Annotated in this window: 414 protein-coding genes, 4 tRNA genes, 3 rRNA genes, 1 other RNA gene, 1 pseudogene and 1 riboswitch (2 of these 424 cut by a window edge); of the genes and pseudogenes, 149 read left to right on the top strand and 274 right to left on the bottom strand. The window is 66.3% G+C overall.

The window, feature by feature from the left end:
- The 7 genes from AC5LXK_RS03680 to AC5LXK_RS03650 form a co-directional block, all read right to left on the bottom strand.
- Positions 1–629: the 5' portion of a GNAT family N-acetyltransferase gene (locus AC5LXK_RS03680; RefSeq protein WP_493390361.1), read on the bottom strand. The gene continues 46 nt to the left of window position 1, outside the view; only the first 629 of its 675 coding nucleotides appear in the window; the start codon lies at positions 627–629; its stop codon lies beyond the left edge, outside the window.
- Positions 626–1,954, bottom strand: a complete 1,329-nt coding sequence (locus AC5LXK_RS03675) for an aminotransferase class I/II-fold pyridoxal phosphate-dependent enzyme (RefSeq protein WP_493390360.1) — start codon at positions 1,952–1,954, stop codon at positions 626–628. Before AC5LXK_RS03675 ends, AC5LXK_RS03680 begins: the two co-directional genes overlap by 4 nt.
- Before the next feature lie 64 nt (positions 1,955–2,018).
- Positions 2,019–2,936, bottom strand: coding sequence for a UDP-3-O-acyl N-acetylglycosamine deacetylase (locus tag AC5LXK_RS03670; protein WP_493390359.1), 918 nt, complete (start codon positions 2,934–2,936; stop codon positions 2,019–2,021).
- Entirely contained in the window at positions 2,933–10,564 is a 7,632-nt protein-coding gene (locus AC5LXK_RS03665; protein WP_493390358.1) for a type I polyketide synthase, read from the bottom strand. Before AC5LXK_RS03665 ends, AC5LXK_RS03670 begins: the two co-directional genes overlap by 4 nt.
- A gap of 3 nt (positions 10,565–10,567) precedes the next feature.
- Positions 10,568–12,100, bottom strand: coding sequence for an LTA synthase family protein (locus AC5LXK_RS03660; RefSeq protein WP_493390357.1), 1,533 nt, complete (start codon positions 12,098–12,100; stop codon positions 10,568–10,570).
- Complete coding sequence (locus AC5LXK_RS03655; protein WP_493390356.1) at positions 12,097–12,888, bottom strand: SDR family NAD(P)-dependent oxidoreductase; 792 nt, start codon at positions 12,886–12,888, stop codon at positions 12,097–12,099. The genes AC5LXK_RS03660 and AC5LXK_RS03655 overlap by 4 nt, the downstream gene beginning before the upstream one ends.
- Positions 12,881–14,086 (bottom strand): capsule polysaccharide biogenesis protein, encoded by a 1,206-nt coding sequence (locus AC5LXK_RS03650; RefSeq protein WP_493390355.1) that lies wholly within the window; start codon positions 14,084–14,086, stop codon positions 12,881–12,883. Before AC5LXK_RS03650 ends, AC5LXK_RS03655 begins: the two co-directional genes overlap by 8 nt.
- Before the next feature lie 461 nt (positions 14,087–14,547).
- Between AC5LXK_RS03650 and AC5LXK_RS03645 the strand changes: the two genes are divergently transcribed.
- Positions 14,548–16,356, top strand: a complete 1,809-nt coding sequence (locus AC5LXK_RS03645) for a pectate lyase family protein (RefSeq protein WP_493390354.1) — start codon at positions 14,548–14,550, stop codon at positions 16,354–16,356.
- 101 nt (positions 16,357–16,457) lie between these two features.
- Here AC5LXK_RS03645 and AC5LXK_RS03640 read toward each other — a convergent pair whose 3' ends face one another.
- The 10 genes from AC5LXK_RS03640 to AC5LXK_RS03595 form a co-directional block, all read right to left on the bottom strand.
- Complete coding sequence (locus tag AC5LXK_RS03640; protein WP_493390353.1) at positions 16,458–17,516, bottom strand: hypothetical protein; 1,059 nt, start codon at positions 17,514–17,516, stop codon at positions 16,458–16,460.
- A 150-nt stretch (positions 17,517–17,666) separates the two neighbouring features.
- Positions 17,667–18,314, bottom strand: coding sequence for an ABC transporter ATP-binding protein (locus AC5LXK_RS03635; RefSeq protein WP_493390352.1), 648 nt, complete (start codon positions 18,312–18,314; stop codon positions 17,667–17,669).
- Positions 18,311–19,108 (bottom strand): ABC transporter permease, encoded by a 798-nt coding sequence (locus AC5LXK_RS03630; protein ID WP_493390351.1) that lies wholly within the window; start codon positions 19,106–19,108, stop codon positions 18,311–18,313. Before AC5LXK_RS03630 ends, AC5LXK_RS03635 begins: the two co-directional genes overlap by 4 nt.
- Positions 19,109–19,119: 11 nt before the next feature.
- Positions 19,120–21,138: a KpsE/RkpR family capsule polysaccharide export protein gene (locus AC5LXK_RS03625; protein WP_493390350.1), complete on the bottom strand. Its 2,019-nt coding sequence runs from the start codon at positions 21,136–21,138 to the stop codon at positions 19,120–19,122.
- 128 nt (positions 21,139–21,266) lie between these two features.
- Entirely contained in the window at positions 21,267–23,213 is a 1,947-nt protein-coding gene (locus tag AC5LXK_RS03620; protein ID WP_493390349.1) for a glycosyltransferase family 61 protein, read from the bottom strand.
- 112 nt (positions 23,214–23,325) lie between these two features.
- Positions 23,326–24,660 (bottom strand): glycosyltransferase family 4 protein, encoded by a 1,335-nt coding sequence (locus tag AC5LXK_RS03615; RefSeq protein WP_493390348.1) that lies wholly within the window; start codon positions 24,658–24,660, stop codon positions 23,326–23,328.
- Positions 24,661–24,789: 129 nt separating this feature from the next.
- A complete protein-coding gene (locus AC5LXK_RS03610; protein WP_493390347.1) occupies positions 24,790–25,650 on the bottom strand; it encodes an NAD-dependent epimerase/dehydratase family protein in 861 nt (286 codons plus the stop codon).
- A gap of 74 nt (positions 25,651–25,724) precedes the next feature.
- Complete coding sequence (locus AC5LXK_RS03605; RefSeq protein ID WP_493390346.1) at positions 25,725–27,665, bottom strand: glycosyltransferase family protein; 1,941 nt, start codon at positions 27,663–27,665, stop codon at positions 25,725–25,727.
- A gap of 213 nt (positions 27,666–27,878) precedes the next feature.
- The gene (gene gmd / locus AC5LXK_RS03600) at positions 27,879–28,913 is read right to left on the bottom strand and encodes a GDP-mannose 4,6-dehydratase (protein ID WP_493390345.1); all 1,035 of its coding nucleotides are present in this window, start codon (positions 28,911–28,913) and stop codon (positions 27,879–27,881) included.
- A gap of 187 nt (positions 28,914–29,100) precedes the next feature.
- Entirely contained in the window at positions 29,101–30,273 is a 1,173-nt protein-coding gene (locus AC5LXK_RS03595) for a polysaccharide biosynthesis/export family protein (RefSeq protein WP_493390344.1), read from the bottom strand.
- Between the two features lie 225 nt (positions 30,274–30,498).
- Here AC5LXK_RS03595 and AC5LXK_RS03590 point away from each other — a divergent pair, with 225 nt between their 5' ends.
- The 4 genes from AC5LXK_RS03590 (at position 30,499) to AC5LXK_RS03575 (ending at position 36,215) form a co-directional block, all read left to right on the top strand.
- Entirely contained in the window at positions 30,499–31,650 is a 1,152-nt protein-coding gene (locus tag AC5LXK_RS03590) for a glycosyltransferase family 4 protein (protein WP_493390343.1), read from the top strand.
- A 137-nt stretch (positions 31,651–31,787) separates the two neighbouring features.
- Complete coding sequence (locus AC5LXK_RS03585; protein ID WP_493390342.1) at positions 31,788–33,659, top strand: capsular polysaccharide export protein, LipB/KpsS family; 1,872 nt, start codon at positions 31,788–31,790, stop codon at positions 33,657–33,659.
- A gap of 117 nt (positions 33,660–33,776) precedes the next feature.
- A complete protein-coding gene (locus tag AC5LXK_RS03580; RefSeq protein ID WP_493390341.1) occupies positions 33,777–35,201 on the top strand; it encodes a mannose-1-phosphate guanylyltransferase/mannose-6-phosphate isomerase in 1,425 nt (474 codons plus the stop codon).
- Positions 35,202–35,402: 201 nt separating this feature from the next.
- Complete coding sequence (locus AC5LXK_RS03575; protein ID WP_493390340.1) at positions 35,403–36,215, top strand: mechanosensitive ion channel family protein; 813 nt, start codon at positions 35,403–35,405, stop codon at positions 36,213–36,215.
- Between the two features lie 77 nt (positions 36,216–36,292).
- Here the strand turns inward: AC5LXK_RS03575 and AC5LXK_RS03570 are convergent, their stop codons facing one another.
- Positions 36,293–36,976 (bottom strand): DedA family protein, encoded by a 684-nt coding sequence (locus AC5LXK_RS03570; RefSeq protein WP_493390339.1) that lies wholly within the window; start codon positions 36,974–36,976, stop codon positions 36,293–36,295.
- A 186-nt stretch (positions 36,977–37,162) separates the two neighbouring features.
- Here AC5LXK_RS03570 and mutL point away from each other — a divergent pair, with 186 nt between their 5' ends.
- On the top strand, positions 37,163–39,166 hold the full coding sequence (gene mutL / locus AC5LXK_RS03565; RefSeq protein WP_493390338.1) for a DNA mismatch repair endonuclease MutL: 2,004 nt from the start codon (positions 37,163–37,165) through the stop codon (positions 39,164–39,166).
- Positions 39,163–40,137, top strand: a complete 975-nt coding sequence (gene miaA / locus AC5LXK_RS03560; RefSeq protein ID WP_493390337.1) for a tRNA (adenosine(37)-N6)-dimethylallyltransferase MiaA — start codon at positions 39,163–39,165, stop codon at positions 40,135–40,137. The genes mutL and miaA overlap by 4 nt, the downstream gene beginning before the upstream one ends.
- A gap of 5 nt (positions 40,138–40,142) precedes the next feature.
- On the opposite strand, the gene tetR is transcribed toward miaA, so the two are convergent.
- The gene (gene tetR, locus AC5LXK_RS03555; protein WP_493390336.1) at positions 40,143–40,775 is read right to left on the bottom strand and encodes a tetracycline resistance transcriptional repressor TetR; all 633 of its coding nucleotides are present in this window, start codon (positions 40,773–40,775) and stop codon (positions 40,143–40,145) included.
- A gap of 62 nt (positions 40,776–40,837) precedes the next feature.
- Here tetR and tet point away from each other — a divergent pair, with 62 nt between their 5' ends.
- The gene (tet, locus tag AC5LXK_RS03550; RefSeq protein ID WP_493390335.1) at positions 40,838–42,031 is read left to right on the top strand and encodes a Tet(A)/Tet(B)/Tet(C) family tetracycline efflux MFS transporter; all 1,194 of its coding nucleotides are present in this window, start codon (positions 40,838–40,840) and stop codon (positions 42,029–42,031) included.
- Between the two features lie 49 nt (positions 42,032–42,080).
- Here the strand turns inward: tet and AC5LXK_RS03545 are convergent.
- A pseudogene (locus tag AC5LXK_RS03545) lies at positions 42,081–42,170 on the bottom strand (DUF4440 domain-containing protein); the annotation flags it as partial.
- A 114-nt stretch (positions 42,171–42,284) separates the two neighbouring features.
- Positions 42,285–43,340: a phosphoribosylformylglycinamidine cyclo-ligase gene (purM, locus tag AC5LXK_RS03540; RefSeq protein ID WP_175012606.1), complete on the bottom strand. Its 1,056-nt coding sequence runs from the start codon at positions 43,338–43,340 to the stop codon at positions 42,285–42,287.
- Between the two features lie 250 nt (positions 43,341–43,590).
- Between purM and hda the strand changes: the two genes are divergently transcribed.
- The 6 genes from hda to panB are packed head-to-tail and all read left to right on the top strand — an operon-like array spanning position 43,591 to position 48,678.
- Entirely contained in the window at positions 43,591–44,325 is a 735-nt protein-coding gene (hda, locus tag AC5LXK_RS03535) for a DnaA regulatory inactivator Hda (RefSeq protein ID WP_493390334.1), read from the top strand.
- Positions 44,326–44,336: 11 nt separating this feature from the next.
- A complete protein-coding gene (locus AC5LXK_RS03530; RefSeq protein WP_493390333.1) occupies positions 44,337–45,014 on the top strand; it encodes a histidinol-phosphatase in 678 nt (225 codons plus the stop codon).
- A 5-nt stretch (positions 45,015–45,019) separates the two neighbouring features.
- Positions 45,020–46,558, top strand: a complete 1,539-nt coding sequence (pcnB, locus tag AC5LXK_RS03525; protein ID WP_493390332.1) for a polynucleotide adenylyltransferase PcnB — start codon at positions 45,020–45,022, stop codon at positions 46,556–46,558.
- 35 nt (positions 46,559–46,593) lie between these two features.
- Positions 46,594–47,136 (top strand): 2-amino-4-hydroxy-6-hydroxymethyldihydropteridine diphosphokinase, encoded by a 543-nt coding sequence (folK, locus tag AC5LXK_RS03520; RefSeq protein ID WP_493390331.1) that lies wholly within the window; start codon positions 46,594–46,596, stop codon positions 47,134–47,136.
- The gene (locus AC5LXK_RS03515; RefSeq protein WP_175846585.1) at positions 47,133–47,819 is read left to right on the top strand and encodes a deoxynucleoside kinase; all 687 of its coding nucleotides are present in this window, start codon (positions 47,133–47,135) and stop codon (positions 47,817–47,819) included. Before folK ends, AC5LXK_RS03515 begins: the two co-directional genes overlap by 4 nt.
- Positions 47,820–47,862: 43 nt before the next feature.
- Positions 47,863–48,678 carry a 3-methyl-2-oxobutanoate hydroxymethyltransferase gene (gene panB / locus AC5LXK_RS03510; RefSeq protein ID WP_493390330.1) on the top strand — a complete coding sequence of 272 codons (816 nt, stop codon included), beginning with the start codon at positions 47,863–47,865 and terminating at the stop codon, positions 48,676–48,678.
- Positions 48,679–48,807: 129 nt separating this feature from the next.
- Here the strand turns inward: panB and pabB are convergent, their stop codons facing one another.
- The 5 genes from pabB to grpE form a co-directional block, all read right to left on the bottom strand.
- Positions 48,808–50,679, bottom strand: coding sequence for an aminodeoxychorismate synthase component I (gene pabB, locus AC5LXK_RS03505; RefSeq protein WP_493390329.1), 1,872 nt, complete (start codon positions 50,677–50,679; stop codon positions 48,808–48,810).
- A 3-nt stretch (positions 50,680–50,682) separates the two neighbouring features.
- The gene (gene dnaJ, locus AC5LXK_RS03500) at positions 50,683–51,819 is read right to left on the bottom strand and encodes a molecular chaperone DnaJ (protein ID WP_043189531.1); all 1,137 of its coding nucleotides are present in this window, start codon (positions 51,817–51,819) and stop codon (positions 50,683–50,685) included.
- A gap of 265 nt (positions 51,820–52,084) precedes the next feature.
- On the bottom strand, positions 52,085–54,037 hold the full coding sequence (dnaK, locus tag AC5LXK_RS03495; RefSeq protein WP_493390328.1) for a molecular chaperone DnaK: 1,953 nt from the start codon (positions 54,035–54,037) through the stop codon (positions 52,085–52,087).
- 148 nt (positions 54,038–54,185) lie between these two features.
- Positions 54,186–54,614: a thioredoxin family protein gene (locus tag AC5LXK_RS03490; RefSeq protein ID WP_493390327.1), complete on the bottom strand. Its 429-nt coding sequence runs from the start codon at positions 54,612–54,614 to the stop codon at positions 54,186–54,188.
- A gap of 10 nt (positions 54,615–54,624) precedes the next feature.
- Positions 54,625–55,170, bottom strand: a complete 546-nt coding sequence (gene grpE / locus AC5LXK_RS03485) for a nucleotide exchange factor GrpE (RefSeq protein ID WP_493390326.1) — start codon at positions 55,168–55,170, stop codon at positions 54,625–54,627.
- Positions 55,171–55,524: 354 nt separating this feature from the next.
- On the opposite strand from grpE, the gene AC5LXK_RS03480 reads away from it, so the two are divergent.
- Complete coding sequence (locus tag AC5LXK_RS03480; RefSeq protein ID WP_179948916.1) at positions 55,525–55,686, top strand: hypothetical protein; 162 nt, start codon at positions 55,525–55,527, stop codon at positions 55,684–55,686.
- Here the strand turns inward: AC5LXK_RS03480 and AC5LXK_RS03475 are convergent.
- The 3 genes from AC5LXK_RS03475 to hrcA all read right to left on the bottom strand — a co-directional run bounded on the left by AC5LXK_RS03475 (position 55,658) and on the right by hrcA (position 58,371).
- Positions 55,658–56,065 (bottom strand): RNA-binding S4 domain-containing protein, encoded by a 408-nt coding sequence (locus tag AC5LXK_RS03475; RefSeq protein ID WP_493390325.1) that lies wholly within the window; start codon positions 56,063–56,065, stop codon positions 55,658–55,660. The two genes, AC5LXK_RS03480 and AC5LXK_RS03475, sit on opposite strands and share 29 nt — an antisense overlap.
- Positions 56,066–56,149: 84 nt before the next feature.
- On the bottom strand, positions 56,150–57,214 hold the full coding sequence (gene hemH / locus AC5LXK_RS03470; protein WP_493390324.1) for a ferrochelatase: 1,065 nt from the start codon (positions 57,212–57,214) through the stop codon (positions 56,150–56,152).
- 134 nt (positions 57,215–57,348) lie between these two features.
- The gene (hrcA, locus tag AC5LXK_RS03465; protein WP_011544637.1) at positions 57,349–58,371 is read right to left on the bottom strand and encodes a heat-inducible transcriptional repressor HrcA; all 1,023 of its coding nucleotides are present in this window, start codon (positions 58,369–58,371) and stop codon (positions 57,349–57,351) included.
- Between the two features lie 131 nt (positions 58,372–58,502).
- On the opposite strand from hrcA, the gene AC5LXK_RS03460 reads away from it, so the two are divergent.
- Both AC5LXK_RS03460 and recN read left to right on the top strand, forming a co-directional pair.
- Positions 58,503–59,405, top strand: a complete 903-nt coding sequence (locus AC5LXK_RS03460) for an NAD kinase (RefSeq protein WP_493390323.1) — start codon at positions 58,503–58,505, stop codon at positions 59,403–59,405.
- A gap of 19 nt (positions 59,406–59,424) precedes the next feature.
- Entirely contained in the window at positions 59,425–61,074 is a 1,650-nt protein-coding gene (gene recN / locus AC5LXK_RS03455) for a DNA repair protein RecN (protein WP_493390322.1), read from the top strand.
- 96 nt (positions 61,075–61,170) lie between these two features.
- Here the strand turns inward: recN and glnE are convergent, their stop codons facing one another.
- A complete protein-coding gene (gene glnE / locus AC5LXK_RS03450) occupies positions 61,171–63,972 on the bottom strand; it encodes a bifunctional [glutamate--ammonia ligase]-adenylyl-L-tyrosine phosphorylase/[glutamate--ammonia-ligase] adenylyltransferase (protein WP_493390321.1) in 2,802 nt (933 codons plus the stop codon).
- 231 nt (positions 63,973–64,203) lie between these two features.
- On the opposite strand from glnE, the gene AC5LXK_RS03445 reads away from it, so the two are divergent.
- From AC5LXK_RS03445 to tldD, 3 genes are all read left to right on the top strand, one after another.
- A complete protein-coding gene (locus tag AC5LXK_RS03445) occupies positions 64,204–68,403 on the top strand; it encodes a YhdP family protein (protein ID WP_493390320.1) in 4,200 nt (1,399 codons plus the stop codon).
- A gap of 62 nt (positions 68,404–68,465) precedes the next feature.
- Positions 68,466–69,293: a carbon-nitrogen hydrolase family protein gene (locus AC5LXK_RS03440; RefSeq protein ID WP_493390319.1), complete on the top strand. Its 828-nt coding sequence runs from the start codon at positions 68,466–68,468 to the stop codon at positions 69,291–69,293.
- An 85-nt stretch (positions 69,294–69,378) separates the two neighbouring features.
- Positions 69,379–70,845 carry a metalloprotease TldD gene (tldD, locus tag AC5LXK_RS03435; RefSeq protein ID WP_043189560.1) on the top strand — a complete coding sequence of 489 codons (1,467 nt, stop codon included), beginning with the start codon at positions 69,379–69,381 and terminating at the stop codon, positions 70,843–70,845.
- Between the two features lie 110 nt (positions 70,846–70,955).
- Here the strand turns inward: tldD and AC5LXK_RS03430 are convergent, their stop codons facing one another.
- Positions 70,956–71,243, bottom strand: coding sequence for a hypothetical protein (locus AC5LXK_RS03430; protein ID WP_493390318.1), 288 nt, complete (start codon positions 71,241–71,243; stop codon positions 70,956–70,958).
- On the opposite strand from AC5LXK_RS03430, the gene aroG reads away from it, so the two are divergent.
- Positions 71,242–72,315 carry a 3-deoxy-7-phosphoheptulonate synthase AroG gene (gene aroG, locus AC5LXK_RS03425; protein ID WP_493390317.1) on the top strand — a complete coding sequence of 358 codons (1,074 nt, stop codon included), beginning with the start codon at positions 71,242–71,244 and terminating at the stop codon, positions 72,313–72,315. The two genes, AC5LXK_RS03430 and aroG, sit on opposite strands and share 2 nt — an antisense overlap.
- 80 nt (positions 72,316–72,395) lie before the next feature.
- Here the strand turns inward: aroG and hmpA are convergent, their stop codons facing one another.
- Both hmpA and AC5LXK_RS03415 read right to left on the bottom strand, forming a co-directional pair.
- Positions 72,396–73,604, bottom strand: a complete 1,209-nt coding sequence (gene hmpA, locus AC5LXK_RS03420; RefSeq protein WP_493390316.1) for an NO-inducible flavohemoprotein — start codon at positions 73,602–73,604, stop codon at positions 72,396–72,398.
- A gap of 94 nt (positions 73,605–73,698) precedes the next feature.
- Positions 73,699–74,250 carry a cob(I)yrinic acid a,c-diamide adenosyltransferase gene (locus tag AC5LXK_RS03415; RefSeq protein WP_493390315.1) on the bottom strand — a complete coding sequence of 184 codons (552 nt, stop codon included), beginning with the start codon at positions 74,248–74,250 and terminating at the stop codon, positions 73,699–73,701.
- Between the two features lie 136 nt (positions 74,251–74,386).
- On the opposite strand from AC5LXK_RS03415, the gene AC5LXK_RS03410 reads away from it, so the two are divergent.
- From AC5LXK_RS03410 to proC, 6 genes are all read left to right on the top strand, one after another.
- Entirely contained in the window at positions 74,387–75,796 is a 1,410-nt protein-coding gene (locus tag AC5LXK_RS03410; protein WP_493390314.1) for an FAD-binding oxidoreductase, read from the top strand.
- 41 nt (positions 75,797–75,837) lie between these two features.
- Positions 75,838–77,331: an FAD-linked oxidase C-terminal domain-containing protein gene (locus AC5LXK_RS03405; protein ID WP_493390313.1), complete on the top strand. Its 1,494-nt coding sequence runs from the start codon at positions 75,838–75,840 to the stop codon at positions 77,329–77,331.
- A 160-nt stretch (positions 77,332–77,491) separates the two neighbouring features.
- Positions 77,492–78,580, top strand: a complete 1,089-nt coding sequence (glcE, locus tag AC5LXK_RS03400) for a glycolate oxidase subunit GlcE (RefSeq protein WP_493390312.1) — start codon at positions 77,492–77,494, stop codon at positions 78,578–78,580.
- Between the two features lie 312 nt (positions 78,581–78,892).
- On the top strand, positions 78,893–80,119 hold the full coding sequence (glcF, locus tag AC5LXK_RS03395) for a glycolate oxidase subunit GlcF (RefSeq protein WP_493390311.1): 1,227 nt from the start codon (positions 78,893–78,895) through the stop codon (positions 80,117–80,119).
- 120 nt (positions 80,120–80,239) lie between these two features.
- Entirely contained in the window at positions 80,240–80,938 is a 699-nt protein-coding gene (locus tag AC5LXK_RS03390) for a YggS family pyridoxal phosphate-dependent enzyme (protein ID WP_493391177.1), read from the top strand.
- 50 nt (positions 80,939–80,988) lie between these two features.
- Positions 80,989–81,801: a pyrroline-5-carboxylate reductase gene (gene proC, locus AC5LXK_RS03385; protein WP_493390310.1), complete on the top strand. Its 813-nt coding sequence runs from the start codon at positions 80,989–80,991 to the stop codon at positions 81,799–81,801.
- 101 nt (positions 81,802–81,902) lie between these two features.
- On the opposite strand, the gene ubiA is transcribed toward proC, so the two are convergent.
- The 7 genes from ubiA to recG form a co-directional block, all read right to left on the bottom strand.
- Entirely contained in the window at positions 81,903–82,766 is an 864-nt protein-coding gene (gene ubiA, locus AC5LXK_RS03380; RefSeq protein ID WP_493390309.1) for a 4-hydroxybenzoate octaprenyltransferase, read from the bottom strand.
- A gap of 203 nt (positions 82,767–82,969) precedes the next feature.
- Positions 82,970–83,458 (bottom strand): non-specific DNA-binding protein DpsA, encoded by a 489-nt coding sequence (gene dpsA / locus AC5LXK_RS03375; protein ID WP_493390308.1) that lies wholly within the window; start codon positions 83,456–83,458, stop codon positions 82,970–82,972.
- A 76-nt stretch (positions 83,459–83,534) separates the two neighbouring features.
- Positions 83,535–83,696, bottom strand: coding sequence for a hypothetical protein (locus AC5LXK_RS03370; protein WP_493391238.1), 162 nt, complete (start codon positions 83,694–83,696; stop codon positions 83,535–83,537).
- 101 nt (positions 83,697–83,797) lie between these two features.
- Positions 83,798–85,984, bottom strand: coding sequence for a catalase/peroxidase HPI (katG, locus tag AC5LXK_RS03365; RefSeq protein WP_493390307.1), 2,187 nt, complete (start codon positions 85,982–85,984; stop codon positions 83,798–83,800).
- A gap of 120 nt (positions 85,985–86,104) precedes the next feature.
- Positions 86,105–86,233 carry a hypothetical protein gene (locus tag AC5LXK_RS03360; RefSeq protein ID WP_493390306.1) on the bottom strand — a complete coding sequence of 43 codons (129 nt, stop codon included), beginning with the start codon at positions 86,231–86,233 and terminating at the stop codon, positions 86,105–86,107.
- Positions 86,234–86,627: 394 nt separating this feature from the next.
- Positions 86,628–87,587, bottom strand: coding sequence for a hydrogen peroxide-inducible genes activator (locus AC5LXK_RS03355; protein ID WP_493390305.1), 960 nt, complete (start codon positions 87,585–87,587; stop codon positions 86,628–86,630).
- Positions 87,588–87,713: 126 nt separating this feature from the next.
- On the bottom strand, positions 87,714–90,026 hold the full coding sequence (recG, locus tag AC5LXK_RS03350) for an ATP-dependent DNA helicase RecG (protein WP_493390304.1): 2,313 nt from the start codon (positions 90,024–90,026) through the stop codon (positions 87,714–87,716).
- 167 nt (positions 90,027–90,193) lie between these two features.
- Here recG and queA point away from each other — a divergent pair, with 167 nt between their 5' ends.
- The 6 genes from queA (at position 90,194) to AC5LXK_RS03320 (ending at position 98,027) form a co-directional block, all read left to right on the top strand.
- Positions 90,194–91,261, top strand: a complete 1,068-nt coding sequence (gene queA, locus AC5LXK_RS03345) for a tRNA preQ1(34) S-adenosylmethionine ribosyltransferase-isomerase QueA (RefSeq protein ID WP_493390303.1) — start codon at positions 90,194–90,196, stop codon at positions 91,259–91,261.
- A gap of 162 nt (positions 91,262–91,423) precedes the next feature.
- The gene (gene tgt / locus AC5LXK_RS03340; protein WP_493390302.1) at positions 91,424–92,611 is read left to right on the top strand and encodes a tRNA guanosine(34) transglycosylase Tgt; all 1,188 of its coding nucleotides are present in this window, start codon (positions 91,424–91,426) and stop codon (positions 92,609–92,611) included.
- A gap of 245 nt (positions 92,612–92,856) precedes the next feature.
- Positions 92,857–93,180 (top strand): preprotein translocase subunit YajC, encoded by a 324-nt coding sequence (yajC, locus tag AC5LXK_RS03335; protein WP_048250795.1) that lies wholly within the window; start codon positions 92,857–92,859, stop codon positions 93,178–93,180.
- Between the two features lie 106 nt (positions 93,181–93,286).
- Complete coding sequence (secD, locus tag AC5LXK_RS03330; protein ID WP_493390301.1) at positions 93,287–95,308, top strand: protein translocase subunit SecD; 2,022 nt, start codon at positions 93,287–93,289, stop codon at positions 95,306–95,308.
- A gap of 18 nt (positions 95,309–95,326) precedes the next feature.
- The gene (gene secF, locus AC5LXK_RS03325) at positions 95,327–96,277 is read left to right on the top strand and encodes a protein translocase subunit SecF (RefSeq protein ID WP_493390300.1); all 951 of its coding nucleotides are present in this window, start codon (positions 95,327–95,329) and stop codon (positions 96,275–96,277) included.
- A 208-nt stretch (positions 96,278–96,485) separates the two neighbouring features.
- Positions 96,486–98,027 (top strand): S41 family peptidase, encoded by a 1,542-nt coding sequence (locus AC5LXK_RS03320; RefSeq protein WP_493390299.1) that lies wholly within the window; start codon positions 96,486–96,488, stop codon positions 98,025–98,027.
- A gap of 18 nt (positions 98,028–98,045) precedes the next feature.
- Here the strand turns inward: AC5LXK_RS03320 and AC5LXK_RS03315 are convergent, their stop codons facing one another.
- From AC5LXK_RS03315 to AC5LXK_RS03300, 4 genes are all read right to left on the bottom strand, one after another.
- Entirely contained in the window at positions 98,046–99,323 is a 1,278-nt protein-coding gene (locus AC5LXK_RS03315) for an MFS transporter (RefSeq protein WP_493390298.1), read from the bottom strand.
- 185 nt (positions 99,324–99,508) lie between these two features.
- Positions 99,509–100,090, bottom strand: coding sequence for a YceI family protein (locus AC5LXK_RS03310; RefSeq protein ID WP_493390297.1), 582 nt, complete (start codon positions 100,088–100,090; stop codon positions 99,509–99,511).
- A 65-nt stretch (positions 100,091–100,155) separates the two neighbouring features.
- The gene (locus AC5LXK_RS03305; RefSeq protein ID WP_493390296.1) at positions 100,156–100,716 is read right to left on the bottom strand and encodes a YceI family protein; all 561 of its coding nucleotides are present in this window, start codon (positions 100,714–100,716) and stop codon (positions 100,156–100,158) included.
- Positions 100,717–100,724: 8 nt separating this feature from the next.
- Positions 100,725–101,285, bottom strand: coding sequence for a cytochrome b (locus tag AC5LXK_RS03300; RefSeq protein WP_493390295.1), 561 nt, complete (start codon positions 101,283–101,285; stop codon positions 100,725–100,727).
- Positions 101,286–101,543: 258 nt separating this feature from the next.
- On the opposite strand from AC5LXK_RS03300, the gene AC5LXK_RS03295 reads away from it, so the two are divergent.
- The 6 genes from AC5LXK_RS03295 to AC5LXK_RS03270 all read left to right on the top strand — a co-directional run bounded on the left by AC5LXK_RS03295 (position 101,544) and on the right by AC5LXK_RS03270 (position 109,222).
- Positions 101,544–102,209 (top strand): paraquat-inducible protein A, encoded by a 666-nt coding sequence (locus AC5LXK_RS03295; protein WP_493390294.1) that lies wholly within the window; start codon positions 101,544–101,546, stop codon positions 102,207–102,209.
- On the top strand, positions 102,206–102,835 hold the full coding sequence (locus tag AC5LXK_RS03290) for a paraquat-inducible protein A (protein ID WP_493390293.1): 630 nt from the start codon (positions 102,206–102,208) through the stop codon (positions 102,833–102,835). Before AC5LXK_RS03295 ends, AC5LXK_RS03290 begins: the two co-directional genes overlap by 4 nt.
- On the top strand, positions 102,828–104,447 hold the full coding sequence (locus AC5LXK_RS03285) for a PqiB family protein (protein ID WP_493390292.1): 1,620 nt from the start codon (positions 102,828–102,830) through the stop codon (positions 104,445–104,447). Before AC5LXK_RS03290 ends, AC5LXK_RS03285 begins: the two co-directional genes overlap by 8 nt.
- Positions 104,444–105,160, top strand: a complete 717-nt coding sequence (locus AC5LXK_RS03280) for a PqiC family protein (RefSeq protein ID WP_493390291.1) — start codon at positions 104,444–104,446, stop codon at positions 105,158–105,160. The genes AC5LXK_RS03285 and AC5LXK_RS03280 overlap by 4 nt, the downstream gene beginning before the upstream one ends.
- Before the next feature lie 480 nt (positions 105,161–105,640).
- On the top strand, positions 105,641–107,764 hold the full coding sequence (locus AC5LXK_RS03275; protein ID WP_493390290.1) for a site-specific recombinase: 2,124 nt from the start codon (positions 105,641–105,643) through the stop codon (positions 107,762–107,764).
- Positions 107,765–107,920: 156 nt separating this feature from the next.
- A complete protein-coding gene (locus AC5LXK_RS03270; RefSeq protein ID WP_493390289.1) occupies positions 107,921–109,222 on the top strand; it encodes a THUMP domain-containing class I SAM-dependent RNA methyltransferase in 1,302 nt (433 codons plus the stop codon).
- 75 nt (positions 109,223–109,297) lie between these two features.
- Here the strand turns inward: AC5LXK_RS03270 and AC5LXK_RS03265 are convergent, their stop codons facing one another.
- Both AC5LXK_RS03265 and AC5LXK_RS03260 read right to left on the bottom strand, forming a co-directional pair.
- The gene (locus AC5LXK_RS03265; protein ID WP_493390288.1) at positions 109,298–109,762 is read right to left on the bottom strand and encodes an SRPBCC family protein; all 465 of its coding nucleotides are present in this window, start codon (positions 109,760–109,762) and stop codon (positions 109,298–109,300) included.
- On the bottom strand, positions 109,755–110,087 hold the full coding sequence (locus AC5LXK_RS03260; protein WP_493390287.1) for an ArsR/SmtB family transcription factor: 333 nt from the start codon (positions 110,085–110,087) through the stop codon (positions 109,755–109,757). The genes AC5LXK_RS03265 and AC5LXK_RS03260 overlap by 8 nt, the downstream gene beginning before the upstream one ends.
- Before the next feature lie 167 nt (positions 110,088–110,254).
- Here AC5LXK_RS03260 and AC5LXK_RS03255 point away from each other — a divergent pair, with 167 nt between their 5' ends.
- On the top strand, positions 110,255–110,659 hold the full coding sequence (locus AC5LXK_RS03255) for a VOC family protein (RefSeq protein ID WP_493390286.1): 405 nt from the start codon (positions 110,255–110,257) through the stop codon (positions 110,657–110,659).
- Between the two features lie 73 nt (positions 110,660–110,732).
- Entirely contained in the window at positions 110,733–111,419 is a 687-nt protein-coding gene (locus tag AC5LXK_RS03250; protein ID WP_011544611.1) for a helix-turn-helix transcriptional regulator, read from the top strand.
- 89 nt (positions 111,420–111,508) lie between these two features.
- On the opposite strand, the gene AC5LXK_RS03245 is transcribed toward AC5LXK_RS03250, so the two are convergent.
- Entirely contained in the window at positions 111,509–112,432 is a 924-nt protein-coding gene (locus AC5LXK_RS03245) for a carbon-nitrogen hydrolase family protein (protein ID WP_493390285.1), read from the bottom strand.
- Between the two features lie 80 nt (positions 112,433–112,512).
- Here AC5LXK_RS03245 and AC5LXK_RS03240 point away from each other — a divergent pair, with 80 nt between their 5' ends.
- The 4 genes from AC5LXK_RS03240 (at position 112,513) to AC5LXK_RS03225 (ending at position 117,066) form a co-directional block, all read left to right on the top strand.
- Positions 112,513–113,433 carry a LysR family transcriptional regulator gene (locus tag AC5LXK_RS03240; RefSeq protein ID WP_493390284.1) on the top strand — a complete coding sequence of 307 codons (921 nt, stop codon included), beginning with the start codon at positions 112,513–112,515 and terminating at the stop codon, positions 113,431–113,433.
- A 225-nt stretch (positions 113,434–113,658) separates the two neighbouring features.
- The gene (locus AC5LXK_RS03235; protein ID WP_493390283.1) at positions 113,659–114,168 is read left to right on the top strand and encodes an NUDIX hydrolase; all 510 of its coding nucleotides are present in this window, start codon (positions 113,659–113,661) and stop codon (positions 114,166–114,168) included.
- On the top strand, positions 114,165–115,328 hold the full coding sequence (gene mnmA / locus AC5LXK_RS03230; RefSeq protein ID WP_493390282.1) for a tRNA 2-thiouridine(34) synthase MnmA: 1,164 nt from the start codon (positions 114,165–114,167) through the stop codon (positions 115,326–115,328). The genes AC5LXK_RS03235 and mnmA overlap by 4 nt, the downstream gene beginning before the upstream one ends.
- 118 nt (positions 115,329–115,446) lie before the next feature.
- Complete coding sequence (locus AC5LXK_RS03225; protein WP_493390281.1) at positions 115,447–117,066, top strand: FMN-binding glutamate synthase family protein; 1,620 nt, start codon at positions 115,447–115,449, stop codon at positions 117,064–117,066.
- A 100-nt stretch (positions 117,067–117,166) separates the two neighbouring features.
- On the opposite strand, the gene AC5LXK_RS03220 is transcribed toward AC5LXK_RS03225, so the two are convergent.
- Complete coding sequence (locus AC5LXK_RS03220) at positions 117,167–117,781, bottom strand: glutathione S-transferase family protein (RefSeq protein WP_493390280.1); 615 nt, start codon at positions 117,779–117,781, stop codon at positions 117,167–117,169.
- A gap of 182 nt (positions 117,782–117,963) precedes the next feature.
- Here AC5LXK_RS03220 and AC5LXK_RS03215 point away from each other — a divergent pair, with 182 nt between their 5' ends.
- The 10 genes from AC5LXK_RS03215 to AC5LXK_RS03170 all read left to right on the top strand — a co-directional run bounded on the left by AC5LXK_RS03215 (position 117,964) and on the right by AC5LXK_RS03170 (position 128,488).
- The gene (locus tag AC5LXK_RS03215; protein WP_493390279.1) at positions 117,964–119,349 is read left to right on the top strand and encodes an aminopeptidase P N-terminal domain-containing protein; all 1,386 of its coding nucleotides are present in this window, start codon (positions 117,964–117,966) and stop codon (positions 119,347–119,349) included.
- Positions 119,350–119,386: 37 nt separating this feature from the next.
- Entirely contained in the window at positions 119,387–120,574 is a 1,188-nt protein-coding gene (locus AC5LXK_RS03210; protein ID WP_493390278.1) for a UbiH/UbiF/VisC/COQ6 family ubiquinone biosynthesis hydroxylase, read from the top strand.
- Positions 120,575–120,712: 138 nt separating this feature from the next.
- Positions 120,713–121,780: a tRNA dihydrouridine synthase DusB gene (gene dusB / locus AC5LXK_RS03205; protein WP_011350967.1), complete on the top strand. Its 1,068-nt coding sequence runs from the start codon at positions 120,713–120,715 to the stop codon at positions 121,778–121,780.
- On the top strand, positions 121,777–122,010 hold the full coding sequence (locus AC5LXK_RS03200) for a Fis family transcriptional regulator (protein WP_006476892.1): 234 nt from the start codon (positions 121,777–121,779) through the stop codon (positions 122,008–122,010). The genes dusB and AC5LXK_RS03200 overlap by 4 nt, the downstream gene beginning before the upstream one ends.
- Positions 122,011–122,054: 44 nt before the next feature.
- Positions 122,055–123,620 carry a bifunctional phosphoribosylaminoimidazolecarboxamide formyltransferase/IMP cyclohydrolase gene (gene purH, locus AC5LXK_RS03195; RefSeq protein ID WP_493390277.1) on the top strand — a complete coding sequence of 522 codons (1,566 nt, stop codon included), beginning with the start codon at positions 122,055–122,057 and terminating at the stop codon, positions 123,618–123,620.
- Between the two features lie 151 nt (positions 123,621–123,771).
- On the top strand, positions 123,772–124,314 hold the full coding sequence (gene ruvC / locus AC5LXK_RS03190; protein ID WP_493390276.1) for a crossover junction endodeoxyribonuclease RuvC: 543 nt from the start codon (positions 123,772–123,774) through the stop codon (positions 124,312–124,314).
- Positions 124,315–124,464: 150 nt separating this feature from the next.
- Positions 124,465–125,046, top strand: coding sequence for a Holliday junction branch migration protein RuvA (ruvA, locus tag AC5LXK_RS03185; RefSeq protein WP_014898064.1), 582 nt, complete (start codon positions 124,465–124,467; stop codon positions 125,044–125,046).
- A 108-nt stretch (positions 125,047–125,154) separates the two neighbouring features.
- Entirely contained in the window at positions 125,155–126,225 is a 1,071-nt protein-coding gene (gene ruvB / locus AC5LXK_RS03180; protein WP_493390275.1) for a Holliday junction branch migration DNA helicase RuvB, read from the top strand.
- 24 nt (positions 126,226–126,249) lie between these two features.
- A complete protein-coding gene (locus AC5LXK_RS03175) occupies positions 126,250–127,203 on the top strand; it encodes an oxygenase MpaB family protein (protein WP_493390274.1) in 954 nt (317 codons plus the stop codon).
- A 148-nt stretch (positions 127,204–127,351) separates the two neighbouring features.
- Positions 127,352–128,488 (top strand): ParB/Srx family N-terminal domain-containing protein, encoded by a 1,137-nt coding sequence (locus AC5LXK_RS03170; RefSeq protein ID WP_493390273.1) that lies wholly within the window; start codon positions 127,352–127,354, stop codon positions 128,486–128,488.
- A 57-nt stretch (positions 128,489–128,545) separates the two neighbouring features.
- On the opposite strand, the gene AC5LXK_RS03165 is transcribed toward AC5LXK_RS03170, so the two are convergent.
- From AC5LXK_RS03165 to tyrS, 3 genes are read right to left on the bottom strand one after another with little or no spacing between them, the layout of a single operon-like run.
- Positions 128,546–129,208, bottom strand: coding sequence for a histidine phosphatase family protein (locus AC5LXK_RS03165; RefSeq protein WP_493390272.1), 663 nt, complete (start codon positions 129,206–129,208; stop codon positions 128,546–128,548).
- A gap of 23 nt (positions 129,209–129,231) precedes the next feature.
- Complete coding sequence (gene dtd / locus AC5LXK_RS03160; protein ID WP_059236116.1) at positions 129,232–129,690, bottom strand: D-aminoacyl-tRNA deacylase; 459 nt, start codon at positions 129,688–129,690, stop codon at positions 129,232–129,234.
- On the bottom strand, positions 129,687–130,928 hold the full coding sequence (gene tyrS, locus AC5LXK_RS03155) for a tyrosine--tRNA ligase (RefSeq protein ID WP_493390271.1): 1,242 nt from the start codon (positions 130,926–130,928) through the stop codon (positions 129,687–129,689). The genes dtd and tyrS overlap by 4 nt, the downstream gene beginning before the upstream one ends.
- 142 nt (positions 130,929–131,070) lie before the next feature.
- Between tyrS and AC5LXK_RS03150 the strand changes: the two genes are divergently transcribed.
- Positions 131,071–132,219, top strand: coding sequence for an anhydro-N-acetylmuramic acid kinase (locus AC5LXK_RS03150; protein ID WP_493390270.1), 1,149 nt, complete (start codon positions 131,071–131,073; stop codon positions 132,217–132,219).
- Between the two features lie 102 nt (positions 132,220–132,321).
- On the opposite strand, the gene erpA is transcribed toward AC5LXK_RS03150, so the two are convergent.
- From erpA to rplM, 3 genes are all read right to left on the bottom strand, one after another.
- Positions 132,322–132,693 carry an iron-sulfur cluster insertion protein ErpA gene (erpA, locus tag AC5LXK_RS03145; RefSeq protein ID WP_006759918.1) on the bottom strand — a complete coding sequence of 124 codons (372 nt, stop codon included), beginning with the start codon at positions 132,691–132,693 and terminating at the stop codon, positions 132,322–132,324.
- 229 nt (positions 132,694–132,922) lie between these two features.
- Entirely contained in the window at positions 132,923–133,315 is a 393-nt protein-coding gene (gene rpsI / locus AC5LXK_RS03140) for a 30S ribosomal protein S9 (RefSeq protein ID WP_006476904.1), read from the bottom strand.
- Positions 133,316–133,325: 10 nt separating this feature from the next.
- Positions 133,326–133,754 carry a 50S ribosomal protein L13 gene (gene rplM / locus AC5LXK_RS03135; protein ID WP_041490553.1) on the bottom strand — a complete coding sequence of 143 codons (429 nt, stop codon included), beginning with the start codon at positions 133,752–133,754 and terminating at the stop codon, positions 133,326–133,328.
- Between the two features lie 311 nt (positions 133,755–134,065).
- Between rplM and AC5LXK_RS03130 the strand changes: the two genes are divergently transcribed.
- Together AC5LXK_RS03130 and AC5LXK_RS03125 are read left to right on the top strand one after the other, a co-directional pair.
- Positions 134,066–134,371 (top strand): DUF1090 family protein, encoded by a 306-nt coding sequence (locus tag AC5LXK_RS03130; RefSeq protein ID WP_493390269.1) that lies wholly within the window; start codon positions 134,066–134,068, stop codon positions 134,369–134,371.
- A gap of 410 nt (positions 134,372–134,781) precedes the next feature.
- Positions 134,782–135,246, top strand: coding sequence for an OsmC family protein (locus AC5LXK_RS03125; protein WP_493390268.1), 465 nt, complete (start codon positions 134,782–134,784; stop codon positions 135,244–135,246).
- Positions 135,247–135,314: 68 nt separating this feature from the next.
- On the opposite strand, the gene rnpB is transcribed toward AC5LXK_RS03125, so the two are convergent.
- Positions 135,315–135,726, bottom strand: an RNA gene (rnpB, locus tag AC5LXK_RS03120) — RNase P RNA component class A.
- Between the two features lie 110 nt (positions 135,727–135,836).
- Positions 135,837–136,901 (bottom strand): dihydroorotase, encoded by a 1,065-nt coding sequence (gene pyrC, locus AC5LXK_RS03115; RefSeq protein ID WP_011350953.1) that lies wholly within the window; start codon positions 136,899–136,901, stop codon positions 135,837–135,839.
- A gap of 205 nt (positions 136,902–137,106) precedes the next feature.
- Between pyrC and AC5LXK_RS03110 the strand changes: the two genes are divergently transcribed.
- Together AC5LXK_RS03110 and AC5LXK_RS03105 are read left to right on the top strand one after the other, a co-directional pair.
- A complete protein-coding gene (locus AC5LXK_RS03110) occupies positions 137,107–138,018 on the top strand; it encodes a class II glutamine amidotransferase (RefSeq protein WP_493390267.1) in 912 nt (303 codons plus the stop codon).
- A 614-nt stretch (positions 138,019–138,632) separates the two neighbouring features.
- Complete coding sequence (locus tag AC5LXK_RS03105) at positions 138,633–143,891, top strand: autotransporter outer membrane beta-barrel domain-containing protein (protein ID WP_493390266.1); 5,259 nt, start codon at positions 138,633–138,635, stop codon at positions 143,889–143,891.
- Between the two features lie 92 nt (positions 143,892–143,983).
- Here AC5LXK_RS03105 and AC5LXK_RS03100 read toward each other — a convergent pair whose 3' ends face one another.
- The 6 genes from AC5LXK_RS03100 to AC5LXK_RS03075 form a co-directional block, all read right to left on the bottom strand.
- Positions 143,984–144,709: an amino acid ABC transporter ATP-binding protein gene (locus AC5LXK_RS03100; RefSeq protein ID WP_493390265.1), complete on the bottom strand. Its 726-nt coding sequence runs from the start codon at positions 144,707–144,709 to the stop codon at positions 143,984–143,986.
- Positions 144,706–145,383 (bottom strand): glutamate/aspartate ABC transporter permease GltK, encoded by a 678-nt coding sequence (gltK, locus tag AC5LXK_RS03095; protein ID WP_011350948.1) that lies wholly within the window; start codon positions 145,381–145,383, stop codon positions 144,706–144,708. The genes AC5LXK_RS03100 and gltK overlap by 4 nt, the downstream gene beginning before the upstream one ends.
- Positions 145,383–146,123, bottom strand: coding sequence for an amino acid ABC transporter permease (locus tag AC5LXK_RS03090; RefSeq protein ID WP_493390264.1), 741 nt, complete (start codon positions 146,121–146,123; stop codon positions 145,383–145,385). The genes gltK and AC5LXK_RS03090 overlap by 1 nt, the downstream gene beginning before the upstream one ends.
- A gap of 84 nt (positions 146,124–146,207) precedes the next feature.
- The gene (locus AC5LXK_RS03085) at positions 146,208–147,101 is read right to left on the bottom strand and encodes a glutamate/aspartate ABC transporter substrate-binding protein (protein WP_493390263.1); all 894 of its coding nucleotides are present in this window, start codon (positions 147,099–147,101) and stop codon (positions 146,208–146,210) included.
- A gap of 219 nt (positions 147,102–147,320) precedes the next feature.
- Positions 147,321–148,607 carry a Glu/Leu/Phe/Val family dehydrogenase gene (locus AC5LXK_RS03080; protein WP_175846520.1) on the bottom strand — a complete coding sequence of 429 codons (1,287 nt, stop codon included), beginning with the start codon at positions 148,605–148,607 and terminating at the stop codon, positions 147,321–147,323.
- 282 nt (positions 148,608–148,889) lie between these two features.
- Complete coding sequence (locus tag AC5LXK_RS03075) at positions 148,890–149,843, bottom strand: LysR substrate-binding domain-containing protein (RefSeq protein ID WP_493383430.1); 954 nt, start codon at positions 149,841–149,843, stop codon at positions 148,890–148,892.
- 231 nt (positions 149,844–150,074) lie between these two features.
- On the opposite strand from AC5LXK_RS03075, the gene purB reads away from it, so the two are divergent.
- On the top strand, positions 150,075–151,463 hold the full coding sequence (gene purB / locus AC5LXK_RS03070; RefSeq protein ID WP_493390262.1) for an adenylosuccinate lyase: 1,389 nt from the start codon (positions 150,075–150,077) through the stop codon (positions 151,461–151,463).
- 82 nt (positions 151,464–151,545) lie between these two features.
- Here purB and AC5LXK_RS03065 read toward each other — a convergent pair whose 3' ends face one another.
- Positions 151,546–152,967 (bottom strand): NAD(P)/FAD-dependent oxidoreductase, encoded by a 1,422-nt coding sequence (locus AC5LXK_RS03065; protein ID WP_493390261.1) that lies wholly within the window; start codon positions 152,965–152,967, stop codon positions 151,546–151,548.
- A 276-nt stretch (positions 152,968–153,243) separates the two neighbouring features.
- On the opposite strand from AC5LXK_RS03065, the gene AC5LXK_RS03060 reads away from it, so the two are divergent.
- Complete coding sequence (locus AC5LXK_RS03060) at positions 153,244–153,891, top strand: TetR/AcrR family transcriptional regulator (protein WP_493390260.1); 648 nt, start codon at positions 153,244–153,246, stop codon at positions 153,889–153,891.
- Positions 153,892–153,964: 73 nt separating this feature from the next.
- Here AC5LXK_RS03060 and AC5LXK_RS03055 read toward each other — a convergent pair whose 3' ends face one another.
- From AC5LXK_RS03055 to edd, 4 genes are all read right to left on the bottom strand, one after another.
- A complete protein-coding gene (locus tag AC5LXK_RS03055) occupies positions 153,965–154,468 on the bottom strand; it encodes a gluconokinase (protein ID WP_493390259.1) in 504 nt (167 codons plus the stop codon).
- A gap of 13 nt (positions 154,469–154,481) precedes the next feature.
- A complete protein-coding gene (locus AC5LXK_RS03050; protein WP_493390258.1) occupies positions 154,482–155,843 on the bottom strand; it encodes a GntP family permease in 1,362 nt (453 codons plus the stop codon).
- Positions 155,844–156,063: 220 nt separating this feature from the next.
- Positions 156,064–156,690 carry a bifunctional 4-hydroxy-2-oxoglutarate aldolase/2-dehydro-3-deoxy-phosphogluconate aldolase gene (eda, locus tag AC5LXK_RS03045; RefSeq protein WP_069232184.1) on the bottom strand — a complete coding sequence of 209 codons (627 nt, stop codon included), beginning with the start codon at positions 156,688–156,690 and terminating at the stop codon, positions 156,064–156,066.
- A gap of 19 nt (positions 156,691–156,709) precedes the next feature.
- The gene (gene edd / locus AC5LXK_RS03040; RefSeq protein ID WP_493390257.1) at positions 156,710–158,566 is read right to left on the bottom strand and encodes a phosphogluconate dehydratase; all 1,857 of its coding nucleotides are present in this window, start codon (positions 158,564–158,566) and stop codon (positions 156,710–156,712) included.
- A 293-nt stretch (positions 158,567–158,859) separates the two neighbouring features.
- On the opposite strand from edd, the gene AC5LXK_RS03035 reads away from it, so the two are divergent.
- Complete coding sequence (locus AC5LXK_RS03035) at positions 158,860–159,708, top strand: MurR/RpiR family transcriptional regulator (RefSeq protein WP_027783542.1); 849 nt, start codon at positions 158,860–158,862, stop codon at positions 159,706–159,708.
- Positions 159,709–159,804: 96 nt separating this feature from the next.
- On the opposite strand, the gene AC5LXK_RS03030 is transcribed toward AC5LXK_RS03035, so the two are convergent.
- The 9 genes from AC5LXK_RS03030 to AC5LXK_RS02990 all read right to left on the bottom strand — a co-directional run bounded on the left by AC5LXK_RS03030 (position 159,805) and on the right by AC5LXK_RS02990 (position 169,021).
- Positions 159,805–160,227: a CopD family protein gene (locus tag AC5LXK_RS03030; protein WP_006760213.1), complete on the bottom strand. Its 423-nt coding sequence runs from the start codon at positions 160,225–160,227 to the stop codon at positions 159,805–159,807.
- A gap of 19 nt (positions 160,228–160,246) precedes the next feature.
- On the bottom strand, positions 160,247–161,518 hold the full coding sequence (locus AC5LXK_RS03025) for a glutamate-5-semialdehyde dehydrogenase (protein ID WP_493390256.1): 1,272 nt from the start codon (positions 161,516–161,518) through the stop codon (positions 160,247–160,249).
- A 181-nt stretch (positions 161,519–161,699) separates the two neighbouring features.
- Positions 161,700–162,794, bottom strand: coding sequence for a DNA polymerase III subunit delta (gene holA / locus AC5LXK_RS03020; RefSeq protein ID WP_493390255.1), 1,095 nt, complete (start codon positions 162,792–162,794; stop codon positions 161,700–161,702).
- 18 nt (positions 162,795–162,812) lie between these two features.
- Positions 162,813–163,364, bottom strand: coding sequence for an LPS-assembly lipoprotein LptE (locus AC5LXK_RS03015; protein ID WP_493390254.1), 552 nt, complete (start codon positions 163,362–163,364; stop codon positions 162,813–162,815).
- Positions 163,365–163,402: 38 nt separating this feature from the next.
- Positions 163,403–165,997, bottom strand: a complete 2,595-nt coding sequence (gene leuS, locus AC5LXK_RS03010; RefSeq protein WP_493390253.1) for a leucine--tRNA ligase — start codon at positions 165,995–165,997, stop codon at positions 163,403–163,405.
- Between the two features lie 181 nt (positions 165,998–166,178).
- Positions 166,179–166,634 carry an ExbD/TolR family protein gene (locus AC5LXK_RS03005; RefSeq protein WP_493390252.1) on the bottom strand — a complete coding sequence of 152 codons (456 nt, stop codon included), beginning with the start codon at positions 166,632–166,634 and terminating at the stop codon, positions 166,179–166,181.
- Between the two features lie 24 nt (positions 166,635–166,658).
- Positions 166,659–167,327 (bottom strand): MotA/TolQ/ExbB proton channel family protein, encoded by a 669-nt coding sequence (locus tag AC5LXK_RS03000; RefSeq protein WP_493390251.1) that lies wholly within the window; start codon positions 167,325–167,327, stop codon positions 166,659–166,661.
- An 18-nt stretch (positions 167,328–167,345) separates the two neighbouring features.
- The gene (gene dapB, locus AC5LXK_RS02995) at positions 167,346–168,143 is read right to left on the bottom strand and encodes a 4-hydroxy-tetrahydrodipicolinate reductase (RefSeq protein WP_493390250.1); all 798 of its coding nucleotides are present in this window, start codon (positions 168,141–168,143) and stop codon (positions 167,346–167,348) included.
- A gap of 65 nt (positions 168,144–168,208) precedes the next feature.
- Complete coding sequence (locus tag AC5LXK_RS02990; RefSeq protein WP_493390249.1) at positions 168,209–169,021, bottom strand: outer membrane protein assembly factor BamE; 813 nt, start codon at positions 169,019–169,021, stop codon at positions 168,209–168,211.
- A 141-nt stretch (positions 169,022–169,162) separates the two neighbouring features.
- Here AC5LXK_RS02990 and fur point away from each other — a divergent pair, with 141 nt between their 5' ends.
- Positions 169,163–169,591 carry a ferric iron uptake transcriptional regulator gene (gene fur / locus AC5LXK_RS02985; RefSeq protein WP_006753314.1) on the top strand — a complete coding sequence of 143 codons (429 nt, stop codon included), beginning with the start codon at positions 169,163–169,165 and terminating at the stop codon, positions 169,589–169,591.
- Positions 169,592–169,684: 93 nt separating this feature from the next.
- Here the strand turns inward: fur and AC5LXK_RS02980 are convergent, their stop codons facing one another.
- The 3 genes from AC5LXK_RS02980 to AC5LXK_RS02970 all read right to left on the bottom strand — a co-directional run bounded on the left by AC5LXK_RS02980 (position 169,685) and on the right by AC5LXK_RS02970 (position 172,666).
- Positions 169,685–170,218, bottom strand: a complete 534-nt coding sequence (locus AC5LXK_RS02980; protein WP_493390248.1) for an ureidoglycolate lyase — start codon at positions 170,216–170,218, stop codon at positions 169,685–169,687.
- Positions 170,219–170,232: 14 nt separating this feature from the next.
- Positions 170,233–171,240: an allantoicase gene (alc, locus tag AC5LXK_RS02975; protein ID WP_493390247.1), complete on the bottom strand. Its 1,008-nt coding sequence runs from the start codon at positions 171,238–171,240 to the stop codon at positions 170,233–170,235.
- A gap of 103 nt (positions 171,241–171,343) precedes the next feature.
- Entirely contained in the window at positions 171,344–172,666 is a 1,323-nt protein-coding gene (locus AC5LXK_RS02970; RefSeq protein WP_493390246.1) for a C4-dicarboxylate transporter DctA, read from the bottom strand.
- A gap of 212 nt (positions 172,667–172,878) precedes the next feature.
- On the opposite strand from AC5LXK_RS02970, the gene AC5LXK_RS02965 reads away from it, so the two are divergent.
- Positions 172,879–173,601: a FadR/GntR family transcriptional regulator gene (locus AC5LXK_RS02965; RefSeq protein ID WP_493390245.1), complete on the top strand. Its 723-nt coding sequence runs from the start codon at positions 172,879–172,881 to the stop codon at positions 173,599–173,601.
- Between the two features lie 36 nt (positions 173,602–173,637).
- Here AC5LXK_RS02965 and cynR read toward each other — a convergent pair whose 3' ends face one another.
- Complete coding sequence (gene cynR / locus AC5LXK_RS02960; RefSeq protein WP_493390244.1) at positions 173,638–174,528, bottom strand: transcriptional regulator CynR; 891 nt, start codon at positions 174,526–174,528, stop codon at positions 173,638–173,640.
- Positions 174,529–174,840: 312 nt separating this feature from the next.
- Here cynR and AC5LXK_RS02955 point away from each other — a divergent pair, with 312 nt between their 5' ends.
- A complete protein-coding gene (locus tag AC5LXK_RS02955; protein ID WP_493390243.1) occupies positions 174,841–176,040 on the top strand; it encodes an MFS transporter in 1,200 nt (399 codons plus the stop codon).
- A gap of 105 nt (positions 176,041–176,145) precedes the next feature.
- Here AC5LXK_RS02955 and AC5LXK_RS02950 read toward each other — a convergent pair whose 3' ends face one another.
- From AC5LXK_RS02950 to AC5LXK_RS02935, 4 genes are all read right to left on the bottom strand, one after another.
- A complete protein-coding gene (locus AC5LXK_RS02950; RefSeq protein ID WP_493390242.1) occupies positions 176,146–177,204 on the bottom strand; it encodes an L-idonate 5-dehydrogenase in 1,059 nt (352 codons plus the stop codon).
- A 10-nt stretch (positions 177,205–177,214) separates the two neighbouring features.
- Entirely contained in the window at positions 177,215–178,168 is a 954-nt protein-coding gene (locus tag AC5LXK_RS02945) for a 2-hydroxyacid dehydrogenase (RefSeq protein WP_493390241.1), read from the bottom strand.
- Between the two features lie 69 nt (positions 178,169–178,237).
- A complete protein-coding gene (locus tag AC5LXK_RS02940; protein ID WP_493390240.1) occupies positions 178,238–179,686 on the bottom strand; it encodes an MFS transporter in 1,449 nt (482 codons plus the stop codon).
- 148 nt (positions 179,687–179,834) lie between these two features.
- Complete coding sequence (locus AC5LXK_RS02935; RefSeq protein ID WP_493390239.1) at positions 179,835–180,608, bottom strand: SDR family NAD(P)-dependent oxidoreductase; 774 nt, start codon at positions 180,606–180,608, stop codon at positions 179,835–179,837.
- A gap of 150 nt (positions 180,609–180,758) precedes the next feature.
- Between AC5LXK_RS02935 and AC5LXK_RS02930 the strand changes: the two genes are divergently transcribed.
- Positions 180,759–181,640, top strand: a complete 882-nt coding sequence (locus tag AC5LXK_RS02930; protein WP_493390238.1) for a LysR family transcriptional regulator — start codon at positions 180,759–180,761, stop codon at positions 181,638–181,640.
- A 97-nt stretch (positions 181,641–181,737) separates the two neighbouring features.
- Here the strand turns inward: AC5LXK_RS02930 and gap are convergent, their stop codons facing one another.
- The gene (gene gap / locus AC5LXK_RS02925) at positions 181,738–182,748 is read right to left on the bottom strand and encodes a type I glyceraldehyde-3-phosphate dehydrogenase (RefSeq protein ID WP_493390237.1); all 1,011 of its coding nucleotides are present in this window, start codon (positions 182,746–182,748) and stop codon (positions 181,738–181,740) included.
- Between the two features lie 88 nt (positions 182,749–182,836).
- The gene (gene tkt, locus AC5LXK_RS02920) at positions 182,837–184,909 is read right to left on the bottom strand and encodes a transketolase (RefSeq protein WP_493390236.1); all 2,073 of its coding nucleotides are present in this window, start codon (positions 184,907–184,909) and stop codon (positions 182,837–182,839) included.
- A gap of 215 nt (positions 184,910–185,124) precedes the next feature.
- On the opposite strand from tkt, the gene speE reads away from it, so the two are divergent.
- The 3 genes from speE to AC5LXK_RS02905 all read left to right on the top strand — a co-directional run bounded on the left by speE (position 185,125) and on the right by AC5LXK_RS02905 (position 187,302).
- Positions 185,125–185,982 (top strand): polyamine aminopropyltransferase, encoded by an 858-nt coding sequence (gene speE / locus AC5LXK_RS02915; protein WP_493390235.1) that lies wholly within the window; start codon positions 185,125–185,127, stop codon positions 185,980–185,982.
- A gap of 118 nt (positions 185,983–186,100) precedes the next feature.
- The gene (locus AC5LXK_RS02910) at positions 186,101–186,517 is read left to right on the top strand and encodes a VOC family protein (protein WP_493390234.1); all 417 of its coding nucleotides are present in this window, start codon (positions 186,101–186,103) and stop codon (positions 186,515–186,517) included.
- Between the two features lie 17 nt (positions 186,518–186,534).
- Positions 186,535–187,302 (top strand): 16S rRNA (uracil(1498)-N(3))-methyltransferase, encoded by a 768-nt coding sequence (locus AC5LXK_RS02905; protein ID WP_493390233.1) that lies wholly within the window; start codon positions 186,535–186,537, stop codon positions 187,300–187,302.
- A gap of 79 nt (positions 187,303–187,381) precedes the next feature.
- On the opposite strand, the gene AC5LXK_RS02900 is transcribed toward AC5LXK_RS02905, so the two are convergent.
- The 4 genes from AC5LXK_RS02900 to AC5LXK_RS02885 all read right to left on the bottom strand — a co-directional run bounded on the left by AC5LXK_RS02900 (position 187,382) and on the right by AC5LXK_RS02885 (position 192,029).
- Positions 187,382–188,083, bottom strand: a complete 702-nt coding sequence (locus AC5LXK_RS02900) for a hypothetical protein (RefSeq protein WP_493390232.1) — start codon at positions 188,081–188,083, stop codon at positions 187,382–187,384.
- A gap of 214 nt (positions 188,084–188,297) precedes the next feature.
- A complete protein-coding gene (locus tag AC5LXK_RS02895) occupies positions 188,298–188,861 on the bottom strand; it encodes a barstar family protein (protein ID WP_493390231.1) in 564 nt (187 codons plus the stop codon).
- 16 nt (positions 188,862–188,877) lie between these two features.
- Positions 188,878–189,309 carry a guanyl-specific ribonuclease gene (locus AC5LXK_RS02890; protein ID WP_493390230.1) on the bottom strand — a complete coding sequence of 144 codons (432 nt, stop codon included), beginning with the start codon at positions 189,307–189,309 and terminating at the stop codon, positions 188,878–188,880.
- A 377-nt stretch (positions 189,310–189,686) separates the two neighbouring features.
- On the bottom strand, positions 189,687–192,029 hold the full coding sequence (locus tag AC5LXK_RS02885) for an NADP-dependent malic enzyme (RefSeq protein ID WP_493390229.1): 2,343 nt from the start codon (positions 192,027–192,029) through the stop codon (positions 189,687–189,689).
- A 134-nt stretch (positions 192,030–192,163) separates the two neighbouring features.
- Between AC5LXK_RS02885 and thiL the strand changes: the two genes are divergently transcribed.
- From thiL to AC5LXK_RS02870, 3 genes are read left to right on the top strand one after another with little or no spacing between them, the layout of a single operon-like run.
- On the top strand, positions 192,164–193,162 hold the full coding sequence (thiL, locus tag AC5LXK_RS02880) for a thiamine-phosphate kinase (RefSeq protein WP_493390228.1): 999 nt from the start codon (positions 192,164–192,166) through the stop codon (positions 193,160–193,162).
- Positions 193,152–193,697, top strand: a complete 546-nt coding sequence (locus AC5LXK_RS02875) for a phosphatidylglycerophosphatase A family protein (RefSeq protein WP_493390227.1) — start codon at positions 193,152–193,154, stop codon at positions 193,695–193,697. Before thiL ends, AC5LXK_RS02875 begins: the two co-directional genes overlap by 11 nt.
- Before the next feature lie 31 nt (positions 193,698–193,728).
- Positions 193,729–194,229, top strand: coding sequence for a CinA family protein (locus AC5LXK_RS02870; protein ID WP_493390226.1), 501 nt, complete (start codon positions 193,729–193,731; stop codon positions 194,227–194,229).
- A gap of 35 nt (positions 194,230–194,264) precedes the next feature.
- On the opposite strand, the gene AC5LXK_RS02865 is transcribed toward AC5LXK_RS02870, so the two are convergent.
- From AC5LXK_RS02865 to mpl, 18 genes are all read right to left on the bottom strand, one after another.
- Positions 194,265–195,323: a haloacid dehalogenase-like hydrolase gene (locus tag AC5LXK_RS02865; protein WP_493390225.1), complete on the bottom strand. Its 1,059-nt coding sequence runs from the start codon at positions 195,321–195,323 to the stop codon at positions 194,265–194,267.
- 201 nt (positions 195,324–195,524) lie between these two features.
- A complete protein-coding gene (gene pyrF, locus AC5LXK_RS02860) occupies positions 195,525–196,367 on the bottom strand; it encodes an orotidine-5'-phosphate decarboxylase (protein WP_493383398.1) in 843 nt (280 codons plus the stop codon).
- A 39-nt stretch (positions 196,368–196,406) separates the two neighbouring features.
- Positions 196,407–197,468, bottom strand: a complete 1,062-nt coding sequence (locus AC5LXK_RS02855) for an aldose 1-epimerase (RefSeq protein WP_493390224.1) — start codon at positions 197,466–197,468, stop codon at positions 196,407–196,409.
- Positions 197,469–197,518: 50 nt separating this feature from the next.
- Positions 197,519–198,325, bottom strand: coding sequence for an SDR family NAD(P)-dependent oxidoreductase (locus AC5LXK_RS02850; protein ID WP_493390223.1), 807 nt, complete (start codon positions 198,323–198,325; stop codon positions 197,519–197,521).
- A gap of 29 nt (positions 198,326–198,354) precedes the next feature.
- A complete protein-coding gene (gene araH / locus AC5LXK_RS02845; RefSeq protein WP_493390222.1) occupies positions 198,355–199,371 on the bottom strand; it encodes an L-arabinose ABC transporter permease AraH in 1,017 nt (338 codons plus the stop codon).
- A gap of 70 nt (positions 199,372–199,441) precedes the next feature.
- On the bottom strand, positions 199,442–200,953 hold the full coding sequence (gene araG, locus AC5LXK_RS02840) for an L-arabinose ABC transporter ATP-binding protein AraG (protein ID WP_493390221.1): 1,512 nt from the start codon (positions 200,951–200,953) through the stop codon (positions 199,442–199,444).
- Between the two features lie 67 nt (positions 200,954–201,020).
- On the bottom strand, positions 201,021–202,016 hold the full coding sequence (locus AC5LXK_RS02835; protein WP_493390220.1) for an arabinose ABC transporter substrate-binding protein: 996 nt from the start codon (positions 202,014–202,016) through the stop codon (positions 201,021–201,023).
- 102 nt (positions 202,017–202,118) lie between these two features.
- Positions 202,119–202,898, bottom strand: coding sequence for an SDR family oxidoreductase (locus AC5LXK_RS02830; protein WP_493391176.1), 780 nt, complete (start codon positions 202,896–202,898; stop codon positions 202,119–202,121).
- On the bottom strand, positions 202,898–203,575 hold the full coding sequence (locus AC5LXK_RS02825) for a 2-dehydro-3-deoxy-6-phosphogalactonate aldolase (RefSeq protein WP_493390219.1): 678 nt from the start codon (positions 203,573–203,575) through the stop codon (positions 202,898–202,900). The genes AC5LXK_RS02830 and AC5LXK_RS02825 overlap by 1 nt, the downstream gene beginning before the upstream one ends.
- Before the next feature lie 22 nt (positions 203,576–203,597).
- Positions 203,598–204,623 carry a 2-dehydro-3-deoxygalactonokinase gene (locus tag AC5LXK_RS02820; RefSeq protein ID WP_493390218.1) on the bottom strand — a complete coding sequence of 342 codons (1,026 nt, stop codon included), beginning with the start codon at positions 204,621–204,623 and terminating at the stop codon, positions 203,598–203,600.
- Positions 204,620–205,519: an IclR family transcriptional regulator gene (locus AC5LXK_RS02815; RefSeq protein WP_493390217.1), complete on the bottom strand. Its 900-nt coding sequence runs from the start codon at positions 205,517–205,519 to the stop codon at positions 204,620–204,622. Before AC5LXK_RS02815 ends, AC5LXK_RS02820 begins: the two co-directional genes overlap by 4 nt.
- A gap of 349 nt (positions 205,520–205,868) precedes the next feature.
- On the bottom strand, positions 205,869–206,270 hold the full coding sequence (locus AC5LXK_RS02810; RefSeq protein WP_493390216.1) for an EF-hand domain-containing protein: 402 nt from the start codon (positions 206,268–206,270) through the stop codon (positions 205,869–205,871).
- 84 nt (positions 206,271–206,354) lie between these two features.
- Complete coding sequence (locus tag AC5LXK_RS02805; RefSeq protein ID WP_493390215.1) at positions 206,355–207,965, bottom strand: S10 family peptidase; 1,611 nt, start codon at positions 207,963–207,965, stop codon at positions 206,355–206,357.
- A 426-nt stretch (positions 207,966–208,391) separates the two neighbouring features.
- Positions 208,392–209,129, bottom strand: coding sequence for a monofunctional biosynthetic peptidoglycan transglycosylase (gene mtgA / locus AC5LXK_RS02800; protein WP_493390214.1), 738 nt, complete (start codon positions 209,127–209,129; stop codon positions 208,392–208,394).
- Between the two features lie 14 nt (positions 209,130–209,143).
- A complete protein-coding gene (aroE, locus tag AC5LXK_RS02795; protein ID WP_493390213.1) occupies positions 209,144–210,010 on the bottom strand; it encodes a shikimate dehydrogenase in 867 nt (288 codons plus the stop codon).
- Positions 210,007–212,100 carry an RNB domain-containing ribonuclease gene (locus tag AC5LXK_RS02790; RefSeq protein WP_493390212.1) on the bottom strand — a complete coding sequence of 698 codons (2,094 nt, stop codon included), beginning with the start codon at positions 212,098–212,100 and terminating at the stop codon, positions 210,007–210,009. The genes aroE and AC5LXK_RS02790 overlap by 4 nt, the downstream gene beginning before the upstream one ends.
- An 81-nt stretch (positions 212,101–212,181) precedes the next feature.
- Positions 212,182–212,751 carry a YqiA/YcfP family alpha/beta fold hydrolase gene (locus AC5LXK_RS02785; protein ID WP_493390211.1) on the bottom strand — a complete coding sequence of 190 codons (570 nt, stop codon included), beginning with the start codon at positions 212,749–212,751 and terminating at the stop codon, positions 212,182–212,184.
- The gene (mpl, locus tag AC5LXK_RS02780; protein ID WP_493390210.1) at positions 212,748–214,133 is read right to left on the bottom strand and encodes a UDP-N-acetylmuramate:L-alanyl-gamma-D-glutamyl-meso-diaminopimelate ligase; all 1,386 of its coding nucleotides are present in this window, start codon (positions 214,131–214,133) and stop codon (positions 212,748–212,750) included. Before mpl ends, AC5LXK_RS02785 begins: the two co-directional genes overlap by 4 nt.
- Positions 214,134–214,367: 234 nt before the next feature.
- Between mpl and AC5LXK_RS02775 the strand changes: the two genes are divergently transcribed.
- The 10 genes from AC5LXK_RS02775 to AC5LXK_RS02730 all read left to right on the top strand — a co-directional run bounded on the left by AC5LXK_RS02775 (position 214,368) and on the right by AC5LXK_RS02730 (position 222,613).
- The gene (locus tag AC5LXK_RS02775) at positions 214,368–215,012 is read left to right on the top strand and encodes a UDP-N-acetylmuramate--alanine ligase (protein WP_493390209.1); all 645 of its coding nucleotides are present in this window, start codon (positions 214,368–214,370) and stop codon (positions 215,010–215,012) included.
- A gap of 7 nt (positions 215,013–215,019) precedes the next feature.
- Positions 215,020–215,571, top strand: coding sequence for a TlpA family protein disulfide reductase (locus AC5LXK_RS02770; RefSeq protein WP_493390208.1), 552 nt, complete (start codon positions 215,020–215,022; stop codon positions 215,569–215,571).
- Between the two features lie 194 nt (positions 215,572–215,765).
- Entirely contained in the window at positions 215,766–216,218 is a 453-nt protein-coding gene (gene aroQ / locus AC5LXK_RS02765) for a type II 3-dehydroquinate dehydratase (RefSeq protein WP_011350880.1), read from the top strand.
- 66 nt (positions 216,219–216,284) lie between these two features.
- A complete protein-coding gene (accB, locus tag AC5LXK_RS02760; RefSeq protein WP_493390207.1) occupies positions 216,285–216,752 on the top strand; it encodes an acetyl-CoA carboxylase biotin carboxyl carrier protein in 468 nt (155 codons plus the stop codon).
- 85 nt (positions 216,753–216,837) lie between these two features.
- On the top strand, positions 216,838–218,205 hold the full coding sequence (gene accC / locus AC5LXK_RS02755) for an acetyl-CoA carboxylase biotin carboxylase subunit (protein WP_059236250.1): 1,368 nt from the start codon (positions 216,838–216,840) through the stop codon (positions 218,203–218,205).
- Positions 218,206–218,207: 2 nt separating this feature from the next.
- Positions 218,208–219,110, top strand: a complete 903-nt coding sequence (prmA, locus tag AC5LXK_RS02750; RefSeq protein WP_027783490.1) for a 50S ribosomal protein L11 methyltransferase — start codon at positions 218,208–218,210, stop codon at positions 219,108–219,110.
- Between the two features lie 45 nt (positions 219,111–219,155).
- On the top strand, positions 219,156–220,520 hold the full coding sequence (locus AC5LXK_RS02745) for a zinc-ribbon and DUF3426 domain-containing protein (protein WP_493390206.1): 1,365 nt from the start codon (positions 219,156–219,158) through the stop codon (positions 220,518–220,520).
- A 72-nt stretch (positions 220,521–220,592) separates the two neighbouring features.
- Positions 220,593–221,096: a thiol peroxidase gene (tpx, locus tag AC5LXK_RS02740; protein WP_493390205.1), complete on the top strand. Its 504-nt coding sequence runs from the start codon at positions 220,593–220,595 to the stop codon at positions 221,094–221,096.
- 85 nt (positions 221,097–221,181) lie between these two features.
- Positions 221,182–222,120 (top strand): carbohydrate kinase family protein, encoded by a 939-nt coding sequence (locus tag AC5LXK_RS02735; protein WP_493390204.1) that lies wholly within the window; start codon positions 221,182–221,184, stop codon positions 222,118–222,120.
- Positions 222,121–222,139: 19 nt separating this feature from the next.
- Positions 222,140–222,613 (top strand): outer membrane lipoprotein, encoded by a 474-nt coding sequence (locus AC5LXK_RS02730; protein ID WP_493390203.1) that lies wholly within the window; start codon positions 222,140–222,142, stop codon positions 222,611–222,613.
- Positions 222,614–222,831: 218 nt separating this feature from the next.
- Here AC5LXK_RS02730 and AC5LXK_RS02725 read toward each other — a convergent pair whose 3' ends face one another.
- From AC5LXK_RS02725 to AC5LXK_RS02695, 7 genes are all read right to left on the bottom strand, one after another.
- Complete coding sequence (locus AC5LXK_RS02725; RefSeq protein ID WP_493390202.1) at positions 222,832–223,482, bottom strand: histone H1-like DNA-binding protein; 651 nt, start codon at positions 223,480–223,482, stop codon at positions 222,832–222,834.
- A 28-nt stretch (positions 223,483–223,510) separates the two neighbouring features.
- The gene (locus tag AC5LXK_RS02720; RefSeq protein WP_493390201.1) at positions 223,511–223,837 is read right to left on the bottom strand and encodes a hypothetical protein; all 327 of its coding nucleotides are present in this window, start codon (positions 223,835–223,837) and stop codon (positions 223,511–223,513) included.
- A gap of 82 nt (positions 223,838–223,919) precedes the next feature.
- The gene (locus tag AC5LXK_RS02715) at positions 223,920–225,131 is read right to left on the bottom strand and encodes a ribonucleotide-diphosphate reductase subunit beta (protein ID WP_309290024.1); all 1,212 of its coding nucleotides are present in this window, start codon (positions 225,129–225,131) and stop codon (positions 223,920–223,922) included.
- Between the two features lie 365 nt (positions 225,132–225,496).
- Positions 225,497–228,502: a ribonucleoside-diphosphate reductase subunit alpha gene (locus tag AC5LXK_RS02710; RefSeq protein WP_493390200.1), complete on the bottom strand. Its 3,006-nt coding sequence runs from the start codon at positions 228,500–228,502 to the stop codon at positions 225,497–225,499.
- A 462-nt stretch (positions 228,503–228,964) separates the two neighbouring features.
- Complete coding sequence (gene ampD, locus AC5LXK_RS02705; RefSeq protein ID WP_493390199.1) at positions 228,965–229,555, bottom strand: 1,6-anhydro-N-acetylmuramyl-L-alanine amidase AmpD; 591 nt, start codon at positions 229,553–229,555, stop codon at positions 228,965–228,967.
- On the bottom strand, positions 229,552–229,869 hold the full coding sequence (locus tag AC5LXK_RS02700) for a PP0621 family protein (RefSeq protein WP_493390198.1): 318 nt from the start codon (positions 229,867–229,869) through the stop codon (positions 229,552–229,554). Before AC5LXK_RS02700 ends, ampD begins: the two co-directional genes overlap by 4 nt.
- A gap of 13 nt (positions 229,870–229,882) precedes the next feature.
- A complete protein-coding gene (locus tag AC5LXK_RS02695) occupies positions 229,883–230,776 on the bottom strand; it encodes a cytochrome C assembly family protein (protein ID WP_262540820.1) in 894 nt (297 codons plus the stop codon).
- 90 nt (positions 230,777–230,866) lie between these two features.
- Here AC5LXK_RS02695 and ffh point away from each other — a divergent pair, with 90 nt between their 5' ends.
- Complete coding sequence (gene ffh, locus AC5LXK_RS02690; protein ID WP_493390197.1) at positions 230,867–232,234, top strand: signal recognition particle protein; 1,368 nt, start codon at positions 230,867–230,869, stop codon at positions 232,232–232,234.
- Between the two features lie 94 nt (positions 232,235–232,328).
- A complete protein-coding gene (locus tag AC5LXK_RS02685) occupies positions 232,329–232,880 on the top strand; it encodes a hypoxanthine-guanine phosphoribosyltransferase (RefSeq protein WP_282506623.1) in 552 nt (183 codons plus the stop codon).
- 84 nt (positions 232,881–232,964) lie between these two features.
- On the opposite strand, the gene AC5LXK_RS02680 is transcribed toward AC5LXK_RS02685, so the two are convergent.
- Entirely contained in the window at positions 232,965–233,567 is a 603-nt protein-coding gene (locus tag AC5LXK_RS02680) for a MarC family protein (RefSeq protein WP_048251148.1), read from the bottom strand.
- 21 nt (positions 233,568–233,588) lie between these two features.
- On the bottom strand, positions 233,589–235,325 hold the full coding sequence (locus AC5LXK_RS02675; protein ID WP_493390196.1) for a proline--tRNA ligase: 1,737 nt from the start codon (positions 235,323–235,325) through the stop codon (positions 233,589–233,591).
- Between the two features lie 218 nt (positions 235,326–235,543).
- Here AC5LXK_RS02675 and AC5LXK_RS02670 point away from each other — a divergent pair, with 218 nt between their 5' ends.
- Entirely contained in the window at positions 235,544–236,191 is a 648-nt protein-coding gene (locus AC5LXK_RS02670; RefSeq protein ID WP_493390195.1) for an RNA pyrophosphohydrolase, read from the top strand.
- A gap of 13 nt (positions 236,192–236,204) precedes the next feature.
- Positions 236,205–236,813: a CNP1-like family protein gene (locus AC5LXK_RS02665; RefSeq protein WP_493390194.1), complete on the top strand. Its 609-nt coding sequence runs from the start codon at positions 236,205–236,207 to the stop codon at positions 236,811–236,813.
- A 107-nt stretch (positions 236,814–236,920) separates the two neighbouring features.
- Here AC5LXK_RS02665 and proB read toward each other — a convergent pair whose 3' ends face one another.
- From proB to rplU, 4 genes are all read right to left on the bottom strand, one after another.
- On the bottom strand, positions 236,921–238,039 hold the full coding sequence (gene proB / locus AC5LXK_RS02660; protein WP_493390193.1) for a glutamate 5-kinase: 1,119 nt from the start codon (positions 238,037–238,039) through the stop codon (positions 236,921–236,923).
- Positions 238,040–238,130: 91 nt separating this feature from the next.
- A complete protein-coding gene (gene obgE / locus AC5LXK_RS02655) occupies positions 238,131–239,243 on the bottom strand; it encodes a GTPase ObgE (protein ID WP_493390192.1) in 1,113 nt (370 codons plus the stop codon).
- 187 nt (positions 239,244–239,430) lie between these two features.
- Complete coding sequence (rpmA, locus tag AC5LXK_RS02650; protein WP_006476999.1) at positions 239,431–239,694, bottom strand: 50S ribosomal protein L27; 264 nt, start codon at positions 239,692–239,694, stop codon at positions 239,431–239,433.
- A gap of 24 nt (positions 239,695–239,718) precedes the next feature.
- On the bottom strand, positions 239,719–240,030 hold the full coding sequence (rplU, locus tag AC5LXK_RS02645) for a 50S ribosomal protein L21 (protein WP_006025184.1): 312 nt from the start codon (positions 240,028–240,030) through the stop codon (positions 239,719–239,721).
- Positions 240,031–240,239: 209 nt separating this feature from the next.
- Here rplU and AC5LXK_RS02640 point away from each other — a divergent pair, with 209 nt between their 5' ends.
- The 9 genes from AC5LXK_RS02640 to AC5LXK_RS02600 all read left to right on the top strand — a co-directional run bounded on the left by AC5LXK_RS02640 (position 240,240) and on the right by AC5LXK_RS02600 (position 248,152).
- Positions 240,240–241,235, top strand: a complete 996-nt coding sequence (locus AC5LXK_RS02640; protein WP_493390191.1) for a polyprenyl synthetase family protein — start codon at positions 240,240–240,242, stop codon at positions 241,233–241,235.
- Between the two features lie 177 nt (positions 241,236–241,412).
- Positions 241,413–241,489 (top strand) — tRNA-Pro (locus AC5LXK_RS02635).
- Between the two features lie 142 nt (positions 241,490–241,631).
- Positions 241,632–242,924, top strand: coding sequence for an HlyC/CorC family transporter (locus tag AC5LXK_RS02630; RefSeq protein ID WP_493390190.1), 1,293 nt, complete (start codon positions 241,632–241,634; stop codon positions 242,922–242,924).
- A gap of 84 nt (positions 242,925–243,008) precedes the next feature.
- Positions 243,009–244,286, top strand: coding sequence for a GspE/PulE family protein (locus AC5LXK_RS02625; protein WP_493390189.1), 1,278 nt, complete (start codon positions 243,009–243,011; stop codon positions 244,284–244,286).
- Positions 244,287–244,288: 2 nt separating this feature from the next.
- Positions 244,289–245,494, top strand: a complete 1,206-nt coding sequence (locus tag AC5LXK_RS02620) for a type II secretion system F family protein (RefSeq protein ID WP_493390188.1) — start codon at positions 244,289–244,291, stop codon at positions 245,492–245,494.
- Between the two features lie 45 nt (positions 245,495–245,539).
- Positions 245,540–246,451, top strand: coding sequence for a prepilin peptidase (locus tag AC5LXK_RS02615; RefSeq protein WP_493390187.1), 912 nt, complete (start codon positions 245,540–245,542; stop codon positions 246,449–246,451).
- A gap of 1 nt (position 246,452) precedes the next feature.
- On the top strand, positions 246,453–247,061 hold the full coding sequence (gene coaE / locus AC5LXK_RS02610) for a dephospho-CoA kinase (RefSeq protein ID WP_493390186.1): 609 nt from the start codon (positions 246,453–246,455) through the stop codon (positions 247,059–247,061).
- A gap of 109 nt (positions 247,062–247,170) precedes the next feature.
- Positions 247,171–247,926 (top strand): cell division protein ZapD, encoded by a 756-nt coding sequence (gene zapD / locus AC5LXK_RS02605; RefSeq protein ID WP_493390185.1) that lies wholly within the window; start codon positions 247,171–247,173, stop codon positions 247,924–247,926.
- Positions 247,927–247,951: 25 nt separating this feature from the next.
- Complete coding sequence (locus AC5LXK_RS02600) at positions 247,952–248,152, top strand: DNA gyrase inhibitor YacG (RefSeq protein WP_493390184.1); 201 nt, start codon at positions 247,952–247,954, stop codon at positions 248,150–248,152.
- A 60-nt stretch (positions 248,153–248,212) separates the two neighbouring features.
- On the opposite strand, the gene AC5LXK_RS02595 is transcribed toward AC5LXK_RS02600, so the two are convergent.
- From AC5LXK_RS02595 to secA, 4 genes are all read right to left on the bottom strand, one after another.
- Positions 248,213–248,656 (bottom strand): NUDIX domain-containing protein, encoded by a 444-nt coding sequence (locus AC5LXK_RS02595; protein WP_493390183.1) that lies wholly within the window; start codon positions 248,654–248,656, stop codon positions 248,213–248,215.
- Positions 248,653–249,522: an ATP-binding protein gene (locus AC5LXK_RS02590; protein WP_493390182.1), complete on the bottom strand. Its 870-nt coding sequence runs from the start codon at positions 249,520–249,522 to the stop codon at positions 248,653–248,655. The genes AC5LXK_RS02595 and AC5LXK_RS02590 overlap by 4 nt, the downstream gene beginning before the upstream one ends.
- A gap of 19 nt (positions 249,523–249,541) precedes the next feature.
- Entirely contained in the window at positions 249,542–250,783 is a 1,242-nt protein-coding gene (gene argJ, locus AC5LXK_RS02585) for a bifunctional glutamate N-acetyltransferase/amino-acid acetyltransferase ArgJ (protein WP_493390181.1), read from the bottom strand.
- Positions 250,784–250,926: 143 nt separating this feature from the next.
- Positions 250,927–253,725, bottom strand: a complete 2,799-nt coding sequence (gene secA / locus AC5LXK_RS02580) for a preprotein translocase subunit SecA (RefSeq protein ID WP_493390180.1) — start codon at positions 253,723–253,725, stop codon at positions 250,927–250,929.
- Positions 253,726–253,981: 256 nt separating this feature from the next.
- Here secA and AC5LXK_RS02575 point away from each other — a divergent pair, with 256 nt between their 5' ends.
- On the top strand, positions 253,982–254,458 hold the full coding sequence (locus AC5LXK_RS02575; protein ID WP_493390179.1) for a DciA family protein: 477 nt from the start codon (positions 253,982–253,984) through the stop codon (positions 254,456–254,458).
- A gap of 81 nt (positions 254,459–254,539) precedes the next feature.
- Here the strand turns inward: AC5LXK_RS02575 and lpxC are convergent, their stop codons facing one another.
- The 18 genes from lpxC to coq7 all read right to left on the bottom strand — a co-directional run bounded on the left by lpxC (position 254,540) and on the right by coq7 (position 274,707).
- Positions 254,540–255,457, bottom strand: a complete 918-nt coding sequence (lpxC, locus tag AC5LXK_RS02570) for a UDP-3-O-acyl-N-acetylglucosamine deacetylase (RefSeq protein WP_493390178.1) — start codon at positions 255,455–255,457, stop codon at positions 254,540–254,542.
- 240 nt (positions 255,458–255,697) lie between these two features.
- Positions 255,698–256,204: a peroxiredoxin gene (locus AC5LXK_RS02565; RefSeq protein WP_011544504.1), complete on the bottom strand. Its 507-nt coding sequence runs from the start codon at positions 256,202–256,204 to the stop codon at positions 255,698–255,700.
- A 188-nt stretch (positions 256,205–256,392) separates the two neighbouring features.
- Entirely contained in the window at positions 256,393–257,589 is a 1,197-nt protein-coding gene (ftsZ, locus tag AC5LXK_RS02560) for a cell division protein FtsZ (RefSeq protein WP_011350843.1), read from the bottom strand.
- Between the two features lie 117 nt (positions 257,590–257,706).
- A complete protein-coding gene (gene ftsA, locus AC5LXK_RS02555) occupies positions 257,707–258,939 on the bottom strand; it encodes a cell division protein FtsA (protein ID WP_006487138.1) in 1,233 nt (410 codons plus the stop codon).
- 26 nt (positions 258,940–258,965) lie between these two features.
- Positions 258,966–259,718: a cell division protein FtsQ/DivIB gene (locus AC5LXK_RS02550; protein ID WP_493390177.1), complete on the bottom strand. Its 753-nt coding sequence runs from the start codon at positions 259,716–259,718 to the stop codon at positions 258,966–258,968.
- A gap of 19 nt (positions 259,719–259,737) precedes the next feature.
- On the bottom strand, positions 259,738–260,679 hold the full coding sequence (locus AC5LXK_RS02545) for a D-alanine--D-alanine ligase (RefSeq protein WP_493390176.1): 942 nt from the start codon (positions 260,677–260,679) through the stop codon (positions 259,738–259,740).
- A gap of 1 nt (position 260,680) precedes the next feature.
- Entirely contained in the window at positions 260,681–262,078 is a 1,398-nt protein-coding gene (gene murC, locus AC5LXK_RS02540) for a UDP-N-acetylmuramate--L-alanine ligase (RefSeq protein WP_493390175.1), read from the bottom strand.
- The gene (gene murG, locus AC5LXK_RS02535; protein ID WP_493390174.1) at positions 262,075–263,178 is read right to left on the bottom strand and encodes an undecaprenyldiphospho-muramoylpentapeptide beta-N-acetylglucosaminyltransferase; all 1,104 of its coding nucleotides are present in this window, start codon (positions 263,176–263,178) and stop codon (positions 262,075–262,077) included. Before murG ends, murC begins: the two co-directional genes overlap by 4 nt.
- Positions 263,175–264,458 (bottom strand): putative lipid II flippase FtsW, encoded by a 1,284-nt coding sequence (ftsW, locus tag AC5LXK_RS02530; RefSeq protein ID WP_493390173.1) that lies wholly within the window; start codon positions 264,456–264,458, stop codon positions 263,175–263,177. Before ftsW ends, murG begins: the two co-directional genes overlap by 4 nt.
- The gene (gene murD, locus AC5LXK_RS02525; RefSeq protein ID WP_493390172.1) at positions 264,455–265,966 is read right to left on the bottom strand and encodes a UDP-N-acetylmuramoyl-L-alanine--D-glutamate ligase; all 1,512 of its coding nucleotides are present in this window, start codon (positions 265,964–265,966) and stop codon (positions 264,455–264,457) included. Before murD ends, ftsW begins: the two co-directional genes overlap by 4 nt.
- Positions 265,967–265,994: 28 nt before the next feature.
- On the bottom strand, positions 265,995–267,164 hold the full coding sequence (gene mraY, locus AC5LXK_RS02520; protein WP_006477019.1) for a phospho-N-acetylmuramoyl-pentapeptide-transferase: 1,170 nt from the start codon (positions 267,162–267,164) through the stop codon (positions 265,995–265,997).
- A gap of 16 nt (positions 267,165–267,180) precedes the next feature.
- Entirely contained in the window at positions 267,181–268,587 is a 1,407-nt protein-coding gene (locus tag AC5LXK_RS02515; protein WP_493390171.1) for a UDP-N-acetylmuramoyl-tripeptide--D-alanyl-D-alanine ligase, read from the bottom strand.
- Positions 268,584–270,122, bottom strand: coding sequence for a UDP-N-acetylmuramoyl-L-alanyl-D-glutamate--2,6-diaminopimelate ligase (locus AC5LXK_RS02510; RefSeq protein WP_493390170.1), 1,539 nt, complete (start codon positions 270,120–270,122; stop codon positions 268,584–268,586). Before AC5LXK_RS02510 ends, AC5LXK_RS02515 begins: the two co-directional genes overlap by 4 nt.
- A complete protein-coding gene (locus AC5LXK_RS02505; protein WP_493390169.1) occupies positions 270,119–271,966 on the bottom strand; it encodes a peptidoglycan D,D-transpeptidase FtsI family protein in 1,848 nt (615 codons plus the stop codon). The genes AC5LXK_RS02510 and AC5LXK_RS02505 overlap by 4 nt, the downstream gene beginning before the upstream one ends.
- Positions 271,963–272,304: a cell division protein FtsL gene (gene ftsL / locus AC5LXK_RS02500; protein WP_493390168.1), complete on the bottom strand. Its 342-nt coding sequence runs from the start codon at positions 272,302–272,304 to the stop codon at positions 271,963–271,965. Before ftsL ends, AC5LXK_RS02505 begins: the two co-directional genes overlap by 4 nt.
- On the bottom strand, positions 272,301–273,242 hold the full coding sequence (gene rsmH / locus AC5LXK_RS02495) for a 16S rRNA (cytosine(1402)-N(4))-methyltransferase RsmH (RefSeq protein WP_493390167.1): 942 nt from the start codon (positions 273,240–273,242) through the stop codon (positions 272,301–272,303). Before rsmH ends, ftsL begins: the two co-directional genes overlap by 4 nt.
- A 23-nt stretch (positions 273,243–273,265) precedes the next feature.
- Positions 273,266–273,694, bottom strand: coding sequence for a division/cell wall cluster transcriptional repressor MraZ (gene mraZ / locus AC5LXK_RS02490; RefSeq protein ID WP_006487094.1), 429 nt, complete (start codon positions 273,692–273,694; stop codon positions 273,266–273,268).
- A gap of 386 nt (positions 273,695–274,080) precedes the next feature.
- Positions 274,081–274,707 carry a 2-polyprenyl-3-methyl-6-methoxy-1,4-benzoquinone monooxygenase gene (gene coq7, locus AC5LXK_RS02485; protein WP_493390166.1) on the bottom strand — a complete coding sequence of 209 codons (627 nt, stop codon included), beginning with the start codon at positions 274,705–274,707 and terminating at the stop codon, positions 274,081–274,083.
- Positions 274,708–274,982: 275 nt separating this feature from the next.
- On the opposite strand from coq7, the gene AC5LXK_RS02480 reads away from it, so the two are divergent.
- Positions 274,983–276,134, top strand: a complete 1,152-nt coding sequence (locus AC5LXK_RS02480) for a porin (RefSeq protein WP_493390165.1) — start codon at positions 274,983–274,985, stop codon at positions 276,132–276,134.
- Between the two features lie 340 nt (positions 276,135–276,474).
- Here the strand turns inward: AC5LXK_RS02480 and AC5LXK_RS02475 are convergent, their stop codons facing one another.
- From AC5LXK_RS02475 to AC5LXK_RS02440, 8 genes are all read right to left on the bottom strand, one after another.
- Positions 276,475–278,148: a long-chain fatty acid--CoA ligase gene (locus AC5LXK_RS02475; RefSeq protein ID WP_493390164.1), complete on the bottom strand. Its 1,674-nt coding sequence runs from the start codon at positions 278,146–278,148 to the stop codon at positions 276,475–276,477.
- A 136-nt stretch (positions 278,149–278,284) separates the two neighbouring features.
- The gene (locus AC5LXK_RS02470) at positions 278,285–280,360 is read right to left on the bottom strand and encodes a molybdopterin-containing oxidoreductase family protein (RefSeq protein ID WP_493390163.1); all 2,076 of its coding nucleotides are present in this window, start codon (positions 280,358–280,360) and stop codon (positions 278,285–278,287) included.
- Between the two features lie 388 nt (positions 280,361–280,748).
- A 5S ribosomal RNA gene (gene rrf, locus AC5LXK_RS02465) occupies positions 280,749–280,861 on the bottom strand.
- 188 nt (positions 280,862–281,049) lie between these two features.
- Positions 281,050–283,931 (bottom strand): 23S ribosomal RNA (locus AC5LXK_RS02460).
- Positions 283,932–284,215: 284 nt separating this feature from the next.
- Positions 284,216–284,291: transfer RNA gene (locus AC5LXK_RS02455), tRNA-Ala, on the bottom strand.
- 39 nt (positions 284,292–284,330) lie between these two features.
- Positions 284,331–284,407, bottom strand: a tRNA-Ile gene (locus AC5LXK_RS02450).
- Positions 284,408–284,469: 62 nt separating this feature from the next.
- Positions 284,470–286,002: ribosomal RNA gene (locus tag AC5LXK_RS02445) — 16S ribosomal RNA — on the bottom strand.
- Together the 16S, 23S and 5S rRNA genes with 2 tRNA genes alongside form the textbook arrangement of a ribosomal RNA operon.
- A gap of 569 nt (positions 286,003–286,571) precedes the next feature.
- The gene (locus tag AC5LXK_RS02440; RefSeq protein WP_493390162.1) at positions 286,572–287,348 is read right to left on the bottom strand and encodes an enoyl-CoA hydratase; all 777 of its coding nucleotides are present in this window, start codon (positions 287,346–287,348) and stop codon (positions 286,572–286,574) included.
- 129 nt (positions 287,349–287,477) lie between these two features.
- Here AC5LXK_RS02440 and paaN point away from each other — a divergent pair, with 129 nt between their 5' ends.
- From paaN to paaK, 5 genes are all read left to right on the top strand, one after another.
- Positions 287,478–289,184, top strand: coding sequence for a phenylacetic acid degradation protein PaaN (paaN, locus tag AC5LXK_RS02435; RefSeq protein ID WP_493390161.1), 1,707 nt, complete (start codon positions 287,478–287,480; stop codon positions 289,182–289,184).
- Positions 289,185–289,271: 87 nt separating this feature from the next.
- Positions 289,272–290,474: a 3-oxoadipyl-CoA thiolase gene (gene pcaF / locus AC5LXK_RS02430; RefSeq protein ID WP_493390160.1), complete on the top strand. Its 1,203-nt coding sequence runs from the start codon at positions 289,272–289,274 to the stop codon at positions 290,472–290,474.
- Positions 290,475–290,519: 45 nt separating this feature from the next.
- Complete coding sequence (gene paaG / locus AC5LXK_RS02425; RefSeq protein WP_493390159.1) at positions 290,520–291,311, top strand: 2-(1,2-epoxy-1,2-dihydrophenyl)acetyl-CoA isomerase PaaG; 792 nt, start codon at positions 290,520–290,522, stop codon at positions 291,309–291,311.
- 1 nt (position 291,312) lies between these two features.
- Positions 291,313–291,765, top strand: coding sequence for a hydroxyphenylacetyl-CoA thioesterase PaaI (gene paaI, locus AC5LXK_RS02420; RefSeq protein WP_493390158.1), 453 nt, complete (start codon positions 291,313–291,315; stop codon positions 291,763–291,765).
- 38 nt (positions 291,766–291,803) lie between these two features.
- Positions 291,804–293,102, top strand: coding sequence for a phenylacetate--CoA ligase PaaK (gene paaK / locus AC5LXK_RS02415; RefSeq protein ID WP_493390157.1), 1,299 nt, complete (start codon positions 291,804–291,806; stop codon positions 293,100–293,102).
- A gap of 176 nt (positions 293,103–293,278) precedes the next feature.
- On the opposite strand, the gene mltA is transcribed toward paaK, so the two are convergent.
- Complete coding sequence (mltA, locus tag AC5LXK_RS02410; protein ID WP_493390156.1) at positions 293,279–294,403, bottom strand: murein transglycosylase A; 1,125 nt, start codon at positions 294,401–294,403, stop codon at positions 293,279–293,281.
- Between the two features lie 28 nt (positions 294,404–294,431).
- Here mltA and AC5LXK_RS02405 point away from each other — a divergent pair, with 28 nt between their 5' ends.
- Positions 294,432–294,575, top strand: a complete 144-nt coding sequence (locus tag AC5LXK_RS02405) for a hypothetical protein (protein ID WP_014898203.1) — start codon at positions 294,432–294,434, stop codon at positions 294,573–294,575.
- A 14-nt stretch (positions 294,576–294,589) separates the two neighbouring features.
- Here AC5LXK_RS02405 and apaG read toward each other — a convergent pair whose 3' ends face one another.
- Positions 294,590–294,964, bottom strand: coding sequence for a Co2+/Mg2+ efflux protein ApaG (gene apaG, locus AC5LXK_RS02400; RefSeq protein ID WP_006477037.1), 375 nt, complete (start codon positions 294,962–294,964; stop codon positions 294,590–294,592).
- A gap of 178 nt (positions 294,965–295,142) precedes the next feature.
- Between apaG and rpe the strand changes: the two genes are divergently transcribed.
- The 8 genes from rpe to AC5LXK_RS02360 all read left to right on the top strand — a co-directional run bounded on the left by rpe (position 295,143) and on the right by AC5LXK_RS02360 (position 302,453).
- Positions 295,143–295,829, top strand: coding sequence for a ribulose-phosphate 3-epimerase (gene rpe, locus AC5LXK_RS02395; protein ID WP_011883156.1), 687 nt, complete (start codon positions 295,143–295,145; stop codon positions 295,827–295,829).
- Between the two features lie 4 nt (positions 295,830–295,833).
- Positions 295,834–296,598, top strand: a complete 765-nt coding sequence (locus AC5LXK_RS02390) for a phosphoglycolate phosphatase (protein WP_493390155.1) — start codon at positions 295,834–295,836, stop codon at positions 296,596–296,598.
- Positions 296,599–296,955: 357 nt separating this feature from the next.
- Positions 296,956–298,449, top strand: a complete 1,494-nt coding sequence (gene trpE, locus AC5LXK_RS02385) for an anthranilate synthase component I (RefSeq protein ID WP_493390154.1) — start codon at positions 296,956–296,958, stop codon at positions 298,447–298,449.
- Between the two features lie 13 nt (positions 298,450–298,462).
- Positions 298,463–299,050: an aminodeoxychorismate/anthranilate synthase component II gene (locus AC5LXK_RS02380; RefSeq protein ID WP_493390153.1), complete on the top strand. Its 588-nt coding sequence runs from the start codon at positions 298,463–298,465 to the stop codon at positions 299,048–299,050.
- A gap of 13 nt (positions 299,051–299,063) precedes the next feature.
- Positions 299,064–300,095: an anthranilate phosphoribosyltransferase gene (trpD, locus tag AC5LXK_RS02375; protein WP_493390152.1), complete on the top strand. Its 1,032-nt coding sequence runs from the start codon at positions 299,064–299,066 to the stop codon at positions 300,093–300,095.
- Positions 300,096–300,122: 27 nt separating this feature from the next.
- Positions 300,123–300,908, top strand: a complete 786-nt coding sequence (gene trpC / locus AC5LXK_RS02370) for an indole-3-glycerol phosphate synthase TrpC (RefSeq protein WP_493390151.1) — start codon at positions 300,123–300,125, stop codon at positions 300,906–300,908.
- Entirely contained in the window at positions 300,908–301,534 is a 627-nt protein-coding gene (locus AC5LXK_RS02365) for a CYTH domain-containing protein (RefSeq protein ID WP_493390150.1), read from the top strand. The genes trpC and AC5LXK_RS02365 overlap by 1 nt, the downstream gene beginning before the upstream one ends.
- A gap of 13 nt (positions 301,535–301,547) precedes the next feature.
- Complete coding sequence (locus tag AC5LXK_RS02360; RefSeq protein WP_493390149.1) at positions 301,548–302,453, top strand: uracil-DNA glycosylase; 906 nt, start codon at positions 301,548–301,550, stop codon at positions 302,451–302,453.
- A 125-nt stretch (positions 302,454–302,578) separates the two neighbouring features.
- Here the strand turns inward: AC5LXK_RS02360 and AC5LXK_RS02355 are convergent, their stop codons facing one another.
- The 4 genes from AC5LXK_RS02355 to AC5LXK_RS02340 form a co-directional block, all read right to left on the bottom strand.
- Complete coding sequence (locus AC5LXK_RS02355) at positions 302,579–303,175, bottom strand: FMN-dependent NADH-azoreductase (protein ID WP_493390148.1); 597 nt, start codon at positions 303,173–303,175, stop codon at positions 302,579–302,581.
- A gap of 147 nt (positions 303,176–303,322) precedes the next feature.
- Entirely contained in the window at positions 303,323–305,122 is a 1,800-nt protein-coding gene (locus tag AC5LXK_RS02350; RefSeq protein ID WP_493390147.1) for a M61 family metallopeptidase, read from the bottom strand.
- A 107-nt stretch (positions 305,123–305,229) separates the two neighbouring features.
- On the bottom strand, positions 305,230–305,958 hold the full coding sequence (locus AC5LXK_RS02345) for a DsbC family protein (protein ID WP_175847089.1): 729 nt from the start codon (positions 305,956–305,958) through the stop codon (positions 305,230–305,232).
- Positions 305,959–306,048: 90 nt separating this feature from the next.
- On the bottom strand, positions 306,049–307,227 hold the full coding sequence (locus AC5LXK_RS02340; RefSeq protein WP_493390146.1) for a UbiH/UbiF family hydroxylase: 1,179 nt from the start codon (positions 307,225–307,227) through the stop codon (positions 306,049–306,051).
- Between the two features lie 247 nt (positions 307,228–307,474).
- Between AC5LXK_RS02340 and ychF the strand changes: the two genes are divergently transcribed.
- Positions 307,475–308,569: a redox-regulated ATPase YchF gene (ychF, locus tag AC5LXK_RS02335; RefSeq protein ID WP_493390145.1), complete on the top strand. Its 1,095-nt coding sequence runs from the start codon at positions 307,475–307,477 to the stop codon at positions 308,567–308,569.
- 70 nt (positions 308,570–308,639) lie between these two features.
- Here ychF and AC5LXK_RS02330 read toward each other — a convergent pair whose 3' ends face one another.
- From AC5LXK_RS02330 to AC5LXK_RS02310, 5 genes are all read right to left on the bottom strand, one after another.
- A complete protein-coding gene (locus AC5LXK_RS02330; RefSeq protein ID WP_493390144.1) occupies positions 308,640–309,701 on the bottom strand; it encodes a radical SAM protein in 1,062 nt (353 codons plus the stop codon).
- A 39-nt stretch (positions 309,702–309,740) separates the two neighbouring features.
- A complete protein-coding gene (locus tag AC5LXK_RS02325; RefSeq protein WP_493390143.1) occupies positions 309,741–310,610 on the bottom strand; it encodes an alpha/beta hydrolase family protein in 870 nt (289 codons plus the stop codon).
- A 320-nt stretch (positions 310,611–310,930) separates the two neighbouring features.
- On the bottom strand, positions 310,931–312,331 hold the full coding sequence (gabP, locus tag AC5LXK_RS02320; protein ID WP_493390142.1) for a GABA permease: 1,401 nt from the start codon (positions 312,329–312,331) through the stop codon (positions 310,931–310,933).
- Between the two features lie 413 nt (positions 312,332–312,744).
- On the bottom strand, positions 312,745–313,089 hold the full coding sequence (locus AC5LXK_RS02315) for an MmcQ/YjbR family DNA-binding protein (RefSeq protein ID WP_493390141.1): 345 nt from the start codon (positions 313,087–313,089) through the stop codon (positions 312,745–312,747).
- Positions 313,090–313,173: 84 nt separating this feature from the next.
- On the bottom strand, positions 313,174–314,439 hold the full coding sequence (locus AC5LXK_RS02310; RefSeq protein WP_493390140.1) for an MFS transporter: 1,266 nt from the start codon (positions 314,437–314,439) through the stop codon (positions 313,174–313,176).
- Positions 314,440–314,632: 193 nt separating this feature from the next.
- On the opposite strand from AC5LXK_RS02310, the gene gcvA reads away from it, so the two are divergent.
- The 3 genes from gcvA (at position 314,633) to ettA (ending at position 317,802) form a co-directional block, all read left to right on the top strand.
- Entirely contained in the window at positions 314,633–315,550 is a 918-nt protein-coding gene (gcvA, locus tag AC5LXK_RS02305) for a transcriptional regulator GcvA (protein WP_493390139.1), read from the top strand.
- Between the two features lie 89 nt (positions 315,551–315,639).
- The gene (locus AC5LXK_RS02300) at positions 315,640–315,948 is read left to right on the top strand and encodes a DUF3761 domain-containing protein (protein ID WP_493390138.1); all 309 of its coding nucleotides are present in this window, start codon (positions 315,640–315,642) and stop codon (positions 315,946–315,948) included.
- 186 nt (positions 315,949–316,134) lie between these two features.
- Positions 316,135–317,802, top strand: a complete 1,668-nt coding sequence (gene ettA / locus AC5LXK_RS02295) for an energy-dependent translational throttle protein EttA (RefSeq protein WP_175847098.1) — start codon at positions 316,135–316,137, stop codon at positions 317,800–317,802.
- A 132-nt stretch (positions 317,803–317,934) separates the two neighbouring features.
- Here ettA and AC5LXK_RS02290 read toward each other — a convergent pair whose 3' ends face one another.
- The 4 genes from AC5LXK_RS02290 to AC5LXK_RS02275 are packed head-to-tail and all read right to left on the bottom strand — an operon-like array spanning position 317,935 to position 321,249.
- On the bottom strand, positions 317,935–318,558 hold the full coding sequence (locus tag AC5LXK_RS02290) for an HAD family hydrolase (protein WP_493390137.1): 624 nt from the start codon (positions 318,556–318,558) through the stop codon (positions 317,935–317,937).
- The gene (locus tag AC5LXK_RS02285; protein ID WP_493390136.1) at positions 318,555–319,106 is read right to left on the bottom strand and encodes a cysteine hydrolase family protein; all 552 of its coding nucleotides are present in this window, start codon (positions 319,104–319,106) and stop codon (positions 318,555–318,557) included. Before AC5LXK_RS02285 ends, AC5LXK_RS02290 begins: the two co-directional genes overlap by 4 nt.
- Positions 319,107–319,161: 55 nt before the next feature.
- Positions 319,162–320,976 carry an aminopeptidase P family protein gene (locus AC5LXK_RS02280; protein WP_493390135.1) on the bottom strand — a complete coding sequence of 605 codons (1,815 nt, stop codon included), beginning with the start codon at positions 320,974–320,976 and terminating at the stop codon, positions 319,162–319,164.
- An 18-nt stretch (positions 320,977–320,994) separates the two neighbouring features.
- The gene (locus AC5LXK_RS02275; protein ID WP_493390134.1) at positions 320,995–321,249 is read right to left on the bottom strand and encodes a hypothetical protein; all 255 of its coding nucleotides are present in this window, start codon (positions 321,247–321,249) and stop codon (positions 320,995–320,997) included.
- A 171-nt stretch (positions 321,250–321,420) separates the two neighbouring features.
- On the opposite strand from AC5LXK_RS02275, the gene AC5LXK_RS02270 reads away from it, so the two are divergent.
- From AC5LXK_RS02270 to AC5LXK_RS02240, 7 genes are all read left to right on the top strand, one after another.
- On the top strand, positions 321,421–322,185 hold the full coding sequence (locus tag AC5LXK_RS02270; protein WP_493390133.1) for a response regulator transcription factor: 765 nt from the start codon (positions 321,421–321,423) through the stop codon (positions 322,183–322,185).
- A gap of 26 nt (positions 322,186–322,211) precedes the next feature.
- Positions 322,212–323,510 (top strand): glutamyl-tRNA reductase, encoded by a 1,299-nt coding sequence (hemA, locus tag AC5LXK_RS02265; protein WP_174917392.1) that lies wholly within the window; start codon positions 322,212–322,214, stop codon positions 323,508–323,510.
- Positions 323,511–323,591: 81 nt separating this feature from the next.
- Positions 323,592–324,674, top strand: coding sequence for a peptide chain release factor 1 (gene prfA / locus AC5LXK_RS02260; protein WP_493390132.1), 1,083 nt, complete (start codon positions 323,592–323,594; stop codon positions 324,672–324,674).
- Positions 324,675–324,681: 7 nt separating this feature from the next.
- Positions 324,682–325,524, top strand: a complete 843-nt coding sequence (prmC, locus tag AC5LXK_RS02255; protein WP_493390131.1) for a peptide chain release factor N(5)-glutamine methyltransferase — start codon at positions 324,682–324,684, stop codon at positions 325,522–325,524.
- Between the two features lie 69 nt (positions 325,525–325,593).
- Positions 325,594–325,905, top strand: a complete 312-nt coding sequence (gene grxD, locus AC5LXK_RS02250) for a Grx4 family monothiol glutaredoxin (protein ID WP_006753626.1) — start codon at positions 325,594–325,596, stop codon at positions 325,903–325,905.
- 12 nt (positions 325,906–325,917) lie between these two features.
- Positions 325,918–326,514, top strand: coding sequence for a UbiX family flavin prenyltransferase (locus AC5LXK_RS02245; RefSeq protein WP_493390130.1), 597 nt, complete (start codon positions 325,918–325,920; stop codon positions 326,512–326,514).
- A gap of 199 nt (positions 326,515–326,713) precedes the next feature.
- Positions 326,714–327,499, top strand: a complete 786-nt coding sequence (locus AC5LXK_RS02240) for a DODA-type extradiol aromatic ring-opening family dioxygenase (RefSeq protein ID WP_493390129.1) — start codon at positions 326,714–326,716, stop codon at positions 327,497–327,499.
- Positions 327,500–327,605: 106 nt separating this feature from the next.
- On the opposite strand, the gene AC5LXK_RS02235 is transcribed toward AC5LXK_RS02240, so the two are convergent.
- The gene (locus AC5LXK_RS02235) at positions 327,606–329,204 is read right to left on the bottom strand and encodes an APC family permease (RefSeq protein ID WP_493390128.1); all 1,599 of its coding nucleotides are present in this window, start codon (positions 329,202–329,204) and stop codon (positions 327,606–327,608) included.
- A 419-nt stretch (positions 329,205–329,623) separates the two neighbouring features.
- Between AC5LXK_RS02235 and AC5LXK_RS02230 the strand changes: the two genes are divergently transcribed.
- Positions 329,624–329,827 carry a cold-shock protein gene (locus AC5LXK_RS02230; protein ID WP_006477070.1) on the top strand — a complete coding sequence of 68 codons (204 nt, stop codon included), beginning with the start codon at positions 329,624–329,626 and terminating at the stop codon, positions 329,825–329,827.
- 102 nt (positions 329,828–329,929) lie between these two features.
- Here the strand turns inward: AC5LXK_RS02230 and AC5LXK_RS02225 are convergent, their stop codons facing one another.
- The 3 genes from AC5LXK_RS02225 to AC5LXK_RS02215 all read right to left on the bottom strand — a co-directional run bounded on the left by AC5LXK_RS02225 (position 329,930) and on the right by AC5LXK_RS02215 (position 333,416).
- The gene (locus AC5LXK_RS02225) at positions 329,930–331,180 is read right to left on the bottom strand and encodes an Hsp70 family protein (RefSeq protein WP_493390127.1); all 1,251 of its coding nucleotides are present in this window, start codon (positions 331,178–331,180) and stop codon (positions 329,930–329,932) included.
- A 189-nt stretch (positions 331,181–331,369) separates the two neighbouring features.
- Complete coding sequence (locus AC5LXK_RS02220; protein WP_493390126.1) at positions 331,370–331,975, bottom strand: nitroreductase family protein; 606 nt, start codon at positions 331,973–331,975, stop codon at positions 331,370–331,372.
- Between the two features lie 157 nt (positions 331,976–332,132).
- Entirely contained in the window at positions 332,133–333,416 is a 1,284-nt protein-coding gene (locus tag AC5LXK_RS02215; protein WP_493391175.1) for an MFS transporter, read from the bottom strand.
- Positions 333,417–333,634: 218 nt separating this feature from the next.
- Here AC5LXK_RS02215 and AC5LXK_RS02210 point away from each other — a divergent pair, with 218 nt between their 5' ends.
- Positions 333,635–334,255: a TetR/AcrR family transcriptional regulator gene (locus AC5LXK_RS02210; RefSeq protein ID WP_493390125.1), complete on the top strand. Its 621-nt coding sequence runs from the start codon at positions 333,635–333,637 to the stop codon at positions 334,253–334,255.
- 76 nt (positions 334,256–334,331) lie between these two features.
- Positions 334,332–334,904, top strand: coding sequence for a DUF1415 domain-containing protein (locus tag AC5LXK_RS02205; protein WP_493390124.1), 573 nt, complete (start codon positions 334,332–334,334; stop codon positions 334,902–334,904).
- A 42-nt stretch (positions 334,905–334,946) separates the two neighbouring features.
- Here the strand turns inward: AC5LXK_RS02205 and AC5LXK_RS02200 are convergent, their stop codons facing one another.
- The 4 genes from AC5LXK_RS02200 to AC5LXK_RS02185 form a co-directional block, all read right to left on the bottom strand.
- Positions 334,947–335,837: a class I SAM-dependent methyltransferase gene (locus AC5LXK_RS02200; RefSeq protein ID WP_493390123.1), complete on the bottom strand. Its 891-nt coding sequence runs from the start codon at positions 335,835–335,837 to the stop codon at positions 334,947–334,949.
- 89 nt (positions 335,838–335,926) lie between these two features.
- On the bottom strand, positions 335,927–337,060 hold the full coding sequence (locus AC5LXK_RS02195; RefSeq protein WP_493390122.1) for a methyltransferase: 1,134 nt from the start codon (positions 337,058–337,060) through the stop codon (positions 335,927–335,929).
- Positions 337,061–337,196: 136 nt separating this feature from the next.
- On the bottom strand, positions 337,197–337,529 hold the full coding sequence (locus AC5LXK_RS02190; protein ID WP_493390121.1) for a YegP family protein: 333 nt from the start codon (positions 337,527–337,529) through the stop codon (positions 337,197–337,199).
- Positions 337,530–337,687: 158 nt separating this feature from the next.
- Positions 337,688–338,182 (bottom strand): LEA/WHy family protein, encoded by a 495-nt coding sequence (locus AC5LXK_RS02185; RefSeq protein ID WP_493390120.1) that lies wholly within the window; start codon positions 338,180–338,182, stop codon positions 337,688–337,690.
- A gap of 642 nt (positions 338,183–338,824) precedes the next feature.
- Here AC5LXK_RS02185 and AC5LXK_RS02180 point away from each other — a divergent pair.
- Positions 338,825–340,993, top strand: coding sequence for a M1 family metallopeptidase (locus AC5LXK_RS02180; RefSeq protein ID WP_493390119.1), 2,169 nt, complete (start codon positions 338,825–338,827; stop codon positions 340,991–340,993).
- Between the two features lie 121 nt (positions 340,994–341,114).
- Here AC5LXK_RS02180 and AC5LXK_RS02175 read toward each other — a convergent pair whose 3' ends face one another.
- The gene (locus AC5LXK_RS02175; RefSeq protein ID WP_493390118.1) at positions 341,115–342,035 is read right to left on the bottom strand and encodes a LysR family transcriptional regulator; all 921 of its coding nucleotides are present in this window, start codon (positions 342,033–342,035) and stop codon (positions 341,115–341,117) included.
- Between the two features lie 160 nt (positions 342,036–342,195).
- On the opposite strand from AC5LXK_RS02175, the gene AC5LXK_RS02170 reads away from it, so the two are divergent.
- Positions 342,196–343,173 carry a quinone oxidoreductase family protein gene (locus AC5LXK_RS02170; protein ID WP_493390117.1) on the top strand — a complete coding sequence of 326 codons (978 nt, stop codon included), beginning with the start codon at positions 342,196–342,198 and terminating at the stop codon, positions 343,171–343,173.
- 24 nt (positions 343,174–343,197) lie between these two features.
- The gene (locus tag AC5LXK_RS02165) at positions 343,198–343,350 is read left to right on the top strand and encodes a DUF1427 family protein (RefSeq protein WP_081051886.1); all 153 of its coding nucleotides are present in this window, start codon (positions 343,198–343,200) and stop codon (positions 343,348–343,350) included.
- A gap of 13 nt (positions 343,351–343,363) precedes the next feature.
- Here the strand turns inward: AC5LXK_RS02165 and AC5LXK_RS02160 are convergent, their stop codons facing one another.
- Complete coding sequence (locus AC5LXK_RS02160; protein WP_493390116.1) at positions 343,364–344,392, bottom strand: transporter; 1,029 nt, start codon at positions 344,390–344,392, stop codon at positions 343,364–343,366.
- A 206-nt stretch (positions 344,393–344,598) separates the two neighbouring features.
- Positions 344,599–345,576, bottom strand: coding sequence for a phage tail protein (locus tag AC5LXK_RS02155; RefSeq protein ID WP_493390115.1), 978 nt, complete (start codon positions 345,574–345,576; stop codon positions 344,599–344,601).
- A gap of 121 nt (positions 345,577–345,697) precedes the next feature.
- On the opposite strand from AC5LXK_RS02155, the gene AC5LXK_RS02150 reads away from it, so the two are divergent.
- The 4 genes from AC5LXK_RS02150 to AC5LXK_RS02135 all read left to right on the top strand — a co-directional run bounded on the left by AC5LXK_RS02150 (position 345,698) and on the right by AC5LXK_RS02135 (position 352,730).
- A complete protein-coding gene (locus tag AC5LXK_RS02150; protein ID WP_493390114.1) occupies positions 345,698–346,543 on the top strand; it encodes a M15 family metallopeptidase in 846 nt (281 codons plus the stop codon).
- 301 nt (positions 346,544–346,844) lie between these two features.
- The gene (gene tssM, locus AC5LXK_RS02145; protein ID WP_493390113.1) at positions 346,845–350,789 is read left to right on the top strand and encodes a type VI secretion system membrane subunit TssM; all 3,945 of its coding nucleotides are present in this window, start codon (positions 346,845–346,847) and stop codon (positions 350,787–350,789) included.
- Complete coding sequence (tagF, locus tag AC5LXK_RS02140; protein ID WP_493390112.1) at positions 350,786–351,775, top strand: type VI secretion system-associated protein TagF; 990 nt, start codon at positions 350,786–350,788, stop codon at positions 351,773–351,775. Before tssM ends, tagF begins: the two co-directional genes overlap by 4 nt.
- 4 nt (positions 351,776–351,779) lie before the next feature.
- Positions 351,780–352,730, top strand: coding sequence for an OmpA family protein (locus AC5LXK_RS02135; RefSeq protein WP_493390111.1), 951 nt, complete (start codon positions 351,780–351,782; stop codon positions 352,728–352,730).
- Positions 352,731–352,811: 81 nt separating this feature from the next.
- Here AC5LXK_RS02135 and tssA read toward each other — a convergent pair whose 3' ends face one another.
- The 9 genes from tssA to AC5LXK_RS02090 all read right to left on the bottom strand — a co-directional run bounded on the left by tssA (position 352,812) and on the right by AC5LXK_RS02090 (position 363,494).
- Positions 352,812–353,933: a type VI secretion system protein TssA gene (gene tssA / locus AC5LXK_RS02130; RefSeq protein WP_493390110.1), complete on the bottom strand. Its 1,122-nt coding sequence runs from the start codon at positions 353,931–353,933 to the stop codon at positions 352,812–352,814.
- A gap of 43 nt (positions 353,934–353,976) precedes the next feature.
- Positions 353,977–356,646 carry a type VI secretion system ATPase TssH gene (gene tssH / locus AC5LXK_RS02125; RefSeq protein WP_493390109.1) on the bottom strand — a complete coding sequence of 890 codons (2,670 nt, stop codon included), beginning with the start codon at positions 356,644–356,646 and terminating at the stop codon, positions 353,977–353,979.
- Positions 356,647–356,689: 43 nt separating this feature from the next.
- Positions 356,690–357,790, bottom strand: a complete 1,101-nt coding sequence (gene tssG / locus AC5LXK_RS02120; RefSeq protein ID WP_493390108.1) for a type VI secretion system baseplate subunit TssG — start codon at positions 357,788–357,790, stop codon at positions 356,690–356,692.
- Positions 357,754–359,589, bottom strand: a complete 1,836-nt coding sequence (tssF, locus tag AC5LXK_RS02115; RefSeq protein ID WP_493390107.1) for a type VI secretion system baseplate subunit TssF — start codon at positions 359,587–359,589, stop codon at positions 357,754–357,756. Before tssF ends, tssG begins: the two co-directional genes overlap by 37 nt.
- A 77-nt stretch (positions 359,590–359,666) precedes the next feature.
- Positions 359,667–360,152 carry a type VI secretion system baseplate subunit TssE gene (gene tssE / locus AC5LXK_RS02110; protein ID WP_006477092.1) on the bottom strand — a complete coding sequence of 162 codons (486 nt, stop codon included), beginning with the start codon at positions 360,150–360,152 and terminating at the stop codon, positions 359,667–359,669.
- A gap of 62 nt (positions 360,153–360,214) precedes the next feature.
- Positions 360,215–360,718, bottom strand: coding sequence for an Hcp family type VI secretion system effector (locus AC5LXK_RS02105; RefSeq protein WP_006477093.1), 504 nt, complete (start codon positions 360,716–360,718; stop codon positions 360,215–360,217).
- Positions 360,719–360,788: 70 nt separating this feature from the next.
- Positions 360,789–362,279, bottom strand: coding sequence for a type VI secretion system contractile sheath large subunit (gene tssC, locus AC5LXK_RS02100; protein ID WP_059236457.1), 1,491 nt, complete (start codon positions 362,277–362,279; stop codon positions 360,789–360,791).
- Between the two features lie 15 nt (positions 362,280–362,294).
- The gene (gene tssB, locus AC5LXK_RS02095; protein ID WP_174379402.1) at positions 362,295–362,810 is read right to left on the bottom strand and encodes a type VI secretion system contractile sheath small subunit; all 516 of its coding nucleotides are present in this window, start codon (positions 362,808–362,810) and stop codon (positions 362,295–362,297) included.
- A gap of 54 nt (positions 362,811–362,864) precedes the next feature.
- Complete coding sequence (locus AC5LXK_RS02090; protein WP_493390106.1) at positions 362,865–363,494, bottom strand: tetratricopeptide repeat protein; 630 nt, start codon at positions 363,492–363,494, stop codon at positions 362,865–362,867.
- Between the two features lie 373 nt (positions 363,495–363,867).
- On the opposite strand from AC5LXK_RS02090, the gene tssJ reads away from it, so the two are divergent.
- The 3 genes from tssJ to icmH all read left to right on the top strand — a co-directional run bounded on the left by tssJ (position 363,868) and on the right by icmH (position 366,707).
- Positions 363,868–364,479 (top strand): type VI secretion system lipoprotein TssJ, encoded by a 612-nt coding sequence (gene tssJ, locus AC5LXK_RS02085; protein WP_493390105.1) that lies wholly within the window; start codon positions 363,868–363,870, stop codon positions 364,477–364,479.
- Positions 364,480–364,581: 102 nt separating this feature from the next.
- Positions 364,582–365,928: a type VI secretion system baseplate subunit TssK gene (gene tssK, locus AC5LXK_RS02080; RefSeq protein ID WP_493390104.1), complete on the top strand. Its 1,347-nt coding sequence runs from the start codon at positions 364,582–364,584 to the stop codon at positions 365,926–365,928.
- A complete protein-coding gene (gene icmH, locus AC5LXK_RS02075) occupies positions 365,925–366,707 on the top strand; it encodes a type IVB secretion system protein IcmH/DotU (protein WP_493390103.1) in 783 nt (260 codons plus the stop codon). Before tssK ends, icmH begins: the two co-directional genes overlap by 4 nt.
- 126 nt (positions 366,708–366,833) lie before the next feature.
- On the opposite strand, the gene AC5LXK_RS02070 is transcribed toward icmH, so the two are convergent.
- The 4 genes from AC5LXK_RS02070 to AC5LXK_RS02055 all read right to left on the bottom strand — a co-directional run bounded on the left by AC5LXK_RS02070 (position 366,834) and on the right by AC5LXK_RS02055 (position 368,573).
- Positions 366,834–367,169, bottom strand: a complete 336-nt coding sequence (locus AC5LXK_RS02070; protein WP_493390102.1) for an immunity protein Imm33 domain-containing protein — start codon at positions 367,167–367,169, stop codon at positions 366,834–366,836.
- 17 nt (positions 367,170–367,186) lie between these two features.
- Positions 367,187–367,717 (bottom strand): DUF4265 domain-containing protein, encoded by a 531-nt coding sequence (locus tag AC5LXK_RS02065; protein ID WP_493390101.1) that lies wholly within the window; start codon positions 367,715–367,717, stop codon positions 367,187–367,189.
- A 52-nt stretch (positions 367,718–367,769) separates the two neighbouring features.
- Positions 367,770–368,087, bottom strand: a complete 318-nt coding sequence (locus AC5LXK_RS02060) for a DUF7716 domain-containing protein (RefSeq protein WP_493390100.1) — start codon at positions 368,085–368,087, stop codon at positions 367,770–367,772.
- A gap of 105 nt (positions 368,088–368,192) precedes the next feature.
- Entirely contained in the window at positions 368,193–368,573 is a 381-nt protein-coding gene (locus AC5LXK_RS02055) for an Imm10 family immunity protein (RefSeq protein WP_493390099.1), read from the bottom strand.
- Between the two features lie 236 nt (positions 368,574–368,809).
- Between AC5LXK_RS02055 and AC5LXK_RS02050 the strand changes: the two genes are divergently transcribed.
- On the top strand, positions 368,810–369,610 hold the full coding sequence (locus AC5LXK_RS02050; RefSeq protein ID WP_011350749.1) for a transporter substrate-binding domain-containing protein: 801 nt from the start codon (positions 368,810–368,812) through the stop codon (positions 369,608–369,610).
- 44 nt (positions 369,611–369,654) lie between these two features.
- Here AC5LXK_RS02050 and AC5LXK_RS02045 read toward each other — a convergent pair whose 3' ends face one another.
- Complete coding sequence (locus AC5LXK_RS02045; protein WP_493390098.1) at positions 369,655–369,858, bottom strand: hypothetical protein; 204 nt, start codon at positions 369,856–369,858, stop codon at positions 369,655–369,657.
- A 592-nt stretch (positions 369,859–370,450) separates the two neighbouring features.
- On the opposite strand from AC5LXK_RS02045, the gene AC5LXK_RS02040 reads away from it, so the two are divergent.
- Positions 370,451–371,056 (top strand): hypothetical protein, encoded by a 606-nt coding sequence (locus tag AC5LXK_RS02040; protein WP_493390097.1) that lies wholly within the window; start codon positions 370,451–370,453, stop codon positions 371,054–371,056.
- A gap of 154 nt (positions 371,057–371,210) precedes the next feature.
- Here the strand turns inward: AC5LXK_RS02040 and AC5LXK_RS02035 are convergent.
- The 7 genes from AC5LXK_RS02035 to AC5LXK_RS02005 form a co-directional block, all read right to left on the bottom strand.
- Positions 371,211–371,286, bottom strand: a tRNA-Thr gene (locus AC5LXK_RS02035).
- A gap of 18 nt (positions 371,287–371,304) precedes the next feature.
- The gene (locus AC5LXK_RS02030) at positions 371,305–371,823 is read right to left on the bottom strand and encodes a ClpXP protease specificity-enhancing factor (protein WP_493390096.1); all 519 of its coding nucleotides are present in this window, start codon (positions 371,821–371,823) and stop codon (positions 371,305–371,307) included.
- A 71-nt stretch (positions 371,824–371,894) separates the two neighbouring features.
- On the bottom strand, positions 371,895–372,506 hold the full coding sequence (locus AC5LXK_RS02025; protein ID WP_006400565.1) for a glutathione S-transferase N-terminal domain-containing protein: 612 nt from the start codon (positions 372,504–372,506) through the stop codon (positions 371,895–371,897).
- Between the two features lie 94 nt (positions 372,507–372,600).
- Positions 372,601–373,359: a cytochrome c1 gene (locus tag AC5LXK_RS02020; protein ID WP_493390095.1), complete on the bottom strand. Its 759-nt coding sequence runs from the start codon at positions 373,357–373,359 to the stop codon at positions 372,601–372,603.
- Positions 373,360–373,380: 21 nt separating this feature from the next.
- Complete coding sequence (locus tag AC5LXK_RS02015; RefSeq protein WP_493390094.1) at positions 373,381–374,763, bottom strand: cytochrome b; 1,383 nt, start codon at positions 374,761–374,763, stop codon at positions 373,381–373,383.
- Complete coding sequence (gene petA / locus AC5LXK_RS02010) at positions 374,763–375,383, bottom strand: ubiquinol-cytochrome c reductase iron-sulfur subunit (RefSeq protein ID WP_493391174.1); 621 nt, start codon at positions 375,381–375,383, stop codon at positions 374,763–374,765. The genes AC5LXK_RS02015 and petA overlap by 1 nt, the downstream gene beginning before the upstream one ends.
- A gap of 218 nt (positions 375,384–375,601) precedes the next feature.
- The gene (locus AC5LXK_RS02005; RefSeq protein ID WP_493390093.1) at positions 375,602–376,348 is read right to left on the bottom strand and encodes a Nif3-like dinuclear metal center hexameric protein; all 747 of its coding nucleotides are present in this window, start codon (positions 376,346–376,348) and stop codon (positions 375,602–375,604) included.
- A gap of 21 nt (positions 376,349–376,369) precedes the next feature.
- Here AC5LXK_RS02005 and AC5LXK_RS02000 point away from each other — a divergent pair, with 21 nt between their 5' ends.
- Positions 376,370–377,575, top strand: a complete 1,206-nt coding sequence (locus AC5LXK_RS02000) for a Do family serine endopeptidase (RefSeq protein ID WP_493390092.1) — start codon at positions 376,370–376,372, stop codon at positions 377,573–377,575.
- A 208-nt stretch (positions 377,576–377,783) separates the two neighbouring features.
- On the opposite strand, the gene tatC is transcribed toward AC5LXK_RS02000, so the two are convergent.
- From tatC to AC5LXK_RS01855, 29 genes are all read right to left on the bottom strand, one after another.
- Positions 377,784–378,572, bottom strand: coding sequence for a twin-arginine translocase subunit TatC (gene tatC, locus AC5LXK_RS01995; RefSeq protein ID WP_493390091.1), 789 nt, complete (start codon positions 378,570–378,572; stop codon positions 377,784–377,786).
- Between the two features lie 41 nt (positions 378,573–378,613).
- Positions 378,614–379,144 (bottom strand): Sec-independent protein translocase protein TatB, encoded by a 531-nt coding sequence (gene tatB, locus AC5LXK_RS01990; RefSeq protein ID WP_493390090.1) that lies wholly within the window; start codon positions 379,142–379,144, stop codon positions 378,614–378,616.
- Positions 379,145–379,170: 26 nt separating this feature from the next.
- A complete protein-coding gene (gene tatA, locus AC5LXK_RS01985; protein WP_034183658.1) occupies positions 379,171–379,401 on the bottom strand; it encodes a Sec-independent protein translocase subunit TatA in 231 nt (76 codons plus the stop codon).
- Between the two features lie 94 nt (positions 379,402–379,495).
- The gene (locus AC5LXK_RS01980) at positions 379,496–379,861 is read right to left on the bottom strand and encodes a histidine triad nucleotide-binding protein (protein WP_175847160.1); all 366 of its coding nucleotides are present in this window, start codon (positions 379,859–379,861) and stop codon (positions 379,496–379,498) included.
- A 31-nt stretch (positions 379,862–379,892) separates the two neighbouring features.
- Positions 379,893–380,285 (bottom strand): DUF4870 family protein, encoded by a 393-nt coding sequence (locus AC5LXK_RS01975; protein WP_493390089.1) that lies wholly within the window; start codon positions 380,283–380,285, stop codon positions 379,893–379,895.
- Positions 380,286–380,356: 71 nt separating this feature from the next.
- The gene (locus tag AC5LXK_RS01970; protein ID WP_059232565.1) at positions 380,357–380,722 is read right to left on the bottom strand and encodes a phosphoribosyl-ATP diphosphatase; all 366 of its coding nucleotides are present in this window, start codon (positions 380,720–380,722) and stop codon (positions 380,357–380,359) included.
- Entirely contained in the window at positions 380,719–381,135 is a 417-nt protein-coding gene (gene hisI, locus AC5LXK_RS01965) for a phosphoribosyl-AMP cyclohydrolase (protein ID WP_175847162.1), read from the bottom strand. Before hisI ends, AC5LXK_RS01970 begins: the two co-directional genes overlap by 4 nt.
- Positions 381,135–381,908, bottom strand: coding sequence for an imidazole glycerol phosphate synthase subunit HisF (gene hisF, locus AC5LXK_RS01960; protein WP_011350732.1), 774 nt, complete (start codon positions 381,906–381,908; stop codon positions 381,135–381,137). The genes hisI and hisF overlap by 1 nt, the downstream gene beginning before the upstream one ends.
- Before the next feature lie 105 nt (positions 381,909–382,013).
- Positions 382,014–382,769 carry a 1-(5-phosphoribosyl)-5-[(5-phosphoribosylamino)methylideneamino]imidazole-4-carboxamide isomerase gene (gene hisA / locus AC5LXK_RS01955; RefSeq protein ID WP_175847163.1) on the bottom strand — a complete coding sequence of 252 codons (756 nt, stop codon included), beginning with the start codon at positions 382,767–382,769 and terminating at the stop codon, positions 382,014–382,016.
- Between the two features lie 163 nt (positions 382,770–382,932).
- A complete protein-coding gene (gene hisH / locus AC5LXK_RS01950; protein WP_034189815.1) occupies positions 382,933–383,574 on the bottom strand; it encodes an imidazole glycerol phosphate synthase subunit HisH in 642 nt (213 codons plus the stop codon).
- The gene (locus AC5LXK_RS01945) at positions 383,571–384,191 is read right to left on the bottom strand and encodes a YchE family NAAT transporter (RefSeq protein ID WP_493390088.1); all 621 of its coding nucleotides are present in this window, start codon (positions 384,189–384,191) and stop codon (positions 383,571–383,573) included. Before AC5LXK_RS01945 ends, hisH begins: the two co-directional genes overlap by 4 nt.
- Before the next feature lie 62 nt (positions 384,192–384,253).
- The gene (gene hisB, locus AC5LXK_RS01940) at positions 384,254–384,841 is read right to left on the bottom strand and encodes an imidazoleglycerol-phosphate dehydratase HisB (RefSeq protein WP_098549967.1); all 588 of its coding nucleotides are present in this window, start codon (positions 384,839–384,841) and stop codon (positions 384,254–384,256) included.
- Positions 384,842–384,906: 65 nt separating this feature from the next.
- Complete coding sequence (gene hisC / locus AC5LXK_RS01935) at positions 384,907–385,980, bottom strand: histidinol-phosphate transaminase (protein ID WP_493390087.1); 1,074 nt, start codon at positions 385,978–385,980, stop codon at positions 384,907–384,909.
- A 145-nt stretch (positions 385,981–386,125) separates the two neighbouring features.
- Positions 386,126–387,442, bottom strand: coding sequence for a histidinol dehydrogenase (gene hisD / locus AC5LXK_RS01930; RefSeq protein WP_493390086.1), 1,317 nt, complete (start codon positions 387,440–387,442; stop codon positions 386,126–386,128).
- A gap of 24 nt (positions 387,443–387,466) precedes the next feature.
- Positions 387,467–388,120, bottom strand: a complete 654-nt coding sequence (gene hisG, locus AC5LXK_RS01925; RefSeq protein ID WP_006477129.1) for an ATP phosphoribosyltransferase — start codon at positions 388,118–388,120, stop codon at positions 387,467–387,469.
- Positions 388,117–389,379, bottom strand: coding sequence for a UDP-N-acetylglucosamine 1-carboxyvinyltransferase (gene murA, locus AC5LXK_RS01920; protein ID WP_493391173.1), 1,263 nt, complete (start codon positions 389,377–389,379; stop codon positions 388,117–388,119). The genes hisG and murA overlap by 4 nt, the downstream gene beginning before the upstream one ends.
- 101 nt (positions 389,380–389,480) lie before the next feature.
- Positions 389,481–389,720, bottom strand: a complete 240-nt coding sequence (locus AC5LXK_RS01915) for a BolA family protein (RefSeq protein WP_006477131.1) — start codon at positions 389,718–389,720, stop codon at positions 389,481–389,483.
- A 56-nt stretch (positions 389,721–389,776) separates the two neighbouring features.
- Entirely contained in the window at positions 389,777–390,616 is an 840-nt protein-coding gene (locus tag AC5LXK_RS01910; protein WP_493390085.1) for an ABC transporter permease, read from the bottom strand.
- Positions 390,613–391,539 carry an ABC transporter ATP-binding protein gene (locus AC5LXK_RS01905; RefSeq protein ID WP_493390084.1) on the bottom strand — a complete coding sequence of 309 codons (927 nt, stop codon included), beginning with the start codon at positions 391,537–391,539 and terminating at the stop codon, positions 390,613–390,615. Before AC5LXK_RS01905 ends, AC5LXK_RS01910 begins: the two co-directional genes overlap by 4 nt.
- A 192-nt stretch (positions 391,540–391,731) precedes the next feature.
- The gene (locus AC5LXK_RS01900; RefSeq protein ID WP_493390083.1) at positions 391,732–392,007 is read right to left on the bottom strand and encodes an STAS domain-containing protein; all 276 of its coding nucleotides are present in this window, start codon (positions 392,005–392,007) and stop codon (positions 391,732–391,734) included.
- Positions 392,004–392,633, bottom strand: a complete 630-nt coding sequence (locus AC5LXK_RS01895; RefSeq protein ID WP_493390082.1) for an MlaC/ttg2D family ABC transporter substrate-binding protein — start codon at positions 392,631–392,633, stop codon at positions 392,004–392,006. Before AC5LXK_RS01895 ends, AC5LXK_RS01900 begins: the two co-directional genes overlap by 4 nt.
- Positions 392,634–392,743: 110 nt before the next feature.
- Positions 392,744–393,718: an MlaA family lipoprotein gene (locus AC5LXK_RS01890; RefSeq protein ID WP_493391172.1), complete on the bottom strand. Its 975-nt coding sequence runs from the start codon at positions 393,716–393,718 to the stop codon at positions 392,744–392,746.
- A gap of 31 nt (positions 393,719–393,749) precedes the next feature.
- On the bottom strand, positions 393,750–394,301 hold the full coding sequence (mlaD, locus tag AC5LXK_RS01885; protein ID WP_493390081.1) for an outer membrane lipid asymmetry maintenance protein MlaD: 552 nt from the start codon (positions 394,299–394,301) through the stop codon (positions 393,750–393,752).
- A gap of 24 nt (positions 394,302–394,325) precedes the next feature.
- Entirely contained in the window at positions 394,326–395,093 is a 768-nt protein-coding gene (mlaE, locus tag AC5LXK_RS01880; RefSeq protein ID WP_493390080.1) for a lipid asymmetry maintenance ABC transporter permease subunit MlaE, read from the bottom strand.
- On the bottom strand, positions 395,090–395,911 hold the full coding sequence (locus tag AC5LXK_RS01875; protein WP_493390079.1) for an ABC transporter ATP-binding protein: 822 nt from the start codon (positions 395,909–395,911) through the stop codon (positions 395,090–395,092). Before AC5LXK_RS01875 ends, mlaE begins: the two co-directional genes overlap by 4 nt.
- An 84-nt stretch (positions 395,912–395,995) precedes the next feature.
- Entirely contained in the window at positions 395,996–397,120 is a 1,125-nt protein-coding gene (gene thiE / locus AC5LXK_RS01870; protein WP_493390078.1) for a thiamine phosphate synthase, read from the bottom strand.
- Complete coding sequence (locus tag AC5LXK_RS01865; protein WP_493390077.1) at positions 397,117–397,932, bottom strand: thiazole synthase; 816 nt, start codon at positions 397,930–397,932, stop codon at positions 397,117–397,119. Before AC5LXK_RS01865 ends, thiE begins: the two co-directional genes overlap by 4 nt.
- Positions 397,933–397,970: 38 nt before the next feature.
- A complete protein-coding gene (gene thiS, locus AC5LXK_RS01860; protein WP_493390076.1) occupies positions 397,971–398,168 on the bottom strand; it encodes a sulfur carrier protein ThiS in 198 nt (65 codons plus the stop codon).
- 32 nt (positions 398,169–398,200) lie between these two features.
- Entirely contained in the window at positions 398,201–399,337 is a 1,137-nt protein-coding gene (locus AC5LXK_RS01855) for an FAD-dependent oxidoreductase (RefSeq protein WP_493390075.1), read from the bottom strand.
- A gap of 225 nt (positions 399,338–399,562) precedes the next feature.
- A riboswitch (TPP riboswitch) is annotated at positions 399,563–399,686 on the bottom strand.
- 271 nt (positions 399,687–399,957) lie between these two features.
- Between AC5LXK_RS01855 and AC5LXK_RS01850 the strand changes: the two genes are divergently transcribed.
- From AC5LXK_RS01850 to AC5LXK_RS01835, 4 genes are all read left to right on the top strand, one after another.
- A complete protein-coding gene (locus AC5LXK_RS01850) occupies positions 399,958–401,727 on the top strand; it encodes an ABC transporter ATP-binding protein/permease (RefSeq protein ID WP_493390074.1) in 1,770 nt (589 codons plus the stop codon).
- Positions 401,724–402,500 carry an SDR family NAD(P)-dependent oxidoreductase gene (locus AC5LXK_RS01845; RefSeq protein WP_493390073.1) on the top strand — a complete coding sequence of 259 codons (777 nt, stop codon included), beginning with the start codon at positions 401,724–401,726 and terminating at the stop codon, positions 402,498–402,500. The genes AC5LXK_RS01850 and AC5LXK_RS01845 overlap by 4 nt, the downstream gene beginning before the upstream one ends.
- Before the next feature lie 192 nt (positions 402,501–402,692).
- On the top strand, positions 402,693–403,955 hold the full coding sequence (locus tag AC5LXK_RS01840) for an MFS transporter (RefSeq protein ID WP_493390072.1): 1,263 nt from the start codon (positions 402,693–402,695) through the stop codon (positions 403,953–403,955).
- Positions 403,956–403,980: 25 nt separating this feature from the next.
- Complete coding sequence (locus AC5LXK_RS01835; RefSeq protein WP_493390071.1) at positions 403,981–405,264, top strand: D-amino acid dehydrogenase; 1,284 nt, start codon at positions 403,981–403,983, stop codon at positions 405,262–405,264.
- Here AC5LXK_RS01835 and thpR read toward each other — a convergent pair.
- Together thpR and AC5LXK_RS01825 are read right to left on the bottom strand one after the other, a co-directional pair.
- A complete protein-coding gene (thpR, locus tag AC5LXK_RS01830; RefSeq protein WP_493390070.1) occupies positions 405,261–405,827 on the bottom strand; it encodes an RNA 2',3'-cyclic phosphodiesterase in 567 nt (188 codons plus the stop codon). The genes AC5LXK_RS01835 and thpR overlap by 4 nt on opposite strands.
- Entirely contained in the window at positions 405,824–407,317 is a 1,494-nt protein-coding gene (locus AC5LXK_RS01825; protein ID WP_493390069.1) for an alanine/glycine:cation symporter family protein, read from the bottom strand. The genes thpR and AC5LXK_RS01825 overlap by 4 nt, the downstream gene beginning before the upstream one ends.
- A 314-nt stretch (positions 407,318–407,631) precedes the next feature.
- On the opposite strand from AC5LXK_RS01825, the gene AC5LXK_RS01820 reads away from it, so the two are divergent.
- The gene (locus tag AC5LXK_RS01820) at positions 407,632–408,105 is read left to right on the top strand and encodes a hypothetical protein (protein ID WP_493390068.1); all 474 of its coding nucleotides are present in this window, start codon (positions 407,632–407,634) and stop codon (positions 408,103–408,105) included.
- Between the two features lie 42 nt (positions 408,106–408,147).
- Here the strand turns inward: AC5LXK_RS01820 and AC5LXK_RS01815 are convergent, their stop codons facing one another.
- The 4 genes from AC5LXK_RS01815 to AC5LXK_RS01800 form a co-directional block, all read right to left on the bottom strand.
- Positions 408,148–409,032 (bottom strand): phytanoyl-CoA dioxygenase family protein, encoded by an 885-nt coding sequence (locus tag AC5LXK_RS01815; protein ID WP_493391171.1) that lies wholly within the window; start codon positions 409,030–409,032, stop codon positions 408,148–408,150.
- 237 nt (positions 409,033–409,269) lie between these two features.
- A complete protein-coding gene (locus AC5LXK_RS01810) occupies positions 409,270–410,736 on the bottom strand; it encodes a glutamate synthase subunit beta (protein WP_493390067.1) in 1,467 nt (488 codons plus the stop codon).
- 85 nt (positions 410,737–410,821) lie between these two features.
- Positions 410,822–415,525: a glutamate synthase-related protein gene (locus AC5LXK_RS01805; RefSeq protein WP_493390066.1), complete on the bottom strand. Its 4,704-nt coding sequence runs from the start codon at positions 415,523–415,525 to the stop codon at positions 410,822–410,824.
- Between the two features lie 289 nt (positions 415,526–415,814).
- Positions 415,815–416,528: a transposase gene (locus AC5LXK_RS01800; protein ID WP_493390065.1), complete on the bottom strand. Its 714-nt coding sequence runs from the start codon at positions 416,526–416,528 to the stop codon at positions 415,815–415,817.
- A gap of 193 nt (positions 416,529–416,721) precedes the next feature.
- Between AC5LXK_RS01800 and AC5LXK_RS01795 the strand changes: the two genes are divergently transcribed.
- Positions 416,722–417,453: an OmpW/AlkL family protein gene (locus AC5LXK_RS01795; RefSeq protein WP_493390064.1), complete on the top strand. Its 732-nt coding sequence runs from the start codon at positions 416,722–416,724 to the stop codon at positions 417,451–417,453.
- Between the two features lie 168 nt (positions 417,454–417,621).
- Here the strand turns inward: AC5LXK_RS01795 and ugpQ are convergent, their stop codons facing one another.
- The 12 genes from ugpQ to AC5LXK_RS01735 all read right to left on the bottom strand — a co-directional run bounded on the left by ugpQ (position 417,622) and on the right by AC5LXK_RS01735 (position 429,752).
- Positions 417,622–418,392: a glycerophosphodiester phosphodiesterase gene (gene ugpQ / locus AC5LXK_RS01790; protein ID WP_493390063.1), complete on the bottom strand. Its 771-nt coding sequence runs from the start codon at positions 418,390–418,392 to the stop codon at positions 417,622–417,624.
- A 28-nt stretch (positions 418,393–418,420) separates the two neighbouring features.
- Positions 418,421–419,506, bottom strand: a complete 1,086-nt coding sequence (locus AC5LXK_RS01785) for a sn-glycerol-3-phosphate import ATP-binding protein UgpC (RefSeq protein WP_493390062.1) — start codon at positions 419,504–419,506, stop codon at positions 418,421–418,423.
- Positions 419,507–419,538: 32 nt separating this feature from the next.
- The gene (gene ugpE, locus AC5LXK_RS01780) at positions 419,539–420,384 is read right to left on the bottom strand and encodes a sn-glycerol-3-phosphate ABC transporter permease UgpE (protein ID WP_493390061.1); all 846 of its coding nucleotides are present in this window, start codon (positions 420,382–420,384) and stop codon (positions 419,539–419,541) included.
- A complete protein-coding gene (ugpA, locus tag AC5LXK_RS01775) occupies positions 420,381–421,265 on the bottom strand; it encodes a sn-glycerol-3-phosphate ABC transporter permease UgpA (RefSeq protein WP_493390060.1) in 885 nt (294 codons plus the stop codon). Before ugpA ends, ugpE begins: the two co-directional genes overlap by 4 nt.
- Before the next feature lie 96 nt (positions 421,266–421,361).
- Positions 421,362–422,696: a sn-glycerol-3-phosphate ABC transporter substrate-binding protein UgpB gene (gene ugpB, locus AC5LXK_RS01770; protein ID WP_493390059.1), complete on the bottom strand. Its 1,335-nt coding sequence runs from the start codon at positions 422,694–422,696 to the stop codon at positions 421,362–421,364.
- Positions 422,697–422,786: 90 nt separating this feature from the next.
- Positions 422,787–423,995 (bottom strand): deoxyguanosinetriphosphate triphosphohydrolase, encoded by a 1,209-nt coding sequence (locus AC5LXK_RS01765; protein WP_493390058.1) that lies wholly within the window; start codon positions 423,993–423,995, stop codon positions 422,787–422,789.
- A 41-nt stretch (positions 423,996–424,036) separates the two neighbouring features.
- Entirely contained in the window at positions 424,037–425,116 is a 1,080-nt protein-coding gene (gene aroB / locus AC5LXK_RS01760; protein WP_493390057.1) for a 3-dehydroquinate synthase, read from the bottom strand.
- Positions 425,113–425,667 (bottom strand): shikimate kinase, encoded by a 555-nt coding sequence (locus AC5LXK_RS01755; protein WP_493391170.1) that lies wholly within the window; start codon positions 425,665–425,667, stop codon positions 425,113–425,115. The genes aroB and AC5LXK_RS01755 overlap by 4 nt, the downstream gene beginning before the upstream one ends.
- Positions 425,668–425,705: 38 nt before the next feature.
- Positions 425,706–427,340, bottom strand: a complete 1,635-nt coding sequence (gene pilQ, locus AC5LXK_RS01750; protein ID WP_493390056.1) for a type IV pilus secretin PilQ — start codon at positions 427,338–427,340, stop codon at positions 425,706–425,708.
- Positions 427,337–428,188 carry a pilus assembly protein gene (locus tag AC5LXK_RS01745; protein WP_493390055.1) on the bottom strand — a complete coding sequence of 284 codons (852 nt, stop codon included), beginning with the start codon at positions 428,186–428,188 and terminating at the stop codon, positions 427,337–427,339. Before AC5LXK_RS01745 ends, pilQ begins: the two co-directional genes overlap by 4 nt.
- Positions 428,185–428,832: a fimbrial protein gene (locus AC5LXK_RS01740; RefSeq protein WP_493390054.1), complete on the bottom strand. Its 648-nt coding sequence runs from the start codon at positions 428,830–428,832 to the stop codon at positions 428,185–428,187. Before AC5LXK_RS01740 ends, AC5LXK_RS01745 begins: the two co-directional genes overlap by 4 nt.
- A complete protein-coding gene (locus AC5LXK_RS01735) occupies positions 428,829–429,752 on the bottom strand; it encodes a competence protein ComA (protein WP_493390053.1) in 924 nt (307 codons plus the stop codon). The genes AC5LXK_RS01740 and AC5LXK_RS01735 overlap by 4 nt, the downstream gene beginning before the upstream one ends.
- Before the next feature lie 226 nt (positions 429,753–429,978).
- Here AC5LXK_RS01735 and AC5LXK_RS01730 point away from each other — a divergent pair, with 226 nt between their 5' ends.
- Positions 429,979–432,366: a penicillin-binding protein 1A gene (locus tag AC5LXK_RS01730; RefSeq protein WP_493390052.1), complete on the top strand. Its 2,388-nt coding sequence runs from the start codon at positions 429,979–429,981 to the stop codon at positions 432,364–432,366.
- 81 nt (positions 432,367–432,447) lie between these two features.
- Here AC5LXK_RS01730 and cyaY read toward each other — a convergent pair whose 3' ends face one another.
- Complete coding sequence (gene cyaY / locus AC5LXK_RS01725; RefSeq protein ID WP_493390051.1) at positions 432,448–432,774, bottom strand: iron donor protein CyaY; 327 nt, start codon at positions 432,772–432,774, stop codon at positions 432,448–432,450.
- 36 nt (positions 432,775–432,810) lie between these two features.
- On the opposite strand from cyaY, the gene lptM reads away from it, so the two are divergent.
- Positions 432,811–433,089, top strand: coding sequence for an LPS translocon maturation chaperone LptM (gene lptM / locus AC5LXK_RS01720; RefSeq protein ID WP_493390050.1), 279 nt, complete (start codon positions 432,811–432,813; stop codon positions 433,087–433,089).
- An 82-nt stretch (positions 433,090–433,171) separates the two neighbouring features.
- On the opposite strand, the gene msrQ is transcribed toward lptM, so the two are convergent.
- The 5 genes from msrQ to AC5LXK_RS01695 all read right to left on the bottom strand — a co-directional run bounded on the left by msrQ (position 433,172) and on the right by AC5LXK_RS01695 (position 439,300).
- Positions 433,172–433,858: a protein-methionine-sulfoxide reductase heme-binding subunit MsrQ gene (gene msrQ / locus AC5LXK_RS01715; RefSeq protein WP_493390049.1), complete on the bottom strand. Its 687-nt coding sequence runs from the start codon at positions 433,856–433,858 to the stop codon at positions 433,172–433,174.
- A 20-nt stretch (positions 433,859–433,878) separates the two neighbouring features.
- Positions 433,879–434,874 (bottom strand): protein-methionine-sulfoxide reductase catalytic subunit MsrP, encoded by a 996-nt coding sequence (msrP, locus tag AC5LXK_RS01710; protein WP_493390048.1) that lies wholly within the window; start codon positions 434,872–434,874, stop codon positions 433,879–433,881.
- 159 nt (positions 434,875–435,033) lie between these two features.
- On the bottom strand, positions 435,034–436,224 hold the full coding sequence (ccsB, locus tag AC5LXK_RS01705) for a c-type cytochrome biogenesis protein CcsB (RefSeq protein ID WP_493390047.1): 1,191 nt from the start codon (positions 436,222–436,224) through the stop codon (positions 435,034–435,036).
- A 4-nt stretch (positions 436,225–436,228) separates the two neighbouring features.
- Positions 436,229–438,445 (bottom strand): cytochrome c biogenesis protein ResB, encoded by a 2,217-nt coding sequence (locus AC5LXK_RS01700; protein ID WP_493390046.1) that lies wholly within the window; start codon positions 438,443–438,445, stop codon positions 436,229–436,231.
- 201 nt (positions 438,446–438,646) lie between these two features.
- Positions 438,647–439,300, bottom strand: a complete 654-nt coding sequence (locus AC5LXK_RS01695; RefSeq protein WP_493390045.1) for a c-type cytochrome — start codon at positions 439,298–439,300, stop codon at positions 438,647–438,649.
- A gap of 214 nt (positions 439,301–439,514) precedes the next feature.
- Here AC5LXK_RS01695 and yihA point away from each other — a divergent pair, with 214 nt between their 5' ends.
- Together yihA and hemB are read left to right on the top strand one after the other, a co-directional pair.
- On the top strand, positions 439,515–440,174 hold the full coding sequence (gene yihA / locus AC5LXK_RS01690) for a ribosome biogenesis GTP-binding protein YihA/YsxC (protein ID WP_493390044.1): 660 nt from the start codon (positions 439,515–439,517) through the stop codon (positions 440,172–440,174).
- Positions 440,175–440,427: 253 nt separating this feature from the next.
- Positions 440,428–441,426 (top strand): porphobilinogen synthase, encoded by a 999-nt coding sequence (gene hemB, locus AC5LXK_RS01685; RefSeq protein ID WP_174969758.1) that lies wholly within the window; start codon positions 440,428–440,430, stop codon positions 441,424–441,426.
- Between the two features lie 107 nt (positions 441,427–441,533).
- On the opposite strand, the gene dsbD is transcribed toward hemB, so the two are convergent.
- The 23 genes from dsbD to rplP all read right to left on the bottom strand — a co-directional run.
- Positions 441,534–443,381, bottom strand: a complete 1,848-nt coding sequence (dsbD, locus tag AC5LXK_RS01680) for a protein-disulfide reductase DsbD (protein ID WP_493390043.1) — start codon at positions 443,379–443,381, stop codon at positions 441,534–441,536.
- On the bottom strand, positions 443,374–443,700 hold the full coding sequence (gene cutA, locus AC5LXK_RS01675) for a divalent-cation tolerance protein CutA (protein ID WP_493390042.1): 327 nt from the start codon (positions 443,698–443,700) through the stop codon (positions 443,374–443,376). The genes dsbD and cutA overlap by 8 nt, the downstream gene beginning before the upstream one ends.
- Before the next feature lie 202 nt (positions 443,701–443,902).
- A complete protein-coding gene (rplQ, locus tag AC5LXK_RS01670) occupies positions 443,903–444,298 on the bottom strand; it encodes a 50S ribosomal protein L17 (RefSeq protein WP_006477175.1) in 396 nt (131 codons plus the stop codon).
- A 136-nt stretch (positions 444,299–444,434) separates the two neighbouring features.
- Positions 444,435–445,412, bottom strand: coding sequence for a DNA-directed RNA polymerase subunit alpha (locus AC5LXK_RS01665; RefSeq protein WP_006477176.1), 978 nt, complete (start codon positions 445,410–445,412; stop codon positions 444,435–444,437).
- A 124-nt stretch (positions 445,413–445,536) separates the two neighbouring features.
- A complete protein-coding gene (gene rpsD, locus AC5LXK_RS01660) occupies positions 445,537–446,160 on the bottom strand; it encodes a 30S ribosomal protein S4 (RefSeq protein WP_047899585.1) in 624 nt (207 codons plus the stop codon).
- A gap of 154 nt (positions 446,161–446,314) precedes the next feature.
- The gene (gene rpsK, locus AC5LXK_RS01655; protein ID WP_004197937.1) at positions 446,315–446,716 is read right to left on the bottom strand and encodes a 30S ribosomal protein S11; all 402 of its coding nucleotides are present in this window, start codon (positions 446,714–446,716) and stop codon (positions 446,315–446,317) included.
- 28 nt (positions 446,717–446,744) lie between these two features.
- Positions 446,745–447,110, bottom strand: coding sequence for a 30S ribosomal protein S13 (rpsM, locus tag AC5LXK_RS01650; protein ID WP_006477178.1), 366 nt, complete (start codon positions 447,108–447,110; stop codon positions 446,745–446,747).
- A 38-nt stretch (positions 447,111–447,148) separates the two neighbouring features.
- A complete protein-coding gene (rpmJ, locus tag AC5LXK_RS01645) occupies positions 447,149–447,265 on the bottom strand; it encodes a 50S ribosomal protein L36 (protein ID WP_004199844.1) in 117 nt (38 codons plus the stop codon).
- A gap of 20 nt (positions 447,266–447,285) precedes the next feature.
- A complete protein-coding gene (gene infA / locus AC5LXK_RS01640) occupies positions 447,286–447,504 on the bottom strand; it encodes a translation initiation factor IF-1 (RefSeq protein ID WP_004521905.1) in 219 nt (72 codons plus the stop codon).
- A gap of 5 nt (positions 447,505–447,509) precedes the next feature.
- On the bottom strand, positions 447,510–448,859 hold the full coding sequence (gene secY / locus AC5LXK_RS01635; protein WP_114175694.1) for a preprotein translocase subunit SecY: 1,350 nt from the start codon (positions 448,857–448,859) through the stop codon (positions 447,510–447,512).
- Between the two features lie 42 nt (positions 448,860–448,901).
- On the bottom strand, positions 448,902–449,336 hold the full coding sequence (rplO, locus tag AC5LXK_RS01630; RefSeq protein WP_006477180.1) for a 50S ribosomal protein L15: 435 nt from the start codon (positions 449,334–449,336) through the stop codon (positions 448,902–448,904).
- Positions 449,337–449,362: 26 nt separating this feature from the next.
- The gene (rpmD, locus tag AC5LXK_RS01625) at positions 449,363–449,545 is read right to left on the bottom strand and encodes a 50S ribosomal protein L30 (RefSeq protein ID WP_050454145.1); all 183 of its coding nucleotides are present in this window, start codon (positions 449,543–449,545) and stop codon (positions 449,363–449,365) included.
- A gap of 15 nt (positions 449,546–449,560) precedes the next feature.
- Positions 449,561–450,079, bottom strand: coding sequence for a 30S ribosomal protein S5 (rpsE, locus tag AC5LXK_RS01620; protein ID WP_006752931.1), 519 nt, complete (start codon positions 450,077–450,079; stop codon positions 449,561–449,563).
- A gap of 14 nt (positions 450,080–450,093) precedes the next feature.
- Positions 450,094–450,459, bottom strand: a complete 366-nt coding sequence (gene rplR / locus AC5LXK_RS01615) for a 50S ribosomal protein L18 (protein WP_006477183.1) — start codon at positions 450,457–450,459, stop codon at positions 450,094–450,096.
- A gap of 12 nt (positions 450,460–450,471) precedes the next feature.
- Positions 450,472–451,002, bottom strand: a complete 531-nt coding sequence (gene rplF, locus AC5LXK_RS01610) for a 50S ribosomal protein L6 (RefSeq protein WP_493390041.1) — start codon at positions 451,000–451,002, stop codon at positions 450,472–450,474.
- An 18-nt stretch (positions 451,003–451,020) separates the two neighbouring features.
- On the bottom strand, positions 451,021–451,416 hold the full coding sequence (gene rpsH / locus AC5LXK_RS01605) for a 30S ribosomal protein S8 (protein ID WP_006477185.1): 396 nt from the start codon (positions 451,414–451,416) through the stop codon (positions 451,021–451,023).
- A 14-nt stretch (positions 451,417–451,430) separates the two neighbouring features.
- Positions 451,431–451,736 carry a 30S ribosomal protein S14 gene (rpsN, locus tag AC5LXK_RS01600; protein WP_493390040.1) on the bottom strand — a complete coding sequence of 102 codons (306 nt, stop codon included), beginning with the start codon at positions 451,734–451,736 and terminating at the stop codon, positions 451,431–451,433.
- Positions 451,737–451,743: 7 nt separating this feature from the next.
- The gene (gene rplE, locus AC5LXK_RS01595; RefSeq protein WP_006477186.1) at positions 451,744–452,283 is read right to left on the bottom strand and encodes a 50S ribosomal protein L5; all 540 of its coding nucleotides are present in this window, start codon (positions 452,281–452,283) and stop codon (positions 451,744–451,746) included.
- 16 nt (positions 452,284–452,299) lie between these two features.
- Positions 452,300–452,608 (bottom strand): 50S ribosomal protein L24, encoded by a 309-nt coding sequence (gene rplX, locus AC5LXK_RS01590; protein WP_006477187.1) that lies wholly within the window; start codon positions 452,606–452,608, stop codon positions 452,300–452,302.
- 9 nt (positions 452,609–452,617) lie between these two features.
- Entirely contained in the window at positions 452,618–452,986 is a 369-nt protein-coding gene (gene rplN, locus AC5LXK_RS01585; protein WP_006482918.1) for a 50S ribosomal protein L14, read from the bottom strand.
- A gap of 309 nt (positions 452,987–453,295) precedes the next feature.
- Entirely contained in the window at positions 453,296–453,568 is a 273-nt protein-coding gene (rpsQ, locus tag AC5LXK_RS01580; RefSeq protein WP_006477189.1) for a 30S ribosomal protein S17, read from the bottom strand.
- Positions 453,565–453,759, bottom strand: coding sequence for a 50S ribosomal protein L29 (rpmC, locus tag AC5LXK_RS01575; protein WP_006400652.1), 195 nt, complete (start codon positions 453,757–453,759; stop codon positions 453,565–453,567). Before rpmC ends, rpsQ begins: the two co-directional genes overlap by 4 nt.
- A 9-nt stretch (positions 453,760–453,768) precedes the next feature.
- A protein-coding gene (gene rplP / locus AC5LXK_RS01570) for a 50S ribosomal protein L16 (RefSeq protein ID WP_006752927.1) crosses the window boundary here: on the bottom strand, positions 453,769–454,117 show its 3' portion. Its footprint extends 68 nt past the window's final position; only the last 349 of its 417 coding nucleotides appear in the window; its start codon lies beyond the right edge, outside the window; the stop codon is at positions 453,769–453,771.

The following is a 454,117-nucleotide window of genomic DNA, read 5'->3' as shown; positions in this document are numbered from 1 at the left end:
GGGAGCCGGCGCGAACGGGCGCGCGGCCGCGGCAGCGCGGCAAACCCGAGCCGCTCGTACAGTGCGCGGGCGCGCACGTTGCGGGTCAGCACGTCGAGCACGACGTCGCGGCTGCCGTCGGCCGGCAACGCGCCTGTGTCCAGCGCATCGCGGAACAACGCACTGAAGACGCCCGTGCCACGCAGGCGTTCGTCCGTCGCGCAATGCGCGACGAGGATCTGCGAACGCTTCGGCGCGGGAAGTTCCGTTTCGAGGATCAGCCCGCGCAGCAACTGGCCGATCGTGCGGCGCACGCCGAAGAAGCGCGCGAGTGCCCACACGACATGCACGTCGTCGAACATCGTCCGCTGCCCGTCGTGCATCGCCATCACGGCAAGCACGGTGGCGTCTTCGGCAATCGCGACACGGTGCCGGCGCCACGAGAAGCGCCCGTGGCGCGACCGGAACCCCTGCTGCAGGAAGGCAATGCAACGCGCATCGCTTTCGCCGAGAAAGAAGCCGAATTCGGCCACGCCGGATGCAAACACGAGCGGCGCGCACGCGGCCGCATCATCCGCATCGGCCGCGCGGAACCGCACCGGCTCGTCGGCGCGCGGGGCCGCCTGCACGAACGCGGCGGCCTGCGTCATGCGCCACGACCGGCGAGTCGCGACAGTGCGGCTACCGTCCGGCTGATCTGCTCCGGCTCGTGCGTCGAGCAGATGAAGAAGCGCAGGCGCGCGGCCTTTTCCTCGACGGCCGGATAGAAGATCGGCTGCACGTTGATCCCTTCGTCGAACATCGCATTCGCCCACTGCGCGGCCTTCAGCGAACTCCCGGTAATCACCGGCACGACCGCATAGCCCGCACTCGTGCCCGTGTTCAGCCCGGCGGCACGCGCCTCGGTCAGGAACTGGCGCCCGCGCGCCTGCAGCTGCGCGACGCGCTGCGGCTCGGCCTGCAGGCGCTCGAGCGCGGCCAGCGACGCTTCGGCGAGCATCGGCGCGAGACCGACGCTGTACAGGAAACCCGGCGCCAGATGGCGCAGCATGTCGACGAGCGGCTGGCAGCCGGCGATGAAACCGCCGCAGCCGGCCAGCGTCTTGCTCATCGTGCCCATCCACATGTCGACCTGGTCAGGTGCGACGCCGCAATGCTCACGGATACCCCTGCCGGTCGCACCGAGCACACCGAGCGAATGCGCCTCGTCGACCAGCAGGAACGCGCCGTGGCGCGTCTTCAGGTCGACGAAGCGCTGCAGGTCGGGGAAATCGCCGTCCATGCTGTACAGCCCCTCGATCGCGATCAGCACGTGCCGGTATTCGCGACGCACGCGCGACAACAGATCGTCGAGCGCCTGCCAGTCGTTGTGCGCGAAGCTCAGCCGTTTCGCGCCGCTCAGTTGCGCGCCCTGCACGATGCTGTTGTGCGCGAGCGCATCGTGGACGATCAGGTCGCCCGGGCCGAACAGCGCGCCGATCACGGTCACGTTCGTCGCATGGCCGCTCACGAACGCGACGCAGTCGTCGGTTTCATAGAAACCGGCCAGCGCGCGCTCGAGGTCGCGCTGCACCGGGCGTTCGCCCGCGACCATCCGGCTCGCCGATGCCGACGTGCCATAGCGGTCGATCGCGGCTTTCGCGCGCGCGGATACCGCCGGATCGCCGGCGAGGCCGAGGTAGTTGTAGTTCGCGAAGTTCAGGTATTCGCGTCCGCCGATCTGCGTCGTCGCACCGGCAACACCGTCATGCACGCGGAAAAACGGCGAGTCGACACGCAGTTTCTCGCCCATCTCGCGCATGATCCGGACCTGCTGATACTGCGGCATCGACTCGAAGCGGCTGCGCGCCGACGCGGCCTGCGTTGCCGGCGTGCCGGGCACGCCGGGTGCCGCGGCGGCATCGGTCGCGCGTTCCAGTTGCCGTTTCAGCGCTTTCGCCGCCAGTTGCTGGCGAAGATGCTCTCCCAGTGCCATTGCTTCCTTCGCTGTATCTCGAAAAGACGCTATGTTACGCCGCGAATTTTGAAATAGCGTGGTTTCAGGTCTCGGAAAACTCGGCCCACTGCCACGCATCGGGCGCAGCCAAGAGCGCATCGACCAGCCGGAAATTCATTTCGTGGCTCGGCCGCAGCGCGCTCACGCGCGCCAGCAGCGGCGCCCCGGCCAGCGCGAGATCGCCGACCAGATCGAGCACGCGGTGCCGGACGAACTCCTCCGGCAGCCGCATCCCGCCCAGCACGCGATTGCCGACGATGGACGCCGTGCACGACGGCCGCGCGCCGCGCAGGATCGGCACGCCACGCAGATAGCCGGCGACGATTGCCGGCACGGCCCACTTCACGCGGCCGTACGAGCGCGACGGCGCGATTTCGGTCGCGAATGCGGCGGGCGTCAGCGCGCCGTCCCAGTGCATGTCGCCGAAGCCGCGCAGGTCGTTGCGCACGTTCAGCTCGTAACGCGGCGCCGGCTCGATCCGCATTTCGCGCCGCTGGTCGCCGTCGCCGTCCGTGACGACGACGGGCCGCAGCACGCGGATGAAGCGTTTCGGCGCATCGAGCGCGACGCGTCCGCACGCGCGGATCGCGTCCACCCACGGCGTGGCGCTGCCGTCGAGAATCGGCACCTCTTCCGCATCGAGCTCGACGATCGCGTGATCGATCTCGCACGCGAGCAGCGACGCGAGCAGATGCTCGACCGTGCGAACGCCAACGCCGTCGGCATTGCGCAGCATCGTGCAGAGCGGCTGCGCGCGACGCAGCGCGGGATCGACCGGCAGCGTCGCGAGCGTGCGCCCGTGCTCGATGCGGCGGAATGCGATGCCCGTCACGCCGTCCTCAGGACGCACGGGCAGGATCCGCACGCGCACCCGGCGCCCGGTGTGCAACCCGCGCCCTTCGATCGTCAGTGGGCGGGCCAGCGTGCCCTGCCTCGTCGCCCAGCCGGTCGGCGCGCTCATCGAGCGACCTCCAGCGTCGGCGATGCATGGCCCGCGACAGGTGCCGGCCGAGTATCGAGCATCGCACGCGCTTCGCCGGCGATCGCGTGCTTCGCGGCAAGCGCCGCGACGGCCTCGTGCGCGGCATCGGTTGCCGGCGCCGCATCGGCACCGGCATCGGCCGACGCGCCGATCGAATCGACGATACGCCCGGCCAGCGTCGTCACGGACGCTCCCTCGGCGATCGCCATCACCGACAGCTTGACCTCGAACGCTTCCTCGACCGCGAGGCCGAGCTCCATCCCCATCAGCGAATCCATGCCCATGTCGAGCACCGACTTGTCGAGCGCGATGCGATCGGGCGTCATGTGCAGAATCCGCGCGATCTGCGCCTGCAGCGTGCGCGCAACCAGCGCGACCGCTTCGTCGCGCGGCAACGCGAGCACCTCTTCGCGCAGTTGCGTGCCGCCGTCGCGTGCATCGCCGCCCTTCGCATGCGATTGCAGCAGCGAATACCGACGTGCCTTCGCGGCCGGCATCCCGCGCGCCACCGCATGCCAGTCGAGCCGCACCACGGCTTCGCCGGCCGCACCCGCGACCAGCGTGCGCTCGAGCGCGGCCATCGCTTCGTCGGACGTGATCGACGCTCCGCCGATCCGCGACTGCAACGCTTCGCGCGTGTCGGCGTTGCGTGCGAGGAAGCCGACGTCCTCGAGCGGCCCCCACGCCATGAACGTGCCCGGCAATCCTGCCGCGCGGCGATGTTCGACCAGCGCCTCGAGGAAGCTGTTGGCCGCGACATAGTTCGATTGCCCCGGATTGCCGAGACAGGTCGTCGCCGACGAATAGACGACGAACAGGTCGAGCGGCAGCCCGCGCGTCGCGCGATGCAGGTTCCATGCGCCCGCCACCTTCGGCGCGAGCACCGCCGCCATGCGCGCATCGTCGAGATTGCGCACGAGGCCGTCGTCGATCGACATCGCCGAGTGCAGCACACCCTTCAGCGGAACGTCGCGCCGGACGATCGCGGCGATCATCGCGTCGACCGCCGCGGCATCGGTCACGTCGCACGACACGACGTCGACGGTGACGCCGAGCGTGTCGTGCCAGTGCGCCACTTCCTCGCGCGCCGCGGCGGCAAGTTCGCCGGAGCGGCTCGCCAGCGTCAGCCGGCGTGCGCCGCGTTCGACCATCCAGCGCGCACTCGCGAAGCCCAGGCCGCCCGTGCCGCCGACCACCAGGTACGCGCCATGCGGATCGAGCGCGAGCGAACCCGCGCGCGCGACGCCGCGCGTCGGCGCCGGCGTGCCGGACGGATAGGTCACGAGTACCTTGCCGATCTGGCGCGCCTGCTGCATGTAGCGGAACGCATCCTCAGCGTGCTCGGCGGGAAACGCGCGATACGGCAGCGGATGCAGCGCGCCTGCCGCGAACAGCGCCATCACTTCGCCGAACAGGCGGGCGGTCAGCTCCGGCAATGCCCCCATCAACTGGTCGGCGTCGATGCCGAAATAGCTGATGTTGTTGCGGAATGGCCGCAACCCGATATGGCTGTTTTCGTAGAAATCGCGCTTGCCGAGTTCGAGGAAACGGCCGAACGGACGCAGCGTATCGATGCTGCGGACCATCGCTTCGCCGGCAAGCGAATTCAGCACGATGTCGATGCCCTGCCCGCCCGTCATCGCGCGGATCTCGTCCGCGAACGCCAGGCTGCGCGAATCGAGCACGTGATCGGCGCCGAGCAGGCGCACGAACTCGCGCTTCTCGTCGCTGCCGGCCGTCGCGAACACCTCCGCGCCGAAGTAGCGCGCGAGCTGGATCGCGGCGATGCCGACGCCGCCCGCGCCGCCGTGCACGAGCACGCGCTCGCCGCGGCGCAGACGCGCGAGTTCGACGAGCGCGTAGTACGCGGTGAAGAACGTGGTCGGCACGGTCGCCGCTTCCTCGAACGACAGGCGCTCGGGTTTCGGCGCGATGGCTTGCGCGTGCGTCCTGACACGCGTCGCGAAGGACGCCGGCGCGAAGCCGAGAACGGCATCACCCGGAGCGAATGTCGTCACCGAGCGGCCGACCCGGACGACGCGGCCGGACAGCTCCATGCCGATCGTCGCGCCCGCGAAGCCGGTCTCGACCGCTTCATCGGACAGGAGCCCCATCGCATACATCACGTCGCGGAAATTCAGCCCGGTGGCAACCGGCTCGATTTCCACCTCGTCCTCGTCCAGCGCGCTTTCCGGCAACGCAAACCATTCGAGGTTGCGCAACGAGCCCGGTGCGTCGAACGCGAGCACCGCCGCGCGCGCGATCGCGCCGTCGTTGCGCGCCGCGGCCTGTGCGGCCGTCAGCATGCGCGGCACCAGGCGCCCGTGTGCGGTCAGAATCACTTCTTCCTCGACCGCCGCGCCCGTCAGCTCGCGAATCAGCGCATCGGGAATCCCGTCCGCCGCGCGATCGACGTCGATCAGCCGGCACGCGAGCTCGGGATGCTCGTTCGCCAGCACGCGTCCGAGGCCCCACAGCGTCGCCTGTTCCGGATGCGCATTCGCAGCCCCGGCGAACGGCGCGCCGCCGCGCGTGACGACGGTCAGCCGTGTGGTCGCGTTCGGCTGCGCGCCGAGCGCGCGGACCAGCGCCGCCAGCGCGATCGCGCCGTGACGCTGCGCGGCCATCAGGCCGTCACCCGTCGCCGTTTCGGCGAGCGGCGTGTCCGGTGCGCAGAACACGACATGCGCCGGTTGCCCGGCCGGCAGCGACGCAATCTCGTCGGCCGCGTGCGTGATGTTCACGACATCGGCCGGATAACCCGCGTGCGTCAGCGCATCGGCCAGCCGCCCGCCGAAACCGCCGACTGCATCCGACGCGTGCATCACGAGCCATTGTTCGCTGCGTGCGAGCGAATCGAGATCGCTTGCATCGTTGCCACGTTGCCCGGCAGCGACGCTCGCGGGGTTGCGCGCGATGACGAATGTCGGCGTGCCGTCCAGATCGAGCGACTGCTCGACATGCCGCACGACGTCGACGTAGCCCGCACGCTCGAGTGCCGTTTCGAGATCCGCCGGCGTCAGCAGCGCCGGCATGCCGGCTTCCGGCGACGCGGGCTGCGAACCGAACACGATGTCGGAGAAGCGGCCGCGGCGCGACTCGGCCAGCAGCAGCAATCCGCCCGGCGCCAGCCACGACCGCATCGCGTTCAGCGCATCGGTCGCATCTTGACGGCCGCTCAGCGCACGGTTCGCGACGATCAGGTCGTATGGCCCGGCTTCGTCGGCGGACAGCGACAGCCGCTCGCCTGCCTGCAGTACCACCGTGCGCACCGCCGCGTCCGCATCCGTATCGAAACCGGCCAGCTGGCCGGCCGTCGCGGCGATCGTGTGATCGCAACGCGCGGCGGCGAGATGCATGCCGAGCGTCTGCAGCACGTCGCCGTCCGTCGCGCCCAGTTCGAGTACGCGCAACCGGCGCGCCGGCTGCCACGCGTCGACCGCCTGCTCGACGCCGGCCGCCAGCAGCGCGTGCACGTGCTGCCAGGTCGGCGATGCGGCAAGCAGCTGCTCGACCAGGCTGTGCCCGGTCGGCGACAGCCAGCGTGCGCCGTCCTTCGCGCCGCTCAGCACGCCGGACAACGCCGCGCCGCAATGCGCGAGCAGCGTCAGCTCGGCCACGTGCCCCGGCGATTCGGCCAGCAGCCCGCGCCACAGATCGTCCAGCGGCGGCAGTGCCGCGCATGCCGCGTCGTCGCGTACGAGACGCTCGCCGTCGCGACTGGCAAGGCCGTCCTCGACGAGCATGTCGGCAAGACGCGCGGCCAGCGCCGCCCGCTCCGGTGCCGGCTGCCACGTGCCGGCGAATGCGCCGAGCGCATCGAACGCGCGAAGCACGTACAGGCTCGCCAGCACGTCGAGCAGCGGCAGGATTTCAGTCAGATGCTGTGTCCGGCGACCGTCGAGCTCCGCGGCATCGAGCCGCGCGACGGCTTGCGCGAGCAGCGCGTCGGGCGCCGGCAAAGCGGTCGTGTCGATGTCGTTCGGCAGCGGCATCTCCTCGAGGCGATAGACGAAGCGCGACGGCAGGTTCTGCCTGCGCCCGACGAGATCCACGCGCCGGAACCGGCACCCGCCGAGCCGCGCGACGATCGCGCCCTGCGCGTCGAGGAATTCGAAATGCGCGACGATCGAATGCGGGCTGCGCCGGTCGATCCGCGCGAGCACGCGGGCGACCGTGTCGCCGCGCAGGTAGTCGATCCGGCCGATCTGCACCGGCACGTAAGCCGGATGCTCGCCGTCGCGCGCATGCGCCGCAAGCAGCGCGAACAGCGGATGAAACCCGCTGTCCATCAGCGCCGGATGCAGCAGATAGGCGGACAGCGCCCGTGCATCGCCGCACGCGGCCGGCGCGACGACGTCGGCCAGCGCCGCGTCCTCACCGGTGGCGACCCGCACGCTGCGAACCCAGCGGAACGCCGGACCGTACGCAAGGCCGATAGCCGCCGTATTCGCATACAGCGTGTCGCCGTCAGCGGCCGGCAGCGCGAGCAGGCGCTCGAGCAACTCGGCCGGCACGACGCTCGCGGCGCCGAGTGCATTGCCGCTTTCGAGCATCCGCCCCGTCACGTTCAGCGTCCATGCGCTGTCGGACATCCGGTCGCGGGTCTCGATCGTGAAAGTTGCGGTGCGTTGGTCGATCACGAGCCGGAACAGCTTCGCCTGCTGCGGCTGGAACACGACCGGCGTGCGGATCTCGACGTTTTCGAGCGCCGCATCCGGCGTATCGAAGAAGGTGCGCGCCGCGGCGAGCGCCATTTCCACGTAGCCGGCCCCCGGGAACGCCACGCCGCCGTCGACGACGTGATCGGCCAGCATCGGCAGCTTCGCCGGATCGAGCTGGTTTTCCCAGCCGAATGCATGTTCGTGCAGGCGATAGCCGAGCAGCGGATGCTCGCGGCGTCGATTGACGAGACCGTAGCCTTCGACGGTCGGCATCAGCCAGAAGCGGTCGCGCTGCCACGGATAGGACGGCAATGCCGCACGCGATTGGCCCGGCGCAAAGCGGTCGGGATCGACGCTCGCGCCATGCGCGATCGCCGAGAGAATCGCCTGCTTCAGCGTCGCCGCGCTGCCGTGATCGCGCTTGAGCGTCGGCAGCACCACGCCGGTCGCACCGGCGGCCGCGAACGCCTGTTTCACGTACGTGCGCAGGATCGAATGCGGCGAGACTTCGACGAACAGCCGGACGCCCTGCTCGATCAGGTGTGCGATACCGTCGCCGAAGCGCACGGGCTCTCGGATGTTGCGCCACCAGTAGCGCGCATCGAGCTCGGTGCCGGCAAGCGCGCCGCCGGTCACGGTCGATACGAACGTGCCGTTGCCCGGCTGCGGCCGCAGGCTGGCCAGTTCGGCCAGCACGACCGGCTCGATGCGATCCATGTGGCTGCTGTGGAACGCATAGTCGAGATCCAGCATCTGGAAGAACTTGCCGCTGCCGCGCAGCGCCGCCTCCAGTGCCTGCAAGCCCTGCAGTTCGCCCGCGAGCGTCACCGCGTCGGGGCTGTTGATGCCGGCCACCTCGACACGGCGCGCCAGCCCGTGACGCGCGATCAGTTCGCGTGCCGCTGTGTCGCCGATCCCGACGGCCGCCATCCGGCCGCTGCCCCGCGTCATCGCCTGTGCGCGGCTGCGGATCTTGATCACGTGAACCGCATCCGCGAGCGACAACGCGCCCGTCACCCACGCGGCGGCGATTTCGCCGACGCTGTGGCCGATCGCCGCGTCGTAACGCATGCCGCGCGCGTCGATCACGCGGATCATGCCGACCTGGATCGCGAACAGCAACGGCTGCGCGTTCTCCGTCGCGGCGAGCCATTCGGCGCCCGCGCCGGCCAGCCATTCCGCGCTCGGGCCGCCGCGCATCACGTCGACGAGCGACGGGCTGCCGTCGGCGCACCACAGCGCGTCGACTTCGTCGAGCGCCGCCCGGAAAACGGCGTTCTCCGCATAGAGTTCGTTGCCCATCCCGACCCACTGGCAACCGTTGCCCGAGAACACGAGCGCGGTGCGCAGCGTGTCCGCCGGTGCCTGGCCGGTCGCCACGCAGGCCGGCTGCCCTTCCGGTGCCGGTTGCGCCAGTGCCGCAAGAGCCTCGCGGCCTTCGGCCGCATCGGCCGGGGCAACGATCGCGCGATGTTCGAGCCACTGGCGGCGACGGGCGGCCGCGGCGGCAAGCGCCTGCCAGTCGCCGCCGTTGTCGAGCATCGCCAGATAACGGACCGCGAGCGCGCCGAGCGCACTTGCGCTGCGCGCGGTCAGCACGAGCGGAGACGGTGCACCAGCCGGTTCCGGCGTTGCCGCCGCCTCATTGGCAGCCGGCGCCTCGGTCAGCACGACGTGCGCGTTCGTTCCGCCGAAGCCGAACGAATTGACGCCGATCGTCAGCGGCGTGTCACCTGCATCGAGCGGCATGTAGCGATCGACGACGCGCAGACGCCCGCCGTCGAAATCGATTCCGGGATTGGGCGTGACGAAGTGCAGCGAGCGCGGCACCGCGCGATGCTTCAGGCACAGCACGGCCTTCAGCAGGCCGGCCATGCCGGAGGCCGTCTCGAGGTGGCCGATGTTGGTCTTCACCGAACCGATGAGCAGCGGACGATCCGCCGGGCGCTCGCCCGACACGACGTCGATCAGCGCGCGCGCCTCGATCGGATCGCCGACTGCCGTGCCGGTGCCGTGCGCCTCGAGGTACGCGAGCGACTGCGGATCGATGCCCGCGCGCGCATACACGCTGCGCAGCAGCGACGCTTGCGCGGCTGCGCCCGGCACGCTGATGCCGCCCGGCGAGTGGCCCACGGAGTTCACGCCGGAGCCGGCGATCACCGCATGGATCGTGTCGCCGTCGGCCAGCGCGCGATCGAGCGGCTTCAACAGCACGAACGCGCCGCCTTCCGAGCGGACATAGCCGTCGCCGGTCGCATCGAACGCGCGGCAACGGCCGCGCGGCGACAGCATCGACGCCTTGGAGAAACTGACGAAGCCGAACGGATGCAGCAGCAGGTTGACGCCGCCCGCGAGCGCCACGTCGGCTTCGCCGGACTGCAGCGCCTTGACGGCCTGATGGAGTGCGACGAGCGACGACGAGCAGGCGGTGTCGACCGACATGCTCGGGCCGCGCAGGTCGAACAGGTAGGACACGCGGTTCGACGCGATGCTCAGCGTGTTGCCGGTTGCCGAATACGGATCGATCGCATTCAGATCGTCCATGCTGCGGTTGCCGTAGTCCGTGCCCGCGACGCCGACATAGACGCCGCAGTTGCTGCCGCGCATGTCGGCCGGGCGCACGCCCGCATCTTCGAACGCCTCCCACGCGAGTTCGAGCAGCAGGCGCTGCTGCGGATCCATCTGGGTCGCTTCGCGCGGGGAAATACCGAAGAACGCAGCGTCGAAGCCGGCAACGTTGTCGAGCACGCCGGCCGAGAACGTATAGCTCTTGCCGGGTTCGCGTTTGGACGGGTGCCGATAGAAATCAGTACCGAAGCGGTCGGCGGGGATTTCGGTGACTGCGTCGCGTTCGTCGCGCAGCAGTTGCCAGAAGTCGCCGAGATTATTCGCGCTTCCGGGAAACCGACAAGCCATCCCAATTATTGCAATCTTACTGTTCATCTTTTATGTCGCTTTCTCGGATGCGCACGGCTCTTCCGCACGATTTCCGTCATCTTGTACCACACGCAGCAGTGCCGCCCCCAACTCCTCGGCCGCCAAATTCCGGCATTTCGCGTCAACTGCGCCGTAATTTCGCCAAATGAAGTAGTCGCTGCGTTGCGGAGTAACGCCCAGCTTATGAAAGACACGAGGCAGAGCGGGAACGTGATCGCCGTAAAAACAAACGATCGTTTCACGATTGCTGGTACGCAGGTAATCGATCAGGCGCCCGATCATTGCGTCCGCATTTTCGACGTGCCGCAGATATGCCGTCAGATCGCGCCAGGATGCATCCTCGCCGAGAGTATGCCGCGAAGACGATTCTCCAGGCAAAACCTGCTCCAGGTGCAGCGGGCCGTGGTTTTCCATTGTCATCGCGAAAATAAAGCGCGGGTGACCGACGTCTGCCGCCTCGAGTTCCGCGATGATCGACTCCGACACGGCCGCGTCCGCCACGTACGGGCCGGCACGGGACGCGGACGCAAAGTGGCGGATATCGAGAAAGCGCCTAAAGCCGAGCAACGGAAATACCCGGTCGCGCCCGAAGAAATCAGCGTAATAGGGATGAATCGCGACTGTGTCGTAGTCGCAACGGTCGAACCACGATGCAAGCGACGCGATTTTATTTCTTACAAATGCGTAAGGATAAAAACGCGCATATCCAAGCGACAACGATTCCGTGCCGGTCAGCACCGCAAATTCCGTTCGCATGGTGTTCGCCCCCCAGGCGGGCACCGTCATCTCGCCGTACCAGACGGCCTCGCGACGCGCGTCGTCGAAGCGCCTGAAGAGCCCCGGTTCGACCGCCTTTCCGAGCCGGCGCGCGTCGAAGAACGATTCGCTCTGGATCACGATCACGTCGGGGCGTCGCGTCGGCTTGCCCGTTGCGAACGGCCCCGCCGCCACGATCTCGCGGAACCGCCGGAACGTCGCGGGACGCAAGCCGTTGAGCAGATAGGCCACGAATACGGCAAAAAAACCGTGGCGACGCTGGTCGGCCTCGGGATCGAGTGCCAGCGGCACCCGGGCGGCCACGAGCACGGCCAGCATGAACGACAGCCCGGCCGTCAGCCAGACCAGCGCGCGCGGGCCCGCAAGCACGGGGCGCTCGGCGACGAAGCCCGCGATCACGAGCACGATGCCGGCACCGATCGCGACGACCTTGCCGACGCTCAGGAACGGCAGGTAAAGACGGGGATGCGAGAACAACTGACTGAACAGGCTCAGATCGGTAAATACGAACGGCTCACGCAGCGACTCATACTTCGCATTGCTGACTGCGGCGACAAGACCGACGAGGGCGAGCGATGCACAGGCCGAAAACAGCGGCCGCGACGTGACGGCGAACACCAGGTCGAAGACAAAGAGTACGGCCAGAATATGAAGCACTGACGACAACACCGGCCGCCGCAGCGGCGCGCGCGGGACAGCGATCGCGTCGACCGCAAACGACAGCGCGACGGCAGCCGTCAGCGTCACGGCGAGACGCGCGCTCAATTGGCCCGGTCCTTCGACGGCAGATAGGACAGGCGGTCGAGGATCGCGTCGGCGAGTGCGACGGGCAGCAACGGCAGGAGGCGCATGCCGAACGCGAGCAACCCGGGAAATGCGATCTCGCTTCGACCCGCATCGAGCCGTCGGCGGATGTAGGCGGCCGAACGCTCGGCACTCCAGAGGAACGGCTTGTCGCCGGGGAATACGTCGCTCATCGCCGTCTTCACGAAGCCGGGCAGGATGACCGTGACACGCACGCCGTCGCGCGCCAGCAGCGGGCGCACGGAATCGCCATAGGCCTTGATCGCGGCCTTGCTCGCGCAATAGGCGGGCGAGATCGCCATGCCGCGCAGCGCGGCGATCGAACTGACCATCGCGATGCGGCCGCGCCTGCGCTCGCGCATCCGGTCGATGACCGGCAGGACCGTATGCAATGCGCCGTACAGATTCGTGTCGATGACGCGAGCCGTGCGCTCCAGACCCTCCCAGTCACTCGCATCGGCGATCGTGCTGGCCACGCCAGCGTTCGCGATCAGGAGGTCGATCGGGTGACGGGTATCGAAATCGGTCAACCAGGCGGCAATCGACGCCGCATCGCGCACGTCGACCACGCCCGTATGGACCGTGGCGCCACGTGCACGGCACGCCGCCGCCGTGACATCGACCTCGGTGGTGTTGCGCCCGACGATGCCGAGCGTCGTGCCCGGCTGCGCATAGGCAAGCGCGAGCGCGCGGCCGAGACCGGCACTTGCACCGGTGATGACGACGCTGCGCGGCAGTTGATCAGGCATCCGCGCGATCCAGGCGCTCGACCGCTCCCGCGACCGCCATCTCGATGCCGGTCCGGGTGTAGAAATCACCGTTGATTTGCGTGTGATGCATCACGTAGTCCAGAAAGGCGTGATAAAGGTGCATGTCAGGCAGATCGCCGTCGCGCCAGAAATCGTCCAGTTTTCCCTGCCAAGTCAAGCCGGGCATATTATAAATGGCGGTCCCGAGCACCACTAGCGGGCGCTCGTGGTGCAAAGCCGACAGGCCCACCGTGCTGTTCACCACGACCACGCCGCGTGCATGCTCGAGCAGCGTGGGCAGGTGGCCCGAGTTGATGAAGCGGACCCGATCGCCAATACCGGTGTCGCGCGCGATCGACAACGCGAAACGATGGTATTCGATCATGCCGGTGTCGAGCGGGTGGTTCTTGATCAGCAGCGTCGCGTCGCGTGGCGCGTGCCGGGCAAACGAGCGCACAACATGATCGATCGCGTCGCGTACCCCGTCGAACGGCGAATGCACGACGATCTGCGCATCCGAGTTGAGTTGCAGCGGGAACAGGTAATACGGTCGGCCGGCGCCAAGCAGTTCGCGCGTGACAGCGTCGGCCTGACGATGATGGCGCCCCTGCAGCAGCGCGCGAAACGCCAGCCCTGCGTATTCGACGACCCCGTTGCGCGGCCGGTGGCTACGATAGCGGGGAAAACGCCACGCGAGCAGCGCGTTGACCACGCGATATGTGATGTCGTGAAAGACGCGTTCGTAGAGGTTGTAGCCGGTCGGCTGCCCGGGTTGCGCGGCCGGGATGTGATCCCGCTGGCGCAGATACTCGGCAGGATTCGTCGGCATCCGCGAGCGGCCATTGACGCCGTGGCGCTCGAGTGTGATCCAGTGAGGGCGAACATAGCCCTCCTCGAACACATGTACACGCAGCCCCTGCGACTCCGAGATCGGATGGACGTACCGGTGAACTTCCCTGCAGTCGCCAAACATGATGACATCCGTGACATGCTCGCGACGCACGAGATCGGCGTACCAGGCAGTCAGATCCGACGGCTTGCCGCAGTAGTTCACGCTGGGACCGTGTCCGTCGTAGAACCAATCTCCGCCGTAGAAGTTGATTCTGTGAACGACGTGACCACGCGCGCGAAGCGCGTCTGAAAGTCGGGCAAAGAAAGACGACGCCGTGCCTTGCAGCACAAGAAATGAGCGAGGCATGGTATGGGTAACGCGGACTTATTCGAAAAATTGGCCTGCTCTTGTTGATACTGGTCGCGTGCACACTACGGTGCCGGACCGTGCCGCCGCCGCCCTACGACGGCCGACAAATATACCACTCCGAATGTGACAAACCCAACGACAGCGTGCGGAAATTGCTCCCGCGGATGGGGGGTGCGAAAGGCCATGCCCTGCAAATCGCTTTCGTGCCCCGGTCTGGCAGAACGCCAGTGGGCAAACCACGGTCATATGCAACACAGCAACCGCCAACGGCCCCGTGGCAGCAGCCGGCCGCCGAAATTCCCTAGCGACCGCGCAGGAATCGAAAGGACGACATGAAAACAGGGAACAAACGATATCGATGTACTGCTATCGCGTCAAGTAGAAACTTAATAGGCTTCACGCTATCGACGCCGATTATTATGCGAACGATACTGGGTCGGGCATTTCGACTTCATCGGGTGGCAGCAACACGCATTTTCCGGAATGAAGAAAAGAAGCGCGAATTCGATACCGGGAAATACCACCGGACTACCGCAATCGCGTGGCTCCTGGGAATCGGTCTTGCGGGCTGCGGTTGCCTGGCCCCCGCATACGCGGACGATCTCACCCCTCACGCTGAAAATGGCGCGAATACCGCCCGTTTCGATTCGGTGCGGTTATTCCAGCTGCCGGCCTCCGGCAGTGTCCCCCGCACGATCGCCGACAAATTGTCGGACAGCGACAGCGTGTTCGATTTCATGTCGCCGGCGCAAATCGCCGATGTCAAAGCCGGCACCGCCAGCATCGACGTGTCGAAGGCCATCCAGGCCTGCATCGACTACCAGGCGAGCAAGCGACGCGGAGGCACCTGCGACCTACCGTCCGGCGTGTACCTGGTCAATTCGACCCTGCGCGAAACGCGCTCCCACATCCGGTTACGCGGAGCCGGCAAATCCGCGACCGTCATCGCTACTCGTTCAGACATCGTCGACATCATCGTCGGCACAAACCCGGTCACCGCCCTGGTCGGCAACGACATCATCGACATCGGCTTTTTCCACACCAACGCCGTCGTCAAGACCAAACCGCACGTCGTCCTGCTGTCGCCTATCCAGTCCACGGTTCGCGCGTCGTTTACAAACGGCGCATACGGCCTATTCCTGTATGGCGGACAGGGCGTAAAACTGGATCAGATCGTTGCTCCCGGAAATTACGACCCGGAAGCCGGGCCGACGCACAATTCCCACACTGCCATTTCATTGCTGCCCCTGAGTGCCGCTTCAGGCTACAAGGCATCGACCGGCGCCGTCGAATTGCCGACCGAAGTCGAAATATCGAGCCCCTACATCAATGGGCCGTTATTGAAAGGCTGGCAGTACGGCATTGCCATTTTTGCGGGAGAACACGTCACGCTCGACGGCACCTACTATATCGGCCAATCGACGGTCGACAACGTGCACATCGAACAGGGCGCCGACAACAAGCTGATACTGGAGCCCACTCTGGCGCCGGGCGGATACATCGACGGCGCCGGTCGTGCCGGGGTATGGGTCGGCGGACCGTCGGGCAACGGCTCCCAGTACATCGGCCAGCTCTCGATTTATTCGACGATCAAGGGCCAGTCGGGCTCAGGCCTCGATGGCATCGTGATAGACGGCACCAACCGGGGAGGCACGTATTCCCAAGCCGTGATCAATGCCACCTTGTCCCCGGCGCAAGTGAGTGGATGGCGTCGACACGGAATCAATCTGGCTGGTGGCCAGAACATCAACATCCCGTCGCCCAACATATTCGGAAACAGTTTCCTGAAAGTCGGTGAAGGCAACGGTATCGACATCGGCCAGCATGCCGCAGGCGTTCGCATATCCGGCGGACGCGTCGGCGGCGATACGTATGGCAGGGGCACGGGAAACCAGGCTCAAGGCATCGCGATTGCTCCGTCGTCGAGAAACGTGACGGTCACCGCCGTGGACCTGAACGGCAACCAGTCTCCCACCAACGGTGTCGCGAATGCGGGCGTGAGCGACAACCAGATTACCGACTGTCCGGGCTTCAATGGAAACCGGGCCACTGTTTCACCGCAGTTTCCGGCATCCGGCAAGGCATTCAAGAACCCGTTAGGATCACGCGCGCTCGTGTCGATCCGCGGCGGGAAGATCTCGTCGATCGACCTGAACGGCCACCCGCTTTTCAACTCGGCGCCTGACGCGCTTTTTCCGGTCGCACCGGGCGACACCTTGCGCATTACCTATTCCTCTCGCCCGAACTGGACCTGGTGGCCGCAATAAGCAGCCGGCCCCGAAACGGCGGGATGCCGGCCGGTCGATGCCGTTTGCCGGCATCGACCAGGAACCGACACCCGATCGGCGCTACATCACACGCAAGGCAATCAGACCGCCCTGAAATCGATGTATCCGGATTTTCTCCACGTCGAGAAATTGTCCAGCAACGCGTAGAACTCGATGTTGGTCGGCATCAGCCGGCGCAGATGAAGAAGAATATCGAAGCTCAGCGTATCGCGCGTGACCACCACGTCGGATTTGTTCTTTTCGAGCCTCTCGCCGTCGTCCGAATTGGCAATGAAATCATTGACACGATCCGACCTGACCGCAAACACGCCGAATCTGAGCATGTTGTCCACGATCGCCCGCGCATCGTCCGGAGAATTACCGGGCTCCCCGAGATAATCAAAATATATATTTGAAACGTTGCGGCGGAAAAATTCCGACCCGCAGTAATTCACGAACCAGTCACTAGGACCATCGCCCGAGCTCTGCCACTCCTCGACAAAAGGTCGCCATTGCGCACCCCATGCCTCGTCGTTGCTGCGAACCATCGTAAAGGCGAAATTGAAATACGATATCGCGATGTCGATCGGATCTCGAATGGACGTAAAAATTACCCCGATATCGCTCAGATTGATGGAGCGATCGTAGAACTCCAGCGTCCGGTGCCCCGAGAAAATGATCTGGCGCGACTGCGGCTCTTCCCGATACATGGCCACAAGCGTCGAAATGTCGAAGCAGGCATTGCGCAGCAGAGTCGCATCAGCCTCGAGGAGATTGTTGACTGTCGTCCCGGCGGTCTTCGGGATATGGATGAAGATATCCATCCCCCGGCTTTCGACTGTTTTCGCATAAATGATCTCGCCCATGACCTTGTTCTCCTCCGAGAAAATGAGGTCATGAAACAGCTCGAGGTCAGCCGTTCGATTCAGTTCGGCCGCCGAGCCGATCCCCCACACACTCTCGGGCGGACGATCAAAAATGATGCGGTATAGATTCCTGCGATCCAGCCCGTCCAGAAACCTGCAGAGCTCGACATTGTTCCTGGTGTGCGCGATCCACGCCTCCTTCCCCACGGCTTCGCTGACGAACGAATTCGAGAGCAGTCGATATAACGTGAGACGATCCGCTCGATTCCTGGATTCACGCCTGTTGATCTTCATGTTGTCCTTGTATTGGTCTTCACCACCCCGGAAGACTCAGGCATGAAGTCTGTCGCGCACATGCCCTCCCCCTTCCCGCTGCATCTCCAGCCCATCCTCCGGCCGTCCCGAACGACGTCCGCTCAAAAAGCGAGCGCCGTCAGAGTACCGTCAGATGTGGTTGTAAAAATCATAAGCATCGTCGACGTCATCAAAATGATGCAGCCTGCCACCTTCGAGCACGCAGGCACGATCGCAATACTCCTTCACCGTGATCGCATCGTGCGAAACGAGGATCATTGCGCGATCCTTGCGCCTCTCGAACAATTCATACTTGCACTTCTCGTGGAATCTTCGATCGCCGACGGCGATCACTTCATCGATGAGAAAGCAGTCGAATTCGACCGCCATCGAAATGGCGAATGCGAGGCGCGCACGCATGCCGCTCGAATACTTTTTCACCGGCTCTGCCAGATACTCCCCCAGCTCGGAGAACTCCTCGACGAACGGCAACGCCTTCTCGAACGATGCCCGATATATCCGGCATACGAACCGCAGGTTGTCGAGCCCGGTCAGGCTCCCCTGGAATCCGCCGGAAAACGCCAGCGGCCAGGAAACGCTCATGCTCCGGGAAATCCGTCCGGACGACGGCAGTTCGGAGCCGCTGATCAGGCGAATGATGGTCGACTTGCCCGCGCCGTTCCTGCCCAATATGCCAATCCGCTCGCCGGGATTGATGGTCAGGTTTACGCCGTCGAGAACCAGCCGCTGCCCGTTGCGGGTCGAATAGTATTTCCTGACGTCATCGAGCTCTATCATTCGGGCTCCACTCGGCGAGAAGCCGCAGAAACGACAAACAAACCCAGGCAGGTCAGGACCAGGTTGCACAGAACGACATACGAGACGTCGTAATAGGTCCGGACTTCATTCCCGTAGTATCCGTAGCGAAACAGCTCGACACAGTTGGCAACCGGGAATTTCAGCACGATGTTTCGAGCCGACACCGGCAGCCACGCAGCCATCACGAGCGCACCGGAAACCGGCAGCTGAAAATAGGCAATCGGGTGCCACAGTCGCTCGACAACCTCGCTGAACTCCACCAGCGCGCCGACCAGCAGGCCCATCGCGCCCGCGTACCAGCACAGCAATACCCATCCGATGATCATGCTCATCACGTCGTACGGAAACGGGATGAGCCCGATTGCCATGAAAAAGGCGAACAGGATCAACATCGATAACGTGGTACCCAGCAGCTCGAGAAGAATGCGCGCCAGAAAGAAGTCGATGACCCGTACGTTGCGGTGATACAGAAGCGCCGCGTTCGGCTCGACCGCCATCACGCATCGGCCGATCGTGTTTCGCCATACCAGGATGGTCGAGTATCCGGTCAACGAATAGGCGATCGCACTGATGTGATGGCTCGTTCCCTCGTTATGCGCGACATTCCAGAGGATCACCACGCCGATCGAGAACAGCATTGGCTCGGCGAACAGCCATGCAAAACCGATGTTGTGCCGTCCGTAGCGGGTAATGATTTCCCGCATCAGGAGCGCGTACAGGACGCGCCCCTGAATTTTCAATGAGTCGGTCAGCTCTCGAAAATGGATGTTCAATTTAAGCCACCTCAGTCGCGATGCTCTTTGATGCTGGCAATGAGTAGCTTCAGCGTGCACCAGACGACAAACCCGATCGCGAGAATCGCCAGCACGGTCCTGAGGCGACGCGGCAACAGCGGCTTGTCCGGTTCGTTCGGTTGCGAAATGCGTTCGAGATACAAGTGCTGACGCTGCGCATCGCTGCGGGCCGTCTCGAGCGACATCACCGCGGCCGCCAGTTGCTTGTCGGCAAACTGCTTGTCGAGTTCCAGTCGCTCATAAGCCGGGCTCTTGAACGCCAACGACGACTGTCCGTTGGTCACGTTCTTCGATGCTGCGTCCACCTGGTCCTGCAGCGACTTGATCTTCACCTCGAGCGCTCCGATCTGCGGGTTGCTCGGCGACACCGCTCGCAACTGCGCCAGTTGGATCTTGCTCGCCACCAGTTCGCCTTGCAGCTTGGTTACGCTCTGCAGGATCAACGAAGACTGGAGATTCGGATCGAAAACAGCTTGCTTTTCACGATACTGGGAGAGCGCGGTCGCTGCCTGCTTGAGGTTCGTTTCCGCCAGCACCACCTCGCGCTGGGCGTACGTGACGAGATCCTGCTGCGCCCGGTCGTTCATCTGATTGATGCGCTTCTCGCCGAGCTCGAGCAGACGCTCGTTCAGATCCCTTGCCTCCGGCGCCGAGAACGCATGGATCTCCAGCGTGGAAATCCCTGTATCGGTATCGAACTGGACGTTCGCGTGATCCTGGAAATACTTGAACAGGTCTTCGAACGTGCGTCGCTGCGGCAGCAGGCCGAACCGGCTGAAGAGGTCGGCCTTCCCGCCGCTGTAGGCGGTTTCGTAACGCGCCCCCGCGTTCAGCGAAGCCAGTGCATCGCGTGACGTCAGATAGTTGTTGACGGCATAAGTGTCGTCGGACGCGCGAGAAATGCCGGTGTTCTGCAGCAACTGGCCGACGAAGCCGCCGGACTGGTTGGTTTTGCTCGGTGTACGAATGATGAAGGACGATTGCGAGACGTAAATGTCCGATGCCATCAAGCCGAAGTACAGGGCCGACACGACAAACGGCACGATCACGCACAGCACGAAAAGCCGGTCCATTCTCCCGAGCAGGGTGCTCGCGGAACCGTGATCCGGATTCGACGCGCCCTGGCCGACAGAAGTCCTCGCCGCGACATGCCGCGCGCCGCCGTCGCCCGTCGCCTTCGTCGCACCGGACGACCGCTCGGTGAATCGGCTCCGCGGAAACTCCAGCATCGGCGCGTAGAATTTCGCGTACTCCGTGACCCAACGCTGATAGTCGATCTTGCGCCCGTAGATATCGAACTTCTTACCATCCGTGAGCCATGCGAGATTCAGGATCGCACCGATTCTCGGATGGATCGGCGTCTCCGGTTGCAGGAGCTCGGCAAGCGACATCAGCCGCTGCGATTCCGCGCGATCGGCAGCATTCAATTCGAGGAAGCCGTCGATTTTTTGAATCAGCAAGCCCAGCGACGCATTCGACGGAAGCGTATGCGAATTGAACAGTTTCTTGTTGGAGAAATTGCCTACCAGGTAATCACGGAAGTTCCACCCGCATTCGCTCTGCAGTACGCTCCATTGCTCCTTGTCCGCTTCAAATGCCGCCTCCACCTCGGACTCGTTCAATCCGTCACCGCCGATGTATTCGAAGACTTCCTCCTCGGTAACATCGTCGGATTGCACTAGCGCCTTGAGCTTCGAATCGCCACGCGTGCCGGCGATCGACGAGCCGGATTGCTGCAGCCCGCTGTCGAAGCAGTCATAGGGCCACAGGCCGGAACACAGGAGCATCGGCACCTTGACGACCGAGGTGCCCACCTGCTGTTCGAGGAAATTCGCGATCTCGGCGCAGACGACCCGGCGATTCGGGTTGATCTGCAGGACGACCCGGGCGCCGCCACCGACCAGCGCCTTGACCGAATCGAGGCAGCCGTCGTCGTTCGTATCGACGAAATGGACATCCGGCATTTCTGCCTTGCTCTTCTCGAAAACCTGCTGAAAATGGCGATACATGCCAAGTGCCTGCACCTCCCCGACGAAGAGGACACGATCCTGTCGTGAGGAAGTGTCAGCGCGTTTTTCAGAATTACTAATATTCACGGTATTTACCTGGCAGTTATCCAAACCGGTTCACTGCAAATTTATATCAACTGTTCCACCAACCCCGCCACGTCGAGGGGGTTGACTGCAAAATCACAATGGCCATATGGCAGACGTCGATTCACATCACGTGCGGACCGGAAGCTTTCGCCGAAGACGTGGTACAGGTTGAACCCGCGCAGACGTCCGATGGTGCCGAGAATCGGCATCATGTAGTCTTCGTCGCAGATGCTGACGACGTGTGAATTTTCCTGCGAGAAGCAGGACGCGTACATCCCCGCCCCTTCCGCGCCGATCAGTACCTTCGACTGATTGAACAGGTCGATTTCTTCTTCGATCGTCAGCTGTTCCGGCTTGACCTCTTCGAAACGATACCGGTCGACCAGAATTTTCCGGACGGAATCGTAATTGACCATGTTCCGCCAGGTCCGGCGGCTTTCGCGGCTGATCAGGAGATTCTTGATCGGGCGGCGCTTCGTCTTCACGACACGCCCCAGCAACTCTTCGTAGATACGAATCGTGAACGACGACATCGCCAATGGCCACGCGCGCGGCACGATCAGCTCGTCGGCCTTGACGATCACGCCCGGCGGCATCTTCACGATCTGGTCATCGACAATCCCTGCGAGCCGCAACATCGCGAGTTGCTTCGCACGCAGGTTGTGCGGGACGATGATCTTCGCGTGCGGAATGCCGAGCTCCCGCAGAATCAGGATCCGGGGAAAGCACTGGAGGATGAAATGGGAGAAGAACGTATGCACGTCGGGCGTAAATGCCAGCGGCATGGCCGGTCCCGTGACGTTCAGGATGCGCGCCTGTCGCAGCTTTGCGGTGACCACCCCTTCCACGTTGACGCCGCTTCTGTAGAGCTCGGTCATCTCCGTGCGGGCAATTTCGTTGCCGGCGTCCATTGCAATTTCGCCGCTTTCGGCAAAATGCAGGTAGGTCGAATCGACGGTGCCGCGCTGGGCCGCAATCGAGCCGTTCTTGATCGTCACGACATCGTTGAAGAACTGGATCTCCGATGACATCTTCAACGTGTTTTCCGTCGAGATCGGCGAGAAGCTGATCACCTTCTTGGGCTCGACAGGCTTGAAGAATTCGGTTTCCGCGAAACTGAGATTGCGGAAATCGGCGTTGCCGCTGGCGGCCGCCGTCGTGAAACTGCAGTCGAGAATATCGAAGCAGTCGATCTCGATGTCGGGCAGGCCGCTCAAGCCGTCCACCAGGACGATAGCCTTCTCCTCGCGCGCGGCCAACGAATTCAGCGTGTATTCGCGGCTCTGCACGACGGCGTCCGGGTATTTCTCTTCCAGCTTCCGCTTGACGTTCTGCAGAACGGATTTCTTGCCGCAAAACACGTAGGTCGTGTTTTCGTCGACCCAGCCCGCGAGCGCCGCATACCGTTCGGCGATCTTCACGTGATCGACGTCGGCCGGCAACGACAGCGCCACCGCGCCGACCTTTCGACGAATGGATTCGGCGAACTGGCCCAGATCGGGGAAATTGCGGCAATGAATGTTGTGGAAGGTGTACTCGATGTGCGGGAGATTGCCGGCCCACTCCGGAAGCACTTGCTGGGCCGGATCGCCGAACAGCAGCCCGGCCGTCGTGCTGGCGTTGGCAACCGCAACGCGAAAGTGGCTCTTGGGTGCGTCGCAGACGAACAGTTCGGGACCGTAGCCGGACGTGAAGTGCCGGGTCTGGAATTCGAGTTGCAGAACGATCTTGTTGAGTACGGCAGCAAAAAATGCATCAAGATCGGTTTCATGCTGTTCGAACGTAGCCAGCATCGACGTGAAGTAATAGTCGTCAGCCTCGCCGCCGAACACATAATTCCTGACGAACTCGGAATTCTTGCTCAAAAACTGATCGAACGTGCAATTCAGCCCACTCACTTGATAAGCATATTCCAGCGCGGATCTTTTTCGTGACTCGTCATCCTTGTCGACTGCCCGGAAATTACTTACCAGATAAGAACTATCCATTCGATCACTCCCCAATTTCCATTAGACAGGTCATCCTTGTTTCCCTGCCCCAACATTCCTGTTCGTGCCCGCGACGCCGCCGGCCCGATCTCGATTCTTGCGTGCCCGGGAACTACGTGAGCGTCTCGACCAGTTCGCCCAGCCGGTGCGCGCTCTGTTCCCATGTCAGCGTCACCATGCCTCCGCTTCTGACGGCGCGATCACGCTCGAGATCCCGTAGCCAGCGCTCGAGGCTCGACGCGACCTCAGCCGGAGCCTGCCCGCTGAAGTAAGTGGCGTGCTCGTGCGCGACCTCCCTGAACACAGGCAAATCTCGTAAAAACAACGGAATGTCGCGCATTGCGGCCTCGATGATCGGCAAGCCGAATCCCTCTGCCTCCGACGCCATGATCAGCCCGTCCGCACGTTCGTACAGCGCCATCAGGTCGGTGTCGCTCGCATCCGCGAGCCAAACCAGATTATCGGTGACACCCTGCAGATACTTGAGCCGTTCAACCAGCCCATCGACGCGCCACCCTGCCTTCCCGACGATCACCAGCGTGACGTTTATACCATTGCGCCAGGCGGACTCGAACGCGGTCAGCATCTCGGCGTGGCCCTTGCGCGGCTCGACCGTGCCGACCATCAGCACGAGCCGCGACGCACGCGCCGCGGCAACCGCACCGTCGGATGTCGGCGAGCCGATCGCGGCCGGCTCGCTCGCGTCGAAATCCGCGCCGAGATGGAACCAGTCGACGTGAATTTCGTTGTGCTCGAGACCGAATTTGTCCTGCAGCCAGGTATCGACCTCTCCGGCAACCGACTTCGAAATGCAGAACAGCGCATCGGCATGCATCACTAGGACCTCCAGCCATCGACGATAGGATTTCGCCGCGACGGGCGTAAACCACTCGGGATGCGCGGCAGGCAGCAGATCGTACACAACGAAAGCGCAACTCGCCCCGAGGTCGCGCCAGCGACGCAACTCCTTTTGCCGCATGACCAAGGGCCGGCTCGCGAGGTCGAGCCCCAGAAACACGTCACCACGCCGCACTTCGAGCAGGCGCTCTTCACCCAGCCCGCTCTGCCCGGTCAGGCGTGCTTGGTATTGCGTGGCATATCGGTAGGGTTTCTTGCGTGTGGCCCGCACGAGATGGACCGTCATGCCGGCCGGCGGATCGGCCAGCAGGCGCTGCGCGATGGACCGGACTACGCGCTGAATGCCGGTTCCGGCATCGTTGAGCGCGATGATCGAGACGTCGATGAAAAGTTTGCGCTGCGCAGGCTGCTGCGCCGAAGCTTGAGGACGGGCGTTCGACTCGGCGATGGCGCGACGCATCGTCACGGCGCCGCCGGGGACCCACCAGAGATCCAGCAATCGCAGAAGAGACCGGTGCACCGACTCATACACGCAAAGACGTATCTTCCGCAATGCGCTCGCCAGCCCCTCGTTGCCCAATACGTCCATGTTCCGTCAATCAAACAAGCATTCAATGGATCAGCAAGCCGGATAAGATGAACGCGCGCCCCGGGGCGCGCGTTCATCTGGCAACGGGCTCGAAATCGCCCATTGCGGCCTCATCCGACCCAAGCGCGTTTACGTCAATCGCGCCGATGCGAGATTTTCCTTGAACCAGCGATACGTCTTGCCGACACCGTCCTTCAGGCTCGTGTTCGCGTTAAAGCCCGTGTCCGCAAGCCGCGCAGCGTCGACCGACCGGCGGGGAATCCCGACAGGCTTGTCGGACAGCCACTTGATCGGCGCCGAGATGCCTGCAGCCGTACACACCGCATCGGCCAGATCTCCCATCGAGCTTTCGATCCCCGATGCAATATTGACCACGCCGGAGGCTCGATCGAGCAGGTGAATCGCCGCTCGCGCGGCGTCGTCGACGTACATGAAATCGCGCGTCGTATCCGGCCGCCCCCAGACTTCGAGCGGCGTGCCGTTCGCCATCGCCTGCTCGGCCTTGCGAATCAGCGACGGCACGACGTGTCCGTTCTCCACGTCGAACCGGTCGTTCGGTCCATACATGTTCGTGAAGACACCGTAGACGTAGTCGATGTCGTTGTACTTCTTCAACAGTTCCAGATAATGGAACGCGTGGATCTTCGAGTTGGCGTAGCCGTATTCGCCGAAATGCGGCAACCCCTTGAACATGTCCTCTTCACGCAGCGGAAGACTGATGTAAGGAAACGGGTACGACGCCACCGTACCGGCGAAGAACACCTTCTTGACGGAGCTGCCCGCAAGACTCGTCAGAAGGTTTTCGTTGATCCGCGTATTCAGCGACAACGACGAAAGCTGATTGCGCAGGTTGCCCTGCAGTCCGAAAACCTGCGAAGCGAGGTGAATCAGATGCGTCGGCCGTTCGTCCGCGACAAAGGCCTCGACCGCGTCGCGATCGAGCAGGTTCAGTTCCGCGCGGCGCGGCGCGACGAACGATGCACCTGCCATCTCGAGTTGCCGGCAAACCGCCGAACCAACGAGTCCATATCCGCCAGTTACGAAATACTTGTCCATGGATGCTCCTAAATAGCCTTTTTCTTCCACAACCACTGGATGGGAGCAGAAATGAATTTAGGTATCTTCACCGAATCGTACAACTTGACCAGCAGCGCGCGCGCCGCGGCCGCGTCGACCTGCTTCACGAACGCCATGGGTTCGACAAGCTGGCTCTGCAAAACCGCGGCGGCACGAAGATGCTTGTCGACATAGTCGAAACCCAGAACGTCCCGCAAGATCTCGGATTCGCGCATCAGTTGATCGTGATTGGAAATACGATGGTGGAACACGTAGTACTCGTGGTCCTCCACGGCCGCGACGCGCACGTCGTCAAACCCCTCGCCGAACCGCTGATAGGCAATCGACATCAGGCGCTGCCAGAAATACGGAGCATAGGCGAACGTCTCGAAAACTTCACGCATCGAATCCGTGCGGCGATAGAGCGTCGACGAACACGAGAACGGAGCGCTCGCGTCCATCATCGAGGTCAGCAGCGTATGTCGCGTGAAGGTCGCACGTCCTTCGTGCGGCTTGCCGGTGTTTTCGAGCACGGTGAATCCGCCGGCCACGTAGCCCATTTCCGGCGCTGCATCGAGCTTTGCCCACATCGATTCGATCGTCGACCAGACCGGACGCTCCCATGCAGGAACGACCTGGAAGATATCGCCCTCGGGCAATGCCTCCAGGATGGTGACGATCTTCTCGACGACCTCCTCGGCCGTATCGATGTACTCCTTCGTATCCCGCTTGAAACGGATGATTTCCACGTCGGCGCAGGCCTTCCGGATATCTTCCTCGCGCGCGGCCGAGCTCGTCTCGGGAATCAGGGCGTAGCACTTGGCGTTCCGCTTGCCGTCCATGTGCATCGCATAGGAGCGGATCTTCGCCGTGAAGGCCGGATTGCATTCGTCCGCGATGAAGACGGTCGACAGCGCGCGACCGATCTCGCCGGTATTCACGACGTCGAGGTGAGGCCCCGTCTCGAAGATGCGCTTGAAATTCTCGACCAGACTGAAGCGCTGCTTGTAGATCTCCTGCGCACGGGTCGCCCGTTCAACCGCGAGCTCCGGATTGTCGCGGATCCACTCGACATGCTCCTCGACCTTGCGCGCCACGGTCGCGGCCGGCTCCGTCGTGTCGATATAGAACAGCAGATCGCCGAAATTGTCGCTTGCGAACCGGTTCTGATCGCAGATGATCGGCACGCCGGCCGACAGGCACTCGAACAGCCGGCTCGACATCAGCCCGGATTTGATGTGTGCATCCGAGGACAGGACAAGACCAATACCCGATTGCGCGACGCGCTTGATCAGCGTCTTGCCGTCGAACGGGATCGAGCCCTGGTACGACGCATAGCCGTCCCACACGCGCACGTTCTGGAAGACTTCGGGACCATAGATGTCCAGCATGCCGCGCTGATCCAGCAGTTTCATCAGCTCGTGGTGGCGGCCGCCGCGACCGCTCAGCGCCTCCCAGTTGATGCCGCAGTAGAACAGCTTGCCGTGTCCGAGCGCGGGCGGAACCACCGGCTCGTGCACGGCGTGGAACAACGTCAGGAACGGCGCGGTTGCCGCACGCCCCGAGCCCTTCAGCAGTCGCCGGGCATGATCGTCAGCCACCCGCGAACCACACGACAGGAATGCGTCGTTGGACAACGCGTTTTCCGACTTTTCCCGGTAGCTCCACTGGAAATAGAAATCGAGCGGATTCCACAGCGCATAATAGGTAAAGGCGCTCCACGCCTTCGCCGAATCGAAATGCAGTGCCAGCACGAATTCGATCTTGAGCTCGTCGACATGCGTCAACGCATCATCGACGAGAAAACCGTGACGATTAATCGATACGGTTTCGTAACCCAGTTCCTGAAGCGCCGACTTGATCCGCAAAATGCATTCTGTTTCAGCATTTTCGATGGTGGGCCAATAATCTACAACAGCAACGGTCTTCTTAATTTCCGTAAGAGACATATCTTTAATATCCACAATAGCCGCACCAGCCGAATTCTGAAACCGATATCGGAGAGCCGTCGCGACCGTCCGCACGACCCCGCGCACGAACCGACTCCCGTCCCTGATGCCCACCTCGCGAAGCCGCGGGCTGCGACCGGAGTGCATCGCGCTCCCGATCCGCCCGATGCCATGCCGGCAACGACGGGCGGATCGTCAAGCGAATCCGGATGCTCAGAACGAGAACCCGATCTTGTTGCGACGCAGGTCAGCCTCGACCATCATCTGGCACAGCTCTTCCAGCGTCGTTTTCGGTTGCCAGTCGAGATCCTGCTTGGCCTTGGCCGGGTCACCGATCAGCAGGTCGACTTCTGCCGCGCGGTAGAACTTGGAATTCACGCGAACGATGGTCTTGCCGGTCTTGCTGTCGATCGCCACTTCGTTCTCGTCCTTGCCCTGCCACTCGAGATCGAAATCGCATGCACGGGCCGCGAGCGAGACGAAATCGCGCACCGCCGTCGTACGATTCGTGGCCAGCACGTAGGTGTCGGGCTGATCGGCCTGCAGCATGCGCCACATGCCGTCGACGTACTCCTTGGCATAACCCCAGTCGCGCAGCGCGTTCATGTTGCCGAGTTCGAGGAGATCAGCCTTGCCGAGTCGGATTTTCGCCAGCGTGTCGGTGATCTTGCGCGTCACGAATTCCTGTCCGCGAAGCGGCGATTCGTGATTGAACAGGATGCCGCTCGACGCGAAGATGTCGTAGCTTTCGCGATAGTTGATCGTCATCCAGTGCGCATACAGCTTGGCGACGCCATACGGGCTGCGCGGGTAGAACGGCGTGGCTTCGGTTTGCGGAATCGACTGCACCTTGCCGAACATTTCCGACGTGCTGGCCTGATAGAAGCGAATCTTCGGATTGACGATCCGGATTGCCTCGAGCAGGTTCACCGCGCCCAGCCCGGTGATGTTGGCGGTAGTCAGCGGCTGATCGAACGAAACGCCCACGAAGCTCAGCGCCGCAAGGTTATACACCTCGGTCGCCTCGGTGCTCTGCAGCAAGCGGATGCTCGAACCCAGATCGGTCAGGTCGTACTCGACCAGGCTCAAATTCGGATGATTGAGAATTCCCAGCTCTTCGATACGCCAGAAGTTGACCGAACTGTTCCGACGATATGAACCGTAGACACGGTAGCCCTTTTCCAGCAGAAACTCCGCCAGATATGCGCCATCCTGCCCAGTGATACCGGTAATAAGAGCCGTCTTCATATTCTTTCCTAATTCAACGTAAATAATTCGCCAATTACAAGCATACGCAGCCCGGACAAGCGGTGGCGCCACGCGTTTTCGCCGAGAATCGCCAGGAACATCGAGCCGGACGAATCCGGGAGCATCTCAAGAAGCGCCCTCCCCCGGATCCAGCCGATTCATATCTTGGTCCACATCGCGCACTTCGTTATTTGAACGACTGGACCCCTGTCACCACGGGGTAGACGACCGTGAAGACCAGATTCAGGACCTTCTGGATTTCCGTGATCGGCGCATTCGAGACGTACAACACGTCCTTGTTGTCCATCATGAAACTCTGGACCGCAAAAAATGCGTTCGGATCACGCAGGTCGACCCGATACACGACCGGCACCTTGCCGTCAGCGGTCGTCCTGACCGGCTGGTCCGGCCAATTCAGCGCCTTGGGATCCTCGAGGCGGAAGATGAATACGCCCTGCGCATCCGAACGCGAATCCTGCAGGCCGCCGGATCGCGCGATCGCCTGAGCAAGCGTGATGCCCTGCGCCTCGAAGTTGACTTCTTCGTTCTTGCCGGTCGCACCCAGCGCAAGAAAACTGTAAGGCTGATACAGCGCCGTGACGACGTCGCCCGCCCGCAGGGGAACGTTCTGGCGCGGATCGCGAATGACCGCCTGCAGCGGCAGGGAGGCAACTTCATTGCCTCGCGTGATCTGGATGGTGATCTTGTCCACCGACTGGCGCACGCCACCGGCCGCCGCCAGCGCATCGAGCAGGCGCTCGCCGCGCGCACTCAACTCCATTCGCTTGCTGGTCCCCACATCGCCGACCACGGTGATGTAGGAAGTCTCGTTGCGCGCCAGTCGCACCAGGACCTGCGGATCGTGCGCGATATTCTTCAACCGCGCGGCAATGTATTTCTGCAGTTGCGTCGGCGTCTGCCCCGAGGCCTTCACTGCCCCAACGAAGGGAACGTTGATGTTTCCATCGCCGTCGATCACCTGGAGCGGCAGCGTCGTCACGCGCGAGCCGCTCGGCGCGCTGCTTGCACCGCTGTCAGATATGCCGCCGCCGAACAGGGTCGCGGGCGGCGCCTCCCAGATCGAGACTTCGACGGAATCGCCCACACCCAATTGCTGACGAAACGATCGATCGTCACCAAGCAAGGTTGCGAAATCCGCGTGGGCACGCTTGGCGTACAGTTGACGCGCAACCGTATCGGTTACGTCGATGATTTGAATACCTTGCGGATTGCCTTTCGCTGCCGCCGCATCCACCTGGGAGCGGCTCGGTCCGGACGTCGGAATGGCCGAACAAGCCCCCAATCCGATCAAGCCAGCGACTACGATTGCCAACTGCGCTCCGCGTTTCACACTTGCCATTTATACAATCCGGTCATCCAAGGATAGAGGCGGCGACGATTGTCGCACGATGCAGAATAAATTGCGTATACTCGCGATTTATACAATCCGGCCACCGCAAGGGTAGGGGCGGCGGCAATTGTCGCACGATGCAGAATAAATTTGCGTATAGTTAGCGCAATTTCCTACACTCTCGGCATTTCCGCACGGCACGCGTGCACTGCATGCCACACGAACATTGCATCCGTGTTAAATATTTGCCTGGATATTACGCGCCTGCTTACTCGCCGTTCGGCGGGCTTGCTGCCCACCGGGGTTGACCGGGTCGGCCTCGCCTACCTCGAACACTATCGCTCCCGCGCCCGCGCGGTCATCAGTCGAGCCGGATTTCCCAGAATACTGAATGAAAGCGCATCGTCACGTGCTTTTAATCTACTGACCGGACCGAATCAGCACCGATTCTGTATTCGCAGTGCGATTGCCAGGGCCTACCTCGATCCCCGGCGAGTCCGGCCAGGCCGGGCCGTGCTGCTTCACACGAGTCACAACGGCATGGAGCATGTTCGTTATTACCGGGCAATGCACCAACGTGACGTCCGCGCGGTATTCATGATTCACGACCTCATTCCGCTCACGCACGCGGAGTATTGTCGCCCGGGCGTCGAAGCCGGTCATCGCCGACGCATTCATACCGCGTTGCGCCACGCGGATGGCCTGATTGCGAACTCGGAAGACACCCACGCCGCTATCAAAGAAGAAGCACGTCGCGCGAGCCTCTCCATGCCGCCGTGCGTCGTCGCGCCGCTCGCGGCCGGATATCGTTCGGTCGAACCGACGCAAGCGCCGCTGCAGGCGCCGTATTTCGTCATGCTCGGCACCATCGAGCCACGCAAGAACCACTGGTTCATGCTTCATGTATGGCGACGCCTCGTCGAGCAACTGGGTAGCGCTGCGCCCAAGCTGGTGATCATCGGCCGGCGCGGCTGGGAGTGCGAGAACGTCGTCGACATGCTCGAGCGCTGCACGCCGTTGAAGGACGCGGTGATCGAGCTGGCGGACTGCACCGACGCGCAATTGCACGCGTGGCTCCAGCATGCGCGCGCGCTGCTGTTTCCGTCGTTCGTCGAAGGATACGGCATGCCGCTCGTGGAGGCACTGAGCCTCAACGTGCCTGTTCTCGCCAGCAATCTGGCCGTTTTTCGCGAGATCGCGGCAGATATCCCCGATTATCTGGACCCGCTGGACGGCCCTGCGTGGATCGCACGCATCCTGGCCTATACACGCGCCGACAGTGCGGAAAGAAGCGACCAGGTCGCCCGGATTGCCGGCTTCCGCGAACCCACCTGGGCGAACCATTTCGAGCGCGTCGATCAGTTCATCGACTCGCTGGCCCAATGACATTCCTCATGCGCCACCGAACCGCTCCGGCCGAAAGCACCGCGCCGCACCCCGCGTCCGGCGCTAGGTTCCGTGAGCATCGCCCGGCAGCAACGTCCGCATTTCGGCGACGTTGCGCAAAATACCGCGCGGCACTCGTGGATGCCGGCGTCGCGATCGGCCCGGGCCAGGGCCTTGTTTGCGCGGGCCCCGTTCTGCCCGGGAGCAATCGCCATGCCCCGCCGCTGTCCTGGTTTGCCGTCGAATCCGCTGCGGCCGGCGAGCCCGGCGTCATCGCGATGCTCGAATCGCTGCTGTACGCCACAGCCGGATCCATGGCCCGGCCATCGACGCGGGCGCTGATGCGGCGCGTGCTGGAATCCGATGCGCTGCATGTCAGGTCCCGCATTCAGCCGCTTCCCGACGCATGGCATATCTCGACCGGCCGGCCGCGCATCGTGCTGATCGACGAACGGTCGGTATCGCATGCGGATTCGCGTTCGAGCCGGCGACAACGGTGCCTTGGCTTCGAATCCATGGTGCGGGCAGCACAGGCTGCTCACCCCGACGCGGATTTCTGGCTGCTCCCGTCGGCCGACGGCGGCAGCGGACACTGGATGTCGAGCCTGACGAGATTGCCCCCCGGAACGAAACGGCTCGAAGTCGAGCACTCGCTGCACGACATTCTGGCGACGTCGGATACCGCTTACGTCGTCACGGCCTCGGAAGGCCTGGGCGCCCTGCTCGCAGGCGTCCCGCTTCATGTTTTCGGTTCGCCCTACTACGCGGGTTGGGGGCTGACCCACGATCACCTGGAACTGTCCCCGCGACGGCAATGCGATTCGGTCGACAGGCTGTTCGAGACAATCTTCCTGAAAGCCGCCAGCTACCTCGACCCCGTGACGTACAGCCGCGGCACACTGGATGCAGTCCTGAGCTTCGTCGAGCTCCAGCATTCGGTCGCTGCGCGCTTTGCGGATCTGGACGCACTTGCGGGGGTTGCCTTCCAGTGGTGGAAGCGCCCGTTCGCCACGCCTTACCTGACCGCAGGCGGCGGCCGCCTTCGCTGGGTAAAACGCGCGGCTGACGTCGACGCCGGTGAAGTCGCGGCGATCTGGGGCGGTCGATCGTCCGCGGGGCTGCGCGATGGCACCCGACACGTCAGAATCGAAGACGGATTCCTGCATTCGACAGGGCTGGGCTCCGACATGGTTGCGCCGTACAGCCAGGTCATCGATCGCGTCGGCATGTATTTCGATTCCAGCCGGCCCAATGAGCTGACCGCTCTCCTGAATACGGCCGAATTCAGCGAGGCTGAGCTGCAACGCGCAGCCGCGCTGCGCGAGGCAATCGCGACACACGGGTTGACCAAATACAATCTCGGGCGATGCAGGCCCGATTGGGTCCCCCCTGCCGGCGCGCGGATCATACTCGTTTCCGGTCAGGTCGCGGATGACGCATCGATTCGGCTCGGCACCCAGGGCATCACAACGACGGAAGCCCTGCTGGACGAAGTCCGCGCACGCCGCTCCGGCGCCTTCATCGTCTACAAACCCCATCCCGACGTGCTGTCGGGCAACCGCATCGGCCATCTCGGCACGACGGCGGTGGCCGACGTCGTCGATGCGTCGTCGGACCTGATCTCGCTGATCGAGATTGCCGACGAAGTACACACGCTTTCGTCTCTTTCCGGTTTCGAAGCGCTGTTGCGCGGCAAGGAAGTGCACACGTACGGATTGCCGTTTTATGCTGGCTGGGGGCTGACGACGGACGCCGTCCCGCAACGCTGGCGCGAACGGACGCTGACGATCGACATGCTGGTCGCCGCCGTATTGCTGCGCTATCCGATTTACTGGGACTGGCGGCTCGAGCGCTTCACGACGGCGGAAGCCGTGGTGAACCGGCTCGCCGCCACCGCGAACCGCCCGCTCGCTGGAGTCCGCTCGCGGCACATCAGGTTTCTCGTCAAGGTCGTCCGCTGGACGCGCAACGCCGTGGAGCATCTCGCCTGGAGACTGCGCATGGCCTGATGCACGGACACGAGAATCAATTCTGAATAATCGTTACAGCCGGGTCCGAATCACTAGAACTGCCGATTCGCCTGCACTCAACGAACGGTGTCGACGTTTATATCTTGGAGCAACGCAATGATTTACCCGGTAATTCTGTGCGGTGGAAGTGGCACGCGTCTTTGGCCGATGTCCCGCGGCGGTTATCCCAAACAATATCTGAAGCTTGCGGGTGAAGATACGCTGGTTCAGCAAACGGCGCTACGCGCCAGCCATATTCCGGATGTCGCCAACCCGATCGTCGTCACCAACAACGATCAGCGCTTCCTCGTCGCCGAGCAACTGCGCCAGGTCGGCATTGCGCCGTCGTCCGTCGTGCTCGAGCCCGTCGGGCGCAACACGGCTCCCGCGATCGCCGTTGCGGCACTGCTGGCGCTGCAAGAATCCCCGGACGCCGTGCTGCTCGTACTGCCCTCCGATCACGTCGTCCAGAACGAGAAGGCCTTCATCGATGCCGTGCTCGAAGCGGCGCCGATCGCGGCGGATCGTCATCTCGTTACGTTCGGCATTACGCCCACCGAGGCGCACACGGGCTACGGCTACATCCGTCGCGGCCACCCCGCGGCAGACGGCAAGATCGTCTATCGCGTCGACGCATTCGTCGAAAAGCCCGACGCGCAAACCGCCGAGCGCTTCCTCGCCGACGGCAGCTACTACTGGAACAGCGGCATGTTCATGCTGAAGGCGTCGAGCTATCTCGACGAACTCAAGCGGCATGCGCCGGAGGTTGCCCACCACGCGGAGCTCTCCGTCGAGACGGCGCGCCGCGACGCCGACTTCATCCGCCTCGATCCCGATGTGTTCGGCGCCTGCCCGAACATCTCGATAGACTATGCGGTGATGGAAAGGACCGAATTTGCTGCTGTCGTCGAAGCCGCCGACCTGGGCTGGAACGATATCGGTTCGTGGACGGCCCTCGCCGATATCGCCGTGCGCGACACTGACCTCAATGCGAAGATCGGCGACGTGTTCTCCCACGAGACCACCAACTCGTATGTCCGTGCCGATCACCGGATGGTCGCCACCATTGGTGTCGACAACCTGGTCATCGTCGAGACAGCCGACGCCGTTCTCGTCGCGCACCGCGACAAGACCCAGGACGTGAAGAAAATCGTCGAATGGCTCAATGCATCCGGCCGCCACGAATCGATCACACACCGCCGCGTCGTACGACCGTGGGGCGATTACGAAGGTCTCGACCAGGGCGACCGCTTCCAGGTCAAGCGGATCGTCGTCAAGCCGGGCGCACAGCTCAGCCTCCAGATGCACCACCATCGCGCAGAACACTGGATCGTCGTGAAGGGCACGGCACTCGTCACGAACGGCGACAAGGAGATCATGCTGACGGAAAACCAGTCGACCTACATCCCGCTGGGCGCGACCCACCGCCTGAGCAACCCCGGCAAGATCCCGCTCGAACTGATCGAGGTGCAGTCGGGCTCGTATCTCGGCGAGGACGACATCGTCCGCTTCGAGGATACCTACGGCCGCGCCGCGTCGTAAGCGACGCCGTTCCGGGTCGCGCGCCGCGCGTGGCCGCGATCCGGCACCCGCCAACGGGCAGCACGCACACGCGTCCTGCCCGTTTTTCATTACGTCAAGCAATGTCAGGCAGGTTGCCCGGCCCTCGCAGGTCGGGTTATAAAAGCGCCACCCATCCCGGTGCATGCGCCGCCCTTTCCTACTCTTGCCCCCGGAGAACGCATGATCGATCTCGCCACCGTCCAGCAATTCCTGATGACCCGCGGCCTCGACTTCGGCCTCAACCTCCTCGCCGCGATCGTGTTGTGGTTCATCGGCCGCTGGGCGATCCGCATCGGTACCCGCCTGCTCGGCAAGGTCGTCCGCCGCAGCGGCAAGGTCGACCCGACGCTCACCGACTACCTGACCTCCGTCGTCGGCGTGCTGCTGACGGTCCTGCTGATCCTCGCGATCCTGCAGATCTTCGGCGTGCAGACGACCTCGTTCGCCGCACTGCTCGCCGGCCTCGGCCTCGCGATCGGCACGGCCTGGGGCGGCCTGCTCGCGCATTTCGCCGCCGGCGTGTTCATGCAGGTGCTGCGCCCGTTCAAGATCGGCGACGTGATCAGCGCGGGCGGCGTCACCGGCACCGTGAAGGAACTCGGCCTGTTCGGCACGACGATCATCACCGCCGACAACATCGTCACGATCGTCGGCAACAACAAGATCTTCTCGGACAACATCGCCAACTACAGTGCAACGTCGCACCGCCGCGTCGACCTGACCGCGAAGATCGCGAACGGCGTCGATGCGGTCGACGCGATCAACCGCCTGAAGTCGTCGATCCCGCAGATCCCGAACGTGCTGGCCAACCCGGCACCGGACGTCGGCGTGCTGCAGTTCACGCCGGAAGGCCCGCTGCTGTTCGTGCGCCCGTCCACGGCACCCGAGAACTACTGGCAGGTGTACTGCGATACCAACCGCGTGATCCTCGAGACGTTCCGCGACGCGCAGTACCCGACGCCCGAAACGCCGGTCTCGCATCGCAACGCGTAACGGCACCCGCGGACGAAAAAAAAGCGTGGCACTCGCCACGCTTTTTTATTGCACCGAAGCGGAAGGAACGCGTGGGTTCAGCGCCCGCCCGTCTTCTGCACACGATCCGACTGCCGCCCGCGCACGAGCTTCCACACCGCACCGAGCGCAACCGGCACGATCGCCGCACCGATCCCGACCAGCACGATCACGTTCAGGTACTGCCGGATGAACGGAATGTTGCCGAAGAAATAGCCGAGCAGCACGAGCAGCAGCACCCAGACCAGCGCACCGATCACGTTGAAGAGCTGGAAGCGCGCGGCACTCATCGACGACGCGCCCGCGACAAACGGCGCGAACGTGCGCACGACCGGGATGAAACGTGCGAGCACGATCGTCTTGCCGCCGTGCTTGTCGTAGAACGAGTGGGTCTTCTGCAGCGCGGTGCGATCGAGGAAACGCTCGAGCACCGGGATATGCGTATTGAACACCTTCGGGCCGACCCAGCGTCCGATCAGGTAGTTCACGGTGTTGCCGGTAATCGCCGCGACGAGCAGCAGCACGATCAGCAGGCCGACGTTCATTTCGCCCGTCGCCGCGAACGCGCCGCCGATGAACAGCAGCGAATCGCCGGGCAGGAACGGGAACACGACGAGCCCCGTCTCGCAGAACACGATCAGGAACAGCATGAGATAGACCCATGCGCCGTACTGACGGATGAAATCGCCGAGGAAGGCGTCGATATGCAGGACAAGATTGACGAAATGAAGCAGCGTATCCAAATGCGATTCCTCGAAGGCGATGGGGCCGGAACGGCCCAAAAGAGGCCAGACATGGCGGAGGCGCCCGCCAGCCAAGGCGGCGCGCGCAACGGAGAGTCATGATACCGAAACTACCTTAAGGCTCCGTGAAAAAACGTAACCGCCGGTCGCCCCGGCACGCGTCCGCCGCCTCGCTATAATTCGGCCATGTCCGATATCACCGAAACGGCCGCGGGCGCCGCGCCCGCCCCCGCTCCGCGCCCGCTGCGCGCGATCCAGCCCCTGCCCGACCAGCTGATCAGCCAGATCGCGGCCGGCGAGGTCGTCGAACGCCCGGCGTCGGTCGTCAAGGAACTGCTCGAGAACGCGATGGATGCCGGCGCGACGGCGCTGCGCATCGTGCTGGAAGAAGGCGGCGTGAAGCGCATCTCGATCACCGACGACGGCTGCGGAATCCCGCCCGACGAGCTGGCGCTCGCGCTGATGCGCCATGCGACCAGCAAGATCCGCTCGCTCGAGGAGCTCGAGGCGGTCGCGACGCTCGGGTTCCGCGGCGAAGCGCTGGCGTCGATCGCCTCGGTCGCCGAGATGTCGATCACGAGCCGCACGGCCGACGCCGCGCACGCGATGAAGATCGATGCGCAGACGGGCGTGCTGTCGCCCGCCGCCGGCTCGACCGGGACGACGATCGAGGTGCGCGAGCTGTACTTCAACACGCCCGCGCGGCGCAAGTTCCTGAAGAGCGAGCAGACCGAATTCGGCCACTGCCTGGAAATGATCCGCCGCGCGGCGCTCGCGCGGCCGGACGTCGCGATCTCGGTGCTGCACAACGGCAAGGCCGTCGAGCACTGGAATGCGACCGAGCCCGCGCAGCGCGTCGCGAAGATCCTCGGCGACAGCTTCGCGACCGCGCACCTGCCGCTCGACGAACAGGCCGGCCCGCTCGCCGTCTACGGCTGCGCCGGCCTGCCGACCGCGAGCCGCGGGCGTGCCGATCAGCAATATTTCTTCGTCAACGGCCGTTTCGTGCGCGACAAGCTGCTGACGCACGCGGTACGCGCGGCTTACGAGGATGTGCTGCACGGCGACCGCTACCCGTCGTACGTGCTGTTCCTCGACCTGCCGCCCGAAGCCGTCGACGTGAACGTGCATCCGTCGAAGATCGAGGTGCGCTTCCGCGATTCGCGCTCGATCCACCAGTACGTGTTCCACGCGGTCCAGCGTGCGCTCGCGCGCCACGCGGGTGCCTCGCCGGAAACCACGGCGGGCGGCCACGCCGCGCATCTCGAACCCGCGCAGCGCGGGCCGGCATCGTTCCTCGACACGCCGCTCGGCCAAAACCAGGGCCACGCGACCGGCAGCACCGGCGGCTTCGGCGGCAGCGGCTTCTCGTCGCCGTCGTCGCCCTCGTCGTCGGGCAACACCTGGATGCGCCAGGCGCGCATGACGCAGGGCACGCTGCCCGTCGCGCAGCCGCTCGCACTCTACGACGCGTTGTTCGGCCGCAAGGACAGCGGTGCCGGTACGCCGGACGGCACGACGATCCTTGCCCGCGATTCGGCCGACGCACCGGTCGCGCCACTGTCGGGCTTTACCGCATCGCCGGTCGCCGCCACCGCGCACGACGAGCAGCCGCTCGGCTTCGCGCTCGGCCAGATCCACGGCATCTACGTGCTCGCGCAGAACGCGTACGGCCTCGTGATCGTCGACATGCACGCGGCCCACGAGCGGATCCTGTACGAGCAGTTCAAGAACGCGCTCGCCGACCGCACGGTCGCCGTGCAGTCGCTGCTGCTGCCCGTGTCGATGACGGCCACGCCGATCGAGATCGGCACGGTCGAGGAAGAACGCGACACGCTCGAATCGCTCGGCTTCGACCTCGCGGTGCTGTCGCCGACGACGCTCGCGATCCGTGCGGTGCCGGCGCTGCTGAAGGATGCCGACCTGCAGTCGCTCGCGCGCGCGGTGCTCGCCGACCTGCACGCGTTCGGCGGCTCGCGCGTGCTCACCGAGCGCCAGCACGAACTGCTCGGCACGCTCGCGTGCCATCACGCGGTGCGCGCGAACCGGCGCCTGACGCTCGACGAGATGAACGCGCTGCTGCGCCAGATGGAAGCGACCGAGCGCGCGGACCAGTGCAATCACGGCCGGCCGACCTGGTATCAGCTCACGCTGAACGATCTCGACCGCCTGTTCATGCGCGGCCAATGAGCGCTTCACCGCAGTCCTCTCCGACGACGATCGCCTGCCTGCTCGGCCCCACCGCTTCGGGCAAGACGGCCGCGGCGCTGGCGCTCGCCGCGCACCGCCCGATCGAGATCGTCAGCGTCGATTCGGCGCTCGTCTACCGCGACATGGATATCGGCACCGCGAAGCCGTCGCGCGACGAGCGCGCGAGCGTGCCGCATCACCTGATCGACATCATCGACCCGGCCGACGCGTATTCGGCCGCGGAATTCCGCGCGGACGCGTTGCGCCTGATCGGCGAGATCATCGCGCGCGGCCGCACGCCGCTGCTCGCAGGCGGCACGATGCTGTACTACAAGGCGCTGACGCAAGGGCTCAACGACCTGCCGGGCGCCGATCCGGACGTGCGCGCAGCACTCGACGCCGACGCCGCACGCGACGGCTGGCCCGCGCTGCACGCGCGGCTCGCGCAGGTCGATCCCGACACGGCCGCGCGGCTCGCACCGAACGATTCGCAGCGAATCCAGCGTGCGCTTGAAATCTTCATGCTGAGCGGGCAGCCGATGTCGGTACTGCTCGCGGCGCCGCGCCGCACGGACGATGCGGCGGCCGCGTACCGCTTCGTGCCGGTCGCGCTGGAACCGTCGGATCGCGCGGTGCTGCACGCACGGATCGCGCAGCGCTTCGACGCGATGCTCGACGCGGGCTTCATCGACGAAGTCGAACGGCTGCGCCGTCGCGACGATCTCCATCCCGACCTGCCGTCGATGCGTTGCGTCGGCTACCGGCAAGCGTGGGAATTCCTCGACGGCGACACCGACTACCGGACAATGCGCGACAAGGGCGTCTTCGCGACGCGCCAGCTCTGCAAGCGCCAGATCACGTGGCTGCGTGCAATGCCGGAGCGGGTCGTGATCGACTGCATCGCGCCGGATTCGACGGCCCGCGCGCTCGACGCGCTAGAACGCGTACTCGACGGCCGCACGCCGGGCTGACCGCGTCAGGCCGCCCGACGCGCCGCGACGCGCGCCCGGGCGCCGTCGACGATCCACGCGATGCCGCGCTCGAACGCTTCGTCGCCGCTGCGCTCGTGCAGCGCGGCCCACCCCGTCGCGAGCAGCGGATACTCGGCCGCATCCGGCCGCGGCGCATCAGCGTCGTCCCCCGGCTCCGCCTGCTCTTCCAGCACCCAGCCAACGACGAAGCGGCCGATCGCGTACATCACGTCGACCGCTTCGTCCGGCGCGAAACCCGCGTCGCCGAGCAGCGCGATCTTGCGCTCGATCGAGCTGAAATGCAGCGCGCGCGGCCGTGTGCCGGCATGCAGGCGCGCACCGTCGCGATAGGCCAGCAGCGCGCGGCGGAAACTGCGCGCGTTGTCGACGAGCCACGCATCCCATGCCTCTCCCGGCTGCGGCAACGATGCGTCGTGGCGTTCGAGCATGATCGCCTCGGCCATCGCGTCGAGCAGCTCGCCCTTGTTCCTGAAATGCCAGTAAAGCGTCGGCGACTGCACGCCGAGCCGCTCGGCGAGCCGCCGTGTCGACAGCCCGTCGATCCCGACTTCATCCAGCAGTTCGAGCGCCGCGCGCAATACCGTGTCGCGCGTCAACCGCGCCCCCGCATCCTTCATCTCTATCACCGATAGGGAAACTGTGGAATAATCATCACTCTATCATCGATAGAGTAATCCTCTTGAATCCGTCCCTGATTGCCATCCTGGCCACGGTCCTGCTCGACGCGATCGGCGTCGGGATCGTGATGCCGATCCTGCCCGGGTTGTTGCGCTCGCTTGCCGACGCGGGCAGCACCGATACCCATTACGGGATCCTGCTCGCGCTGTACGCATTCGCGCAGTTCCTGTGCGCGCCGCTGCTCGGCGCGCTGAGCGACCGTTTCGGCCGCCGTCCCGTGCTGCTCGTGTCGCTCGCGGGCGCCGCGCTCGACTATTTGCTGATGGCGCTCGCGCCCACGCTCGCATGGCTTTACGTCGGGCGGCTGATCTCGGGCATCACCGGCGCGAACGTTGCGGTCGCGACCGCGTACATGACCGACGTCACGGCCGAACCCGACCGCGCCCGGCGCTTCGGCCAGCTCGGCGCGATGATGGGCGTCGGCTTCATCGCGGGCCCGCTGATCGGCGGGCTGCTCGGCGCGCTGCACCTGCGCGCGCCGTTCGTCGCGGCCGCGCTGCTCAATGCGCTCAATGTCGCACTCGTGTGGCGCGCGCTGCCGGAGTCGCGCCCGCGCCCGGCACGCGCAGGCCGCACGACCGGCGCGCTCAACCCGTTCGCGAGCCTGCGTCGGCTGAGCGGTGCACCCGCGCTCGTGCCGCTGGTCGGCATCTACGTGATCGTCGCGCTCGTGTCGCAGGCGCCCGCGACACTGTGGATCCTCTACGGCCAGGAGCATTTCGGCTGGTCGACGCCGGTCGCGGGGCTGTCGCTCGCGGGCTACGGTGCGTGTCACGCGCTCGCGCAGGCGTTCGCGATCGGACCGCTGATCGCGCGGCTCGGCGAGCGACGCGCGCTCGCGCTGGGGCTCGCAGGCGACGCGCTCGGGCTCGTGGCGATCGCGTTCGCGACCGCCGCATGGGTGCCGTTCGCACTGCTGCCGCTGTTCGCGGCGGGCGGCATGACGCTGCCGGCCCTGCAGGCGATGCTCGCACGGCAGGTCGACGATGCACGTCAGGGCGAGCTGCAGGGCACGCTGGCAAGCGTCGCGAGCCTGATCGGCGTCGCAGGGCCGCTGGTCATCACCGCAACCTACGCGGCGACGCGCACGACCTGGCCGGGGCTCGTCTGGGCTGCCGCTGCACTGCTCTACCTGCTCGTGCCGCCGTTGCTGGCCGGCGCACGGCCGGCGAACGCGCCGCGGCCATCCGCGTGAGCATCGGCGCGCACCGCCGCGCTCAATGCGCAAGCGGCACGAGATTCGCGTCGCGCGCCGTCGCCAGATCGCCGTGCCGGCTCGACACGAATCCGTTTTCCACGAGCGCGCGGCGGATCGCGTGTTCGTCTTCGGTCATCGTCGTCCCGCCTTGATCGGCGCGCGTCCGTATGCCCCGCAGCACCCGAAAAAAAAAACCGCCCGGATCGACTCCGGGCGGTTTTTTCGTGCTGCCTGTGCTGCCGGCTGCGCGTCAGACCACGACCGTCTGCGCCTCGCCTTCGCGGGTCGCACGCACGGTGCCGATCTTCCACACCTGTTCGCCGGCGGCGGTCAGGTCGGCGATCGCCGCGTCGGCATCGGCTGCCGAGACGATCACGGCCATGCCGATCCCGCAGTTGAACACGCGGTGCATTTCCGCATCGGCGACGCCGCCGTGCTCCTGCAGCCACTTGAACAGCGGCGGCAGCGGCCATGCGTCCTGGTCGAGCTCGGCGGTGAGGCCTTCGCGCAGCACGCGCGGGATGTTCTCGACGAGACCGCCGCCCGTGATGTGCGCCATGCCCTTCACCGACAGCTTCTGCATCAGCGCGAGCAGCGGCTTCACGTAGATGCGGGTCGGTGCCATCAGCGCGTCGGCCAGCGAGCGGCCGTGGAAATCGGCCGACAGGTCGGGATTCGCACGCTCGATGATCTTGCGCACGAGCGAGAAGCCGTTCGAATGGATGCCGCTCGATGCGAGGCCCAGCACCACGTCGCCCTCGGCGATCGTGCTGCCGTCGATGATCTTGCTCTTCTCGACCGCGCCGACCGCGAAGCCGGCCAGGTCGTATTCGCCGTCCGGGTACATGCCCGGCATTTCGGCCGTTTCACCGCCGATCAGCGCGCAGCCCGACAGTTCGCAGCCTTGCGCGATGCCCTTGACGACCGTGGCGGCCGTGTCGACGTCGAGCTTGCCGCATGCGAAGTAGTCGAGGAAGAACAGCGGCTCGGCACCCTGCACGAGGATGTCGTTCACGCTCATCGCGACGAGATCCTGGCCGACCGTGTCGTGTTTGTTCAGATGAAACGCCAGCTTGAGCTTGGTGCCCACGCCGTCGGTACCCGATACGAGCACCGGTTCCTTGTATTTCTTCGGCACTTCGAACAGCGCGCCGAACCCGCCGATGCCGCCGAGCACGCCGTCGCGCAGGGTTTTCTTCGCAAAAGGCTTGATCTTGTCGATGAGCGCGTCGCCCGCGTCGATGTCGACACCTGCGTCGCGATAGGACAGACCCTGAGCGTCAGGAGCGGATTTCGGAGGATTCATGGGGGAATGCGAGAAGGTCGGTAAAATGCGATTTTACCCGAAGCCGGCCCGTTGGCCGGAATTCCCAGCACCGAATCGTCAGGGATTGCATCTTGGTCAACACGTCCCCGTTTTCATCGCCGAGCGAACCGCGCCGAAACCCGCGCGGCGCCGTGCGTACGGTCGCGCGTGAAGCCCGTGGAACCGCAATCCCCGCCGCGTGCCCGGCGTACGGCGCGCGTATTTTCAACCGACCCGCATTGTGACTGTTGTGTCCCGTCAACTGACGCTCGATCTCGGCACGCCGCCACCCGCCACGTTCGACAACTTCATCATGAACGAGGAGAACGACGAGCTCATCTCGCGCCTGCAGAAGCTCGACCTCGCGCTCGCGGCGGGCCCCGTGCCGGACCGGTCGTTCTACATCTGGGGCGAGCCCGGCTGCGGCCGCACCCACCTGCTGCAGGCGCTCGTGAGCGACGCGTCGTACGGCTATGCGCGCTACCTGACGCCGCAGAGCCCGCTCGGCGCGTTCACGTTCGACCCGCGCATCGGCATCTACGCGATCGACGACTGCGACCGGATGAGCGACACGCAGCAGGTCGCGCTGTTCAACCTGTTCAACGAAGTGCGCGCGCATCCGTCGAGCGCATTCGTCGCGGCGGGCCCGGCGGCCCCGCTCGCGCTCGACGTGCGCGAGGATCTGCGCACGCGCCTCGGCTGGGGGCTCGTGTTCCACCTGTCGCCGCCGTCCGACGCCGGCAAGATCGCCGTGCTGAAGCTCGCGGCAAAGGAGCGCGGGATCGCGCTCACCGACGACATCGCCGCCTACCTGCTGACCCATTTCCGCCGCGACATGCCCAGCCTGATGGCCCTGCTCGACGCACTCGACCGCTTTTCGCTCGAGCAGAAACGCGCGGTCACGCTGCCGCTGCTGCGCCGGATGCTCGCGCGTCCCGGCGACGACATCACACCACCGGCCACCGGCCCGAACCGCTTCGAGTAAAATGCGCTTCCATGACTAATCTGGCACTCTTTGACCTCGATCACACGCTGATCCCGACCGATAGCGACCACGAATGGGGTCGCTTCATGGTGAAGCTCGGCATCGTCGACGCGGAAAGCTTCTCGCGTCAGAACGACCAGTTCTTCGCCGACTACAAGGCCGGCAAGCTCGACATCCACGCGTACCTCACGGCGATGCTCACGCCGCTCGCGAAGTATTCGCGCGCGCAGCTCGCGCAATGGCACGAGCAGTACATGCACGAGGTGATCCGGCCCGCAATGACGCCGGCCGCGCTCGAACTCGTGCGCAAGCACCTCGACGCGGGCGACCTGTGCTGCGTCGTGACGGCGACCAACGAATTCATCACGCGCCCGATCGCGACCGCGTTCGGCGTCGACACGCTGATCGCATGCGAGGTCGAAACGACCGACGGGCATCCCGACTCGCCGTACACGGGCCGGCCGACCGGCACGCCGAGCTATCGCGAAGGCAAGATCGTGCGGACCGAAGCGTGGCTCGCGTCGCTCGGCAAGCACTGGGGCGACTTCGCGCACAGCTATTTCTACAGCGACTCGCACAACGACATCCCGCTGCTCGAGAAAGTCACCGACCCGATCGCGACCAACCCTGACGACACGCTGCGTGCGCATGCAAGCACCCGCGGCTGGCGTATCCTCGATCTCTTCTGAACGTCGTGATCAAAAAATTCATCCGCAAGCTGCTCGGCCAGGACGAAACCGAGCAAACGTCTCCCGCACCGGCCCCGGCCGACGAAGCGGCCCCGGCTACCCCGCGCGCCCCGAAGGGCGCCCGCGGCGGCGGCGCGAAGAAACCGCGCAGCAACCATGAGCCGACCGTCGTGCCGGCCAGCGTGCACGGCATCAATCCGGCGCTGATCTCGAAGAACGCGGTGCGCGTGACCGACACGCTGCAGCAGGCGGGCTTTCGCGCGTTCATCGTCGGTGGCGCCGTACGCGACCTGCTGTTCGGCATCGCGCCGAAGGACTTCGACGTCGCGACCGACGCGACGCCGACCGAAGTCCAGCGCCTGTTCCGCCGCGCGCGCCTGATCGGCCGTCGCTTCCAGATCGTCCACGTGCAGTTCGGCCAGGAACTGATCGAGGTGTCGACGTTCCGCGCGCTGGTCGACGCGCCGCCCGAGGCGGCCGCGGCCGAGCCGCCGAAGCGCCTGAAGCGCGACGAGCTCGATCGCCGCACGCACGCGGTCGACGCGAGCGGCCGCGTACTGCGCGACAACGTGTGGGGCGAGCAGCATGAAGATGCCGCGCGCCGCGACTTCACGATCAACGCGATGTACTACGACCCGTCGACGCAGACGGTGCTCGACTACCACGACGGGATGGCCGACATGCGCGCCGGCCTGTTGCGGATGATCGGCGACCCGGCCACGCGCTTCCGCGAAGATCCGGTGCGGATGCTGCGGGTCGTGCGCTTCGCGGCGAAGCTCGGTTTCGAGATCGAGCCGCATACGCGCGAGCCGATCAACGCGCTCGCCGACCTGATCAACAACGTGCCGGCCGCGCGCCTGTTCGACGAAATGCTGAAGCTGCTGCTGTCGGGCCACGCGCTCGCGTGCCTGAAGCAGCTGCGCAAGGAAGGCCTGCACCACGGGCTGCTGCCGCTCCTCGACGTCGTGCTCGAACAGCCGCAGGGCGAGAAGTTCATCACGCTCGCGCTGAACAACACCGACGCGCGCGTGCGCGCCGGCAAGCCGGTGTCGCCGGGCTTCCTGTTCGCGACGCTGCTGTGGCACGACATGCGCCAGCGCTTCGAGCAATACACGGCCGAGGGCGAAATTCCGGTGCCGGCGCTCCATCGCGCGATGGACGACGTGCTCGACATGCAGACCGAGAAACTCGCGATCCACAAGCGCTACTCGGCCGACATGCGCGAAATCTGGGGCCTGCAGCTGCGCCTCGAGAAACGCTCGGGCCGCAGCGCGATGCGGCTGCTGGAACACCAAAGGTTTAGAGCGGGGTATGATTTCCTCCTGTTACGCTGCGAATCCGGCGAGCTCGATGCTGACGTCGGACAGTGGTGGACGGATTTCATCGAAGGCGACGCGGCTGCTCGCGAGGCATTGCTCACGCAGGGCGGCTCGAAGGAAAAATCGCCCCGCAAGCGGCGCCGCCGCGGCGGTGTGCGAAACCGCAAGCCGGGTGAAGGTGCCGCCGAGCAGGCACCGGATACCTCGGGCGGTTCCGACGACTGACGCGCTCGCCGGCGAACGACGTAGGAAGTGATGCCATGACGGTTGCATATATCGGACTGGGGGCGAATCTCGGCGATGCGCGCCAGACCCTGAAGGACGCGGTGGTGTGCCTCGCGCAGCAGCGCACCATCTCGATCCTCGGCAAATCGAGCCTGTATCGCACGGCGCCCTTCGAAGCGGGCGGCGGCGACTACTACAACTGCGTCGTCAAGCTCGACACGACGCTGTCGGCCCGCGAGCTGCTCGCGCTTTGCCAGAAGATCGAACATCACTTCGGGCGCGAGCGCCCGTATCGCAATGCGCCGCGCACGCTCGACCTCGACATCCTGCTGTTCGGCGACGATTCGATCGACGAGCCGGACCTGATCGTCCCGCACCCGCGCCTCACCGACCGCGCGTTCGCGCTCGTGCCGCTCGTCGAGATCGAGCCGGCGCTCGACATTCCCGCGCGCGGCCGTGCCGACGCCTTCCTCGCCGCCGTGGCCGACCAGCGCGTCGAGAAGGTGCAAACCTGCCAGTGCCTGATGCAGAAGGCGCTCGCCGCCGGCGAAGACGCCGACAAGACCCGCTGCCGATGAACTCGACTCCGCTGACCGTCACTGCGCCCGACCTGCGCGCCCCGCACCGCTATCTCGTGATCGAAGGCCCGATCGGCGTCGGCAAGACGACGCTCGCGCGCCAGCTTGCCGAACGCTGGTCGATGCAGACGCTGCTCGAGCGCCCGCAGGACAACCCGTTCCTCGAACGCTTCTATCGCGACACCGCGCGCTATGCGCTGCCCGTCCAGTTGTCGTTCGCGCTGCAGCGCGCGCAGCAGGCGCGCGAGCTGATCGGCGCGCTCGAAACGGGGCGCCCGGTCATCGCCGATTTCATGCCGCAAAAGAACGACATCTTCGCGCGGCTGAACCTGCCGGAAGACGAATGGCAGCTGTATCGCTCGGTCGCGACGCACGTCGACGTGCCGCAGGCGCCGTCGCCCGATCTCGTCGTCTACCTGCAGGCGAGCCCCGAAGTGCTGTTCTCGCGCATCCAGAAGCGCGGGCTGCCGATGGAACTGCAGATCAGCGATGCGTACCTGCGCTCGCTCGTCGACGCGTACAACGAATTCTTCTACCACTACGACCGCACGCCGGTGCTGACGGTCGCCGCGGAACACCTGAACCCGCTGGATTCCCCCGAAGATCTCGCCCTGCTGGTCGAGCGCATCGAGACGATGCGCGGCCGCAAGGAATTCTTCGTCAAGGGCGAGACGACGCGCTGACGCGTCCCGCCTGTCGTTCTTCACCCATCGACCCGGATTGACCATGACCTATCTCCAGGAATCGAGCCGGCCTGCCGTGACGGTCCCCAAGCTGCAGGCAATGCGCGACGCCGGCGAGAAGATCGCGATGCTCACCTGCTACGACGCGAGCTTTTCCGCGCTGCTCGATCGCGCCGGCACCGACGTGCTGCTGATCGGCGATTCGCTCGGCAACGTGCTGCAGGGCCACACGACCACGCTACCGGTGTCGCTCGACGACATCGCGTACCACACCGCCTGCGTTGCGCGCGCGCAGCCGCGTGCACTCGTCGTCGCCGATCTGCCGTTCGGCACGTACGGCACGCCGGTCGAAGCGTTCGCGAACGCGGTCAAGCTGATGCGCGCGGGCGCGCAGATGGTCAAGCTCGAAGGCGGCGAATGGCTCGCCGACACGATCCGCTTCCTCGTCGAGCGCTCGGTGCCCGTCTGCGCGCACCTCGGCCTCACGCCGCAATCGGTGCATGCGTTCGGCGGCTTCAAGGTGCAGGGCAAGACCGAAGCCGGCGCTGCGCAACTGCTGCGCGACGCGCGCGCGATCGAGGACGCGGGCGCGCAACTCGTCGTGCTCGAAGCCGTGCCGACGCTCGTCGCGTCCGAAGTCACGCACATGCTGAAGATCCCGACGATCGGCATCGGTGCGGGCGTCGACTGCTCGGGGCAGGTGCTCGTGCTGCACGACATGCTCGGCGTGTTCCCCGGCAAGCGGCCGCGTTTCGTGAAGGATTTCATGCAGGGCCAGCCGAACATCCAGGCGGCCGTCGAAGCCTATGTGGGCGCGGTGAAGGATCAGTCGTTCCCCGGCCCCGAGCACTCGTTCTGACGTAAAAGGCCGGATGAAAAAAAGCGCGGCGCCCTTTGCGGGGCACCGCGCTATTTCGTTTGTTCGCAGGGTGGACGACCGGATTCACCGCACTGGCACGGGCGCGCTGCCCGCCCCGTCGTCACCTCGTCACTTCAGCACCGCGTCGAGCGCACCGCGCAACGCATTGGTCAGCAGCAGCCCTTGTGCACGCGCAAGATCGCCCTGGGTCACGACGCGCTCCACCGCCCCGAACGCACGATCGTCGAGCAGCACGCCGCGCATCACGCCCGGCAGCACGCCGCACGACAACGGCGGCGTCACCCACTGACCGTCGAGCTTCACGAACAGGTTCGAGCGCCCGCCCTCCGTCACCTCGCCGCGCTCGTTGACGAACAGCATGTCGAAACCGCCCAGCGCCTCCGCCGCCTGCCACGCGCGGTCATATTCGGCGCGGCGCGTGGTCTTGTGCAGCAGCAGCGCATCGCTCGCTCGAGTCGGCGCGAAACCGTGCGCGGACGCCAGCATCGCGCCGACCGGCCCTGCCGGCAGCGCCTTGAGCGGCGCCGCGACGATCTCGACCGTGCCGTCCTTCGCGAGCGCGAGCTTCATCCGGTAAGCGCCGTCGCCGTCGAGCGCCACGCAGCGTGCGTCGATCTCGCGGCGCAACGCGTCGACGTCGAAGCGAAAGCCGAACGCATCCGCGCTGCGCTGCAGCCGCGCGAGATGGCGATCGACATGGCGGATCCCGTCCGCACGCGTGGCGGCCGTCGTTTCGAACAGCTGGAAGCCGGGATCGGCGTCCGTCAGGAATCGTGCCTTCAATTCGCACTCCGCATATTCGTCGGCCGCGACGCTGTCGAGCACGATGCCCGCGCCGACGCCCATCGTGCCGCGACGGCGACCGACGGTTGCCGTCGCCTGATCGCTCGCTTCATCGGTGCCGGTCTCGTCGAGGGTCAGCGTCCGAATGGCAACCGACAGGCAGAAATCGCCGCAACCGGCGTCGCCCTTCGGCGCGTCGAGCCAGCCGATCGCGCCCGTATAGAGCCCGCGCGACGTCGACTCGATCGCGTCGATCAGCTGCATCGTCTTGTACTTCGGCGCACCCGTGATCGACCCGCACGGAAACAGCGCACGCAGCATCTGCGCGAACGTCGTGCCGTCGCGCCAGCCGGCCTCGACCGTCGACGTCATCTGCCATACCGACGCATACGGTTCGACGGAAAACAGCGCCGGCACCTTCACGGTGCCGGTGCGCGCGATCCGCGACACGTCGTTGCGCAGCAGGTCGACGATCATCACGTTTTCCGCACGGTTCTTCGGATCGCTCGCGAGGAACGCGGCAGCCGCCGCATCTTCGCGGGGATCGGCCGAGCGCGGCGCGGTGCCCTTCATCGGCCGTGCCCGCAGCACGTCGCCGTGCTTCTCGACGAACAGCTCGGGCGAACACGACACGACCCACGCGCCGCCGGGCAGCGCGATCAGCGCGCCGTACCGCACCGGCTGACGCTCACGCAGCCGCCGGTACAGCGCGAGCGGCGTGCCGAATACGTCGAAATTCAGCCGGTACGTGTAGTTGACCTGATACGAATCGCCTGCGCGCAACGCGTCGTGCACCGCGGCGATCGCCGCGTCGAACGCGTCGCGCGACACGCTCTTCGCGACATGCGCGACGCCCGCGATCGACGGAGCGCCGCCGCCATCCTGCTGCGCGAGCCACGCGTCGACTTCGTCGCGCGACAGGCGCGCGCAGTGCGCATACAGCAAAAAGCGCAGCGGGGCATGGCCCGGCTGCGCCCGTTGCAGGTTGCGTCCGAATGCGTAATCGCCGACGACGACCGCGTGCAGCCCGTCGCGCGCGTCCTGCGCAACCGCCGCATCGATCTCGTCGAGCTGTGCCGGATCCGTGCACACGCGTTCGTGCACGAAGCCCGAATACAAACGACTCGACCGCGCGGACGCGGTCGAGTCGCAATCGTCCAAGAGCGCGAACGACGCGCTCTCGTTGCCTTCAGTCATGCTTTACTCGAAGAAGCTCTTCACACGGTCGAACCAGCTCTTGCTCTGCGGGCTGTGACGCGCGCCGCCCTCGGCCAGCGACTTCTCGAACTGCTTGAGCAGGTCGCGCTGGTTGTCGGTCAGCTTCACGGGCGTTTCGACCTGCACGTGCACGTACAGATCGCCCGCGATGCTCGAACGCAGCCCCTTGATGCCCTTGCCGCGCAGACGGAACGTCTTGCCCGACTGCGTGCCTTCCGGCACCGGGAACGATGCACGGCCGGCCAGCGTCGGCACCTCGATCTCGCCGCCGAGTGCGGCGGTCGTGAACGGGATCGGCATCTGGCAGTGGAGATCGTCGCCGTCGCGCTCGAACACCGAGTGCGGCTTGATGTGGATCTCGACGTACAGGTCGCCCGGCGGCCCGCCGTTGATGCCCGGCTCGCCGTTGCCGGCCGAGCGGATCCGCATCCCGTCGTCGATCCCGGCCGGGATCTTCACTTCGAGCGTCTTGGTTTCCTTCACCTTGCCCGACCCGTGGCAATGCACGCACGGCTCGGGGATGTAGGTGCCCGTGCCGTGACACTTCGGGCAGGTCTGCTGGATGCTGAAGAAGCCCTGCGACATGCGCACGGTGCCCTGGCCATGACAGGTCGGGCAGGTTTCCGGCTTCGTGCCGGGCTTCGCCCCCGACCCGTGGCAAACCTCGCACGACACCCAGCTCGGCACGCGGATCTGCGTGTCGTAACCATGCGCGGCCTGCTCGAGCGTGATTTCCATGCTGTAGCGCAGATCGGCGCCACGGTACACCTGCGGGCCGCCGCGGCCGCCGCGCGCGGCACCGCCCGCAGCCTGGCCGAAGATGTCGCCGAAGATGTCGCCGAATGCATCCGCGAAACCGCCGAAGCCCTGTGCGCCCGCACCGCCCATGTTCGGATCGACGCCTGCGTGGCCGTACTGGTCGTACGCAGCCCGCTTCTGACCATCCGACAGCATTTCATAGGCTTCCTTCACCTCCTTGAAATGCTCTTCCGCATCCTTGTTGTCCGGATTGCGGTCAGGGTGATACTTCATCGCAAGCTTGCGATATGCCTTCTTGATTTCGTCGTCGCTCGCATTCTTCGCGACGCCCAGAACCTCGTAGTAATCCCGTTTCGCCATATCGATTCACTGTGCCGCCACGCATCGCGCACGCGGCGGCTCCTCTCGCCTGCAGTAAAGTCTCTCGACTCGTCTGGCGCTGCGCCGTCCGCGGACGGCACGCGCAGCACCCGCCAAAAAACAAATGTGCCCGGAGGGCCGCGAAGCCCGCCAGGCGTGGAGTCGATCCGGCCATCCGGAAGGAAAGACAGACCGCTTTTCAGCCGCTGGTCAGTCGCGCCGCGCGCGTTTCCACGCGCGGCGTGCGGTGCCATTGCAACCCAGCTTAGTCCTTCTTCACTTCCTTGAACTCGGCGTCGACGACGTCGTCGGCAGCCTGCTGCGCACCACCTGCGTGGGCAGCACCTTCCGCTGCACCGGCCGCGCCGGCCGCACCTGCCTGCTGGGCCTGCATGTCGGCGTACATCTTCTCGCCGAGCTTCTGCGACACCTTGCCGAGTTCCTCGACCTTCGCGTCGATCGCGGCCTTGTCGGCCGACGAGTCCTTCAGCACTTCCTCGAGGGACTTCAGCGACGCTTCGATCGCTTCCTTCTCGCCCGCGTCCAGCTTGTCGCCGTACTCGGTCAGCGCCTTCTTCGTGCTGTGGACCAGCGCGTCGCCCTGGTTGCGCGAATCGGCCAGCTCGCGCAGCTTGTGGTCTTCCGCTGCGTTCGCTTCCGCGTCCTTGATCATCTGGTCGATTTCAGCGTCGGACAGGCCCGAGTTCGCCTTGATCGTGATCTTGTTTTCCTTGCCGGTCGCCTTGTCCTTCGCGCCGACGTGCAGGATGCCGTTCGCGTCGATGTCGAAGCTCACTTCGATCTGCGGCACGCCGCGCGGTGCCGGCGGAATGCCTTCGAGGTTGAACTCGCCCAGCAGCTTGTTGCCCGCTGCCATTTCGCGTTCGCCCTGGAACACCTTGATCGTCACGGCGCCCTGGTTGTCGTCGGCCGTCGAGTACACCTGGGCGTGCTTCGTCGGGATCGTCGTGTTCTTGCTGATCATCTTCGTCATCACGCCGCCGAGCGTCTCGATACCGAGCGACAGCGGGGTCACGTCGAGCAGCAGCACGTCCTTGCGGTCGCCCGACAGGACCTGGCCCTGGATCGCCGCACCGACTGCGACGGCTTCGTCCGGGTTCACGTCACGGCGCGGATCCTTGCCGAAGAACTCCTTCACCTTTTCCAGCACCTTCGGCATGCGCGTCTGGCCGCCGACCAGGATCACGTCGTCGATGTCCGACACCTTGACGCCTGCGTCCTTGATCGCCACGCGGCACGGTTCGATCGTGCGCTCGACGAGGTCTTCCACCAGCGCTTCCAGCTTCGCGCGGGTGATCTTCAGGTTCAAGTGCTTCGGGCCCGACGCGTCCGCCGTGATGTACGGCAGGTTGATTTCGGTCTGCTGGCTCGACGACAGCTCGATCTTCGCCTTTTCAGCGGCTTCCTTCAGGCGCTGCAGCGCGAGCACGTCCTTCGACAGGTCGACGCCCTGCTCCTTCTTGAACTCGCCGATGATGTAATCGATGATGCGCTGGTCGAAGTCTTCGCCGCCGAGGAACGTGTCACCGTTGGTCGACAGCACTTCGAACTGCATTTCGCCGTCGACGTCCGCGATCTCGATGATCGACACGTCGAACGTACCGCCGCCGAGGTCATACACGGCGATCTTGCGGTCGCCCTTCTCGACCTTGTCGAGGCCGAACGCGAGCGCAGCTGCGGTCGGCTCGTTGATGATCCGCTTGACTTCGAGGCCCGCGATGCGGCCGGCGTCCTTGGTCGCCTGGCGCTGGCTGTCGTTGAAGTACGCCGGCACCGTGATCACGGCTTCCGTGACCGGCTCGCCGAGGTAGTCTTCGGCCGTCTTCTTCATCTTGCGCAGCACTTCCGCCGAAACCTGCGGCGGCGCGAGCTTTTCGCCGTGCGCTTCAACCCATGCGTCGCCGTTGTCGGCCTTGACGATGGCGTACGGCATCAGGCCGATGTCCTTCTGGACTTCCTTCTCTTCGAAGCGGCGGCCGATCAGGCGCTTCACTGCGAACAGCGTGTTCTTCGGGTTGGTCACCGACTGACGCTTCGCCGGCGCGCCGACGAGCACCTCGTTGTCGTCCATGTAGGCGATGATCGACGGCGTGGTGCGCGTGCCTTCCGAGTTCTCGATGACCTTGACCTGGTTGCCTTCCATGATGGCGACGCACGAGTTCGTGGTGCCGAGGTCAATACCGATGATCTTTCCCATTTTTTCCTAATCTCCAGAAATGCTTGTTTGCTGCACGAAACCCCGCGTTTTTGGGCGGTTTCGCACGCCAGAATTCAACTCTGTTCCCGAAATGCGTCCGTCCGGTCCGTTTTCAAGACCCGACGAGCGATGCGGATATTAAATTTTTTCAATCGCCGCTGGCTAGCGGATCGCCGCCCGGCGGATCGCCGCCAGCCGCCGCGGCGATCTTCGCACGCGCCGCCGACACGGCCGCCTGGAACTGCGCGAGGCCGTGCCAGCCCGTCGCGCGGCCCAGCCGCTTGCCGCGGTGGAAGAAAAACCACGTCGGCACGCCGTGCAGCCCGAAGCGGTGCCCCAGCTGATGGTGTTCGTACACGTTGCAATGGAACCACTTCAGATCCAGCGCGCGGATCGCGTCGGGCTGGGCGAGCATCGCCTTCTTCGCGATCTCGCAGTTGAAGCAGTCGACGCCCCAGAAGAACACCACCGCCAGCGCCTCGCCCGCGCCGTCGATGGCCGCGTCGAACGTGCCGGCGTCGAGCGCCTGCATGTCGAACGCGTCGAACGCGGCCGGATCGACGCCGGCGGGCACCATCCCGGCAGCCTTACTTCGGCTGGGCGACGGTGACGAGCGCCGGGCGCAGCACGCGGTCGGCGATCTTATAGCCCTTTTGCAGCACGGTGACGACGGTGTTCGGCTCCTGCTCGGCCGGCACCATCGAGATGGCCTGGTGCTGGTGCGGATCGAACTTCTCGCCGACCGGGTTGATCGCCGTGACGCGGCCCTTCTCGAGTGCGCTCGTCAGCTGGCGCAGCGTCAGCTCGACGCCTTCGCGCACCTTCGCGATGTCGCCGGAGGTATCGCTGACGGCTGCTTCCAGGCTGTCCAGCACCGGCAGCAGGTGTTCCGCGAAACTCTCGATCGCGAACTTGTGCGCCTTCGACACGTCGTCCTGCGCGCGGCGGCGGACGTTCTCGGTCTCGGCCTTCGCCCGCAGGAAGCTTTCCTGCAGCTCGGCGACCTTGGCTTGAGCCTCCGCGAGCGCCGCGTCGGCGGCTTCGGCAGCGGGCGCAGCGCCTTGCGCCGCCTGCTTCTCGCTGCCGATGTCTTCGGCCGATTGGGTAGCCGGGTTCTCTTGCGTGTTTTCCATGTCGCTGAAAGTCGATTAGAGGTTGAAGCCAAATCGGCAACCGCCGGACCGTATACCCGGCGGCACCGCACATTGTTGGTGCAAATAAGGGCGAAAACTACGATTTCAAGAGGGTTATTCGCCGGCATTCTCCAATGCCGCGAAACAACCGCGCGTCTCGCCGGTGCAAGGCCCGAATAGTCCGCCAGATCAGGCGAAACGGGCGGTAACAACGCTTACCAGGCAGGTACTAGCTCCGCGCACGCGGGCTGCACTACACTGCACTCAAGCGTCGGAAAAGCGTGTTTACCCTAGCTGACCGCCGCCTGACATCCACCTGGCGCCATTTTCACCCTTGATCTCGAGGGGAGTACCGTGAAACTGACCTTTGCGATATCGGTGGTCGCGCTGGTACTCATTGCCGGCACCACCACCATCTGCCTGTCGGGAGCCGTTAACGACCGCACGACCGAATACGGAAGCGCGCGGGCGACATTCGACCAGATGTTCAGCTCCCACCAGAAAATCTGTCGATGATGCGGCGATCGCGCTTCGTCGGCCGGCCGTGCAGCTCGGCCGCCGGCTCGCGATACGTGCGCCGCCGCTCCAGTTCGGCGAGCCGCGCGGCCCGCCCCGCTTCCGTTTCCGCGTAAAGCGTCTGCGCGACGCTCGCGGGCCCGCGCACGTCGCACACGCCCAGCACGGCAATGTGCCAGACGATGCCGTCGATCGCAATCTCGACCTCGTCGCCGACCCGTACGTCCTTCGCCGGCTTGACCGCCGCGCCGCCGATCTTCACGTGCCCCTTGTCGACCGCATCGGTCGCAAGCGAGCGCGTCTTGAAGAACCGGGCCGCCCACAGCCATTTGTCGATGCGCAGCTTCGCGCCGGGGTCCGTGGAAATCTTGTAGTTCATGCCAGCCTCCGCCGGGCCGCCCCCAGGACGCCGACCGCCCCCGCGGGGGACGGCGCACGAAGTGAGCGCACGGGTTGTTTCATTTCAGTTCACCGTTTCGGGTTGCGCAGCCCTGACGGGCCAGCCCTGCAGGTTCTCGGCGACGATCTCGCCGATCGCGCCGATCCACGCGGGCGCGCCGTTCAGGCACGGAATACGATGGAAGGACTTGCCGCCGCCGCCGAGGAACTCGTCGCGCACTTCCATGCCGATTTCCTCGATCGTCTCCAGGCAATCGGCCGTGAAACCAGGACAGAACACGTCGGCTCGCCTCACGCCGGCCTCGCCGAATTCGCGCAGCGTCGGCGCGGTGTACGGCTGCAGCCATTCGGCCTTGCCGAAACGCGACTGGAACGTGACGCGGCATTCGGTCGTCGACAGCCCGAGCGCAGCCATCAGCAACGCGCCCGTCTGCTGGCACTGGTCGTGATACGGGTCGCCGAGGTCGAGCGTGCGTTTCGGCACGCCGTGGAAACTCAGCACGAGCTTGTCGCCGGCCGCGAAGTCGGGCCGGCCATGCTGCGCCCAGTACTGGCGCACCTGCTCGGCCAACGCGTGGATATAGGCCGGATGGTCGGCGTAATGCCGCACCGTACGCACTTCCGGCTGGTTGCGCATGCGCGCGAGCGCGTCGAAGGCGGCATCGAATGCGGTGGCCGTGGTCGACGCCGAATATTGCGGATACATCGGCATCAGCAGCACGCGCTCGACACCCGCGCGCTTGAACTGCGCGAGTGCGTGTGAAATGTTCGGGCTGCCGTAGCGCATCGCGTAGTCGACCATGACCTGATAGCCGTTCGACGTGAGCAGGTGCCGCACGCTGTCGGTCTGGCGTTCGGTGTACACGCGCAGCGGCGAGCCCTCGGGCATCCAGACGGCCGCATATTTCTTTGCGGACGCGCGGCCGCGCAGCGGCAGGATCAGCGTGCGCAGCAGCACCTGCCAGACGGCCTGCGGAATCTCGACGACCCGAGGATCCGACAGGAATTCGGCCAGGTAGCGCCGTACCGCGCGGGGCGTGGGCGCGTCGGGCGTGCCGAGATTGATCAGCAGCACACCGATGCGGTGGGCGGCCGCGATGCTCGAAGGCGGCTCAAGATCGAAACGCATGGGCAAGAACGTGCTCGTGGCACGGGACCGGACGGCCCTCAATTATAGCGGGCCGCCCCGTACCGTTCGGCCGACTGTCGGCGCGTGCGGCATTGCGACACGATGTCGGGGCGGGATCAGGCGGCCGACGCAGGCTATTGCTGGCTCAGCGTGAGCGACAGCAGCCGCGCGGTGATGTCGACGATCGGTATCACGCGGTTGTACGCCATGCGGGTCGGGCCGATCACGCCGAGCGTGCCGACGATCTGCCCGTTCACCTCGTAAGGCGCGGTGACGACGCTCATTTCCTCGATCGGCACGAGCGTCGATTCGCCGCCGATGAAGATCTGCACGCCCTGGGCGTGGCTCGACACGTCGAGCAGTTGCAGGAGGCCCGTCTTTTGGTCGAATACGTCGAACAGCTTGCGCAGCCGCGCCATGTCGGACGAAAGATCCGCCACTTCGAGCAGGTTGCGCTCGCCGGAAATCAGCACGGTGTCCTCGGTGTCGGGCACCTCGGTACTGGCCGTCACGGCCGCATGCATCAGCGTGGTCATGTCGCCGCGCAACTGGTCGATCTCGTCGCGCAGGCGGCGGCGCACCTCGTCGAACGACAGTCCGGCGAAATGCGCATTGATGTAGTTGGACGCCTCGGTCAGCTGCGACGGCGAATAGTCGCGCGGCGTCGCGAGCATGCGGTTCTGCACGTCGCCCTCGGGCGTGACGATGATCAGCAGGATGCGCTTGTCGGACAGGCGCATGAACTCGATCTGCTTGAACACGTGGCTGCGACGCGGCGTCAGCACGACACCCGCGAACTGCGACAGGTTCGACAGCACGCTCGCGGCTGCCGCGACCACCCGCTGTTGCGGCTCGCCGGCCTGCAGCGTGTTCTGCACCTGCCGCGCGACGGCCTCGGCGTCGATCGGCGCCTCGACCGTCAGCATCGTGTCGACGAACAGCCGGTAGCCGCGCGGCGTCGGCACGCGGCCGGCCGACGTGTGCGGGCTCGACACGAGGCCGAGCTCCTCCAGGTCGGACATCACGTTGCGGATCGTCGCCGGGCTCAGCTCGAGCCCGGAGTAACGGGACAACGTGCGCGATCCGACTGGCTGACCGTCGGCGATATACCGTTCGATCAGGGTTTTCAGGAGGGTTCGTGCGCGAGGATCTAGCATGGTGGAAAATTTTAGCGCAACCGCGCGACCGCGGCGAGTGGCGTCGCCCTCCGTTGCGCGGGCCGGCCCGATCCGGCCCCGTCCGCGCACAACCGGTTCTTTTCGTCAACGAGCTATGGTGTAATGCCGGCATGAGAACCGGTAATCAGTTCAATACTGTCGCGCTCGTCGGCCGGAGCAACACGCCCGGCATCGCAGAGCCGCTTGCCACGCTGGCGGCCAGCTTGACCAAGCTCGGCTTCGAGGTCGTGTTCGAAGGCGACACCGCGCGCGAGATCGGCATTGCCGGCTATCCGGCGCTCACCCCGGCCGAAATCGGGGCGCGAGCGGACGTGGCGATCGTGCTCGGCGGCGACGGCACGATGCTCGGCATCGGCCGGCAGCTCGCGCCGTACCGGACGCCGCTGATCGGGATCAACCACGGGCGGCTCGGGTTCATCACGGACATCGCGGCAGCCGACATGCACGCGCTCGTCCCCGTGATACTGGCCGGCAAGTTCGAGCGCGAGGAGCGCTCGCTGCTCGAGGCGCGGATCATGCGCGACGGCGAACCGATCTACCACGCGCTCGCCTTCAACGACGTCGTCGTCAACCGCAGCGGCTTCTCCGGGATGGTCGAACTGCGCGCGTCGGTCGACGGCCGGTACATGTACAACCAGCGTTCGGACGGCCTGATCGTCGCGACGCCGACCGGCTCGACCGCCTACGCGCTGTCGTCGGCCGGCCCGATCCTCCATCCGCAGCTGGCAGGCATCGTGCTCGTGCCGATCGCGCCGCACGCGCTGTCGAACCGGCCGATCGTGCTGCCCGACGACACGAAAATCGCGATCCAGATCGTGGGCGGACGCGACGTCAACGTGAACTTCGACATGCAGTCGTTCACGTCGCTCGAACTGAACGACACGATCGAGGTGCGCCGCTCGAAGCACACGGTGCCGTTCCTGCACCCGATCGGCTACAGCTACTACACGACGCTGCGCAAGAAGCTGCACTGGAACGAACACGCCTCGAACGAAGACGACAAGGCGTCCTGACGCCGCTCCGCCCGACACCATGCTCCGCCACCTCTCGATCCGCGACTTCGTCATCGTCGCCGCGCTCGATCTCGAATTCGACAGCGGCTTTTCCGTCTTTTCCGGCGAAACCGGCGCCGGGAAATCGATCCTGATCGACGCCCTCGCCCTCGCCCTCGGCGAACGCGCCGACGCGAGCGTCGTGCGCACCGGCTGCGGCCGCGCCGACATCACGGCCGAATTCACGCCGCACGACCGCGTCGCGCGCTGGCTCGACGAACACGCGTTCGACGCCGAGGACACCGTGATGCTGCGCCGCGTGATCGACGCGAACGGCCGTTCGCGCGCGTTCATCAACGGCACCAGCGCGACACTCGCGCAGCTGCGCGAACTCGGCGAGATGCTCGTCGACATCCACGGCCAGCATGCGCACCAGCTGCTGATGCGGCCCGACGCGCAGCGCGAGCTGTTCGACACGCACGCGGGGCTCGTCGCCGATGCCGCGAACGTCGCACGCGCCTGGCGCGTGTGGCGCGACGCGACGCAAGCGATCGACACCGCGAAGGCACACGAACGCGAACTGCAGCTCGAACGCGAAAAGCTCGCGTGGCAGCTCGCCGAGCTCGACAAGCTCGCGCCGCAAGCCGGCGAATGGGACGAAGTCAGCAACGAACACAAGCGCCTGTCGCATTCGGCGAACCTGATCGAAGGGGTGCGCGGCGCGCTCAACGCGCTGTCCGAGTCCGACGATGCGATGCTCGCGCAGCTCGGCGCGATCGTGTCGAAGCTGCGCAGCCTGGCCGATTACGATACCGCGCTCGGCGACGCGCTCGCGTCGCTCGAACCGGCCGAGATCCAGCTGCAGGAAGCCGTCTATTCGCTGTCGCACTACGCGCAGCGCGTCGATCTCGATCCCGAGCGGCTCGCGCAGGTCGAAACGCGCCTCGACGCGCTGCACTCGACCGCCCGCAAGTTCCGGCTGCCGCCCGACACGCTGCACGAAGAGCATGCGGCGCGCCGCGCGCAGCTCGCCGCGCTCGACGCGGCCGCCGATCTCGGCGCACTCGTGGCGGCGCAGGCCAAGGCGCGCGAAGCCTATCTCGTCGACGCCAGGCGCCTGTCGAAGGCGCGTGTACAGGCCGCGAAAGCACTCGGCACGGCCGTCACGGCCGGCATGCAGGAGCTGTCGATGGCAGGTGGCAGTTTCGAAGTCGCCCTCGCGCCGCTCGCCGATGGCGGCCCGCACGGGCTCGAACAGGTCGAGTTCCGCGTCGCCGGGCACCCGGGCGTGCCGCTGCGGCCGCTCGCAAAGGTCGCGTCGGGCGGCGAACTCGCGCGGATCAGCCTCGCGCTCGCGGTGATCGCGAGCGCGGCAAGCCCGACGCCGACGCTGATCTTCGACGAAGTCGATACCGGGATCGGCGGCGGCGTCGCCGAAGTGGTCGGCCGCCTGCTGCACCAGCTCGGGCGCGACCGCCAGGTGCTGTGCGTGACGCACCTGCCGCAGGTCGCCGCGCGCGGCGACCATCACTTCCAGGTCGCGAAGGGCGCCGACGATCGCGGCGGCACGGTGTCGACGGTCGTCGCGCTCGACCGCGCGAACCGGATCGAGGAAGTCGCGCGGATGCTCGGCGGGCTCGAAATCACGGCCACCACCCGCAAGCACGCGAAGGAAATGCTGGCGGCCTGACGCGGCCGCCGCCCCGTTCGAACCGAACGGGGCCGCACTTCCAATTCGGAATTCAGGGCGGTGCGCGGGTCGATTCCGCGCCCGCCCTGCTTTCGTTCAAACGCCCGTTTCAACCGCGCCGAACACGCGCTCCCACAGCGCCGTCACCGCAGCCCGCTCGTCGGCCACCGCAGCCGGATCGACGCGCGCCTTCTCCATCCCGTCGAGCCGCAGCTTGTGCTGCAGCTTCCGGTACTTGCGGTACGCGGCGCCGACTCGCTCGGCCTCGTCCTCGCCCATCAGCCCGAAGCGGGCGACCTCGCGCAGCAGCGCGATGTTGCCGGTATTGCGGATCAGCTCGGCGTCGCTCGACGCGTGCAGCAGCACCCAGTACTGGACGATGAACTCGATGTCGACCATCCCGCCGCGGTCGTGCTTCAGGTCGAACAGCTCGGTCTGGTTCGGGTGGCCGGCAAACACCTTGCCGCGCATGTCGACGATCTCCTTCGCGAGCACGCCGCCGTCGCGCGGCGTCGTCAGCACCTGCTGGCGGATCGCCTCGAAGTCGGTGCCGATCTGCGCGTCGCCCGCGCTGTAGCGGGCACGCGTCAGCGCCTGGTGTTCCCACACCCACGCGGTGTTCGCGGCATCGCCCTCGCGCAGCTGGTAGCGGCGGAACGCGTCGAGATCGGTGACGAGCAGTCCGGCCTCGCCGTTCGGCCGCAGCCGCAGGTCGATGTCGAACAGCGCGCCCGCGCCGGTCGCCGTCGTGAGCCACGTGATGAGCCGTCGCGTGAAGGTCGTGTAGACGTCCGCCGAGCGTTCGTCGGGGTCGTCGTACAGGAAGATCAGGTCGAGATCCGACGCGTAGCCGAGCTCCTTGCCGCCCAGCTTGCCGTATGCGATCACCGCGAACTTCGGCACGTCGCGATGGCGCTTCGCGAGCTGCGACCAGACGACCTCGATCGTCACGTCGAGCACCGCATCGGCCAGCTCGGACAGGCGATCGCTCACGTGCTCGACCGACAGTTGCCCGGCCAGGTCGATCAGCAGGATCCGGAACACCTCCGCGTGCTGCGCGTGCCGCAGCAGGTCCATCTGCTGCTCGGGGCCGTCGGCCGCCGCGAGGCGCGCGCGCAGTGCGTCCTTGAACGCGGGCCAGTCGAACGGGCTCGCGATCGCCTCGTCGTCGAGCAGCTCGTCGAGCAGCTGCGGGTGGCGGATCAGGTAGCCGCCGCCCCAGCGCGTCGCGCCGAGCACCGACAGCACGCGGTCGAGCGCGGCCGGATATTCGGTCAGGAGCGCGAGATAGACGCCGCGCCGGCTGACCGTCTCGAGCAGGTCGAACAGGCGCACGATCGTGTCGTCGCGGCGTGCGGCATCGATCTTCGGCGCGGCGTCGAGCGCGCGTTGCGCGACGCTGTCGAAGCGCTGCCGGCTCTTTTCCGGCAGCCCCGAGTAGCGCGACGATTGCCAGATCGCGCGCAGCCGGGCGAGCACGGTAGCCGGATCGGCAAAGCCCAGGCCGTCGAGCCGCGCGACCAGCGCGTCGTCCTCGCCGTCGTCGGCCAGCGCACCGCTCCAGATCCACGCGGCCGCCGTATCGTCGCCGGCCGAGCAGGGGCCGCCGCTCACCTTGTCGGCAAAAATCTGGTCGAACTGCGCCTCGACGAAGGTTCGATGGCCCTCCAGCACCGCCATCAGCGCCGCGTAGTCGGCAAAGCCGAGCGACCCGGCCAGCGCCGCGCGCTCGTCGGGCTCGACCGGCATCGCGTGCGTCTGCGCGTCGTTGCGGTACTGCAGCCGGTGTTCGAGCGTGCGCAGGAAGTTGTAAGCCTCGGACAGGCGTGCGCGCACGTCCTCGCCGATCAGCCCGCGCGCCTGGGCATGACGCAGCACCGCGAGCGTCGGCCGCACGCGGAATTCCGCATCCTGACCGCCGCGGATCAGCTGGAACACCTGCGCGCTGAACTCGATCTCGCGGATCCCGCCGCGCCCGAGCTTGATGTCGTCGGCCTTGTCGGGCCGCATCGACGCGCGCCGCGCGGCTTCCTGCCGGATCTGCTGGTGCAGCGAACGGATCGCGCCGATCACGCCGAAATCGAGATAGCGGCGGTACACGAACGGCTTGACGATCGATTCGAGCTGCGACTCCAGCCGCTGCGCGGCGTCGCTGTCGCCTTCCGACACGAGCCGGCCCTTGATCCATGCATAGCGCTCCCACTCGCGCCCCTGCACGTAGAAATATTCCTCGAGCATCCCGAGGCTGCACACGAGCGGCCCCGAATCGCCGTTCGGGCGCAGCCGCATGTCGACGCGAAACACGTAGCCGTCGGCCGTGACCTCGGACAGCACGCCGATCAGGCGCCGGCCGAGCCGCGTGAAGTACTCCTGCGTGGACAGCGGCGAACGCGCGCCGCCGGTCGTCTCGCCGTCGTCCTCGTAGACGAAGATCAGGTCGATGTCCGACGACACGTTCAGCTCGCGGCCGCCGAGCTTGCCCATCCCCACCACGCCAAGCACGACGCGCTGGCCGTCGGCGCCGCGCGGCTCGCCGTACAGCGCCTCGAGTTCGGCCGACAGCAGCGCCAGCGAGCGCTGGACGGCCACTTCGGCGAGATCGGTCATCGCGCCCGTCACTTCGGCGACGTCCGCCAGCCCGCGCAGGTCGCGCTCGGCGACCGCACCGAATGCCTCGGCGCGCAGTTGCCGCAGCGCGCGCTTCAGTTGCTCCTCGGTCGGCGCGGCCGTGCCGGCCGGCGTCGCGAGCAGCTCGGTCAGGCGCGCGTCGAGCTGCGTGCGGCCGAGCGGCGCGGCCGCCCACGCGGCAACCTGCTCGGCCAGCGCGGGCCGTGCGGTAGCCGCGCGGGCAATGTATCGGGAATAGGACGTGCTGATCAGGGCGGAAGCGTCGGTCATCGAGAAGCGGGCCTGGCGGAAAGGCCGTCCGGCAGCCGGCCAGCGCGCGTGCGCCCCGCTGCCGGCCGGCCCCATGGACTCGGCGCGGCATCGCGGGACGCATGAGCGCCTGCCGCGAAACCGCGCGCCGGAAAGCCCGTGCCGCGCTGCCGCAACGGCCGCCGGCACGAACCCGTGTGATACATTTCAACGTCAGTCTGCAAAACTACCATATCGCCGCCCGTCCGCCGCATGTCCGACCGTCAGGAATCCGCCGTAGCTGCGCCCGAAGCGGGACCTCCGAAGCACGATCATCCGGTCCTGCGTCGCGTGTTCAGGGTGACGCTGGCAGTCGGGATCGGCACCTACTTCGTCGCGTCCGGCGCCTTCCTCGGGCTGCGCTACGTGCTGCTGCCCCGCATCGACGAATTCCGGCCGCGCATCGAGCGTGCCGTATCCGACAAGCTCCACGCGCAGCTTTCGATCGGCAGGCTTTCCCCGAACTGGTCCGGCATGCAGCCGGGCGTCGAACTCACGAACCTGACGATCCGCGGCCGCGACGGCCAGGTCGCGCTGTCCGTGCCGCATGCGACGGCCGCGCTGTCGTGGATGTCGCTGCTGCGGTTGTCGCCCGCGTTGTCGAGCCTGATCGTCGACCAGCCCGACCTCGTCGTCGCGCGCACGGCCGACGGCTCGCTGAGCATTGCAGGCGTCGGCGTGGCAACCACCCACGGCGGCAACGACACGTTCGGCACGTGGCTGCTGAAGCAGGAAGCGATCGTGCTGCGCGGCGGCACGCTGCGCTGGCGCGACGCGCAGCACAACGCACCTGAACTCGTGCTGTCGGGCATCCGGCTCGCGGTGCTCAACGACGGCCGCGTGCACAAGGCCGCGCTGCAGGCGCCCGCGAACGGCACGCTGCTGCTCGGCCCGCTCGACTTCCGTGCACGCTTCCGGCACAAGCCGCTCGCGCCGATCGGCAAGCCGTCGAACTGGACCGGCGACGCGTACCTGTCGACGGGCCCCGTCGATCTGCAGACGCTCACGCGCTATCTCGACATGCCGCTGACGATCCACGCGGGACGGATCGACAACGCGATCTGGGCAACGTTCAGCGACGGCCACCTGCGCTCCGCGGGCGGCGACCTGCAGGGCGCCGACGTCGCCCTGCGCGTGCGCCCGACGCAGCCGCGGCTCGACGTGCCGACGGTCGGCTTCGGCTGGGACATGGTGCTCGATGCGGGCCACGACTACACGCTGCACCTGACGCGCTTCAACGCGGAGCTCGGCCAGCCGCCGTTGTCGGACGGCACGCCGCTCGCCCGCTCGCTCGCGCTGTCGACGCTGACGGCCCGCTACCGCGTGCCGACCGCGACCCAGGGGCAATTGATCAGCGTCGCCGGCGATCGCGTCGATCTCGGCATCCTCAGCGAGTTCATCCGCGGGCTGCCGCTGCCGGCACGCCTGCGCAACGAGCTGATCAAGATCGACCCGCGCGGCATGGTGTCGAACTACCAGATCGAGGTCGAGCGCGCAAAACCCGCGCGCGCCGACCTCGCCGACGAGGAGCGGCGCACGGGCGCCGCGCCGATCGTCCGCTACCGTTTCCTCGGTGACCTGCAGGGCATCAGCTTTGCCGCGCAGGAGCCGCCGCCCGGGCTCTCGCCGCGCGGTCACCCGCGCGCCGGCTGGCCGGGCGTCGAGAACCTGTGGGGCCGCGTCGACGCGAACGAGACGGGCGGCACCGCGCATTTCGACACGGTCAACGCAGCCGTCACCGTGCCCGGCGAGTTCGACGAACCGCGCCTGACGTTCGACCGGCTGCGCGGCAATGCGAAATGGACGATCACGCCCGCGCCCGGCGACAAGCACGCGCGTGTCGACGTATCGCTGCCCGACCTGCTCGTGTCGAACCCCGATGCCGAAATCGCGGTGTCCGGCTCGTACACGAACCCCGGCCACGGCCGCGGCTCGCTCGACCTGCGCGCCGATTTCGCGCGCGCGTCGGTCGCGCGCATTCCGCGCTACTTGCCGACCGGGATGTCCGAGCACCTGCGCGACTATCTCGGCCACGCGCTGCAGGACGGCAAGGTGACCAAGGGCGCGTCGATCGTCGCGCGCGGCCCGCTCGAGAAATTCCCGTTCGAACACGAGCCGGACGCCGGCGTGTTCCACATCGTCGCGCCGTTCACCGGCGGCCGCTTCGAGCCGACGCCGTACCCGCCGCGCACGCTCGCGAACGGCACGCCGAGCGTCTGGCCGGCGCTCGACGGGATCGACGGCGTGTTCGAGCTCGCGCAGAACAAGCTGCGCTTCGACATCGAGCGCGCGCACTACAAGCGCGTCGCCTTGACGAAGGTCGCGGGCCGCATCGACGATCTCGGCAATCCGACCCACTCGCCGCTGATCATCGACGGCCATGCGCAAGGCCCGCTCGCCGATCTGGTCGACTACGCGGACAACAGCTCGCTCGGCATGATGAGCGGCCATATCGGCCAGCGGATCGATGCACAGGGCCCCGCGTCGCTCGCGCTCAAGATCACGATTCCGCAGCACGTCGCGCATCCGCACACGCACATCGAAGGTGCGCTCGCGTTCGGCGGCAACACGCTGTCGGCCCACGGCGTGCCGCCGCTGTCGGCACTGCGCGGCAGCGTCCGCTTCACCGAGGCCGGCGCGTCGCTGCACGACCTGTCGGGGCGCTTCCTCGGCGGCCCGGTGCGCGCGAACGGCAACTTCCAGTCGCACGGCCCGTACACGGTGGACGTCGACGGCCGGCTCGCGCTCGACGCGGCACGCGGCCTGAACCTGCACGGCCCGGCGGCCGCGCTGCTCGAACACGTGGTCGGCGACGCGCCGTACAAGGTCGCCGTGCGCGGCGCACCGGGCCGCCTGCCCGACATCAGCGCGCATTCCGACCTGACGGGCGTCGCGCTGAACTTCCCGGCGCCGTTCGCAAAAGCGGCCGGCACGCCGATGCCGTTCAGCTTCACGCTGCAGCCGGCGCCGCAGGCGGACGGCAAGCGCCTCGAACACGCCGACCTGACGCTCGGCCCGGTGTCCGCGACCTACCTGCTCGACGCGACGCACGGCCAGCCGCTGCGCGCGGTGCGCGGCGCGATGGGCATCCACCGGATGCCCGACATGCCGCAGGACGGCGTGAGTGCGGCCGTCGACGTCGACGAGCTGGACGCCGACGCGTGGCTCGCGCTCGCCCACACGCTGAAGCCGGACGCGCCGCGCGCACCGGAACCGCCGGCCGCGCCGGGCGTCGATTTCGCAAGCTTTGCACCGAAGCGCTTCGCGTTCCACTTCGGCACGCTGAAGCTGCTCAAGCGCAACTGGGAGAACGTGATCGTCGGCGCGTCGCACGTCGACGACCTCTGGCAGGCGAACATCGCATCGAACCAGGTATCGGGCTACCTGTCGTGGGCGCCGGGCGGCGGCCACAACGGCGCGGGCGTGCTGAATGCGCGGCTCGCGAAGCTCGTGGTGCCGCAGAGTTCGCAGCACGACCTCGTCGGCCGCGCGATGAACCTGCCGACGCCGACCGACCGTCCGATGCCGTCGATCGACCTGATCGTCGACCAGGTCGTCGCACGCGACCACGACATCGGCCGCCTCGTCGTCAACGCGCGCAACATCGACGAAGACGGCACGCCCGTGTGGCAGCTCGACAAGCTGGAACTGTCGAACCCGGCCGCGAAGCTCACGGCGACCGGCAACTGGCGCACGTCGCGTCGCGCGCTCGCCCGCGGTGCCGACGAAAGCGACGCACCGCGCCGCACCGTGTTCGACTTCAAGCTCGACATCGACAACGCGGGCGCGCTGCTCGACCGCGTCGGCCTGCCGCGCACGCTCGCGGACGGTCACGGCTCGGTGACGGGCAAGGTCGGCTGGCGCGGCGGCCCGACCGCGCTCGACTTCCCGTCGCTCGGCGGCCAGGTCGCGCTCGACCTCGAACACGGGCAGATCCTGAAGGTCGATCCGGGCGCGGCAAAACTCCTCGGCGTGCTGAGCCTGCAGAGCCTCGCACGCTTCCTGACGCTGAATTTCCGCGATGTGGTCGGCAAGGGGCTGCCGTTCGACAAGATCACCGGCACCGGCCAGATTTCGAACGGGATCGCGCGCACCGACGACTTCTCGATGATGACGGGCCCCGCGAACGTCACCGTGCGCGGCGCAGTCGATCTCGGCACCGAGACGCAGGACCTGCATGCGCATGTCGCGCCGAAAATCAGCGCGGGCGCCGCCGCGATCGGCGCGGCCGTCATCAACCCGCTGCTCGGCATCGGCGTGCTGGCCGCGAACTATGCGCTGTCGGAAACGCTGTCGCGCGCGTTCGCGATCGACTACTCGATCACCGGTTCGTGGGCGCACCCGCACATCGAGCGGGTGCGGGGCGATCAGGGTAAGATGAATCACGGTCCGGCCGATGCGGCGAACCATTGAGCGCGCATCGAACCGCGCAGGGCGCCGGGCCGCACCCCATTTATGACGCAACCGATCCCGCGATGACCGACCACACCCGTTCCGCCACACCCTACCGGGTCGCCGCGCTGCAGATGGTGAGCACGCCGGACGTCACACGCAATCTCGCCGAAGCGCGCCGCCTGATCGCGGAAGCCGCCGGCGAAGGCGCGCAGCTCGTGCTGCTGCCCGAGTATTTCTGCTTCATGGGCCATCGCGACACCGACAAGCTCGCGCTCGCCGAGCCTTACCAGGACGGCCCGATCCAGCGCTTCCTCGCGGACGCCGCGCGCCGCCACGGCATCTGGGTGATCGGCGGCACGCTGCCGCTGAAGGCGCCGGAGCCCGATCGCGTGCTGAACACGACGCTCGTGTTCGATCCGTCCGGCAACGAAGCCGCGCGCTACGACAAGATCCACCTGTTCAACTTCGAGAAAGGCGACGAGTCGTTCGACGAGGCGCGCACGATCCGCGCGGGCGATACGGTCGTCGCGTTCGACGCGCCGTTCGGGCGGGTCGGCCTGTCGGTCTGTTACGATCTCCGCTTTCCGGAGCTGTATCGCCGCCTGGGCGACTGCGCGCTGATCGTCGTCCCGTCGGCGTTTACGTATACGACGGGCCGCGCGCACTGGGAAACGCTGCTGCGCGCGCGGGCCGTCGAGAACCAGTGCTACGTGCTCGCGGCCGCGCAGGGCGGCAAGCACGAGAACGGACGGCGCACCTGGGGCCACAGCATGCTGATCGACCCGTGGGGCGAAATCGTCGCGGTCCGCGACGTGGGCGCGAGCGTCGTGCTCGGCTCGATCGATCCGCAACGCATCGCCGACGTACGCCAGAGCCTGCCCGCGTGGCGGCACCGCGTGCTGACCTGAATCCGCCGCACCGCTTGAAACGCCGCGCGGCCAACCCATCTGCCCAGCAGCACCCGACAACTTTTTGAGAAACCCCGATATCCGCATGAACATCATCGAACCCGGCATCCGCAACCTCGCGCTGGCGAAGGACATCCTGCTTACGCCGTACGGCCTCGACGAAAGCCTGCTCACGCGCACGATCGCCGACATCTTCACGCACCGCGTCGACTACGCGGACCTGTACTTCCAGGCGACCCGCAGCGAAGCGTGGAGCCTCGAGGAAGGCATCGTCAAGTCGGGCAGCTTCAGCATCGACCAGGGCGTCGGCGTGCGCGCGGTCGCGGGCGACCGCACCGCGTTCGCGTACTCGGACGACCTGTCGCCGGAAGCGATCGCGCAAGCCGCTGCCGCCACCAAGGCGATCGCGGCGGCCGGCGGGGGCCGCCAGAAGATCAAGGCGGCCACCTCGCTGAAGGGGATCTCGGGCCGCGACCTGTACCTGCCGTCCGATCCGCTCGCGTCGCTCGACGCAACGGCCAAGGTCAAGCTGCTCGAGCGCATCGAGCAGATGGCGCGCGGGCGCGACCCGCGCATCACGCAGGTGATGGCCGGCCTCGCCGGCGAATACGACGTCGTGCTGGTCGCCCGCAGCGATGGCGCGCTCGCGGCCGACATCCGCCCGCTCGTACGCGTGTCGGTCACGGTGATCGCCGAACAGAACGGCCGCCGCGAGATCGGCTCCGGCGGCGGCGGCGGCCGCTTCGACTACGGCTACTTCACCGACGAAGTCCTGTCGCGCTACGTCGACGACGCGGTGCACGCGGCGCTCGTCAACCTCGACGCCCGTCCCGCGCCGGCCGGCGCGATGACGGTCGTGCTCGGGCCGGGCTGGCCGGGCGTGCTGCTGCACGAAGCGATCGGCCACGGCCTCGAAGGCGACTTCAACCGCAAGGGCTCGTCGGCATTCGCGGGCCGGATCGGCGAGCGGGTTGCCGCGAAGGGCGTGACCGTCGTCGACGACGGCACGCTGCCGAACCGCCGCGGTTCGCTGAACATCGACGACGAAGGCAACCCGACGCAGTGCACGACGCTGATCGAGGACGGCATCCTGAAGGGCTACATCCAGGACACGCTGAACGCTCGCCTGATGAAGATGCCGGTCACGGGCAACGCACGACGCGAGTCGTACGCGGCGCTGCCGATGCCGCGCATGACGAACACGTACATGCTGAACGGCGACAAGGATCCGCAGGAAATCATCGCGTCGGTGAAGCACGGCCTGTACGCGGTGAACTTCGGCGGCGGCCAGGTCGACATCACGAACGGCAAGTTCGTGTTCTCGGCGTCCGAGGCGTACATGATCGAGAACGGCAAGATCACCTACCCGGTGAAGGGCGCGACGCTGATCGGCAGCGGCCCGGAATCGCTGAAGGACGTGAGCATGATCGGCAACGACATGTCGCTCGACTCGGGCGTCGGCGTGTGCGGCAAGGAAGGCCAGAGCGTGCCGGTCGGCGTCGGTCAGCCGACCCTGCGGATCGACCGGATGACGGTCGGCGGTACGGCATAACCGCATCGTCACGCAGACAATCCGCGTATTTTGAAGAAAACGCGCGGATTGTCCGCATTTTCGAACACCCCCGGTTGCCAGCTGCCCGGCGACGGGGTATAAATTCCGAATCAACTTTTTTGACGAACCGAATCCCCGTCATGTCCGCCAAGTTTTACTTTTACTTTTTTTGGTATCTCAGACCGCTGGCGGATCGAGAGGGTTGATGGCGCGTAAAGCGCAACCGAAATTCCCGAAAAAACCGCCGGCGAACCCGGCGGTTTTTTTTCGCCCTTCGCCACCCGGTTGCCGCCGCAGCGGTCCCGCGGCCCCGACCGAAACCACTGAATCGCTTGAATTGATGAATCTGCCGCACGCCCACTGATCGAACGGCGCTCGGAACCAAGGAGAAACAGCATGCCCCCGCACAACACCGACGACGTCCGCATTCGCGAACTCAAGGAACTGACGCCGCCCGCCCACCTGATCCGCGAATTCGCGTGCTCCGAAGCCGCGTCCGAGCTGATCTACAACTCGCGCCAGTCGATGCACCGCATCCTGCACGGGATGGACGACCGGCTGATCGTCGTCGTCGGGCCGTGCTCGATCCATGACACGAAGGCGGCGATCGAATACGCGGGCCGGCTCGCGAAGGAGCGCGAGCGCTTCAAGGGCGAGCTGGAAATCGTGATGCGCGTGTACTTCGAGAAACCGCGCACGACGGTCGGCTGGAAGGGGCTCATCAACGATCCGCACCTCGACAACAGCTTCAAGATCAACGAAGGGCTGCGCACCGCGCGCGAGCTGCTGCTGCAGATCAACGAGATGGGGCTGCCGGCCGCGACCGAATACCTCGACATGATCAGCCCGCAGTACATCGCCGACCTGATCTCGTGGGGCGCGATCGGCGCGCGCACGACCGAGTCGCAGGTGCACCGCGAACTCGCGTCGGGGCTGTCGTGCCCGGTCGGCTTCAAGAACGGCACCGACGGCAACGTGAAGATCGCGGTCGACGCGATCAAGGCCGCGTCGCAGCCGCACCATTTCCTGTCGGTGACGAAGGGCGGCCACTCGGCAATCGTGTCGACGGCCGGCAACGAGGACTGCCACGTGATCCTGCGTGGCGGCAAGGCGCCGAACTACGACGCGGAAAGCGTGAACGCCGCCTGCGCGGACATCGGCAAGGCCGGCCTCGCCGCGCGGCTGATGATCGACGCGAGCCACGCGAACAGCTCGAAGAAGCACGAGAACCAGATCCCCGTCTGCGCGGACATCGGCCGCCAGATCGCGGCCGGCGACGCGCGCATCGTCGGCGTGATGATCGAGTCGCACCTCGTCGAGGGCCGCCAGGACCTGAAGGAAGGCTGCGAGCTGACCTACGGCCAGAGCATCACCGACGCGTGCATCGCGTGGGACGACAGCGTGAAGGTGCTCGAAGGCCTCGCGGAATCGGTCAAGGCACGTCGCGTCGCGCGCGGCAGCGGCAACTGATCGCCCGGACCTGCGCCGCAACGAAAAAGCCCGGCTCTCGCCGGGCTTTTTTCATGGGCCGCCGACTGCCGGCCGGCAGGTCACTCGAGCGCGCCCGAACCGAAGATTTCGGTGTTGATGCGTTCGGGCGCGACGCCGAGCGCGACCAGCGCATCGCGTTGCGCCTTCATGAACGCGATCGGGCCGCAGACGTAGTAGTCGGCGTCCGGCACCAGCGCGTAGTGCTGCACGCGTTCCGGCGTGAGGCGCCCTTCGAGATCGTGGTCGATGCCGGCGCGATCGTTCGGGCCGACCAGCTCGTACACCACCGTGCGCTTGACGTTCGCGTGTTCGCGCACCGTCTCGTTCAGCCAGTCGCGGAACGCATGGACCGCGCCCGAGCGGCAGGCGTGGACGAACCGCACGTCACGCTGGCTGCCTTCGTCGATCAGCGTCGAGGCCATCGACACCATCGGCGTCAGGCCAACGCCGCCGGAGATCAGCACGACCGGCGTCTCGACGCCGCGCTTCAGCGAGAATTCGCCCATCGGCGCGGTCACCTCGACGATCGCGCCCTCTTCGACGCCGTCGTGCATCAGCGTCGACACCTTGCCGGCCGGAATCGCTTCCGGCTGGCCGGCCTCGCGCTTCACCGAGATGCGCAGCCACTTGCCGTGCGGCGCATCGGACAGGCTGTACTGGCGCGGCTGGTCGACGCCGAGGTCGCCGACGAAGCGCTTCACCGTGATGTACTGGCCCGGCTCGAAGGCCGGCGCCGCGCCGCCGTCGGCGGGCGTCAGGTAGAACGACGTGATCTCGTCGCTCTCGCGCACCTTGCGCGCGACCTTGAACGGGCGGAAGCCGCTCCACGCGGCGCCCGCGTACAGGTCGGCCTCGGCGCCGATCAGGATCTGCGCGAGCTGGCCGTACGCGACGCGCCACGCCTCGAGCGTTTCCGCATCGACTGCGTCGCCGAGCACTTCGACGATCGACGCGAGCAGGTTCTCGCCGACGATCGGGTAATGCTCGGGGCGGATGTTCAGGCTCGCGTGCTTGTGCGCGATGTGCGACACCGCACCGCCGAGCGCACCGAGGTTGTCGATGTTCGCCGCATACGCATAGACGGCCTTCGCGAGCGTTTCCGGCTGGCTGCCGGTCTTCTGGTGCGTCTGGTTGAACAGGTTCTTCAGTTCCGGATGACGCGCGAACATGCGCTGGTAGAAATGCTTCGTGATCGTCGCGCCGTGCACGGCGAGGACGGGGGCGGTGGCCTTCACACGGGCCATCTGGTCAGCGGTGATGTGGGTCATGTTCGTTCTCCGTTAAACATGCACATACAATACATGTTTAAAAATCGATGCCCCTTGGGCAAATTGTCGCAGTGCGCAACAGCACGACGACGCGTCAGCGGACGCGCCCGCGCTCCCACAGCACGTCGGTCCCGCCGCCCGCGCGGTTCAGCACGCGCGCGAGCACGAACAGCAGGTCGGACAACCGGTTCACGTACCGCCGCGGTGCGTCATTGATCGTTTCGTGGCGCCCGAGCGCGACGATCGAGCGCTCGGCGCGGCGGCATACGGTCCGGCATACGTGGGCGAGCGACGCCGCGCGCGAGCCGGCCGGCAGGATGAACTCCTTCAGCGGCGGCAGTGTCGCGTTGTAATCGGCGAGCCACCGGTCGAGGCGGGCGAGATGCGTGTCGTCGAGCACCGTATGCCCAGGGATGCACAGCTCGCCGCCGAGGTCGAACAGGTCGTGCTGGATCGTGACGAGCGCCGTGCGCACGTCGTCCGGCAGCGTCTCGGCCAGCAGCACGCCGAGGTTCGAGTTCAGTTCGTCGACGTCGCCGATCGCGGCGATCCGCGCATCGTCCTTGCCGATGCGCCGTCCGTCGCCGAGGCCGGTGGTGCCGTCGTCGCCCGTGCGCGTGGCGATTTTGCTCAAGCGGTTGCCCATACGAATGTCCTCTCGTGCGCGGCCGCGGTGCGGCCCGGTTGGCTGGAACGCGATTATCGCAGCCCGCGGCGCGAGGCGCAGCGGGCGTTACAGCGTAGAATGGGCCGAAAGTTTGACAAGCAGTCAGGAGACATTCGTGAATCACCCTGCCCCGCCGGCCACCACGCGCCGCCCGCTGCCCCCCGCCATGCTCGATGCGCTGCGCGCCGCTTTCGGCGAGCGCGTATCGACCGCCGATGCGGTCCGCGCCCACCACGGCCGCGATGAATCGCCGTTCGATCCGCAACTGCCCGACGCCGTCGTATTCGCGCGCAGCACCGACGACGTGCGCGAAGTCGTGTCGCTGTGCTCGCTCTACAGCGTGCCGCTGATCCCGTACGGCGCCGGCTCGTCGCTGGAAGGCCACCTGCTCGCGGTGCGCGGCGGCGTGTCGCTCGACCTGTCGGAAATGAACCGCGTGCTGTCGATCAACGCCGAAGACCTGACCGTGACGGTCGAGCCGGGCATCACGCGCAAGGCGCTCAACGAGGCGCTGCGCGACACCGGCCTGTTCTTCCCGATCGATCCGGGCGCCGACGCCAGCATCGGCGGGATGACCGCGACCCGCGCGTCGGGCACCAACGCCGTGCGCTACGGCACGATGCGCGAGAACGTGCTCGGCCTGACCGCGGTGCTCGCCGACGGCCGCGTGGTGAAAACCGGTTCGCGCGCCCGCAAGTCGTCGGCCGGCTACGACCTCACGCGCCTGTTCGTCGGCTCCGAAGGCACGCTCGGCGTGATCACCGAGATCACGCTGCGCCTGCACCCGCTGCCCGAAGCCGTGTCGGCCGCGATCTGCACGTTCCCGACGATGGGCGACGCGGTGCGCACCGTGATCGAGACGATCCAGATCGGCGTGCCGATCGCGCGCGTCGAATTCGTCGATGCGCTCGCCGTGCGCTCGATCAACCGCCACTCGAACCTGACGCTCGCCGAAGCGCCGACGCTGTTTTTCGAATTCCACGGCACCGACGCCGGCGTGAAAGAACAGGCCGAACTCGTGCAGGCGCTCGCCGGCCAGAACAACGGCCAGGGCTTCGAATGGGCGACGCGCCCCGAGGACCGCACCCGGCTCTGGTCCGCGCGCCACAACGCGTACTTCGCGATGCTGCAGCTGAAGCCGGGCTGCCGCGCGGTGACGACCGACGTGTGCGTGCCGATCTCGCAGCTCGCCGCCTGCGTCGAGGAAACCGAGGTCGACCTGCGTGCGTCCTCCCTGCCCTGCCCGATCGTCGGCCACGTCGGCGACGGCAATTTCCACGTCGCGATCCTGATCGACCCTGACAAGCCCGAGGAAATCGCCGAAGCCGAGCACATCAACGACCGGATCGTCGAGCGCGCGTTGCGCCTCGGCGGTACCTGCACGGGGGAGCACGGCGTCGGGCTGCACAAGATGCGCTTCCTGCCGAAGGAGCACGGCGACAACGCGATCGACACGATGCGCGCGATCAAGCTCGCGCTCGATCCGCGCAACCTGATGAATCCGGGCAAGATTTTCACGTGCTGACACGGTGGCGCGCCATTGCGCCGCCTGCTGCAGGAGACCTCATGAACGCTCCCGTCGAACTGTCGAGCGCAGCCCGCGCGCAACGCCAGCGCGAAGTCGTGCAGGCGCTGATGGCCGTGCTGCCGACGCACTGCCTGCTGTACCGCGACGAAGACACGGCGCCGTACGAATGCGACGGCCTGTCGGCCTACCGCCGCCTGCCGCTCGCGGTCGCGTTGCCCGAAACGGAATCGCAGGTTCAGCGGATCGTACAGATCTGCCGCCGCATGGAAGTGCCGATCGTGCCGCGCGGCGCAGGCACGAGCCTGTCGGGCGGCGCACTGCCGATCGCGCTCGGCGTCGTGCTGTCGCTCGCGCGCTTCACACGCATCGTCGAGGTCGACCCGTATGCGCGCACGGCAACCGTGCAGCCCGGCGTGCGCAACCTCGCGATCTCGGAAGCGGCCGCACCGTACGGCCTGTATTACGCACCCGATCCGTCATCGCAGATCGCCTGCACGATCGGCGGCAACGTCGCGGAAAATTCCGGCGGCGTCCACTGCCTGAAATACGGGTTGACCGTGCACAACGTGATGCGCGTGCGCGCGGTGACGATCGAAGGCGAGGTCGTCGAATTCGGTTCGCTCGCGCTCGACATGCCCGGCCTCGACCTGCTTGCCGTGATGATCGGCAGCGAAGGAATGTTCGCGATCGTCACCGAAGTCACGGTGCGGCTGATCCCGAAGCCGCAGACCGCGCAACTCGTGATGGCAAGCTTCGACGACGTCATCAAGGGCGGCGAAGCCGTGGCGGCGATCATCGCGTCGGGCATCATCCCGGCCGGGCTCGAGATGATGGACAAACCGGCCACGCAGGCCGTCGAGGCGTTCACGCACGCGGGCTACGACCTCGACGCGAAGGCGATCCTGCTGTGCGAATCGGACGGCACGCCGGAAGAAGTCGCCGAAGAAATCGTGCGGATGACGGCCGTGCTGCGCGAGCACGGCGCGACGCGCATCCAGGTATCGCGCAACGAGCACGAGCGGCTGCGCTTCTGGTCCGGCCGCAAGAATGCGTTCCCGGCCGCCGGCCGCATCTCGGCGGATTACTACTGCATGGACGGCACCGTGCCGCGCCGCGCGATCGGCCCGCTGCTCGCGCGCATCGAACAGCTCGAGACGCGCTACGGGCTGCGCTGCATCAACGTGTTCCACGCGGGCGACGGCAACATGCATCCGCTGATCCTGTACAACGCGAACGATCCGGACGAGCTGCACCGCGCCGAGCAGTTCGGCGCGGAAATCCTCGAATGCTGCGTGGAATTCGGCGGCAGCGTGACGGGCGAGCACGGTGTCGGCATCGAGAAACTCAATTCGATGTGCGTACAGTTCTCGCCACAGGAGCGCGACGCGTTCTTCGCGGTCAAGCGCGCGTTCGATCCGGCCGGGCTGCTGAATCCGGACAAAGGAATTCCGACCCGCGCGCGCTGTGCCGAATACGGCCGCCAGCACGTGCGCGGCGGGCTGCTGCCGCACCCCGACCTGCCGCGCTTCTGAGCGTCGCGCGCGGCAAAAGGGCCGTGCCTCGGCAGTCCGCCGTGCCCGCGCGTCGGCACGGGCATGCGGAATGCGATACGGGGCTTAGGGATAGTCGCGATGTGGAATCGCGCCACCCCGGTACAATCGACCGAACAACAAGTCGAGGCAGCAACAGAACATGGAAGAGGACGACATCGTCGCCGGATGGGCCGACCGCATCCGCGCGGCCAGTGCCGACGGCCGGCCGCTGCGGATTCGCGGCGGCGGCACCAAGGACTGGTACGGCCAGGCGCTCGAGGGCGAAATACTCGACACGCGCGCGTTTCAGGGCGTCGTGTCGTACGACCCGGCCGAACTCGTCGTCACGGTCCGCGCGGGCACGCCGCTCGCGCAGCTTGAAACCGTCCTCGCCGAGTGCGGCCAGATGCTGCCGTTCGAGCCGCCGCACTTCGGCCGCGCGGCCACCATTGGCGGCTGCATCGCGGCCGGCCTCGCGGGGCCACGCCGCGCCACCTGCGGCGCACCGCGCGATTTCGTGCTCGGCACCACGCTGATGAACGGACGCGGCGAAATGCTGCGCTTCGGCGGCCAGGTCGTGAAGAACGTCGCCGGCTACGACGTGTCGCGGCTGATGGCCGGCGCGCTCGGCACGCTCGGGCTGATGCTCGACCTGTCGATCAAGGTGCTGCCGATGCCCGTCGCCGAGGTCACGCTGAAGTTCGAGATGACCGCGACCGACGCGGTGCGCAAGCTCAACGAATGGGGCGGCCATCCGCTGCCCGTCAGCGCGAGCGCCTGGCGCAACGGCACGCTCGTGCTGCGCCTGTCGGGCGCCGAGGCCGCCGTGAAATCGGCGAAGACGCTGCTCGGCGGCGAAGTCGTCGACGCGGTCGAGGCCGAGCGCTTCTGGGCCGGCCTGCGCGAGCATACCGACCCGTTCTTCAACGGCATCCCGCCCGGCTATGCGCTGTGGCGGCTCGCGCTGCCGTCGATCACCGAACCGATGCACCTGCCCGGCACCCAGCTGATGGAATGGGGCGGCGCACAGCGCTGGTGGATCACCGACGCCGACGCGCAGACCGTGCGCATGAGCGCGAAGCAGGCCGGCGGCCATGCGACGCTGTTCCGCGCGGGCGACGCGTACGACCGCAGCGCGGGCGTGTTCACGCCGCTGCCCGCCCCGATGATGAAAATCCACCGCGGGCTGAAGGCCGCGTTCGATCCCGCGCGCATCTTCAACCGCGGCCGGCTCTACCCGGATCTTTAGGGTCTGCTTACCTATGGAACGCACATGCGAATGCCCGAAATCGCGCGCAGGGCAACGAGTGAGGAGCGCCGTTTGGCCTTGCCAAACGCCCCGAAGGAAGTCCCCTTGGCGGACAGGCGACGAGCGACACCGCCATCCGGGCGATTTCGGGCATTCCCGTGACAGGATTTTTTTAATTTGGGGTTGCCACGAGAGCGGCCGCTCGCCGCGTTGCGCCCCTGGCGAATACGCCGGTATTCGCGACGGCGCGCGCCTCGCGAGCGGCCGTTCTCGTGGCAACGCATGCGCGTTCCACAGGTAAACAGACCCTAAATGCAAACGAACCTCGCCGATTTCATCCGCAACACGCCCGACGGCGACGAGGCCGACGCGATCCTGCGCAAGTGCGTGCACTGCGGATTCTGTACCGCGACCTGCCCGACCTACCAGCTCCTCGGCGACGAACTCGACGGCCCGCGCGGCCGCATCTACCTGATCAAGCAGATGGTCGAAGGTGCGCCCGTCACGCGCAGCACGCAGCAGCATCTCGACCGCTGCCTCACGTGCCGCAGCTGCGAGACGACCTGCCCGTCCGGCGTCCAGTACGGCCGGCTCGTCGAGATCGGCCGCAAGCACGTCGAGGCACAGGTGCAACGCCCCGTGCAGCAGCGGCTCATGCGCCGCGTGCTCGCGAGCCTCGTGCCGAACGCCGCGCTGTTCTCGCCGGTGATGCGGCTCGGCCAGCACGTGCGGCCGCTGCTGCCGAAGCGGCTGCGCGACAAGGTGCCGCCGCGCACGCGGCTGCTCGAATGGCCGCACCGCACGCATCCGCGCAAGATGCTGATGCTCGGCGGCTGCGTACAGCCGTCGATGCTGCCGAACATCAACATCGCGACCGCGCGCGTGCTCGACGCGCTCGGCATCGAGACGGTCGTCGCACCCGACGCGGGCTGCTGCGGCGCGATCCGCCTGCACCTGAACTATCACGACGAAGCGCTCGACGACGCGCGCCGCAACATCGACGCGTGGTGGCCTCATGTCGAACAAGGGGCCGAGGCGATCGTGATGAACGCGTCGGGCTGCGGCGCGACGGTGCTCGAATACGCGCACCTGCTGCGCGACGATCCGGCCTACGCGGAGAAGGCGCAGCGCATCGTGTCGCTGACGCGCGACATCTCCGACGTGCTGCTCGCGTTCGAGGCCGAACTCGCGACGCTCGCACGGCGCCGCGCGGTCCATACGGTCGCGTACCACCCGCCATGCACGCTGCAGCACGGCCAGCAGTCGCGCGGCAAGGTCGAGCGCCTGCTCGAGACGCTCGGCATCGACGTGCGGCTGCCGGCCGACAGCCATCTGTGCTGCGGGTCGGCCGGCACCTATTCGCTGACGCAGCCGTCGCTGTCGTACCGGTTGCGCAAGCAGAAGCTGCTGAAGCTGCAGGCGCTCGAACCGCAGATGATCGTGTCCGGCAACATCGGCTGCATCGCGCACCTGCAGAGCGGCACGCAGATTCCGGTCGCCCACTGGGTCCAGCTCGTCGAGCATTTGCTGTACGGCTAACGCGACGGGCCGCCGCGACCGGATCTCGCGCGCGGCGTCCGTATAATGAGCGGATCGATGCGTCGCGTGTCGCGGCGCATCGGCTTCATGCCCGCTTCCGTGCCTGCTTTCGTGCCCGTCATGTCCGATCTCGCCGCCCGCCTCGAATCCGTTCATCGCCGCATCGCCGACGCCGCCCGCGCGGCCGGCCGCGATCCCGCCACCATCGCGCTGCTCGCCGTGTCGAAGACGTTTCCCGCCGACGACGTGCGCGCCGCGCATGCGGCCGGCCAACGCGCGTTCGGCGAAAACTACGTGCAGGAATCGATCGACAAGATCGACGCGCTCGCCGACCTGCGCGCGAGCCTCGAATGGCATTTCATCGGGCCGCTGCAATCGAACAAGACGCGCCCCGTCGCCGAGCGTTTCGACTGGGTTCATTCGGTCGACCGGCTGAAGATCGCGCAGCGCCTGTCGGAACAGCGCCCTGCCCACCTGCCGCCGCTCAACGTATGCGTGCAGGTGAACATCAGCGGCGAGGCGTCGAAAAGCGGTGTCGCGCCGGCCGACGTGGCCGAGGTCGCGCGCGCGGTTGCCGCGCTGCCGTCGCTGCGGCTGCGCGGCCTGATGGCGATTCCCGAACCGGCCGGCGACACCGACGCGCAACGCGCGCCGCATCGCGCGCTGCGCGCGCTGTTCGACACGCTGCGCGCCGACGGCCTGCCGCTCGACACGCTGTCGATGGGCATGTCCGCCGATCTCGACGCGGCCGTGCTCGAAGGCGCGACGATCGTGCGCATCGGCACCGCGATCTTCGGTGCGCGCGACTATTCGCACTGAACGCCCCCTTTTCCGCCTTTCCGTTCACTCACTCGCTCAATCCGGACATCATGAAAATCGCATTCATCGGCGGCGGCAACATGGCCGCGGCCCTGATCGGCGGCCTGATCAAGCGCGGCGTCGCCGCTGACGGCCTGTATGCCATCGACGTCAACGAAGAAGTCCGCGCGCGCGCCGCGCAGCAATTCGGCGTGCACACCGGCGCGGCCATCGACGCGACGCTCGCCGGTTACGACGCGATCGTGCTCGCGGTGAAGCCGCAGGTGCTGAAGGACGTCGCACAGGCACTCGCGCCGCACCTGAAGTCGCAGCTCGTGATCAGCATCGCGGCCGGTATCCGCGGCACGGACCTCGCCCGCTGGCTCGGCGACTACGCACGTGTCGTGCGCACGATGCCGAACACGCCCGCGCTGGTCGGCATGGGCGTGACGGGCCTCGCCGCATTGCCTGGTGTCGACGCGACGGGCCGCGAACTCGCATCGAACGTGCTCGGCGCGGTCGGCGAGATCGTGTGGTTCGACGACGAATCGCAGCTCGACGCGGTCACGGCCATCTCGGGCAGCGGCCCCGCGTACGTGTTCTATTTCATCGAAGCGCTGCAGGAAGCCGCGCGCCGCCTCGGGATGAACGACGAACAGGGTCGCGCACTCGCGGTCGCGACGTTCACGGGCGCCGCGCAACTGGCCGCGCAATCGGGCGAGCCCGCGAGCGTGCTGCGCGAACGCGTGACGTCGAAGGGCGGCACGACGGCCGCCGCGCTCGCGTCGTTCGACGCGCAGGGCGTGAAGGAAGCGATCGTGCGCGGCGCGCTCGCGGCCGAAGCGCGTGCAAAGGAAATGGGCGACGAGTTGGGCCGCGCGTGAGCGCGGTGGCGCCCGCCGGATCTCCGGCGGCACCCGACGAAAAAAAAGCGGCCCCCGGGCCGCTTTTTCATTGACAACGCGCGCCGCGCGCGTGGCTTCGTTCAGTTGCCGACCAGCAGGTAGTGCGCGGCGATGCCCGCGAACAGCACGCCGCCAAGCCAGTTGTTGTGCCGGAACGCCGCGAAGCACGGCATCCGCTCGCGATCCTTGATCAGCGTGTAGTGATACAGCGCGCAGCCGACCGCGGCGGCCCAGCCGGCCCAGTACGCGAGGCCGAAGCCGAGCGTCACGCCGACCCACACGTAGATGCCGAGCGTCACCGCATAGCACGCCATCACGGCCGCGACGTCGAAGCGGCCGAACGTCAGCGCGGACGTGCGGATGCCGATCTTGATGTCGTCGTCGCGGTCGACCATCGCATATTCGGTGTCGTACGCGACCGACCAGAAGATGTTCGCGGCCAGCATCACCCACGCGATTGCCGGCACCGTGTCCTGCACGGCCGCGAACGCCATCGGAATGCCGAAGCCGAACGCGATGCCGAGATATGCCTGCGGAATCGCGAAGAAGCGCTTCATGAACGGATACGAGCCCGCGACGAACAGCGCGACGACGGACAGCTCCTTCGTCAGCGTATTGAGCGGCAGGATCAGCAGGAACGCGATGAACGACAGCCCGACCGCGATCGCGACGGCTTCCCATGCGCGGATCTTGCCCGACGTCAGCGGCCGGTCGGCCGTGCGCTTCACGTGGCGGTCGAAATCGCGGTCGGCGTAATCGTTCATCGCACAGCCGGCCGAGCGCATCAGCAGCGTGCCGAGCGTGAAGATCACGAGCAGCGGCCAGCGCGGGTGGCCGTCCGACGCGATCCACAGCGCGTTGAGCGTCGGCCACAGCAGCAGCAGGCTGCCGATCGGCTTGTCCATCCGGACGAGCCGCAGATACAGGGGAAAGCGGGCAAGCATGGCGAAGCACCGGGAAGATAACCCCGGCATTTTAGAGCCGAGCGGCGCTTCGCGTCATGTCGGGGCGGCCCGGGGCCGGTGGCCACGGTGCACTCCCCGGCCGCCGGGGCCCGCCGCACGCGGCTGTGCCGCGCTGCGCATCAATCAGGGGACAGATGCAGCGCCATTCAGAAACGGGCCGGCCCTCACCGGATGCACCGTGCTCACGCAAGCAGCGAACGCAGCATCCACGCCGTTTTTTCATGCGTCTGCAGGCGCTGCGTCAACAGGTCGGCGGTCGGCTCGTCGCTCGCCGCGTCGGCGATCGGGAAGATGTCGCGCGCGGTGCGCACGACCGTCTCGTGCCCTTCGACGAGCTGGCGGATCATCTCCTCAGCCGCCGGCACGCCCTTCGCTTCCGGCACCGACGACAGTTTCGCGAAATCGGCGAACGTGCCGGGCGCGACGACGCCGAGCGTGCGAATGCGCTCGGCGACCGAATCGACCGCGAGCCATAGTTCGTTGTACTGCTCCTCGAACATCAGGTGCAGCGTGTTGAACATCGGACCCGTGACGTTCCAGTGGAAATTGTGGGTCTTCAGGTACAGCGAAAACGTATCGGCGAGCAGGCGCGACAGGCCGTCCGCGATCTTCTTGCGGTCCTTGTCGCCGATGCCGATGTTGATCTGCGTGGCGTGAGTCTTCCTGGCCATGTTTCGGACTCCTTATTCAATGAATCAAGGCGATGAAAGCGAATCGGACTACCTGCCTGTCGATACCGCGCCGCGTTCAGGCGGCCGCGATCGCGCGCAGCGCTTGGGACACCAGTTCGGCCACACCGCCGATGACGATCGCGAATCCGACGACATACCGCGCGATCTCGGCCGGCGCCCGCACCTTCGGCGCCAATGCAGCGCGCATGTTCAATATCATTTGCGTCATGGTCGTCACTCCTTCGACGAGACTACGGTCAGAGAAGAAACGGCCGGTCGTTCGACCGGCCGTTTCACGTTGCTGCGTTACTGCATCACCGCATCACGCTGCGGCAAGCTTCATGCGAGGTCGAAGCGGTCGAGGTTCATCACCTTGTTCCAGGCCGCGACGAAATCGCGTGCGAACTTCTCCTTCGCATCCGCGCTGCCGTACACCTCGGCCAGTGCACGCAGCTGTGCGTGCGAACCGAAGATCAGATCAACGCGCGTGCCCGTCCACTTGACCTTGCCCGTCGCGCGATCGCGCCCTTCGAACACGTCGTTCGCGGCCGACGCCGGCTTCCACTCCGTACCCATGTCGAGCAGGTTCACGAAGAAGTCGTTCGTCAGTGCTTCCGGACGATCGGTGAACACGCCATGCTTCGCATCGCCGGCGTTCGCACCGAGCACACGCAGGCCACCAACCAGCGCCGTCATTTCCGGCGCGCTCAGCGTCAGCAATTGCGCCTTGTCGACCAGCAGCGCCTCGGCCGGCGTCTTGTACGCGTGCTTCAGGAAGTTGCGGAAACCGTCGGCGAGCGGCTCGAGCACGGCCATTGCCTCGACGTCGGTCTCTTCCTGCGTCGCATCCGCGCGGCCCGGTGCGAACGGCACCGTCACCGCAACGCCCGCGTTCTTCGCAGCCTGCTCGACACCGGCCGCACCGGCCAGCACGATCAGGTCGGCGAGCGACACCTTCTTGCCGCCCGCCTGCGCATCGTTGAACGCCTTCTGCACGCCTTCGAGCGTCTCGAGCACCTTCGCGAGTTCGGCCGGGCGGTTCACTTCCCAGTCCTTCTGCGGGGCAAGACGGATACGCGCACCGTTCGCGCCGCCGCGCTTGTCCGAACCGCGGAACGTCGCTGCCGACGCCCATGCAGTCGACACGAGCTGTGCGACCGACAGGCCCGATGCCAGCACCTTCGCCTTCAGCGCGGCGACGTCCGCATCGTCGACCAGCTTGTGGTCGACGGCCGGGATCGGGTCCTGCCACAGCAGGTGTTCCGCCGGCACTTCCGAACCGAGATAGCGGGCACGCGGGCCCATGTCGCGGTGCGTGAGCTTGAACCACGCACGGGCGAACGCGTCGGCGAACTCGGCCGGATTCTCGTAGAAGCGGCGCGAGATCTTTTCGTAGGCCGGGTCGAAGCGCAGCGACAGGTCGGTCGTCAGCATCGTCGGGCGGTGCTTCTTCGACGCGTCGAACGCATCCGGGATCACTTCGCCTGCGTCCTTCGCGACCCACTGGTGCGCGCCGGCCGGGCTCTTCGTGAGCTCCCATTCATAGCTGAACAGGTGCTTGAAGAAGTCGTTGCTCCACTGCGTCGGCGTGGACGTCCACGTGACTTCGAGGCCGCTCGTGATGGCATCCTTGCCCTTGCCCGTGCCGAACGTGCTCTTCCAGCCGAGGCCCTGCTGCTCGAGGCCCGCGGCTTCCGGCTCGGCGCCGACGTTCGAGGCCGGGCCCGCGCCGTGTGTCTTGCCGAACGTGTGGCCGCCCGCGATCAGCGCGACCGTTTCCTCGTCGTTCATCGCCATCCGCGCGAACGTCTCGCGGATGTCGTGCGCGGCGGCGACCGGGTCGGGGTTGCCGTCCGGGCCTTCCGGGTTCACGTAGATGAGGCCCATCTGCACCGCGGCGAGCGGGTTTTCGAGGTCGCGCTTGCCCGAGTAGCGGCTGTTCGGGCCGCCGCTCAGTTCCAGCCAGATCTTTTCCGAGCCCCAGTACACGTCGTCCGGTTCCCACGTGTCGACACGGCCGCCGGCGTAGCCGAAGGTCTTGAAGCCCATCGATTCGAGCGCGACGTTGCCGGTCAGGATCAGCAGGTCGGCCCACGAGATGTTGCGGCCGTACTTCTGCTTGATCGGCCACAGCAGCCGGCGCGCCTTGTCGAGGCTCACGTTGTCCGGCCAGCTGTTGAGCGGCGCGAAGCGCTGCTGCCCGCCGCCCGCGCCGCCGCGGCCGTCGGCCGTGCGGTACGTGCCGGCGCTATGCCATGCCATGCGCACGAACAGGCCGCCGTAGTGGCCGAAGTCGGCCGGCCACCAGTCCTGCGACGTCGTCATCAGCGCGTGCAGATCCTTCTTCACCGCCGCCAGATCCAGCTTCTTGAACGCCTCGGCGTAGTCGAAATCCTTGTCCATCGGATCGGACAGCGCCGAATGCCGGTGCAGGACGTTCAGGTTCAGCTGATTCGGCCACCAGTCCTTGTTCGTCGTGCCGCTGCCTGCGGTGTGATTGAACGGGCACTTCGTTTCGTTCGACATGCGTTTTCTCCTTGGCTTGCTCGTATGCCTCCACCAGTTCGCTCCGGCGGCATGCCGGGCGCGGTTCGTGGAGTGTCATTGCGGGGATAAGAAACGGAACAGGTAGGTCCTCCTGTCGTACTACGGGATGTCGTGCGCGGCATTCGGCACGCGTTCCCGCTGCAACGCGCCGCAGGCGGGGCGCTCGGGGAAGCGGCTGCCGGCAGTCGTCGTGCCGGCGATGCGGGTGGTGTTCCAGCTTTCGGACATGCAATGCTCCCTCATGGCTTGACGGCAGGTGAATCGGGGGAACACAGGACCGGCGTGCGGCGGCACTCATCCGCCATACACTCGGTCCGCCAGGTACGCGAACGCAATCGGACGCAGGCTGCGAACCGCGGCCCTGGCGCGATGTACGACCGCGTCGCGCGACGGGATGTTCCGCTGCGCGTGCTGCAATACCGACCGCATCATGACATCCTCCTTTGACGCTTGCATTCGACGTGCGCATCGCACGTCGGCGACAACACCAATCCATGTAGACGATTCTATTCACGTCTATTGATTATTTAAATTTGATAAATTTTATCTATGCGATAGAGAAAAATAAACGGGGTCGCAAGGCCCCGTTCATCATGCTGCCACGCACGCCGGCGCCGGCGCGTCAGTTCATCGTGGCCGGCATGTCGAGCTTCGCCACGCCCGGCAACTGGCACGCGGCAATCGCGTCGCTGATCGCGTCGATCGCGGGCATCCGCGTGAAGCTCTTGCGCCACACGAGCACGACACGGCGGTCGGGCACCGGTTCGTTGAACGGCACGTACGACAGCAGCTCGGCATCGGGGCCGTTCGCGCGCGGGCCGACCTCGGCGACCGACATCCGCGGCAGCACGGTGATGCCGACGCCGCTCGCGACCATGTGGCGAATGGTTTCGAGCGACGAGCCCTCGAAGGTCTTCTGGATGCCGTCGGCCGTCTGCGAGAAGCGCATCAGTTCCGGACACACGCCGAGCACGTGATCGCGGAAGCAGTGACCGTTGCCGAGCAGCAGCATGGTTTCCTGCTTCAGGTCTTCGGCATCGATTTCCTCGCGCTTCTCCCACGGATGGCCGGCCGGCAGCGCGACGACGAACGGCTCGTCGTACAGCGGGCGCACCATCAGGCCGGTTTCCGGGAACGGCAGCGCCATGATCGCGGCGTCGATCTCGCCCTGCTTCAGCAGTTCGAGCAGCTTCAGCGTGTAGTTCTCCTGCAGCATCAACGGCATCTGCGGGACACGCTGGATCATCTGCTTGACGAGCGTCGGCAGCAGGTACGGGCCGATCGTGTAGATCACGCCGAGGCGGAACGGGCCGACCAGCGGGTCCTTGCCCTGCTTCGCGATCTCCTTGATCGCGAAGGTCTGCTCAAGCACGCGTTGCGCCTGCGTGACGATCTGGTCGCCGATCGGCGTCACGCTCACTTCGCTCGCACCGCGCTCGAAAATCTGCACGTTGAGCTCGTCTTCAAGCTTCTTGATCGCCACCGACAGCGTCGGCTGGCTCACGAAGCAGGCTTCGGCCGCACGGCCGAAATGCCGTTCGCGCGCGACCGCGACGATGTATTTCAATTCAGTCAGCGTCATTGTGGGTCAATCAGAGATATACAGGCGATAGGTTTAATTTATACACCCTCCGGCACCGGTTCGCCAAGTTTCTCTGCGTCCCGATGCGTCGAATGGCGGTTTTCGATCCGGCCCCAAACCAGCCGATCAGGCCTTCAGGTACTGCTCGCGCGCGCCGAGCCAGCGCGCGAGATGCTGCGTGACGATCTCGGGGTACGCGGCAATCAGCCGCGACGCGGCCTCGCGGGCCGGGTCGATCAGCCAGCCGTCGGTCTCGAGGTTCGCGAAGCGCAACATCGCCGCGCCCGACTGGCGCGCGCCGAGGAATTCGCCGGGGCCGCGGATTTCGAGGTCGCGCCGCGCGATCTCGAAGCCGTCGGTCGTCTCGCGCATCGTCTTCAGCCGTTCGCGGCCGGTCAGCGACAGCGGCCCCGTGTACAACAGCACGCACACCGACGCCGCGGTGCCGCGCCCGACGCGGCCGCGCAGCTGGTGCAATTGCGCGAGGCCGAAACGCTCCGCGTGCTCGATCACCATCAGCGACGCGTTCGGCACGTCGACACCCACCTCGATCACGGTCGTCGCGACGAGCAGCTGCACGTCGTTGCGCGTGAAGGCTTCCATCACGGCCGCCTTGTCGGCCGGCGACAGCCGGCCGTGCACGAGCCCGACCTTCAGCTCGGGCAGCGTCGCGGCCAGCGTCTCGTAGGTTTCGACGGCCGTCTGCAGTTGCAGCGTCTCGCTCTCCTCGATCAGCGGGCACACCCAGTACACCTGGCGGCCCGTCAGCGCGGCCTCGCGCACGCGGGCGATCACTTCCTCGCGCCGCGCGTCGCCGACGAGGCGCGTGAGCACCGGCGTGCGGCCCGGCGGCAGCTCGTCGATCGTCGAGACCTCGAGATCCGCGTAGTACGTCATCGCGAGCGTGCGCGGGATCGGCGTGGCCGACATCATCAGCTGGTGCGGCTGAAAGTCGCGCGCGCCGTTGGCCGCGTTAGCCGCCTTCGCGCGCAGCGCAAGACGCTGCTCGACGCCGAAGCGGTGCTGCTCGTCGACGATCACGAGGCCAAGCCGCGCGAATTCGACCGTGTCCTGGATGATCGCGTGCGTGCCGATCACGAGCTGCGCGGTGCCGAGCGCGGCCGCCTCGATCGCCGCGCGCTTCTCCTTCGCCTTCAAGCTGCCCGCGAGCCACGCGACCGTGACGCCGAGCGGCTCGAGCCACGCACGCAGCTTGCGCGCGTGCTGTTCCGCGAGGATTTCGGTCGGCGCCATCAGCGCGGCCTGGTAGCCGGCGTCGATCGCCTGCGTGGCGGCCAGCGCCGCGACGACCGTCTTGCCGCTGCCGACGTCGCCCTGCAGGAGGCGCTGCATCGGGTGCGCAAGCGTGAGGTCGTGCGCGATCTCGTCGACGACGCGCGCCTGCGCGCCCGTCAGCGCGAACGGCAGCGCCGCGTAGAACCGCGTCGTCAGCGCGCCGGCATCGCTCGCGGTACGGCGCGGCATCGCGGGCGCCGCGCGCGTGCGGCGCTCCTCGTGCGCACGCTTGAGCGACAGCTGCTGCGCGAGCAGCTCCTCGAACTTGATGCGCGTCCATGCCGGATGCGAGCCGTCCATCAGCGCGGCTTCGTCGGAATCGACGCGCGGGTGATGCAGGATGCGCACGGCCTGCTCGAGCGTCGGCACGTCGAGCGGCCTCAGATAATCGCGCTCGATCTCGGGCGGCAGCAGTTCGGGCAGCGGCGTGCGCTCGACCGCGTTCTCGATCGCCTTGCGCAGATACGCCTGCGACACGCCGGCCGTGCTCGGGTAGACCGGCGTGAGCACCTGCGGCAGCGGAGCATCGGCTTCGACGACGCGCACGGCCGGATGCACCATCTCCATCCCGAAGAAGCCGCCGCGCACGTCGCCGCGCACGCGCAGCCGCTGGCCGACAGCCATCTGCTTGACCTGCGACCCGTAGAAATTCAGGAAGCGCAGCACGAGGTGCTCGCCGTCGTCGTCCTGGATCTTCACGACCAGCTGGCGGCGCGGCCGGTATGCGACCTCGTTGTCGAACACGACGCCTTCGGCCTGCGCGATGCCGCCCGGCAGCAGCTCGCCGATCGGCGTGAGCGTGGTTTCGTCCTCGTAGCGCATCGGCAGATGCAGCACGAGATCGATCGAACGCGCGAGGCCGAGCTTCGCGAGCTTGTCGACGGTCTTCACGGGCTTGTCGGCCGCGGCCTTCTTCCTGCGCTTCGCGCCGGCCGCGCCCGCTTCGTCGCCCGCCGCGGCGCCTTCGGCATCGGCCGCGGCGGCGGCCGGCTGCGCGAGCCGCCCGTCGGCGCCGCGCTTCGGGCCGGCCCGCCGCGCACCGGCGCCCGATGCGGGCGGTACGGACGATGCGGCATCGTCCGCGTCGAACGGATCGGCGGAATCGGCTACGGCGGCAGGGGAACGGCGTGGTGACACAGGCATCGGATCGTCTGGGTGCTTCGCAAGGCAAGTACAATAGCGGCTTTCACGTCGTCCGAACGAACGACGCCGGCCAGGCCGCGCATCCCGCCATCATAGCGGCTCGCGCGCCCCAATTACGCGTTTCCGCCCTGCCGGCGACGCCCGCCGGCCGCTTCGAACCAGCCCGCATGTTCACGCTTTCCGATTTCGATTTCAATCTGCCGCCCGAGCTGATTGCACAAACCGCGCTGCCCGACCGCACCGCGAGCCGCCTGCTCGAGGTGGACCGCAGCGTCGAGCCCGCACGCCTCGTCGACCGCCATTTCGCCGAGCTGCCGTCGTGCATCGCGCCCGGCGACCTGCTCGTCTTCAACGATACCAAGGTGCTGAAGGCGCGTTTCTTCGGCCAGAAGGCCAGCGGCGGCAAGATCGAGGTGCTGGTCGAGCGCGTGACGGGCACGCATACGGCGCTCGCGCAGATCCGCGCGAGCAAGTCGCCGGGCGCCGGCACGACGCTGCGTCTCGCCGACGCGTTCGACGTGACGGTCGGCGAGCGCGTCGAGCCGTTCTTCACGCTGCACTTCCCTGCGCCGTGCCTCGAGCTGATCGAGCAGTACGGCCGCCTGCCGTTGCCGCCGTATATCGAGCACGATCCCGACGCGACCGACGAAACGCGCTACCAGACCGTCTACGCGAGCAATCCGGGCGCGGTCGCCGCGCCGACGGCCGGGCTGCACTTCGACCGGCCGCTGCTCGACAAGCTCGACGCGATGGGCGTCGAGCGCGCGACGCTGACGCTGCACGTCGGCGCCGGCACGTTCCAGCCGGTGCGCGTCGACAACATCGCCGAGCACAAGATGCACAGCGAGTGGTACGACCTGCCGCAATCGCTCGTCGACCGGATCGCCGCGACCCGCGCGCGCGGCGGCAACGTGATCGCGGTCGGCACGACATCGATGCGCGCGCTCGAAGCCGCTGCACGCTCGGCCGACGAAGCAGGCCGCCCGCTCGCGGCGGCGCAGGCCGAGACCGACATCTTCATCACGCCCGGCTACCGTTTCCGCGTGGTCGACCGGCTCGTCACGAACTTCCACCTGCCGAAGTCGACGCTGCTGATGCTGGTGTCCGCGTTCGCCGGCGTCGAGACGATCCGCGCCGCGTACCGGCACGCGATCGACGAACGCTACCGCTTCTTCAGCTACGGCGACGCGATGCTGCTCACGCGGCGCGACACGCCGGAGGCGACCGGCGCGTAACGCGCGGCCGCGGCACCTTCGTCGCGCACCTCGACGGCGGACCACCGTTCGTCCTCGCCGCGCGCTACGATGACGCGCCTTTCATTTTTTCCGCCGCCGGCCCGCCGGCGGCGCTTTTCAACATGCGCCGGACTGTTTTCCGGTGGCAAGGAGAACAACGCGATGACCGAAGGTTCATCCCACGATACGCACGCCCCCGTGCAGGACCGCCCGGCCAACGGGCTCGAATTCGAACTGCTGACGACCGACGGCCATGCGCGCCGCGGCCGCGTGAAGCTCAACCACGGCGTGGTCGAGACGCCGATCTTCATGCCGGTCGGCACGTACGGCACCGTGAAGGCGATCCAGCCGCGCGAGCTGCACGAGATCAAGGCCCAGATCATCCTCGGCAACACCTTCCACCTGTGGCTGCGCCCCGGCCTCGACACGATCGACGCGCACGGCGGCCTGCACGCCTTCATGGGCTGGAACAAGCCGATCCTGACCGACTCGGGCGGCTTCCAGGTGTTCTCGCTCGGCGACCTGCGCAAGATCACCGAGGACGGCGTCACGTTCGCGTCGCCGATCAACGGCGACAAGCTGTTCCTGTCGCCGGAAGTGTCGATGCAGATCCAGAAGGTGCTGAATTCCGACGTCGTGATGCAGTTCGACGAGTGCACGCCGTACGCGACCAACGGCGTGCCGACGACGCACAAGGAAGCGGCCGACTCGATGCGCATGTCGCTGCGCTGGGCCAAGCGCTCGCTCGACGAATTCAACCGGCTCGGCAACCCGAATGCCCTGTTCGGGATCGTCCAGGGCGGGATGTTCGAGGACCTGCGCGACGAATCGCTCGCGGGCCTGGCGGAACTCGGCTTCCACGGCCTCGCGATCGGCGGGCTGTCGGTCGGCGAGCCGAAGGAAGACATGATGCGCGTGCTGCGGCACGTGGGCCCGAAGCTGCCGGCCAACAAGCCGCACTACCTGATGGGCGTCGGCACGCCGGAGGATCTGGTCGAGGGCGTCGCGAACGGCGTCGACATGTTCGACTGCGTGATGCCGACCCGCAACGCGCGCAACGGCTGGCTGTTCACGCGCTTCGGCGACGTGAAGATCCGCAACGCGACGCACAAGAACTCGCTGAAGCCGCTCGACGCGAGCTGCACGTGCTACACGTGCCAGAATTTCTCGCGCGGCTACCTGCACCACCTGCACCGCGTGGGCGAAATCCTCGGCGCGCAGCTCAACACGATCCACAACCTGCACTACTACCTGCAGCTGATGAGCGAGATCCGCGAGGCGATCGAAACGCACACGTTCGACGCGTTCCGCCAGCGCTTCTCGGAGGACCGCGCGAGAGGGGTCGACTGACCGGCCGACGGGCCGCGCAGCGGCTCGCACCGTGCCCGGTCACATAGGACGTGTACTAATTGACGCGTTCAAATCACCAGTCGTGACCGCCAAATATTACAATTGCCTTTCCAAACAAGTCGCAACGGTATCGGTTCGCGCTTTAACAGCTTGATCCGAAAGCGCATTTGCCGATCCGTTTGCGCATGGGGCCGGTGGTAGAATAACCGGCTTATTTTTCGATCTTCCCCTACGGAGAGACCAACGTGCCGTTCATTTCCAATGCCTTCGCGCAAGGTGCCGGTGGCGCCGAATCGAGCCTGATGAGCTTCCTGCCGCTCATCCTGATGTTCGCGGTGCTCTACTTCATCATGATCCGTCCGCAGATGAAGCGCCAGAAGGAACACCGCAACATGCTGTCGGCCATGGCCAAGGGCGACGAAGTCGTCACGAGCGGCGGCCTCGTCGGCAAGGTGACGAAGGTCACCGAAGGCTACATCGGCGTCGAAATCGCCGAAGGCACTGAAATCACCGTGCAGAAGGCGGCAGTCACGACCATTCTGCCGAAGGGCACGATCAAGTCGCTGTAAGCCCTTCACCGAGCGTCCGGCTCCCCGCGCCGTGCCCGCCTGAGAGAGCGGGCCGCCGCGGCGCCGGACGCGACGCTTTCACGCCAACCACCCGTTCGGCCCCCTCATGAATCGTTATCCACTCTGGAAATATGTCGTGATGGTCGTGGCGCTCGCCATCGGCTTTCTGTACACATTGCCCAACTTCTTCGGCGAAGCGCCGGCGGTGCAGGTGTCGAGCGGCAAGGCCACGGTCAAGCTCGACTCGACCACGCTGACCCAGGTCGAATCGGCGCTCGCATCCGCGCAGATCACGCCGGACGACATCACCTTCGAAAACACGGCGACCAACGCGAACATCCGCGTGCGCCTGAAGGACACCGACACGCAGATGCGCGTCAAGGACCTGCTGCAGAAGTCGCTGAATGCCGACCCGAACGATCCGCAGTACGTCGTCGCGCTGAACCTGCAGAGCGCGTCGCCGCGCTGGCTGACGGCCCTGCACGCGCTGCCGATGTATCTCGGCCTCGACCTGCGCGGCGGTGTGCACTTCCTGCTCCAGGTCGACATGACGGGCGCGCTCACGAAGAAGCTCGACTCCGACGCATCCGACGCGCGCTCGATGCTGCGCGACAAGAACATCCGTGACGGCGGCGTGAGCCGCGTCGACCAGTCCGTGGTCGTCAACTTCAGCGATGCGCAGACGGCGGAAGACGCCCGCAAGGCGCTCGCCGCGTCGATCACCGAACTACAATGGGCGACCCAGCCCGGCGGCGGCGGCACGCAGGTCGTCGGCACCTTCACGCCGGCCGTGCAGAAATCCGTCGAAGACGCCGCGCTCAAGCAGAACCTGACGACGCTCCACAACCGCGTGAACGAACTCGGCGTGTCCGAGCCGATCCTGCAGCAGCAAGGCAGCGACCGCATCGTCGTCGAACTGCCGGGCGTGCAGGACACCGCGAAGGCGAAGGACATCATCGGCCGTACCGCGACGCTCGAGGCGCGCCTCGCCGATCCGATCAACACGCACCCGAACCCGAACGACCCCGTTCCGCCGGGCGAGGAGCTGTTCACGCAGGGCAACCAGGCGCCCGTGCTGCTGAAGAAGGACGTGATCTTCACCGGCGACCGCATCATCGATGCATCGGCCGGCTTCGACGATCACCAGCGTCCGTCGGTCAACATCCGCCTCGACTCGGCGGGTGGCCGCGCGGTGCGCACGGTGTCGCGCGACAACATCGGCAAGCCGATGGCGATGGTGCTGTTCGAGAAGGGCAAGGGCGAAGTGCTGACGGTCGCGACGATCCAGTCCGAACTCGGCGACCGCTTCCAGATCACGGGCCAGCCGACGGCGCAGGCCGCAGCCGACCTCGCGCTGCTGCTGCGCGCCGGTTCGCTCGCCGCGCCGATGGACATCATCGAGGAACGCACGATCGGCCCGAGCCTCGGCGCCGACAACATCAAGATGGGCGTCCACTCGGTGATCTGGGGCTTCTGCGCGATCGCCGTGTTCATGATCGCGTACTACATGCTGTTCGGCGTGGTATCGGTGATCGGCCTGTCGGTGAACCTGCTGCTGCTCGTCGCCGTGCTGTCGCTGATGCAGGCGACGCTGACGCTGCCCGGTATCGCGGCAATCGCACTCGCGCTCGGTATGGCGATCGACTCGAACGTGCTGATCAACGAGCGCGTGCGTGAAGAACTGCGTGCCGGCCAGCCGCCGCAGCTCGCGATCCAGGCCGGCTACGCGCACGCATGGGCGACGATTCTCGACTCGAACGTCACGACGCTGATCGCCGGCCTCGCGCTGCTCGCGTTCGGCTCGGGCCCGGTTCGCGCATTCGCGATCGTGCACTGCCTCGGTATCCTGACGTCGATGTTCTCCGCGGTGTTCTTCTCGCGCGGGATCGTCAACCTCTGGTACGGCGGTCGCAAGAAACTGAAGTCGCTCGCGATCGGCCAGGTGTGGAAGCCGGAAGGCGCCGCTGCCGCCGCGTCGTTCACCGACGTGGACGAATCGACCGACACCGCGCGTGCCGCGAAGCTCGCCGCCCCGGCGAAGGGCAACGCGCCGCGCGCCGGCAAGCCGCAGCTGCGCAACCGCGCGCAGCAAGGCGTGTCGCCGAAGAAACCGGGCTCGACCCAATAAGGCCCCGGAGACGAGACCATGGAATTTTTCCGCATCCGTAAAGACATTCCGTTCATGCGGCACGCGCTGGTGTTCAACGTGATCTCGCTGGTCACGTTCCTCGCCGCCGTGTTCTTCCTGTTCCACCGCGGGCTGCACCTGTCCGTCGAATTCACCGGCGGTACGGTGATCGAGGTGCAGTACCAGCAGGCCGCGGAACTCGAACCCGTGCGCGCGACGCTCGGCAAGCTCGGCTACGCCGACGCGCAGGTGCAGAACTTCGGCACGTCGCGCAACGTGCTGATCCGGCTGCAGCTGAAGGAAGGCCTCACGTCCGCGCAGCAGAGCGACCAGGTGATGGGCGCGCTGAAGGCGCAGAACCCGGACGTCACGCTGCAGCGTGTCGAGTTCGTCGGCCCGCAGGTCGGCCGGGAGCTCGCGACCGACGGCCTGGCCGCGCTCGCGTGCGTCGTGATCGGCATCGTGATCTACCTGTCGTTCCGCTTCGAATGGAAGTACGCGGTGGCCGGCATCATCGCCAACCTGCACGACGTCGTGATCATTCTCGGCTTCTTCGCGTTCTTCCAGTGGGAGTTCTCGCTGGCGGTGCTCGCGGCCATCCTCGCGGTGCTCGGCTACTCGGTCAACGAGTCGGTCGTCATCTTCGACCGGATCCGCGAAACGTTCCGCCGCGAACGCAAGATGAGCGTGCAGGAAGTGATCAACCACGCGATCACGACCACGATGTCGCGTACGATCATCACGCACACGTCGACGGAAATGATGGTGCTGTCGATGTTCTTCTTCGGCGGCCCGACGCTGCACTACTTCGCACTCGCGCTGACGGTCGGCATCATGTTCGGCATCTACTCGTCGGTGTTCGTCGCGGGCTCGCTCGCGATGTGGCTCGGCATCAAGCGCGAAGACCTGATCAGGGAAAAGAAGAGCGCGCACGATCCGGACGATCCGAACGCAGGCGCGCAGGTCTAAGCGCCACGCAGTTTCGGCATCGCAGAAAAGCCGGCCCGTTGGGCCGGCTTTTTTCATGCATGGGCCGCCGCGATGCGTGCCCATGGCCGGCCCGCCGTGCACCGTCGCGGGCGTCGGCTACAATCGTCACCGCCCTGCCCCGTTTGCATGCCGGCCGGGCAAGCCTCCTCGCCACCCGTCCGAACGTGCGGTCCCGATGATGCCTCCCATGCGTGTCGTTCGTCGCCTCGCCGTCTGCGCCACCGTCGCGGCCGCGCTCCCGTATGCGCCGATCGCCGGTGCGCAACCGGCATCCGCGCCGGCCTCAGCCCCCGTCGCTGCGCCGCCTGTCGCCGCACCGCCCGCCGCCGCCCAACCGCCGTCGCCCTGCCCGCCCGACTGGGAGCCGCAGCTCTGCGAACTGAAAGCCGCCGTCGAAGTGCTGAAGAAGCAGCACCTGACCGACGTCGACATCGGCGCGCTGCTCGACGCCGCAACCCACGACGGGATCAAGACGCTGCCGTACGCACGCTTCTTCAACGCGAAGGAAGAGCAGGAACGGCGCGACGACGAGCGCCGCGCGCGCGACGGCACGCCGGGCATCGGGATCGTGTTCGAGACGCGGCCCGACGGGCTGCACATCATCGACGTGATTCCCGACGCACCGGCCGAGAAGGCCGGCGTGCGTCCCGACGACCTCGTCGTCGCGATGAACGACAAGAGCGTGGTCGGCATCGACAGCAGCGAGCTCGTGAAGCTCGCGAAGGGCGACGCGGGCGTTCCGCTGAAGCTCACGGTGCAGCGCGGCCCGAAGCACGCGGTGCTGATCTTTGCGCCCGTGCGCGCGATCATCAAGCCGCACCCTGCGATCGCGAAGCGGCTCGACGGCGACATCCTGTACACGCGGCTGTCGAGCTTTCCGGAACCGGCGGTCGGCGACTATATCGACGCGGTGCAGGCCGCGCGCCGCAAGGGCCCGCCGGTGAAAGGGATGATTCTCGACCTGCGCATCAACGGCGGCGGCGCGCTGAATGCGGCGATCGGCATCACCGCGCTGTTCGCCGGACGCGACCGCACCGCGATGGTGACGGTCGAGCGCGGCGACACGCACCGGCGCCGCTACACGACCAACTGGCCCGACTACGAACTGCCCGTCATGCACGGGCAGGATCCGCTCGCACCGCTGCAGGCCGACGACTGGTGGCACACCGTGCCGCTCGTCGTGCTCGTCGACGGACAGAGCGCGTCGGCCGCCGAAGCGACCGCCGCCGCGCTGAAGGATCTCGGCCGCGCGAAACTGCTCGGCATGCCGACCTACGGGAAGGGCCTTGCGCAGACGGGCGTCGACCTGATCGACGGCACGCGTCTGAATTTCACGTACGCGCGCAACCTGCGGCCGAACGGCTGTCCGATGGACGGCTATGGCGTCGTACCGGACTGGCTCGTGCCGCCGCGCCGCGATTCGGACGTCGACGGCGTGCTGCTGTGGTACCGGGAAGTCGATCTCGCACGCGCACCGTATGCGGACCGGCAGGCGCCCGATCCGTTCGCGCAGGTGCGCAAGGCCCGGCAGAAGCTGCGCGAACAGCGCGTGCGGGCGAAGATCGATACGGCAAGGAGCGCGGCGCTGCCGCAGCGCGCGTTCGGTACGCCTGCCGACTGGCAGCTTCGGCAGGCGCTCGCCGCGCTCGCGGGGCGCCCGGTGCGGACCGTCGACGCGCCGGCGCAGTTGATGCCGGCACAGCCGGTGTGCGAGCGCGGCGGCAACTGACGCGCCGCCCGCCCCCTTTCAGCGGAAACCGAAGCGCTTGCGCAGCACGACCAGCGCCGCAAGGCTCAACACGGCCGCGAACATCAGGTAGAAGCTCGGCGCGGTCTTCATCCCGGTCGCACGGATCAGCCACGCGATGATGAACGGCCCGAAGCCGCCGAAGATCGTCACCGCGACGTTATAGGCGAGCGACATCCCGGTCGTGCGCGTCTGTACCGGAAACACCTCGGACAACTGGCCCGGCAACGCCGCGAAGTAGCCCGTCATCAGGAACGCGAGCAGCACCTGCAGCGCGATCAGCGTGCCGAAGCCCGGATGCGCGACGAGATACGCGAACGCCGGGTAGATCAGCACGAGGATGCCGATGGCCGGCGCGATCATCACGCGCACGCGGCCGTAACGATCCGACCAGTGACCGACGAGCGGCGCGAACGCCATCTGGATCACGCCGACGACGAGGATCGCCGCGAACGCGGCCGACGGCGAGAGGCCGAGCTGCTTCACGCCGTAGGTCGGCATGAACAGCACGAGATAGGTGGCGACGGTGCCGAGCACGACCACGCCCATCGCGGCCACGAGGCGCGCCTTGTGCGATGCGAACGTGTCGCGCAGCGGGTTCGCGGTACCTTCGGACGCGAGGAACTCGGGCGTCTCGTCGACCTTCGTGCGAATGTAATACGCGACCGGCCCGAGCAGCAGCCCGAAGAAGAACGGCACGCGCCAGCCCCACGACGCCATCTGCGCGGCCGAGAGCTGCGCGTTCAGCACGGTGCCGAAACCGGCGGCAAGCAGTGTCGTGAGCCCCTGGCTCGCGACCTGCCAGCTTGCGAAGAAGCCGCGCCGGCCCGGCACGTGTTCGGCGAGGAACGCGGTCGCGCTGCCGAATTCGCCGCCGGCCGAGAAGCCCTGCATCAGCCGCGCGGCGACGAGGATCACCGGCGCGGCGACGCCGATCGTCCCGTAGGTCGGCAGCACCGCGATGATCAGCGTGCCGCCCATCATCAACAGGATCGACAGCGTGAGCGCGGCCTTGCGGCCCGCGCGGTCGGCATACGCACCGAGCACGATCGCGCCGAGCGGCCGCATGAAGAACGACACGCCGAACGTGCCGAGCGTGAGCAGCAGCGACACCGTGTCGTTGCCGGCCGGAAAAAACAGCTTCGCAATCGTCACCGCGAAGAAGCCGTAGACGACGAGATCGAACCACTCGAGCGCGTTGCCGATCGACGCGGCGACCACCGCGCGCCACACGCGCGGCGACGAGGCAATGGAACGGGACTGCGTGACGGCATGCATCGGCGATCTCCTTGTCGTTGTACGTTCTGTTCGAGGCGGCCGCATTCGCGCCGTCGGCCTGCCCGGCGCCGCACGCGGCGCCCGGACGATTATAGGCGCGCAAAAAAAACCGCCGCGCCCCCGGTAACGGGAGCGCGGCGGTTTGCCCGCAAGGGCCGGCGCGATGGCCGGCCTCGCCGGAATCCTTACTGCTGCTTGAGCGCTTCGGCCGTGATCAGCAGCTTCGTCTTCATCTTGAAGCCGTACTGCTTGCCGTAGTCGAGGCCGAAATCGTCGCGGTTGAATTCGCCGACGGCGTCGACGCCGCACACTTCACGCTTGAGCATCGGGTGCGGCATGCACTTGAACGAATCGATCTTCAGCGTGACCGGCTTCGTGACGCCGTGCAGCGTCAGGTTGCCGACCACCGATACCGGCTTGTCGCCGTCGAACTTGATCGTGCCCTTGTAGTTGGCCTGCGGAAACTTCGCCGCGTCGAAGAAATCGGCCGTCTGCAGGTGCTCGTCGAGCTTCGCGCTGCCGGTGTGGATCGACGCGATGTCGGTCGTCACGTCGACGGTGCCCGTCTTCGCCGCGCGATCCAGCGTCACGGTGCCGCTCGACTTGTCGAACTTGCCGCGCCAGACCGACAGGCCGCCCATGTGGTCGGCTTCGAAGCTCGGGTACGTATGGCTCGGATCGAACTGGTACGTGACGCTTTCGGCGAAGGCCGAGAACGACAGCGATGCTGCCAGCGCACCCGCGGCGATGATCAGTTGCTTTTTCAAACTCTTTCTCCTTGGAACGGCGCCGCGCCCTCGCGCGGCATTCTGGTGAGGCGACAGCCCGCCGCTTACTTCGTGGCGACGAGATGGAACTTGATCTGCACTTCGTCCGCGACGACCGACGTGTCCTTCCATTCGCCGGTACCGACGTTGAACGTCGAACGCTTGATCGGCAGCACGCCGTCGAACGTCTGCGTCGCGCCGCTCTGCGTGACGGTGACCGGCACCGTGACGGTCTCGGACTTGCCCTTGATCGTCAGCTTGCCGGTCACGTTGTACTTGTTGCCGCCGGCCGGTGCGATCGCCGACGACACGAACGTCGCCTGCGGATACGCCTTCGCGTCGAACCAGTCCTTGCCGGCGACCTGGTCGTTGTACATCTTGTCGCCGAGGTCATAGCTCGCGACGTCGATCGTCATCTGGGCGCTGCCCTGCGCGGCCTTCGCCGGGTCGAACTTCACCTGCGCGGAAAACTTCTTGAACGCGCCTTCGGTCGGCACGTTCATCTGCTTCGACACGGCGGACACCTTGCTCTTCGCGAGATCGACGTCGGCGTGCGCCGCGCCCGACGCGACAAGTGCCACCGCGGCGAACGCGGTCAGCATGGAGCGGGAGAAAGACACTTTCATGAGATCCTTCATTTGGCAAAGGGAAGCATTCGCGACAGCAGGCCGTCGCGGTCCAACAGCTGGTGCTTGAGCGCCGCGAGCACGTGCATCGCAACGAGCGCAAGCAGAATGTAATTCAAAGACACGTGCAGCGTCTTGAAGGTTTCCTTGAGCACCGGATCGGGATCGATCAGCCGCGGCAGCGGCACGATGCCGAGGTAGACGACCGGAATGTTCGCCGCCGAGCTGTACAGGTAGCCCGTCACCGGAATCACGATCATCAGCACGTACAGCACCATGTGCACGCCGTGCGACACCGCACGCTGCCACGCCGGCGTGTCGCCCGGCAGCGCCGGCGGCACGTGGGTCGCGCGCCACAGCACGCGGATGACGGCCAGCGCGAACACCGTCACGCCGATCCACTTGTGCCACGAGAAGTACTTCAGCTTCGTCGGCGTGAAGCCGGGGATGTCGGTCATCACCCAGCCGAGCGCGAAGCCGCACACGATCAGCAGCGCGATCAGCCAGTGCAGCGCGATCGCGGTTTGCGTATAGCGTACCGGCCTGGCCGGCAGCGAATTCGATGCCATCTTGGATTCCTCAGTTCAGCGAACAGCTGCGCCGGTATTGGGTCCGACGCTTGTCAAGGGCGCCATGCTACCGCAACCTTTTGACACGCGCGGACTCTGAGAACAGGCACGCCAGCCGGCTGACGGTTTCCTGTCATGTTACCGATCAGTCACCAAACGCGCGATCCTTGACACACCGGAAAAGGCCTTTTGGTAAGATTGGCGCGGGTTCCGGCCCCGTCGACGCGTTCCCCCGGCCGTCGCACAACTGCCCTTTCCATGCAACGAAACGACCTGATTGCCTGCCACGAGTGCGACGCACTGTTGCACAAACCGCGCCTCAGCGGCCGCGAAATCGCGCGCTGCCCGCGCTGCGACGCGCTCCTGTATCGCAACAGCGCCGCGCAGATCGAGCGGATCTGCGCACTCGCGCTCGCGGCGCTGATCACGTTCACCATCGCACAGGTGTTCCCGATCCTCGAAATGGACGTGAACGGCAACCGCGTGCAGACGACGCTGATCGGCGCGATCGACGCGCTGTGGCGCCAGAACATGGAGATCGTCGGCGTGATGGTGTTCTGCTCGACCGTGCTGTTTCCGCTCGTCGAGATGGCCGCGCTGCTGTACTTGCTGCTGCCGATGCGGCGCGGCTTCGTGCCGCCCGGGTTCAACTTCGTGCTGCGCGCGATCGAGCTCGCGCGGCCGTGGAGCATGATCGAAGTGTTCATGCTCGGCATTCTCGTCACGATCGTGAAGATGGTGAGCCTCGCGCGCGTCGTGCCCGATGCCGCGCTGTTCGCGTTCGGCGCGCTCACGCTGATGATCGCGGTCGTGCTGATGTTCGATCCCCGCACGCTGTGGGACATCGCCGACGACCTGCGCGCCGGGCGCTCGGCCGGGCAGCCCGACGACGACGCACCGCTGCCGGAAGCCGTCCGCCGATGACGATCCCGACCGCCGCCCGCGAGGGCTATGTCAGCTGCCACACGTGCGGGCTCGTGCAGACGCTCGACCATCCGCACGCGCACTGCGCGCGCTGCGGCGCCGTGCTCCATTTCAGGACGCCGAACAGCCTGATGCGCACGTGGGCGCTGCTGATCGCGGCCGTGATCCTGTACATTCCCGCGAACCTGCTGCCGATCATGCGCACGTCGTCGATCGTCGGCTCGCAGGAAGACACGATCATGAGCGGCGTCGTGCTGTTCTGGACCACCGGCGACTGGCCGCTCGCCGTCGTCGTGTTCGTCGCGAGCATCCTCGTGCCGATGCTCAAGCTCGGCGTGCTGCTGATCCTCGTGATCAGCGCGCAGCGCCGCACCGCATGGCGGCCGCTGCAGCGCACGCGCCTGTTCCGGATCGTCGAGCGCATCGGCCGCTGGTCGATGCTCGACATCTTCGTCGTGACGCTGACCGTCGCCCTCGTCCATTTTCGTTCGCTCGCCATCATCACGGCCGGCCCCGGCGCACTCGCGTTCGGCTCGGTCGTGATCCTGACGATGCTCGCATCGATGCAGTTCGATCCCCGCCTGATCTGGGATCCAGTCGAAACCTCAGGGAATCACCATGAATAGTCCACAAGGCCCGCAGCACGACGCGCCCCGGCCGCCCGATCCGACGATCTCGACGAAAAGCGGCTGGCTGCCGTCGCTCGTCTGGCTCGTGCCGCTGATCGCCGCGCTGATCGGCATCGGCCTCGTGATCAAGTCCGTGCGCGAGCGCGGCCCGGAAATCACGATCAGCTTCCACAGCGCCGAAGGGCTCGAGCCCGGCAAGACCCAGGTCAAGTACAAGGACGTCGAGATCGGCATGGTCAAGACGATCAAGCTGTCGAAGGACCTGTCGCGCGTGCTCGTCCAGGTGCAGCTGAAGAAGGAAGCCGAGGACTTCGCGGTCAAGGGCTCGCGCTTCTGGATCGTGCGGCCGCGCGTCGGCGCGACCGGCGTGTCGGGGCTCGGCACGCTGCTGTCCGGCGCGTACATCGGCGTCGACGCCGGCCGCGGGCAGGATACGCTGACCGACTTCACGGGCCTCGAGACACCGCCCGCCGTCACGGGCGACCAGAAAGGCACGCAGTACGTGCTGCGCGGCGATTCGCTCGGCTCGGTCGACATCGGCTCGCCGGTCTACTACCGCCGCGTGCAGGTCGGCCAGGTGGTCGGCTTCTCGCTCGACAAGGACGGCACGGGCGTCACGTTCAACGTGTTCGTCAATGCGCCGTACGACCAGTACGTCGGCGTGAACTCGCGCTGGTGGCAGGCAAGCGGCGTCGACCTGCGGCTCGATTCGAGCGGCCTGAAACTGAACACGCAGTCGCTCGCGACGGTGATCCTCGGCGGCATCGCATTCCAGACGCCGCCGAACCAGGGCAGCGGTGCAACGGCGCCGAACAACACGACGTTCCGCCTCGGCTCCGACGAGACCGACGCGATGCGCGACCCGGACGGCCAGCCGCTGCAGGTCGTGATGAACTTCAACCAGTCGCTGCGCGGGCTCGCCGTCGGCGCGCCGGTCGACTTCCGCGGCATCGTGCTCGGCGAAGTGACGAACATCGGCATCGACTTCGATCCGAAGACGAAGAACTTCCTGATGCCGGTGACGATGAACGTGTATCCGGAGCGCCTCGGCCGCCGCTTCCGCGAGGTGATCGAGAGCAAGGGCGAACCGGCCCGTCGCGAGATCGTCGAGCGGCTCGTCCAGCACGGGCTGCGCGGCCAGCTGCGCACCGGCAACCTGCTGACGAGCCAGCTGTACGTCGCGCTCGACTTCTTCCCGAAGGCGTCGACCGTGAAGATCGACACGGCGCGCCAGCCGCTCGAGCTGCCGACCGTGCCGAACTCGCTCGACGAGCTGCAGCTGCAGGTCGCCGACATCGCGAAGAAGCTCGACAAGGTGCCGTTCGACCAGATCGGCGCGAACCTGAACAGCGCGCTGTCGAACGCCGACAAGCTGTTCAAGCAGCTCGACACGCAGGTCGCGCCGGAAGCGCGCGACACGCTGTCGGCCGCGAAGCAGACCTTCTCGACCGCCGAAGCGACGCTGCAGCAGGATTCGCCGCTGCAGTCCGACGTGCGCGGTGCACTGAAGGAACTCACGCGCACGCTGCAATCGCTGAACGCGCTCTCCGACTATCTGGAGCGCCACCCCGAATCGCTGCTCAAGGGCAAGCCAGGAGATCAACCATGACGACACGCGTGAACGGTTTCGCGAGCGGCGCGGCGGCGGCCTTCGCCGCACTCGCGCTCGCCGCGTGCAGCTCGCCGCCCGCGCGGTTCTACACGCTCACCCCGGCCGACGCCGCGGCCCCGGTGCGCACCGCGCCGGCCAACCCGGCGTTCCTGATCGAGGTGCCGTCGGTCGGCGTGCCCGAGCAGGTCGCGAAGAACCAGCTGGTCGTGCAGAGGAACGCCGCGCAGGTCGACGTGCTCGAGCAGGAACGCTGGGCGTCGCAGCCTGCCGACGAGATCCGCCGCGCGTTGTCGGACGATCTCGCCGCGCAGCTCGGCACGATCGACGTCGCGAATTCCGCGTACCCGCCCGGCGTGCCCGTGTACCGCATCAGCGTGAACGTGCAGCGCTTCGAATCGTGGCCCGGCAAGCGCGCGGCGATCGACGCCGTATGGAGCGTGCGCTCGCTTGCCACACAGGCCGTGATGACCTGCCGCACGAGCGTCGCGGAACCGGTGGCCGACGGCTACGACGCGCTCGTGGCCGGCCATCGGCGCGCGCTCGACGTGATCGCGACGCAAGCCGCGGCCGGCGTGCGCGCGATGGCCGCCCGCCGCAGCGCGGCGCCCGCGGCCGGCAGCAAGGCGGCTACACCCGCGCCGATCGTGCCGTGCCCGACCAACCCGACCTCCGGCGGCGACGCCGGCGCGACGGGCAAGTCCGGCGCGTAAGCGTGAGCACCGCGCAGGCGAACGTTCGAAGCAGCGTTCTCCCGTGCGGTGTCGAACGGTGCGACACGTTCGATTGCGATGCCCGCCACGGCCGGCATCGCCGTGCCGCGACCGGCTTCGCGCACAGCCTTCATCGGCCGAACGGCGACTTTGCATTGTTTGTCAAAGTTGGCCGGAACCGGCACCACGTAACGCGGTCGGCTTGCGTTTTCGCGCCCGATTGACGATCCTACGCACTTTCCGGCTCGCGCCATTCGTCGTGCGCCAGCCGGCGGCGGCCCGCCCGTTGTGTCCGGTCCGGTCGCCATCTCTCCCGGGGCTCGCACGCGAACCGCGCGCACCGCATCGGGGCAAGCCGCATCGCGGGTCGCCGCGCATCGTCCGGCCACCCGACCAGCGTCACCCGTTCTCCCCGGCGCCGTGCCGTTTCCCCGGCCGGCATCCCGAACCCGCCCGTCCAGGGCTTTCGCTATTCCGTTTATGTTTCGTTCCCTGACGACCCTGATCAAGAAGTGGCGCGCGTCGCGCAATGCCGGTCACCAGCTCGATGCGCTGCTCGCGCATGCCGACGCCGATGCGTCGTATGCCGAGCGCAGCGAATGGCTGATCGAGCTCGCGCACTGGCTGCGCCGCAACGGCACGATGCAGGCCGCGCAGGACGCGCCGGCCGACAGCGACGCCGGCACGCGCGCGTATCCGGCCCATGCGCGGCTGCGCTACCTGTTCCACGTGCTCGACCGCAACCCCGCATGGAAAGCGCATGCCGCGCGCATCCTGCGCGGCATCCTGCGCGAGTGCGACGGCATCTCGCTGCTGTGCGACGCCGGCATGCCCGTGCACTCGGGCTTCTTCGGCGCGCTGTTCGAGCGGATCGACTCGTCGCTGATCCCGCCCGCGCCGAACCGCCGCGAGCTGTCGGCGCTCTTTACGCTGATGTTCCCGACGCCGGAAGACGCGAAGTGGATCGACGCGCTGCCCGACGACCTGCTCGCGCGCCTCGCCGAGCTGATCTCGTTCGACGTCACCGAGGAAGAGCGCCACGAGCCCGGCTCGTTCTCGCGTGACCTGCTGGCCGCGCTGCACAACCTGACCTGCCAGATCAGCTCGACCGGCCTGTCGCAGACGGTGCGCAGCCGGCTGTCCGACGACGATGCGCGCAAGCCGCTCGAATCGCAGCCGTTCTACCGCCTCACGCGTGCGATGCTCGCGGTCGAGACCGCGCATGCGGCCGTCGAGGACGGCGGCGACCCGAGCAAGCTGCTGCACGAAGTGAACTACCTGCGGGTGCTGCTCGACGAATGCCGGATCGCCGTCGACGACGTGTTCTCGCACCTGTACCGCAACGGCGTGTCGGTCGACATCGTGTTCCAGGTCGAACGGATGCGCATGCGCATCCTGCGCGCGGAGACGCTGCTGAATGCATGGATGGCGCGCGACGACCTGCGCGGCATGGCGCGCCTGACGGCCGAGCTCGTCGACGCGAACCAGAACAGCCAGAGCGTCGGGCACCTGGTGCGCAGCAACTTCTCGCTGTTCGCGCGCAAGCTGGTCGAGACCAACGCGGACACCGGCGAGCACTACATCTCGCGCGGCCGCGCCGAGTATCTGAAGATGCTGCGGATGGCCGCGGGCGGCGGCCTCGTCACCGTCGCGACCGTGTGCGTGAAGTTCGCGATCACGGGCGCGCACCTGCAGTCGATGCTCGAAGGGCTGCTCGCCGGCGTCAACTACGCGGCCAGCTTCATGCTGATGCACTTCCTGCATTTCACGCTCGCGACCAAGCAGCCCGCGATGACCGCGCCGACGCTTGCACGCGAGCTCGACGACACCGGCCACGAGGAAGGCGTGAAGGCGTTCGTATCGTCGGTGATCGCGCTGATCCGCACGCAGGCGGCCGCGATTTCCGGCAACGTGCTCGTCGTGCTGCCCGTGTGCCTGCTCGTGCAGCTGTTCGCGGGCAACGTGCTGCATGCGAACCTGATCTCGCCGGACAAGGCGCACGCGACGCTGCGCTCGTTCTCGCTGCTCGGCCCGACGCCGCTCTACGCGGCGCTGACGGGCGTGCTGCTGTGGGCGTCGAGCCTGCTCGCGGGCTGGGCCGACAACTGGTTCGTGCTGCACCGGGTCGGCGACGCACTCGCGTACAACCGCCGGCTGCGCCTGACGCTCGGCGCGGCCGGCGCCGCGAAGCTCGCGCACTTCTGCCGGTCGAACGTTGCCGGCGTGGTCGCGAACGTCGGCCTCGGCCTGATGCTCGGCCTCATTCCGGCGATCGTCACCGTGTTCATGTTCCCGTTCGAGGTGCGCCACGTGACGCTGTCGGCCGGCTCGATCGGAATCGCGCTCGGCGTGCTGGGCAAGGATGCGCTCGCGACGCCCGAACTGTGGTGGGCCGGTGCCGGCGTGCTCAGCATGGCGATCCTCAACGTGCTCGTGAGCTTCGCGCTCGCGTTCACGATGGCCGTGCGCTCGCGCAGCCTGCGCCGGACCAAGGTGCGCGCGCTCGTCGCCGCGATCGTCCGCACGGTGCTGTCGAATCCGCTCGCGCTGTTCTGGCCGGCCGGCGGCCAGGCCGCGCGCGCCGGCCAGACGGGCTCGCACTGAGCCTGCAGCGGGGCGGCGGCGCCCGGCCGGGTGCCGCCGCGCCTGCCTCCCGGCACGCGCCCGCGGCCGGTGCGCCGGCACGGCTGCGCGGAAACGCCGGCCCCGGCCGCCCGCGCCGCGTACAATAGTGGACTTTTGCACGTCATCACCCGCCTTATGTCCTCGCCCACCCTGTTCGAATTCTTCGCCCCCTGCCCGCGCGGCCTCGAAGCGGCGCTTGCCGCCGAGCTGGCCGAAATCGCCGGCCGCCACCTGAACGGCGCGCCGTTCACCGCGGGCGCGCAGGTGCCGGGCGGCGTCCATTTCAGCGGCGGCTGGGCCGCCGGCATGGCCGCGAACCTCCATTCGCGCATCGCGAGCCGAGTCCTGCTGAAGATCGCGCACCGCGCGTACCGCAACGAGCAGGACGTCTATGCGCTCGCGCTCGAGCAACCGTGGGAGCGCTGGTTCGCGGCCACGCAGACGCTGCGCGTCGACATCACCGCGATCAAGTCGCCGCTGAAGAGTCTCGAATTCGCGACGTTGCGCGTGAAGGACGCGATCTGCGACCGGATGCGCGACAAGACCGGCGCGCGCCCGAGCATCGACACCGGTGCGCCGGACGTGCGCGTGTTTGCGTTCCTGACGGCCAACGAGTGCACGCTGTACCTCGACACGTCGGGCGAGCCGCTGTTCAAGCGCGGCTGGCGTCTCGACAAGGGCGCGGCGCCGCTGCGCGAGAACCTCGCGGCCGGCATCCTGCGCCTGACGGGCTGGACCCCCGGCACCGCGCTGTACGACCCGATGTGCGGCAGCGGCACGTTCCTCGCGGAAGCCGCGCAGATCGCGCTCGGCGTGGCGCCCGGCTGCGAACGCCGGTTCGGCTTCGAAAAGCTCAAGCAGTACGACATCACCGCGTGGCAGGGGCTGAAGGTTCCGGCGCTGGATGCGAAGCGCGCGGCGCGCGGCAAGCGCAACGACGCACTCGGCGTGTACGGCAGCGACATCTCCGGCGACATGCTGGACAAGGCGCGCGCGAACCTCGAGCGCGCGGGCGTGCCGTCGGTGTGGCTCAAGCAGGTCGACGCGCGCGGGATGACGCCGCCGTGCGACGCGCCGGGCATCATCCTCGCGAACCCGCCGTACGGCGAGCGGATCGAGGTGCGCGGCCGCAGCGCGCGCGGCGAGGTGCGCGAAACCGGCCGCAACCGCGGCAACGACGACGCGTTCCGCCGCACGCACACCGACGCGCCGGACAGCGAGTTCTTCAACGTGCTCGGCGATGCGCTGAAGCAGCGCTTCACGGGCTGGCAGGCGTTCCTGCTGACGTCCGACCGTTCGCTGCCGGGCATGCTGCGGCTGCGCGAATCGGCCAAGACGCCGCTGTTCAACGGCGCGCTCGAGTGCCGGCTGTTCCGCTTCGACCTGATCGCCGGCAGCGTGAAGGCGCGCCCGGCCGCGCCGGAAGGCGACGCGTAAGCCGTCCGTCCGCTTCCACGCGCAACGCCGTCTCGGGGGCCGCTATCGCGGCCCCTGTGCTTTTTCGCGGCCGGGTCAGTGCTTCGACTTCGACCAGCGCCCCATCGTGAACGGCAGCGCGTGGCCCGTCTCGAGCAGCGTCTTCAGGCTCGACAGCACGACCGGCCAGCCGCCGCGAATCCCGCGATCCATCTCCGAACCGGCCACGAGCCCGTCGTGCGTGACGGTCAGTTTCACGACGCCTTCGTGCGGCTCGACGAGGTAGGTCACGCGCGATTCCTCGCCCGCTCCCGACGGCGCGCGCCACGTGACGACCAGCCGGTGCGGCGGATCGTTCTCCACCACTTCGCCGACGATGTCGACCCGCGCCGGATCGTCGTAGTCCTGATGTTCCCAGCGCGAGCCCGGCTGCCAGTCGGGCGATGCGTTGCGATGCCGCACCCAGTAGTCTTTCGTCAGTTCGGCATTGGTCAGCGCGTCGAATGCGCGCTCGGGCGTCGCTGCAATGAAGGTCACGTACACAAAGGCGGGATTACCCATCGTCGTCTCCTGTGTCGCGGGCCGCTTCCAGCCCGCGCTTGAGGTCCGCCAGCGCCTGCAGGCGCTGACGCTCGAACTTGCCGATCCAGCGTTCCGCGATGTCGTGGATCGGCACCGGATTCAGGTAGTGCAGCTTCTCCCTGCCGCGCCACGTCGTCGCGACGAGATTCGCGGCCTCGAGCAGCGCGAGATGCTTGCTCACGGCCTGCCGGCTCATCGCAAGCCCGTCGCACAGCTCGGACAGCGTCTGGCCGTTTTTCGCGTGCAGCAGGTCGAGCAACTGACGGCGCGTGGCATCGGCCAGCGCCTTGAAAACGAGATCCATGCCGCTCCCGGGTCAATGACCTTATTATGCAACCAAATGGTTGCGTGTCAAGGGTGACAACTCTACTGACAATACGGTGTCAGCAGCCCGCGATCACACTGCAATCCCGGCGCAATGCAGGCTGGTTTCCACACCGAACCGAATAACAACGCAACAAGGAGCTCGTCATGACGTCCGCAACTGCCACCGCAACCCTGGAACGCGCGATCGCCTGGTTTGACATTCCGTCCCTCGATTTCGAACGGGCGATCCGCTTTTACGAAACCGTGCTGCAAACCACATTGCAGCGCGAAATCATCGGCGGCGTGCCGATGGCCACGTTCGATCGCGAGGCGTCGAGCACGGGCGGCAGCATCGTGTTCGATCCGCAGCAGATGAAGCCGAGCGCGAACGGCGTGCTCGTCTATCTGAACGCCGGCGAATCGGTCGTCGCGGCGCTCGAACGCGTGAAGCGTGCGGGCGGCGTCGTGCAGGGCACGGTCGTCGAGCTGCCGAACAACTACGGCTACGTCGGCTACCTGATCGACACCGAAGGCAACCGCGTCGGCCTGCACGCGCCGAAATGCCACTGAGCGCAGCGGTCAGCGGACGGGCGCGGCGCTATCATCGCGAAGTCCCCGTAACGGAAGGAATCGAGGTGCTGTCATGACCCGCCGTGCCGACCGCCTGTTCCAGATCGCCGAGCTGTTGCGCGGGCGTCGTCTCACGACCGCGCAACAGCTGGCCGACTGGCTGTCGGTGTCGCCGCGCACGGTCTATCGCGACGTGCGCGACCTGCAACTGTCAGGGGTGCCGATCGAAGGCGAAGCCGGTATCGGCTACCGGCTGAACCGCAACGCGAGCCTGCCGCCGCTTACGTTCACGGCCGAGGAGCTTGCCGCGCTCGCCACCGGCGCACGCATGCTGGAGACCTGGGGCGGCGCACGCTTCGCGAGCGGCGCGCGCTCGGCGCTCGCGAAGATCGCATCGGCGATGCCGGCCGACAAGCGCACGGCGCTCGATCGCCTGCCCGTGTTCGCGCCGTCGTTCCACATCGACGAGACGTTCTGCGCGAAGGTCGACGCGATCCACCAGGCGATCGACACGCGGCACATCGTCAGCTTCGACTATCGCGACCGGCTCGGCGCGCATTCGCAACGCCGCGTATGGCCGCTTGGGCTCGTCTATTGGGGCGGACGCTGGACGATCGGCGCGTGGTGCGAGCTGCGCGGCGATTTCCGCACGTTCGACATCGCGCGAATGGGCGACATCACCGTGCACGAGCAGTTTCCGGACATGGAAGGACGGCGGATCGCCGACTACATGCGGATCGCGGAAGCGCCGATGCGCTGACGCCGCGGGGCGGCGGACGCACGCCGCGCGAGGCTACGCACCGCCGCCCTTCGTTTCCGGGCGCCGTCCGGCGCCCGGCCCCGCTTTCGTTACCCGCCGAACACCACCGGCCGCTTCGGCCGCTCGTCGACGTGCAGCGAAAACACGTCCGCCCGCGCGTAGTGGCCGACGACGTCGAAGTCGTAGCGCGCACGCACCAGCTCGTCGGTATCGATGCGCGCGGTCACGAGCCCGGCCTCGCCGATCAGCGGCTCCGTCAGCAGGTCGCCGAGCGGCCCGACGATCACGCTGCCGCCGCGAATCAGCGGCCGCTCGGGATCCCAGCCCGGCACGTCGATGCCGAGCGCGCGCGGCGACGGCTGCACCTGGCACGCGCTCACGACGAAGCAGCGCCCCTCGTGCGCGATGTGCCGCATCGAGCTCTGCCACAGGTCGCGCTCGTCGACGGTCGGCGCGCACCAGATCTGCACGCCTTTCGCGTACATCGCGCAGCGCAGCAGCGGCATATGGTTTTCCCAGCAGATCGCCGCGCCCGCGCGGCCGGCGGCCGTGTCGACGACCGGCAGTGTCGAGCCGTCGCCCTGCCCCCAGATCAGCCGCTCGGTGCCGGTCGGCATCAGCTTGCGGTGCTTCGCGACGAACCCGTCGCGCGGATCGAAGAACAGCGCCGTGCAGTACAGCGTGCTGCCGCCGCGCTCGATCACGCCGACCACGAGGCTCGCGCCCGTGCGCTGCGACAGCGCGGCCAGCTCGTCGGTCTCGGGCCCCGGCACGTCGATCGCCTGTGCGGCGTAGCGCGCATACGCGTCGCGGCCTTCAGGCAGCCGGTAGCCGAGCCGCGTGCCGAAGATCTCGCCTTTCGGATAGCCGCCGAGCACGGCCTCGGGCAGCACGACGAGCGATGCACCGCTGTCGCGGATCGCGGTTTCGTAGCCGAGGATCGTGTCGAGCGTGGCGCGCGTGCCGGCGGGCGATGCGCCGATCTGCAGTGCGGCGATGACTGACGTGGACATGGTGGCGACTCCGGTGAATGGGATGCCGCCATCTTTATCGATAAGATGTCATCGATCAAATCGATAAAACGATAAGTGTCATGAATGCAGATGATATCGCCGGCCTCGACCTGAACCTGCTGAAGGTGTTCGAGGCACTGTACGAGGAAGGCGGCGCGAGCCGCGCGGCGCTGCGGCTCGGTCTCACGCAGTCGGCCGTCAGCGCGGCGCTTGGGCGGCTGCGCGTGATTTACGCGGATCCGCTGTTCGTGCGGACCGGCCGCGGGCTCGCGCCGACGCCGCGCGCGGACGAGCTGAAGCCGATCCTGTCCGACGCGCTCGACCGCTGCCGTGAAAGCCTCGCGATCGCGGCCGACAGCGGCGACCGTGTCGGCCGCACGATTTCCGTCGGGCTGTCCGACGATTTCGAGATCGCGCTCGGCCGCGTGCTGATCGACGCGGTCGCGCGCGAAGCCGCGGGCATCCGGCTGATCTTCCGGCAGACCCACAGCGGGATCGCCGGCGATGCGCTGCTGCGGCACGGCGTCGATCTCGCGATCGCGTCGGGCGGTTTCTCGGCGAACGGGCTCAGCCGGCGCGCGGTCGCGACGGGCGGCTATGCGTGCCTGATCGACCCGGCCGCCCGTGCGCGGCCGCCGCGCTCGCTGACGCTCGCCGATTTCCTGCAGCGCGACCACCTGCTCGTGTCGTCGGGCGGCGTGATCGGGATCATCGACGAGGCGCTGGCCGCGCTCGGCCACAAGCGGCGCGTCGCGGCGTCGACCACGCATTTCGCGGCGCTGCCGTACCTTCTCGCCGGCTCCGACGCGATTGCGACGATTCCCGCCCATGCGGCGCGCGCGATCGCACAGTCGACGCCGCTGCGTGCGCTCGCGTGCCCGGTCGACCTGCCGCGCTATCCGGTGGAAATCGGCTGGCGCACGAGCACGCAGCGCGACCCGGCGATCGTGCGGGTACGCGACGCGATCGCCGCATGCGTCGCGCAACGCATCGCGCCATGAACGAAGGCCCGGCCGGGTCGCCGGTCGCGCCGCCGGTCGCGCCGCCGGCGCGCGCTCACACGGAACGACGGCCACGCGGAGCCGTTCCGTACGACCGATCGTGCGCGAATGCAGGATGAGCCGGGCCCGCGCCGCCCCCTGTCGGCAGTACGCGCGATTACGGGGTCGGATTCATTCGGCCAGCCCCCCGGCAGCGTTCGGGCGCAACCGGTAAAATGCCGAACCATGAAACCCGAAATCTGGACCCCGCATGTGACGGTCGCCGCGCTCGTCGAGCACGCCGGCCGCTTTCTCGTGATCGAGGAAGAAACCTCGACGGGCCTGCGCATCAATCAGCCGGCCGGTCATCTCGAGGCCGGCGAATCGCTGGCCGACGCCGTGATCCGCGAAACGCTCGAGGAAACCGCGCACCCGTTCACGCCCGACGCACTCGTCGGCGTCTATCTCGCGCACTACGACCGCCCCGGCACCGCCGGCGCGACCTACCTGCGCTTCACGTTCTGCGGCACGGCCGGCGAGCCGATCGCAGGCCATGCGCTCGACGACGGCATCGTCCGCACGCTGTGGATGACGGCCGACGAACTGCGCGCCTGCGGCGAGCGCCATCGCTCGCCCGCGGTGATGCGCTGCGTCGACGACTATCTCGCCGGGCGGCGCATTCCGCTCGATTTCGTGCATACGCATTCGGTCGCACCGCGCCCCGAAGCATTCGAACGTCAGGCGGTCAACAAATGAGCAAGCGCCGGGTAGTGGTGGGCATGTCGGGCGGCGTCGATTCGTCGGTGACCGCGTGGCTGCTGAAGGAGCAAGGCTACGACGTCGTCGGCCTGTTCATGAAGAACTGGGAAGACGACGACGACGGCGAGTACTGCTCGACGCGCCAGGACTGGATCGACGTCGTGTCGGTGGCCGACCTGATCGGCATCGACGTGGAAGCCGTGAACTTCGCCGCGGAATACAAGGACCGCGTGTTCGCCGAGTTCCTGCGCGAATACTCGGCCGGCCGCACGCCGAACCCCGACGTGCTGTGCAACGCCGAGATCAAGTTCAAGGCGTTCCTCGACCACGCGATGTCGCTCGACGCGGAAATGATCGCGACCGGCCACTATGCGCGCGTGCGCGAACGCGACGGGCGTTTCGAACTGCTGAAGGCCTTCGATCATACGAAAGACCAGTCGTACTTCCTGCACCGGCTGAACCAGGCGCAACTGTCGAAGACGCTGTTCCCGCTCGGCGAGATGCCGAAGACGAAGGTGCGCGAGATCGCCGCGCAGATCGGGCTGCCGAACGCGAAAAAGAAGGATTCGACCGGTATCTGCTTCATCGGCGAGCGGCCGTTCCGCGATTTCCTGAACCGCTACCTGCCGACGAAACCCGGCCCGATGAAGACGCCCGACGGCAAGGTGGTCGGCGAGCACATCGGCCTCGCGTTCTACACGTTCGGCCAGCGCAAGGGCATCGGGCTCGGCGGCAGCAAGAGCGGCAGCGGCGAGCCGTGGTTCGTCGCCGCGAAGGACATCGCGTCGAACACGCTGTACGTCGTGCAGGGCCACGATCATCCGTGGCTGCTGTCGCACCAGCTCGTCGCCGGCAACGTGAGCTGGGTCGCCGGCGAGCCGCCGGCCGACGGCTTCGCGTGCGGCGCGAAAACGCGCTACCGGCAGGCCGATGCGGCATGCGCATTCGGCACCGCGGCACCCGGCCCGGCAGGCGAAGCCCGCTTCTCGCTCGCGTTCGACGACGCGCAGTGGGCCGTCACGCCCGGCCAGTCGGCCGTGCTGTACGACGGCGAGATCTGTCTCGGCGGCGGCATCATCGAGTCCGCGGCAACCGGCCAGCCCGGTCAGGCCGCGCTGGCGGAAGGCCGCGCGCCGGCGCTCGCCGACGCACGCTGACACATATTCGGTTTAGACTTGCGGCACGCCGCGCCCGGCGGAACACGATTCCGCTGCGGCCGGCGCGCCGCCGCGCAGCGTACGCATGGCGGCATTTCAAGATTCTTACGGAGTCCCCATGCTTTCACGACGCTACCTGGCGATGTGGTGTGCCGCCCTGCTGCTCGTCGCAGCGGCCGCGCTCGCGTCGGCCCACATGCTTTCCTGGCTGTGGATCATCATCCCCGTCGCCCTAGTCGCCCTCGGCGTGTACGACCTGAACCAGGATCGTCACGCGATCCTGCGCAATTACCCGCTCTGGGGCCACTTCCGTTTCCTGTTCGAATTCATCCGACCTGAAATCCGCCAGTACTTCGTCGAGGACGACACCGACGAGAAGCCGTTTTCGCGCGCCCAGCGCAGCCTCGTCTACCAGCGCGCGAAGAACGTCGCCGACAACCGACCGTACGGCACCGAGCTGAACGTGAAGGCCGTCGCGCACGAATGGATCAGCCACTCGCTCGCGCCGACGAAGCTGCCGAACCACGATTTCCGCATCCGCGTCGGTGCGAACCGCGCGCAGCCGTACGACATTTCGATCTTCAACATCTCGGCGATGAGCTTCGGCTCGCTGTCCGCGAACGCGATCCGCTCGCTGAACCTCGGCGCGAAGAAAGGCGGGTTCGCGCACGACACCGGCGAAGGCTCGCTGTCGAAGTACCACCGCGAGAACGGCGGCGACATCATCTGGGAGATCGCGTCCGGCTACTTCGGCTGCCGCAACGACGACGGCACGTTCAACCCCGACAAGTTCGCGAAGCAGGCCGCCGATCCGCAGGTCAAGATGATCGAGGTGAAGCTGTCGCAGGGCGCGAAGCCCGGCCACGGCGGCGTGCTGCCGGCCGCGAAGATCACGCCGGAAATCGCCGAGACGCGCGGCGTGCCGATGGGCAAGGACTGCATCTCGCCCGCGACGCACTCGGAATTCTCGACGCCGCGCGGGCTGCTCGAATTCGTCGACCGGCTGCGCACGCTGTCCGGCGGCAAGCCGACCGGCTTCAAGCTGTGCATCGGCCATCCGTGGGAATTCTTCGGCATTGCGAAGGCGATGCTCGAGACGGGCATCGTGCCCGACTTCATCGTCGTCGACGGCGCGGAAGGCGGCACGGGCGCGGCGCCGCTCGAATTCACCGACCACGTCGGCGTGCCGCTGCAGGAAGGGCTGCTGCTCGTGCACAACACGCTCGTCGGGATCGGCGTGCGCGATCGCGTGAAGCTCGGTGCGAGCGGCAAGATCATCACCGCGTTCGACATCGCCCGCACGCTCGCGATCGGCGCGGACTGGGTGAACTCGGCGCGCGGCTTCATGTTCGCGGTCGGCTGCATCCAGGCGCAGCACTGCCATACCGACCGCTGCCCGACCGGCGTCGCGACGCAGGATCCGGTGCGCCAGCGCGCACTCGTCGTCCCGGACAAGGCAGAGCGCGTGTACAACTTCCACCGCAATACGCTGCATGCGCTGCAGGAACTCGTGCAGGCCGCCGGCCTCGGGCACCCGTCCGAGCTGCGCGCGCATCACATCGTGCAGCGGGTCGCGCCGCACGAAGTGCGGCTGATGTCGCAGTTGCTGAAGTACCTGAAGCCCGGCGCGCTGCTCGACGGCCAGACCTGCGGCTTCTCGCTGTACGACAAGTGGTGGCCGATCGCACGCAGCGATTCGTTCACGCTCGGCGAAGCCGTGTACGCGTCGATGGAGTGACGCCCGCGGCCGCCCCGGCGGCGGCCTGCGCGGCAAAAAAAAGCGCCCCGCGGGGCGCTTTTCTTTCGTCTGCCGAATGCGTGAATGCGAACGCCGCGGCTCAGTTCTGCGGCAGCGTATCGGCGAACGATTGCCGCTGCAGCAGCTTCACGAAGTGCTTGTCGAGGTTCGGGTGGCGATCGCGCCAGTTGAGCTCGGGCATCCGGAAATCGAGATAGCCGAGTGCGCAGCCAAGGGCGATGTCGGCGAGCGTGTAATGATTACCGACGCACCACGTCTTGCCGCCAAGACCCTGCGACATCGCGACGAGGCCGTCGTCGATCTTGCGCTGCTGGCGAGCGATCCAGCTCGCGCTGCGCTGCGCCTCGTCGCGCATCGTGTGTTCGACGCGAATCGCGACCGCCGCGTCGAGCACGCCGTCGCCCAGCGCTTCCCAGCAACGCACTTCGACGCGCTCGCGGCCCGACGGCGGAATCAGCTTGCCGACCGGCGACAGCGTGTCGACGTATTCGCAGATCACGCGGGAATCGAACACCGCGGCACCATCTTCCATCACGAGGCACGGGACCTTGCCGAGCGGATTCGATGCATGAATATCCGTCTCCGGCGCCCACACGTTCTCGAGCTCCAGCTTGTAGTCGATCTTCTTTTCAGCAAGCACGATCCGCGCCTTGCGGACGTACGGGCTGCCGAGCGAACCGATTAATTTCATCATCTGCCTTTTTTGGGGAACCGCCGAGAGTATACGTTGTCGCCGATCATAACCGGCCAGCGTCGCGTGACAGAAAATCGCCCGTCCGGCCTGTGGATGGTTTGCAACAGCCGTCGCGCGGGCCTTCCGGCGCGGCTTCCGGCCCCACTCTCACGCACCGCGTCGCGCGGCGCTACAATCGCACGATGAATGCGCCCCTCGATACCGCCATCGCCGTCGACGTCTACCGCCAGCGCCGTGAACGCGTGCTTGCCGCACTGCGTGCCGCGGGCGGCGGCGTCGCCATCGTCCCCACCGCGCCGGAACTGCTGCGCAACCGCGATACGACCTATCCGTACCGGTTCGACAGCTACTTCCACTACCTGACGGGATTCACCGAGCCGGACGCCGTGCTCGTGCTGAACGCGGCCGCGCCGCACGGCGCACCGGAGTCGATCCTGTTCTGCCGTGCGAAGAATGTCGACCGCGAGATCTGGGAAGGCTTTCACTACGGGCCCGAGGCCGCATGCGACGCATTCGGCTTCGACGCGGCATTCGCGGTCGACGTGATCGACACCGAAATGCCGCGCCTGCTCGCCGACGCGGGCACCGTGCACTACCGGTTCGGCGCATCGGCCGATTTCGACCGCCAGCTCGCGGGCTGGATCGATGCGGTGCGCACGCAGGCACGCACGGGCGTCGCCGCGCCGGACGCGCTGCTCGATCTCACGCCGCTGCTCGACGACATGCGGCTCGTGAAGGACGAACACGAACTCGCGACCATGATGCGCGCCGCGCACATCTCCGCGCTCGCGCACCGTCGCGCGATGCAGGTGTGCCGCCCCGGCATCCGCGAATACGAACTCGAGGCCGAGCTGCTGTACCTGTTCCGCAAGCACGGCGCGCAATCGCCCGCGTACGGCTCGATCGTCGCGGCCGGCGCGAATGCGTGCGTGCTGCACTACCCGGCCGGCAACGCGGCCGCGCAGGACGGCGACCTGATCCTGATCGACGCCGCGTGCGAACTCGACGGCTACGCGTCGGACATCACGCGCACGTTCCCGGCCAACGGCCGCTTCTCGCCCGCGCAGCGCACGCTGTACGACATCGTGCTCGCCGCGCAACAAGCCGCGATCGATGCAACGCGCGCGGGCGTGCCGTTCGAGGCTCCGCACGATGCAGCCGTACGCGTGCTCGCACAGGGGCTGCTCGACACCGGCATCATCCCGAAAACGCGTTTCTCGAACGTCGACGACGTGATCGCGGAGCGTGCATACACGCGCTTCTACATGCATCGCACGGGCCACTGGATCGGGATGGACGTGCACGACTGCGGCGACTACCGCGAGCGGCTCGCCGCGCGCGACGGCAACGGCGCGCTGCCGTGGCGCACGCTGAAGCCCGGCATGACACTGACGGTCGAGCCCGGCCTCTACGTGCGCGCAGCCGACGACGTGCCGCCCGAATACTGGAACATCGGCATCCGCATCGAGGACGACGCGATCGTGCGCGAGCATGGCTGCGAACTGATCACGCGCGGCGTGCCCGTCGCGGCCGACGAGATTGAAGCGCTGATGCGCGCAGGCGCATGACCGGCCGCCGACCGTTACTTCCGTTTCACGAATCAAGATGACGACCGCTCCCTCCCCGGCCACGCCGGACTACGACCTCGCCATTGTCGGCGCGGGCCCCGTCGGGCTCGCGCTCGCCGGCTGGCTGGCACGCCGCAGCGCGACGCAGCACGCATCGATCGCGCTGATCGATGCGCGCGAACCGGCCGCGAGTGCGAACGACCCGCGCGCGATCGCCGTGTCGCACGGCAGCCGCGTGTTGCTCGATTCGCTCGCATGGCCCGCCGACGCGACGCCGATCGAGCATATCCACGTGTCGCAGCGCGGCCATTTCGGCCGCACGCTGATCGACCGCGACGAGCACGACCTCGCCGCGCTCGGCTATGTCGTGCGCTACGGTTCGATCGTGCAGGCACTCGCGAGCGCCGTGCGCGGCACGCACGTCGACTGGCTCACGTCGACCACCGCCCGCACGCCGCAGCAGGACGCCGACGGCGTCACGCTGACGCTCGACGGCCCGCAAGGCGAGCGCACGCTGCGCGCGCGCATCGTCATCAATGCCGAAGGCGGGTTGTTTCACGAACAGCAGGCCGACGCCGGCCAGCACCACCGCGACTACGGGCAAACCGCGCTCGTCGGTACGGTCACGGTCTCGGCGCCGCGCCCGAACGTCGCGTGGGAACGCTTCACGCACGAAGGCCCGCTCGCGCTGCTGCCGCTCGGCGGCCCGCGCCAGGCCGACTACTCGCTCGTCTGGTGCTGTACGCCCGACGAAGCGGCGCGGCGCACGGCACTCCCCGACGACGCGTTCCTGCGCGAGCTCGGCAGCGCGTTCGGCACACGCATGGGCGAGTTCGTCGCGATCGCCGGACGCGCATCGTTCCCGCTCGGGCTGAACGCCGCGCAGACGCTCGTCAGCGGCCGCGTCGCGATCGTCGGCAATGCCGCGCAAACCCTGCACCCCGTCGCGGGCCAGGGGCTCAACCTCGGGCTGCGCGATGCGCACACGCTCGTCGACACGCTGTCCGCGCAAGGCTTCGAAGCGACGGCGCTCGCGACCTTCAACGCGCGCCGCGCGCTCGACCGGCGCTTCACGATCGGTGCGACCGACACGCTGGCACGGCTGTTTACGATCGACTCGGGCCCGCTTCCGCTGCTGCGCGGCGCGGCCCTCACCGCGCTCGAATTCGTGCCGCCGCTCAAGAAGGCGATCGCGCGCCAGATGATGTTCGGCCAGCGCAACTGACACGCGGGCGCGCCGCACGGTGCGCGTGGTCACGCCCGGCAAAGCGGGTCAAATCGGCGGGGCATGGGAATACGGTAAAATGCTCGTTTTCCGCCTTCCCTTCCCCTGCCCGCGCCGGTCGCGGGCGGTGCCATTGCGATGCCCGTTATCGGCCCTCACGTATTGCGTAACAACCTGTTCGTCGCCCCGATGGCCGGCGTGACGGATCGTCCGTTCCGCCAGCTGTGCAAGCGGCTGGGGGCCGGGTACGCCGTGTCCGAGATGGTCGCGTCCAACGCGCAGCTGTGGAAAAGCGCGAAGACGATGCGGCGCGCGAACCACGAAGGCGAAGTCGAGCCGATCGCGGTACAGATCGCCGGCGCCGATCCGGCGATGATGGCCGAGGCGGCCCGCTACAACGTCGACAACGGCGCGCAGATCATCGACATCAACATGGGCTGTCCGGCGAAAAAGGTCTGCAACGTCGCCGCCGGCTCCGCGCTGCTGCAGAACGAGCCGCTCGTGCAGCGGATCGTCGAGGCCGTCGTCGCGGCGGTCGGCACGGGGCCCGATGCGGTGCCCGTCACGCTGAAGATCCGCACCGGCTGGGACCGCGAGCACAAGAACGCGATCACGGTCGCGCGCCTCGCCGAAGCCGCCGGCATCTCGATGCTCACCGTGCACGGCCGCACGCGCGCCGACCTGTACCGCGGCGACGCCGAGTACGACACCATCGCGGCCGTGAAGGCGGCCGTGCGGATTCCGGTCGTCGCGAACGGCGACATCACGTCGCCCGCGAAAGCGAAGGCCGTGCTCGATGCAACCGGCGCCGACGCGCTGATGATCGGTCGTGCCGCGCAAGGCCGGCCGTGGCTGTTCCGTGAAATCGATCATTTCCTGCAAACCGGCGAACTGCTGCCCCCGCCGCTGATCGACGAGATCCAGCACGTAATGAACGAACACCTGGAAGACCACTACGCTTTCTACGGTGAATTCACGGGAGTCCGTACTGCGCGCAAGCACATCGGCTGGTACACTCGCGGCCTTTCCGGTGCCAACGGGTTCCGGCACAGGATGAACACGCTCGATTCCTCCCGCGAGCAGCTCGCCGCCGTCAATGCATTCTTCGAGGCGCAAAAGGCGCTGTCGGACCACCTCGTCTACGTCGATGACGAAGAGGAAAACGGCCAGGGCGAGTCGGACGACCATAACCAGTTAGCAGCATGAGCAAGCACAACATCGAACAATGTGTCCGCGAGAGCCTGGACGTGTATTTCCGGGATCTAGACGGCTCCAATCCGCACGACGTCTATGAAATGGTGATGTCCTGCGTCGAAAAGCCGATGCTCGAGGTCGTGCTCGTACAGGCCGGCGGCAACCAGTCGCTCGCCGCGGAGTACCTCGGCATCAACCGCAATACGCTGCGCAAGAAGCTGCAGCAGCACGGCCTGCTGTAGTCGGCCGTCCCGTCCCCGTTTCCCTGGCTATTGGTGGTTCCATCATGATCAAGCAAGCGCTCATTTCCGTTTCCGACAAGACCGGCATCGTCGACTTCGCGAAGTCGCTGTCCGACCTCGGCGTCAAGCTGCTGTCGACGGGCGGCACCGCGAAACTCCTCGCCGACGCGGGCCTGCCCGTGACCGAAGTGGCCGACTACACGGGCTTCCCGGAAATGCTCGATGGGCGCGTGAAGACGCTCCACCCGAAGGTGCACGGCGGCATCCTCGCCCGCCGCGACCTGCCCGAGCACATGCAGGCGCTGGAACAGCACGGCATCCCGACGATCGACCTGCTCGTCGTGAACCTGTACCCGTTCGTCGCAACGATCGCGAAGGACGACTGCACGCTCGCCGACGCGATCGAGAACATCGACATCGGCGGCCCGACGATGCTGCGCTCCGCCGCGAAGAACCATCGCGACGTGACGGTCGTCGTCGATCCGGCCGACTACGCGGTCGTGCTCGATGAAATGAAGGCGAACGGCAATGCGATCGGCTACCCGACCAACTTCCGCCTCGCGACGAAGGTGTTCGCGCACACCGCGCAATACGACGGCGCGATCACGAACTACCTGACGAGCCTGACCGACGAGCTGAAGCACGCATCGCGCAGCGCGTACCCGGCGACGCTGAACCTGGCGTTCGACAAGGTGCAGGACCTGCGCTACGGCGAGAACCCGCACCAGAGCGCGGCGTTCTACCGCGATCTCGCGACGCCGGCCGGCGCGCTGGCGAACTATCGCCAGCTGCAGGGCAAGGAACTGTCGTACAACAACATCGCGGATTCGGATGCCGCGTGGGAATGCGTGAAGACGTTCGACGTGCCGGCCTGCGTGATCATCAAGCATGCGAACCCGTGCGGCGTCGCGGTCGGCAACGACTCGGCCGACGCGTACGCGAAGGCATTCCAGACCGACCCGACCTCCGCTTTCGGCGGCATCATCGCGTTCAACCGCGAAGTCGACGAAGCGGCTGCGCAGGCCGTCGCGAAGCAGTTCGTCGAAGTACTGATCGCCCCGTCGTTCTCCGATGCCGCGAAGCAGGTGTTCGCCGCGAAACAGAACGTGCGCCTGCTCGAAATCGCGCTCGGCGACGGCCACAACGCATTCGACCTGAAGCGCGTGGGCGGCGGCCTGCTCGTGCAGTCGCTCGACTCGCGGAACGTGCAGCCGAGCGAGCTGCGCGTCGTCACGAAGCGCCAGCCGACCGCGAAGGAAATGGACGACCTGCTGTTCGCATGGCGAGTCGCGAAGTACGTGAAGTCGAACGCGATCGTGTTCTGCGGCAACGGCATGACGCTCGGCGTCGGCGCCGGCCAGATGAGCCGCGTCGATTCCGCTCGCATCGCGAGCATCAAGGCGCAGAACGCGGGCCTGACGCTGGCCGGTTCGGCCGTCGCGTCGGATGCGTTCTTCCCGTTCCGCGACGGCCTCGACGTCGTCGTGGCGGCCGGTGCGACCTGCGTGATCCAGCCGGGCGGCTCGATGCGCGACGACGAAGTGATCGCGGCAGCCGACGAGCACGGCATCGCGATGGTCCTGACGGGCGTGCGTCACTTCCGCCACTGATCGCATGCGGCCCGCGCGGCCGAAACACGAAAGCCCGGCGGCGTTGCACCCGCCGGGTTTTTTATTGCGCGGCGCCGTCGCACGCAACCGTGCGGCCGGCTCGTCGCACCATTCGTTGTAGTATCGCTGCATCAGGCAATCCTCCTCACTCATGCGAATTCTCGGCATCGACCCCGGCCTGCGCGTCACCGGCTTTGGCGTCATCGACGTCAGCGGGCACCAGCTTGCATATGTCACGAGCGGCGTGATCCGCACGCCGACGGCCGACCTGGCCACCCGGCTCGGCACGATCTTCCAGGGCGTCTCGACGATCGTGCGCGAACATGCGCCCGACCAGGCCGCGATCGAAAAGGTGTTCGTCAACGTGAACCCGCAGTCGACGCTGCTGCTCGGCCAGGCGCGCGGCGCCGCGATCTGCGGCCTCGTCGCGGGCGGGTTGCCGGTCGCCGAATACACGGCGCTGCAGCTCAAGCAGGCGGTGGTCGGCTACGGCCGCGCGACCAAGACGCAGATGCAGGAAATGGTCACGCGCCTGCTCAACCTGTCCGGCCAGCCCGGTTCGGACGCGGCCGACGCACTCGGCATGGCGATCTGCCATGCGCACGGCGGCGACACGCTCAGCACGCTCGGCGGCCTTGCGCCGGCGCTCGCGAAGAAAGGGCTGCGCGTGCGGCGCGGGCGGCTGGTGGGCTGACGTACGCCCGCCCGGCGGTACACGGATCGCCCCTTTGGGCCGCGCGCGGCGCACCCGCGACACGCGCCGCCTCGGCCTGGCGGCCGAGCCCATCGGCATTGCGCCGCGCGTGCGCTACACTCGCGCTTTATCCCTCGCATCCCGCCCTCCATGATCGGTCGCATCGCCGGCATCCTGCTCGAAAAGAACCCGCCTCACCTGCTCGTCGACTGCAACGGCGTCGGCTACGAAATCGACGTGCCGATGAGCACCTTCTACAACCTGCCGCAGACGGGCGAGCGCGTCGTGCTGCTCACGCAGCAGATCGTCCGCGAGGACGCGCACCTGCTGTACGGCTTCCTGACGCCGCAGGAGCGCACGACCTTCCGCGAGCTGCTGAAGATCACCGGCATCGGCGCGCGCATGGCGCTCGCCGTGCTGTCCGGGATGAGCGTGCAGGAGCTCGCGCAGGCCGTGACGATGCAGGACGCCGCGCGCCTCACGCGCCTGCCCGGCATCGGCAAGAAGACGGCCGAACGCCTGCTGCTCGAGCTGAAGGGCAAGCTCGGCGCCGATCTCGGTGCGCTCGCCGGCGCCGCATCGCCGTCCGACCACGCGACCGACATCCTCAACGCGCTGCTCGCACTCGGCTACTCCGAGAAGGAAGGCCTGGCCGCAATCAAGAACGTGCCGGCCGGCACCGGCGTGTCCGAAGGCATCAAGCTCGCGCTGAAGGCACTGTCGAAGGTGTAACGCGCGGCCCGCCCGGCCGTTGAAACCAGTGTCGCGCGACGGCACGCCGCCCGCCAGTCGGCCGTTCGGCCAGGTGGGCCGGAGGTCGGCGCGCGGTACAATGGCCGCATGATTGAAACCGACAAACTCGCCACCGAGCAGCGGATCATCGCCGCCACGCCCACCTCGTCGCACGAGGAGGTGTTCGAACGCGCGCTGCGGCCGCGCCAGCTCGACGACTATGTCGGCCAGGAAAAGGTGCGCGGCCAGCTCGAGATCTTCATCGAAGCCGCGAAGCGCCGCGCCGAGCCGCTCGACCACGTGCTGCTGTTCGGGCCGCCGGGTCTCGGCAAGACGACGCTCGCGCACATCATCGCGCGCGAGATGGGCGTGAACCTGCGCCAGACGTCGGGCCCCGTGCTCGAGCGCGCGGGCGATCTCGCCGCACTGCTGACGAACCTCGAAGCCAACGACGTGCTGTTCATCGACGAGATCCACCGGCTGTCGCCGGTCGTCGAGGAAATCCTGTATCCCGCACTCGAGGATTACCAGATCGACATCATGATCGGCGAAGGCCCGGCCGCGCGCAGCGTGAAGCTCGACCTGCAGCCGTTCACGCTGGTCGGTGCGACCACCCGCGCGGGGATGCTCACCAACCCGCTGCGCGACCGTTTCGGGATCGTCGCGCGCCTCGAGTTCTACGACGCCGAACAACTGTCGCGCATCGTGCGGCGCTCGGCGTCGCTGCTGAACGCGCAGATCGATCCGAACGGCGCGCTGGAAATCGCGAAGCGCGCGCGCGGCACGCCGCGGATTGCGAACCGGCTGCTGCGCCGCGTGCGCGACTTCGCGGAAGTAAAGGCCGACGGCCAGATCACCGCGGCCGTGGCCGATGCCGCGCTCGCGATGCTCGATGTCGATCCGGTCGGCTTCGACCTGATGGACCGCAAGCTGCTCGAAGCGATCCTGTACAAGTTCGACGGCGGCCCGGTCGGCATCGACAACCTCGCGGCGGCAATTGGCGAGGAACGCGACACGATCGAGGACGTGCTCGAACCGTACCTGATCCAGCAGGGCTTCCTGCAACGCACGCCGCGCGGGCGCGTCGCGACGCTGCTCACGTATCGCCACTTCGGGCTCTCCGTGCCCGACGCACGCCGCACCGAACGCGACGAGTGGGATACCCCCGACGGGAAATAACCCGCCGCCCGAGCCGCACCCGCCATGACAACGCCACCTGCCCGCCACCCCGCCGCACCCGCACCGGGCCCGCGCTGGGCCGAGCCGATCCGCAAACGGCTCGTGGCGGGCATCACGCACCTGACGGTGGGCGGCGGTGGCCCGTCGATCGACCTCTCGTCACCGCCCGGCGACCCGGGGCTGTTCGGCCCCGACGCCGTCTGCTGGCGCGTCCATGCCGACTTCACGTCGATGATGACGGGCGGCATCGCCGCGCTGCTGCTGCAGGCGCTCCATCCGCTCGCGCTCGCGGGTGTCTGGGATCATTCGTCGTTTCGCACCGACATCTTCGGCCGCTTGCGGCGCACCGCCACGTTCATCACGGGGACGACATTCGGCAGCCGCGCCGATGCCCTCGCACTGATCGAGCGCGTGAAGACGATCCACGCGCGCATCTCGGGCGCCGCGCCCGACGGCCGGCCATACCGCGCCGACGATCCGGCGTTGCTCACCTGGGTGCATGTCGCGGAAGTGTCGAGCTTCCTCGCCGCCTATCTGCGTTACGTGAACCCGGCGCTGCCCGCCGACCAGCAAGACCGCTATTACGCCGAAACGGCCTTGATCGCCGAACTGCTCGGCGCACATGAGGTCCCCCGTTCGCGCGCCGAGGTGGCCGCCTATCTCGCGCGCATGCAGCCCGAACTCGAAGCGGGGTCGCGTACGTTCGACGTGATGTCCATCCTGCTGAATGTCCCGGTCGCGAAGCCCGTGCTGCGGCCGGCCGCATCGCTGGTCATGCACGCGGGGATCGACCTGCTGCCGCCGTGGGCGCAACGGATGCTCGGCGTGTCGACGTTCGCGCCGTTGCGACGCGCGGTGGTCCGGCCCGGCGTGCGGGCCATCGCGCCCGTGTTGCGCTGGGCGCTCGTCAACGGCGCGTCGAAACGTGCGCGCCGCCGTGCGACCGCCCCCTCTCCCGACGGCACACCACCGGCCTGACGATCGGCTTCCTCCGATCATTTCAATTTACTGTCAAATACCTGTGACAAGCTGACGGGCTTGCACCCGCGCGCGGCCGCACGTGCTGCACGTCTCGTGCATCCCGTCCTGTTCCCGCGCGGCGTCCCGCCCACCCGACCGACACCCGATGCCCGCGATGCCACGCCTGCCGATCCGTTTCGCCCTTGCCGCCAGCCTGTCCACCGTCCTCGCCCTCTCGGCCTGCGGAGGCGACGATGTCGCCGCCGTCGCGCGCACGGACGCGCAAACGCCGTCCGGCGGCACCACGACCCCGCCGGCCACCACGCCGCCCGCCACGACCACGCCGCAAGCTGGCAAGTGGAAAGCCGCCCGCGCGGGCGACCTGATCGACGTGACACTCGGCGATCTCCATCCGACGCAGGGTGCGATCGGCTACGACCAGATCTATTACAAGCTCGGCCGCTACGAACTGCAGCCGGACAAGAAATTCGACGACTTCTGCGCGGACGAAGGCCTTGGCGGCGTCGCGTCGAGCGGCTACACGGCCAAGTCGTCGCTGCGCGAGCCCGCGAGCTACACGTGCGCGACCACCGACGCGAACGCCCGCGACCGCTCGGTGCTGAACCCCGTCGTGATCGGCCCGAATGGCGATGCGCTGTACCTGACCGACGGCCACCACGGCCTGTCGACCTACTACGAGACGCCCGACGGCGGCCCGGCGCTGCACGTGCACGTCGTCGTCAAGGACAACCTCAGCGACTACTCGGGCGACGCGTTCTGGCAGCAGATGCAGAGCCGCGGCTATCTGCGCCTGAAGAACGGAGAAGGCAAGCCGATCACGACCGCGCAACTGCCGACCGGGCTCGGCCTGAAACTCGGGATGACGAACGACCGCTACCGGTCGCTCGTCTATTTCACGCGCGACATCGGCTACAGCAAGCCCGCGCAGGCAACCGACTATCTCGAGTTCTACTGGGCCGACTGGCTGCGCGCGCAACCCGGCACGTTCGCGCTGACGAGCTACGACCTGACACGGGCCGGCACGACCGATCCCGATCCGGCCAAGGCCGACACGGGTTATCTGAATGCCGTGTGGAATGCGTCGACGCGCATGGTCGCGGCCACGGACCCCGTGATCGACGGCAAGACGGGCGCCGATCTCGGGCGCGCCGATGCGATCAACGGCGGGAAGAAATACAACAAGGGGGAATTCGACAAGCTGCGCCAGCCGGTCACGGCCGACAAGCCCGGCAAGATCGCGTACGCGCTCGACTACAAGACGCGCCACGGACTGCCGCAATAACGCTCGCGCAGTGACGGAAGCCCCGGCCGGCCATGCCGGACGGTCGGGGCACAGGGATCAGAGTACCTTGCGGTATCCGTCGTCGTCGCTCGCGGCTTCCAGGTGCGCCACGTCGGCCCACTGCACGACCTGCGCGCGGCCATCCACGTAATCGACAACGTTGATGCTGGTGTTGAGCAACTGATAGTTGCGCGGCGCCGACAGCTCGATCCCGTTCGCGAAGCGATACACGCAGTCGAGCACGCCGCCGTGCGCGACGCAGGCGATCCGGCCGCCGGGATGGGCCGCCACGATCGGCTCGAGCGCATGCAGCACACGGTGATAGAGCGCACGCTGCGACTCGCCGCCTTCCGGCGCGAAACCCGGATCGCGCGTTTGCCAGGCCGCGTACGCGTCCGGAAACAGCGCCTCGATCTCGGTGCTGTCGTGTCCCTGGAATGCGCCATACGAGCGCTCGCGCAACCCTTCGCGCAACTGCAACGGCAGGCCGAGCGCATCGGCAAAGGGCTGCGCGGTCTGCTGCGCGCGCATCAGGTCGCTCGAATAGACCGCGTCGAGCCGCGCGCCTTCGCGCGCCTCTCGCTCGAGCCGTGCAGCCAGCCGCTTCGCCTGCGCGAGCCCGGTTTCAGCCAGCGGAATGTCGATATGCCCCTGGATGCGCTTGATGCGGTTCCAGGCCGTTTCGCCATGGCGGATGAAGAGAATCTGCGTGGTGGCCATCGCGGCACGTCTCCGGGAAAGAATCAGGGCCGCACTTGCAGCCAGAACGTCACGGGGCCGTCGTTGACGAGCGACACCTGCATGTCGGCGCCGAACTCGCCCGTCTCGACGACAGGATGGCGCGCCCGCGCGGCCGCGACGAAATAGTCGAACAGCCGCGCGCCTTCGTCGGGCGGCGCGGCCGGCGTGAAGCTCGGACGCAGCCCGCTGTTGGTATCGGCCGCGAGCGTGAATTGCGACACGAGCAGCAGGCCGCCTGCGCGGCCCTCACCGTCGATGTTCGACACCGGCAGGTTCATCTTGCCGGCCGCATCGCTGAACACGCGATAGCCGAGCAGCTTCGCGAGCAGCTTGTCGGCCGCGGCCTCGGTGTCGCCGCGCTCCGCGCAGACCAGCGCGAGCAGGCCCGCGCCGATCTCGCCCGTCGTACGGTCGCCGACGCGCACGTCGGCGCGCCTCACGCGCTGGATCAGCGCGATCATGCGGTCAGCGTGACGCGCGCGAAGCGGCGCTTGCCGACCTGCACGACGAACTCGCCGGCCTCGACCTTCAGGCCCTTGTCCGACACGGTCGCGCCGTCGATCTTCACGCCGCCCTGCTCGATGTTGCGCAGCGCTTCGCTCGTCGACGGCACGAGGCCGGCCTGCTTCAGAAACTGGCCGATCGCCAGCGGCGCGCCGGTGAGCGTGACCGACGGAATGTCGTCCGGCACGCCGCCCTTCGCGCGGTGGTTGAAATCGTCGAGCGCACGCTCGGCGTCCGGCTGCGAGTGGAATCGCGCGACGATTTCCTGCGCGAGCAGCACCTTGAAGTCGCGCGGGTTGCGGCCGCCTTCGGCCTCGCGCTTGAAGCCGGCGATCTCGTCGAGGCTGCGGAACGACAGCAACTCGAAGTAACGCCACATCAGCGTGTCCGAGATGCTCATCAGCTTGCCGAACATGTCGGTCGGCTTCTCGCTGATGCCGACGTAGTTGCCCTTCGACTTCGACATCTTCTCGACACCGTCGAGACCTTCGAGCAGCGGCATCGTCAGGATGCACTGCTGTTCCTGACCGTACTGCTTCTGCAGTTCGCGGCCGACCAGCAGGTTGAACTTCTGGTCGGTACCGCCGAGTTCGAGATCGGCGTTCAGCGCGACCGAATCGTAGCCCTGCATCAGCGGGTACAGGAATTCGTGGATCGAGATCGGCACGCCGCCCTGGAAGCGCTTCGTGAAATCTTCGCGCTCCAGGATCCGCGCGACCGTGTAACGCGACGCGAGCTTGATCATCCCGTCCGCGCCGAGCGGCATCGACCATTCGCTGTTGTAGCGGATCTCGGTCTTGTCGCGGTCGAGCACGAGCGCGGCCTGCTCGAAGTAGGTCTTCGCGTTCGATTCGATCTGCTCGCGCGTGAGCGGCGGGCGCGTCGCATTGCGGCCCGACGGATCGCCGATCAGCGACGTGAAATCGCCGATCAGGAAGATCACTGTGTGGCCGAGATCCTGCAGCTGACGCATCTTGTTCAGCACGACCGTGTGGCCGATGTGGATGTCCGGCGCGGTCGGGTCGAGGCCGAGCTTGATACGGAGCGGCGTGTTCGTGGCCGCGCTGCGCGCGAGCTTCTGCGCGAACTCTTCCTCGACCAGCAGCTCGTCGACGCCGCGCTTCGTGACGGCGAGCGCATGCCGGACTTCGTCGGTGATCGGGAAAACAGGCTTGGAACTGGATTCGGTGCTCATCGGTGCCAGGAAGAATGTCGCAAAAACAGGGATTTTCCCATAACTTGCGCGCGCGTCGCTTAACGGCGCGTCAGGTTGCGCGGATAATCGGGCGCAAGGCGCGCGGCACCGGCCCGCGCCGCACGATCCAGGAGAACCCAACGTGCCGCAACGACAGCCGCAAAACGCCCATCCGGCGGACGGCATCTACTTCGGGCTGATGTCGGGAACCAGCATGGACGGCGTCGACGGCGTCGCCGTACGTTTCGAGGCCGGCAAGGCGCCGGTCGTGCTCGCCGAAGCGTTCGTCGGCTTCGCGCAATCGCTGCGCGACGCGCTGTTCGCGCTGCAGCAGCCTGGCGACGACGAGATCGACCGGGAATCGCTCGCGGCGAATGCGCTCGTCACGCGCTATGCGGTGTGCTGCCACGAATTGCAGCGCACGGCCGGGCTGTCGCGCGACGAGATCCACGCGATCGGTGTGCACGGCCAGACGGTGCGCCATCGCCCCGAGCGCGGCTATACGCGGCAGCTCAACAACCCGGCGCTGCTCGCCGAGCTGACCCAGGTCGACGTGATCGCCGATTTCCGCAGCCGCGATGTGGCCGCCGGCGGCCACGGCGCCCCTCTTGCACCGGCGTTCCATGCGACGGTGTTCGGCGCCCCCGGCGAAACGCGGGTCGTCTGCAATCTCGGCGGAATCAGCAACATCACGATCCTGCCGGGCGAAGGCGGCGACGTGCGCGGCTTCGACTGCGGCCCCGCGAATGCACTGATCGACGCATGGGCGACCCGCCACCTGGGCAAGCCGTACGACGACGGCGGCAAGTTCGCCGCGCGCGGCAGCGTGCATGCGCCGCTGCTCGACGTACTGCTCGACGAGCCGTATTTCGCCGCGCCGCCGCCGAAAAGCACCGGCCGCGACCTGTTCCATCCCGCGTGGCTCGACGCAAAGCTCGCCGCATTCGCGCAGGTTTCGCCGGAGGACGTGCAGGCGACGCTCACCGCGCTGACCGCCGTGTCGGTCGCGCGCGAGATCGCCAAGCATGCATCGCGCTGCAAGGCCGTCTTCGTATGCGGCGGCGGCGCACGCAATCCGGTACTGCTCGATGCGCTCCGGCAAGCTCTGACCGAAGCCGGCGTGCCGGCCTCGGTCGATACGACGGCTGCGCTCGGCGTGCCGCCGCAGCAGGTCGAGGCGCTCGCCTTCGCGTGGCTCGCGTACCGCTTCACCGCGCGCCAGCCCGGCAATCTCGCGACGGTCACCGGCGCGGCCGGCAACCGCGTGCTCGGCGCGCTCTATCCGCGCTGATGCGATGCGCGCCGCGGGCGCCGCATGACGAACGGGCATAAAAAAACGGGGCATGTAGCCCCGTTTTTCATTCCGGTGAACCGGCGCGGATCTGGCGTGCGCTCAGACCGAGAACGACGAACCGCACCCGCAGGTGGTGGTCGCGTTCGGGTTCTTGATCACGAACTGGGCGCCGTTGAGGTCGTCCTTGTAGTCGATCTCGGCGCCGACCAGGTACTGGTAGCTCATCGAGTCGATCAGGAGCTGGACGCCGTTCTTGTTCATCACGGTGTCGTCCTCGTTGACTTCCTCGTCGAACGTGAAGCCATACTGGAAGCCGGAGCAGCCGCCGCCCTGCACGAACACGCGCAGCTTCAGGTCGGGATTGCCCTCTTCGTCGATCAGTTGCTTGACCTTGTCGGCCGCGGCGTCGGTGAAGACGAACGGCAGCGGCATATCGGTCGTCGTTGCTGCGGATTCGGTAACAGCGTTCATTCGAACTCTCCAAAAAGCTTTAGCCGCTATTGTAGGGCCGATCAGAAGATCGTGCTGAAGTCCATGAAATCAATAGGTTCTTGTCGATTTCATCAAGGGCGCCCCCGCGGGCTGCAGCGGCAGCGGCCCGGGAGCAGGCAAACAAGCGGACATAAAAAAACCGCCAGCGTGAAAGCTGGCGGTTTTTCCGGCAAACGCCACCCAAAGGCGGCGAGGCCATGAAGCGGAATTAACGCTTCGAGAACTGCTTTGCGCGGCGTGCCTTGCGCAGACCGACCTTCTTACGCTCGACTTCACGCGCATCGCGCGTGACGAAGCCTGCGCTCGACAGCGACGGCTTCAGCGTCGCATCGTAGTCGATCAGTGCACGGGTGATGCCGTGGCGAACTGCGCCTGCCTGACCCGTTTCGCCGCCGCCGTTGACGTTGACCTTGATGTCGAACGTCTGGCCGTGGTTCGTGAGTTCCAGCGGTTGACGCACGATCATCAGCGACGTTTCGCGCGAGAAGTAGTCAGCGATAGGCTTGCCGTTGACGATGATGTCGCCCTTGCCAGCCTTGATGAAGACACGTGCGACTGCGCTCTTGCGGCGGCCCGTACCGTAGTTCCAGTTACCGATCATGTGGGTCCCCTTAGATCTCGAGCGCCTTCGGCTGTTGAGCCGAGTGCGGATGCGTCGCTTCTGCGTAGACCTTCAGCTTCTTGATCATCGCGTAGCCGAGCGGGCCCTTCGGCAGCATGCCCTTGACCGCCTTCTCGAGCGCACGGCCCGGGAAGCGCTCTTGCATCTTGCCGAACGTCGTTTCATAGATACCGCCCGGGTAGCCCGAGTGACGGTAGTACTTCTTGTCCAGCGTCTTGTTGCCCGTGACCTTCAACTTGCTCGCGTTGACGATGATGATGAAATCACCGGTGTCGACGTGCGGAGTGAACTCAGGCTTGTGCTTGCCGCGCAGACGGCGTGCCACTTCGCTGGCAACACGGCCGAGAACCTTATCCGTCGCGTCAATCACGTACCATTCGCGCGTCACCTCATGGGCTTTTGCGGAAAACGTCTTCATGATCGATCCAAAAAAAATGCTTTGCCCGATGTGTTCGTCCTGCTTGTCTATGTGCGCTTCAAGGCGCGGTGCAGGCTCTCCCTGTTCTTTTTCCGTGGGCATGAATGCGGAAAAGCCCTGAATTATAAAGGAAATACGGGCCCGTGGTCAAAGGGAATCCACGCCCCGTGCCCGCGGCGACCGAAATGGGCCAAAATCCGGTCGTGCCCCATCCAGCCAGGCGAACCGAGCGCCCGGGGCGGCACCCATCGACGCGCGGCACACGACCTTGCCGTGCCAGACCGGCCGAACACGGAAAACAACAAACAAGCATGATGAAACAACGACTTACGCCCTTCCTCGCGGCCGCGCTGCTGGCCGCCGCAGCGCCCGCCGTCGCCGCCCACGCAGGCTGCGAAGCCAAGCTCGACGCAATCGACGCGCGCATTGCCGAAGCCCGGACCGCCCATGCCGAAGACCGCATCGCCCGCCTGCGCGCGGTGCGCGAACGCGTCCGCCACTTCTGCGCGCGCGGCCACGGCCACGCGTCGGCCGCCCATGTACCGGCGTCCGACGCACGCCCCCGCGGCACGGCGCCCGACGCGACAGCGCAGCCGGCCGCGCAGCAGCCCGCATGACGGTGCCGGCGCGCGCGAACCGCGCGCCGATGTTTGCATGGGACGAAAAAAAGCCCGAACGGCTGGTTCGGGCTTAATCCACCTTAGGAGGAGGGTGGAGGAGACATTCGGAGGTTGCCGCAGCGCGACAACCAATGAGGCTCATTATACGAACGCGCCGCCGACTACACAAGAAAATTTGCATTGCGAAATCTGAAACCATAATGCGGAATAGACAGCGGCGCGTCATAAAAACAAATTTCTTCTTTAAAATCAGTCATATGAACCGGATGAGCATGGCCCGAAATTCCTCTCATCTAGAGCAAAACCCCTAAAATCCGCATGGAAATTGCCGTCCGGCGCCCGGTGCGCGCGGCGCTGGCGCTGCACGTCGTGCAGCGCATCAGCCGACCGTTGCGCAGCGGGCTACAATGCCGGATCGAATCCGAATCAGGCAACGCTGGAGTGCAAGCATGGAATGCAAAGTAAGCTGGATGGGCCAGGACGGCATGGCGTTTTCCGCCGAGACCGGCAGCGGGCATCTCGTCACGATGGATGGCGCGCCCGAAGGCGGCGGCCACAACCTCGCGCCGCGCCCGATGGAAATGGTGCTGCTCGGCACCGGCGGCTGCACGGCCTATGACGTCGTGCTGATCCTGAAGAAGAGCCGCCAGGAAGTCACCGGCTGCTCGGTCACGCTGAAGGCCGAGCGCGCCAGCGAAGATCCGAAGGTGTTCACGAACGTGCACTTCCACTTCACGGTCACCGGCCGCAACCTGAACCCCGCCACGGTCGAGCGGGCGATCAACCTGTCGCACGACAAGTACTGCTCCGCGTCGATCATGATCGCGAAGACGGCCGAACTCACGCATTCGTTCGACATCGTCGCCGCCTGATCGCACGGCACGCGCATGAAAAAAGGGCCGGCGCTCCGCAAGGAGACGCCGGCCCTTTCGCATTCGAACGGCAAAGCAGGCCGATAAGCCGGATTCTGTGCACGTTGCGCGCCGAAGCACACAACGTGTGGCAGCCATTCCTCTAGGCGCGCCATTGCTGACGCGCTCAAGCTTCCTACCCGCAGACGAGACGGGGGCCCCGTCCTGCATCCGAAAATGCGCGCCTGCCTACTTGGAATTGCTCCGGGTGGAGGTTACCGTGCCGGCGAACGTCGCCGTCGCCGCGGTGCGCTCTTACCGCACCGTTTCACCCTTACCTGATCCCGGCTTGCGCCGGGCCATCGGCGGTTTGCTTTCTGTTGCCCTGTTCCGCGTGTCGCCACGGATGGCCGTTAGCCATCACCCTGCCCTGTGGAGTCCGGACTTTCCTCGCCCCCGCGCGCCCGAAGGCGGCGAGGCCGCGACTGCCTAGCCTGCTTTGCGACGCGCATTCTAGCATTGCGCGCGCCACGGCGTGGGCCCGTCGATCCGCGCAGGATCCGCCGCCGCGCGACCGGCCGCATGGCCGGGTTCGCGCGGCGGCGCGGCGGTCACGCCAGTTTCCAGCCGATCGTCTCGCCGCCGCGCAGCGGCACGACCGGCGTATCGCCCGCGAAGATCTCGCGCGGCAGCTCCCACGCCTCGCGGCGCAGCGTGACCGTCTCGGCGCTGCGCGGCAGCCCGTAGAAATCGGCGCCGAAGAAACTCGCGAACCCCTCCAGCTTGTCGAGCGCGCCGGCCGTGTCGAACGCTTCCGCATACAGTTCGAGCGCGTGCAGCGCCGTGTAGCAGCCCGCGCAGCCGCACGCGGTTTCCTTCGCGTCGCGCGCATGCGGCGCGCTGTCGGTGCCGAGGAAGAAGCGCGGGTTGCCCGACGTCGCGGCCTCGACCAGCGCCACGCGATGCGTCTCGCGCTTCAGCACCGGCAGGCAGTAGTAATGCGGGCGAATCCCGCCGACGAACAGCGCGTTGCGGTTGTACAGCAGGTGATGCGCGGTAATCGTCGCGCCGAGCAGGCCGGGCGCCGCGTCGGCGTCGCGCACGTAGTCGGCCGCGTCCTTCGTCGTGATGTGCTCGAACACGACCTTCAGGCCCGGGAAATCGCGGCGCAGCGGCGTCATTACGCGGTCGATGAACACCTTTTCGCGGTCGAACAGGTCGATCGACGCATCGGTCACCTCGCCGTGCACGAGCAGCGGCATCCCGGTTTCCTGCATCGCCTCGAGCGTCTTCGCGCATTTCGCGAGATCGGTGACGCCGTGGTCGGAGTTCGTCGTCGCGCCGGCCGGATACAGCTTCACGCCGTGCACGAAGCCGCTTTCGCGCGCGCGGCGGATTTCGTCGGGCGGCGTGTTGTCGGTCAGGTACAGCGTCATCAGCGGCTCGAACGTCATCCCGGCCGGCAGCGCGGCCAGGATGCGCTCGCGGTAAGCCTGCGCCTGCGCGGTGGTCGTGACGGGCGGCTTCAGGTTCGGCATGACGATCGCGCGGCCGAACTGGCGTGCGGTGTGCGGCAGCACGGCGGCCAGCATGTCGCCGTCTCGCAGGTGCAGGTGCCAGTCGTCGGGACGAGCGAGCGAGAGCGTCGCCGGGGAGGAAGCGTTCGAGGCAGTCATAGGAGGCGTCGTGAGGAACAGGCTTGCCATCGGCGGGGCCGGAACGCGCGTGCGCGGGCCGACTGACGGCAAACCGCAACACGGGACCTTTGGCCAGCGGAATCCGCTTTTTACCGCTCAGGGCTCGGTGATATGCTAGAAGCCGCATTGTACCGGGGTTCGCCCGGTTCGTTACCCCCCGCTTCAGCCTGCCGCCCCAAGTAAAATGTGCCAACTCCTAGGAATGAACTGCGCCGCACCGACGGACGTCACATTCTCCTTCACTGGTTTCGCGGCCCGGGGCGGGATCACCGATCACCATGCCGACGGCTGGGGCATCGCCTTCTTCGAGGACAAGGCCTGCCGCCTGTTCATCGATCACCAGGCCTCGGCCACGTCGCCGATCGCCGAGATGGTGAAGCGCTACCCGATCAAGTCCAAGAACACGATCGCGCACATCCGCAAGGCGACGCAAGGGCACATCCTGCTCGAGAACAGCCACCCGTTCATGCGCGAGCTGTGGGGCCGTCACTGGATCTTCGCGCATAACGGCGATCTGCAGGACTACGCGCCGGACATGGACGGCAGCGTCTATCACCCGGTCGGCACGACCGACAGCGAGCAGGCCTTCTGCGTGCTGATGCAGGGGCTGCGCGAGGCGTTCCCCGGCGCGCAGCCGCCGCTGCCCGAGCTGTTCGAGCGCGTCGGCGAACTCACGCGCGGCATCACCGATCACGGTGTATTCAATTTCCTGATGTCAAACGGGCAGGCGCTCTTCGCGCATTGCTCGACGCGGCTGCACTATCTCGTGCGTCGCTGGCCGTTCTCGACCGCGCATCTCGTCGACGAAGACCTGTCGATCGACTTCGCGAAATACACAACGCCCGAGGATCGCGTCGCGGTGATCGCGACGCAGCCGCTCACCGACGACGAAGTCTGGACCGCGTTCGAGCCGGGCGAGCTGATCATGTTCCAGTGCGGCGACGTCGCCGCGCGGATGCAGATCCCGGTGCCGGAGCGCGTGCTCGAGAAGCTGCGCAATCCGTCGCTCGACGCGTCGGCGTCCGCGCCGCGCGACGCCCGCGAGGCACTCGCCACCGCCGCCGACGGCGATTCCGACGACACGATCGACTTCTGAGCCCGGCGCGGCAGCGGCCGCACCGGCTTCCTGCCCGCTTATGCCCGCTTGCGCGAACCTCGCGCGAGACGCATGACGGTGCCCGTCACCGGCAGGAATCGCCCCGCGTCGGCCAATACGGCTTCATTTTGACCGCACCCCGGCGCAACGGATCGACGTCGCGCAACATTCTCTTGATTTTATTAATTTACAAGCGAAAATAAATCGACGGCAAAATAAAAACAATAATGCCCGCTTGAAACGGAAAATCCCGGGGCCGCATTTTATCGCATCACCCCCGCCCGAATTGTGCGCTACCGCACCTACCCCGCCAGCCCGCCCGGATTTCCACGGAATCTTCCAAACCCTTCCCCAGCATAGCTTTCGGTTCGATTAACCACACAAATCAAAAAAACCTCCCATTACGGTTGGCATCATTACAGTTTCAAGTTTCTTGATAATCGGCAGCCGCTCGAATCAGTAGACTCCGCCCATCCTCGGTGTAACGAAGCACGACTGGCTCGACATGCAGCCATAGCCGTCGCACGCCCAGTCGATTTATTTCCCCACCGCGGAATGCGAATTCGCCGAATGGCGGCGAATGCCACTTCAAAAAGAAGAAAGAGGGGTATGTCGTGAATCACTCATTTCGATCGATATGGAGCGAAGCCGCCGGCTGCTGGGTCGCGGTTGCGGAAACGGCACGGGCGCGCGGCAAACGCTCGGGCAGCGAATCGGGTACGAGCCGCGATGTCGCGCACCGGACCGTTCGCCGTGCGCCACTGCAGCTCGCCGCATTCGGTGTCGCACTCGCCGCCCTGTCGGCCGGCGTCGCACAGGCATCAACCTGCGGCAACGGCGCCGCAGTCGCGAGCGGCGGCACCTGCGCGCCCGGCAGTTTCAGCCCGACCGCCAACGACAATCTGGCCGGCGCCGCGACCGTGTCGGGCGGCGACACCGTCGGCGTGTCGGGCGCCTGGACCGGCGCCGGCGGTGACCCGGGCTACACGCTCACGCCGATCGGGAGCACGACCGTCGTGTCGGGCAACCCGAACCAGCCGCTGCTGTCGCTCGGCGGCAAGACGCAGAGCGTCAGCACGCCCGACGCGATCACGGGCACCCGCACGTCGGTCGCGACCTACGACTCGTCCGCGTTCACCGCGTCGACGGCCGGCGCGACCGAGGTGCCCGTCTACCACGACGTGAACGGCGATCAGTACGTGAACACGCGCATCGGTACCGTCGCCGCCACCGGCGGGACGCTCAACGTATCGATCGGCAATGCGGCGAACGCACCCGATGCAGCCGGCAACGCGATCTCGATGGCCGCGAAGCAGACCGACCTGACCTTCGCGGACGGCACGGGCGCTGCGCCAAGCACCATCAACTGGAATTCGCGCAACCAGATCCGGTTTACGACCGGCGACTATCTCGCGGACGGCGGCGCCGTCGGCAACCGCCAGCTCGACGTGCCGGCCTACGCCGGCACCTTCACCGCGTTCGACGGCAGCACGTGGAAGGTCACCGACGCCGCATCGCTCGCCGCGTACAACGACTTTCTCGTGCGCTCGGTGCAAAGCGGCGCACTCGGCTCGCAGGCCGCCTACGACAGCGCGTTCAGCCAGGCCGTCACGTTCTCGCAGGAAAGCTTCCAGTATCAGAACACCGTGTCCGCAGGCGACAAGAACACGCTGCCGATCGATCACCTGTCGGTGATGCACGGCACCGGCGCGAATGCGACGCTGCATATCGGCCAGGACGGCCAGATCGACTTCCGCGGCGTCAGCACGATCGACTCGAGCTCGGCCGTCCTCGCCGAGAACGGCGCGCACTTCATCAACGACGGTCGCCTGTCCGGTGACTTCACGCTGGTGCGCCTGCTGAGCGGTGCAAGCGGCGTCAACAACGGCACGATCTCGTCCGGATACGCGTCCGGCGACGACTTCGATACGGGCGGCAGCACGCCGCCGAACAACTTCAACTACAACGCGTACACGGAAGGCAACGGCGTGTATGCGAACGGCACGGGCACGACGTTCATCAACAACGGCGTGATGAACGTCGGCGCATGGACCCTCGACGGCAACGAGCCGGCCCTGCAGAACTACGCAGTGGCCGCGACGGGCGGCGCGACAGCGTCGAACGCCGGCACGATCAACGTCGGCGTCAACGCGACGACGCTCGACAGCCAGGTGATCGGCGGCCTCGTCGACGGCGGCAGCTTCACGAACGCAGCCGGCGGCACGATCTATCTCGGCCGTTCGGCACAGTACGCACCCGGCGGAGCGACGAACGACGTCGCGCTGTCCGCGCACGCGTACGGGATCCTGCTCGGCGCATCGGGCACCGCGAGCAACCTCGGCACGATCGTGATCGGCTCGCAGACGCAGAACGGCGCCGCGATGGCGAGCATCGGCTCGACCTCCGGCTCGCTGACCAACGCGGGTTCGATCGTCGTCAACGGCGCGGCACCCGGCACGCCGCTCGCCAACGTCGGCATGCTCGCGGCCGATACCGCCGCGACCGTGACCAACACCGGCACGATCACGCTGAACGGCGTAAACGGCATCGGCATCATGGTCGTCGGAACCGGCACGACTGCGACGGCCGCGACGTCGACCGGCACGATCAATGTGGCCGGCGGCCTCGATCCCGCTTCGGGCACACGCAACTATGGCGTCTGGGCCGAAGGGCCGCTCGCGAAGGCCACGCTCGATGGCGCGCTCAACCTGACGGGCACCGGCGCGATCGGCGTGCACGCGCGCTCGGGCGCGACGATCGACGTGGGCGCCAACGCGGTGCCCGCCTTCATGTCCGGTACGAACCAGATCGGCTTCTATGCATACGGCACCGGCTCGAAGATCAACGTCGCCGCGCAGCACCTCAGCGTCGACACCGACGACTCGACCCTGTTCCGCGTTGCTGGCGGCGCGGCCTACACGGGCGCGTCGACGGCCGGTGCACTGACGACCGACGTCAACGGCCAGCGTGCGCGCGGCGTGCTCGCGACCGACGCCGGCACGACGCTGTCGACCGGCAACGCGATCTACAACGTCAACGGCGCGAACGGCATCGCGATCGCGGTCGAAGGCGGCGCTACAGGCACGATCGACGCGGGCGCGACGATCAACCTGAACGCGGCCGGCGCGACCGCGGGCGTCGTCGACGGCCAGGCGCACGACCTGACCGGCGCGAATGCCGGTGCGCCGGTCGCGACGACGCTGACCAACGACGCCGCCGTCACGTCGTCGACCGCCGGCGTGACGGGTTTCGTCGCGCAAAACCTCGGCACGCTCGAGAACCGCGACACGGTGCTGTTGACCGGCGCCGGCTCGACGGGCGTCGTCGTCGGCACGCAAGGCACGGTGAACAACGCATCGGCGATCCGCGTCTCGAACGGCACCGGCGCACTCGTGCAGGGTGCGTCGGCCACGCTCGCCAACGCCGGTTCGATCGAAGCCGACGACGGCATCGCGGGTGTGCACCTGACGGGCGCCGGGGCATCGGTCGCGCTGTCGGGCGCCGGCACCGTGATCGCGAACGGCAGCGCCGACGGCGTGCTGATCGATTCGACCGTCACCGGCGGCGGCATCGCGGCCGGCGCGACGTCGATCGCGGTCGGCGGATCGGGCAGCGGGATCCACAACCTCGGCGCGAATACCACGATCGCGCTGTCCGGCACGCAGATCGCCACGACCGGCAACGGCGGCGCCGGCCTCACGTCGACCGGCGCGGGCGCACGCATCGCAACCGACGCGGCGACGGTCGTCCGTACCGCCGGCGCCAACGCGCTCGGCCTGTACGTATCGGGCGCGGATGCGACGCTCGCGGCCAACGGCACGACCGTCGCGACGACCGGCACGGGCGCGCATGCGGTCGTCATGGACAACGGTGCAACGGCGCTGCTGTCGGGCGCGACGCTCACCGCGTCGGGCAGTGCGGCCGATGGCGTCGTCGCGCAGAACGGCGGCCGCGTCGCCGATACGGGTTCGTCGATCGCCAGCGCGGCCGGCAACGGCGCAACCGCGAACGGCGGCGGCATGCTCGCGTTGACCGGCACGACGCTCAAGGGCGCGACGGCCGGCGTGCTGACGTCCGACACGCTCGCGAGCGGCGCGACGAGCTCCGTGCTCGTCGACGGCGGCAGCGTGACGTCCGTCGCCGGGCCGGCCTTCGCGGCAAGCGGCGGCACGGCCGACATCGCGGTGCGCAACGGCACGGTCGTCACGGCCGGCAACGGCACGCTGCTGAACCTCGCGAACGGCAGCAACGTGACGTTCGGCGCATCGGCGGTGAACCTTGCTGGCGACATCGTCTCCGACGCATCGAGCACCGGCAACGTGTTCCTCGCGAACGGCACGACGCTGACCGGCAGGATCGACCCGGTCGCGCTGACCATCGACGGCACGAGCACGTGGCGCATGACGGGCAGCTCGGTCCTGAGCAGCCTGAACAACGCGGGCCTCGTCGCATTCGCCGCGCCGACCGGCTCGCCGACGCTCACCGGCAGCTACAAGACACTGACGACCGGCAGCTACGTCGGTAACGGCGGCACGATCGCGCTGAATACGTACCTCGGCGCCGACGCGTCGCCGACCGACCGGCTGATCGTGAACGGCGGCACCGCGAGCGGCACGACCGGCCTGAAGATCGCCAACACGGCCGGCACCGGCGCGCAGACGACCGGCGACGGGATCCCCGTGGTCGTCACGGCCAACGGCGGCACGACCACCGCATCGGCGTTCCAGCTCGCGGGCCCGGTGCAGGCCGGCGCATACGAATACCGGCTCTATCGCGGCGGCCAAAGCGACGCCAGCGGCTGGTACCTGCGCTCGCAGCTCGACCAGACCGACCCCGGCGATCCGATCCACCCGTCCGGCGACGGCGACGGCGGCAACAACGGAAATGGCGGCGGCACGCTCGCCTATCGCCCGGGTGTCGCAGGCTATGCGCTGACGCCGCTGCTGAACGTCGACTACGGCTTCTCGACGCTCGGCAAGCTGCACGAGCGTGTCGGCGACATCTACAACCTCGAGAAGCAGCAGCCCGGCAACCGCGACGGCGTGTGGGGGCGTATCGGCGGCCAGAGCCTCGATGCGAACGCGGGCCGCTTCTCGGCCGACGAACGCACGTTCTTCGCGCAGTTCGGCAAGGACTGGACGCTCGACCAGGCGCCGAACGGCGCCGGCAGCACGCATGCGGGCGTGACGGCCAGCATCGGCGTGTCGAATGCGAGCTTCAGCGACATGGCACGCGCCGGCTCGCCCGGCCTGTCGACGTCGACCGGCTCGGTCGAGATGCACGCGCAGAGCGTCGGCGGCTACTGGACGCGCTACCTGTCCGACGGCACCTACTTCGACAGCGTCGGGCAGGTCACGCACTACGGCAACCGCTATCGCGACAGCTACGGCAACGAGGCGTCGCAGAACGGCTTCGGCGTCGCGCTGTCGCAGGAAGTCGGCAAGCCGTTCGCGATCGGCAGCCTGCCGGTCGCGGTCGAGCCGCAGGCGCAACTGATGTACCAGTACCTGAAGCTCAACGGGTTCAACGACAACGTGTCGGCAGTCTCGGGCACGACGACGAACGCGCTGCGCGGCCGCGTCGGCGTGCGCATCTTCCGGCCGAACCTCCAGTCGGATGCGGGCAGCGGCGCCGCGACCCCGTACTTCACGGCCGACGTGCTGCACGACTTCCTGTCGCCGGGGCAGACCGTCGTCGGCGGCACGCCGTTCGCGACGCATCTCGGCCGCACCTGGTACGAGCTCGGCGTCGGCGTGACCGCGGGCTTCGGCAAGTCGGGCGAGCTGTACGCGAACGCGAAGATCGCGCGCAACATCGGCGGCGACTACCGGCGTGGCGTCGTCGGGCAGGTCGGCTACCGGTACAGCTGGTAACGCGCGCTCACGCACGCAACGGCAGGCGAAAAAAAACCGCCCGGCATCAGCCGGGCGGTTTTCGCATGGGCGCGTGCAACACGCGCGAACGCTCAGTGCAGGATCTTCGCGAGGAAGTCCTTCGCGCGTTCCGATTTCGGATTCGAGAAGAAATCGTCCTTGCGGTCGTCCTCGACGATCGCGCCCTTGTCCATGAAGATCACGCGATGCGCGACCTTCTTCGCGAAGCCCATCTCGTGCGTGACGACCATCATCGTCATCCCTTCCTGCGCGAGTTCGACCATCACGTCGAGCACTTCGTTGATCATCTCGGGATCGAGCGCGGAGGTCGGTTCGTCGAACAGCATCGCGATCGGATCCATCGACAGCGCGCGCGCAATCGCGACACGCTGCTGCTGGCCGCCCGACAACTGGCCCGGAAACTTGTGCGCATGCGCCTTCAGGCCGACGCGATCGAGCAGTTTCATGCCCTTCTCGTTCGCCTCGTCCTTGCTGCGGCCGAGCACCTTGACCTGCGCGAGCGTCAGGTTCTCGGTGATCGACAGGTGCGGGAACAGCTCGAAATGCTGGAACACCATCCCGACCTTCGAGCGCAGCTTCGACAGGTTCGTCTTCTTGTCGCCGACCGACTGGCCGTTCACGAGGATCTCGCCCTGCTGGAACGGCTCGAGGCCGTTCACGGTCTTGATCAGCGTCGACTTGCCCGAGCCCGACGGACCGCACACGACGACCACTTCACCCTTCTTGACCTCGGTCGTGCATTCGGTGAGGACCTGAAACTGGCCATACCACTTCGAAACGTTCTTGATGGAAATCATCTTGTGACCTTTTTCTGGAGACCCTTGACGAGAGCAGACGCCAACGAGCAAATCACGAAATAGCATGCGCCGGCGAACAGGACCATCTCGACGGTCGTGCCGTCGCGATCGCCGATGTTGGCCGCCGTGCGGAAGAAGTCCGCGAGACTGATCACGTACACGAGCGACGTATCCTGGAACAGGACGATCGCCTGCGTGAGCAGCAGCGGCACCATCGCCCGGAACGCCTGCGGCAGGATCACGAGGCGCATCGCCTGCGCGTAGTTCATGCCGAGCGCGAACGCGGCGTTCGCCTGCCCGCGCGGCACCGCCTGGATGCCGGCGCGGATGATCTCGGAATAATACGCGGCTTCGAACAGCGAGAACGCGACCATCGCCGATGCGAGGCGGATGTCGATCGTCGGCGACAGCCCGAGCACGCCCTGCAGCAGCTGCGGCACGATCAGGAAGAACCACAGCAGCACCATCACGAGCGGGATCGAGCGGAACACCGTCACGTAGCCCTGCGCGAACCACGCGAGCGGCTTGACGCCCGACAGCCGCATCAGCGCGAGCAGCGTGCCCCAGACGATCCCGACCACGATTGCGATCAGCGTGATCTGGAACGTGACGACCGCCCCCGTCCACAGCGTCGGCAGCGCGCCGGGAATACTACTCCAGTCGAACTGATGCATCACTTGCCTCCGATATAGCCGGGCAGCCGCGTGCGGCCTTCGATCCAGCGCATGAACGACATCACGACGAGGTTGATCAGCACGTACGCGAGCGTCACCGCGATGAACGACTCATAGGTCTGCGCGGTGTAGTCGACGAGCTGGCGCGCCTGCGCCGACAGGTCGAGCAGGCCGATCGTCGACGCGACGGCGGAATTCTTGAAGATGTTCAGGAATTCCGACGTGAGCGGCGGCACGATGATCCGGTACGCAACGGGCAGCAGCACGTAGCGGTACGTCTGCCATTGCGTGAAGCCCATCGCGAGGCCGGCCGCGCGCTGGCCCTTCGGCAGCGCGTTGATCCCCGAGCGCACCTGTTCGCACACGCGCGCGCCCGTGAACAGGCCGAGACAGATGATCGACGCGGTGAAGAACTGCGTGGTCGGCGGCAACTGCTTGATCCAGGTGCCGATCGATGCGGGCAGCAGCTCGGGTATCACGAGATACCAGACGAAAAACTGCACGATCAGCGGAATGTTCCGGAAGATCGACACGTACAGGGTGCCGAGCGCGGACAGCCATTTGTTCGGCACGGTGCGCAGCACGCCGAACAGCGATCCGACGATCAGCGCGATGACCCAGGCAGCGAGCGACACTTCGATCGTCACCCAGAAGCCGGACATCAGCCATCCGAAATAAGTCGTCGGCTCGCCGGTCGACACGGGGCTCAGGAAGATGCCCCAGTTCCAGTGGTAAGACATGGGCAAGACTCCAGCAAAAAGAGACGGAAGAAGCGTGGCCTCTTCCGTCTCATTAGCGTCATTTCTGCATCAACGGCCGTTTGGTCAGTCGAGCGCCTTGTCGTTCGGGTTCGCGTACAGCTTCTTCATCGATTCGGACAGCGGGAAGTTCAGGTTCAGCCCCTTCGGCGGGATCGGGTTCTCGAACCACTTCGCGTAGATCTTCGCGGCTTCGCCCGACTTCTCGACTTGCGAGATCGCGTCGTCGACGACCTTCTTGAAGTCGGCGTCGCCCTTGCGCATCATGCAGCCGTAAGCCTCTTCCGATTGCGGCGTGCCGACGATCACCCATTCGCCCGGCTGCTTCGCCTTCGCGCGCTCGCCCGCGAGCAGCGCGTCATCCATCATGAACGCGACCGCGCGGCCCGATTCCAGCGTGTTGAACGAATCGCCGTGATCCTTCGCGCTGATGATGTTCATGCCCATCTGCTTCTCGTTGTTCATCTTGCGAAGCAGGCGCTCGGACGTCGTGCCGGCAGTCGTCACGACCGTCTTGCCCTTGAGGTCGGCGAAATCCTTGACGCCCGAATCCTTCTTCGTCATCAGGCGCGTGCCGATCACGAAGATCGTGTCGGAGAACGCAGCCTGCTGCTGGCGCTCGGCGTTGTTGGTCGTCGAGCCGCACTCGATGTCGACCGTGCCGTTCTGCACCAGCGGAATGCGGTTTTGCGACGTGACGGGGATGTTCTTCACCTGCAGGTTCGGCAGGTTCAGCTTCTTCTTGACCGCGTCGACCACCTTCATCTGGAATTCGCGCGAATAGCCGACCACCTGCTGCTTTTCGTCATAGTAGGAGAACGGAATCGACGATTCGCGGTGGCCCAGCGCGATCACGCCCGTGTCCTTGATCTTCTTCAGCGTGCCCGTCTCCTGAGCATGCGCGCCGCTTGCGAACGCGCAAAGCGCCGCGACCATCAGGACTGCCTTGTGGTATTTCATTTTGGTCATCTCCTTGGCTAAAACCCGCGCCAGTGTATCAAAGTAATATTTTTGAAAGTACTGGTTGTTTACCGCATGACGAATCGCCCTGCATGAAGCCTTCCTCTCGACTCCGGGCGCCCCGAATGCGCGCGCGGGCGATGCCGGATCCGGCACCGCCCGCGAGGGTTCATATCCGCAATCGGGTGGATTGCGTCATGAATTGATCATAGTCAACGATCAGGGGTAGAGGCCGCGCATTTCGCGCGCCATCAGGATGCGCTTGCACGCGACGATGAACGCCGCGGTACGCACCGTCACCTTGTGCTCTTCCGAGACTGCCCACACGCCGGCGAACGCTTCGCGCATCACGCGCTCGAGACGATGGTTGATCTCGTCTTCCGTCCAGAAGAAGCTCGAGAAATCCTGCACCCACTCGAAGTACGACACGGTCACGCCACCTGCGTTCGCGATCACGTCCGGGATCACGAGCACGCCGTTCGCGCTCAGGATGTCGTCCGCCGCCGTCGTCGTCGGGCCGTTCGCGCCTTCGACGATGATCTTCGTGCGGATCTTCGCTGCGTTCTTCTCGGTGATCTGGTTTTCCAGTGCCGCCGGGATCAGGATGTCGGTCTCGACCGTCCAGAACTCGTCATTCGGCATCGGCTCGGCACCTTCGAAACCCGCGACGCCGCCCGTACGTGCAACGTGGTCGAGCAGCTGGTTCGAATCGAGGCCGGCCGGCTGGTAGATCGTGCCCGTGTGATCCTGCACCGCGATCACCTTCGCACCCGCTTCCTGGAACAGCTTCGCCGCGATGCCGCCGACGTTGCCGAAGCCCTGCACCGCGATGCGCGCGCCTTCGATTTCCAGGCCCTTCTTCTTCGCCGCTTCGGAGCCGACGACGAACACGCCGCGGCCCGTTGCTTCCTTGCGGCCGAGCGAACCGCCGAGCGCGATCGGCTTGCCGGTCACAACGCCGGTCGACGTCTGGCCCTGGTTCATCGAGTACGTGTCCATCATCCACGCCATCACCTGTTCGTTGGTGTTGACGTCCGGCGCCGGAATGTCGGTGTTCGGGCCGATGATGATGCCGATTTCGCTGGTGTAGCGGCGCGTCACGCGCTCGAGCTCACCGCGCGACAGCTTGCGCGGGTCGACGCGGATGCCGCCCTTCGCACCGCCGTACGGCACGTTCACTGCTGCGTTCTTCACGGACATCCATGCGGACAGCGCCATCACTTCCGACAGCGTCACGTCCTGGTGGTAGCGCACGCCGCCCTTGCCCGGGCCGCGCGACACGTTGTGCTGCACGCGATAGCCCTCGAAGTGCGCGACGGTGCCGTTGTCGAGCTCGATGGGGCAGTCGACGATCAGGATGCGCTTCGGACGCTTCAGCGTTTCGAGCCAGCGCGACAGCGAACCGAGGTACGGCGCGACGCGATCGACCTGCTGAAGGTAGTTGCCCCACGGGCCGAGATCGTCGGCGTGCAGGTAGGACGGGATGGACTGCTGTTGCGAAGACATGGATGCTCCAACGTTCAACGAAGTGCGCACATTGTCGAAAAACCCGTTTTTTTTATCCAATGCCGTTTGCTTATTCGATTATGCGTTTCTTGCATGATCGCGATTTTTCGCAAATCTGCGGTCGATTTGCGCAAGAACGCCCGCGATCGACCGTGCATCGCGTCCGCGAAAAAACGGATCTCATGTGCGCGGGCCGGCCGCCGGACAGCCGTCCGACAGGCACTGCAAGGCCGTCGTCAGCCGGCCGGGCCCGGCCGGCTGCGGAAAATTAACCGCCGGCGGTTAATTCGCGGGGTCGCGCAGTTCGTCGCGCACGACGTCCCACAGCGCACGCACGAGCTTCTGCCGCGGATCGTCGCCCTGCAGCGCGAGCTTGTCGCAGTACAGCCGGATCTCCATGGTCAGCGTGAACGGATGCGCGGCGCCGCGCGCCGACCGGTCGAGCCGGATCAGCCGGCCGCCCGCGACCGCGTCCTCGACCGCGCTGTGCGGCAGGAACGCGACGCCGTGGCCCGCGAGCGCCATCGCCTTCAGCCCTTCGGCCATGTCGGTTTCGTAGACGCGATCGAGGAACAGCCGGGTCGGCGCGTTCGCGATGATGACTTCGGTCATCCGGCCGAGATACGCGTTCGGCGTATACGACAGGTACGGCACACGCGCGTCGGCTGCGCCCGGCAGCGTGTAGCGCGGCCGGCCCGCTCGGCCGGGCGCCGAGAACGGGCTGATCGGCTCGCTGCCGAGGATCAGCATGTCGTAGCGTGCAGGGTCGAGCGCGACCGGATGGCTCGGGTGGTGGTAGCCCATCACGAGATCGCAGCCGCCCTCGACGAGCGACAGCACCGCATCGTGCACGTTCAGCGCGCGCAGCCGCGTGTGGACCGGGCCCATCTTCGCCTCGATCCGCTGCAGCCAGCGCGGGAAATACGTGAGCGACAGCGTGTGCGGCACCGCGAACTCGATCGTCGGCACCGGCGCGCCGACGTGGCCGCGCAGCAGCGTGCGCGCCTCGTGCGCCTGCGACAGCATCGTCAGCGCCTGCTCGTAGAAGATCTGGCCGGCCTGCGTGAGCCGCGTCGGATAGACCGAACGATCGATCAGTTCGGTCGCGAGCCACGCCTCGAGCGCCTGGATCCGCCGCGAAAACGCCGGCTGCGACACGTGCCGCAGCTCGGCGGACCGGCTAAAGCTGCGCGTTTCCGCGAGCGAGACGAAATCTTCGAGCCATTTCAGTTCCATGCAGGCGGGCGCGGCGGGCGGCGGTCGGGAAGAAGCCTGCATTCTACCGGCGGGCGGGCCCGGCCGGCGGCGGCATGCACGGCCCGGCGGCCCGCTGCGAAGCCGTGCCGGCGCCGCGTCGGCGGGCGGTGCAGGCTGCCGGCCGCCCGTACCCGGGATCGTCCCGCGCCGATGGTAAAATGGCGGATTCTCCCTCCCCTCGCTCGACCCGGCCCCAAGGCCCGCCCGATCATGTCCGACACTCGTCCCGATACGCTTTTCGCCCTCACCGCGCTCTCGCCCATCGACGGCCGCTACGCCAGCAAGACCGAAGCGCTGCGAGACTGGCTCTCCGAAGCCGCCTTCATGCGCCACCGCGTCACCGTCGAGGTGCACTGGCTGATCGCGCTGTCGCGCGCCGGCTTCGCTGAAGTCCCGCGCTTCTCCGACGCATCCGAACAATTCCTGCTGCAGCTCGCCGAGCGCTTCACCGCGCACGACGCCGCCCGCATCAAGGAAATCGAGCGCGTGACGAACCACGACGTGAAGGCCGTCGAATACTGGCTGAAGGAATCGGTGAAGGGCCAGGCCGAACTCGAGAAGGCAAGCGAATTCATCCACTTCGCGTGCACGTCCGAGGACATCAACAACACGTCGCACGGGATGATGCTCGCCGGCGCGCGCGAACACGTGATCCTGCCCGCACTGCGCACGGTCTACCAGCGCCTCGTCGCACTCGCGCACGCGCACGCCGAGCAGCCGATGCTGTCGCGCACGCACGGCCAGCCGGCCAGCCCGACGACGCTCGGCAAGGAAATCGCGAACGTCGCCGCGCGTCTCGCGCGTGCGATCACCCGCATCGAGAAGGTCGAGATCCTCGGCAAGATGAACGGCGCGGTCGGCAACTTCAACGCGCACCTGTCCGCGTACCCGGAATTCGACTGGGAAGCGTTCTCGCGCGACGTGATCGAAAACCGCCTGAAGCTCACGTTCAACCCGTACACGATCCAGATCGAGCCGCACGACTACATGGCCGAGCTGTTCGACGCCGTGGCGCGCGCGAACACGATCCTGCTCGACCTCGACCGCGACGTGTGGGGCTACATCTCGGTCGGCTACTTCAAGCAGAAGACGAAGGCCGGTGAAATCGGTTCGTCGACGATGCCGCACAAGGTCAACCCGATCGACTTCGAGAACTCGGAAGGCAACCTCGGCCTCGCGAACGCGACGCTGCGCCACCTCTCCGACAAGCTGCCGGTGTCGCGCTGGCAGCGCGACCTGACCGATTCGACGGTGCTGCGCAACATGGGCGTCGCGCTCGGCTACTCGCTGCTCGCGTACGACTCGCTGATCCGCGGCCTCGACAAGCTCGAAGTGAACCCGCAGCGCCTGAACGAAGATCTCGACAACTGCTGGGAAGTGCTGGCCGAGCCGGTGCAGACGGTGATGCGCCGCTACGGCATCGAGAACCCGTACGAGCAGCTGAAGGAACTGACGCGCGGCAAGGGCATCACGCGCGAAGCGCTGCGGGAATTCGTCGGCACGCTCGCGATCCCGCAGGATGCGAAGGATCTCCTGCTCGCGATGACGCCCGCGTCGTACATCGGCAAGGCCGTCGAACTCGCGAAGCGGATCGCATAACGCCGCTGTCGCCGGACGTGAAAAAGCCCGATGCGAGCAATCGCATCGGGCTTTTTTGTCGCCTGCCGCAGGCCGCAACCGGTCAGAACGAAATCATCCGCCCCGGGTTGAGCGCGCTCATCACGCTCATCGCCGCCTTCGCGGCCGGGATCGCGATCGGCGACAGCTGGCGGCCGAGCGGAATCGCGCGATGGTCGATGCCCGTGAGCATCGAGAAATCGTCATTGCTGCCGACGAAATCGTCGCAGATCGCCTTGCCGATCCGCACCGTCTGCGCGACGCCGTGGCCGCTCCAGCCCTGCACCATGTACATCGGCACCCGGCCGTCGGTCTTGCGGCTGTCGGTGGCGCCGTTCAGCGTGAAGTCGCTGACGCCGCTCCAGCAGTAGTCGAGCGCGAAGCTGCCGTCGACCTGCGGAAACACCGTGTTCAGTCGCGTCAGCAGATACGCGTTGACGTCGGGCTGCGCCCAGCAGCTGCCGGTGCCCTGCCCGCCGAACAGCAGGCGGTTGCCGCGGACCGGCCGGTAGTAGTCGATCTGGAACTGCGTGTCGTACACGGGCATCCCGGCCGGCATCAGCGTCGCGACATCGACGTCGAGCGGCGCCGTCACGCTCACGTACGTGAAGAACGGCACCGTGGTCGCCGCGCCGTCGTCAAGCAGCCGGAACGTCGTGTTGTGCAGCGCGAGCACGATGCCCTTGCGCGCGGTGATCGTGCCGCCCGGCGTCGTCGCGACGACACCCGCCGGCGTTTCGTCGAGCTCGAGCACCTCGGTGCCCTCGACCAGCGCGCCGCCGTTCAGCCGGAAGCCGTGCACGAGGCCGCGCACCAGCGCGAGCGGATGGATCTGGCCGCCGATCGCGTCGATCGCCGCGCCGTGGTACAGCCCCGAGCGCACGTACTCGTCATGAAGCTGGTGGCGGCCGACGAGCGTCACGCCCGCGTCGCCGAGATGGCGGCGCGCATCCGCGCCGTCGAGCAGCGCGCTCATGTGGCCCGGATGAACGGCCGCCGTCACGTGGCCGCGTTTGCGGTCGAGCTCGAGCGCGTAACGCGCGCCGATCGCGTCGATCAGGTCCATCGACTCGGCCGATGCGAAGCGCCACAGCCGCTTCGCGTCGTCGTGCGACAGGTGGTCGATCATGTCGGCGGCTTCCCAGCGCGCGAGGCCGGGCGTCAGTTGCCCGCCGTTGCGGCCCGATGCAGCCGAGCCGACGTGATGCTTGTCGACGAGGATCGTGTCGACGCCTGCTTCCGCGAGATGCAGCGCGGCCGATGCGCCAAGCAGGCCCGCGCCGATCACGAGCACGTCGCAGACGGCGTCGTGCGCGAGCGGCGTGCTGTTTTCGTGACGCGACAGCGACGCCTCGTACCAGTTGGCCGGGCGCTCGCCGTCGTAGCGGGCCGGGTCGCACCAGTTCCAGTTGTCTTTTTCGATGTTCAGTTGCGTGGGTTCGAAACGCGATTCGCCCTGGATCAGGGGTTTGTTGTTGGAAGTCATGATTGCACTTGCATGGTCTTGGGCCGCCTGTCGAAGAGCCTTCTGGCTTCGCGGGTGGGGCAGCCGGTTCCACATGGGTGTCAACGTGAAGAAGGGGCGCAATGGCCCGTGTTGACGGCGGCACGCTCGTGCCGCCTGGATCCCGGACTGTGCGAAAGCACGTATTGAAAGGTGCCGGGACACCCAATTTCTACACCGCAGAAATAATTCTACAGTGTAGAATAAGCTTTCGTCAAGTTTACAGTCGGCGCCACGCCGGCTCGCCAGCCCGCCTCGATGAAAGACAAACCCGCCCAGGGCCCGCGCGGCCTCGACAAGGACGCGATCGTCGCGGCCGCCCTCGCGCTGCTCGAAGACGTCGGCGAAGCCGCATTCAGCGTGCGCAAGCTCGCGCAGTCGGTCGGCTGCGATCCGATGAGCGTGCTGTATCACTTCAAGTCGAAGGACGGCCTGAGCCGCGCGATCGCGAACGCGCTGTCGCGCTCGCTCGTGCCGGTCGACCCGTCGCTGCCGTGGCGCGAACGGTTGCGCGATCTCGCGCGCCAGTACCGCGCGCTCGCGCTGCGCTACCCTGCCGCGTTCGCGCTGCTGCAGCGGCACATGAGCACGGGGCCGGCCGATCTCGCGCATATCGAGGCCGTGCATCGCGCGCTGACCGACGCCGGCATCCCGCGCGCGGCGCTGCCGTCGGTATGCGTCGGCTGGTATGCGAGCGTGATCGGCCTCGCCGCCGCCGAAGCCGGCGGCCTCACGCGCGCCGCGAACGATGTCGAGCTCGCGGAGATGAATGCGCTGTCCGCCACCGAGCATCCGCTCGTCAGGTCGGCCGCCCCGCTCTATGCGCAACTCGATCCTGCAACGGTGCACGACACGATGCTCGACGTGCTGCTCGACGGCATCGCGCAACGCGCGCACGCAGCCTGACCGGCGCACGTGCCGCCAACGAAAAAGGCGCCCCGAGGGGCGCCTTTTCCATGACGATTGCCGCGAACCGCGCTCAGTGCTGCTGCGCGGTGCCGATCTTCAGCATGACCTGATCGACGATCTGTTCGGGCGTCAGCTCGATGCTGACCTCGATCGCTTCGTCCGGGCCCGGCTCCTCGAGCGTGTCGAGCTGGCTCTTCAGCAGCGACGGATCGAAGAAATGACCGGTACGGCTCTTCAGGCGCTCGTGCAACACCTCGAACGAACCCTTCAGATACACGAACCGCACGTCGGTGTCGGTGCCGCGCAGCACGTCGCGGTACGACCGCTTCAGCGACGAGCACGTGAACACGGCCGTCTCGCCGGCGCGCTGCTTTTCTTCGATGGCCGCGCGGATCGTGCGCAGCCACGGCCAGCGGTCGTCGTCGGTCAGCGGAATGCCCTGGTGCATCTTTTCCTTGTTCGCCGCGCTGTGAAACGCGTCGCCGTCGGTATAGCTGCATGACAGGCGTTCCGCCAGCATTTCGCCGATCAGCGACTTGCCCGCGCCCGACACGCCCATTGCGATCAGAATCATTGACTACCCCTTGTTACAGAACCATGCTCAGCAGCAGCGTGAAGCCCAGACCGAGCACCGAGATGATGGTTTCGAGCAACGACCAGGTCTTGAACGTCTGACCGACCGTCATCCCGAAGTATTCCTTGATCAGCCAGAAGCCGCCGTCGTTCACGTGCGAGAAGATCAGCGAGCCCGAGCCCGTGGCGAGCACCAGCAGCTCCGGGCTGACCGTCGCGCCCGCTGCCGCCGCGATCGGCGCGACGATGCCGCAGGCCGTCGTCATCGCGACCGTCGCCGAACCCGTCGCGAGACGCATCAGCGCCGCGACGAACCAGCCAAGCAGCAGCGGCGACAGGTGCGCGTGCTTCGCGGTCTCGACGATCTGCTGCGAGATCCCGCTGTCGCGCAGGACGCCGCCGAAGCCGCCGCCCGCGCCGACGATCAGCGTGATCCCGGCGATCGGTGCCAGGCACTCGCCGCAGAACTTCTGGATCTGGTCGCGGTTGAAGCCCTGCAGCTTGCCGAACGTGAAGAAGCTCACGAGCACGGCGATCAGCAGCGCGACGTCCGAGTTGCCCGCGAAGCGCAGCAGGTTGTTCGGCAGCGACTTCGGTGCGAACAGCAGGTCGGCCCAGCTGCCGACGAGCATCAGCGCGACGGGCAGCAGGATCGTGAACAGCGTGATGCCGAAGCTCGGCAGTTCGCGCTTGCTGCCATCCGTGCGCGAATCGACGAATTGCGACGCGAGCGGGTTGTTTTCCGGCAGCTTCACGAACTTCGAGATCGTCAGCGCAAACAGCGGGCCCGCGATGATCGCGGTCGGCACGCCGACGATCAGGCCGAACGCGATCGTCTTGCCGATATCGGCACCGTATTGCTGGACGGCCAGCAGCGCGGCCGGGTGCGGCGGGATCAGCCCGTGCACGACCGACAGGCCGGCCACCATCGGCAGGCCGACGACGAGCAGCGACTTGCCGGTGCGCTTCGCGACGTTGAACGCGATCGGGATCAGCAGCACGAAGCCGACTTCGAAGAACACCGGCAGGCCGACGATGATCGCGACGAACATCATCGCCCAGTGGATGTTCTTTTCACCGAACCAGTCGATCAGCGTGGTCGCGATCCGTTCGGCGCCGCCCGATTCGGCCATCATCTTGCCGAGCATCGTGCCGAGGCCGACGACGATCGCAATGTGGCCGAGCGTGCCACCGGTGCCCGCCTCGAACGACTTGACGATCTTGTCCATCGGCATGCCGACGACGAGACCGAGGCCGAGCGACACGATGATCAGCACCAGGAACGGGTAGATCTTGAAGCGCGCGATCATCAGGATCAGCGCGGCGATCGCGATCAGCGTGAATACGAGCAGCATGCTGCCTTGAACAGCCCCCATGTGGCACTCCTCCTAGAATTGTTCGAACCGGGCGAGTTGTTGCGAGTATGCCCGGCTATGCAGGTCTCCGAAACACGGGGGGGACCCACCCCGTCAGGACGCTGAATTTTACTTATCTTTGCGGCCTGCGGATAGAACCGGTTCCATCAGCAAAAACCCTCGGTAAAACAAGCACTAAGCGCTTGCTTTCCGAGGGTCAAACCATCATCGCGCGCAAGCCTTAACGGGGCAGCTGGCTCGCGGCTTGCGCAAGGCGCGTGACTTCGGCCCAGTCCTGCGCGGCGAGCGCGGCCTTCGGCGTGAGCCACGAACCGCCGACGCACACGACGTTCGGCAGCTTCAGGAAATTCGGCGCGGTGTCGACGGTGATGCCGCCGGTCGGGCAAAACTTCAGCGCCGGGAACGGGCCGTGGAACGCCTGCAGCATCGGCACGCCGCCCGCCTGCTGCGCGGGGAAGAACTTCACGATTTCGTAGCCGAATTCGAGCGCCTGGATGATGTCGCTCGGCGTCATCACGCCCGGCAGCAGCGGCAGGCCCGCGTCGAGCGACGCGAGATGCAGCTCCTTCGTCAGGCCCGGCGACACGCCGAACTTCGCGCCCGCGCGCTTCGCCTGCGCGCAGTGCTCGGGCTTCGTGATCGTGCCGACGCCGACGACGATGTCGTCCGCGAGCTGGCTCGCGCGCTGGATCGCCTCCAGGCCGGCCGGTGTGCGCAGCGTGATCTCGAGTACCTTCACACCGCCCGCGTGCAACGCGCGCGACACGTTTTCGCCCTGCTCGACCGAGTCGAATGCGAGCACCGGAATGACCGGGCCCAGCTTCACGATTTCAGCAATCGTCTTCATTGAATTGGCTCCTTGAAATTCATGCGGCGACGTGGACGGCCGTTTCGCCGACCAGCGTCCCGAAAACCGATGCGCCCTGCTCGGCCGGCGCGGCGGCCGCGCGGAACACGCCGAACAGTTCGCGCCCGAAACCGACTTCGTTCTCGGCCTGGTGCAGCGGCTGCGCGACCGGGCGCGCGTGCCACTCGGCGTCGTCGACCTCGATGTCGAGCACGCCGGCGTCCGCGTCGATCACGAGCGTGTCGCCCGTCTTCACCTTGCCGAGCGGGCCGGCCAGCAATGCTTCCGGCGACACGTGGATCACGGCCGGCACCTTGCCCGACGCGCCCGACATGCGGCCGTCTGTCACCAGCGCGACGTGGAAGCCCTGATCCTGCAGCACGCCGAGCAGCGGCGTCAAACGGTGCAGCTCGGGCATCCCGTTCGCGCGCGCGCCCTGAAAACGCACGACCGCGACGAAATCGCGCTTCAGCTCGCCGCGATCGAAGGCTTCCTGCACGGCTTCCTGCGAATCGAACACGATCGCGGGCGCCGTCACCTTGCGGTGCTCGGGCGCGACCGCCGAAATCTTGATCACGCCGCGGCCGAGCCGGCCCTGCATCAGGCGCAGGCCACCGTCCGGCTGGAACGGGTCGCGGATGCCGCGCAGTACCTTGGTATCGTGGCTCTCGACCGTACCGTCGACCCAGGCGAGCTTGCCGTCGATCAGCTTCGGCTCCTTCGTGTAGTGCGTGAGCCCCTTGCCGGCGACCGTCGTCACGTCTTCGTGCAGCAGCCCGCCCTCGAGCAGGTTGCGCACCAGGAAGGCCACGCCGCCCGCCGCGTGGAAATGGTTCACGTCGGCCTTGCCGTTCGGGTAGATCTTCGCGAGCAGCGGCACGACGGCCGACAGCTCGTCGAAGTCGTTCCAGTCGATCAGGATGCCGGCCGCGCGCGCGATCGCGACGAGGTGCAGCGTGTGGTTGGTCGAGCCGCCCGTCGCGAGCAGCGCGACGATCCCGTTGACGATCGCCTTCTCGTCGATCACATGGCCGATCGGCGTGTAGTGGCCGCGCTCGACGGTCAGGTCGAGCACGCGGCGCGCGGCCTCGGCCGTCAGCGCGGTGCGCAGCGGCGTGTGCGGATGAACGAATGCCGAGCCCGGCAGGTGCAGCCCCATCAGCTCCATCAGCATCTGGTTGCTGTTCGCGGTGCCGTAGAACGTGCAGGTGCCGTGGCCGTGATACGCGGCCGATTCGGCTTCGAGCAGCGCGTCGCGGCCAACCTGGCCGGTCGCGAACTGCTGGCGGATCTTCGCCTTGTCGTCGTTCGACAGGCCGCTCGTCATCGGGCCGGCCGGCACGAAGATCGTCGGCAGGTGGCCGAACTGCAGCGCGCCGATCAGCAGGCCCGGCACGATCTTGTCGCAGATGCCGAGGCAGAGCGCCGCGTCGAACATGTTGTGCGTGAGCGCGATCGCCGTGCCCATCGCGATCGCTTCGCGCGAGAACAGCGACAGTTCCATCCCCGGGTTGCCTTGCGTGACGCCGTCGCACATCGCCGGCACGCCGCCCGCGAATTGCGCGACGCCGCCGTTCTCGCGCGCGGCCGCCTTGATGATCTCGGGGAAATCCTTGTACGGCGCATGCGCGGACAGCATCTCGTTGTACGAGGACACGATGCCGATGTTCGGCTCGCGAATCGCCTTGATCGAGAACTTGTCGTTGCCCTCGAGGCCCGCGAAGCCGTGCGCGAGGTTGGCGCACGACAGCGCGCCGCGTGCCGGGAACTTGCCCTGCGCGCCGTCGATGCGCTGCAGATAGGCCGAACGGGTCGATTGGCTGCGGGCGATCACGCGTTCGGTGACCTTCGCCAGAGTGGGGTGCAGCGACGTCATGCTGGGCGCTCCTGTATGCCGGCCGACACCGGCGGTTGGAATCGTGGGGACGGTTGAGTGCATCGACTGAACGCAGCCAGTCTAGTAGAAAAACTACAAGCACGCAATGTGGATCGATGCTCGCGCAACCCTCATTCCCGCTACCAGCAAGGCTTTAACTAGTGAAAACCCTAATCCCGCACCTCGACCTCTCAGCGGAAGCATTGAAACAACGCTAGTATTTTTATGTAGATTTTCTACAATTCGATTGCGATACACTCGCTCATCCGAACCCGATTTCCACATGCCGTCCCATGCTGCCCCGCATTGAAGCGATCCGCGCCGAGCTGCGCCCGTCCGAGCGCAAGCTCGCCGACTACATCCTTGCCGCGCCGCGCGAAGTGCTCGACCTCGCGATGACCGAGCTGTCGACGCGCGCGGGCGTCAGCCAGCCGACGATCGCGCGCTTCTGCCAGGCGCTCGGCTGCAGCGGCTTCCGCGAATTCAAGATCCGGCTCGCGCAGAGCGTCGCGCCTGGCGTGTCGTCGGTGTACCGCGACGTCGAGCCCGACGAGCCGGCGCCCGGCATCATCGGCAAGGTGTTCGACCGCACGATCGGCGCGCTGATCGAAGTGCGCAACAGCCTGTCCGCCGGCAGCGTCGCCGATGCGATCGCGCTGCTGTCGAACGCGTCGCGGATCGAGTTCTACGGCGCCGGCGGCTCGGGCATCGCCGCGCAGGACATCCAGCACAAGTTCTTCCGGCTCGGCGTGCCGAGCGTCGCTTACTCGGATCCGCACACATTCTCGATGTCGTCGGCGCTGCTCGGGCCGCACGACGTCGTCGTCGCGATCTCGAACACGGGCCGCACGCGCGACATTGTCGACGCCGCGCGCTCCGCGCTCGCGTGCGGCGCGAAAGTCGTCGCGATCACGCAGAGCCATTCGCCGCTCGCGAAGCTCGCGACGGTCAGTCTCGCGTCGAACGTCGCCGAGGAAACGGACGTGTTCTCGCCGATGACGTCGCGCATGTCGCATCTGGCGATCGGCGACATCCTCGCGGTCGGCGTCGCGCTGTCGCGCGGCCCCGCGCTGATGGAACGGGTCGGCCGCGCGAAGGAAGCGATCACGCGGCGGCGGATCGACGACGGCACGAAGGATTGAATCCGCACCGCGCGGAACCGCACGTATACGAACAACGGCGCCCCTCGGGGCGCCGTTTTGCATGGGGAGGCGGCACGTGCCCGCCGGCCGCGCCGCTCAGAACGGCTTGATCACGACCAGTGCGACCGCCGCGAGCATGCCGAGCACCGGCAGTTCGTTGAACACGCGATACCACTTGTCGGTGCGGCGGTTCTCGCCGCGCTCGAACACCCGCAGCAGGTGCCCGCAGTACGCGTGGTAGATGACGAGCAGCAGCACGACCGTCACCTTCGCATGGATCCAGCCCTGTCCCTGCCCGATGCCGATCACGAGCCACAGCCACAACCCGCAGGCCAGCGCCGGCACCGCGATCATCGTCATGAAGCGGAACAGCTTGCGCGCCATCAGCAGCAGGCGCCGGACCGCTGCCGGGTCGGTCTCCATGGCCAGGTTCACGTAGATGCGCGGCAGGTAGAAGAGCCCCGCGAACCACGCAGCGATCAGAACGATATGGAACGTCTTGACCCAGAGCATTGCCATTGGTGGTGCGCCTCGCTGGTTACTGGCGGCCTTCGCCGTGTCCGAGCACGACGTACTTCAGCGACGTCAGCCCTTCCAGGCCGACGGGGCCGCGTGCGTGCAGCTTGTCGTTCGAGATGCCGATTTCCGCGCCGAGACCGAATTCGAAGCCATCCGCGAAGCGCGTCGACGCGTTGACCATCACGCTCGCCGAATCGACTTCGCGCAGGAAACGCATCGCACGGTCGTGATCCTCGGTGACGATCGCATCGGTGTGATGCGAACCGTAATGGTTGATGTGCTCGATCGCGGCGTCGAGACCGTCGACAACCTTGATCGCGAGCACCGGCGCGAGATATTCGGTGTGCCAGTCTTCCTCGGTCGCGTCGACGAGCGGGCCGACGCCCGCATCGGCGAGCACCGCGCGGGCGGCTGCATCGACGCGCAGTTCGACCTGCTTGTCGCGATACAGCTTGCCGAGCGGCGGCAGCAGCTTCGCCGCGATGCCGCTCGACACGAGCAGCGTCTCCATCGTGTTGCAGGTGCCGTAGCGGTGGGTCTTCGCGTTGTCGCAGACGGTCAGCGCCTTGTCGAGATCGGCGCGATCGTCGACGTACACGTGGCAGATGCCGTCGAGGTGCTTGATCATCGGCACGCGCGCCTCGTTGATCAGGCGTTCGATCAGGCTCTTGCCGCCGCGCGGCACAATCACGTCGACGTATTCGGTCATCGTGATCAGCTTGCCGACCGCCGCGCGATCGGCCGTCGCGACGACCTGCACCGCGTCCTGCGGCAGGCCGGCCGCCTCGAGCCCTTCGCCGATCAGCTTCGCGAGCGCCGCGTTCGATTCGAGCGCTTCGGAGCCGCCGCGCAGGATCGTCGCGTTGCCCGACTTCAGGCACAGCGCGGCCGCGTCGATCGTCACGTTCGGGCGCGACTCGTAGATGATGCCGATCACGCCGAGCGGCACGCGCATCTGGCCGACCTGGATCCCGCTCGGGCGGAACTTGAGGTTGCCGATCTCGCCGATCGGATCGGCCAGCGACGCGACCTGGCGCAGCCCTTCGACCATCGTCTTCAGCGCCTTGTCCGACAGCGTCAGGCGATCGACGAACGCTGCATCGAGCCCCTTTTCGCGGGCGCGGGTGACGTCACGCGCATTCGCCTCCTTCAGCACCTGCGCGTCGCGTTCGATCGCGCGGGCCACGGCGTCGAGCGCCGCATTCTTCGCGGCCGTGCTGGCGCGCGCCATCGCGCGGGAAGCGTGCCGGGCGCGACGGCCCAGGTCGGTCATGTACTGATCGATATCCATCGTGTGACTCGAGAAGCGAGCCGCGCGGGGCGGCATGAATTCGTGGGGAAGCATGGGACGGCCATCCGGGGGCAGCCGTCTGCAAGGCGGCCATCCGGCAAAACCGCGGCCGGCAAGCCGCGCCGGCTATCGAAGCATTGTAAGCGGGTTGCGCAGCATGCGCTGAAGGCCCGGACGGGACTTAGCGTCGCACGCGACCCGCGGTCGGCGGTCGCTCGCCGCGCGCACCCGCAACCGTCATCGCGAGCTGGAACAGCCCGTCCCACGGATCGGGCGGCGGCTCGTCCTGCGTGCGGCGGCCCGGCACGACGGCCGTGAGCCCCTTGACCTGCCGGTCGAGCTTCGCGGCGAACGCGAGCGCCTTCTCGAGCGCGGCTTCCGACACGCGGTTCAGTGCGGGACCGATCAGCCGCTCGCGCGGCCCCCATACGCGGTTCTCGCGCAGCAGCGTCGCCAGCGGCTTGCCGGCCGTCGCACCGCGCTTGATCCGCAGCAGCGTGCGCAATTCCTCGACGACGGCCCACATCACGAGCACGATCGCCTCGCCCTCGCCCTTCAGCCCGTCGATCATCCGGGCGAGCCGCGCGGCGTCGCCGGCGAGCATCGCTTCGTTCAGCTTGAACACGTCGTAGCGCGCGACGTTCAGCACCGCGTCGTGCACCTGCTCGAACGACAGCGCGCCCTGCGGATACAGCAGCCCGAGCTTCTGGATTTCCTGGTGCGCGGCAAGCAGGTTGCCTTCGACACGCTCCGCGATGAACTGCAATGCGCGCCGCCCATCCTCGCCGGGCGCGGCGCGCTGGCCCTGCATCGCAAGACGCTGGCCGATCCAGTTCGGCAGTTGCGCGCGGTCGACCGGATCGATCTTCAACGCGACGCCGCCGTTCTGGAGCGCGGTGAACCACGCGGACTTCTGCGTGGCCGCGTCAAGGCGCGGCAGCGTGACGAGCATCAGCGCATCGGGGTTGGGCGTGGCCGCGAGCGTCTTCAGCGCATCGGCGCCTTCCTTGCCGGGCTTGCCCGACGGAATGCGCAGCTCGATCAGCTGGCGCTCGCCGAACAGCGACATCGCCTGGGTCGCGCCGAGCAGCACGCTCCAGTCGAAACCGCGCTCGACCGTATGCACCGAACGCTCGGTGAAGCCGGCCGCGCGCGCGGCCGCACGAATGCGGTCGCACGCTTCCTGCGCGAGCAGCGGCTCGTCGCCGAAGACGGTATAGAGCCCGGCCAACCCCTTCGCGAGGTGCGGCTCCAGCGCATCAAGTCGCAATTGCATCGGTGCGTGCGCCGTCGATCAGAGCGGCGGCGGCGGCAGCGGTGCACGCGGCGCGACGCCCGGCACCACGTCCTCCGGCGCCGGCGTCAGCGAGTGGACGATCGCGAGACGCCGCATCAGCTGGTCGACCGCGTCGTTCTGCATGTCGCCGTACAGGATGTCGGCTTCCTGCGCCTTCGCGTTCGTGTACTGGTCGCTGTACGTCATCGCGCGGTTCAGCGCGATCACGCTCGGCGGAATCAGCAGGGTGCCGTCCTTGCTCGTCAGCGTATAGCGCAGCGTGTAGAAAAGCGCGTATTCCTGCGCGGAACCATACTTGTTGAGCGTCAGCGTGTTCTGGCCACGTGACTCCCACATGGTCAGCACGGCATCGGCGTCGTCCGCCGACTTGACGATCTTCGTGTCGCTGCCGGCCTGGACGAGGCGCGTGAGCCGCGCCTCGACGGGTGCCGGCGCACCGGCCACCAGCAGGCGCTTGAACGCGTAGTCCTGCTGGCCGCGCAACTGGAAGCCGCATGCCGACAGCACGACCGCGCTGCCGACGAGCATCAAAAACGATCTGCGGATCACCTTCGCTCCTTCTGGGTACGTCCGACGGCCGGCGGCCGTCAGACGACGATGTTCACGAGGCGGCCCGGCACGACGACGATCTTCTTCGCCGGCTTGCCGTCGCTGAACTTCGCGAACGCTTCGTCGGCCACCGCCGCGGCTTCGATCGCCTCGCGGCTCGCGTCCTTCGCGACCTTCAGCGCGCCGCGCACCTTGCCGTTCACCTGCAGCACGAGTTCGATCTCGGCCTGCTCGAGCGCGGCCTCGTCGACCTTCGGCCACGGTGCATCGAGCAGCGGGCCGAAATCGTCCGTGTAGCCGAGCGCCTTCCACAGCTCGAACGTGACGTGCGGCACGACCGGGTAGAGCACGCGCAGCAGCACGCCATACGTCTCGCGCAGCACGCCGGGCGTCGCGCCCTTCGCACCGTCGATCGCGTTCAGCATCTTCATCGCGGCCGACACAACCGTGTTGTACTGCAGGCGCTGGTAGTCGAAATCGGCCTGCTTCAGCACGCTGTAGATCTCGCGGCGCAGCGCCTTGTCGGCGTCGCCGAGCGTCGCTGCGTCAAAGCCCGCGCGCGTGGCGAGCGCTTCGCGATTCGTCGCGCCGAAGCTCCATACGCGGCGCAGGAAACGGCTCGCACCTTCGACGCCCGCACCCGACCATTCGAGCTGCTGCTCGGGCGGCGCCGCGAACATCGTAAACAAGCGCGCGGTATCGGCGCCGTACTGGTCGATCAGCAACTGCGGATCGACACCGTTGTTCTTCGACTTCGACATCTTCTCGATGCCGCCGAGCACGACCGGCTGGCCGTCCGCGTTCAGCGTCGCGCCGACCGGGCGGCCCTTGTCGTCGTGCGTGACCGTCACGTCGAGCGGGTTGTACCAGGTCTTCTTGCCCGATGCGTCTTCGCGGTAGTACGTCTCGTTCAGCACCATCCCCTGCGTGAGCAGGTTCTTCGCCGGCTCGCCGAACTTCACGAGGCCGAGGTCGCGCATCACCTTGGTCCAGAAGCGCGAATACAGCAGGTGCAGGATCGCGTGCTCGATGCCGCCGATGTATTGATCCATCGGCATCCAGTAGTCGGTGCGCGCGTCGACCATCGTGTCGGCGTCCGGCGCCGTGTAGCGCGAGAAGTACCACGACGAATCGACGAACGTGTCCATCGTGTCGGTTTCGCGCTTCGCCGCCGCGCCGCACTTCGGGCACGTGCAGTTCAGGAACGCTTCCGACTTCGCGAGCGGGTTGCCCGAGCCGTCCGGCACGAGGTCTTCCGGCAGCACGACGGGGAGATCCTGCTCCGGCACCGGCACGTCGCCGCACGACGGGCAGTGGATGATCGGGATCGGCGTGCCCCAGTAGCGCTGGCGCGACACGCCCCAGTCGCGCAGGCGCCACGTGACCTGCTTGTCGCCGAAGCCGCCGGCATTCAGGTCGGCCGCGACCGCGTCGACCGCTTCCTTGTAGTGCAGGCCGTCGTACTTGCCGCTGTTGATGCAGGCCGCCGCTTCCTTGTCGCCGTACCACTCCTGCCACGCGTCGAGCGAATACTGCTGGCCTTCGACCGCGATCACCTGCTTGATCGGCAGGTCGTATTTCTTCGCGAACGCGAAATCGCGCTCGTCGTGGCCCGGCACGCCCATCACCGCGCCTTCGCCATAGCTCATCAGCACGTAGTTGCCGATCCACACCTCGACCGGCTCGCCGGTCAGCGGGTGCGCGACCGAGAAGCCCGTCGCGACGCCCTTCTTCTCCATCGTCGCGACGTCGGCTTCGGCCACGCCGCCGCGCTTGCATTCGTCGATGAACGCGAGCAGCTCGGGCTTGCCTTGCGCGAGGCGCGTGGCGAGCGGGTGCTCGGCCGCGATCGCGCAGAACGTGACGCCCATGATCGTGTCGGCGCGCGTCGTGAACACGCGCAGCAGCTTCTTCTCGCCGTCGAGTTCGTACGGGAAGCCGAAGTTCACGCCGAAGCTCTTGCCGATCCAGTTCTGCTGCATGATCTTCACGCGCTCGGGCCAGCCGAGGCCGTCGAGGTCGTTCAGCAGCTCATCCGCGTACTGCGTGATCCGCAGGTAGTACATCGGGATCTCGCGCTTTTCGACGAGCGCGCCCGAGCGCCAGCCACGGCCGTCGATCACCTGCTCGTTCGCGAGCACGGTCTGGTCGACCGGGTCCCAGTTCACGGTGCCCGTCTTCTTGTACGCGATGCCCTTCTCGAGCATCTTCAGGAACAGCCACTGGTTCCACTTGTAATAGTCGGGCTTGCACGTCGCGATCTCGCGCGACCAGTCGATCGCGAGGCCCATCGACTGCATCTGGCCCTTCATGTAGTCGATGTTGTCGTAGGTCCACTTCGCGGGCGGCACGCCGTTCGCCATCGCGGCGTTCTCGGCCGGCATCCCGAACGCATCCCAGCCCATCGGCATCAGCGTGTTGTAGCCGTTCATCCGCAGATAGCGGTACATCACGTCGTTGATCGTGTAGTTGCGCACGTGACCCATGTGCAGCTTGCCGGACGGGTACGGCAGCATCGACACGCAGTAGAACTTCGGCTTCTGCGAATCTTCCTGCGTCTTGTAGGCATCGGCTGCGCGCCAGTCGCCCTGGGCGGCGGCTTCGACGTCGGCGGGTACGTATCTCTCGTGCATGGTGTGGTTCGGGCTAGGCTTTAAGCGGCGCGACGGCTCGCGCGCAGGATTGGATCGAAGATCGTGCTCGCCCGGCGCAGGAACGGGCTGACCGGTTCCGGGCCGGGAAAAACGTCGATTATACCGCCCGTGCGGGCCCGCACGGCCGGTCTCGCGGGCCGGGGCCCGCAACGACGGCGTATCAGGGTTTCGCGCCGGCGGCCGCCGGGGCGACGCCCCCGGCCGGCGGCATGTCGGTCACGAAGCCGATCCGCGTCAGGCCCGCGGCCTGCGCGGCGCCCATCACCTGCGCGATCACGTCGTAACGCGTCGCACGGGACGCACGCAGCCGCAGCTCGGGCGGCGCGGCGCCCGCGGCGGCGGCCCGGAAGCGCGCGGGCAGCGCGTCGAGCGCCACGGGCGCGTCGTCCCAGTACAGCTTGCCCGCGTCGTCGATCGACAGCGTGACCGATTGCGGCGTGTCGCGCGCGACGCTGGCCGCGACCTTCGGCAGGTCGAGCCGGATCGCGTGCGTCATCAGCGGCGCTGTGATGATGAAGATGACGAGCAGCACGAGCATCACGTCGATCAGCGGCGTCATGTTGATCTCCGCCATCGGCGCGGAGGTCTTGTGGTGCTCGAGCCCGCCGAATGCCATGGTCGTTTCTCCCGGGCCGGCGCGTCAGGCGCCCTGCACGCACACGAATACGTGCAGATCGCGCGCGAAGCCGTCGAGTTCCTCGGCGAGCTGCCGGACGAGCCGGCCGAGAATGTTGTAGGCCAGCACCGCGGGAATCGCGACGACGAGCCCGAACGCAGTCATGATCAGCGCCTCGCCGACCGGCCCCGCGACGTTCTCGATCTGCGCCTGCCCGCTCGCGGCGATGCTGCCGAGCGCGTGATAGATGCCCCACACGGTGCCGAGCAGCCCGACGAACGGCGCGGTGCTGCCGATCGACGCGAGCAGCACCTGGCCGAATTCGAGACGGCGCTGCGAGCGCAGCATCGCGTGGCGCAACGCACGCAGCACGCGTTCGCTGCGCTCGACGCGCGCGGCCAGCGCGGCCGGGTCGTGGTCGTCGGCCGCATCGCGCGCGGCTTCCGCGAGCGGCACGAACACGCGCTCGCGATCGGCGCCGGCCAGCGCGGCGATCCCCGCATCGAGCGACGGCGCGCGCCAGAACGCGGCAAGCGCACGCGGCCCCTGCCGCTTCGCGCGGACCAGGAGCCAGGCTTTCATGAAAAGGAAGCACCAGCTGGCGATGGACATCGCCAGCAGCACATAGGCGACCGAATGCGTGATCGCATCGCCGCTTTCGAGGTAGTGGACAACGCCGGTGGGAATCGCCATCGGAGTTTCCCCGTGGTGTCAGCGCAGGCCGAGCACGTCCTGCATGTCGAACAGGCCGGCGCCGCGCGCCGACAGGAAGCGGACCGCGCGCAGCGCGCCCTGCGCGTACGACACGCGGCTCGACGACTTGTGCGTGATCTCGATGCGCTCGCCGATCCCGGCGAACAGCACGGTGTGGTCGCCGACGATATCGCCGCCGCGCACCGCGGCAAAGCCGATCGACGACGGATCGCGTTCGCCCGTCACGCCGTGGCGGCCATACACCGCGCACTCGTCGAGCGAGCGGCCGAGCGCGCCGGCGACGGCTTCGCCCATCATCAGCGCGGTGCCCGACGGCGCATCGACCTTGTGGCGATGATGCGCCTCGATGATCTCGATGTCGTAGCCGTGCGAGAAGTGTTTCGCCGCGAATTCGAGCAGCTTCAGCGTGACGTTCACGCCGACGCTCATGTTCGCCGCGAACACGACGCCGATCTTGCCCGCCGCGGCCTGCAGCTCGGCCTTCTGCTCGGCGGTGAAGCCGGTCGTGCCGATCACGAGCCTCACGTCGTGGCGCAGCGCGGCCTCGATGTGGGCCATCGTGCCTTCCGGACGCGTGAAATCGATCAGGTAGTCGGCCTGCGCGAACACCGCGTCGAGGTCGTCGGTCAGCTTGATCCCGGTTTCCTTGCCGAGGAACGCACCGGCGTCCTGGCCGAGGAACGGCGAATCGGCGCGGTCGAGCGCGCCGACCAGCTGCGCGTCGGTATCGTTGAGAACGGCTTCGATCAGCATCCGGCCCATTCGGCCCGATGCACCGGCAATCGCAATCTTCATGGCTTTCTACACGACAGGTCTAAAGTCGGGCGGCACGGGCCGCCCTGGTTCCGCATGCCGGCCGCTTACTGCGCCGGCGCGGTGAGCGGCTGGTTCTGCAGGTTGTCCGAGCCTTGCGGGCCGACCGGCGGCGACGCCTCGTTCGACACGTTCGGCTGCGGCGGACGATGGAACTGGAACTGCGGCTGGATCGCCGGTGCGGCGCCCGGCGGCTGACCGCCCGGCACCGGTGCACCGCTCGAAGCCTGCGCGGACGGCGTGAACCGGCGGGAAGCCGAACCCTGCCCCGACACCTGGTTGGTCGCACGGTTCGCCGCGCGGGCAGCCTGCGCGTTCGCATCCTGGTCGACCACCGCGCCGGACGCCGGCACGGTGGACGGGCTGGCGACAGCCTCCGGCACCGCCGCGCCCGCAGCCTGCGCCGCGCTTGCGGCAGCGGCTTCGGACGCCCTCTTCGCGGCAGCGGCGGCCTTCGCCTTCTTGCCGCCGCGATCGCCGTCGATGTCGGCCAGCAGGTCGAGTTCGGACGGCAGGTTGTCGCCGCCGGTCCAGCTTGCGAGGCGGTCACCCGAGAAGGTCACCACGAGGTCGCGCTGCTGGACGACCGACGTCGAGCCGCGCTTGAAGTAGAAGAGGTAATCCCAGCGATCCGCGTGGAACATGTCCGCCAGCAGCGGCGTACCGAGCAGCGCGCGGACCTGCTCGCGCGTCATGCCGGCCTGTAACTGCGCGGCTTTCTCCTGCGATACGAAGTTGCCCTGCACGACGGTGATCCGATAAGGCGTGATGCTCTGCGCAATGCGCTGCGTCACGCTGTCGTACGACGAACAACCAGCCAGCGCGGCAACGGCGGCGGCAGCGATGATGGCACTCCGCATGCGACTCCTCTGAAAGTGCGAAAGCGATTCTGGGATCATTTCCTTCACCGTGCTGACCCGCGTACAGGCCGCGCGTGTTTCTGGAACGGCAAAAAGCCGGTAACATTGAAGCCCTGCATTGTACTCTAGGGACGCCTAGCCATGACCAATCCGACGGATCTCAAGAATATCGGGCTAAAGGCCACCCTACCGCGCCTCAAGATTCTCGAGATCTTCCAGCAAAGCCCGGTGCGCCACCTGACGGCCGAAGACGTCTACCGGAACCTGCTCAACGAGCAGCTCGACATCGGGCTCGCCACCGTCTATCGCGTGCTGACGCAGTTCGAGCAGGCCGGCCTGCTCACGCGCAGCAACTTCGAATCCGGCAAGGCCGTGTTCGAACTGAACGAAGGCTCGCACCACGACCACCTCGTGTGCCTCGATTGCGGCCGCGTCGAGGAATTCTTCGACGCCGAGATCGAGAGCCGCCAGCAGGCGATCGCGAAGGAGCGCGGCTTCCGGCTCCAGGAGCACTCGCTCGCGATGTACGGTTCGTGCACCACCGAGAACTGCCCGCACCGCAAGCACTGAATCGCGCCACCCGCGCACGCAGCACGGCCCGGCCGGCATTTCGCCGCCCGGGCCGTCTGTTTTTCCGGCGGTCGTGCCGCGCGGCCGGAATGCTTACGAAATCCCTTCGACATCCGCGCAGGCCGGCTCGAATTCGAGCGCCCATGCGACATCCAGCGGAATCTCGTCGCAGTTCGGCTGCGGGCCGCCGCGATCGACGATCACGAAATCGCTGACCGCGTCGAGCGCGAGCAGCGGATGGTGCCAGACGCCCTTCGCATAATTCACGCCCTGCCAGCCTTCTGCGAGGAACGCGCGCATCGCGTCGGGCCGGAATTCGCCGGCCGGCGCGACGACGAGCGCGTAGCGCGACACGGCTGCGAGCGGGATGAATGCCTGGCTGCCGTGCGGATGGCGCTCCATCAGCGTGACCGCGACCGGCAGTACGCGCGGCTGCGCGCGAAACACGCTGACGAGCGGGCGGCCGCCGTCCGCGCATACGTCGATCGTCGCGAGATCGTGAAAGCGCTCGGTCGTGCCGCCGTTGATCGGGAAATGGCGCGCGCCTTCGAGCGCGATCACGTCGCCGAACGGCGCGAACGCCTCACGGGTCAGGCGCTCGACGCGCAGGATGTGGGTTCCGGTCATGACGTTGCCCTCCTTCAGGCCGGCTCGCCCCACAGGCGCAGGCGCGACACGCCACCGTCCGGGAAGATGTTGAACCGCACGTGCGTGACGGGGCCGAGCGCCGCGAGCGCGTCGAACGTGTGGACGTGATCCATCTGCAGCTTCTGCTCGCCGAGCAGTTCGGCCCAGAACATTGCCTGCGTGACGAGCGAATCGTCGGTGCCGCCCGTGACATGCGCGGCCTGCAGCGAGCAGCGGTCGGGGAAATTGCCCTTGAAGAACGCCGTATCGACCTCGACGCGCCGGATGATGCCCGGCCGCGCAAGCGCGACGATCGCCCAGTCGTTGCCGGGCTCGCGGCGGCGCCGCGTTTCCCAGCCGTCGCCCATGTTCGCGCCGCGCCCCGGCATCAGCATCTGCGACGCCGGCCCGAAGTGCTGGTTGTTCGCGGCGACCAGATAGCCGCCGTTCTCGATCGCCGCGAGATCGACGAGTTCGCCGGCCGGCACGTGGCGCCAGTCGCGCTGCGGCTGGCCGTACACGCGCAGCCGCGCAAGGCCGCCGTCCGGATACAGGTTCACGCGCAGGTGCGTGACCGGTTGCGCGTCGTCGACGCTCACGTAGTGATGCGAATTGCCCTGCAGCGTCGTCGCGGGGACGATCGTGCGCCACGCGGCGTCGTCCGGCGGCGCATCGCCGTCCACCGCACACGCTTCGATCGACGCGGCCGGCGGGAAGTTGCCGGTGAAGTGGCTCGTATCGAGATCGACGCCGTAAATGACGCCCGGCCGCGCGAGCCGCACCACGCAGAAATCGTGGCCGGTCGTGCGCTTGCGGCGCGTTTCCCAGCCGTCCATCCACTTGCCGTGGTCGTCGTACTTGCCGGGGATGAACACGGCCGGCTCGGGATTCAGCATGCGCTCCTTCGGCGCGAAGAATTCGTCGCTGGCGAAGAGCGCCTGTGCACCGAGGCGCGGGTCGGCGAGGTTCATGTAGCGCCGCGTGAAGGCCGGCGCGTTCGGATCGAGGATGGGGGCTGCCATGTCGTCTCCACTATCTTGAGAGGGGCCGGCGCATCGTCGGGCCGGCCTCGGGAAATTCGGTCGCGCGAAACGGCCGGGGAAGCCGCTTCGCGCGGGGTCGCGCTCAGAGCGCGTGGGCCTGGTCGCCGGCGACCGGCGCCGCGCCGCCTGCCTGGTCGGCCGGCACGTAGCGCAGTTCGCGGTTCAGCACGCGCTTCGCACGGGCGCGGTCGATGTCGTTCTCCCACACCGCGACGACGACCGTCGCGACGCAGTTGCCGATCAGGTTGGTCAGCGCACGGGCGATGCCGACGAACCAGTCGACCGGCAGGATCAGCACGAGGCCGAGCACCGGAATCGCGGGAATCGCCGACAGCGTCGCCGCGAGGATCACGATCGCCGAACCCGGGATGCCGTGCGCGCCCTTCGACGTGACGAGCGACACGAGCAGCACGACGATCAGGTCGTGTGTCGACAGCGGCGTGTTGGTGGCCTGCGCGATGAACAGCACCGCGAGCGTCAGGTAGATCGAGAAGCCGTCGAGGTTGAACGAATAGCCGGTCGGGATCACGAGGCCGACCGTCGAATCCTTGATGCCCATGTATTCGAGCTTGCTCATCACCTGCGGCAGCACCGCATCCGACGACGCCGTGCCGAGCACGATCGACAGTTCCTCGCGCAGGTAGCGGATCAGCTTGAACACCGAGAAGCCCGCGAGCCGCATCACCGTGCCGAGCACGACCGTGACGAACACGAAGCAGCTCAGGTAGAACACCGCGACGAGATAGCCGAGCTGCTTGAGCGACGCGACGCCGTACTTGCCGGTCGTGAACGCGATCGCACCGAGCACGCCGAGCGGCGCGAGCTTGATGATGAAGCCGATGATCCGGAAGAACACGTGCGACAGTTCCTCGATCAGCGAGTTGACGCGCTGCGCCTTGTCGCCGAGCAGCGACAGCGCGGAGCCGAACAGCACCGCGAACACGAGGATCTGCAGGATGTCGCCCTTCGCGAACGCGTCGATCGCGGTCTCGGGGATGATCTTCATCAGGTAGCCGGCGGTATCTTTCAGGCTTTCGGCGTTCTTCGCGTACGACGCGAGCGACGACGCGTCGAGCGAGCGCAGGTCGATGTTCATCCCGACGCCCGGGCGCGTAAGCCACGCGAGCACGAGGCCGATGCCGAGCGCGATCGTCGTCATCACCTCGAAGTAGACGACCGCCTTCAGGCCGACCCGGCCGACCTTCTTCAGGTCGCCCGCATTGGCCATCCCGCTGACCACGACGCAGAACACGATCGGGCCGATGACCATCTTGATGAGCTTCAGGAAGCCGTCGCCGAGCGGTCGCAACGACTCGGCGAAATGCGGGAAGAACGCGCCTAGCGCGACCCCCAGGATCAATGCGACGACTACCCGGCCAAACAGCGAATTGAGGAATTTCGACACGGCGCTCTCCCGATCCAACGGTTGCAGTTTCGTCTGTTCATACTGGTAAGACCAGTGATGTTATGGGGGATAGTAGGAAGCCGATATAGTGGCGTCAAGGACGGATCAAATAGGGATTTCCCGCCCCTTCGCACCCGGCTCCCGCGCACCGGAAAGGGGCGGATCGTGGCTTTCCCGTAGGGCGGTCATGCACCGCCTGCGTGCGGATTACAATGCCGGTCAGACCGGCCAAAGTTCACATCATGAAAAACGTTCCGCATACCGTGACCGACGCCGCCATCGCGACGATCCGCGAACGGATCGAGGCAGGCGTCTATCCGGTCGGCAGCCTGCTGCCGGCCCAGCGCCAGCTCTCCGAGGAGCTGGAGATCAGCCGTGCGTCGCTGCGCGAGGCGCTGTCGACGCTCGAGGCGCTCGGGATGCTGCGCATCCGGGCGGGCAAGGGCGTGTACGTCGAAAGCGCGCAGGCGTCGGTCGCGCATCCGTGGCAATTCGCCGAGCAGTCGTCGCCGCCCGATACGTACCAGATGCGCTATGCGCTCGAAGGCTTCGCCGCGCGGATGGCCGCGCACGTGGTCAGCGACGCCGACATCGCGTGGTTCGAGGACAACCTCGCCGACCTGCACGTCGCGCTGACCGAAAACGCGATCGACGAGGCGTCGCAACTCGACTTCGACTTCCACATGCGGATCATCCACCTGGCCGGCAACGCGGCGATCGAATCGGTGCTGCGCAGCAGCGCGGACATCATGAAGGAAAGCCAGCGCATGCCGTTCTACCGGCGCGAGCTGCTGCTGTCGACGTGGCACGAGCATCGCGCGATCGTCGACGCGCTGATCGCCCGCGATGCGGCCGCCGCGGGCACCGCGATCGAAACGCACATCGCGAACGCCGCGCAGCGCGCGGGTATCTTCTTCCCGACACCGGGCGCATGACGCGCCCGGCCTCCGGCCGCCACCCGGTCGTACCGGTCACCCGCCCGACGGATCGCGATACGCGAGCGCGCGCTCGATGAACGCGCGCGCCGCCACGCTGCGGTACGCGCCCTTGCGCGTGAGCAGCGCGGCCGTGCGCGTCGGCAGCGGCGGATCGATCTCCAGCGCACACAGGTCGCCGCTCTCGCGTGCGACCGCATCGGGCAGCACCGTCGCGAGCCGGCCGCACCGCACGAGTTCCAGCACCGCGCTGATCGTATTCGTCTCGATCGCGATCAACGGTCGCGCGCCATGCTCGATGAAATACCGGTCGATGCTCTCGCGCGTCGCGAACGCACGGCTCAGCAGCACCAGCGGCTCGCCGCCGAGTTCGGCCGGCGTCAGTGCGCGGCGCCGCCGCGCAAGACGGTGCGTGCGGCCCGTCACGAGCGCGAGCGGCTCGTCCCACAGCGGCAGCGCGTCGATGTCCGGCGCACGCGGCGGCATGAACGCGAAGCCCGCGTCGAGCCGGTCGTCGGCGAGCAGCGCCTCGATGCGCTCCTGCGGCATCGCGTCGATCGTCAGCGCGACGTTCGGATAATCGGCATGGAACGCGTCGATCAGCGAGCCGCTCAGATAGGCCGCGAAAGTCGGCATCATCGCGAGCCGTAGCGACCCGCTGCCGAGATCGGCGACGTCGTGCAGCGCGCGCTGCCCGGTGTCGAGCTCGTGCAGCGCGGCGCGCGCATGGCGCGCATAGACCTCGCCGAATTCGGTCAGCCGCACCGTGCGGCCCGAGCGGTCGAACAGCTGCACGCCGAGCGTTTCCTCGAGCTGGCGGACCTGCTGCGACAGCGTCGGCTGCGACACGTGCAGCGCGTCGGCCGCGCGCGTGAAACTGCGCTGCTCGGCGACGGCCAGGAAATAGCGGATGTGGCGGAGAAGCATCGCGGCCAACGTATTGGTTGAACCAATGGATACCATAACGATCCAGTCTTGGACGCTATGGGTCGATTCCCGCATCATACGCACATCCGCTCCGATGCATCGCATCTGTCGCCGCACCGGAGCGGCACGCCCGGGCCCGCCCTGCCTCCGCCCGCCGCACGACGATCCGCCGCCCGCCCGATCCGGGCCCGGCCGCGATCCGCCCGGCGCGCATCGGTTCACCGCCGATCCGTCGACGCCGGCCCCGATTTCCGTCACCCCGCGCAACCGACGGCCCCGTGCCGCCGGAAGGCGCCGCTGCTTTTCGCGACCATGGAACCGCATCACGACAATCACCCTCCCCTGACCCGCGGCATGACGCTGCTGTTCGCCTGCGCGTGCGGCATCGTCATCGGCAACATCTACTACGCGCAGCCGCTGCTCGCCGCGATCGCCCGCAGCTTCGGCCGCGCGCCGACCGAGCTCGGCTATCTCGTCACGCTGACGCAGCTCGGCTACGCAGCCAGCCTGCTGCTGATCGTCCCGCTCGGCGACGCGGTCAACCGCCATACGCTGATCGTGCGGCTGCTGATGCTCAACGTCGTCGCGCTGGTCGCGGTCACGTTCAGCACGAATTTCACGATGTTCGTCGTCGCGAACATCGCGGTCGGCTTCGTCACCTGCTCGACGCAGCTGCTCGTGCCGTTCGCGGCGTCGCTCGCCGATGCGCGTTCGCGCGGCCGCGCGGTCGGCACCGTGATGAGCGGCCTGTTGCTCGGCATCCTGCTCGCGCGCGTCGCGGCCGGTGCGATCGCCGACTGGTTCGGCTGGCGCGCGGTGTACGGCATCGCCGCGGTGATGGTGCTCGCGCTGACCGCCGTGCTCGCCGTGAAGCTGCCGAAGGATCGCCGCGATGCGCGCCTCGACTATGCGGCGCTGATGAAATCGCTCGTCGCGCTGGTGCGCGCGCAGCCGCTGATCGCGCTGCGCTCGACCTACGGCGCGCTCGTGTTCGCGTGCTTCAGCCTGCTGTGGACGGGCCTCACGTTCCTGCTGAGCCAGGCGCCGTACAACTATTCCGAAGGGCAGATCGGCCTGTTCGGCGTCGTCGGCGCGGTGGGTGCGCTCGCGGCAACGTCGGCCGGCCGGCTGGTCGATCGCGGCCACGGCAACGCGGCGACGGGGCTGTTCGCGGCGGCCGTGCTCGCGTCGTTCGCGCTGATCGCGACCGGCTCGCATTCGCTCGCCGCGTTGATCGCGGGCATCCTGCTGCTCGACGTCGGCGTGCAGGGTACGCACATCTCGAACCAGAGCGTGATCTACGCGCTGGCCGGCAACGCGCGCAGCCGCGTGACGACGATCTACCTGACGAGCTACTTCATCGGCGGCGCACTCGGGTCGTTCGCGGCGAGCGTCGCGTACGGCGTCGACGGCTGGCGCGGCGTGTGCATCGCGGGCGCGGCGCTGTCGGGCATGCTGCTCGCCCTGTGGCTCGCGTCGCAGCGCGTCGGCTCGCGCCAGGTCACGCAGTAATGCGGTAGTCCGTTTCCGCAGCACGACGAAAAAAGGCACGCCGCGCAACTCGCGGGCGTGCCTTTTTCTTGGGCGCCGACGCCGCCGTGCGTCAGTGCCGGACCCTCACGCGGCGGTGTCCGCGAAATCGATCAGCACCTTCATCGCACGCTGCCGGTCGCCGGCCAGTTCGAACGCGAGATTCGCATCGCGCATCGGGAACACGCGCGTGACGGCCGGGCGCAGGTCGACGCGCCCCGCGTTGATCAGCTGCACCGCCAGCGCGAATTCCGCATGGAAGCGGAACGATCCGCAGATCGACAGTTCCTTCGCGACCACGACGTTCTGCGGCAGGCTGACATCGCCGCCAAGCCCGAGCTGCACGACGACGCCGCGCGGCCGCATCACGTCCAATCCGTCGCGCAGCGCGCGCGCATTGCCGGAACACTCGATCATCACGTCGAACGTGCCCTTGTCGGCGCTGTAGCGCTCGACCCAGCCCGCATCGGCTGCCGCATTGATCGTGCGGTCGGCACCGAGCGCGCTCGCCACTTCCAGCGGCGCCTCGACCACGTCGGTCGCGACGATCTCCGCCGCACCGTGCACGCGCGCTGCCGCCACCGCCAGCACGCCGATCGGCCCGCAGCCCGACACGAGCACGCGCTTGCCGATCAGCGGGCCCGCGCGCGACACCGCGTGCAACCCGACCGCGAATGGCTCGGCGAGGGCCGCGAGCGACAGCGGCACGTGGTCGCCGACCTTCACGCACTGCACCGCGTCGCACACGAGCGCGTTGCGGAACGCGCCCTGCACGTGCGGCATCCGCATCGCGCTGCCGTAGAAGCGCATGTCGAGACACTGGTTCGGCAAGCCTTCGAGGCAGTAGCGGCACGCGCCGCACGGCCGGCTCGGATTGACCGCGACGCGGTCGCCGACCTTCACCGACGTGACGTCCGGCGCGACTTCCGCGACCGTGCCGGCGACCTCGTGGCCAAGCACCATTGGCTGCTGCAACCGGATCGCGCCGAAGCCGCCATGCCGGAAGTAATGCAGGTCGGAGCCGCAGATGCCGCCCATCGCGACATCGACGCGCACCTGGCCCGGGCCGATCTCGCCCGCGTCCTGCTCTTCGACCCGCAGGTCGTTCGGCCCGTGGATCACCACACACATGCAACGCATACGCATGACACTCTCCTCAGACAACCGGCGTGAGCAGCGGCTCGCCGGCGAAATGCGCGGCGAGGTTGTCGCGCACGAGCCAGCCCATGGCCTGGCGCGTCTCGATCGTCCCGCTTGCATGGTGCGGCTGCAGCAGCACGTTCGGCAACGCGAGGAAACGCGGGTCGATGCGCGGTTCGTTCCAGAACACGTCGAGCGCCGCGCCGGCGATCGCGTTGCGTTCGAGCGCGTCGAGCAGCGCCGGTTCGTCGACGGTCGTGCCGCGCGACACGTTCACGAGATAACCTTGCGGCCCGAGCGCGTCGAGCACGGCCGCGCCGACGAGGTGGCGCGTCGCCGGCCCGCCCGCGAGCGTGACGATCAGCAGGTCGCACCAGCCGGCCAGCTCGGCGAGGTCGCCGAAGAAACGATGCTCGCTGTCCGCGCGCGGCGCAACGTCGAAGTAGCCGAGCTCGACGTCGAAGCCGGACAGCCGGCGCGCGAGCGTCGAGCCGATCCGGCCGAAGCCGACCACGCCGACCCGCTTGCCGTAGAGCCGCGTGACGAGCGGCATGTCGCCGTCGCGCCAGGCACCGGAACGCACGTACGCATCGCCGGCGCCGATCCGGCGCAGCATCGCGAGCGCGAGCCCGACGCCGAGATCGGCGACGTCGCCGGTCAGCACGTCGGGCGTGTTCGTCACGCGGATGCCGCGCTCGCGCGCGGCGGCGAGGTCGATCGCATCGGTACCGACGCCGTAGCACGCGATGATCTCGAGCTGCGGCAGCGCGGCGATCAATCCGGCATTCGCGCCGAGATCGCCGCGTGTCGCGATCGCGCGCACGCCGGCGCCGTGTTCGGCGAGGAACGCCGCGCGGTCGGCGGCTTCCCACAACCGGTGGACGTCATAGCCGGCCAGCCATGCGCCGTCCCAAGGCTGGTAAGGGCCCGTCATCAGCAGGTCGGGCCGCTGGGTCGATTCGTGCGCCATCTGCGCTTGCTCCTGTCGAGATAAGTTGAATGCGAAAGCGTGCCGGGCCGCCTGGGCCGCCCGGCCCGTTCATGCGTGCCGCGCGAGCGCATCGGCTTCCGGCGCCGGCGCCGCCTGCGCGGCGTCGAGCGGATCGTCGAGGTCGCGGTTCAGCGGTTCGGGCATCCGCGCCGTCGTAAACAGCGTGATCAGCGTCAGCAGCACCAGGTACGCGGCGATCGGCACCCATGCCCGCACGCCGGCCGCGTGATCGCCGCCGTGCAGCGCGATCACGGTCGCGATGATCGTTGCGCCGACGAGCGGCGCGATCCCGCCCGCGAGCACGGCCGACACTTCGCGCGAGAACGACACGCCCATGTAACGATGGCGCGCGCCGAACAGTTCGGGCAGCAGCGCGGCCTGCGCGCCGAGCATCCCCCAGTTCGCGAAGCCCTGCGCAACCGAGATCGCGATCACGCTCGCGACCACGTTGCCGTGGCTGAAGATCCACCACACCGGAAACGCGAGCGCGAGCTGCAGCCACGCAAAGGTGCGATACACGCGCACGCGGCCGTAGCGGTCGCTCAGCCAGCCGGCCAGCGGCACCGTGCAGGCGCCGACGGCCGCCGCGCACACGAGCGCCAGCGCGCCGATCGGCCCCTTCATCCCGATCACGCCCGCGAGATAGCTGACCGCGAGCGCCTGGTAGATCGACGAGCCGCCGTTCTCGGCCATCCGCAGGCCGATGCCGATCAGGAGCGTGCGCTTCGAATGCTGCACGGCGCTCTTCAGCGGATTCGCCACAACCTGCGCGCGCTTCTCGAGCCGCACGAAGGTCGGCGACTCGTGCAGCCGCACGCGCATGTAGATCCCGACCGCGACGATCACCGCGCTGAACAGGAACGGCACGCGCCAGCCCCAGCCGTCGGTCACGCGGTCGATATGCGCGAGCAGCAGGAAATAGACGGCCGCCGCGAGCACCGTGCCGAGCTGGATGCCGAGAAACGGCAGCGACGCATAGAAGCCGCGCTGGCCCGGCGGCGCGTATTCGGTCATCAGCACCGCGGCGCCCGCCTGCTCCGCGCCGGCGCCGAGGCCCTGCAGGATGCGCAGCAGGATCAGCAGCGCGGGCGCCCAGTAGCCGGCCGTCGCGAAGGTCGGCAGCACGCCGATCAGCGTGCTCGCGATGCCCATCAGCAGCACCGTCGCGGTCAGCACGAACTTGCGGCCGATCCGGTCGCCGAGCACGCCGAACACGACACCGCCGAGCGGGCGCACCGCGAAGCCGACGAAGTAGGTGCCGAAGCTCGCGATCAGCCGCATCTCGGCGGTCTGCGCGGGAAAGAACAGCGGCCCGAACACCAGTGCCGATGCAAGCGTGTACAACGCGAAATCGTAGTATTCGAGCGCGCTGCCGAGCGAGCAGGTCCATGCCGCACGGTTCAGCTGTTTCCTGTCGACGCCGCGGCGCCCGACGGTGTCGCCCGGCGTACCGGACCCTGCATCGTGCCGCGCGCGCGGCGGGGAAATGCGATCCATCGTTGTCTCCTGTCTCCTGCCTTCCGTTCCGGAACCCGGCGCGCTGCGCCGGGACATCGGCCCGCTCGTGCGGCGGGCTCTTCTGGGAATTCGGATGCCGGCGCCAGCCGGCGCAACGACGCTGCGCACACGGCGCAAGCGTCGCCGCTCAAACGGCGCTGGTCAGCCCGCCGTCGACGAACAGCGTCTGGCCGTTCACGAAATCGGATGCGGCCGACGCGAGGAAGATCGCCGCACCGCACAGCTCGTCGACGCGCCCCCAGCGGCCGGCCGGCGTGCGCTTGCACAGCCAGTCCGAGAACGCCGCGTCGTCGACCAGCGCGCGATTCAGTTCGGTTTCGAAATAGCCGGGCGCGAGGCCGTTCGCCTGGATGCCGTGGCGCGCCCAGTCGGCGCACATCCCTTTCGTCAGCATCCGCACCGCGCCCTTGGTCGCCGCATACGGCGCGATCGTCGGCCGCGCGAGCTCGCTCTGCACCGAGCAGATGTTGATGATCTTCCCGTGGCCGCGCGCGATCATGTGCCGTGCGACGGCCTGCGCGACGTTGAACACGCCGTCGAGGTTCACGCGCATCAGCGCCTGCCAGTCGTCGGGTTCGAACGTGTCGAGCGGCGCGCGGCGCTGGATGCCCGCGTTGTTCACGAGGATGTCGATCGCGCCGACGCGCGACTCGAAAGCATCGATCGCCGCGCGTACCTGCGCATGCTCGGTGACGTCGAACACCGCATGGTCGGCAGCAAAACCTTCCTCGCGGAAGTGGCGCGCGAGCGACGCGGCCTTCTCCTCATTGCGATCGTTGATGACGATCGCGGCGCCGGCTTCGGCAAGCCCGCGGGCGAGCGTCAGCCCGATCCCGCGTCCGGAACCGGTAATCAGGGCGCGGCGGCCGTCGAGGCGGAACCGGTCAAGCGCGTTGGTCATGGATGTCTCCTCGTGCCAGGGAGCCGGCCGCCCGTCGCGGCCGGTCTCGCGTTGACGGTATCTTCGGCCGCCGGACGGAACCCGCGCCAATGGTCTTTTTTGATCCGGTTATCATGAAATCTGATTACCGCCCTCTCTTGCCCGCCGCCCATGGAACTCAAGCAATTGCGCGCCTTCGTCACGCTCGCGGAAGAGCTGCATTTCGGGCGCGCCGCGCAGCGCCTGTTCATCGTGCAGCCCGCGCTCAGCATGCAGATCAAGGCGCTCGAGGCGGAACTCGGCGCGCGCCTGTTCGAGCGCGACCGGCACAAGGTCGAACTGAGCGACACGGGGCGCGTGTTCCTGCCCGAGGCGCGCGCCACGCTGCAGCAGGCCGCGCGCGCGGAACAGATGGCGCGGCTGTCGAGCCGCGGCGAGATCGGCACGCTGCGGATCGCGTTCGTGTCGTCGGTGCTGCCGACGCTGCTGCCGGCCGTGCTGCGCACGATGCGCGAGCGCTATCCGTTGATCACGCTCGAACTGAAAGACATGCCGACGCCCGACCAGATCGCCGCGCTGCGCGACCGGCGGATCGATTTCGGGATGATCCGGCTGCCCGCCGCGTATGCGGGCATCGACACGCGTGTGGTGCTCGAGGAAGGTTTCGTCGTCGCGCTGCCGCTCGACCATCCGCTCGCCGCGCACGACGCGATTTCACCGGTCGCGCTGCGCGGCCAGCCCGCGTTCGTGCTCGCGCGCCGCTACGCGCCCGGCTTTCACGACGACATGCTGCTCGCGCTGAGCCGCGCGGGCACGACACTCGAAATCGCGCAGGAGTTCGGGGAATTCACGACGATGCTCGCGCTCGTCGCGGCGGGAATGGGGATCGGCCTGATCCCGGCGGAAGCGGCCAGCGCACTGCCGCCGAACGTGCTCGCCCGGCCGCTCGACCTGGCCGGGCACCGCACCGGCATCGGCCTCGCGTGGACCGATCTCGACAGCCCGTTGAAACATGCCTTCGTCGCCGCGCTCGGGCAGGTGACGGCCGCATGAACAACGGAACAAGGCAATAAAAAAGCCCGGCCGGGAAAACCGGGCCGGGCTCGTTCGCTGCGCGCACCGCCTCGCGGCGGCCGCGCAACGTGCGGGATTACTTCGCGTTCGCGAACGCGACAGCCGTATCCAGCATGCGGTTCGAGAAACCCCACTCGTTGTCGTACCAGCTCGACACCTTGACGAGGCGGCCCGACACCTTGGTCAGCGTGGCGTCGAACGTCGACGAAGCCGGGTTGTGGTTGAAGTCGATCGACACCAGCGGTGCATCGTTGTAGCCGAGGATGCCCTTCAGCGCGCCTTCCGATGCTTCCTTCATGATCGCGTTGACTTCCTCGACCGTCGTGTCGCGCTTCGCGATGAACGACAGGTCGACGACCGACACGTTGATCGTCGGGACGCGGATCGCGTAACCGTCGAGCTTGCCGTTCAGTTCCGGCAGCACGAGGCCGACGGCCGAAGCCGCGCCCGTCTTCGTCGGGATCTGGCTGTGCGTGGCCGAACGCGCGCGGCGCAGGTCTTCGTGATAGACGTCCGTCAGCACCTGGTCGTTCGTGTACGCATGGATCGTCGTCATCAGGCCGGTTTCGAGGCCGATCTTGTCGTTCAGCGGCTTGACGAGCGGCGCGAGGCAGTTCGTCGTGCACGATGCGTTCGAGATGACCGTGTGCTCGGCCTTCAGCACGTTGTGGTTCACGCCGTAGACGATCGTCGCGTCGACATCCTTGCCGCCCGGCGCCGAGATGATCACCTTCTTCGCGCCGCCCTTCAGGTGCGCGCTCGCCTTTTCCTTCGTCGTGAAGAAGCCCGTGCATTCCATCACGACGTCGACGCCCAGCTCGCCCCACGGCAGCTCGGCCGGGTTGCGGTTCGCCAGCACGCGGATCTTGTCGCCGTTCACGACGAGGAAGTCGCCGTCGACCGACACTTCGCCCGGGAACTTGCCGTGTGCGGTGTCGTACTGGGTCAGGTGCGCGTTGGTCTTCGCATCGCCCAGGTCGTTGATCGCGACGATCTCGAGATCGTGCTTCTTGCCGTTTTCATAGAACGCGCGCAGCGTGTTGCGGCCGATACGGCCGTAGCCGTTGATTGCGACGCGAATCGTCATGGTCTATCTCCTGATGGCTGAAAAAATTCGTTTCGTGCAGCTTCACGGTGCGACGCGCGCGAGGGGGGGGCGCGCGTCGCGTATGTTTTTAGGCCAGCACGGCCTTCGCAGTCTCGACGACGTGCTCGACGGTGAAGCCGAAGTACTTGAACAGCACGCCGGCCGGAGCCGATTCGCCGAACGTGTCGATCCCGACGACGCCGCCTTCGAGGCCGACGTACTTGTGCCAGAAGCTCGTCACGCCCGCTTCGATCGCGACGCGGCGCACGCCGTGCGGCAGCACGCGTTCACGATATTCGGCGTCCTGGCGGTCGAACACGTTGGTCGACGGCATCGACACGACGCGGGCCGCGATGCCCTGCTGCGCGAGCGGCTCGACGGCCTTCATCGCGAATTCGACTTCCGAGCCCGTCGCGATCAGGATGATCTTGCGCGCGACGATCTCTTCGTCCCAGTCCTTCAGCACGTAACCGCCCTTCTCGATGTTCGCGATCTGCGCATCGCTACGCGGGTTGAACGCGAGGTTCTGGCGGCTGAAGATCAGGCTCGACGGACGGTCTGCTGCGATCGCGTGGGTCCAGGCGACGGCCGTCTCGACGGTATCGGCCGGACGCCACACGTCGTGGTTCGGGATCAGGCGCAGGCTCGACACGTGCTCGATCGACTGGTGCGTCGGGCCGTCTTCGCCGAGGCCGATCGAATCGTGCGTGAACACGAAGATCGACGGCAGCTTCATCAGCGCGGCGACGCGCAGCGCGTTGCGGCTGTAGTCGGAGAACGTCAGGAACGTGCCGCCGAACGGCTTGTGGCCGCCGTGCAGCGCGAGGCCGTTGATCGCGGCGCTCATGCCGAATTCGCGCACGCCGTAGTTGATGTGGTTGCCCAGCGCGACGCCCGGGCCTTCCGGATTCGCGCGAACAGCCTTCGATGCCTTCCAGTTGGTCAGGTTCGAGCCGGTCAGGTCGGCCGAGCCGCCGAGCAGTTCGGGCAGTGCGGCAGCCAGGCCTTCGATCGCCTGCTGCGACGCCTTGCGGGTCGCCACCGTCTCGCCGCGCTCGTTCGCGCCGGCGATAATCGCCGCAGCCTTCTCGGCCCAGTCGGCCGGCAGCTGGTTGACCATCCGGCGCTCGAATTCGGCGGCTTCTGCCGGGAACTTGGCGCGATAGGCAGCGAACGTCGCGTCCCATTCGGTTTCGGCGTGCTTGCCGGCTTCCTTCGCGTCCCATGCCGCGTAGATTTCCTGCGGAATCACGAACGGCTCCCACTTCCAGCCGAGCGCTGCGCGCGTCTTCGCGATTTCTTCCGCGCCGAGCGCCGCGCCGTGCACGTCATGGCCGCCGGCCTTGGTTGCCGCGCCCTGGCCGATCACCGTCTTGCAGCAGATCAGCGTCGGCTTGTCCGACAGCTTCGCCTTTGCGATGGCGGCGTCGACTGCATCGACGTCGTGACCGTTCACGTGCGGGATCACGTTCCAGCCGTACGCTTCGAAGCGCTTCGGCGTGTCGTCGTGGAACCAGTTCACGACGTCGCCGTCGATCGAGATGCCGTTGTCGTCGTACAGCGCGATCAGCTTGTTCAGCTTCAGCGTGCCCGCGAGCGAGCAGGCTTCGTGCGAAATGCCTTCCATCAGGCAGCCGTCGCCGAGGAACACGTACGTGTGGTGATCGACGATCTTCGCGCCGTCACGGTTGAACTCGTCGGCCATCAGCGCTTCGCCGAGCGCCATGCCGACCGCGTTCGCGAGGCCCTGGCCGAGCGGGCCGGTGGTCGTCTCGACACCCGGCGTGATCCCGTATTCCGGGTGGCCCGGCGTCTTCGAGTGCAGCTGGCGGAAGTTCTTCAGCTCTTCCATCGGCAGGTCGTAGCCGGTCAGGTGCAGCAGCGAGTACAGCAGCATCGAACCATGGCCGTTCGACAGCACGAAGCGGTCGCGGTCGGCCCAATGCGGGTTCGTCGGATTGTGCTTCAGGTGGCGCGACCAGAGCGCGACGCCGATTTCGGCCATGCCCATCGGCATGCCGGGGTGGCCGGAGTTCGCTTGCTGGACGGCGTCCATCGCGAGCGCACGGATCGCGTTGGCCATCAGGGTGGTGGAGGCGGGAGACGAAGTCGTCATGTCGAGTCCGGAGAACGAGTCGAGGAAACGGGGGCACGGCGGCATCCGGAAGCTCGAGCGTCAATCGTTCCCGGCGCGCGGTGCGGCGCCTGACGGACGCGAAGCGGACGGAGCCTACGGACGGGGCTGCAAAGCTCGTCATTTTAACAGATGGGCTGACATTTCCCTTGTCGAAGCGTAGTGTTCCGGCACGGTTTTCCATCAAACCGCCCGCCTCCTATAATTCAGACGTCGGAACTGCCTGCCCCAGCGGCCCGCCCGTGAGCACCACGCTTCTCTTTCACCCTACGCCCCACGCCACCTACGGCTTCCCGAATGCCCGGCGGCTCGCGCACGTCGCGTCCCCGCACCAGCAGATCGAAGTCTGGGAAACCCCGCAGCTCGGCCGCCTGTTCACGCTGGACGGCCGGCCGATGACGTCGGTCGGCGACGAGTACGTCTATCACGAGTGCATGACGCACCCGGCCGCGCTCGCGCACCCGTCGCCGAAGAAGGCGCTCGTGCTCGGCGGCGGCGACGGCGGCGCGGCCCGCCAGTTGCTCAAGCACGCGTGCATCGAGCGGATCGTGATCGCGGAACTCGATGACGAGGTGGTCGGGATGGCGCGCCGCTATCTCGACGACGTGCACCAGGGCGCGCTCGACGACCCGCGCGTCGAGGTCGTGATCGGCGACGCCGCGCATTTCGTCGAGTCGACCGTCGAGCATTTCGATCTCGTCGTGTTCGACCTCACGCCGCCCGATTCGCCGGCGGCCGGCCTCTATACGCGCGCGTTCTACGCGCGGCTCAAGCGGATCCTCACGCCGTGCGGCGCGATCTCGATGCATCTCGGCTCGCCCGTATTCCACGCATCGCGCATCGCCGCGCTGCTCGACGACCTGCGCGCAAGCTTCGCGGTCGTCGATCCGTTGTCCGCGCATGTGCCGCTGTACGGCTCGCAGTGGCTGATGGCGATCGCGAGCGACACGCTCGACGCAGCCGCGCTGTTCGCGCACGACATCGACGACCGGCTCGCGGCCCGCCGCGTCCACGGCCTGCGCTACTACGATGCGCGGCTGCATGCGTCCCTCTTTGCCCTGCCGTGCGCGCTGCGCGATACACTGGGCGTTCGCCGCTGAGCGTCCGGGCGGCCGCATCGCTCCGTTGTTCCGTCGAAATTCCGCATGGTTCGCCGTGCGAAACACGGAACCGGAGCGACCCGGACGCAGCGCCAACCTGGTCCCACAGGAGATTTTCATGACCGATCCACGTCCGGCCAACGTGCCTTGGTTGACGCCCTACCTGGCCGTACGCAACGCGCGCGCGGCCATCGATTTCTTCCAGGCCGCATTCGGCTTCGAGGTGCGCGACGTGCACGACGAGGACGGCGCGATCATGCACGTCGAGATGACGCATCGCGGCCAGTTGATCGTGATGTTCGCGCCCGAGGGCGCATTCGGTTCGACCGCACTCACGCCGAAAAGCGCGAATACGACCGCGCCGCAATCTTTTTATCTGTACGTCGACGACGTCGACGCCACCTGGCAGCGCGCGCTCGACGCGGGCGCGAAATCGCTGAGCGCGCCGCAGGACCAGTTCTGGGGCGACCGGTTCGCCCAGATCGAGGATCTCGACGGCTACCGCTGGGCGCTCGGGTGCCGTCTCCCCGCATGACCGAAACCGCAACACGCATGAACGAAGCCACCACCACCGCGGCCGTGCCGCGCTTTTTCGTCGACGCCGCACTGCGCGCCGACGTCACGCTCCCGTTGCCGGCCGACGTCGCGCGCCACGCGCAGGTGCTGCGCCTGCAACCCGGCGACGTGCTCGCGCTGTTCGACGGCACGGGCGGCCAGTACCGTACCCGGCTCATCGAAATCGACAAGCGCAGCGCGATCGTGCAAATCGAGACGTTCGAGCCCGCCGAGGCCGAGCCGCCCTATCGCGTGACGCTCGCGCAGGGGATCGCAGGCGGCGACAAGATGGACTGGGTGATCGAGAAGGCCGTCGAGCTCGGCGTCGCGGCGGTCGTGCCGCTGTCGACCGCGCGCGGCGTCGTGAAGCTGTCCGGCGAACGCGCGGACAAGCGCGTCGCGCACTGGCGCGGCGTCGTGCGTGCGTCGTGCGAACAGTGCGGACGCAACCGTGTGCCCGACGTGGCGCCGGTCGCCGGTTTCCACGCGTGGCTCGACACGCTGCCTGCCGTGCCGGCCGACGGCGAGCTGCGGCTGCTGCTGTCGCCGCGCGCCAGCATCCCGTTCGCGTCGCTGCCCGACGCGCCGCCCGCGGCAACCGTCACGCTGCTGATCGGGCCGGAAGGCGGGCTGTCGCCCGACGAGGAACACGCGGCGCGCGCCCGCGGGTTCACCGCGCTGTCGCTCGGGCCGCGCGTGCTGCGCACCGAGACGGCCGGCGCGGCCGTGCTCGCGGCGCTGGCAGCGCGCTGGGGCGGGTGGTAATGCGCAGGCCGTGCCCGCCGCGAGGCGGCACGGCGCGCCCCCGTCGTCGCGTCATCCTGACGCCGCGGTTTATCGTGACTTACTTGTCGCTCGACGAGCCCTGCGGCATCGCATCCGACAACGCATCGAGTACCGGCATCAGCACGTCTTGCGGGCTACCCGTCGTCCAGCCGCCGTCCAGGCTGTAAACGTCGATCTTGCCCGTCACGGGGCGCGTCACCGGCGCCGCGTCCAGCACCTGTGCCATACCCGAGAAGATCGCCTTGAACGCGGCGATCCGTGCCGCGTCGTTCTTGAGGCGGCCGTTGCCGAGCTTGGCCTGCAGCGCCTTCCCGCCGGGCTCCGCGTCCGGCACGCGGCACGCGAATTCGACCGTCGCGATCGTCTGGCCCTCGATGGCCGAGTTCGGTTGCAGCGACGATCCGGTTGCCTTGCATTCCGAGCGATTGATCGCGCGCTGATAGGCCGCTGACATACTCTCGACCGACGGACGCAACGCGGCGCCTGCCTTCGGCGGCATCGGCGCCAGCAGGCCTTCGGCCATGTCCTTGCGCATCGACTCGCCCATCGTCGACACGACGCCGACGTCGAGCGCGTCCTTGCCGCTGTAACTCGTGCGTACCGCGTCGTTGAATTCGCGGGCTTTCGACACGTCGCCGTTGACGAGTGCGCCGATATACAGGTCGACGGTCTGCTCGGGCGTCAGCGGCGCGGCATGCGCGGCGCCGGCCGCGACCAGCAGGGGCAGCACGACGGCGCGTGCGGAACGGGAAATACTCATGGGAAGACAGCCCTCTCTCGATGGTTTGTTGTACGCGCCCGATGCGGCGGCCGCCGCAGCCGGGCCGAGCGGGATTGTCTCGGAAAATGGCGTCAGATGAAAGGCTAATGTCAGCAGCCGACGTGCCGCACTGGCGCTTGCGCATTGCGCAGACGCAAAAAAGCCCGCTCGAGGCGGGCTTCTTTTTCCGGATCGGCCGCGGGCCGATGCGTGCTTATGCGAACGAGTAGAACACGCGGAACGCGACCTTGCGCTCGGCCCAGAACTCGGCCGCCTCGCGGAACACGTCGAGCAGCGTCTCGCGCCCTTCCTTGTCGAATTTCTGCGCGATCGGCAACCCTTCGAGGACGATCACGAAACCGGGCTGCGCGCCGGCCTTCGCGACGAGGTCGGTCAGGCAGTCGTACAGCGCATCGTAGTTCTTCCCGAAATGCTTCGGAAACAGGAACGAGGTCGCGATCGTTTCCATCACTTCCTGCTTCGACTGCGCGGCGCCGCAATAGGCAAACAGAAAGTGCTGGCCGAGCCGCGTGGCTTCGTCCGCGAGATCCTGCACGCGGAACGCGCGGATCGACTGCACGAGATTGGGTCGCACGGTCGTGAAAAGGCTCATAGGCTCCTCGTTCGATGAAAGCCCGGGTTCGGCTTCCTGTTGCTCCGGCGTACCGCCGGCCTGCGCCGCCGCGTTCAGCTGGATCACGCGTTGAAACAGATTGCCGTCGCCAGCCGCGAACAGTTCCGCCGCCGCCGTCTCGTGCGCGTAGATGGAGTCGCTCATGCCATTCGTTCCGATGTCATTCAACAATACGTTTAAAACTGCTGTAGTGGTCGCCCGTGTAGTAACAGTTGTCGATCCGGCGCAAGGGCCCGCCGCAGACGATCCGGCGCGCGCCGCGATTGCGGGCACGCGGCGTCGGCACCGTGTACTCATGGTAGTAGCCGCGCTTCGCCTTCGGCAGGATCCGCTCGCGGTTGCCAAACACGACGCCGTCTTTCTCGTACGGATAGGGGCCGCCGGCGCCGATCAGGCTCAGCGTGGTGACGGCCTCGCGCGGAAGACTGGCAGCCGGAATCGTATCGAGCCCGCTGGCGGCCACGTCGGCCGGAACGGCCTCCCGTGCGTATGCGGCGGAAACCAGACTGCCCGTCGGCGTACCGACGATACCCATCGCGAACATCGCGAAGACGGACGCGAGCGCGCCGTTGCGGAGCCACTTGCGTGCCATGAACCAGGGTTCCCGCTGTTAAATCAAGTAGTTGACGACCAACAAAGGCGTTAGCGTAGCGTTATTGGCCGCGCGAATCAATGTCCGTTTGGGAATCGAAAGCGTCGTGATACCCGAAATTCCGTATTTCTTACCGAAATCACACTACATTTATCTTACATGAGATAAAATGCGGACGGCACCTCTCCAACGGCAGGAACTGCCTCCTTGCCTTGCTCGCTGTCTGGAGTGGAGAGATGCTGCTTGTTGCTTGCGGGAAGCGCGCATGCGCCCTGCCCGGCGGCGTGCCCACTGCGGGCACGCCTCTTTTTGCTTTTGTTTACAATTTCGCCCGACCCGCCACGCCGGTTCGACCGGCCTGGCGCGTTCGTTTTGGCTCAGCGCGTGGCGTTCACGTCGGCGACCAGCAGCGCCGCCATGTTGACGATGCGGCGAACGGTCGCCGATTCGGTCAGCACGTGCACCGGCTGGGCAGCGCCCAGCAGGATCGGCCCGATCGCGATGTTGTTGCCGGCGGCCGTCTTCAGCAGGTTGTACGCGATGTTCGCGGCGTCGATGTTCGGCAGGATCAGCAGGTTCGCTTCGCCTTCCAGCGTCGATTCCGGCAGGATTTCCTTGCGCAGCCCGGCATCGAGCGCGACGTCGCCGTGCATCTCGCCGTCGACCTTCAGCTCCGGGGCGCGTTCCTGCAGGATCGCGAGCGTATCGCGCATCTTCTTCGCCGAAGGTGCGTTGCTCGTGCCGAAATTCGAGTGCGACAGCAGCGCGACCTTCGGCTCGATGCCGAAACGGCGCACTTCTTCCGCCGCCATGATCGTGATCTCGGCCAGTTGCTCCGGGGTCGGATCGACGTTCACGTGCGTATCGACCAGGAAAATCTGGCGACCCGGCAGCACGAGGCCGTTCATCGCCGCATACACGCTGCAGCCCGGACGCTTGCCGATCACCTGGTCGATGAAGTGCAGGTGACGGTGCGTGGTGCTGATCGTGCCGCAGATCATCCCGTCCGCTTCGCCCTTCTTCACCAGCATCGAGCCGATCAGCGTCGTGCGGCGGCGCATTTCCACGCGCGCGAGCTGCTCGCTGATGCCCTTGCGCGCCATCATCTTGTAGTACGTCTGCCAGAAATCGCGGTAGCGCTCGTCGTGCTCGGTGTTGACGACCGTGAAATCGGTGCCCGGCGTCAGGCGCAGGCCGTAGCGCTGGATACGGTGCTCGATCACCGACGGGCGGCCGATCAGGATCGGTTTCGCCAGTTTCTCGTCGACGATGATCTGAACGGCGCGCAACACGCGCTCTTCTTCGCCTTCCGCGAACACCACGCGCTTCTTCTCTGCCGGAGCGGCGCGCGCGATCTGGAAGATCGGCTTCATCGTCGTGCCGCTGTGATACACGAACTGCTGCAGGTGGACGCGATACGCCTCCATGTCCTCGATCGGGCGCGTCGCGACGCCGCCGTCCATCGCGGCCTGCGCCACCGCCGGCGCGATCTTCACGATCAGGCGCGGATCGAACGGCTTCGGAATCAGGTATTCGGGCCCGAACGACAGATCCTGAATGCCGTATGCGGTCGCGACGATGTCGCTCTGCTCGTGCTGCGCGAGCTCGGCGATCGCGTTGACGGCCGCGATCTCCATTTCACGCGTGATCGTCGTCGCGCCGACGTCGAGCGCGCCGCGGAAGATGAACGGGAAGCACAGGACGTTGTTGACCTGGTTCGGGTAGTCGGTACGGCCGGTGGCCAGCACCGCGTCCGGGCGCACTTCGAGCGCGAGTTCCGGCAGGATTTCCGGCGTCGGGTTCGCGAGCGCGAGGATCAGCGGGCGCTCGGCCATGCCCTTCACCATCTCCTGCTTCAGCACGCCCGCGGCCGACAGGCCGAGGAAGATGTCCGCGCCGTCGATCACTTCGGCGAGCGTCCGGGCTTCGGTTTCGCGCGCGAAACGCTCCTTGTCCGGATCCATCAGCTCGGTACGGCCCTTGTAGACCACGCCGGCGAGGTCGGTCACGATGATGTTCTCGATCGGCAGACCGATGTCGACCAGCAGATCCAGGCACGCGAGCGCGGCCGCACCTGCGCCGGAGGCGACGAGCTTGACCTTCTTGATGTCCTTGTTGACGACCTTCAGGCCGTTCGTGACGGCCGCGGCCACGACGATCGCGGTGCCGTGCTGGTCGTCGTGGAACACCGGGATCTTCATCCGCTTGCGCGCTTCGCGCTCGACGATGAAGCAGTCCGGCGCCTTGATGTCTTCCAGGTTGATCCCGCCGAAGGTCGGCTCCAGCGCGGCGATCACGTCGACGAGCTTGTGCGGGTCCGACTCGTTCAGCTCGATGTCGAACACGTCGATGCCCGCGAACTTCTTGAACAGGACCGCCTTGCCTTCCATCACCGGCTTCGACGCGAGCGGACCGATGTTGCCGAGACCGAGCACCGCGGTGCCGTTCGTGACGACGCCGACCAGGTTGCTGCGCGCGGTGAAGCGCGCCGCGTTGAGCGGATTCTCGACGATCTCCTCGCACGCATACGCCACACCCGGCGAGTACGCGAGCGCGAGATCGCGCTGGTTGATCATCTGCTTGGTCGGGGCGATCGCGATCTTCCCGGGGGTCGGGAATTCGTGATAGTCGAGTGCGGCTTCGCGGAGCTTGGCTTTGGAAGAGGCTTGAGTAGACATGTGTCTCTTGGCGGGCGGATTAGAATAACTGTTCGACGGCATTGTAGCGCCAATCATCGGCCGCCAGACCGGCGATTCGGGTGCAACAGCCGCGACAAAAATGGTCAGAACGGTGCAGGAACGTTGCCGCTTGCCTCGTACAATGCCGTTCCTTCCATCGTTTCGGATGACCCGCCGTGCCAGCCGCCCTTTCCGAGTTTTCGCTGATCGAACGCTTCTTCACGCGCCGCGCCGCGCAGGGCGCCCGCGCGTCGACGCTCGGCATCGGTGACGATTGTGCGCTGATCACGCCGCGATCCGGGAAATTGCTGGCCATTTCGACGGACATGCTGGTCGAAGGCCGCCATTTCTTCCCCGACGTCGCGCCCGATGCGCTCGGCCACAAGACGCTCGCGGTCAACCTGTCGGATCTCGCGGCGATGGGCGCCGAGCCGCGCGCCTTCACGCTCGCGTGCGCACTGCCGCGCGCCGATGCGGCCTGGCTCGAGGCCTTCAGCAACGGGCTGTTCGCGCTCGCCGAGCGCTACGGCTGCGAACTGATCGGCGGCGACACGACGAGCGGACCGCTGAACCTGTGCGTGACCGTGTTCGGCGAAGTCGCGCCCGACGCGGCGCTGCGGCGCGACGCCGCGCGCGACGGTGACGACGTATGGGTGTCCGGCACGCTCGGCGATGCGCGGGCCGGCCTCGGCGTCGCCCGCGGCGAGTGGACGGCCGGCGCGGACGAAGCGGCCACGTTCCGGCGCGCGCTCGAGCGGCCCGAGCCGCGCGTCGCGCTCGGCCTGGCGCTTGCGGGCGTCGCGCACGCGGCGCTCGACCTCTCCGACGGCCTCGCCGGCGACTTGCAGCACATCCTGACGCGCTCGAACGTGTGTGCCGAGATCGACGCCGACGCGGTGCCGCGTTCGGCGGCACTCGCGACGCTGCCGCCCGACGTGCAGCGCCGCTGCACGCTGGCGGGCGGCGACGACTACGAACTGTGCTTCACCGCGCCGGCTGCGGCCCGTGCGGCGGTCGAAGCGGCCGGCGCAACGGCCGCCGTGCCGGTCACGCGAATCGGTACAATACGCGCGTTGTCCGCGCCGTCGGCGCAACCCGCCATCGCGTGGCGCGACGCCGCCGGCGCGCCCCTCGCTCTCACGTTGCACGGCTTCGACCATTTCCATGCAGACTGACCCGACGCCCGCGCACGCCGCGGCCGAGCCCGGCGCCACGCAGCCTGCCCGCAAGCGCGTGACCGCGCGCTTCATGCTGTCGCACCCGGCGCACATCGTGTCGCTCGGCTTCGGCAGCGGGCTTGCGCCGATCATGCCCGGCACGGTCGGCTCGCTGTTCGGCTGGCTGACCTTCGTCCTGCTCAACCGCTACCTGACGGTGCCCGAATGGTGGGCGCTGATCGCCGTCGGCTTCGTCGCAGGCACGTGGATCACCGGTTTCACCGCGCGGAAGATGGGCACGCCCGATCCGGGCGCCGTCGTCTGGGACGAGATCGTCGCGATCTGGCTCGTGATGCTGTTCGTCACGCCCGCGACCTTCGTCGGCCAGCTGTGGGCGTTCGTCGCGTTCCGCATCTTCGACATGCTCAAGCCGCCGCCGATCCGCTACTTCGACCGCCGCCTGAAAGGCGGGGCCGGCATCATGGCCGACGACCTGGTCGCCGCGTTCATGACGCTGCTCGTGATCGCCCTGTGGCGCTCCGTCATCGGCTGACCGATTTCCCGACTCCCGTTTCCCGACGCGCATGCCAACCGATTCCGTCGTCCATCAGCTTGCGATCCGCGCAGGCAACAAGCTGCGTGACGAGCACCTCGCGCTCGCCACCGCCGAATCCTGCACCGGCGGCATGATCGCCGCCGCGATCACCGACATCTCCGGCAGCAGCCAGTGGTTCGAGCGCGGCTTCGTCACGTATTCAAACCAGGCCAAGATCGAGATGATCGGCGTGCCGCCCGACCTGATCGACAAGCACGGCGCCGTCAGCGAGCCCGTCGCGCGCGCGATGGCCGAAGGCGCGCTGCGCAACAGCCGCGCGCAGGTCGCGCTGTCGGTGACCGGCATCGCGGGCCCGGCCGGCGGCAGCGAGAAGAAGCCGGTCGGCACCGTGTCGTTCGCCTGGAGCAACCGGCTCCATACCGACGTCGAGACGCTCGTGTTCAAGGGCGATCGCGAACAGATCCGCACGCAGGCGGCCGCGCACGCGCTGCGCGGGCTGCTGAAGCTGCTCGACGAACGCGAAGGCTGACCGGGCCAGGGGCGCGCGGCGCCCCGCCGGCCCGCTTACTGGATCGCGTCGGGCTTCACGACGATCCAGTTCTTGTCCGCCGTGACGGGCAGGCCGAGCGACTTCTGCTTCGCGGCCGATTCGTCCGACCACGCGCGGATCTGGGCCATCTGCTTGTCCTTCTTGTTGACCCACACGCGCACGCCGCCGCGCGCGACGTCCGTCGCATTCAGCAGCATGTAGCCGTCGGACGTCGGCGTGTCGCCCGCGACGAGCACCGGCTTCTTCCACTGGTCGATCCAGCCGACGATCGAGCCGAGCTTGCCTTCGTACCACGTCATCGGGTTCATCAGGAACGGCGTGATCACGAGGCTGCGGTTCGCGGCCTCGTCGTACTTGCCGGCCTTGATCTGCAGCCGCGACGTGGTCAATGCGCCGGTCGCCGGGTTGCGCAGCAGCGTCGTCACGCCGATCACGTTCTGCGGCTTCACGTTGTAGCCGTACTTCGGATCGGACAGCACGAGCCGCGCGAGCTCCTCGTGCGCGGCCGTCATCACGTAGACCTCGATGCCGTTCTCGCGCAGCGCGTTGTACAGCTCCTGCATCCCGCGGAAGAAGCGCGGCGGGTTCACCGTGCCGTCGACCACCTTGTCGCCCTGCCAGTAGCGGATCGGGATCGGCTTGCCGTCGGCGAGCATCGCATCGACGTGGCGCTTCAGGTCGGCGAGCGACTGCCCGGCAAATGCCTGCGCGATCCACGGATAGCAGACGAGATCGTCGATCTCGCACAGCCGGTAGTAGTAGCTCGTCAGCGATTCCTTGTAGTCGGCCGAATCCTTGAACGGGATCAGCTTCAGCGACGGGTCGAGCGTGTCGCGCGTCAGCACGCCATGGTTCTCCAGGTACGGCAGCAGCGATTCCTCGAGGTCGTAGCGGTACGTCGTGTTGTCGGCGTCGAACACCGCGTAGTCGCCGCGGTTCGCGTGCGCGGCGATCATCGCGTTCAGCGCCTTCGCGCTGTCGGCCGGCCAGTGCTCGAGGTCCGCCGCGTGGGCGAACGTCATGCACAGCGATGCGGCAACTGCGCTCAGAAGATGACGGTACAGCTTGGGCATGGCGTCGCTCCCTTTCTTGACATTGTGATTACGGATCGATGACAAGCGGCAGCATCGCGCGACTAAATTGCAAGCATGCGATACGGAAGCGACGGGAAGTTGTCCGCGCGCGTCAACGCGGCGGACCCCGGAAGAGACAGGTGTGCGGGCCGCGAACGCGGGCCCGGCGATGCAAGGCCGCCCGGGCGGGCGGCCGGTATTTCAGCGATGCGCGTTGATCGTGTCGCGCGTCTTCTGCGCGGCAAGCGCCGCGGCTTCGGCGAAATCCTCGCCCTTGCTCGCGTACAGGATCGCGCGCGACGAGTTGATCATCATGCCCGTCGCGTCGGCCGTACGGCCCGCGTTGACGGTCGCCTGCACGTCGCCGCCCTGCGCGCCGATGCCGGGGATCAGGAGCGGCATGTCGCCGACGATCCCGCGCACGATCTCGATTTCCTTCGGGAACGTCGCGCCGACCACGAGGCCGAGCTGGCCGTTCTTCGCGTTCCACTTGTTCGCCGCGAGGTCGGCGACGACCTGGTACAGCGGGCGGCCCGGATGGCCGGCCCCGCCGGTCTCCAGGAACTGCAGGTCGGAACCGCCCGGGTTCGACGTGCGGCACAGCACGATCACGCCCTTGCCTTCGTGCTCGAAGTACGGCTCGACCGAGTCGTAGCCCATGTACGGGTTCACCGTGACGGCGTCCGCGCGATAGCGCTCGAACGCCTCGCGCGCGTACTGCTCGGCGGTGCTGCCGATGTCGCCGCGCTTCGCGTCGAGGATCACGGGCAGACCCGGATGCTGAAGGTGGATGTGCGCGATCAGCCGCTCGAGCTGGTCTTCGGCGCGATGCGCGGCGAAGTAGGCGATCTGCGGCTTGAACGCGCTCGCGTACTGCGCGGTCGCGTCGACGATCTGCCGGCAGAATTCGAAGATCGCGTCGGGCTGGCCGTCGAACTGCACGGGAAAGCGCGACGGCTCGGGATCGAGGCCGACGCACAGCAGCGAATTCGTGCGCTGCCACGCGGCGCGCAGCGATTCAATGAAAGTAAGCGGGGAAGACATGGCGGGTACTCGCGGCAAACCGTTGGTAGACCGCGTATTTTACCCGCGTCGCCGGCGCCCCTCACGAGTCGCGGCATTGCTGCGCGCATCGGCACGCTCGACGGTGAACGCGAAACGCCGCGTGAGCCGCTCGCCGGGCGCGAGCAGCGTCATCCCGTGCGCGGTCGCGCCGCCCGGCAGGTTCATCGCATTGATCGGATGATCGACCGGCTCGAAGCAGAAGAAATCCTCGCCCGGCGGCGTATAGAGCACGTACGCGTCGGCGTCGGCCGCGACGGTCAGCGACAGCCCGCGACGCGGCCAGCTCACCGTCGCGTGGCCGCCCCAGCCGGTGAACGCGTGATTGACGAGCGCGGCCGGCAGCGGATACGCGACGCCGAACTGCCAGGCCGGCGGCACGCTCACGTGCCGCACCGGCAGGAAATCGGCGCCCGACAGCCACAGCCCGCCGGCCGCGGCGGCCAGTTCGGTCACCGTATCGCGCACGAGGAACGGGTGCACGCCGAGCCCGAACGGCAACCGCGCGCGCCCCGCGTTCTCGATCGTCAGCGCGATCGACAGCGTCGCGTCGTCGAGCTCGAACGACTGGATCGCACGGAACGCATACGGCGCGCCGGCCGCCCGGTCGAGCGACAGTTGCAGCGACGTGCCGGTCGCATCGTCCACCTGCCACGGCGCGAGCCAGCCGTCGCCGTGAATCGGCAGCGGCTCGTCGCGGCGATTGCGCGGCACCGCGACCTTGCGCCCGTCGCATTCGAAGCGCCCGTCGCCGATCCGGTTCGAGTAAGGCAGCAGCGGATAGCACGCGAGCTCGTTCGGGTCGGTCGCCGTCTCCGGATGCTCGCAGCGGCGGAACACCGGCATCAGCGCGCCGTTGTCGCCGCGCCAGTCGAAGCGCGCGATGCCGCCGCCGAGGTGCGGCAGCACGTCGAGCCGCAGCGACGCGTTCGACAGCGTGACGGCCGCCGCATGCGCGGCGCCGACGCCCTGCGCGAACGCGGCCGTCTGCGGGCCGGGGCTGACCGGCTGCGCGGCGGCGGCCAGGCGCGCGCGGCGCGACTGGCTGGTGGACGACGATGCGCGCGAGGACGTGGCGGTCATGGTGAGCTCCTTTCCTTCGTCGAAGAAACGATGCAGGTCGATGCGAACGGTCAGGCCCAGCCGCCGTCGACGATCACGTCCTGCGCGGTGATCATCCGGCTGTCGTCGGCCGCGAGGAACAGCGCCATCCGTGCGAGGTCGGCCGGCAGCAGCTCGGCGTCGATGCACTGGCCAGCCTTGATCGACGCGCGGCCCGCGTCGTCGAGCCACAGCCGGCGCTGCTTGTCGGTCATCACCCAGCCAGGCACCAGCGAATTCACGCGGATGCCGAACGGGCCGAGGTCGCGCGCGAGGCCGCGCGTCAGCCCCTGCACGGCCGCCTTCGCCATCACGTAGACGGGATAGCCGCCGTTCTTCAGCATCCAGCTGATCGAGCCGAGATTGACGATCGAGCCGCCGCCCTGCTGCTTCATGTCGTCGATCACCGCCTGCGCGGCAAAAAACTGGTGGCGCAGGTTCACCGCGATGCCCGCGTCGAACGACGCGGGCGTCACATCGCCGATCGCGTGGCGCGTGTCGTTCGCCGCGTTGTTCACGAGCACCGCGATCGCACCGATGCGCGCCCGGATCGCATCGATCGCATGGCGCAGCGCATCGATGTCGGTCAGGTCGCACTGGAGGAACAGCGGCGCGTGACGCGCCTGCGCGAGGCTATCCGCCAGCGCGGTGCCGGCCGCAGCGTCGAGATCGACGAACGCGACGCGCGCGCCCTGGCCGACGAAGTGTTCGACGAACGACGCGCCGATGCCGGTTGCGCCGCCCGTGATCAGCACCGCGCGATCCTCGAGGCTCGGGTAGCGTGCATAGCGCGCATGGTTGGCTGCGTGCGGATCGTGCGCGGAAGTGTCGATGGTCATGCGGTTCGTCTCCGTGGAAACAGGTCGGGTCAGTCGCGTACGCCGCGGTTCTTCAACTGGTCGAGCAGCACCGCCGCGAGCAGGATCGCGCCGCGCACGAGGTACTGGTAGAACGCGTCGATGTTCAGCAGGTTCATCACGTTCTCGACGGTACCCATGATCAGCACGCCGATCACGACGCCCGAGATCGTCGCGCGGCCACCCATCAGCGACACGCCGCCGAGCACGCACGCCGAGATCACGTTCAGCTCGAAGCCCTGCGCGGCGTTCGGCTGGCCCGACGTGATGCGCGACGCGAGGATCACGCCCGCGAGCGCCGTCACCGCGCCCTGGATCAGGAAGATGTACACGCGCGTACGTTCGACGTTGATCCCCGCGAGCCGCGACGCTTCCGGGTTGCCGCCGATCGCGAGCGTGTTGCGGCCGTACACGGTCTGGTTCAGCAGCACGCCGAACCCGATGAAGCACAGCAGCGTGACCCAGATCGGCAGCGACACGCCGAACATCGACATCCCGCCGAGCGCGATGAAGGTATCCGACGATACGCCGACCGCCTGCCCCTTCGACACGATGAAGCCGAGCCCGCGCACGATCTCCATCGTCGCGAGCGTCGTGATCAGCGCGTTGATGCGCAGGTACGCGATCACCGCGCCGTTCACGAAGCCGATCGCCGCGCCGGCCGCAACCGCCGCGATGATCGCGACGAACGTGTTGTCGGTCGCGTTCAGCACCATCGCGCACAGCACGCCGGAGAACGCGACGGTCGAGCCGATCGACAGGTCGAAGTCGCGCGACGCGAGACAGAACATCATCGTGCACGCGACCATGCCGATCTGCGAGATCGACAGCGCGAGGCCGAGCATGTTGTCGATCGAGAAGAAGTGATCGACCGTCAGCGACATCGTGATGAACATCACCGCGAAGATCGCGATCAGGCTGTATTCGGTCAGGTGCTGCCACCACTTCTGGCGGTCGCCCTGCTGCGGAACCAGCGCGTCGGCCGTCGGCTTCACGGCGGCGCTGGCAAGATTTTCGTTGACTTGCATGATGGTGTCTCCTGCTCCTGCATCGCGCGGCCCGCGCCGCGCATGTTCGATTCGAATGTCGTGTATCGCGTCAGGCTGCCTCGACCGCGCTCGTCTGCGGCAGCGCGAGGTTCAGCACCGCGTGTTCGTTCGCCTGCTCGCGCGGCAGCTCGCCGGCGATCCGGCCTTCGCGCATCACGACGATGCGGTCGGACACGCCGAGCACTTCCGGCAGCTCCGACGACACCATCACGATCGCGCAGCCGCGCTCCGCGAGCCGGTAGATCACGTCGTAGATCTCGTGCTTCGCGCCGACGTCGATCCCGCGCGTCGGCTCGTCGAGGATCACGACCTTCAGGTCGGGCTCCGCAAGCCAGCGCGACAGGATTGCCTTCTGCTGGTTGCCGCCCGACAGGAAGCGGATCTTCTGCCGCCGGTTCGGCGTCTTGATCTTCAGCCGCTGGATGAAGCGGTCGGCCGTTTCGCGTTCGGCCTTGCGGTTGATGAAGAGCCCCGCGCGCAGCGAATGGCGGCGGCAGCTGATGTTGATGTTCTCCGCGACCGACGCGATCGCGATGATCCCCTCTTCCTTGCGGTCCTCGGGGCACAGCACGATGCCGTGGCGGATCGCGTCGCCGGTGCGCTTCACGTCGATGCGCGCGCCGTCGAGCGTCAGCACGCCCGCGCGGCGGCGGTCCGCGCCGTACACGAGCCGCATCAGTTCGCTGCGTCCCGCGCCGACGAGCCCGAAGAAGCCGACGATCTCGCCCGCGCGCACCGAGAAACTCGCGGGTTCGCGCAATGCCGGGCCGTCGACGCCTTCGGCGGAAAACCGCACGTCGCCGAGCGCGCGCGGCGCGTAATGGTAGATATCCGAAATCTCGCGTCCGACCATCTCGGCGACGAGCCGCTCGCGCGGCACGTCGGCAAGCGATTCATGCGATGCGATCTTGCGCCCGTCGCGGAAGATCGTGCACGCGTCGCAGAGCCGGTAGATCTCGTCCATCCGGTGCGAGATGTAGATCAACGCACGGCCCTGCGCGCGCAGGTCGTCGACGAGCTTGAACAGCACCTCGGTCTCGCGATGCGACAGCGAGCTCGTCGGTTCGTCGAGCGCGATCACGCGCGCATTGCGCATCAGCGCCTTGCAGATCTCGACCATCTGCCGCTGCGCGATCGACAGCCGCCCGAGCTTCGCGTCGGGATCGAGATCGACGCCCATCGCCGCGAGCCGTTCGCGCACGTAGCGCTTCGCCTCGCGCTTTCTCACCCAGCCGAACGCATTCGGCAGGCGGCCGAGCAGCAGGTTTTCCGCGACCGTGAGATCGGGTACGTACTGCAGCTCCTGGTGAATCACCGCGATGCCGGCCGCGATCGACGCGGCCGCACTCGCGAACTGCACCGGCTGGCCGTCGACCAGCACGCTGCCCGCATCGGGCTGATATTCGCCGCCGAGAATCTTCAGCAGCGTCGACTTGCCCGCGCCGTTCTCGCCCATCAGGCCATGTACCTCGCCCGCATGCACGTCGAACGAAATGCCGTCGAGTGCGCGCACGCCGGGAAATACCTTGCCGATATTGTCAAAACGCAGTGCCGCTGACACGTCGTCTCCCCACTTCCGAATCGATCGACCGCCGGCCGCCGCATCGCCGCGGCAGCCGGCGGGCCGTTTACTTCGACGCGAGCCCCATCTCGTCGCGCACCTTCGACACGTTGTCGCGCGTCGCGAGCATGCCGGTCGTCAGCGTCAGCGGCGGCGGCGCCTTGCCCTGCGTGATCCACGTGTACATCAGGTCCGAGGTTTCCTCGCCGTGGCGCTTCGGGCTGATGATCACGGTGCCGTAGAAGCCCGTCGGCTGCGGCTTCTTGAACTCGCTCAGCGCCGAATCGGAACCGCCGATGCCGATGCCGATCATGTTGTCGGCCTTGAAGCCGCGCCCTTCCGCTGCGCGCACCGCGCCGAGCACGGCCTCGTCGTTCAGGCCGTAGGCGACCCAGTGCTTGAATTGCGGATTCTTCGTGAGCGCGATGTTCGCCGCGTTGAACGCGTTTTCGGTGTCGGTCTTCGCCTGCGGCGCCGCGATCACGTTCGCCTTCGGGAAGCCGGCGGCCACCAGCGCGTCGGTCGCGCCGCTCGTGCGGTCATGCGCGGTCGGCAGCTGCTCGTAGGTGATGTCGATCGCGCCGACGTCCTTCATGTCCCAGCCGCGCTTCTTGATCTCGGCCGCGATGCCGTCGCCGACCTGCTTGCCGATGTTGTACGCGGAGATCCCCATGTGCGGCACCGACTCGATCGGCTTGCCCGCGCCGTCGACGAGGCGGTCGTCGACCGTCATCATCTTCAGGTTGTGCGACTTCGCCTTCGCGACGATGCCCGGCCCGAGCTTCACGTCGGGCGTGCAGATGATGAAACCCTGCGCCTTCTGCGCGGACAGGTTGTCGATCGCGCTCATCACCTTCTCGCCGGACGGCGCGCCGATCTTCACGAGCGTGAAGCCCTTCTGCTTCGCGGCGATTTCGGCGAATTTCCACTCGTCCTGGAACCACGGCTCCTCCGGCTGCTTCACCAGGAAGCCGATCTTGACCGGGTCGGCCGCATGCGCAACCGGGCTCCCCATCACCACCGCGGCCGCAGCGGCCAGCGTTACGAACGTTCTGCGTTTCATCTCCAGTGTCTCCTTGTCTTCATCGAACAGGATGCAGCCGCTTGTTGGTTTCGACGCAGCGTGCGCGCGGCCGTCGCACGTGCGGTCTTTCAAATCGTTGCGTCAGTCGTGATACAGCGCCGCGCGCCCGCCATCGACGGTGATGCACGCGGCATTGATGAACGGCGCCTCGTCGGATGCCAGGAACACGGCCGTCATCGCGACCTCCTCCGGCCGGCCGATCCGCTTCATCGGCTGCAGCGCGAGCGTGTCGGCGCGCGCGGCCGCCGGATCGGGCTGTGCATCCCACCAGTCGCGCGTCAGTTGCGTCTCGATGTAGCCCGGCGCGATCGCGTTCACGCGCACGTTGCGGGCCGCGTATTCGATCCCGAGTGCGCGCGTGAGGCCGAGCACGCCGTGCTTCGCGACCGGGTACGGAAAACAGCCCGGGATGATCCTGAAGGCATGCGTCGACGCGATGTTCACGATGCTGCCGCGACCGCGCTCGACCATCCCCTCCAGCGCCGCGCGGCAGCCGTGCCACACGCCGTCGAGGTCGACCGCGAAACAGCGGCGCCAGTCTTCGTCGGTCATCGTCAGCGGATCGGCGAACACGTTGATGCCCGCGTTGTTCACCAGCACGTCGAGCGGGCCGAAGGCCGCTTCGGCCTGCGCGAGCGCAGCGCGCACCGCGTCCTGCCGCGCGACGTCGGCCTGCAGCGGCAGCACGCGCGCGCCGTCGAATTCCTGCGCAATCGCGGCAGCCGTGCGCTGCGCCTGCGGGAAGTCGAGGTCGACGAGCGCGACGGCCGCGCCCTCGCGGACGAACGCACGGGCGATCGCGGCGCCGATGCCCCGGCCCGCGCCCGTCACCATCGCGACCTTGTCCGCGAGGCGGCCCATCATGCGGCTCCGCCGCGCGCGACGCGCAAGCCGGCCTGGAACGCGCGCGCGTTCACGGCGGTCGTGTCGGCCAACTGGCCGGGCCGGTACAGCGCCGAGCCGAGCCCGAACCCGTTCGCGCCGGCCTTGAGGAACGGCTCCATGTTGTCCGGCGAGATCCCGCCGACCGGGATCAGCGGCACCGCCCGGTCGATCACCGCGCGCCACGCCTTCACGACGTGCACGCCAAGCTGCTCGGCCGGGAACATCTTCAGCACGTCGGCACCGCTCGCGAGCGCGGCAAACGCCTCGGTCGGCGTCGCGACACCCGGTGCGCTCGCCAGGCCGCGTTCGCGTGCGCGACGAATCACGGCCGCGTCGCTGTGCGGCATCACGATCAGCGCGCCGCCCGCGTCCTGCACGCGATCGACGTACTCGGCACGCAGCACGGTGCCCGCGCCGACGATCGCGTCGTCGGGCAATGCGCGCCGCAGCGCCGCGATGCTGTCGAACGGGTCCGGCGAGTTGAGCGGCACCTCGACGATCCGGAAGCCGGCTTCATACAGCGCATGGCCGTGGTCGGCCGCTTCGGCGGGCGTGATGCCGCGCATGATCGCGATCAGCGGGCAGGCATCGAACGCGCGCATCAGTGCGGCATGTGGCGCGTACGGCGCGGGCAAGGTCAGGTCGGACGGCATCGAAGGTTCCTCTGCAAACAGTTCATTGGTCGGCGCAGACGGGCTCGCCGTCCGCGCGCACGAGCCCGGCACGCGACGCGATCCGCCACAGGCCGCGCTCGGTCGCATGCGCGGCGACGCGCGCATGCGACTGGCCGAATTCCCGGAGCGCGTCGACGTAGCGCGCACACAAACCGTCGTCGCCGATCAGCAGCAGCGGCTGGTTCGCGAGCGCGATGCCGCGCTCCGCGAGCATCGCGTCGAGCGCATTGAGTTCATGACCGATCAGCAGGCCGGACAGGTAGTCGCCCTGCGCATCGGGCGCGAGCCGGTCGGTCAGGCCGAGCGTGCGCGTGCTGAAAATCGTCGCGAGCAGCCCGGTGCGCTGCGCGCCGCGTGCGACCGCCACGCCGCGCACGAACGCCGCGTGATCGGGCGATGCCCCCGCGCGCATCGTGCGGCCGAGGATCGTGTGATCGCGCAGCACCGCGAACAGTTCGCCCGTCATGAAGGTCTGGAAGCGTTCGATCAGCCCGTCCTTCACCCATGCCCATTTCGCATGCGTGCCCGGCAAGCCGATCAGTACCCCTGAACGATCGGCGCCAAGCGTGGGATCGCTCGCGAGTGCACCGACTATCTGCGTTTCTTCGCCGCGCATCACGTCGGGCAGTTCGCCCGTCGCGATCACGCCCGGCACGATCGAGACCGTCGCGCCGCGCGACGTCGTCACGGTGGTGAGACCCGCGACGAGCGCATCGGCGCCGGCCGGCACCGCGACGTACGGCGCCTCGCGCCAGCCCTGCGCGCTGCCGACCATCCCGGCGGCGAGCACCGGCAGGCCGGGCGTACGGTCGAGCCAGTCGCCGCACGCTTCCTCGAACACCGCGTCGAACGCGCGCGCACCGCCGCCCGGCACGTGCATCACGCCTGCCGCGCGGCTGCGCGTGTCGATCAGCGCACCGTGCGCGTCGTACAGATACGCGCGCAGCGACGTCGTGCCCCAGTCGAGCGCGATCAGCGACGGAGGGGTGGAACTGGCATCCGGAACGGGCCGGGTCGAAATCGTCATCGTTTGATCCTGCGGGTACCCTGCGGCGGGCTCCAGCCCAGTTCCGCGGAAATGGCTCGCGCTTCGCGCTGCACGAGCGGAATCAGTTCGTCCATCCGGTCGTGCGGCATGTACGGAATCGTGCTCGCGACCGACACGGCCGCGACGACCGCACCCGATGCGTCGCGGATCGGCGCGGCCACGCAGCGGATCGACGCCTCGTTTTCCTCGAGGTCGAACGTATAGCCGCCGGCCGCGTAATGGGCCATGCGCTGCAGGAACGCATTCGTCTCGGGCCGGTTGTCGGGCTTGAAATTGACGCCGGCCAGCGCGCGCCGCGCGGCCTCGAACAGCGAGCGCCACAGCTCGGGCTCGAGGTCGAGCATCATCGCCTTGCCGATGCCGGTGGACGCGAGCGGCATCCGGTGGCCGACGCGCGAGCGCATCTCGAGGCCGCGCGTGCCGGGAATCTTGTCGATGTACAGCACGTCGTCGCCGTCGCGCACGCCGAGGTGGATCGTGTCGAGCGTCGCTTCCGCGAGCGCTTCGAGATGCGGGCGCGCCACCGCGGTGAGCGGCATCTGTTCGAGTGCGATCGTGCCGAGTTCGATCAGCTTCGGGCCGAGCAGGTAGCCGCCCTGCACCTGGCGCAGGTAGCGCGCCTGCACGAGGCTGCTGACGAGACGGTGCGTCGTGCTGCGCGTCGTGCCGAGCGCGGCGCCGATCGCACGCATGTCGCGCGCGCCGTTCGCGATCGCCTCGAGGATCGCGAGGCCGCGCAGCAGCGTCTGCGTGCCGGCCTGCTGCGCGGCGAGGTCGAGCGGCGTGCTGGTCGCGCCGATACTGTCGGTCAGCGACACATCGTCCGGCGTCACGCGCCGGGCGTCGAGGGCAAGGGTGTCGGGCATCTTGGTCATGGGGCGGGCTTCTTCAACGGAATCGGTGAAGCCGCTCGCGCGGCGCCGGAACTGCGTCCGGTGCTGCGGCGTGGCGGCGGTCGATGCACCGAGTAAAGCGCCCGGCGAACTTCATGGAAGGTGTCTCCGTGTGCGACGGGCGCCGCGCGATGCGTGGGTCCGAAGCTGTCGATGTGCTTCGGATTGTAGGAGCGCACGCACTTGTCTCCAATATTTGAATGCGTTGCCCAGATAATGAGAATTCAGGCCCGACCCGCCGCATGCTCGACGCGACGGCCGCCCCATGTGCACGGGGGCGGAACCCGCCATGTCGCAGGTTCCGCCCCCGTTTGTTCACCGCTTGTCGCGCTTACTGCTGGCTGCTCGTACTGCGTGCCTGCATGTAGCGCTGCACGTCCGCGAACGACACGCGTCCGTTGCCGCTCGCATCGATCTGCCGGAAGTGGTTCGCGACATAGCCGAGGCCGGCCGCGCGCGCCTGCGACTCGGTGATCGAACCCGTGTTCTGCGTGTCGGCCGCGCCGAACTGCCGCGCGAGCTTGCGCACCACCTGCGCATGCAGCGCGGCCCCGGTGGTCTGCGTGCCGGCGGTCGCGCGGCGCGCGGCCGGCGGCACGTACGGATCGCCGAGCTGCGCCTGGCGTGCACGCGCCGGTGCGGCGGCGTCGCTCGCCTGGGCGAACGCGGATACGGATGCTGCGGCGCCGACGCATGCGAGCGCCGCGGCAACGACGATGAAACGATTCTTCATATCAGGCTCCAGTCTGGAATGAGGTCGTCGACGGCCGGCGAGCGGCGCCACCGAGGGCGCCTGTCGCCGGCCTCGCGCATCGCATCAGTGCGCGGCCGTGTTGTAGAACGTCACGAGGTCGGCTTTCTCCTGCGGACGCGACGTATCGTCGAGATAGACCATGTGTCCGCCCTGATAGTCCTTGATCGTCAGGTTCGGTTGCGTCCCGAGCCGCGCGAGGTCGAGCTCGGTCTGGTAGAACGGCGTCGCGATGTCGTGATACCCGTTCAGCGACAGCACCTTCAGCTGCGGATTCAGCGTCAGCGCCGCGGCCAGATCGGGGATCGTGTCGGGCATCGCGAGGCCGTCGTGCGTCCAGTCCCACGTGTTGATCGCATTGCTGCTCAACGAATAGGCCGACTGCGCGGTGTACTTCAGCTCGTTCGGCAGGTACGTGCCGATCGTGTCGGTGAACGGCTGCGTGATGTACGTGCTCGACGGGTCGCCGCCCGATGCAAGCGGGCTCGACACCGGCACGTTCACACGCGCGTCGTAGCGGCCGATCAGTGTGCCCGGGAGCAGCGACAGCTGGAAGCTGTTGTCGAAGAAGGTCGGGATCACGTTGAAGTTCGCATTCCACAGCGACTGCTTCACGCCGGTCGAGTTCGCCATCGTCGTGACGAGGTTCGGCGGCGGCGGCGTATGGCTCGCGAGATACGCGTTCACGGCGGGCGCGTAGCTGCCGGCCGTCAGCAGGCGCATCTGGTCCGCGTACTGCGGCAGGTTCGACGGGTTCGGGTTGTCGAGCTGGTAGTACGCGCCGACGGTGCCGTACGACGGCACGAAGCCCGCGCAGCTCACCGGGCTCGAACCGTTGTTCGAGTTGCCGATGTAGTCGCTCGCCATGTCGCAGTTCGTGTTGTAGTTCAGGATCGACGACTGCAGCACGATGCCGTCGAGCTTCACGCCGGCCGTCTCGAGCAGGTTCGCGAGCACGTCGGTACGCGGCGTGCCGTACGATTCGCCGAACAGGTATTTCGGCGAAGCGCTGCGCTGGTTCACGGCCAGGTAGCGCGTCACGAAATCGCGGAACGCGCCGCCGTCCTGGTCGACGCCCCAGAACGTCTGGTTCGTGTTCGGTGCGATCGCTTCGGAGAAGCCGGTGCCGATCGCATCGACAAACACGAGGTCGGTCGTGTCGAGCAGACTTTCCTGGTTGTCGACAAACGGGAACGTCGACGTGTTCGCGTTCGGGTCGCCCGTCTGGATCCGGCGCGGGCCGAACGAACCGAGATGCAGCCACACCGACGCCGAGCCGGGGCCGCCGTTGTACAGGAACGTGACGGGCCGCTTCGCCGCGGGCTGGTTGTCGGCCGTATAGGCGACATAGAAGAACGAGGCTTCGGGTGCGCCCGTCTGCGGATTGCGCGCGACGAGGTGGCCGGCCGTGGCCGTGTAGCGGATCGTCTTGCCGTTCAGCGTGATCTGGTGGTGTGTAACAGCCGCCTTTTCAACCGCGGCGGAGGCGTCGAGCGACGCGTTCGCGCTCGACGAATAACTGTTCGGATCGTTGTACGCCCTGTCCACCTGACCGGCGGGATCGGCTGAATTGTCGGCGCTTGCAGCGGCGGACGATGTCACGTCGTCGTTGCAGGCCGTCAGAATCAGCGAAGAAAACACCACCCCCAACAACAGCTTCGCTTTGCTCGCTGGCATCGTTGCGTTCCTTCTCTCGGATGTTTTTTGTATCGAGCAGCCGGATAAGCCACCCCCCGCCTCGATTGCGGCCGATAAGCCGAGGCGCTGGCCAATATACGCGAGCGAGTCAGCTTTGAAAAATTTTGAAATATTTGGCTGGCAGACGGTGCAGCGCACACCTTTCAGGAATGCTTCGATTCCCGAAACGTTACATTTCACGTCGCTTTCATCGGCGCTCGCGTTTACCCGGAAAAACTAAAAACGCGCGAATTTCGTGCCATATCGGCCAACAAAATTGCGCGGTCGCCGGCATTGCTCAGCAACGCGAAATAGACGAAATCGTCTAAAGGATGTGGCCCGAAATGCGTGCGACACGAACGCGCTGCGGCGCACCAATGGTGCGCGTGCGACGAAATGGACGATGCGACGGCGCGGACGCGCCGTTTATTCGGATTGAGGCAGTGCGGCCGCGCCCATCCGGCGCGCGATGACCGCCGCGCGTTGCGCCTGGTAGGCCGAGCCGCGATGCGCGTCGAACCAGCGCGGCTTCGGCAGCATCACCGCGAGGCGCGCCGACTGCCATGCGCCGAGCCGGCTCGCGGGGATCTTGTAGTAGTAGCGGGCGGCCGCCTCCGCGCCGTACACGCCGCGCCCCCATTCGACCGAATTCAGGTAGATCTCGAAGATGCGCTCCTTGTCGAGCACCGTTTCGAGCATCCACGTGATGATGAGCTCCTGCCCCTTGCGGATGTAGCTCTTCTCGCGCGACAGGAACAGGTTGCGTGCGAGCTGCTGCGTGATCGTCGAACCGCCCGCGACGATCTTGCCGCGCGCCTTGTTCTTCTCCCATGCCTGCAGGATCGCGTCGACGTCGTAGCCGTTGTTGGTCGCGAAGGTGGAGTCTTCGGACGCGATCAGCGCGCGCTTCAGGTTGCGCGAGATCTGGTCGTACGGCACCCACTGGTGCTGGATCTGTGCGGGCGGCGTGTCGCGCGACAGCCACCACGCGTCGGTACGCATGAACGCGGTCGAACCCGGGTTCACGAACGACCACAGCGCAATCTGCGCGAGATAGAACAGCTGCGTCGCGAGCCACGCGCCCGCGAACACCGATCCCGCATAGACGACCCAGCGAGCGAGGCCCACCGTCCGCGTGCGCTGCGTTCCGCCGACCGCCACCACGTGCCGCGCTCCGTTCAGCTCGCCGCGAGCGCCTGGCGCAGCGCGGCCAGCACCGGCGCGCCGTCCGGCCGCACGCCGCGCCAGATGAAGAACGATTCGGCCGCCTGCTCGACGAGCATCCCGAGCCCGTCGGCCGTGCGCGCGCCGAGCGACGCCGCATGCTGCATGAATACGGTCGGCTGCGCGCCGTACATCATGTCGTACGCGAGCGTGCCAGCGCCGAACGCGGCCGCGTCGCACTCCGGCAGTGCAGCGTCGAGGCTGCCGGCCGTCGCATTGATCACCACGTCGTACGGCTCCGCGCGCACGACGTCGGGACCGCCGCCCGCGAGCGTGCAGCCCGCATCGTGCGCGGCCTGCATGAACTGGCCGACGAGCGCTTCGGCCTTGCTCGCGGTGCGGTTCACGATTCCGATCGACAACGGCGCACGGTCGAGCAGCGGCAGCACGACGCCGCGCGCGGCGCCGCCCGCGCCAAGCAGCAGGATGCGTGCGCCCGCGAGCGACACGCCGAGATTGGCTTCGATGTCGCGCACGAGGCCGACACCATCGGTGTTGTCGCCGTGGATGCGGCCGTCTGCGTCGAAGCGCAGCGTGTTCACCGCGCCGGCCGCCGCCGCGCGCGACGACAGCGTGTCGGCCAGCGCATGCGCGTCGAGCTTGAACGGCACCGTCACGTTCGCGCCGCGGCCGCCTTCTGCGACGAACGCGCGTACGGCCGCTTCAAAGCCGTCGACCGGCGCGAGCCGGTGCGCGTACTCGATCGGCTCGCCGGTCTGCGCGGCGAACTGCGCGTGGATGAACGGCGACTTGCTGTGCGCCACCGGGTTGCCGAACACGACATAGCGGTCGGCACCGCTCGTCGACGCAATCGCGTTCATGATGCGCGTCCCTCTTCGCTGTCGTTGCCGCTGCCGCCCGCGGCTTCGCCGCCCGCTTCCGCCGTCGCGCCGTCCGCTTCGGCCAGTGCTTCGGCCTCGGTTTCCGCCGACGCGTCTTCCGCGTCGACCAGCGTGTCGTCGCCGCCTTCGGCGTCATCCTCTTCCTCGGCCGCGTCGCCGCTCGTCACGGTCGGCGCGTCGAGCACGTTCAGCAGGCGCACCGATGCCTCGATCGTCAGCTCGTCGAGCGACATCACGTCGAGCAGCACGCGCGTGCCGCGCGCATGCACGCCGAGCCCCGGCACGTGCAGCAGCAGCGGAATTTCCTCCAGGCGCACGAGATCGCCCTTCACGACGCTCGCGACGACGTGCTTCTTCTGCTCCTGCGCGAGCCAGCGCAGGCACCAGAAATATTCCATCCGGCGCTGGTAGTCGGCGTAGGCCGTATACGTATCGTCGAAGCCCTGCACGACCGCGTACAGGTCGGCGTCCTTCGGCTTGAACGGCGCGGCGAGCTTCGCGGTGACGCCGTGCTGCACGCACGCGAGCAGCTGCCACTGGTTCACGAGGTCGACGTAGCGGCGCAGCGGCGACGTGCTCCATGCGTACTGCGGCACGCCGAGGCCTTCGTGCGGCGCGGCCGTCGTCTGCATCCGCGTGCGCTTCGGGCCCGGCGCGCCGAACCCGCGCTGCGAGCGGTAGATGCCCGGCACCGTGTGGTCGTGCAGGAACGCGCCCCAGGTCGAGTTCGCGAGGATCGCGAGCTCCGACACGATCAGGTCGAGCGGCGACCCGCGGCGGCGCGGCGTGATCGACACGTGCTCGCCTTCGACGTAGAAGTTGTAGTCGGTGTTGCGCTGCACCTCGCGCTTCAGGCCGTAGCCCGCGCGCGCGACCTGGCGCTTCTCGAACAGCGCCTGCGCGAGCGGCCACAGCACGGCGATGTCGTCCTTGTGCGGATAGTCGCCGGTGCCGGCTGCGAGCGTCTCTTCGTTGACAAGCTCGTCGAGCGTGTTGTGGCGCAGGTTGTTCTTCACGAACACGAGCTCGGCCCGCGTCTCGTTCGCGACGATGTCCTGCGTCTCGCGGTTGACGATGATGTACAGCGACAGCGCCGGACGGTAATCGCCCTCTTTCAGCGTGAACACGTCGACGACGTCGTCCGGCAGCATCGTGATCTTGTCGCCCGGCATGTAGACGGTCGACAGGCGCGCGCGCGCGATCGCGTCGACCGCGTCGCCGCGCACGATGCCGAGCGCCGGCGCCGCGATGTGCACGCCGATCCGCACGCGGCCGTCGGACAGGTGCTCGACCGAGAACGCGTCGTCGATTTCGGTCGTCGTGATGTCGTCGATCGAAAACGCTTCGACATCCGCACGCGGCAGGTCGTCCGGCAGCGCGCCGACCGTGACGGCCGGGAAGCCCGTGCCGTGCGGGAAGAATTCCGCGAGGAAGCGCGCTTCGTGCAGCGCGCGCGGCGACGCGATGCCGCCGCAATCGAGCATCAGCCGCGCCGGCGACACGCCGCGCGCGCCGGCCGCCGCTTCCATCGCCTTGTATTCGATCGCGTTCTTGTCCGGCCGCGTCAGCAGCCCGAGCACCTTGCCCACGAATGCTTCCGGCAGCTTGCCGGCCTTCAGTTCCTCTTCATACTCCACCTGGACAAGCGCCTGCTGGCGCTTGCGCTCGAGCGACGCGAGCGCCATCTTGAGCTGCTCTTCCGGCGCGCGCTGATACTGGCCGCGCCCCTTGCGGCGGAAGTAGACGGGCGAGCCGTGCAGCCGCAGCACCAGCGCCGCGCGCTCGACCGGGCCGTACGTCGCGCCGAAGTACTCGGCGGCCAGCGCCGTATACGCAAACTCGTCGGCCGGCGCGCATTCCCACAGGAAATCCAGGTCGATCTGTTGCGCGGCCGTGTCGGCCTCCTGCATCAGCTCGCCCGCGGCCGGCTTCTCGAATTCGATCAACACGTCTTTCGCGCGCACCTTCGCCCGTCGCCCGCCGGGCAACTCGACCTGAAATGCATCGCCCTGGCGCGACAGCACGCTGCCCGCCTTGAAACTGCCCGATTCCTCGAAGAAAACGTTCACTCAGTACTCTCGTTCAGACTGCCCGGCGCCGCATCGGCAGCGCCGCATGATGATGGGGGATTCGATCGGCTCGCGGCCGGTTTATGACGTCTTTCCGTCGCAAAAGGCAAGAACGTCGTCGACATAGTCGGCAAATTCGCTGATCCCGTGATCGCTGCCTTCGATCACGCGGGTTTTCGCGCCCGGGTAATGGGCCAGCATTTCGCGGTAGTCGAGCACTTCGTCACCGGTCGCCGCGAACAGATAGTAGCGGTCGGCGCGCGTGATCGACGGCACGCGCAGCGCATCGAGTTCATGCAGGTGACGACGCTCGACGACGATCGTGCCGCCGCCGTGCCATAGCGGCTGTTCGCCGAGATGCTGCTCGAGATCGCGCTGCGGCACGATCGCCGGATTCAGCAGCACGGCCTTCCAGCCGTGCTTTTCTGCCAGCCACGTCGCGTAGTAACCGCCGAGCGAGCTGCCGACGACGGTCACGTCGCGCGCGCCGGCCACCTCGGCCTCCGCGACCGCGATCGCTTCGAGCGGCGACACCGACAACGACGGGCACCGCCACTCGCCCGTCCGGCCCAGTTCGGCCATGCGCGCGGCGAGCAGCCGCGACTTCTGAGATTCCGGCGACGACCGGAAGCCGTGCAGATACAGGATCACGTGCGGCTCCCGAGCGCGTCGAGCAGCTTCTGGTGCACGCCGCCGAAACCGCCGTTGCTCATCACGAGCACGTGGTCGCCCGGGCGCGCGGCCTCGACCACCGCCTTCACCAGCAGGTGCAGATCGTCGAACGCGCGTGCGCGCTCGCCGAGCGGCGCCAGCGCTTCGGCGAGATTCCAGCCGAGCGCGTCGCGCCCGGTCGGTGCGCCGTAGCCGAACACGAGATCGGCGTCGGCGAGGCTCGCCGGCAATTGCGACTTCATCACGCCGAGCTTCATCGTGTTCGAGCGCGGCTCGAGCACGGCGAGGATGCGGGCATTCTGGCGGCCGATGCGTGCACGAAGGCCGGCGATCGTGGTATCGATCGCAGTCGGATGGTGCGCGAAGTCGTCGTAGACGGTCACGCCGTCGACGCTGCCGCGCACTTCCATCCGGCGCTTCACGTTGCGGAACGACGCGAGCGATTCGGCCGCCTGCGCAGGCGGCACGCCGACGTGACGCGCGGCGGCGATCGCCGCGAGCGCATTCATCCGGTTGTGATCGCCCTGCACCTGCCACGCGACTTCGCCGACGCGCTCGGCCTGCGAGTACACCGCGAAACGCTCGTCGACCGGTACGCCGTCCTCGGCCGGCAGCGCCTGCCAGCCGCCGTCGACGCCGAAGCGCTCGACCTCGCTCCAGCAGCCGCGCGCCAGCACGCGCTCGAGCGCGTCCGAGCGGCCGTTCGTCACGATCCGGCCGACCCCGGGTACCGTACGCACGAGATGGTGGAATTGCGTCTCGATCGCAGCGAGATCCGGGAAGATGTCGGCGTGATCGAATTCGAGGTTGTTCAGCACGGCGGTGCGCGGCCGGTAGTGGACGAACTTCGAGCGCTTGTCGAAGAACGCCGTGTCGTACTCGTCGGCCTCGATCACGAAGAAGCTCGAATCGGTGAGCCGCGCCGACACGCCGAAGTTCAGCGGCACGCCGCCGATCAGGAAGCCCGGGTTCAGGCCCGCGTCCTCCAGCAGCCACGCGAGCATCGACGACGTGGTCGTCTTGCCGTGCGTGCCCGCGACCGCCAGCACCCATTTGCCGGCCAGGACGTGCTCGCCGAGCCACTGCGGCCCCGACACGTAAGGCAGGCCGCGATCGAGAATCGCCTCCATCAGCGGGTTGCCGCGCGTGACGACGTTGCCGATCACGAACAGGTCCGGTTCCAGGTCGATCTGGTCGGCGCCGTAGCCCTCGATCAGCGTGATGCCCTGCGCCTCGAGCTGCGTGCTCATCGGCGGATAGACGCCCGCGTCGCAACCCGTCACCGTGTGGCCCGCCTCGCGCGCGAGTACGGCGAGACCGCCCATGAAGGTGCCGCAGATGCCAAGAATGTGGATGTGCATAGATGAATGCTTTCGCGCCGCCGGGCGCCGTCGATTCGGAAAGGATGCGTGTGCGCCGCGCCGGACGGGCCGTGCGGCCGGCGACTTTACCGCGACACAAAGAACACTATTGTAACTGACGGCCTGCGATGCCCGGCGGCCCGAACGATCCGTGCGAACGGCTTCGGCGCGCCGGGCGGCAGGCCGCCGCACCCGTGCTCGGGCGCGACGGCGATCGAGTATGATTGCCGGATCATGTCTCGCAAACCTCTTGTCGACCCGCGGCGCGTCCGCGAGGAAATCGCCCAGTCCGCCGCCCGCCTGATCGCGGAGGACGGCCTGGACTACGCCGGCGCGAAACGCAAGGCCGCGCGCCAGCTGCTGGGCGATTCGCGCGTTGCCGGCGAATGGCTGCCGGATAACGACCAGATCGAGGAAGAACTGCGCGAGTTCCTCGCGCTGTTCCAGAGCGACACGCAGCCGGACGAACTGCGCCGCCTGCGCGAGATCGCGCTCGACTGGATGCGCCGGCTCGCCGAGTTCCATCCTTATGTGACGGGCGCCGTGCTGAACGGCACCGCGAACGCCCATTCGGATATCCATTTGCAGGCATTCACCGACAACCCGAAGGACGTCGCCATCTACCTGCTGAACCAGAACGTCCAGTACGACGTGTCCGAGACGCGGCACTTCGCGGGCCGCGGCGACGTCGAGACGCTCAGCTTCCTGTGGCGCCCGCGGCGCGACGTGGACGCGATCGGCATCCACCTCGCGCTCTATGCGAGCGACGACCTGCGCGGCGCGGTCAAGGCCGACGCGCGCGGCCGCGTCGCCCGTGCGGATGCCGCGGCGCTGCGCGCGCTCGTCGAAGCAGGCAAGGCCCCTTCCGAACCGGAATGATTCAACGATGATGATGAAACGCATGTTGGCGCTCGCGGTCGTCGCGGCCGCCGCCGTTGCCGGCGGGCTCGCCGCCGGCCATTGGTCCCGCGGCAGTGCCGACGACGGCGTCGCCGTCGCCGCGCCTGTTGCCCAGGGCAGCCCGGTGGAACAGTTGTGGGCTGCGTCGCTGACGGGCATCGACGGCAAACCGGCCACGCTCGCCGCTTTCAAGGGCCAGAAGGTCGTCGTCAATTTCTGGGCGTCGTGGTGCGGCCCGTGCGTCGAAGAGATGCCGGAACTCGTCGCGCTGTCGCACCAGTACAAGCAGAAAGGCATCCGTTTCGTCGGGATCGGCGTCGATTCCGAGCAGAACGTGAAGACTTTCCTGCAGAAGGTGAAGGTCGACTATCCGGTTTTCATCAGCGGATATGCGGGCGCCGATCTGGCCCGTAATTTTGGAAATACTGCCGGCGCACTGCCGTTCACGGTCGTCATCGACGAAACCGGCAAGATTCGCGAGACAAAATTGGGACAAATCCAGCCGGCCGAGCTGAAAAAGACGCTCGACGCGCTGTAACCGGCCCGAGCGATGGCCCTGACGTTGCCGGTGATTTGCCTGTCGATCGCCGCAATTTCGCGTGAATTCGCCGATACTTTGCAGCTGCGCCGGTAATTCTTGCAGGTCAGGCGCGTCCGACCGCTCGGCAAAACTAGACAAATTTCTCTAAATAGCGCTAAAGTTCGCGCAATTCCGCAGAAATAGAAGCGACCATGACACGATTGCTGGTGTTGCACGGCCCCAACCTGAACCTTCTCGGCACCCGGGAACCGGAGGTGTACGGCCGCGTCACGCTCGCGCAGATCGATCAGGCGCTTGCCGCGCGCGCCCGGGAAGCCGGCGCCGAACTGTCGTCGTTCCAGAGCAACCATGAAGGCGCACTGGTCGACCGCATTCAGGCCGCGCGGGAGGAACAGACCGATTTCATCCTGATCAATCCGGCCGCTTATACGCACACGAGCGTTGCGATCCGGGACGCGATCGCCGGCGTTGGCATCCCGTTCGTCGAGGTTCACTTGTCGAACGTGCATCGCCGCGAAGCGTTCAGGCACCACTCCTACTTTTCCGACCAGGCCGAAGGCGTGATCTGCGGGCTCGGCTGGAAAGGTTATCTGTACGCGCTCGAGTACGCGCTGGACAAGCTGCAAGGCACGTCGCGCGGCTGATTTCGCGATCTAGATTCAGCGCCGGCCCCTAACCGGCGCTTTCACGTATTGAAAGGGGAATTCCCGATGGATCTTCGTAAGCTGAAAACTCTGATCGACCTCGTTTCCGAATCCGGCATCTCCGAGCTGGAAGTGACGGAAGGCGAAGGCAAGGTGCGCATCGTCAAGAACGCGCCGCCGATCTACGTACAGCCGACGGCTGGGTATGCCCCGCAAGTCAGCGCGCCCGCTCCGGCCACGCTGCCGACCGAAGGCGCCGCGCCGGCCGCAGGCGGCGCAGCCGCTCCGGCCGTCCCGCAGGGCCACGTCGTGACGTCGCCGATGGTCGGCACGTTCTATCGCGCACCGTCGCCGGGCGCGGACCCGTTCGTCCAGGTCGGCGACACGGTCAAGGAAGGTCAGACGATCTGCATCATCGAAGCGATGAAGCTGCTCAACGAGATCGAGTCGGACAAGGCCGGCGTGATCAAGGAAATCCTGGTCGAGAACGGCCAGGCCGTCGAATACGGCCAGCCGCTTTTCGTGATCGGCTAAGCCCGCCGCGCGGCCCTGTCGGCCGCGCGCCGCCGATGCTCGCCAGGCGCCGTTCGCGCGCCCCTCGAAGAGACGAATACTCGCTATGTTTGAAAAAATCCTCATTGCCAACCGCGGTGAAATCGCGCTGCGCATTCAGCGCGCGTGCCGCGAGCTCGGCGTCAAGACGGTGGTCGTCTACTCGGAAGCCGACAAGGAAGCCAAGTACGTGCGCCTCGCGGACGAAGCCGTCTGTATCGGCCCGGCCCCGTCGAACCTGAGCTACCTGAACATGCCGGCGCTGATCAGCGCCGCGGAAGTCACCGACGCCGAGGCGATCCACCCCGGCTACGGCTTCCTGTCGGAGAACGCCGATTTCGCGGAACGCGTCGAGCAGTCCGGCTTCACGTTCATCGGTCCGCGCCCGGAAACGATCCGGATGATGGGCGACAAGGTCACCGCGAAGCAGACGATGATCAAGACCGGCGTGCCGTGCGTGCCGGGCTCGGAAGGCGCGTTGCCGGACGATCCGAAGGAGATCGTCAAGATTGCGCGCGCGATCGGCTATCCGGTCATCATCAAGGCGGCAGGCGGCGGTGGCGGGCGCGGGATGCGCGTCGTGCACACCGAGGCCGCGCTCGTCAACGCGGTCAACATGACCCGCGAGGAAGCCGGCCGTGCGTTCGGCAACCCGCAGGTGTACATGGAGAAGTTCCTCGAGAACCCGCGCCACATCGAGATCCAGGTGCTGTCCGATGCGTACAAGAACGCGATCTGGCTCGGCGAGCGCGACTGCTCGATGCAGCGCCGTCACCAGAAGGTGATCGAGGAAGCGCCGGCGCCCGGCATTCCGCGCCGCCTGATCGACCGCATCGGCGACCGCTGCGCGGACGCGTGCAAGAAGATGGGCTACCTCGGCGCGGGCACGTTCGAATTCCTGTACGAGAACAACGAGTTCTACTTCATCGAGATGAACACGCGCGTGCAGGTCGAGCATCCGGTATCGGAGCTGATCACGGGCGTCGACATCGTGCAGGAACAGATCCGCATCGCGGCCGGCGAGAAGCTCACGCTGCGCCAGCGCGACATCCAGTTCCGCGGACATGCGATCGAATGCCGGATCAACGCCGAAGATCCGTTCAAGTTCACGCCGTCGCCGGGCCGGATCACGTCGTGGCATACGCCGGGCGGCCCCGGCGTGCGCGTCGACTCGCACGCCTACAATGGCTATTTCGTGCCGCCGAACTATGATTCGATGATCGGCAAGCTGATCACCTACGGCGCGACGCGCGAGCAGGCGATCCGCCGGATGCGCATCGCGCTGTCGGAAATGGTCGTCGAAGGCATCCAGACCAACATCCCGCTGCACCGCGAGCTGATGATCGACTCGAAGTTCGTCGAAGGCGGCACCAGCATCCACTACCTCGAAAACCGGCTCGCGCAGAAGCAGCAGGTCGCACCGGAAGAAGCGTAAGCATGAGCTATCGCGAACTCGTCGTCGAACTGGCCCGCGAGCATGCGGAGGCACTGTCCGACGCGCTGCTCGACCTCGGCGCGCTGTCGGTGTCCGTCGAGGACGCCGACGCCGACACGCCCGACGAACAGCCGCTCTTCGGCGAGCCGGGCCTCGTGCCCGACCGCACCGCGTGGCAGCACTCGCGCGTGGTCGCGCTGCTGTCGGCCGACCATGAGCCGGCCGTGCTGCTCGCGGCGGCCGCGAACGAGATCGGCATTGCCGAGACACCGACGTTCGTCGTCCGCGAAGTCGAGGAACAGGATTGGGTGCGGCTCACGCAATCGCAATTCGAGCCGATCCCGATCGGCGAGCGGATCTGGGTCGTGCCGTCGTGGCACGACGCACCCGATCCCGACGCGCTCGTCCTCGAACTCGATCCGGGCCTCGCATTCGGCACCGGCAGCCACCCCACTACCCGTCTGTGCATGGAGTGGCTCGAGCAGTCGGTGAAGCCCGGCCAGTCGGTGCTCGACTACGGTTGCGGCTCGGGCATTCTCGCGATTCTCGCGAAGAAATGCGGGGCGAACCCCGTGATCGGCATCGACATCGATCCGCAGGCCGTCGAATCGGCGCGCCAGAACAGCGAACGCAACCGTGCGGAGGTCACGTACGGGCTGCCCGATGCATGCCCGGACGGCGAATTCGACATCGTCGTCGCGAACATCCTGTCGAACCCGCTGAAGCTGATGGCATCGATGCTCGCGTCGAAGGTCAAACCGGGCGGGCGCATCGCGCTGTCGGGCGTGCTCGCGCGCCAGGCGGACGAAGTCGCGGCCGTCTATGCGCGCTACGTCGACATCTCGGTCTGGCGCGAACACGAAGGTTGGGTATGCCTTGCCGGAACCCGGCGGGAAAGCCATTAGAATAGCGCTGTCCTTCACTCTGGCCAGCAGGCCGCCCGGCTCGACATGCTTCTTGCGACGCGCTGCCCTCATTGCGAAACCGTCTTCCGGCTGCAGCAGGAACAGCTCTCGCTGCATCAGGGGCTCGTGCGCTGCGGGCATTGCCACGAAGTCTTCAACGCCGCCGAATCGCTCGTTCCCGAGCATGCGCAGCAGCCCGAGCCGGTACTGACCGAAACGGCTGCCGCGCCGGACGGAGGCGAAGCGCCTCATCCGGCCCCGTCTGCCCGGCTGTTCGCGGCTGACGCGCCGTCCGGGCCGCCGTCCGACTCCGATTACAAGCCGGAAGGCTGGGACATGTGGGCGCCGTGGCTCGACGCCGGCGTCGATCCGTCGCTGCAGCACAACGTCGAGACCGTGCGTGCCGAGCCGCTGGTGCCGCTCGCGCTCCCCGCCACCGAAGCCGGTGTCGTTCACTTGTCGGGTACGCCCGCGCCGTTCGTCCCCTCGCCCGCCGAGCCGGATCCGTCGGCCGCCGCCGAACACCCGGCCGACCCTCATGCGTCGCCGGCACCGCACGAAAAACACGCATCGCACGAAGCCGAAGAAACATCGCCCGCGCCGATCGAACGTGATCCGCGTGAGCCTCGGTTCGTCGCCCACATTCCGTCGGAAACAGAAGCCGCCGGCGATGTCGCCGAACCCGTCGGCAACGCGCACTTCGCCGCCCCGGACGACGAACGCGCGCCGCGCGAGCCGCGTTTCGCCTTCACGCCTGCACCGGCTGTCGCCGAAGCCGGCACGCGGTCGGAGCCCGACGTCTTTGCCCGGCACGACAAGATCCCGGCCGCAGCCGCCGACGAACCGGCCGCACCGTTCCCGGCAGCACTGACCGACGACGATCGCCCGCACTTCGCCGTCACGCGCGAAACGCGCGCGCCGCAGCCGCGCGGGATGCTCGGCGGCTTTTTCGGCGGTCTCGTCGCCGCCGTGCTGGCCGTGCTGCTCGTCGCGCAACTCGCGTGGTGGCAACGCGAAGCGCTGATGATCTACTGGCCCGCCACGCAAGGCTGGTTCCGGCAGGCCTGCGCGCCGCTCGGCTGCAAGGTCGCGCCGCCGCGCGCGATCGACGGGCTGCGGCTCGACGCGACCGACCTGCGCCAGCTCGACGGCCCGCGCGAGCTCGAACTGAAGGTACCGCTGACGAACCGCTACCGCGTCCCGCTCGCGTACCCGTCGCTCGAACTCACGCTGCTCGACGATACCAATCACGTCACCGTGCGCCGCGTGCTTGCGCCGCGCGACTACGTGCGCCCGGGCACGCCGATCGACGCCGGGCTGCCGCCCGGCACGACGCAGACGATGGTCGTCCGCCTCGATACGAACGGCGCGCCCGCCTCGAATTTCCGCGTCCAGATCTTCTATCCGTGACGCGCCGCGGCGCGCTTGCGCGCCCGTCTCAACCCGCGCGCCCCAAGCGGCGCGCTATTTCGGAGCACGAACATGAGCAAAGTTACGCTGGGTGGCAACCCGATCGATCTCGCCGGCACGTTCCCGGCTGTCGGTGCACAAGCCGTCGATTTCAAGCTGGTCGGCAAGGACCTCGCCGATCTGTCGCTCGCCAGCTTCGCCGGCAAGCGCAAGGTGCTGAACATCGTGCCGAGCCTCGACACGCCGACCTGCGCGACGTCGACCCGCAAGTTCAACGAAGCCGCGTCGTCGCTCGACAACACGGTCGTGGTCGTCGTATCCGCCGACCTGCCGTTCGCCGCCACGCGCTTCTGCACGACCGAAGGCCTCGCGAACGTCGTGACGGCTTCGACGTTCCGCACCGGCCGCGCCTTCGCGAATGCGTACGGCGTCGACGTGACGAGCGGCCCGCTGAACGGCCTGACCGCACGTGCAGTCGTCGTGCTCGACGCGCAGGACAAGGTGATCCACGCTGAACTCGTCGGTGAAATCAAGGACGAGCCGAACTACGATGCAGCGCTCGCCGCACTGAAGTAAGCTTTCTACCGCTTTCCCCTGCCGCGCCGCGCCCTTCGCGCGGCGTTGTCGCGCAGGGCCCCTCATTTCTACAGGAACGCACACCTTGGCTACGCTGATTTGCGGCTCGATCGCCTACGACTCCATCATGACCTTCGAAGGGCGGTTCCGCGAGCACATCCTGCCCGACCAGGTGCACCTCATCAACCTGAGCTTCCTTGTGCCGACGATGCGCCGCGAATTCGGCGGCTGCGCGGGCAACATCGCGTACGCGCTGCACCTGCTGGGCGGCGATGCACGCGTGATGGGGACGGTGGGCGCGCTCGACGCGCAGCCGTATCTCGACCGGCTCGACCAGCTCGGCCTGCGCCGCGACCACGTTCGTGTGTTGCCCGAAACGTACACGGCGCAAGCGATGATCACGACCGATCTCGATAACAACCAGATCACCGCGTTCCACCCGGGCGCGATGATGCAGTCGCACCTGAACCACGCGGGCGACGCACCGGACATCAAGCTCGCGATCGTCGGCCCGGACGGCTTCGACGGGATGGTGCAGCACGTGGAAGAGCTCGCCAAGGCCGGTGTACCGTTCGTGTTCGACCCGGGCCAGGGTCTGCCGCTGTTCGACGGTGCGACGCTGCGCCGCAGCATTGAACTTGCGACCTATGTGGCGGTCAACGACTACGAGGCCAAGCTGGTGAGCGACAAGACGGGATGGTCCGAAGATGAAATCGCCAGCCGGGTCGACGCCCTCGTCATCACGCGTGGCGAGCACGGCGCGACCATCCGCCACAAGCAGGGCACGGAGCAGATTCCCGTCGTGCCGGCCGAGCGCATCGCCGATCCGACCGGTTGCGGCGACGCCTTCCGCGGCGGCCTGCTGTACGGCATCGAGCATGGCCTCGACTGGGCAACCTCGGGCCGCCTCGCGAGCCTGATGGGCTCGCTCAAGATCGCCCACCAGGGGCCCCAGACTTACGTACTGACGCGCGCCGAAATCGACGCACGTTTCGAGACTGCCTTCGGTTACAGTCTCAAATGAATATTGTGGGAGAGCAAAGATGTTGACGAAGAAAACCCTCACGCTCGCGGCCATGCTGACGGCCACGCTGACCCTCGCCGGCTGCTTCACGGCACCCGGCTCGGCAGACGTCTATAGCGTCGGCCAGGCGCAGCGCGAACAGACGGTCCGCATGGGCACGGTCGACAGCGTCCGTGCGGTGCGCATCCAGTCCGACGGCGGCGGCAGCGCGATCGGCACGCTCGGCGGCGGCGCACTCGGCGCGGTCGCAGGCAGCGCGATCGGCGGCGGCAAGGGCTCGATCCTGACGGCGATCGCGGGCGGCCTCGTCGGCGCCGTCGCGGGTAACGCGGTCGGCGAAAACCTCAGCACGGCGAACGGTGTCGAAATCACCGTGCGCCTCGACAACGGCGATCTGCGCTCGATCACGCAAGCAGCAAGCGGTGAAGCGTTCCGCGCAGGCGAGCGTGTGCGCCTGCTGTCGAGTGGCGGCGTCACGCGCGTCACGCACTAACCGGCATCCTCAGCACGCGGCGCAAGCCGCGGTCAAACGCATGTGCGAAGCTGCACATGCGTTTTTTTTCGTCCGTACTCGCGTCGCCGCGTTCGGCATCGACGCAAATGCGGACGAAAAAAATCCCGCCACCTGAGCCAGATGGCGGGACTGATTGAGTAGCGCTACTCAACCCGCGGACACCACGTGAGTGTCCGGGTGGTGCTGGTCAGCCGCGATTACGGACGGCTGCCGGTCGGGAACGGCCATGCCGCTGCCGGGTTGAGCGCGGTCTTCACGCCCGATGCCGGCGCAACCGATGCGGTCGACGCGGTCGTTGCCGGTGCAGCCTTCTTCACGACGGCCTTCTTCGGAGCAGCAGCCTTCTTCGCCGGTGCGGCAGCCTTCTTCGCAGGGGCAGCCTTCTTGGCAGGCGCAGCCTTCTTCGCAGCAGCCTTCTTCGCAGGCGCAGCCTTCTTCGCGGCAGCCTTCTTAGCAGGCGCGGCCTTCTTCGCAGCAGCCTTCTTCGCCGGTGCAGCCTTCTTCGCAGCAACCTTCTTCACTGCGACTTTCTTGACTGCAACCTTCTTCGCAGCAGCCTTCTTAGCCGGTGCTGCCTTCTTTGCAGCAACCTTCTTCACGGCGACTTTCTTCGCTGCGACCTTCTTGGCTGCAACCTTCTTCACCGCGACCTTCTTCGCAGCAACCTTCTTTGCAGCAGCCTTCTTGGCCGGCGCTGCCTTCTTCGCAGCAACCTTCTTCACTGCGACCTTCTTCACTGCGACCTTCTTCACTGCAGCGGCCTTCTTCGCCGGCGCAGCAGCCTTCTTCGCAACGGTCTTCTTGGCAGCAACCTTCTTAGCAGCCGGTTTCTTCTTGGCAAGTGCCATGTTGTTCTCCTTCAGGTTCAGATGAGAGTCAGTTCAAACTACACCCTTCGTCAAAACCCGCTTCCCGCGGACGCTGTTCAGGACGTGCGCTTCGAAGCGGGCTATTCATCGGCGTACGCGGATACCACGCGCTTACGCTAATGAATACGGTATGGCGCGCGTGACCACCCGGCCTCGCGCGCCAAATCAAGTCGGTAGCCGGCGCACCTCGCGCCGCTACCCCTAATCGCTTGATAAAGCGGATCGCCACACGGCTGTCCGCTTTTTCCGGAGGGAAGTTTGCCCATCCCACTGAAGGGTTCGCAAAGTGCCTGTCGTATCGTTGGGCCGTTAAGGCACCGGGCATGCTTTGCATCAGGCGTTCTTGCTCCTAAACCTTGGGCCGGGGCCGAGAGGCCGCCGGCTGCTCCATCATGTAACGGGTTCGCTGCTGCGGGTTATTCCCAGGACAGCGCGCCCCCCGTCTGATACTCGATCACACGCGTCTCGAAGAAGTTGCGTTCCTTCTTCAGGTCGATCATCTCGCTCATCCACGGGAACGGGTTTTCCTCGTTCGGGTACAGCGGATCGAGGCCGATCTGCTGGCAACGGCGGTTGCTGATGAAGCGCAGGTAGCTCTTGAACATCGACGCGTTCAGACCCAGCACGCCGCGCGGCATCGTGTCTTCGGCGTAGCGGTATTCGAGTTCGACAGCCTGCTTGAACAGCTCGCGGATCTCGGCGCGGAATTCCGCGGTCCAGAGATGAGGATTCTCGAGCTTGATCTGGTTGATCAGGTCGATGCCGAAGTTGCAGTGCATCGACTCGTCGCGCAGGATGTACTGATATTGCTCTGCAGCACCCGTCATCTTGTTCTGGCGGCCGAGCGCGAGGATCTGCGTAAACCCGACATAGAAGAACAGGCCTTCCATGATGCAGGCGAACACGATCAGCGACTTCAGCAGCTTCTGATCCGCTTCGAGCGTGCCGGTCTTGAAGGCCGGATCCGTCAGCGTGTGGATGAACGGAATCAGGAATTCGTCCTTCGCGCGGATCGACGTGACCTCGTGGTACGCGTTGAAGATCTCGCCTTCGTCGAGGCCGAGCGATTCGACAATGTATTGGTACGCGTGCGTGTGGATCGCTTCCTCGAACGCCTGGCGCAGCAGGAACTGCCGGCACTCGGGCGCCGTGATGTGGCGGTACGTGCCGAGCACGATGTTGTTCGCGGCGAGCGAATCGGCCGTCACGAAGAAGCCGAGGTTGCGCTTCACGATGCGGCGCTCATCCTCGGTCAGACCGTTCGGGTCCTTCCACAGAGCGATGTCGCGGGACATGTTGATTTCCTGCGGCATCCAGTGGTTCGCGCAACCGGCCAGATACTTTTCCCACGCCCATTTGTACTTGAACGGCACCAGCTGATTCACGTCAGTCTGGCCGTTGATGATGCGCTTGTCGGCGACATTGACCCGCGCTTCCGTACCGCCGGCGGGAACAGCCGATGCTTGCGGCGGCACCGCAAGATCGCCTTCGAAAATGTCGCGGACCTGATGGGCGGCAGGCGCAGCGGCCTGCATTCCGACAGCCATCCCGGCGGAGGTGCGCATCGCGTTTTGCTGCGCTCCGCTCGCGGGGGTTACGGCAGTCTTCTCGTCATCCCAGTTGAGCATAAATTCTCACCATCAATTTAGAACGGTTTGTACCATCTTTTCCTGAGCGATAAAAGGGTTCGCTCACGAAAAATCCTTTTTTCGATTCGCGTTGCGACCTCGATACAACACTTTGAGCAACGCATCGTCGTTCATGCAGCACGCGATGTGAGTCAAGCGTGGTTCGCGAGGTGCGCTCGACGCATCGAACGCTGATCGAAACGCGACGCCGTCGGGGATGTTTCGATCGCTTGTCACTGCCTGCAACGCAGGTGTCGCGTTACAGATTCCTTATCAATTTTTTAGTTGAGAGCGGCGCACACTTCAACCTCGATCGGTCGTCATGTGCGCCGCCCTCGCCTGCTTCTCGGGTCAGGCGCACTGCATTACTGGCACGCTTCGCACTCGTCGAAGCCCGGATCGCCCGGACGCATCGTGCACACCGGACCGTCTGCCTCGACCGGCGCGAGTGCCGGCGCCGCGTTGACCGCGCCCGACGATGCATTACCGCCCGCCGCACCGAAGCCGCCTGCCGCGCCTTGCGCGCCGCCGCTGCTCGAGCCACCGCTGCCCGCGCCGCCCGTCGGCACCGCGTTCAGCGCACCGTGTGCGACCGTCGACTTCTCGACGTGCGTCGCCGCCATCGTGCGGAGGTAGTAGGTCGTCTTCAGGCCGCGCAGCCATGCGAGCTTGTAGACCTCGTCGAGCTTCTTGCCCGATGCGCCGCCCATGTAGATGTTCAGCGACTGCGCCTGGTCGATCCACTTCTGGCGACGCGACGCCGCTTCGACCAGCCACGTCGGGTCGAGCTCGAACGCGGTCGCGTAGATCGCGCGCAGGTCGGCCGGGATGCGGTCGATGCGCGACAGCATGCCGTCGAAGTACTTCAGGTCCGCGACCATCACTTCGTCCCACAGGCCGCGTTCCTTCAGGTCGCGAACCAGGAACTCGTTCACCACCGTGAATTCGCCCGACAGGTTCGACTTCACGTACAGGTTCTGGAAGGTCGGCTCGATACAGGCCGACACGCCGATGATGTTCGAGATCGTCGCCGTCGGCGCGATCGCGACGCAGTTCGAGTTGCGCATGCCGTGCGTGGTGATCCGCGAACGCAGCGTCGTCCAGTCGAGCGACTCCGACGTGTCGACTTCGACGTAGCCGCCGCGCGCTTCCGTCAGCAGCTTCAGCGTGTCCTGCGGGAGGATGCCGCGATCCCACAGCGAGCCGCGGTAGCTCGAGTAGCGGCCGCGTTCTTCGGCCAGCTCGGTCGACGCGTAGTACGCGTAGTAGCAGACGGCTTCCATCGAACGGTCGGCGAACTCGACCGCCGCTTCCGACGCGTACGGCGTGCGCAGCAGGTGCAGGCAGTCCTGGAAGCCCATGATGCCCATGCCGACCGGGCGGTGCTTCAGGTTCGAGTTACGCGCCTTCGGCACCGCGTAGTAGTTGATGTCGATCACGTTGTCGAGCATGCGCATCGCGACGCTGATCGTGCGCTTCAGCTTGTCGTGGTCGAGCGCGAAGCTGCCGTCGGCCTGCTTCACCAGGTGGGCGACGAGGTTCACCGAGCCGAGGTTGCACACCGCGATTTCGGTGTCGCTCGTGTTCAGCGTGATTTCCGTGCACAGGTTCGACGAGTGGACGACGCCGACGTGCTGCTGCGGCGAGCGGATGTTGCACGGATCCTTGAACGTGATCCACGGGTGGCCCGTCTCGAACAGCATGCCGAGCATCTTGCGCCAGAGCTGCTGCGCCGGGATCTTCTTGAACAGCTTGATCTCGCCGCGTGCGACCTTGTCTTCGTAAGCCGTGTAAGCCGCCTCGAAGTCCGCGCCGAACTTGTCGTGCAGGTCCGGGCAGGTCGACGGCGAGAACAGCGTCCAGTCGGTGCCTTCCATCACGCGCTTCATGAACAGGTCGGGAATCCAGTTCGCCGTGTTCATGTCGTGCGTGCGGCGACGGTCGTCACCGGTGTTCTTGCGCAGCTCGAGGAACTCCTCGATGTCGAGGTGCCACGATTCGAGGTACGCGCAGACCGCGCCCTTGCGCTTGCCGCCCTGGTTCACCGCGACGGCCGTGTCGTTCACGACCTTCAGGAACGGGACCACGCCTTGCGACTTGCCGTTCGTGCCCTTGATATGCGAGCCGAGCGCACGCACGCGCGTCCAGTCGTTGCCGAGACCGCCGGCGAACTTCGACAGCAGCGCGTTTTCCTTCAGCGCTTCATAGATGCCGTCGAGATCGTCCGCGACCGTCGTCAGGTAGCACGACGACAGCTGCGAGCGGTGCGTGCCCGAGTTGAACAGCGTCGGCGTCGAGCTCATGAAGTCGAAGCTCGACAGCACGTTGTAGAACTCGATCGCACGCGATTCGCGGTCGATCTCGTTCAGCGACAGGCCCATCGCGACGCGCATGAAGAATGCCTGCGGCATTTCGATGCGGTTGCCGTCGACGTGCAGGAAGTAGCGGTCGTACAGCGTCTGCAGGCCGAGGTAGCCGAACTGCAGGTCGCGGTTCGCGTCGAGCGCAGCGCCGAGACGCTTCAGGTCGAACTGCAGCAGCTTGTCGTCGAGCAGGCCGGCGTCGACGCCGCGCTTCAGGAACTGCGGGAAGTATTCCGCGTAGCGGGTCGACATCTCTGCCTGCACGACTTCCTCGCCGAGGATTTCGCGACGGATCGTGTGCAGCAGGATGCGGGCCGTGACCTGGCTGTATGCCGGATCCTTTTCGATCATCGTGCGCGCAGCGAGGATCGCCGAGTCGTAGACCTGGCTCATCGGCACGCCGTCGTACAGGTTCTTCACCGTCTCCGCGACGATCGGGTCAGGGTTAACCGCAGCGCCGAGATCGTCGCACGACGACACGATCAGCGCACGCAGCGCGCTCATGTCGAGCGGACGCGTGACGCCGTTGTCGACGACATTGATGCCGGTGCTCGACTCGCCGCCCGCTGCCGCTGCTTCCTCGCCCGAGTTCTGGCGCTCGAGGTGACGCTTCTCGCGATACAGCACGTACGCACGCGCGACGTTGTGCTCGCCGCCGCGCATCAGCGCGAGTTCGACCTGGTCCTGGATGTCTTCGATATGGAACGTACCGCCGTTCGGGCGGCTGCGCACGAGCGCACGGACGACGTTTTGCGTCAGCTGTTCGACCTGCTCGCGCACGCGCGCCGATGCCGCGCCCTGCCCGCCGTTGACGGCCAGGAAAGCCTTGGTCACCGCGATCGCGATCTTCGAAGGTTCGAACGACACTACGCTGCCGTTGCGGCGGATCACCTTGTAGTCGGCGAACGTGGCCTGCGGCGCGAGCGCCTTCGCGCCCTGTTCGGTCCCGCCGAGCGGACGGCTCGAGGCGCTCTCGTACTGGGACGTCGCGTTGTCGGTGGTTTGCATGTGCAAAGCTCCTGGTGTTGGATGGTGCGGAGAGAACCGCGGATTAAAACGAACGCTGCGCAACGCGGTGCGCGAGCGGTAAGAGGCGAGCGATGCGCCGGGGAAGCCGGTTCGGTCGATGCGCGACAACCAGGATGGCCGTGTGCTTCGTCATGTATACCCTGCCCCGTCGATGTTCGCTGCGCTGATCGCGACGCCCGGACCGCCCGGCTTGACGCGCCGCCATGAGAACCCTGTCCGCCGGCATTGCCCGCCGGCCGGTGCCGCTCGGGTTTCCCCTGCGACACACACTATATCTAGTACAGAACCGCTCAACTGGCACCAAGTATAGTGGACATTCGGACGAGGTCAAAACGGATAATTTGCGCTGGAGGTATTGACATCACCCCCGCCCCGCGCAGGCTCAGACGTGACAAGGCATTGGTCGGAAAAAAAAAATTGGCCGGCTCAAAAACCCTGCAATCAGTGCTGACGGAAAGGAAAGTATTCGGCGGAAAAACCGGCATCGTCCGCGAAGCGTTGCCAATCGAAGTGCGGACCCGGGTCGGTCTTGCGGCCCGGCGCGACGTCCGAGTGCCCCGCAAAAGCATCGACCGGATAGCGCGCGGCGAGCGCGCGGGAGAGCGCGGCGAGGACCGCGTATTGCGCATCGTCGAACGGCACGTCGTCCGCGCCTTCGAGCTCGATGCCGATCGAGAAGTCGTTGCAGCGCGTCCGACCGAAGAACTCGGACGAGCCCGCGTGCCAGGCGCGCTCGTCGCACGACACGAACTGCACGAGCTCGCCGCCGCGGCGGATCAGGAAGTGCGCGGACACGCGCACGCCGCGCAGGTGGCTCTGGTAATAGGGGTGCGCATCGCAGTCGAGGCGATTCAGGAACAGCGCCTCGACCGCGTCGCCGCCGAATTCACCGGGCGGCAGGCTGATGTTGTGGACGACCACGAGCGTCGGCACCGCACCCGCGGGCCGCACCTCGAAGTTCGGCGACGGCGCATGGCGCGCTTCGCGCACCCAGCCGTTCGCATCGACCGACAACACCGGCGCGTCGCTCATCGCGTGTCGCGACCGTTCGCGCGCGCGCCGTGGCGCTGCGCGTGCTCGGCGCTGCAGAAGTATTCGCCGCCCGCGGCAACGGCGTCGCCCTTCGGTGCATGCACGCCGCATTCGGCGCAGCGCACCATCGGCTCGGGCAACGCCCTCGCGTCGCCGTTCGGGCGCGCAGCACCGGCGCCGCCAGCGCCTGGCGCGCCGTCGTAACCAGCGCCGCGGCCGTTGCGCGCCTGCGCGTGCTCCTGCGCCTGGCGCAGCTTGCGCGCGAGCCACGAGCCCGCGAAGAAGAGAAGAATCAGGAGAAGAATCTGTCGCATCGGAAACCTGCGGTCAAACCACGGAACGGTGCAGCAGCACCTCGAAAACGAACCGGCTGCCGACGTACGCGAGCAGCAGCGCGGCAAACGACACGAGCACCCAGCGCGCGGCGCCACGCCCGCGCCAGCCCGACGTCTTGCGCGCGACCAGCAGGCCGCCGAACATCAGCCACGACAGGATCGCGAACACGGTCTTGTGGTCGAGCCGCAGCGCGCGCGCGTCGACCTGTTCGCTGAACAGGATGCCCGACGCGAGCGTCAGCGTGAGCAGCACGAAACCGGCGCCGATCAGGCGGAACAGCAGCTTCTCGAGCGTCAGCAGCGGCGGCAGCGTTTCGAGCCAGCTCGCGATCCAGCCCGTCGAACCGTCGCGCCCGCCGTTCCTCAGCGACTGCAGGCGCCGCTCGACCATCAGCATCAGGATCGCGTGCAGCGCGGCGATCGCGAACAGCCCGTACGCGATGTTCGCGATCAGGAAATGCAGCTTGAACAGCGGCGCTGCGGCATAAGGAAGCACCCGCACGCCGCCGAACACGAGCGGCAGCAGCGACGCGCCGCACGCGAGCGGCAGCACCAGCAGGCGCAGGCTGTCGAGCGGGAAGAAGAAGCTCTCGATCCAGTAGATGCCGGCGCCGAGCCAGAACATCGCGGACAGCGCGAACGCGAAGCCGAACACCATCGAATCGTTCGGAAAGATCGTCATGTGGAGCAGCACGCCGTGCGCGACGAGCGCGGCGAACAGCAGCGCGCGGCCGGCCCCGCTCATCCCGGACGCCGCGGACGCGGGAACCGGCACGGCCGGCACGCTCGCGACGAGCGGCGTCGCGCCCTGGCGGTGCGTGCGCCAGCCTGCGACGGCGAGGCCGCCGTACAGGAATGCGGTGAGGGCATACAGTACAATATCCATGTTCGAAGTTTACACTAGGCCCCCTTCCCGCGACGGCTCCCTTTGTTCGGTTCCGCCGCGCCTTCGGGCCCCACTGTCCAATCGCTCCCCATGCTCGACAATCTCACTCAACGGATGGCGCGCGTCGTCAAGACGCTGCGCGGCGAGGCCCGGCTTACCGAGGCGAACACCCAGGAGATGCTCCGCGAGGTGCGTCTCGCACTGCTGGAGGCCGACGTCTCGCTGCCGGTCGTCCGCGAATTCATCGCCAAGGTCAAGGAAAAGGCGCTCGGCGAGGAAGTGATCAGCAGCCTGTCGCCGGGTCAGGCGCTCGTCGGCGTGGTCCAGAAGGAACTGACCGCCGTGATCGGCGGCGACTACGAAGGCAAGGCCGCCGAGCTGAACCTGGCGGTCACGCCGCCCGCCGTGATCCTGATGGCCGGCCTGCAGGGCGCGGGCAAGACCACGACCGTCGGCAAGCTCGCGAAGCTGCTGCGCGAGAAGTACAAGAAGAAGGTGCTGACCGTGTCGTGCGACGTGTATCGCCCGGCCGCGATCATGCAGCTGAAAACGGTGAGCGAACAGGTCGGCGCCGATTTCTTCCCGTCCACGCCGGACCAGAAGCCCGTCGATATCGCCGTCGCGGCCGTCGACTGGGCGAAGCGCCACTACCATGACGTGCTGATCGTCGACACGGCCGGCCGCCTCGGTATCGACGAGGCGATGATGCAGGAAATCGCCGCGCTGCACGACACGCTGAAGCCGGCCGAAACGCTGTTCGTCGTCGACGCGATGCTCGGTCAGGACGCGGTCAACACCGCGAAGGCGTTCAACGACACGCTGCCGCTCACCGGCGTCGTGCTGACCAAGCTCGACGGCGACTCGCGCGGCGGTGCCGCGCTGTCGGTGCGCCACATCACGGGCAAGCCGATCAAGTTCGTCGGTGTCGCCGAAAAGCTCGACGGCCTGGAAGTGTTCCACCCCGACCGGATGGCGAACCGGATCCTCGGCATGGGCGACATTCTCGCGCTCGTCGAGGAAGCGCAGCGCGGCGTCGACGTTCAAGCCGCGCAGAAGCTCGCCGACAAGGTCAAGAAAGGCGGTGATTTCGACCTGAACGATTTCCGCGCGCAGATCTCGCAGATGAAGAACATGGGCGGCCTGTCGTCGCTGATGGACAAGCTGCCCGCGCAATTCCAGCAGGCGGCCGCCGGTGCCGACATGGGCCAGGCCGAAAAGCAGATCCGCCGGATGGAAGGCATCATCAGCTCGATGACGCCCGCCGAGCGGGCGAAACCCGAAATCATCAAGGCGACGCGCAAGCGCCGCATTGCGGCCGGCGCGGGCGTGCCGGTGCAGGAAGTCAACCGGATGCTGAACCAGTACGACCAGATGCGTACGATGATGAAGAAGCTGAAGGGCGGCAACATGCAGAAGATGATGCGCGGCCTGAAGGGCATGATGCCCGGCATGCGCTGATTCCGCCCGTCGGCCGGCGCGCGGGTTTTTGCTGTAGCGCGCGCCCGCCGTTCTGCTTCATTCTTATTTGTATACCGACTGCCCGCCAGAACACATGAACCGCGAAGAAGCCCTCCACATTTTCAACCACTCCGAAGAGATCGTGTCGGCCGATGCCGTCAACGCGTCGATCTCGAAGATGGCCGACGCGATCCGCGCCGAGATCGGCGACGCGTTCCCGCTCGTTCTCTCGGTGATGGGCGGCGCGGCGGTGTTTACCGGGATGCTGCTGCCGCATCTCGATTTCCCGCTCGAATTCGACTACATCCACCTGACCCGCTACCGCAACACGACGCAGGGCAGCCCCGAGATGCACTGGCGCGTCGCGCCGCGCGAATCGGTGAAGGACCGCATCGTGCTCGTGCTCGACGACATCCTCGACGAAGGCGAGACGATGGCCGCGATCCGCGACCGGATCCTCGACATGGGCGCGCAGCGCTTCATGTCGGCGGTGCTGTGCGAGAAGACGCTCGCGAAGGCGAAACCGCTGCACCCCGACTTCTGCGGCTTCCCGGTGCCGGACCGCTACGTGTTCGGTTGCGGGATGGATGCGAAGGGCTACTGGCGCAACCTGCCGACGATCCGCGCGCTGACCACCAACGTCTGATCGCCGCCCTGCCCGCCATACAAATAGAAAGCGGCGCTCCGGTTTCCCGGAGCGCCGCTTTTTTTCGTGCGCGAACCGCCCGCCTTATAACTGGTGCACGAACGCGCGGATGCCGGCCAGCAGCATCTCGACCGAGATCGCGACGAGCACGAGGCCCATCAGCCGCTCGAACGCCGCGACCGTCCGCTCGCCGAGCCACTGCTGGATCCGCTCGGCCAGCACCAGCGTGATCGCGCAGACGATCATCGTGACCGTCAGCGCACCGACCCACTCGAGCATCTTGCCGGGCGCCTGCGACGTCAGCAGCATCACCGTCGCGAGCGCGGACGGCCCGGCCAGCGCCGGAATCGCGAGCGGCACGATGAACGGTTCGCCGCCCGCGCGCGGATCGCTGCCGAGCGCGCCGTCCGGGTGCGGGAAGATCATCCGCAGCGCGATCAGGAACAGCACGATCCCGCCGCCGAGCCGCAACGACAGGTCGGTGAGGCTCATCATCCGCAGGAAGCGGTCGCCGACCACCATGAAGAACAGCAGGATCACGAACGCGATCCCCACTTCACGCAGGATCAGCTTCACGCGGCGCTCGCGCGGCACATCCCGCATCGCCGAAATGAACAGCGGGATGTTGCCGAGCGGATCGGTGATCAGCACCAGGAGCACGGTGGCCGACAGGAACGTGTATTCCATCGTGTCCCCCGGTCGCCGTGCTTAGTGCGCGAGCGCGGCGCGGATCTTCTCCGCGACCGTCGCCGCGGCCGCGTCGGCCGGCAGCAGCGTCGCTTCGGTGTCGCGGCGGCCCTGGTACTCGATCTTGCCTTCCTTCAGGCCGCGCTCGCCGATCACGAGGCGGTGCGGCACGCCGATCAGCTCCCAGTCGGCGAACATCACGCCCGGGCGCTCGCCGCGATCGTCGAGGATCACGTCGATGCCGGCCGCGACGAGTTCCGCGTACAGCTTGTCGGCCGTCTCGCGCACCATCTCGCTGCGGTCATAGCCCATCGGGCACAGTACGACCTCGAACGGCGCGATCGACTCGGGCCAGATGATGCCCTTGTCGTCGAAGTTCTGCTCGATCGCCGCGCCGAGAATGCGCGTGACGCCGACGCCGTAGCAGCCCATCAGCATCGGCTGCGGCTTGCCCGACTCGTCGAGGAACGTCGCACCCATCGCTTCCGAGTACTTGGTGCCGAGCTGGAACACGTGGCCGACTTCGATGCCGCGGCAGATGTCGATCACGCCCTTGCCGTCCGGCGACGCGTCGCCCTTCTTCACGTTGCGCACGTCGGCGACGTCCGGCTCCGGCAGGTCGCGGCCCCAGTTCACGCCGGCGATGTGATAGTCGACCTCGTTCGCACCGACGACGAAGTCGCTCATGTTCGCGACCGTGCGATCCGCGATCACCTTCACGGGCTTCTTCGTGCCGACCGGGCCGAGGTAGCCCGGCGGCGTGCCGAACCACTCGACGATTTCCTGCTCGGTCGCGAAGCGGTGGTTCTTCAGGCCCGGCAGCTTCGACACCTTGATCTCGTTCAGGTCGTGGTCGCCGCGCAGCATCACGAGCCAGATGGTCGGCTCGGCGCCTTCGTTGTCGGTCGCGAGCACGATCGACTTGATCGTGCGCTCGAGCGGAATCGCCAGCAGTTCGGCGACGGCTTCGCACTTCGCCTTGCCGGGCGTGGCGACCTTTTCCATCGCTTCGGCCGGCGCCGCGCGCTCGGCAACCAGCGGCAGCGCTTCGGCCGCCTCGATGTTCGCCGCGAATTCCGACGTCGGGCAGTAGGCGATCGCGTCCTCGCCGGTATCGGCGATCACGTGGAACTCGTGCGAGAAGTTGCCGCCGATCGAGCCGCTATCGGCCGCGACCGCGCGGAATTCGAGGCCGAGGCGCGTGAAGATGCGCACGTACGCGTCGTACATCTTGCGATACGACTCGTTCAGGCCGGCCGCATCCTTGTCGAACGAATACGCGTCCTTCATGATGAATTCGCGGCCGCGCATCACGCCGAAGCGCGGGCGGATCTCGTCGCGGAACTTCGTCTGGATCTGGTAGAAGTTCACCGGCATCTGCCGGTAGCTCTTGATCTGGTTGCGCGCGATGTCGGTGACGACTTCCTCGTGCGTCGGCCCGATCACGAAATCGTTGTCCTTGCGGTCCTTGAAGCGCAGCAGCTCGGGGCCGTACTGTTCCCAGCGGCCCGACTCCTGCCACAGCTCGGCCGGCTGCACGGCCGGCATCAGCAGCTCGATGGCGCCCGCCCGGTTCATTTCCTCGCGCACGATCGCCTCGACCTTGCGAATCGAACGCAAGCCGACCGGCAGGTAGTTATAGATGCCGCCTGCGACGCGACGGATCATGCCGGCGCGGACCATCAGCTTGTGGCTGACGATCTCTGCGTCGGCGGGAGCTTCTTTCAGGGTGCCGATAAAGAAACGGGAAGCTTTCATGCGGACGGTTCCAAAAACGGCGCCCCCAGGCGGGGCGCCCGAAAAAGTTTCAAGGTGAAAAAGCTGCGCGCGACGAACGACGATGGCGCAGACGACGTAGCAGACTAATCAGGGACAATTCAGCCGGTGTACCCCGCGCGGATTCGCTCCGGCACGGTGCGCAGCGCCCGTTATCTGTTTATAATCAAAGCAATTTTAAAGGATTCGAAGGTGGTTGTATGCTGGATCGTGAAGGCTTTCGCCCGAACGTCGGCATCATCCTCTTGAACGCGCGCAACGAGGTGTTTTGGGGCAAGCGGCTCCGCGAGCATTCCTGGCAGTTTCCTCAAGGTGGGATCAAGTACGGCGAGACCCCCATGCAGGCGATGTACCGGGAGTTGCACGAGGAAACGGGCCTGCATCCGGAACACGTCAAGATAATCGGCCGCACCCGCGACTGGTTGCGTTACGAGGTGCCTGACAAGTTCATTAAACGCGAAGTACGCGGTCATTACCGCGGCCAGAAGCAGATCTGGTTCCTGCTGCGGATGGTTGGACGCGATTGCGACATTTGCTTGCGCGCGACCGACCACCCGGAGTTCGATGCGTGGCGCTGGAACGAGTACTGGGTGCCGCTCGATGCGGTGATCGAGTTCAAGCGGGATGTCTATCAGTTGGCGCTGACGGAACTGTCGCGCTTCCTGCGCCGCCCGGCGCAGCGAGCCGAAAAGCCGCGCGGGCCGCGTATGTCGCGCTATCCGCGCGTCATTGGCGCACAGGCCCAGCAGACGCTGACGATTGTCGACACATCGGTAGTTTGTTCGGAGATCGAAGTGGAGGCGAGCACGCTCGACGAGATGCCGCCCCACGTGATCATCGTCAAATAACGAGTCGGATTGCATGACCGGGCGCGACCTTGGTGTCGCGCCCTTTTTTTACGAGGAATGCATATTGAAAGCGATTGCTCTCGCGCTCGCATCGATCGCCGCGATGGCCGCCCTGGCCGGTTGCGCGAATTCGAAAGCGCCGTCCAACAAGGATGACAGCGAATTCGTGTACCTGCTCGACCGCCAGGGGGCCTGGAAGGAAAACGCGGTCGACACGCTGCCGCCGCTGCCGCAAACGGGCGACCTCCTGCCGTTCAACGTATCGCAGAACACGCCGCTCAAGTTCTTCGTCGATGCGAAGTCGCTCGCCGTCGGCACCGACGGCGTCGTGCGCTACGCCGTCGTCATCACGAGCCCGGCCGGCGCGCGCAACGTGAACTACGAAGGCATTCGCTGCGACACGTACGAATGGCGGCAGTACGCCGGCCTGGACTCCGATCACAACGGCTGGGATCGCACGGTCGAGAACGACTGGCGGCGCATCGAGAACGGCGAGCTGAACGCCTATCACTCCGCGCTCTATCAGGACTACTTCTGCGCGAACAAGATGCCGCAAGGCACCACCCAGCAGATCCTGGAAAACATCCGCTTCCACCGCACTGCGATGACGCAGTTGCGCTGACGGCTCGCGCGATGCGGGTCACCCGCATCGTCCCGCCGCATGAAAAAAGCCCGCATCGCGCGGGCTTTTTATTGGACTGCCTGGACTGCCGATACCGTGGCCGGAAATCACACCAGCACGAGGTTGTCGCGATGAATCAGTTCGGGTTCCAGCATGTAGCCGAGCACCGTCTCGATCTCGCCGCTCGGCTTGCGGTGAATCAGCTTCGTTTCCGCGCTGCTGTAGTTCGTGAGCCCGCGCGCCACTTCGCGCCCGTCCGGGCCGACACACGCGATCACCTCGCCGCGTGCGAACGCGCCCTGCACGCCGGTCACGCCGATCGGCAGCAGGCTCTTGCCGCCGGCCGTCAGCTTCTCGACCGCGCCCGCATCGATCACGACATGGCCGCGCACCTGCAGATGGTCGGCCATCCATTGCTTGCGCGCCGCCATCCGCGCGGTCCGTGCGATCAGCTGTGTGCCGATCGCCTCGCCGGCCGCCAGACGCACGAGCACGTCGGATTCCCGGCCGCTCGCAATCACCGTATTCGCGCCGCTGTGTGCCGCGCGCTTCGCCGCGAGGATCTTCGTCAGCATCCCGCCGCGGCCGAGGCTCGAACCGGCCCCGCCCGCCATCGCCTCGAGCTCCGGCGCGCCCGCATTGGCCTCGGCGACGAGCGTCGCGTTCGGGTCCTTGCGCGGATCGGCCGTAAACAGCCCCGACTGGTCGGTGAGGATGATCAGCGCATCGCCTTCGATCAGGTTCGCAACGAGCGCGCCGAGCGTGTCGTTGTCACCGAACTTGATTTCGTCGGTGACGACCGTGTCGTTCTCGTTGATGATCGGCACGACGCCGAGCCGCAACAGCGTGAGCAGTGTCGAACGCGCATTCAGGTAACGCTCGCGGTCCGCCAGGTCGGCGTGCGTGAGCAGGATCTGCGCAGTGCGGATGTCGTGTTCGGTGAAGCGGCTCTCGTAGACTTGCGCGAGCCCCATCTGACCGACCGCGGCAGCGGCCTGCAACTCGTCGATTTCCCGCGGCCGCTTGCTCCAGCCGAGCCGCTGCATCCCTTCGGCAATCGCACCCGAACTGACGAGCACGACTTCCTTGCCCTGCGCACGCAGCGCAGCGATCTGGGCTGCCCAGCGGCCGATTGCAGCATGATCGAGCCCCTTGCCGTCGTTGGTCACGAGGCTGGAACCCACCTTCACCACCAATCGCTTCGAATCCGCGATGATCGAACGCATCCTGCACTGTCTCCTGTATCTGATGCCTGCCCGGCCGGGCGCGATTGAACGGCCAACGCCGGGCGGCACGCCCGGCGCATGACGGAACCGCTCAGGCGTCGTCGCCCGGCACTGCCCCGCCCTTCGCCGGCGGCGCATCGCGGAATCGCACGTCCGCCGCGAGATCTTCCGCCTCCGCTGCACGGTGCGCGTCCGAATGTGCCGACAGGTAATCGTAGATCGCGTAGCACAGCGCTTCGCAGCCCTGGCCCGTCAACGCCGAAATCTCGAACACCGGGCCGTCCCAGCCGAAGCGCGCGAGGAAATCGGCGACGCGCGCCTCGCGCTCGTCTTCCGGCACCATGTCGAGCTTGTTGAGCACGAGCCAGCGCGGCTTTTCGTACAGCGCCTCGTCATACTTGCGCAGCTCGCCGACGATCGCGGTCGCTTCCGCGACCGGATCGACGCTTTCGTCGAACGGCGCGAGATCGACCAGATGCAGCAGCACGCCGGTGCGCTGCAGGTGGCGCAGGAACTGATGGCCGAGGCCCGCGCCTTCGGCGGCGCCCTCGATCAGCCCCGGGATGTCGGCGATCACGAAGCTCTTGCTCGGGCCGACACGCACCACGCCGAGATTCGGCGCGAGCGTCGTGAACGGGTAGTCGGCGATCTTCGGCTTCGCGTTCGACACCGACGAGATGAACGTCGACTTGCCCGCATTCGGCATGCCGAGCAGGCCGACGTCGGCGAGCACCTTCAGCTCGAGCCTCAGCATGCGCCGCTCGCCGGGCTTGCCGTCCGTCTTCTGGCGCGGCGCGCGGTTCGTGCTCGACTTGAAATGCAGGTTGCCGAGGCCGCCGGAGCCGCCCTGCGCGAGCATCACCTGCTGGTCGTGCTCGGTCAGGTCGGCGATCAGCTCGCCGGTATCCATGTCGCTGATGACCGTGCCGACCGGCATGCGCAGCGTGACGTCGTCGCCGCCCTTGCCGTAGCAATCCGAGCCGCGACCGTTTTCGCCGTTGCGCGCGAGGTGCTTCTTCGCGTATCGGTAGTCGATCAGCGTGTTGATGTTGCGGTCGGCGATCGCGTAAACGCTACCGCCCCGGCCGCCGTCGCCACCGTCCGGCCCGCCGAACGGGACGAATTTCTCGCGGCGCATCGACGCGCTGCCATCGCCTCCGTCGCCGGCGATGACTTCGATTCGTGCTTCGTCAATGAACTTCATTCGTCACTCCGCCCAGTATTTCCGCTATTGTGCCGCGCGCCGGCACGCTTGAACAATCTGCCGTTCGGCCGATCGTACGCCGGTTGCGCGTGGGTCGCCGGCACGCACATGCGCCCGGCGACCAAATAAAAAAAGGCCCCGCGAAGACTGCGGGGCCTTTCGGCTACGAAGCCCGTGGGTGCCTGACTTAGGCAGCCGCCGGGACGACGATGACCAGATGCTTCTTGTCCGCGCCCTTGGTCGCGAACTTGACGTGACCGTCAACCAGCGCGAACAGGGTGTGATCCTTGCCCATGCCGACGTTCTCGCCTGCGTGCATGCGCGTACCGCGCTGACGCACGATGATGCCGCCGGCATTGATTGCCTGGCCGCCGTACACTTTCACGCCGAGACGCTTCGACTCGGAGTCGCGGCCGTTCCGGGAAGAGCCGCCTGCCTTTTTGTGTGCCATCTGATTGCTCCTTTACCGAGGCGCTTACGCGTTGATCGCGTCGATGCGCAGCTCAGTGTAGTTCTGGCGGTGGCCGCCGTGCTTTTGGTAGTGCTTCCGGCGACGCATCTTGAAGATGGTGACCTTGGCATGACGACCGTGCGACACAACGGTGGCCTTGACGGAAGCCCCACTGACCAGCGGCGTACCGAACTTAATCGATTCGCCTTCGCCCACTGCGAGAACCTGGTCGAGCGTGATTTCAGCGTCAATGTCAGCCGGTATCTGTTCTACTTTGAGTTTTTCGCCAACGGCAACCTTGTACTGCTTGCCGCCGGTTTTTATGACCGCGTACATTGAGAACCTCACTCTGGATCCAATTTTTCCGCACACCACGCGCGGAAAACACGTGACTATACAGGGAGTTAGCACCAAAGTCAAAACCGATCGACGATTGCCGTGCGCGGGCCTCCGCCAAACGGCCAAAATCGTGCGGCCGCACGTGTGACAGACCGGGATATCGCGGATTCGACTTATAATCCGCGGCATCACCCAATTCCATCATCATGTCGTCGTCCACCGCCTCCCCCACCCTCAGCGCCGCCCACCTGCTCGCCCCGATCACCAGCGACATGGAGCAGGTGAATCGCGTTATCCGGCAAAGCCTCGCGTCCGACGTGCTGCTGATCAACCAGATCGCCGAGTACATCATCGGCGCGGGCGGCAAGCGGCTGCGTCCGGCGTTGCTGCTGCTCGTCGCCGGCGCGCTCGGCGAAACGTCGCACCAGCGGCACGTGCTGGCCGCCGTCGTCGAGTTCATCCACACGGCCACGCTGCTGCATGACGACGTCGTCGACGAATCCGAGCTGCGCCGCGGCCGCCAGACCGCCAACGCGCTGTTCGGCAACGCGGCGAGCGTGCTGGTAGGCGATTACCTCTACTCGCGCTCGTTCGAGATGATGGTCGGCGTCGGCAAGATGCGCGTGATGGAGATCCTGTCCGAAGCGACGACGATCATTTCCGAAGGCGAGGTGCTGCAGCTCCTCAACATGCACGACGCGGACGTCGACGAAACGCGCTACATGCAGGTGATCCGCTACAAGACCGCCAAGCTGTTCGAGGCGTCGGCACGCCTGGGCGCGGTGCTCGCGGGCGCCGATGCGCCGACCGAGGCCGCCGCTGCCGAATACGGCCGCCGGATCGGCACTGCATTCCAGATCATGGACGACTGGCTCGACTACGCGGGCACCGTCGAGGCAATGGGCAAGAATGCCGGCGACGACCTGCGCGAAGGCAAGCCGACGCTGCCGCTCATCTACCTGATCGAACGCGGCACGCCCGAACAATCGGCGCTCGCCCGCGAGGCGATCGAACAGGGCGGCACCGATCGGTTCGATACGATTTTCGACGCGATCACGCGCTCGGGCGCGCTCGATCACACGCTCGAATGCGCACGCCAGGAAGCGCAGGCTGCAGCCGCAGCCATTGCCGCATTCCCCGAATCGACCTACAAGGAGAGCCTGCTCGCGCTGTGCTCGTACTCGACGTCGCGGCAGTCGTAATGGCATCGTGTGTCGCCGCCACCGCGCGACGGCACACGTTCGATACGGGAAAATCTCCTGTCTCGAAAATTTTCTTCTCCAAGGCCTTCCCTTTCTGAAGAAACGTCGTTATAGTTACGTTCTTGCTCGACGACACAGCGGTCTTGAAGAAGACGGCAAAATCGGAAGAGTTCAAATCGGGGTGTAGCTTAGCCTGGTAGAGCGCTACGTTCGGGACGTAGAGGCCGGAGGTTCGAATCCTCTCACCCCGACCAGATTTGTAAAAAACCGTGCACCATGTGCACGGTTTTTTTTTACCCGGCCGCCGCAGGCCCCTCGTGTCGCGCACGACACATCGCGGTCGCCGGCCTCTGCTATATTCCCTCCATCCCTGTCCTTCACTGCCCTTTCCGACGCGTGGACCAAATTCCCTTATGGGCGCAAATCGGCGCCGTCTTCCTGCTTCTTCTCTGTTCCAGCTTCTTTTCCATTTCCGAGACCGCGATGATGGCGCTCAACCGCCATCGGCTGAAGCATCTCGCCGGCCAGGGCGTACTCGGCGCGAAAACCACGCAGGGGCTGCTCACGCGCACTGACCTGCTGCTCAGCGTGATCCTGATCGGCAACAACCTGTTCAATACGATCATCCCGGTCCTGACGACGTCGCTTGCGCTCCATACGTTCGGCCGCAACAACCTGGCGCTGTCGATCGCGACCGGCCTCGTCGCGTTCCTGATCATCGTGTTCGCGGAAATCGCACCGAAGATCGTCGGCGCAACCTTCCCCGAACGCATCGCGCTGCCCGCGAGCCTCGTGATCGCGCCGCTGATGCGCGTGTTCAAGCCGGTCGTCTGGTTCGTCAATGCGCTCGCGAACGGCGTGCTGTGGGTGTTGCGCATCAACACGAAGAAGGGCCGCGACCAGCGGATGTCGGCCGACGAGCTGCGGGCCATCGTGCTCGAGTCGAGCAGTTTCATGCCGACCAAGCACCGCAGCATCCTGCTCAACCTGTTCGACCTCGAGAACATCACGGTCGACGACGTGATGGTGCCGCGCCGCCAGATCGAGTCGCTCAACTTCTATGCGCCGCTCGACGACGTCCTGCATCAACTCGAAACCTGCTATCACAACCGGCTCGTCGTCTACGAAGGCGACATCGACAAGGTGCTCGGCGTGCTGCACGTGCGCAAGACGCTCACCGCGCTGCACAACCAGGAGTTCGACCGCGAAACGCTGCGCACGCTGCTCTCCGAACCGTACTACGTGCCGTCGGGCACGCCGGTGGTCCAGCAGCTCCAGTTTTTCCAGGAAACCCGGCAACGCACCGCGCTCGTCGTCAACGAGTACGGCGAACTCGAAGGGCTCGTCACGCCCGAGGACATCATCGAGGAACTGATCGGCGAATTCACGACGTCGATGCCGCGCAGCGAACGCGCGGGCGGCTGGGACGAAAACGGCGAATGCATCGTCTCGGCCAGCATGCCGCTGCGCGAGCTGAACCGCTGGCTGCATCTGAAGCTGCCGACCGACGGGCCGAAAACGCTGAACGGGCTGGTGCTCGAGATCCTCGAGGAAATTCCCGAAGACGACGTGTGCCTGAAGATCGGCGACGTGACGCTCGAAGTGATGCGCAGCGACGATCAGGCCGTGCGCACCGTCAAGCTCTTCAAGCCGCGCGGCACGCGCACCGCACGCGCCGCTTCGCGCTAGCCGAACGGCTGACTGCCGGCGCCGCCCGCGACACGCGATCATCTGCTGGTCACGGTCAACAGGCGGCCTCCCATGCCGGCTCACATGCATTTCCCTCCCTCCGGGGCGCCGCTGCGCACGCAGTCGTCGCCCGCCCGCTCCGCCGCTCCGCCCGCCGGCGCGCCCCATGCCCTCGATGCGGCCCAGCTCGACGATGCACCGGCCGTGCGGCTGTTGACGGACACGCTGCACGCGGCGCGTGTGCGCGACGCATCCGACATCCACGTCGAGCCGTTCGAAACCGGCTGGCGCATCCGCCTGCGCATCGACGGCGTGCTGCACGAACACGCACGTCCGCCGCTGCACCTGCGCGATGCGCTCGTCACGCGAATCAAGGTGCTCGCGCGCATGGACATCGCCGAGCGGCGGCTTCCGCAGGACGGCAGGCTGCGCATCGCGATCGACGGCGGTACGCGCGGCGACTATCGCGTCAGTTCGCTGCCCACGCTGTTCGGCGAAAAGCTCGTGCTGCGGCGCCTCGAGACGCTGCCACCCGATCTCACGCTCGCCCGCCTCGGCTTCGACGCGCAGCAGGCGGCCGCGATGGAGGCCGCGATACGCGCACCGCATGGCCTCGTGCTCGTCACGGGCCCGACCGGCAGCGGCAAGACGCTGTCGCTCTACTGCGCGCTGCAGATGCTCGATCGCGACGCACACAACGTCTGCACGGTCGAGGACCCCGCCGAGATCCAGCTCGACGGCATCAACCAGGTCGGGGTCGCCGACAAGGCCGGGCTCACGTTCGCGACGGCGCTGCGCGCATTGTTACGGCAGGATCCGGACATCATCATGGTCGGCGAGATTCGCGATGCGGAGACGGCCGACGTCGCGATCAAGGCCGCGCAAACCGGCCATCTCGTGCTGTCGACGCTGCACACGAACGATGCGCCGGCCGCCGTTGCTCGGCTGCTCGACATCGGCGTCGCGCCGTACAACCTCGCGGCCGCGCTGCACCTCGTCACCGCGCAGCGTCTCGTCCGGCGCCTGTGCGTCGCCTGCCGTGTGCATTCCGATGCGCCGGCGCACGTGCTGCGGGAGGCCGGTTGCGACCCGGCCGCCCTCGCAGCCGGTTGGCGGCCGTTCGACGCGCGCGGCTGTTCCGCCTGTCACGGGATCGGCTATCGCGGCCGCATCGGCCTGCATCAGACGATGCCGGTGTCGCGCGAGCTGGCCGAACGCATCGTCGCGCGGGCAAGCGTCGGCGAACTCGCTCAATGCGTGGCGGCGGAAGGCGTGCGCAATCTGCGCGATGCGGCATTCGTTCGTGTTCTGGACGGCACGACGAGCATCGCGGAAGCCATCTCCACCACACCTGCCGCGTGAACGTGCCCGCGCCACCGCGCGACTTTCGCTTCGGATGGCGCGGCCGCCGTCGTGACGGCTCGCCGCGCCGCGGGATCGTCATCGCCTTCGACGCTGCAGCCGCGCGCGCGGCGCTCGCACGCGACGGCGTCGCAGTGCTGTCGCTCGACGTCCGCGGGCCGGCACGACCGCCGGCGGCCGGCGCACGGGAGGTCACGCGCTTCACGCGTCAGCTCGCGAGCCTGCTGCAGGCCGGGCTGCCGCTCGCACCGTCGCTCGAGATGCTCGCGCGTATCCGTACGCACGACGGCATGCCGCGCATCGCCACGGGCCTCGCCCGCGAAATCGTCGGCGGCCGACGCTTCGCCGACGCGCTCGCCCGTTACCCGGCCCAGTTCGGCACGCTGTATCGCCAATTGATCGAGGTCGGCGAGGCATCCGGTTCGCTCGACGTCGTGCTGACACGCGTCGCGGAGCACCGCGAACGCGCCGACGCGCAGTGGCGCAAGCTGCGGGCCGCCCTCGCGTATCCGGCTGCCGTCATCCTGTTCGCACTGGCGATCTCGGCAGCATTGATGGTGTGGGTCGTGCCGACGTTCCGCCAGATCTTCGATGGCTTCGGCGCCGCACTTCCGGCGCCGACCCGCATGCTGCTCGCGCTGTCCTCCGCGCTGTCGGCGTGGGGCGGCATGCTCGCAGCCGGTGCCGCCGCAACGGGGCTCGCCGTCCATCACGCGCTTCGGCGGTCGGCGCCGCTGCGCCATGCTGCCGCACGGCACCTGCTGCATGCGCCGTTCGTCGGCAGCGTGCTCGAGCGGTACGCGGCCGCGCGCTGGTGCCGCTCGCTTGCGACACTGCTCGGCGCCGGCGTGCCGCTCGCCGATGCGTTCGCGACGCTCGAGCGCACGGCCGGCCATCCGGTGTTCGCACACGCCACCGCGCACATCGCGGCGCGCGTGCTGCGCGGCGTGCGTCTCGCCGACGCGATGCAGTCGGCCGGCTGCTTTCCGGACGACGTCGTGCAACCGATCGCCGTCGCCGAGGAAACCGGCGCGCTCGACACGATGCTCGCCGATATCGCCGCGCTGTGCGAACGCCAGCTCGACACACGCCTCGATGCGCTCGCGGCGCTCGGCGAACCGCTGATCGTGATCGTGCTGGGCGCACTCGTCGGTGGCCTCGTGATCGCGATGTACCTGCCCATCCTTCAGCTCGGCAACGTGGTGTAGCATCGCAACCGATTCTGTCGCCTTTTAGCCCGAACCTTGAGCCTCATGACGCCCGCGCCCCTGTCCGCCGTTCCCGATTCGCCCGAGAGCACGCTGCTCGCGCTGGCGATGCTGCCGCCCGCGCTGCAGTATGCGTTCGCGGTCGTCATCGGCCTGTGCATCGGCAGCTTCCTGAACGTGGTCGTGCACCGGCTGCCCGTGATGATGCAGCGCGCGTGGCAGGCCGAGATCGACGAAGCGACCGGCAACGCGAGCACCGCACCCGACGACGGCTATCCGCCGCACTACGATCTGTGGCGCCCGCGCAGCGCCTGCCCGCATTGCGGCCACGTGCTGCGCGCGTGGGAAAACATCCCGCTCGCCAGCTACCTGATGCTGCGCGGGCGCTGCCGCCGCTGCGGCCACGCGATCGGCATCCGCTATCCGCTCGTCGAGCTCGCATGCGCGCTGCTCGCGGCCGGCTCGCTCGCCGCGTTCGGCCCGACCGTCGCCGCGCTTGCCGCCTTTGCGCTGTGTGCGGCGCTGCTCGCGATGAGCGCGATCGACATTCGCACCGGCTACCTGCCCGACTCGATGACGCTGCCGCTCCTGTGGGCCGGGCTCGTGCTGAACCTCGGCGGCACGTTCACGTCGCTGCGCTCGGCCGTGATCGGCGCGATGGCCGGCTACCTGTTCCTGTGGTCGATCTACTGGCTGTTCAAATGGCTGCGCGGCATCGAGGGCATCGGCTTCGGCGACCTGAAGCTGCTGGCCGCGCTCGGCGCGTGGATGGGCTGGGCCGCGCTGCCGCAGGTCGTGCTGTTCGCCGCGGTGACGGGCGCGATCGTCGGGCTCGTCGCGACCTGGCGCGGCCGCATGCGCTTCGAGGAGCCGATTCCGTTCGGCCCGTTCCTCGCGGCCGGCGGCGTCGCGACGCTGTTTTTCGGCACCCCCTTCTATTCGGCGCTCGGAGGCTGACATGTTCGCAGTAGGACTCACGGGCGGCATCGGCAGCGGCAAGACGACCGTCGCCGATCTCTTCGGCGCCCGCGGCGCGTCGCTCGTCGATACCGATCTGATCGCCCACCGCATCACCGCGCCGGGCGGCCTCGCGATGCCCGCGATCGAACAGGCTTTCGGCCGCGGCTTCGTCGCCGCCGACGGTTCGCTCGATCGCGCGAAGATGCGCACCCTGATCTTCAGCGACGACGCTGCGCGCCGGCGCCTCGAAGCGATCACGCACCCGTTGATCCGGGCGGAAACCGATCGCGAGGCGCGCGAAGCGCAGGGCCCGTACGTGATGTTCGTCGTGCCGCTGCTCGTCGAGTCGGGCAACTGGAAGGCGCGCAGCGACCGCGTGCTCGTCGTCGACTGCCCGGTCGAAACGCAGATCGCACGCGTGATACGGCGCAACGGGTTCACGCGCGAGCAGGTCGAAGCGATCATCGCGCGACAGGCGACGCGCGAAGCCCGCCTCGCGGCGGCCGACGACGTGATCGTCAACGACGCTGTCACGCCCGACGCGCTCGCCGCGCAGGTCGATGCACTGCACCAACGCTATGTCGGATTCGCGACCGCCGCGCACTGAAACTCGCGCACGATCGTGATGGTGTACGAAATTGGCGCGTTGCTAGGGTAGAGAGTGGGCATTAGAATGTCCTTCATTGTTTCTATCCCTACCCAAGAGGCGAGCGCGCTTGATTCTTTACGAGTATCCGTTCAACGAGCGAATTCGCACGCTGCTGCGCCTCGAAGATCTGTTCGAGCGCTTCACGTTCTTTTTGGCTCAGGAGGACCCGCGTGAACATCACGTCGCGCTGACGACGCTGTTCGAAATCGCCGAGGTAACGGGCCGCGCGGACCTGAAATCGGATCTGATGAAGGAGCTCGAACGTCAGCGTCAGACGCTCGCCCCCTTTCGCGGCAATCCGGGCATCGAGCAGAACGCGCTCGAAGCCGTGCTCGGCGAAATCGAGCAGACGCTCGCGAATCTCGCGCAGATGCAGGGCAAGACCGGCCAGCACCTCGTCGACAACGAGTGGCTCGCCAGCATCCGCAGCCGCGCGGTGATTCCCGGTGGCACGTGCAAGTTCGACCTGCCGTCGTACTACGCGTGGCAGCAATGGCCCGCCGAGCAGCGGCGCCAGGACATCACGAAGTGGATCCTGCCGATGCTGCCGCTGCGCGACGCCGCGTCGATCGTGCTGCGGCTCGCGCGCGAATCGGGTCAGGCGTCGAAGGTCATGGCGATGCAGGGCAGCTACCAGCAGATGCTGTCCGGCCGCACCTACCAGCTGATGCAGGTGCGCGTACCGCCGGAGCTGCGCGTCATTCCCGAAGCGAGCGCCAACAAATACATGCTGTGGGTACGGTTCACCATGCAGGACGGCGATGTGCGGCCGCGCGCGGTGGACATCGACGTGCCGTTCCATCTGACACTGTGCAATCTGTAACGGCCGCGTGCCGGATCGCTTTCGTATGACTACCGTTGTGAAATGCCCGTCGTGCAGCGCCGAAGTGCGCTGGACACCTGAAAATCAGTACCGCCCGTTCTGTTCGGCCCGCTGCAAGCAGCTCGACCTCGGCGCATGGGCCGCAGAAAAGTACCGGATCGGCGGTTCCTCGGACGAGGGCCCGTCGTCGGAAGAAGACGGCACGGACGGCCGCCGCGACAGCTGAGCGGCGCACAGCACCGCCCGCCGGCGATATGGCCCGCCTTTTCGGCGGGCTCCCACGGCGTCAGTTCGACGCCGCTTCCTTCTCCAGCAATTCGAGCACCGGCAGCGCAGCCGGCAGCAGCGGCGCGACGTCGACCGGCAGTTGCTGCCACACGAACGCCTGCCCTTCCTTGCTGTGCGGCTCGCCCGTCCAGCCCGTCACCTTGCAGAAATAGAGCCGCACGTACGCATGCGGATAATCGTGCTCGAGCGTGTGCCAGCGATGGCTGGCCGTGACTTCAATGCCGAGTTCCTCGTGCAGCTCGCGCGCAAGCGCATCCTCGACGCTTTCGCCCGCTTCCAGCTTGCCGCCCGGGAATTCCCAGTAGCCTTCGTACGGCTTGCCCTTCAGGCGTTGCGCGAGCAGATATCGGCCGTCCGGCTGCACCATCACGCCGACCGCAACCTCCGTCACCTTGCGGCCATCCGGCGCGTGCACGGCGCCCTGTGCGGGATCCACGCTCATGCCTGCTCCTTGCGGCCCGACCAGTCGCGTGCGAACTGCCACGCAACGCGGCCCGACCGCGAACCGCGCTCGAGCGCCCAGACGAGCGCGTCGCCGCGCGCGGTCTCGATCTCTGCGTCCGGGCAGCCGAAGTGACGCAGCCAGTGCGCAACGATACCGAGGTAGTCGTCCTGCTTGAACGGATAGAAGCTGACCCACAGACCGAAGCGCTCCGACAGCGAGATCTTCTCCTCGACGACTTCGCCGGGGTGAATCTCGCCGTCCGGCAGATGCTTGTACGACTCGTTGTCGCTCATGTACTCGGGCAGCAGATGGCGGCGGTTCGACGTCGCATAGATCAGCACGTTGTCCGACTGCGCGGCGATCGAGCCGTCGAGCGCGACCTTCAGCGCCTTGTAGCCCGATTCGCCGTCCTCGAACGACAGGTCGTCGCAAAACACGATGAACCGCTCCGGACGCTGCGAGATCAGGTCGACGATGTCGCCGAGATCGTGCAGGTCGTCCTTGTCGACTTCGATCAGGCGCAGCCCGTCGTTCGCATAGGCGTTCAGGCATGCCTTGATCAACGACGACTTGCCGGTGCCGCGCGCACCGGTCAGCAGCACGTTGTTGGCCGGCTTGCTCTGCACGAACTGCCGCGTGTTCTGGTCGATCAGCCCTTTCTGGCGATCGATGTTGTGCAGGTCGTCGAGCGTGATCGACGACACGGCCGGTACCGGCTGCAGGTAGCCGCGCCCCTGGCGCTTGCGCCAGCGGAATGCGTGGGCGGCGTTCCAGTCGATGGCCGCCGGTGCGGGCGGCAGCATCCCCTCGAGGCGGCCGAGCAGCGCTTCGGCGCGCGTCAGAAACTGTTCAAGCTTGTCCATGTCGTTCGAACGCTCCCGATCAGGAGCGGTAGTCCGCGTTGATGCTCACGTAATCGTGCGACAGGTCGCACGTCCAGACGGTGGCCTGCGCGTCACCGCGGCCGAGCAGCACGCGGATCGTGATCTCGCTCTGCTTCATCACGCGCTGGCCGTCCTCTTCCTGGTAGGCCGGATTGCGGCCGCCTGCCTTCGCGACGAGCACGTCGTCGAGATAGAGGTCGATCTTGCCGACGTCGAGATCCGCGACGCCCGCATAGCCGATCGCCGCGAGAATCCGGCCAAGGTTGGGGTCGGATGCGTAGAAGGCCGTCTTCACGAGCGGCGAATGGCCGATCGCGTACGCGATCTGACGGCATTCCGCGACGTCCTTGCCGCCTTCGACCTGCACCGTCATGAATTTCGTCGCGCCTTCACCGTCGCGCACGATCAGCTGCGACAGCACCTGCGCGACTTCCGTCACCGCGTCGCGCAGCGCCGCATAGGCCGGCGAATCGGTCGACGTGATGGCCGGCAGCGTGCTCTTGCCCGACGCGATCAGGATGAACGAGTCGTTCGTCGACGTATCGCCGTCGATCGTGATGCAGTTGAACGAGCGGTCGGCGACTTCCTTCACGAGCGTGTCGAGCACCGGCTGCGCGACGTTCGCATCGAACGCGAGGAAGCCGAGCATCGTCGCCATGTTCGGCTTGATCATGCCCGCGCCCTTGCTGATGCCCGTCAGCGTGACCGTATGGCCGTCGATCGTCACCTGGCGCGACGTGGCCTTCGGCAGCGTGTCGGTCGTCATGATCGCCTGCGCGGCGTCGAACCAGTTCGCGGCCTTGCGGTTCGCGAGCGCAGCCGGCAGCCCCGCCTTCAGGCGGTCGATCGGCAGCGGCTCGAGGATCACGCCGGTCGAGAACGGCAGCACCTGCGCCGGCTCGATGCCCGCGAGACGTGCAAGTTCCGTGCAGGTTTCACGTGTGTTCACGAGGCCCGGCTCGCCGGTGCCCGCGTTCGCATTGCCCGTATTCACGACCAGCGCGCGAATGCCCGCGCCGCCCGCACGCACCTTTGCCAGATGCTCGCGGCAGACGGTGACCGGCGCTGCGCAGAAACGGTTCTCGGTGAACACGCCCGCGACCGTCGCGCCTTCGTCGACGGAGATGACCAGCACGTCCTTGCGATTCGGCTTGCGGATGTTCGCTTCCGCCCAGCCGAGCGTGACGCCGGCGACGGGATGCAGTTGGGCGGGATCGATCGACGGAAAATTGACAGCCATGGGGCACACCTGCCGGATGGAAAATGCCGGCACATGCCGGCATCGATTGGAAGAACCGGCGGCCGCACGCGCGGGCCGCCGCAACTCACGTCACTGACTCGAAGCTCCGAGCGAAGCGGCACGCGGATGCGCGCCGCCGTCGATCATGACAGCTTCCCGTGACATTGCTTGTACTTCTTGCCGCTGCCGCACGGGCACGGGTCGTTGCGGCCGACCTTCGGCATCTCGCCGCCGGGGCCGCTGTGGGTCATCGCGCTGCCGACCATGTCGGCCGTCGCCGTGGCCGCCGCGACAGCCGTCACGTTCGCCACCGGCGCACCGGCTTCCGCGTAGTCGGCGTGCTGGTACTCGACGTTCCCGAGCTGGTCGCCGCGCTCCTCGATCTGCTCGACTGCTTCCTCGAGCTGCTCCGGCGACTGGATCTGCACATTCATCACGACGCGCGTGACTTCCTGCTTGATCGCATCGAGCATCGCGGCGAACAGTTCGAACGCCTCGCGCTTGTATTCCTGCTTCGGATTCTTCTGCGCATAGCCGCGCAGGTGGATACCCTGGCGCAGATGGTCGAGCGCCGCAAGGTGCTCACGCCACAGGCGGTCGACCGTCTGCAGCATCACCGAGCGCTCGAATGCGCTGAACGATTCGCGGCCGACCAGCGCGACCTTGGCCTCGTACTGCTCGTCGGCGGCCGTCATCACCGCGTCGAGGATTTCCTCGGCCGTGATCGACGACGACTCGTTCACCATTTCCTGGATCGCGAGGTCGAGCTGCCAGTCGTTGCGCAGCGCTTCCTCGAGCTCGGGCACGTCCCACTGCTCTTCGATGCTGCCTTCCGGCACGAACTGGTGAACGACTTCGGTCACCACGCCGTGGCGCATCGCGGTGATCGTCTCGGTGATGTCGTGCGCTTCGAGCAGTTCGTTACGCTGCTGGTAGATCACCTTGCGCTGGTCGTTCGACACGTCGTCGTATTCGAGCAGCTGCTTGCGGATGTCGAAGTTGCGCGCCTCGACCTTGCGCTGCGCCGATTCGATCGAGCGCGTGACGATGCCTGCCTCGATCGCCTCGCCTTCCGGCATCTTCAAGCGATCCATGATCGAACGCACACGGTCGCCCGCGAAGATGCGCAGCAGCGGATCGTCGAGCGACAGGTAGAAGCGCGACGAGCCCGGATCGCCCTGGCGGCCCGCACGGCCGCGCAGCTGGTTGTCGATCCGGCGCGATTCGTGGCGCTCGGTGCCGATGATGTGCAGGCCGCCCGCGGCCTTCACCTGCTCGTGCAGCGTTTCCCACTCGTCGTGCAGCTTCTGGATGCGGCGCGCCTTTTCGTCGGCCGGGATCGCGTCGTCGGCCTCGATGAACGCAGCCTGCTTCTCGGCGTTGCCGCCCAGCACGATGTCGGTACCGCGACCGGCCATGTTGGTCGCGATCGTCACGCGGTTCGGACGGCCGGCTTCCGCGACGATCGCCGCTTCACGCTCGTGCTGCTTCGCGTTCAGCACTTCGTGCGGCAGCCCGGCCTGCTTCAGCAGGTGCGACAACAGCTCGGAGTTCTCGATCGACGTCGTGCCGACCAGCACCGGCTGGCCACGCTCGTAGCAGTCGCGGATGTCGCGGATCACCGCGTCATACCGCTCCTTGGCCGTCTTGTAGATCTGGTCCTGCTTGTCGATCCGCTTCGGCGGGCGGTTGGTCGGGATCACGACCGTCTCGAGGCCGTAGATCTCGTTGAATTCGTATGCTTCGGTATCCGCGGTACCGGTCATGCCGGCCAGCTTCGCGTACATCCGGAAGTAGTTCTGGAACGTGATCGAGGCGAGCGTCTGGTTCTCGCTCTGGATCTTCACGTGCTCCTTCGCCTCGACCGCCTGGTGCAGGCCGTCGGACCAGCGGCGGCCGGCCATCAGGCGGCCCGTGAATTCGTCGACGATGACCACTTCGCCGTTCTGCACGACGTAGTGCTGATCCTTGTGGAACAGCGTGTGGCCGCGCAGCGCCGCATACACGTGGTGCATCAGCGTGATGTTCTGCGGCGCGTACAGGCTCTCGCCCTCGCCGATCAGGCCCCATTCGGCGAGCAGACGCTCGGCCTTCTCGTGGCCCGATTCCGTCAGGAACACCTGGCGTGCCTTCTCGTCGAGCGTGTAGTCGCCCGGCTTCTCGACGCCCGTGCCGTCGGCCTTCTCTTCGCCGATCTGGCGCTCGAGCAGCGGCGGCAATGCGTTCATCCGCACGTACAGCTCGGTGTGATCTTCAGCCTGACCCGAAATGATCAGCGGCGTACGCGCCTCGTCGATCAGGATCGAGTCCACTTCGTCGACAACCGCAAAGTTCAGCGCCCGCTGCACGCGCGCGTCGGTCTCGTAGACCATGTTGTCGCGCAGGTAGTCGAAGCCGAACTCGTTGTTCGTGCCGTACGTGATGTCCGCGGCGTACGCCTGCTGCTTCTGGTCGTGCTCCATGCCGGACAGGTTGATGCCGACCGACAGACCGAGGAAGTTGTAGAGGCGCGCCATCCATTCGGCGTCGCGCTGCGCGAGGTAGTCGTTGACGGTCACGACGTGCACGCCACGGCCGGCCAGCGCATTCAGGTACACGGGCAGCGTCGCGACGAGCGTCTTGCCCTCGCCGGTGCGCATTTCCGCGATCTTGCCGTAGTGGAGCACCATGCCGCCGATCATCTGCACGTCGAAGTGCCGCATCTTCAGCACGCGACGGCTGGCCTCGCGACAGACCGCGAACGCCTCGGGCAGCAGCTTGTCGAGCGATTCGCCGGCCGCGACCCGCTGACGGAATTCGTCCGTCTTGCCGCGCAACTGGTCGTCCGTCAGCTTCTCGATCTGCGTTTCGAGCGCATTGATCGTCGTGACGGTCTTTTGGTATTGCTTGACGAGCCGCTGGTTGCGGCTGCCAAAAATTTTCTGGAGAAAACCGGTTGTCATCGGATCGGATCCTGCGTCGCAGCACCGGCGCCCGGCGCGTGTTGCGCGCCCCGGCGCCCGAGCCTCGGCGGCTTAGCGAATTAGTGGACTCAAACGTCGAATTTTAGCACGCGGGAACGCGTACGCCCGTGTCTCGGCGGGACGGGCGCTGCATGCCGACGGCCGGGCTGGCGGGGCGAAAGCCGCCCGTGCACGGGCCCGCACGGGTACAATCGGCAGCAACGTCCGCGCGCGTGCGCGCTCGAAGAAAGCCTCGATGAACCGATTTTCCAAGCGTTTCGGCCCGCTCGCCGCCTATCGCCCGCAACCCGTGTCCGAAGTGCTCGGTCGTACCGACGCGTTCGCGGCGCTGCGCGCCGGCGTCGAGCAGATCGCGTCGCTGCAGCGCGACCTCGGCGAGTTCCTGCCCGACTACCTCGCGAATCACGTCGAACCGGGCTTCGTCAAGGACGGCACCCTGACCCTCTTTGCCGCGCACAATGCGCTGGCCGCCCGGCTGCGACAGGTCGAGCCGCGCCTGCTCGGCGATCTCCAGAAGCGCGGCTGGCCCGTGACGGCGCTGCGCGTGCGCGTGCGACCGAAGGACGCGCCGGAGCCGCCGCACGTGAAGCAGGCGCGGATGACCTCGGTCGGCGCCGTCGCGTTGCGCGAGCTCGCCGATCACCTCGAACCGTCGCCGCTGCAGGACGCGCTTGCACGAATGGCCGCCCGGCACGGCGCGAAGCCGCGCTGACGGCACGCGTCACCGGCGGCAGCCGGCCAACAAAAAAGCGGCCCGAAGGCCGCTTTTTTTATCGCTCGAGCTGAACGCAGGTCACGCGAAAGCCGTCTGCGCGTCGAACGCAAACCCTTTCGGCGCGGCCTGCGAATCGTCGAACGTCACGATCTCGTACGCGTCTTCATGCGCGAGCAGTTCGCGCAGCAGTGCGTTGTTCAGGCCGTGGCCCGACTTGTACGCGGTGTACGACGCCAGCAGCGGATGGCCGATCACGTACAGGTCGCCGATCGCGTCGAGCATCTTGTGCTTCACGAACTCGTCGTCGTAGCGCAACCCGTCGTTGTTCAGGATCCGGTACTCGTCGAGCACGATCGCGTTGTCCATGCTGCCGCCGCGCGCCAGGCCGATCTCGCGCAGCATTTCGGCCTCATGCGCGAAGCCGAACGTGCGCGCACGCGCGATCTCGCGCACGTACGACGTGGTCGCGAAATCAACCTCGAGCTCCTGGCCCGTCTTGTCGACGGCCGGATGACGGAAGTCGATCGAGAACTTCAGCTTGAAGCCGAAATACGGGTCGAGACGCGCGAACTTGTCGCCATCGCGGATTTCGACCGGCTTCGTCACCTTGATGAAGCGCTTCGGCGAATTCTGCTCCTCGATGCCGGCAGACTGGATCAGGAACACGAACGTTGCCGCGCTGCCGTCCATGATCGGGATTTCCTCGGCCGTCACATCGACGTACAGGTTGTCGATGCCGAGGCCCGCGCACGCGGACATCAGGTGCTCGACGGTCGACACGCGCACGCCATCCTTCTGCAGCACCGACGCGAGCCGCGTGTCGCCGATCGACATCGCCGATGCGGGAATGTCGACGGGCGTGGGCAGGTCGACGCGTGAAAAGACGATGCCCGTGCCGGGCGCGGCGGGACGGAGCGTCAACTCGATCTTGCGGCCCGAGTGGACACCGATACCCACGGTCTTCACGATGGATTTGATGGTGCGCTGCTTCAACATGGTGTTCTTCGTCTTGATTGAAGATATCAATCAGGAGTTATATTCGATAGGCGGGATTATAGCGTAATTCCCTATTCAACGCTGTTTGAAACTGCGTATCAATCTGTTTCGGCAGTTTACCCGCGCCGATACGGGACGGGCCGATGCCCGGAACGGAGGCGTTTCCGGTCATCAGCCCGTGTTACAACTGCCCTGAGGTCGGTGAGCAGCGTTGCCGGAAGGCAACGGCGCACCGCACGATCAGGACGTCAACGTCGCGAGAACACTCGCCGCATCGCTCACTTCGAATTTGCCCGGCGCCTCGACGGCCAGCGTCTTGACCACACCGCCGTCAATCACCATCGCGTAGCGCAGGGAACGAATTCCCATGCCACGCGCGGACAAATCCTGCGTCAGCCCCAGCGCATGAGTGAAAGCCGCGCTGCCGTCCGCCATCATGCGCACCTTGCCCGCGGTGTGCAGATCACGTCCCCATGCGCCCATCACGAATGCGTCGTTGACGGACACGCACCAGATCTCGTCGATCCCCGCCGCGCGTAGTTGCTCGGCGTGTTCGACGTAGCCCGGCACATGCTGCGCCGAGCAGGTCGGCGTGAAAGCGCCCGGCAATCCGAAGATCACCACCCGCTTTCCCGCAACCTGGTCGCGCACGCTGTAGGCATTCGGCCCCAGCGTGCACCCTTCTCGCGCGTCGTCGATGAACTCGAACAGTTGCGCGTCGGGCAGCGCGTCGCCCACTTGAATCATGGCTGGTCCCTCATAGCGATACGGTTTTTCAGCGTGTTGCGGACAGCACGGCCCATCCCGCCCCGCCTAAGCGAAGAGGGCACGTTTCCCGGCCCGGCGTCGCAGCCGACGCGGCCTGTCGTGGTCCGTAGCATCCGTCACGCCGGCGATACCGCGGCAGTTTCGCCGCGGCTTCGCCTGTGTTTGCGTCAGTCAGCCTGCTTGCGCAGGAAAGCCGGGATGTCGTACGTGTCGACCCCCTTCTCCTGCAGCGCCTGCACGTGCGATGCCGCGGTTTCGCGCGAATTGCGCCACACTGCCGGCGTATCCAGCGCGCCGTAGTCTGCCGTGCTGACGTGGTGCGTCGGTGCATAGCCGTGCGAAACCGCGCTGACCGGCTGGTTGTCCGTACCCGTGCGCAGCAGCGTCATCGGTGCCGACTGCTGCTTCTTCGCCGCACGGCCCAGACCCGTTGCCACGACCGTCACCCGCAGCGCATCGCCCATCGCGTCGTCGTACACCGCGCCGAAGATCACCGTGGCATCTTCCGCCGCGTAGCTCTTGATCGTGTTCATCACTTCGCGCGTTTCCGACAGGCGCAGCGAACGGCTCGACGTGATGTTGACCAGCACGCCGCGCGCGCCCGACAGATCCACGCCTTCCAGCAGCGGGCTCGCCACGGCTTGCTCTGCCGCGAGGCGTGCGCGATCGACGCCGGCAACCGTCGCCGTGCCCATCATCGCCTTGCCCTGCTCGCCCATCACCGTCTTCACGTCTTCGAAGTCGACGTTCACGAGGCCATCGACGTTGATGATTTCCGCGATGCCTGCAACCGCGTTGTTCAACACGTCGTCTGCGCACTGGAAGCACTTGTCCATCTCGGCGTCGTCGCCCATCACGTCGAACAGCTTGTCGTTCAGAACGACGATCAGCGAGTCGACGTGATCCTCCAGTTGCTGCGAACCTGCTTCAGCGACGCGCATGCGCTTGCCGCCTTCGAACTCGAACGGCTTGCTGACGACACCGACCGTCAGGATGCCCATCTCCTTCGCGATTTGCGCGACCACCGGTGCCGCGCCCGTGCCCGTGCCACCACCCATGCCGGCCGTGATGAACACCATGTGCGCGCCGCGCAGTGCGTCGGCGATGCGCTCACGCGCTTCTTCCGCTGCCGCACGACCCATTTCCGGCTTCGCACCGGCGCCGAGGCCCGTATTGCCAAGCTGGATCACCGACGATGCTCGCGAACGCGACAGCGCCTGGGCGTCCGTGTTCATCACGATGAAGTCGACGCCCTGCACGCCGCGGTTGATCATGTGCTGGACGGCATTGCCGCCAGCGCCGCCAACGCCGACCACCTTGATGATGGTGCCGTTGGTTTCGGTTTCCAGCATTTCGAATTCCATTGTTGCCTCCGTCAAGAGAATGACTACTACTCGGCCGTTATTCGGCAGGAGATCGGGCAACCCCCTGTCGCGCGCCAGCCGCCGGCACCAGCGCGAATTTCGATTCGGTTCAGTTCGTCAGAAGTTGCTCAGGAACCATTCCTTCATCCGCGAGAACACCTGCCCCGCGTTGCCGGACTGCACGGCGACCTTGCGGCCGCGCATGCGCTGCGCACTGCCTTCGACGAGCAGCCCCATCGCCGTCGAGTAGCGCGGATTGCGCACGACGTCGGAGAGGCCGCCTGCATATTCCGGCGCGCCGATGCGCACCGGTTTCAGGAAAATGTCTTCGCCGAGCTCGACCATGCCCGGCATCATCGATGCCCCGCCGGTAATGACCACGCCGGAGCTCAACAGTTCTTCGTAACCCGATTCGCGCACGACCTGCTGCACGAGCGAGAACAGTTCCTCGACACGCGGCTCGATCACGGCGGCGAGCGCCTGGCGCGACAACGTGCGCGGGCCGCGTTCGCCGAGGCCCGGCACTTCGACCATTTCGTCAGGATCGGCGAGCGCCTGCTTCGCGATCCCGTAGCCGACCTTGATGTCTTCCGCATCCGGCGTCGGCGTGCGCAGCGCCATCGCGATGTCGCTCGTGATCTGGTCGCCGGCGATCGGAATCACCGCCGTGTGTCGGATCGCGCCTTCCGCGAAGATCGCGATGTCCGTCGTGCCGCCGCCGATGTCGACCAGCACCACGCCGAGATCCTTCTCGTCTTCCGTCAGTACCGCCAGCGACGACGCGAGCGGCTGCAGGATCAGGTCGTTCACTTCCAGCCCGCAGCGGCGCACGCACTTGACGATGTTCTGCGCGGCGCTCACCGCGCCCGTCACGATGTGCACCTTCACCTCGAGGCGGATACCGCTCATCCCGATCGGCTCGCGCACGTCTTCCTGGCCGTCGATGATGAATTCCTGCGTGAGGATGTGCAGCACCTGCTGGTCGGTCGGGATGTTGATCGCCTTCGCGGTCTCGATCACGCGCGCGACGTCCGTCTGCGTGACTTCCTTGTCCTTGATCGCGACCATCCCGCTCGAGTTGAAGCTGCGGATGTGGCTGCCCGCGATCCCCGTGAACACGTTGGTGATCTTGCAGTCGGCCATCAGCTCGGCTTCCTCGAGCGCGCGCTGGATCGACTGCACGGTGGCCTCGATGTTGACCACCACGCCTTTCTTCAGACCCTTCGACTCGCTCTGGCCGAGACCGATCACCTCGTAGTGACCCTCGCCCTTCAGCTCGGCGACGATGGCCACCACCTTCGACGTGCCGATGTCGAGGGAAACCAGCAGATCCTTGTAGTCTTTGCTCATAAAGTGCTCTTGCGTGTGATCTCTCGTTACTTCTTGCGCTTGTCGGTATCGGTCAGGAACCGCATGCCTGCCGCACGAATCGCGAATCCGTTCGGATAACGCAGGTCCGCGTACTCGATGTCGTTGCCCCAACGCTCCGTGACCGCCGGCCAGGCGGCGACCAGGCGCTGGCTCCGGTCATGCAATGTGTCGCTGTTGCGTTCCTTGCCCAGCTCGACCTGCATGCCGTTCGACAGCTTCACCGTCCACGCGTACCGCGCCGACAGCGTCACTTCTTCCGGCGCCGCCTTCAGCGGCGCAAACCATTTCCCGAAGTCGCGATACCGCGTGACGACTTCCTTCGCACTGCCTTCCGGGCCGTCGAACGCCGGCAGCTCCTGCTCCAGCTCGCCCTGGTTCGCGGTGAACAGCTCGCCGTCGACGCTCACCAGTTGGTCACTGCCCCAGGTCCCGAGCGGTTTGTACTCCTCCAGCGTGACAGCCAGCGCATTCGGCCACACCCGGCGCACGCTCGCGTGACGCACCCACGGCATCTGCTCGAACGCGGCGCGTGCCGTGTCGAGGTCGACCGTGAAGAAATTGCCCTTCAGCCGGCCGACCACGCCCGCGCGCACCGTCGGCGAGTTGATGTGCTCGGTATCGCCATCGATCCGGATTTCCCGCAGCGCGAACGTCGGGCGCTGGATCAGCCAGTAGCAACCGGCCGCCGCCAACACGAGCAGCAGCAGCGCGTAGAGCACGCTGGCGGCAAGGTTGAGTTGGCGAACGTTGTTCCACATACGTCGTTCCGTTCCTGCGTCAGTCGTTGAGCGTGAGCGACAGCACCTTCACGACCAGCTCCGAATAGCTGATGCCGACCGCACGCGCGGCCTTCGGCGGCAGCGAATGGTCGGTCATCCCGGGGGCCGTGTTCACTTCCAGGAAATACGCGTTGCCGGCCGCGTCGAGCATGAAATCCGCCCGGCCCCAGTCGGTGCAGCCGAGCACGTCGAACGCACGGCGCGCGATGCGCTTGAGTTCCGCTTCCTGGTCGGCGGGCAGCCCGCACGGAATCAGGTATTGCGTGTCGTCGGCGACGTACTTCGCGTGATAGTCGTAGAACTCGCCGGCCGGCACGATCTTGATCACCGGCAGGTCGAGATCGCCGGCGATGCAGGCGGTGTATTCGCCGCCGCCCTCGATGCTCTTCTCGACGATCACGATCGGGTCATGCTTCGCGGCTTCCGCGAGTGCGGCCGGCAACGCGTCAGCCGTCTTCACCTTCAGCACCGCGACGCTCGAGCCTTCGCTTGCCGGCTTCACGAACAGCGGCAGGCCGAGCTTCGCGACGATGTCGGTCGCGCGCGCGGCCAGGTCGTCGCCGCGCATCACCGTCTCGAACGGCGGCGTCGGTATGCCCGTCTGCTGCCACACGAGCTTCGTGCGGAACTTGTCGAGGCCGAGCGCCGACCCGAGCACGCCGCTGCCCGTATAGCGAATGCCGTAGAAATCGAGCGCGCCCTGGATCTGGCCGTTCTCGCCGTAGCCGCCGTGCAGCGCGTTGAACGCGCGCACGAAGCCTTCGTCCTTCAGCGCCGCCAGCGGACGCTCGGCCGGGTCGAACGGATGCGCGTCGACGCCCGCGTCACGCAGGCCCTGCAGCACGAGGCGGCCCGATGTGAGCGACACCTCGCGCTCCGACGACTCACCGCCGAACAACACCGCCACCTTGCCGAAACGCTTCGGATCAATCCCGCTCATGTCATGCCTTCTGTTGAGTGTGCTGTGCGACCTTCGCCGGCACGCCGCCGATCGAACCCGCGCCCATCGTGATCACCACGTCGCCGCCCTGCGCGACCTTCGCCAATGCGTCCGGCACGTCGTCGACCGTCGCGACGAACACCGGGTCAACCTTGCCCACCGCGCGCAGCGCACGCGACAGCGCGTCGCCGCTCGCCGTCGGGATCGCGGCCTCGCCGGCCGCGTAGACTTCCGTCAGCACCAGCGCATCGACCGTCGACAGCACGTTGACGAAATCGTCGAAGCAGTCGCGCGTGCGCGTGTAGCGGTGCGGCTGGAACGCCAGCACGAGGCGGCGGCCCGGGAACGCACCGCGTGCGGCCGCGATCGTCGCGGCCATCTCGACCGGGTGATGGCCGTAGTCGTCGATCAGCGTGTACTGGCCGCCGTCAGCCGCCGGCACCTCGCCGTAGCGCTGGAAGCGCCGGCCGACGCCGTTGAATTCCGCCAGCGCCAGCTGAATCGCGTCGTCCGACACACCAAGATCGGTCGCGATCGCGATCGCCGCGAGCGCGTTCTGCACGTTGTGCAGGCCCGGCATGTTCAGCACGACCGCGAGCGGCGCACGACCTTCGCGGATCACCGTGAAGTGCATCCGGCCGTCGCGCGCGTCGATGTCTTCCGCGCGCACCTGCGCATCCGGCGACAGGCCGTAGCGCACGACCGGCTTCGAGATGAACGGGATGATCTGCCGCACGTTCGGATCGTCGACGCACACGACCGCGCTGCCGTAGAACGGCAGGCGCTGCGTGAATTCGATGAACGCCTGCTTGAGCCGCGCGAAATCGTGGCCGTAGGTGTCCATGTGGTCGGCATCGATGTTCGTGATGACTTCGATCACCGGATACAGGTTCAGGAACGACGCGTCCGACTCGTCGGCCTCGGCGACGATGAAATCGCCGGTGCCGAGCCGCGCATTCGCGCCGGCACTGATCAGGCGGCCGCCGATCACGAAGGTCGGGTCGAGGCCGCCCGCCGCGAGCACGCTCGCGACGAGGCTCGTCGTCGTGGTCTTGCCGTGCGTGCCGGCGATCGCGATCCCCTGCTTCAGGCGCATCAGTTCCGCGAGCATCACCGCGCGCTGCACGATCGGCACGCGCTGGTGGCGGGCGGCGAGCACTTCCGGGTTGTCCGACCGCACGGCCGTCGACACGACGACCGCGTTCGCGCCCTCGATGTTCGCCGCGTCGTGGCCGATCGCGATCCGTGCGCCGAGAGCCGCGAGGCGATCGGTCACCGCATTGCGCGACAGGTCCGAGCCGCTGACCTCGTAGCCGAGATTGACGAGCACTTCGGCGATGCCGCTCATGCCCGCGCCGCCGATCCCGACGAAATGAATGTGTTTGACGATGTGTTTCATTGCAGTGTTTCCAGGTTCGCGCCGGCCGCCTTCGCGCACACGCGCGCGACTTCGTCGGTGGCCTCGGGCTTCGCCAGCGAGCGCGAACGTTCCGCCATGTCCGCGAGCGACGCCCGCGACTGGCCGCGCAGCCAGTCGGCAAGCAGCTCCGCCGACAGGTCGCGTTGTTGCACCAGCACGGCCGCGCCCGCATCGGCGAGGAACGCGGCATTGGTCGTCTGGTGATCGTCGACCGCGTGCGGGAACGGCACGAACAGCGCCGCCACGCCCACCGCCGCGATCTCCGACACCGTCATCGCGCCCGACCGGCAGATCACCAGGTCCGCCGCCGCATACGCGGCAGCCATGTCGTCGATGAACGGCACGAGCCGCACGTCTTCGCCGGCCGCGAAACCGGCCGCTTCGTAATTCGCCTTCAATGCTTCGATGTGCTTCACGCCGGCCTGGTGCACGACGCGCGGGCGCTCGCCCGCCGTCAGCAGCGCCAGCGCGCGCGGCACGACTTCGTTCAGCGCGGCCGCACCGAGGCTGCCGCCGACCACCAGCACGTTCAGCGGGCCGCTGCGCGACGCATAGCGTGCTTTGGGCGGTTCCGTGTGCGCCAGTTCCGCGCGAATCGGGTTACCCGTCCATTCCGCATGCGGCAGCGCGCCGGGGAACGCGACGAGCACGCGCTTCGCGAGTTTCGCGAGCACCTTGTTCGTCAGGCCCGCGATCGAATTCTGTTCATGCAGCACGAGCGGACGCCCCGACAGTGCGGTCATCACGCCCGCCGGAAACGTGATGTAGCCGCCCATCCCGAGCACGACGTCCGGCCGCACGCGGCGCAGTGCGCCGAGGCTCTGCCAGCACGCACGCAGCAGGTTGACCGGCAGCGTCAGCTTGGTCTTCAGGCCCTTGCCGCGCAGCCCGCCGAACCGCACGTATTCCATCGGAATGCCGTGCTTCGGCACGAGCGTCGCTTCCATCCCGGCCGGATTGCCGAGCCATACGACGCGCCAGCCCGCCGCTTCCATCCGGTGCGCGACCGCGAGCCCCGGGAACACATGGCCCCCGGTGCCGCCTGCCATCACCATCAGCGTGCGTTGCGACGCGGTCATACCTTCCCTCCGCGCATCAGCACCCGGTTTTCGTAGTCGACCCGCAGCAGCACCGCGAGCGCGACGCAGTTCATCAGGATGCCCGAGCCGCCGTAGCTCACGAGCGGCAGCGTCAGGCCCTTGGTCGGCAGCAGGCCGAGGTTCACGCCCATGTTGATGAACGTCTGTGCACCGAACCAGATGCCGATGCCCTTCGCCATCAGGCCGGCGAACGTGCGATCGAGCGCGAGCGCCTGGCGGCCGATCTCGAACGCGCGGCGCACGATCCAGTAGAACAGCAGGATCACGACCAGCACGCCGACGAAGCCGAGTTCCTCGCCGATCACCGCGAGGATGAAGTCGGTATGCGCTTCCGGCAGGTAGTTCAGCTTCTCGATGCTGCCGCCAAGACCGACGCCGAACCATTCGCCGCGGCCGAATGCGATCAGCGAGTGCGTGAGCTGGTACGCCTTGCCCTGCGCGTAGCGCTCGTCCCACGGATCGAGATACGCGAAGATCCGCTCGCGACGCCACGGCGACAGCCACACGAGCATCGTGAACGTGCCGACCGCCGTCGCGACGAGGCCGCCGAACAGCTTGCCGTTCACGCCGCCGAGGAACAGCACGCCCATCGCGATCGCGGCGACCACCATGAACGCGCCCATGTCGGGCTCGAGCAGCAGCAGCGCGCCGACCAGGCCGACCGCGAACGCCATCGGCAGGAAGCCTTTCGCGAAGCTCTGCATGTATTCCTGCTTGCGCACCGTGTAGTTCGCCGCGTAGATCGTCACCGCGAGCTTCATGATTTCCGACGGCTGCATGTTCGTGATGCCGAGCGGAATCCAGCGGCGCGCACCGTTCACGCCCTTGCCGACGTGCGGGATCAGCACGATCACGAGGCCGACGAGCGCGATCAGGAAGAGGTGCGGCGCGTACTTGTCCCACGTCGAGATCGGCACGCGGAACGCGATCACCGCCGCGATGAACGCGACGACGAGCGAGATGCAATGGCGCATCAGGAACGCATAGTCGTGATACGACGCGTATTTCGGCGAATCGGGCATCGCGATCGACGCCGAATACACCATCACGACGCCGAGCCCGAGCAGCGCGATCGCGACCCACAACAGCGAGTAATCGAAATCGAGCATCCGCGAACGGCTCGGGCGCACGCCGTTGACGACGCTGGCGAGGCCGCCCGTCGCAGCGCGCGTGGCCGACGCGACGCGGCCGCCCGCGGCATTGCCGCCGGTGTCGCGCCGGTCGTTGAAACGGGAGACGAGGCGATCGGACCAGCTCATTGCGTCGCTCCTTTATCGATGGCGATTTCGTCGACCGCCGCGCGGAACACATCCGCGCGATGGGCGTAGTTCCTGAACATGTCGAGGCTCGCGCATGCCGGCGACAGCAGCACCGCATCGCCCGGCTCCGCGACGTCGGCCGCCGCGTGCACCGCGCCTTCGAGCGTCGTGTGGTCGGCGAGCGGCACGCCCGTATCCGCGAGCGTGTCGCGGATCGCCGGCGCGTCGCGGCCGATCAGCATCACCGCGCGGCACCAGCGTGCGACCGGCGCGACCAGCGGCGCGAAATCCTGGCCCTTGCCGTCGCCGCCCGCGATCAGCACGATCTTCTGCGCGAGCCCGTCGAGCGCGGCAACCGTCGCACCGACGTTCGTGCCCTTGCTGTCGTCGACGTAGTCCACGTCGTCGATCGTCGCGATCACTTCGACGCGATGCGCTTCGCCGCGGTATTCGCGCAGTGCGTGCAGCAGCGGCGCGGCCGGCAGGTCGATCGCGCGGGCGAGCGCGAACGCGGCCAGCGCGTTCGCCGCGTTGTGCAGCCCGCGAATGCGCAGCGCGTCGGCCGGCATCAGGCGCTTCTGCGCGATGTCGGGTGTATGCGCGGCGTCGCGCTTGCGGCGGCGGGTCGTCGTCGCTTCATCCGGCGCGTCGCGATCGACGGCTTCCACCAGCCATGCGATGCCGTTGTCGCGCGACAGCCCGTAATCGCCGTCCTGTACCGGTTCGTTCAGGCCGAACGTGACCGTGCGCGGCGCGTCGGCCGCGCCGGTTGCCGGCGCGAACTTCATCACGGCCGCATCGTCGCGGTTCAGCACGCGCGTCGTCGTCGCGCCGAAGATCCGGCCCTTTGCCTGCGCGTATGCGTCGAAGCTGCCGTGCCAGTCGAGGTGGTCCTGCGTGATATTGAGGATCGCGGCCGCATCGGGCGCAAACGTGCGCGCGGTCTCGAGCTGGAAGCTCGACAGTTCGAGCACCCATACGTCGGGCAGCGCGGTTTCGTCGATCGCGTTCGCAAGCCGGTCGAGCATCGCCGGGCTGATGTTGCCCGCGACCGCGACCTTCTTGCCCGAGCGCTGGCACAGCAGGCCCGTGAGACTCGTCGTCGTGGTCTTGCCGTTGGTGCCGGTGATCGCGAGCACCTTCGGCTGGTAGCCGCTCGTGCCGAGCGCGCGCAGCGCCTGCGCGAAGAATTCCAGTTCGCCCCACACCGCGATCCCGCGCTCGTTCGCAGCGGCGACCAGCGCCGCGAGCGCCGGTTCGAGCGGCGACAGGCCGGGGCTCAGCCCGACGAGCTCGACACCGCCGTCGAGCAGCGCCGGCGTGAACGCCCCGCCGACGAATTCCGCATCGATGCCTTCGGCCTGCAGCGCGGCAAGGTTCGGCGGCGCCTCGCGGGTATCGGCAATACGCAGCCGGCACCCGTGCCTCGCGCACCATCGCGCGATCGCGAGACCCGATTCCCCGAGCCCCAGTACGAGCACCATCGGCCGTTGCCGATCTCCAAACATCTCGCCAGACATCCTTGTTACCTTTCCTTTACCGCAGCTTGAGGGTGGTCAGACCGAACAGGCACAGCATCAGCGTGATGATCCAGAAACGCACGACCACCTGCGTTTCCTTCCAGCCGGACAATTCGAAATGGTGATGCAGCGGTGCCATCTTCAGCAGGCGCCGCCCTTCGCCGTAACGCTTCTTCGTGTACTTGAACCACGAAACCTGCAGCATCACCGACAGTGTTTCCGCGACGAAGATGCCGCCCATGATGAACAGCACGATTTCCTGGCGCACGATCACCGCGACCGTGCCGAGCGCGCCGCCGAGCGCCAGCGCGCCGACGTCGCCCATGAACACCTGCGCGGGGTGCGTGTTGTACCAGAGGAACGCGAGCCCTGCCCCACCCATCGCGGAACAGAAGATCAGCAGTTCGCCCGCGCCCGGAATGTGCGGGAACAGCAGGTATTTTGAATAGACCGCGCTGCCCATCACGTACGCGAACACACCGAGCGACGCACCGACCAGCACGACCGGCATGATCACGAGGCCGTCGAGGCCGTCGGTCAGGTTCACCGCGTTGCTCGCGCCGACGATCACGAAGTAGGTCAGCACGATGAAGCCCCACACGCCGAGCGGGTAGCTGATCGACTTCAGGAACGGCAGCATCAGGTCGGCACGTGCCGGCAGCCCCATCGACAGCCCGCTCCGCACCCACGCCATGAACAGGTCGAACACGCGCACGTTGTTCGCCTCGGACACGCTGAAGGCAAGGTAGACGGCCGCGAACAGCCCGATCACCGACTGCCAGAAATACTTCTCGCGCGACGACATCCCGCGCGGGTCCTTGTGGACGACCTTGCGGTAATCGTCGACCCAGCCGATCACGCCGAAGCCGAACGTGACGAGCATCACGATCCAGATGAAACGGTTCGTCAGGTCGCCCCACAGCAGCGTCGCGACCGCGATGCCGATCAGGATCAGCACGCCGCCCATCGTCGGGGTGCCGGACTTGACGAGGTGGGTCTGCGGGCCGTCCTTGCGCACGGCCTGCCCGACCTTCATTTGCGTCAGCTTGCGGATCACCCACGGTCCGCACACGAGCCCGATCCCGAGCGCGGTGATGGTGGCCATCACCGCACGGAACGTGAGGTACGTGAACAAGCGCAAAAAGCTTGCGTCTCCTTGCAGCCATTGCGCCAGCGCCAGCAGCATGCTTCCTTCCTTCTACTCAGTGTGCAGCGGGCGACGTGCCCGCTGCGGGTTGGTTCGTCAGCGCGTCGACCACGCGCTCCATCTTCATGTACCGCGAGCCCTTCACGAGGACCGTCGCCTGCGCGCCGTAACCGGCCGCGAGCAGCGCCGACACGAGCGCGCCGACGTCGTCGAAATGGCGTGCGGTGTCGCCGTATGCGGTACACGCGTCGCGCGATGCGTCGCCGAGCGCGAACAGCGCGTCGATCCCGCGTTCGCGCGCATACGCGCCGATCTCGCGGTGGAAGGCCGGCCCTTCGTCGCCGACCTCGCCCATGTCGCCGATCACCAGCACGCGCGGCGCCGGATGCGCGGCGAGCACGTCGATCGCGGCCCGCATCGAATCGGGGTTCGCGTTGTACGTATCGTCGACGACCGTCGCGCCCGCGAGGCTGCCGGCGCTCGCCTGCTTCACCTGCAGCCGGCCCTTGACCGGTTCGAACGACTCGAGACCCTGCTTGATCGCCGACAGCGCAACACCGGCGCCCAGCGCCGCGGCCGTCGCGGCCAGCGCGTTGCGCGCGTTGTGCTCGCCGAGCGCACGCAACCGCACCGTGACGGCACCCGCCGGCGTGTCGATCGCGAGTTCGCCGCCGTGAAGGCGGCCGATGACCTGCGCGTCGTTCTGCCGGTCGGCGTCGTGCAGCGCGAAGTCGAGGATCCGGTTGCCGGTCGCCGCGACGCGCCAGATGCCGGCGTACGCATCGTCGGCCGGAAACACCGCGACGCCGTCCGGCGGCAGCGCATGGATTACGGCCGCATGTTCGAGCGCGACGGCTTCGACCGTCGCCATGAATTCCTGGTGCTCGCGCTGCGCGTTGTTGACGAGCGCGACCGTCGGCGCCGTGAGGCGCGCGAGGACTTCGGTTTCGCCCGGGTGGTTCATCCCGATCTCGATCACCGCGAGACGATGGGTGGCCGACAGGCGCAGCAGCGTCAGCGGCAGGCCGACGTCGTTGTTCAGGTTGCCGGCCGTCGCGAGCCGCGCGTCGGCGCCGACCGCCGCGGCGAAGATCGACGCGATCATTTCCTTGACGGTCGTCTTGCCGTTGCTGCCCGTCACCGCGACGAGCGGCAGCGGGAATCGCATGCGCCAGCCGTGCGCGAGCGCACCGAGCGCGGCACGCGTTTCGCCGCCCTCGATCGTCGGCATCGCGACGCCGGCCGGCACGTGCGCGACGAGCGCCGCGGCAACCCCACGCGCGGCGACATCGCCGAGGAAGTCGTGCGCGTCGAAGCGCTCGCCCTTCAGCGCGACGAACAGGTCGCCCGGGCCGGCCGTGCGGCTGTCCGTCGACACGCGGTCGAACGCGACGCCCGCGTCGCCGTGGACGGTTGCGCCGGGAATCAGGCGCGCGGCTTCGCCGAGACTGAGCATCGTCATTCGCCGCCTCCCTTGCCGTGCGTCGCGCGCGCGGCGAGTGCGAGTCGCGCGTGATCCTGGTCCGAGAACGTGCGTTTCTTGCCCATGATTTCCTGCGTGGCCTCGTGGCCCTTGCCGGCCAGCACGACGACATCCTCGCGTGCAGCGCCGCGCACGGCCTGCAGGATCGCGCTCGCACGATCCTCGATGCGGCGTGCGCGATCGGGCGCGGTCATGCCCGCGACGATCTGGTCGATGATGCGCTGCGGATCTTCGCTGCGCGGGTTGTCGCTCGTGACGACGGTTTCGTCGGCGAGCCGCTCCGCGATCGCGCCCATCAACGGACGCTTCGTCGCATCGCGATCGCCGCCGCAGCCGAACATGCAGACGAGCCGGCCGCCGCGCGCCGTGGCGATCGGGCGCAGCGCGTCGAGCGTCTTTTCGAGCGCGTCGGGCGTGTGTGCGTAGTCGATCACGACCAGCGGTTCGTCGTTCTGCAGCCGGCCGCCGAGCCGCTGCATCCGGCCATTGACGGACTCGAGCCGCTCGATCTCGGCGAGCGCCGCATCGAACGGCACGTCGGCCGCGAGCAGCGAGCCGAGCACGGCGAGCAGGTTGCTGACGTTGAACGTGCCGAGCGTGCCGACTTCGACGTCCGCGTCGCCCCACGACGAATGCAGGCGGAATGCGGTGCCGGTCGCGGTCGCGCGCACGTCGAGTGCGACCAGTTCGCGATCGGCGTCCGGCGCCGGTGCGTCGCCGATCCCGTACGCGATCGTGCGCACGCGGCCGGCCAGTTTCTCGAGCAGGCGGCGGCCGGCTGCATCGTCGCGGTTGATCACCGCCGCGCGCAGGCCGCGCCATGCAAACAGCTTCGCCTTCGCGGCTTCGTACGCATCGAACGTGCCGTGATAGTCGAGGTGATCCTGCGTGAGGTTCGTAAACACCGCGACATCGAATGCCGTGCCGTTTACGCGACCCTGGTGCAGCGCGTGCGACGACACTTCCATCGCCACGGCCTTCGCGCCCGCGTCGCGCAACTGCGCAAGGCTGCGCTGAAGCTGCGACGCGTCGGGCGTCGTGAAACCGGTCGGCACGAGCTGGCCCGGCATGCCGGTGCCGAGCGTGCCGATCACCGCGCACGGCTGATGCAGCGCCGTCAGCGCAGCGGCGATCCACTGCGTGCACGACGTCTTGCCATTCGTGCCCGTGACACCGACCGCGAGCAGGCTGTCGCTCGGATCGCCATACCAGCCGCTTGCGATCTCGCCGGCGAGCTGGTCGAGTGCCGGCACCGCGAGCGCGACGGGCGCGACCGGCGCAGCGGCCAGCCCTTCCGGCTGATACAGCACGGCAGCCGCCCCGCGTGCGACGGCATCGGCAATGAAGGCGCGGTTGTCTGCCCCGTCGACCGCATATGCAACGAACACGTCGCCAGCCTTGAGGCTGCGCGTGTCGGCATGCAGTTGCGCCGCGGAGGCCACATGCTGACGCAGCCACGCAAGCGCGGCTGCGATCTGCTGATGCGCCGGATGGGAACTGCGGGCGGCGCTCATCGAACAACTCCTGGTGAATTACGCGTCGTGCTGGACACGATCATATGCTTCGCACCGGTCCCCGCGGCCAGCTTTTGCGGCCCTGGCGCGGCAGGTGCCGCCGGCGAATCGTCAGACACGACAAGCTGCTTGATCGGCATGTTCGGCGGCACGTTCAGCGCACGCATCGTGTCGCCGGCGATCGCCGAGAATACGGGGCCGGACACCTGGCCGCCGAAGTGGCTGCCGGCGGTCGGCTCGTCGACCGACACCGCGACGACGATACGCGGATTCGGCATCGGCGCCATCCCGACGAACGACGCGCGGTACTTGCGCGTGTAGCCGTGACCTTCGTGCTTGTACGCGGTACCGCTCTTGCCGCCGACGCGATAACCCGGCACGGCCGCATCCGGCGACGTGCCGCCCGGCGCGACCACCGTCTCGAGCATCGCGCGCACTTCGCGCGCGGTGTTCGCCGTGAACACCTGCGTGCCCACGACTGGCTGGTTGGGGTCGGTCTTGAAAATGGTCACGGGCATCAGTTCGCCGTCGTGCGCGATCGCCGTGTACGCACGCGCGAGCTGGAACAGCGACACCGACAGGCCATAGCCGTACGACATCGTCGCCTGCTCGATGCGGCGCCAGCTCTTCCACGGACGCAGGCGGCCGGCCACCGCGCCCGGGAACCCGACCTTCGGCGCCTGGCCGAGGCCGATGCTCGTATACATGTCCCACATTTCCTCGGGCCGCATCGTCATCGCGATCTTCGTCGCGCCGATGTTGCTCGACTTCTGGATCACGCCACCGACCGTCAGCGTGCCGAAGCCCGCGTCGTCGGTGATCGGCGCGCCGTCGAGCACGAAATGCCCGTTGCCCGTTTCGACGAGCGTGTTCGGCGTCACGCGGTGCAGGTCGAGCGCGAGCGACACCGTGAACGGCTTCATGATCGAGCCCGGCTCGAACACGTCGGTCATGATCCGGTTGCGCAGCTGCTCGCCCGTCATGCGCGAACGGTCGTTCGGGTTGTACGTCGGGTAGTTGACGAGCGCGAGCACTTCACCGGTCCGCACGTCGACGACCATCGCCGCGCCGGCCTTCGCCTTGAACTTGTCGACGGCAGCCTTCAGGTTCGCGTACGCGATGTACTGGATCTTGCTGTCGATCGACAGGTCGACGTCGGTGCCGTTGTGCGGCGGGATCTGCTCGGCGACGTCCTCGATGATGTGCCCCATCCGGTCCTTGATCACGCGACGCACGCCCGACGTGCCGGACAGCAGCTTCTGGTCGCCGAGCTCGACGCCTTCCTGCCCTTCGTCCTCGACGTTCGTGAAGCCGATCAGGTGAGCGGTGATCTCGCCTTCCGGATAGAAACGCTTGTATTCGTTGCGCTGATAGATACCGGGAATGTCGAGCGCGGCGACCTTGTCCGCGACGTCGATCGGCACCTGGCGCTTCACATAGACGAAACCCTTGTCTTCCGACAGCTTCACGCGCAATTCCTTCGGCGTCATGCCGAGGAGCTTGCCGAGCTGGTTGACCTTGTCGGCGTCGAGATCGTCCGGCACCGCGTCGGGAATCGCCCAGATCGCGCGCACGGGCAGGCTCGTCGCGAGCACGAGCCCGTTACGGTCGAGGATCTTGCCGCGCGTCGCAGGCAGCTCGATCGTGCGCTGGTAGCGGCTTTCGCCCTGCTTCTGGTAGAACGCGTTGCCGGGCCCCTGGATCCAGAACGCCCGCGCGGCGAGCGCGACGAACGCCATGAACAGCATGAACACGACGAGCTTCGAGCGCCACATCGGCAGGTGCACGCCCAGCACGGGGCTCGACGAGAACTTCACGTTCTGGCGCTTCTGGGACGGCTTCATCGCGCGCCTCCCTTGCCCTTGCCTGCCGTATCGGCCGAAGCCGGGATCGGTGCGTCGATCGCCTTCACGGCGCCCGGCGGCAGCGTCAGGTATTGCGTGCGGCCGGTCGAGATCGGCTGCATCTTCAGCGAATCGTTCGCGAGCTGCTCGATACGCGACGTCTTCGACAGCGCGCTCTGCTGATATTGAAGCTGCGCGTAATCCTGCTGGAGCTGACGCTCCTGCGACTGCGCGCGCTGCAGCTGGATGAAGATCTGGCGCTGCTGGTTCGTCGAATTGACGACCGACAGCGCGCAACCCATCACGATGATCAGCAGGAAGATATTGAAGCGGCTCATGGCGTGACGCGCTCCGCAATGCGCATCACGGCCGAGCGGGCGCGCGGATTCTCGGCGACTTCCGCGTCACTCGGAAACTGGCGGCTGACGATCTTGAGCGGCGGGCTCGGGAGGTCGACGGCGCGGATCGGCAGGCGACGATCGACCGCAGGCGCACTCGCGTGCGCCTGCATGAATCGTTTGACGATCCGGTCCTCGAGTGAATGAAAGCTGATGACCACCAGCCGCCCCCCTTGCTCCAGCAACGACAATGCCGCGTCTAGTACGACTTGCAGGTCCGCAAGCTCTTGATTGACGTGAATCCGTATAGCCTGAAAGGTGCGGGTTGCCGGATCCTTGCCCTTCTCACGGGTTTTGACGACGTGACCCACGATTTGGGCAAGCTCGCCCGTGGTGTCGAGAGGCCCAAGACGGTCGGACTCTGCCCGGCGAGCAACAAGCGCCTTTGCAATCTGAAAAGCAAACCGTTCTTCCCCATAATCCCGTATCACCTCCGTCAATTCCTGCACCGAAGCCCGCGCGAGCCATTCGGCCGCCGACTCGCCACGCGTCGGATCCATTCGCATGTCCAGCGGACCATCGGCGCGGAAGCTGAAGCCGCGCGCCGGATCGTCCACCTGCGGCGAGGACACGCCCAGGTCCAGCAACACACCCGACACCTTCTCGACGCCGCGCGCCGCAAGCGCGTCGCGCATCGATGCAAAGCTGTCATGCACGATCGAGAAGCGCGCATCCTCGATGCCCTGCGCCGTCTCGATCGCCCTCGGATCCTTGTCGAACGCGATCAGCCGTCCGGCCTGCGCCAGCCGCGCGAGCACCGCGCGGCTATGACCGCCCCGCCCGAACGTACCGTCGACGTACACGCCGTCCGGCCGCGTCACGAGCGACTCGACCGCCTCATCCAACAGCACCGTCCGATGCCGCAATTCATTTCCCATCGCGGGCGTCTCCGTCACCGCAATCAGAACGTGAAATTCTTCAGCGCGTCGGGCATGCCCTGCGCCATCGCCGCCTGCTCCTTCGCGTTGTAGGTCTGCGAATCCCACAGCTCGAAGTGACTACCCATTCCCAGCAACATGACTTCCTTTTCCAGTCCGGCCGCCATACGCAGCTCGGGCGATACAAGAATCCGGCCCGCGCTGTCGAGATCGACGTCCATCGCATTGCCGAGAAAAATTCGCCGCCACCAGTGCGCGTCCATCGGCAGCGCGGCGATCTTGGCGCGGAATACTTCCCATTCGGGGCGCGGAAACAGCAACAGGCAGCCGTCCGGGTGCTTGGTCACAGTCACCCGTCCTTCTGCCTGTCCTTGCAGCGCTTCGCGATAGCGAGCCGGCACCGACATCCGCCCTTTCGCATCGAGCGTCAGCGCCGACGCCCCTTGGAACACTTTCCGCTCTCCCGTTCAGGGCACCGAAGCACCCGCCCAATGCTGAGAATTTAGCCGGAACAGCCTGCTAAATCACACAAAAATACACTTTCTCACACTGTCTCCCACTTTAGAGGAAGGGTGTGGCACGGTCAAGGGAGCGGCCCGCTTTTTTGACGAATTTTGTTAGTTAGAACAAGGACTTACGCGCACATGCTCATGCGACCCCTCATTCCAAAAACCGTTATAAATGAATGAGCTAGTGCAACTTGTGAAGGTGATACGTGAGAAAGGCGGGCCAGACGGGCGTGCGGACGGGGCTTTCGGGGGCGGGAAAACGAGGAGTAAGCGGGCGGTATCGGGGGTGGCGAACCGGGGCGACGTCCCACGCCGCCCCGGCCCGAATCTCAGAGATAGTACGCAGTGCTGGTCATGACTTTCGACGCGGCGCGCATCAGCATCCGCGCGGGCAACGGCAGCTCGATGCCGCCGGCGTCGGTCGCAGCCTTGCCGTGCTTCACCTCGTCGATCCGCATCTGGTCGACGATCGCGCGCGACGCGGCATCGGTCGCGGGCAGCTCGGACATATGGCCTTCCAGGTGATTCTCGACCTGCCGCTCGGTCTCGGCCATGAAGCCGAGGCTGACCTTGTCGCCGAGCGTGCCGGCTGCCACGCCGATCGCGAGCGCGCCGGCGTACCACAGCGGGTTCAGCAGGCTCGGGCGCGAGTCGAGCTCCTTCAGGCGGTGTGCGGTCCACGCGAGGTGATCCTCCTCCTCGCGCGCAGCCTCCTCGAACATCGCCTTCGCCGACGCCGTGCGCGCGGTGAGCTTCTGCGCCTGGTAAAGCGCCTGCGCACAGACCTCGCCGACGTGATTCACGCGCATCAGCCCGGCAGCGTGCGTCCGCTCCGCGGGCGTCAGCTCGACGTCCGGCGCGGCGGCCGGCACGGGCACCGGCCGGCTCATCCGGCTAATGCCGGTCAGCGATCGCAGGCCGCGATCGAATTCGCTGATCAGTTCATCCAACACCATCTTTTCTCCTGGCTGCAGGTGCCGCCGCGCGCGGCAGGGGCACGAGTCCGCTGCGTAACCGACTTGATAATTCAGCGGAAATTGCGGTTAACCCGTGATTTTAACCATTGTTGCATAAAGGAAACATGCCGACCTTGAGGTGCAGCATTTCGCTTTGTGGCAAAAATCGGCTTTGCTACATTACGTGCGACTTCTTGCGAAGTTGATGGGGCCCGTCAACAGAACATAACTATCCGCCCCGCCAAAAAAATTCAGTGATTCTTGGAGATCCGTTAATGAAAAAGTCGCTTCTCGCGCTCGTCGCGCTGGGTGCGTTCGCTGGCGCTGCCCATGCGCAAAGCAGCGTGACGCTTTACGGCATCATCGATGAAGGCCTGCTCTTCAACAACAACGCAGGCGGCAAGCACCTGTACAGCATGGCCAGCGGCGTCATGCAAGGCAGCCGCTTCGGCCTGCGCGGCACCGAAGACCTCGGTGGCGGCCTGAAGGCGATCTTCACCCTCGAAAACGGTTTCGACGTGAACAGCGGCAAGCTCGGTCAGGGCGGCCTGATGTTCGGTCGCCAGGCTTACGTCGGCCTGTCGAGCCCGTACGGTACGGTCACGCTAGGTCGCCAGTACGACTCCGTCGTCGACTTCGTCGGCCCGCTCGAGGCAGGCGACCAGTGGGGCGGCTACATCGCTGCTCACCCGGGCGATCTCGACAACTTCAACAACGCCTACCGCGTGAACAACGCGGTCAAGTTCACGAGCAACACGTACGGCGGCTTCTCGTTCGGCGGCTTGTACAGCTTCGGCGGTCAGGCAGGCCAGTTCTCGAAGAACCAGGTCTGGTCGCTCGGCGCAGGCTACAACAACGGCCCGCTGGTCTTGGGCGTCGGCTACTTGAACGCACGCACGCCGAACCAGTTCGGCGGCATGTTCAACAACGGTTCGGCATCGGCATCGGTCTCGTCGCCGGTCTACGGCACGTACGCGAACAACGCGAACACGTACCAGGTCATCGGTGCGGGCGGCGCCTACACGTTCGGCGCAGCGACAGTCGGTGCGACGTACTCGAACACGAAGTTCAAGGGCTTCTCGGCAGGCCCGTTCGTGAGCCAGTCCGCGACGTTCAACAACGCCGAACTCAACTTCAAGTATCAGTTGACCCCGGCACTGCTCGTCGGCGCAGCATACGACTACACGCAAGGCAGCAAGATCAACGGCAGCTCGGCAGCCAAGTACCATCAGGGCTCGCTGGGCGTCGACTACTTCCTGTCGAAGCGCACCGACGTGTACGCGATCGGCGTGTACCAGCACGCATCGGGCAATGTGCTCGACGCGGACGGCAACGTGATCCAGGCAACCGCATCGATCAACGGCCTCACCGGCTCGAGCACCAGCAACCAGGTCGCAGCGCGCATCGGTATCCGTCACAAGTTCTAATCAGCTTGCCTGACAAGCCGCAGCATATTGAAGGCGCCTTCGGGCGCCTTTTTCTTTTCTGGTGCGGGGCAATGCCGGCTTGTGGCGCGCGGCGGGTTGGCGGGTTGGCGGGTTGGCGGGTTGGCGGGTTGGCGGGTTGGCGGGTTGGCGGGTTGGCGGGTTGGCGGGTTGGCGGATCGCAGTGCGCGCGCATCCCGGCGCGCCGCTTCCGTCGCCCGCGTCGCCCGGTTGAAACATCAGACTGCCGGCAGCCGCAGAAAGCCGCCGCTCCCGATCATCCTCCGGCAGTTGCCAACAAAAAAGCCCGGCACAGGCCGGGCTTTTTCGTTCAACCGTATCGTTACGCGCGTCCGTCGCGCAGTTCGCGCCGCAGGATCTTGCCGACGTTCGTTTTCGGCAGCTCCGTGCGGAACTCGACGAGCTTCGGCCGCTTGTACCCGGTGAGCCGCTCCTTGCAGTAGGCAAGGATGTCCTTGTCGGTCAGCGCCGGGTCCTTTTTCACGACGAACAGCTTCACGGCTTCGCCGGAATGCTCGTCCGGCACGCCGACCGCCGCCACCTCGAACACGCCCGGATGCGACGCCACGACGTCCTCGACTTCGTTCGGATACACGTTGAAGCCGGACACGAGAATCATGTCCTTCTTCCGGTCGACGATCTTCACGTAACCGCGTGCGTCCATCACGCCGACGTCACCCGTCTTGAAGAAGCCGTCCGGAAACATGACCTTCGCGGTCTCGTCCGGCCGGTTCCAGTAGCCGGCCATCACCTGCGGCCCGCGGATACAGATCTCGCCGGGCTCGCCGAGCGCCACGTCGTTGCCGGCATCGTCGCGGATCGCGACTTCAGTCGACGGCAGCGGCAAGCCGATCGTCCCGCTGTACTCGGTTGCCGTCACGGGGTTGCAGGTCGCCACCGGCGACGTTTCGGACAGCCCGTAGCCCTCGATGATCGCGGTACGGGTCTTTTCATACCAGCGCTTCGCGACACCCTCCTGGATCGCCATGCCGCCGCCGTTGGCGATCACGAGCTTCGACAGGTCGAGCTGATTGAATTCGGGATGGTTCAGCAGCGCGTTGTACAGCGTGTTGACCGCCGGAATCGTCGAGATCTGGTAGCCCTTCAGCTCCTTGATCATGCCGGCGATGTCGCGCGGATTCGGGATCAGGATGCCCATGCCGCCCGTCCGCATCGTCAGGAAACCGCAGACCGTCAGCGCGAACACGTGATACAGCGGCAGCGCGACGACCGTCACGAACTGTTTCACGTCCGGGTACTTCTCATGCGCCGGCTGGTGCCATGCGCCGGCCTGCAGCACATTCGACACGATGTTCCGGTGCAGCAGCGTCGCGCCCTTCGCGACGCCGGTCGTACCGCCCGTGTATTGCAGGAACGCGACGTCTTCGGGGCCGATCTTCTGCGCCTTGAACGCCTGCCGCGCACCTTCCGACAGCGCAGCCTTGAAGCGCGTGAACGACGGCAGCTGCCACGCGGGCACCATCTTCTTCACGTTGCGCACGACGTAATTGACGAGCCACCCCTTGATGCCCAGCAGGTCGCCCATCGATGCGACGACGACATGCTTGACAGCCGTATTGGCAATGACGGCCTGCAGCGTCGACGCGAAATTCTCGAGGATGACGATTGCCTCCGCACCGCTGTCCTTCAGCTGATGCTCGAGCTCGCGCGGCGTATAGAGCGGGTTGACGTTGACGACGGTATAACCCGCACGCAGCACCGCAGCGATCGTTACCGGGTACTGCAGCACGTTCGGCATCATGATCGCGACGCGCGCCCCGCGGGCGAGGCCGCGGGATTGCAGCCAGGCACCGAACTGGCGCGACAGCTTGTCGAGTTCGCCATATGTGATGCCCTTGCCCATGCAGACGAACGCAGTGCGGTCGCGATACTGCCGGAAGCTTTCGTCGAGCAGGTCCGGGACAGAGGGATAAGAAGACGCGTCAATTTCGGCTGGAACGCCGGGGGGGTACGATTTCAGCCAAATTTTGTCCATACTGCGCGTCTCCTCACAGATTTTCGAATGGTCGTGCTAAAACGCATCGTAACGGCTCCCCCGCCCCGAGACAACAGGGTTAGATGTCCACTTCGAACTTCCGCATCGATTCGTCCGATCATACGGTGATATTCGATCAAATTCGCTCAACTTCCACAAGACAATCGTAAAACGTCGCCGAATTGCCCAGATCGGTCAGCGCCTGGCTCGTGACCTCGTTCGCGTTCCTGCCGTCCGGCGACAGCTTCTTCCACCAGATCGACAACCCGACGACGAGCCCTGCACGCGCGCGGTCGGTAATTCGCGCGAGCGCCTGCATCGAGCCGCGGTCGTTGAAGATGCGGACGACGTCGCCCTCTGCGATGCCGCGCGCGTCGGCATCGGACGGATGCATGTCGAGATGCGGCTCGCCCTCCGTCGTACGCAGGCTGTCGACGTTCACGAACGTGCTGTTCAGGAAATGGCGGGCCGGTGGCGAAATCATTGCGAGCGGATAGCGTGCGGCGAGCTCGGGCGCAGCTTCGGCCGATTCGAACGGCGGCAGGTAGTCGGGAACGGGATCCATACCCATCTGCTCGAGCCGCGGGCTGTAAAACTCGCACTTGCCCGATGGCGTGCGGAAACCGCCATTCGCGAACGGCGCGTCCGGCAGCTTGAGTTTCAGCCAACCTTCCCGCTTCAGCGTGTCCCAGTCACTGTCGAGCGCCGGATCGTCCCAGCGAAGCGCCGCGCGTGCGACCTCTTCGTCGCTTTCGTACAGCGCGGGCTCGTCGAGCCCCATGCTGCGGGCGATGCCGCGGAAGATCTCCGTATTCGGCCGCGCGTCTCCCACCGGCGAAATCGACGGCAGATTCGCCATCACGTAGGTATGGCCGTACGATTTATGCACATCCAGGTGTTCGAGCTGCGTGGTCGCCGGCAGGACAATGTCGGCGAAATCGACCGTATCTGTCTTGAAATGTTCGAGAACGACCGTAAACAGATCGTCACGCGCAAATCCCGCTGCGACCTTCGAGGAATCCGGCGCGACCGCCACCGGGTTCGAGTTGTACACGATCATCGCCTCGACTTTCGGCCCGAACGTCGCATCCCCCGGGTGCAGCAGCGCGTCGCCGATCGCGTTCATGTTGATGATGCGCGGCAGCCGATGCGGCCAGCCCGGCATCAGGTCGGGGCGCAGCAGCGCCGTCTGGTTGACCGGTGCGGACTCGGATGACGACAGCAACAGCCCGCCGGCCCGATCGCGCCACGCCCCCGTCAGCGCAGGCAGGCTCGCAATCGCCCGCACGGCATTGCCGCCACCACGAACGCGCTGCATGCCGTAGTTGAGGCGGATCGATGCCTTGCGGGTCGCGCCGTAGCGACGCGCAAGATCGATCAGTTCCGACACGTCGATACCGCAGATCTGCGCAACGCGCTCCGGCGGATAGGACATTGCACGTGCCTTGAGCACTTCGAAGCCGAGCGTGTGGTCGGTGATGTAGGCGTGATCGAGCAGGTTTTCGGTAATCAGCACATGCATCATGCCGAGCGCAAATGCGCCGTCGGTACCGGGCTTCAGTGCGATGTGCTGATGGCACTTCTCCGCGGTCAGCGAACGATACGGGTCGATCGCGACAAGACGCGCGCCACGACGCTTCGCTTCCTGCGCACGCGTCCAGAAATGCAGGCTCGACGCGATCGGGTTCGCGCCCCATATCAGAATCAGCTCGCTTTCCTCGAAGTGTTCGAGGTGCATGCCGAGGCTGCCGCCATACGTGTATCGCAACCCTGCCGCACCGGCCGCCGCACAAATCGTACGCTCCAGCCGCGATGCGCCCAGCTTGTGGAAGAACCGTTGGGCGATGCCCTCGCCCTGCACGAGCCCCATCGTTCCCGCGTAGCTGTACGGCACGATCGCTTCCGGCGCGCGCGCGGCGATTTCACCGAGGCGGCGCCCGATCTCGTCGAGCGCCTCGCTCCAGCTGATCGCGACGAAGCGCCCTTCTCCCTTCGCGCCGACGCGCTTGAGCGGAACTGTGAGGCGATCGGGATGATGAACGCGATCCGCATATCGGCTGACTTTCGTGCACAGCACGCCTTGCGTCGGCGGATGGTCGGGGTCGCCCGTGACCTTGATTGCCTTGCCGTTCTCGACGGTCACGCGCATAGCGCACGTATCCGGACAATCATGCGGGCAAACGGCCCGGGCTACCTGGATGGCGGCGTTCATCGTTGTGAATGCAGAGATGGGGGTTCGCAAATTTTACGTGGACGCGCCGAATAAAGCGCTCATTTCGCACTGATTCCGAGCTATCTGACTGGCGGTCGAGTGGGGAAACGATTTGCCGTGGCGAGTGGAAAGCAGGTCACACGATCGCGCTTTCCGATAGGCTGCCGGAGGAGAACTGCCATCTGGGTCGAAGATGCGATCAGTAATCGATTGGAACGCGGGAAATACCGGCCATGGAGGAAATTCGGCACCGCTTTCGATTGATTGCGTTGGCGGGAAGGTGACGTCGGCAGCACCGGTCACATTGTGCCTGGCCACCGCGCACGCATTCCCGTCGCATCAATGCAAAAACCCCCGCCTTTTCGGGCGGGGGTTTCTGGCTTAGGGAGCCTGACGATTACCTACTTTCACACGGGAATCCGCACTATCATCGGCGTAGAGTCGTTTCACGGTCCTGTTCGGGATGGGAAGGGGTGGGACCGACTCGCTATGGTCATCAGGCAAAGAGGGTTGTTGTGCTGGCTTCGCAGCACAACCAATCTTGGAAGAAGCAGTAATTTGGTTGGGTTGTGAGGTTGTATCTCACACATATGCGGTACTTCAACCGCAGTACATCGAGCGCCTTGCACTCGATGCTCGACATTCGTACAGCGCTGAAGCGCTAACGACTGTCGAGACAGACTTGTTATAGGATCAAGCCTTACGGGCAATTAGTATCAGTTAGCTGAACGCATTACTGCGCTTACACACCTGACCTATCAACGTCCTGGTCTCGAACGACCCTTCAAGGGGATCTAGTCCCCAGGGATATCTCATCTTAAGGCGAGTTTCCCGCTTAGATGCTTTCAGCGGTTATCTCTTCCGAACATAGCTACCCGGCGATGCCACTGGCGTGACAACCGGTACACCAGAGGTTCGTCCACTCCGGTCCTCTCGTACTAGGAGCAGCCCCCTTCAAATATCCAACGCCCACGGCAGATAGGGACCAAACTGTCTCACGACGTTTTAAACCCAGCTCACGTACCTCTTTAAATGGCGAACAGCCATACCCTTGGGACCGGCTACAGCCCCAGGATGAGATGAGCCGACATCGAGGTGCCAAACACCGCCGTCGATATGAACTCTTGGGCGGTATCAGCCTGTTATCCCCAGAGTACCTTTTATCCGTTGAGCGATGGCCCTTCCATACAGAACCACCGGATCACTATGACCTGCTTTCGCACCTGCTCGACTTGTCGGTCTCGCAGTTAAGCACGCTTATGCCATTGCACTATCAGCACGATTTCCGACCGTACCTAGCGTACCTTCGTACTCCTCCGTTACGCTTTGGGAGGAGACCGCCCCAGTCAAACTGCCTACCATGCACTGTCCCCGACCCGGATCACGGGCCAAGGTTAGAACCTCAAACAAACCAGGGTGGTATTTCAAGGACGGCTCCACCGAAACTAGCGTTCCGGTTTCATAGCCTCCCACCTATCCTACACAGATCGGTTCAAAGTCCAATGCAAAGCTACAGTAAAGGTTCATGGGGTCTTTCCGTCTAGCCGCGGGTAGATTGCATCATCACAAACACTTCAACTTCGCTGAGTCTCGGGAGGAGACAGTGTGGCCATCGTTACGCCATTCGTGCAGGTCGGAACTTACCCGACAAGGAATTTCGCTACCTTAGGACCGTTATAGTTACGGCCGCCGTTTACCGGGACTTCAATCAAGAGCTTGCACCCCATCATTTAATCTTCCGGCACCGGGCAGGCGTCACACCCTATACGTCCACTTTCGTGTTTGCAGAGTGCTGTGTTTTTATTAAACAGTCGCAGCCACCAGTTTATTGCAACCCCTTCACCCTCTGCCCGCAGGGGCATCAAGCTACAAGGGCGTACCTTATCCCGAAGTTACGGTACCAATTTGCCGAGTTCCTTCTCCCGAGTTCTCTCAAGCGCCTTAGAATACTCATCTCGCCCACCTGTGTCGGTTTGCGGTACGGTCATTGTTAAACTGAAGCTTAGAGGCTTTTCTTGGAACCACTTCCAATTGCTTCGCTCCCTAAGGAGCTCGCGCCACACCCTTGAATTCCGCGCCCGGATTTGCCTAAGCGCCTTCTCCAATGCAGCGACCGGGACTTCCAACACCCGGACAACCTTCCGCGATCCGTCCCCCCATCGCATTTAACAATGGTGCAGGAATATTGACCTGCTTCCCATCAGCTACGCATTTCTGCCTCGCCTTAGGGGCCGACTCACCCTACGCCGATGAACGTTGCGTAGGAAACCTTGGGCTTACGGCGAGGGGGCCTTTCACCCCCTTTATCGCTACTCATGTCAGCATTCGCACTTCCGATACCTCCAGCACGCTTTTCAACGCACCTTCGCAGGCTTACGGAACGCTCTCCTACCATGCGTGCAAAGCACGCATCCGCAGCTTCGGTATATAGCTTAGCCCCGTTACATCTTCCGCGCAGGACGACTCGATCAGTGAGCTATTACGCTTTCTTTAAAGGATGGCTGCTTCTAAGCCAACCTCCTGACTGTTTTAGCCTTCCCACTTCGTTTCCCACTTAGCTATATTTGGGGACCTTAGCTGGCGGTCTGGGTTGTTTCCCTCTTGACACCGGACGTTAGCACCCGATGTCTGTCTCCCGTGATTGCACTCTTCGGTATTCGGAGTTTGCTATGGCGGGGTAATCTGCAATAGACCCCCCAACCATGACAGTGCTCTACCCCCGAAGGTGAGACACGAGGCACTACCTAAATAGTTTTCGGAGAGAACCAGCTATTTCCAAGTTTGTTTAGCCTTTCACCCCTATCCACAGCTCATCCCCTAACTTTTCAACGTTAGTGGGTTCGGACCTCCAGTACGTGTTACCGCACCTTCATCCTGGCCATGGATAGATCACTTGGTTTCGGGTCTACGCCCAGCAACTGAACGCCCTATTCGGACTCGCTTTCGCTACGCCTGCCCTATACGGTTAAGCTTGCTACTGAACGTAAGTCGCTGACCCATTATACAAAAGGTACGCCGTCACCCCTTTCGAGGCTCCGACTGTTTGTATGCATGCGGTTTCAGGATCTATTTCACTCCCCTCCCGGGGTTCTTTTCACCTTTCCCTCACGGTACTGGTTCACTATCGGTCGATCACGAGTATTTAGCCTTGGAGGATGGTCCCCCCATCTTCAGACAGGATTTCACGTGTCCCGCCCTACTTATCGTACACTTAGTTCTTTCATACTGTTTTCGCCTACGGGGCTATCACCCGCTATGGCCGCACTTTCCAGAGCGTTCGGCTAACAATACAAATAAAGAGTACAAGGCTCATCCCATTTCGCTCGCCACTACTTTGGGAATCTCGGTTGATTTCTTTTCCTGCGGTTACTTAGATGTTTCAGTTCACCGCGTTCGCTTCACATAGCCTATGTATTCAGCTATGGATACTCCAAAAGGAGTGGGTTTCCCCATTCGGACATCTACGGATCAAAGCTTGTTTGCCAGCTCCCCGTAGCTTTTCGCAGGCTACCGCGTCCTTCATCGCCTGTGATCGCCAAGGCATCCACCACATGCACTTGTTCGCTTGACCCTATAACGAGTCTGTCTCGTTACAGGTTGAGTTCTCGCATTTGTGCCGTATTCCAATTGAGCCGAACATTAAGTTCGAATCATCTTGAGATACATCGATACAATCACAACCCGGATAGTTTTCACGTCCATCTCATAGACGCTTCCGCTATCCAAATTACTTACTTCTTCCAGATTGTTAAAGAACGACAGCCGATATGGTGTTACTCATATCACTCTGACTGGCTCAATCGCCAATGACAAAGACTCGAACATCGCTTCGTTCGAACGCTTGTCATTGAAGATTGGTGGAGGCAGACGGGATCGAACCGACGACCCCCTGCTTGCAAAGCAGGTGCTCTCCCAGCTGAGCTATGCCCCCATGTACAGGTATCCTCAGGTGTACCGCCAGATAAGACGGTGGTGGGTCTGGTTGGATTCGAACCAACGACCCCCGCCTTATCAAGACGGTGCTCTAACCGACTGAGCTACAGACCCCTGAGTCTGTCTTTAATTTACAGCCGATAAGCGTGAGCGCTCAACTTTGCGAGAAGCTCTAGAAAGGAGGTGATCCAGCCGCACCTTCCGATACGGCTACCTTGTTACGACTTCACCCCAGTCATGAATCCTACCGTGGTGACCGTCCTCCTTGCGGTTAGACTAGCCACTTCTGGTAAAACCCACTCCCATGGTGTGACGGGCGGTGTGTACAAGACCCGGGAACGTATTCACCGCGGCATGCTGATCCGCGATTACTAGCGATTCCAGCTTCATGCACTCGAGTTGCAGAGTGCAATCCGGACTACGATCGGTTTTCTGGGATTAGCTCCCCCTCGCGGGTTGGCAACCCTCTGTTCCGACCATTGTATGACGTGTGAAGCCCTACCCATAAGGGCCATGAGGACTTGACGTCATCCCCACCTTCCTCCGGTTTGTCACCGGCAGTCTCCTTAGAGTGCTCTTGCGTAGCAACTAAGGACAAGGGTTGCGCTCGTTGCGGGACTTAACCCAACATCTCACGACACGAGCTGACGACAGCCATGCAGCACCTGTGTATCGGTTCTCTTTCGAGCACTCCCACCTCTCAGCAGGATTCCGACCATGTCAAGGGTAGGTAAGGTTTTTCGCGTTGCATCGAATTAATCCACATCATCCACCGCTTGTGCGGGTCCCCGTCAATTCCTTTGAGTTTTAATCTTGCGACCGTACTCCCCAGGCGGTCAACTTCACGCGTTAGCTACGTTACTAAGGAAATGAATCCCCAACAACTAGTTGACATCGTTTAGGGCGTGGACTACCAGGGTATCTAATCCTGTTTGCTCCCCACGCTTTCGTGCATGAGCGTCAGTATTGGCCCAGGGGGCTGCCTTCGCCATCGGTATTCCTCCACATCTCTACGCATTTCACTGCTACACGTGGAATTCTACCCCCCTCTGCCATACTCTAGCTTGCCAGTCACCAATGCAGTTCCCAGGTTGAGCCCGGGGATTTCACATCGGTCTTAACAAACCGCCTGCGCACGCTTTACGCCCAGTAATTCCGATTAACGCTCGCACCCTACGTATTACCGCGGCTGCTGGCACGTAGTTAGCCGGTGCTTATTCTTCCGGTACCGTCATCCCCCGACCGTATTAGGGCCAAGGATTTCTTTCCGGACAAAAGTGCTTTACAACCCGAAGGCCTTCTTCACACACGCGGCATTGCTGGATCAGGCTTTCGCCCATTGTCCAAAATTCCCCACTGCTGCCTCCCGTAGGAGTCTGGGCCGTGTCTCAGTCCCAGTGTGGCTGGTCGTCCTCTCAGACCAGCTACTGATCGTCGCCTTGGTAGGCCTTTACCCCACCAACTAGCTAATCAGCCATCGGCCAACCCTATAGCGCGAGGCCCGAAGGTCCCCCGCTTTCATCCATAGATCGTATGCGGTATTAATCCGGCTTTCGCCGGGCTATCCCCCACTACAGGACATGTTCCGATGTATTACTCACCCGTTCGCCACTCGCCACCAGGTGCAAGCACCCGTGCTGCCGTTCGACTTGCATGTGTAAGGCATGCCGCCAGCGTTCAATCTGAGCCAGGATCAAACTCTTCAGTTTAAACCTGTTACTGTTTTCGGTTCAGTTAAGAACCGGTCGCTCACTCAAAGCTGACAGGAATATGAATCACTTCATAAACCTGACTTACTTTAGTGTGAGACTCTTGATACTTTCGCTATCTGATCCGAGGATCAGCTCGCTTCCATCAAGCGCCCACACTTATCGGCTGTTAATTTTTAAAGAGCATTTCTGCGAGAAACTTCGTGTTTCTCAGCAGCGCTGCGTTTTCAGCAGCAGAGAAGCGAGATTATGAACCGTGTTTCGCAGCTCGTCAACAACTTTTTACACTACATCGTTGCGACTGCGGGGTTCAACTTCCGTACCGCCGAGGTCGTTACCACCAAGCCTCAACAGCACTGCTTCCCTTCCTCTCGCGCCGCGTTTCCGTTAGCGCGAAAGAGGCGTGATTCTAAGCATCCGCCCGCGTCTCCGCAAGCCCCTTTGTGAAGAAAGTTTGAAAAAACCCTCGTGCGCTGACGCGCACGAGGGCTTGGGGTTCGGCGGGCCTGGCGATCGTGTCGGCAACCAGGGTCAACCAGTTGCCGGACGCCTGCCGCAACACTGCGCGATCAGCGGTGCTTGAACGCCGGCTTCCGCTTCTCGACGAATGCAGCCATCCCTTCCTTCTGGTCCTCGGTCGCGAACAGCGAGTGGAACAGCCGGCGCTCGAAGTGGACACCCTCAGCCAGCGTCGTCTCGTACGCGCGGTTCACCGACTCCTTGACCATCATGACCGCCGGCAGCGAGAACTCGGCGATCGTCGTCGCGGCGGCAATCGCCTCATCGAGCAGCTTGTCTGCGGGCAGCACGCGCGACACGAGTCCGGCACGCTCAGCCTCGGCGGCGTCCATGAAGCGCGCGGTCAGGCACATGTCCATCGCCTTCGCCTTCGACACCGCACGCGGCAGACGCTGCGTCCCACCAGCACCCGGCATGACGCCTAGCTTGATTTCCGGTTGACCGAACTTGGCTGTGTCCGCTGCAAAGATGATGTCGCACATCATCGCGAGCTCGCAGCCGCCGCCCAGCGCAAAGCCCGAAACCGCAGCAATGATCGGCTTGCGGATCTCGCGGACCGTCTCCCAGTTGCGCGTGATGTAGTCGCCCCGGTAAACATCCATATAGGAGTAGGTCGCCATCATGCCGATGTCCGCGCCGGCGGCGAACGCCTTCTCGCTCCCGGTCACGACGATCGCGCCGATGGCGTCGTCCGCATCGAACGCCTTCAGCGCAGCGCCCAACTCATCCATCAGCGCGTCGTTCAGCGCATTCAGCGCCTTCGGACGGTTCAGCGTCACCAGACCGACACGCCCCCGGGTCTCCACCAGGATGTTCTCGTAAGCCATCTATTTCTCCTCGATCAATGAAATGAGAAACGCCTCGCACATGCGAATAGTTTGATGCTACCATTCTCCGACCAACCGGTCGGTTAATTAATCGGTCCAACCCCTCTCAACGTTCATCAGGCCGCCGCCATGACCCATGCACTGTTCACGAAGCACGAAGACACGCTGAAGCACGCACTCGCCGCCATCGAGAGCCGCGGGTACTGGAGTCCGTTCGCCGAAATGCCGAGTCCCAAAGTGTACGGGGAAAGCGCAAGCGCCGACGGCGAAGCCGCGTTCAAGTCGCACCTCGACAAGACCTTCGCGCTCGACCAGCCGGCGTCCGGAGAAACGGTCGGCGCAGAGCGCTCGCCGTACGGCATCGCACTGGGCATCCGGTATCCGAAGTCGACGCCCGACGCACTGATCGCTGCTGCTGCCGCCGCGCAACGCGCATGGCGCGAAGCCGGCCCGAGCGCCTGGATCGGCGTCAGCCTCGAAATCCTCGCCCGCCTGAATCGTGCGAGCTTCGAAATCGCCAACAGCGTGATGCACACCACCGGGCAGGCCTTCATGATGGCGTTCCAGGCCGGCGGCCCGCACGCACAGGACCGCGCACTCGAGGCAGTCGCCTATGCGTGGGACGAACTGCGCCGCATCCCGGCCGACGCGCACTGGGAAAAGCCGCAAGGCAAGAACCCGCCGCTCGCGATGCACAAGCGCTATACGATCGTGCCGCGCGGCACCGGACTCGTGCTCGGCTGCTGCACGTTCCCGACCTGGAACGGCTACCCGGGCCTGTTCGCCGATCTGGCAACCGGTAATACCGTGATCGTCAAACCGCATCCGGGCGCGATCCTGCCGCTCGCCATCACGGTCCGGATCGCCCGCGACGTGCTGCGCGAAGCCGGGTTCGACCCGAACGTCGTCACGCTTCTCGCGACCGAACCCAACGACGGCGCCCTCGTCCAGGATCTCGCGTTGCGCCCGGAGATCAAGCTGATCGACTTCACCGGCAGCACGCAGAACGGCACGTGGCTCGAACGCCATGCGCACCAGGCCCAGGTCTATACCGAGAAGGCCGGCGTCAACCAGATCGTGATCGACTCGACCGACGACCTGAAGGCCGCCGCCAAGAACATCGCGTTCTCGCTGGCGCTGTACTCCGGCCAGATGTGCACGGCACCGCAAAACATTTACGTGCCGCGCGACGGCATCCGCACGGCTGACGGCCATGCGAGCTTCGATGAAGTCGCGCAAGCCATCGCGGTTGCCGTGCAAAAGCTCACCGGCGACCCGGCACGCTCGGTCGAACTGATCGGCGCGATCCAGAACGACGGCGTGACCGCGCGCATCGACGACGCGCGCAAGCTCGGCCGCGTGCTCGCCGACAGCGTGACCCTCCAGCACCCCGCCTTCCCCGATGCACGCGTGCGCACGCCGCTCGTGCTGCAACTCGACGTGGCCGATCGCGAGAAGTTCACGCAGGAGTGGTTCGGCCCGATCTCGTTCGTGATCGCGACCGACTCGACCGCGCAGTCGCTCGATCTCGCCGGTGCAATCGCGGCGGAACATGGCGCGCTGACCCTCTCCGTCTACAGCACCGACGACGCGATCGTCGAGGCCGCGCACGAAGCGGCGGTGCGCGGTGGCGTCGCGCTGTCGATCAACCTGACGGGCGGCGTATTCGTCAACCAGTCGGCAGCGTTCTCCGACTTCCACGGCACGGGCGCGAACCCGGCAGCCAACGCAGCGCTGGCCGACCCGGCGTTCGTCGCCAACCGCTTCCGCGTGGTGCAAAGCCGCGTCCATGTTGCCCCGAAGGCAGTACCTGCGGAAGCCGGCCAGACGGCATAACCCGAATGGCCGACGTGCAAACGCCGCCACGTTCTCTACCATGAACGAATCCGCCACCCGGCGGGTTCGTTGCTCATCGATACGCCCATGACAGACGCCTACATCTGCGACGCGATTCGCACCCCCATCGGCCGCTACGGCGGCGCCCTGAAGGATGTCCGCGCCGACGACCTCGGCGCAGTACCGCTCAAGGCGCTGATCGAGCGCAACCGAAACGTCGACTGGTCGGCAATCGACGACGTGATCTACGGCTGCGCGAACCAGGCCGGCGAGGACAACCGCAACGTTGCACGCATGTCGGCGCTGCTCGCAGGCCTGCCGACCGACGTGCCGGGCACGACGCTGAACCGGCTGTGCGGCTCCGGGATGGACGCGATCGGCACGGCTGCGCGCGCGATCAAGGCGGGCGAAGCACGCCTGATGATCGCAGGCGGCGTCGAGAGCATGACGCGCGCACCGTTCGTGATGGGCAAGGCCACGAGCGCATTCGCACGCCAGGCCGACATCTTCGATACGACGATCGGCTGGCGCTTCGTCAATCCGCTGATGAAACAGCTGCACGGCGTCGATTCGATGCCGGAGACAGCCGAGAACGTCGCGGTCGACTACCGCATCAGCCGTGCCGACCAGGATCTGTTCGCGTTGCGCAGCCAGCAGAAGGCCGCACGGGCTCAGCAGGACGGCACGCTGGCTGAAGAAATCGTCGCAGTCACGATTCCACAGAAGAAAGGCGATCCGGTGATCGTGTCGCGCGACGAGCATCCGCGCGAGACGTCGCTCGAAGCGCTCGCGAAGCTGAAGGGCGTCGTGCGTCCGGACGGCTCGGTGACGGCCGGCAACGCGTCGGGCGTCAACGACGGCGCATGCGCGCTGCTGCTCGCCAATGCGCAGGCAGCCGACCAGTATGGCCTGCGCCGCCGCGCGCGCGTCGTCGGCATGGCGACCGCCGGCGTCGAGCCGCGCGTAATGGGCATCGGCCCCGCGCCGGCCACGCAGAAACTGCTGCGCCAGCTCGGCATGAGCATCGACCAGTTCGACGTGATCGAACTGAACGAGGCGTTCGCGTCGCAAGGTCTCGCGGTGCTCCGCATGCTCGGCGTCGCCGACGATGATCCACGCGTGAATCCGAACGGCGGCGCAATTGCCCTGGGGCACCCGCTCGGCGCCTCGGGCGCCCGGCTCGTGACCACGGCGCTGCATCAACTCGAGCGGACGGGCGGCCGCTTCGCGCTCTGTACGATGTGCATCGGCGTCGGCCAGGGCATCGCGATCGCGATCGAACGCGTGTAACCCACGCGCCGCGCGCCTATAACGAAGTCATGAAGGAGACACTGCATGTCCTATCAGGCGATTCAGCTGGATATCGATCAGGCCGCGCGCGTGGCCACGGTCACCCTCAACCGCCCCGACAAGCTGAACAGCTTCACGCGGGCAATGCATCGCGAACTGCAGTCGGCACTCGATGAAGTCGAGGCGGCCGGTGCACGCGCGCTGATTCTGACGGGTGCGGGGCGCGGCTTCTGTGCGGGCCAGGACCTGGCCGACCTCGACTTCACGCCGGGTGCGTCCACCGACCTCGGCACGCTGATCGACGAGCATTTCAATCCACTGATTCGCCGCCTGCAGCGTTTGCCGATTCCAGTGATCGCCGCCGTCAACGGCACGGCGGCCGGCGCGGGCGCAAATCTCGCGCTTGCGTGCGACCTCGTATTCGCCGCCCGCTCCAGCAGTTTCATCCAGGCGTTCGTCAAGATCGGGCTCGTGCCCGATTCCGGCGGCACGTGGCTCCTGCCGCAACGCGTCGGCATGGCGCGCGCACTGGGGCTCGCGCTGACCGGCGACAAACTCGGCGCCGAACAGGCAGAACAGTGGGGCCTGATCTGGCGTGCGGTCGACGACGACGCACTCGTCGCAACGGTTCGTCAGCTCGCCACCCAGCTCGCGCAGCAACCGACGCTCGCGATCGCGTCGATCAAGCAATCGATGCGGGACAGCGTCACGAACACGCTCGACCAGCAGCTCGACCTGGAACGCGACCTGCAGCGCAAGCTCGGCCAGTCGCACGACTACACGGAAGGCGTGAAGGCATTCATCGAGAAGCGCGCGCCGCGCTTCGAGGGGCATTGACATGACGAACACCACCGCCACGCTCGATCCCGATTCGCTGGCCCGCGCCACGGCACAGGCCATGTACGACGCCGACGCCTGCAGCCGCGCGTTCGGCATGGAAATCGCCGAAGTTCGCGCCGGCTACGCCCGCCTGCAGATGCGCGTGCGGCCCGAGTTCCTGAACGGCCACCAGACCTGCCACGGCGGGATCATCTTCACGCTCGCCGATTCGACATTCGCGTTCGCGTGCAACTCGTACAACGTGAATACGGTCGCAGCCGGCTGCTCGATCGAATTCCTGCGCCCGGTGCACGGCGGCGACATGCTGACGGCCGAGGCGATCGAACAGGCGCTCGCCGGCCGCCACGGCATCTACGACATCCGCGTCACGAACCAGACAGGCGAAACGGTCGCGATGTTTCGCGGCAAATCCGCCCAGATCAAGGGCACGGTCATTCCTGAAGACCGCTGACGTCGACGGCTCGCACATAAAAAACACTGGAGACATGCATGACTACCTCGCTACCGCTCGAGCCGATCGAGACCGCCTCACGCGACGAGCTGACCGCGCTGCAGCTCGAACGCCTCAAGTGGTCGCTCCGGCATGCGTATGATCATTCGCCCGTCTATCGTCGCAAATTCGACGACGCAGGCGTGCATCCGGACGACCTGAAAACGCTCGCCGATCTGGCCCGTTTCCCGTTCACGACCAAGGGCGACCTGCGCGACAGTTATCCGTTCGGGATGTTCGCGGTGCCGCAGGACCAGATCTCGCGCATCCACGCGTCATCGGGCACGACCGGCAAGCCGACGGTCGTCGGCTACACGGCCGGCGACATCGACACATGGGCCAATCTGGTCGCGCGCTCGATCCGCGCCGCCGGTGCACGCCGCGGCGACAAGGTGCACATCAGCTACGGCTACGGCCTGTTCACGGGCGGGCTCGGCGCGCACTACGGCGCCGAACGCGCCGGGCTGACCGTGATCCCGTTCGGCGGCGGTCAGACCGAGAAGCAGGTGCAGCTGATCCAGGATTTCCGGCCCGACATCATCATGGTGACGCCGAGCTACATGCTGTCGATCGCCGATGAAATCGAGCGTCAGGGCCTCGACCCCGTGCAAAGCTCGCTGCGCATCGGCATCTTCGGCGCGGAGCCGTGGACCAACGACATGCGCGTTGCGATCGAACAGCGGATGGGCATCGACGCCGTCGACATCTACGGGCTGTCCGAAGTGATGGGCCCCGGCGTCGCGTCCGAATGCGTCGAGACCAAGGATGGCCCGACCATTTGGGAAGACCACTTCTATCCGGAAATCATCGATCCCGAAACCGGCGACGTGCTGCCGGACGGCGAGCTTGGCGAGCTCGTGTTCACGTCGCTGACGAAGGAGGCGCTGCCGATCGTCCGCTACCGCACGCGCGACCTCACGCGCCTGTTGCCCGGTACCGCCCGCACGATGCGCCGCATGGAGAAGATCACCGGCCGGTCGGACGACATGATGATCGTGCGCGGCGTCAACGTGTTCCCGACGCAAATCGAGGAGCTGCTGCTCAAGCAGCGGGCGCTCGCGCCGCACTATCAGATCGTGCTGACGAAGGAAGGCCCGCTCGACGTGCTGACGCTCAACGTCGAGCCCTGCCCCGAGACTGCGCCCGATACGGCAGCGATCCACGCGGCAAAACAGGCGCTCGCGTATGACATCAAGTCGCTGATAGGCGTGACGGCCGTGATCAACGTGCTGCCCGTCAACGGGATCGAGCGCTCGGTCGGCAAGGCGCGCCGCGTCGTCGACAAGCGTAAAGGCTGACGCCAGGGCCTCGCCCGCGAAAAGCAAGCCAATCCGTCGCGCCAAATGAAAACAGCCCGATCGGCCAAAACCGATCGGGCTGTTTCGTCTCGGGCACGGCCCGTCGCATCACGTCAGGCAGTGCGCATCGAACGCCGGCGCTACCGCGCCCGGGCGGCCAACGCGACCGCCGTGCATCACGAGTTCGGGAACAGCAGCCACATCCGGCCAACCTGCTTCATCCGGCCGGCCTGGTCGCCTGCGTCGTCGCCGAGCCCCCAGAAGTAGTCGGCCCGCACGCCGCCCTTGATCGCGGAACCCGTATCCTGCGCGAACACGAGCCGGTTCATCGGCGTATTCGTCAGCGGACGCGTGGTCTGCAGGAATACGGGCGTGCCGAGCGGGATCGACGACGGATCGACCGCGATCGAACGCTCCGGCGTCAGCGGCACGCCGAGCGCGCCGATCGGGCCGTCCGAGCCGCCGTGCGGCGCGTCTTCCTTGGTCGGCATGTCGCGGAAGAACACGAAGCGCGGATTGGTGTCGAGCAACGCGTCGACACGGGTCGGGTTCGCCTTCGCCCACGCCTTGATGCCCTGCATCGTCGCCTGAGCGGGCGTCAGCTCGCCGCGATCGAGCAGCCACTTGCCGATCGAACGGTACGGCTGGTTGTTGGTGCCGCCGAAGCCGACCCGCATCACCGAACCATCGTCGAGCAGCACGCGCCCCGAACCCTGCACCTGCAGGAAGAACGCTTCGATCGGATCGTCGACCCACACGAGCTCGTTGCCGTTCAGGATGCCTGCGCGCTCGAGCTGCGCACGTACCGGCAGCGCGGCGCCTGCGCGATAGCCGGCCGGCCAGCGATAGAGCGCGTACTGATACGGGCCGCGGCGCACGCGCGAACCGTGCAGCAGCGGTTCGTAATAGCCGGTCACGAGCCCGTCGAGCGTACCGTCGGTATTCGCGAGCTGGAACGGCGTGAAATACGTTTCGAAGAAAGCGCGCGCACTGCTGACGTCGAGCTCGTCGAGCCGGTCGGCTGCCGCGCAAGCGCGCGCCCAGGCCGGCTGGCGCGCGAGCCGCACGCAGTTCTGCCGCAGTGCGGCCGTCGCCCCGATCAGCGAATCGTCCTGCCAGCCCGGCACCTGCTGCCACGCGACCGGCGTGAGCCGCTTCGCGGCAACCTGCCCCGGCACGATCGCCGCGCCGGTAGGCGGCTTCAGCGTGGAGGTTCGCGTCGGCGCACCGCCGCACGCGGCAAGCAGCGCCGCCGCCGCGGCCGCTGCCACCCACCCGGCCACCCGAGGCCCAAACCACATACAATGTCCGTTCTTGATGGAAACCGCCATGTCAGATTTTCTCGACCAATATCCGATGCTCATCTTCGCGCTCGAAGCCTTCGTAGCGCTTGCCCTGCTGATCTTCATCGTCGTGTGGACGTCGTCGGGCAGAAAGAAGCACGCCCGCAACAACGACCGCCAGCCGCGCTGACGCACGCCGCACGCTCAATGCAGCGTGCGCGGCATGTGCAGCGCGAACTCGTCGACCGGCGCCTCGAAACGCTCGCCGTCTTCCGCCACGCAGAAGTAGGCGCCGCGCATCGTGCCGACCGGCGTCGCGATCACGGCCCAGCTCGTGTATTCGAAGTGCTCGCCCGGCTGCAGCAGCGGCTGGTGCCCGACGACGCCGAGCCCCTTCACTTCCTGCACGTGGCTTTCGCTGTCCGTGATGATCCAGTGACGTGCGATCAGTTGCGCCGCGACCTGTCCCGTGTTGCGGATCGTCAGCGTGTACGCGAATGCGTATTGACGGTGATCGGGGTCGGATTGTTCCGGCAAGTAGCTGGTTTTCACCGAAACGGTGAACTGATACTGACTCATGGTGTTTCCGCTGTAGGTAACCGGGCGCGCCGACTCGAGCGGCCGGGCCGCGGGCGCGCCGCATTGGTTCGGCATTCTATGCGCAATCGGGCCGCAACCGCACGGCCTGCCGCCGCGCGCCGGGTCGCCGGACGGTAGAATGACGATTTTGCGCCGCAACGTCCCCGGTCCCCCTGTCATGACTCAATTCCGCATCGCTCCCAGTATCCTGTCGGCCGACTTTGCACGGCTCGGCGAAGAAGTCCGCAACGTGGTCGCCGCCGGCGCCGACTGGATTCACTTCGACGTGATGGACAACCATTATGTGCCGAACCTGACGATCGGCCCGCTCGTCTGCGAGGCGATCCGCCCGCACGTGCAGGTGCCGATCGACGTGCACCTGATGGTGCGCCCGGTCGACCGGATCGTGCCCGATTTTGCGAAAGCCGGCGCGAACCTGATCAGCTTCCACCCGGAAGGCTCCGACCACATCGACCGCACGCTGTCGCTGATCCGCGACCATGGCTGCAAGGCCGGCCTCGTGTTCAACCCGGCCACGCCGCTGAACTATCTCGACCACGTGATGGATCGTCTCGACTTCGTGCTGCTGATGTCGGTCAACCCGGGCTTCGGCGGCCAGTCGTTCATTCCGGAGACGCTGAACAAGCTGCGCGAAGCGCGCGCACGCATCGACGCGTACACCGAGCGCACGGGCCGCGAAATCCTGCTGGAAGTCGACGGCGGCGTGAAGACCGACAACATCGCGGAAATCGCGGCAGCCGGCGCCGACACATTCGTCGCGGGCTCGGCGATCTTCGGCAAGCCCGACTACCGCAAGGTGATCGACGAGATGCGCGCGGCGCTCGCCACCGTCGAGCGGAGCTGACGCCGTGGCCGAATCGTCGTTCGCCGGCCGCGCGCCGGCCGGGGCCGCGACCGGCGCGGCCCCGATCCGCTTCGCCGCGCCGCGCATCGACGCGGCGCTGATCGACCTCGACGGCACGATGGTCGACACGGCCGACGATTTCACGGCCGGCCTGAACGGGATGCTCGCGCAGCTCGGCGCGCCGGCCACGTCGCGCGACGAGGTGATCGGCTATGTCGGCAAGGGCTCCGAACACCTGATCCAGAGCGTGCTGAAGCCGCGTTTCCCCGCCGACGAAGCGCATGCGCGCTTCGACGACGCGCTGGCGATCTACCAGACCGAATACGCGAAGATCAACGGCCGCCACACGCGCCTCTATCCGGACGTGGCCGCCGGGCTCGACGCGCTGTGCGCGGCCGGCATCCGGCTCGCATGCGTGACGAACAAGCCGCACCGCTTCGCGGTCGAGCTGCTCGAGCAGTACGGGCTGGCCGGCTGCTTCGGCATCGTGCTGGGCGGCGACAGCGTCGCGCGCAAGAAGCCCGATCCGCTGCCGATGCTGACGGCCTGCGATGCGCTAGGCGTCGCGCCGGACGCGGCGGTCGCGATCGGCGACTCGGAAAACGATGCACTGGCAGGCCGCGCGGCGGGAATGGCGACGCTGACGGTGCCGTACGGCTACAACCACGGCAAAGCTATACAAACGATAAATTCGGATGGTATAGTCGATTCGTTGCTGGTCGCAGCTCGCGCAATTTCCGCGCACAACGCCGGCCGGCCAACCCTCTGATTATTTCTTCCATCTGCATGTTTCTGAATAAAAAACGGAGTCTGAGCAGCATCGACCGGGGAGCCTGGCCCTGGCGTCGCTGGTCGCGCTAACCTCTTCGATGAGGTACGCTGAAGCACGTCTTCAGCGCCGTTTTTTATCTCGCTGCGCATCCGCGCGCCGACCGTCGCACCACCTCGAGTTCCACCGCGTCCGAACGCTTGCGTTCAGGATCGGCCGCAGGCTCGCGACGTTCACGCCCGGAGTGCCGGCCGGCAACAGGCACTTCTCGATCGACCGCCCTTTCGCCGACGGCAACCCGCGCAGCGTCAAGTGATCCCTGGCGCACGCGCCGCTCGTCCCGAACAGGACCGGAACATGACCGAACTCGAATTCCAATCGCTCGCGAACGAAGGCTACAACCGCATCCCGCTGATCGCGGAAGCCCTTGCCGACCTCGAAACGCCGCTGTCCCTCTACCTGAAGCTGGCCCAGCCCGAACGCGCAGGCGCCAACTCGTTCCTGCTCGAATCCGTGGTCGGCGGCGAACGCTTCGGCCGCTACTCGTTCATCGGCCTGCCCGCCCGTACGCTCGTGCGCACCCGCAACGGCGTGTCGGAAGTCGTACGCGATGGCCAGGTCGTCGAGACGCACGACGGCGATCCGTTCCAGTTCATCGAATCGTTCCAGGCGCGCTTCAAGGTCGCGCAGCGTCCGGGCCTGCCGCGTTTCTGCGGCGGCCTCGCCGGCTACTTCGGCTACGACGCGGTGCGCTATATCGAGAAGAAGCTCGCGCACACTGCGCCGCGCGACGATCTCGGCCTGCCCGACATCCAGTTGCTGCTGACTGAAGAAGTGGCGGTGATCGACAACCTCGCCGGCAAGCTGTACCTGATCATCTACGCGGACCCGAGCCAGCCGGAAGCCTACGCGAAGGCGAAACAGCGCCTGCGCGAACTGAAGCAGCGCCTGCGCACGACCGTGCAGCCGCCCGTCACGTCGGCGAGCGTGCGCACCGAGACGTTCCGCGAATTCAAGAAGGACGACTACCTCGCCGCCGTGCGCCAGGCGAAGGAATACATCGCGGCCGGCGAGCTGATGCAGATCCAGGTCGGCCAGCGGCTGACGAAGCCGTACCGCGACAATCCGCTGTCGCTGTATCGCGCGCTGCGCTCGCTGAACCCGTCGCCGTACATGTATTACTACAACTTCGGCGATTTCCACGTGGTCGGCGCATCGCCGGAAATCCTGGTCCGCCAGGAAAAGCGCGGCGAAGACCAGATCGTCACGATCCGTCCGCTCGCCGGCACGCGTCCGCGCGGCAATACGCCCGAACGCGATGCGGAGCTCGCGACCGAGCTGCTCAACGATCCGAAGGAAATTGCCGAGCACGTGATGCTGATCGACCTCGCGCGCAACGACGTCGGCCGCATCGCGGAAATCGGCTCGGTGCAGGTGACCGACAAGATGGTGATCGAGAAGTACTCGCACGTGCAGCACATCGTCAGCTCGGTCGAAGGCAAGCTGAAGCCCGGCATGACGAACTACGACGTGCTGCGCGCGACGTTCCCGGCCGGCACGCTGTCCGGCGCGCCGAAGGTACGCGCGATGGAACTGATCGACGAGCTCGAACCGGTCAAGCGCGGGCTGTACGGCGGTGCGGTCGGCTACCTGTCGTTCTCGGGCGAGATGGATCTCGCGATCGCGATCCGCACGGGGCTGATCCACAACGGCAACCTGTATGTGCAAGCGGCGGCCGGCGTCGTCGCGGATTCGGTGCCCGAATCCGAATGGCAAGAGACCGAGAACAAGGCGCGCGCGGTGCTGCGTGCGGCCGAACAGGTCCAGGACGGCCTCGATAGCGACTTCTGACCGGAGACTGACCATGCTGCTCATGATCGACAACTACGACTCGTTTACCTACAACCTGGTCCAGTACTTCGGCGAACTCGGCGAGGACGTCCGTACCTACCGCAACGACGAAATCACGCTCGACGAAATCGCGCGCCTGAATCCCGACGCGATCTGCCTGTCGCCGGGCCCGAGCAATCCGCAACATGCGGGCATCACGCTCGACGTGCTGCGCGAATTTTCGGACAAGAAGCCGATCCTCGGCGTCTGCCTCGGCCACCAGGCGATCGGCGAAGCATTCGGCGGCCGCGTCGTGCGCGCGGCGACCATCATGCACGGCAAGGTAAGCCGGATCGAAACCGACTGCCGCGGCGTGTTCGCCGACCTGCCGAAGCATTTCGACGTCACGCGCTACCACTCGCTCGCGATCGAGCGCGAATCGCTGCCCGACTGCCTCGAGGTGTCCGCGTGGACCGACGACGGCGAAATCATGGGCGTGCGCCACAAGACGCTGCCGATTGAAGGCGTGCAGTTCCACCCGGAATCGATCCTGTCCGAGCATGGCCATGCGCTACTCGAAAATTTCCTGAAGCAGGCCCGCGCGGCTGCGCAGACCGCCTGACGGGAGCCTCACGATGACAATTACCCCGCAGGAAGCGCTGCAGCGCACGATCGAACACCGCGAGATCTTCCACGACGAAATGCTGCACCTGATGCGGCTGATCATGCGCGGCGACATGTCGCCCGTGATGGCGGCCGCAATCATCACCGGGCTGCGCGTGAAGAAGGAGACGATCGGCGAGATCGCCGCCGCCGCGACCGTGATGCGCGAATTCGCGAACCACGTCGAGGTGCAGGACAACTCGAACTTCGTCGACATCGTCGGCACCGGCGGCGACGGCTCGCATACGTTCAACATCTCGACCGCATCGATGTTCGTCACGGCCGCGGCCGGCGCGAAGGTCGCGAAGCACGGCAACCGCGGCGTGTCGAGCAAATCCGGCAGCGCCGACGTGCTCGAGGCGCTCGGCGTGAACATCGACCTGCAGTCGGAGCAGGTCGCCGCGTCGATCGCCGAAACGGGCATGGGCTTCATGTTCGCGCCGAACCATCATCCGGCGATGAAGAACATCGCGGCCGTACGCCGCGAGCTCGGCGTACGTACGATCTTCAACATCCTCGGCCCGCTGACCAATCCGGCCGGCGCGCCGAACCAGCTGATGGGCGTGTTCCACGCCGACCTCGTCGGCATCCAGGTGCGCGTGATGCAGCGCCTCGGCGCGCAGCACGTGCTCGTCGTGTACGGCAAGGACGGGATGGACGAGGTGTCGCTCGGCGCCGCGACGCTCGTCGGCGAACTGCGCGACGGCAAGGTGCACGAATACGAGATCCATCCTGAGGACTTCGGCCTGCAGATGGTGTCGAACCGCACGCTGAAGGTGGAAAATGCCGACGAGTCGCGCACGATGCTGCTCGGCGCGCTGGACAACCAGCCGGGCGTCGCGCGCGAGATCGTCACGCTGAATGCGGGCACCGCCCTGTATGCGGCGAACATCGCCGAGTCGATCGCCGACGGCATCCAGCTCGCCCGCGAAGCGATCGCGAGCGGCAAGGCGCGCGCGAAAGTCGACGAACTCGTGCGCTTCACGCAGCAGTTCAAGCGCTGACCCCTTACGAATCAAGCAGGAACCCACATGAGCGACATACTCGACCGAATCATTGCCGTCAAACGCGAAGAAGTCGCGGCGGCCATGCGCAGCACGCCGCTCGAGGCACTGAAGCTGGACGCCTCCGCGCGCGACCTGCGCGACTTCGTCGGCGCGCTGCGTACGAAGCACGCGGCCGGCAACGCCGCCGTGATCGCCGAAATCAAGAAGGCCAGCCCGTCGAAAGGCGTGCTGCGCGAGCATTTCGTGCCGGCCGATATCGCACGTTCGTATGCGGCGCACGGCGCGGCGTGCCTGTCGGTGCTGACCGACGAGCAGTTCTTCCAGGGCAGCGTCCGCTACCTCGAAGAAGCGCGCGCAGCCTGCACGCTGCCCGTACTGCGCAAGGACTTCATCGTCGACGCGTACCAGATCGTCGAAGCGCGCGCGATGGGCGCCGACGCGATCCTGCTGATCGCCGCCGCGCTCGACACGCCGCTGATGCAGGATCTCGAAGCGTATGCGCACTCGCTCGGCCTCGCCGTGCTCGTCGAAGTGCACGACCGCAACGAGATGGAACAGGCGCTGACGCTCAAGACGCCGCTGCTCGGCATCAACAACCGCAACCTGCGCACGTTCGAGACGTCGATCCAGACCACGCTCGACATGCTCGACATGATTCCGGCGGATCGCATCGTCGTGACCGAATCGGGCATCCTGTCGCGCACCGACGTCGACGCGATGCGCGCGGCGAACGTGAATACGTTCCTCGTCGGCGAAGCGTTCATGCGCGCCGACCAGCCGGGCGAGGAACTCGCACGGATGTTCTTCTGATGGCGATCGAACAGGAAATCAAGCTCGCGCTGCCGGCCGGCCAGGCCGACGCCGCGCGACGCTTCTTCGAGACGCTGACCGGCGAGCCCGGTCACGACATCACGCTCGCGAACGTCTATTACGACACGCCCGATCTCGCGCTCGCGCGCTCGAAGAGCGCGGTACGCGTGCGGCGCGCGCCGCACGGCTGGCTGCAGACGTTCAAGACGGTCGGCAGCGCGGAAGGCGGCCTGCATCGCCGCCACGAATGGGAACTGCCGGTCGCCGGCGACGCGCTCGAAATCGATGCGCTCGTCGCGGCCTGCGACGTGCCGGAAGCCGCTGCCGCACTGAATGATGCGGCCGGCGCGCTGTATGCGCTGTTTCGAACGGATTTTTCGCGTACGCTGTGGCGCATCGCAATCGGCGGCGCGACCGTCGAAGCCGCGGTGGACCTCGGCGAGATCGTCGTCCAGGCGGAACACGAAACGCGCCGCGAACCGATCAGCGAAATCGAACTCGAACTGATCGACGGCCCGGAAACGGCGCTCGCGACGCTCGCCGCCGAACTGCAGCAAGCGCTGCCGGGCCTCGTTCCCGAAAACATCAGCAAGGCGCAGCGCGGCTACCGGCTGCGCGCGCAATAAACACGCATCACGCATGGCAACCCGCAAGACTCCCCGCGCGCCGCAACAAGCGTCGCTGTTCGACGATCCCGTGCCGGAAACGGCACCGGCCGATATGCCGTCCCCGGCGCCCGACGCGCCCGCGGCCAGACGCAAACCCGCGAAGAAAGCCGCCGCGCCGGCTGAGGCCGTGGCGGCACCGCAGCCCGTTGCCGCCGACGTCCCGCCTCTCGCCGCGCAATTCGACGCGCTGCCGGCCGTCTGGCGCGATGTGCTGAAACCCTTTACCGACAGCGACGCGTACGCGCCGCTGTGCCGCTTCGTCGATGACGAGCGCGCCGCCGGCAAGACGGTCTACCCGACCGACGTGTTCCGCGCGCTACGCCTGACGAGCCCGGACGACGTGAAGGTCGTGATCCTCGGCCAGGATCCGTACCACGGCGACGATCGCGGCACGCCGCAGGCGCACGGCCTCGCGTTCTCGGTGCCGCCGGCCGTCCGCACGCCGCCGTCGCTGCGCAACATCTTCAAGGAAATCGCCGCGAACTTCGGTCACGACACGCCTCGCCACGGCTGCCTCGACACGTGGGCGCGCCAGGGCGTGCTGCTGCTCAACACCGTGCTGACGGTCGAGCGCGGCGCGGCGGCGAGCCATGCGAAGCGCGGCTGGGAGCAATGCACGGACACGCTGATCCGCGAACTCGCCGGCCGCCATCGCGGGCTCGTGTTCATGCTGTGGGGCGCACACGCACAGGCGAAGCGCGCGCTGTTCGACGCGAACGCGCATTGCGTGCTCGAGGCGCCGCATCCGTCCCCGCTGTCTGCGCACCGCGGCTTCCTCGGCTGCCGCCATTTCACGCTCGCGAACGACTATCTGGTCGACGCAGGTCGCGAACCGATCGACTGGCGCCTGCCGGACGTGGCCGAAACGCTCGCGTGACGCGCCGCGCCGGTTCCTTCGAGCCGGCAGCCGGCCGGGACATGAAAAAACGCCGCGCCCCTTTCGGGGACGCGGCGTTTTTTATCGGGTGCAGCGGCGGGCGCATCGCCCCGCGTCGACACGCGTTACGCGGCAGCGATCGCTTCGCGTGCGCTGGCCAGCGCGGCGCTCTGCGCATCCGGGCCGAGGTTCAGGCCTTCCGCGAAGATGAAGCTCACGTCGGTCATGCCGACGAAGCCGAGGAACGTGCGCAGGTACGGCGTCTGGCTGTCGTTCGGCGTACCGGCGTACTTGCCGCCACGGGCCGTCACGACGTGGACCTTCTTGCCCTTGATCAGGCCTTCCGGACCGTTCTCGGTGTAGCGGAACGTGACGCCTGCACGAGCGATCCAGTCGAAGTACGTCTTCAGTTGCGACGAGATGCCGAAGTTGTACATCGGTGCGCCGATCACGATGACGTCGGCAGCTTGCAGTTCGGCGATCAGCGCATCGCTCTTCGCGACGATCGCATTCTGTTCCGCCGTGCGCTTGTCGGCCGGCGTGAAGAACGCGCCGAGCACCGATTCGTCGAGGTGCGGCAGCGCATCAGCCAGCAGGTCGCGAACCACGACGTTCGCGCCCGGGTTCGATTGTTGCAGCTTTGCCGTCAGTTCGTTGGCCAGCAGCGTGGATTGCGCACCTTGCGAACGCGCAGCGGAATTGATTTGCAGAATGGTCGTCATGTCAGGCTCCGGTAGGGTTGCGCTTCGGTAGCGCGAGTGACGCCATTGTGCGTGGCCGCATGACCGCGAAAAAGCGGGTTCAAGGCGACGGATTGTTGCAGCAGCAGAACAATCCTTGATCGCGCCCCGATACCCGCATCAGTACGCTCAACCCTTCAGCCAGGCTTCCCGGGCCTTCGAAACCGCCGCCGGCTTCGCGGCTGCCGTCAGCCGGTAGCGCGTGACTTCCGGGCCGTCGAGCTTCAGTTTCGCGGTGCGCAGCTCGTCGCGGCGGAACGCGTGGACTTCGACCTTGTCGCCCGGCTGGTAGCGCGCGAGCAGCGCGTCGAGGTTCGTGCCCGTCACGCGCAGCCCGTCGACCGCGATCAGCGTGTCGCCGGCCGACAGCCCCGCGCGATGCGCGGCGCCGCCTTCGTAGATCGCCGCGAACGTGCAGTCCGCGCCGCCGCGCAGGCGCGCGCCGATCGTCGGCTTCGCGTTCGCGCCGATTGCGACATCGGGCGCGAGCGTCACGCCGAACGGCACGAGCAACTCGGCGAGCGGCAGGTCGCGCGTGCCGTGTACGGCATCGGTGAACAGGCGGCCGAGCGCGACGCCCGTCGCCTCCTCGATCAGCGCGTCGACTTCGTTCTCCTCGACGCCGGCCTGCTTGCCGCGATAGAAATCGCGGCCGTAGCGTTGCCACAGCAGGCGCATCACGTCATCGAGCGACTTCCGGTTGCGCGTCTGCGCGCGGATCGCGAGATCGAACGCGAGCGCGACGAGCGAGCCCTTCGTGTAATAGCTGACGATCGCGTTGGTCGCGTTCTCGTCCTGGCGGTAGTACTTGATCCACGCGTCGAACGAGCTTTCCGCGACGCTCTGCTTGAGCCGGCCCGTGCCGCGCAGTACGCCGCCGACCGTGCGGCCGAGCGCCGCGAAATATTCGTCCTGCGACATCAGCCCGCTGCGCACCAGCATCAGGTCGTCGTAATACGACGTAAAGCCTTCGAACAGCCACAGCAGCGACGTGTAGTTCTCGCGCGTGAGGTCGTACGGCGCGAACGCCGCCGGCTTGATGCGCTTCACGTTCCACGTGTGGAAGTACTCGTGGCTGCAGAGGCCGAGATACGTGCGATAACCTTCCGTCGTTTCCGACCGCCGCTTCACCGGCAAATCGGTACGGTTGCAGATCAGCGCGGTCGACGCGCGGTGCTCGAGGCCGCCGTAGCCGTCGCTGACCGCGAGCGTCATGAACACGTAGCGGTCCATCGGCGCCTTCTTCGACTTCGGCTCGAACAGCGCGATCTGTGCTTCGCACACGCGCTTCAGGTCGGTACGCAGCCGCTCCATGTCGAGCTGCGTCACGCGCCCGGCGATCACGATGTCGTGCGGCACGCCGTGCGCGTCGAACGTCGCCAGCGCGAACTCGCCGATCGTCACCGGATGGTCGGACAGTTCGTCATAGTTCGACGCACGATACGCGCCGAAACCGTAACGCTTCGTCCCGCGCGCCTCGGGCAGCGCGGTGCCGACGCGCCACGTGCGGAACGCCGCGCCGGCCGGCTTCGCGATGTCGACTTCGCACGGCGCATCCTCGCGGCCGGCGACGCTCAGGAACACCGCCGTCGCGTTGAAGAAGCCACCCGATTCGTCGAGATACGCGGAGCGCACCGACAGGTCCCATGCATACACGTCGTAGCGCAGCGTCAGCGCGCCCGCCACGGGCGCGGCCTGCCACGTGTGCTTGTCGGTCTTCGCGATGCGCACCTTGCGGCCCGCATCGTTGAACGCACCGAGCGTCACGATGTTGCGCGCGAACTCGCGCACGAGATAGCTGCCCGGAATCCACACCGGCAGCGAGAAGCGCTGGCCTTCGGGATCGGGATCGGTGACCGTCACCGACACTTCGAACAGGTGCGCGGCAAGATCTTTCGGGACAATCGAATAGCGGATCGGCTGGGTCATCGTGGCAATCGGTCGGTCGAATATGGCGGCGAAAACGAAGAGAGGCGCCGGCAGATCATGCGGGCGCCCCTCGCTGGCCGGGCCATGCGGCCCGACGTATCGGTCAGTTACTTGCTCGAGGCGAGCGCCTGATTGAGCTGGTCGGCCGAGACCGCGCCCGGCAGGCGGCGGCCGTCCGGCAGGAAGATCGTCGGCGTGCCCGTGACGTTCATCCCGCGGCCGAGCGCGAGGTTCTTGTCGAGCGCGGTGGTATCGCAAGTGCCGGCGCCGGACGGTGCGCGATGGTCGAGCATCCAGCCCTCCCACGTCTTCGCACGGTCGGTCGCGCACCAGATCGCCTTCGACTTCACGGTCGAATCCGGCGACAGCACCGGATACAGGAACGTGTAGACGGTGACGTTGTCGATCGACTGCAGCGTCGTCTCGAGCTTCTTGCAGTACGGGCAGTTCGGATCGGAGAACACCGCGATCTTGCGTGCGCCGTTGCCCTTGACGACCTTGATCGCATTCGCGAACGGCAGGCTCGCGAAGTCGATCTTGTTGATTTCGGACAAGCGTGCGTCGGTCAGGTTCTTGTGCGTCTTGGTGTCGACGAGATCGCCGAGCAGCACGTAGTCGCCCGCCGCGTCGCTATAGATGATCTGCGTGCCGAGATTCACTTCGTAAAGGCCCGCGACCGGCGACTTCGACACGCTCTTGATCGGCGCGTCGTTGCCGAGACGGGCTTGCAGCGTGGCTTTCAGCTTGTCGGTGGTCTGGTCGGCCTGCGCGGTGCAGCCGAGCGTCGCCATCGTGACGGCCAGCGCCAGCGACGCGATGCGGATCGTTTTTTTCATCGAAATCTTCCTTCAGCTCAATCGGTGTGCACGGCACAGTGTACGCCGTAACGGAACCGTCTCCGACCGGCGAAGCGGCAGAAGGTTCGATCAGCCGAGCGCGGCCGACACGAGCCAGCGCTTGACGAGCGGCTGCGCGCCGACGAAGGCCATGCCCGCATTGCGCACCGCCTTCGCGAGCGAACCCGGCACCGCGAACAGACGCTGCAGGCCGTCGGTCGCAACCATCAGCGCACGGATGTCCTCACGGCGCGAACGCTCGTAACGGCGCAGCAGCACCGTATCGCCGAGGTTGCGGAAGCTTTCCTTGCCCGCGATCGCGTCGGCGAGCGCCGCGACGTCGCGCAGCCCGAGGTTCATCCCCTGCCCCGCGAGCGGGTGGATCAGGTGCGCGGCATCGCCGACGAGCGCGACGCGCGGCGCGATCAGCTTGTCGACCGTCTGCAGTGCCAGCGGGAAGCCGGCGGCCGGCGTCACGCATTCGAGCGTGCCGACCTGGCCGTGCGACACGCGCTCGACCTCGGCCGCGAGCTGCGCCGGGTCGAGCGCGAGCAACTCATCGGCATGCGCGGTGTGCGCGGACCACACGAGCGACACGTGGCCGTCCGGCAGCGGCAGCAGCGCGACGATCTCGCCTTCGTGAAACCACTGGTAGGCCGTCTCGCGGTGCGGCAGCGACGCCTTGAAGTTCGCGACGACGCCCGTCTGCCGGTAGTCGCGCCGCTCGATCCTGGCCCCCATTTGGGAACGGACCCACGAATGCGCGCCGTCGGCGCCGACGATCAGGTCGGCTTCGAGCACCTGCCCCGCCGACAACGTGAGAACGGCCGCGTCGTCGCGCACGTCGAAGCCCTGCGCGCGCGCCTCGAACCACGTGAGATTCGGCTGGAACCGCAGCGCGGCGTCGAGCGACGCCTCGACCAGCGACGATTCGGCGATCCATGCAAGTTGCGGCACGGAGGCCTGGTACGCGGAGAAATGCAGTTCCGCGTGCGCATCGCCGTACACGCGCATGTCGTAGACGGGCGCGAGCCGGCTGTGATCGAGCGCCTGCCAGACCCGCAGCCGCTCGAGCAGGGCCTGCGAACTGGACGACAGCGCGTAGACGCGCGAGTCGAATGCGAGATCGGCGGGGCGCGGCGTGGCCGGCTGGGCGAGCAAGGCTGTCTTGTAGCCGGACTGGGTCAGCGCGAGCGCGGCCGTCTTGCCGACGAGCCCGCCGCCGACCACGGCGACGTCGAAGGTGTGGTGGGCAGTCATGGCGGGCATTATAGCCGCGGGGCCAAACCCTTACGCGGCCGGACTTTGCGGGAAATCAGCAGAATCGCAGGCGGCCGATGCCGCGCGGCGGCCCGCCGCATCGGCCGTTCGGCGCCAAGCCCGGAATCCGGGGCGTCGGCACGGTACAATAGCGTCTTTGACCGTCGGCCCGCCGCGCTCCACGCGCCGGCCGCCCTTTTTTCCCGCGCCGCCGTGCCCTGTCCGGCCGCGCCGCCTTTCCCGTCCGAAGGATTCCATGAGTCTCAAATGCGGCATCGTCGGCTTGCCCAACGTCGGCAAGTCCACCCTGTTCAATGCGCTGACCAAGGCCGGCATCGCCGCCGAGAACTACCCGTTCTGCACGATCGAGCCGAACGTCGGCGTCGTCGAAGTACCCGATACGCGCCTGAAGGCGCTCTCCGAGATCGTCAAGCCGGAGCGTGTCGTGCCGGCCGTCGTCGAATTCGTCGACATCGCGGGCCTCGTCGCAGGCGCGAGCAAGGGTGAAGGCCTCGGCAATCAGTTCCTCGCGAACATCCGCGAAACCGACGCGATCACGCACGTCGTGCGCTGCTTCGAGGACGAGAACGTCATTCACGTCGCCGGCAAGGTCAGCCCGATCGACGACATCGAAGTCATCAACACCGAACTCGCGCTGGCCGACCTCGGCACCGTCGAGAAGTCGCTCACGCGCTATTCGAAGGCTGCCAAGTCGGGCAACGACAAGGAAGCGGCGAAGCTCGTCGCAGTGCTCGAGAAAGTGCGCGCGCAGCTCGACCAGGGCAAGGCCGTGCGCGGCCTCGCGCTGTCGGATGACGAACAGGTGCTGCTCAAGCCGTTCTGCCTGATCACCGCGAAGCCCACGATGTACGTCGCCAACGTGAAGGACGACGGCTTCGAGAACAACCCGCACCTCGATACGGTGCGCAAGTACGCGGAAAGCGAAAACGCGCCGGTGGTCGCCGTGTGCGCGGCGATCGAAGCGGAGATCGCCGATCTCGACGATGCGGACAAGGAAGCCTTCCTCGCCGACATGGGCATGGAAGAGCCGGGCCTCGACCGCGTGATCCGCGCGGGCTTCAAGCTGCTCGGCCTGCAGACCTACTTCACCGCGGGCGTGAAGGAAGTGCGCGCGTGGACGATCCACATCGGCGACACGGCGCCGCAAGCGGCCGGCGTGATCCACACCGACTTCGAGCGCGGCTTCATCCGTGCACAGACGATCGCGTTCGACGACTACGTCACGTACAAGGGCGAACAAGGCGCGAAGGAAGCCGGCAAGATGCGCGCGGAAGGCAAGGAATATGTCGTGCACGACGGCGACGTGATGAACTTCCTGTTCAACGTCTGAGCGTTGCGTCGATGCTCACGCAAAAAGCCCGCACTCGCGGGCTTTTTTTAATTCCGGCTACCGCATCGCGTCACGGCACCGTGCAATCCAGCGTGTGCCCGGTGCGGTTGCGCGGATGGTAACTCGACCAGACAAACTGACTGAAGTAGCTCTCTGCCACTTCGGTCCACGTCCTGAGTCCATCGTCTTCCTGCAGCACGTGTCTCGCGTTGACCAACAACCACGACATCACGGCCTGGCTGTCGCGACACTTCGTACACTCTCCTGAAGTACAGCAGCGCGCCAGCGTCTGGAAATCCGCGCGATACGCGTTGAACTTCGGCAACGCGGGCCATCCCGAAGCGAACCGCGCCTCGTTCTCCGGATGAGCTTCGCTGACACTCGGGCAACTCGCATGACCGAATGTTCCCCAGTTTGTCTCGCCGCGCACGAGCGCGGCCAGATAGTACGGATGGCTCGCCACGGTTTCCGGGTATTTCGCCTGCAATTCGAGCAATACATTCAGGAGTTGCTCCTCACCTTGTCGACGAAGCGGTCCTGCAACATCGTATGAACTGTAGTAATTGAACAGCAGACGATTGCCGTTATCTTGAATCTTGCGTACCGTTTCTTCGATATAAGCAACGCCGTCGATCGAGACGGCATAGACGAAACCAGCCCGCTCGTCGTCGCGATAATTCGCAAGCACCTTGTCGAACAGACCGGTGAAGCGCTTCCCGTTCGGGCCAATCGCTCGCAATTCGTCATCGAGCGGCCCGCCGCCGAATACGGAGATCGCGATGGTGATATCTTCGAAGCCATCGAAAGGAATTCGACGAAGACCGTTTGTCGAAACGGACACCTTCGGCATGTGCTTCCGGAATATCCTTATCCGGTCGAGAAACAGTGCAGGCTCGCCGCCTATCAGCAATGGCGCATTGATTCCACGTGCGGCCTCATCCTGCACGCGGGCCTCCAGCAGCGATGAATCGTTCAACTCATCCGATGCGACGTCAAATTCGTTCTCGAAAAACCAGCACCCTTTGCAGCGCGGATTGCATTGATTCGTGAGATGGTAAAGCGAGGCACGTGTCTCCCTCGCCTCATTTCTCACTGCCTTGAAACGCGCTTTCATATCGATTGAATCGTCCATCCTGGTCTCCTGATTCGAGGACGCAAGCACGCTGGAGCGTCACCCCTGCAATCCTCTGGTGAGCTCCGGCCACAGCGGCGAATGCGTGCGGCGGAACATGGCGACGTGACCGATTGCTCGGCCATCGCAGTTTTCCGGACTGATGAAATGGACGTTGTGGTTGGCGTTCGGCAACCAACGCAGCCAGTCTTCGATATTCGCCGGCGTCGCGAGTGGGTCATCGGTCGCTGCGACGACCGTGACGGAAGCAGCGAATTCGTCGTAGTAGTGACGTGTAACGCCGATTCCGAACTCGTTCGCCATGTACCCGGGGCGGCGGCACCATCGAGCCCACTGAAGCCCGACACGCGCAGGCAAATCCTCGCCCCAGCCGAGCACCCTGGCAGGGACATAGCCAAGCAGGCGAGCGGTAGCCGGAACGTAGAAATTCGCCAGCAGCAGCGCTGCAACGCGCGTCGCCCCCCGAATGTTGCCGACGTATCCCGATGAAGCGGAGATGGCGCACAGTGAGCGGATCGACGCGTGGTTTGGCATCAGACCGACCAGTTGTGCGCCCGCACTGTGCCCAATCAGATGGGCATCACGTGCACCGGTTGTGCCGAGAAGCCAATCGAGTGCAGCGGGCATGTCGAGCTGCCCCCAATCCTGCTTGCAAACACTCGATTGACGGACATGGCACCCATTCAGCGACGCACCGATACCCCGATAGTCGAATACGAACGTCGGATAGCCACCTTCGCGCAGCCACTCCGCAAATGCGAAATAGAAGGACTGACGCAGCCCGGTAGCAGGACAGACGAGTACGGGGGAGCGGGAACCGGCCGCCGCCGGGAAATAGGTTCCTCGAAGCGCGTACCCATCGCCGGTGCGGAACTCGACGCGTACTCGGGCAGACGGTTGCCCGGTCATTGCTCCGACCTCAGTGCACCGAGGCAAGGATTCGTGTCACGCTCGATGACGAACAGCCTGACTCGTTTCGAAATGCAAACGCATAACAAAGCACTCCAAATCGATTGCCCCATCGATTCACTCCGGCTGTCGAAGTGATCAATGTAAGAAGATGCCGTCGACAATGGAATCAGACGAGTTCGATTATTCGACCTCTAATATCGATACCTTCTCGTCGACACTCGCAACAGCATCTGTCCACCGCAAAAAAACAAATGGCCCGACCGGCAAACGCCGATCGGGCCATTTTCATGACCGGGGCGCCTCGCGGCGCCGTACGGTCAATTCATCAAGTTGCCCGACACCCGCCGCCCCGCATTCGCCCGCGCATCTCGACCACGCTTGTTCAGCCACGACGCCAGCAGCACGATCAACGCCAGCACGGCCGTCGCCCCGACTTCCATCCGGTGCTCCTCGCTGACGAACATCACCGTCAGCGTGCCGCAGATGAACAGGATCACCAGCCACGTGAGCCAAGGGAACAGCCACATCCGCAGCGTCAGGTCGGCGCCGCTCGATTCGAGCGTCTTGCGCATCCGCAACTGCGAGATCGCGATCACCAGATACACGAGCAGCGCGATCGCGCCCGACGTCGCGAGCAGGAAGCCGAACACCTGTTCCGGCATCAGGTAGTTCGCGATCACGGTGACGAAGCCGAACGCGGTCGACGCGAGCACCGCTGCACGCGGCGTGCCGGTCGAATCGGTGCGATGCAGGAAAGCCGGGGCGTCCTTGCGCTTCGACAGCGAGAACAGCATCCGCGACGCCGTGTACAGCGCCGAATTCAGGCAGCTCGCGACCGATACGAGCACGATCACGTCGATGATCGCCTTCGCGTTCGGAATGCCGATCAGTTCCATCGCGCGCTGATACGAACCGTGCTTCGGCAGCAGCGGGTCGTTCCACGGCACGATGGCCGCGACGACGAGGATCGAGCCGAGATAGAACAGCGTGATACGCCAGATGACCGAGTTGGTCGCACGCACGATCTGGCGTTGCGGGTTGTCCGATTCGGCAGCCGCGATCGTCACGATCTCGGTGCCGAGGAACGAGAACATCGTCGTCAGCATCGCCGCCAGCACCGCACCGGCGCCGTTCGGCATGAAGCCCTGATGCGCGAACAGGTTCGATACGCCCGACACGGCAGGCGCCGGGATGATTCCGACGATCGCCGCCCCGCCGATACACAGGAACACGACGATCGCGACGACCTTGATCAGCGCGAACCAGAATTCGAATTCGCCGTAGTTCTTGACGGAAAAGAGATTGGTGATGGTGAGCAGCAGCGTGATGCCGAGCGCGAAGATCCACGTCGCGATGCCCGGGAACCACGCATTGAGGATGGTCGCGGCAGCTGTCGCCTCGATCGGAATCACGAGTACCCAGAACCACCAGTACAGCCAGCCGATCGTGAAGCCGGCCCAGTGGCCGATCGCGCGATCGGCATAGGTCGAGAAGGACCCGCTGTCCGGATGCGCGACGGCCATTTCGCCAAGCATGCGCATCACCAGCACGACCAGCACGCCCGCGATCGCATACGCGAGTATCGATGCCGGCCCGGCTTCCGCGATCGCGTGGCCGGAGCCGACGAACAAGCCCGCGCCGATGACGCCGGCAATCGACATCATCGTCACGTGCCGCTGCTTCAGGCCCGTCCCGAGGCCTGTGTTGCTTCCACTCATCTGTCTCTCTCCAAAAAACGGTTCCGGTACGACCGGGTGTCGCATGAAGGCGGCGCGGGGAGTTGTCGTTCTTGAATCCGGCTGAGGCCACGCGTGCGTCACACACGGGCATGAGGCCGGACGGGCCGTTCAGGTGGGTGCGCCCGCGCAGTCTGCGAAGCTGCGGGTGCGATGCGGCACACGAGGCGCCGGCGCATCGCGTGCGCCCTTTCCGTCGGCTGTCGTCAGCCGCCTTCGAAGCGAAGGAGTGTAAGCATCAAACGGTTCTTCACTAAGAACCAATTGAAGAATTTCGATGGAACCACTTGTTGCATCGATGCCAACCGATGCAACGCTTGCTGCGATGCGGCGACGGCTCGCGCGCCTCGGCGCGCCTCCGCCGAGGGCATGCCGGCACACTGCGCACCGGGCGCTCAGTTCGCGTCGCGGGCGGCTTCGTCCCGCCACTTCGCCGGCACGATCGCGCGCCATTCTTGTAGAAGCAGGTTTTTCACGGCGTCGGGATGCGCGGCCGACAGGCGCACCAGCACAATCGGCCAGCCGGCGTAGTGATCGGTCACGTAATACACGTCGGGCTCCGATTCGATCAGCCACGCGCGTTCGTCGGGGCCGATGCCCTTCACGACGAGCGTGTCGCCGTCCTCGCGCAGTCGCGCGAGCATCTTGCCCTTCACCTTGAGCGCGGGCGTGCCGTACGACGTGCCTTCCTCGACGCCGCGCCACGCGAGTGCGATCTGCCGGACTTCGTCGAATGTCACGATGCCTCCCCGACTGTTCGTCGATGGTTGACGGTTCGGCCACCCTACCGGAAAAAGACGCTCGGCGCGCCCGGCCGGGACCGCCTATCCGCCGGCCGCGCGCGCGGCCGCCGGCGCACGCCCGGTGGTCGCGACGATGGCGAACGCGATCGCATTCGCGACGGCGCTCGCGAGGATCGGCACGAGATAGCCGCCGCCCGCGTCGTAGATGAAGCCGGCGGCGGCCGGCCCGATCAGCGTGCCGAACGCGACGCTCGTGTACAGGATGCCGATGATCGCGCTCACGTTGCGCCCGCCGAAGTAGTCCATCACGACCGCCGGCAGCACGGCGACCCAGCCGCCGTAGAACACGCCGAACACGAGCGCGAACGCAGCCAGCGTCGCGACGGTGCCGGCGCCCGCCCACGTGACGAGCGCCACGGCCATGCCGGCGAACATCGCGAGCAGCGACGCACGGCGGCCGAAACGGTCGGCGAGGCCGCCGAGGAAGAAACGGCCGGCCGTGCTGCCGACGCCGATCGCACCGAGCAGCAGCACGGCGGTCGATGGCGCGACGCCGTGATCGAGCGCATACGGCACCAGGTGAACGAACGGGACGAACACGCCGAACGAGCAGACGAGGCATGCGGCATACAGGCTCGCGAACGGCCGCGACGTAACGGCTTCGCGCACGGTCGCACCGGCGTGCACTTTCGCGCCGGCCGGGGAAGCGCCGGCACGCTGGCCGTCTTCGTTGGCCGCATCACCGTCCGGCAGCAATCCGCGCCCGCGCGGATCGTTCTCGATCAGCAGCGACATGCCTGCTCCCACGACGATCGCGATTGCGGCCAGCGTGAAATACGCACCGCGCCAGCCGACATGCGCGATCAGCGCGGACGCGAGCGGCGGCATCACGAGGGTGCCGACGCCGATCCCCGCGACCGCGAGCCCCGACGCGAAACCCCGCCGGCGCACGAACCAGCGCTGAACCGCGCCGACGGCCGGCACGTACGCGCAGCCGACTCCGAAGCCCACGCCGAGCCCGTACGCGACGTAAACCTGCAGCAGCGTGTGCGCGGCGCCGGCGGCCGCGAGCCCCGCGGCCGTCAGCAGCATCCCGGCGACGGCGAGCCGCCGCGAGCCGAAGCGGTCGGCCAGCGGGCCGCTGACGATACCGAAACCGAAATACAGGAAACCGGCGACCGAGAACACGAGCGAGATCTGCCCGCGCGACGCGGCGAAATCCCGCTGCAGCGACTCGACGAACGCGCTGAACGTATATGCGCTGCCGAACCCGACGAACGTGACGGCGAACGCGGCCGCGACCACGTACCAGCCGTAGAAGAGGCGCGAGGCGCCCGGGCGGTTCATGACGATGCTCCTCTCAGGTTCAACCGGCCGCCGGGCGGCGTCCGGATTGCCTCATGGATATAGATGAACTATGTTGATCGCACCGGCCGCCGAACAGCGGCTGCGAAACATGCGATTCGATGCGACAACGGTACTCGCGCGTACGCGTCGCCTCAAACGATATTTCGTCGGCTTTTCGATTTAGAAAAACTCAATGAATCGCTCCCGCCTGCCACCGCTCAACGCCCTGCGTGCCTTCGAAGCCGCTGCCCGCCACCTGTCGGTGAAGTCGGCCGCCGAGGAGCTGTCGGTCACGCCCGGCGCGGTGAGCCAGATGATCCGCACGCTCGAGACGCATCTCGGCGTGCAGCTGTTCGAGCGCGTCAATCGCGGCATCCTGCTGACGGCTGCCGGCCGCGACTACCTGCCGCCGGTGCGAAACGCATTCCGGCAGATTGCCGAAGCGTCGCAACGCGTGTCGGGCGCCGCCGACAGCGGCGTGCTGACGGTGAGCGTCACGCCATTCTTCGCGTCCGCGTGGCTCGTCCCGCGCCTCGCACAATTCAGGGACGCGTGCCCGGACATCGACCTGCAGGTCGTCACGAGCCACGCACTCGCCGATTTCGCGCGCGACGGCGTCGACGTCGCGATCCGTCATGGCCTCGGACGCTACATCGGGCTGTGCAGCGAGCGCCTGCTGACGGTGGAAATCGTCGCACTCGCGTCGCCCGATCTCGTCGCGCGGCTCGGCATGCCGGCGACGCCGGCCGATCTCGTCGGCTGGCCGCAATTGCACGACGCCGAACGCAAGGGCTGGCACATCTGGTTCGGCGCGCAGCGGATCGACGATTTCGGCCCGCCGCGCGGCCCCGCGTTCGACGACTCGGGCCTGCTGCTGCAGGCGATCGTCGCCGGCCAGGGCGCCGGGCTGCTGCCGGCCGCGATGGTGCGCGGCGAGCTGGCAAGCGGCCGGCTCGTACAGCTGGCCGACGTCGCGTGGCTCGACGATTTCGCGTACTACCTCGTCTATCCGCCGCATCACGCGGAACGGCCGAAGGTCGCCGCGTTCCGCCGCTGGATTCTCGATGCCGCGCAGGCCGACGGCGCGGCAGCGATGACCGGCGCGGCATAGCGTCGCCCGGCTGCCGGGCCCGGATCCGCTACCATGCTGCGCGGGCCATCGGCCCTGCGTCGATAACAACAGACAGACCGAGAGAGACCATGCCTGCCCTGCTCCGCCGCGCGACGCACATCGCGACCCTGTCCGCTGCGCTCTTCGTCGCGTGCGCCGCGCTGCCCCATCCCGCGCACGCCTATCGCGCGTCACCCGGCTACGGCAACGAAGCCGATCTCGACCGTCACGACACCTATCGCAACCGCGACGGTGAAACCGTGCATGCGCCCGCACATTCGAAATCGGGCCGCGTGCCGGACGGCGCGAGCGCGCGCTGCCGCGACGGCACGTACAGCTTCAGCCGCCACCGGCGCGGCACGTGCTCGGGGCACGGCGGCGTCGCCGCCTGGCTGTAACGCGACTCGTCCGGATGGCTGCGCTGCGCCAGCGGCAGCCGGCGCCGAAGTACAATACCCGTTCGCGCCGCCAACACGCGGCGACGCCGCCGCGCCCCGCGCGGCACGCTCCGTACCGAATCACCCGACGCCGCCACGCCCGCGCGCTGCGCGGCCGTCTCAACCACTTCTGACTTTCACACCGAAATGGCCCAATACGTATTCACGATGAACCGGGTCGGCAAGATCGTGCCGCCCAAGCGCCAGATCCTGAAGGACATCTCGCTGTCGTTCTTTCCCGGCGCGAAGATCGGCGTGCTCGGCCTGAACGGCTCGGGCAAGTCGACGCTGATCCGCATCATGGCGGGCGTCGACAAGGACATCGAAGGCGAAGCCACGCCGATGCCGAACCTGAACATCGGCTACCTGCCGCAGGAACCGCAGCTCGATCCGACCAAGACCGTGCGCGAAGCGGTCGAGGACGGCCTCGGCGACCTGTTCCAGGCCAACAAGAAACTGGAAGAAATCTACGCGGCCTACGCGGAGCCGGACGCCGATTTCGACGCGCTCGCGGCCGAACAGGCGAAGTACGAGGCGATCCTCGCGTCGAGCGACGGCGGCAGCCCCGAGCAGCAGCTCGAAGTGGCGGCCGACGCGCTGCGCCTGCCGGCGTGGGACGCGAAGATCGAGCATCTGTCCGGCGGTGAAAAGCGCCGCGTCGCGCTGTGCAAGCTGCTGCTCGAAAAGCCGGACATGCTGCTGCTCGACGAACCGACCAACCACCTCGACGCCGAATCGGTCGACTGGCTCGAGCAGTTCCTGGTGCGCTTCCCGGGCACCGTGGTGGCCGTCACGCACGATCGCTACTTCCTCGACAACGCAGCCGAGTGGATTCTCGAACTCGACCGCGGCCACGGCATTCCGTGGAAGGGCAACTACAGCAGCTGGCTCGACCAGAAGGAAGAGCGCCTGAAGCAGGAAGAAGCGTCGGAATCGGCACGCCAGAAGGCGATCAAGAAGGAACTGGAGTGGGTGCGCCAGAACCCGAAGGGCCGCCAGGCGAAGTCGAAGGCACGTATCGCGCGCTTCGAAGAACTGAGCAGCCAGGAATACCAGAAGCGCAACGAGACGCAGGAAATCTTCATCCCGGTCGGCGATCGCCTCGGCAATGAAGTGATCGAGTTCAAGAACGTCAGCAAGGCGTTCGGCGACCGCCTGCTGATCGACAACCTGAACCTGAAGATCCCGGCCGGCGCGATCGTCGGCATCATCGGCCCGAACGGCGCCGGCAAGTCGACGCTGTTCCGGATGCTGACGGGCAAGGAACAGCCGGATTCGGGCGAAGTCGTGATGGGCCCGACCGTGAAGCTCGCATACGTCGACCAGAGCCGCGATGCGCTCGACGGCTCGAAGACGGTGTTCGAGGAAATCTCGGGCGGCGCCGACGTGCTGACGGTCGGCAAGTACGAAACGCCGTCGCGCGCGTACATCGGCCGCTTCAACTTCAAGGGCGGCGACCAGCAGAAGATCGTCGGCAACCTGTCCGGCGGTGAACGCGGCCGCCTGCACCTCGCGAAGACGCTGATCTCGGGCGGCAACGTGCTGCTGCTCGACGAACCGTCGAACGACCTCGACGTCGAAACGCTGCGTGCGCTGGAAGACGCGCTGCTCGAATTCGCGGGCTCGGTGATGGTGATCTCGCACGATCGCTGGTTCCTCGACCGGATCGCGACGCACATCCTCGCGTTCGAAGGCGATTCGCAGGTCACGTTCTTCGACGGCAACTACCAGGAGTACGAAGCCGACAAGCGTGCGCGCCTCGGCGAGGAAGCCGCGAAGCCGAAGCGTCTGCGCTACAAGCCGATCAGCCGCTGACCGGCCCGGCCCGGGGCACCCGGCACTGCGGCAACGCGGGGCCGGAGGCCGAAGGAGCCGGTTCCGGCGCGGTACAAGGAAAAAGCGGGCCAATGGCCCGCTTTTTTTATCCGCCCGGCCCTGGCCTGATGCTTACTCGAGCACGCCCAGTTCGCGCAGCCGCGCCTCGGTCGACGCCGCGCTCGTGTGATGAATGCCGTGCCAGCCGAGCGCCGTCGCGGCTGCCGCGTTCTTCGCGTTGTCGTCGATGAACACGAGCTCGTGCGGCGCGATGCCCGGCAGGTGCGGCTCGATCCGCGCATGCATCTCGTGGTAGATCGCCGGATCGGGTTTCACGAGCTTCACGCGGCCGGACACGACGATCTCCTTGAACCGGCGCAGCACCGGGAAGTTGTCCCACGCATACGGGAACGTCTGCGCGGACCAGTTCGTCAGCCCGAACAGCGGCACCTGCTGCGCGTCCAGCCGGTCGACCAGTGCGGCGCCCTCTTCGAGCACGCCGCCGATCATCTCGTGCCAGCGCGCATAGAACGCGCGGATCATCGCTTCATGCTCCGGAAACTTCGCGACGAGCTCGGCCGTGCCTTCCTCGATCGTCTGCCCGCCGTCCTGGCGGACGACCCAGTCCATCGCGCAGACGTGCGTGAGGAACCAGCGGCGCTCGGCGTCGTCCGGAATCAGTTCGCGGTAAAGGTACTCGGGACTCCAGTCGATCAGCACGCCGCCGAAATCGAACACCACTGCCTTGATCGTCATGCGAACTCCGTGGCAAGCACGTCTGCGAGCGGACGCGGCGTCACCGCGTTGCCCGACAGCGAATTGTTGTTCCAGATGAAATGATGATGCGCGACGATCTGCGCAGCCGACAGGTGCGCGCGCTCGTTCGTCGTGTGCAGGTCGGACACGACGGTCGTCCGGTAGCCGAGCAGCGCCGCACGACGCGCGGCCGAATCGACGCAGAACTCGGTCGCGTAACCGCAGATCAGCACCGAACGGATGCCGTGGCCGTCGAGCTGCGCCGCGAGCGGCGTGTCGTGGAACGAATCGCTCACCTGCTTGCGCACGCGCCAGTCGCCGCTATCGACGACCAGCCCGGCGTGCAACTCCCAGCCCGGTGTGCCGGGCACGACGTCGTCGTCCGCGTCGCCGTCGTGCTGTACGAAGCATACGGGTGCGTTCGCCGCGCGCGCCGCCGCGGTCAGCCGGTTGATGCCCGACACGACATCGTCGAGCCGGTAAGCGGGCCGCGCCCGCTCCACCAGCCCGCGCTGCATGTCGATCACGATCACTGCGGTGTCCGTCATTGCCTGCCCTCGGTGTTGTGGTTCGGCCGTGGTCCGGCCGTCATCGCGTGTTGTGTCAGATCGGCTGCGTGCGCGCGTCGAGCCACGCTTTCGCCTCGCCGCTCAGGTGCCGGCCGACGCGCTCGCGCACCGTCGCGTGATACGTGTTCAGCCACGCGCGCTCGTCGTCGTGCAGCATCTCGATCAGCACGCAGCGCGTATCGATCGGGCACAGCGTCAGCGTCTCGAACGCGAGGAAATCGCCGAATTCCGTCTTTCCGGCCGCGCGGTTCACGACCAGGTTCTCGATCCGGATGCCCCACTGGCCCGGGCGGTACACGCCCGGCTCGATCGACGTGATCATGCCCTCTTCCATCGCCGTGTACGGCTCGGCCGGCGCGTAGTGCGAGATGACCTGCGGGCCTTCGTGCACGTTCAGGAAGTAGCCGACGCCATGCCCGGTGCCGTGGCCGTAGTCGAGCCCGGCCGCCCACATCGGCGCACGGGCGATCGCATCGAGCATCGGCGAGCGGATGCCGCGCGGGAAGCGTGCGCGCGACAGCGCCATCATCGACTTCAGCACGATCGTGAAATCGCGCCGCTGCAGGTCGCTGACGGTGCCGACCGGCACGACGCGCGTGATGTCGGTCGTGCCCGTCATGTACTGGCCGCCCGAATCGATCAGCAGCAGGCCGTCGCCGGCGATCGTCGCGTGCGATTCGCGCGTCGCGTGGTAGTGCGGCATCGCGCCGTTCGCGTTGAAGCCCGCGATCGTCGCGAAGCTCGCCGACACGTAGCCGGGGCGCCGTGCGCGCGCGGCCGTGAGTTTTTCCTCGATCGTCAGCTCGGTGATCGTCTCGCGATTCACGGCCTGCTCGAACCACGTGAAGAATTCCGCGAGCGCGGCGCCGTCGTGCTCCATCGTCACGCGTACGTGCTCGATCTCGGCCGACGTCTTGCGCGACTTCGCGAACGTCGACGGATTCACGGCCTCGACGAGCTTCACGCCGGCCGGCACGGCCTCGAGCGTGCCGAACGTCACGCGGCGCGGGTCCACCAGCAGCGTCGCGCCGTCGGGCAGCGCCGCGAGCGACGCGCGCGCGGCGTCGTATGCGCGAACGTCGACCCCATCCTGCGCGAGCGACGCGGCCAGCGCCGGCTGCACCTTGCCGTCGGCGACGAACAGCGTCGCGCGATCGGCGCCGATCATTGCGTGCGCAACGAACACGGGATTGAAGTTGACGTCGGCGCCGCGCAGGTTGAACAGCCACGCGAGATCGTCGAGCGTCGACACGAAATGCCATTGCGCGCCCAGCGCGTGCATCGCGCGGCGCACGTCGGCCAGCTTGCTCGCGCGCGTCGTGTCGGCCTGCGGCGCCACGTGCTCGAACACCGCGTCGACGGGCAACCCCGGACGCTCGGGCCAGATTGCGTCGAGCAGGTCGATATCGGTGCGCAGCGCGATGCCGCGCGCGCTCAGCGCAGCCGTCAGCCCGCGCGCGGCCGCGACGCCGAGCACGGCGCCGTCGACACCGACCGTCGCGCCTGCCGCCACGTTCTGCGCGAGCCAGTCGACGTGCGGTGCGCTCTGCTGCCCGCCCGTCATCTTCATCAGTTGCACGCCCGTGCCGGCCAGTTCGGCGTCGGCCTGCACCCAGTAGCGGCTGTCGACCCACAGTCCCGCGAAATCCGCGGTTACGACCAGCGTGCCGACCGAGCCCGTGAAGCCGGACAGCCAGCGGCGCGCCTGCCAGCGTTCGGGCAGGTACTCGGACAGATGGGGATCGGCGGACGGCACGAGATAGGCGGCCAGGCCCTCGCGGGCCATGGCGCCGCGCAGCAGTGCAAGGCGGGCCGGCACCGGCGAGATTTCGGGAAGACGGGCATTCATGATTTCACCTGAGGGCATTCAGCGACGGGCCGACAGCGCGACCGTCACGGCTACTGCGAGGAACGCGACGCCGGTGCAGACCGGCCATTCGAGCGTCTCGCCATCGTAAAACAGACCCGAGAGATTGCCGGCCATGCGGGCGGCGACCGCGCCGGCGATGCCGGCGAGCACCGCGATCCACCACGCCGGCCGGCCCGAGCGCCGCATCGGATGCAGCCACCGGCCGAACAGCCCGACGGCCGCTCCCAGGACAAGGATTCCAAACCAGTTCATTCGACGCCTTCTATAAATTCAGATTCGTCCCATAGGCGTGAACGTTGCCAGCGGCTAGCATCGATTCATCCATCGAACCCGAGACCAGCCGGGCGCCGCGAACATTCGAGTGTAGGGGCCGACTCGACGTTATGGCAAGCGCACACCGGCTGCCGTATTGAAGAAATTCTCATGCGAATCGCTCTGATCGATCCGGAGTCGCGTCATGTCGCACTCCTGAACCGCCTGCTCTTCGCGGGCGGTCACGTGTGCCACGCGTTTCCGTCCAGCACCGCATTCTTCGAGTGGCTGGCCGCCGACAACACCTGCGACATGCTGATCACCGGCCACTGGACCGGCGGCCAGCCGGCCCAGGAAGTCATTCCGCGCGCGCAGACGGTCCTGCCCGGGCTGCCGGCCATCGCCATCATGCAGTCGGCGCGCGAAAGCGAGATCGTCTCGTGCCTGCACGCGGGCGCCGACGATTGCCTCGTGCGCCCGGTGAGCGGGCCCGAGCTGCTCGCGCGCGTCAACGCGCTGAGCCGGCGCGCCGGCGTACGCCGGCCGCCGACCCGCTCGCGCGAAATGTATGGCGAATACGCATTCGACGCCACGCATTGCCTCGTGCGTTTCGGCGACGCAATCGTTTCACTCACGCCGAAAGAGTTCCGTTTCGCGCAGTTGCTGTTCACGAACCTGTCGCGGCCCATATCGCGCGCCCACATCCTCGAAACGGTGTGGGCCCGCCGCCGCGACATGAAGTCGCGCACGCTCGACACGCATGCGTCGCGGCTGCGCAGCAAATTGCAGCTGCTTCCGGAGCGCGGCTACCGGCTGCTGCCGCTCTACGGCTTCGGTTATCAGCTCGACCGTGTGCCGATCGAGCCCCCAAATTCAAGGCCCCGCCACGCTGATGCCCGGTATGCGTCGAGTGAGGAAATCGCTGAAACGCTATAATATGGGGCTAAACGATAGCCCTCGATATGCAACTCCTCACGATCGGAATCAACCACCACACTGCGCCTGTCGCCCTGCGCGAACGCGTGGCGTTTCCGCTCGAGCAAATCAAGCCGGCTCTCGTCACGTTCAAGAACGTGTTTCTCGGCCCCCAGGCGCCGAATACGCCTGAAGCGGCGATCCTCTCCACCTGCAACCGCACCGAGCTGTATTGCGCGACCGACGATCGTGCGGCCCGCGAAGGCGCGGTCCGCTGGCTGTCGGAGTATCACCGAATTTCGGTCGACGAGCTCGCGCCGCACGTCTATGCGCTGCCGCAATCGGAAGCGGTCCGGCACGCATTCCGCGTCGCATCCGGCCTCGATTCGATGGTGCTCGGCGAAACGCAGATTCTGGGCCAGATGAAGGATGCCGTCCGCACCGCAACGGAAGCCGGCGCGCTCGGCACCTATCTGAACCAGCTGTTCCAGCGCACGTTCGCCGTGGCGAAGGAAGTACGCGGCACGACCGAAATCGGCACGCAGTCGGTATCGATGGCCGCCGCCGCAGTTCGCCTCGCGCAGCGGATCTTCGAAAAGGTGTCCGATCAGCGCGTACTGTTCATCGGCGCCGGCGAGATGATCGAGCTGTGCGCGACGCACTTCGCCGCGCAAGGCCCGCGCGAACTCGTCGTCGCGAACCGTACGGCCGAACGCGGCCAGCGGCTCGCCGAACGCTTCAACGGCCGTGCGATGCCGCTGGCGGACCTGCCTACCCGCATGCATGAATTCGACATCATCGTGTCGTGCACGGCGTCGACGCTGCCGATCATCGGCCTCGGCGCGGTCGAGCGTGCGGTGAAGGCACGCCGTCACCGCCCGATCTTCATGGTCGACCTCGCGGTACCGCGCGACATCGAGCCCGAAGTCGGCAAGCTGAAGGACGTATTCCTCTACACCGTCGACGATCTCGGCGCGATCGTGCGCGAAGGCAACGCATCGCGCCAGGCTGCGGTCGCCCAGGCCGAAGCGATCATCGAGACGCGCGTGCAGAATTTCATGCAATGGCTCGACACGCGCAGCGTCGTGCCCGTGATCCGTCACATGCATACGCAGGCCGACGCGCTGCGCCGTGCCGAAGTCGACAAGGCGCAGAAGCTGCTCGCGCGCGGCGACGATCCGGCTGCCGTGCTCGAAGCGCTGTCGCAGGCGCTGACCAACAAGCTGATCCACGGCCCGACGAGCGCGCTCAACCGCGTGAACGGCGCCGATCGCGATTCGCTGATCGACCTGATGCGCGGCTTCTACCAGCACGCGCCGCGCTCGAACGACCAGTCCGGCCACTAGCGCCGGCCGGTCGCCCTGCCGCCGGCCGCGAGCCGGCCTATCCTTTCCGAATACCCTTGCCCGGGAGCGCCGCTCCACACCATGAAGACGAGCATGCAACGCAAGCTCGACCAGCTGTCCACACGGCTGGCCGAACTGAACGACCTGCTGAGCCGCGAAAACGTCACGGCCGACCTCGACCAGTACCGCAAGCTGACGCGCGAACATGCGGAACTCGGCCCGGTCGTCGAGCAGTACGCGCTGTGGCGCCAGTCGCGCAGCGACGAGACCGCTGCGCAGGAACTGCTCGCCGATCCGTCGATGCGCGACTTCGCGGAAGACGAAATCCGCAGTGCGCGCGAGGGCATGGCGCGCCTCGAAACCGAGCTGCAGAAGATGCTGCTGCCGAAGGATCCGAACGACGACCGCAACATCTTCCTCGAAATCCGCGCGGGCACGGGCGGCGACGAGTCGGCGCTGTTCGCGGGCGACCTGCTGCGCATGTACCTGCGCTTCGCGGAACGCCGGCGCTGGCAGGTCGAGATGATGTCGGAGAGCGCGTCGGATCTCGGCGGCTACAAGGAAGTGATCGTGCGGATCGCGGGCCAGGGCGCGTATTCGCGCCTGAAGTTCGAATCGGGCGGCCATCGCGTACAGCGCGTGCCGGCCACCGAGACGCAGGGGCGCATCCATACGTCCGCGTGCACGGTCGCGGTGATGCCGGAAGCCGACGAAATCGGCGAGGTCGAGATCAATCCGGCCGACCTGCGCATCGACACGTTCCGCGCGTCCGGCGCGGGCGGTCAGCACATCAACAAGACCGATTCGGCGGTGCGCGTCACGCACATCCCGACCGGGATCGTCGTCGAATGCCAGGACGACCGTTCGCAGCACAAGAACAAGGATCGCGCGCTGAAGGTGCTCGCCGCGCGGATCAAGGACAAGCAGTATCACGAGCAGCATGCAAAGGAAGCCGCGACGCGCAAGAGCCTGATCGGCTCCGGCGACCGCTCCGAACGGATCCGCACGTACAACTTCCCGCAAGGCCGGATGACCGACCACCGGATCAACCTGACGCTGTACCGGCTCGAGGCGATCATGGACGGCGATCTCGACGAACTGATCGGCGTGCTCGTCACCGAGCACCAGGCCGAGCTGCTCGCGTCGCTCGGCGAAGCCGACTGAGGCCGCGATGTCCGACACCACCGCCGACGACCTGCTGCGCGCGTCGCCACTCGACGCGGTCGATGCGCGCGTACTGCTCGCGCATGCGCTCGGCTGGACCCGCACGCAACTGATCACGCGCGGCGACGCGCCGCTCGATGCGGCCGCGGTCGAGCGGTACCGCACGCTCGAAGCACGCCGCGTCGCCGGCGAGCCCGTCGCGCAGCTGGTCGGGATGCGCGAGTTCTTCGGCCGTCCGTTCGACGTGACACCCGACGTGCTGATCCCGCGCCCCGAAACCGAGCTGCTCGTCGAAGCCGCGCTCGACGCGATCGACGGGCTGCCGCATGCAACCGTGCTCGACCTCGGCACCGGCAGCGGCGCGATCGCCGTGTCGATCGCGGCCGAGCGTCCCGATGCGCGCGTGTGGGCGCTCGACCGTTCGCCGGCCGCGCTCGCCGTCGCGCAGCGCAACGCGGACAAGCTGCTCGACACGCGCCGCCCCGGCGGCCCGCTGCAGTGGCTGCAAAGCGACTGGTACGCGGCACTCGACCCCGCGCTCGCGTTCGACGCGATCGTCAGCAACCCGCCGTACATCGCGCAGCACGATCCGCACCTCGCGCAGGGCGACCTGCGTTTCGAGCCGCGCGGCGCACTCACCGACGATGCCGACGGCCTCAGCGCGATCCGTACGATCGTCGCGGGCGCCGGCACCTATCTGAAACCGGGCGGCACGCTCTGGATCGAACACGGCTACGATCAGGCCGAAGCCGTCCGCGCGGTACTCGCGTCGCACGGCTTCGTCGCGGTCGAATCGCTCGCCGATCTCGCCGCCATCGAACGCACGACAGGCGGCCGCCTGCCGGGCTGATGCCCGGCCCGCCCGGTTGAAATCCGCTATCATTTCGATCTAACGCCCCGCAAACACGCAAGGTCAGTCATGGACACCCAACAACGTATCAAGCAAATCGTCGACGAAAACCAGGTCGTGCTCTTCATGAAGGGCAACGCGCAATTCCCGATGTGCGGCTTCTCGGGCCGCGCCGTGCAGGTGCTGAAAGCCTGCGGCGTCGACCAGTTCAAGACGGTCAACGTGCTCGAGGACGACGAAATCCGCCAGGGCATCAAGGAATTCTCGAACTGGCCGACCATTCCGCAGCTCTACGTGAAGGGCGAATTCGTCGGCGGCTCGGACATCATGATGGAGATGTACCAGTCGGGCGAACTGCAGCAACTGTTCGCCGCCGCGTAACGCCCCCTTTCGATGGCATCTCCCAGCGCGCCGCCACGCCGGCTGATCGTCGCGATCACCGGCGCTACCGGCGCGATCTACGGCGTGCGGCTGCTCGACCTGCTGCGCGCTGCCGGCGGCGTCGAAACGCACCTGCTGATTTCGAACGCCGGCTGGCTCAATATCCAGCATGAGCTGAAGCTGCCGAAGGCCGACATCGAAAGCCGCGCGGACGTCGTGCATTCGGTTCGCGACGTCGGCGCGACGATCGCATCGGGCTCGTTCGCGACCGACGGGATGGTAATCGCGCCGTGCTCGATGAAGACGCTCGCGAGCGTTGCGCACGGTCTGTCCGACAACCTGATCACGCGCGCAGCCGACGTCACGCTGAAGGAACGCCGCCGTCTCGTGCTGATGGTGCGCGAAACGCCGTTCAACCTCGCGCATCTGCGCAACATGACCGCCGTCACCGAAATGGGCGGCATCGTCTTCCCGCCGCTGCCCGCGTTCTACGCGATGCCGAAGACGATCGAGGAACTCGTCGACCAGACCGTCACGCGCGTGCTCGACCTGTTCGCGCTCAGCGCCCCGCTGACAGCACCGTGGGTCGGCATCCGTCACGCGCAGTAAGCCCCCCTTCTTCACCCATCTCCGCCGATCCGCACGGCAATTCATGCGATTTCACGCACCCTGACGCCAACTCGCGGCAAAGGGGCTTGCGTCGACCCGATTATCAACAAACAAGCGTCAATCAAATTCCTGAACGCTGTTTATCAATGTACGGTGCACGCCTATAGTCACAGGCAAACCCTTTTTGCAGGCCACCACCATGAACCGCTTGCCTTCGCTGTACCTGTCCCACGGCGCCCCGACGCTGCCGATCGACCCGACGCTGCCGTCCGGCGCATTCACCTACCTCGCCGCCGAATTGCCGCGTCCGCGCGCGGTGCTGATGCTGTCCGCGCACTGGGGCACGCAACGGCCGGTCGCGAGCGTCGCCGCGCATCCGGACACGATCCACGATTTCTACGGTTTCCCGCAGGCGCTGTACGACATCCGCTACCCGGCACCGGGCGCGCCCGACGTCGCCGAGCGCGCGGCCGCGCTGCTGAATGCGGCCGGCATCGCGACCGCGACGACCGAGCACGGCCTCGACCACGGCGCGTGGGTGCCGATGTTGCTGATGTTCCCGGAAGCCGACGTCCCGGTTGCGCAGCTGTCGATCCAGCCGCGCGCGGATGCGGCACATCACTTCGCGCTCGGCCGCGCGCTGCGGCCGCTGCGCGACGAAGGCGTGATGGTGATCGGCTCGGGCCAGATCACGCACAACCTGCGCGCAGCCGATTTCGGCGCGGCGCCCGAGGACGCAGACCCGCGCGTCGCGGAATTCACCGACTGGTTCGAGGCGAGGCTCGCCGCGCGCGACGTCGACGCGCTGCTCGACTATCGCCGGCAAGCGCCGCACGCGGCGCTGATGCATCCGACCGACGAGCATCTGCTGCCGGTCTTCACGGCGCTCGGCGCAGCCGACGACGATTACCAGCTCGGCATCCAGTCGCTCGGCACCTACCAGCGCGTACTCGCGATGACGAACTACGTGTTCGCGAGCGCCTGAGTCGCGGCAAAATCGTCGACGCAAACAAAAAGCCCGCCCGAGCATCGCTCGGGCGGGCTTTTTTCGCTGCTTCCTGCCGCCGCCGAATCCGGCAACAGGTCAGGCGTCAGGCACCGATCCCTTCGAGGATCTCGTCGTGCGACTCGCGCTCGTCGAGATACTTGGTCCGGTAGCCGGTATGCACGCCCCAGAAGTAGAACACCAGCGCGATCGCCGCGACGACCAGCATGTCCCAGCCGTACGGCAGGTAGCCGTGACCGCCGAATTCCTTGCTGCCGATCAGCGACAGCACGGCCATCGTCGGCAGATACGCGACCAGCCACCATGCGGCCCTCAGGTCGGCACCCCAGCCGGTCCAGCCCGACTTCGCCTGGAAGAAGAAGTACACCGGCAGCGCGACAACCATCAGCAGGATGATTTCGCCCGTCAGCGGCCACTTCGCCCAGTACAGGATCAGCGATGCGCACACGAACGCGAACGGTGCGATCAGCTTCATCAGCGGAATCGACAGCGGACGCTCGATGTCGGTCGCCGCACGGCGCAGCGCCATCAGGCTGATCGGGCCGGTCAGGTACGAAATCACCGTCGCCACCGAGATCACCGCCGCGAGCGAGCTCCAGCCGCGGAAGAAGAACAGGAAGATGAACGACACGAGCAGGTTGAACCACATCGCCTGGCGCGGCACACCGTAGATCGGGTGCACGTTGCCGAACATCTTCGGCATCGTGTTGTTGCGCTCCATCGCGTAGATCATGCGGGTGGTCGTCGCCATGTAGGTCGTACCGGTGCCGCTCGGGCTGATGAACGCGTCGACGTACAGCAGGATCGCGAGCCAGTTCAGGTTCAGCGCGATCGCGAGTTCCGCGAACGGCGACGAGAAGTTGAAGTGCGACCAGCCCTTCGCGACGTCGGCCGGATTCACCGAGCCGATGTACGCCATCTGCAGCAACACGTAGATCACGAGTGCGATCAGGATCGACGAGATCACCGCGAACGGTACGCTGCGCGACGGATTGCGCGCTTCGCCCGCCAGGTTCACCGGGCTCTGGAAGCCGTTGAACGCGAACACGATGCCGCTCGTCGCGACCGCGGTCAGCACGGCCGACCAGCCGTACGGCGCAAAGGTCGCATTCGATGCGGTGCCGAGGTTCTCCGAATGGAAACTCGTCAGCATCAGGCCGAGAATCGTCGCGCCCGGGATCAGGAACTTGAAGATCGTGATCGCGGTGTTCGCACGCGCAAAGGCCTTCACGCCCCAGTAGTTCAGCATGAAGTAGATGACGACCAGCACGGCCGACAGCAGCAGGCCTGGTGTCGTCAACTCGCCGTTCACGAACAGCGCGTGCGCCCATGGATACGGCCACGTACTCATGTACTGGATCGACGCTTCGGCCTCGATCGGGATCACGGATACGATCGCGATCCAGTTGGCCCATGCGCTGATGAACCCCACCAGCGAACCATGCGAATAACGCGCGTAGCGCACCATGCCGCCCGATTCGGGGAACATCGCGCCCAGCTCCGCGTACGTCAGTGCAATCGCGAGAATCACGACCGCACCGATGATCCATGCACAGATCGCCGCCGGACCGGCAATCTTCGCGGCCTTCCAGGCGCCGAACAGCCAGCCCGAGCCGATAATCGAACCCAGCCCCGTCAGCATCAATGCAAACGGGCCGATGTTCCGTTGAATAGAACTCTTCACATCCTCTCCTGTGTCTCAAAAAGCATGGTCGGCCTGCGGTCCGGGATCGGCTCGGACAGCACCGCGCACGCATTCTTGGGGGGACGCGTCACCCGATCAGGGCAACCCGTCACGCGGCGCGTAGTTTAACGGTTGCACCTCGAACATGGCGCCAAAATCGTTCGGCCCCTACAAAAAATTCGCATCGCTTGCAAGCTTTGTAAACCTGATCTACGCAATAACCCTGAGTGCATGGGAATACGGTTGACCGTCAGAGCGATTAGCCGTATAAAGGACTTCGCAGGATTTCAAGTGGCGAGTGAATTGGTTCTTTCGTAGTTCGCCCATCAACGGTACTCCGGTTGGTCCTATTACCCCTTCCTTGATTTTCCGCACCCCATGGGCCTCGGCCCCGTTTTATCTTTTTAGGAACAAGTAACATGGCAACCGGTACCGTCAAGTGGTTCAATGACGCAAAGGGCTTCGGCTTCATCACCCCGGAAGGCGGCGGCGACGATCTGTTCGCGCACTTCTCGGAAATCCGCGTCGAAGGCTTCAAGACGCTGCAAGAAAACCAGAAGGTTGAATTCGAAGTGAAGACGGGCCCGAAGGGTCTGCAAGCTGCGAACATCCGTCCGGTCTAAGCTTGGCGCGATAATTCGTGAAAAAAAGCCCCGCTTCGGCGGGGCTTTTTGTTTTTGTGCGCCAATTCGGCATGGCGGTTATGCCATACCGCCGACAGTTATTCAGCCGAACAGTCGCTGCGCGTGAATACCGAGCCCCGTCGCGACACTCGCGAGGCGATCGCCGAACACTGGCTGCGCATCCGGGAATGCACCGGCGAGCGCACCCGACAGGAACGCGAGCCCCGTCGAGCCGCCGGTGAAATACAGCGCGCCGACGTCGCGCGGTGCAACGCCCGCGAGCCGCACCGTCTCGCGCGCAGCGTCGACGATGCGTGAGGTGTCGTCGCGGCTCGCATCGACGAGGCAATCGGCATCGAATGCGATCAGCAGATCCTCTTCCACGTCGTTCAGGTCGATCATCGTCTCCCCGCCCGCCGCCACACCGATCTTCGCTTCTTCCGCACGCGCCATCAGCGCATGCCCGAGCCGCTGCTCGACCACGTTCGTGAGCCGGTCGTACTGCTGGACGTCCTGGTAAAGGTGCTTCATCAGCTTCAGCTCGCCGATCCGCTTCGGCGTATAGACCGTATTGATCAGGTGCCAGGTGGCGAGATCGAAGTAAACCTTGTTCGGCAGCTCGCGCCCTTCCGGATCGAGCGAACGGTAGCCGAATGCGGGCAGGATCGCCGCCAGCTCGACGCGCCGGTCGTAATCGGTGCCCGCGACGTGCACGCCGTGGTGCGCCAGCACGTCGTCCTTGCGCTCGAGCCGCGCCATCCGCTCCGGCCCGACGCGGACCAGCGAGAAGTCGGACGTGCCGCCGCCGATGTCGGCGACGAGCACGAGACGCTCGGCCTGCTGGCGCGATTCGTAGTCGAACGCGGCGGCAATCGGTTCGTACTGGAAGTGAACGTCGGCGAACCCGACCGACCGGGCCGCCGCCTCTAGCTGATCCTGTGCGAGGCGATCGGCGCGCGGATCGTCGTCGACGAAGAACACCGGACGGCCGAGCACCGCACGGCCGATCGACGCGCCCGCGCGCGCTTCGGCCTTGCGTTTCAGGTGCGTGAGGAAGCGCGCGATGATGTCGGTGTACGCGATCGCGCTGCCGTCGCCGAGATCGGTCGTCGTTTCCGCGAGCGGCGAGCCGAGGATGCTCTTCATCGAGCGCATCAGCCGGCCGTCGAAACCGTCGATATAGGAAGCCAGCGCCGCACGGCCGTACTCGACCGTCTCTTCGTCGTTGTTGAAGAAGATCGCCGTGGGCAGCGTCAGATGGTCGCCCTCGACGGGCGCGAGGCGCATGCCGTCGCCGTCGGGCAGCGCCACGGCGGAATTGGACGTGCCGAAATCGATCGCGCAGTAAGTCATGGGAATTTGCCGCAGCAGGGCCGGCGCGAAAACGGAAAGGACGGGCTTTTTAACATGAAGCCCGCGGGATCACAACCGGGGCCGGCCACCGGTGCCGCGCAACGGCCGCCGGTGGCGCCGGCGCGCGATGCCGCACGCCGGGAACATGCGCGGGGCAGGGCGCGCGACGCAGCCTGCCCGCCTGCGGGATCAGGCCGCCGCGTCGAAGCTCTTCTTCCACGCACCCGCATAGACGACCTCGCCGATCGCATGGCGCGTGCGCGGCGCCTTCTCGCGATCGCGCAGTACGGGATCGAGCTTGTCGACGTTGCCGTAGTGGCCGAGCGAGATGATCGACAGGATCGCGACGTCGGCCGGGATCGCGAACGCGTCGCGGAAGGCCTTCGCGTCGAACCCGCTCATCTGGTGCGCGGCGAGGCCGAGCGCATGCGCCTGCAGCACCAGCGACATCGCGGCGGCACCCGCGTCGTACGACGCGGTCGGCGCCGGCTCGCCCTTCGGCGTGAGCGTGTGCGCAGTTACCGCGATCAGCACGGGCGCCGGCGCATTCCAGCCCTGGTTGAACGGCACCAGCGTCGCGAACGCACGCTTGAATGCGTCGTCGTCCTGCGCGCGGTCGAATACGATGAAACGCCACGGCTGCGCGTTGTAAGCGGACGGGGCCCAGCGCGCGGCTTCGAGCACCGCGTGCAGATCGCCGGTGCTGACCGGGGCGTCCGAATAGGCGCGCGGGCTCCAGCGGCCCGCGATCAGATCGTGAATCGAAACAGTGGTGGGAGCAGGTTTGACGGACATGCAGATCCTCGCTGACATCGATGAAGGGGCGCGAACCCCTGGCGAACCGCAAGCATACCCGCTTGAGCGGCTGCGCGCCCGATCCTCCCGCGCTATGCAAATCTCCGCGCCTGCAATGGCCGGCCGCAGCCCGTGCAGCCGGCCGGTTGCACCGCGCTCAGGCCGCCTGCGCGGCCGCGCGCGACGGGCCGCGATTGATCCGCAGCACGATCAGTGCGCCGACGATGCACAAGCCGCCCGAGATCATCGAGGCGATCGTGTAAGTGCCGAGGCTCGCGCGCAGCAGCCCTGCGCCGAGCGCCGCGAATGCCGCACCGAGCTGGTGGCCGGCGACGATCCAGCCGAATACCACCGGCGCCGCGGCCTTGCCGAACACGTCGGTCGCGAGCCGCACGGTGGGCGGCACGGTCGCGATCCAGTCGAGGCCGTAGAACATCGCGAACAGCGGCAGCCCGAAGAAATCGATCCCGAACGCATGCGGCAGGTAGATCAGCGACAGCCCGCGCAGCCCGTAGTACCAGAACAGCAGCACGCGGTTGTCGTAACGGTCGGACAGCCAGCCCGACAGCGTCGTGCCGAACAGGTCGAACACGCCCATCGCCGCGAGCAGCGACGCGCCCTGCACTTCGGTCATCCCGTAATCGCTGCACATGGCGATCAGGTGCGTGCCGACGTAACCGTTGGTGCTCGCGCCGCAGATGAAGAAGCTGAAGAACAGCAGCCAGAAGTCGCGCGAACGGCTCGCCATCAGCAGCGTGCGGAACGCGACCGCGAGCGGGTTTTCCTTCGACGCGTCGGACGCGGCCGGCGCATCGACCGGTTCGCCGTACGGGCGCAGCTGCACGTCGGCCGGCCGCTCCGGCAGCAGGAAGGCGACGAGCGGAATCACGATCGCGGCCGCCACCGCGACGACCAGCACGACCGGCCGCCAGCCGTGGTGCTGCGCGATGGCCGCGAGCATCGGCAGGAACACGAGCTGGCCGGTGGCCGTACTCGCGGTCAGGATCCCCATCACGAGGCCGCGCCGCGCATGGAACCAGCGCGTGACGAAGGTCGCGGACAGCGTCAACGCGACGACCCCCGTCGAGCAGCCGACCATCAGGCCCCAGATCACGACCATCTGCCAGCTCTGCGTCATCATCGACGACAGCGCAACGCCCGCACTCATCGTCACGAGCGCGGTGAGGATCGTCGGGCGCAGCCCGAAGCGCTGCATCGCGGCGGCCGCGAACGGGCCCGTCAGTCCATACAGCGCGATGTTCACCGAAATCGCCAGCGAAATCGCCGCGCGGCTCCAGCCGAGCTCGCGCTCGAGCGGCACCATCAGCACGCTCGGCGTCGCACGCGTGCCGGCTGCGGCCAGCAGGATCAGGAATACCACCGCCGCGGCGAGCCATCCGTAATGGAAGCGCCCGCGGATTCGTGTCACCGCCCAGTTCATCGTCGCGTTCTCCAGTTGGCGGTACGGCGTCATCGCGCCTGCCCCGCCCCAACCAGGCCACCTCCGCCGCACCTCACAACATCGGCTGACCCGGGCCGACGCTTGGCATTTGTCTGTTGATCCGGCCGCGATTGTTACCGACCAGTCACAAGTGTGTTGCGATCGTAGTTACCAGTCGGTAACATGTCAAGCAATTCACTACGCAGCCGAGGGTCATCATGTCGGGCATCGAGATCCCCAAACCGCTGGCGCGCCGCACGCGCCGGCCGATCGACGGCGCCACCGCGCAGGAGCACCTGCTGCGCGCCGCCGAGGAGCTGTTTTACAAGGAAGGGGTTCGCACGGTCGGTGTCGAAGCGGTCGTGGAGCGCGCGGGCGTCAACAAGATGAGCCTGTACCGCCAGTTCTCGTCGAAGGACGAGCTGATCCTCGCGTATCTGGAGCGGATGGACGCGTGCTTCTTCGAGCGCCTCGACACGAGCGCAGCGAAGCATCCGGGGCAGCCGAAGGCGCAGTTGATCCAGTATTTCGTCGATCTTGCCGAGCGCGCGACGCAAAAGGACTATCGCGGCTGCCCGTTCGTCAACGTTGCCGCCGAATTCCCGGATGCGTCGCACCCGGCACGCGAGCGCGTCGCGCAGAACAAGGAACAGCTGATGAAGCGGCTCGTGACGCTGTGCGAAGGCGCCGGCGCCCGGCAGCCGAAGGCGCTCGCCGATGCGCTCGCGCTGGTGGTCGAAGGCATCTATGCGGCGAGCCAGACTTACCGGCACGGCGAAACGCCGATCGGTACCGCACCCGCGCTCGTCACGCAGCTGATCGAAGCCGCGTGCGCATGACGGGCCGCGCGCGCCCGTGTGCGGCGTGCCCGCTACAATGCGGCCCTCGCTGCCCTTCCGCCCGACTGGTATCACGATGACCGACACCCGCCCCGAATCACACGACGACATCCTCGCCGCCACGCGGCACTGGCTCGCGCGCGCGGTGATCGGGCTCAACCTGTGCCCGTTCGCGAAAAGCGTCTATGTGAAGGAACAGGTGCGCTATGCGATCAGCGCAGCAACGACGCTGGAAGACGCACTCGCCGAACTCGAAACCGAGCTGCGCGCGCTCGACGCAGCGGATCCGCAGCAGGTCGACACGACGCTCGTGATCTACCCGCATGCATTCGCCGATTTCGTCGACTACAACGATGCGCTGTTCTTTGCCGAGCGGCTCGTGAAGCAACTGCGGCTCGACGGCGTGCTGCAGATTGCAAGCTTCCATCCGCAATACCGGTTCGAAGGCACCGAACCCGACGACATCGAGAATTACACGAACCGCGCGCCGTACCCGATCCTGCACCTGCTGCGCGAAGACAGCATCGCGCGCGCGGTCGACGCGTTCCCGGACGCGTCCGCGATCTACGAAAAGAATCAGGAAACGCTGCGCCGCCTCGGTCACGAAGGCTGGCGCGAATGGATGCGCCGGCCGGGCGACGACGTCTGACGCGGCGTGCAACGTGCGCCACGCGGGCGCGCCGGACGCGCGTCAGCCTTCGGCCGACTCGACGGCGTCGCCGCCCGCCGCTTCGGCTTGCGCCACGAAGAAGCGCTCGTTCAGTTCGGCAAGCCCGAACATCCCGAGGATCTCGTTCAGCCGCTCGCCGGGCCGCCGGCGCGGCAGGTTCTTGTACTGCGCGATGATCAACTCGTTCTTCATCGAATGCTCCCAGCCGACCAGCTCCGTCACGCTGACCTGGTAGCCATGCGCTTCGAGCTGCAGGCAGCGCAGCACGTTGGTGATCTGGCTGCCGAATTCGCGCGTATGCAGCGGATGCCGCCACACCTCGGTCAGCGCATTCGCAAGCGACTTGCCCTTGTTCTTGCGCAGCACGCCCGCGACTTCCGCCTGGCAGCACGGCACCAGCACGATGTGTTGCGCACGCTTCGCGAGCGCGAAGCGGATCGCGTCGTCGGTCGCCGTATCGCATGCATGCAGCGCGGTGACGACGTCGACGGTTTCGGGCAGTTGCGGCGACGTGATCGAATCGGCAACCGACAGGTTCAGGAACGACATGCCGCCGAACCCGAGCCGCGCGGCGAGCTCGGTCGAGCGCGTGACGAGCTCCTCGCGCGTCTCGATGCCATACACGTGCGACGGGAACGCTGGCGTGCCGTGCCCCGGCTGCTGCTTGAAGAACAGGTCGTACAGGATGAAGCCGAGATACGACTTGCCGGCGCCGTGATCGACGAGCGTGACGCCGGCCTTGTCGGCCTGCACGCTGGCCAGCAACGGCTCGATGAACTGGAACAGGTGATAGACCTGCTTCAGCTTGCGGCGGCTGTCCTGGTTCAGCTTCCCGTCGCGGGTAAGGATGTGCAGTTCCTTCAGCAGCTCGACGGACTGCTCCGGGCGGATTTCGTGGGTCTTGTTCGACATCGTGAAGCGACGCCGGGCCACGGTCGGTCGACCACGGCCCGGCGGCGGAAATTCGTGAGGAATGGCGACAGTTTACCGAAAATGCGCGGTCAGGCGCGAGTGCCGAGCCGCCACAGCGACGTTACCTCGGCGCGGCGCGCCGCGTGCAGCGGATCGTCAGCGTCCGTCGACTTCGGATGCGCGGGGCGGATGTCGTCGCGACCGAGCACGACGAGACCGGCTTCGTCGATCCATTGCAGCAGCGTATCGCGCGGCCGCAGGCCGAGATGCTCGGCGAAATCGGACAGGATCAGCCAGCCCTCGCCACCCGGCTCGAGGTGCGCGGCAAGCCCCGCGAGGAAACCGCGCAGCATGCGGCTGTCGGGGTCGTAGACCGCGTATTCGATCGGCGCGCTCGGCCGGGCCGGCACCCACGGCGGGTTGCAGACCACGAGCGGTGCGCGGCCGGCCGGAAAGAGATCGGCCTCGACGACGTCGACCTGGCCGGCATGGCCGAGCCGCGAGACGTTCTCGCGCGCACAGGCGAGCGCACGCGGATCCTGGTCGGTTGCGACGATGCGCGCGACGCCGCGTGATGCGAGCACGGCCGCCAGCACCCCCGTGCCGGTGCCGACGTCGAACGCGAGCGACGTCGCCGGCAACGGCGCACGCGCAACGAGTTCGACGTATTCGCCACGCACCGGCGAGAACACGCCGTAGTGCGGGTGGATCGGCGCGCCGCCAAGCGCCGGGATCGGCACGCCTTTCTTGCGCCATTCATGCGCACCGACGAGGCCGAGCAGCTCGCGCAGCGACACGACCGACGGCGCGCCGCCGGGCCCGTACGCTTCCTCGCATGCGGCCCGCACGTCGGGCGCGCGCCGCAGCGGGATCGTGTAGTCGGCGTCGAGCGGGATCAGCAGCATGCCGAGCGTACGGGCACGCTGCGACTGTGCGAGACGATGCAGGTTGAACGCATCGGCGCCCGCCGCGACTTTCGACTTCTTCGGCTTGCGTTCGACACGGCGCGCCATCGCCTGCACGAGCTGGCGCGCATTCTGGAAGTCGCCCTGCCAGACGAGCGCCGTGCCCTCGCACGCAAGGCGGTAGGCCGCGTCGGCCGTGAGGCGGTCGTCGGCGGGTACCGCACGCTTCGGCGGTTGCACGCCGGCTTCGGAGCGCCAGCGCACGGCATGATCGGCGCCGTCGGCGTCGGTCCAGTGGAAAACAGGGGAATCGGTCACGCGAACTCGGTTACGGTTGGCTTCAGCGGCGGCGGGAATTCACCGCGCGGACCACACCATACCGCGCTTTGCCCGACCCGGCAAAACGGGCGCCGCAACACGTGCCGGAAGGCGCGGGTCGCGGCGCGACCGATGATCAGGCCAGGTCGAAGGCCTCCGCACCGGGCGCATCGCGCTTGACGGCCGCAATGCCGTTCTCGCGGCCTTGCGCGCTCCTGTACGTTTCGCTCGTGCCGATGACCTGGTGATTGGCGGCTTTCAGGTTGAACATCGGCTCGCCGTTGTGGGCGAGCTTCCGTTCGTAACGCTCGTCCAGCAGCGCATTTTCCCGCACGGACGCGATCCCGTTTCTCGCGCCGCTTTTCTCTTCGTACCGCTCGCTCGCGAGGATGATCTCGCCGTTCGCCGACTTCAGGTGGAAGTAGTACTGACCGTTCGTGGCTTTCTTGATCTCGAATTTTGCCGCCATGGTTTTCTCCTGGAAAAATGTCCGGCCCTCGGACACTGGCCAGTCTAGGGGCACCATCGGAAAAAATCGATATCGCGTCGAGACGAACGTTGAAGACCGTCAAATGGTCAATTTTCAGTGACATTTGACCGATGTTGACCACATTCGCACGACCTCCCCTACCCACCCCACCCCGGCATTGCCGGCAGCCGCAGCGTGCCCGCATCGTTGAAGTGCACGGTACCGATCAGGCCGCCGGCAAGCCGGCCGCGCAGCGCATACGGCAGTTCGCCGTTCGCGGCCGCGCCGGGCAGGTTCCACGCCTGCCGCGCGGCGGCGAAGGCCGATACCGAGACGGGCACGTCGAGCACGGCCTCGCCGAAACGCGGGACGGTGCCCGCGCGATCGCTGACGCCGCTCGCGAACGGCGCGCCGTTCAGGTCGAGCGCGACCGAAATCCCGTTGTAGTCGATCGGGGCATCGTTCGGATTCTGCACGCGCAACTTCAGGCTGAAACGCATCTCGAGCCCCTGCCCGACCAGCGGGTCGAGCCCGACAACCGTCACGCTCGGCGACTCGCGTGTCAGCCCCGCGCACCCGCCGAGCAGGAACACGGCCGCGAACAGCAGCAGCACGGCGCGCAGCGGCGCGATACGGAACAGGGCACGTGACATGGGAAGGCCTCCTCGCGGCGATCGGTGGGCGGGGTCGTCGATGCATTGTACCGAGCGCGCCGCACCCTGCCGGATTTCGTAGTTTCTGCGGCGACGCGAGATCGTTAATAGATTAAAACTACGAATTCGACAGCTAAACGGAAAGCGTATTAATGACTTCCAGCATTCAATGAAGCGCCTCGAATTCGATAGATGCTCTTTCTAAATTTTTCGTTTCCTTTACCCAAAACCATCAAGTATATTTACGCATCCTTCGAGCAAGCCGACAAACCTTGAAGCCGCATGACGGCGAATTTACAGGATGGCAACATGCCGTCCTTTCGTCCTGCGGCCTGGCCCGGCCAGCCCTGTAGGTCGTCGATTCAAAGGGATTGCGCGCCCGCGCCGGGCGTGCGGCCCCGTGTCGTGCACGCGAAATCAATTCAGTACAACACGCGCCCGGCCATTTTGAACCGGCAAGTTAACCAATATCCGGAAATCCAGAGGGGGCAGTAAACCATGATTACCTTCACGTAGTCGGCTACCGTCTTTCCGAATAATCCGTCATTGCCATTTTTTCGCTGTTGATTAACAGCGAGGGGATTGCTTTTGCCGGCGTTTTCGCAGCACTGAACGATTCTTTCAACAATCGAGGTTTCAGTCATGTCGATCAATATTCGCAAGATGCGTTATCTGCCGCTCGTCGCAGCACTCGCGCTCGCCGGGTGCGGCGGCGACGACGGCGGGGCGGGCTCGGCTTCCGCGCTCAGCTCCGCCGGCTCGCCGCATTCGGGCTCGTCGCCCGCCGTCACCGCGCCGCCGAGCGCATCCAACGTCGACAAGAGCGTATCGCCTGTCGAGTTGCCGGACACCGTGGTGCCCGTGAACTACCGGCTGTGGTTCCGCCCGAACGAAGCGCTGAACGCGTTCGACGGCCGCGCCGACGTCGAAATCAAGGTGCTGAAGCCGGTCAACAACATCGTGATCGCCGGCCACCGGATCAAGTTCACGAACGGCCGCATCACGCTGCAGCCGGGCAACATCCAGCTGATCGCGACGCCGCAGGACAAGGGCGACTTCTACCAGCTGCGCCCCGTGAGCGGCTCGATCTCGCCGGGCAACTATTCGCTGCACATGGAGTGGTCGGGCATCATCAACTTCAAGTCGTACGACGATCCGGTCGCGAAGACGGGCGGCAGCTGCGGCGACGATCCGTATCCGGGCTGCTCGGCCGCGGAGGGCATCTTCCGCGTCGACCTGAAGGGCACCGACGGCAAGACGAGCGGCGCGATCCTGACGCAGGGCGAAACCAACCTGTCGCGCCAGTGGTTCCCCGGCTGGGACGAACCGGCCTTCCGCCCGACCTATGAAGTGACGGCCGAAGTGCCGCAGAGCTGGCGCGTCGTGTCGAACGCGGCCGAGAAGCCGTCGACCACCATCGGCGGCGGCTACAAGCTCGTGCAGTTCGAGAAGACTCCGCCGATGCCGTCGTACCTGCTGTTCTTCGGCGGCGGCCTGTTCGACACCTTCGAGGACGACTTCACGAGCCCGCTGCCGGGCGGCAAGGGCGGCCTGCACCTGCGCGTGTTCACGCCGCCGGGCATGAGCGACTGGGCGAAGCCGGCGATGGATCGCACCAAGCAGGCGCTCGACTTCTACTACCGCTACACGGGCATCGCGCTGCCGCTCACGAAGTTCGACACGGTGGCCGCGAACGACGCGTTCAAGGAGCAGAAGGACCTGAACTTCGGCGGGATGGAGAACTGGGGGTCGATCCTCGAGTTCGCCGACGACATCCTGCCGCAGCCGGGCCAGCCGATGTCGCACTACGGCAACGAAGTGCTGACGCACGAAGTCGCGCACCAGTGGTTCGGCGATCTCGTCACGACCGACTGGTGGGACAACGTGTGGCTCAACGAATCGTTCGCGACGTTCTTCGAGACGAAGACGACGATCCAGTTCTTCCCCAACGAGTTCAGCTGGCTCGACCAGGTGAAGAACAAGTACCGCGTGATCAGTCGTGACATCGGCCCGAACGCGTTCCCGGTCGCACCGAACTTCAACGGCTGGGCGTCGAACGACTTCGTGCTGAGCGCCAGCGCGTTCACGTACGACAAGGGTGGCCACGTGCTGAAGACGCTCGAGAACTATCTCGGCGAGCAGACGCTGCGCAAGGGTCTGCAGCAGTACCTGGTCGACTACTCGTTCGGCAACGGTACGCCGAAACGCCTGTGGGACGCCCTGTCGAAGGAAAGCGGCCAGGCGATCGGCCCGATCGGCGACAGCTTCGTGCGCCAGACCGGTGTACCGCTGATCTCGCTCGACACGCAGTGCGACCTGACGAAGAACCAGACCGTCGTCACGCTGAAACAGCAGCCGTTCCCGAACAAGAACGCCTATCCGGGCGTTCAGTGGACGGTGCCGATCACGCTCGCGTACGGCCAGGGTCTCGCGAAACGTACGACGCTCGCGCTGAAGGACACGCAGACGCAGACGCGGATCGACGGCTGCACGGGCGTGGTCGCCGACCCGAGCGGTCTCGACTACTACGTCGTGAACTACAGCGACGCCGCCTGGAGCGGATTGCTCACGCAGGTCAACGGCTCGATCGATCCGGTGCTGCTCGCGAACCTGAAGAGCGAAGCGGCGCTGCTCGTCGCGAACAACCTCGCACCGGCTTCGCGCTCGACGTCGATCGGCTCGGTTGCTTCGCCGGCCGCGATGAAGCTGCGCCAGACGCCGACCTTCGGCGGCATCGAACCGGTGACGAAGGAACGCCCGGCGCTGCAATACCAGGGCATCTTCAAGCCGCGCAAGGTAGTGACGCAGTAACGGTGCGCCCCCGGCCGGTGCCGCGCAGCCCGCGGCGCCGGCCGGCGTACCGGCTTCTCCGACCTTTGACGGGCCTCGCATGCGAGGCCCTTTTTTCATTCCGCCCCGCGCCCGCCCGCCGTCACGCCCAGGCGGCATCCCACGCCGGCTGCGCAAACCACGTGGCGAGGAACGCGACGAGCCGCGAGGTGCGCGCACTGCCGCGCGCCTGCTGGCGCAACACGTGAATCGTCGCCGGTTCGGGCGCCGCCGCGTATTGCGGCAACACCGCGCGCAACCGTCCGTCGCGCAGCGCGTCCCCCGCGAGCCAGGTCGGCAGGTGCGCGAGGCCGAGCCCGTCGATCGCCGCTTCGAGCAAGGCTTCCGAATGATTGCTGCGAAACCGCGGCTGCGCCGGCACGTGGCGGCGCTCGCCGAAGCGCCACGCGCCCGGCGGTGGCGCCCCATGCCACGCGAGACAGTCGTGGCCGGCGAGCGCGTCGGGCGCTTCGGGCTCGCCGCGCCGCGCGAGGTACGCACCGCTCGCGCACAGCACGCGCCGCTGCGGCGCCAGCACCGTCGCGACGAAGCGCGTGTCCTCGAGCGGGCCGATGCGCACCGCGAGATCGACGTCGGAGCCGAGCCGCGCGCCCTGCAGGTCGACCATGCTGTCGGTCAGCACCAGATCGACCTGCAGCGCCGGATGACGCTGCATGAATGCGGCCAGCGCCGCCATCAGGTGCCGCCGGCCGAACGGCGCAGGACAGTCGACGCGCAGCAGCCCGCTCGGTTCGTCGTGCTGGCTGTGCAGGTCCTCCTGCAGCCCGCGCAGCTCGGCCAGCATCCGCGTCGCGCGCCCGTACAGCAGTTGCCCGGCTTCGGTCGGCCGCAACGCATGCGTGGTGCGATGCAGGAGGCGGATGCCGAGCTGCGTCTCGAGCCGGTCGATGCGCCGCGTGACCGATGACGCGGCGACGCCGAGCCGGCGCGCGGCAGCCGAAAAGCTCTGTTGATCGACCACGTCGACGAACAGCGCCAGGTGCGGGGAAAGGAAGTCGTCCATTCGGGCCTTCGGATTTGGCTGTGCAAAAAACGCAAAGCAATCATCCGCCTTTGCACGTTTCCGCGTCAATCCGGGCCCACTAGACTGCATTCATCGTTTTCTTCCGCTGCACGCACCGGCCCGCCGGGCCGCGCGGCAGCCATCCGACACGGAGATCATCATGCGCAGCATCCGCTTCGACACGCCCGCCGCCGACATCGAGTCGCTCGACGCCCGGGTCAGGGAAATCGACTCGCCGGTACCGGCCGGCGGCCAGATGCTGATCGAGGTGCGCGCGGCCGGCGTGAATCCAAGCGACGTGAAGGCCGCGCTCGGCCGCATGCCGCATGCGGTGTGGCCGCGCACGCCCGGCCGCGACTGGGCCGGCATCGTGCGCAGCGGCCCGGACGGCTGGATCGGTGCGCCGGTGTGGGGATCGGGCGGCGATCTCGGCGTCGGACGCGACGGTTCGCATGCGGAATGGCTCGTGCTGGATGCCTCACACGTGCGCCGCAAGCCGGCCGTGCTGACGCTCGAAGAAGCAGCCGGCGTGGGCGTGCCGTTCGTCACCGCATACGAGGGGCTGCACCGTGCCGGCATGCCGACGGCCGACGACGTCGTGCTCGTGTTCGGCGCAAACGGCAAGGTCGGCCAGGCCGCGATCCAGCTCGCGAGCGCTCGCGGCGCCACCGTGATCGGCGTCGAGCGTAGCGCCGGCGGCTATCGCGGCCACGCGTCGGGCGACGTGCGCATGATCGACGCGTCGAAGGAACCGGTTGCCGACGCGGTGCGCGCGGCGACCGGCGGCCACGGCGCGGACATCGTCTACAACACGGTCGGCAGCCCGTATTTCGAAGCCGCGAACGCGTCGATGGCAATCGGCGCGCGGCAGATCTTCATCTCGACGATCGACCGCAGCGTGCCGTTCGACATCTTCGCGTTCTATCGCGGCCGGCATACGTTCGTGGGAATCGATTCGCTGCAGCTCGACGGCGCCGAGGTCGCACAGATCCTCGACGCGCTCGCGCCCGGCTTCGGCAACGGCACGCTGCGCCCGTTCCCGATCGGCGACGACTACGTGTACCCGCTCGAGCACGCGCACGACGCATATCGCGCGGTACTGGCCGGGGCGCGCGAACGCGTGATCCTCAAGCCCTGACGCCGGACCACACGGGAGACAGCCATGATGGATTACGTGACCTCGCTCGCCGTAGGCCTCGGCGTCGGCGTGCTGTACGCACTGCTGCACGTGCGCTCGCCGGCGCCGCCGCTCGTCGCGCTCGTCGGCCTGCTCGGGATGGTGATCGGCGAACGCGCGATCGCGCTGCTGCGCTGATGCGGCGCCTGCGCTAGCGGTCGTTGCGGCGCCGGAACGCCCACCATGCGGCGAGCCCGGTGAAGCCCGCGACGAGCAACACCATCAGCCAGAAGCCGTGCTTGTTCTCCGAGAACGGCACGCCGCCGACGTTCATCCCGAAGAAGCCGGCGACGATGTTGATCGGCAACGCGATCACGGTCACGAGCGTCAGCGTGAACAGGGTCCGGTTGTTCTGCTCGTCGAGGCGCGAACCGATCTCTTCCTGCAGCAGCTTGATCCGCTCGTTGAGCCCTGCCAGATCGGCGAGCACCAGCGAGAACTCCTCGGTCGATTCGCGCAGCTCCTGCACGTCTTCCATATGCAACCACGCGGGCGGCTTCGCGAGCAGCCGGAAGATCGACCCGGGCTCCGGCGCGAGCATGCGCTGCAGGCGCGTCAGCGTGCGGCGCATCGCACCGAGTTCGATGCGGCTCGACGTGAGCCGCTGCGACAGGAAGCGATCCTCGATGCGGTCGACGTCGACGTTTGTGCGCCGCATGATCTGGCTCAGCAGGTCGGCCTGGTCGCGCAGCAGGTGCACGAGCAACTCCGCGGGCGACCGGAACTGCTCGCCGTCGCGCACGCACGCGCGCAGCGTGTCGACCGAGCGCAGCGGCTTGAGCCGCGCGGTGACCATGATGCGCCGCTCGACGTGGACGAACAGCGTCGCGATCTCCGACGGCGTCAGCTCGAGGTTGAACATCACGTCGTTGACGATCGCGCGCAACGCGCCGTCTTCCTGCTCGATGCGTGTCGAACGCGAGCCTTCGTGAAGGAATTCGAAGAAGCTGTCGGGCAACCCGAGATGCGTGCGCATCCAGCGCTCGCTCGCGCCGTGCGCGAGATTGAAGTGCAGCCAGACGAAATCGCCCGATGCGGCCGCGCCGTGCTCGCGGCACGTGCGCAGCCACGCGGCGGCCGCGTCGGCATCGAGCATCGCGCCGGAGCCGCCCGGAACGAAGCGGAATCCGCACACCATGCCGGACGTATCCGCGCCGTAAGTCTGTACGATCAGGTCCATCGTGTCGAAGGTCGTTCAGCGCACGCCGCGCCGCACATCGCGGGTCGCGAGCCCGCGCCGGGAGAAGAAAGGAGACGTATGCCCGACGGGCGTGACGCACGCGTGACAGCATCAGGCCGCATCATACCGGCAGCTTCCTTGCCCCCAAAGCAACGCGCCGCCCAACGGGCGGCGCGGACAAAACCAGGCGGCATGCGCAGGACACGTTACTGCCGCGTCTCCGACTGTGCGGCGCTCGGGCACGCGGGGTCCTTGCCCCAGTGGCCGTCGCACACGCGCCAGCGACACAGCTGATCCTCGAAGAACCCGCGCTCCGAACACTCCTTCACCCGCGCCCCCAGCGAACCGCCGGCCGCCGCCGTCTTGGTCGCCACGGCCTGTCCCTTCTGCCCGGCGAGCTTCTTGTCAGCCGGCTTCGTGCGCGCGACGAGCGCGGCGAGCAGGTCTGCATCCGGATCGTCCTTCCCGCCCGCCTTCGCGGTACGGGTCGGCGTCGCATCGTGGCGCTTCTTCGCCTGCGCGAGCTCGGCCTGCTGTTCCTTGTGATGCTTGCGGGCTTCCGCCTTTGCCTCCGCCTTCGTGTCGGCCTTGCCGTGCGCCGCCGCGACCTTCGCGCTCTTCGCGGCGTCGGCCTTCGCGGTCCTGGTCGTCGCGGCTGCGGCGGCCGCAGCCGTTGCGGCCGCACCGGCCGTGACTGCGCCCGATGCATCGTCGGCGCCGTTGGCCAGCGCGCGCGACAGGCGGCTGTTGTCCGCGGCAGACGCGGACGAAGCGGATGCGGATGCAACGGTCTGGGAGGCCGCATCGTCGTTGACGATCGTGGCCGGTTGCGCGGCGGGCGCAGCAGACGCGCCATTCTGCGCGACCTGCACGGCAGCGTCGCTGGCCGGTGCAGCCTTCGCCGGCGCGGCCGCTGCGGGCGCGGTCGCCGCCACGGCGGCGGGTTGCTCGCCCGACGGCTGCTGCATGCGCCATGCGCCCCAGCCGCCGACGGCCACCACCAATGCGACGACGGCAGCGATCGGCGCCTTCAGCGAACGGCGCGGCGGCTCGGCGGGCGGCGTGACACGCCCTTCCAGATCCGCGAGAATGCGCGACTGCCGAGGCCCTCCCTCGCCGGCCGGTTTAGTATCGGACAGCAGGCTGGGCGGAGTTTTCGAATTTGAATTTTCCGGCGCACTCATTCAGCGTCTCATTGAATCCTGGTTTAATTCACCGCGATAATATAGCCCGGCCTCTCGAAGCAGCCTGATTCTAAGAGCAAGCATTGCAAAACACAATCAATTCCAATTTCCGGGGATTTCTTTGATTGCCGTCGCACTCGTCGCCTATTTCGCCCTTGCCGTCGCGGTTGCGGCACTGTTGCTTTTACCGGGTATCCGGGCGACCGTTTTCGAATCCGTTGCCCAGTTTCACGGCCGTCTTACGCGCCGTGCGAACGATCGCGCCGCCCGGACGCGGAGTCAGATTGTTAAATCGGCAAGCGTTACGCGCGGCGCATTAAGCGACGTGCAAAATTTACTGGTCCGGCGACGCTTGATGATTATGGTATCGGCAGGTATTCTTGCGACGCCGCCATTGGTCGCCATTGCGTTACGCGGCCGGCAATTGTTCCAGTACGACGACACGGCGCGCGTGCCCGACGAGAAAATCGCCGCGCTGCTGCAGGGCGAGCAACTCGTACCGCCCCCGCCGCTGCCGCCGGAAGTCTTCGCCACCAAGGAAGTCGAACAGATCCGTCCGGCGCTGAAGGATGCGAGCCGCGACTGGAACCTGCTGGACCCCGATTTCCGTACGCGTTTGCTGCTGGTCTACAAGATCATGCACGAACAATACGGTTATGAAATGGCGCTGCTGGAAGGTTACCGGAGCCCGGAACGGCAGAACCGGCTGGCGCAGATGGGCGGCAACGTGACCAACGCGGCAGCATTCCAGAGCTATCACCAATTCGGGCTGGCGGCCGATAACGCATTCCTGCGCGACGGCAAGCTGGTCATTTCCGAGAAAGATCCGTGGGCGATGCGCGGCTACCAGTTGTACGGCCAGGTCGCCGAGCAGGTCGGCCTGACCTGGGGGGGCCGCTGGAAAATGATGGATCTCGGGCACGTGGAATACCATAAACCCGGTTTTAAACTGGGACGCGGCAGCTAGCCAGGGCTGCCGGACAGGAAATAATGAGGGCGGCATGGGGCTTTTTAATATCCCGGCAGGAAACGATATGGGCGACGCAAAAAATCGGGCATTCCGGTGCGCGATTTTTTCCGGCCGCCGCTTCCGTTTTAAATCTCACAGCGTCCTTTCATTAATGCGCGCGCCTTCTCCGATGCCGCGGGCGCATTGATGCCAGCCCCCTTCATCCCGTTTGACAGCATGGCGACACATCGCGGCGCCACCCTTGCCGCTCGGCGCGCCTGCGTCGCCTCACCGAATCGCACCGGAACCTGAACGTCCTATGCAACGCATCCTCAACGTGCTGACTCATCCGCGTACGCTCTCGATTGTCGGGATCGTCGCGCTAGCGGCCATTCTCTTCATCGTCGCCGACATGCTGCAGTTGCCGCTCCTGTGGGCGGCGATGGCCTTTGCGGCGATCATCGCGCTGTGGCTCGTCGTCGCGCTGTGGCGCCGCTGGCGCGTGAAGCGCGCGAACCAGCAGCTCGGCCAGGTGCTGGAAGAGCAGGCGGAAACCGGCAAGATCACGGCGCCCGCCGCCGCCGCGCTCGCGTCCGACACGAAGACGGCCGACCTCGACGTGCTGCGCACGCGCCTGTCGGATGCGGTGAAGACGATCAAGACGTCGAAGATCGGCCAGGTGTCGGGCGGCTCCGCGCTGTACGAACTGCCGTGGTACATCGTGATCGGCAACCCGGCCGCGGGCAAGAGCAGCGCCGTGCTCAATTCCGGCCTGCAGTTCCCGTTCGCGGACAAGAACAGCGCGGTGATCCACGGCATCGGCGGCACGCGTAACTGCGACTGGTTCTTCACGACCGAAGGGATCCTGCTCGACACGGCCGGCCGCTATTCGGTGCACGAGGAAGACCGCAGCGAGTGGCTCGGCTTCCTGGGCCTGCTCAAGCGCTATCGTCCGAAGGCGCCGATCAACGGCATCATCGTCACTGCGAGCATCGCCGAGCTCACCGGCAACCGCCCCGAATTCGCGATCAACCTCGCCAAGAATCTCCGCCAGCGCGTTCAGGAGCTGACGGAAAAGCTGGAAGTGTTCGCGCCGGTCTACGTGATGTTCACGAAGGCCGACCTGATCACCGGCTTCACCGAATTCTTCAGCAGCAGCGACAAGCACGAGTACGACCGCGTGTGGGGCGCCACCCTGCCCTACGAGCCGGACGACAAGCGTGACGTCGTCGCGCAATTCGACACGCACTTCGAGGAGCTCTACGAAGGGCTGAAGGAAATCAGCGTCGCGCAGCTGTCGCTGTCGCGCGGCAACCAGCTGTCGCCGGGCCAACTGAGCTTCCCGCTCGAATTCTCGACGATCAAGCCGTCGCTGCGCGCGTTCCTCGCGACGCTGTTCGAGAACAACCCGTTCCAGTACAAGCCGATCTTCCGCGGCTTCTACTTCACCAGCGCGCTGCAGGAAGGCGAAACCAACAGCACGGCCGCGCAGCGCATCGCGCACCGCTTCGGCCTCGACGGGAACGCGCTGCCGAAACCGCACAGCGCGTTCTCGAAGAACGGCTTCTTCCTGCGCGACCTGTTCTCGAAGGTGATCTTCGCGGATCGCCAGACGGTGCGCCAGTTCGCGAGCCCGACCAAGACGCGGCTGCGCTACGCGACCTTCTTCGGCTTCGTCGCGGCGCTCGCGATCGCGCTGGGCGGCTGGACCTGGTCGACGATCGGCAACCAGCAGCTCGTGGCGAACGTGCAGGCCGACCTCGACAACGTCACGCGCCTGCAACAGGGCCGCAACGACCTGCAGTCGCGCCTGCAGGCGATGGACATCCTCGAAGACCGGATCGAACAGCTCGAGCAGTTCCGCCGCGACAAGCCGATGTCGGTGTCGCTCGGCCTGTACCAGGGCGACCGTCTCGAGCAGCACCTGCTGACCGAGTACTACAACGGCGTGCGCCAGATCCTGCTGGCCCCCGTGTCGCAGAACCTCGCGTCGTTCATGAAGGACGTGAACGCGCACCCCGAGCAGCTCGTGCCGATGACGCGCCCGCCCGAATCGGGCGCCGTGCAGGGCGGCACGCTGCCGGTCTCGACGAACGCGGCAGGCGCCGCGCCGCAGGCCGGCGCCGCACTGGCCGCGTCCGGCATCGCGCCGGCCGCCGCCCCGCAACAGGCTGCCGCACCGCAGGGCGGCCTCTACAGCGACGCATCGCCGACCAACGTGCAGGACGCGTACAACGCGCTCAAGACGTACCTGATGCTGTCCGACAAGCGTCACGTCGAACAGGCGCACCTGACCGACCAGCTCGCCCGCTTCTGGCGCGGCTGGCTCGAGACGAATCGCGGCAACATGCCGCGTGACGAGATGATCAAGAGCGCCGAGCGCATGATCTCGTTCTACCTGTCCCGCGTGAACGACGACGACTGGCCGATGATCGACGCGAACCTCGCGCTCGTCGACCAGACCCGCGAGAACCTGCGCCGCGTGGTGCGCGGCATGCCGGCCCGCCAGCGCGTCTACGAGGAAATCAAGGCACGCGCGTCGACCCGCTTCGCGCCGATGACCATCGCGCGCATCGTCGGCGACGGCAACCAGGGCCTCGTGGCCGGCAGCTACGCGATTCCGGGCACGTTCACGCGCGAAGCGTGGTTCGACTACGTGCAGCCGGCGATCCGCGATGCGGCGACCAAGGAACTGCAGGCGAAGGACTGGGTGCTCAACACGTCGACGCAGGACGACCTGACGCTCGAGGGCAGCCCCGAGCAGATCCAGAAGACGCTCGTCGGCATGTACAAGACCGAGTACGCGCAGCACTGGCAGAAGTTCATGCAGGGCATCGCGGTACAGGGCTTCAGCAGCTTCGGCCAGGCCGTCGACGGGATGAACCGCCTCGGCGATCCGCAGGATTCACCGATCCGCAAGATCCTCGAGACCGCGTACGACCAGACGTCCTGGGACAACCCGTCGCTCGCGAACGTGACGATCAAGAAGGCACAGACGGGCGTCGTGAACTGGGTCAAGCAGCTGTTCTCGCGCTCGCAGGCCGGCCAGGTGGCGGCAGCCAACATCGACATCAACGGCAATCCGGCCGAGGTGCCGATGGGTCCGATCGGCCAGGAGTTCGTCGGGCTCGCGCGGATCGTCGCGACGCATGACGGCACGTCGATGCTGAAGAGCTACATGGATTCGCTGTCGAAGGTCCGGACCCGCTTCAACGTGATCAAGAACCAGGGCGACCCGGGGCCGGGCGCGCGCCAGCTGATGCAGCAGACGCTCGACGGCAACGGTTCGGAACTCGCCGATTCGCTGAAGCTCGTCGACGAGCAGATGCTGACGGGCCTCACCGATTCGCAACGCAAGTCGCTGCGTCCGCTGCTCGTGCGGCCGCTGATGCAGGCGTTCGCGGTCGTGATCCAGCCGGCCAGCACCGAAGTCAACAAGGTGTGGAACGCGCAGGTCTACCAGCCGTTCCAGAACTCGCTCGCGACGAAGTACCCGTTTGCGGCGAACGCGAAGGTCGAGGCCGGCGCCGGCGAGATCGCGCAGGTGTTCGGTCCGGACGGTTCGATCGCGAAGTTCGTCGGCACGACGCTCGGGCCGCTCGCGGTGCGCCGCGGCGACACGCTCGCCGCCCGCACGTGGGGCGACATGGGCATCGGGCTCACGCCGGACTTCACGAACGGCTTCGCGCGCTGGGTCGCCCCGCTCGCGGGCGGTGCCGCAGGCAGCGCGGCCGCGTCGTCCGAGCCGCAGACCGTGTTCCAGATCCTGCCGCAGCCGAGCACCGGCACGACGGAATACACGATCGCGATCGACGGCCAGCAACTGCGCTACCGCAACACGCCGCCGCAATGGACCAACTTCGTGTGGCCGAACCCGCAGGGCTCGCCGGGCGCGACGCTGTCCGCGACGACCTTCGACGGCCGCACGGTGCAGCTCGTCAACGAGCCGGGCCGCTACGGTCTCGAGAAGCTGATCAACTCGGCGCAGCGCAAGCGCCGTCCGGACGGCACCTTCGACCTGACGTGGGCACAGGGCAGCGTGAACGTGTCGGTGACGATGCGCATCATCAGCACGTCGCAGCCGTCGGGCGGTGGCGGTGACCAGCCGCAGCAGCAGAGCCTGCGCGGTCTGCAACTGCCGTCGTCGGTCGCCGACGCAAGCGCGGGCGCCGCGCAGAATGCGACGCAGTCCGGCACGGGCACGCCGGGCGCAGCGCCGGCCGTCGCGGCCGCCAACGCAACGAATGCACAGGGGGCGCAATGACGCAAACCGTACAGGCGCAGATCGCCTACTTCGGCAAGATTCCGTCGCGCGGCGACTTCGTGAAGAGCCCGCACAATCCGCAGCTGCTGCAGACGCTCGATCGCTGGATCGCGCAGGCGCTCGAGCTGCTCGCGGAAGATCCGCGCTGGAAGATCGTCTACGAGGATGCGAAGCCGATGCACTTCGCGTTCCTCGGCTCGCGCAGCAAGCTCGCGATCGCGGGCCACATGGTCGCGAGCCACGACGTGTCGATGCGCCGCTTCCCGTTCCTCGGCGCAACGGCGCTCGAGGTCGACCGACCGCTCGCGTTCCTCGCGCGCAGCCCGCTCGCGTTCGCGCGGCTGTGGTCGCGCGTCGCCACCCAGATCCCGCCGCTGCTCGGCAAGGACGAGCCGCCCGGCGCGCTGCAGGCGCTCGGCGACACGCAGGTGCCGATCGATGTCGGCGGCCCCGGCACGTCGCATGACGGCACCTTCAACGATTTCGTCGAACACCAGTCGCTGTACGGCCTGCAGGAAATGCTGCTCGAAAGCGGTCACCCGGTGCGGCTGCGCGGCGCAATGCTCGCGCTCGGCTCGCTGCTGCGGCCGGTGATGCAGAGCGGCTCGTCGCACATCGAACGCGGCCTCACGCTGCCGCTGCCGGTCGACCCGTTCTACCGCAGCCTCGTCGCCGCGTTCTGGCTCGAACTGATCGCACCGTTCGTCGCGCAGGCCGATTTCGAGCTCGCGATCTTCATCGGCACGATCGCCGAGCGCGAACGGCTCGTCATCGGCTTCAACGGCGCGTCGGCGAAGACGCTGCTGAGCGTCGTCGACCCGCAGACCTACGCCGCCCACAACATCGACATCGACGATCCCGAGTGGATCGACGCCCATGCGCAAAACGATCACCAGATCAGCAAGCTCGTCAGCTACCTCGACCAACCGCAACTCTCGCTGCGCGTCGCCATCGACGCGTTCCGCGAAGCGTTCATCGGAGGCTGACGGGATGCATCGCACGATTCACGTCCGGCGCGCGCGTTTTTCCGCCGCCGTCTCGCCCGCCCTCGCCGCCCTGTTCGCTGCGGGCCTCGTCGCGAGCGGCGCGGCCTTCGCGCAGAACACCGGTGCGACCGTCACGCCGGTCGGCAACGGCACGGTCGCGACGACCGCGCTGCCGTCCGCCAACCCGAACGCCGGCGCCGCATCCGGCACGGTGGTGCGCGGCACGGCCGGCACGATCACGCCGCCGCCCGCGAACGCGGCCCCTGGCCAGGTGGTTGTCGGCGGCAAGGTGCCCGACGAAGCGACCAAGTCCGCCGTGCTGCAGAAGCTGCGCGATACCTACGGCGCGACGAACGTCGTCGACCAGATCGAGGTGGGCGACGTCGCAACGCCGCCGAACTGGAGCGCGAACGTGCAGAAGCTGCTCGGCACGCAGCTCAAGCAGATCAGCAAGGGCCAGCTGAAGATCAACGGCACGCAGATCGAGATGAAGGGCGAGGTGCACAACGAGGCGCAGCGCCAGCAGCTCGCGAGCGACATGGCGAACACGCTGAATCCGACGTACACGATCAAGAACGGGCTGCGCGTATCGGCTTCCGAGCAGGGTGTGCTCGACCAGACGCTCGCGAACCGGACGATCGAGTTCGAGACCGGCAGCGCGACGCTGACGCCGCAGGGCAGGCTGATCCTCGACCAGATGGCGGCCGCGCTCGCGAAGATGCAGAACCGCACGGTCGACATCATCGGCCACACCGACAACTCGGGGAACCGGACGTCGAACATCGCGCTGAGCCAGGCGCGCGCGGACGCGGTGAAGGGTTACCTGATCACGAAGAGCATTCCGCCGCAGCAGATGACGACGACGGGCGTCGGGCCTGATCAGCCGATCGCGCCGAACGATACGGCCGACGGGCGGGCGCGGAACCGGCGGATCGAATTCCGCGTGGGGCAGTAACAGCGGACCGACCGGCCGCTCCGTGGCGGAGCGGCGCGGCACACGACGGGCGGCAGCAGCAATGCGCCGCCCGTCTTGCGTTTACGACTGCTCGTCCGGCCGCACACCCAGCAGCTCGCGAATATGCGACAGCGAGCCGTCGTCCTTCACGACGCTCTCGAGCCACTTGTGCAGCGGCATGTCGGCCCATTCGGCCGCCTTGTCGGCGAGATAGGCGACCGGGCTGTGCGGCTCGGTCTGGCGGAAATAGCGCGCTACCGCGCGCAACTGGTCGACGGCCTGCGCACGGTTCTGGATGCCGGCGATCATCTGCGTCACCGGAGGACGCGAAGCGCTCTGCTGCTGCACGTGAGTCTCCTCGGTCTGGACCGAATTGCCGAATACCGGCTCGATACGTTCGGGCTGCGCCTGCGGTGCTGCCTGCGAATGCGGCGCATTGCCCGTATAGCCCTGCTCGCGCGCAAAGCGCTCGGCGAGACGGTAGACGGTCTCGAATGCGTCACGCGCCTGCCGGAAGCTCGGCGCCGAATCGCCCGCGCGCTCGACGAGCCGCTCCTCGAACGCATCCAGCGCGAATTCGAACGCCTTCAGGTTAGCCAGCAGCGCCGTGTAGAACGCGATCGGCGTCACGCGCCGCGATGCGTCGATCTGGTCGATCGACGGCTTGCCGCGTGCGATGTCGTCCGCGTGTTCGGGGTCGCGCTTGATCGACTGCGCGACGTGCTGCGCCACTTCCCAGTCGAGCGTGCTGAACGCGTTCGACGCACCGTCCGTCATCGGCACCGCGCGCAGCAGCTCGGCCGTGCGGCCCGACAGCCACGCGACGTTGCCGAGCCGGTGCTCGGTGTCGTCGTCTTCGGGCAACGGGTGGACGGTGTCCCAGAAGTCGCGGCACAGGCCCTCGAGCAGCGCATAGCCTTCGGTGAGCCCGGTGATGCCGTCCTCGAGCGCGAGCGCCTCGGTCAGCCACACGGCGAGCCGCAGGTCCTTCGTGCGGGTGCGCAGCAGCGCGTCCGCGTGATCGACCACGAAGCCCCAGTCGGCCTCCTTGATCTCGGTCACCCATTCGCCCTGGTCGAGCGTCGGATCGTCGTAGCGCCGCGCGTCCTGGATCGCGTCGAATTCGTTCGAAAACAGCAGGTCGTCGCCGCTGGGCGACGCATCGCTGATCGGCGTCAGCAGCTCGGGGAGATTGATCGGCATGGTTCGGTCAGTTCATCAATGCTTGGGCGTTGCGCGGCCGCGCTCATTCGACGGTGTACGCGAATTCGCCGGCCTCGTCCGCGCGCACCGCGATGCGCGCGATGGCCGCGCCGTCGGCGATCCGGCCGAGCACGTGGCCCGCGATCTCCGGCAGCAGCGTACCGTTCAGGATGTGGTCGACGTTGCGGGCGCCCGAGTCGACCTCGGTGCAGCGCGCGAGCACCGCGTCGACGAGCGATTCGTCCCACTCGAACGCGGCCTTGTGGTTCGCCTCGATCCGGCGGCGGATGCGTTCGAGCTTCAGCTCGATGATCTCGGCCAGCACGTCGTCGGAGATCGGATAGTACGGCACGACCTTCATGCGGCCGAGGAACGCCGGCTTGAAGGTCTTGTACAGCTGCGGGCGCAGCGTCTCGGCGAGCGCATCCGGATCGGGCAGCTCCTCGGCCGGCTTGTTCAGGCACGCCTGCATCACCGCGGTCGAGCCGACGTTCGACGTCAGGATGATCAGCGTGTTGCGGAAATCGATCTCGCGCCCTTCCGCATCGTCCATCGCGCCCTTGTCGAACACCTGGAAGAACATCTCGAGCACGTCCGGGTGCGCCTTCTCGACCTCGTCGAGCAGCACGACGGAATACGGGTTGCGGCGCACGGCCTCGGTCAGCACACCGCCTTCGCCATAGCCGACGTAGCCCGGCGGCGAACCCTTCAGGCCCGACACGCTGTGTGCCTCCTGGTACTCGCTCATGTTGATCGTGACCATCTTGCGCTCGCCGCCGTACAGGACGTCGGCCAGCGCCAGCGCCGTCTCGGTCTTGCCGACGCCCGACGGCCCGACGAACATGAACACGCCGCGCGGCTTGTTCGGATCCTCGAGGTTCGCGGTCGCCGTGCGCACGCGCTGCGCGATCGCATCGAGCGCATGGTCCTGCCCGATCACGCGCGCGGCGAGCAACGGCTGCAGGTTCAGCACGGTGTCGATCTCGTCCTTCACCATCCGGCCGAGCGGAATGCCCGTCCAGGCGGCGACGATCTCGGCGACGACGTGGCCGTCGACCTGCAGCGGCACCATCGGCTCGCCGCCCTGCAGCGCATGCAGCGCCGCGACGCGTTCCGCGAGCGTGTCGCGGGTGGCCTGCACGTCGACCGGCTGGCCGTCTTCCGACGGGCCGCGCGCCTTGTCGAGCGTGTCGCGCAGTTCGGTGATCTCGGCGACGATCACGCGCTCCGCCTCGTAGCGCGCCTCGTCCTTCGCGAGTTGTTCGAGCGCCGTGTCGCGTGTGCCGCGCAGCTCGGCGAGCCGTTCGTCGTGCGGCGCGCCGCCCGCTGCCTCGCGCTCCAGCGACGCGATTTCCACATCGATCCGCTCGATGCGCTTCTTCGTGTCGTCGATCGCGGCCGGCGTTGCGCTGTGCGCGAGCGCGACCTTCGCGCACGCGGTGTCGAGCACGCTGATCGCCTTGTCCGGCAGCTGGCGGCCGCTGATGTAGCGGTGCGACAGGCGCACGGCCTCGGTGATCGCATCGTCGAGGATCCGCACGTTGAAGTGCTTCTCCATCAGGCCCGACATCCCGCGCAGCATCGCGGCCGCGAGCGGCTCGCTCGGCTCCTCGACCTTCACGACCTGGAAACGCCGCGCGAGCGCCGCATCCTTCTCGAAGTACTTCTTGTATTCGCTCCACGTCGTCGCGGCGATCGTGCGCAGCTCGCCGCGCGCCAGCGCCGGCTTCAGCAGGTTGGCCGCGTCGTTCTGGCCGGCCTGGCCGCCCGCGCCGATGATCGTGTGCGCCTCGTCGATGAACAGGATGATCGGGTGCGCGCTCTTCTTCACCTCGTCGATCACGCTCTTCAGGCGGTTCTCGAACTCGCCCTTCACGCTCGCGCCGGCCTGCAACAGCCCCATGTCGAGCACGTGCAGCGCGACGCCGCGCAGCGGCGGCGGCACGTCGTCGGCCGCGATCCGCAGCGCAAGCCCTTCGACGACCGCGGTTTTGCCCACGCCGGCCTCGCCGGTCATGATCGGGTTGTTCTGGCGGCGGCGCATCAGGATGTCGATCGCCTGGCGGATCTCGGCTTCGCGACCGATCACCGGATCGATCTTGCCGTCACGCGCGCGCTGCGTGAGGTTGGTCGTGTACGTATCGAGCGCGGGCGTCTTCGACGGGCCGGCCACGGGCACCATGCCATCGGCGGCCGACGCGACGTCGCTGCCCTCGTCGTCCGCCTGACGCGGCTCGGCTTCGCTCGAACCGGCCATGATTTCGTCGAACTTGTGCTTCAGGTCCGTCACGTTCATTTCCGCGAACTGCGGCGACATCCGCTGTGCGAACTGCGCGAGATCGGATGCAGTCAGCAGCGCGAGCAGCAGGTGCCCCGAACGGATGCGACCGAGCTGCGAGTCGAGCGACGCGATCAGCCATGCCTGTTCGAACAGCGCGATCAGGTGCACGGAGAACACCGGCGTACGCGTGTTGCCCGTCTTCAGGCGCGTGAGTTCGCGCTCCAGATCGGCGTGCAGCGCATGCGGATCGACGCGGCTCGCGCGCAGTGCGAGCGGCAGGTCGCCCGTCGCTTCGTCGAGCAACGCGAGGAACAGGTGCTCCAGATCGACCTCGTAATGGCCGCGCGCCAGGCACGCGCTTGCCGCACGCTCGGTCGCGTGGCGGCACAGCGGGTTCAGTTTCGTGATCAGGGTCTTCAGAGGCGTGCTCATGGCGTCGATCTCAGGTTCGATTGCGTGTTGTTGTCGTTCGGAATCAGTGAATCACGTGCAGTTCGTAGCGGGCGTCCGAGCGATCCTCGACCGCGTCGCGCGTGCAGAGGAAGGCATCCCAGCCGAGCCGCGAGCCCGCGCCGAGCACGCTCGCGCCGACCTCGGTGCGCTTCAGCACGAGCTTCACCTCGTACTCGAGCGTGACGCCGGCAAGCAGCGTCAGCATCCGCTCGAGCGCGACGGCCTGCGCGCCGCCGGGCAGGAATGCCTCGTAGTCGCGCTTGGACAGCGGGCCGACGACGATTCGCGCGCGCATGTCGCGCTGCCATACCCGCTCGCCGACGAGCGCCGTCGCGCCGAGCACCGCGTTGACTTCGCCGAGCACGCTCAGCTGGTCGGGCGGCACGTCATACCACTTGCCGACGAACTGGTCGATCTTCACCGGCACACGGAAGTAATCGGACAGCGTGCGCTGCAGGTACGCGGCCGACATCGGCCGGTGCCGCGCGGCCAGCGCGTAGCCGGCCACGGCCTCGTCGAGCACGCCGCCGACGCCGGCCGCGAGGCTGTCGCGCACCTCGTCGCTCGGCACGCCCGCGATCGCGAGCAACAGCGGCAGATAGCGCTCGTCGCGGTCGAGTTCGTAATGGAACGGCAGCCGGTATTTCTTCCACGCCGCATAGAACAGCGCGGTCGCGCGGTTCGAGAACACGTCGAAGAACGCGCGCGCCGCGTGGTCGCGCCTCAGGTGTTCGCGCGCGACGATCTGCTCGGTGTAATGCAGCGGCAGCGCACCCTGCCCGCCGAGCAACCCGAAGAACGCGGGCGTCAGTTCGACGTGGCCAAGCTCGCCGGCCGCGAGCGCGGCGCCGCGCTGCTCGCCGGAATCGAGCAGCGTGCCGTCGTCGTCGAACGAGCGCGCGCCTTCGATCTCGCTCGGCGGAAAGCCGAGCGACAGCGTGTTGCGGAATTCGATGCGTTGCGCGACGACGTCGCCCTGCCGCCACGCGCCGGGCGCATCCGACGCCTGCCGCGCGAACAGCCCTTCGAGTACGCGTACCGCCTGGAAGAACTCGAAGCGGTGCGGCTCGTCGAGCAGCGCGTCGACTACGCCAGGATCGATTCGCCGGTGCGGGGCTTGCATCGGATGATCTCCTCGCCGGTGCGCTTCGACACGACGACTAATTGAACGAAACTGTTGAGGTGGACGTACAGCCCGAAGAAGCTGTCGAGCACGCGTACGAACGACGCGAGGCTCGCACCGACGAAGTGCTCCTCGTCGATCGTCAGCCGGATCTCGATGCCGCGCACGAAGGTCGCGAACGGCTTGCCGGGCAGCCACTGCACGGCGCCGCGTTGCTCGATGCCGGCGAGGCCGTCGATCTGGCGCATCGACACGGCCGTACGGCGCAGGTCGTACAGCGTCAGCATTTCCTTCAACGGCGCGAGGCCGTGCGCGACGAGCGACACGTGGTTGAGCGCGAGGTGCGACACGAGCCGCCAGTGCGCGGCGCGGCCGCGCTCGAAGCGCACGCTCTGCGTCGGACGGCGCAGTAGCGAGATCCCGCTCGTCTGCGCGCCGCCCTCCTGGAACAGGTCGCCGCCTTCGAGGCCGAAGGCCAGCATCGCCGGCAGGTCACGGTTCGTGCAAGTGAGGTCGAGGCTCAGCGTGTCGGTCTGCGGCGACGTCGGCTCGAAGTCGATGTCGACGATCGAGATCTCGGTTTCGTAGCCGGGGCTCTTTTGCGCGACCCAGTCGTTGCGGCGCGCGAACCAGTAGTGGCCGATGCGCGCCGATTCGCCGTGATGCAGCGAATAGAACGGCCGGAACTCGATCACCGATTCCTCATGCGCCTGCTGCCGGACGAGCTTCACCGAGTCGATCGAGTACACCTCGTACGCGAACGCGCGACGCGCCTCGGCGATCACCGGGTACGACACCGCGCGGTGCGTGATGCGGATCGGCTCGCCGTGCTGGCGGAACAGGTTGACGATCGGCGTGCAGAACAGCCGGAAATGGCTCGCGGTCAGCAGCTCGAGCAGGCGCGCGACGTGCGAATCGTTGCGCACGTCCTGCAGCACGAGATGCAGCGTCGCACGCTGGCAGCGGCCCGACGCGCGCGCGATCGCCGCGAGATCGAAATCGACGAAATCGAACTTGTCGGGGAACGCGAAATATTCGGTGAGCAGGCGGTATGCAGGATGCGATTTCGCCGGATAGTCGATCAGCGCGTCGTCCTCGCTGAAGCCGGCCTGTGCGACCGGCAGCTTGCGCAGCGGCGTCCAGCGGCCGTTGCGCTCGGGCTCGACGTACGCGCCGAGCACGTTGACGAACAGGCAGTCGGTCAGCGCGGCGACGAACGACTGCTCGCCGTGCAGGTGCGCACGCAGCGTCGACAGCTTCAGCGCGCCGAGATCGAGCTGCGCGGCCAGCGATTCGAACGTGATCGAGATCACGCCCGTTGCGTTCGACGGCAGCACCGTCGCGCTCGGTGCGAGCGCGACCGGCGTGTAGCGTGCCTCGGAGATGCGGATCGGCGCGAGCGTCACGTCGTAGGCCGTGCGGAACCGGCACTGCACGCCGCGGATCGGGCGGCTCTTCAGCTCGGTGCCGCGACCGATCACGACCGGTTCGGTCTGCTGGCCGGGAGACGCCGGCGTGAACTGCGCGATCGAACACGACGGGAACGGCCGCAGGTAGTGCGGATACAGCACTTCCAGCAGCGCTTCGGTGAATTCGGGATAGTCGTCGTCGAGCTTCTTGTTGATCCGCGCGCCGAGCAGCGCGAACGACTCGATCATCCGCTCGACGTGCGGATCCTCGCAGTGCTCGCCGGACAGCGCGAGCCGCGCCGCGATCTTCGGATAGCGTTCGGCGAAATCCCGCGAATAGCGCCGCAAAAACGATAATTCGCGCTCGTAATACGGCAGCAATTCTTCCATCGACGACCCCGAACCTCAATATTTCCTGCCGGACCCTGTTCCACCACCGGGCGGTCCGGCCCGCTCGGCGGCTTGATTTACTGCATTCTTGCAGCGCGTGCGCGCGTGACCGAATACTGCAGCGTCGACGGTTGCAGCATCGCGTCGAAACTCACCGGCTCTTCGGCCGGGTGCACGACGAGCAGCGCCTGGATCGCGAAGTAGAGCGCGTTGGTGGCCTGCTCGTTCAGCTCGAACGTCACCTGCACCTGCTGCAGGCGCGGCTCGTGGCGTGCGATCGCCTGCTGGATCGACTTGCAGATGAATGCGCGATCGTAGTGGCTCGCGAGGCTCAGCCCCGCGAAATCGTTCAGCCCGTAGGTCAGCACCGATTTCTGGCATTCCGGCAACGCCGCCAGCTCGTTCTCGGTATGCGCGATACGGGTGTTGAGGATCGCCTCGACGTCGCGGGCGACCGTGTTCTTGAGCTCGTCCAGCGACAATTGCCGCATCGCTGCCGAGGCCGGCAGGTGCGGTTCGTCGTCGAACAGCTTGTCGAGAAAACTGGGTTCGAATCGTTTCATCGGCCGGTATGCACAGCGAAAACGGCAACGGGACGCAACGCGCCCCGTTGCCGCAACCGACCTTAGACCGCGTAGGTCTTGTCGTTCTTCGTCAGACTCCAGGCGCCTTGCGTGTTGCCGCCCTGGTTGCCGCCGATCTTCTGCTGGGTTTGCTTCCACTGCACGGCTGCGTACTTGAGCGAGAACGTCTCGAGCGGCAGACCTTCCTCGCGAACGCTCGGGGCGATGCTCGAGATGATCACGTACTTGAGCTTGACTTCCAGATACTGCACGCGCTTGCCTTCACCGTCTGCGCGCGAGAAATGGACCGTCACTTCATCGAACGTGGTACCGCCCGAAGCGTGCTGGTACAGCAGCGGGCTCGACGAATCGATTTCCTTCGTGAAGATCATGTCGCCGTGCTCGCAACGCGTCATCGTGTGACCGCCAGCGGTCGATGCGGTTGCCGAACGCGGTTGAACGATCGAGTGATCCCACGATTTCAGCTCGATCCAGCCCTGGTGGTCTTTATCCGCGGACTCGCCCTTCACCGCGGGACTACCAAACTGCAAGTGCATATGTAACATGGCCCTTCGACTCCCCAAAGAGGTGGTTTTAACGTCCTACCCAGGCGGCCCGCCCGGGCGATTTACTCGCTTATGAATTTGCCGGTTTGGGCAGATCAGCGACAAGTCGCAGAGAAATCGAGAGTTCGTCGAGCTGAAAGTGCGGGCGCAGGAACGCGACCGAACGATACGAGCCCGGCTTGCCCGGAATCTCCGACACTTGTATGGATGCCTCGCGCAGCGGGAATTGGGCTTTCTGTTCCTGCGAGGCATTGTCGTCGAGCAGGACGTACTGCGAAATCCACCGGTTGAGGAAAGTCTCTACGTTCTGCGCCGATGCGAAGCTGCCGATTTTGTCCCGCATCATCGCCTTCAGGTAGTGCGCGACGCGCGATACCGAGAAGATGTACTGAAGCTGGGCGGACAGGACGGCATTCGCGTTCGCGCTGTCGGTGCTGTATTTTTTCGGCTTCTGCACCGACTGCGCAGCGAAGAACGCGGCGTAATCTGAATTCTTGCAATGGACGAGCGGGATGAAGCCGAGGTCGCTCAGCTCCTTCTCGCGGCGATCGGTGATCGCGATTTCGGTCGGGCACTTCAGCGCGACTTCACCGTCGTCGGTCTTGAACGTGTGGGTCGGCAGGTCTTCGACCAGGCCGCCGCCTTCGACGCCGCGGATCGCCGCGCACCAGCCGAAGTCGTCGAACGCGGCCGTCAGGCGTGCAGCAAATGCCCACGACGCGTTGCACCACAGGTACTTGTCGTGATCGGTGCCGTCGACGTCCTCGACGAAGTTGAAGTTCTCCGCGGTCTGGCCGTCCTTCGGATTGAACGGCAGGCGGCCGAGGAAGCGCGGCAGCGTCAGGCCGACGTAGCGCGAATCTTCGGCGTCGCGGAACGACTTCCACTTCGCATATTCGACGGTATCGAACACCTTGCCGAGGTCGCGCGGCTTGCCGAGGTCGGAGAACGACTCGAGGCCGAGCAGCTCGGGCGACGCCGACGCGATGAACGGCGCATGCGCGGCCGCCGCGACGTGCGACATCTGCTCGATGAAGTACATGTCTTCCGGCTGGCGCGAGATCTCGTAATCGCCGATCAGCGCACCGAACGGCGAGCCGCCGAACGTGCCGAATTCCTCTTCGTAGACCTTCTTGAACAGCGCGCTCTGGTCGAACTCGCTCGCACCCTTGAAGTCGCGCACGAGGTCGCGCTTCGGCGCGTGCAGCGCCTTGATCTTGATCGTCTGGCCCGTGTTGCTTTCCTTGACCAGATAGTCCATCCCGCGCCACGTGCTTTCGAGGCGCTGGAATTCCGGCGCGTGCATCACGGCGGAAAGCTGCGTGGAGATCAGGCGGTCGAGCTCCGCGACGCGCGCATCGATCGTGGCCGACAGGTTGTCCGACACGATCACCGTGCCGTCGAGCACCTGGTGCACGAGTTCGCCGATCAGGTCCTTCGCACGCGCATGCTCGGAATCGGATTTCGCGACCTTGCTCTTCTCGACGATGTCGTCGAGCAGCGAAGTCCCGGCGGCGTATTCCGCGCCGCTCGCTTGGGCCGCAGCCGTTTGCTGGTTCATCTCAACACTCCGTCGTCATTCGCCGTCTTTGTCGCTGCCCGTGCCCTTGGCGAGCTCCTGCAGCTGCTGCGTGTTCTTCAGCACCTCGGACAGCAGATCCTCGAGCTTGTCGTTGCCGGCGAGCTTGTTGCGCAGGTCGGCGAGCTTCGAGCGCGCCTCGAGCAGGCGGCGCAGCGGCTCGACCTGTTCGACGACGTCGTCCGGGCTGAAATCCGACAGCGAGCGGAACTTCAGGTCGACCGCGAACTTGCCGCCTTCCGGGCTCAGGCGGTTTTCCACCTGGAACGCGGCGCGCGGCTCGATCGCCTTCATCACGTCGTCGAAATTGTCGCGGTCGATGTTGACGAACTTGCGGTCGCGCAGCTTCGGCTGCTCGATTTCGGACTGGCCCGCCAGATCGCCGACGACCCCGACGACGAACGGCAGCTCCTTCACCTCGATCGCATCGCCCTTCTCGACCTCGTAGGTCAGCTGGACGCGCGGCGGCCGTATCTTCTGCAAGCTTTTCTGAATGCTTTCTTTCTTGGCCATCTCGACGGCTCCCAGGTTAGTTGTGGTTATCGCGTCAGTTGCGCTCGGTTACGGTCAGTTGCGCAGTGCGCCGAACGGGTCCGCGCCGCCCTTTTGCGACGCGGCCGGCGTCGGCGCGGTAGTCGCAGCCGCCTCGGCGGCCGGTGCGGCCGCGACCTTCGGACGGTGGACCGGACGGCGGCCGGTGTACTTCTTCGGCGGCACCTTCTGCTCCGGCGGGAACAGCGCCGATTCGCCGAGCGTGTCGCGCAGCTGCTTCGCGAGCGCCTGCGCGTCGGACTTCGCGTCGCCTGCGAGCGACGAATCCTGGCGCAGCTCGCCGAGCGACTGCGTCGCGATCCGCAGGCCGGCAACCGCCAGCACGCTCTTCGCCTGACGGTCGGTCGCGTCGCGCTGCAGCGCTTCCTGGGCGGCAACGATCGCCTGGCCGTAATGGTTTTGTGCGAACTGGATCTGCGCGATGCGCGACCACGGTTCCTCGCGCGTCGGATCCGACTTCGCGAGCTGCTGGTACAGGCCGAGCGCCTTGTCCTGGTCACCCGCCTTCGCGACGGCGTCTGCATCGGCCAGCGACTTGTTGAACACTTCCGCAGTCGGCGGCGCGGGAGGCTGGCTCGCACAGCCGGCGATCACGCCGCAAGCCACCACTACCCCAGACAGTTTTGCGAAGAGACGGTCTTTCATCGTTATATCCACCGGCGCGTGAGTTTTAAATCGTTGAGAATCTGGTTCTTTTGCTTTGCTAGAAGCGCGCGGGTATAGTACCGATCAATTTTTCATAATTCAATCGTCGTGTGAAGAGTAATTCCTTTTAAAACCGGGCGCTACCCCCTCGAAAGGCCTCTCGCTGCGGGCTCGCGGCGGTTTTTCTTTCGGCCGGAATGCGCAAGTTTTACTGGTTGCACGACGCGCCGCCGGGGCGGCGGAAAAAATTTCCGGATGCCGGCCGACACGCAGGCCCGCTTAATAGTTGAACAGTGCAAAGTCGGGGATACGCAGCGAACGCGCAAATACCCGGCAGTTTTGACAGGAATAGAGGCGGCACGCCGGAAACACGATGAGATCGTCCATGATTCGCTACGCGCTGCCGCTGGTTGCGTGCGCCCTTCTGGCCGGATGCGCGGCCGCTCCGCTGCTCGGTTCGGCCGCGAGCGCCGTGATGTCCGCGGCCGGCATCGGCAAGCCCGAATTGCCTGACGCGCAGAAGCCTCCACGCAATATCGGGATCACGCTGGCCGCCGCGCCGAACCTGAACGCCGCGACCGACAACAAGCCGCTCGCGCTCGTCGTCCGGCTCTATGCGCTGAAAGACCCGACGTCGTTCCAGCAGGCGCCGTTCGACGCATTTACCGATCCGGCCAAGGAAAAGACCGCGCTCGGCGCCGACCTGCTGAACGTGCGTGAAATCACGCTGATTCCGGGCCAGCGCTATACGGCAACCGAGAAGGTTTCGCGCGAAGCGCAGGCATTCGGCATTGTCGCGCTGTTCCGCGATCCCGCACTGCAAAGATGGAAACTGACGTTCGATCCGGTGAAGTCGGAGAAATCCGGCATAATCATCGGCCTGCATAATTGCGCGATGACAGTCACCGACGGCACGGTCATCGCACCGCAACAGGGTGCGCCTTCGCAACCGCTGAATATGCTTTCTTCGGTGTCCTGCGGTTAAACATGACGCACGAATGTCAATTAACAAGAGTTAACAATTGGCGATTTAATTCGGGCACGAACAAATCGATTACATCGCAACGCGACATTAACCGGATTTGACATGAGTTATTCGGCCAAGGTGCTGTGGGGGGAAGGGCTGTTCCTCCGGCCTCAACACTTTCAGCGGCAGGACGCGTACCACGAGGCGCGCCTGTTCGAGTCCATCCAGGCGATCCAGCCGTACAACTGGGGCGTGCGCTCGGTGCGCATCGACCGCGACGCGCTCGGCAGCAACGTGCTGCGGGTCGCGGAGCTCGCGCTCGTGTTCCCGGACGGTGCGCTGTATGCCGCGCCGCAGGCCGACGACCTGCCGCCGCCGATCGCGCTGGACACGTTGCCCGAGGGCATCAACGAATTCGTGTTCTATCTCGCGCTGCACCCGCTGCGCGAGAACGGCACCAACTACAGCGACGATCCGGCCGCCGGCTTCATGACGCGTTTCGTCAGCGAGCAGACGAGCATCGCCGACAACTTCACCGACGCCGCCGAAGCCGACATCACGTTCCTGAAGACGCAGGTCAAGATGATCGCGCACAGCGAACCGCGCGACCAGCTGCTGTCGGTGCCGCTCGTGCGCGTGCGCCGCACCGCGACGTCCGGTTTCGAGATCGACGACAGCTTCGTGCCGCCGTGCCTCGCGATCGACGCATCGCCGATCCTGCACCAGCGGCTGCGCCAGCTGATCGACGCGCTGCAGGCGAAGGTGAACGCGCTGTACGGCTTCCACCGCGAGCCGTCGAAGAACATCATCGAATTCCGCTCGGGCGACATCGCGTCGTTCTGGCTGCTGCACACCGCCAATGCCGCGTTCGCGACGCTCGCGCACCTGCACCAGCACTCGGCGCTGCACCCGGAGCGGCTGTTCCAGGAGCTGTTGCGCCTTGCCGGCCAGCTGATGACGTTCTCGAAGGGCTATGCGCTCGCCGACCTGCCCGTGTATCGCCACGACGATCCGGGCCCGAGCTTCGCGCGCCTCGACCTGATGCTGCGCGAGCTGCTCGACACCGTGATCTCGACGCGCTACTTCGCGATCACGCTCGACGAGGTGCGTCCGTCGTTCCACCTCGGCCGCCTCGATTCCGGCAAGATCGACGACAAGACCGAGTTCTACCTGGCCGTGTCCGCGGACATGCCGAGCGTCGAGCTCGTCGATGCGGTGCCGGCCCGCTTCAAGGTCGGCGCGCCCGACGACGTCGACAAGCTCGTGCTGTCGGCGATGCCCGGCGTGCGGCTGTCGTATACGCCGCAGGTGCCGCCCGCGATTCCGGTGCGACCCGGCGCGTGCTACTTCGCGCTCGATTCGCGCAGCCCGCTGTACGAGCGCATGCTGCAGGCCCAGTCCGCGATGATCTACGCGCCGACTGGCATCAATGACCTGAAATTCGAACTGATCGCGGTCACATCATGAGCTACGCGCCTTCCCTGTTCGGCGACAACGCGCCGGCACCCATGCATACCCCGGCGTCGACGGATTCCGCGTTCCAGGCCCGCTCGCTGCTCGACCTGCTGTACGACGGGTTCTTCATGCTGTTCCTGCTCAAGAACGGGCGGGAACCGGAAAGCGCAAGCGAGTTCAGCACGCGGATCCAGGAATTCCTGTCGGATTTCGAACGCGGCGCGAAGAAGCTGAATATCGCCGCCGAGGACGTGTACAGCTCGAAGTTCGCGTTCTGCGCGGCCATCGACGAAATGGTGCTGTCGTCGCAGTTCAAGATCCGCGCGGACTGGGAGCGCCGGCCGCTCCAGCTCGTGCTGTTCGGCGAGCAGCTCGCGGGCGAGAAGTTCTACCAGTATCTCGAGGAGTGTCGTGCACAAGGTGCGGCACGGCTGCAGTCGCTCGAGGTGTTTCACATGTGCCTGCTGCTCGGGTTCCAGGGCAAGTATCTGCTCGAAGGGCCGGAGAAGCTCGCGTATCTGACCGCACGGCTGGGTGACGAGATCGCGCACATGAAGGGCAAGCGCGCGCCGTTCGCACCGCATTGGCCGCTGCCGGACCAGATCGCGCACCGGTTGAAGCGCGAGGTGCCGGTCTGGGCGATCGGAACCGTGTTCGCGCTGGTGGCGCTGCTCGGGTATCTCGGGCTCAACACGTATCTGAAGGACAAGACGCTGCAGGCGCTGGCGCCTTATTCGCAGGTGATCAAGGTCGGGCCGGAGTCGGCCAATCTGACGATTTCGCTGCCGTAAGAAGCGCGTCGCTCAAGCACTCCTTCATGGAAAAAGGACCGCCAAGCGGTCCTTTTTTGTTTGCGATCTTCATCGGGATGCCTGAATGGGCGAGATGGTTCGACAGATCGAACGTGCGCCGATGCGTCACGCCATCCAGACATCCTCATAACCTGCATCATCGATGATGAAATGCGCGCCGGCCGGCAACCGCAAATAAGGCAGCACCGACGGCAGATAAGTCGACAGGTGCGCGGCATGCAGCGGCTGATAGAAATCGACGGCGTCGGAGTATTCGCCGCAATGAAGGAACCAGCCGACGTTGTCGCCGTCGGACAGCGCGATGCGCGTGCCGTAGACAGGCATGCGTCCGAGCGTCGACATCGCGACGGCGACCATGTCTTCGGGTTCGACGGCACGCAGGCCGTATCGCGCACAAATGGCTTCCTGATGCGCGCGCAGCGCTGCGGGATCGTCTGCCATGTCCATGCCCTTCCCGATCACTTTCGACGCTCGCATTCGAACCACCAGTCGAGCAGCGTTTCATCGTCCGGATCTTCGAAATTCCGGTAGATGTTCGCGTAGTACCACGCGATCCCGGTGCGTGAGGCAAAACCGTCGAACACGACACGAATCCGCTCGCCGCCCACCGCTGCCGGCACGGACAGCGCCAGCGAACCGCCATGGCGGCCATCCAGCGCGCCGCCCAGCTCGGTCCCGACCTCGCGCTCGAGCCGATCGATTTCATCGGTCGGAATCGCATCGCCGTAGATCTGGATGCAGTAGTTTCCGCCGCGCCTGAGCACGGTCGCCGGGCGATCGGGGGCGTCGTTGCGGACGAGGTCGCCTCTCGCAAGATTCAGCGCGAGGCCCGGCGAGGCCAGCAGTTCGTAGACGCCCGGCTCGACCTCGCAAGCCGGAAGTTCTTCGTGCACCGGCTCGTCGTCGGAACGGCCGGCGTAGACGTAGATCACGTCGAAATCGCGATCGCGCAACGCGTCGGCAAGCGGTTTCAGGTTCGCGTCGTGCATCGCCCCCTCTCGATTGAACATTGCGCGCCGCCCGCGAGCGGCCTGCGTGCCGTCAGAACAGAATGAATGCGTCGTTTTCGATGTAGAACACGAACGCATCGAACAACTGTGCCATGCTCGGCTCGTCGATCTGGTCATGCGCGTTGATCACGATGTCCTCGATCGTCGCACCGTCCAGCGTGACCTGCCACCCAGCTTGCCGGGCGATGGCAGGCACTGCGGCATCCTCGCCGCCTTCGGTGTCGTCGGAGAACGCACCCTCGGTATCGAGCGTCCATGGCATCGGCGGCAGGTAAAGCCACCCGGAGAAATCGCCGGGGCGTTCGAGAATGTGGTGCAGCGGTACTGCGGTCGTGGAATCGAGCGACATGGGTATTGCGGTGGTATCCGGATTGATTGCATTGCATCGGCCGCGCGACTTCCGCGGCAGGCCGTGATTATGCCAACTCCTCGCCCGCCCGCCTCCCGGCGCACGTCAATCGATGCGCAGCCGCGCCGGTGTCCCCGCGAAAATCGCCGCCAGCCCCTGCTTCACGCGCTCCCGTTCGCCGGTCGCGCGCACCACGATCGTGACCAGCCCCAGCCCTTGCGCCCATCCCGCGTCCGGCGCGAGCTCGATATTCAGCATTTCGCCGCGCAGCGATACGGATTCGACACCGCCATAGCCGGCCACCCCGCGCTCGCACACTTCCATGTAATACGTGTCGAGGCCCAGCGCCGCATCCTGTTCGTCATCTTCGGTGCCACGCTGCAGGATCACGTAGTTCGTCGGCGGATCGCGATCCGCGAGGCCGACGACGTGAACGCCGTCCTCGAACGTGTAGGTGGCGATGTCGGCGAAAAACCTGAAATCCATGTCGATCTGCTCCTGGCCCGGGGGCTTCGGCGCCCTCCGGCGGACGGCTTTCGTCAGAGTATTCTGCACGCGCCGGTACGTCACCGCTTTCCGGTGAAATCGATTGCAATCAGGGCCAATTCGACTTCCGGCGCAGCGCGGTTGCGAGTAGTGTCTACGTGCCCGTATTCCGGCTGCCACCGGGGTCGTCCGTCACCCGGCGCTCACCACACGACACTGAACACTGGAGATCTGCGATGAAACGTTCGAAGTTCCTGCTGTCGGGCCTGCTGCTCGCGTCGGCCCTCGGCTTCACGGCCGTCGCCGCGCACGCGGACGACCTGCTCGATTCGGTGAAGAAGGCCGGCGTGCTGCGCGTCGGCCTAGAAGGCACGTATCCGCCGTTCAACTCGCGCGGCACGTCCGGCCAGCTCGAGGGCTTCGACGTCGACGTCGCGAACGCGGTCGCCGGCAAGCTCGGCGTGAAGACGCAGTTCATCCCGACCGAATGGAGCGGCATCATCGCCGGCCTGCAGGCCGGCAAGTTCGACGTGATCGTCAACCAGGTCACGATCACGCCGCAGCGCAAGGAAGCGCTCGACTTCAGCGAGCCGTACACGTACTCGGCCGCGCAGCTGATCCAGCGCAAGGACGACACGCGCAACTTCAAGTCGCTCGACGACTTCAAGGGCAAGAAGCTCGGCGTGACGCTCGGCACCAACTACGACCAGATGGCGCGCACCGTGCCGGGCATCGAAGTGCAGACGTATCCGGGCGCGCCGGAGAAGCTGCGCGACCTCGCCGCAGGCCGGATCGAGGCGACGCTCGACGACCGCCTGATGCTGCCGTACATGATCAAGACGTCGAACCTGCCGCTGCGTGCGGGGGCGGTGCTGAACGGCGGCAAGCAGGAAATGGCGATCCCGTTCCGCAAGGGCAACCCGAAGTTCGAGAAGGCGATCAACGACGCGCTCGATTCGTTGCGCAAGGATGGCACGCTGAAGAAGATCTCGATGCACTGGTTCGGCAGCGACGTGACGGTGCCGGTCGCGCAGTAAGCGGCCCGGCGTTTCGGCGCGTCACGAAGGCGTGGCGCGCCGCCTCAGGCCGCTTCGTCGAAGCGCGCCAGCAGCATCTGGCCGATCGGCGTCAGCGCCGGACGCGCGGCCACGGCATTCATGCGGACCTGCGTATCGTCGACCAGCCGCTTCTCGACCAGCACGGCAAAAGCCGGATTCGATTGATCGACGCTGTCCGGTGCACGCGCAATGCGCAACAGCATCGAGAATTCATGCGGGCTCAGCATGGTCCCTGTCTCCTGATCGTCCGCGATCCGGTTCGAAGCGGCGTCGATCGTGTTTTCGAATGAAATGGCGCGATGCATGACCGCTGCGCGGCCGGGAGCGAGATCCCGGTTGCCTTGCCTGCGACATGGGCACGACGTCGCCAGCTGGTTGCATGCGGCCCCTGTCCGGCGATGCCGGCGCGACGGGAACGTGCAACCTTATGGGTGCGCCGTGACGCGACCGTGACAACAAAACGGGGGCGAAACGACGTGTATTACGTGCCGTTTCCATCCGATGCAGCCCTGATCGACGACGATCCCGAGCGGTTCGCACAGGTGCACCGCGGCGATCGCGCGTGTCGAGCGCGACTTGCTCGGGAGATTGCTGAGTCGCTTGCACTGGCAACGGGAGCTGCTGCCCGTCAGTTGTGCGTGCGGGGTTGTTCGGGCCGATGTGATCGGTGCTGGCGAGCGTCATGAGCAATACGATAGCGTTCCGACAGGGCGTGGACGACAGATTGGCAAACCGGACCGCATCCAACACAATCGGGCCAATACGATTGCTCGACTGCATCGTGTCGAACCAACACACCGCTCTGCCGATCGCCCGGACATGAAATCAAAGAAAACAATGTGTGGAATCGCGGCATGTGTGGTTGCAGCGCTCACGAGCGGCTGCGTCGCCACCCCGAATCTCATTGGCGAAGGCACCGCGGGCATCGAACCGACGAGAGCGGAGGCGATCCTGATCGTCGTGGACTGCAAAATGTTCGACGGCCCCGCCTTCGGTAGCGAAGGTCGCGCGTATCTCGCCGGCTTGGGCGAAGGCATCCAGGGCGCTCTGGCCGACGTGCCGACGAAAATCGTCGAACTGGACGTGATGAAGTTCGTGAATCCGGTCCCGTCGGCCCTGCGTGACATGCGACCGACCCACGTAATCCGCCTGTTCACGGAGTCCGACCTGGTGCGGTACAGCACGCCCATTAGCGCGACCTGGCAAATGGAGGTGTCGAACGTGACGACGACTCCCGTCCCGGCGACCGTCGACAAGCCCGCCGGTACCCGCTACACGATCAAGCCGATCTACAAGGCGCGTGCCGATGGAGAGACCTGCGTCGATTCGGACAGCCTCGCGAAGAAATGCGGCGCAGCGATGGGGAAGATGTTTGGCGACACGTTGCGCGCCGCGCATGTGATGCGCATCGAGGCGGGGACGTAGGCGTGTCGCGCGATGAAGGAAGCCGATCCGACGAGACCGGCAAATGCGTCGAACGGATCAACGCGAAATGCATCGCCGTCGGTGGCGATGCATCGCACATCCGCAGAAAAGACAAAGGGCCGGGAGAATGAATCTCCCGGCCCTTCGTTCAATATGGTGCCGGCTGCAGGACTCGAACCCGCCACCTGATGATTACAAATCAACTGCTCTACCAGATGAGCTAAGCCGGCGTAGCGCGAGATTCTACCTCATTTCACGATCTTGAGGCGAGGTCTGTTGCCGCCTTTCGAGCCGTCGCCGTCGGTCTTCGGCGGTTCGTCGGCACCTTCGGACGGCTCCTCGTTCGCGCCGCTGTCGGCGACCGGCGCCAACGGCGACGCAGGCTCGTCACGCTGCGCATCGTCAGCCGGCACTTCTTCGTCGAACGTGCCCGAATCCTCGCCTTCGCCCGCGACCGCATCGACCTGGAACGCCATGCCCTGTCCGTTCTCGCGCGCATAGATCGCGAGCACGTTGGCCACCGGAATCTCGATCTTGTGCGCCTTCCCGGAGAACCGGGCCGTGAACTCGATCCACTCGTTGCCCATCTGCAACTGGCTCGTCGCCTCGAAGCTGATGTTGAGCACGATCTCGCCGTCACGCACGAACTGACGCGGCACGCGCGTCGAGTTGTCGACCCTCACCGCGATATGCGGCGTGTAACCGTTATCGGTGCACCACTCGTACAACGCGCGCAGCAGATAAGGCTTCGTTGAAATCTCTTGCATCACAATCCTCGAACCCGGAGCGGGCGCGCGGCATGCCGCACCGCCCTCCCCGTCATGCCTTCATTGCAACATTAACGACGCATGACCTTTTCGGACGGCGTCAGTGCCTCGATGTAGGCCGGACGGCTGAAGATCCGTTCGGCGTACTTCATCAGCGGCGCGGCGTTCTTCGACAGCTCGATGCCGTAGTGATCCAGACGCCACAGCAGCGGTGCGATCGCGACGTCGAGCATCGAGAACTCTTCGCCGAGCATGTACTTGTTCTTCACGAAGATCGGCGCGAGCTGCGTCAGGCGATCGCGGATCGCGAGGCGTGCCTTCTCGTGATTCTTCTCCGCTGCCTTGCCCTTCTCGTTCTCGAGCGTGCTGACGTGAACGAACAGCTCCTTCTCGAAGTTGAGCAGGAACAGGCGCGCACGTGCGCGCTGCACCGGGTCGGCCGGCATCAATTGCGGATGCGGGAAGCGCTCGTCGATGTACTCGTTGATGATGTTCGATTCGTACAGGATCAGGTCGCGCTCGACCAGGATCGGCACCTGACCGTACGGGTTCATCACCGAAATGTCTTCCGGCTTGTTGAACAGGTCGACGTCACGGATTTCGAAGTCCATGCCCTTCTCGAACAGCACCAGCCGGCAACGCTGGGAGAACGGGCAAGTTGTGCCGGAATACAGAACCATCATATTTGCGTTTCCTCAAAAAAGCCGAGGGCCGGCACGCGGCAGAACCCCTTTCACGGGTTCCGCCTTGCGCCGGCCCCACGCCGGTCAGGCGTGTTTACTTGATATCTTTCCAGTACGCGGCATTGAGCCGCCAGGCCAGGAAAGTCAGGACACCGAGAAAGATCAGCACCCACACGCCGAGGCGTTTGCGGGTCTGCTGGGCCGGCTCGGACATCCATGTCATATAGGCCACCAGGTCGGCGACCGCAGCATCATAGTCGGGCGACGACAACGTGCCCGGCGTGACCTGCTGGAAGCCGACGAGCGTGTGGACCTTCTCGCCCGTCTCCTCGTCCGTCTTGTCTTCGAATTTGGCAGTGCGCTGCCCCTGCAGTTGCCACAACACATGGGGCATGCCGACGTTCTCGAACACCGCGTTGTTCCAGCCGGTCGGACGCGTATCGTCGCGGTAGAAACTCCGCAGATACGTATACAGCCAGTCGCGACCGCGCGCGCGCTCCTCGACCGACAGGTCGGGCGGCGAGGTGCCGAGCCAGTTCTTCGCGTCTTCGGGCCGCATCGCGACGGACATCGTGCTCCCGACCTTGTCGGTCGTGAACAGGAGATTCGATTCGATCTCCTTCTGGGATATGCCCAGATCCGTCAGACGGTTGTAGCGCATCAGGTTCGCGCTGTGGCAGTTCAGGCAATAGTTTACAAACAATTGCGCGCCGTGCTGAAGCGAAACGAGATTTTCCGTGTTATCGGGCGCCCGGTCGAGCGGAAAATTACCTTCCGCCCGCACGGCCGGTGCCACCAGCAGCGCACACGCGATCGCCCCGATCAGCGCGAGTGTCGAAAGCAGTTTCTTCATGTCGTTCTCTCCTCGCTCACGTTAATGGGGCTTGAAGCGCACCCGCTCCGGCGGCTGCTTGAACGTGCCAAGCGGCGTCCAGACGGGCATGCCGAGGAAGAACGCGAAGTAAATCAGCGCGCAGGCCTGCGCGATCAGCGTCGACGCCGGCGATGGCGGTCGCGTGCCGAGGAACGCGAGGGTCAGGAACGCCGCGACGAAGATCCCGAGGAACACCTTGTGGAACAGCGGCCGGTAGCGGATCGACTTCACCGGGCTGCGGTCGAGCCATGGCAGGAAGAACAGCGTGATCACCGCCGAACCCATCACGACGACGCCCCAGAACTTCGACTCCGTCAGGTACATGAACACGACGATCGCCGCGGCCAGCACCGGCAGGCCGGCCTTCCACTTGCCGCGCGCACGGATCAGCGCAAGCACGCCGAGCAGCGCGATCACGACCATCAGCACGATCTTGAACGGGTCGGTGGTCGCACGCAGCATCGCGTAGAACGCGGTGAAGTACCAGACCGGTGCAATCTCCGGCGGCGTCTGCAGCGGGTTCGCCGGGACGAAGTTGTTCGCCTCGAGGAAGTAGCCGCCCATCTCCGGCGAGAAGAACACGATCAGCGCGCACACCATCAGGAACACGCACACGCCGAAGAAATCGTGCACCGAGTAGTACGGGTGGAACGGGATGCCGTCGAGCGGAACGCCGTTCTCGTCCTTCTTCGCCTTGATCTCGATACCGTCCGGGTTATTTGACCCCACTTCGTGCAGCGCAACGAGGTGCGCGACCACGAGGCCGACCAGCACGAGCGGAATCGCGATCACGTGGAACGCGAAGAAGCGGTTCAGCGTGACGTCGGACACGACGTAGTCGCCGCGAATCCACAGCGACAGGTCGGGGCCGACGAACGGGATCGCGGAGAACAGGTTCACGATCACCTGCGCGCCCCAGAACGACATCTGGCCCCACGGCAGCAGGTAGCCGAAGAACGCCTCGGCCATCAGGCACAGGAAGATCGCGCAGCCGAAGATCCACACGAGTTCCCGCGGCTTGCGGTACGACCCGTACATCAGCCCGCGGAACATGTGCAGGTAGACGACCACGAAGAACATCGATGCACCGGTCGAGTGCATGTAGCGGATCAGCCAGCCCCACGGCACCTCGCGCATGATGTACTCGACCGACGCGAACGCGAGCGTCGAGTCGGGCTTGTAGTTCATCGTCAGGAAGATGCCCGTGACGATCTGGTTGACCAGGACCAGCAGCGCAAGGGAGCCGAAGAAGTACCAGAAGTTGAAGTTCTTCGGCGCGTAGTACTCGGAAACGTGCTTCTTCCAGGTGGACGTGAGCGGGAAGCGCTGGTCGATCCAGCCGGTGAGACCTGTCGTGGAGACTTCCTTGTTGTCGGCGGCCATCACGCTTCTCCTTTCTCGTCCTTGCCGATCACGACGGTCGTTGCCGACGTGAACATGTAGGGCGGGATGTCGAGATTCTGAGGCGCCGGCTTGTTCTTGAACACACGGCCGGCGAGGTCGTAGGTCGAACCGTGGCACGGGCACAGGAAACCGCCCGGCCAGTCGTCCGGCAGGTTCGGCTGCGGACCCGGCGTGAAGCGTTGGCTAGGCGTGCAGCCGAGGTGCGTACACACGGCCATCACGATGAGAATGTTCTTGCGGTCGGCCCGCGACCGATATTCGTTGGCGCAATACGCGGGCAACGGCATCGAATACGGGGATTTCGTGGTCGGATCGGCCACTTCCTTGTCGGCCTTGACCACGTCGGCCAGCATGTCGTCCGTGCGGTTCAGGATCCACACCGGCTTGCCGCGCCACGGCACGGTGACCATCTCGCCGGGCTTCAAGCCGCTGATATCGACCTCGACCGGGGCTCCGGCCGCTTTCGCTTTCGCGGACGGCGCAAGCGACGCCGCGAAAGGTATGACGGTGGCTACGCCTCCTACGCCACCTGCTACGGATGTCGCAATCAGCCAGGTACGGCGGCCGCTGTCGACGCGTTTCTCTTCCTTGTCTCGCATCACACGCCCCACTTCTGAGTTGGATTTTCCGTCACGACTTTCCATTCCGCCGCTAGTTTGCTCGAATGGAGTCGCCATTTACAAGGCCCGGATATGAAAATCCCTTCGAAGTGTTTGATAGTTAAGGGTTATCCCCCACTATCGGAGCGATTAAATCATTTCTCTTTTAAGCAAACGCTTCATTGTGAAATTTCGATGCACCGCCGCAAATCCGTCGCTCAGACCGGATTATGAATATCGATAAAAAGGTGCTCGATATCGAATTCTTCGGACAAGTGGGCGCCAAGCGCCTGGATTCCGTAGCGTTCGGTCGCATGGTGCCCCGCCGCAACGAACGCGACGCCGCTCTCGGCCGCCGCGTGCGTGGTCGATTCGGACACCTCGCCGGTCAGGAACACATCCGCGCCGGCGTCGATCGCCGCGTCGAAATAGCTCTGTGCGGCGCCCGTGCACCACGCGATGCGGCGCAGCTGCATGTCGGCGTCGCCCAGCACGAGCGGCGTGCGGCCGAGCGTACGCTCGACCTTCGCGACGAAGTGCTCGAGCGAGACGGGCATCGGCAGCGTCGCCATCCAGCCGAGGTCGCCTTCGCCAAAACGCTGTTCCCCGATCAGCCCGAGCTTGTCGCCGAGCTGCGCGTTGTTGCCGAATTCGGGATGCGCGTCGAGCGGCAGGTGGAACGCGAACAGGTTCAGGTCGTTCGCGAGCAGCAGCTTCAGCCGCTGGTACTTGCGGCCCGTGATCTGCGGCGCCTCGTTGCGCCAGAAATAGCCGTGATGGACGAGCACGGCATCTGCCCCCCATTCGAGCGCGGCCTCGAGGAACGCGACCGACGCCGTCACGCCGGTGGCGATCTTCTCGATCTTGCGGCGCCCCTCGACCTGGAGGCCGTTCGGGCAATAGTCCTTGAAGCGCGCGGTTTCAAGGGTATTGTTCAAGTACAATTCAAGTTCGATCCGATCCATATAAACCTCTAATCCATTCAGATGCTTAGACGCTTCTGGCTGTTCTTCGCGCAGGCGGTTACCGTGCTGCTCGCGCTGATGTTCATCGTCGTGACGCTCAAGCCGCAATGGCTGCAACGGCAAGGACAGCTCGGCAAGCAGCTCGCCACGCCGATCGTTGCGCTGCGGGAAGTCGCGCCCGGCATCGGCGGCGCACCGGCGACCACGTCGTACGCCGAAGCCGCGCAGAAGGCGATGCCGGCCGTCGTCAACGTGTTCTCCAGCAAGGACGGCTCGCTGCCGCCCGACCCGCGCGCGAAAGATCCGCTGTTCCGCTACTTCTTCGGCGACCGCAACGCCCGCAAACAGCAGGACGAACCGGCCGCCAACCTTGGCTCGGGCGTTATCGTGAGCCCTGAAGGTTACATTCTAACGAACCAGCACGTCGTGGACGGCGCCGACCAGATCGAAGTCGCGCTCGCCGACGGCCGCACGTCCACCGCGAAGGTGATCGGCAGCGATCCCGAGACCGATCTCGCCGTGCTGAAGATCAACATGACGAACCTGCCGACGATCACGCTCGGCCGCTCCGACCAGTCGCGGGTCGGCGACGTCGTGCTCGCGATCGGCAACCCGTTCGGCGTCGGCCAGACGGTCACGATGGGGATCATCAGCGCACTCGGCCGCAACCACCTCGGCATCAACACGTTCGAGAACTTCATCCAGACCGACGCGCCGATCAACCCCGGCAACTCGGGCGGCGCGCTGGTCGACGTGAACGGCAACCTGCTCGGCATCAACACGGCGATCTACTCGCGCTCGGGCGGCTCGCTCGGCATCGGCTTCGCGATTCCGGTATCGACCGCGCGCACGGTGCTCGAAAGCATCATCACGACGGGCTCGGTCACGCGCGGCTGGATCGGCGTCGAGCCGCAGGACGTCACGCCGGAGATCGCCGAGTCGTTCGGGCTTCAGCAGAAATCGGGCGCGATCGTCGCGGGCGTGCTGCAGGGCGGCCCCGCCGACAAGGCCGGCATCAAGCCGGGCGACATCCTCGTCAGCGTGAACGGCGATGAAATCACCGACACGACGAAGCTGCTGAACACCGTCGCGCAGATCAAGCCCGGCACGCCGACCAAGGTGCACGTCGTGCGCAAGGGCAAGGAGTTCGACGTGAACGTCGTGATCGGCAAGCGCCCGCCGCCGCCGAAGCAGACGCTCGACGACCAGGACAGCGATACCGAATGAGATTCGGCGGGCGGTGCACCGCCCGCCGGCCGCAACGCGAAAACGAAAAGGGCAGCCGGTTGGCTGCCCTTTTTTCTTTGTATCGAACGACTCTCGTTACCGGGAAGAGGCGCTGGCCGCCCGCCTTTCGACCGACGCGGCTACCGGGAGGCCGCTTCGGAACGCTGGTCGCAAGACCGGCCGCCGCGCACCACCCGGCGCTGCGCCGTCAACTCGCGGCTTCGCCGTTCCCCGCCTCGCCCTCTTCGGCCGGCTTCTTCGGCACGAAGAACCGCGCGGCCAGCAGCCCGATCTCGAACAGCACGATCAGCGGCAGCGCGAGCATCAGTTGCGAGAACACGTCCGGCGGCGTGACGACCGCCGCGACCACGAAGGCGCCGACGATCACGTAGGGCCTCATCTCCTTCAGCTTCTTCAGGGACAGCACGCCCATCCGCACGAGCAGCACGACGACGATCGGCACCTCGAATGTGACCCCGAACGCGATGAACATCCCCAGCACGAAGCTCAGGTAGTTGTCGATGTCGGTCGTCATCTCCGCCCCGAGCGGCGCGTTGTAGTGCGCCATCACGCGGAAGATCGTCGGGAACACGAGGAAGTACGCGAACGCCATCCCGCACAGGAACAGGAAGTAGCTGCTGCCGACGAGCGGCGCGACGAGCTTCTTCTCGTGCTGGTACAGGCCCGGCGCGACGAACGCCCAGATCTGGTACAGCACGATCGGCAGCGCGATCACGAGCGCGACGAGCATCGTGACCTTCATCGGCACGAAGAACGAGCCGGTAACGTCGGTCACGATCATCTTGCCGTCTTTCGGCAGGTTCTCCATCAGCGGCCGCGCGAGCAGCTTGAAGATGTCCGGGGCCCAGTAGACGAGCCCGAGGAACACGACGATCACGGCCAGCCCCGCGCGAATGATGCGATCGCGAAGCTCGACGAGATGGGAAATGAAGGTTTCTTCCGGGGCGTCGCCCGGGTTCTGCTGGGGGTCGCTCACACCGGCCCTCGGTAGGATTGACGAGCGAGCATGCGCTCGACTCAGAAGAAGCGCGTCGGCCGGCGCAGGCTGGCCGGCTGGTGGCGCGCGACACGCGCGGCGCCCGACTGCACGTGCGTGCGGCGGGTCGTCGCGCGCTTGTACCAGACAGGCGTCGCCGCCTGCTTGATGCGCCAGTTGCGGCGCTTCGGCGCAAGCGCGGCCGAACTGCCGCGCCACGACGGCGTCGCGGGGGCGCCGGAACCGTAGGAACCGGCGTCGCCGGAAGCCCCGTCAAGACCGCCGACCGCGGAATGCCACGTGTCGTTCAGGTCCTTCTCGTGCTCGCGCAGGTTGTCGTGAATCGTCGTCTCGACATTGCGCGCAGCCGATTCGAAATCGGTCTTCATCGTCCGCAGCGCGTCGAGTTCGATTTCACGCGAGACCTCGGCCTTCACGTCGTTGATGTACCGCTGCGCGCGGCCGAACAGCGCGCCTGCCATGCGCGCGACGCGCGGCAGGCGCTCGGGGCCGAGCACCACGAGCGCGACGACGCCGATCAGCGCCATCTTCGAAAGACCAAGATCCAGCATCGCGAATGCCTGTCAGCGGGCCGGCGTTACGCCTTGTTCGAATCGGAACGCGTCGTTTCCTTCGCGTTGACGTCGACCGAGCCCGAGCGCGGCAGTTGCTGCGCGTCCGCCGGCGTTTCGCCTTCCTTCATGCCGTCCTTGAAACCCTTCACGGCGCTGCCGAGATCGTTGCCGATGTTGCGCAGCTTCTTCGTACCGAAAACCAGCGCGACGATCAGCAGGACGATCAGCCAGTGCCAAATGCTCAATCCACCCATGATGAAACCTCTCCTCAACCACGCCGCTGCGCGGCGCAAATCGCCGGCGACGCGCCGGCTTCGACTATCGGATGCGGGGAAACGCCCCGCGTCGTCAACCCATCCGCTGCCAGGGGCGCGGGCCGGCCAGGATGTGCGCGTGCAGGTGGTAGACCTCCTGCCCGCCACCCGGACCCGTATTGATCACCGTGCGAAAGCCGGTTTCGCCGCCCGTATACGCGACGCCGAGCTGGTCGGCGAGGCGCGAGACGAGCAGCATCAGCCGGCCGAGCATCGGCGCATCGGCCTCGCTTGCCGCCGACAGCGTCGGCAGGTGCTGGCGCGGAATCACGAGCACGTGCGTCTCGGCCGCCGGGCGGATGTCGCGGAACGCGACGAATTCGTCGTCCTCGTGCACCTTCGTGCTCGGGATCTCGCCTGCCGCGATCTTGCAGAACAGGCAATTCGGATCGTGACTCATGTTGCTCCTGCAAACGCCCGCGCGCGGCCGGTCAGAACCACGCCTGCGGATCGAGCGTCTTGTTGTCGTTCAGGTACAGCCAACCCTTGATGATACGGTACAGCGTCCAGATCCATGTGACAAACATCACTGCAAATCCGATCACGATGAACATCAGCGCGAACCCGATGACGTACGCGATCAGCGCGCGCCAGAACGTGCGGATCTGCCACTCGAAGTGAGCGGCGTACGGCGTGCCGGCCACATCGTCGCGCTTCACGTAGTTGATGATGATCGCGATGATGCCCGTGACACCGCCCGTCAGCCAGTGAAACGCATAGAGGCCGTAGAGCACGTGAGTCAGCGTGCGCAGCCCGTTCAGGCGTTCGGCATCCGCCGCCCCCGGCACCGCAGGCGTCGGAAACTGGTTCGACGTATCGTTCATGATGCTACCCCCGTTAGATGACAATTCTTACAGCTTACCGCACTGTTGCCACCCCGGCGGGGCAATGCCCGTCACCCGCCGTTTTCCTCGCGTTCGCGGCGCTTGCGCAGCGCTTTTTCCTCGATGCCCGACAAGCCTTCGCGGCGCTCGAGTTCGGCGATCACGTCGGCCGGGCTCAGGTCGAAATGCGACAGCATCACGAGGCAGTGGAACCACAGGTCGGCCACCTCGCTCACGAGCGCGGTCGGCGCGCCGCCCTGGCGCACATCCTTCGCGGCCAGCACGACTTCCGTCGCCTCTTCGCCGATCTTCTTCAGCACGGCATCGTCGCCCTTGTGGAACAGGCGCGATACGTACGATTGATCGGGGTCGCCGCCCTTGCGGCCATCGATCACGGCCGCGAGGCGCAGCAGCGTGTCTTGAGTCGATTGCGTCATTTGTAGATGTGTTCGGGATCTTTCAGCACCGGCTCGACGGTGACCCAGTCGCCGTTGTCGACGGTGCCTTCGAATTTCTGGAAGAAGCACGAATGCCGGCCGGTGTGGCATGCGATGCCCGACACCTGCTCGACCTTCAGCAGCACGACGTCCTCGTCGCAGTCGAGCCGCACCTCGTGCACGTGCTGCACGTGGCCCGACTCCTCGCCCTTGAACCACAGGCGCTTGCGCGAGCGCGAATAGTAGACCGCGCGCTGCGTCTCGATCGTCTTCGCCAGTGCCTCGCGATTCATCCACGCGAACATCAGCACGTCGTTCGTCGACGCTTCCTGCGCGATCACCGGCACGAGGCCGTTGTCGTCCCAGCGGACCTTGTCGAGCCACGCGGGCAGGGATTTCGTTTCCGTATTCATCACAGCCTCACCGGGATGCCCTGATCGGCCATGAAGCGCTTCGCCTCGCCGACCGTATGCTCGCCGTAGTGGAAGATACTCGCGGCCAGCACCGCATCGGCGCGACCGTCCTTGATGCCGTCGGCCAGATGCTGCAGCGAGCCGACGCCGCCCGATGCGATCACCGGCACCGGCACCGCGTCCGATACGCCGCGCGTGAGCGCGAGGTCGAAACCCGACTTCGTGCCGTCGCGATCCATGCTCGTGAGCAGGATCTCGCCCGCGCCGAGCTCGGCCATCTTGCGCGCCCATTCGATCGCGTCGAGGCCCGTGTTCTTGCGGCCGCCGTGCGTGAACACTTCCCAGCGCGGCGTCTCGCCGTCGGCCGACACGCGCTTCGCGTCGATCGCGACGACGATGCACTGCGAGCCGTACTTGTCGGCCGCGTCGCGCACGAGCTGCGGGTTCGCGACCGCCGACGAATTCATGCTGACCTTGTCCGCGCCCGCGTTCAGCAGGCGCCGCACGTCCTCGACGGCGCGTACGCCGCCGCCGACGGTCAGCGGGATGAACACCTGCGACGCAACGGCTTCGATGATCGGCAGGATCAGGTCGCGCTGGTCGGACGTCGCGGTGATGTCGAGGAACGTCAGTTCGTCGGCACCCTGGTCGTCGTAGCGGCGGGCGATTTCGACGGGATCGCCGGCATCGCGCAGCTCGACGAAGTTGACGCCCTTGACGACACGCCCGGCAGTCACGTCCAGGCAGGGGATGATGCGTTTAGCTAGAGCCATGATGTTGCGCCAAATGCCGCGCTGGGACGGCCGGTTGCGGAAGCCTCGCGCGAGGCTTCCGGTCGGGGCCGCCCGCGGGCAGCCCCGGCGAACGGGACAACCGCGTTACGCGTTGTCGAGTTCGCCGTTCAGTTCGTCCGCGCGCTTTTGCGCGGCCGCGAAATCGAGATCGCCGGAGTAGATCGCACGGCCGCAGATCACGCCTTCGACGCCGTGCTCTTCCACTTCGCACAGGTTCTCGATGTCCGTGAGGTTCGACAGGCCGCCGCTGGCGATCACCGGGATTCCGACCGCCTGCGCGAGCTTCACGGTCGCGTCGATGTTGATGCCCTGCAGCATCCCGTCGCGGCCGATGTCCGTGTAGACGATCGACTCGACGCCGTAGTCCTCGAACTTCTTCGCGAGATCGATCACTTCGTGGCCGGTCAGCTTGCTCCAGCCGTCGGTCGCGACCTTGCCGTCCTTCGCGTCGAGGCCGACGATGATGCTGCCGGCGAACGCGGTGCACGCGTCCTGCAGGAAGCCCGGATCCTTCACGGCCGCCGTGCCGATGATCACGTAGGACAGGCCCGCATCGAGATACTTCTCGATCGTCTCGAGGCTGCGGATGCCGCCGCCGAGCTGTACGGGGATTTCATCGCCGACTTCTTCGAGGATCGCTTCGATCGCCTCGAGATTCTTCGGCTTGCCGGCGAATGCGCCGTTCAGGTCGACCAGATGGAGCCGCCGGGCGCCGAGATCGACCCACTTGCGGGCCATCGCCGCCGGGTCCTCGGAAAAAATCGTGGCCTGGTCCATATCGCCCTGTTTAAGGCGCACACACTGACCGTCTTTGAGATCGATGGCCGGAATCAGCAACATAGCAATCGGGTGTCGTCGTGGAAGAAGAAAAGAATCCGGCGCGTACCGGCCAATCCGGTACCGCGCCGCCTCGCTAGTTTAGTACAACTCTTTCGGCGCTTTCGCGTGCGAGCCCCGTGCGACAGGCGTTTCCAGCCTGCCAACTGTGGCACGCACGCGACGTTCACGGTTTCCAGTGTACGAAGTTGCGATACAGACGCAACCCGACCTCCGCGCTTTTCTCGGGGTGGAATTGGGTCGCGAAGAGATTATCCCGCGCGACCGCAGACGTAAACGGCGCGCCGTATGCCGTTTCGCCGACCGTGTGTGCCGGGTTGTCCGGCGTCACGTAATAGCTGTGTACGAAGTAGAAATACGCGTCGTCGGGCACGCCGTCCCACAGCGGGTGCGGCTGCGACTGGCGCACGCGGTTCCAGCCCATCTGCGGCACCTTGAAGCGCGAACCGTCGTCCTGCACGCGGCCGTCGAGCTCGAAGCGCACGACCTTGCCGGGCAACAGGCCGAGGCCCTTCGTGTCGCCTTCCGCGCTCCAGTCGAACAGCATCTGCTCGCCAACGCACACGCCGAGCAGCGGCTTCGTGCGCGACGCCTCGATCACGGCCTCCTGCAGGCCCGACTCGCCGAGGCAGCGCATGCAGTCGGGCATCGCGCCCTGGCCGGGCAGCACGACGCGGTCGGCCGCGCGAATCGCGGCCGGCGTGTCGACGATCGCCACGTCGGCGGCCGGTTCGGCCTTCTTGAGCGCCTGCGCGACCGAGCGCAGGTTGCCCATCCCATAATCCACAATCGCAATCGAAGTTTTCATCTCAGTGCAGGCAGTAGCGCCCTCAGTCCATTGACGATGAATTCCACCGCCAGCGCCGACAGCATCAGACCCATCAGCCGCGTGGCGATGTTGATGCCCGTGCGGCCGATCCAGTTCGCGATCGGCTCGGCGAGCCGCATCGCGACGAAACACAGAAAAGCCAGGACCGCGCCGATCGCGACCAGCCCGGCCCGCTCATACCAGTGATGCGCGTTCGCCGCATAGATGATCACCGTGCTGATCGAGCCGGGGCCCGTGAGCAGCGGAATCGCCAGCGGCACGACCGCGATGTTGTCCTTCAGCTCGGCCTCGTGGCGCTCCTCCGGCGTCGATCGCGTGTTGCCGATCTGCGCGTTCAGCATGTTGATCGCCATCAGCAGCATGATGATCCCGCCGCCCACTTCGAGCGACCCGACCGAAATGCCGAAGAAGTTGATGATCTGCTGCCCGAGCAGCGCGGTCACCGTCATCACGCAGAACACCGACACCGATGCGACCCGGATCGTGCGACGCCGCTCGTCGTCCGTCTGCTGCGCCGTCAGGCTCAGGAAGAACGGCACCGCGCCGATCGGGTTGATCAGCGCCAGCAGCGAAATGAACGATTTGAGCAGATCCATCGCAAGCCGGCGCCGCGCGCCGAAGCCGTGAGGTTGTCCTTAGCGTCCGTCTGTTCGGAAGTTCAGAGGCTGCCCTTGGTCGACGGAATCTGCCCCGCCGCCCGCTCATCGAGCTCCACCGCCGCGCGCAGCGCACGGCCGAAGGCCTTGAACACCGTCTCGAGCTGATGGTGCGCGTTGATTCCGCGCAGATTGTCGATGTGCAGCGTGACGCCCGCGTGGTTCACGAAACCGCGGAAGAATTCGATCGACAGGTCGACGTCGAACGTGCCGATCCGCGCGCGCGTGAACGGCACGTGGAATTCGAGGCCCGGCCGGCCCGAGAAGTCGATCACGACGCGCGACAGCGCCTCGTCGAGCGGCACGTACGAATGGCCGTAGCGGCGGATGCCCTTGCGGTCGCCGATCGCCTTCGCGACGGCCTGACCGAGCGTGATACCGACATCCTCGACCGTGTGGTGGTCGTCGATATGCGTGTCGCCATGCGCTTCGACCTCGAGATCGATCAGACCGTGTCGCGCGATCTGATCGAGCATATGGTCGAGAAACGGCACACCGGTGGCCAGCTTCTGCTGGCCGGTGCCGTCGAGATCGAGCTTCACACGGATCTGCGTTTCGCTGGTATTGCGAACGACTTCCGCCACACGCATGGCAATTCCTTGATTGAGTCTGAAGTAAATGGGGATTGATCGTCGCGCGCCGCCGCGCCCTGGGCTCAACCGGGCAGCGCGAGTTTCAAGGCGGCCAGCAGGCGGGCGTTTTCGTCGGGAGAACCGACGGTCAGCCGCACGCATTCGGCCAGTAATGGATGCATTTTACTCACGTTTTTGACCAGCACCCGCTCGGTGAGCAGCCCATCGAACACGGCAGCCGCGTCCGGCACGCGCACCAGCAGGAAATTACCGGCGCTCGGGAACACCGTCGCGCCCGGCAGCGCGGCCACGGCCTGCGCGAGGCGCGCGCGTTCCGCACGCAATTCGGCCGCCTGCGCGTCGAGCACGCCGAGGTGGTCGAGCAGGAAATCGGCGGTCGCCTGGGTCAGCACGTTGATGTTGTACGGCGGGCGCACCTTGTCGAATTCGTTCAGCCACGCGGGCGAACCGACGAGATAGCCGAGGCGGATGCCGGCGAGGCCGAGCTTCGACACCGTGCGCATCACGACGACGTTGTCGAACTCGGCGGCGCGCGGCAGCCACGAACGTTCTGCGAACGGCTGGTACGCCTCGTCGATCACGATCAGGCTGTGCCGCGCGGCCGCGACGATCCGTTCGACGTCCGCATCGTCGTACAGCGTGCCGGTCGGGTTGTTCGGGTACGCGAGATAGACGATCGCCGGCCGGTGCTCGGCGATCGCCGCGAGCATCGCGTCGACGTCGAGCGTCAGGTCGGCCTTCAGCGGCACGCCGACGAATTCGAGCTGCGCGAGCTTCGCCGACAGCTCGTACATCACGAAGCCCGGCACCGGTGCGAGCACCTTCGCGCCCGGCTGCGCGCACGCGACCGAGATCATGCTGATGATTTCGTCGGAGCCGTTGCCGAGCAGCACGTCGCATCCGGCCGGTACGCGCATCGCGTGACGCAGCTTGTCGAGCAGCGCGGCCGGGCGCGGCGCCGGGTAGCGGTTCAGCGCGACCTGCGCGAGACGCTCGCCGAGCGCCGCCGCCAGCGGTTCGGGCAGCGGATACGGATTCTCCATCGCGTCGAGCTTCACGAACCCGCTCGCGTCGGGCACCGGGTAGCTCGTCATCGCGAGCACGTCGCGGCGGATGATGTCTTGTGGCGTCGTCATGGTCTCAAGCCGGCGTGCGTCGCGCCGGCGTCAAATGGTCGGCAAGGCGGCGGCTGCCGCCCTGCACTCGTCTCCAGCCCCGGTCCGGGGAATCGGCCGGGGCCGGCGCATCGGCGCCCGCCCCGGCTTCGCGCTGCATGCGCGCTCAGCCCTTCATCCGGAACTCGGCGCTCTTCGCGTGCGCCTGCAGCCCTTCGCCGTACGCGAGCTCGGACGCGATCTCGCCGAGCGTCTGCGCGCCTTCCGCGCTGACCTCGATCAGGCTCGAGCGCTTGATGAAGTCGTACACGCCGAGCGGCGACGAGAAGCGCGCGGTGCGCGACGTCGGCAGCACGTGGTTCGGGCCCGCGCAGTAGTCGCCGAGGCTCTCGCTCGTGTAGCGGCCGAGGAAGATCGCGCCGGCGTGGCGGATCTGCTGGCCCCATTGCTGCGGTTCCAGCGCCGAGATTTCGAGGTGTTCCGGCGCGATGTCGTTCGCGATCCGGCACGCTTCGGCCATGTCGCGCACCTTGATCAGCGCGCCGCGGCCTTCGAGCGACGCGCGGATCACGTCCTGGCGCGGCATCGACGGCAGCAGCTCGTCGATCGCCTTTGCGACGCGGTCGAGGAACGCACCGTCCGGGCACAGCAGGATCGACTGCGCCAGTTCGTCGTGCTCGGCCTGCGAGAACAGGTCCATCGCGACCCAGTTCGGATCGGTCGTGCCGTCGCACAGCACGAGGATTTCCGACGGCCCGGCGATCATGTCGATGCCGACCGTGCCGAACACGCGGCGCTTCGCCGACGCGACGTACGCATTGCCCGGGCCGCAGATCTTGTCGACGGCCGGCACCGTCTCGGTGCCGTACGCAAGCGCGCCGACCGCCTGCGCGCCGCCGATCGTGAACACGCGATCGACGCCGCCGAGCAGCGCCGCCGCCAGCACGAGGTCGTTCTTCACGCCGTCCGGCGTCGGCACGACCATCACGATCTCGCCGACCCCCGCGACACGCGCGGGAATCGCATTCATCAGCACCGACGATGGATACGCGGCCTTGCCGCCCGGTACGTACAGGCCGACGCGGTCGAGCGGCGTGACCTTCTGGCCGAGCACCGTGCCGTCGCTTTCCGTGTACTGCCAGCTATGCGTGCCGCACTCGATCTTCTGCTTCTCGTGGTACGCGCGCACCCGCGCCGCGGCCGCTTCCAGCGCCGCGCGCGCCTTCGGCGCGAGGCCGTCGAGCGCCGTCTGCAGCTCGTCCTGCGGCAGTTCGAGCGCGGCGACGCTGTTCGCGCTCAGCCGGTCGAAACGGTTCGTGTACTCGAGCACCGCTGCGTCGCCGCGCGACTTCACGTCGGCAAGGATCTTCGCGACCGATTGCTCGATCGCCTCGTCTTCGCTCGCCTCGAACGCGAGCAGTGCGCGCAGTGCGGCGCCGAAGCCTTCGTTCGTCGAATCGAGCCTGCGGATGGTGATGGACATGGGAGTTCCGTTACGGTGATGCGCTCAACCGCCATTCTGCGACGCGCGTTCGAACGCGTCGAGGATCGGCTTGAGCGCCGCGCGCTTCAACTTCAGCGCAGCCTGGTTCACGACGAGGCGCGACGAGATCGCCATGATCTCCTCGACCTCGACCAGATTGTTCGCCTTCAGCGTGCCGCCCGAGCTGACGAGGTCGACGATCGCGTCGGCCAGCCCGACCAGCGGCGCGAGCTCCATCGAGCCGTACAGCTTGATCAGGTCGACGTGCACGCCCTTCGCGGCAAAGTGTTCGCGCGCCGTTTCGACGTACTTCGTCGCGACCCGCAGGCGCGCACCCTGGCGCACCGCGTTCGCGTAGTCGAAGCCGGCGGGCACCGCCACCGACATCCGGCAGCGCGCAATGTTCAGATCGATCGGCTGGTACAGGCCCGAGCCGCCGTGCTCGACCAGCACGTCCTTGCCGGCCACACCGAAGTCGGCCGCACCGTATTCCACGTAGGTCGGCACGTCGCTCGCGCGCACGATGATCACGCGCAGGTTCGGATCGGTCGTCGGCAGGATCAGCTTGCGCGACGTTTCCGGATCCTCGGCCACCTGCACGCCGGCCGCGGCCAGCAGCGGCAGGGTTTCCTCGAAAATCCGGCCCTTCGACAGGGCGAGGGTCAGCGGCGCGGTCATGCTTGGCTCCCGGAAAGGCGGCGCACGTTCGCGCCGACGGCGGTCAGTTTGGCTTCCATGCGGTCGTAGCCGCGGTCCAGGTGGTAGATGCGGTCGACGAGCGTTTCGCCGTCGGCACGCAGCCCGGCGATCACGAGGCTCGCCGATGCACGCAGGTCGGTCGCCATCACGTTCGCGCCCGACAGCTTCTCGACCCCCGTCACGAGCGCCGTGTTGCCGTCGATCGTGATGTTCGCGCCGAGCCGGTTCAGCTCCTGCACGTGCATGAAGCGGTTCTCGAAAATGGTTTCGACGACCTGCGCGGTGCCCGTCGCGACCGTATTGAGGGCCATGAACTGCGCCTGCATGTCGGTCGGGAACGCCGGGTATTCCGACGTGCGGATCGTCACGGCCGACGGCCGGCGGTCCATCTTCACGCGCAGCCAGCTGTCGCCTTCCTCGATCGACACGCCGGCTTCGCGCAGCTTGTCGATCACGGCATCGAGGATGTACGGGCGCACGCCCGTCAGCCTCACGTCGCCGCCGGCCGCCGCGACCGCGCACAGGAACGTGCCGGCCTCGATGCGGTCGGGGATCACCGAATGGCGCGCGCCGTGCAGCCGCTCGACGCCCTGGATCACGAGGCGATCGGTGCCGATACCGTCGATTTTCGCGCCCATCGCGACCAGCAAGTGTGCGAGATCGCTCACTTCCGGCTCGCGCGCGGCGTTCTCGATCACCGTCTCGCCGTCTGCCAGCGTCGCGGCCATCAGCAGGTTTTCCGTGCCCGTCACCGTGATCATGTCGGTCACGATGCGCGCGCCCTTCAGGCGCTTCGCGCGTGCTTCGATGAAGCCGTGCTCGATGCTGATCTCGGCGCCCATCGCCTGCAGGCCCTTGATGTGCTGGTCGACCGGACGCGCGCCGATCGCGCAGCCGCCCGGCAGCGACACCTTCGCTTCGCCGAAGCGTGCCAGCAGCGGCCCGAGCACGAGGATCGACGCACGCATCGTCTTCACGAGCTCGTACGGCGCGACGAGGTTGTCGACGCGCGACGCGTCGAGCTGCACGCGGCAGCCGTCGGTCTCGCTCTTCACGCCCATCTGGTTCAGCACCTTCAGCGTGGTCCGCACGTCCTTCAGGTTCGGCACGTTGTCGAGGTCGACCGGGTCGCCAGTGAGCAGCCCCGCGCACAGGATCGGCAGTGCGGCGTTCTTCGCGCCCGACACGACGATCTCGCCGGACAGGCGGTTACCGCCTTCGATCACGAGCTTGTCCATCCCCTGTCCCTGCGATTCCCCGTTGGCGGCCGGGTGTGCCGTGGCGACGCTCTTGACGGCGTCGCGCTCGTTGACGGTGACTTGCACTCAGTGATTTCCGGTTATGCGTTCTGCCATTCGGCGGGCGTCAGCGTCTTCATGCTGAGCGCGTGAATTTCCTGCTTCATGCGATCGCCGAGCGCCGCATAGACGAGCTGGTGCCGCTGGATCGGGCGCTTGCCTTCGAAGGCCGCCGACACGATCGTCGCGAAGAAATGCTGGCCGTCGCCTTCGACTTCCAGATGAGTGCAGGCGAGACCGCCGGCGATGTATTGCTTGACCTGTTCGGGAGTCGGCAACATGGTGTAAGGCTCCTGTCGGCGCGCACCGCCCCGGGGGCGGCCGCTGCCTGTCGATATCAATGGCGCAGTTTGTAGCCGGTCGCGAGCAGCCGCATCGCGATCAGCGCGAGCAGCACGAAGAAACCGGCGACGATCGCGAGGCTCGCGAACGGGTTGATGTCGGACGCGCCGAAGAACCCGAAACGGAAGCCGTCGATCATGTAGAAAAACGGATTGAGACGCGAGATCTCGCGCCACACGGGCGGCAGCGAGTGCGTCGAATAGAACACGCCGGACAGGAACGTCAGCGGCATGATCAGGAAGTTCTGGAACGCGGCGAGCTGGTCGAACTTCTCGGCCCAGATCCCGGCGATCAGGCCGAGCGTGCCGAGGATCGCCGAGCCGAGCAGCGCGAACGCAATGATGAACAGCGGCGCCGCGAAATGCATCGGGATAAACCAGATCGTCACGACGAACACGCCGGTGCCGACCGCGAGCCCGCGCACGACGGACGCGAGCACGTACGCGCCGAAGATGTCGCGGTACGACAGCGGCGGCAGCAGCATGAACACGAGGTTGCCGGTGATCTTCGACTGGATCAGCGACGACGAGCTGTTCGCGAATGCGTTCTGCAGCACGCTCATCATCACGAGGCCCGGCACGAGAAAGCTCACGTACTCGACGCCCGGATACACCTCGACGCGGCCCGACAGCGCGTGGCCGAAGATCGTCAGGTACAGCAGCGCCGTGACGATCGGCGCCAGCACCGTCTGGAACGACACTTTCCAGAACCGCAGCAATTCCTTGTGGAACAGCGTTTGAAAACCGCTTCCCGGCAGTCGCCGGGCCGCCCCAAGAGTGCCGGGCGCCCCCTCGGGGGGCAGCGAACGGAGTTCGCGTGGGGGTTGTTGATTCATGCCAGACCCTCGATCACCTCGGCCCCGTTCATCACCTGGACGAACACATCCTCGAGGTCGGCCTTCCGGACCTCGATCTCGTCGAACGTGCAGCCCGCCGCGCGGCATTGCGCGAGGATGCGCTCGACATCGTCGTAGCTCGCAAGGCGCAGCAGGTGCTCGCCCGGCGCGCGCGCGGCCGGATCGGACTCCAGCCCGCGCAGCTCGGCCGGCAGCGCGCCCGTTGCAAGCCGCAGGTAAAGCTGCAGCCCTGCGAAGCGGCGCAGCAGCGCATCGGTGCGGTCGAGCGCGACCACTTCACCACGGCGCAGCATCGCGATGCGGTCGCACAGCGACTCGGCTTCCTCGAGGTAATGGGTGGTCAGCACGATCGTGTGACCCTCGCGGTTCAGGCGCGAGATGAATTTCCACAGCGTCTGGCGCAATTCGACGTCGACGCCGGCGGTCGGCTCGTCGAGCACGATCACGGGCGGCCGGTGCACGAGCGCCTGCGCGACCAGCACGCGACGCTTCATCCCGCCCGACAGCGCGCGCATGTTCGCGTCGGCTTTCTCAGTGAGGTCGAGATTGGCCATCACTTCGTCGATCCAGTCGTCGTTGCGGCGCAGCCCGAAATAGCCGGACTGGATCCGCAGCGTCTCGCGAACGGAGAAGAACGGGTCGAAGACGAGTTCCTGCGGGACGACGCCGAGCGCGCGACGTGCACCACGGAAGTCCTTGACGACGTCGTGGCCGCGCACCGAGATACTGCCTTCGTCGGCCCGGGCGAGCCCGGCGAGGATACTGATGAGCGTGGTCTTGCCTGCGCCGTTGGGGCCGAGCAGACCGAAAAACTCGCCTTCCTCGACCGACAGGCTGACGCCTTTGAGCGCCTGAAGCGATTTGTAGCGCTTCTTGACGTGACGGATTTCTATGGCTGACATGACTGTGCGCGACGCAAGGGCCGCGACGCCTATTCTGTGCTTGCTGCGAAATAAAATGGGGGCCGGACGCCGATTGGCTGCCCCGCAAAACGCTTGATTATAGGGCAAACCGGCTGGTGGAGCCGGCGCCGGAGGCGCGCGGCCTGAAGCTTGCGCGCGCCGGCTGGCGCGGCAGGCTCCGGTCGGACAGGGTCAATGTCGCCCGGTGCCTTCGATGAGCGCGTCGACGCCGTAGGCGCGCGCGAGGCTGGCGAGCTTCGGAGGGAGATTGAGGATGTCGAGGGCCGTGCCGCGCGCGTTGGCGGCACGTTGCCATGCGAGCAGCACGGCGAGCGCGGACGAGTCGAACTGCGTCAGCGCCGTGCAATCGACGGCGGTGGCGCCCGCGCCGATGCGCGCAAGACCGTCCGCGAGCGCGGACTTCGCGCTCGCGACGGTCAGCGAGGAACCGGCTTCGAAGCCGCTCACGACGCTTGCTTGCCGGCGGCAAGTTGCTGGTTGCGCTGCGTCAGGAACTGGATCAGGCCGTCCACGCCGCTTTGCTGGATCTTCTCGTTGAACTGCTGCTGGTACGTCTGGATCAGCCATGCGCCGAGCACGTTCAGGTCATACACCTTCCAGCCGCTCGCCGACTTGTACAGGCGGTAATCGATCTGGACCGGCTGGCCGTTGTTCATCGCGACCGTCTTCACCACGACGTCGGTATCGGCCGGATCGGCACGGAACGGCGGGTACTGGATCTGCTGGTCCGGCTTCAGTTGCGCCAGCGCACCCGAGTACGTGCGGATCAGCAGCAGCTTGAACTGCTCCTGAATCTGCTGCTGCTGCTCGGCCGTTGCCGTGCGCCAGTTGCGGCCCATCGCGAGCTGCGTGGTGCGGCGGAAATCGGTGTACGGCAGGATGTCCTTGTTGACGACCGTGATGATGCGGTTGGTATCACCCTGCTTGATCGTCTGCTGCTTGACTTCGTCGAGCACCTGCTGCGTCGCCGTCTTGATCAGCGCCTGCGGGTTCGACTGGTCGACTTGCGCGTGGGCTACGCTGCCGAACGAGAACAGCGCCGCGAAAACGGGGATCAGGAACAGTTTTTTCATCATAGTGACCTGCATGAATGAGTCGATGCGAAGGTTGGAGCAGGTAGCTTACGCGCAAGTTCGCGCACGCTACCGACTGAATCGTTTCCGGCTGTAACGAATGTATCGGATCAGAACCGGAAATTCGGGAGACGCAGCCCGCCCGGCGACGGCGGTGCCACCTGCATCGGCGGCACGTTCGTTGCACTGGCCGGATTCGGCTCGTCGGCCTTGCCGCCCGAAGCCGGTGCCGCGACTGCCGCACCCGACGCGCCTGCCGGCGCCGTCGCTCCACCTGCCGCCGCGGTACCCGCTGCACCCGCCTTGCCGGCCGCGCCGGCTGCCGCCGGTGCCGCGCCGTCTTCCGGCAGGTCGTACTTCGGCAGCGCATCGTTGCTCGCCGTCGAGCCGGCTTCGCCGCGCGCGTTGTCGATCAGCATCTGGCGGCGCTGCAGGTATGCGTTGCGCACGAACGAATACTTGTCGAGCGCCGCGGCATTCAGCACGTCGCCCGCGCCGAGCAGGTTCGCACGCGTATTGACGAGGTTCACGCCGAACAGGCCGTAGCTCACACCGTCCGGTTTCACATAGGTCAGCGGACTGCCGACGTAATCGACACCCAGGCCGGCCGTATCGCGCAGCGTGCTCGGACCGAGCAGCGGCAGCACGAGGTACGGGCCCGACGGCACACCGTAGCGGCCCATCGTGATCCCGAAGTCGGCCGTGTGCTTCGGCAGCTTCGCGATCGTCGCGACGTCGAACAGGCCGCCGACGCCGAATACCGTGTTGATCACCACGCGCATCAGGTCGCCGACACCGTCCGCGATCCGCAGCTGCACGATGTTGTTCGCCGCGATGTAGACGTCGCCGATGTTCGAGAAGAAGTTCGTCACGCTGTCGCGCACCGGCTGCGGCACCACGTACTGGTAGCCCTGCGCGACCGGCTTCAGCGCGTACGTGTCGACCGTGTCGTTGAACTTGTACATCGTCCGGTTGAAGCCTTCGAGCGGATCGCCCTTGGTCGGCGTCTGCACGGTCGCGCAGCCGCTCAACGCGGCGACTGCCGCTACCGCCAGCGCGGCCTGCCTGATGCGGATCGTCTGCATGGTCATTACCCTCTTGTTTTCTCTCGTGTGGTTATTGGGCTGCCGAGCCGGACACCGCCGACGCCGGTACCGCCACCGGTGCCGGTGCGGCCGGCGCGCCGGCTGCCGGCTTCGCACCGCCCGCATCGGCGGCCTTGCTGTACAGGAACTGGCCGATCAGGTTCTCGAGCACGATCGCCGACTGCGTCATCGTGATCGTATCGCCCGCCTTCAGCATTTCTGTGTCACCGCCCGGATCGAGGCCGATATATTGCTCGCCGAGCAGGCCCGACGTCAGGATCTTCGCCGACGAATCCTTCGGGAACGGGAACTGGCCGTCGATATCGATCGTCACCAGCGCCTGGTACGTGTTCGTGTCGAAGCCGATCGACTTCACGCGCCCAACCACGACGCCGGCACTCTTCACGGCCGCGCGCGGCTTCAGCCCGCCGATATTGTCGAACTTCATCTTCACCGAGTAGGTCGGCTGAAACGACAGCGAGCTCATGTTGCCGACCTTCAGTGCCAGGAACAGTACCGCAAGGAAGCCCACCACCACGAACAGGCCGACCCAGAAGTCGAGAGCAGTCTTTTTCATCGTCATCCCAAAATTTGGCTTGGCTGAGGCTTAGCTGAACATCAGCGCGGTCAGCAGGAAATCGAGGCCGAGTACGGCGAGCGACGCGAACACGACCGTCTTGGTCGTCGCGCGCGACACGCCCTCGGGCGTGGGCTTCGCTTCATACCCCTGATACAGCGCAATGAAGGTCACGGCGAACCCGAACACGATGCTCTTCAGCACGCCGTTGCCGACGTCGGCCCAGACCTGGACCCCGCCCTGCATCTGCGACCAGAACGCGCCCGGATCGACGCCGATCAGCACGACCCCGACGATATAACCGCCGAGCACGCCGACCGCGCTGAAGATCGCGGCCAGCAGCGGCATCGCGATGATGCCCGCCCACAGGCGCGGCGCGATCACCGTCTTGATCGGGTCCACCGCCATCATTTCGAGCGCGGTGAGCTGCTCGCCGGCCTTCATCAGACCGATCTCGGCCGTGAGCGACGTGCCCGCACGGCCCGCGAACAGCAGCGCGGTAACGACCGGCCCGAGCTCGCGTACCAGCGACAGCGCGACCAGCAGGCCGAGCGCCTGCTCGGAGCCGTAGCGGTTCAGCGTGTAATAGCCCTGCAGGCCGAGCACGAAGCCGACGAACAGCCCCGACACGGCAATGATCACGAACGAATAGTTGCCGAGGAAGTGGATCTGCTTCGTGACCAGCCGCGGCCGGCGCAACAGCGGGAAGAATTCCAGCACCAGGCGTACGAACAGCCGCGTGCCGTAGCCCGCGCGCTCGAGACCGCCGATGACGTAACGTCCGATCGCGCTGATCATGCGCGCCCTCCGCCGAGCCCGAAATCCGCCGCCAGCGGCGGGCTCGTGTAATGAAATTTGTACGGGCCGTCCGGTGCGCCATCGATGAACTGCCGCACGCTCGGATCGGTCGACGCACGCAGCTCGTCGGGCGTACCCTGCGCGAGCACGCCGCCGTTGGCCAGAAAGTACACGTAGTCGGCGATCGCGAACGATTCCGGCACGTCGTGCGTGACGAGGATCGACGTTGCGCCGAGCGCCTGGTTCAGCGTGCGGATCAGGTTCGCGGTGATGCCCAGCGAGATCGGATCGAGGCCCGCGAACGGCTCGTCGTACATGATGAGCTGCGGATCGAGCGCGATCGCGCGGGCGAGCGCGATGCGGCGCGCCATCCCGCCCGATACCTCGGACGGCATCAGGTCGCGCGCGCCGCGCAGCCCGACCGCGTTGAGCTTCATCAGCACGAGGTCGCGGATCAGGTCTTCGGGCAGGTCGGTATGCTCGCGCAGCGCGAACGCAACGTTCTCGAACACCGACATGTCGGTGAACAGCGCGCCGAACTGGAACAGCATGCCCATCTTGCGGCGCAGCGCATACAGGCCGTCGCGGGTTTGCGCGCCGACATCGGCGCCATCGAACAGCACCTGGCCGCGGCGCGCGCGCACAAGGCCGCCGATCAGGCGCAGCACGGTGGTCTTGCCGCAACCCGACCCGCCCATGACCGCAACGACCTGCCCACGCCCGAAGCGCAGGTTCAGGTTGGACAGGACGAGGCGGTCGCCGTAGCCAAAGTCGACGTCGCGAAGTTCCAGCAGGGTCTCGGTAGGAGTGGGGCTCACGGAGCTGGCAGTCCTTTTACGCAGAACGCCGAATTATAGGGCCTGCCTTGGAATGATGTCGTGACGCCGTTCCGGGCCCTGCGGTCAATGATTGTCAAATTGTCCGGCAAAACATTGCTGCAGCGCAATAAGCGCAGCCCGATAATCGGCGGCGCCCGTGACCGCACTGACCACCGCGACGCTGCCGACGCCCGTCTCCAGTACGGCCGGCAACGCATCGAGCCCCACTCCGCCGATCGCGACGAGCGGCGCCCGCGCGCCCGCGAAGCGCGCGTAGCGGGCGATCCGCGCCAGCCCCTGCGGCGGCGCGGCGACGGCCTTGGTGGCGGTCGCGTAGACGGGGCCGAGCGCGAGGTAGCTCGGGCGCTCGTGCAGCGCCCGCAACATCTCGTAATAACCGTGGCTCGAAAGTCCGAGCCGCAGGCCCGCCCGCGCGATCGCGGCCAGATCGGCCGTTTCGAGGTCCTCCTGGCCGAGATGAACGCCGTACGCGCCTTCATCTACCGCGATCTTCCAGTGATCGTTGATGAACACGCGCGCATCGGGATAACGGCGCCCGGCTGCGACCGCACGCGCGATTTCGCGGCGCAGCGCGTCCGGCGTCGCGCCTTTCACGCGCAATTGCACGGTCCGTGCGCCGCCGTCGAGCACGCGTTCGACCCAGTCGGCGTCCGGTACGACCGGATAGAGGCCGAGTTGCGCGGGGCACGGCGCGAACGCCGGCTCCGGCGCAGGCGGCAGCCCCGCGACACGGGGGAACCGCGCGGCATCGACCGGCCACGCATCGGCTGTGCGCGTCTCGTCGCCGTCGCGCCACGCCAGCGCGAGCACCAGCGCGTCGACCGGCGCGAAGCCGCAATCGAGGAATGCCGCGAGCGCCGCGATCCAGTCGTCCGCGAGCGGATGCGCGGCATCGAGCGCGTAACGCGCACCCGCCGCCTGCAGCACCGCGCCCTGCTCGTCGAATTCGATCGCGACCGCGTCCGGCGAAGCTGGCCGCGTGGCGGCCGACGCGCGTGCCTGCCCGGTGCGGTCGCCGGCCGACACGATCAGCACGTCGCCGTCGGCCGGCACGTCGGGCGCCACCACGCAAAGCCGCCACGGCGCGGCGCTGTCCGGCCAGTCTCCGAGCCGCGCGCGAATCCGTTCGGCCGCTTCGGCCAGCTCGTCGGCCGGCGGCCAGAATGCCTCGGCAAAGCGCGCGCTCATGCGCCGCCCCCGTCCTGGTGCCAGAACGGCATCCCGACGACCGGCGTGCTCGCGTGCGCGGTTTCGCGCGCGTCCATCGGACCGGCCAGATACGCGGCACGCCCGGCCTCGACGCCCTGCGCGAACGCCCGCGCCATGATTTCCGGGTGCGTGGCCTGCGACACGGCCGTGTTCAGCAGCACGCCGTCGAAGCCCCACTCCATCACCTGGCACGCGTGCGACGGCACGCCGAGCCCGGCGTCGACGATCAGCGGCACGTCCGGCAGCCGCTCGCGCAGCACGCGCAGGCCGTAAGGATTCACGACGCCCTTGCCCGTGCCGATCGGTGCGCCCCACGGCATCAGCGCCTCGCAGCCGACGTCGAGCAGGCGCCGGCCGATCACGAGATCCTCGGTGCAGTACGGCAGCACCTTGAAGCCGTCCTTGACCAGTTGCGCGGCGGCTTCGATCAGCCCGATCGGGTCCGGCTGCAGCGTGTAGTCGTCGCCGATCAGCTCGAGCTTGATCCAGTCGGTGCCGAATACCTCGCGCGCCATGTGCGCGGTCGTCACGGCCTCGGCGACGGTCTGGCAGCCGGCCGTGTTCGGCAGCAGCGGCACCGCGTGCCGCTTGAGCAGGTCGAAGAAGCCGGCTTCGGCGGTGCCGCCCGTCATCTGGCGGCGCAGCGCGACCGTCACCATCCCGGGGCGCGACGCGGCGATCGAATCGGACAGCGACTGCAGCGACGGATAGCGCGACGTGCCGAGCAGCACGCGGCTTGCGAAGGTTTCGCCGTACAGCGTCAGCGCGTCGGCGGAAGTGAGGGACGTCATGTCGTTTTCCTGGAAGAGCGGGGACGAACCGGCGGCGTTCAGCCGCCCGCGACGGGGTGCACGACGTCGAGCTTGTCGCCCGTCGTCAACGCGCGCGCCGCATGCTGCGTGCGCGCGACGAAGTTGCCGTTCAGCGCGACCGCGTAGGGCGGACGGGCGCCGTACGCGGCGAGCGCGTCGGCCACCGTCGCACCGTCGGGCAGCGTCAGGGTCTGTTGGTTGATCTGGATATCCATGAGACTCGGTCGGATTCGGTCGGCAGCGCGCGTCAGGCCGGCTGGCGCGCGTCGTTGCGGTGATGAAGGAGCGTCGGCCAGCGCGCGGCGTCGCGCCACGCGGCGAACGCGTCGGCATCGCCGAACGCGCCGCCGAGCGCGGCTTGCGCGAACGAGACGGCCGCATGCGCGACTTCCGGCGCGATCATGAAGCCGTGCCGGTACAGGCCGTTGACGGCGAGCGTCGACGCGCCGTCCCAGATCACCGCCGGGCGATGATCGGGCAGCGTCGGCCGGCACTGCGCATTGAGTTCGAGGATGCGCGCCTCGCCGAACGCCGGATGCACGGAGAACGCCGCGCTCAGCAGTTCGAGCGCGGAGCGCACGCTGACGGGCGACATGTCCTCGCCCTCCACCTCGGTCGCGCCGATCACATAGAGATCGTCCTGCTTCGGCGCGATGTACAGCGGGTAGCGCGGATGCAACAGCCGCACGGGCCGGGTCAGCCCGATGCCGGGCGCATGCACCCGTGCGACTTCGCCGCGGATCCCGCGCAGCGCGGGCAGCGCGGGTTTCGCGCCGAGCCCGCGGCAATCGATCGTGAAATGGGCAGCAGGCAGGTTCGCGTCGTCGATCGCGACGTGCCAGTGCAGGTCGACGGCGCGTTCGGCGAGGCCCGCGGCAAGCGCGCGCAGCGCCTGGCGGTTGTCGAGCTGGCCTTCGCGCGGCAGCAGCAGGCCGCGTGCGAAACGGCCCGCGAGCGTGGGCTCGGCCGCATCGACCTGCGCGCCGGCGAGCGTCACGAAGCCGCCGTCGAACAGGTCGGCCGGCGCGTTCGCACGCACGCGCCGCTCGAACAGCGGCGCCTCCGCGCGGTCTGCGTGATGCCAGACGACGAGCGTGCCGTGATGCTGGAAGAAGACGGGCTCGGGCAGTTCCGCGAGCCACTGCGGCCAGCGCGCGAGCGACGCGGCGCCGAGCTCGGTGATCAGCAGTTCCGCGCTCGCCGCTTCCGCGAGCGGCGCGAGCATCGCGGCCGCGATCCATGCGGCCGACTGCTCGCCGTCCGGGCCGCCGCGATCGTAGAGCGCGACGCGATGTCCGTCACCCGCGAGGCGCCAGGCGATCAGGCGGCCGACGAGGCCGCCGCCGAGCACCGCGAAATCGGGCCGTGCATCCTGGAGGTTCATCGCGCGCCCTCCATGCGGGCGCGCACGACGAACGTCGACGCGCACGCGCCGCCACGTGCGAACGCACGCGACATCGGGCCGGGAATCAAGCAAAAGACTGAAGATTGTGCGGTCATCATTCCTTCCGTAACGCGCAAAGCGCGTACCCAAAAGGACGAAACCGGCAGCAAAGGCCGGCCGGGCTGGACTCGGGCGCTGACCATGTGGGATGGCGGCCAGCGCGGCCCGGCGGGATCAGAAACTTCCCTCGCCGGTATTACCCGGATCGGGTGCAAAGGGTTTTTCTCAGCCTCGTCGCGCTGCCCGGAACATCCGCTGGCCGCGCCACAAAGCACCCCTGTTTCGTCGTCGGCCATTAGACCATAAAAGCGGAAAGCGCCGCAAACTGTCCCCCGTGCGGCAAATTCGCCGTCGGCCCGTGCCGCTCTGGCACAATGCCCGCAGGCCGGCCGCCGCCAGCGGCCGGTTGCCGCGTCACCGCCGGCCCTTAAGTGCCGTTTAAGACGCGCGGGCGACCATCCGTGCGCCCGCCGTCCGTCGGCGCCGCGCCCCGGCATGCCGTATCGCGGCGCGCGCCCGGCTTCGCCCGGCCCGCGCGCCGGCTACTCATCAGGAAGCACATGACCCAATCGATCGATCCCGTCCGCTCCGCCTCCGACGCGCCGCAGGACGAGCGCCCGGTATCCGCATGGAGCCTCATCAAGCCCTACTGGGTATCGTCCGAATGGAAAATCGCGTGGGGCCTGCTGGTCACGATCATCGCGATCAACCTCTGCGTGGTCTGGATCAACGTCCGGCTCAACAAGTGGAACGCGCAGTTCTACAACGCGTTGCAGTCGAAGGACGTCCACGACTTCCCGAACCTGCTGATGCAGTTCTCCGCACTCGCCTTCGCGTTCATCATCCTCGCCGTGTACGGCCGCTACCTGCGGCAGATGCTCGGCTTCCGCTGGCGCCAGTGGCTCACCGACCGCTTCCTCGGCCAGTGGCTCGGCGATCGCGCGTTCTACCGGATCGAGCGTGACCGCCTCGCGGACAACCCCGACCAGCGGATCACCGACGACCTCCAGTCGTTCGCGACCACGACGCTCGCGCTGTCCCTCGACCTGCTGTCGACGGTCGTCACGCTCGTGTCGTTCATCACGATCCTGTGGTCGCTCGCCGGCGCGCTGACGTTCACGCTCGGCGCGACGCCGATCACGATCCCCGGCTACATGGTGTGGGCGGCCGCGCTGTACGCGGTGGTCGGCTCGCTGATCATCCAGAAGGTCGGCCATCCGCTCGTGTCGATCAACTACCAGCAGCAGCGCGTCGAAGCCGATTTCCGCTTCGGGCTGATCCGCGTGCGCGAGAACGCCGAGCAGATCGCGTTCTACGACGGCGAGAAGACCGAGACCGGCAACGCACAGACCCTCTTCATGCGCATCCGCGACAACTGGTGGCGCGTGATGAAGTACACGAAGCGGCTCACGTTCGTGCTGAGTTTCTACGGGCAGATCGCGATCATCTTCCCGCTCGTCGTCGCCGCGCCGCGCTATTTCGCGGGCGCGTTCTCGTTCGGCGTGCTGATGCAGATCTCGTCCGCGTTCGGCACCGTCAGCGATTCGTTCTCGTGGTTCATCAACAGCTACTCGACCCTCGTCGAATGGCGCGCCACCGTCAACCGTCTGCGCGAATTCAAGCGCGTGATGGGCACGTCGCACCTGAAGGAAAGCCTGTCGCCCGCGACCGAGCACGGCGGCATCAACCTGCACTACATCGACGGCGCGAAGCTGTCGACGTCGTCGCTGAAGCTCGCGCTGCCGAACGGCAACGCGCTCGCGAACATCGGCAGCCTCACGATCGAGCCCGGCTCGCGCTGGCTCGTGATCGGCAAGTCGGGTTCCGGCAAGAGCACGTTCATGCGCGCGCTCGCGGGCCTGTGGCCGTTCGGCGACGGCGCAATCGATGCGCCGGTCGGCGCACGGATGATGTTCGTGCCGCAGACGAGCTACCTGCCGATCGGCACGCTGAAGGCCGCGCTCACCTATCCGGCGACGCCCGACACGTTCAGCGACGAAGCGTGCCGCGATGCGCTGCGCGCGTGCCGCCTCGAGGATTACGTCGAGCGCCTCGACGAGACCGCGCACTGGACCCGCGTGCTGTCGCCGGGCGAGCAGCAGCGTCTTGCCGGCGCGCGCGTGCTGCTGCACAAGCCCGACTTCCTGTTCCTCGACGAAGCCACCAGCGCGCTCGACGCCGACAACGAGGCTCGCCTCTATCACCTGTTCGCCGAACGACTGCCGAAGGCCGCGATCGTCAGCATCGCGCACCGCGAGTCGCTGGCCGCGTTCCACGTCGGCACGATCAACGTCGAGCGCGTGAACGCCGGCGACAAGGTCGCCGCGTGAGCCCCCGCGCCGCGCACCTCGAACGCATCGCGCTGATCACCGGCGCCGGCTCGGGGATCGGCGCGGCGCTCGCACGGCGGCTCGCGGCGCCCGGCATCGCGCTGGCGCTGCATGCCCGCGGTGCGGACGAGGCGGCACGGGCACGGCTCGCCGACGTGGCGCAAGCGTGCACGGCAGCCGGTGCGGAATGCATCACGCTGACGGGCGATCTCGGCGAACCGGGCGTGGCAGCCACACTCGTCGATACCGCCGCCACGCGCTTCGGCGGGCTCGATCAGCTCGTTGCAAACGCAGGCTTCGCCGCGCGGCAATCCTTTTCCGGTCTCTCCGCCGACGCGCTCGCATCCGCCTTCTCGGCCATGCCCGGCGCGTTCTCCGCGCTCGCAGGCCGCGCACGGCCGCTGCTCGAAGCGTCGGCCGCACCGCGAATCGTCGCGGTCAGCTCGTTCGTCGCGCACCGCTATCGCGCCGACGCACCGTTCGCGGCGACCGCCGCCGCGAAGGCCGCGCTCGAATCGCTCGTGCGCTCCGCAGCCGCCGAATTCGCCGCACACGGCATCACCGTCAACGCGGTCGCGCCCGGCTTCACGCGCAAGGACCACGGGCCGAGCGCCGGCAACGCCGCCGCGTGGGCCCAGGCCGAACAGGCGACTCCGCTCGGACGGATCGCCGAACCCGGCGACGTCGCCGCGCTGATCGCGTTCCTGCTGTCCGACGCGGCGCGGCAGATCACCGGCCAGGTCATCCACGTCGACGGCGGCCTGACGCTCTGACGCGTCGCCCCGCTTTCCTGCTTTCCTGCTTTCCTGCTTTCCTGCTTTCCCGCCCTCCCGCCCTCCCGCCCTCCCGCTTTCCCGCTTTCCCGCACGAACCCGCACGCGCCTTTTTGGCGCGCGGGGTCGCGACCGTAAAATAACCGTCACGCGGCAGCGCGAGACGAGACAGGACGAGAGGGGGCGGCAAGCATGCAGGCATTCCAGTGGTTCAACGAACTGTCGACGCGCGAGCGCCGGACGCTGTACGCCGGCTTCGGCGGCTACGCGGTCGATGCGTTCGACTTCATGATCTATTCGTTCCTGATTCCGACGCTGATCGCCACCTGGGGCATGACGAAAAGCGAGGCCGGGATGATCGCGACGAGCTCGCTGATCTCGTCGGCGATCGGCGGCTGGGTCGCCGGCATCCTCGCCGACCGCTACGGCCGCGTGCGCGTGCTGCAGTGGACGATCGCGACGTTCGCGCTGTTCACGTGCCTGTCCGGCTTCACGCATTCGTTCTGGCAGCTGCTCGCCACGCGCACGCTGCAGGGTTTCGGCTTCGGCGGCGAATGGTCGGTCGTGACGATCATGATGGCCGAGACGATCCGCTCGCCCGAGCACCGCGCGAAGGCCGTCGGCACCGTGCAGAGCAGCTGGTCGTTCGGCTGGGCCGCGGCCGCGATCCTCTACTGGGCGTTCTTCGCGCTGCTGCCCGAGCAAGTCGCGTGGCGCGCGTGCTTCTGGATCGGCATCGCGCCCGCGCTGTGGATCCTGTACATCCGCCGCAACGTCAGCGATCCCGACATCTACACGGCCACGCGCCGCGCGCGCGACGAAGGCCGCGTGTCGGGCCACTTCCTCGAGATCTTCTCGCCGCCGCACCTGCGTGCGACGCTGTTCGGCAGCGCGCTCTGCACCGGCATGCTCGGCGGCTACTACGCGATCACGACGTGGCTGCCCACCTACCTGAAAACCGTTCGCCACCTGTCGGTGTTCAACACGAGCGGCTACCTCGTCGTGCTGATCGTCGGCTCGTTCGTCGGCTACGTGGTCGGCGCGATCCTGTCCGACCGGCTCGGTCGCCGCGCCTCGTTCATCCTGTTCGCGATCGGCTCGTTCTCGCTCGGCATGGCGTACACGATGCTGCCGATCACCGATACCGCGATGCTGCTGCTCGGCTTTCCGCTCGGCATCGTCGTGCAGGGCATCTTCGCGGGCGTCGGCGCGTACCTGTCGGAGCTGTACCCGGGCGCGATCCGCGGCTCGGGCCAGGGCTTCTGCTACAACCTCGGCCGCGGGCTCGGCTCGTTCTTCCCGATCCTCGTCGGCTCGCTGTCGCAGTCGATGTCGCTCGTGAAAGCGATCGGCCTCGTCGCGGGCGGCGGCTACCTGCTCGTGATCGTGGCCGCGCTCGTGCTGCCCGAAACGCGCGGCAAGTCGCTCGTCGACGATACGGCCGTCGCGTCGTGAGCCACCGCTTCGTTCCGGAAACCGCATGCACGTGATCGTTCTCGGCGCCGGCGTGATCGGCGTCACCACCGCCTGGCAGCTGCGCGAAGCAGGCTGCGACGTCACCGTGATCGAACGCGAAGCCGATGTCGCGCAGGCGACGAGCCTCGGCAACGCGGGCGTGATCGCGCCCGGCTACGTGACGCCGTGGGCCGCACCCGGGATGCCCGGCAAGATCCTCAAGTACCTGTTCAAGCCCGCGTCGCCGCTGATCTTCCGGCCGACGTTCGATCCCGCGCAGTGGCGCTGGATCGCGCGCTGGCTGCGCGAATGCGAGTTCGAACGGTTCCGCGTGAACAAGCAGCGGATGCAGCGCATCGCGTATTACAGCCGCGCGTGCCTGCATGCGTTTCGCGACCGTCATCCGTTCGACTACGGCGCGAGCCGCGGCTACCTGCAGTTGCTGCGCGGCGCATTCGACGTCGAGATGGTGCAGCCCGCGCTGAAGGTGCTGCGCGATGCCGGCATCGCGTTTCGCGAACTCGACGCGGCCGGCTGCACGGCGATCGAGCCCGGCCTGCGCTGGGCACGGCAGGCTCCGGTCGGCGGCATCTACCTGCCCGACGACGAAGCCGGCGACTGCGCACGCTTCACCCGCGAGCTGAGGGTGCTGTGCGAGGCGAACGGCATGGCGTTCCGCTTTCGCACCGAGATCCGCGCACTCGATGTCACCGGCGGCAAGGTGCGCGGCGTACGAATCGATTCGCGCGAACAAGGCGTGGCGGCACAACGCGATGCCCTGCTCGCCGCCGATGCGATCGTCGTCGCACTCGGTGTCGACAGCGCCGGCCTGCTGCGGCCGCACGGCATCGACGTGCCGCTGTATCCGGTGAAAGGCTATTCGGCGACGCTCATGGTCGCCGACGACGAAAAGGCGCCGCACGCCGCGCTGATGGACGAATCGCTGAAGACGGCGATCACGCGCTTCGGCCCGACGCTGCGTGTCGCAGGCACCGCGGAACTCGGCAACCGGCATGCCGCGCTGCGACAGCAGGCGCTCGACACGCTGATGAAGGTGCTCGACGACTGGTTCCCGCACGCGGCCGATCGCACCTCGGCGCGCTTCTGGGTCGGCCGCCGGCCGATGACGCCCGACGGGCCGCCGCTGCTCGGCGCGAGCGGGATCGACGGGCTCTGGCTCAACGTCGGCCACGGCTCGACGGGCTGGGCGATGTCGATGGGGTCGGGAAAGGTGATCGCGGATCTCGTCACCGGACGCGAGCCGGAGATCGACCTGTCGGGCCTGACGCTGGCGCGCTACGGCCGCTAGGCGCCGGCGTTGCCGTCCGCATGCACGATCGGCGCCGACACGATCGGCCGGTGCGACACACCCTCGTGCGACAGCCGGCTTTCGAACAGCGTCAGCGCTTCGACGCGCAGCACGACCTGCCGCCCCGGCGCGCCGCCGTGCGCGGGCTGGCCGACCGCATCGTGCGGCAGCCGCGCCAGCGTCACGTGCGGCCGGAACGGCCGCCGGTCCGCCGGCACGCCGAGTTCGCGCAGCAGCGCCGCCAGCCCCGCATTCAGCGCGACGCACGCGGGATCGGCTGCCAGCTCCGCGACGATCAGCCTCGCGCGCGGCAGGCTCGGCCACCACGCGATCCGTTCGACCGGCAGCAACGGCAGCACATGCGCGGCGGCGAGCGCGGGCAGGTGCGCGGCCAGTGCGTCGCACCGTTCCCGCTCGATCGCGCCGATGAACGCGAGCGTCATGTGCAGTTGCGCGGGCAGCGTGCGCCGCGCGCCACGGGTGACCGGCAACGCGTGCAGCGCGTCGCGCGACACCGCATCGGGCATCAGCGCGACGAACGCACGGAGCCGGTCGCCGTTCATGACTCGCTCGCGGCGGCACGCGGCGCGTTTGCCGCGCCGGCCGAAGCGGCCGGACGCTGCGGCAGCGGCCCGTGTTCGCCCCACACGTCGGCCGGCAGCACGCGCGCGAGTTCGGGGATCGTGTTGCGCGTGAACACCGGATCGGCGACCCCGGCCGCGCGCTGGCGACGATAGTCGGCCCATGCCGCATGCGCATACTTGCCGAGCGCGAGGATCGCGATCAGGTTGATGATCGCCATCAACCCCATGCTCGTATCGGCCATCGCCCACACGAGCGGCAGTTGCCCGACGCTGCCGAACATCACCATCGCGAGCACCGCGACGCGGAACAGCGGCAGCACGCCGCGCCGCTTCGTGATGAATTCGACGTTGCCTTCCGCGTACGCGTAGTTGCCGATCACCGACGAGAACGCGAGGAAGAAGATCGCGACGGCCATGTAGATGCCGCCCCAGTCGCCGACGTGGCTCGAGATCGCACGCTGCGTGAGTGCCGCGCCTTCCATCCCGGTGCCGAGTTCGTACTGCCCCGACAGCAGGATCACGAACGCGGTCGCACTGCAGATCACGATCGTGTCGACGAACACGCCGAGCATCTGGATCAGCCCTTGCGTGACCGGGTGCCGCGTGCTCGCGGTCGCGGCCGCGTTCGGCGCGCTGCCCATCCCTGCTTCGTTCGAGAACAGCCCGCGCTTCACACCGATCGCGATCGCCTGGCTGACCGCGTAGCCCGTCAGGCCGCCGGCCGCCTGCTCGAGGCCGAACGCGCTCTTCACGATCAGGGCGATCACGCCCGGCACCAGCGCGATGTGCGTCGCAACCGCGTAGACCGCGAGCGCGAGGTAGCCGATCGCCATCAGCGGCACGATCACCTGCGCGACCGTCGCGATGCGGCGGATCCCGCCGAAGATGATCGGTGCGGAAAGCAGCACGAGGCAGAGGCCGACCGTCTCGCGGCTCCAGCCGAACGACGTATGGAACGCATCGGCGATCGCGTTGGCCTGCACCGCGTTGAACACGAAGCCGAACGCGAGGATCAGCGACAGCGAGAACAGCACGCCGAAGCCGCGCGAGCGCAGGCCCGTCTGGATGTAGTACGCCGGGCCGCCACGGAAGCTGCCGTCCGGGTGCGACACCTTGAAGATCTGCGCGAGCGTCGCCTCGACGAACGCGGACGACATGCCGACGAGCGCGGTCATCCACATCCAGAAGATCGCGCCCGGCCCGCCGACCGTCAGCGCGACCGCGACGCCGGCGATGTTGCCGGTGCCGACGCGGCTCGCGAGCCCGGTCGCGAACGCCTGGAACGACGAGATGCTGCCCGGCTCACCCTTGCTGCCGACCAGTTTCATGCTGAGGAACAGCGCCTTCAGCTGGATCATCCGGAACCGCAATGTGAACCACGCACCGGCGCCGAGCAGCAGCGCGATCAGCACGTAGTTCCACAGCACGCCGTTGACGGCTTCGATCAGCCCTTGCACGAATGCTTCCATCCAGAGTCCTTGTAAATAGGGTCAGTCACATGCAGCCACCGCAAATGCGGCCCGAGGGGCGACATGATATGACAGTTTTCAAGGATTATTACAAAACGAAAGGAATTGAGATGGCGAAAAATCGCAGCCGGATGTCATCAGGTTAGACGACGCTTCACGAAAATGCGTGGCGCCGGCGCGGCGATCCTGCCCGGCCCGGGCACCGGCTCACGGCCACTCGGCAGGACAATCCGGACGTCGAAATGTCTTTCGGATGCCGCTCGCCCGACACCAGACCGGACACTGCCCGGAAGGCCCGAACAGGACGCGAGGGGATGCAGCTTCACCGACCAGAGAAGTATCCGGACCCGCTCATGATCTCAACCCTCACCCGCTATGCCGGTCGACTCGCGCTGATCGTCGTCACCGCAGCCGTCGTCCTCGTCTTGCTGTTTCTTGCCATCGTCGTGATTGCACGATACGAACCGGACGCTGGATATTGCCCCGACGCGCCCCTCCCGTCGCTCGAAGCAAGCATTCTCGTATTCGCTGACGAGCAAGGCATGCGTCCGGACGAAATCGAATTCGTCGGCATGCCTCGTTACCATGCCGACAAGCACGGCTGGTGGGGATTCGACCTGAAGTATCGCGAAACAAGCTATGTGGCCACGATCGATTGCGACCGTCGCGTCACGGGCTTCGGGAAGTTTCAAATGCTGCCGCTCGAACCGGCCGGGTCGATGCCGCGAGGCCATTCGTCCGCCGGCAACGAACCGCGCGCGACCGATCCCGCCGCGGGCTACCGATGATCCCGCGAGAGCGGCGCGCCGGGCGACCGTGCCTTCAACGCGTCAGGCAATCCGCCATTCGACCGGGATGTCGAAGACCAGCCCCGACAATCCGCTGGCGAGCAGGATGCGCGCGAAATGCGACCAGGCAGGGTCGACGGCCGCAAATTGCGCGTATTGAAGGATCTGCTTGGCGATCATCTCGAGCCGCAGGCCGGCCGTGGGCAGCACGTCGGGCTTCAGCAGCGGCGGATTCAACGGGCCTAGCGCCGCGACCTGAACGCCCATCGACATGCTGATGCGCGATGTCTCCGAAAGCGTGCTGCCGCGGCTGCCCCAATGCAGCACGGACTGGCTCCACATCATCAGGTCGCCGGCGGCGCCGGGAAGCGCGCGGATATCCCGCACATCGAAACCGCCCTGCGACACGCGGTCCGTTCCGTGGTCGGGATCGCGATGCTTCGGCAGCAGCATCACGCACCCCGTGGTCGAATCGACGGATGTCAGCGGCATCCACAGCGACAGCGCGCCGGCGCGCCCGTCCGGCAGCAGCGATCGCGCGCCCGCGTCGCGGTGCATGCTCCAGCCGGCCTGCCCTGCCTTCGCACTGACGTGCCACGCCCAGAAATCCGGCATCAGCATGAAATCCATCGTGCCAAGCGCCGCCGCAACCACCTTCTGCAGCCGCCAGTAGGTGAGCCAGAATTCGTCGCACACGAACGCGAACACCGGCGGAATGCCGGCCTGCACTAGGCTCGTCACCATGTCGCGCATCGCGGCAACCGGCAACGTCTGCCGCACGTCGTCGGCCGGCGTGAACTGCGCGAAACCCTCCAGCGTCATCCGTGCGCCGATCGCTTCGGCGACGTGCGCGTCGATTTCGATCTGCCGGTGCTGCCCGACGAATGCATGATCCTCGACATGAAGGCTTCGCCCGCATGACAGCATCAACGCCACGACGTCCTGCAGCCGAACGCGCCGGCCGTCGGCCGTAAAACATGAGCGGGTGATTTCCGGGGCGATTTCTCGAAACATGGTGTGCACGACGCGATCGTAGTTTGGGCGGGAGTCGGCCGTCGGCCCTGTTCCGCGCATGTTAAGCGGCAACCGGCCGGCCGTGCACGTAAAAAAACCGGGCGCCCTGTCGGACGCCCGGCTTTAGTCGAAACCTGCCCGCGCTTCAGCTCAGCGCGGCAGTTCCGAATGCCCCATCAGGTACGCATCGACCGAACGTGCGCACTGGCGGCCTTCGCGGATCGCCCACACCACGAGCGACTGGCCGCGACGCATGTCGCCCGCCGCGAACACCTTGTCGACCGACGTGTAGTACGAACGATCGCCTTCGGTCGCCGCACGCGCGTTGCCGCGCGCATCCTTCGTGACGCCGAACGCGTCGAGCACCGGCGCGGCCGGCTGCGTGAAGCCCATCGCGAGCAGCACGAGGTCGGCCTTCATCTCGAATTCGGAGCCCGGCACTTCCTGCATCTTGCCGTCCTTCCACTCGACGCGCACCGCGACCAGCTTCTCGACCTTGCCGTTCTTGCCTTCGAGGCGCTTCGTCGCGACCGCCCAGTCACGCTCGCAACCTTCGTCGTGCGACGACGACGTGCGCATCTTGATCGGCCAGTACGGCCACACGAGCGGCTTGTTTTCCTCTTCCGGCGGCTGCGGCAGCAGCTCGAACTGCGTGACCTGCTTCGCGCCGTGACGGTTCGACGTGCCGACGCAGTCCGAACCCGTATCGCCGCCGCCGATCACAATCACGTGCTTGCCCTTCGCGAGCAGCTGGTCGACGAGCTTGTCGCCTGCATTCACGCGGTTCTGCTGCGGCAGGAAGTCCATCGCGAAATGGACGCCTGCGAGCTCACGGCCGGGCACCGGCAGGTCGCGCGGCGTTTCCGAACCGCCGGCGATCACGACGGCATCGAACTCTTCCTTCAGCGTGTCCGGCGAGATGGTTTCCTTCGCGAGGCTGCCGATCGACTCGGGCAGCGGATCCTTGCCGATGAACACGCTGGTGCGGAACGTCACGCCTTCCGCTTCCATCTGGCGCATGCGGCGGTCGATCAGCCACTTCTCGAGCTTGAAGTCGGGGATCCCGTAGCGCAGCAGGCCGCCGACTCGGTCGTTCTTCTCGAACACCGTCACGTCGTGGCCCGCACGCGCGAGCTGCTGCGCGGCGGCGAGGCCCGCGGGGCCCGAACCGACGACCGCCACCTTCTTGCCCGTCTTGTGCTCGGCCGGCAGCGGCTTCACCCAGCCTTCCGCCCAGGCCTTGTCGATGATCGCGTGCTCGATCGACTTGATGCCGACCGGGTCGTCGTTGATCCCGAGCGTACACGCCGCTTCACACGGCGCCGGGCAGATGCGGCCCGTGAATTCCGGGAAGTTGTTGGTCGAATGCAGGACTTCGATCGCCTGCTGCCAGTCCTGGCGATAAACGAGATCGTTGAAATCCGGAATGACGTTGTTGACCGGGCAGCCGTTGTTGCAGAACGGGATGCCGCAATCCATGCAGCGCGCGCCCTGGACCTTCGCGTCCGCATCGGTCAGTGCCGCGACGAATTCCTTGTAGTGCTTCACGCGCGTGAGCGGTGCTTCGTACGCCTCGTGGCGGCGTTCGAACTCCAGAAAACCGGTTGCCTTGCCCATAAGGTGCTCTTCTGTTCGGTGTATCGGGTGGGGGAGCCGCGCGCGGCAATCCTGCGCGCGCGGCATTCGCTATGTCGTTCGTCGCTCAGGCGGCCAGCACTTCCTTCGCCGCCTTCTTCGCACCGATCTCGCCCAGCGCTCGCTTGTATTCGTGCGGGAACACCTTCACGAACTGGCGGCGCGCCGCGTCCCAGTTTTCCAGCAGCGACTTCGCGCGCGGCGAACCCGTGAACTGGAAATGACGCTCGACGAGCCCCTTGAGCAGCGCTTCGTCCGTCGTGCCTGCGTGCCAGAGCGTGCGGTCGACCGTGCGCTCCTGCTCGGCCTGCTGCAGCACCGGCTCGAGCGCGACCATCGCCTTGTTGCACTTCGCCGCGAACGTGCCTTCCGGATCGTAGATGTACGCGAGGCCGCCCGACATGCCGGCCGCGAAGTTGCGCCCCGTCTCGCCGAGCACGACGACCGTACCGCCCGTCATGTATTCGCAGCCGTGGTCGCCCGTGCCTTCGACGACTGCCGTCGCGCCCGAGTTGCGCACGCAGAAGCGCTCGCCCGCGACGCCGCGGAAGAACGATTCGCCTTCTATCGCGCCGTACATCACCGTGTTGCCGCAGATGATGTTTTCCTCGGACTTGCCGCGGAAGTCGTTGGTCGGGCGGATGATGATCCGGCCGCCCGACAGACCCTTGCCGACGTAGTCGTTGCCGTCGCCGACGAGGTCGAGCGTCACGCCCTTCGCGAGGAACGCGCCGAAGCTCTGGCCGGCCGTGCCCTTCAGCTGGATGTGCACCGCGTCGTCGGCCAGGCCGTCATGGCCGTGCTTCTTCGCGATCACGCCCGACAGCATCGCGCCGACCGTCCGGTTCACGTTGCGCACCGGCTGGATGAACGACACATGCTCGCCGTTCTCGATCGCGGCCTTCGCCTTCTCGATCAGCACGTGGTCGAGCGCGCGCTCGAGGCCGTGATCCTGCACGTCGACGTGACGCGGTGCGACGTCTTCGCACTCTTCCGGCTGGTAGAACACGCGCGAGAAATCGAGGCCCTTCGCCTTCCAGTGCTCGATGCCCTTGCGCGTATCGAGCAGGTCGGCGCGGCCGATCAGGTCGTCGAACTTCGCGACGCCGAGCTGCGCCATGATCTCGCGCACTTCCTCGGCGACGAAGAAGAAGTAGTTCACGACGTGCTCGGGCTGGCCCTTGAACTTCGCACGCAGCACCGGATCCTGCGTCGCGACGCCGACCGGGCACGTGTTCAGGTGGCACTTGCGCATCATGATGCAGCCTTCGACGACGAGCGGCGCCGTCGCGAAGCCGAATTCGTCCGCGCCGAGCAGCGCACCGATCACGACGTCGCGGCCCGTCTTCATCTGGCCGTCGGCCTGCACGCGGATCCGGCCGCGCAGGCGGTTCAGCACCAGCGTCTGCTGCGTTTCGGCGAGGCCCAGCTCCCACGGCGTGCCGGCATGCTTGACCGACGACAGCGGCGAGGCGCCCGTGCCGCCGTCATGGCCGGCGATCACGACGTGATCGGCCTTCGCCTTCGCGACACCGGCCGCGACCGTGCCGACGCCCACTTCCGACACGAGCTTCACGGAGATGCTCGAGCTCGGGTTCACGTTCTTCAGGTCGTGGATCAGCTGCGCCAGATCCTCGATCGAGTAGATGTCGTGGTGCGGCGGCGGCGAGATCAGGCCGACGCCCGGCACCGAGTAACGCAGCTTGCCGATGTATTCCGACACCTTGTGGCCCGGCAGCTGGCCGCCTTCGCCCGGCTTCGCGCCCTGCGCCATCTTGATCTGGATCTGGTCGGCCGATGCGAGGTACTCGGCAGTGACGCCGAAGCGGCCCGACGCGACCTGCTTGATCTTCGAACGCAGCGAATCGCCGTCCTTCAGCGGAATGTCGCTGACGATCTCGTCGCCGATCACCGACTTCAGCGTCTCGCCCGACTTGATCGGAATGCCGCGCAGCTCGTTGCGATAACGCTTCTGGTCCTCGCCGCCTTCGCCGGTGTTCGACTTGCCGCCGATCCGGTTCATCGCGATTGCGAGCGTCGCGTGCGCTTCGGTGCTGATCGAACCGAGCGACATCGCGCCCGTCGCAAACCGCTTGACGATGTCCTTCGCCGATTCGACGTCGTCGATCGGGATCGCCTTGGTCGGCTCGACCTTGAACTCGAACAGGCCGCGGAACGTCATGTGACGCCTGGTCTGGTCGTTGATCAGGTGCGCGTATTCCTTGTACGTCTGGTACGAGTTGCTGCGCGTCGCGTGCTGCAGCTTCGCGATCGAATCCGGCGTCCACATGTGGTCTTCGCCGCGCACGCGGTACGCGTACTCGCCGCCCGCGTCGAGCATGTCGCGCAGGACCGGGTTGTCGCCGAACGCATCGCGGTGCAGGCGGATCGCCTCTTCCGCGACTTCGAACAGGCCGATGCCGCCGACCTTCGACGCCGTGCCCTTGAAGTACTTCTCGACGAGGTCGCTCGACAGGCCGAGCGCTTCGAAGATCTGCGCGCCCGTGTACGACATGTACGTCGAGATGCCCATCTTCGACATCACCTTCTGCAGGCCCTTGCCGACCGCCTTCGTGAAGTTGTAGACGGCCTTCTCCGGCGACAGGTCGCCCGACAGGCCCTCGGCCATCTTCGCGAGCGTTTCCATCGCGAGGTACGGGTGCACGGCTTCCGCGCCGTAGCCCGCGAGCAGCGCGAAGTGGTGCGTTTCACGCGCGGAGCCCGTCTCGACGACGAGGCCCGTGCTCGTGCGCAGCCCTTGCTGCACCAGGTGCGTGTGGATTGCCGACGTGGCGAGCAGCGCCGGAATCGCGACGTGCTCGGCGTCCGTCTTGCGGTCCGACACGATCAGCATGTTGTAGCCCGACTTCACCGCGTCGACGGCTTCCGCGCACAGCGACGCGAGGCGCGCCTCGATGCCTTCCTTGCCCCAGGCGACCGGGTAGCAGATGTTCAGTTCGTATGCGCTGAACTTGCCGCCGGTGTACTGGTCGATCGCGCGGATCTTCGCGATGTCCTTGAAGTCGAGCACCGGCTGCGACACTTCGAGACGCATCGGCGGGTTGATGTTGTTCGTGTCGAGCAGGTTCGGCTTCGGGCCGACGAATGACACGAGCGACATGACCATGTTTTCACGGATCGGGTCGATCGGCGGGTTCGTGACCTGCGCGAACAGCTGCTTGAAGTAGTGATAGAGCGTCTTGTTCTTGTTCGACATCACCGCGAGCGGCGAGTCGTTGCCCATCGAACCGACGGCCTCCTCGCCCTGCTGCGCCATCGGCGCCATCAGGAACTTCAGGTCTTCCTGCGTATAGCCGAACGCCTGCTGGCGGTCGAGCAGCGCGGCGCCCTGCGTGCGGCCGGCCGCGACTTCCTCGGCCTTCGGCTCGATTTCGTCGAGCTTGATGCGCACGGCGTCGATCCAGCTCTTGTACGGCTTCGCGTTCGCGAGGTTGTCCTTCAGTTCCTTGTCGTCGATGATGCGGCCGTGTTCCATGTCGATCAGGAACATCTTGCCCGGCTGCAGGCGCCACTTCTTGACGATCTTCGATTCGGGGATCGGCAGCGTGCCGGCTTCCGACGCCATGATGACGAGGTCGTCGTCGGTCACGATGTAGCGCGCCGGGCGCAGGCCGTTACGGTCGAGCGTCGCGCCGATCTGGCGGCCGTCGGTGAACGCGATCGCGGCCGGGCCGTCCCACGGCTCCATCATCGCGGCGTGGTATTCGTAGAACGCGCGGCGGTTCTCGTCCATCAGCGTGTGCTGCTCCCACGCTTCCGGGATCATCATCATCACCGCATGCACGAGCGGGTAGCCGGCCATCACCAGCAGTTCGAGACAGTTGTCGAACGATGCGGTGTCGGACTGGCCCGGGTAGATCAGCGGCCACAGCTTCGGCAGGTCGTCGGCGAGCACGTGCGACGCGATCGCGCCGGTACGCGCGTTCAGCCAGTTCACGTTGCCCTTCACGGTGTTGATCTCGCCGTTGTGCGCGATCATCCGGTACGGGTGAGCCAGTTCCCACGCCGGGAACGTGTTGGTCGAGAAGCGCTGGTGCACGAGCGCGAGCGCCGACACGACGCGCGCATCCTGCAGGTCGCGGTAGTACACGCCGACCTGGCCGGCCAGCAGCAGCCCCTTGTAGACAACCGTGCGCGCCGACATCGACGGCACGAAGTATTCCTTGCCGTGCTTGAGCTTCAGCGCCTGGATGCGGTGGCTCGCCGTCTTGCGGATCACGTACAGCTTCCGCTCGAGCGCGTCCGTCACCATGATGTCCTTGCCGCGGCCGATGAAGATCTGGCGGATCAGCGGCTCGCTCGCCTTCACGGTCGGCGAAATCGGCATCGCATGGTCGACCGGCACGTCGCGCCAGCCGAGCACGACCTGTCCCTCGGCCTTCACCGTACGCTCGAGCTCCTGCTCGCACGCGAGACGCGATGCGTTCTCCTTCGGCAGGAAGATCATCCCGACCCCATATTCGCCGGCCGGCGGCAGATCCACGCCCTGCTTGGCCATTTCCTCGCGATAGAACGCGTCCGGAATCTGGATCAGGATGCCCGCGCCGTCGCCCATCAGCGGATCGGCACCGACTGCGCCCCGGTGATCGAGGTTCTCGAGGATCTTCAGACCCTGCTGAATGATCTCGTGGCTCTTCTTGCCCTTGATGTGAGCGACAAAGCCGACGCCGCAGGCGTCGTGTTCGTTTTGCGGGTCGTACAGACCTTGTGCGGCGGGCACCGCGGCGAGCGGCTGCTGGTGGTCGTTCATGGGGACACCGTCGTAAAGGGGGCCTGGAGGCCGTTGAACCGTTTTCTTGTTGCCGTCGATCCCGCTCCCGACGGGAGACGGCGCGGCCGACAGTGGTCGGGCGTGCTTCGCCCGGGCCACCGGAATTCGGAATATACGCGACGAATCAAAGGAATAGCAACAAAAACCGAGTGGTCGAACCCCAATTAAATGGATGCATCGATCTGGTGCCGTTTTATTGGGGCCGTATCATTTTGGTGCAAAAAGAAGCGGCGCCCGCAGCGCCGCTTCCTGACTCGCCTTTCCGGGATTACTGCTGGATCGGCGGCGTGTTCTCACGCACCTTTCTGGGGCGTCCGCGCGGCAGCGGCGATACGCGCCGGTTCGCGGTTCGCGCCGCCCACTCGCGGTAATGCTCGCCGCCGAGCACCCAACCCTTGAGCGTCGCTTGCTGCAACTGGTCGGCCTGCCGCTCGTCGAGCGGCTGCTCGCACAGCTCCTTGTACGCGCGCTGGCGGTCGAACGGCGTATTGCCGAGCGCCCAGTAGAGCGGATGGTCGGTGATCAGGCTGTCGACGGTGAGCCCGACGTGATGCCGGTAGCTCGACCAGCGATAGGCCTCGGGCGTCGCGACGAGCTGCGAACGCACCGGGCTCATCTCGACCACGCGGCTCCCGAGCAGGAAATAGCGCTCGCCTTCGATCACGGTCGCGCGATAGCGGCCTTCCCAAAGCGTGCCGCGCCGCGAATAGCGCCGGTTGAAATGCGCGACGTAGCGGCGACCGACGGCCTGCATCGCTTTCGGCAGGCTCGCCTCGTCGCTCGGCGTCACGAGGAGTTGCACCTGGCGCGGCAGCAGCACGTAGGCATGCACCGACAGGTGATGATCGCGTGCCGCGGCCTTCAGGCAATCGATGAAGAGTTCGTAGTCCTGGTCGTCGACGAACGCGGGTTGCTGATCCAGGCCGCGCAGTATCACGTGCTGCGGCTGGTCGGGAACGTAGAGTCGTGCTAACCGTGCCATGCTGAATGTCCGTTTGAACGCGTTAGGAAATACCCGGAGGTCCGAAAGTGCGCACCTGCGTAGAATGCCTGTCCCTGCGGTGCGCGTAAGCGTACGGTCGTGCGAATCCTAGGGAGAAAACTCTAACTTACGAGCTTGTTTGGTTTTAAACGCAGTCGTCATAATGAGCACGCCTTTGATCGGAGGAGACACAATGAAACGAAAACTGGCCATTACGGGGGCCGCAGCGCTCGCATTCACGTTGGCGGGCGGTACGGCACATGCACAATCCGCAGGTGATTTCTACGTCAGCACCGGCTGGCTGCACCTTGCGCCGCAGGACAGCAGCGACCCGCTGTTCCTGTACGGCGTAGGCGGCACGCCCATCAACCAGTCGGTTCCCAACACCGGTGCCGGCATCAGCGACGCCGACACGCTCGCGCTGGCGTCCGGTTATTTCTGGACCGACCACATCGCCACCGAGTTCATCGCCGGCATCCCGCCGAAGTTCGACATCACCGGCAAGGGCCAGTTCTCGAATTTCGGTACGCTCGGTCGTGCGTACCAGTGGAGCCCCGCGCTCCTCCTCAAGTACTACTTCAACGACGCCAACGCGAAGTTCCGTCCGTATGTCGGCGTCGGCGCAACCTATGTGTGGTTCACCGGCGCGAAGATCACGAACAGCGCGTTCGAGAACGGCGTGCTCGGCGGCCCGACCAGCGCGCAGACCAGCAACCAGTGGGCGCCCGTGTTCAACGCCGGCTTCACGTACAACTTCACGAAGCACTGGTTCGCCGGCTTCTCGATGTCGTACATCCCGGTCAGCGTGACCGCGACCTTCACGACGGCCCGCCGGACGCCGGTCGGGACGCTGACGGAAACGTCGAAGGCCCACATCTCGCTGAACCCGATCGTGACGTACCTGAACGTCGGTTACCGCTTCTAAGCGTAGTCGAATATTTGGGGAATGGTTAATCCTGCTGCAATTTGTAGCGGATTTTTCCTGGCGTAACGTCTCCACGATGCACAACGCCCCGGCGGAAATCCCGTCGGGGCGTTGTTTTTTCGCGTCAGTCGCGCTCCTGAAGCGGCATCGCCGGGCGCTGCCCGGCTGCTAGACGACGGCGATGTCGTCCAGCGCATCGGGGGCGATCAGGTCGATGCGGTCCGTGCAGATCGCATCGACACCCCAGCGCGCGAGTTCGCGCGCCCGCTCCAGGTCGTTCACCGTGTAAACCAGGATGCGCAGCCCGGCTGCCTTGATTGCGCGCACGAGCGGTTCGTCGAGCCGTTTGTGGTTTGCATGCAACGATACGCAGTCGAGTGCGCCGATCACCTGCGCATGCCAGTCGTCCGGCACGGCTTCGTAGAGCATCCCGCGCGGCAGCGTCGGCACGGTCGCGCGCGCCTGTTGCAGCGCATCGAACGAGAAGGACGACAGCAGCGGCGCAATGGCCGCGTCGCGCCAGTACGCGGCTGCGTCGGCCGCCACGCGCTGCCCCGTTTCCCGCTCGCGCCCCGGGCACGGCTTGATCTCGACGTTCGCGGCCAGCCCGTGCGCGATACAGCGCGCCGCCGCGGCTTCGAGCGTCGGCATCCGCTCACCCGCGAAGCGCGCATCGCGCCACGTGCCCGCGTCGAGCGCGGCCAGCGCCGCATAACGCATGCCCGCCGCCGCACCCACGCCGTTCGACGTGCGGTCGACCGTGTCGTCGTGCAGCAGGAACGTCACGTCGTCGGCCGACAGCTTCGCATCGAACTCGACCATCCGGTGGCCGCGCCGCGCGCCCTCGTCGAGCCCGGCAAGCGTGTTCTCCGGCGCGAGCGTGCCGCCGCCGCGATGGGCGACGACGCGCGGATAGGGCCAGTCGGTACGGATGGTCATCGTCGGTCTCTCGGCAGGTGCAGCAGGGTCAGCCGGCACGCTTGCCGGTCTCGGGGTCGAAGAAATGCAGCCGGTGCGCGGGCAACGCCGCCGCCAGCGCCGTGCCGCGCTCGGGGCGGTCCGCGTGCGGCAGGCGCACCGCGACGTCGTGATCGCCCCAGCGGCCGTGCACGAGATTGTCCGCACCGAGCAATTCGCACGAGTCGACCGGCAGCGTCGCCTGCGCGACGCCCGGCTGCGGCGTCATGTGCTCGGGACGCACGCCGAGCACCCAGTCGCGCCCGGTGGCGATCTCGGTGCCGATGCCGGGCGCGCCGGCAACCGGCAGCGCAGGGCCGCCGCCCGCAACCGTAAAGGTCGAACCGTCTTCCGACAGCCGGCCGTGCATCAGGTTCATCGCCGGCGAGCCGATGAAGCCCGCGACGAACACCGTCGCCGGCTTCTCGTACACGTCGACCGGCGCGCCGATCTGCTCCGCGTAGCCGCGGTTCATCACGATCACGCGCTGCGCGAGCGTCATCGCCTCGATCTGGTCGTGCGTCACGTACACGCTCGTCGTCGCAAGGCGCGCATGCAGCCGCTGGATCTCGAGCCGCATCTGCACGCGCAGCTTCGCGTCGAGGTTCGACAGCGGTTCGTCGAACAGGAACACCGACGGCTCGCGCACGATCGCGCGCCCCATCGCGACGCGCTGCCGCTGGCCGCCCGACAGCTCGCGCGGCCGCCGCGCGAGCAGCGGCTCCAGTTCGAGGATCTTCGCGGCTGCGGCCACCCGCGAATCGATCGTCGCGCGCTCGATCCCGCGGATCTTCAGCCCGTAGCCCATGTTCTGCGCGACCGTCATGTGCGGGTACAACGCATAGTTCTGGAACACCATCGCGATGTCGCGATCCTTCGGCTCGAGCGTATTGACGACACGCTCGCCGATCGAGATCTCGCCGTCCGTCACGGTCTCGAGCCCCGCGATCATCCGCAGCAACGTCGACTTGCCGCAGCCCGACGGGCCGACCAGCACGATGAATTCGCCGTCCGCAATCTCCACGTCGATGCCATGCAGCACGTGCTGCTTGCCGTCGTAGGATTTCCTGACGCCCTTCAAGCTCAGCGCAGCCATACCTGGTCCTTCTCCCGGTTACCGTCCATTGTTCACTTCTCGGAATCGACGAGGCCGCGCACGAACCAGCGCTGCATCGCCAGCACGACGACGAGCGGCGGAATCATCGCCAGCAGCGTCGCCGCCATCACGTATTGCCATTCGGTCGCGGCGTCGCCGCTCGCGATCATCGTCTTGATGCCCACCACCGCCGTCGACAGCGACGCTTCCGTCGTGATCAGGATCGGCCACAGATACTGGTTCCAGCCGTAGATGAACGTGATCACGAACAGCGCCGCGATGCTCGTCTTCGACAGCGGCAGCACGACGTCCCAGAAGAAGCGCAGCGGCCCCGCGCCGTCGATGCGCGCGGCATCCATCAGCTCGTCCGGCAGCGTCATGAAGAACTGGCGGAACAGGAACGTCGCGGTCGCCGAGGCGATCAGCGGCATCGTGAGCCCGGCGTACGTGTTCGTCAGGTGCAGCGTCGACACGACCTGCACGGTCGGGAAGATCCGCACCTCCACCGGCAGCATCAGCGTGATGAAGATCAGCCAGAACGCCGTGTTGCGGAACGGAAAACGGAAATAGACGATCGCGTACGCGGACAGGATTGACACCGCGATCTTGCCGACCGCGATCCCGAGTGCCATCGCGAAGCTGTTCACGAGCAGGCGGCCGAACGGCGCCGTCGTGCCGCCGCTGCCGTGCCCCCAGATGTATGCGATGTTCTCGAACAGGTGCGTGCTCGGCACGAGCGACAGCGGCACCGTGAACACTTCCTGCGCGTTCATCGTCGCCGCGCAGAACGCGACGTAGACGGGAAACACGATCAGCACGACGCCCGCGATCAGCACCGCGTGGCAGAACAGGTCGAAGCCCTTGCGATTTTCGATCATGCGTATTGCACCCTGCGTTCGACGAAGCGGAACTGGATCACCGTGAGCCCCACGACGATGATCATCAGCACGACCGACTGCGCGCCCGAGCTGCCGATGTCGAGCCCCTGGAAGCCCTCCGCGAAGATCTTGTAGATCAGCGTCTTCGTGCTCTGCGCCGGGCCGCCGCCGGTGGCCGCATCGATCACCGGGAACGTGTCGAAGAACGCGTAGACGAGGTTCACGACCAGCAGGAAGAAGCTCGTCGGCGACAGCAGCGGCAGCACGATGTTGAAGAAGCGCCGCACCGGCCCGGCACCGTCGATCGCCGCCGCCTCGATCAGCGAGCGCGGGATCGCCTGCAGGCCCGCGTAGAAGAACAGGAAGTTGTAGCTCACCTGCTTCCACACCGACGCCAGCACGACGAGGAACATCGCCTGCCCGCCGTTCAGCGCATGGTTCCACACGATGCCGCCCTTCGCGAGTGCATACGTGATCAGGCCGATGCTCGGGTTGAACAGGAACGCCCACAGCACGGCCGCGATCGTCGGCGCGACCGCGTAAGGCCAGATCAGCATGGTGCGGTACACGCGCGCGCCGCGGATCACGCGGTCGGCGCACGCGGCAAGCAGCAGCGACACGACGAGCCCGCATACCGTGACGAGCGAACTGAACACGAGCGTCGTGCGAAACGAATCGAGATACAGCGGATCGGCGAACAGGTTCGCGAAATTCGCGAAGCCGACGAATTCGCTCGACGTGCCGAACGCGTCCTGCATCTGCGTCGACTGCCACAGTGCGACGCCGGCCGGCCACAGGAAGAAGACAGCGGTGATCGCGAGCTGCGGTGCGATCAGCAGGTACGGCACCGGGCTCGTACCGAAACGGGAACGGGATTGCATCGCGGATATCCGGTCAGGCGAAGCGGAAAGGAAACCGCGCCGCCGGACGGCGCGCGCCGAAGCGCGACACCACCGGCGGCACGAAGCGATGCGTGCTCAGCCGCCCGACTTCTCGAAGCGGCGCAGCAGTTCGTCGCCGCGCGAGGCCGCCGAATCGAGCGCGTCCTTCGGCGACTTCTTCTGCGCCCAGACCTGCTCCAGCTCTTCGTCGACGACCGTGCGGATCTGCGGCATGTTGCCCAGGCGCAGCCCCTTCGTGTACGGCAGCGGCGGCTTGTTCAGCATCTGCTTGATCGCGGTTTCGGCGCTCGGGTTCTTCGCGTAGTAGCCCTGCTGGCGCGTGAGGTCGTACGCAGCGGTCGTGATCGGCAGGTAGCCCGTGTCCTGGTGCCACTTCGCGGCGACAGCCGGCGAAGCGAGGTACGCGAGGAATTTCGCGACGCCCTTGTAGGTCGCCGGATCCTTGCCGGCCAGCACCCACAGGCTCGCGCCGCCGATGATCGCGTTCTGCGGTGCGCCCTTCACGTTCGCGTCGTACGGCATCATGCCGGTGCCGTAGCTGAACTTCGCGAACTTCTGCAGGTTCGCGAGCGCGCCCGACGACGTCGTCATGATCCCGCAGTCGCCGCTATAGAACTTCGCCGACGCTTCGTCCTTGCGGCCCGCGTACGTGAACGTGCCGTCCTTCACCATCTGCTGCAGGAACGCGATGTGCGCGATCTGCTGCGGCTTGTTGAATTCGAGCACGGCGTCGGTACCGTCGAAGCCGTTGTTGCGGCTCGCAAACGGCAGCGCATGCCACGCACTGTAGTTCTCGAGCTGGATCCAGCCCTGCCAGCCGGTCGTGAACCCGCACGCCATCCCCGACTTGCGCAGCTTCTCGGCATCGGCCTTCACGTCGGCCCACGTCTTCGGCGGCTGGTTCGGGTCGAGGCCGGCCTTCTTGAACGCGTCCTTGTTGTAGTACAGCACCGGCGTCGAGCTGTTGAACGGCATCGAGACGAGATGGCCCGTCTTCGCGTCGCTGTAGTAGCTCGCGATGGTCGGCACGAATGCCTTTTCGTCGAGCGGCACGCCGGCCTGCTTGAACACGTCGTAGACCGGCACGACGGCCTTCTTCGCCTGCATCATCGTGGCCGTGCCGACTTCATAGACCTGGAGGATCGCCGGCGCGTTGCCGCTGCGATAGGCCGCGATGCCGGCCGCGAGCGCCTGGTCGTAGGTGCCCTTGAAGACCGGCACGATCTTGTAGTCGCTTTGCGACGCATTGAACTGGTCGGCGATCGCGTTGACCCGCTCGCCGAGCGCAGCCTCCATCGCATGCCAGAACTGAATTTCCGTTGCGGCGAGCGCCACGTGCTGTACCCCGAACATCAGCGCGCCGCCGAGCGCGATCGAACGAACCAGTGTCCCCGCAGGCTTCTTCTTCATCGACCTCTCTCCTATGAAAACGTTACCAACAGCGTGTGCAACATTCCCGTCGCCATTGAACCGGCGAAGTCTAGTGATCGTTTGTGACAGTCAGTTGTCGCCGATGACGAACAGGCGCTGATATTCCTTCAGCGCGAAACGGTCGGTCATGCCGGCGATGTAGTGCGCCACGAGACGCGGCTGCTGCGCCGCGTCGTCAGACTGGTACGGCGGCGGCAGCAGGCGCGGATCGTCGATGAACGCGTCGAACAGCCCGGTGACGACGCGTTGTGCCTTGCTCGCCATGCGCATCACCTTGTAGTGGCGATACAGGTTCTTGAACAGGAATCGCTTGAGGGCGGCCGCCTGCTCGGCAACCGTCGCGCTGTGCGACACGAGCGGCGGCGCGGCGCGCACGTCGTCGAGCGACGCGGGCGCGACGCGCGCGAGATTGCGCGTCGTCTCGTCGATCAGGTCGACGATCAGCGTGTTGATGATGCGGCGCACGGTCTCGTGCACGAGCCGGCGCCCTTCGAGGCGCGGGAATTCGGCGAGCGCCGCTTCGTAGTGGCGCTGCCACAGGTCGACTTCCGCGAGCTGCTCGATCGTGATCAGGCCGGAACGCAGGCCGTCGTCGACGTCGTGGTTGTTGTACGCGATTTCGTCGGCGATGTTCGCGAGCTGCGCTTCGAGCGACGGCTGGCGGCCCTGCAGGAAACGCTCGCCGAGCGCGCCGAGCTTGCGCGCATTCTCGCGCGAGCAATGCTTCAGGATGCCTTCGCGCGTCTCGAAGCACAGGTTCAGCCCGTTGAATGCGCCGTAGTGCTCCTCGAGCTCGTCGACGACCGCGAGGCTCTGCAGGTTGTGCTCGAAGCCGCCGTGGTCACGCATGCACGCATTCAGCGCATCCTGCCCGGCATGGCCGAACGGCGTATGGCCGAGATCGTGCGCGAGCGAGATCGCTTCGACGAGATCCTCGTTCAGTCGCAGGTTGCGCGCGACCGAGCGCGCGATCTGCGCGACTTCGAGGCTGTGCGTGAGGCGCGTGCGGAACAGGTCGCCTTCGTGATTGACGAAGACCTGCGTCTTGTATTCGAGGCGGCGAAACGCGGTCGAATGGACGATGCGGTCGCGGTCGCGCTGGAATTCGGTGCGCGCCGCCGGCGGTGTTTCCGGATGGCGGCGGCCGCGCGACTGCAACGCGTGGGCGGCATACGGAGCGAGATGGGCTTCCAGCGCCGCCAGCGTCGGCGGCTCGGCCACGGGCGCAGCGGGTGCGCGGGCAGCTTCGGGCAGTGTGCTGCTGGATGTCTCGCTCACGTCTCCTCCATGTCAGGGGCGCCGGGGCATCCGGGCCGCCGTTAGCGCGTCGTTTGCGCCAGTGTAGCGAATACGGCTTCGTCCGGCGCCTGCGTGATCAGCGTATCGCCGAATCGCTTCAGCAGGATGAACTTGATCGCGCCGGCTTCGGCCTTCTTGTCGACGCGCATCAGATCCATGTAGCGCGCGTCGCCGAGCGCGGGCGCGCGGGTCGGCAGGTGCGCGGCCGCGATCACCGCATCGAGGCGCTGCCGCGACGCTTCGTCGAAGAGGCCGAGCCGCACCGACAGGTCGCCCGCCATCACCATTCCGCAGCCGACCGCCTCGCCGTGCAGCCACTCGCCGTAGCCGAGCCCGGCCTCGATCGCGTGGCCGAACGTGTGGCCGAAGTTCAGGATCGCGCGCAGGCCGCCTTCGCGCTCGTCGGCTGCGACGACGCTCGCCTTGATCTCGCACGAGCGCTTCACCGCATGCGCGAGCGCTGCCGGCTCGCGACGGTTCAACGCATCGACGTTCGCCTCGATCCAGTCGAAGAACTCGGCATCGGCGATCGCGCCGGTCTTGATGATCTCGGCGACGCCGGCCGCCAGTTCGCGATCGGGCAGCGTCGTCAGTGCGCCGATGTCCGCGATCACGGCCTGCGGCTGGTAGAACGCGCCGATCATGTTCTTGCCGAGCGGGTGGTTGATGCCCGTCTTGCCGCCGACCGACGAATCGACCTGCGACAGCAGCGTCGTCGGCACCTGGATGAACGGCACGCCGCGCATGTAGCACGCGGCGGCAAAGCCCGTCATGTCGCCGACCACGCCGCCGCCGAGTGCGACGAGCGTCGTCTTGCGATCCGCGTGATCGGTCAGCAGGCCGTCGAAGATCAGGTTCAGCGTTTCCCAGTTCTTGTACGCCTCGCCGTCCGGCAGCACGACCGTCGACACACGCTTGCCGAGCGGCGCGAGCGCCGCGCGCAGCGCGTCGCCATAGAGCGGATCGACCGTCGTGTTCGTGACGATCGTGACGGACGAGCCTTTGATGTGAGGCGCGAACAGCTCGGTGCGGCCGATCAGGCCGGTACCAATGTGAATCGGATAGGCGCGGTCGCCCAGGTCGACGTTGACAGTAATCATGCTTGTAGCGGCTTGGCGATGACGCCGGCCAGTTCGAGTTGCATCAGCACCATGTTGACGAGACCGTTGACCGACGGGCGGCCGGTCTCGATGACGAAATCCGCGCATTCACGGTACAGCGGGTCGCGTACTTCGTACAGCGCTTCGAGACGCCCCTTCGGATCTTCGGTCTGCAGCAGCGGGCGGTTCTTGTCCTTGCGTGTGCGCAGCCAAAGATCATGCGGATTGGCGCGCAGGTAGACGACGATGCCGTTGCTTTTCAGGCAATCGCGATTTTCCGGGCGCAGCACCGCACCGCCGCCCGTCGCGAGCACGATGTTCTCGCGCTGCGTGAGATCGGCGATCACCTGCGTTTCGCGATCGCGAAAGCCGCCCTCGCCCTCCATCTCGAAGATCACCGGAATGCGCGCGCCCGTGCGGGCCTCGATTTCGTGGTCGGAGTCGAAGAACGTCCTGTCGAGACGACGCGCGACCGCACGGCCCACGGTGGTCTTACCCGCTCCCATAAGGCCGACGAAAAATACGTTTGCATGTGGGTCCCGCGCTTGCAACGGCTTCCTCTGCTTGAATCTTGCTGGTGTGGCGCAGCTTACTGGCAAAGCGGCTGCCTTGTCGAGCCTGCGCCGGCGGCTTCCGGCCCCGTTTTATCGGCATCCGCATCGCCCGCGCCGCGCGCATCGCAGTGCGCATCGACGACGGTCGGCGTGATGAACACGACCAGCTCATTGCGCTGGTCGCGCTGCGCGCGGTGCCGGAAAAGCGCGCCCAGAAACGGTATTTTGCCCAAGAGCGGCACGCGCGTCACATCGTTCCGGTTCAGTTGTTCATAGATGCCGCCGATCGCGACCGTCCCGCCATTCTCGACCTCGACGCGCGTCTGCACATGCTTCGTATGGATGGCCGGGCCGGCCGCGGTCGGTTCGCCGACGCTGTCCTTCGTCACGTCCAGATCGAGCACCACGCGCCCGTCCGGCGTGATCTGCGGCTCCACTTCCAGCTTGAGCGTCGCCCGGCGGAACTGCACGCCGCTCATGCCGTTGCCGACCTTGGCCTGATACGGCAGCTCCGAGCCCTGCTCGACGATGGCCTTGACGCGGTCGGCCGTCACCACGCGCGGGCGCGAAACGATCTGGCCCCGCCCCTGCGCCTCCAGCGCGCTCAGTTCGACGTCGAGTACGCGGCTGAGCGGCGCGGCGAATAGCGTGAAGCCGGCGGTCGCCGCGTCGAAGCCGCCGAGCGGACGCGCGGCCAGGTCGAGCGCGTTGCGCGCGTCCGCCGAGAAGGTGGCGCTCTCGCCCGGCGACGGCCGCCCCTGCGCCCGCAGTGCGACGCGTGCGCCGAGGTTGCGCGAGAAGCCCTGCTCGCCCTCGACGATGCGGGCCTCGATCCGGACCTGCCGGGACGGCCGGTCGATCGCACCGATCAGGCCCGCGATCTGTTCGATGCGCGGCGCAAGATCGGTGACGAACAACAGGTTCGTGCGCGGATCGGCCGCCGCAGCGCCGCGTTTCGACAGCAGCCGCTGACCTGTCGCGCCGGCCAGCAGCCGCTGCACGTCCTGTGCACGCGAATAGTGCAGCGCGAACGTCCGGCTCGCGAGCGGCTCCAGATCGGCGGCCCGCGCATGCATTTCGAAGCGCTCGCGTTCGCGCGCGGCCAGCTCCGCCGCCGTTGCGACCCAGATCACGTTGCCGCGCCGGGACATCGCGAGCCCGTGCGTGTCGAGCAGCGTGTCGAAGGCCTCGCGCCAGCGGACATTGTTCAGACGTAACGTCACCGTGCCGCGCACCTGCTCGCCGACGACGATGTTGAGCCCCGTGAACCGCGCGAGCGCGTCGAACGCAGACGCGAGCGCAGCACCCCGCAGATTCAGCGAGATCCGCCGCGCGTCGTCCGCATCGCCCGGTTGCCGGGCCGCGGCATCACTCATGCGGGCCGGCGGTGCCAGCGGGATCGGCGGCCCCTCCAGCGAGGGTGCAGGCGCAGCGGGTTCCGCCTGCGGTGCCGCGCGAGCAGCCTGGTCGAACGGCGGCGGGGCGACCTCCTCCGATACCGCGTCACGGGCACCGGCCGCGTTGCCGTCGTGAGGCAGCGGCGTACCCGGCACCGGCACCTCCATCGAGCCGGCCGGCCAGACCGCCGGCAGCGGCGGCAACGATGCGCTTGCTCCGGCCGCCGTCAGGCTGGCCCAGATCGCAAGCACCCGACAGCCGTGCCGCATCATGGCCGACCTCCGTCGTCGAGGACGAGCCGGCGCGATCCATCCGCCGTCGCGAGTGTGACGGCCGCCGAATCGACACGCACCAGGCGCGCAGCCCCGAGCGCCTCGCCAGGCGCCACGGCCGTGAACGCCCCGTCGCCATCGTCGAACAACGCGAGACCGGCACGCGCATCGCGAATCGTGCCGGCAAGGCGGGCTGCCCACCCCGCCGCCTCGACCGGGCCGACCTCGCCGAACGGATCGGCGTCGAGCGCCGCGGCACGAACCGGCGCGATGCCCTCTGCGGCCGATGTCGCCGGCAGCGCCGGAAACACGTCGACGGACATGTGCACCCGCGCCGCCGGCATGCCACGCTCGACACGCAACGCCGACGGCACCGCCAGCACCGGGAAGCGCGCCAGCCCGCCTACCATGCGCAGCAACGCGTGAAACCCGCCGTCCGCGACGATGCGCACGACGCGCCGTCCGTCCGGCGCCGCGCCGTCGCTGCGCTGCGGCTCGATCGAGACGCCGTGCAGCCCGCTCGACGCGGCGAGATCGGCCAGCTCCAGCATCAGTGCTGCCCACTCCGGCGCGCGTGGCAAGCGATCGTCGTGTGCTGATGCCCGGGGTCCGGCGGAAGCAAGCACATGCTGCGCATCGGCCGCGCGTGCCTGCGCTGCGGCCAGCAACACGCGACCGTGCGCAAGCCCGCTCCAGTCGGCCGTATTCGCCAGATGAATGCCGCCTGCCAGCACGACCGCGAATGCCAGTGCGCAACCCGCTGCGTGCGCAGCCGCCGGCGACACACGCCGCATGCCGCCCGGCCCGCCGGCGCCGCGCAGCACCGGCCGAGACGCAAGCGCCGTCATGCGCCACCTCCCGACGCCTTCCGCGACGGCATCGCGTCATGCCAGCGCAGTTGGACCGAGAACCGGAACGGCATCCCGGCCCCGGAAACCGGCTTGTCCGAAGCGGGCTTCAATGCCTCCACGTCGATCAGCCAGTCACGCTGCTCGCTCGCCATCGCTGCGAGCCACCCGGCAGCCGCCCGATAACTCCCGGCGCGCGCATCGAGCTCCGCACCGGTCGAGGTCACGCGCAGCGCATCGAGCCGGACACGATCGGGGTGCACCCGCGCGAGGGTTGCCAGCAGCCCCGCAACGCGCCGGTATGGCGCGGCAAGCGCAGTTGCCTGCGCGTCGCGCTGCGCGATGGCCGCGGCCGCACGGGCGGCGCGCGTCGCGGCAACCACCTGTGGCTGCCATTGTCGCAGCCGGGTCTCCACGCTTGCGCGCTCGGCATCCACCCTCCCCCGTGACAACACGGCAGCACCCGTCCACAGGCCGGTGCCGAGCACGCCGAGCAGCATCGCCAACCCGTACTGCGCGGCCCGGCGACGCCGCAGCGCCTGCGCCATCCGCTCGCGGTACGGCAGCAGGTTGAAACCGCCGAGTGCCGCCGGATCGTCCGCAACCGCACCGCCGCCGCTTGCCGACGCGCAACCGGCGATCATTCCCACACCCCGCGCAACGCCAGTCCGAACGCGACGGCGAACGCCGGGCCGCCCGGCAAACCGACAGGCGCGCACGGCTGCCCGTCCCAGCCAGTGCAGTCGAACGGCACCACCGCCACGCCGAGCACGTCGCCAATCTCGGCGACGGAGGTATCGAAGCGGGCGATGCACCGCTCGTCCCCGGCGACGAATACGCAGCGCACGGCCCCGAGCACGCGCCGGCGCAGCGCATCGGGAAGCGCCTCCGGCTGCGTACCGGACAGCGTGAGCACCGGGATGGCCAGCGGGCCGTCGATGCGCCAGCCGCGCATGCCCGAGTCGCAGAACCAGAGCACGGAGTAGGCGCCCTGCGCGTCGAGTTCGAACTGCGCGGCATAGCGCAACGCGCGCAGCACAGCGGCCGATTCGCCGTCGATCACCGCCAGGTCGATACCGGCCTGGGCGGCCACGTCGACCCGCCGCTCGAGCAGCGCGAGCGGCGCCACCGCCACCGCGATCTCGCCGGACCGCGCGCCGCCGTAGTGCCGCCAGTCGAACGCGAGACTGTCCGGCGCCAGCCCCGAAATACGCTCGGCCGCCTGCCGCGCGGCGTCCGGGATGTCGCCACGCCCGGCCAGGTCGAGTGTCGCGGTATGCATCTCGTCGTCGTGCAGCGCCATTACGCCGCCCGCGTCGCACCGCACATCCGCCGCCGACAGCCGCGACACGGCAGCCGCCAGCGACCGCGCGACCGCTGCCCAGCGCGCGTCTTCCGGCCCGCCCGCCAGCCCGACAGGCTCCCGCTCGAGCCCCTCGACGCGCACGCCCGCCTCCCTGCCGCGCCGGCTCAGCACGGCCACCCTCACCTCGTTCGCACCGACGTCGATCCCCGTCGACCGGTGCCTGCCCTGTGCAAACCGCGCCCCCCATCGTCCCGCCATGCCAGCCTCCCGAAATCGTCACGGCCCACGCCGCGTTTCCGAGACCTGATTCTGCAAAGCGAAACGTGCGACCGACAGTCGGCCGAACGGCCAGCATCGGCTAGCGGCGGCCGCGCGAGGGCCATACTGGCGGCACGCCGACCTGCGTCTTTCCGACGGGCAGCCAGTGCGTCAGGACCGGTCTTACCGGGCGGCTATAATCGCGGGACTGTTTTCCGGTATGCCTATGCAATCCACGACTCCTACGTCCCCGCCTCCTGCCCCGGAGCCGAAGAAGCGGCCCTGGTGGCAAAAAGTCCTGCTCGGCTTCGCCGCGATGTGCGTGGCCCTCGTCGTGGCCGGCGGCCTCGTGCTCGGCTACGCGCTCGTCGTCGCCTGGCCGAACATGCCGTCGCTCGACGCGCTGACCGACTACCGCCCGAAGGTGCCGCTGCGCATCTATACGTCCGATCACGTGCTGATCGGCGAATTCGGCGAGGAGCGCCGCGACGTCGTCCACTTCAAGGACGTGCCCGACTCGCTGAAGAAGGCGATCCTCGCGATCGAGGACGCGCGTTTCTACGATCACGGCGGCGTCGACCTCACCGGCATCGTCCGCGCCGGCTTCGTCGCGCTGACGAACGGCCACGCGTCGCAGGGCGCGAGCACGATCACGATGCAGGTCGCGCGCAACTTCTTCCTGTCGAGCGAGAAGACCTACACGCGCAAGATCTACGAGATGCTGCTCGCGTACCGGATCGAGCGCGCACTGACGAAGGATCAGATTCTCGAGGTCTACATGAATCAGATCTATCTCGGCCAGCGCGCGTATGGTTTCGCGAGCGCCGCGCGGGTCTACTTCGGCAAGGACCTGAAAGACATCACGCTCGCGGAAGCCGCGATGCTCGCGGGGCTGCCGAAGGCGCCGTCCGCGTATAACCCGGTCGTCAATCCGAAGCGCGCGAAGGTGCGCCAGGAATACATCCTGCAGCGGATGCTGGAGCTGAACTTCATCACGCGCGAGCAGTACGACGAAGCCGTTGCGCAGCCGCTCGTCGTCAAGGGGCCGGGCCGCGATTTCAGCGTGCACGCCGAGTACGTCGCGGAAATGGTCAGACAGATGATGTACGCGCAGTACCGCGAGGAAACCTATACGCGCGGCTTCAACGTCGTCACGACGATCGATTCCGCCGACCAGCAGGTCGCGTACACCGCGCTGCGCAAGGGCATCATGGATTACGAGCGCCGCCACGGCTATCGTGGTCCGGAAGGCTTCATCGAGCTACCGGTCGCTGCCGACGACCGCGAACAGGCGATCGACGATGCGCTGCTCGAGCACCCCGACAACGGCGAGCTGATTGCCGCGGTCGTCACGGCCGCGAGCCCGCGCCAGATCACGGTTGCGTTCATCGACGGCAGCAATGCGACGATCGAGGGCGACAACCTGCGCTTCGCGTCGGGCGCGCTGTCGGCCAACGCGCAGCCGAACCGCCGCATCCGCCCCGGCGCGATCGTGCGCGTCGTGAAGAACGACGCCGGCAAATGGTCGATCACGCAGTTGCCGCAGGTCGAAGGCGCGTTCCTGTCGATCGTCCCGCAGGACGGCGCGATCCGCTCGCTCGTCGGCGGCTTCGACTACAACAAGAACAAGTTCAACCACGTCACGCAGGCGTGGCGGCAACCGGGCTCGTCGTTCAAGCCGTTCATCTATTCGGCATCGCTCGACAAGGGCCTCGGGCCGGCGACCGTGATCAACGACGGCCCGCTGTATTTCAGCGCCGCGGAGACGGGCGGCCAGCCGTGGGAGCCGAAGAACTACGGCGGCGGCTTCGAAGGCCCGATGTCGATGCGCACCGCGCTGCAGCGCTCGCGCAACCTCGTGTCGATCCGGATCCTGAACCACATCGGCACGAAGTACGCGCAGCAGTACATCACGCGCTTCGGCTTCGACGCCGAGCGCCATCCGGCCTACCTGCCGATGGCACTCGGCGCCGGCCAGGTCACGCCGCTGCAGATGGCCGGCGCGTACTCGGTGTTCGCGAACGGCGGCTATCGCGTCAATCCGTACCTGATCGCCGAAGTCACCGATCCGAACGGCGCGATCGTCGCGCGCGCGCAACCGCTCGTCGCCGAGCAGAACGCGCCGCGTGCGATCGACGCACGCAACGCCTACGTGATGAACAGCCTGCTGCAGAGCGTCGCGCAGCGCGGCACGGGCGCGCGGACCAACATCCTGAAGCGCACCGACCTCGCGGGCAAGACCGGCACGACGAACGACTCGCACGACGCATGGTTCGCCGGCTACCAGCACACGCTCGCCGCGATCGCGTGGATCGGCTACGACAATCCGCGCAGCCTCGGCGATCGCGAAACCGGCGGCGGCCTGTCGCTGCCGGTCTGGATCGACTACATGGGCGCCGCGCTGAAGGGCGTGCCCGAGTTCAAGCCGACGGTGCCCGACGGCGTCGAATCGCTCGGCGGCGAGTTGTACTTCACCGAGTTCACGCCGGGCCACGGTTTCGTACCGACGGTCGGCGTGACGCAGGCGCCGGCCGCGCAGAACGTCGACGCAACCGTGCCGCACGTCGACGAGCAGGAAAAGCAGGACATCATGAACCTGTTCCAGGCGCACTGACCGGCGTCCCGGACATGAAAAAAGCGCCCCGCGGGGCGCTTTTTCTTTGGGTGCGACGTTCGGAGCCCGGCGCCCCGGCCGTCACGCGCTGAACGTGATCGGCAGGCCGGCCTGCTGGGTCGCGTATTCGGTGAGCGCCGAGTAGAACTCGGTACCGGTGCGCGTATCGCGCCATTCGCCATCGATGAAACGGTAGTGAAATCCACCCGCTTTCGCGGCGATCCACACTTCCTTCATCGGCGGCTGCAGGTTGACGATGATCTTCGAGCCGTTCTCGAACGTCAGCGTCAGGACGCTGCCGTTACGCTCCAGATCGATATCGTGGTCGCCGTCGTTGGCGTCGTCGACGGTACGCTCGACGGCCGCCAGCACGGCCTCGGCACGGGTCAGGTATTCAGTATCGGACATGCTAAACTCTATCGGTTCAATTGTTCAGGGACGATCATGCGAGTCGTTTTCCGGATGAGCGCGATTGTAGCGGCTTTGGCGATTCTTGCCGGCTGCGGTCAAAGCGGCGCGCTCTATCTGCCCACCGTGCCTCCGATGCCCCAGCCGATCCGGCAGCAGAATACACCGCCGTCGGACGTGACATCGACCGATGGAAACGCGTTGTCCGACGATACACCCGACACGTCGGGCTCGCCGCTCACGCTGTCACCCGAGCTGTCGAGCGCCACATCGGCCATGCCTGCACCGGCATCGAGCCCGGCCGTCGCGAAGTAGCGGCACGACACGGCCCGCTCGGCTGAAACAACGAGGCGATGACTTCCCGGTCATCGCCTTTTGTTTTCTGCGGCCCGCACCGTCACGCCCGCACGCGCCGCCATCCCCACGCGGCCAGCCGCCAGCCGAGCAGTGCGGCGACAATCGCCGCGTAGAGCTTCGGCTGCGCAAGATCGTGCTTGCCGGCCCGCATCCACCAGAAGTGCAGCACGCCGAACGATGCGATCGCGTAGATCGCGCTGTGCAGCGTCGCCCAGTGACGGCCGAGCCGGCGCACCATCGCGCGCGGCGACGTTACCGCGAGCGGGATCAACAGCACGAACGCCGCGAAGCCGACCGTGATGAACGGGCGCTTGCCGACGTCCTTCAGGATCGCGACGACGTCGAACCACTTGTCGAACCACAGGTAGGTCGTGAAGTGCAGCGTCGCGTAGAAGAACGCGAACAGCCCGATCATCCGGCGAAAACGCAGCAGCGCCGCGAAGCCCGTGATACGCCGCAACGGTGTGACGGCGAGCGTGACGCACAACAGGACGAGCGTCCACAGGCCCGTCGAGCGCGTGATGAATTCGATCGGGTTCGCGCCGAGCCGGTCGGTCAGCCCGAACAGCACGAGTCGCGCGAGCGGATAGAGGCCGGCCGCGAACACCAGCACCTTGACCGGCGCGAGCCAGCGCGGCGCGGCAGGACGGATCGTCCCGGCCCGCGGCGCGCGTGCGGCCGGCCCGGCGCCCGCCGCGCGCGCGGGCGTGAGCGTCGAAGGAGGCATGTCGTTTCTCACCGTCGCGCTCAGAAGTTCTTCTTCAGGTCCATGCCCTGATACATCGACGCGACGAGATCACCGTAACCGTTGAACATCAGCGTCTTGCGCTTCGGCGTGAAGAAGCCATCCTCGCCGATGCGCCGCTCGGTCGCCTGGCTCCAGCGCGGGTGATCGACGTTGGGATTCACGTTCGAATAAAAGCCGTACTCGTTCGACGCGTAAGTGTTCCAGCTCGTCTTCGGCTGCTTGTCGACGAAGCGGATCTTCACGAGTGACTTCGCGCTCTTGAAGCCGTACTTCCACGGCACGACGATCCGCACCGGCGCGCCGTTCTGGTTCGGCAGCACCTGCCCGTAGACGCCCATCGTCAGCAGCGTCAGCGGATTCATCGCCTCGTCCATCCGCAGCCCTTCCGAATACGGCCAGTCGAGCACGGGCGTCGAGAGGCCCGGCATCTGCGAAGGATCGGCCAGCGTGATGAACTGCACGTATTTCGCGTTGCCGGTCGGCTGCACACGCTTGATCAGCTCGGACAGCGGCACGCCGATCCACGGGATCACCATCGACCACCCCTCGACGCAGCGCAGCCGGTACACGCGCTCCTCGAGCGGGGCGAGCTTCAGCAACTCGTCGAGATCGAACACCTTCGGATGCTGCACCTCGCCCTCGACGCTCACGCGCCACGGGCGCGGCCGCAGCGTACCGGCGTTCTGCGCCGGGTCGCTCTTGTCGGTGCCGAATTCGTAGAAGTTGTTGTAGGACGTGATGTCCTTGAACGGCGTCACCTTGTCGGCCGCGACGAACTTCGGGTTCGTCCTGGCCGCGAGCTTCGCCGCCCGCGCGTCGGGCGACGCATAGGCTGCGAGTGCCGCACCGCTGCCGCCGAGCAGCCCGCCCGCCGCCGCGAGGCCGGCCGCCTGCAATACGCGCCGCCGATTCTCGAATATCGCGCGCGGCGTGATCTCGCCGGGCGCAATGTCACCGCCGGTCAGTACGTTCCGCAAAGGGCGTTTGATCCACATCGTGCTGCTCCTCCTGCATGCGCGGCGCGCCTGCTTCATGAGCGTTCGACCCGGCACATCATGCGCCGTTCGACGCCCGGCCCGCCCGCCCGTTACAAAAGAAAACCGCCGGGCACGCAGTGCACCGGCGGTTCGATAGTCGGACGAACAGCGGAAATCTTACAGCTTGCCGTAGCTGTGCAGCCCGGACAGGAACATGTTGACGCCGAGGAACGCGAACGTCGTGACCAGCAGGCCCGTGAGTGCCCACCATGCGGCAACCGCGCCGCGCAGGCCCTTCATCAACCTCATGTGCAGCCACGCCGCGTAGTTCAGCCACACGATCAGCGCCCAGGTTTCCTTCGGGTCCCAGCTCCAGTAGCCGCCCCATGCTTCGGCCGCCCACAGCGCGCCGAGGATCGTCGCGATCGTGAAGAACGCGAAGCCGACCGCGATCGACTTGTACATCACGTCGTCGAGCACTTCGAGCGTCGGCAGGCGATCGGCGAGCATGCCGCGTTCCTTCATCAGGTACGCGACCGACACCATCGCCGACAGCGCGAAGCTGCCGTAGCCGATGAAGTTCGCCGGCACGTGGATCTTCATCCACCAGCTTTGCAGTGCCGGCACGAGCGGCTGGATCTGCTGCGCATCGCGCGCGACCGAGTACCACATCAGGAAGCCGACCGCCGCGCTGATGACCAGCAGCACGAACGCGCCGAGCGCACGCGTGCCGTAGTGGCCTTCGTAGTACAGATACAGCAACGCGGTAATCAGGCTGAACAGCACGAACACTTCATAGAGGTTCGATACCGGAATGTGCCCGACGTCCGCGCCGATCAGGTAGGACTCGTACCAGCGCACCATCAGCCCGGTGAAACCCATCAGCACGGCGGCCCACGTGAGCTTCTGGCCGATCGCGGCCCCCGTTTCCGAGCGCGCGAGCAAGCCGATCCAGTAGAAGATCGTCGCGAGCACGAACAGCGCGCTCATCCACAGGATCGCCGACTGGCTCGACAGGAAGTACTTGAGGAAGAACGCCGAATCGGCACGCGCGAGATCGCCCTGGTAGATCTGGATCGACAACAGCGACAGCACGGCGATCGACGCCATCATCAGCCGCGCGGGTTTCCAGCGCCAGCCGAGCGTGATGAGCGCCGGTACCACGCCGACCATCACCGCCTTGTCGTAGTAGTCCATGTGCGCGTTGTAGTGCATCAGCGCATAGCCCGCGCCCGCGACGAGCGCCAGGGCGAACAGCCAGTCGAACAGCGACAGGCGCGCGAGGAACGGGCGCTCGTCAAACAGCGGCGACGATGCCAGCGTCTGGGCCGACGCTGCGCGGGAAGAGGAAACTTGCGTGAGATCCATGATGTTACCGGGTGGAATTCTCGGAATCGGAACCGCCGCCGGCAGGCGGGCGGGCCGTCGATGCAGCACCGGCGGGTGCGGCGTCGCGAGGTGCGGCGCGCAATGCGACGCCGGCCGCGTCGCGCGTCTGCACGAATTCTTTCTCGAAATCGAAGGTCTTGCGGGCCGTGGACATTGCCATCACCACATTGACGCCCGAACCGGCGTCCTTCAGCCAGAACCAGAGGCGCCGCTCGCGCACGTAGAACATCGAGAAGATGCCGGCGACCAGCAGCAGGCTGCCAAGATACACCAGATTCTTGCCGGGTGCGCGCGTCAACTGAAATACCGAAGCTTGCACCTGCTTGAATGAGTCAAGCTGTAAATAGACCGGCGATCCATACAAAAAGCTGTCGGATAGCGCGTTGATCGCGTTCTGCACGAAGCGGATCGTGTCGGTGCCCTGTTGGGCGGCCGGCTCGCCGGCGCGCTCGCGCGCGATCTGCCAGACCTCCCACATCGAGCCCTCGAGCATGCGCAGCAGCAGGCTCGCGGCCTTCTCCTGCTCGGCCTTCGGCACCGAGCGGTCGATGAACGTCGCCACCGCCTGGAAGCCGCCGATCGGCTGGCCGTCGGCGCCACGACCGACGCTGTCGTCGCTCGCCGCAAAAAGGGTCAGCACCTTCGATGCACTGTCCTGCAGGCGACCGCGCAGCGACGCGTCGGTGCCCGGCAGCGAACGCTGCGCGAAGCGCGCGGCGGCTTCGGCGCGCACGGCCGGATCCTCGAGCGCGGCACGCAGGCGCATCCATTCGCCGATCGAATCCTGGCTGTCGGCCGGGATCCGCATGTAGCGGAACGGATCGTTCGGGCTTGCCCGCACGCCGGCGAGGAACACGCGCTCGCCGTTCATGTCGACGGGCAGCATGTAGTTGTTGAATTCACGCGCCTGGCCGTCCTTGCCGCGGATCTTGTACTGCACCGACGGGCCGATGTTGTGGAGCTGCGTCGGCTTCGACGTCTTCGCGCCCGAGCCGAGCCGCTCGTCGAACACTTCCCTCAGCGTGCTCGTCGTCGCGACGCCGCGCACGTCCGGCTTGCCGCTCGCGTCGGCCATGTTCTCGACGTTGATTGCGCGGAAATCGGCGAATTCGATCGTGTCGCCGTCGGCGCCCGGCATCTGCAGCGGCGCCGAACTGCCGATCGTGCCCTTCACGGGGAAGGTCGTCGCGTTGCCGCCCGTCATCGGGTAGGCCGTCATCTGCATCTGCGAGCCGCCGTCCTGGAAGCTCGACTGGTAGATCGACACGCCCTTGTACGTGAACGGCTTGTTGACCTCGACGCGCGCCGGGATCTTCTGGCCGGTCTCGCGATCGATCACGACGATGTCGCTCGCGAACAGCTTCGGCATGCCCGTCGTGTAGTAGTCGACGATGAACTTGTTGAGCTGGATCGAGAACGGCAGGTCCTGGATCAGCGAGCCGCTCGGCTGGTTCAGGATCGCGGTCGACACGAACTGGCCCTCGGGCACCCACGCATAGCCGCGGAACGTCGGATTCGACGCGGACAGGCGATGGTCGGACGAGATGTCGCTGATCGTCGCGCTCGTGTTGACCGGGCTCTTGCCGAACATCCACATCTGGAATTTGATCGGCAGGTTGCTGTCGAGCAGGCCGCCGATACAGATCACGACGATCGCGAGGTGGGCGGAGATGTAGCCCCATTTGGTCAACGCGCCGCGCTTCGCGGAAATCAGCGTCGCGCCGTCGGATTCTCGGACGACGTGCTTGTAGCCGGCCTTCGTGACGAACGTGGCGAGCGTCGCTGCGACGGTCGCGCGCGTGCCGGAGGCCGTGTACTCGGCCTTGTGGTGGAACGCGCGCAGGCTGCCTTCGCGGACCTTGTCCTTCCAGCTCTTCGCATCGGCGAGCATCTTCGGCGCGTTGCGGATCACGCACAGCGAGATCGACGTGACGAGGAAGATCAGGATCAGCATGAACCACCACGCGCTGTACACGTTGTACAGGCCGAGCGAGCGGAAGATGTCCGCCCAGAACGGCCCGAACTGGTTCACGTAGTTCGGATACGGATCATCCTGGGTCAGGACCGTGCCGATGATGCTCGCAATCGACAGCACCACCAGCAGTGAAATCGCGAAGCGCATCGAGCTCAGCAGCTCGACCGCGCGTTTCGACGCACCCTGACCCGACTTCGACTGCAACCCCGACGTGGTAACGCTCATTCAAACTCCGACTAAGGGGAAACAGCCCCCACACTCACTATGTTCGCTGCCCCCGAAGGGGCGATCGGCACGCCGGGGACGCCCCGGCGAGTGCCAACAAAAAAGGGCAAGGCGGCCGCAATAGCGCGGCGCCCCACCCTTTTTCTTGTTCTGACTCCGGCCGCCCTTCGGGTGCCGGTCATTCCGTTCGCGGCTGACCGCTCAACGCAGGCCCGCGATGTAATCCGCGACGGCCTTGATCTCGGTATCCGACAGCCGCGACGCGATCTGATGCATCGCCTCGTTGTTGTTGCGCGCGCCGGCACCTTGCTGGAACGCGGTCAACTGCGCGACCGTGTAATCGGCCCATTGCCCCGACAGACGCGGATACTGGACCGGGATCCCCTGCCCCGTCGGCCCGTGGCAGCTCGCGCAGGCGGGTACCCCTTTCTCCGCGATGCCGCCGCGATAGATCTTCTGGCCGACCGGCACGGTCGCCGCATCGCGTGCGGTACCGAGCTTGGTCGTCTGCGACCCGTAGTACGCGGCGACGTTGCGCATGTCGTCCGCGCTCAACGCGCTCGCGAATCCGACCATCACCGCGTTGGTACGCACCGGCCCCTTCGCGCCCGGCTGCGTCTTGAAGTCGTTCAACTGCTTGACCAGATACTCGGGATGCTGGCCGGCAAGCTTCGGGAAACTGCCCGACGCGCTATTGCCGTCGACGCCGTGACACGACGCACAGACCTGCCCGGCAATTGCCTTGCCGCGGTCCAGATCCGGCTTGGCCGCATCTGCCGCGTTTGCCTCCGCTACGAATCCTACGAACCCTGCTGCAACCTGAAGCACCATCAGAGACTTGCACAGTCGATTCATTCGCACACCCTGTTTCGTCTTGTGGGAATTTGAGGTTCTGCAAAAAACGACGGCGACCAGTCTACCGCAGAAGCCACATAAAAGCGCGAGGCAGGCGCCCGGTGGCCTTCGGTAAAACCGCCGTATTGTACAATATCGTGTTGAAAGCTCCCGCGCCTATCGGGGCTACCCCGCCTCCACCAAGCGGCTCGCGCCGCCCGTCCTTCCGGTTCCCATGGCCTTTCTGCTCCATCAAGCCCGCTTCTACACGACCGTCAACCATCTGCGCGACCTGCCGCCGACGGTCCAGCCGGAAATCGCGTTCGCGGGCCGCTCGAATGCCGGCAAGTCGACGGCGATCAACGTGCTGTGCAACCAGAAGCGGCTGGCCTTCGCGTCGAAGACGCCCGGCCGCACGCAGCACATCAACTACTTCTCCGTCGGCCCGGCCGCCGAGCCCGTCGCGAACCTCGTCGACCTGCCCGGCTACGGCTACGCGGAAGTGCCCGGTGCCGCCAAGGCCCACTGGGAGATGCTGCTGTCGTCCTACCTCGCGACGCGCTCGCAGCTCTGCGGGCTGATCCTGATGATGGATTCGCGCCGTCCGCTGACCGATCTCGATCGCCGCATGATCGAGTGGTTCACGCCGACCGGCAAGCCGATCCACACGCTGCTGACGAAGTGCGACAAATTGACGCGCCAGGAAAGCATCAATGCGCTGCGGACCACGCAAAAGGGGCTCGATGCGTATCGCGACCAGGGCGTCCAGGGCAAACTGACGGTCCAGCTGTTCTCGGCGCTGAAGCGTACGGGGCTCGACGACGCACACGCGCTGATCGAGAGCTGGCTGCGGCCGTCCGTCGCCGACGAAGAAAGCGAGCCTGTAGCACAATGATCGGGCAACGCGCGGCCGGGATCGGCGGCGCGCTCCTGACGGCGCCTGCGGATTCGGCCGGCTCATAAAAAAACCCGCCGTTTAACGGCGGGTCAAACAGCCTAATCGAAAAACGACAGGCACCCGCTCAGGGAGGAGAAGCGGGGAGCTGCACGCGACGCGTGCCGCTCGATCGCTATCATATACCAACGCTCCCAAAAATCACCTAAGGGTTCCGTAAGGTCCTTACCGCCCTGATTTCTGCCAAATCGCCATGAGCTTCCATCCGCTTCATCGTCCGCGCCGGATGCGCCGCGACGACTTCTCCCGCCGCCTGATGCGCGAAAACCGCCTGACCACCGACGACCTGATCTATCCGGTGTTCGTCGTCGAAGGCACCAACGAACGGCAGCCGGTGCCGTCGATGCCCGGCGTCGAGCGCGTGTCCGTCGATCTGCTGATGCACGTCGCCGAGCAATGCGTCGAACTCGGCGTGCCGGTGCTGTCGCTGTTCCCGGCCATCGATCCGTCGGTGAAGACGCCCGACGGCCGCGAGGCAGCCAACCCGGAAGGCCTGATTCCGCGCGCGGTGCGCGAGCTGAAGAAGCGCTTCCCCGAGCTCGGCGTGCTGACCGACGTCGCACTCGACCCGTACACGAGCCACGGCCAGGACGGCGTGCTCGACGAAAACGGCTACGTGATCAACGACGACACGATCGAGATCCTGATCGATCAGGCGCGCGCGCAAGCTGAAGCAGGTGTCGACATCGTCGCGCCGTCGGACATGATGGACGGCCGCATCGGCGCGATCCGCGAAATGCTGGAAAGCGACGGCCACATCCACACGCGGATCATGGCCTATTCGGCGAAGTTCGCATCGGCGTTCTACGGTCCGTTCCGCGACGCGGTCGGCTCGGCATCCAATCTGGGCAAGGGCAACAAGATGACCTACCAGATGGATCCGGCGAACAGCGACGAAGCGCTGCGCGAAGTGCGCCTCGACATCGACGAAGGCGCCGACATGGTGATGGTCAAGCCCGGCATGCCGTATCTCGACATCGTGCGCCGCGTGAAGGACGAGTTCCGTTTCCCGACCTACGTGTACCAGGTGAGCGGCGAATACGCGATGCTGAAGGCGGCCGCGATGAACGGCTGGCTCGACCACGACAAGGTCGTGCTCGAATCGCTGCTCGCGTTCAAGCGTGCGGGCGCCGACGGCGTGCTCACGTACTTCGCACTCGATGCCGCGCGTCTGCTGAAAGCGCAACGCTGAGCGCGCGCCGGCAGGCACAATGAAAAACGGCGGGACACTTCGGTGTCCCGCCGTTTTTTTGTTAACCGTCGATCGAGGCTGCCGCCGCGTCGGGCGCCCCGGGTTCGTTATACCGTCGGGACAGCAGCCCGATCGAGGCTGCGCAGGAACGTCTCGGCGGCCTGATAGCCGACCACACGTCCGATCTCGTTGCCGTTGCGATCGAAGAAGATGATGCCCGGCGGCCCGAACAGGTTGAAACGCTTGAGCAGCGCCTGGTCGTCCGGGTTGTTGGCAGTGACGTCCGCACGCACGAGGTGAAGCTGCGCGAGCCGTGCCTGTACGCGCGAGTCGGTGAATGTCAGATGCTCCATCTCCTTGCAGCTCACGCACCAGTCGGCATAGAAGTCGAGCATCACGGGCTGGCCCGACGTCTTCAGCAGCGTGTCGAGTTCGCCGCTCGAGCGCACCGATGCAAACGCGGGACCGTCCTGCGCGGCGGACGCGCCAGCCGTCGCCGCACCGCCTGACGCCACCGTACGCGCCGCCAGCACGGCCAGCGGCTTGACGGGATCGGTCGAACCCGCAGCAAGACCGACGAGCAGCGTCGCGGCCCAGATCGCGAGCGCAGCGCCCAGGCCGCGGCCCAGGCGGCGCCAGATCGACGCGGCGCCGGTGTTCGGCGTGAACAGGCCGAGCGCCGCGGCCGCGACGAGCAGCCACAACGCGGCGAGCACCATCCTCAACCCGCCCGCCAGCACCGGCCACACGATCCACAGCGCGGCCGCGAGCAGCACGATGCCGAAGAACACCTTCACGCCGTCCATCCACGCGCCCGCGCGCGGCAGCACCGTCCCGGCACCGATACCGACGACCAGCAGCGGCACGCCGAGCCCGAGGCCCATCGCGAACAGCGCAGCACCGCCGAGCAGCGCATTGCCGGTATGCGCGATGAACGCGAGCACCGCGAACAACGGCGCCGTCATGCATGCGCCGACGACCAGCGCCGACAATGCGCCCATTGCCGCAACCGCAAGGAAGTGGCCGCCCTGACGCGCGCTCGATGCCTCTGCCGCGCCGTTCTGCCAGCGCGCGGGCAGTGCGAGGTCCTTGCCCGAAATCAGCGACGCCGCGAATGCGGTCAGCAGCACGCCGAACGCGCCGAGCACCCACGGGTTCTGCAGCCATGCGCCGAGGCTCTGGCCGACCAGCGCGGCGGCAATGCCGAGCACCGTATAGACCAGCGCCATGCCGACCACGTAGGTCAGCGACAGCGCAAAGCCGCGCGCACGCGTCGCGCGCGTGCCCTGGCCGATGATGATCGCAGACACGATCGGGATCATCGGATACGAGCACGGCAGCAGACTCAGTACGACACCCGCGACGAAGTACAGCGCGACGATCGTGAAGAAGCCGTGCCCTTCGAGCAGCGACTGCGCGAAATCGGCGCTCGTGACCTTGTCGAACCAGCTGCCCGCGCCCGCCGTGTCGCCAGACGGCGCTGCGGCGCCGAGCGCGGCGCCATCGACCCTCACGACGTGCTCGGCCGGCGGATAGCAGATCCCTTCGTCCGCACACCCCTGCGACGTCACCGCGAGCTCGAACGGCCCGGTCGCCTGCTTCACGGGCACGTGAACGACGATTTCGTCGCGATAGGTCTCGACTTCCTTCTGGAAGGTCTGGTCGAACTTCACGTGACCGGCCGGAAATTGCGGCTCGCCGAGCGTCGCCTGCCCGCTCTTCACCACGAAGGCGAACCGTTCGCGGTACATGTAATAGCCGTTGGCGATCTTGAAGTGGACGTCCACCTGCCCCGGCGATTCGCTCGCGCTGAACTTGAACGCCACCGACGGATCGAGGAAATCGTCGGCCGCGCGCGCAACGGACAGGCCGCCCAGCACGAACACGAACGACAACAGAACTGCAAGAAGCCGCAGCGCGCGCACGCGCACGGAAAGCGCCATACCGTTAAACATGAAATAGACGTTGAGTTTCGCTGGTCACCCACTGGCCGTACGCGGCCGATGCCGTCGTCTGCCACGAGACGATTTCGGGCGTCTCGTAAGGATGATGCGCGAGGATAAATCGCTCCAGTTCGAGCGCCCGCACGGGGCTCGTCTTGAACAGCAACTGGATCTCGTCGGCCGTTTCGACCTTGCCCTGCCAGTGATAGCGCGACTTGATCGCACCGAGCTCCGACACGCACGCGGTCAGCCGCGCGTCGAGCGCGCCGTCGGAAAGCGCCGTGGCGGTCGCCGCATCGGGTACCGTCGTCAGCATCAGCACCACTATCATCCGCGCCCTCCTGGCTGGTCTACCGGCTCCTGCCGGCACGGATTCCCCATTCGGAGACCATGCCGGTTGCCCCGTATCGTAGCGCAGCCCGCGCAACGCTGCCGGCACCGGCCTGCGACAATCGATCGCAGCCGGCACCTCAAAAACAAAAAGGGCCAAGCAATCGCTCGGCCCTTTTCAGATACTGCTGCGTACCGGAAGCTTACTCGGCTTCTTGCACGTTTTCCGTTTCGTCGACTTCCGGACGATCGAGCAGCTCGACCAGTGCCATCGGTGCGTTGTCGCCGACGCGGAAGCCGAACTTCAGCACGCGCAGGTAGCCGCCCGGACGGTTCGCGAAACGCGGACCGAGCACGTCGAACAGCTTCGCCACCGAATCACGATCGCGCAGGCGGTTGAACGCCAGGCGACGGTTTGCCAGCGACGGCTTCTTGCCGAGCGTGATCAGCGGCTCGACGACTTTACGGAGTTCCTTCGCCTTCGGCAGCGTCGTCTTGATGACTTCGTGCTCGATCAGCGAGTTGGACATGTTACGGAGCATAGCCAGACGGTGGCTGCTCGTGCGGTTCAGTTTCCGCAGACCATGACGATGGCGCATTTCAGTTTCCTTGATTCAAAGTTTTGATCCAGCTCTTCTATCGCACCTCGAAGGTGCACGGGCCGGTAGCGAAAAAAGCAAGATGCGGATTTTAAAGGAAAATCCGCATCTTTGCCAACTACAGCTACAACCGGGCTTACTTGTCGAGACCAGCCGGCGGCCAGTTCTCGAGCTTCATGCCCAGCGTGAGACCGCGCGAAGCGAGCACTTCCTTGATCTCGTTGAGCGACTTGCGACCGAGGTTCGGCGTCTTCAGCAGCTCGTTTTCCGTGCGCTGGATCAGGTCGCCGATGTAGTAGATGTTCTCGGCCTTCAGGCAGTTCGCCGAACGAACCGTCAGCTCGAGATCGTCCACCGGACGCAGCAGGATCGGATCGATCTGCGGAGCACGCGACGGCGCTTCGGCTGCCGTTTCCGTGCCTTCCAGCGCCGCGAACACGGACAGCTGGTCAACCAGGATGCGGGCCGACTGGCGGATCGCTTCTTCCGGCGTGATCACGCCGCTCGTCTCGATGTTCATCACGAGCTTGTCGAGGTCGGTACGCTGCTCGACACGTGCGCTTTCGACAGCGTAGCTCACGCGGCGAACCGGCGAGAACGATGCGTCGAGGACGATGCGGCCGATGATCTTGGCCGTGTCTTCGCCGTAGCGACGGACGTTGCCGGGCACATAGCCGCGACCCTTTTCGATCTTGATCTGAACGTCGAGCTTGCCGCCCTTCGACAGGTGCGCAATCACGTGATTCGGGTTGATGACTTCGCAATCGTGGGCCAGCTCGATATCGCCGGCCGTGACAACGCCTTCACCTTCCTTGCGCAGCGTAACCGTCACTTCGTCACGGTTATGCAGCTTGAACACCACGCCCTTCAGGTTCAGCAGCAGGTTGACGACGTCTTCCTGCACGCCATCCAGCGTCGAGTACTCGTGCACCACGCCTGCGATCGTGACTTCGGTCGGCGCATAGCCAACCATCGACGACAGCAGCACGCGACGCAGCGCATTGCCCAAGGTATGGCCGTAACCGCGTTCGAACGGTTCCATGACCACCCTCGCGTGGTTCTCGCCAAGCGATTCCACGGCGATGATCTTGGGTTTCAGCAAACTGGTTTGCATGGGCTTTCCTTTTCAATACCCTCGGCTCGTTACACCGATAAGGCTGACCGGTAACAACCAGAAAATAAACAGCCGAGGCCCCTCCTTGCGCAACGCAATCGGGGTACCTCGGCCGTCAATCGGATTAACGCGAATACAATTCGACGATCAGGCTTTCGTTGATGTCGCCTGCGATCTCGACGCGTTCCGGCATTTGCTTGAACGTGCCTTCGAACTTCTTCGCATCGACTGCAACCCAGCTCGGCATGCCGCCTTGCTCGGCCAGCGACAGCGCTTCGACGATACGCGCCTGCTTCTTCGCCTTTTCGCGGATCGCGACGACGTCACCTGCCTTCACTTGCTGCGACGGGACGTTTGCGACGACGCCGTTCACGGTGATCGACTTGTGGCTCACCAGCTGACGCGCTTCAGCGCGGGTCGAGCCGAAGCCCATGCGATACACGACGTTGTCGAGGCGCGACTCGAGCAGTTGCAGCAGGTTTTCACCCGTGTTGCCCTTGCGGCGGTCGGCTTCAGCGAAGTAGCGGCGGAACTGACGCTCCAGCACGCCGTAGATACGCTTGACCTTCTGCTTTTCGCGCAGCTGCGTACCGTAGTCGGACGTACGTGCGCCCGAGGTACGGCCGTGCTGACCCGGCTTGCTGTCGAGCTTGCACTTGTCGGCGAGCGAGCGGCGTGCGCTCTTCAGGAACAGGTCGGTGCCTTCACGGCGGGACAGCTTGGCTTTGGGGCCGATATAACGTGCCACTTTGCATTCCTTTATCAATCAGTCACGCGGATCGAAATCCGCGCTAGTCCGCTCCCTTTGGGGCGAACGGTGGGCTTAGTCAATCAAAAAAGCAACGCCCGTCGACGCTGAGCGGCGACAGGCAATGCGCTAGCACGAACGTGCCAGCACATCCTTAGATACGACGACGCTTCGGCGGGCGGCAGCCGTTGTGCGGAATCGGGGTGACGTCCGAAATCGCGGTGATCTTGATGCCGAGGCCATGCAGTGCACGCACTGCCGACTCACGACCCGGGCCCGGGCCCTTGATCCGCACTTCCAGATTCTTCACGCCGTATTCCATCGCGACGCGGCCAGCCGACTCGGCTGCGACCTGAGCAGCGAACGGCGTCGATTTGCGCGAGCCCTTGAAGCCCTGGCCGCCCGACGTCGCCCATGCCAGCGCGTTGCCTTGGCGATCGGTGATCGTGATGATCGTGTTGTTGAACGACGCGTGAACGTGAACCACGCCTTCAGCGACGTTCTTCTTAACCTTTTTGCGAACGCGTTGCGCCGCGGTATTCGAAGCCTTAGCCATTACGTTTTCCTGTAACTGTCAGTTCCGCTTACTTCTTCAGCGCTTGCGCTGCACGACGCGGGCCCTTGCGGGTACGTGCGTTCGTACGCGTACGCTGACCGCGCATCGGCAGGCCCTTGCGATGACGGACGCCACGGTAGCAACCGAGGTCCATCAGGCGCTTGATGTTCATCGTCACTTCACGGCGCAGATCGCCTTCGACGACAAACTTGCCCACTTCTTCACGCAGCTTTTCCAGGTCTGCGTCGGTCAGATCCTTGACCTTCTTCGAAAAATCGACGCCAGCTGCCACGCAGATGCTGCGCGAACGGGTGCGGCCGACACCAAAGATAGCCGTCAGGCCAATCTCGGTGTGCTGGTGATTCGGGATGTTAACCCCTGCGATACGAGCCATTGTTTTTCCTCAAACAAAAAGCGCAAACAAACGCGCGGTCAGCCTTGGCGCTGCTTGTGGCGCGGATCCGAGCTGCAGATCACGCGAACGACGCCTTTGCGCTTGATGATCTTGCAATTGCGGCAAATGCGCTTAACCGATGCCATCACTTTCATGATAATACCCTTTTTTCAAATCACTTCGCCCGGAACACGATCCGCGCACGAGACAGATCGTAAGGCGTCAATTCAACCGTCACCTTGTCGCCCGGCAGGATGCGGATGTAGTGCATCCGCATCTTCCCTGAAATATGCCCCAACACGACATGGCCGTTTTCCAGCTTCACACGGAAGGTCGCATTCGGGAGGTTTTCGATCACCTCACCCTGCATCTGGATTACATCGTCTTTGGCCATAGTCCTTAACGCATCGGGATGTTACCGCCCTTGAAGTTCGCCTTCTTGAGCAGTGACTCATACTGTTGCGACATAACGTACGACTGCACCTGCGCCATAAAGTCCATCGTGACGACGACAATGATCAGCAGCGACGTTCCACCAAAATAAAACGGCACGTTCCAGCGCAGCACCAGAAACTCTGGCAGCAGACACACAAAGACGATGTAGATCGCACCGGCCAGCGTCAGACGCGTGAGGATGCGGTCGATATATCGTGCGGTCTGATCGCCCGGACGGATGCCCGGAACAAACGCGCCGCTCTTCTTCAGGTTGTCCGCGGTTTCCCTGCTGTTGAACACCAGCGCAGTGTAGAAGAAGCAGAAAAACACGATTGCCAGCGTGTACAGCAGCACATAGACCGGCTGGCCCGGCTTAAGCGCTTCCGCAACGTTATGCAACGTATTGGAAATCCAGCTTCCCGTCGGCTGACCGGTACTGAACCAGCCGAGAATCGTTGCCGGGAACAGAATGATCGACGATGCAAAGATCGGCGGAATCACACCCGACATGTTCAGCTTCAGCGGCAGATGTGACGACTGCCCACCGTAGATCTTGTTGCCGACCTGGCGTTTCGCGTAGTTCACGAGGATCTTGCGCTGACCGCGTTCGATGAACACGACCAGGTAAGTCACCGCGGCAATCAGCACCACGATGATGATCGCCGAGAACGGCCCCATCGAACCCGTTTTCACCAGCTCGAGCAACCCACCGACGGCATTCGGGAACCCTGCTGCGATCCCGCCGAAGATGATGATCGAGATACCGTTGCCCAGACCGCGCTCGGTAATCTGCTCGCCGAGCCACATCAGGAACATCGTACCGGTAACCAGCGTCACGACCGTCGTCAGACGGAACAGCATGCCGGGATCGATGACGAGGCCAGGCTGGTTTTCCAGCGCAGCCGCGATACCGAACGCCTGGAAGGTCGCGAGCACCACGGTGAAATACCGCGTGTACTGCGTGATCTTCCGTTGCCCTGCCTGCCCTTCCTTCTTCAGCGCCTCCAGCTGCGGCGATACGATCGCCAGCAACTGCATGATGATCGACGCCGAGATGTACGGCATGATCCCCAGCGCGAAGATCGTGAAGCGGGAAAGCGCGCCACCCGAAAACATGTTGAACATGCCCAGGATGCCGCCCGCCTGGCTCTGGAACAGCTTAGCCAGTTGATCCGGATCGATGCCCGGCACGGGAATGTGCGCGCCGATGCGATAGACGATCAGCGCCAGGAGCAGAAACATCGCTCGCCGGCGCAGATCGCCGAATTTCGCCGTGCTTCGACCGGGTTTTGCAAGACTCGGGCTGTTAGCCAAGTACCTTCTCCGATGAATGCAAGTGACGACGCGCTACGCGTGTCACTCGGCGAACGAACCGCCAGCCGCTTCGATCGCAGCGCGCGCACCCTTGGTGGCACCGAGACCCTTCACGACGATCTTGCGCTTCAGTTCGCCCGTCGCGATGATCTTTGCGCTCTTCGTCAGCTCGCCGACCAGGCCGGCTTGCTTCAGTGCGAGCAGATCGATCTCGTCGACCGGCAGCTTCTCGAGGTCGCTCAGGCGCACTTCACCGACGAATTCCTTCGTCAGCGACGTGAAGCCGCGCTTCGGCAGACGACGTTGCAGCGGCATCTGACCGCCTTCGAAACCGACTTTGTGGAAGCCGCCCGAACGCGATTTCTGACCCTTGTGACCACGGCCAGCCGTCTTGCCGAGGCCCGAACCGATGCCACGACCGACGCGACGCTTGGCGTGCTTGGCGCCAGCTGCCGGCTTCAGGTTATTCAATTCCATATCAACTCCTTGATCCGTAGGGCCGCTTACGCGATGACCTTAACGAGGTACGAAACCTTGTTGATCATGCCGCGGACCGCCGGCGTGTCCTGCAGCTCGCTGACCGAGTTGAGTCGGCGCAGGCCCAGGCCACGCACGGTTGCGCGGTGCGTTTCGCGGGTCCCGATCAGGCTCTTAACGAGCTGAACCTTGACAGTTTTTTCAGACATGGTGACCACCCGGGCTTAGCCCAAAATATCTTCGACGGACTTGCCGCGCTTCGCCGCGATGTCTGCCGGGGTGGACTGCTTGCGCAGGCCGTCCAGCGTGGCGCGAACGAGGTTGTACGGGTTCGTCGAACCGTGGCTCTTCGCCACGACGTTCTGAACGCCCATCACGTCGAACACTGCGCGCATCGGGCCGCCGGCGATCACGCCCGTACCTGCCTTCGCCGGAGCGAGGAGGACGGCCGATGCGCCATGCTTGCCGTGCACTTCGTGCTGAAGCGTGCCGTTCTTGAGCGGCACCTTGAACATGTTGCGACGAGCTTGTTCCATTGCCTTCTGGACAGCGACCGGCACTTCCTTCGCCTTGCCCTTGCCCATACCGATGCGGCCATCACCATCGCCAACCACGGTCAGTGCGGCGAAGCCGAGAATACGGCCACCCTTCACGACCTTGGTCACGCGGTTGACCGAAATCATCTTTTCACGAAGGCCGTCGTCGCGCTCGTCAGCCTGAACTTTCGCTTGCATCTTTGCCATGACGAATTCCTTCCTTAGAACTTGAGCCCAGCTTCGCGAGCTGCCTCAGCCAGCGCCTTGACGCGGCCATGGTAGCGGAAGCCCGAGCGGTCGAAGGCGACGGATTCGATGCCGGCGGCCTTTGCCTTCTCGGCAATACGCTTGCCGATCAGCGTCGCAGCATTAACGTTGCCGCCCTTGCCCGACTTGTCGGCGAGCTCGGCGCGCACTTCAGCTTCGAGCGTCGACGCGCTGGCGAGCACCTTGGTGCCGCAGGGCGAGAACACTTGAGCGTAGATGTGCGTGTTCGTGCGATGCACGGCGAGACGCGCGACCTGCAGCTCAGCGATCTTGATACGCGTCTGGCGAGCGCGGCGCAGGCGAGATTGAGTCTTATCCATGATTGCGCACCCTTACTTCTTCTTCGTTTCTTTGAGGATCACAACCTCGTCGGCATAGCGCACGCCCTTGCCCTTGTAGGGCTCCGGCGGACGGTAACCGCGGACTTCCGCAGCCACTTGACCGACTTGTTGCTTGTTGATCCCCTTGATCACGATTTCGGTTTGCGTCGGGGTTTCTGCCTTGACGCCTTCCGGCATCTGGTGCACCACCGGGTGCGAGAAACCCAGCGACAGGTTCAGCTTGTCGCCTTGCGCTTGTGCACGGTAACCGACGCCAACCAGCGTCAGCTTGCGCTCGAAACCCTTGGTCACGCCGTGCACCGCATTCGCGATAATCGCGCGCATCGTGCCCGACAGTGCATTTGCTTCGCGGCTTTCGTCGACCGGCGACAGATTCAGCGTGCCGTCGTTGTTCGCCACGTTCACGAGCGGATTGATCGCTTGCGTGATGGTGCCCAGCGGGCCCTTGACGATGATTACACCGTCGGCCAGCTTGACTTCCGCGCCTTGCAGCGCGATCGGGCTTTTACCTACTCGAGACATGTTTCTCTCTCCTCGGCTTTAAGCGACGTAGCAGATGACTTCGCCGCCGACGCCGGTAGCGCGCGCCTTGCGATCAGTCATCACGCCCTTCGGCGTCGACACGATAGCCACGCCGAGGCCGTTCATGACCTGCGGAATGTCGTTACGGCCGCGGTACACGCGCAGACCAGGCTTCGACACGCGCTCGAGGCGTTCGATGACCGGGCGACCTGCGTAGTACTTCAGCGCGATATTCAGTTCGGACTTCGCACCTTCCGCCTTCACGGCGAAATCGTCGATATAACCTTCGTCCTTGAGGACTTGCGCGATTGCAACCTTGACCTTCGACGAGGGCATCGCAACCGATACCTTCTCGACCATCTGCGCGTTGCGGATGCGAGTCAGCATATCGGCGATAGGATCACTCATGCTCATTTACGTTTCTCCTATTACCAGCTCGCCTTGGTCAGGCCAGGAATCTCGCCACGGAATGCGATTTCACGAATCTTGTTACGCGCGAGGCCGAATTTACGGAACGTGCCACGCGGACGGCCCGTGATCGCGCAGCGGTTACGCTGGCGGGTCGGGTTTGCGTTGCGGGGCAGTTGCTGCAGCTCCAGGCGTGCTTCGTAGCGCTCTTCGTCCGACTTGCTTTGGTCTTCGACGATCGCCTTCAGCGCTTCGCGCTTTGCTGCGAACTTCGCGACCAGGCGGGCGCGCTTCTTTTCACGTTCGATCAGTGCCAGTTTAGCCACGGTAACCTCAGTTTCTGAACGGGAACTTGAAGCTGGCGAGCAGAGCCTTTGCTTCGTCGTCGGTCTTCGCAGTCGTCGTGATGCTGATGTTCAGCCCACGCAGTGCGTCGATCTTGTCGTAGTCGATTTCGGGGAAAATGATCTGCTCTTTCACACCGATGTTGTAGTTGCCACGGCCATCGAAAGCACGACCCGACACGCCGCGGAAATCTCGCACGCGGGGCAGGGCAACCGTCACGAAACGGTCGAGGAATTCGTACATTGCTTGGCCACGCAGCGTCACCATCGCGCCGATCGGGTAACCCTGGCGGATCTTGAAGCCTGCGATTGCCTTGCGAGCCTTCGTGACGACCGGCTTCTGGCCGGCGATCTTCGTGAGGTCGCCAACGGCGTTCTCGATGATCTTCTTGTCAGCGATCGCTTCGCCAAGACCCATGTTCAGCGTGATCTTGGTGATGCGCGGCACTTCCATGACCGACTTGTAACCGAACTTCTCGATCAGGCCGGGCACAACCTTTTCTTTGTAAAACTCTTGAAAACGAGCCATTTTTTACTCCGCTGCGTCAGGCGCTCAGTACGGCACCGGTCGTCTTCAGGAAGCGAACCTTCTTGCCTTCCTCGACCTTGATGCCAACACGCGACGCCTTGCCATTCGCGTCGACCAGTGCGACGTTCGAAATATGCAGGGGCATCGTCTTCGCTTCCACACCGCCCGTCGTACCCTTCATCGGGTTCGGCTTCACATGCTTCTTGACGAGGTTGATACCTTCAACCGTCACATGTTCAGCACCGACAGCCAGCACGACGCCGCGCTTGCCCTTGTCCTTGCCAGTAACGACGATAACTTCGTCACCTTTGCGAATCTTGTTCATCGCGACTCCTTACAGCACTTCCGGCGCCAGCGAAACGATCTTCATGAATCGTTCGCTACGCAGCTCACGCGTCACCGGCCCGAAGATACGGGTGCCGATCGGCTCGAGCTTGTTATTCAAAAGCACAGCGGCGTTGCCGTCGAACTTGATCAGCGAGCCGTCTTGACGGCGCACGCCCTTGGCGGTGCGGACCACCACGGCGTTGTAAATTTCGCCTTTCTTCACGCGCCCGCGCGGCGTTGCCTCTTTGACGCTCACCTTGATGATGTCGCCAATGCCGGCATAACGACGCTTCGAGCCGCCGAGCACCTTGATGCACAGGACTTCACGTGCACCCGTGTTGTCGGCTACTTCGAGCCGAGATTCGGTCTGGATCATGGTTTGTCTTTCCCAACTTAATCCGGATGCACCACCATGATGCACTCGGTCAGTCTTGGTCCCGTCAGCCAATCGGCTGCTTGGGTTGGAACAGCAGCGACGGCAAACGAAACCCGCCATCGCAATTCGGTGAATCTTTCGGACAGGCTGGCGCCAGTCCGCTTCCCCCACCAACTTCGCCCGCGACGGGGCTCCCATAAAGAGGGAAGACCAGGATTATAACAAATAATCCTGGTCCCGCAAGCAAAAACTTTGCGATTTCAAGCACTTCGTGGAGAAGTGCCTGTTACTGCCTACTACGCTGCCCGCTTAGATGACGCGAGCGGCTTCGACGAGGCGCGACACCGTCCAGGCCTTCGTCTTCGAAACAGGACGCGTTTCCTGGATTTCGACGAGATCGCCTTCGTTGTAGGTGTTCGCTTCATCGTGCGCGTGGTACTTCTTCGAACGCACGACATACTTGCCGTAGATCGGATGCTTGACGCGGTGCTCGATCAGCACGGTGACGGTCTTGTCCATCTTGTTGCTGACGACCCGACCGACCAGCGTCCGCTTCAGCGAGGTTTTCACGCTATCGTTCATTTCTGGTTCGCCTTCTGAGTCATGACGGTCCGCACGCGTGCGATGTCGCGACGAACCTTCTTCAGCTGGCTCGTGTTCGTGAGCTGCTGGGTCGCGAGTTGCATGCGCAGGCCGAATTGCGCCTTCAGCAGGTCCGCCAGCTCCTTGTTGAGCGCGGCCTGGTCTTTCTGGAGAAGTTCGGAAGCCTTCATATTTTCTCCTTAGGCGCCGAGCTGGCGCACGATGAACGCCGTCTTCAGCGGCAGCTTGGCTGCAGCCAGACGGAACGCTTCGCGTGCCAGTTCTTCGGTTACGCCGTCCATTTCATAGAGCATCTTGCCCGGCTGAATCTCGGCGACGTAGTACTCAGGGTTACCCTTACCGTTACCCATACGCACTTCCGCCGGCTTCTGCGAAATCGGCTTGTCCGGGAAGATCCGGATCCAGATGCGGCCGCCACGCTTGATGTGACGCGTCATTGCACGACGCGCCGCTTCAATCTGACGTGCGGTCAAACGACCGCGACCGATAGCCTTCAGGCCGAAATCACCGAACGACACTGCGTTGCCG

Source organism: Burkholderia pulmonis, from assembly GCF_984667975.1.
The sequence above is the reverse complement of the archived record's forward strand: the minus strand, read 5'-3'. Positions and strand labels throughout refer to the sequence as shown.

What these genes read in the sequence shown, in the direction of transcription:
- AC5LXK_RS02240 (WP_493390129.1), top strand. Translation starts at nt 326,714, where the DNA reads ATGAACCGCTTGCCTTCGCTGTACCTGTCCCACGGCGCCCCGACGCTG.
- AC5LXK_RS03170 (WP_493390273.1), top strand. Translation starts at nt 127,352, where the DNA reads ATGCCCGCGATGCCACGCCTGCCGATCCGTTTCGCCCTTGCCGCCAGC.
- AC5LXK_RS02895 (WP_493390231.1), bottom strand. Translation starts at nt 188,861, where the DNA reads ATGAGCGACTCCATCTACGCGCACGAGACGGCGGCGGCGGAACTGTTC.
- AC5LXK_RS03030 (WP_006760213.1), bottom strand. Translation starts at nt 160,227, where the DNA reads ATGGCAATGCTCTGGGTCAAGACGTTCCATATCGTTCTGATCGCTGCG.
- ugpQ (WP_493390063.1), bottom strand. Translation starts at nt 418,392, where the DNA reads ATGACCATCCGTACCGACTGGCCCTATCCGCGCGTCGTCGCCCATCGC.
- AC5LXK_RS01905 (WP_493390084.1), bottom strand. Translation starts at nt 391,539, where the DNA reads ATGTCAGCCATAGAAATCCGTCACGTCAAGAAGCGCTACAAATCGCTT.
- tssH (WP_493390109.1), bottom strand. Translation starts at nt 356,646, where the DNA reads ATGAGCACGCCTCTGAAGACCCTGATCACGAAACTGAACCCGCTGTGC.
- tldD (WP_043189560.1), top strand. Translation starts at nt 69,379, where the DNA reads ATGAACATCATCGAACCCGGCATCCGCAACCTCGCGCTGGCGAAGGAC.
- AC5LXK_RS02025 (WP_006400565.1), bottom strand. Translation starts at nt 372,506, where the DNA reads ATGATGGTTCTGTATTCCGGCACAACTTGCCCGTTCTCCCAGCGTTGC.
- AC5LXK_RS02965 (WP_493390245.1), top strand. Translation starts at nt 172,879, where the DNA reads ATGCCGGTCAGACCGGCCAAAGTTCACATCATGAAAAACGTTCCGCAT.
- mutL (WP_493390338.1), top strand. Translation starts at nt 37,163, where the DNA reads ATGTCCGATATCACCGAAACGGCCGCGGGCGCCGCGCCCGCCCCCGCT.
- pcaF (WP_493390160.1), top strand. Translation starts at nt 289,272, where the DNA reads ATGACAGACGCCTACATCTGCGACGCGATTCGCACCCCCATCGGCCGC.
- AC5LXK_RS03305 (WP_493390296.1), bottom strand. Translation starts at nt 100,716, where the DNA reads ATGAAAGTGTCTTTCTCCCGCTCCATGCTGACCGCGTTCGCCGCGGTG.
- AC5LXK_RS02005 (WP_493390093.1), bottom strand. Translation starts at nt 376,348, where the DNA reads ATGGATCGGATCGAACTTGAATTGTACTTGAACAATACCCTTGAAACC.
- AC5LXK_RS02695 (WP_262540820.1), bottom strand. Translation starts at nt 230,776, where the DNA reads ATGGATATTGTACTGTATGCCCTCACCGCATTCCTGTACGGCGGCCTC.
- AC5LXK_RS02155 (WP_493390115.1), bottom strand. Translation starts at nt 345,576, where the DNA reads ATGAGTGCGCCGGAAAATTCAAATTCGAAAACTCCGCCCAGCCTGCTG.
- coq7 (WP_493390166.1), bottom strand. Translation starts at nt 274,707, where the DNA reads ATGGTGTTGGATGAACTGATCAGCGAATTCGATCGCGGCCTGCGATCG.
- trpE (WP_493390154.1), top strand. Translation starts at nt 296,956, where the DNA reads ATGACCGAACTCGAATTCCAATCGCTCGCGAACGAAGGCTACAACCGC.
- AC5LXK_RS02775 (WP_493390209.1), top strand. Translation starts at nt 214,368, where the DNA reads ATGTCTCGCAAACCTCTTGTCGACCCGCGGCGCGTCCGCGAGGAAATC.
- paaG (WP_493390159.1), top strand. Translation starts at nt 290,520, where the DNA reads ATGTCCTATCAGGCGATTCAGCTGGATATCGATCAGGCCGCGCGCGTG.
- infA (WP_004521905.1), bottom strand. Translation starts at nt 447,504, where the DNA reads ATGGCCAAAGACGATGTAATCCAGATGCAGGGTGAGGTGATCGAAAAC.
- miaA (WP_493390337.1), top strand. Translation starts at nt 39,163, where the DNA reads ATGAGCGCTTCACCGCAGTCCTCTCCGACGACGATCGCCTGCCTGCTC.
- AC5LXK_RS02215 (WP_493391175.1), bottom strand. Translation starts at nt 333,416, where the DNA reads ATGAACTGGGCGGTGACACGAATCCGCGGGCGCTTCCATTACGGATGG.
- hisG (WP_006477129.1), bottom strand. Translation starts at nt 388,120, where the DNA reads ATGACCGCGCCGCTGACCCTCGCCCTGTCGAAGGGCCGGATTTTCGAG.
- ugpA (WP_493390060.1), bottom strand. Translation starts at nt 421,265, where the DNA reads ATGCAATCCCGTTCCCGTTTCGGTACGAGCCCGGTGCCGTACCTGCTG.
- AC5LXK_RS03235 (WP_493390283.1), top strand. Translation starts at nt 113,659, where the DNA reads ATGAAACCCGAAATCTGGACCCCGCATGTGACGGTCGCCGCGCTCGTC.
- hisA (WP_175847163.1), bottom strand. Translation starts at nt 382,769, where the DNA reads ATGTTGCTGATTCCGGCCATCGATCTCAAAGACGGTCAGTGTGTGCGC.
- rpsH (WP_006477185.1), bottom strand. Translation starts at nt 451,416, where the DNA reads ATGAGCATGAGTGATCCTATCGCCGATATGCTGACTCGCATCCGCAAC.
- AC5LXK_RS03635 (WP_493390352.1), bottom strand. Translation starts at nt 18,314, where the DNA reads ATGATAGAGCTCGATGACGTCAGGAAATACTATTCGACCCGCAACGGG.
- AC5LXK_RS03300 (WP_493390295.1), bottom strand. Translation starts at nt 101,285, where the DNA reads ATGGCATCGAATTCGCTGCCGGCCAGGCCGGTACGCTATACGCAAACC.
- dnaK (WP_493390328.1), bottom strand. Translation starts at nt 54,037, where the DNA reads ATGGGAAAGATCATCGGTATTGACCTCGGCACCACGAACTCGTGCGTC.
- AC5LXK_RS02030 (WP_493390096.1), bottom strand. Translation starts at nt 371,823, where the DNA reads ATGCAAGAGATTTCAACGAAGCCTTATCTGCTGCGCGCGTTGTACGAG.
- paaK (WP_493390157.1), top strand. Translation starts at nt 291,804, where the DNA reads ATGACTACCTCGCTACCGCTCGAGCCGATCGAGACCGCCTCACGCGAC.
- AC5LXK_RS03080 (WP_175846520.1), bottom strand. Translation starts at nt 148,607, where the DNA reads ATGTCTTCGCAACAGCAGTCCATCCCGTCCTACCTGCACGCCGACGAT.
- rpmC (WP_006400652.1), bottom strand. Translation starts at nt 453,759, where the DNA reads ATGAAGGCTTCCGAACTTCTCCAGAAAGACCAGGCCGCGCTCAACAAG.
- AC5LXK_RS02855 (WP_493390224.1), bottom strand. Translation starts at nt 197,468, where the DNA reads ATGACCGCCACGTCCTCGCGCGCATCGTCGTCCACCAGCCAGTCGCGC.
- rpmJ (WP_004199844.1), bottom strand. Translation starts at nt 447,265, where the DNA reads ATGAAAGTGATGGCATCGGTTAAGCGCATTTGCCGCAATTGCAAGATC.
- AC5LXK_RS02015 (WP_493390094.1), bottom strand. Translation starts at nt 374,763, where the DNA reads ATGGCCGCCGACAACAAGGAAGTCTCCACGACAGGTCTCACCGGCTGG.
- mltA (WP_493390156.1), bottom strand. Translation starts at nt 294,403, where the DNA reads ATGTGGTTTGGGCCTCGGGTGGCCGGGTGGGTGGCAGCGGCCGCGGCG.
- AC5LXK_RS01840 (WP_493390072.1), top strand. Translation starts at nt 402,693, where the DNA reads ATGCAGGCATTCCAGTGGTTCAACGAACTGTCGACGCGCGAGCGCCGG.
- rplQ (WP_006477175.1), bottom strand. Translation starts at nt 444,298, where the DNA reads ATGCGCCATCGTCATGGTCTGCGGAAACTGAACCGCACGAGCAGCCAC.
- AC5LXK_RS03055 (WP_493390259.1), bottom strand. Translation starts at nt 154,468, where the DNA reads ATGATTCTGATCGCAATGGGCGTGTCGGGCGCGGGCAAGTCGCTGATC.
- AC5LXK_RS01745 (WP_493390055.1), bottom strand. Translation starts at nt 428,188, where the DNA reads ATGACGGCGCTTGCGTCTCGGCCGGTGCTGCGCGGCGCCGGCGGGCCG.
- AC5LXK_RS03620 (WP_493390349.1), bottom strand. Translation starts at nt 23,213, where the DNA reads ATGGATAGTTCTTATCTGGTAAGTAATTTCCGGGCAGTCGACAAGGAT.
- murD (WP_493390172.1), bottom strand. Translation starts at nt 265,966, where the DNA reads ATGTTTGGAGATCGGCAACGGCCGATGGTGCTCGTACTGGGGCTCGGG.
- AC5LXK_RS02070 (WP_493390102.1), bottom strand. Translation starts at nt 367,169, where the DNA reads ATGGCAGACGATCCCGCAGCGCTGCGCGCGCATCAGGAAGCCATTTGT.
- rpsM (WP_006477178.1), bottom strand. Translation starts at nt 447,110, where the DNA reads ATGGCTCGTATCGCAGGGGTTAACATCCCGAATCACCAGCACACCGAG.
- tetR (WP_493390336.1), bottom strand. Translation starts at nt 40,775, where the DNA reads ATGAAGGATGCGGGGGCGCGGTTGACGCGCGACACGGTATTGCGCGCG.
- ftsW (WP_493390173.1), bottom strand. Translation starts at nt 264,458, where the DNA reads ATGAGCTGGTCCGATCGCCTCGTCTCCCGTTTCAACGACCGGCGCGAC.
- prmA (WP_027783490.1), top strand. Translation starts at nt 218,208, where the DNA reads ATGAGCTATCGCGAACTCGTCGTCGAACTGGCCCGCGAGCATGCGGAG.
- AC5LXK_RS02850 (WP_493390223.1), bottom strand. Translation starts at nt 198,325, where the DNA reads ATGACCATCGACACTTCCGCGCACGATCCGCACGCAGCCAACCATGCG.
- hisB (WP_098549967.1), bottom strand. Translation starts at nt 384,841, where the DNA reads ATGCGTGTGGCGGAAGTCGTTCGCAATACCAGCGAAACGCAGATCCGT.
- ychF (WP_493390145.1), top strand. Translation starts at nt 307,475, where the DNA reads ATGAGTCTCAAATGCGGCATCGTCGGCTTGCCCAACGTCGGCAAGTCC.
- AC5LXK_RS02300 (WP_493390138.1), top strand. Translation starts at nt 315,640, where the DNA reads ATGCCTGCCCTGCTCCGCCGCGCGACGCACATCGCGACCCTGTCCGCT.
- accC (WP_059236250.1), top strand. Translation starts at nt 216,838, where the DNA reads ATGTTTGAAAAAATCCTCATTGCCAACCGCGGTGAAATCGCGCTGCGC.
- AC5LXK_RS03265 (WP_493390288.1), bottom strand. Translation starts at nt 109,762, where the DNA reads ATGGGTAATCCCGCCTTTGTGTACGTGACCTTCATTGCAGCGACGCCC.
- AC5LXK_RS02365 (WP_493390150.1), top strand. Translation starts at nt 300,908, where the DNA reads ATGGCGATCGAACAGGAAATCAAGCTCGCGCTGCCGGCCGGCCAGGCC.
- AC5LXK_RS02045 (WP_493390098.1), bottom strand. Translation starts at nt 369,858, where the DNA reads ATGCTGAGCCCGCATGAATTCTCGATGCTGTTGCGCATTGCGCGTGCA.
- edd (WP_493390257.1), bottom strand. Translation starts at nt 158,566, where the DNA reads ATGACGTCGCTGCACCCCACTCTGGCGAAGGTCACCGAACGCGTGATC.
- AC5LXK_RS02280 (WP_493390135.1), bottom strand. Translation starts at nt 320,976, where the DNA reads ATGAATGCCCGTCTTCCCGAAATCTCGCCGGTGCCGGCCCGCCTTGCA.
- pyrF (WP_493383398.1), bottom strand. Translation starts at nt 196,367, where the DNA reads ATGTCTTCCCCGCTTACTTTCATTGAATCGCTGCGCGCCGCGTGGCAG.
- rplE (WP_006477186.1), bottom strand. Translation starts at nt 452,283, where the DNA reads ATGGCTCGTTTTCAAGAGTTTTACAAAGAAAAGGTTGTGCCCGGCCTG.
- mlaD (WP_493390081.1), bottom strand. Translation starts at nt 394,301, where the DNA reads ATGACGATGAAAAAGACTGCTCTCGACTTCTGGGTCGGCCTGTTCGTG.
- AC5LXK_RS03315 (WP_493390298.1), bottom strand. Translation starts at nt 99,323, where the DNA reads ATGCATGCCGTCACGCAGTCCCGTTCCATTGCCTCGTCGCCGCGCGTG.
- secA (WP_493390180.1), bottom strand. Translation starts at nt 253,725, where the DNA reads ATGACAACCGGTTTTCTCCAGAAAATTTTTGGCAGCCGCAACCAGCGG.
- trpD (WP_493390152.1), top strand. Translation starts at nt 299,064, where the DNA reads ATGACAATTACCCCGCAGGAAGCGCTGCAGCGCACGATCGAACACCGC.
- AC5LXK_RS01980 (WP_175847160.1), bottom strand. Translation starts at nt 379,861, where the DNA reads ATGAGTCACGATCCGAATTGCCTGTTCTGCAAGATCGCGGCAGGCGAG.
- glcF (WP_493390311.1), top strand. Translation starts at nt 78,893, where the DNA reads ATGCAAACGAACCTCGCCGATTTCATCCGCAACACGCCCGACGGCGAC.
- tgt (WP_493390302.1), top strand. Translation starts at nt 91,424, where the DNA reads ATGACCGAAGGTTCATCCCACGATACGCACGCCCCCGTGCAGGACCGC.
- AC5LXK_RS03295 (WP_493390294.1), top strand. Translation starts at nt 101,544, where the DNA reads ATGCAACGAAACGACCTGATTGCCTGCCACGAGTGCGACGCACTGTTG.
- AC5LXK_RS02865 (WP_493390225.1), bottom strand. Translation starts at nt 195,323, where the DNA reads ATGCCCAAGCTGTACCGTCATCTTCTGAGCGCAGTTGCCGCATCGCTG.
- lptM (WP_493390050.1), top strand. Translation starts at nt 432,811, where the DNA reads ATGCGAGTCGTTTTCCGGATGAGCGCGATTGTAGCGGCTTTGGCGATT.
- AC5LXK_RS03110 (WP_493390267.1), top strand. Translation starts at nt 137,107, where the DNA reads ATGTGCCAACTCCTAGGAATGAACTGCGCCGCACCGACGGACGTCACA.
- AC5LXK_RS03245 (WP_493390285.1), bottom strand. Translation starts at nt 112,432, where the DNA reads ATGTCCACGTCAGTCATCGCCGCACTGCAGATCGGCGCATCGCCCGCC.
- AC5LXK_RS02680 (WP_048251148.1), bottom strand. Translation starts at nt 233,567, where the DNA reads ATGGAATACACGTTCCTGTCGGCCACCGTGCTCCTGGTGCTGATCACC.
- recN (WP_493390322.1), top strand. Translation starts at nt 59,425, where the DNA reads ATGCTCCGCCACCTCTCGATCCGCGACTTCGTCATCGTCGCCGCGCTC.
- AC5LXK_RS02040 (WP_493390097.1), top strand. Translation starts at nt 370,451, where the DNA reads ATGAAATCAAAGAAAACAATGTGTGGAATCGCGGCATGTGTGGTTGCA.
- AC5LXK_RS03655 (WP_493390356.1), bottom strand. Translation starts at nt 12,888, where the DNA reads ATGCCTGATCAACTGCCGCGCAGCGTCGTCATCACCGGTGCAAGTGCC.
- mlaE (WP_493390080.1), bottom strand. Translation starts at nt 395,093, where the DNA reads ATGATCAGCGCGATCGGACGTTACGTCATCGGCGGTCTCGAGCGCGCG.
- tyrS (WP_493390271.1), bottom strand. Translation starts at nt 130,928, where the DNA reads ATGAGCACCGAATCCAGTTCCAAGCCTGTTTTCCCGATCACCGACGAA.
- rpe (WP_011883156.1), top strand. Translation starts at nt 295,143, where the DNA reads ATGACTCAATTCCGCATCGCTCCCAGTATCCTGTCGGCCGACTTTGCA.
- AC5LXK_RS03595 (WP_493390344.1), bottom strand. Translation starts at nt 30,273, where the DNA reads ATGGCAAGTGTGAAACGCGGAGCGCAGTTGGCAATCGTAGTCGCTGGC.
- rpsQ (WP_006477189.1), bottom strand. Translation starts at nt 453,568, where the DNA reads ATGAACGATAGCGTGAAAACCTCGCTGAAGCGGACGCTGGTCGGTCGG.
- AC5LXK_RS03625 (WP_493390350.1), bottom strand. Translation starts at nt 21,138, where the DNA reads ATGTATCGCCATTTTCAGCAGGTTTTCGAGAAGAGCAAGGCAGAAATG.
- hemB (WP_174969758.1), top strand. Translation starts at nt 440,428, where the DNA reads ATGAGCTTCCATCCGCTTCATCGTCCGCGCCGGATGCGCCGCGACGAC.
- AC5LXK_RS01975 (WP_493390089.1), bottom strand. Translation starts at nt 380,285, where the DNA reads ATGAACGATACGTCGAACCAGTTTCCGACGCCTGCGGTGCCGGGGGCG.
- rpmA (WP_006476999.1), bottom strand. Translation starts at nt 239,694, where the DNA reads ATGGCACACAAAAAGGCAGGCGGCTCTTCCCGGAACGGCCGCGACTCC.
- AC5LXK_RS02825 (WP_493390219.1), bottom strand. Translation starts at nt 203,575, where the DNA reads ATGCCGTCCGACCTGACCTTGCCCGCGCCGTACGCGCCACATGCCGCA.
- AC5LXK_RS03575 (WP_493390340.1), top strand. Translation starts at nt 35,403, where the DNA reads ATGATCGATCTCGCCACCGTCCAGCAATTCCTGATGACCCGCGGCCTC.
- AC5LXK_RS03240 (WP_493390284.1), top strand. Translation starts at nt 112,513, where the DNA reads ATGAATGCAGATGATATCGCCGGCCTCGACCTGAACCTGCTGAAGGTG.
- AC5LXK_RS03285 (WP_493390292.1), top strand. Translation starts at nt 102,828, where the DNA reads ATGAATAGTCCACAAGGCCCGCAGCACGACGCGCCCCGGCCGCCCGAT.
- AC5LXK_RS02805 (WP_493390215.1), bottom strand. Translation starts at nt 207,965, where the DNA reads ATGCCAGCGAGCAAAGCGAAGCTGTTGTTGGGGGTGGTGTTTTCTTCG.
- dpsA (WP_493390308.1), bottom strand. Translation starts at nt 83,458, where the DNA reads ATGGCCAGGAAGACTCACGCCACGCAGATCAACATCGGCATCGGCGAC.
- araH (WP_493390222.1), bottom strand. Translation starts at nt 199,371, where the DNA reads ATGCAAGTCAACGAAAATCTTGCCAGCGCCGCCGTGAAGCCGACGGCC.
- AC5LXK_RS03175 (WP_493390274.1), top strand. Translation starts at nt 126,250, where the DNA reads ATGACAACGCCACCTGCCCGCCACCCCGCCGCACCCGCACCGGGCCCG.
- AC5LXK_RS02055 (WP_493390099.1), bottom strand. Translation starts at nt 368,573, where the DNA reads ATGGATTTCAGGTTTTTCGCCGACATCGCCACCTACACGTTCGAGGAC.
- AC5LXK_RS01785 (WP_493390062.1), bottom strand. Translation starts at nt 419,506, where the DNA reads ATGGCTGCGCTGAGCTTGAAGGGCGTCAGGAAATCCTACGACGGCAAG.
- ubiA (WP_493390309.1), bottom strand. Translation starts at nt 82,766, where the DNA reads ATGCTTGCCCGCTTTCCCCTGTATCTGCGGCTCGTCCGGATGGACAAG.
- AC5LXK_RS02020 (WP_493390095.1), bottom strand. Translation starts at nt 373,359, where the DNA reads ATGAAGAAACTGCTTTCGACACTCGCGCTGATCGGGGCGATCGCGTGT.
- AC5LXK_RS02470 (WP_493390163.1), bottom strand. Translation starts at nt 280,360, where the DNA reads ATGAACGCCGCCATCCAGGTAGCCCGGGCCGTTTGCCCGCATGATTGT.
- ftsL (WP_493390168.1), bottom strand. Translation starts at nt 272,304, where the DNA reads ATGAGCCGCTTCAATATCTTCCTGCTGATCATCGTGATGGGTTGCGCG.
- AC5LXK_RS03100 (WP_493390265.1), bottom strand. Translation starts at nt 144,709, where the DNA reads ATGATTTCCATCAAGAACGTTTCGAAGTGGTATGGCCAGTTTCAGGTC.
- mpl (WP_493390210.1), bottom strand. Translation starts at nt 214,133, where the DNA reads ATGCACATCCACATTCTTGGCATCTGCGGCACCTTCATGGGCGGTCTC.
- rpmD (WP_050454145.1), bottom strand. Translation starts at nt 449,545, where the DNA reads ATGTCTGAAAAAACTGTCAAGGTTCAGCTCGTTAAGAGCCTGATCGGG.
- AC5LXK_RS03615 (WP_493390348.1), bottom strand. Translation starts at nt 24,660, where the DNA reads ATGGACGTATTGGGCAACGAGGGGCTGGCGAGCGCATTGCGGAAGATA.
- AC5LXK_RS03260 (WP_493390287.1), bottom strand. Translation starts at nt 110,087, where the DNA reads ATGGATCTCGTTTTCAAGGCGCTGGCCGATGCCACGCGCCGTCAGTTG.
- gmd (WP_493390345.1), bottom strand. Translation starts at nt 28,913, where the DNA reads ATGAAGACGGCTCTTATTACCGGTATCACTGGGCAGGATGGCGCATAT.
- AC5LXK_RS03610 (WP_493390347.1), bottom strand. Translation starts at nt 25,650, where the DNA reads ATGGCAGGTGCATCGTTCGTCGCGCCGCGCCGCGCGGAACTGAACCTG.
- AC5LXK_RS03165 (WP_493390272.1), bottom strand. Translation starts at nt 129,208, where the DNA reads ATGGCCACCACGCAGATTCTCTTCATCCGCCATGGCGAAACGGCCTGG.
- grpE (WP_493390326.1), bottom strand. Translation starts at nt 55,170, where the DNA reads ATGGAAAACACGCAAGAGAACCCGGCTACCCAATCGGCCGAAGACATC.
- secD (WP_493390301.1), top strand. Translation starts at nt 93,287, where the DNA reads ATGAATCGTTATCCACTCTGGAAATATGTCGTGATGGTCGTGGCGCTC.
- AC5LXK_RS03650 (WP_493390355.1), bottom strand. Translation starts at nt 14,086, where the DNA reads ATGCCTCGCTCATTTCTTGTGCTGCAAGGCACGGCGTCGTCTTTCTTT.
- rplM (WP_041490553.1), bottom strand. Translation starts at nt 133,754, where the DNA reads ATGAAGACGTTTTCCGCAAAAGCCCATGAGGTGACGCGCGAATGGTAC.
- dnaJ (WP_043189531.1), bottom strand. Translation starts at nt 51,819, where the DNA reads ATGGCGAAACGGGATTACTACGAGGTTCTGGGCGTCGCGAAGAATGCG.
- tssK (WP_493390104.1), top strand. Translation starts at nt 364,582, where the DNA reads ATGAGTTATTCGGCCAAGGTGCTGTGGGGGGAAGGGCTGTTCCTCCGG.
- AC5LXK_RS02575 (WP_493390179.1), top strand. Translation starts at nt 253,982, where the DNA reads ATGAACCGATTTTCCAAGCGTTTCGGCCCGCTCGCCGCCTATCGCCCG.
- AC5LXK_RS02950 (WP_493390242.1), bottom strand. Translation starts at nt 177,204, where the DNA reads ATGCGTATGCGTTGCATGTGTGTGGTGATCCACGGGCCGAACGACCTG.
- aroQ (WP_011350880.1), top strand. Translation starts at nt 215,766, where the DNA reads ATGACACGATTGCTGGTGTTGCACGGCCCCAACCTGAACCTTCTCGGC.
- AC5LXK_RS02180 (WP_493390119.1), top strand. Translation starts at nt 338,825, where the DNA reads ATGTCGATCAATATTCGCAAGATGCGTTATCTGCCGCTCGTCGCAGCA.
- AC5LXK_RS02165 (WP_081051886.1), top strand. Translation starts at nt 343,198, where the DNA reads ATGATGGATTACGTGACCTCGCTCGCCGTAGGCCTCGGCGTCGGCGTG.
- AC5LXK_RS02710 (WP_493390200.1), bottom strand. Translation starts at nt 228,502, where the DNA reads ATGCAAACCACCGACAACGCGACGTCCCAGTACGAGAGCGCCTCGAGC.
- gcvA (WP_493390139.1), top strand. Translation starts at nt 314,633, where the DNA reads ATGAATCGCTCCCGCCTGCCACCGCTCAACGCCCTGCGTGCCTTCGAA.
- AC5LXK_RS02615 (WP_493390187.1), top strand. Translation starts at nt 245,540, where the DNA reads ATGACGCCCGCGCCCCTGTCCGCCGTTCCCGATTCGCCCGAGAGCACG.
- dtd (WP_059236116.1), bottom strand. Translation starts at nt 129,690, where the DNA reads ATGATCGCGCTGATCCAGCGCGTGAGGCGCGCCGACGTGCGCGTCGGC.
- AC5LXK_RS01740 (WP_493390054.1), bottom strand. Translation starts at nt 428,832, where the DNA reads ATGATCGCCGGTTGCGCGTCGGCAAGCGGCGGCGGTGCGGTTGCGGAC.
- AC5LXK_RS03675 (WP_493390360.1), bottom strand. Translation starts at nt 1,954, where the DNA reads ATGGCACTGGGAGAGCATCTTCGCCAGCAACTGGCGGCGAAAGCGCTG.
- ampD (WP_493390199.1), bottom strand. Translation starts at nt 229,555, where the DNA reads ATGAGCGACGCGCCGGTGTTGTCGGTCGATGCGAACGGCTGGGTGCGC.
- glnE (WP_493390321.1), bottom strand. Translation starts at nt 63,972, where the DNA reads ATGACCGACGCTTCCGCCCTGATCAGCACGTCCTATTCCCGATACATT.
- AC5LXK_RS03255 (WP_493390286.1), top strand. Translation starts at nt 110,255, where the DNA reads ATGACGTCCGCAACTGCCACCGCAACCCTGGAACGCGCGATCGCCTGG.
- AC5LXK_RS01865 (WP_493390077.1), bottom strand. Translation starts at nt 397,932, where the DNA reads ATGACGTCCCTCACTTCCGCCGACGCGCTGACGCTGTACGGCGAAACC.
- AC5LXK_RS03360 (WP_493390306.1), bottom strand. Translation starts at nt 86,233, where the DNA reads ATGTCCGAAAGCTGGAACACCACCCGCATCGCCGGCACGACGACTGCC.
- mnmA (WP_493390282.1), top strand. Translation starts at nt 114,165, where the DNA reads ATGAGCAAGCGCCGGGTAGTGGTGGGCATGTCGGGCGGCGTCGATTCG.
- AC5LXK_RS02550 (WP_493390177.1), bottom strand. Translation starts at nt 259,718, where the DNA reads ATGTGGAACAACGTTCGCCAACTCAACCTTGCCGCCAGCGTGCTCTAC.
- AC5LXK_RS03250 (WP_011544611.1), top strand. Translation starts at nt 110,733, where the DNA reads ATGACCCGCCGTGCCGACCGCCTGTTCCAGATCGCCGAGCTGTTGCGC.
- murA (WP_493391173.1), bottom strand. Translation starts at nt 389,379, where the DNA reads ATGGACAAGCTCGTGATCGAAGGCGGTAACCGCCTGTCCGGCGAGATC.
- argJ (WP_493390181.1), bottom strand. Translation starts at nt 250,783, where the DNA reads ATGGCTGTCAATTTTCCGTCGATCGATCCCGCCCAACTGCATCCCGTC.
- AC5LXK_RS01800 (WP_493390065.1), bottom strand. Translation starts at nt 416,528, where the DNA reads ATGGCACGGTTAGCACGACTCTACGTTCCCGACCAGCCGCAGCACGTG.
- tssF (WP_493390107.1), bottom strand. Translation starts at nt 359,589, where the DNA reads ATGGAAGAATTGCTGCCGTATTACGAGCGCGAATTATCGTTTTTGCGG.
- AC5LXK_RS02810 (WP_493390216.1), bottom strand. Translation starts at nt 206,270, where the DNA reads ATGAAGAATCGTTTCATCGTCGTTGCCGCGGCGCTCGCATGCGTCGGC.
- AC5LXK_RS02720 (WP_493390201.1), bottom strand. Translation starts at nt 223,837, where the DNA reads ATGCAAAGCATGCCCGGTGCCTTAACGGCCCAACGATACGACAGGCAC.
- hisC (WP_493390087.1), bottom strand. Translation starts at nt 385,980, where the DNA reads ATGACGACGCCACAAGACATCATCCGCCGCGACGTGCTCGCGATGACG.
- AC5LXK_RS03415 (WP_493390315.1), bottom strand. Translation starts at nt 74,250, where the DNA reads ATGGGCAACCGCTTGAGCAAAATCGCCACGCGCACGGGCGACGACGGC.
- AC5LXK_RS02820 (WP_493390218.1), bottom strand. Translation starts at nt 204,623, where the DNA reads ATGACGATTTCGACCCGGCCCGTTCCGGATGCCAGTTCCACCCCTCCG.
- hemA (WP_174917392.1), top strand. Translation starts at nt 322,212, where the DNA reads ATGCAACTCCTCACGATCGGAATCAACCACCACACTGCGCCTGTCGCC.
- tssM (WP_493390113.1), top strand. Translation starts at nt 346,845, where the DNA reads ATGCAACGCATCCTCAACGTGCTGACTCATCCGCGTACGCTCTCGATT.
- AC5LXK_RS01815 (WP_493391171.1), bottom strand. Translation starts at nt 409,032, where the DNA reads ATGCTGTCATGCGGGCGAAGCCTTCATGTCGAGGATCATGCATTCGTC.
- AC5LXK_RS02330 (WP_493390144.1), bottom strand. Translation starts at nt 309,701, where the DNA reads ATGGACGATTCAATCGATATGAAAGCGCGTTTCAAGGCAGTGAGAAAT.
- AC5LXK_RS02640 (WP_493390191.1), top strand. Translation starts at nt 240,240, where the DNA reads ATGTCGTCGTCCACCGCCTCCCCCACCCTCAGCGCCGCCCACCTGCTC.
- hisD (WP_493390086.1), bottom strand. Translation starts at nt 387,442, where the DNA reads ATGTCCATCACCATCCGCAGGCTCGATTCGACGAACGAAGGCTTCGGC.
- purH (WP_493390277.1), top strand. Translation starts at nt 122,055, where the DNA reads ATGATCAAGCAAGCGCTCATTTCCGTTTCCGACAAGACCGGCATCGTC.
- tssB (WP_174379402.1), bottom strand. Translation starts at nt 362,810, where the DNA reads ATGGCCAAGAAAGAAAGCATTCAGAAAAGCTTGCAGAAGATACGGCCG.
- AC5LXK_RS02715 (WP_309290024.1), bottom strand. Translation starts at nt 225,131, where the DNA reads ATGCTCAACTGGGATGACGAGAAGACTGCCGTAACCCCCGCGAGCGGA.
- AC5LXK_RS03640 (WP_493390353.1), bottom strand. Translation starts at nt 17,516, where the DNA reads ATGAAGATCAACAGGCGTGAATCCAGGAATCGAGCGGATCGTCTCACG.
- katG (WP_493390307.1), bottom strand. Translation starts at nt 85,984, where the DNA reads ATGTCGAACGAAACGAAGTGCCCGTTCAATCACACCGCAGGCAGCGGC.
- proB (WP_493390193.1), bottom strand. Translation starts at nt 238,039, where the DNA reads ATGCGTTCGATCATCGCGGATTCGAAGCGATTGGTGGTGAAGGTGGGT.
- AC5LXK_RS03440 (WP_493390319.1), top strand. Translation starts at nt 68,466, where the DNA reads ATGACCGACCACACCCGTTCCGCCACACCCTACCGGGTCGCCGCGCTG.
- AC5LXK_RS02685 (WP_282506623.1), top strand. Translation starts at nt 232,329, where the DNA reads ATGAACCGCGAAGAAGCCCTCCACATTTTCAACCACTCCGAAGAGATC.
- AC5LXK_RS01735 (WP_493390053.1), bottom strand. Translation starts at nt 429,752, where the DNA reads ATGGCGGGACGATGGGGGGCGCGGTTTGCACAGGGCAGGCACCGGTCG.
- AC5LXK_RS03025 (WP_493390256.1), bottom strand. Translation starts at nt 161,518, where the DNA reads ATGGATATCGATCAGTACATGACCGACCTGGGCCGTCGCGCCCGGCAC.
- AC5LXK_RS01835 (WP_493390071.1), top strand. Translation starts at nt 403,981, where the DNA reads ATGCACGTGATCGTTCTCGGCGCCGGCGTGATCGGCGTCACCACCGCC.
- AC5LXK_RS02890 (WP_493390230.1), bottom strand. Translation starts at nt 189,309, where the DNA reads ATGGCACGCAAGTGGCTCCGCAACGGCGCGCTCGCGTCCGTCTTCGCG.
- AC5LXK_RS02700 (WP_493390198.1), bottom strand. Translation starts at nt 229,869, where the DNA reads ATGCGACAGATTCTTCTCCTGATTCTTCTCTTCTTCGCGGGCTCGTGG.
- AC5LXK_RS02870 (WP_493390226.1), top strand. Translation starts at nt 193,729, where the DNA reads ATGCCAACCGATTCCGTCGTCCATCAGCTTGCGATCCGCGCAGGCAAC.
- AC5LXK_RS02175 (WP_493390118.1), bottom strand. Translation starts at nt 342,035, where the DNA reads ATGGACGACTTCCTTTCCCCGCACCTGGCGCTGTTCGTCGACGTGGTC.
- AC5LXK_RS01825 (WP_493390069.1), bottom strand. Translation starts at nt 407,317, where the DNA reads ATGGAAGCATTCGTGCAAGGGCTGATCGAAGCCGTCAACGGCGTGCTG.
- AC5LXK_RS02360 (WP_493390149.1), top strand. Translation starts at nt 301,548, where the DNA reads ATGGCAACCCGCAAGACTCCCCGCGCGCCGCAACAAGCGTCGCTGTTC.
- AC5LXK_RS02225 (WP_493390127.1), bottom strand. Translation starts at nt 331,180, where the DNA reads ATGACTTACTGCGCGATCGATTTCGGCACGTCCAATTCCGCCGTGGCG.
- ccsB (WP_493390047.1), bottom strand. Translation starts at nt 436,224, where the DNA reads ATGGATCTCACGCAAGTTTCCTCTTCCCGCGCAGCGTCGGCCCAGACG.
- AC5LXK_RS01695 (WP_493390045.1), bottom strand. Translation starts at nt 439,300, where the DNA reads ATGAATCGACTGTGCAAGTCTCTGATGGTGCTTCAGGTTGCAGCAGGG.
- AC5LXK_RS02105 (WP_006477093.1), bottom strand. Translation starts at nt 360,718, where the DNA reads ATGTTACATATGCACTTGCAGTTTGGTAGTCCCGCGGTGAAGGGCGAG.
- rplR (WP_006477183.1), bottom strand. Translation starts at nt 450,459, where the DNA reads ATGGATAAGACTCAATCTCGCCTGCGCCGCGCTCGCCAGACGCGTATC.
- AC5LXK_RS02000 (WP_493390092.1), top strand. Translation starts at nt 376,370, where the DNA reads ATGCTTAGACGCTTCTGGCTGTTCTTCGCGCAGGCGGTTACCGTGCTG.
- msrP (WP_493390048.1), bottom strand. Translation starts at nt 434,874, where the DNA reads ATGTGGATCAAACGCCCTTTGCGGAACGTACTGACCGGCGGTGACATT.
- pyrC (WP_011350953.1), bottom strand. Translation starts at nt 136,901, where the DNA reads ATGACTGCCTCGAACGCTTCCTCCCCGGCGACGCTCTCGCTCGCTCGT.
- tpx (WP_493390205.1), top strand. Translation starts at nt 220,593, where the DNA reads ATGAGCAAAGTTACGCTGGGTGGCAACCCGATCGATCTCGCCGGCACG.
- AC5LXK_RS02675 (WP_493390196.1), bottom strand. Translation starts at nt 235,325, where the DNA reads ATGAAAGCTTCCCGTTTCTTTATCGGCACCCTGAAAGAAGCTCCCGCC.
- murG (WP_493390174.1), bottom strand. Translation starts at nt 263,178, where the DNA reads ATGACCGCGTCGCAACGCACGCTGATGGTGATGGCAGGCGGCACCGGG.
- AC5LXK_RS03075 (WP_493383430.1), bottom strand. Translation starts at nt 149,843, where the DNA reads ATGGAACTGAAATGGCTCGAAGATTTCGTCTCGCTCGCGGAAACGCGC.
- AC5LXK_RS02725 (WP_493390202.1), bottom strand. Translation starts at nt 223,482, where the DNA reads ATGGCACTTGCCAAGAAGAAACCGGCTGCTAAGAAGGTTGCTGCCAAG.
- AC5LXK_RS02275 (WP_493390134.1), bottom strand. Translation starts at nt 321,249, where the DNA reads ATGAACTGGTTTGGAATCCTTGTCCTGGGAGCGGCCGTCGGGCTGTTC.
- AC5LXK_RS02210 (WP_493390125.1), top strand. Translation starts at nt 333,635, where the DNA reads ATGTCGGGCATCGAGATCCCCAAACCGCTGGCGCGCCGCACGCGCCGG.
- ruvB (WP_493390275.1), top strand. Translation starts at nt 125,155, where the DNA reads ATGATTGAAACCGACAAACTCGCCACCGAGCAGCGGATCATCGCCGCC.
- obgE (WP_493390192.1), bottom strand. Translation starts at nt 239,243, where the DNA reads ATGAAGTTCATTGACGAAGCACGAATCGAAGTCATCGCCGGCGACGGA.
- rplU (WP_006025184.1), bottom strand. Translation starts at nt 240,030, where the DNA reads ATGTACGCGGTCATAAAAACCGGCGGCAAGCAGTACAAGGTTGCCGTT.
- AC5LXK_RS01805 (WP_493390066.1), bottom strand. Translation starts at nt 415,525, where the DNA reads ATGAACGACCACCAGCAGCCGCTCGCCGCGGTGCCCGCCGCACAAGGT.
- AC5LXK_RS02475 (WP_493390164.1), bottom strand. Translation starts at nt 278,148, where the DNA reads ATGGACAAAATTTGGCTGAAATCGTACCCCCCCGGCGTTCCAGCCGAA.
- thiE (WP_493390078.1), bottom strand. Translation starts at nt 397,120, where the DNA reads ATGAGCGCGCGCTTTGCCGAGGCATTCTGGCCGCCGGCCGACGAGCTG.
- AC5LXK_RS03405 (WP_493390313.1), top strand. Translation starts at nt 75,838, where the DNA reads ATGAACGCTCCCGTCGAACTGTCGAGCGCAGCCCGCGCGCAACGCCAG.
- petA (WP_493391174.1), bottom strand. Translation starts at nt 375,383, where the DNA reads ATGCGAGACAAGGAAGAGAAACGCGTCGACAGCGGCCGCCGTACCTGG.
- AC5LXK_RS03665 (WP_493390358.1), bottom strand. Translation starts at nt 10,564, where the DNA reads ATGAACAGTAAGATTGCAATAATTGGGATGGCTTGTCGGTTTCCCGGA.
- AC5LXK_RS02325 (WP_493390143.1), bottom strand. Translation starts at nt 310,610, where the DNA reads ATGACCGGGCAACCGTCTGCCCGAGTACGCGTCGAGTTCCGCACCGGC.
- AC5LXK_RS03530 (WP_493390333.1), top strand. Translation starts at nt 44,337, where the DNA reads ATGACTAATCTGGCACTCTTTGACCTCGATCACACGCTGATCCCGACC.
- ffh (WP_493390197.1), top strand. Translation starts at nt 230,867, where the DNA reads ATGCTCGACAATCTCACTCAACGGATGGCGCGCGTCGTCAAGACGCTG.
- tssE (WP_006477092.1), bottom strand. Translation starts at nt 360,152, where the DNA reads ATGAAACGATTCGAACCCAGTTTTCTCGACAAGCTGTTCGACGACGAA.
- AC5LXK_RS02205 (WP_493390124.1), top strand. Translation starts at nt 334,332, where the DNA reads ATGACCGACACCCGCCCCGAATCACACGACGACATCCTCGCCGCCACG.
- AC5LXK_RS02900 (WP_493390232.1), bottom strand. Translation starts at nt 188,083, where the DNA reads ATGAGTATTTCCCGTTCCGCACGCGCCGTCGTGCTGCCCCTGCTGGTC.
- AC5LXK_RS02510 (WP_493390170.1), bottom strand. Translation starts at nt 270,122, where the DNA reads ATGAGCGCCGCCCGCAGTTCCCATCCGGCGCATCAGCAGATCGCAGCC.
- tkt (WP_493390236.1), bottom strand. Translation starts at nt 184,909, where the DNA reads ATGCCGCCGTGCCCCCGTTTCCTCGACTCGTTCTCCGGACTCGACATG.
- rplF (WP_493390041.1), bottom strand. Translation starts at nt 451,002, where the DNA reads ATGTCTCGAGTAGGTAAAAGCCCGATCGCGCTGCAAGGCGCGGAAGTC.
- hisF (WP_011350732.1), bottom strand. Translation starts at nt 381,908, where the DNA reads ATGGCTCTAGCTAAACGCATCATCCCCTGCCTGGACGTGACTGCCGGG.
- AC5LXK_RS02190 (WP_493390121.1), bottom strand. Translation starts at nt 337,529, where the DNA reads ATGGCGGCAAAATTCGAGATCAAGAAAGCCACGAACGGTCAGTACTAC.
- AC5LXK_RS01910 (WP_493390085.1), bottom strand. Translation starts at nt 390,616, where the DNA reads ATGAATCAACAACCCCCACGCGAACTCCGTTCGCTGCCCCCCGAGGGG.
- ettA (WP_175847098.1), top strand. Translation starts at nt 316,135, where the DNA reads ATGGCCCAATACGTATTCACGATGAACCGGGTCGGCAAGATCGTGCCG.
- AC5LXK_RS02135 (WP_493390111.1), top strand. Translation starts at nt 351,780, where the DNA reads ATGCATCGCACGATTCACGTCCGGCGCGCGCGTTTTTCCGCCGCCGTC.
- murC (WP_493390175.1), bottom strand. Translation starts at nt 262,078, where the DNA reads ATGAAACACATCGTCAAACACATTCATTTCGTCGGGATCGGCGGCGCG.
- dsbD (WP_493390043.1), bottom strand. Translation starts at nt 443,381, where the DNA reads ATGTTTAACGGTATGGCGCTTTCCGTGCGCGTGCGCGCGCTGCGGCTT.
- AC5LXK_RS03320 (WP_493390299.1), top strand. Translation starts at nt 96,486, where the DNA reads ATGCGTGTCGTTCGTCGCCTCGCCGTCTGCGCCACCGTCGCGGCCGCG.
- AC5LXK_RS02665 (WP_493390194.1), top strand. Translation starts at nt 236,205, where the DNA reads ATGACCGGGCGCGACCTTGGTGTCGCGCCCTTTTTTTACGAGGAATGC.
- AC5LXK_RS02185 (WP_493390120.1), bottom strand. Translation starts at nt 338,182, where the DNA reads ATGTCACGTGCCCTGTTCCGTATCGCGCCGCTGCGCGCCGTGCTGCTG.
- eda (WP_069232184.1), bottom strand. Translation starts at nt 156,690, where the DNA reads ATGAAGACGATTGCTGAAATCGTGAAGCTGGGCCCGGTCATTCCGGTG.
- AC5LXK_RS02595 (WP_493390183.1), bottom strand. Translation starts at nt 248,656, where the DNA reads ATGAGCGTGGATCCCGCACAGGGCGCCGTGCACGCGCCGGATGGCCGC.
- rpsI (WP_006476904.1), bottom strand. Translation starts at nt 133,315, where the DNA reads ATGATCGGTAACTGGAACTACGGTACGGGCCGCCGCAAGAGCGCAGTC.
- holA (WP_493390255.1), bottom strand. Translation starts at nt 162,794, where the DNA reads ATGCAATTGCGACTTGATGCGCTGGAGCCGCACCTCGCGAAGGGGTTG.
- AC5LXK_RS02885 (WP_493390229.1), bottom strand. Translation starts at nt 192,029, where the DNA reads ATGCCGTCGAACAGTTATTCTAATCCGCCCGCCAAGAGACACATGTCT.
- AC5LXK_RS03065 (WP_493390261.1), bottom strand. Translation starts at nt 152,967, where the DNA reads ATGACTTCCAACAACAAACCCCTGATCCAGGGCGAATCGCGTTTCGAA.
- AC5LXK_RS03200 (WP_006476892.1), top strand. Translation starts at nt 121,777, where the DNA reads ATGAGCAAGCACAACATCGAACAATGTGTCCGCGAGAGCCTGGACGTG.
- AC5LXK_RS02600 (WP_493390184.1), top strand. Translation starts at nt 247,952, where the DNA reads ATGACTACCGTTGTGAAATGCCCGTCGTGCAGCGCCGAAGTGCGCTGG.
- AC5LXK_RS02065 (WP_493390101.1), bottom strand. Translation starts at nt 367,717, where the DNA reads ATGCACGACGCGAACCTGAAACCGCTTGCCGACGCGTTGCGCGATCGC.
- AC5LXK_RS01895 (WP_493390082.1), bottom strand. Translation starts at nt 392,633, where the DNA reads ATGAAAAAACTGTTCCTGATCCCCGTTTTCGCGGCGCTGTTCTCGTTC.
- AC5LXK_RS02380 (WP_493390153.1), top strand. Translation starts at nt 298,463, where the DNA reads ATGCTGCTCATGATCGACAACTACGACTCGTTTACCTACAACCTGGTC.
- hisH (WP_034189815.1), bottom strand. Translation starts at nt 383,574, where the DNA reads ATGAAAACTTCGATTGCGATTGTGGATTATGGGATGGGCAACCTGCGC.
- AC5LXK_RS03475 (WP_493390325.1), bottom strand. Translation starts at nt 56,065, where the DNA reads ATGAACTACAAGATTTCCACGGACCCCGGCGCGAAGCTGCGCATCGAC.
- thiS (WP_493390076.1), bottom strand. Translation starts at nt 398,168, where the DNA reads ATGGATATCCAGATCAACCAACAGACCCTGACGCTGCCCGACGGTGCG.
- cutA (WP_493390042.1), bottom strand. Translation starts at nt 443,700, where the DNA reads ATGATAGTGGTGCTGATGCTGACGACGGTACCCGATGCGGCGACCGCC.
- AC5LXK_RS02160 (WP_493390116.1), bottom strand. Translation starts at nt 344,392, where the DNA reads ATGGACCTGATCGTACAGACTTACGGCGCGGATACGTCCGGCATGGTG.
- tssC (WP_059236457.1), bottom strand. Translation starts at nt 362,279, where the DNA reads ATGAACCAGCAAACGGCTGCGGCCCAAGCGAGCGGCGCGGAATACGCC.
- pabB (WP_493390329.1), bottom strand. Translation starts at nt 50,679, where the DNA reads ATGACTGAAGGCAACGAGAGCGCGTCGTTCGCGCTCTTGGACGATTGC.
- AC5LXK_RS02565 (WP_011544504.1), bottom strand. Translation starts at nt 256,204, where the DNA reads ATGATTCAAGTGGGCGACGCGCTGCCCGACGCGCAACTGTTCGAGTTC.
- AC5LXK_RS01730 (WP_493390052.1), top strand. Translation starts at nt 429,979, where the DNA reads ATGCAATCCACGACTCCTACGTCCCCGCCTCCTGCCCCGGAGCCGAAG.
- AC5LXK_RS02935 (WP_493390239.1), bottom strand. Translation starts at nt 180,608, where the DNA reads ATGACCAACGCGCTTGACCGGTTCCGCCTCGACGGCCGCCGCGCCCTG.
- tatB (WP_493390090.1), bottom strand. Translation starts at nt 379,144, where the DNA reads ATGCTGGATCTTGGTCTTTCGAAGATGGCGCTGATCGGCGTCGTCGCG.
- dusB (WP_011350967.1), top strand. Translation starts at nt 120,713, where the DNA reads ATGCCCGTTATCGGCCCTCACGTATTGCGTAACAACCTGTTCGTCGCC.
- lpxC (WP_493390178.1), bottom strand. Translation starts at nt 255,457, where the DNA reads ATGTTGAAGCAGCGCACCATCAAATCCATCGTGAAGACCGTGGGTATC.
- AC5LXK_RS03580 (WP_493390341.1), top strand. Translation starts at nt 33,777, where the DNA reads ATGATTTACCCGGTAATTCTGTGCGGTGGAAGTGGCACGCGTCTTTGG.
- AC5LXK_RS02220 (WP_493390126.1), bottom strand. Translation starts at nt 331,975, where the DNA reads ATGTCCGTCAAACCTGCTCCCACCACTGTTTCGATTCACGATCTGATC.
- AC5LXK_RS03490 (WP_493390327.1), bottom strand. Translation starts at nt 54,614, where the DNA reads ATGGTGCCCGCCGGCGTCGATCCGGCCGCGTTCGACGCGTTCGACATG.
- thpR (WP_493390070.1), bottom strand. Translation starts at nt 405,827, where the DNA reads ATGAACGGCGACCGGCTCCGTGCGTTCGTCGCGCTGATGCCCGATGCG.
- hrcA (WP_011544637.1), bottom strand. Translation starts at nt 58,371, where the DNA reads ATGCTAGATCCTCGCGCACGAACCCTCCTGAAAACCCTGATCGAACGG.
- leuS (WP_493390253.1), bottom strand. Translation starts at nt 165,997, where the DNA reads ATGCACGAGAGATACGTACCCGCCGACGTCGAAGCCGCCGCCCAGGGC.
- ugpB (WP_493390059.1), bottom strand. Translation starts at nt 422,696, where the DNA reads ATGAAGAAGAAGCCTGCGGGGACACTGGTTCGTTCGATCGCGCTCGGC.
- tagF (WP_493390112.1), top strand. Translation starts at nt 350,786, where the DNA reads ATGACGCAAACCGTACAGGCGCAGATCGCCTACTTCGGCAAGATTCCG.
- AC5LXK_RS02990 (WP_493390249.1), bottom strand. Translation starts at nt 169,021, where the DNA reads ATGCGGAGTGCCATCATCGCTGCCGCCGCCGTTGCCGCGCTGGCTGGT.
- AC5LXK_RS03215 (WP_493390279.1), top strand. Translation starts at nt 117,964, where the DNA reads ATGAATGCGCCCCTCGATACCGCCATCGCCGTCGACGTCTACCGCCAG.
- AC5LXK_RS03225 (WP_493390281.1), top strand. Translation starts at nt 115,447, where the DNA reads ATGCTTTCACGACGCTACCTGGCGATGTGGTGTGCCGCCCTGCTGCTC.
- AC5LXK_RS01970 (WP_059232565.1), bottom strand. Translation starts at nt 380,722, where the DNA reads ATGACGCAATCGACTCAAGACACGCTGCTGCGCCTCGCGGCCGTGATC.
- tssA (WP_493390110.1), bottom strand. Translation starts at nt 353,933, where the DNA reads ATGCCGATCAATCTCCCCGAGCTGCTGACGCCGATCAGCGATGCGTCG.
- proC (WP_493390310.1), top strand. Translation starts at nt 80,989, where the DNA reads ATGAAAATCGCATTCATCGGCGGCGGCAACATGGCCGCGGCCCTGATC.
- AC5LXK_RS02355 (WP_493390148.1), bottom strand. Translation starts at nt 303,175, where the DNA reads ATGACGACCATTCTGCAAATCAATTCCGCTGCGCGTTCGCAAGGTGCG.
- erpA (WP_006759918.1), bottom strand. Translation starts at nt 132,693, where the DNA reads ATGAACGCTGTTACCGAATCCGCAGCAACGACGACCGATATGCCGCTG.
- AC5LXK_RS02590 (WP_493390182.1), bottom strand. Translation starts at nt 249,522, where the DNA reads ATGGACAAGCTTGAACAGTTTCTGACGCGCGCCGAAGCGCTGCTCGGC.
- AC5LXK_RS02745 (WP_493390206.1), top strand. Translation starts at nt 219,156, where the DNA reads ATGCTTCTTGCGACGCGCTGCCCTCATTGCGAAACCGTCTTCCGGCTG.
- AC5LXK_RS02930 (WP_493390238.1), top strand. Translation starts at nt 180,759, where the DNA reads ATGGAACTCAAGCAATTGCGCGCCTTCGTCACGCTCGCGGAAGAGCTG.
- AC5LXK_RS02875 (WP_493390227.1), top strand. Translation starts at nt 193,152, where the DNA reads ATGCAGACTGACCCGACGCCCGCGCACGCCGCGGCCGAGCCCGGCGCC.
- AC5LXK_RS02060 (WP_493390100.1), bottom strand. Translation starts at nt 368,087, where the DNA reads ATGTCGCTCGATTCCACGACCGCAGTACCGCTGCACCACATTCTCGAA.
- glcE (WP_493390312.1), top strand. Translation starts at nt 77,492, where the DNA reads ATGGAAGAGGACGACATCGTCGCCGGATGGGCCGACCGCATCCGCGCG.
- AC5LXK_RS03515 (WP_175846585.1), top strand. Translation starts at nt 47,133, where the DNA reads ATGAACTCGACTCCGCTGACCGTCACTGCGCCCGACCTGCGCGCCCCG.
- AC5LXK_RS01665 (WP_006477176.1), bottom strand. Translation starts at nt 445,412, where the DNA reads ATGCAAACCAGTTTGCTGAAACCCAAGATCATCGCCGTGGAATCGCTT.
- purM (WP_175012606.1), bottom strand. Translation starts at nt 43,340, where the DNA reads ATGAATCCTCCGAAATCCGCTCCTGACGCTCAGGGTCTGTCCTATCGC.
- gabP (WP_493390142.1), bottom strand. Translation starts at nt 312,331, where the DNA reads ATGAGTGGAAGCAACACAGGCCTCGGGACGGGCCTGAAGCAGCGGCAC.
- gap (WP_493390237.1), bottom strand. Translation starts at nt 182,748, where the DNA reads ATGACGATTCGCGTCGCAATCAACGGCTACGGCCGTATCGGCCGCAAC.
- yihA (WP_493390044.1), top strand. Translation starts at nt 439,515, where the DNA reads ATGGCCTTTCTGCTCCATCAAGCCCGCTTCTACACGACCGTCAACCAT.
- rpsK (WP_004197937.1), bottom strand. Translation starts at nt 446,716, where the DNA reads ATGGCTAAGGCTTCGAATACCGCGGCGCAACGCGTTCGCAAAAAGGTT.
- mraY (WP_006477019.1), bottom strand. Translation starts at nt 267,164, where the DNA reads ATGCTGCTGGCGCTGGCGCAATGGCTGCAAGGAGACGCAAGCTTTTTG.
- AC5LXK_RS02245 (WP_493390130.1), top strand. Translation starts at nt 325,918, where the DNA reads ATGGCATCTCCCAGCGCGCCGCCACGCCGGCTGATCGTCGCGATCACC.
- aroE (WP_493390213.1), bottom strand. Translation starts at nt 210,010, where the DNA reads ATGAACGCGATTGCGTCGACGAGCGGTGCCGACCGCTATGTCGTGTTC.
- AC5LXK_RS03050 (WP_493390258.1), bottom strand. Translation starts at nt 155,843, where the DNA reads ATGGGGGCTGTTCAAGGCAGCATGCTGCTCGTATTCACGCTGATCGCG.
- secF (WP_493390300.1), top strand. Translation starts at nt 95,327, where the DNA reads ATGGAATTTTTCCGCATCCGTAAAGACATTCCGTTCATGCGGCACGCG.
- AC5LXK_RS02625 (WP_493390189.1), top strand. Translation starts at nt 243,009, where the DNA reads ATGCATTTCCCTCCCTCCGGGGCGCCGCTGCGCACGCAGTCGTCGCCC.
- AC5LXK_RS01810 (WP_493390067.1), bottom strand. Translation starts at nt 410,736, where the DNA reads ATGGGCAAGGCAACCGGTTTTCTGGAGTTCGAACGCCGCCACGAGGCG.
- AC5LXK_RS02940 (WP_493390240.1), bottom strand. Translation starts at nt 179,686, where the DNA reads ATGGATCGCATTTCCCCGCCGCGCGCGCGGCACGATGCAGGGTCCGGT.
- paaI (WP_493390158.1), top strand. Translation starts at nt 291,313, where the DNA reads ATGACGAACACCACCGCCACGCTCGATCCCGATTCGCTGGCCCGCGCC.
- AC5LXK_RS02350 (WP_493390147.1), bottom strand. Translation starts at nt 305,122, where the DNA reads ATGACCCAGCCGATCCGCTATTCGATTGTCCCGAAAGATCTTGCCGCG.
- aroG (WP_493390317.1), top strand. Translation starts at nt 71,242, where the DNA reads ATGCCCCCGCACAACACCGACGACGTCCGCATTCGCGAACTCAAGGAA.
- pilQ (WP_493390056.1), bottom strand. Translation starts at nt 427,340, where the DNA reads ATGATGCGGCACGGCTGTCGGGTGCTTGCGATCTGGGCCAGCCTGACG.
- aroB (WP_493390057.1), bottom strand. Translation starts at nt 425,116, where the DNA reads ATGATTACTGTCAACGTCGACCTGGGCGACCGCGCCTATCCGATTCAC.
- ruvC (WP_493390276.1), top strand. Translation starts at nt 123,772, where the DNA reads ATGCGAATTCTCGGCATCGACCCCGGCCTGCGCGTCACCGGCTTTGGC.
- AC5LXK_RS02980 (WP_493390248.1), bottom strand. Translation starts at nt 170,218, where the DNA reads ATGACCGGAACCCACATCCTGCGCGTCGAGCGCCTGACCCGTGAGGCG.
- AC5LXK_RS02440 (WP_493390162.1), bottom strand. Translation starts at nt 287,348, where the DNA reads ATGGCTTACGAGAACATCCTGGTGGAGACCCGGGGGCGTGTCGGTCTG.
- AC5LXK_RS02830 (WP_493391176.1), bottom strand. Translation starts at nt 202,898, where the DNA reads ATGGGCCGCCTCGCGGACAAGGTCGCGATGGTGACGGGCGCGGGCCGG.
- recG (WP_493390304.1), bottom strand. Translation starts at nt 90,026, where the DNA reads ATGCCTGTGTCACCACGCCGTTCCCCTGCCGCCGTAGCCGATTCCGCC.
- folK (WP_493390331.1), top strand. Translation starts at nt 46,594, where the DNA reads ATGACGGTTGCATATATCGGACTGGGGGCGAATCTCGGCGATGCGCGC.
- AC5LXK_RS03270 (WP_493390289.1), top strand. Translation starts at nt 107,921, where the DNA reads ATGTCCTCGCCCACCCTGTTCGAATTCTTCGCCCCCTGCCCGCGCGGC.
- ftsZ (WP_011350843.1), bottom strand. Translation starts at nt 257,589, where the DNA reads ATGGAATTCGAAATGCTGGAAACCGAAACCAACGGCACCATCATCAAG.
- rpsE (WP_006752931.1), bottom strand. Translation starts at nt 450,079, where the DNA reads ATGGCAAAGATGCAAGCGAAAGTTCAGGCTGACGAGCGCGACGACGGC.
- rplX (WP_006477187.1), bottom strand. Translation starts at nt 452,608, where the DNA reads ATGAACAAGATTCGCAAAGGTGACGAAGTTATCGTCGTTACTGGCAAG.
- AC5LXK_RS02090 (WP_493390106.1), bottom strand. Translation starts at nt 363,494, where the DNA reads ATGAAAGACCGTCTCTTCGCAAAACTGTCTGGGGTAGTGGTGGCTTGC.
- AC5LXK_RS03670 (WP_493390359.1), bottom strand. Translation starts at nt 2,936, where the DNA reads ATGAGCGCGCCGACCGGCTGGGCGACGAGGCAGGGCACGCTGGCCCGC.
- ugpE (WP_493390061.1), bottom strand. Translation starts at nt 420,384, where the DNA reads ATGATCGAAAATCGCAAGGGCTTCGACCTGTTCTGCCACGCGGTGCTG.
- AC5LXK_RS03000 (WP_493390251.1), bottom strand. Translation starts at nt 167,327, where the DNA reads ATGGCGATTCCCACCGGCGTTGTCCACTACCTCGAAAGCGGCGATGCG.
- AC5LXK_RS03085 (WP_493390263.1), bottom strand. Translation starts at nt 147,101, where the DNA reads ATGAAATACCACAAGGCAGTCCTGATGGTCGCGGCGCTTTGCGCGTTC.
- AC5LXK_RS03005 (WP_493390252.1), bottom strand. Translation starts at nt 166,634, where the DNA reads ATGGCATTCGGCGGGCTCGAGCACCACAAGACCTCCGCGCCGATGGCG.
- ruvA (WP_014898064.1), top strand. Translation starts at nt 124,465, where the DNA reads ATGATCGGTCGCATCGCCGGCATCCTGCTCGAAAAGAACCCGCCTCAC.
- AC5LXK_RS02405 (WP_014898203.1), top strand. Translation starts at nt 294,432, where the DNA reads ATGTCAGATTTTCTCGACCAATATCCGATGCTCATCTTCGCGCTCGAA.
- AC5LXK_RS02545 (WP_493390176.1), bottom strand. Translation starts at nt 260,679, where the DNA reads ATGAGCGGGATTGATCCGAAGCGTTTCGGCAAGGTGGCGGTGTTGTTC.
- trpC (WP_493390151.1), top strand. Translation starts at nt 300,123, where the DNA reads ATGAGCGACATACTCGACCGAATCATTGCCGTCAAACGCGAAGAAGTC.
- apaG (WP_006477037.1), bottom strand. Translation starts at nt 294,964, where the DNA reads ATGAGTCAGTATCAGTTCACCGTTTCGGTGAAAACCAGCTACTTGCCG.
- cynR (WP_493390244.1), bottom strand. Translation starts at nt 174,528, where the DNA reads ATGCTTCTCCGCCACATCCGCTATTTCCTGGCCGTCGCCGAGCAGCGC.
- panB (WP_493390330.1), top strand. Translation starts at nt 47,863, where the DNA reads ATGACCTATCTCCAGGAATCGAGCCGGCCTGCCGTGACGGTCCCCAAG.
- AC5LXK_RS02050 (WP_011350749.1), top strand. Translation starts at nt 368,810, where the DNA reads ATGAAACGTTCGAAGTTCCTGCTGTCGGGCCTGCTGCTCGCGTCGGCC.
- AC5LXK_RS02770 (WP_493390208.1), top strand. Translation starts at nt 215,020, where the DNA reads ATGATGATGAAACGCATGTTGGCGCTCGCGGTCGTCGCGGCCGCCGCC.
- cyaY (WP_493390051.1), bottom strand. Translation starts at nt 432,774, where the DNA reads ATGTCCGATACTGAATACCTGACCCGTGCCGAGGCCGTGCTGGCGGCC.
- tatA (WP_034183658.1), bottom strand. Translation starts at nt 379,401, where the DNA reads ATGGGTGGATTGAGCATTTGGCACTGGCTGATCGTCCTGCTGATCGTC.
- AC5LXK_RS03355 (WP_493390305.1), bottom strand. Translation starts at nt 87,587, where the DNA reads ATGACGCTGACTGAATTGAAATACATCGTCGCGGTCGCGCGCGAACGG.
- AC5LXK_RS02170 (WP_493390117.1), top strand. Translation starts at nt 342,196, where the DNA reads ATGCGCAGCATCCGCTTCGACACGCCCGCCGCCGACATCGAGTCGCTC.
- purB (WP_493390262.1), top strand. Translation starts at nt 150,075, where the DNA reads ATGTCCGACACTCGTCCCGATACGCTTTTCGCCCTCACCGCGCTCTCG.
- hemH (WP_493390324.1), bottom strand. Translation starts at nt 57,214, where the DNA reads ATGCGTTTCGATCTTGAGCCGCCTTCGAGCATCGCGGCCGCCCACCGC.
- gltK (WP_011350948.1), bottom strand. Translation starts at nt 145,383, where the DNA reads ATGCATCAGTTCGACTGGAGTAGTATTCCCGGCGCGCTGCCGACGCTG.
- AC5LXK_RS01945 (WP_493390088.1), bottom strand. Translation starts at nt 384,191, where the DNA reads ATGGATCTGCTCAAATCGTTCATTTCGCTGCTGGCGCTGATCAACCCG.
- AC5LXK_RS02480 (WP_493390165.1), top strand. Translation starts at nt 274,983, where the DNA reads ATGAAAAAGTCGCTTCTCGCGCTCGTCGCGCTGGGTGCGTTCGCTGGC.
- AC5LXK_RS03090 (WP_493390264.1), bottom strand. Translation starts at nt 146,123, where the DNA reads ATGTCTTACCACTGGAACTGGGGCATCTTCCTGAGCCCCGTGTCGACC.
- grxD (WP_006753626.1), top strand. Translation starts at nt 325,594, where the DNA reads ATGGACACCCAACAACGTATCAAGCAAATCGTCGACGAAAACCAGGTC.
- AC5LXK_RS02270 (WP_493390133.1), top strand. Translation starts at nt 321,421, where the DNA reads ATGCGAATCGCTCTGATCGATCCGGAGTCGCGTCATGTCGCACTCCTG.
- AC5LXK_RS03275 (WP_493390290.1), top strand. Translation starts at nt 105,641, where the DNA reads ATGTTTCGTTCCCTGACGACCCTGATCAAGAAGTGGCGCGCGTCGCGC.
- AC5LXK_RS03460 (WP_493390323.1), top strand. Translation starts at nt 58,503, where the DNA reads ATGAGAACCGGTAATCAGTTCAATACTGTCGCGCTCGTCGGCCGGAGC.
- icmH (WP_493390103.1), top strand. Translation starts at nt 365,925, where the DNA reads ATGAGCTACGCGCCTTCCCTGTTCGGCGACAACGCGCCGGCACCCATG.
- AC5LXK_RS02945 (WP_493390241.1), bottom strand. Translation starts at nt 178,168, where the DNA reads ATGGCGCACGAATCGACCCAGCGGCCCGACCTGCTGATGACGGGCCCT.
- ftsA (WP_006487138.1), bottom strand. Translation starts at nt 258,939, where the DNA reads ATGAGCAAAGACTACAAGGATCTGCTGGTTTCCCTCGACATCGGCACG.
- fur (WP_006753314.1), top strand. Translation starts at nt 169,163, where the DNA reads ATGACCAATCCGACGGATCTCAAGAATATCGGGCTAAAGGCCACCCTA.
- msrQ (WP_493390049.1), bottom strand. Translation starts at nt 433,858, where the DNA reads ATGCCTCCTTCGACGCTCACGCCCGCGCGCGCGGCGGGCGCCGGGCCG.
- AC5LXK_RS01855 (WP_493390075.1), bottom strand. Translation starts at nt 399,337, where the DNA reads ATGAACCTCCAGGATGCACGGCCCGATTTCGCGGTGCTCGGCGGCGGC.
- rsmH (WP_493390167.1), bottom strand. Translation starts at nt 273,242, where the DNA reads ATGGGAAATGAATTGCGGCATCGGACGGTGCTGTTGGATGAGGCGGTC.
- AC5LXK_RS02955 (WP_493390243.1), top strand. Translation starts at nt 174,841, where the DNA reads ATGGAACCGCATCACGACAATCACCCTCCCCTGACCCGCGGCATGACG.
- AC5LXK_RS03130 (WP_493390269.1), top strand. Translation starts at nt 134,066, where the DNA reads ATGATGAAACAACGACTTACGCCCTTCCTCGCGGCCGCGCTGCTGGCC.
- AC5LXK_RS02345 (WP_175847089.1), bottom strand. Translation starts at nt 305,958, where the DNA reads ATGAAAAAAACGATCCGCATCGCGTCGCTGGCGCTGGCCGTCACGATG.
- AC5LXK_RS02730 (WP_493390203.1), top strand. Translation starts at nt 222,140, where the DNA reads ATGTTGACGAAGAAAACCCTCACGCTCGCGGCCATGCTGACGGCCACG.
- AC5LXK_RS02905 (WP_493390233.1), top strand. Translation starts at nt 186,535, where the DNA reads ATGAACGAAGCCACCACCACCGCGGCCGTGCCGCGCTTTTTCGTCGAC.
- prfA (WP_493390132.1), top strand. Translation starts at nt 323,592, where the DNA reads ATGAAGACGAGCATGCAACGCAAGCTCGACCAGCTGTCCACACGGCTG.
- AC5LXK_RS01820 (WP_493390068.1), top strand. Translation starts at nt 407,632, where the DNA reads ATGCAGCTTCACCGACCAGAGAAGTATCCGGACCCGCTCATGATCTCA.
- AC5LXK_RS03605 (WP_493390346.1), bottom strand. Translation starts at nt 27,665, where the DNA reads ATGTCTCTTACGGAAATTAAGAAGACCGTTGCTGTTGTAGATTATTGG.
- queA (WP_493390303.1), top strand. Translation starts at nt 90,194, where the DNA reads ATGTTCACGCTTTCCGATTTCGATTTCAATCTGCCGCCCGAGCTGATT.
- AC5LXK_RS03390 (WP_493391177.1), top strand. Translation starts at nt 80,240, where the DNA reads ATGTCCGATCTCGCCGCCCGCCTCGAATCCGTTCATCGCCGCATCGCC.
- AC5LXK_RS02815 (WP_493390217.1), bottom strand. Translation starts at nt 205,519, where the DNA reads ATGACCAAGATGCCCGACACCCTTGCCCTCGACGCCCGGCGCGTGACG.
- coaE (WP_493390186.1), top strand. Translation starts at nt 246,453, where the DNA reads ATGTTCGCAGTAGGACTCACGGGCGGCATCGGCAGCGGCAAGACGACC.
- AC5LXK_RS02200 (WP_493390123.1), bottom strand. Translation starts at nt 335,837, where the DNA reads ATGTCGAACAAGACCCACGAAATCCGCCCGGAGCAGTCCGTCGAGCTG.
- AC5LXK_RS03035 (WP_027783542.1), top strand. Translation starts at nt 158,860, where the DNA reads ATGCTGCCCCGCATTGAAGCGATCCGCGCCGAGCTGCGCCCGTCCGAG.
- hisI (WP_175847162.1), bottom strand. Translation starts at nt 381,135, where the DNA reads ATGAATACGGAAACGAAATCCCTGCCCGCGTGGCTCGACAAGGTCCGC.
- AC5LXK_RS03125 (WP_493390268.1), top strand. Translation starts at nt 134,782, where the DNA reads ATGCCGGATCGAATCCGAATCAGGCAACGCTGGAGTGCAAGCATGGAA.
- hmpA (WP_493390316.1), bottom strand. Translation starts at nt 73,604, where the DNA reads ATGACCCACATCACCGCTGACCAGATGGCCCGTGTGAAGGCCACCGCC.
- rplO (WP_006477180.1), bottom strand. Translation starts at nt 449,336, where the DNA reads ATGGAATTGAATAACCTGAAGCCGGCAGCTGGCGCCAAGCACGCCAAG.
- AC5LXK_RS01700 (WP_493390046.1), bottom strand. Translation starts at nt 438,445, where the DNA reads ATGAGCGTTACCACGTCGGGGTTGCAGTCGAAGTCGGGTCAGGGTGCG.
- accB (WP_493390207.1), top strand. Translation starts at nt 216,285, where the DNA reads ATGGATCTTCGTAAGCTGAAAACTCTGATCGACCTCGTTTCCGAATCC.
- AC5LXK_RS02285 (WP_493390136.1), bottom strand. Translation starts at nt 319,106, where the DNA reads ATGACGGACACCGCAGTGATCGTGATCGACATGCAGCGCGGGCTGGTG.
- AC5LXK_RS02340 (WP_493390146.1), bottom strand. Translation starts at nt 307,227, where the DNA reads ATGCCCGCCATGACTGCCCACCACACCTTCGACGTCGCCGTGGTCGGC.
- tssG (WP_493390108.1), bottom strand. Translation starts at nt 357,790, where the DNA reads ATGCAAGCCCCGCACCGGCGAATCGATCCTGGCGTAGTCGACGCGCTG.
- AC5LXK_RS01850 (WP_493390074.1), top strand. Translation starts at nt 399,958, where the DNA reads ATGACCCAATCGATCGATCCCGTCCGCTCCGCCTCCGACGCGCCGCAG.
- AC5LXK_RS02515 (WP_493390171.1), bottom strand. Translation starts at nt 268,587, where the DNA reads ATGACGATGCTCAGTCTCGGCGAAGCCGCGCGCCTGATTCCCGGCGCA.
- alc (WP_493390247.1), bottom strand. Translation starts at nt 171,240, where the DNA reads ATGGCAGCCCCCATCCTCGATCCGAACGCGCCGGCCTTCACGCGGCGC.
- AC5LXK_RS03220 (WP_493390280.1), bottom strand. Translation starts at nt 117,781, where the DNA reads ATGATGAAATTAATCGGTTCGCTCGGCAGCCCGTACGTCCGCAAGGCG.
- tssJ (WP_493390105.1), top strand. Translation starts at nt 363,868, where the DNA reads ATGAGATCGTCCATGATTCGCTACGCGCTGCCGCTGGTTGCGTGCGCC.
- AC5LXK_RS01795 (WP_493390064.1), top strand. Translation starts at nt 416,722, where the DNA reads ATGAAACGAAAACTGGCCATTACGGGGGCCGCAGCGCTCGCATTCACG.
- AC5LXK_RS01890 (WP_493391172.1), bottom strand. Translation starts at nt 393,718, where the DNA reads ATGCAGACGATCCGCATCAGGCAGGCCGCGCTGGCGGTAGCGGCAGTC.
- AC5LXK_RS02835 (WP_493390220.1), bottom strand. Translation starts at nt 202,016, where the DNA reads ATGAAACGCAGAACGTTCGTAACGCTGGCCGCTGCGGCCGCGGTGGTG.
- AC5LXK_RS02290 (WP_493390137.1), bottom strand. Translation starts at nt 318,558, where the DNA reads ATGACGATCAAGGCAGTGGTGTTCGATTTCGGCGGCGTGCTGATCGAC.
- AC5LXK_RS03445 (WP_493390320.1), top strand. Translation starts at nt 64,204, where the DNA reads ATGTCCGACCGTCAGGAATCCGCCGTAGCTGCGCCCGAAGCGGGACCT.
- rplN (WP_006482918.1), bottom strand. Translation starts at nt 452,986, where the DNA reads ATGATCCAGACCGAATCTCGGCTCGAAGTAGCCGACAACACGGGTGCA.
- dapB (WP_493390250.1), bottom strand. Translation starts at nt 168,143, where the DNA reads ATGAAGATTGCGATTGCCGGTGCATCGGGCCGAATGGGCCGGATGCTG.
- AC5LXK_RS02505 (WP_493390169.1), bottom strand. Translation starts at nt 271,966, where the DNA reads ATGAAGCCGTCCCAGAAGCGCCAGAACGTGAAGTTCTCGTCGAGCCCC.
- AC5LXK_RS03060 (WP_493390260.1), top strand. Translation starts at nt 153,244, where the DNA reads ATGAAAGACAAACCCGCCCAGGGCCCGCGCGGCCTCGACAAGGACGCG.
- AC5LXK_RS03290 (WP_493390293.1), top strand. Translation starts at nt 102,206, where the DNA reads ATGACGATCCCGACCGCCGCCCGCGAGGGCTATGTCAGCTGCCACACG.
- AC5LXK_RS02670 (WP_493390195.1), top strand. Translation starts at nt 235,544, where the DNA reads ATGCTGGATCGTGAAGGCTTTCGCCCGAACGTCGGCATCATCCTCTTG.
- AC5LXK_RS03280 (WP_493390291.1), top strand. Translation starts at nt 104,444, where the DNA reads ATGACGACACGCGTGAACGGTTTCGCGAGCGGCGCGGCGGCGGCCTTC.
- AC5LXK_RS02230 (WP_006477070.1), top strand. Translation starts at nt 329,624, where the DNA reads ATGGCAACCGGTACCGTCAAGTGGTTCAATGACGCAAAGGGCTTCGGC.
- AC5LXK_RS03430 (WP_493390318.1), bottom strand. Translation starts at nt 71,243, where the DNA reads ATGCTGTTTCTCCTTGGTTCCGAGCGCCGTTCGATCAGTGGGCGTGCG.
- AC5LXK_RS01915 (WP_006477131.1), bottom strand. Translation starts at nt 389,720, where the DNA reads ATGTTGCCGACTCCCGAACAGGTCAAGCAATACATCGCCGGCGGTCTC.
- AC5LXK_RS02910 (WP_493390234.1), top strand. Translation starts at nt 186,101, where the DNA reads ATGACCGATCCACGTCCGGCCAACGTGCCTTGGTTGACGCCCTACCTG.
- prmC (WP_493390131.1), top strand. Translation starts at nt 324,682, where the DNA reads ATGTCCGACACCACCGCCGACGACCTGCTGCGCGCGTCGCCACTCGAC.
- paaN (WP_493390161.1), top strand. Translation starts at nt 287,478, where the DNA reads ATGACCCATGCACTGTTCACGAAGCACGAAGACACGCTGAAGCACGCA.
- AC5LXK_RS02310 (WP_493390140.1), bottom strand. Translation starts at nt 314,439, where the DNA reads ATGAACCGCCCGGGCGCCTCGCGCCTCTTCTACGGCTGGTACGTGGTC.
- AC5LXK_RS03210 (WP_493390278.1), top strand. Translation starts at nt 119,387, where the DNA reads ATGACGACCGCTCCCTCCCCGGCCACGCCGGACTACGACCTCGCCATT.